This window comes from Pseudomonas mohnii, assembly GCF_900105115.1.
Taxonomy (GTDB): Bacteria; Pseudomonadota; Gammaproteobacteria; order Pseudomonadales; family Pseudomonadaceae; genus Aquipseudomonas; species Aquipseudomonas mohnii.
In genome coordinates this window covers 345,876-807,248 of sequence record NZ_FNRV01000001.1, presented here as the reverse complement: position 1 = coordinate 807,248, position 461,373 = coordinate 345,876, and the positions used below count along the sequence as shown (strand labels likewise).

The following is a 461,373-nucleotide window of genomic DNA, read 5'->3' as shown; positions in this document are numbered from 1 at the left end:
CGGGAACGATCAATGCAATCCGCATTGTTTTCGTGAAATTTATGGTGTATTTTTTCATGAAATTATAAGAAATTAATTTCATGAGGCCCGTATGTTTCAGCAGTCCACCCAGCATGTCGCGAGCTACTACGCCTACAGTTGCGCCAATCGCCTGACCACCCGACCTGCGCTGGTGGGAGACCATGACACTGAAATTGTGATCATCGGCGCTGGCTTCAGCGGGCTGCACACGGCGCTGCGTCTGGCGTTGGCCGGCAAACGGGTGACGCTGCTGGAAGCCAGCCGCGTGGCGTGGGCCGCCTCGGGGCGCAATGGCGGGCAGGCCATTCTCGGTTGGTCGTGTGACATGCCGCCGCTGGAAGCCGCGCTGGGTTATGAGCGTGCCCGGCGCCTGTGGGACGGCATGCGCTGGGCCTCCGGGGAGTTGCGTGAACTGCCCGGGCGTCATGGCTTCGACTGCGACTATCGGGCCGGGCACCTGTGGACTTCGGTCATGCCGCGCCGGGTCAGCCTGTTGACCGAATGGCAACGCGAAGCCAGTCACAAGTGGGGTCACGACGGCTTGCAGTTCATTCCCCGCGAGCAGTTGCCCGATTGGGTGGCCAGCGAGCGCTATCAGGCCGGCCTTTATGATCCCGAAGGCGCGCACCTCAATCCGTTGAAGCTGGCGCTCGGCCTGGCCGCCGCCATCGAGCGTGCCGGCGGCCGTATCCATGAACAAAGCAAGGCGTTGAACTATCGGGAAGAGGGCGGTCGGTTTCAGGTGAACACCGAACGTGGGTCGATCCGGGCCGATGTGCTGGTCCTGGCGTGCAACGCCTATGTGGATCGTCTCGACCCGAAGCTGGCCAGTTGTGTGTTGCCGGTCGGGACCTATCAGGTCGCCACCGCCCCCCTGACGCCCGAGAAAGCCACCTCGCTGCTGCCGACCAATGTTTGCGTCACCGATAACCAGTTCGTCCTCGATTATTTCCGCCGTACACCGGACAACCGCTTGCTGTTCGGCGGTGGCTGCACCTATCTGGGTGGCATGCCCAAGGACATCGCCAGGGCGACGCGACCATTCCTGGAGCGCGTGTTTCCACAGCTCAAAGGGGTCGATCTGGCATTTGCCTGGGGCGGACACATCGACCTCACCCTGAACCGCACACCGGATGTTGGCCGCCAGGGGGATCGCTACTGGCTACAGGGTTATTCCGGCCACGGCGTGCTGCCGACCCTGGCAGCGGCGCGCGCGGTGTCGGATGCGATTCTCGGCCAGGCGGATGAGTTGGCGTTGTATCAAGGTTTGAGTAATGGCAGCTTTCCCGGCGGCAAGTACCTGGCGGCGCCGCTGGAGGCGATCGGCAAAGCCTGGTATCGACTGCGCGACAGCATTTGATGAGTCATTCAGCGGAATCCCGGTCATGAACAAGCAAGAAGAAATCGCCGCGCTGGCGATCCTGATTCACGATTTACGCAAGCACAAGAAGTTCACCTTGAAGGAGCTGGCAGACCGGATCGGTCGATCGGTGGGGTTTTTGTCTCAGGTCGAGCGCGGTTTGTCGCGGCCGACAGTGGCCGATCTGACGGCGATCAGTGAAACCCTCGGCGTGCCGACCACCTATTTCTATAGCTTGCCCAAACCCAAGGTCCTGCCGTGGGTGACCCGGCCGGACGAGCGCCGCACCGTGTATTACGCCAACGGGATTACCGACATCCTGGTATCGCCGAAGATGCGCGCTTCGTTCTCCATGCTCGAAAGCCATCTGGAAGCCGGCGCCAGCAGTGGTGACAGGCACCTGACCGACAGCTCGGAGCAGGGCGGCTACGTGCTCGAGGGCGAGTTGACGTTGTGGCTGGGCGACGACGACTCGGTCACGTTGCGCGCCGGCGACAGTTTTCAATTCGACAGCCACACCCGTTGCCGCTACGGCAACCTGACCGAGCAGCTGACGCGCGTGCTTTGGGTCTACACATGATCGCCACCCCAAGAACTTTCCAAGGAACAACCACGATGGATGCTGCCTGCTCTGATCTGCTCGCCGAAGTGCGTGCCTTTCGCCAACGCTACCCCGAGGTGCGTTATGTCGACCTGATTTCCCTGGACATTCCCGGGCACTTCTACGGCAAGCGTTATCCCGTAGAGATGCTGGAAAAAGTCGCGGCCGGCAGCGCGCTCAAGCTGCCGCAGAACTGCGTGTTGCTGGGCGTGCAGGGCGGGTTGTTCAAGATCGGTGACTACTGCTTCAACGACGGTGACCCGGACGCGCTGCGGCGCCTGGTCCCTGGCACGCTCAAACCGGTGACCTGGGAAGCACAGCCCCTGGGGCAGATGCTGATTACTTCCGACGGCACCGAAAAGCCGATCGTTTTCGAGCCGCGCGAAGTGCTGGCGCAGGTGCTGGATCGACTGGCGCGCAAAGGCATTCATCCGGTGGTGGCCTTCGAGCTGGAGTTTTACCTGTTCGATAAAAAACTGCGTGACGGCTTGCCGCAATTCCCCCGCGATGACCTGACCGACGACGCCGACGATCAACCGAACATGCACATCGAGCGCCTGTCGCGCTTTGCGCCGGTGCTGGATGAAATGGTCGAGGCGACACGGGCCCAGGGCATCGATGCCACGGTGATTACGGCGGAACTGGGGCCGGGTCAGTTCGAGATCAATTTCGGGCATCTCGACGACGGTCTGCGAGCGGCCGACTGGGCCGCGCTGTTCTGTCGCAGTACCCGTGGCGTTGCGCTCAAGCATGGCTACCGCGCCAGCTTCATGGCCAAGCCTTACTTGCAGCACCCCGGCAGCGGCATGCATGTGCATGTCAGCCTGTACGATGCCGAGGGTAAAAACCTGCTGGCCGCCAACCAGCAGCAACCCCTGCGCCATGCCGTGGCCGGTTGCCTGGAGTTGCTGCCCCACAGCATGCCGATCTTCGCGCCGAACCAGAACGCCTATCGACGCCTGGGCGGCACGACCAACGTGGCCACGCATGCGAGCTGGGGCTTTGAAGACCGCGATGCGTGCTTGCGTATTCCGGAGTCAGACGCGAAAAATCTGCGCATCGAATATCGCCTGGCCGGTGCCGACGCCAACCCTTATCTGGTGTTGGCGGCGATTCTGGTAGGGCTTGAGCATGGCCTGGAAGCCCGCAAGGAGCCGATCCCGCCACTCAACGAAGACCGCAACAGCGGCATCGATTTCCCGGTGGAAATGCTCGAAGCCGTGCGCGCGATGCAGCATCAGCCGCAACTGCGCGAAGGCCTGGGGGCGGAATTCGTCGATGTGTATTGCGAGAACAAACGTCAGGATCATCTGGCGTTCATGCAGGAAATCAGTGCCCGGGAATATCGCTGGTATCTGTGAAGCCTGGGTGTTGAGGTGGCATCCCGCCTCAACACCCAACGCCATCGCGCCTTGAATGGCTGTGCTTATGCGTCCCGCTCATGGGCGGCCGCCGCCAGCTGCGCGGCGTCCACGCGAACGAAAATCGAGTCTCCGATCGCCGTGAGTACGTCCCCGGCGTAGACCTCGCAGATCACGCGACTCTTGCGTCCGACTTCACCTTCCACTTTCGCCCGCAGGGTCAGCGGAACGCCCATGGGGGTCGGTTTGATGAACTTGATGCCCAGGTTGCCCGTGACGCAATTGATGCGAGGCAGGCTGGCGACGTCTCGCTGTTCGGCGCGGTAGTGATAGGCCATTGCCGCCCAGTTTGAATGGCAATCCACCAGCATGGCGATCATTCCGCCGTAAACCAGATCGGGCCAGCCGCAATACTGCGCGTCGGGCAGATGCTCGGCCACGACATGCACGCCGTCCTCATGCCAGTAGCTTTTGATGTGCAGCCCGTGGGGATTGCTGCCGCCGCAACCATAACAAACGCCCTCGGGCGCAGCGGTGTCTTGCAGGGAGAGGTCGAGCCTGGACATACCTTGAGGATCCTCGAAAAGTGTGGGGCAAGCCTAGCGGATTTCCAGGCCGGACCGAAAGTGATGCGTGCGTTGTAACCTCAGGTGAATGCGCTGAAGCTATCCACAAATTGCGTGGGTATACCTGTGGATAACGCGCCAGGCAGCAGGAAACGTGGGGCTTGTAATGTGTTGGTCATTTATTGATCTTTTCCTGCGGAACGCGCTTCGTTGCCCATGACGGTCATCGGCTGACGAGGCTGGCGACGGGCTCGCCGGCGCGGGAGGGTCCTTCCATCAGCCCGTCACCTTCCCGTTCAAAGCACAAGACTTCCGGCCGAAAAGCCGGATAATGGCGGCCATTTCGTTTAGCTCGTCATTTTGGTAATCCCGCATGGAAATCAAGGTCAACTTTCTCGACAACCTTCGACTTGAAGCCAAGTTCGATGACTTCACTGTCGTGGCCGACCAACCTATTCGCTATAAGGGCGATGGCTCGGCGCCTGGTCCGTTCGATTACTTCTTGGCTTCTTCGGCTTTGTGCGCGGCTTATTTTGTGAAGCTGTATTGCGACACTCGCGGCATTCCCACGGAAAATATCCGCCTGTCGCAGAACAACATTGTTGACCCGGAAAACCGCTACAACCAGATTTTCAAGATCCAGGTCGAGTTGCCAGCCGATATCTCCGCCAAAGACCGCCAGGGCATTTTGCGTTCCATCGACCGTTGCACCGTGAAAAAAGTGGTGCAAACCGGGCCTGAGTTCGTGATCGAAGAAGTGGAAAACCTCGATGCCGATGCCCAGGCGTTGTTGATGCCTCATTCGGGGTCGCAAGAGGGCACCTATATTGCGGGCAAGGATCTGCCGCTGGAGCAGACCATCGCCAACATGTCGGGGATCCTGGCTGACCTGGGCATGAAGATCGAAATCGCTTCGTGGCGCAATATCGTGCCCAATGTGTGGTCGCTGCACATTCGCGATGCGCACTCGCCAATGTGCTTTACCAATGGCAAGGGCGCGACCAAGGAAGGCGCGTTGGCGTCGGCGTTGGGCGAGTTTATCGAGCGACTCAATTGCAACTTCTTCTACAACGATCAGTTCTGGGGAGAAGACATCGCCAACGCGGCGTTCGTGCATTACCCGGATGAACGCTGGTTCAAGCCTGGCCCCCAGGATGCGCTGCCGGCAGAAATACTCGACGAGTACTGCCTGGCGATTTACAACCCCGATGGCGAGTTGCGGGGCTCGCACCTGTACGACACCAACTCCGGCAATACACAGCGCGGTATCTGTTCGCTGCCGTTTGTGCGCCAGTCGGATGGCGAGGTGGTGTATTTCCCGTCCAACCTGATCGAGAACCTGTTCCTCAGCAATGGCATGAGTGCCGGTAACACCCTGGCCGAAGCCCAGGTGCAATGCCTGTCTGAAATCTTCGAGCGCGCGGTCAAGCGCGAGATTCTCGAAGGTGAAATGGCACTGCCGGATGTGCCGCAGCACGTGCTGGCAAAATACCCGAGCATTCTGGCCGGCATTCAAGGGCTGGAAGAGCAGGGCTTCCCGGTGCTGGTCAAGGATGCGTCGCTGGGAGGGGAGTTCCCGGTGATGTGCGTCACCTTGATGAACCCGCGTACCGGTGGCGTGTTTGCCTCGTTCGGCGCGCACCCAAGCTTTGAAGTGGCACTGGAACGCAGCCTCACCGAGTTGCTGCAGGGGCGCAGCTTTGAAGGTCTGAACGATCTCCCTCAGCCGACCTTTGAGGGGCAGGCCGTGACGGAGCCGAATAACTTCGTCGAGCACTTCATCGACTCCAGCGGTGTGGTGTCGTGGCGCTTCTTCAGTGCCAAGGCCGATTTCGAATTCGTTGAGTGGGACTTCTCCGGGCAAGGGGAAAATTCCAATGCCGAAGAAGCCGCCACCTTGTTCGGTATCCTTCAGGACATGGGCAAGGAAGTGTACATGGCGGTTTATGAGCACATCGGCGCCAAGGCCTGCCGCATTCTGGTGCCGGACTACTCGGAAATCTATCCGGTCGACGATCTGGTCTGGGACAACACCAACAAAGCGCTGACGTTCCGCGCCGACATTCTCAACCTGCACAACCTGAGCAAAGTCGGGCTCAGAACCCTGGCCAAGCGCCTGGAAGACAGCGAGCTGGACGACTACACCGACATCACCACCTTGATCGGCATCGAATTCGACGACAACACGCCGTGGGGCAAGTTGACGATACTGGAGTTGAGGCTGCTCATTTACCTGGCCTTGCAGAAGTTTGAACAGGCGAAGGATCTGGTGGAAGCCTTCCTGCAGTACAACGACAACACTGTCGAGCGCGGCCTGTTCTATCAAGCCGTGAACGTGGTGCTGGAAATGCAGTTGGACGACGATCTGGAACTGGCCGACTACGAAGTCAATTTCCGCCGGATGTTCGGCAATGAGCGCATGGACGCTGCGATCGGCTCGGTGGACGGCAGTGTGCGCTTCTACGGCCTGACCCCGACGAGCATGAAGCTGGAAGGGCTCGATCGACATTTGCGTTTGATCGAAAGCTATAAAAAACTGCACACGGCGCGGGCCAGTGTGACGATTGCCTGACGCCACTCAGTCAAGGGATTGAACGAATGAAATCATTCAGCATTCGCGAGCTTGAAAGTACGGATACCGAAGCCTTGCTGGCCTTTGAACGCCATAATCGCGCCTGGTTTGAATCTCATATTGATGCGCGCGATCCTGCGTTTTATTCATTGCCGGGTGTCGCCGAGCACATTGCGGGCTATTTGTCCGATTTTGCTATCGGTGCCTGGCATCCGTTCGTTATCGAAGATTGCAGTGGGAACATAGTGGGGCGAGCCAATCTGAAAGACATTGGTTCGCCGCCAGGTTCTGCGCAAGTGGGCTACCGGATTGATCAAGGCATGTGCGGGCAGGGACTGGCCACACTGGCGCTCAGGCATCTGATCCAGGCGGCACGGACCCGTTGGCGACTGACCCAATTGGTTGCCTGTGTATACGAGTCAAATGTCGGCTCAAGAAAAGTGCTGGAACGGTGCGGATTCCTGCCCGAGCAACCCTCTTGCGCCGACGAGACCGGGGGCGAGCGCCGATTCGTCCTGTCGATCCAGTGAGCCGGCCCCGGCCAAAACAAAGCACAGGGATACAAGTACGGCGCAGTCGGGCACTCCATAGTTGAAGGGTAGTTTTTCATTCAATAATGGAGCGACTCCCATGCCTACCGCATCCGCCGTGCCCGGCAAGACCCTGCTGAACCCTGACGATCACACCCTCATCATGATTGATCATCAGTCGCAAATGTCCTTTGCGACCAAGTCCATCGACGCTGTGAATCTGCGCAACAACGCTGCCCTGGTGGCCAAGGCGGCGAAAGAGTTCGGGGTCGCGACCATCCTGACCACGGTCGCGGAGAAAAGCTTTTCCGGACCCATCTTCGATGAAATCAAATCGGTCTTTCCCGAGCTGCCCGTCATCGACCGCACCAGCATGAACACCTGGGAAGATCCGCGCATTGCGGTGGAGGTGAACCGTCACGACAAGGCCAAGATCGTGCTGGCGGGCCTCTGGACATCCGTGTGCATCGTGGGCCCGGCGCTCTCTGCCCTGGATCAGGGTTTCGAGGTGTATTTCATTGCGGACGCTTGCGGTGATGTGTCGGTCGAGGCGCATGAAATGGCCATTCAGCGCATGATTCAGCTTGGCGCGCGCCCGATGACTTCCCTGCAATACCTGCTCGAGTTGCAACGTGACTGGGCTCGTACCGACACCTACGATGCCACCGTGAAAACTTCCATCGCCAATGGTGGCGCCTATGGTTTGGGACTGATCTATGCCAAAACCATGTTCAATGCGTCCGAAGGCCACTGATTGCCCGGCGTTACCGAACAGGTAAAGGGCAGCGGTGCTCCCCGAGACACCTGAACGCTGGTCATCGCGCCCCTTGATTGGGGCGTTTCCATTTATATCGAACGCTTTATAACCCTGGGGGAGCGGGGCGCGCCCCCATTTCATGACGTTGATTTGATTCCATGCTCGAACCGGTTAATATACGGTTCATATGCATTTCATATAGTGGAAGTCATGGGAATCGTCAAAATTTCAGAAAACATGCATGAGAACCTGCGCGTCGCCAGCGACGCGCTGAGTCGCTCGATCAATGCGCAAGCCGAACACTGGATGCGCATCGGGATGCTCGCGGAATTACATCCAAACCTCGATCACAGCGATATTTGCCGCTTGCTGATTCGTGCCGAATCGGCGGGCGGACTGGATCTGAAACAGCTCTGCGCTGTCGCGGATATCGCTCAAGGCTCCCAGCCCCATGCAAGCTCAGGAGCCAGTCAATGAAGGCGAACGTCAGGATCAACAGCCTCGCGGAAATCGCCCAGTCGCGCGCTGCAGGCACGCTGGCCGCCGAAGTACTGGCCATGATCACTCCCCATGTGAAAGCCGGGGTCACCACCAACGAACTCGATCGGCTCTGTCACGACTACATCGTCAACGTGCAGAAAGCCATCCCGGGCAACATTGGCTATCACGGTTTCCCGAAGACCGTGTGCGCATCCGTCAACGAAGTGGTCTGCCATGGCATCCCTTCGAACAGGACGTTGAAGGATGGCGACATCGTGAACATCGATATCGCTGTCATCAAGGATGGCTGGTATGGCGATACCAGCCGCATGTACTTCGTTGGCGAGCCCAGTGCGCAGGCTCGGCATTTGGTCAAGACAACCTATGAAGCCATGTGTGCCGGCATAAGTCTCGTCCGCCCCGGTGCCACGTTGGGCGACATTGGTCATGCCATCCAGGCGGTCGCGGAAAGGGATGGGTTCAGCGTTGTGCGCGAATACTGCGGCCATGGTATCGGCAAGATCTACCACGACGAGCCGCAGGTCCTGCATTACGGTTATCCGGGCCAGGGCCTGAAATTGAAAGCCGGGATGATTTTCACCATTGAGCCCATGCTCAATGCGGGCAAACGTCATGTGAAAACCCTGGCGGATGGCTGGACGGTGGTCACCAAGGATCAATCGCTATCGGCCCAGTGGGAGCACATGGTGGCCGTCACTGACGATGGTTTTCAGATTTTGACTCCCTGGCCCGATCGTAGCGACGAATATCCCGCCATCGGGCAGTAGCCGTTCAGGTACACGGAAGACAGGATCTGTCTTCCGTGCATGGCGCTAGTGACTGCAACGGTGACTGGTCGGGCGGCACTGACGCAGAGACGAAAAGACAGCGAGTAAAGAGTTCCGGCTAATAATCGACAACTTTCGGCGAGCAATTTGTTGTCTGTCTCATTGTTGGCGTCAAAGCAAATAAAACCATTGAAAAAAATCTCCATAAGCTATAAACAAAAAGCTCACTGGCATATTGCTAGCAAACAGTAAGTGAGCATTGCCAGTTTTTGGCTCAGGGAGCGCTGATGAGTGTTCGTCAATTGACCGACTCCCCGCGGCAATCGAACGACTGCGACGTTGTCGCATCTCAACCAAAAGGGACGTCGGGTACTGTCGGCATGGCTTACGCTGGCAACGAGCACATGATCCAGCAAATGCTGGACTCAGCGCGCAGCTGGGCCCACACCTCCGCGTGGGCGGTTTACCGCGCCGGTGAACAATTGCATCGGGTCGGTCAGGGTGACGCCTGGATTCAGTGGCCGTCCAGCATCCCGAACGAAGAGTTCGACGCCTTCTGCCGGACCCGGCGATTGCACCGCTGGCCCACCGGCAAGGGCGAAAGTGAATTGGGTTGGCTACTCGCGCCGGTCAGCGAGGCCGCAGACCCGGCGCTCGCCGACTTTGCCCTGCGGCTGGGCATTCAGGTCCAGACCAATACCCTTGCCCGGGCGCAGATCACTCAGCGAGTGCTGTATGAGATTACCTACCTGGCCAGTTCGACCCGAGACCGCTCAGTGTTTCTGGTGGGGGTTCACCGGCTGCTGGCCAGCCTGATCGATGCCGAGAACTTCTATCTTGCGCTGTATGACCCCCATAGCGGCAAGATCGACTACCCGTATTACGTCGACATCATCGACGTCGATGCCCTGGAGTCCGAAAACTACGAATACCTTGACCCTTCGCACCTGTCGTTGACCGGGCAGGTATTGACCACTGCCCAGCCATTGCTGATCGACGCCGCCGGTATCCTCGCGGCTGAAGCCGAAGGCCGTTTCTACTGTGTGGGTGACCGTCCCGAGTTCTGGATGGGCGCCCCCTTGAAAAATGCCTCGGATGACGTGTTCGGCATGCTCGCGATGCAGGTCTACGACGTTTCTCGTATCTACAGTGCTGAAGATCGCGCGCTGTTCCTTGTGGTGGCACGCCACGTCGCCATGGCCCTGGACCGGATTCTGCACCGCGAGGACCTGGAAGAAACGGTGATGCGTCGCACCCTGGAGCTTTCGGCACTCAACGAAGCCTTGACGCAGGAAGTGGCGGATCGAGAGCGCGCCGAACACCTGCAGAGCGCGTTGTTCCAGATCGCGGAGCTATCGAGTCAGCCGGGCGACATGGCTGAGTTGTTTCAAACCTTGCATGGCATCGTCGGTGATTTGCTGTTCGCGCAAAACTTCTACATCGCGCTGTTCGACGACGCGACCAGTGAAGTGACCTTTCCCTATTACGTCGATGAGCGGCAGACGACCCGCCCGGCAGCGCGACGTGGGTGCCGGGGCTTGACTGAATACGTTATTCGTCAGCGCCGACCTTGCCTGATTGACGCTGACAAAGCCGAGCGACTGGCGGCCGAGGGTGAAATAGAACTGGCCGACGAGTCCGTCCGATCCCACTCCTGGCTGGGCATTCCCTTGTTCGATGGCGACGTGGTGCGTGGCGTGCTGGCGGTGCAAAGCTACACCTCGCAGGTTCGCTATACCCTGCGGGATCAGGATCTGCTGACGTTCGTGTCGCGGCACATTGATACGGCGTTGTCGCGGCGCACGGCTGCCGAAGCGATCCACGCCGCCAACCTCAAGCTGGAAGCGCGGGTGCAGAACCGCACCCGCGAACTCGATCACGCCAATGCCAAGTTGCAACACGAAAACTCCCACGATGCGCTGACCGGGCTGCCGAATCGCACTTACCTGCAACAGCGCCTCAATTCGGCCTGGTCGCAGTTCGGCAGGGAAGGCGGGCACCTGGCGGTCATGTTCATCGACCTGGACCGTTTCAAGATGGTCAACGACAGCCTCGGCCACCATTTTGGCGACCTGCTGTTGATGCAGGCCGCCCATCGTCTGCGCGGATGCCTGCGCGACGCCGACATGCTGGCGCGCCTGGGGGGCGATGAGTTTTCGGTCCTCGCCCCCGAAGCGCCGCTGGACGTGGTGATCGAAATCGCCGAACGGATCCTCGTGGCGTTTGACCTGCCGTTTTTCATCAATGGCTACGAAGTGTTTTCGTCCTGCAGTATCGGCATTGTCAGTGCCGACAGTCAGTTCCATCACGAACCGGCGGATTTGCTGCGTGATGCCGACGCGGCGATGTACCGGGTCAAGAGCGCCGGGCGCGACAGTTACGCGGTGTTCAACCAGGAAGTGCGCCGGGAAGTCTCGGACCAGGTGGAGCGCGAAGGGGCCTTGCGCAACGCGCTCAAGCGTACGGACGAACTGCTGCCGTATTTCCAGCCGATTGTCAGCGTTGAAAGCGGCGAATTGCTGGCCCTTGAGGCACTGGTCCGCTGGCATCAACCGGGCGGCCGGGTGATCGCGCCGGGCGAGTTCCTGCCGGATGTCGAGGGTTTGCGCCTGATCGGCCGGCTGGATCTTTACATGCTCACCAGCGTTGCAATGATCCTCGCACAACCCGAGCACGCCAATTGGCCTGCGGTGCACGTCAATTGCTCCAGCTACAGCATGACGCGCCCGGACTTCGCCAATGAAGTGTTGGCGCTGCTGGCGCGACACGGGGTCGAACCGTCACGCATTTGCCTGGAGTTGACCGAAGGTGCGCTGGTCGCCGAGCCGGCGATTGCCCGGCTGACCATGCAGCAATTGGCCGACAACGGTATGTCGGTGATGCTCGATGACTTCGGCGCCGGGTTCTCTTCCCTGAGCTATGTGCATCAATACCGTTTCAGCGGCTTGAAGATCGACAAGTCGTTCATCCTCGAACTGACCACCAGCGCCCGCAGTCGCGCGATCGTCCGGGCGATCGTGCGGATGGCCGAATCGCTCGACCTCAGCGTGGTGGCCGAAGGTGTCGAGGATCAAGCGACGCTGGACTTGCTGCGCGAAATGGGCGCAGGGCAGGCCCAGGGATATCATTTTGCCAAGCCCATGGGACTGGAGGCGTTGCTGGCCAGTTCGCTGATCGGTCACTAGGGCTTGTCGGCGTTTTGCATCGGGAGAAACCGCGATTCAGCGCGGTAGAAGCGTTTTTTAAGGGGCATTGCAACGTGGGCACCGTCCTCTGTAGGAGCGAGCCTGCTCGCGATGAGCTGGAGAACACCGCGGGGCGTCAGGTTCCCCGCGTTATCGTTCACGACCATCGCCAGCAAGCTGGCTCCTACAAGTATTGCATTAGCTTTGTATCCCGGGATTCCGTGAAGAACCTATTTTTTTGCTGCCGCGCCATTACTTTCTGCATTGCGCCAACACCACTTGGCAAGTGTCCGGCGTGCCACCGGACCGCCCGGCATAGCGTATGCAATTGTCCAGGGATTTTTTGCGAGCCATGTTCAAGGTGTCGCCCCATGCCAGACCGCCTTCACCGGAAGTGGGCAGCGCTTTTGCGTAACAGTTCGAGCCGGTGCTCGACGTCGAATAGCGAGCCTTGGCGGCTTTGCCTGAACATCCCGCTGTCAGCACCAGGTTGAGGGCGAGCAACGAGGGCAAGACCCATGACCAGCCTTGTCGTGTGGTGTTTGTGGTCATCCCGTTGCCCCCCGTATCAAACGGCTCAAAGCGTGATTGCGATCATACTGCACTCGGGCTGGACGGTGTTGCGCCTGACCTGGGTGACCTGCCGGGGGAAGGGACGGACGGGGGCAAACCATGGCCCTGGTCGCCGGGATTTGAAATCCAGGGCGTTGCTCGACAGAATTGCGTCCCGATCCGGCCTGCGGTGCTGGACGTTCGTAGTGAAAAGGGGCTGCAGTTGAACCAACAGACATTGTCCATGCGCCTGGAGCGTGTGGCGGCGCATGTGCCAGCCGATGCACGCCTGGCCGATATCGGCTCGGATCACGCCTACTTGCCGGTGGCATTAATGCGTCGTGGCGCCATCGCGGCGGCGGTGGCCGGCGAGGTGGCATTGACGCCACTGCGCTCGGCCGAACGCACCGTGCGCGAGAACGGCCTGGAGCAGTGGATCACCGTGCGCCTGGCCAATGGCCTGGCGGCGATCGAGCCGGGAGACGGCATCACGGCGATCAGCCTCTGTGGCATGGGTGGCGAGACGATCCGCGACATCCTCGACAGCGGCAAGGCGCGCCTGAGCGGCCGGGAACGCCTGATCCTGCAGCCCAACGGCGGCGAGCAGCCGCTGCGTCAATGGCTGATGGACAATGGCTACCGAATCCTCTGCGAGGAAGTGCTGCGGGAAAACCGCTTTGACTACGAAATCATCGTCGCCGAGCGCGACGGACCGGTGACCTATACCGCCGAGGAGCTGTACTTCGGCCCGCTGCAGATGCAGGCACGCAGCCCGGCGTTCCTGACCAAGTGGCAGCGCCTGCTGCGCCATAAACAGCAGACCCTGACCCACTTCGCCCGGGCGCGACAGGCAGTGCCCGAAGAGAAGGCCGAGGAAATCGCCCGGCAGGCCCGGTGGATCACTGAACTGCTGAATTGAGCCCGGCCCATGGTTCCTGCGAAACGTCGCCGAGCGGACTTGGGCAACATGACGCGGCGCCGTGGTTTGTCTGCTGCCTTATCTGCGATTCACACGCTCCGTTCAGACGCATCTCACCGGGTTTGATCCCGTTCAATCCGGCGGTCATTCGGCCAATAAATTCAAGCTCGGACATACCAGGCGTACCATCTTGTCCGCCTTGCGCCGATAGTTCATGTTTTCGTCCGAGGTCCAGACGTAAGCCTTCAACCAGATCGTCATGTTCAGGTATTGAAACCGGATGCAACTTTCACCATCGAGTTTTTTCAGCGTTCGCTTGACCTTGCGCTCACGCTCGAACACGGTGGCAACCAGGCCGACCCGATAGTCCAGTGCATTGTCCTGCAGGGCTTTGACGGACCGGAAATCCGCGTCGGAGAATCGGTAGTAGTGACCTCGTTCAAGTTCGAGTTCGGTTTTGATCTCGTCATTCTCGTGACTGTACGGATGACTGTGATAGTCCCCCAGATAGCAAACTTCCGGGAAAAACGTATCAATGAAGCCTTGTTTCAGGTCCTGAGCCTCATCGGTATAAATGACGGAGTTCTGATCTCTTTCAACGGCGGTGGAAGTGTCTGCCAATACCACTCGGTACATCATCTGGGTGCCGATGGTTCGCTGACAGTACCCCCACAAATGCCCGAACGTTTCGACTTCCGCCGCCGAGTCGCCGTTGGTTAAGACATGTTCCAGTTTGTAGGCTTCCAGTGCTGACGTGACGATACTGAAAAACGCTTGTTCGGATATTGAAACAACGGAGTCAATCATGACGTTCCTTAGTCATTCAGAAGGTGCATTGCGACAGGAATCTATAGAAGAATGAAGAGGTTGTCAGTTGAATAGTGGCGAAATGATTCCTATGAGGTCAGGCGCCGGAGTGGCATGAGCTTCAACTGACATGGCCGGCATGTCCTTTAGTCGACATCTGCTGGCTTGTTAGCGTTAGTCGGTAATCCGCCAGCGGGTTAGAGTCGTCGATACCTTCCTGGCAAAACCGGATGATCCTGATGACGCGCCCGCGCTTTTTACCCGACAACTTCACCCTGACCCTGGTCGGCGTGGTCCTGCTCGCCAGCTTGCTGCCTGCCAGTGGCCAGGTGGCGATAGGCTTCGGCTGGCTGACCAACATCGCCATTGCCCTGCTGTTTTTTCTGCATGGCGCCAAATTGTCCCGCGAATCGATCATCGCCGGCGCCGGGCACTGGCGCTTGCATTTGCTGGTGTTCAGCCTGACCTTCGTGCTGTTTCCGCTGCTCGGCCTGGCGCTCAAGCCTGTCCTGTCGCCGTTGATCGGTGATGACCTGTACATGGGCATGCTCTACCTCTGCGCGCTGCCTGCCACGGTGCAGTCGGCGATTGCCTTCACTTCCCTGGCACGCGGCAACATTCCGGCGGCGATTTGCAGCGCGGCGGCATCCAGCCTGTTCGGGATTTTCCTCACGCCATTGCTGGTGACGTTGCTGTTGAACGTGCACGGCGACGGTGGTTCGACCCTCGATGCAATTGTGAAAATCAGCGTGCAACTGTTGCTGCCGTTCGTGGCCGGGCAGATCGCACGACGCTGGATCGGCGCCTGGGTCGGGCGCAACAAGAGTTGGCTGAAGTTCGTCGATCAGGGCTCGATTCTTCTGGTGGTCTATGGGGCGTTCAGTGAGGCGGTAAACGAGGGCATCTGGCACCAGATTCCGCTGCGGGACCTGGCCGGGCTGGTGGTGGCTTGCTGCGTGGTGCTGGGGCTGGTGTTGGTGGCGTCGACCGTGCTGGGCAAGGCCTTTGGCTTTAGTCAGGAGGACCGCATCACCATTCTGTTCTGCGGCTCGAAGAAAAGCCTGGCGACCGGGGTGCCAATGGCCCAGGTGTTGTTCGCTGGCAGCACCATTGGCGTGTTGATCCTGCCGCTGATGTTGTTCCACCAGATTCAACTGATGGTCTGTGCGGTCCTGGCGCAGCGCTACGCCAATCGCCAGGAGTCGGTGGCGGAACTGATGGGCCAGGTCGATCCTTAATGCTCAAGGGCCGGGATCTGACTCCCGGCTCAGACACACAGCTTCGATGCACCCGGTGTCCGCGCGGCACCGCTGCGCACTTCCCTGGCGGTGCAGCCGAAATGCTGGCGAAAGCTTCGGGTGAATTGCGCCTGATCACTGAACCCCCAACGCATGGCCAGTTCGCCGATCGACAGGTGGCAATTGGGGTCGTGCAGGCCTCGGTGGACCGCTTCGAGGCGGCGCAGACGAATCCATTCGCCGAGGCTGTAAGGCGTGCTGCTGAAGAGTTTGTGCAAATAGCGCACGGACAGGCCGCAAGCCTGCGCGATCACTTGGGGCGCCAGGTCCGGGTTGCCCAGTTGTTTGTCGACGTAATGTTCGATGCGTTGCAAATGCATGGCCGCCAGGTTCGAACTTTCACTGCTAAGCACTCGCTCATCGTCGCGCAAGGCCATTAACAAGGTTGAAAGTGCCTGCTCCAAGAGCATGTGGCGGGCGGGTTCGTCACACTCGTCGAAGCGGGCGGCACACATCGCCAGTTGATCGACGAAAATCCGTCCGAGTGCGCGCTTGGCATCGAAGCAGAAGCGGGTGTAGCGCTCGGCCCCGCGCAGTTGGCCATGCAACGCGCGTTCAGGGAGCTTGAACACCCAGAGGTCGTTGTCGCTGGCATAGTGAAAGCGGTAGGGGGCATCGCCACGCTCGAAGATGAATCCGCCGGGCTGGCAATGCAGGGCGCGGCCGTCCTGCTCGAAATGCACTTCGCTGCGACGCGGTACGGTGACCAGGTAGCAGGCTTCATGATCTTCACTGACCTGGGCCTTGCTGCGCGAATAGCCGAGCTGACTGGAGCGCAAGCGTGACAGGGTCAACGGGGTGCTGCCGGTTTCCCAGATCTGCAGGCTGCCGCTGAAGGTGCTGCTGGGGGCGAACTCCAGGGACAATGGGAAATAGGCGCTGCCGATGGCCTGGGCCCAGAGCGGCTGGCGTTGACTGTCGGGCCAGGAGCGGGTGGAAAGTTTGTACGCCATGGCGGCCCTCGTATCTTTTTATTATGAGGACGGTGCCGAGGTAGAGAACCCTCGGCACCGCTGGTTTGCCATCATTTGCCAATGCTTACGGGCGGTCAATCATCAGGCGTCAGCCGGTAGGTGGCCGAGGGCGCAAGCGTCGCCTGCCAGCCCGGAGGAACGACGATGTTGGTGGTCGACTCTTCGATCACACAAGGGCCTCGCACCCTTTGCCCGGATTGCAGGCGGTCACCGTTGTACACCGGGGTTTCCTGCCAGGGCGATTGGGCGCTGAACAGCATCGACCGGTAGCCGCTCGCCTGGGGGGCGGCGTCTTCGTCGGGCGCCGGCAGCTCCGGCATCGGTGGGCGTTGCAGGCGGGCAATCACCGAACACTCAAGGTTGACCAGCTCGGCGGGGCTCTCAGGCTCGCTGTAGGAAAACAGTGCCTTGTGCCGCGTGTGGAACGCCTCACGCAGGGCCACCAGACTCGACTGATCCAGTTGATCGCAGGTCAGCTCGACGCTGCATTCGTGAATCTGGCCGAGGTAGCGGATTTCCAGGTTGTACAGGCATTCCACCTTGTCGTCGGCACCGAAGCCATCGTCGCGCAGGTTGTTCATGCCGCGCTCGCGCAAGTCGCGCAGGGTCTGGTTGAGCAAGGGCAGGTCGACCAGATCGTCGTCCAGGCGCATGGGCAGGGTGGTCAACTGGTCGTATCGGATGTCCGAGAGAATCTGCCCGTAGGCGCACAGCCCGGAAGCCACCTTCGGAATCAGTACCACCTGGCTGCCGATTTCCTCGGCCAGACGCATGACGTGCATGCCCGCCGCACCGCCCGCACCGATCAGGGCGAAGTCCCGTGGGTCATAACCACGCTCCACCGAGACCCGGCGAATGCCGCTGACCATGTTCAGGTTGACCAGGGTGATGATGCCGATGGCCGCACGTTCGACACTGATGCCCAAAGGCTCGGCGATTTTGCTCCGGATCGCGTCGATGGCCGCTTTACGATTGAGGCGAATGCTGCCGCCCAGCAGCGCGCCGTCGGCCAGGTAGCCCAGGGCCAGGTTGGCGTCGGTCACGGTGGGCTCGGTGCCGCCCTTGCCGTAGCACACCGGGCCGGGGTTGGCACCCGCGCTGCGCGGGCCGACCTGAAGCATGCCGAAGTCATCGAGGTAGGCAATCGAGCCACCACCGGCACCGAGGGTTTCCACCTGGATCATCGGCACGCCGATGCGATAGCGCAGGAAGTCGGTGTCCTTGCTGAAGTTGGTGTGCCCGGATTTGCTCAGGGTGATGTCGAACGAGGTGCCGCCCATGTCCACGGTGATCACGTTATTGATGCCAAATGGCTGCGCGACACACAACCCCGCTTGCGGCGCGGAGGCCGGGCCGGAGTTGATGGCATTCACCGCCCGCTCGCGCATCACCACGCCCGGCGCCAGGCCGCCGTTGGACTGGAAGTAGCGCGTCGGTTGTTGCGCGCCAAGCTCCTCGAACAGCGCGTCGATCCGTTCGATGTAGCGGCCCATGACCGGGCTCAGGTACGCGTTGACTACAGCGGTCGAGGTGCGGGTGTATTCGCGGATCTGCGGGAAGACCTCGCTGCCGGTGCAGACGAACACCCCCGGCAATGCCGCGCGCACCATGGCGGCGGCGCGCAGTTCGTGGCTGGGGTTGCGCACCGACCAGACGAAGGAGATGGCCACGGCCTTGACGTCTTGTTCGCGGAAATACTCGATGGCCTGGCGAATCGCGTCTTCATCGAGCGCGGCGTATTCGCTGCCGTCACTGAGCATTCGGCCACCGATGGGTCGGCGCAGGTGACGGGGCACCAGCATGTAGGCCGGCGGGTAGCTGGCGTCATAGCGATGCCCGTCTTCCTTGTGGCCCAGGCGGATTTCCAGGCTGTCCTCATGGCCGTCGGTGCACAGCAGGCCAACCTTGACCCCGGTCTTTTCGATCAAGGCGTTGAGGGCCACGGTGGTGCCGTTGATGCACAGGTCACAGTCGCCAATGATCTGGGCCGGCGTGCGGCCAATGGCATCGGCGATTTGCGCCAGCCCGTTGCGGATCGCGATCGTGCCATCCTGGGGCGTCGAGGGTGCCTTGAACAGCTGCACGTTGCCGGTGCGGTCGGCGAGGATGAAATCGGTGAAGGTGCCGCCGGCGTCGATGCCCAGACGATATTGTTGCTTGCTCATGATGAGGGATTCCAGATTGCTCAAAGGGGCCGGGCTCGATTAGTTCGCCGCACGGCAGGCGTGGGTCGCGGCGTCATCGACCTGGCCATTGCTGTCGATCACCACGCCGTACTCCAGGCGCGCGCCTTCGCGGGATACAAGGCCGTTGCGCACATCGTTGACGACGCTGGCCACCGGGCGACGCAGCGGATTGCCGTAGCCACCGCCGCCAGGGTTGACGTTGATCACCCGTTCGCCCGGTTGCGCGGTGAGTTGCGCGTTGTAGATGAAGGACTGTTCTTCACCATCGGCCTTGCGGTGGATCAGCCGCCCCAACTTCGGTTCGAGCAGGACGTTATTTGCGCCCGCGGCCCCCGATGTCGGCAGTTGCCGACCCTCGCCAAAACCCACCACCGTCATGGCGTGGTTCAGCGGTTCGATTTCGATGCGCGTACCCGAGCCACCGCGAAATTCGCCGGCACCACCGCTGTCGGTCATCAGGCTGTAGCGATGGATGAGGATCGGGTAGGAGTACTCCAGCAATTCGATGTCACCGGACATCAGCGCGCCAAAACAGCACAGCGGACCGCACGCCGGCCAACCGTCCATGGCCTTGTTCGCACCGGCACCGGAGATGATCGACGCGAGCACCATGGTTACGTACTCGTCGTTGCCATTGCGCGGGTCGTGGCCGGCAATGTTGATCCCGCTGGCGTGGCCCCAAGAGGCGGTCACACGGTCGGGAGCGGCTTGTTCCAGGGCCTGGCGCACCGCATCGGCCAGGGTTTCCATCGGCGTGGTGGTGCTGTTGACGTGGGGCGCCGGTTCCTGCGCGTTGCACAGGGTGCCCGGCGGGCCGAGATCGACGGACACGCAGCGGTACAGCCCTTCGTTATACGGCGGCGGCACCTGAGCGAACATCATCAGCCCCAGGTAAACCCCGGACACCGAGTTACCGGCATACGAGTTGATGAAATAGGGCACCTGGGGCGGACTTTCGATGAGGATGTGCGCTTCATCACCCCGAATCTCTACCTGCGCGGTGATCGACAGTTCGCCCAGCCCATGGCCCGAGTCTTCCAGCACCGCGGTGCCGGTGTAAAAGCCGTCCGGGACGTCACGCAGCAAGGCACGCATGTGCCGGTCCGCCATGTCCTTCAACTCGGCGATGCACGCGCGCACCTGTTCCACGCCATAGCGATCGAGCAATTCGAGCAAATGCCGTTCGCCGACGTTGCAGGCGCCGTATTGAGCGTTGAGATCGCCTTCCTGATAGGCACGGGCACGCATGTTGGTCAGCAGCAGGTTGATCACGTCCTCACGGCGCTTGCCCCGCGACCATAGTTTCACCGGCGGGATGCGCAAACCTTCGGCGTAGATTTCCTTGGCTTCGGGGTTGTAGCCGGCGGGCACCGGGCCGCCGATGTCGGTCAGGTGGCCTTTGCAAACGGCCCAGAACACCAGTTCGCCCTGGTAGAACACCGGTTTGTACATGCAGCAGTCGAGGATGTGGCTGCCCATGTAGGCCGGATCGTTGTGATAAATCACATCGCCTTCTTCGACCTCGTCACCGAAGAAACCGGCGACGCATTTCATTGCCGGAATCAGCGAGCCGAGGTGAATCGGGATGTCCTGGCCTTGCAGGATCATTTCCGGAAGGTGGTCAAACAGTGCATTCGAATAGTCGTGAGCCAGGTTGAAAACGCTCGAACGACCGGTTTTCTCAAGGGTGATGGTCATTTCGCGTTGCGCGGTTTCCAGCGCGCCTCGCACGACGGCCAGGGTGATCGGATCTACTGTACTCATGGGTCACCAGAAATCTTGTTGTTATCCAGGTGAAGGTCAGGACGAACGTCTAACCCACGACACCAAACTACCTGCTCGAAGCCTTGGCTGGCTTGGCGCAAAGCGCACTGGAAGTTGATTGCCCGTGCACTGTTGGTGGGTTTGCGTTCGCCTGAAGATGGTCATTAGTGAACGTAGGGGTCAGCCGCAACTGGCGCGCACGAACCAACTGCGCCTGGCGTTGTTCAGCAGCAGCCAATAGGCGCTGAAGGCGCTGAGGAAGGTCACGGGTGCAGACCAGGTGGCCAGGGCCGCATGGCCACAGTTGAGCAGCGCAATGCCCAGGGCGGCGGCAAGGAACCACGCCCCGAGGCCACAGGGGTTGAAGGCGCTGACCCTATCCACCTGGTATTCGATCCGGTCCTGGAACAGCAGGGGGTAGCGGGGCGAGAAAATGTGCGCCAGGGCAATCGCCACCCAGGCCACCACGAAGATGCTCTGGTACGACAGCGCTTGCAGGATGTAATCGAAAACGTTCAGGCGCATCAGGGTGTAGACCAGCACGCCGACGGCGATGGCCCAGGCGATGTAAGGCACTTTCGCCAGTCCGATGCCGCCGAAAAAGGCCTGCATGTTGGTGGCCGCCAGGTAGAAGTTCGCCGAATTGATGCGCGTCTGGCTGATCCAGACGAAGATCAGGCCCCAGATCCCCATCAGCTCGACGATCGCCATCACCACCGACACCTCGCTCAGGCCGCCGGGGGTAGGAATGGTTCCGGCCAGGAAAATCCCGACCAGGCCATTGATCAAAAAGGTGAAGGTGTAGAAGGGCAGGCCGAAGTTGAAGCGGGCATGGTAGGTGGCGTCTTCCTTGCGGCCGAAACGTGCGTAGTCCCAGGTGTACATCATCAGGATCCACACGCCCATGAAGTAGCTGAAACAATCCCACCAGCCATTCGCCACCGGGCCGCTCGCCGGTCCCATCTGCAGCCAGGCGGCGCTGTAGCCGTATTGTTCGATGGTCACCACTACCAGCGCGACCAGACCGATCAGGTAGAAGGGCAGCAACACGCCGTTGAGCTTGTCCATCCAGTTTTGCACGCTGCCGAAAATCAACGGCACGCTGTACAGCACCACCAACAGGTAGGCCTGATTGATCGACAAAGTCGGCACGTACTGTTGAATTGCAATGGCAATCACCGAGCCTTCGAACACGCTGTAATAGGTCGCGGTGGCGAAGAAGATCAAGGTCGCGAGGGTCGCGCCCTTGCGCCCGAACAGGACCCGCGAAAACAGCGCGACCGACAGTCCGGTCTTGATTGCATAGCGCGCAATCACGCCATTGATGGCGGCGTAGGTCACGACCGACAACAGCAGGCCAATGATCGCGTTTTGAGTGCCGAAGGTCATTGCCAGGGTGGCGGAAACGACAAGCCAGAACATCGCGCTGCAAATGCCCCACCAGGCCATCGTCAGCGAGCGTTGACTCATGCGGTGTGTGTCGGCGACGGCGGCGACCGAAAAATCGGTGCTGTCGCCCTGTTTCTGAAGGATGGCGGCCATGGTTCTTCTCTTGTTTTTGGATGAAGAACCAGGATGGTAAGAGTCCTTTGGCGCCGAATGATTGCTATTGGCGGCCCTGTCTTTTGTCGTGGAGTGAAGCGTATGGACAGTCACTACGGCCTGCCAACCCGGCCGGCGCCGGGACAGCAGAGCCGTGCTGCGTCCCGTCAGTGCGAATGCCGGGGCTCGCCGCCACTGCGGGCGATGACTCGCAGGTGCAGGGTCGCCGGTTCCAGGCAGCCGCCGGTGGACAGTTGCCCGACCAGTTGGCGGTATAGCTCCTGCCAGGGGGTTTGCGAGGCGGGGATGTTCGGCGTCCACTCGGCGCGGCGCCGCGCCATTTCGGCTTCATCGACCAGCAGGTTGACCGATCTGGCGTTGAGGTCGACGCGCAGGCGGTCGTTGGTTTTCAGCAACGCCAGGCCGCCACCGACCGCCGCTTCCGGCGACATGTTGAGGATCGACGGGCTGGCGGAAGTGCCGCTCTGGCGACCGTCGCCCAGGCAGGGCAGGGAGTCGATGCCTTGTTTGATCAGTGCCGCCGGCGGTGCCATGTTCACCACTTCGGCACTGCCGGGATAGCCCACGGTGCCAGCGCCACGAATCACCAGGATGCAGCGTTCGTCGATATCCAGCGACGGGTCGTCGATTCGCGCGTGATAGTCCTCCGGCCCTTCGAACACGATGGCCCGCGCTTCGAAGCTGTTTTCCGCGCCGGGTTCGGACAGGTAGGTCTTGCGGAATGCCTCGCCGACCACCGACATCTTCATGATCGCGCTGTCGAAGAAGTTGCCGCTGAGCACGATGAAACCGGCGCGGTGCTTGAGCGGGGTCTCGAAGGGATAGATCACGTCGGCGTTGCTGGTCAGGGTGCCGCTGACGATTTCACCGATGGTCTTGCCGCTGACCGTGGCGCAGTCTTCGTGCAGGCGCCCGGCTTTTTGCAGTTCATGCATGACCGCCGGCACACCGCCCGCGCGGTGGAAACCTTCACCCAGGTATTTACCGGCCGGCATGCAGTTGACCAGCAACGGCACGTCTTCGCCAATGCGCTGCCAGTCATCCAGGCTCAATTCCACGCCCATGTGCCGGGCGATGGCGATCAGGTGCGGAGGGCAGTTGCTTGAGGCCCCCAGTGCCGAGGCCACGGCAATGGCGTTCTCGAAGGCCTCGCGGGTCATGATCTGTGACGGGCGCACATCCTGCATCACCAGTTCGCAGATGCGCTTGCCGGTGGCATAGGCCATTTGTCCGCGTTCCCGATAGGGCGCCGGAATGCTCGCGCAGCCGGGCAGCGACATGCCCAGGGCTTCGGCCAGTGCATTCATCGACAGGGCGGTGCCCATGGTGTTGCAGTGGCCCACCGAAGGCGATGCTGCGGTGGTCATTTCCATGAAGCCTTCGTAATCGATTTCCCCGGCCGCCATCAGATTGCGTGCGTGCCAGAGCACGGTGCCGGAGCCGATCAGTTCACCCTTGTGGTGACCGTCGAGCATCGGCCCGCCGGACAGGACGATGGAGGGCAGGTCGGTGGTTGCGGCGGCCATCAGGCAGGCGGGGGTGGTTTTGTCGCAACCGGTGGTGAGCACCACGCCGTCCAGTGGGTAGCCGTGGAGGATTTCCACCAGCCCCAGATAGGCCAGGTTACGGTCCAGCGCGGCGGTCGGTCGACGGGATTGCTCGGCGATCGGGTGCACCGGAAACTCCATGGGAATGCCCCCGGCGTCACGAATGCCGGCCTTGACCCGCTGGGCCAGTTCCAGGTGATGGCGGTTGCACGGCGTCAGGTCGCTGCCGGTCTGGGCGATCCCGATGATCGGGCGGCCCGACTGCAACTCTTCACGGGTCATGCCGTAATTCATGTAGCGTTCGACGTACAGGGCAGTCATGTCCGCGTGGGCAGGGTCGTTGAACCATTGCTCGCTGCGCAGGCGGCGTTTTGGAATGTCACTCATGATCGGGTCTCTCTTGTCATTGGATGAATCGACAATCTGGCGTGGCTTCAGCGCGCGAGCAGTCCTCGGGCTGCCAGGTTACGCAGCAGGGCGTTCACACCAAAGGTCCAGGGCTCGGCGTCACAGCTGTGAGTGACGCGGTTGTGCAGACTGCCGAGCAACGGACTGCTGATGCTGACCCGGTCGCCGAGTTTGTGGGTGAAGCCGCTTCCGGCATGATCGCGATCCTCGGTCGGGGCGAACAGAGTACCGAGAAACAGCAGGAAGCCGTCAGGGTATTGGTGATTGGCGTTGAGGGTCTGGCTGGCCAGGTCCTGCGGGTCGCGGCTGATCTGGTTCATGGAGCTCGAGCCCTGCATCCGGTAACCGTCTTCGCCCTGCACCTCGAGGTCGACCACGCAGGCACGCACGTCGTCGAGGCTGAAGTGTTCATCGAACAGGCGAATGAACGGCCCGATGGAGCATGAAGCGTTGTTGTCCTTGGCCTTGCTCAGCAACAAGGCGCTACGGCCTTCGAAATCCCGCAGGTTCACATCGTTGCCCAAGGTCGCGCCATGGATCTGGCCACGGCTGTTTACCGCCAGCACCACTTCCGGTTCCGGGTTGTTCCACTGCGAACCGGGGTGAATGCCGATGCGGCTGCCGCTGCCGACGGCGGCGAGTACCGGTGCCTTGGTGAAAATCTCCGCGTCCGGACCGATACCGACTTCAAGGTATTGCGACCACATGCCCTGTTCGATCAGCAAGGCTTTCAAACGCATGGCCTGCTCGGAGCCGGGGACGATCGAACGCAGGTTGTCACCGATGACCCCATGCACGGTGGCGCGAACGGCTTCGGCCTTTGCAGCGTCACCGCCGGCCTGCTCCTCGATCACCCGTTCGATCATGCTGGCGGCGAAGGTGACACCGGCCGCCTTGATCACCTGTAAATCCAGGGGCGGCAGCAGGTAAGGCCTGGACAGGTCCGCATCGGGGCCCGTGTTGGCCAGCAGGGCCTCGACACTGGCGATGAAGGTGCCGGGTGTTTGGCGTACGGCCGACAGCGGCGAGTCCGATTCCAGCAAGTCGCTCAAGGTCGCGAAACGGTCCGACAGATCGAACACACCGTCCGTGCGCAGAACAATCGGCGAAGGCCCGGCGATCCGGCCGGGAACCCAGGCGCGGCCGATCAGAGTACCGGCCACACCGTCGACCGGCAGTGTGTTTTCAGGAGTAAGCAGTGGCGACATGAGGAATCTTCCTGGTTCGTAAAGCCTTCACGCTAGGGCGGCCAGTCGATAAACTCCAATGAGATATATTCAGTATTCGATAACTTCCGGTTATTGCTTCTTCGGGGAATGCCCATGTCAGAACTGTCCTTTTCCAGCGTCTGCGGCTGGCTCAAATTCCGCCACCTGTTGCTGATCGACACGCTGGGGCGCACGCGCAACATGCACCTGGCGGCGCAGCAGATGAACCTCAGCCAGCCGGCCATCAGCAAGATGCTCAAGGAAATCGAAAGCCTGCTCGGCTTTGCCCTGTTCGAACGCCAGCCGCGGAGCATGCCGCCCACGGCGCTGGGCGAGCATGTGCTGCGTTACGCGCAGATCGCACTGAACGATGCCCGCTCGTTCGTCGAGCAGATCGGCAGTCTGCGCGAGGGCGGTCATGGCCACCTCAAGGTCGGCGGGATTTTTGCCGCCACTGCGGTGGCGCTGCCGGAGGCGATCTTGCAGATCAAGCAACGCTGGCCCTTGCTGTCGATTGAAGTGGTGGAGCAAACCAGTAATCACCTGATGGAAATGCTCGAAGAGAAAAAGCTCGATCTGGCGGTTGCCCGCTTCACCGATCAAAGCCAGCAGCAGCGCTATGATTTCCAGCCACTGGCGCCCGAACCGTTCTGCATTGTGGTCAACAGCCGTCATCCATTGGCCGACGCTGGCCCGACCTCGTTGCAGCAATTGGTGGATTTGCCCTGGATTCTCTATCCGGTCGGCACGCCGATTCGCGCACGCATGGAGCTGGCCTTCGCCGAAGCCGGGGTAGGGATGCCGAAAAACACCGTCGATACCATTTCCATGCAGACCTTCCTCCAGGTTCTGCAACGCGGGGCGATGATCGGTATGTTGCCCAATGCCATGGTCAATCCGCTGCTCGACAGCGGACAGTTGAAAACCCTGGATACGCCATTGCACCTGGTGCCACAGGACTACGGCATCCTCACGCGCAAGGGCGAGCATCTGCTCGGTTCGGCCCTGGAGTTCGCCGAAATCCTCAAGGAAAACGCGCGGCTGGCCAGCGATACGGCCCATTGAAACGTGCCGGCTCCTGCGGGGCTGGCCGTTGCCAGAAAAACGCGATTTTCGATAACGTTTCGTTATCGGTTAATCCAAAAATGCCATTGGGAAAGAATCGGTTCGCGACAGTAGAGTATCGACCAGCTTCCAATCAGGGTCAGGAGACTGTCATGCCCGAACTGTCCGGACACAATTTCATCGCCGGTGGCCGTAGCGCCGCCGGGTCGGTGGTGCTGCACAGCATTGATGCGACCACCGGGCAACCACTGCCCACGGCTTTCATTCAGGCTACGGTCGAGGAAGTGGACGCCGCTGCCTCGGCTGCCGCCCAGGCCAGCCCGATTTATCGCAATCTGTCCGCCGAGCGCCGGGCACAATTTCTCGAAGCGATCGCCACTGAACTGGATGCGCTGGGCGATGATTTCGTCGCCCTGGTCGGCCAGGAGACCGCGTTGCCAGCCGCCCGTATCCAAGGCGAACGAGCCCGTACCAGCGGTCAGATGCGCCTGTTTGCCCAGGCGTTGCGGCGCGGTGATTTCTACGGCGCCCGCATCGATCTGCCGCTTCCGGCACGCCAACCGTTGCCGCGAGTCGATCTGCGTCAATGCCGCCTGGGCATCGGCCCGGTGGCGGTGTTCGGCGCCAGCAATTTTCCCTTGGCCTTCTCCACCGCCGGTGGTGACACCGCCGCCGCGCTGGCTGCTGGCTGTCCGGTCGTGTTCAAGGCCCACAGCGGGCATATGGCGACGGCGCAACGGGTCGCCGAAGCGATCATTCGTGCCGCCGAGAAAACCGGGATGCCGGCGGGTGTGTTCAACATGATTTTCGGCGCCGGCGTCGGTGAGGCGCTGGTCAAGCATCCACAGATTCAGGCGGTCGGCTTCACTGGCTCGCTCAAGGGCGGTCGGGCGCTGTGCGACATGGCGGCTGCACGTGCGCAACCGATCCCGGTGTTCGCCGAGATGAGCAGCATTAACCCGGTGCTGGTCCTGCCCGAGGCCCTGCAAGTGCGTGGCGAGCGTATCGCCAGCGAGTTGGCCGCGTCGGTGGTGATGGGCGCCGGGCAGTTCTGTACCAACCCCGGCCTGGTCATCGGCATACGCTCTGCGGCATTCACCCGCTTCGTACAGACACTCAGTGCCCTGATGGCCGATCAACCGGGGCAAACCATGCTCAACGCCGGTGGTCTGCGCAGTTATGTGCACGGTTGCGAAACCTTGCTGGCGCATCCGCAGATCACCCACCTGGCCGGGCAGGCGCAGGCAGGCAATCAAGCCCGGGCGCAATTGTTCCAGGCGGATGTCAACCTGTTGCTGACGGGCAACGAATTGCTCCAGGAAGAAATCTTCGGCCCGGCCACCGTGGTGGTTGAGGTGGCTGACCGGACTGAGTTACTGGCGGCCCTGCAAGGGTTGCGCGGGCAACTGACCGCCACCCTGATCGGTGAACCGGCGGAGCTGGAACAATCTGCCGACCTGGTGGCCGTGCTCGAACAGAAGGTCGGCCGCGTGCTGGTCAACGGGTATCCCACCGGCGTGGAAGTCTGCGATGCCATGGTTCACGGCGGCCCCTGGCCGGCGACTTCCGATGCCCGTGGCACCTCGGTGGGCACCCTGGCCATCGACCGCTTCCTGCGCCCGGTGTGCTACCAGAACTTCCCCGACGCCTTGCTCCCCGAGGCGCTCAAAAATCGCAATCCACTGGGGCTGACGCGCCTGGTCAACGGAGAGAAAACCACCCAGGCGCTGTAGCCAGCATCACCGCCGAGTGAACCGCTCACTCGGCGTAACCCATTCGATAAAAACAATCAGGCATGTCCACATGCCCAGGGGTTACCTCCATGCAAACCATATCCGAGCATTTGCCCGCGCAGGCGCACGCCAGCGAACAAGACTTTGAAGACCGGACCTACCGCAAGGTCATCTGGCGCATCCTTCCCGTCCTGCTCCTGTGCTACATGGCCGCGTACCTGGACCGGGTCAACATCGGCTTCGCCAAGCTCGACATGCTCAACGAGCTGCAATTCAGCAACACCGTCTACGCCTTGGGCGCCAGTATGTTCTTCTGGGGCTATTTCCTGTTTGAAGTACCGAGCAACCTGTTGCTGCATCGCTTCGGCGCACGCTTCTGGATCGCCCGGATCATGTTGACCTGGGCCGTGATCTCCATGGCCGTGGCATTCACCGTGCCGCTGGCGGGCGTGTTCCACATCGAATCGAGCACGATGTTCTACGTGCTGCGCTTCCTGTTGGGCATTTGCGAAGCGGGCTTCTTCCCCGGGGTGATTCTGTACCTCAATTATTGGTTTCCGACGCACCGCCAGAGCCGCGTGATGTCCGGCTTCCTGATGGCCATGCCGATCAGCCTGACCCTGGGCGGAATACTGTCCGGTTGGTTGATGAACAGCATGCAAGGCGTGCACGGCATGTCCGGCTGGCAGTGGATGCTGATCATCGAGGGCATTCCTTCGATCATCATGGCGTTCGTCGTGATCGTCTGCCTGGCGAACAACATCGACTCCGCCAAATGGCTGTCCGCAGCAGAGAAGGCCTTGCTCAAGGCCAATTTGCAAACCGATAACCAAGGCAAGGCTTCACGCCTGAGCGAAGTGTTCTTCAATCCACGGGTGTGGTTGCTGGTACTGATCCTGCTGACCTTCAATACCGGCTTTTACGGCCTGGCGTTCTGGATGCCCTCGATCATCAAGAGCACCGGTATCACCAACAGCCTGCACATCGGTTTGCTGACCGCCATTCCTTACGCGGTGGCCGTGGTCGCGATGCTGCTCAACGCGCGGCACTCCAACCGTACCGGAGAGCGACGCATGCATGCGGCGATTCCGGCGTTCATCGGTGGCGTGGGGCTGATGCTCAGTGCCTATTTCGCCGACAACCTGGTGCTGTCCGTGCTGTTCCTTAGCGTATCCGCCTCGGGGATTCTCAGCCTGATGCCGATTTTCTGGACCCTGCCGGGGACAGTCTTGTCCGGCGTCGCCGCAGCGGCCGGTATCGGCATGATCAACGCCTTCGGCAACCTGTCCGGCTTCACGGGGTCGATGATCACCGCCGTGGCGGAAAACCTCACCGGTAATATCAACAACGGCACCTACGTATTGGCGCTGTGCCTGTTTGTCAGCGGTGGGCTGATCCTGGCCATTCCCGCCTCGATGCTCGGCCGGTCCCCGAAAGTCGCCATCGCCACCGCCAAACTTGAAACAGCATGAACATGCAACACAAGCGGGTGCTGGTCACGGCGGCCGGGCAGGGCATCGGCATGGCCAGCGCCATCGCCTTTGCCCGGGCCGGTGCCGAGGTGTTTGCCAGTGATATCGATATCCGCGCGCTGGAGGGCGTCGAAGGCATCACCGCCCTCACGCTGGACGTGACGTCGGCGAGCGCCATCAGCCAGGCCAGTGAACGTATCGGTGGCCTGGATGTGCTGTTCAACTGCGCTGGCTACGTGCACAGCGGCAACATCCTCGAGTGCGACGAAGCGGCCTGGGCGCGTTCGATGGACATCAATGTCACCGCCATGTACCGGATGATCCGCACGTTTCTGCCGGGCATGCTGGCGCGTGGCGGCGGCTCGATCATCAACATGTCGTCGGTGGTGTCCAGCATCAAGGGCGTGCCCAACCGGTTCGCCTATGCTGCCAGCAAGGCGGCGGTGGTGGGGCTGACCAAGGCCGTCGCGGCGGACTTCATCGGCCAGGGCATTCGCTGCAACGCGATCTGCCCCGGCACCGTGGAGTCTCCGTCGTTGCGCCAGCGTATCTCGGCCCAGGCGGCACAACAGGGCGTCGACGAAACCCGGGTCTACCAGCAATTCCTCGACCGCCAGCCGATGGGGCGTATCGGTAGCCCCGAGGAAATTGCCCGATTGGCCCTGTACCTGGGCAGCGACGCTTCCAGCTACACCACCGGTGGTGTGCATGTCATCGATGGCGGCATGAGCATCTGAAACCGGTCTGTATTTTTCGATCAAGCAGGAGAACCCCATGAAACTGTTGCGTTATGGCGAAAAAGGTTCGGAGAAACCCGGCCTGCTGGATGCCGACAATCGGCTCCGCGACCTCTCGGGTCATGTGCCGGATATCGCCGGACAGGTCCTGTACCCGGACAGCCTGGCGGCGCTTGCGGCCATCGACCCGCTGAGCTTGCCCCTCGTTGAAGGGCAGCCACGGATCGGTGCCTGTGTCGGGCAGGTCGGTAAATTTATCTGCATCGGTTTGAACTACGCCGACCATGCGGCCGAGTCGAACATGGAAGTGCCGAAAGAGCCGATCATCTTCAGCAAATGGACCAGTGCCATCGGCGGCCCCAATGACAACATCGAGATCCCTCGCGGCTCGCTCAAGACCGATTGGGAAGTCGAACTCGGGGTGGTCATCGGCAAAGGCGGGCGCTACATCGACGAGGCGAACGCCATGGAGCACGTCGCCGGTTATTGCGTCATCAACGACGTGTCGGAACGAGAGTGGCAACTGGAGCGCGGCGGCACCTGGGACAAGGGCAAAGGCTTCGACACCTTCGGCCCGCTCGGCCCGTGGCTGGTGACCCGCGATGAAGTCGCCGATCCCCATGTGCTGGACCTGTGGCTGGAGGTCGACGGCCACCGCTACCAGCAAGGCAATACGCGGACATTGATCTTCACTGTGCCACAGCTGATCGCCTACCTCAGTCGTTGCATGAGCCTGCAACCTGGCGATGTGATTTCCACCGGCACGCCGCCTGGCGTGGGCCTGGGGATCAAGCCTGCCCCTGTCTTCCTGCGCCCCGGCCAGACCATTCGCCTGGGAATTACCGGCCTGGGTGAGCAGCACCAGGTCACCGTGCAGGCGGATTGATCGGAACGCTGGCCCTGATTCCGGCATGGCCGCCACTTCCGTGGCGTAATGGTCATGTCGTTGGCAAGCGTCCCAGTCGATCTTGCCGCCGACTGGTGACGCTGCTGGTTGAGGCGGTGGCTAGCGGGCGCCGTTAATTCAGATCTTCAGCCTGATGCCGTTCAGGCACCTGGCTCGCCTCGTCCCCCCACGTCCGGTTGACACGCTGGCCCCGAATGACCGCAGGCCGGTTGGCGATCTCCTCGGCCCAGCGTTGCACATGGGTGTACTCATGCGCAGACAAAAACTCGGCAGCCGAGTACACGTTGTCCCGTACCAACTGGCCGTACCAGGGCCAGACCGCGATATCGGCGATGGTGTAGCGGTCACCGGCCAGGTACGGGCTTTGGGCAAGACGGCGGTCAAGGACGTCCAACTGACGCTTGGCTTCCATGGCGAAACGGTTGATCGGGTACTCGAACTTCTCCGGCGCATAGGCGTAAAAATGCCCGAACCCGCCACCCAGGTAGGGCGCCGCACCCATCTGCCAGAACAGCCAGTTCAGGGTTTCGGTACGCCCTGCGGGATCGGTGGGCAGGAAGGCGCCGAATTTTTCCGCCAGGTAAAGCAGGATCGAACCGGACTCGAAGACACGGATCGGCGGCTCGACGCTGCGGTCCAGCAGTGCCGGAATCTTCGAGTTCGGATTGATCTCGACGAAGCCGCTGGAGAACTGATCACCCTCGCCGATGCGGATCAGCCAGGCGTCGTACTCGGCGCCGGTTTTGCCCAGCGCCAGCAGTTCCTCAAGCAGGATGGTCACCTTCACGCCATTGGGCGTGGCCAGTGAATAAAGCTGCAGGGGATGCTTGCCGATCGGCAACGCCTTGTCATGGGTCGGGCCCGCGATCGGGCGGTTGATGCTGGCGAATTGGCCGCCGGACGGGGCGTCGTTTTTCCAGACCTTTGGTGGGACGTAGGGCTTATTGCTCACGAGATGGACCCCCATAGTGTGTTTGCTGTGATCACGTGGTTCGTGGACTCAATACCACCCGGGTGCGGCGGTCAAGCCGATACTGCGCGCGTCCTGGTAGACAGGGCTGTTGTACCTCGCGCGTGCGGCGGCCATGGCGGGAAAGCAGCTGAATGTCGAATAGGGACGACCCTCGGCGCGCATGATTGACGCGTCAGGTATCCAGCTCAATCACACAGGCATCATCAAAGTCCGGGTTTTCATTGATGCCATTTTTTGCGTAGCCCCGGGCATTGCAAATGACGCGGGTGTTGCCCACCCGATAATCAAAGCTCCCGTGGGTGTGGCCATGCAACCAAAGCGCCGGCTGCCAGTCCTTGATCCGCTGTTCGAGGTCTGAAACAAAACTCGAATTGATCGGTGAATTCGCGAAGGCCGGGCTGATGCTCGAGCGTGTCGGCGCGAAATGGGAAACCACCACCGTGGGAAGGGCGCTGTCGCGGCTGAAGCATTCATCCAGCCAGGCGACGGTCTGCAGGAACATCAACTGGGAGATGGCCGGCGTGAACAGGTCCGGAAAATCGGGGGAGATTTTGATGTGGCTGAAGTCCCGGATGAGCGCCGTCGCCAGGTCTACGCCCTGGGCCCGGTCCTGTGCGTCATCGAACAAACGATAGTCAGACCACAAGGTGCAGCCCAAAAACCGTACGCCGTCGTGGACATACTCCGAGCGCTCCAATACGTGAATCCCTGTGCCTTGGGACAACCGTTTCAACTGCTCGCAGGTGGAGGTCAGGTCGCTGCCATAAAACTCATGATTGCCGGCGACGTACACGATCGGAGCAGGACAGGCTTTGGCCCACTCGATGGCGGCGGCCGGCCGGGCGATGTCTCCGGCGAGCACGACAATATCGGCATCCACGACGGGAAAAGGGATCGCGTTGACGGACAAGTGGACATCGGACAGCAAAGCAATGCGCATTGATCAACTCCGTCGTGTATTGAAGGGCGTTTCATCTTAACCCTTCACTACGAGTGTGGGAGCGAGACTGTTCGCAATGGCGGCCTGGCGGTCGACAGTTTTGTGGGCGGTGCCGACGTCATCGCGGGCAAGCCAGCGCCCACAAGGGCCCTGAGCGACCTCGGTTTTTGAGGTCGCTGAAGATCACATTGTGGAAGCAAGCCTGCTCGCGAAGCGGTCGGTCTGTTTACTTCAAATACCAGCCCCAGGGTTGCTCGCTGACGTACTCGGTGACCTGCTTGACCTCCAGATAATTGTGCAGGCCCCATTCCCCCAGCTCACGGCCGATCCCGCTGTGTTTCATGCCGCCCCACGGCGCTTCGACGAAGGTCGGTTGCGAGCAGTTGACCCAGACAATCCCGGCGCGCAACTGGTTGGCCACCCGTGCGCTGCGTTGCAAGTCAGCGCTCATCACCGCCGCGGCGAGGCCGAAGCGGCTGGCGTTGGCCATTTGCACGGCTTGTTCTTCGGTGTTGAAGCGCTTGATGCACAGCACCGGGCCGAAGACTTCTTCGCGCCAGAGAATGCTGCTGGTTCCCGGTTCGTCGAAGATCGCCGGCTCGATGAAATAGCCCTGGGGTAAATGCGCCGGCCGGCGTCCTCCGGTGAGCAGGCGCGCACCGCTGGCCAGGCCCTGATCGATAAAACCGAGCACCTTGTCGTACTGGCCCTGGCTGACCAGTGGCCCCAGCAGCACGCCGGGCTCTAGGCCCGGGCCGATGGTGATCTTGCGGGTTTCTTCCACCAGGCGTTCGATCAGCCTTGGGGCGATGCCGTCCTGCACCAACAGGCGCGAGGTGGCGCTGCACACCTGGCCCTGGTTCCAGAAAATCCCGAACAGAATCCACTCCACGGCAGCTTCGACATCCGCGTCGTCGAACACGATGAACGCCGACTTGCCGCCCAGTTCGAGGCTGATGTTCTTGATGTCACGGGCCGCGGCCGACATGATTTTCGCGCCGGTGGGCACGCTGCCGGTGAAGGCCAGTTTGTCCACGCCGGGGTGCTCGGTCAGCGGGCTGCCAGCCTCGGCGCCGAGCCCGGTGACCACGTTGAGCACGCCCGCCGGCAGGCCGATGCGGTCAGCGGCGGCGGCCAGCTCCAGCGCTGTCAATGGCGTCAGCTCGGACGGCTTCAATACCACCGTGGCGCCCGCCGCCAGGGCTGGAGCTACTTTCCAGGCGGCCATCAGCAGCGGGTAGTTCCACGGGATGATCTGCCCGGCCACGCCAATCGGTTCGTGGCGGATACGGCAGCGAAAACGGGCGTCCGGCAGGGCCAGTGGCTGGTCCTGTCGTTCGTCGAGTTCACGGGCCAGACCGGCGTAATAGCGAAAACAGCCAATCGCATCGCCGATGTCCCACTGCGCTTCGGGCAATGGTTTGCCGTTGTCGCGCACCTCCAGTTCCGCCAGCGCGGACTGGCCGTTTTCCAGTTCATCGCCCAGGGCCTCCAGCCACTGCGCGCGCTCGGCGCCGGTGGTTTGGCTCCAGCCATTGTCGAAGGCGCGCCTGGCGGCGCGCACGGCATGGTCGACGTCCTCTTCGGTGCCGGCCGCCACACGGTGGAAAACGTGTTCGGTGGCCGGGTCGACGACCTCCAGATAGCCGCCCAGGTCCGGGCTGACCCACTCGCCGTTGATGTATAGCTGATCACGCATGGTGCGACTCCTGAACGCCGGTCTGGCGGTTTTGCAGAGAGCGGGAAGTGAATAACAGTGCCAGCGACACGCAGATGATCACCGTCGAGATCGCGTTGATCTCTGGCGTCACACCGCGGCGGATGGATGAAAAAATGTAGATCGGCAAGGTCGTCTCGGAACCGGCGACGAAGAAGGCGATGATGAAGTCGTCGAAGCTGAAGGTGAACGCCAGCAGGAACCCGGCCATGATCGCGGGGCTGATCTGCGGCAGGGTCACCCGCCAGAAGGTTTGCATGGGCGGGGCGTACAGGTCGGCCGAGGCTTCCAGCAACGCCTTGTCCAGCGAGTCGACACGGCTGCGCACAATCACCATCACCAGCGCCATGGTGAACAGCGAGTGCGCGGCGATCACGGTGAAGAACCCCATGTTCAATCGAGGCGCGCTGGGCATCCAGCTCGCCAGCAGCGGGTTGATCAGGTCGAACAGGCTGATGAAGGCAATCAGGGTCGAGATGCCGATGACGATGCCCGGGACAATGATCGCGCAGTAGGTCAGGGCATCGAACAGCAGGCGAACCTTGCGTCCGGCACGCTGCAGACCGAACACCGCGAGGGTGCCGAACAGCGTCGCCAGCACCGCCGAACAGAAGGCAATGAAGGCGCTGTGACCGAGGGCTTCCATGATGAACGGGTTGTCGAAGGCGCGGCCAAACCATTGCACCGAGCAGCACTCGAAGGCCAGGCCACTGCGCCCGGCGTTGAAGCTGAACAGGATGATCAGGGCGATCGGCGCGTAGAGAAACAGGTACAGCGAAGTCGAATAGCTGCGCAGCCACATGTCACAGGCCTCCGTCGGCAGGGCGGCCGCCATAGCGCGCCACGAGCTTCAAATACAGGCCGATGATCAGCAACATCATCGCCACCAGGGTCATCGCCAGCGCACTGCCGAAGGGCCAGTTGCGCGACTGCAGGAACAGGTCGACCAGCGCGTTGCCGACAAAGAACACCTTGCCGCCACCGAGAATGGCCGGGATCAGGAACTCACCCATCAACAGGATAAAGACCAGCATCACCCCGGTGATGATCCCCGGTGCAGAGAGGGGCAGGGTGATTCTGCGAAAGCTTTCGAAGGCACTGGCGCCCAGGTCCGCCGAGGCTTCGAGCAGGCGCTTGTCGAGTTTTTCCAGGCTGACGTAGATCGGGAACACCATCAGCGGCAGGTAGCCGTAGACGATGCCGATCAGCACGGCCCAGGGCGTGTTGATCAGCCTCACGTCTTCCAGGCCAAGGCTGGCCAGCAACGCCGGAATGCCCTTGCCGCTGAGGATGAAAATCCACGCGTAGGTGCGGATCAGGAAACTGGTCCAGAACGGCACGATCACCAGCGTCAGCAGCAGCGAACGGTTTTTGCTGACCTTGACGGCGAGGAAGTACGCCAGCGGGTAGGCCGCCACCAGGCACACCAGGGTGCCCAGTGGCGCCAATACCAGCGTGTTGCCGAACGCCGCCGCCCGCGAACCGAGGTTCAGGTAGTTGGCCAGCGTGAAGCCCCCGGCATACCCGCCCACGGCGCTGCGTTCGCCGAAACTGAAGACCAGGATGATCACCAGCGGCATCAGTAACAGCAGCAGGAACCACAGGGTCGAAGGCAAGAGCATCAGCAGGGTGATCCGCCGGCCGAGGCTGCGCCGTGGGCGCACCTCGACTGACAGGGCACTGCCCGGCTGCACCGTTTGCGGGTGGGCGGCGGCATTCATGGGCGACTCCTCGTTGGCCATGGCAAGTGATCAGGCGGATTTGAAACGGGCCATCAGTTCGGCGCGGGCCGGGCTGGTGAGCGTCGCCGCCGCACCGAACTCCAGTGGGCTGAGGGCTTCGGCGGCCGGGTACATGATCGGATCACTGAGCATGGCCGTCGGCAGCAGGGCATCGACCCGCTTGTCACCGCTCGGGTAGCCGTGGCTCAGCACTTCGAGCTTGTTGTGCTGCGGATCGAGCAGGTAGTTGATGAAGGCGTAGGCGGCATCCTTGTGCTCTGAGTTTTTCGGAATGGCGAAGAAGTCGCTCCACAGCTCGCCGCCTTCCTTGCCCAGCTCGAACTGCATCTGCGCGTTGTCGCGATGCAGTTGCGAGGCGTCACCGGTCCACGACATGGCCAGCCAGGCATCGCCGCTGCGCATCGACGGCTGGATATCGGAGTTGATGGCGAACAGGTGCGGCTTGACTTCAATCAGCAGCTTTTCGGCATCGGCCAGTTCTTTCGGGTCCAGGGAGTTGAAGCTGTAGCCGAAGCTTTTCAGGGCGTTGCCGATGGCAGTGAGTTGATAGTCGTGGACCATGGTGCGGCCACTGGCAGGCCCCTGGGCGGCGGCCCAGAATTCTTTCCAGCTGGTTGGGCCGTTCTTCAGCTTGCCGGTGTCGTAGAGCATGCCGGTGGTGCCCCAGTTCTTCGGCACCGCATACACCTTGCCGTCGACTGTGCCCTGTGCCATGAACTTCTGCTGGAACGCCGAGGCATCGAAATTGGGAATGCGCGACAGGTCCAGGGGTTCGATCAAGCCCAGGCCGACGTAGGTGCTGATGGTGTAGTTGGTCGGCACCAGCACGTCCCAGCCACTGCCGCCGGCCTGCAACTTGGCGAGCATTTCTTCGTTGGAGCCGAACACGCTCATCGATACCCGCGCACCCGTGGTTTTGGCGAACGCGTCGAGGTTTTCCTGACTGTGGTAGTTCGGCCAGGTCGCCAGCGACAGGCGATCGCCCAGTTTGCCTTGTTCGGCGGCCTCGGCCGTGGAGGTCAGCAGGCCGGGCATATGGGTCGCGACCACCGCCGCGGCGATCCCGAGGCCGGTGCGGCCAAGAAAGTCGCGGCGACTGATCGAGCCGTTCTGCCAGCTGCGCAAGGTTTTGATAAAGGTCTTCTGGTCCATAGCACGCTCCCCATCCGGTTGATGAAACGAATCGACGACTTACAACGCCATGGCCAGGCCATTGGCGTGATCCCAGCCGACGCGCACTGCCGCGCCGTGTTCGAATGCGTTGGCGCCGTGGTCCTGCTGGCGCGGCACGCGCACGCAGACCACGCCGAAGGCCTGGGTGCGCACGCGGTATTCGGTGGTGTTGCCCAGGTAGATCCGGTCCTCGACGCAGCCTTGCAGGGTCACTTCCCGCGCCATGTCGGCGCTGGCACCGGCAATGCTGATTAGTTCAGGGCGCACGGCGATGCAGCCGTCGGCGTTCGCGCTCAGGGCCTTGCCGGTGGGCGTGAGCGGGCTGGTCAGTTCCAGTCCCTGCTCGGTGCGCAGGACCACCGAACGGCCATTCAGATGGCGGACGGTGCCGTTGAACAGGTTGGACTCACCGATGAAGTCAGCCACGTATCGGCTGGCCGGAGCTTCGTACAATTGTTCCGGGGTGGCGGTCTGGATGATCGAGCCGTTGTGCATCACGCTGATGCTGTCGCTCATGGACAGCGCTTCTTCCTGGTCGTGAGTGACCAGCACGAAGGTGATGCCGACCTCACGTTGCAGGCGCAGCAATTCCGACTGCATCTCCTTGCGCAACTTGCGGTCCAGTGCCGCCAGCGGCTCATCGAGCAGCAGCACGGTGGGCTTGTTGACCAGCGCCCGGGCCAGGGCCACGCGCTGTTGTTGGCCGCCGGAAAGCTCACTCGGTTTGCGCTGGCCGAAGCCGCTGAGGCGCACCATTTCCAGGGCTTCATCGGCCATGCGCAGCTGTTGTTTTTTGTCGGGACGCGGGGTGCGATAGCGCAGGCCATAGGCGATGTTCTGTGCCACGGTCAGGTGCGGGAACAGCGCGTAATGCTGGAACACCATGTTCACCGGCCGCTCGAAGGCCGGAACGCCGGCAACGTTCCTGCCCGCCAGGCGCACTTCACCGCTGGTGGGCTGTTCGAACCCGGCGATCATGCGCAGGGTGGTGGTTTTGCCACAGCCCGAGCCGCCCAGGAAAGAATGGAACGAACCGCGCCGCACGGCGAAATTCAAACCACTGACAGCCTGTACCTGGCCATAGCGTTTGACCACGTTGCAGAATTCGATATCGCTTGGCGGGTTGTCGTTCACGAGGCGGGCTCCCTTGCAGTGATGAATCAGTGCGTCGGGGGCCAAACTAGCAATGAGGGTTTTGCGGCGTATATATCCCTTGGGGGGTAGGAGAGGGCATGCGGAGCCTGGGTAGGCACCGTCCTTTGTAGGAGCGAGCCTGCTCGCGATGGTCGTGAACGATGGCGCGTGCTTGCAGGCTAAACTCGGTGCCTTTGGGTCCATCGCGAGCAGGCTCGCTCCTACAAGTATTGCATTAGCGTTTTATTCAATCCGGTAGCTGGCCGGTCGCACTGCGTCAGGCCTGGCGCTTCGCGAGTCAGCGCCGCTTCTGTAGGGCGTGTTGCAGGTCAACGTTTTTGGATTGGATAGTATTGCCATTTGGCACTATAGTTTATGCCAGATGTCAGAGTGACGGAGGCCGCCATGAGCGCCAAGAAAAAAGATGATGCAGCTGATGAGGCTGTCAAAAATGCCGGTCGCTCCACGAGTATTCAACTGGGCCAGCTTGAAGCAACCGCCAGTTTTATGCGCCGCAAGAAGCCTGCGGTGACCACTACTGCGACAGATCACCCGCCACGCATGGTCGCGATCTTGCTCTCCGGGAATGTGGGTGATGATCGTATGGAGATTTACCGAGCGGTAAGAAACGGTTTTCCGTTGCAGTCAGTGCTCAACATGATCGAAAACAGCGAGGTGTATAAGCAACGCGGCGTGCTGTCGAAAATCGTTGGCGCTTCTGATCGCACGCTGGCGCGGCGGCTGAAAACGCCCAATGAAATCTTGACCTCGGAGCAAAGCACGCGCGCGCTTAACTATGCCGAAGTCTTGGAAAAAGCCACGGAGGTGCTGGGCTCGCGCGAGCTGGCCGAGCAATGGATGGTCAAACCTGCTCGTGGCCTGGACGGTGAAATACCCATCGATTTGATTTCTAACTCGGTGGGCTATGAGTTGGTGACTGATTTTCTGACGCGCATCGAATATGGGGTCTATTGATGGCTAAAGACCCCTTCAGCAGTGAGATTCACTTCTGGCGTCTCGACCCTGCCGAGTATGCCCCCACATGGCATTTGGGCGTGGGGGCAGAAAAGGTGGGTGGACGCTGGAACCCTAAAGGCATGGCCACGGTTTATGCGAGCCTGGATGCCTCTACGGCCATTCTCGAGGTGGCGGTGCACAAGGATTTCGACGCGTTGGATTGCAAACCTCATCGCCTGACGCAGGCCCGTGTGCTGGACCCGTCCAGAATTCACGTGGTACGGCCCGAAACCATCGCAAACCCCAATTGGTTGGTACCTGGCACCCCAAGCCGCAGCCAGCAACAGTTCGGTGCCGACCTGCTGCGCCAGCATCCGTTTGTTTTGGTGCCATCGAGCGTGTCGCCGCATAGCTGGAATTTGCTGATGAACCCGCAAATGGCCAATGGTTTGTACGAGCTGGTGTTGCAAGAGCCTTTTGGTCTGGATGGTCGGCTAAATAAGCCTCAAGCCTGAAGCGCATCATCCCCTCAAGGCCCCGTCCAGCGATTTTTGATGAACGGATACGTGCTGCTTACAAGCACTGCGCAAGCTACCAGCCAACGGCGCGACCTCGATCCCCTTGCAGCCTGTCGCTTGAAGCTTGCAGCTGATTTTCAGTGAGGTCGCGGATAAACAGTCCGAGCAACTCCGACTGGCTACCGATGCCGAGCTTGGCGTAGAGGTTCTTGCGGTGGATTTTCACCGTGCCCGGACTGATGTTCAGTTGTTCGGCGACCGAGGCGCTGGAGTGACCGCGCAACAGCAGCTGCACTATCTCCTGTTCGCGCCCGGTGAGAATGTGCGCGCCGAACTGATCGAAGGCTTCGCGGATCTTGAAGTCCAGATCCTGCGCGGGGCGCGGTTGCTGGGCCTGACGCAAGCGCCAGGCTTCATTGATGACCTGCTCGACCACCGCTTGCGCGCACTCGATCAACTGCATTTCGTCACGGCTGAACGCGCAACTGGCCGAGGAACGCATCAGCGACAGCACGGCCGTGGCACCGGCGCCGAGGTCGACGAAAAACGCCACTTCTTCTGCCAGACCGGTTTGCTGGTAATAAGTCAGGTAGTACTCGCCGAGGTAGAAGTGGTCGGGCGCAAACTGGCGCAATCGCCACAATCCGGGTGCCTGCCCGCGCGTACAGGCCAAATAGAACGGATCGAGCAAATACGGTCCGCACTGATAGTCATCGACATACACCGCGCGTTTGTCCGCCGAGAAGGTGTCGAACAACGCCAGGGGCCGGTGATTGCCTTCGTAGACAAACAGGACGAAATGATCGACCGGGCAGACTTGCCGCAACCAGTGGCTAAGGCCCGACAGCCGTGCATGCCCGGCGGGCAGGTCGAGCAGGTGGGCGACACCGGTGGTCCAGAGTTTCAGTTCCTTGGGGCGCATGGTGGCTTCAAGCAAGGGAGGATCGCCTTGAGATGCACAAAGTACGCCATGCCTGTTTTGGCCGTGCGGGGCAGGGCGGGGGGATCGAAATGCTTGAAAAAGATGCACTGCAATGGGGCCGGGTGTTACCGAGTGCTACAGCTTTGGTAGCAGAAGTGATGGGTTTCAATCACGTTCGAGAACGTCGAATGAGCAAGCGGTTGGCGCCGACACCGGCTGCGGTTGTTTCAATAGATTTTCGGAATCAACCGCCAGCTCCGGGTGCAATAAGCCTCGTAGTCAGCACCAAACTGCGCCCGCAATAGCGCCTCCTCCGAATGAATCCGCGCAATCAACGGGATCACCATCAGCGCGGCCAGCAACAGTCCGACCGCCGAACGGAACGCCAGCGCCCAGCCTACAGCGATGATCAACATCCCCAGATAACTGGGGTTACGCAGGCGGCGATAAATGCCGTCGGTGACCAGGCTGTGCCCCGGTTGAATCGCCACCAACCCGCTGAAGCGCTTGCCCAGCACGAACACTGGCCAGATTCGCAGGGCGCCGCCCAGGATGTACAGCACTGCCCCGAGCCAACGCACGCCCTCGCCGCCGAACGTCCAGACGTCGACCCGGTCGGTGTAGGCCGGTAGAAATCCGCTCAGTAAGCCAATGATGCCAAAGGCCGGCAGCACCCAGCGGTTGGCCCGGTCTTCACGTTCGCCGGAACTGAGATTGACCTCGGTGAACAGCGAAGCGACGACCATCGCCAGGGTGGCAAGCGCCACCACGACCAGCGCGCCATGGGAGAAAAAGGCGGCGAATCCGCCCAGCCCCCAAATCGCGAGCCAGAGGTAGGCGAAGGTGGACACGAAGGCGACAAAAGCCAATCTTACGGAAATTTTCATGATGCCTCGATCAGTGGGCACACCCTTGATTATAGGATCCGCCCCAGTCTGCGGTCGTCCCTGGCCCCGCGCCGCGTTATCACTGAAACGCCAGTATCGGGTCAGGGTGAACTACGCTTGAAAAAGGACCGTTCACCGCTGGCTCACAGAACATTCGACGAGTCGGCGGCGTGCACCAGGAGCCGCCATGCTTCACATCAGAACCCCGTTGATCCTGCACCCTGGACTCTCTTCCCCGGCCCGTCGCATCTGGCTCAAACTGGAAAACCTGCAACCCAGCGGCTCATTCAAACTGCGTGGCATGGGGCTTTTGTGCAGTCAGGCCGCAGCCCAGGGCAAAACCAGAGTCGTCTGTCCATCCGGGGGCAACGCCGGGTTCGCCACCGCCGTGGCGGCCGTCAGCCTGGGATTGCAGGCGTGCATCGTCGTGCCGCACACCACCCGTGAAAGCACCCGCGCCAGAATCCGCGAAACCGGCGCCGAGGTGATTGTCCACGGCAAGGTCTGGGACGAAGCCAACCAACGGGCCATGGAGCTGTCGCAGGGTGCGGACACCGAATATGTCCCGGCTTTCGATCACCCGGTGCTGTGGCAAGGGCACAGCACGATGGTCGATGAAATCCTCGAAGACTGCCCGCAAGTCGATGCGTTGGTCACGTCGGTGGGCGGCGGTGGTTTGCTGGCGGGCCTGCTCACCGGGCTGATCCGCCATCGGCGCATGGACTGCCGGATCGTTGCCTGTGAAACCCAAGGCGCGGCGTCGTTTGCGGCGGCCATGGCGGCCGGGCATCCCGTACGCTTGCCACGGATCGATACGGTGGCCACTTCACTCGGCGCCTATGAGGTGGCGGCGTGGCCGGTACAGCATATCCTCGATTTTCCCCACGAGTACGTGGTGCTCGGGGACGAAGAGGCGATCATGGGCGTGGTGCGGTACGCCAATGATTGTCGCCAGTTGGTCGAGCCGGCGTGTGGAGTTTCACTGGCGATTGCGTACCTGGATCATCCGGCGATTGCCCAGGCCCATGACGTGGTGATTGTGGTCTGTGGCGGTGTCAGCATCACCCCGGCCCTGGTGGCCGGGTGGGCGCGACACGCTTGAAGCCACACCCGTCAAGCAAGGCAGGGCTGGAAACGCTGTCCACGCTTCACCAGCCCCACCGCTGAGGTTGGCCGTCGTTATTGACCGGCTGGAACGCCTTCCTGGACGAGAATGGCGCGAGCCAGGTCTTCGTCGCTTGCGTTGTTGAGGTCGGGGTGCTCCTGCCGAAGCTGTTTGAGAACCGATTCCAGATAAGCGCCGCGAATCGTACCGCCACTGGCCACGAAGCTGGAGGCGTCATCACGGGCGGGAATCATGAGTTTGTGGTCCTTGAATGTTGAGTACAGCGATGCGGAAACCCCGGCTGAGGTGGCGACATCGCCTGCGTCCACCTTGGCCATTGCAGAGCCGAAGGGTAAACACAGCAACAGAGAAGAAACGATAATCAGACGGCGCATGACGGTGTCCTCTGCAAGCGTGAAGCAAAAAAGGAAGTACCTCATCATTTAGGATGCATGGCGGTCGCCAGGAGTTCCCTGATGGTGAAGATTGACACGGGTGCAGTCGGAGAATCATTTTTCCGGGATCGGGTTCACAAGGTCCGAACTGTAGGCGCTGGCTTGCCAGCGAAGGCGGTTGTGGGAGCGGCGCGATATCCAGAGGCGACATGGGCGGCAGGCTCCCGATGCCCATCGTCTTCGTGGTCAGGGCCATGCTGTTGGCGATATTCTCCTGCCTGATCGATTACCGAGAGCGGGAGCTGGTTTGACATGAGGGCAGGGCGGGTGAGCGTCGATATCGACAGCGTGGTGGTTGGGGCCGGTGTGGTCGGGCTGGCGGTGGCCAGGGCGCTGGCCATGAGCGGGCGCGAAGTGATTCTGGTCGAGGCCGGCGAAGGCATAGGCGTGGGCATCAGTTCGCGCAATTCCGAAGTGATCCACGCCGGCATCTATTACCCCGGCGGCAGCCTCAAGGCGCAGTTGTGCGTGGAGGGCAAGCAACGCCTCTACGCCTTCTGCGAGGAGCGTGGCGTCAGCCATCAGCGCCTGGGCAAGTTGATCGTGGCCACCGATGATGCGCAGCGCACGGCGTTGCAGGGCTTGCTGGAGCAGGGCCGGCGCAACGGTGTCGATGACCTGCAATGGCTGGAGGCGAGTGAGGCGCGGGAGCTGGAACCGGCGTTGTCCTGCGTCGCCGCGCTGTGGTCACCGTCCACCGGCATCGTCGACTCCCATGGCTTGATGCTGGCGTTGCAGGCCGATGCCGAAGCCGCGGGGGCGTCACTGGCGTTTCATACGCCGCTGTTGTCGGCGCGTTGCCTCGAACAGGGTTTCGAGTTGCACATGGGCGGGGCCGAACCCATGACCTTGAGCTGTCGCGAGCTGATCAACTGTGCAGGGTTGTCTGCGCCCGAGGTGGCAAGCCGCATCGCCGGCCTGCCTGCGCAATACATTCCAGCGGCGCGGTTGTGCAAGGGCAGCTATTTCAGTTTCAGTGGCCGGGCGCCGTTTCGCCATCTGGTGTATCCGGCACCGGAAAGTGCCGGGTTGGGTGTGCACATGACCCTCGACCTAGGCGGCCAGGCGCGATTCGGGCCTGATGTGGAATGGGTCGATCACCTCGACTACCGCGTCAATCCATCCCGGGGCGACGGCTTTTATCAGGCGATCCGGCGTTACTGGCCGGGGTTGCCCGATGGCAGTCTGCAACCGGCCTACAGCGGTATTCGCCCGAAAATCAGCGGCCCGAACGAACCGGCCGCCGACTTTCTCATCAGCGGCCCGACTCAGCATGGCGTAGCGGGATTGGTGAACCTGTTCGGCATTGAATCCCCAGGCCTGACCAGTAGCCTGGCGCTGGCCGATCGGGTACTGGATACGCTCGCGCAGTAACCACCGTACCGATGATCAGCCACAGCACCGCGGCGTGGGGATAGCGCTATCCTTGAGAGATGCGCTCATCGCCATCGGAGAAGTCTGATGATCAACGTACGCACTGCCTGCCTGCTTGCCGATTACAAACAATGGGCCAACCAGCGCCTCTTCGATAACCTGGCGCAACTGCCGCCGGGCGAAGTCGAAAAACAGCGCGCTTCAGTGTTCAAAACCATGATCGGCACGCTGAACCACATCTATGTGGTGGACTGCATCTGGCAGGCTCACCTCGAAGGCCGAGGGCACGGCTTCAAGACCTCCCACGAATTGGTGCATCCGGCCCTGACCGACTTGCGTCTGGCGCAGCAGGACGTCGATCACTGGTACAGCGACTGGACCGCCCGGCAGACCGATGCCTCACTGGACAAACCCGTCCGGTTTACCTTTCTCTCCGGTGAAAGCGGCACCATGAGCGCCGGCGCGATGTTGATGCACGTGGTCAATCACGCCAGCTATCACCGTGGTTGGGTGATCCAGATGTATTTCGAGATTCCGGCCATGCCACCCATGACGGACCTGCCGATCTACTTGCGCGAGACCGATCCGCAGTTCAATTCGCTCAATGTCCCGATGGTGGAGCCGACATGTGCTCCACAATTTTCGAGCGCAACCAACGTTCTGCCGGATCGTTATCGTTGACGCCGTTCCAGACCATGGACAGTTCGGACAGCTTGATCTCGAACGGCGCATCGTCGGCACGCAGTTGGGGACTGCCTTCGATCAGCGCGCTCGCCGCGTAATCCGGCACCGTTGCCAACATGTCGGTGCCCGCCAGCAAGGCGCGCAGCCCGGCAAACTGCGGCACCGCCAGCACCACCCGGCGCGAGCGGCCGATGCGGGCGAGATCGGTGTCGATCGCCCCGGTCAGATCCCCGGAAAACGACACCAGCGCGTGGGGACGTTCGCAGAATTCATCGAGCGTCAGGGGGCCGGGCCGGTTGTCGCCGCGCAGGATCTTGACGCTCAAGTCCCGCAGTTTCTTGCGCTTGGCATTGGCCGGCAATTCCGTGGTGTAGCTGATCCCGACAGTAATCTCGCCGGTCGCCAACATCGACGACATCAACAGGAAATTCACCCGCCGCACGACGACCACAACGTTCTGCGCTTCTTCGCGTATCTGCTTGAGCAACGGTGGAAACAGACCGAATTCGGCGTCATCGGACAGGCCGATGCGAAACACGTCACGGCTGGTGGAGGGGTCGAAATCTTTGGCCCGGCTGACCGCGCCGGAAATGGTGTCCATCGCCGGCTGCAGTTCCTTGAGAATCACCAGGGCGCGCGGCGTCGGCTCCAGGCTACGGCCGTTTCGCACCAACAGCGGATCGTCGAACAAATCCCGCAACCGCGCCAGCGCCGCGCTGACCGCAGGCTGGCCGAGGAACAGTTTCTCTGCGGCGCGGGTCAGGTTCTTCTCGAACATCAGGGTTTCGAAAATCACCAACAGGTTCATGTCCACGCGGCGCAGGTCGTTGCGGTTCATGGTTGGGGCTCGTGGGGGGGGTGGGTCTTTTCAGTAAAGCAGCAAACCCTGAGCCTGCTCTGTGGCCGGATGACTTGCGAGCTATTTGATCGAACGGCTGAACTTAATGTCGTCTCGTAACTTCTCTAAAAGATGCTTGTTGTTTAAGAAGCAAATTGGAAGTGTTGAGAAAAAATGTGGCGCCTCTGCTGATTAAGTATTTGCTTTTGGGATTCGCGAATTGCGAGCATCCTTTCATTGTATTGTTTAGCAACCTCCGATGATATTGTTATCGGCTCGCCGTTTTTGGTGTGTGTTACAGGTCTATGCGTCGCTAGGAAAAGCCTATTCCCCCACGCCTGGTCGGCTCGCGGCTGATCTCCATGCACATAGTCCAGTAGATTGATCTGGGCGCTTAGTTTTTCTTGGTTGGGGTAATGCAGGGCGGGTGGGAATTCATCTATTGGCAAGCTGCTTAGTGAGACACCAGACAAGGCGAGTTTTTTTCTTGCGATCATTTCCAGGTTTATGGGCTCAGTGCCTAGCATTTGATAGGCTTTTCTTTGTTTGAAATCGTTCTCAACTATGTTTTTGAGTGGTAATTTCATTTGACTTGTTATTTTATTGAATTCTTTTTTTGCGGCTCTAGCTTGACTGAGGCTAACATTTTTTTGACGTGTCAAGACATGTCCTTCAAGTACGTAATTTACTACTCCAGCAGAGGTTTTTTTTAGAAGTATTGGCTGGGCTATATGTCCCGTTGTGTCGACTTTATTTACAGGGTCACCCGAGCAATACGCATACGCATTCAACCCGCCTCTATCAAACGGACTCAAACTGTCCGGACTGTTAAACCGCATCAACACCGGATTAAACGCTCGATAGCCATTACCCAGCAAATAATGCCCGGTCAGTGGATCAGGCCGTTCGCCATTGAACCCCATCAAACTCATCCATCCATTTGTCGCTTGGCGGTGACCATAGGGCGCAAAGGCGATGGGTTGTGCCTGGTGGTTGGCTTTGAGAGTGTTGAGCACCGAGCGTTGCTGATCAATCGCCAGCAGCGTGGTGTCGTGTTCGACACCCTGTTGCTGTTGTTGCGCCAGCAGCCAGTCACCGTGCTGGAAGAGGGTTTGGCGCAACGCCTCCTGAATTTCAGTGGCCAGGCGGCTTTTGCAGTAGAAGCGCTGAAGGGGTGGCGCGTCAGTCAGCCCCTGGCCGGTCAAGCGGTCGAGGGCGTCGTAGCGGTATTGGCAGAGCAGTGTTGCGCGTGTTGCTGGCATGTTGGGCGCTCCCGAAAGGCTGGCGTGGTGGCGAACAGTATTGGGGGGGTCGGAACCTGCGGGAACTATCAGAACTGTTAGGTTTGCTGGGGGGGCAGAGCCGATGGTGAGTGATCACCTGTGGGAAGGAGTTGTCGGAATGCCGCGTTGTTCCGCTCGGCTGTGCAGCCGTCGCAAATCCTTAGGATGAAGTCTGTCTTCATGACAGCGATCGCAGAGATTGGGGGCGCTAGGCGATCCGGCGGGAGCAAGTTCCCTCGCTGCAGAGCGTTGGCTCCAACTTCTCAGCTCATTGCCATACGAAAATAATATTTTTAAGAAAGTATCCAATGATCAAAATGGAGCTTCATGAGACCTGAGGCGTATTTTTTTGGGTTCGGACGTGTCCCCAAGTGCTCTGATTTCGATAGCCCTGGATTTATGATTTGCGATAAAAAATTCCATCGAGTCACGTTTTATAGGATGCCCAAGCTCATAGAAATTATAGTCGTAGTCAATGCCTTGTTTCATGCTGGTGAGGTTTCTAACATGAATTTCAACTATATTATCTTTTTCATATATTTGGTGTGTGGGTATTTTGATGTTTGTGTTTTTAAGTTCTTGCTTTCTGGCATATTCATATGTAGTTGATATGTCTGGAGAGCCGAAAAATCCTCTTTGATCTCCCTTGAGTTTAGTGTTTCTAAGTAGTACACCCTCTTTAATAAGTTTCCTTGCTTGTGTTTTTCCAGTTCCATGAAATGCAAAAAAATCGACCTTGGCGATATCTGAAATGTATAACTCAGGTACAGATAGAGTTCTTTTTATAGATTTTTGAGCACGAAAAAGGTAAAGGGCGGTGAATTTTGAAGGGACGCGGCCTGAGTTATCAGAGAAATTGATAGGGTCCCCAAGGCAATAAGCATACGAATTCAACCCACCCTTACCAAACGGACTCAAACTGTCCGGGCTGTTAAACCGCATCAGTACCGGATTAAACGCTCGATAGCCATTACCCAGCAAATAGTGCCCGGTCAGTGGGTCAGGCCGTTCCCCATTGAACCCCATCAAACTCATCCATCCATTTGTCGCTTGGCGGTGACCATAGGGCGCATAGGCGATGGGCTGTGCCTGGTGGTTGGCTTTGAGTGTGTTCAACACCGAGCGTTGCTGATCCGTCGCCAGCAACAGTGTGTCGTGCTCGACACCCTGTTGCTGTTGTTGCGCCAGTAGCCAGTCGTCGTGCTGGAAGAGGGTTTGGCGCAACGCCCCCTGAATTTCAGTGGCCAGGCGGCTTTTGCAGTAGAAGCGCTGAAGGGGTGGCGCGTCAGTCAGCCCCTGGCCGGTCAAGCGGTCGAGGGCGTCGTAGCGATAGTGGCACAGCAGTGTTGTGCGCTTTGCTGGCATGGTGGGCGCTTCCGAAAGGCTGGCGTGGTGGAGAACAGTATTGGGGGTTTCGGAACGGGCGGGAACTATCAGAACTGTTAGGTTTGCTGGGGGGGCAGAGCCGATGGTGAATGATCACCTGTGAGAAAGGTTTGTCGGAACGCAGGGTTTGGGGCCGCTGCGTGGCCCGGCGGGGTGCGAGCTCCCTCGCCACAGGGTTGGTTGTTTATTCGGAGGGGTCTAGGCGATCAGTGCGATGGTTTATCTGCCGATGCCGGAGATACGGGGCAGGCGTTGCGGTTATCTGACGTTAAAGTAAAAAGGGGCGGATGATCCGTCCCTTTAAAGGCTATCCTGAAAAAGTTTGGTGTTGACCAAAAAAATTTTCGGTGCGACGAAAAAGTTTCACGAACCCTAAGAACTTCGAATGTTTGGAGTGAAGATGGCGGGATTGTACTTATAGTGCGCACCTTTATATGTTGTCGTTGTTGTGACAGTGGATGTGATTTTTAATAGTCGTGATAATGGTTGTGCCGGGCCAAGACCGGCCATAACTCCCTCGTATGCTTTTACAGGTTTGTTAAGGTTGTTGGCTAATTGTTGGCCATATGAATTAATACCACCGTCTGCGCCATTGCAGCTCATTAGTTTTACATTTGTAAATTTTTCGTCAAAGTCAGGATGTTTTTTCAGTACTGCGTCCGCCAGTTCTTCTGGGTAATATTTGTCTACCCTAGTCCCATCGCCATGGGCATCAATTATCAGACGTTTGCCTCTACCCTTCGAAAGTTTTTGCTCTGCGAGATAAACACGTTTGTGATCGGTAAATAACGGCTTCGTATTACTGATTTTCGCAGTAGATGCGCCTATAAAATAACGACCTAACACCCCCGCCGCGCCAGCAGCCAAAATGCCAACTCCGACGTATGTAAGTGCTTCGTTTTTAGTGATAATGCCTGCTGTCCCTAATCCAAGTCCCGCTACACTTAGTCCGATTAAAAGCCCTTTCGCTCCAAATGAAAAGTGACCTGTTGGATCAACACGATTAATCGGGTTTCCCAAAGCATAGGCATACGCATTCAAACCGCCGCTATCAAACGGACTCCAACTGTCCGGACTGTTAAATCGCATCAACACCGGATTAAACGCCCGATAACCATTACCCAGCAGATAATGCCCGGTCAGTGGGTCAGGCCGTTCGCCATTGAACCCCATCAAACTCATCCATCCATTTGTCGCTTGGCGGTGACCATAGGGCGCATAGGCGATGGGTTGTGCCTGGTGGTTGGCTTTGAGAGTGTTGAGCACCGAGCGTTGCTGATCAATCGCCAGCAGCGCGGTGTCGTGCTCGACACCCTGTTGCTGTTGTTGCGCCAGCAGCCAGTCGTCGTGCTGGAAAATGCTTTGCCGCAACGCTCCCTGAATTTCAGTGGCCAGGCGGCTTTTGCAGTAGAAGCGCTGAAGGGGTGGCGCGTCAGTCAGCCCCTGGCCGGTCAAGCGGTCGAGGGCGTCGTAGCGGTAGTGGCAGAGCAGTGTTGCGCGTGTTGCTGGCATGTTGGGCGCTCCCGAAAGGCTGACGTGGTGGCGAACAGTATTGGGGGGGTTGGAACCTGCGGGAACTATCAGAACTGTTAGGTTTGCTGGGGGGGCAGAGCCGATGGTGAATGAGCACCTGTGGGAAAGGTTTGTCGGAATGCAGGGTTTGGGGCCGCTGCGCGACCCGGCGGGAGCGAGCTCCCTCGCCACAGGGGGGGTGTTTAGTCGGGTGGGTCGATGCGGTCCAGTGCGCGGTTCACGGCCAGTTCGCCGAGCATGATCACTTGTGCGATGCCCAGCAGGGTGTTGCGACTCGTTCCTTGCGTACGGTCCGCGAGGTCCAGGGTCATGACGTTGGCCGAGGCCAGGGATTCGCAGGCGTGGGCCAGCAGGGATTCGGTGTCGAGCTCGGGGTCGACGATGAACATGCTGCAGGGTTTGCGCGGGGTGGCGCGGATGTCGGCGGCGGAGGGGATGCGGTCGGTGGGTTCGTGGTGGTTTTCTGGATCGGGGTTTCTGGAATGTAAGGCGGGGTCGGTGTCTGGCGGGGTGGGTGTAGTTTTCAACATGGATGGAGCTCCTGGGCTGTGACTTGGGAGCCGTCACCTTTCGCTACCAAACGAGGGTGGCGGCCATGCTCAGGTTGGTAGACCGGTAGTCCCAGGAAACCGGTGCATCCGAAGACGCCCTGTGCATGGCCACCATAAGCAGCAAAGACGAAACAGCCTTTGCAAAAGGTGGCGTTACACGCCTGGAAAACTCGGGCTACCAAACCCGATCACTGTTTTTTTCAGCGACCGGCAAACGATAGAACCCGCCCCCAAGGCGCACAAGCCGGCGGATTCTGGCGTACCCGTAGGCAACGACGCAAGGCGCTGTAGCTTTCACGAAGTAACGCTGACAGCCATTAAACAAATGCATACGGCTGACGCTTTCGCGACCCAGCGCTCACTCCTATGCGGTGCTGACCTGCTTGCGCGAAGCCGGCGTGATTAAGGGCTGGGGCCTGTGAACAGGTCGAGCCGGGTAAATTGACCCTTGATCCGAGCGAAGCGCAACCAGAGGGTAATTTTCTGACGGGTCGCTACACTCTTTCCGTCCTTGACCGCGTGATTCCCGCAACCTTCTGGCAGGCGCTGCGTGACGCAAAACTCTTATCCGAGCGCGCACCGTTGCCGATCACTGGAGCTTGAGCATGAAAATCGATCTGAGTGGAAAACTGGCGATTGTCAGCGGCAGCACGGCCGGCATTGGCCTGGGCATCAGCAGGGCGTTGGCCGAGTCCGGCGCCACGGTGGTGGTGGTCGGGCGCGATACGGCCAAGGTTGAACAGGCCTTGGCGAGCATTCGCCAACAGGTGCCGGGTGCTCAACTGCGCGGGCTGGCTGCCGATCTCGGGACGGCCGAAGGTGCGGAAAAACTGTTCGCCGCCGAACCACGGGCCGATATCCTGGTGAACAACCTGGGGATCTACGAAGCGGTGGATTTCTTTGATACCCCCGACAGCGAGTGGACGCGCTTCTATGAGGTCAACGTGATCTCCGGTGTGCGCCTGTCCCGGCATTACGTGCCGGATATGGTCAAGCAGGGCTGGGGGCGGGTGATTTTCCTGTCTTCGGAATCCGGGATCGCGATCCCGGCCGACATGCTCAACTATGGCGTGACCAAAAGCGCCAACCTGGCGGTGTCCCATGGACTGGCCAAACGGCTGGCGGGCACCGGGGTGACGGTCAATGCGGTCCTGCCCGGCCCGACCTTGACCGATGGCGTGGAGCACATGCTCAAGGATGCCATTGCCCAATCCGGTCGCAGCCTGCAGGAGGAAGCCGACGATTTCGTGCGCAAGGCTCGGCCCACTTCGATCATCCAGCGCGTGGCCCATGTCGAGGAAGTCGCGAATCTGGTGGCTTACATCGCTTCGCCGTTATCCTCGGCTACCACGGGCGCCGCCCTGCGGGTCGACGGCGGTGTCGTCGACAGCCTGGCCATCTGAACCTTACTGATCAAGAGAGAACACGACATGGCATCTGCATCAGCCTTCATCGACATCCCGGCCTCGGCCGATCAGGTCTGGCAATTGATTGGGGGATTCAACTCGCTGCCGGACTGGCTGCCGCTGATTTCCAAGAGTGAACTCAGCGAAGGCGGGCGGGTGCGCAGCCTGCAAACGGTGGACGGCGCGGTTATTATCGAGCGCCTGCAAGGGTTCGATAACGCGGGCAAGACCTACAACTACTCGATTGTGCAGGCGCCGTTTCCGGCCACTGAGTACCTGGCGACGATCAAGGTTGAAAGCCAGGGCGAGGGCGCCCGGGTGACCTGGTCTGGCCGGTTTGAACCGGTGGGGGTGAGTGACGAGGAAGTGGTGGCGTTGTTCGCCGGGATTTATCAGGGCGGACTGCAGGCGCTACGGGCCAATTACCCGGCCTAGCCTGGATCTGTGGGAGCCGGCTTGCCGGCGAAGAGCCCTTCCGGCCTTGCAGCGCTGCCACGGCCTCTTTCGCTGGCAAGGCAGCTCCCACAGGTTTTGTGTTTATCCTCAGGTCGGGGTAATCAAGCTCTGGCGGCAATCGATCACCAGCCGCGCGCCCCCGAGCTCACTGCGGTCTACCTCCAGCGTAAAGCCGTGCAGGCTGACAATCGCCGCGACGATCGACAGGCCCAGGCCGAAACCGCTTTTCTGATTGCCTGCCTCGGCGCGATAGAAGCGCTGGAACACCGCCTCGCGTTCGGCCTCCGGGATTCCGGGACCGGAATCGAGCACTTCGATGCGGGTATGCCCGCCCTGATTGACCCCTCGCAAAATCACCGCGCCGCCGGGCGGGGTGAACTTGATCGAGTTGCTCAACAGGTTCGCGATCGCCTCGAACAGCAACGCCCGGTCGCCCTTCAGGGGCGGCAATGACCCAGGCACGTGCAATTGAAAAACCAGGCCATCGTCTTCGGCCAGTGGCAGATAAAACTCATGCAGTTCCTGCAGCAACGACACCGGGTCGAGCTGCACAAAGCCGGAACGGCGCTGTCGATCTTCCAGTTCGGAAATCCGCAGCAGGCCACGAAAACGCGCCATCAGGGTGTCGGCTTCGCTCAGTACCGAATCGAGTTGCGCCGCTTCGGCAGAGCCTTCACCGGCCTGCTGTTGCATGCGATAGAGCTGTGCGCGCAAGCGGGTCAGCGGCGTGCGCAGGTCGTGGGCGATGTTGTCGCACACGCCCTTGACCTCGTTCATCAAGCGTTCGATGCGTTCGAGCATGGCGTTGACGATGGCGGCGAGCATGTCCAGTTCATCGCGGCGATTGGACAGCGGCAAGCGCTTGGTCAGGTCACCGGCGACGATGGCCTCGGCACTGGCCTGAATCGCGCGAATTCGCCGCAGCGGACGGCGGCGCAACAAATGCCAGCCGACGATGCCCGGCAGGATGGTCAGGGTCACGCCCCAGAACAATGCATGGAGGATGATGCGGGTGACGGCAAACAACGAGCCGTTGTCCCGCACCAGGACCAGCCAGCGACCATCCTCGGTGGGGGTCGCCACCGCGTCACAGCTGTCGGCGGGCAAGGTCGGGTCGTCGGAGTCGGTGCAGTCGCTGAGCATGTGGATCTGGCCGTCCAGCGGCAGGCCGTGGGGGATGTGGCGCAGGGCGCCGCTGAGGTAACGGTGCTGATCATCGAACAGGCCATAGGCGTCGATGCCGCGAATGTCGAAGGTCATGCTCACCGCGAGGGCGTCCACCAGTTGTTCGCCCTGAAAGCGCGAAAACAGGTGCTGACGTTGCATCAGCGAATGTTTGGCCAGATTGTCCAGGTAAGCGGACACCTCGTAGTACATGACCCCCATGAGAATCCCGCTCCAGGTCACGAACAGCGCACTGTAGAGCGCCAGCAGACGACTGCTGGAAGAACGCCAGCCTTTAGACGGGTTCGGCAATGACATAACCCGAGCCTCGCACGGTTCGAATCAGTGGAACATTGCCCGGTGGGTCGATTTTTTTGCGCAGGCGGCCAATGTGCACGTCGATCAGGTTGGTGCCCGGATCGAAGTGATAGCCCCAGACCTCTTCGAAAATCATCATCCGCGACAGGATTTGCCCGGTGTTGCGCATCAGGAATTCCAGCAGCTTGTATTCGGTGGGCAGCAGCGTCAGCAACTCACCATTGCGGCTGGCTTCGTGGCTGATCAGGTTCAGTTCCAGATCCGCCACCCGCAACGTGGTGACGTGCGCCGTTACGGTGTTCTGGCGGCGCAACAGGACTTCGACGCGGGCGGCCATTTCATCGGTGGCGAAGGGTTTGGTCAGGTAATCGTCGCCACCGGCGCGCAAGCCGCGCACGCGTTCGTCGACGTCGGAGAGGGCGCTGATCATCAGGATGGGGGTCGCCACGCCCATGGTCCGCAGCGTGGTGACGATGGCCAGGCCATCCAGCTCGGGCAGCATGCGGTCGAGGGTGATGAGGTCATAGTGGCCGCTGACTGCGCGCTCCAGCCCTTCGCGGCCGTTGTCGACCCAGTCGACTTCGAGGCCGTGGCTGCTCAGTTCGGCGACAATTTCCCGGGCGGTCACGGCGTCGTCTTCGATGGTCAAGATACGGGTCATAGGCGGGCCTGATAAATCGGTTCAAGTCTGAGTTCGAAGCATTTTGCCAAGAATTGCCCGCGATTTAATAAATTAACTTTCATGTGATTGCGGTGCATTTAAGGAACGTTGATATCATTGGGCCATAATTTCAACGGGAAGTTGCACCTTGCGTACTCTAAAGCCTGGCTGGATGCCGATGTGCCTGCTGTTGCTGAGTGTTGTCTGCTCATCGACATGGGCCGCCAATACACCCTGTTCTGGAAAGAAGGGCGGTGTCGCCCGTTGTGACGGTGAACTGTTCCTGTGTAGCGACGGCTCTGTCAGCGCTTCGAAAAAAAGTTGTTCATCTATATATGGCGGCCAAAGCCAGGCCCGGCCACAAGCACGTGTGCAGGAGGCCGATGGCTGCGCCTGCGGAACCGGTTCGTTCTGCACAGGGCCCAGAGGCGGCGTTTACTGCCTCACGCCCGGAGGCAATAAAAGCTACAGGCGCCACTAGTTTTCGCAATGCAGAAAACCCGCCCGGGCTGGCCCTTTATTGCATCTTGCATGACCCCCGAAAGTTCAATCTTTGTAACCCGCTGAAGTTTAAAGACTTATCTGAAATTCGCGACTGGCATGGTCACTGCAATTGTTCATTCGAAGAGTTGTAACACCATCTTTCTGCCTGGAGCGATACAACGATGAATAGATCCTCTGATGGTTTCTATCCCGCCGCGGATGAATCGAGCACGCTCTCGGGTGTGTCCTGGGGGGCGATTTTCGCCGGGGCCGCGGCTGCGGCGGCGTTATCGCTGATCCTCGTGTTACTGGGTTTCGGCCTTGGGTTTTCGGCGGTTTCGCCCTGGGCCAATGAGGGGGTGAGCGCCAAAGGCCTGGGTATTTCAACAATCGTCTGGCTGGCCGCCACCCAGATCATCGCCTCCGGGGCCGGTGGCTATATCGCCGGCCGGCTGCGGGTGAAATGGGCGTATATGCACGGCGATGAAGTCTACTTCCGCGACACCGCCCATGGCTTCCTGGCGTGGTGCGTGGCGACACTCGTGACGGCGACGCTGGTGGCCGGTTCGGTCAGCAGCCTGATCAGCGGCGGGGTGCAGGCGGGGGCGAATGTCGCCGGTGGCGCGGCCAGTGCCATGACGCAAGTGGCCGGTACGGCTGCCGCCAATTCGGGCGGCGATCAATACGGTTACTTCGTCGACAGCCTGTTTCGCGATGATCGTCCGGCCGCCGTCAGCGATGACGCCGCCCGCGGCACCGTCACTCGCATCTTCGTCCGCTCCTTGAGTAACAACGGGCAACTGGCTGCCGAAGATCGTACTTATCTCGCGCAGTTGGTGGCGCAGCGGACCAACCTTACCCAGGCGGACGCTGAACGTCGTGTCGATGAAGTCTATGCCCGCACCCAACAAGCCGTGGCCGACGCCAAGCTGAAGGCACAACAAGCGGCAGACACGGCCGCTAAAGTCGCTGCCTGGACCACGTTGTGGATGTTCGTTGCGCTGTTGGCCGGTGCGTTTTTCGCCAGCCTTGCCGCGACTTTCGGCGGTCGTCGCCGGGATGCCGTGGTGTATCTGGAAACCGATAGCTACGTCACCACCACCACAGCCATTCGTTAACTCAGGAGAAACACCATGCGCTCATTACTGTTGTTCTTTCTTGGTGTACCCATCCCGATCATCATTCTGATCGCGCTGTTCATGCACTGATCTTCCGGGGCTTGTGCCTCTGCCGCTTCTGCCTTTGGCAGAAGCGGCATTTTTGTTGGAGGCCAGATCAGGCGCCGCCTGTCTGTCAGTCAATCGGCGTACTGACAAACGCCTCAAGCCCTTCGGCATACTCGGTGAATGCAGCGATTCGCGGCCATTGCGCCCCGGCGACCTGATCCGGCACCACCAGGTTGGTAAAGCTCCAGGCCACGGCGAGGGTGAGTCCATCCTGATCAATCGAACCGTCGGTTTTCAGCGGGTGTTTTTCCAGTTCCCGTTCCAGGGCTGAATAAGCCGCCGCTAGTTGTCCTTCGACCCGCTCAACCCAGGGTTCGTATTGAATCTCTGCCGGCCGTAAGTTGCGCTCGTAATAGAGCTGTACCGATTTTTCGCAGGCTGCCAACGCCAGCCCGATCAGGCGCAACGAGCGCACACGTTGCTCGATACCCTTGGGCATCAGGCTGCGGCCAGGTTCGGCCAGTGCCTCCAGGTAATCGATGATCAGGGTCGAATCCATCAGGACTTCGCCATCATCCAGCACCAGCGTGGGGGCCTTGACCACCGGGTTGATCTGCTGGAACTGCTCGAAGTGCCTGAACACCGAAACCGATTCATGCTCCAGCGCAATGCCCAGGCGTTTGGCAGAAATGGCGACGCGTCGTACGTAGGGCGAATCCAGCATGCCGATCAGCTTCATTTAACCGCTCCTTGAAATAGCCACTTCGGGACGGACAACCTTAGCTGAGATGGTCTGGCGTGAAAATGGGAGCGTGCCGGTAGCCATTTGTCTTCTATATACCTCCGCTGGATTGAATTTCTTGCTATAAACGCACTCCGATGCCCGCCTTAGATCATTTTCGAGGCTTTGCCGGGAAAATTCGCTGTCTTTTCAGTTGCTGAGGCCTCAAGTCGGCCTTAGACTGCCGCCCCTCGTAAATTGAGTGCCGGGTGGCGCTTGGAACAAACGGCGCCTTTCCGATGGCCTGCCCAGGTCCGCCGGAAAGCTCCCTTATTCGCCTTAATGCACGTTTTTTTATAGAGATATCAATGACAAAGGACAAGTTGCTGGCCATGCCGGCGGATGACTACATGAATGCCGAGCAACATGCTTTTTTCGCCGAGCTGTTGCAGAACATGAAAGTCGAAACCCATGAGCGCATCGAACAGAACCGCATTGCCATCGAGAGCCTGGACACCCCGGCCGATCCGGCTGACGCGGCTTCCGTCGAAGAAGAGCGCACCTGGCTGGTGAACGCGATCGATCGCGATCAGCGCATGCTGCCTCAGTTGGAACAAGCCCTGGAACGCATCAAGGAAGACAGCTTCGGCTGGTGCGATGACAGCGGTGAGCCCATCGGCCTGAAACGCCTGCTGATCAGCCCGACGACCAAGTACTGCATCGAAGCTCAAGAGCGTCACGAGCAGATCGACAAGCACCAGCGTCAAGCGTGATTCTGCAAGGCCGCCCGTTTAATTCGGGTAGCCTGTGAAAAGATCGCAGCCTTCGTCAGCGCCTGCCTACCGTCCGGTCGGCGCTGCCGAAGGCTGCGATCTTTGCTTTTCGACGCCTGCGTAAAGCTCCGCACTTCTATTGATCTGCTGCAACGACCACGACTAAAGGCCCATGGATAATGGCTTTCTGCTGGCGTTTAATGCGATGACAACAATTAGAAGATGGCGGGGTGATAACGATGACGAGAGACGGATCTCTGGTTGCGGCAGTGCCTGCACCAGTACTTTTGCCGAAACACCGCTGGCTGACGCCGTCGCTGCAGAGCATCGCCCTGATGCTGTTGCTGTGTGGCATGACGGTGGGGGGCTGGTCGCTTTACCTGAGCCTGCCATTGGCGGTGCTCATTATCTGGCTCCCTCGCCTGCGTTCGCGTGCGGCACCTGAAGCGGTTCCGGCGGATACGTCCAGCGCCATCTCCGCGTTAACCCGCGATCTTTCCTACACCACCAGTCATAACGCCTTGTCGGCCGCAGGCGTGGCCTTTTCGGTCAAGCAACTGGCGGACAAGCTGCAATCGCAACTCGGTGCGGCGGCGCAGATCGTCAGCAACGCCGAAGTGATGATTGCCACCGAACAAGCCACCTCGACCCTCAGTCGCGAAGCCCTGAGCGCTGCCAGCGAGGCGCATCAGAGTGGCGTGGCCGGGCGAACCGAACTGATCGAGTCGATTGCGCGCATGCATCAGCTCAGTCAGCGCGCCAGTAACAGCCGCGAGCTGATCGAGGCCCTGAGCCTGCGCAGCGATGACATTCAGCGGGTCACCTTGGTGATTCAGTCCATCGCCAGCCAGACCAACTTGCTGGCGTTGAACGCCGCCATCGAAGCGGCGCGCGCCGGGGAGCACGGGCGTGGTTTTGCGGTGGTGGCCGACGAGGTTCGTGGCCTCGCCGCGCGCACCGCCACGGCGACCGGTGAAGTCGGGGAGATGGTGGCCGATATCCAGCAACGCACCGCGCAAGTGGTGGAGCAGATCCGTCAACTGTCCAGCGACCTCGACACCGGCGTCCAGCAGGTCGAGCACACGGGGCAGCATCTGGATAACATCGCGCGGCTGGCGGCCAGTGTCGAACATCAGGTCGGGGAAATTGCCCGAGGCGCAGAGACCAATCGCGAACAGCTCGACAGCCTGTTTCATGCCATCGAACAGATGCGCAGCGACCTGGCCATCAGCGACCAGCAGACTCAGCGTCTGGCTCAGGCCGCGGTGCAGATGGAAGGTCAGGCCGAAACCATCAGTGAGCGCCTGGCGGAAGTCGGGCTGGATGACTATCACCAGCGGATCTACGACCTGGCCCGCGAAGGGGCGAGCCAGATTACCGCGCGATTCGAAGCGGACATCGATGCCGGACGTATCAGTCTCGATGACCTGTTCGACCGAAACTATCAGGCAATCCCCGACACCAGCCCGCCCAAGTACCAGACGCGCTTCGACCGCTACACCGATCAGGTCTTGCCAGCGATTCAGGAGCCGCTGTTGCCGCGCCATGAAGGCCTGGTGTTCGCCATTGCCTGCACCCCACAAGGCTACGTGCCGACCCACAACAAAGTCTTCAGCCAGCCGCTGACCGGCGATGTGCAGGTCGATACCTTGCAAAACCGCACCAAACGCAAATTCGCCGACCGCACCGGCGTCCGTTGCGGCAGCCACCAGCAGGCGGTGCTGCTGCAAACCTACACTCGCGATACCGGAGAACTCATGCACGACCTGTCGGTGCCGATCCTGCTCAAGGGTCGTCATTGGGGCGGTTTGCGCCTGGGTTACAAGCCGGAAAATCCGCGCTAGCGACTTGATGCTGTTCAGATAAGGACGACCACTTCTGCTATGACGAGCAAGCTCGCTCGCCACAGATACAGTGGTCGTCCTGAATGGCGTCTTTCGCAGGAGCCCGTCAAACCGGCTCCAGCAGGTGGGATGGGGTGCTTTATTGTTACGGTTTTGGCAACTCTGCTGTGCGGGGCCGCTGCTTTTTCCGCTCGTATCCGCTGATTAACATGCCGGCATAGTTAGGTTGCTAACTGAGCTCGAGAGGTCAGCATGGACGGTAAGGTTGATGTTGCGGTGATGATTGGCAGCGGTGTGCCCGCCAGTTTGCGGGCGTTGGGGCAGAGTGTCTGCTGGGTGGTGCTGCTCAACGGTGAGCGCCGGGGGACGGCGTTTTCCAGTCGCGATGAAGCGGAGGAGTGCAAGGCTGCCTGGTTGGCGCAATTGAATACTGCAACACCTGGCAGCCTGCGTTACGCCCGGGGTTAGTGAATTTGATGCATACGCAGGTTCAAGTCGTCGACCACCCGCGCCCAGTCGGCATCTTCACGCAATTGTTCTTTCAGGAAGCCTGCCTGTTGCGGCGTCCAGAACTCGGCGTCGATGAGTTTCTTGTCGTCGGGCAACGGTGAATGGCTGGCAATGAAATCGTCGATAGCTTTCTGGGTGGAGTCCAGGCCGAGCTGGTCGAACAAACCTTTCAAGTCGTGTGTCGGTGATTCCATCTTCATCTCCTTGCAGCGGGTCGGTCACGTCGAGTACGAGATCTGAGGCGCGGCTACATTGCATCTGAGGGGGCCGCGCGTCAGGAGTTCGAAAGCGATGTTCAAACGCAGCAGTGAGCATAGACCGCAAACTCGAACATCAGGCTTTCAATGCACCTGCATCGACGGCCGCCTTCAACTCCCTGGCGGATTCCTGGGCCGCGGTGGCGGCGACGTCCGAGGTTTTGAACCAGCGATCTTTTTCGACCTGATGGTAGCTCACGGTATTCAGCGGCGGCTTGGCGCGCATGACAATGACAGCCTGGAATTCGCCGTCGACCTCTCTGGCTTCGCCCCAAATAAAAAATTCGCCGATATCAAATTCCGTCACGTAGCTGCCTTCCCTTGGAAATAACTGTTTTGTTTAACGCCGCCCACCCAGAGAGGGGGGCGTATCGTTGGCCGGGCAGTATGGCAGTTGTTGCAGGCCGGCGGCTGAGTTAAGTCGCCGGCATGACGAAACGTCTATCCAAAGGCAAGGCGCGATCCGGTCAGGTACGTGATTCAAGTGACCGGGCGAGCGCGCAGGCTTCGTTGTGATCACCGCGGAAACCTCTTACATGTCCTGTGGAAATTTCTTTGATATGGAAGAAAGCATTGCCGGCCAATATCACCTGGAACTTCGGTGGGCCGGGGATGTGGGTGACCCGTTCAGGGTGCTGTAACACCGCCGGATGCAGCGTTTGGGGATGAGCGAAGTGTGTCAGTGTGCACATATGAAGTCCTTTTCATTGTTTTACCGACGTATGTACGACGGTATGGGTAGTCTCGATGAGCGTCGCTGCTCTAGAATCACCCCCACTGGTGGGTGATCGATGTTTATCTAAAGCAATTTCTTTCTGGCGATATGTCAGAAAAGTGCTTTTTTTTGAGAGAATTTTCCTTGAAGTTGATAGTCCGCACTTATCTGGCCGTACGAAGGGCGTTTTCCTTCAACCTTTGACGAACGTCAGGCAAGACGATGTGAGCGACATCCAGTAGTCTGCTCAAGCGTCGTGATGGATGAGCCTCCTGCTCATCTCAGGATTTCAATTCGGGTTATCTGGCTTCACCTTCGGCATTGCCGCTTTTTTTGGCTGTGCGCTGTTTTCGCGTGCAGCGTCATTTTCAGATGTGGGGATGTTTCCTTGGCAGTAAGTAATCTCGATATGCATGCTTTGTTCGTGCTGGGTGATTTGCGCGCAAAGCTTGTTAAACAGTTTCAGTCACGTTTCGTTTACATCACCGAACAGAACGCTGAAGGCATTTACGTTGCCGAAATCGACACCGAGTCAGCGCTGGTGGTAGACGATAAACCCGGGCTCAAACTCAAGGTTGGCGATCATTTCAGTGCCTCGGTTTTGCCCAGTCGCGAAGGCGGCAAACTGGAAATCAAATTCCGTGATATCAAACTGACGGTCTACGGCCTGGGCGATTATGCCTTTGTCACCACCGCCGACGGCCATGCCATCGTGTTCAAGGAGGGTCACAACGTGGTGACGGTGTTCGCCGCCCACGAGCAGTTGCAGGAAGGCCTGACCAAAACCCTCAAGGCCGTGACAGCCAAGGCCGCCAAGTGGCGCAAGGGTGAACTGGTGACGTTCAAGGCCAGCGAGTAATGAGCCTGACCCGCGCCGACTTCCATGAGCAGAACCTCGCCAACGCTCAAGCCGAGGCCCAACGGCTGTTCGGGCAGAAGGCTGTGCTGCAGGGAGCCTGGCTGAATTGGGTGGCCTCGCAGATCTACGCGTTGCGCCCGGCAGCGTATGCCAGCATGGTCAGAAGAGAACTGGCGCGCTTGCAGGAAACTTCCTAAAACCAGGGCATGCCCCCTCGAAAGCGGGAACCTCTACTACAGTCAGTTGACTGACTATTCAGAGGCTTCGCGGCCTTTTGCCAGGCCATCCTGCGATTGCTGTGAACAGCACGAGGTGTAAAGCATGAAAGGTTTTCGACGGTTGCTGGCCGCTGCCCTGGCCACTTTCGGGTTGTTGGCGTCATCGGTTCCCGTATCGGCTGCCCAGGCACCGATCCACTTCGCCGACCTGAATTGGGAGAGTGGCAGCCTGATCACCGATATCCTGCGCATCATTGTCGAGAAGGGCTACGGGTTGCCGACCGACACCTTGCCGGGCACCACCATTACCCTGGAAACCGCCCTGGCCAACAATGACATTCAGGTCATTGGCGAGGAATGGGCCGGGCGCAGTCCGGTCTGGGTCAAGGCGGAGGCCGAAGGCAAGGTGGTGAGCCTGGGGGATACGGTCAAGGGCGCCACCGAAGGCTGGTGGGTGCCGGAGTATGTGATCAAGGGTGACCCGGCCAGGGGCATCAAGCCGCTGGCGCCGGATCTGCGCAGTGTCACTGACCTGCCGCGCTACAAAGAGGTGTTCAAGGACCCGGAAGCCCCGACCAAGGGACGGTTCCTCAACAGCCCCATCGGCTGGACTTCGGAAGTGGTCAACAAACAGAAGCTCAGGGCGTATGGGCTGGAAGACAGCTACGTGAACTTCCGCAGTGGTTCCGGCGCGGCACTGGACGCGGAGATCAGTTCCTCTATCCGTCGCGGCAAACCGGTGCTGTTCTATTATTGGTCGCCCACGCCGCTGCTCGGTCGATTCAAATTGATTCAACTGCAAGAGCCTCCGTTCGACGCCGAAGCCTGGAAAACCCTGACCGATGCTGACAATCCCAATCCGAAACCGACCCGTTCGCTGGCTTCGAAACTGTCCATTGGCGTGTCCACGCCGTTCCAGAAACAGTACCCGCAGATTGCCGAGTTCTTCACCAAGGTCGATCTGCCCATCGATCCGTTGAACAAGGCCCTGGCCGAGATGAGCGAGAAACACACCGCGCCGCGCCAGGCCGCCGAGGCGTTCATGAAGGCACACCCGGATGTGTGGAAAGCCTGGCTGCCCAAGGAGGTGGCGGACAAGGTGTCCGCCGGGCTCTGAGGCCGTCGGCGATGGCCGGCGGTGGCGTTGGTCGGGTCGGACCGACAAGTTCGTGCAGTTCAGGAAATGCCAACTAGGATGATTTTGTTCAAATTCCTTTCAAGGATTTCTGACCATGACTCTGGTGTTGGCTCAATGGCTGGTGATGATCTTCGCCGCGATCAGCCTGATGCATGTCTACTGGGCTTTGGGTGGCGAATGGGCCGCCGTGGCGGTGGTGCCGCAAGTGCCGGTGGAAGGCGGGCTGAAATTGCGACCGGCCTTCAGACCGCGGGGCTGGATCACGCTGATGGTGGCCGGTGCGCTGTTGCTGATTTCATTGCTGGTGTGCTTGCGCGTGGGGTGGTGGGTGCCGGCGGTGTCCCATTGGGCGCTGCAATGGCTGATCAGTGCCATCGCGATCATGATGTTCGCCCGGGCCATTGGGGATTCGGACCTGGTGGGCTTTTTCAAAGAGGTCAAGGGCTCGAAGTTTGCCCGGCTGGATACCTGGGTTTACTCGCCGTTGTGTGTGGTGCTGGGGGCGGGGTTGTTGGCGGTGGCCTGGGTCTGAATCTATCGCGAGCCTGCTCGCGATAGGGTCAGCCCGGTCAGCGCAAAACGTTTAATTAGCGACCGCTTTCGCTGTGCCGGCTGGACACCTCCGCCGGCACATCATCCCCCGCCATGCGCTTGCGAAACAGCGCCGCCCTGGCCAACAGCAAGGTGGTCACCGGCACGGTAATCGCCAGCAGAATCGGAATCAGCCAGGCGTGCAGCACCGGCGCGGACTTGAGTGCCGAAAAGTAGATGATCGAGGCCAGTGCCACGCACCAGGCGCCCAGGGTCGAGGCCAGCGCCGGCGGGTGCATGCGCTGGAAGTAATCCTTCATTCGCACCAGACCGATGGCACCGACCAATGCAAACAGACTGCTGAGTACCAGCAGGATGACCACCGGGATTTCCACCCACACAGACAGTTGCGCGCTCATTCGATCACCTCGCCACGCAGCAGGAATTTCGCCAGGGCAAACGAGCCGACGAAGCCAAACAGCGCTATCAGCAGCGCTGCCTCGAAGTAAGTGTCACTGGCATAGCGAATGCCCAGTGCCAGCATCATCAGCATCGCGATGATGTACAGGTAGTCCAGTGCCAGTACCCGGTCCTGGGCCGACGGGCCCTTGAACAGGCGGATGAGGGTCAGAATCATCGCCACGGAAAACAGCAACAGGCTCAGCATAATTGCATTCGATAGCAGGGCGCTCATTCGAATATCTCCATCAACGGGCGCTCGTAGGTCGCCTTGAAGTGCTCAATGAACAGTGCTTCGTCTTCCAGATCGAAGACATGCAACAGCAGAATGCTGCGGTCCAGCGCCAGTTCCGACCAGACCGTGCCAGGCACCACGGTGCAGATCATCGACAGCGTCGCCAGGCCGTTGGCGTCGCGCAGGTCCAGCGGTACCTTGATGAACCGCGAGCGCGGTGGCCGGCGCCCGGCGTTGAGCACGCTCCAGGCCACGGCGAGGTTGGACACCACCACATCGCGTCCGACCATCAGGAACAGGCGCAGGATCACCCCCGGCCGGCGGATGCGGATCGGCAGCGGGCGCAATTTGCGCATCATCAACGGTGCGCAGAACCCCAGCATTGCACCCAGCAACAAATTGCCGGGACTCATCGACAGGTTCAGCACCAGCCACAACAGCCACAGCGCCAGCGACAACCATGGTGCAGGAAACAGGCGCTTCATGGTTGCACCTCCAGCAGCGCGGCCTTGGATTCCGGGCTGGGCACTGCCCGGGTGCCGAGCACGGCCATCACATACTGCTGCGGGTTGTTCAAGGTGTCGGCGGCCGCCTGGGTGTAGCGCAACAGTGGTTCGGCCTTGAAGGTCAACAGGATGCTCAGACCCAACAGCGCGAAAATCGGCACGCACTCCAGCCGCCGCAGGACCGGCGACGGTCGTTCTTGCGGCGTCCAGAAACGCTGGATGCCCAGGCGCGAAAAGGCGACCAGCGAGGCCAGCCCGGAGAGGATCAGCAACGCCAGCAACCCCCACGCCGCGTTCGACACCGGCTCGTCGCCGGCACTGCCCAGGCCCAGTGGGTTGAGCAGGGCGCTGAGCAGGCCGAGTTTGCCAATGAACCCAGAGAGCGGTGGCATGCCGATGATCAACAGCGCGCAGGCAATGAAGCTCAAGCCGAGGAAGGCCATGGTCCAGGGAATCACCTGGCCGACCACGGCTTTGAGATCGTCGTCGAGGTTGATGCCTTTGACCGGTGCCGAAGCTTGCAGCGGTCGTGGCAGCATCTCGTTTTCATCTTCCAGCGGGATCTCGACGGCCGAGCGCGAACGCTCGATCAATTCGGCCAGCAGGAACAGCGCGCTCAGTGCGAGGGTCGAGCTGACCAGATAGAACAGCGCCGCGCCGATCAGGTTGGGTTGGGCGAAACCGATGGCCGACAACAGAATGCCCGCCGACACCAGAATGCTCAGGCTGGCCATGCGCTCCAACCGTTGCGCGGCGAGGATCGCTATGGCCGCGCAGACGATGGTCGCCATGCCGCCGTAGATCAGCCAGTCGCCGGCGAAGTACGCCGACGCCCCGGCCTGCCCGGAGAACAGCAGGGTCCACAGGCGCAGCAGGGTGTAGATGCCGACCTTGGTCATGATCGCGAACATCGCTGCCACTGGCGCGCTCGCCGAGGAATAGGCCGGCACCAGCCAGAAGTTCAGCGGCCACATCCCGGCCTTGGCCAGGAACGCTACCGCGAGAATGCCTGCACCGGCATGCAGCAGGCCGCGATCGGCCTCCGGCACCAGCGGAATCTTCAACGCCAGGTCGGCCATGTTCAAGGTGCCGGTGACGCCGTAGATCAGCGCCGCGCCAATCAGGAACAGGGTCGAGGCCAGCAGGTTGATCGAGATGTAGTGCAGCCCCGCCGACACCCGCGCGCGACCCGAACCGTGCAGCATCAGGCCATAGGAAGCGGCCAGCAGCACTTCAAAGAACACGAACAGGTTGAACAGGTCCGCCGTCAGGAAGGCGCCATACAGGCCCATCAACTGAATCTGGAACAGCGCATGGAAACTCGAGCCGGCACTGTCCCAGCGCGCCATGGCGAACAGCAACGCGCTGACGCCGATGATGCCGGTCAGTACCAGCATCAACGCGGAGAGGCGATCGACCACCAGCACCAGGCCGAACGGCGTCTGCCAGTTGCCCGGCAGGTAGACGCCTATGGAGCCGGGCACGCCGGTGGTTTGTGTCCATTGCAGCAGCAAGACGGAAATGCCCAGGCCCAGCAGGCTGGAGAACAGGTTTATCTTCGCTTTGAGCGGGCGACGTTTCTCGCCGAGCATCAGCATGATGGCGGCGGTCAGCAGCGGCAGCAGAATCGGGGCCGCGATCAGGTGCGTCATTGCATTCATTCTTTAGGCTCCCGGCCATCCACATGGTCGGTGCCGGTCAGGCCCCGAGAGGCCAGCAAAACCACGAGGAACAGCGCGGTCATGGCGAAGCTGATCACGATCGCCGTGAGGACCAGCGCCTGCGGCAACGGGTCGGTGTAATGCAGAAGGTCCTGCGGCACGCCGTCCTTGATGATCGGCTCCTTGCCGATGAACAGGCTGCCCATGCTGAAGATGAACAGGTTGACGCCATAGGACAGCAGGCACAGGCCCATGACCACCTGGAACGTCCGTGGCCGCAGGATCAGCCAGACGCCGGACGCGGCCAGTACGCCGATGGCGATGGCAATGACTTCTTCCATCAGACGGTCTCCTTCATGGCGACGGGTTTTGGCTGCGCAGCCGTTTTGTGACCCCGAACCGATTGGTGGGCGAGGGCGGTGAGGATCAGCAGCGTCGAGCCCACCACCACGGCGTACACGCCAATGTCAAAGAACAGAGCGCTGGCCAGATGAATGTCGCCCAGCACGGGCAGGTCCAGATGCCAGGTGTGAGTGGTGAGGAATGGATACCCGACCGCCATGGCGCCCAGGCCCGTGACGGTGGCGAACAGCAGGCCGGTGCTCATCCAGCGCAGCGGTCGCAGGCTCATTTGCGCTTCGACCCATTGGGTGCCGGCGACCATGTATTGCAGGATGAACGCGACTGACATCACCAGCCCCGCGACGAAACCGCCACCCGGTTGGTTGTGCCCGCGCATGAACAGGTAAAAGGACACCACCAGGGCAATCGGCAGCAGCAGGCGCACCAGCACCGCCGGGACCATCATGAAGCCCAGGGCGGTGTCGCTGGCTTGGCGCGGGTTGACCAGGTCAGTAACCACGTCGGGCGCCAGCAGGCGTTGTTGCGCCGGCAGTTGCAGGCTTTCTTTCGGTGGGCGGAAACGTCGCAGCAAGGCGAACACGGTCAGGGCCACGGCCACCAGCACGGTGATTTCGCCCAGGGTGTCGAAGCCGCGGAAGTCCACCAGCATCACGTTCACTACGTTACTGCCACCGCCTTCAGGCAGAGCGCGGCTGAGGTAGAACGAGGAAATGTCGTTGGGTGTCTGTCGGGTCAGCATCGCATAGGCCAGCAACGCCATGCCGCCGCCGACCACGGTCGACAGCAGCAAGTCACGGATACGGCGGATGCGCGCTTTGCGCAGGCTGCTCGGCAAGGGCGAGACTTCTTCGATCCGTCGGGGCAGCCAGCGCAGGCCCAGCAGGATCAGCACCGTGGTCACCACTTCGACCACCAGCTGCGTCAGGGCCAGGTCCGGCGCCGAGAACCAGACAAAGGTCACGCAGGTCATCAGGCCGCAGACGCTGACCATGGTCAGGGCGGCGAGACGGTGGTACTTGGCCTGCCAGGCGGCGCCAAGGGCGCAGGCAATCGCCAGCAGCCACAGGATGACGAACACGATCGAGCCCGGAATCTTCGGCCGGTCGCCCCAGTGCAGGCTGCTGTGCAACATCGGAATCAAGCCGGCCAGCACGGCGGCGAGCACCATCAGGAACAGCTGGGTCTGCAGGCGTTTGGTACTGATCCGTCGTTCCAGGCGCCGGGCCAGGCGCATTTTGATCACCAGGACGCGTTCGAACAGGCGCTTGCCGTTGAACCGTCCAATCAGCGGCGGGTAGCGGAAGCGCCCGCGCTTGAGCTGATTACGCAGCAGCAGATACACCACGATGCCGCCGGACATGGCGATCAGGCTCATGATCATCGGCGCGTTCCAGCCGTGCCAGATCGCCAGGCTGTACTCCGGCAAGGTGCCGCCCACCACCGGCAGCGCGGCCGCGGCGAGCAGCGGGCCCACCACCTGGGCAGGGAAAATGCCCACCACCAGGCAGGTGAACACCAGCAACTCGACCGGCGCGCGCATCCAGCGTGGCGGTTCGTGCGGGGTGTGGGGCAGGTCGGTGGCGGTCGGGCCGAAGAACACGTCCACGGTGAACCGCAGGGAGTAGGCGACGCTGAAGGTGCCGGCGATGGTCGCGACGATCGGCAGGGTCATCTCGACCCAGGCTGTGGCGTTGATGAACACCGTTTCGGCGAAGAACATCTCTTTTGAGAGGAAGCCGTTGAGCAATGGCACGCCGGCCATGGAGGCACTGGCGACCATGGCCAGGGTCGCGGTGAACGGAATCAGCTTGAACAGGCCGTTGAGCCGGCGAATGTCTCGGGTGCCGCTTTCGTGGTCGATAATCCCGGCGGCCATGAACAGCGAGGCCTTGAAGGTGGCATGGTTGAGGATGTGAAACACTGCTGCCACGGCCGCCAGCGGACTGTTCAGGCCCAGCAGCAGGGTGATCAGGCCCAGGTGGCTGATCGTCGAGTAGGCCAGCAGGCCCTTGAGGTCGTTCTGGAACATCGCGCAATAGGCGCCGAGCAACAGGGTGCAGGCCCCGGCCCCGCTGACGATGTAGAACCATTCTTCGCTGCCGGACAGCGATGGCCACAACCGTGCCAGCAGAAACACCCCGGCCTTGACCATGGTCGCCGAGTGCAGATAGGCCGACACCGGTGTCGGCGCCGCCATGGCGTGGGGCAGCCAGAAGTGGAAGGGGAATTGCGCGCTTTTGCTCAGCGCGCCGATCAGGATCAGGGGGAGCAGAATGGGGTAGAGGGCATGTGCGCGAATCAGATCGCCGGCGGCCAGGACCTTGTCCAGGTCATAGCTGCCGACCACATGGCCAAGCAGCATGACCCCCGCCAGCAGGCACAGACCGCCAGCGCCGGTGACCATCAGCGCCATATAGGCTCCGCGCCGGGCATCGGCCCGGTGGTGCCAGTAGCCGATCAGCAGGAATGAAAAGAGGCTGGTCAGCTCCCAGAAAAACACGATCTGAATCAGGTTGCCGGAGATCACCAGCCCGAGCATGGCGCCCATGAACGCCAGGAAAAACGCAAAGAAGCGAGGCACCGGATCGTCCGGCGACATGTAGTAACGCGCGTACAGGGACACCAGCGTGCCGATGCCCAGTACCAGCATCGAGAACAGCCAGGCGAAACCGTCCATGCGCAAGACAAAGTTCAGGCCCAGGCTGGGCAGCCAGAAGAACTCTTCACGGATTACGCCGCCATGGGCGATTTGCGGGTACAGGAGCGCGACCTGAAGGGTGCCGATCAAGGCCACCAGGCCAGCCAACAGGGATTCGGTATTACGCGCGTTGTGTGGCAGCACGGCTGCCAGACAGCTGCCTATGAAAGGCAGAAGCAGTAGAACTATCAGGGACATAGGCTTCTAATCTGCGGAAGTTTGTGAAGCATCATACGTGCCAGCTCCCGGATCGCCAAACGCCAAGCTGTCGCAGAATCCTACAAAGTAGACGGAAAAGGCCCGTTTTTCATTGTTTCAGAGAAACGTGTTTAACCGGACTGACGCCATGGCGATTTATCAATCGTCGCAGATTTCATCGCTTAACCTTGAGTCTCGCGCTCCAGGGCCTCTTCAGGCGTAGCAACCTTACCCTTGGTCTTCAGCTCACTGACAATCACCGCCGCGACGATCAACCCCGCCCCCAGTAGCGCAATCGCCGGCAAGCGTTCCCCGGCAATCCGCCCGACAATCCCGGCCCACACCGGCTCACCGGCATAAATCAGCGTGGCGCGGGTGGGCGAAACACTCTTCTGCGCCCAGTTCATTGCCACTTGAATCGCGGCGCTCGCCATGCCCAGGCCCAAGGCACTGCACAGCAGCAGCCAGGAGAAATCCGGAATCCGTTCCTGGGTCGGGACCACCATCAGGAACGACAGCAGGGATGTGACAGCCAGTTGCACCACGGTCACCCGCTTCACATCGACCTGGCCGGCATAGGTGCTGATCAGAATGATTTCCGCCGCAATGGCGATGGCGCTGATCAAGGTCGCGATTTCACCGGGGCTGAAGTGGAACGAAGCCCCGGCCGGGCCCGACAGCAGCATCAGGCCAGTGAAAGCCAGCATGATGCCGATGCTCGGCATCAGCCCCGGACGACGTCCCAGTACCAGCCATTGCAGCAAGGGCACGAAGGGCACGTAAAGCGCGGTGATGAACGCCGACTGGCTGCTGGGAATACTTTGCAACCCGACGGTCTGCAGGCCGTAACCGAGCATGATCGCCACGCCGATAAAGGCGCCGGCCTTGAATTCGAAAAAGGTCAGGTCGCGCAGGGTGCGCCAGGAGAAGAGGGCCACGATGCTTGCGGCGGCGGCAAAGCGCAGGCCGACGAAAAACATCGGCCCGCTGACGGTCATCGCATGCTGAACCAGCAAAAAGGTCCCGCCCCAGACCATGGTGATCAGCACCAGCACGCACTCGGCCTTGCTGAGCCGCAGGAAACGGGAGGAAGCTTGAGGAGCGTTCGGCGACGTCATGATCTTGCGCACTACCTGAGGGGGACGCACAATGCGCCGGAAGTTGGGCAGTATACTGCGCAGCACCACCAAGTGAGCAATATAGTGCACAAAGATTCCACGCCCCGGGCTTCGGTCCTGCAGCACGTCAGCCAGAATATCCGACGCCTGCGCCATGCCGCCGACATGAGCCAGACCGCCCTGGCGGAAAAGTCCGGTGTCAGCCGCCGCATGCTGGTGGCCATCGAAGCAGGCGAAAAGAACGTCAGCCTGACCACCCTCGATCGCGTGGCCGAAGCCCTGGACGTGGCGTTCAGTGACCTGATCCAGGCCCCCGACGCCCGCGATCACAGCCGCATCAATGAGCTGGCCTGGGCAGGGACGATCCCCGGTAGCAAGGCGGTATTGCTGGCCAAGGCCAACGCGACCCGCGAAGTCGAACTCTGGGAATGGCGCCTCGAACCGGGCGAGCATTATCCGTCGGAACCGGATGCCGATGGCTGGAGCGAACAGTTCTACGTCTTCGAAGGCTGCCTGACCCTGATGGTCGGTGATGTGCCGCATCGTATCAGCGCCGGCGAGTTCTTCATGTTCGCCAGCAACCAGCCACATTCCTATCGCAACGATGGGCCGGTGGCGGTGCGTTTTGTGCGCAACGTGGTGATCTGAACTGTTTGCCCATCAACACTGGATAAACATTTTGCTGTTCTCAAGTTGTGAGGCTTTCTCGGTTAATTGGTTAACTCATTGAAAAATAAGTAATTAAATTTCAGGCACGACTCCTGCAAAAGCTCTGGTGCACTCACCCAGAACCTGGAGTCGGCCCATGACAGCCTCAGCCCAACCCACTCATACCGCCCACGTGATCCGCTCGGACGCCGAGACGATTGCCGTCGCTCACAAGCTCGCCGCGCGTTTCGCCGTCGAGGCCAGCGTACGGGATCGCGAGCGACGCCTGCCCGTCGCCGAACTCGACGAGTTCTCAGCCAGCGGCCTCTGGGGCATCACCGTGCCAAAAGCCTACGGTGGTGCCGGCGTCTCCTATGTGACCGTGGCCGAAGTGATCAAGATCATTTCCGCCGCCGATTCGTCCCTCGGCCAGATCCCGCAAAACCACCTCGGCGTGCTCGACATTCTGCTGCAAACCGCCAGCGAAGAGCAGAAGCGCTACTACTTCGGCAAAGTGCTGAAGGGCTACCGTTTCGGCAATGCCTTCTCCGAATCCAAAAGCAAAAACGCCGGCGCCTTCGAAACCCGGATTCGTTTCAGCGATGACAGCGCGCAAATCGATGGCGAGAAGTTCTACTGCACCGGTGCGCTGTTCGCGCACATCGTGCCGGCAGTGGCGGTCAACGAGCAGAACCAGGCGTTCATCGCCTTCATCGAGCGTGATAACCCGGGCTTGAGCGTGATCGACAGCTGGGACGGTTTCGGCCAGCGCACCACCGCCAGCGGCGGAGTGACCCTGAACGCGGTGAAGGTTCCGCTCAGCGCGGTGATCCCGGCCCATAAAGCCTTCGATGAACCCACCGCCGACGGCCCGATCTCGCAAATCATCCAGGCCGCCGTCGACACCGGCATCGCCGTCGGCGCCCTGGAAGAAACCAAGCGCTACGCTCGTGAGGCGCGACCCTGGATCGACAGCGGCCAGGATCACGGCTGGCAGGACCCGTTCAGCATCGCCGCCATCGGCGACCTCGAATGGCGCGTGCATGGCACGGAAGCGATCCTGAAAAAAGCCGGCCAGGCCATCGATGCCGCGCTGCTCGACGCCAATGAAGACACCGTGGCCCACGCATCGGTGGTGGTAGCCCAGGCCAAAGTGTTGTCTGCCGAGATCGCCTTGCTCGTCAGCAGCAAGCTTTTCGAGCTGGCGGGAACCCGCTCGGTGCTCGGCAAATACAACCTCGATCGCCACTGGCGCAACGCCCGGACCCACACCCTGCACGACCCGGCGCGCTGGAAATACCACCTGATCGGCAACTACCTGCTCAACGGCGTGAAACCTGCGCGCCACGCCTGGAACTGAGGAGCTCAGCATGAACGCCTTGACCCAACCGATTGCTACCGAACAACCCTTGTCCAAAAGTCAGCACGACCTGCACAACGCCCGCAGCCTGCTCGAGGCCACCCTGCGTTTCGTCCGCACACAGGCTCAACCCTGGGCCGGCAGCGGCTTGACCAACGCCAGCGAAGACCCTTACGTGATCAGCCGTTTCGGCGACGTACAGATCCGCATCGAAGTCGCTGCCGCACTGCTCGAACGCGCCGAAGACTTTGTGAACAGCCATGAAGACGCCACCGAAACACGCATCGCCATTGCCGAAGCGCACCTGGCCAGCGCCGAAGCCCTGAGCACCGCGAGCAACGCCGAATTCGAACTCACCGGTCAACGCACTGCGCTGCCCGGTTCGCTGCACGACCCGTTGCGCTGGAAGCTCCAGGTCATCGGCAACTTCCGCCTCAATGGCATTCATCCCCCAAGTTCTCCAATCTCCATAAAGGAAGCCGTTTGATGGCCCGTGAAATTCGTCTCAACGCCTTTGACATGAACTGCGTCGGCCATCAGTCGCCGGGATTGTGGGCACACCCACGGGACCGCTCATGGCAGTACAAGGACCTGGAATACTGGACCGACCTGGCGAAAATCCTCGAGCGCGGCAAGTTCGACGGTTTGTTCATCGCCGACGTACTGGGTATCTACGACGTTTACAACGGCAATGGTGATGCGGCGATCCGCCAGGCCGCGCAAGTGCCGGTCAACGATCCGTTGCAACTGATCCCGCCGATGGCGCTGGTGACCGAACATTTGGGCTTTGGCCTGACCGCGTCGCTGTCGTTCGAGCATCCGTATCCGTTCGCCCGCCGCCTGTCGACCCTCGATCACCTGACCAAGGGGCGCGCGGGCTGGAACATCGTCACTTCGTACCTGGAGAGCGGCGCGAAGAACCTCGGGCAGAAATCCCAGACCGAACACGACGCCCGTTACGACTACGCCGAGGAATACCTGGAGGTTTGCTACAAACTGTGGGAAGGCAGCTGGGAAGAGGGCGCCATCCTGCGCGATCGTGCGCGGCGGGTGTTCAGCGATCCGAGCAAGATTCACGAAATCCAGCACGTGGGCAAACACTTCCAGGTGCCGGGTATTCATCTCTGCGAGCCCTCGCCGCAAAGGACCCCGGTGCTGTATCAGGCCGGCGCCTCGAGCCGCGGCAAACAATTCGCCGCTGAACATGCCGAGTGCGTGTTCGTCGCCGCACCGTCGAAAGTGCTGCTGAAGAAAACCGTTGCCGATATCCGCCGGCGTGCGGCGGAGGCGGGGCGCGATCCGAGGAAGATCCTCATCTTCAACCTGCAAACGGTGATCCTCGGCGAGACCGATGCCAAGGCCAAGGCCAAGTTCGAAGAGTACAAGACCTGGGTCAGTTACGAAGGTGCCATGGCCTTGATTTCCGGCTGGACCGGCATCGATTTCAGCCAGTTCAAACCCGATGAACCGCTCAAGCATGTGCACACCAACGCCATTCAATCCGCAGTGGAGGCGTTCTCCAGTGCCGATCCGAACAAAGTCTGGACCCCCAACGAACTGGCCGACTGGGTCGGCATTGGCGGCTTTGGGCCGTTGTTCGTCGGCAGCCCGGAAACCGTGGCCGACCTGTTGCAGGAATGGGTTGAAGAGACAGACGTGGACGGGTTCAACCTGGCGTATGCGCTGACCCACGAAACCTTCATCGATGCCGTGGAATTGCTGGTGCCCGAGTTGCAGAAACGCGGGGTCTACAAGACCGAATACGCCCCCGGCACCTTGCGCGAGAAGCTGTTTGGTGAAGGGCCGCGATTGCCCGAGATCCATCCAGGCAGTGGCTATCGCGATCTGGCGGCGTTGCGTCAGCAGGAGAAGAAAGTCGTGTCTGCCTAGCGCCCGAGCACGCCACCGACAACATCGATGTCACCTGGCAGGACGCCATCGCCGGCAAGCCGGCTCCCACAGGAAATTGGCTGTGCCCCGGATTTCCGGTTCAGCCAGTGCCCCCTGTGGGAGCGAGCTTGCTCGCGATGAGGCCGGCACAGCCAACATCGATGTCACCTGGCAGGACGCCATCGCCGGCAAGCCAGCTGCCACAAGGACAGTGTTGTTTTAGAGATTGCGTTAATTCTTCAGCCCAGCGGACCACCGCACGCTTTTGCCCATGACAGAGAGGTCAACCCATGAGCGTGCACGAACTCAAACGTCCGCCGATTGCGGACACCACGGAGTGGCGGGTCAATGTGCCCCAGGCCCTGGAGCATCTGCGCCATTGGGCGCAGGTCACCCCCCTGCAGCCAGCCTTGCGGCACAAACGGCACGGACAGTGGTTCATCTGGCGCTGGATCGACGTCTTGCGGGATGTCGAACGTCTGGCCGATGGCCTGCGTCGGCAAGGAATCGATGAGGACTCGCGGCTGGCCGTCAGCGGGGCCTTCGAACCGAACCTGTTGCTGCTGGCCCTGGCCACCCGACAGGTGGGCGGTGAGGTGCTGGTCGTTGCGGACAACCTCGATGCACAGGCGCTGCATAACGTTCTGTGGCGCGCGCGTCCCACTCACGCCTTTGTGTCGGGCCGGCAGGCGCAGCAACTCTGGCTCACCCAGGGCCAGTCACTGCTCGACTTCGACCAGTTGCTTGGCCCGGTGGAAACCCCGCAACGCCTTCGCCTGGGGGTATTCGGCGGGCAATGGTGGAGCGAAGAGGGCACCGAGTGGCAGGCCGGCCTGACGGTGTTGTTCGAGCAATGGTTAAGCCGCGGCCACACCCTGGCCTTCCCGGAAAGCCCCGGCAGTGCCAGCCGCGACCGTCGCGAAGTGGCGCCGTCGGGCTTGCTGCTGTCCGCCGGGCGTTTGCACGTGCTGGCCGCTGAGATCGACAGCCGTCTCGCCCCGCCGGGCACCTGGCGCCGACGTCTGTGCGACTGGGCCATTGCCCATCCGGAAAGCGGTCCGCAACGCCTGATCAAGCACCGCGTTCGCCGTTTGCTGGGCTTTCACAACCTGCACTTCATCTGGCAAGCCACACGCAGCGCCGAGTCTCCAACCGAGCCGACCTGGCTCGCTGAATTCAAACGGGACATCGCATGAGCTCGACCGATTCCATTCTGCAAGTCAGCGGCATTTCCCTGTCCTTCAAAGGCGTCAAGGCGATCAACGAGCTCTCGTTCGACGTTCGCCGTGGCGAGATCTGCGCCTTGATCGGCCCCAACGGTGCGGGCAAGAGTTCATTGCTCAATGTGCTCAATGGCGTGTATCGCTTCGATGCCGGTTCGATCGTGTTCGAACAGCAACCGTTCAAACGCATCGACCCTTTGAGCGCCGCACGCCGGGGCATTGGCCGCACGTTTCAGAACAACGCGCTGTTCAAGAAAATGAGCGTGATCGACAACCTGCTCACCGGCCTGTCGCGGCATCTGCGCAGCAGCTTCATCGAGCAGGCATTGGGCCTGCCGCGAGCCCGCCGTGAAGCGCAACAGTTCCGCCAGCAGGCACAGGGCGTTCTCGAGTTCCTCGAACTGCAGGCTCAGCGCGATGTGCCGGTGGGCAATCTGTCCTACGGCCTGCAAAAACGCGTGGAGCTGGGCCGTGCCTTGATTGCCGGCCCAAACCTGTTGCTGCTCGACGAACCGCTGGCCGGGATGAACGCCGAAGAAAAACAGGAAATGGCCCGGTTCATCGCTGATATCAACCGTGAGCTTGGCACCACCGTGGTGTTGATCGAGCACGACATGAGCGTGGTGATGGGCCTGTCCGACCATGTGGTGGTGCTCGATTACGGGCGCAAGGTCGGCGACGGCACGCCCGCCGAAGTGCAGGCCAACCCCGAGGTGATCGCGGCGTATCTGGGAGTGGCGCACTGATGACGTTTTTCTTCGAAACCTTGCTCGGCGGCTTGCTCGCCGGGACCATGTATTCGCTGGTCGCCATTGGCTTCGTGCTGATCTACAAGGCCAGCGGTGTGTTCAATTTCGCCCAGGGCGCCATGCTGCTGTTTGCCGCGCTGACCTTCGTCAGCCTGCACGATCAAGGTGTGCCGTTCGCCCTGGCGCTGGCGCTGACGGTGGTGGTGATGGTCATCGGCGCGCTGCTGATCGAACGCCTGGTGCTGCGGCCGCTGGTCAATCGCTCGCAGATCACCCTGTTCATGGCCACGCTGGGGCTGTCCTTCATCATCGAAGGCCTGGCGCAGGGCCTGATGGGCTCGCAGGTGCGGGCGCTGGATCTGGGCATCGATGATGTGCCGCTGTTTATCGGCGGGATGATGGTCAGCCAGTTCGACCTGATCGCCGCTGCTGCCGCCATTGTTTTGGTGACGGTGCTGGCGCTGTTGTTCAACAAGACCCGTATCGGCATCTCGCTGCGTGCGGTGGCGGATGACACCACCGCCGCGCTGTCGATCGGCATCAACCTCAACCGTATCTGGCAGATCGTCTGGGCGGTGGCCGGGGTCGTCGGGCTGGTGGCCGGGTTGCTCTGGGGCGCGCGGCAAGGGGTGCAGTTTTCCCTGTCGCTGGTGGTGCTCAAGGCCTTGCCGGTGTTGATCATCGGCGGCTTCACCTCGATTGGCGGGGCGATTGTCGGTGGGCTGATTGTCGGTGCGGCGGAAAACCTCGCCGAGGTCTACATCGGCCCGCTGATCGGCGGCGGCATCACCCCGTGGTTCGCTTACTTCCTGGCCCTGGCCTTCCTCTACCTGCGTCCCGCCGGCCTGTTCGGCGAGCGCGCCATCGAGCGAGTCTGAACCCATGTCGATTTCCCTTACCCGCGAAACCGCACCGGCGGTACTGGTCCAGCGGCGCTTGCCGTTCGCACTGATGGGCCTGCTGTTGATCGCGTTTGTCGTCGTGCCGCTGACCGGCAACGATTATTGGCTGAACGCCATTTTGATTCCGTTTCTGGTGCTGTCCCTGGCCGGGCTCGGCTTGAACCTGCTCACCGGCTACACCGGGCAGACTTCGGTGGGCGCGGCCGGGTTCATGGCGGTCGGTGCCTTTGCCACTTACGGGTTTCTCCTGCGTTTGCCTGAGGTCGGGCTGCCAGTGGCCTTGCTCGGTGGCGGCTTGATCAGTGCCTTGGTGGGCTTCGTCTTTGGCCTGCCGAGTTCGCGAATCAAGGGTTTCTACCTGATGGTCAGCACGCTGGCGGCGCAGTTTTTCCTGGAGTGGCTGTTCGTCAAGTTCCCCTGGTTCTACAACTACGGCTCCTCGGGAACGATCACCGCGCCGAGACTGGCGTTGTTCGGCCATGACCTGAACACACCGCTGGGGCGCTACCTGCTGACCCTGAGCACGGTGCTGCTGTTGACCTGGGTTGCGCTGAACCTGGTGAAAAGCCAGATCGGCCGCAACTGGATGGCCATCCGCGACATGGACACCGCCGCTGCCGTGATCGGCATTCCCGTGGCGCGCTACAAACACCTGGCGTTCGCCGTCAGCTCGTTCTACCTCGGCATTGCCGGCGCGTTGTGGGCCTTCGCCTACCTGGGCACGGCCAGTGCCAGCAGCTTCGATATCAATCGGTCGTTCCAGATCCTGTTCATCATCATTATCGGCGGCATGGGCAGCATTGCCGGCAACTTCGTCGGCGCGGCGTTCATCAGCCTGTTGCCGATCCTGCTCAGCCACGCCGGGCAAGCCTTGCTCGGGGGCGCGGTGGATGCCGGGCAGTTGCAGAACCTGCAAAAAATCATCTTCGGCGTGCTGATCATTCTGTTTCTGATCAAGGAACCGGAAGGCCTGATCCGCCTGCTAAGCAACCTTCGTGAACGGCTGAGCCATTGGCCGCTGCGCTTCTGAATCCCACCCCTTAATTAGAGAGACAACATGCGTGCATCCTTGAAACGTTCCCTGATCGGCGCCGCGCTGACGCTGGCGGTTTTCGGCAGTGCTGTACCGCCAGCCATGGCCTCGCCGGACCAGCAGTTCTTCCCGCTGGCCACTTACCGGGTCGGCGCCTACGCCTCCAGCGGCGTGCAAGTGTGGGCCGGGATGATTGATTACCTGAACTACATCAACGAGGTGGAAGGCGGCATCAACGGGGTGAAACTGGTCTGGCAGGAATGCGAAACCGAGTGGACGGCAGAGAAGGGCATCGAGTGCTACGAGCGCTTCAAGAAAGGCCTGGATGGCGCGCCCGTAGCGGTCTATCAGCCAAACGGCGCCCCGGCGGCCTACGCCCTGAGCGAGCGTGCGGAAGTCGACAAGATCCCGTTGATCACCTTGGGCTACGGCCGCACCGAAGCCACCGACGGCACGGTGTTCCCTTATAACTTCCCGGTGATGCTGACCTTCTACAGCGAGGCGTCGAGCCTGATCAATTACATCGCCCAGCGTGAAGGCGGGTTCGACAAGCTCAAGGGCAAGAAGATCGCCACGGTCTACCACGACTCGGCCTACGGTCGCGAAACCCTTGGCCCGTTGAAGTTGCTGGCCGAGAAGTACGGCTTCGAAAACATCCAGATTCCGGTGGCCGATCCGGGCAACGAGCAATCGGCGCAATGGCGGCAGATCCGTCAACTCAACCCGGACTGGGTGTTCCTGCGCACCTGGGGTGTGTCGACGCCTGTCGCGGTCAAGACCGCCGCGCGTTTCGGCTTCCCGGTGGACCACATCGTCGGCGACATCTGGGCCAGTTCCAGCGAAGACGTGCTGCCCGCCGGCGGCGCCGCCAAGGGGTATCTGGCGCTGACGCCATACCCGGCCGGCACGGATTTCGAGATTCATAAACGTCTCAAGCAATACATCCTCGACAAGGGCAAGAGCGACCTCAAGGACCTGAAGAATTTCGGCAGCGTCTACTACAACTCCGGGCTGGTGAACGCGGCGGTGGCGGTGGAAGCGATTCGCACCGCCCAGGCCAAATTCGGCAAGCGTCCGCTCAACGGCGAAGAAGGACGCTGGGGCCTGGAACACTTGAACATCGACGATGCGCGGCTCAAGGACATGGGCTACTTCGGCCTGATGCAGAACCTCAAGCTGTCCTGCAAGGATCACGAGGGCGGTGGTTCGGCGCGGGTTCAGCAGTGGGACGGCGCCAACTGGACGCTGATCAGCGACTGGATCGCCGCCGACCGCGCGCTGCTGCGGCCGTTGATCGACGAAAAATCCGCCGCGTTCGCCAAGGAAAAAGGCCTGACGCCACGCACGTGCACCGGAGATGAATAAGCCATGAACCAGGCCACCAGCGACATTGCCGCCCCTGACCTGTTACGGGTCAACGACATCGAAGTGATCTACGACGGCGCTATCCTGGCCGTGGCCGGGGTGTCGCTGACCGTGCCCAAGGGCGGCATCGTCGCCTTGCTCGGGGCCAACGGCGCGGGCAAAAGCACCACGCTCAAGGCGATTTCCGGGTTGGTGCGCGCGGAGCGGGCGCAAGTCAGCCGCGGCAGCATCGAGTTTCTGGGCCGCGATACCGCAGGCGTCGACCCGAGCCTGCGGGTGCGCCAAGGCATGGTGCATGTGCTGGAGGGTCGCCATGTGTTCGCGCAGTTGACGGTCGAGGACAATCTGCGCAGCGGCGGCTTTGTCCGTGGTCTCGGCCGCCAGGACATGGCTCGGGATCTGGAGCGCATCTACACCTGGTTTCCCCGCCTGAAAACCAAGCGCAAGACCCAGGCCGGGCTGACGTCCGGCGGCGAGCAGCAGATGGTCGCCATCGGCCGGGCCCTGATGACGCGTCCTACTTTGGTACTGCTCGATGAACCGTCCATGGGTTTGGCGCCTATTATCGTCCAGGAGATTTTCGAGATCGTCGCCCAGCTCAATCGCGAGGCGCAGGTGAGCTTCCTGATTGCCGAGCAAAATATTAATGTCGCGCTCAAGTACGCCTCACAGGCCTGTGTTCTCGACACCGGCCGGGTGGTGTTGTCCGGCAGCGCCGAAAGCCTGCGCACGCGGGACGATCTGCACGACTTCTATCTAGGCAAACATTGATCAGCGAGAACGGCATGAGTGAAACCCCAAGCGGACAGGCGACCGACGCCATCCGCCACGCAGACATTCTGATCATCGGCGGCGGCCTCAGCGGCACGATGCTGGCGGCGCAACTGTTGCGGCTGCCGGGCAAGCGCCGGGTGCTGGTGATCGAGCCCCGTGCCGAACTCGGCCGCGGCGAGGCCTACAGCGCCGTGGAGCTGGGCCATACCCTCAACGGCAATGCGGCACGCATGAGTGTCGACCCGGACAATGCCGACGACCTGACTCAATGGCTGACCACCCACATCGCTGGCGGTGGCTGGCCGGAATCGGACGAGCAACACGTGCCGATCAGCGAACTGTTCCCGCCTCGGGGCCTGTTCGGTCTGTACGTGCAACAACGTCTGGCCGAGGCGCAGGCGGTGGGCGCGTTGAACGGTTCAACGGTGGAGCATGTGCGGGCCGAGGTGGTGGATCTGCAAACCGATGCGGATTCGGTGCGGTTGACCTTGAGCGATGGCCAGCGCTTGCAGGGTGCTTTCGCGGTGCTGGCCACCGGGATGTTCCCTGCTGCGCGCACGCCGCAGACCGAATCCAGCGGCTTGAATGCGGCGGCGCTCGATCCTTGGGATGTGGTGGCCATGGGGCAGCTCGATCCGTATTCGACTGTGCTGATCATTGGCTCGGGCCTGACCATGGTCGATGCCGTGGTGTCGTTGGAGCAGGCGGGGCATCGCGGGCCGATCGAGGTGTTTTCCCGGCACGGCCTGCTGCCCCATGTGCGGCGACAACCACCGGCCTGGGTCGATTTTCTGGCCGAGGATCACAGCATTCGTACGCCGCGACAGTTGGTCCGCGAACTGCGTCGGCATTGCCGCGATGCGATCGCCCAGGGCATCGATTGGCAAGCGCCACTGGACACGGTGCGGGCGCATATCGGCCGCTTGTGGAGTCAGGCCACCGATGTGCAGCGCCGGCAATTCGTGCGACACGTGCGCCCCTGGTGGGAAAGCCATCACCACCGCTCGCCACCCTTGAGTGCTGAACTGGTGGAGCGCTTGCACAGGGAAGGGCGGTTGCGCATCCAGGCGGCGTCGTTCAAAGGGCTTGCGCCTTCCCGGGGCGGTGAGGTGGGCATCCACATTCGCCGCCGGGGCGAGGCTGACACGACTGTCGTCAGCGGCGCCGCGCTGATCAACTCCAGCGGCATCGAATATGACTGGCGACGGGTGGCTCGGCCATTGCCACAGCAATTGCTGGCACGGGGATTGATCCGGCCGGGGCCTCTGGCGCTGGGTATCGCCGCGCAGGCCGATGGTGCGGTGCTGGATGCCGACGGCCGGCCTGCCAGCCGTCTGTTCGCCATGGGCCCCCCATTGCGCGGGATGTGGTGGGAAAGCACCGCCGTGACGGACGTCGCCAGCCAGGCCAAAGCCCTGGCCGCACGACTGGCTGCACCCTGAACGAACAAACCCCGCCATGTCGGCTTTTGACGCGGGATAAAACAAGCGGTCAGGGAAACGTTGTTCCGGAAATGGGCTAAGCGGGATGAATTGGAGGGGCGTGGGGTACGGCGAGTCAAGAGGGGAAGGCGGAGCGCAGGGCCACGAAGCGAGGTCTGGTCTGGAAGAGGCGTAGGCCTGCCAGCATTGAGGGCGGTAAAAAGCGACGCAGGCCCCATCCCTTGGGGGCTGCGCCTGCGGCTTGTTACGCCGTGGTATTTATACGTGTGCCGATCGAACCTGAGGTCGCTTTGGTCTGCTCGACTTCGCCCGGTTTGCTCCCGTCATGATCGCCGTCGCTATCTATTTGTACCGTCGGGGGCTTTTGGTGTTTGATGGCTGGGGTTTGTGGCAGGGTGATATGGGTCGAAGAACTTATTGCCGATGTCATGTTAATCCCCTTAAGGAGCAGTAGTTTGAGTGGGTACTATCGGCATCTTATTTTAAATATTCAGGGTATTTGGCACGAGATCCACTCAATTAAATTAAGTGAGATCGGTTCCCAGTCATTAGTTGGCCTGTGTGTTTTAGAAAGTTGTAAGGTGTGAAAAAAATGTGATGCCTCTGTGAATAATGGGGGGTTTGTTGTAACGGCTTTAATACAAACACTTGAGTGCTCGCCAGGCCGTCACTGTCCAAAGATGCGCTGTCAGTGATCAATGATCGAGGTCCGGGCGCTGCCAGGGATCAACGTGCGTCATCAGGTTCAAAACGCGGTGCCTTCGCATGACGTTCTCCCGGGCTGCAACGGCGATGGCATGACCGTGCTCAACGGTAATCGAGGCATCTACTTCTATGTGAGCGTCCACAATGATCATGTCGCCCATTTTTCGAGTACGTAGATCATGTACCCCTTTAATACCTGATGTTTGTTGGAGCGTATCGCGGATAGCTGCGATCTCTTGCTCATCCGCAGCACGGTCCATCAGGTCGTGCAATGAGTCCCAGGTGAAGGTCCAGCCCATTTTGGCAATCATGCCACCGACAACCAGCGCAGCAATGGGGTCAAGAATCGGATAGCCCGCCAGGTTTCCGGCAATGCCTATCCCAACCACCAGGGAGGAAGCGGCGTCGGAGCGCGCGTGCCAGGCATTGGCAACCAACAAGCTGGATTTAACTTTTTTGGCGACCCTCAGCATAAAGCGAAACAACAACTCCTTGGCCACCAACGCTGCCAGGGCAACCCACAACGCAGTCGCATGCACCGTCGGAATGGATTCGGGGGTTTCAAGCTTTAACACCGCAGAGCCAATCATGCCGACACCCACGATCAACAGCAGCAGTCCCAATACCATGGACGCAGCGGTCTCAAAACGCAGATGCCCATAGGGATGACCTTCGTCGGCATCCTGCTTGCTTTTATGGCTGGCGAACAACACGACAAAGTCAGCGATCAGGTCGGATAAGGAATGAATACCATCCGCGACAAGTCCCTGGGACTTAGATAGCAATCCAACGGCAATCTGGGTAAGCGAAAGTACAATATTAACGATGACACTTACCCATGTGCATCGGGAGGCTGCCGCTGCACGTGCGAGTTGACTGTAACCCTCGTCCTCAGACTCGTTGGAGAACTCTTCGTGAATCATTACTTATGCCTTTAGTTGAGATTGATACTCGTTGTATTACACGAGCAGCAGGGGCGCGGTGATAGCGCTATTTGAATAGCCCAAAAGCATAATGCTTGTAAGAATCTTGGCGCAAGAACATACGGAGTATTAATCAAGCGACGTGCAGGAAATAAGACTGGGTCGTGGAGTATAAAGTTGTAAATGCTAATATTTCACGTACTCAAACTTATTGGGTTTGGGTAAATTTGATGTTCCAAGTGGGGGTGAGCTGCAGGCGAGTTGGTAGCGTTTGCAAATGACCGTTTTTGGCCGTTCTTTGCCGATTCCTCCTATTCAATCCAAAGCCGCCATCAAGCCGCGATCGCGAGTTGTCTCGATCTCTCCGCGTTATCCGGTGGCGCCTGATTCATCTGTGCCTGGAAGCAACGAGCCGAAGCAATGGCTTCGGCTCGCGATCCAACAGTCTGGATTAACTGGCTTATGCAACCACTTGATAACACGGCACATACGCCGCGCCGCCGGGCAGTTTCATCCGGTGCTGGGCAACGAAGGCCTTGAGCAACAGATCCAATGGCTGCATCACCGCCGCATCGCCCCGGATCTGGTAAGGCCCGTTTTCTTCGATCAGGCGGATGCCCTTGTCCTTGACGTTGCCGGCAACGATGCCGGAGAAGGCGCGGCGCAGGTTGGCGGCGAGTTCGTGTGGCGGCAGGTCGCGGCTCAGTTTCAGGTTGGCCATGTTTTCGTGGGTCGGGTCGAACGGGCGCTGGAAGCCTTCGTCGATTTTCAGCAGCCAGTTGAAGTGGAACGCGTCATTGCGCTCGCGGCGGAACTGCTTGACCGCTTTGAGGCCCTGGGTCATCTGTCGCGCGACCTCGGCAGGGTCGTCGATGATGATTTCGTAGTGTTGTTTGGCTGTCTCGCCCAGGGTGGCGCCGACGAAGGCGTCCAGTTGCTCCAGGTACGGCGCGGCGTGTTTCGGGCCGGTGAGGATGACCGGGAAGGGCAGGCCCTTGTTGTCCGGGTGCATCAGGATGCCGAGCAGGTACAGGAACTCTTCGGCGGTGCCGGCGCCGCCCGGGAAGATGATGATGCCGTGGCCGACGCGGACGAAGGCTTCCAGGCGTTTTTCGATGTCCGGCAGGATCACCAGTTCGTTGACGATCGGGTTCGGCGCCTCGGCGGCAATGATGCCCGGCTCGGTCAAGCCCAGGTAACGACCGCCATGGATGCGTTGCTTGGCGTGGGCGATGGTGGCGCCTTTCATCGGTCCCTTCATCACGCCGGGGCCGCAACCGGTACAGATGTCGAGGCTGCGCAGGCCCAGTTCGTGACCGACTTTCTTGGTGTATTTGTATTCTTCGGTGTTGATCGAGTGGCCGCCCCAGCACACCACGATCTTCGGCTCGACGCCGGGGCGCAGGGTGCGGGCATTACGCAGCAGGTGGAAGACGTAGTCGCTGATGCCCTGGGAGGTGCTCAGGTCGATGCGTTGGCTGTCGAGTTCGTTTTCGGTATAGACGATGTCGCGCAGGGCGCTGAATAGCATTTCCCGGGTGCTGGCGATCATTTCGCCATCAACGAAGGCGTCGGCCGGGGCGTTCAGCAATTCCAGGCGTACACCGCGGTCCTGTTGGTGGATGCGGATTTCGAAGTCTTTGTAGGCTTCGAGAATGGTCTTGGCGTTATCGACGTGGGCGCCGGTGTTGAGGATGGCCAGGGCGCATTGGCGGAAGATGTCGTAGGTGCTGCCGGATCCGGCTTCGCTCAGTTGTTGGACTTCCCGTTGGGAGAGGGTTTCCAGGCTGCCTTTAGGGCTGACCGAGGCGTTGATTACTTGTCGTTGGGACATTCAATGATCCTTAAAACGATGTCATTCCCACAGAAACAACGAATGACATCCGAATAGTGTGTATCCAAGAAAGAAGATGGCACTGATTGTACGGTCTCGCCACGTCCCCATTTGACGATAAAAAGATGAAAAGGAGCCCCAGCATAGCTAAATCCCGCGCAGAGGCGATAATGCCCACTATCTTTTTCCCCGCGACTGAAGGAAACCCGACGCAATGTTCGAAATCCAGCCGATGAACGCCGAAGCCTATCGGCAACAAACGCGGCGCAGTACGGTGATGATTGCCTTGATTTTCCTGGCGCTGGCCATGGCGCTGTCGACGTTGGCGGTGGCGGTGTTTGGTGAGCCTGGCGGGGACAATCTTCGATTCAACATTGGCGGCGTGTTTGCCGCAGTGCTGGTGATGGTGGCGCTGATGCGCCAGGTGTTCTGGACCCGGCCATGGATGGCGCCAGCGGTCTACAGTTGGCAACTCAAGCGCAGCCTGATGAGCATCACCAATGTCATGCACCATGTCACGACGGCGGTGGAGGCGGGCGATCCGACAGCGATGAAGCTGCTGCGCTTCTATCATCTGGGGTTGAGCCAGATGCATCAACTGGACGGGAACTCCAGCGATCATGGGCAATTGAACCGGGAAATGGAGCAGCACAAGGCGCGGATGGACGCGTTGGGAATCGATACCGAACAGACGCGGCTGGATCCGGCCTGGATAGAGACCGTGAAGCAGGCTTCGCGTTAGACGCCGGCGTCTTCACACGCATTAAAGGAGCGAGGCATGGGGCATCCCTCCATTTTCGAGCACATTGAAAAAAATCGCTCCGGCGTCGCGAGGCGCAAGAATCGCTCGGCCGTAACGCTGATGGTTGCCGTGTGCCTGTCGATGACGGTGATCGTGATTTGGGAAGCCTGGAGTTCGCGTCAGTACCATCTGCATGACAAGGAAGTGGCCATGTCCAACCTTGCGCAGACCCTGGCCTCGCAAGCGCAGTCGTCAATCAAACAGGCTGATACGCTGCTGTTCGGGTTGGTTGATCGCCTGGAAAACGAGGGCGTCGGGCCGGGGCAGCTGGATCGCCTGCAACGCTTGCTCAGCGCCCAGCGCAATGAACTGAGTCAGATCCACGGCCTGTTCGTTTATGACGAAAACGGGCGCTGGATCGTCAATTCGAACGGCGCCGAAGTGGGGGGCGCCAACAACTCGGACCGTGAATATTTCATTTACCACCGTGACCATCCCGACCTTGGGCCGCACATTGGACCGTCGATAAAGAGCCGTTCCAGCGGCGAATGGATCATGACGGTCTCGCGCCGGGTCAATCATCCGGATGGCCGTTTTGCTGGCGTGGCGCTGGCGACGATCTATCTCAACCACTTCCTGCAGCTCTACGACAGCATCGACATGGGCGATAACGGTGTCATCAACCTGATCGCTGACGATGCCAGCATTATCGTGCGGCGTCCCTTCAATGAAGCGGATATCGGCACCAGTCTGGCCAAAAGCGCACTGTTCACCCGGTTGTTGCCCACCGCCGGATCAGGAACGGCTTCGACCAGTTCCATCATTGACGATGTCGAGCGAGTCATCGGGTATCGGCGGGTCGAGGGTTATCCCTTGATCGTTTTCGCCGCGCTGGACAAAGCAGAAGTTCTGGCGGGCTGGCGCAGGCAGTCCTTGCTCAGCGCGGGGGTCGTCTTGCTGTTGCTGGGGTTTTCCGGCGTACTCGGTTATCGCCTGATCAAGTTGATGAAACAGCAGGATCTTGCCCGGATCGAGCTGCTCGGCACCCAGGACAAGCTCCTTGAACTCAACCGCAATCTTGAGTTGCTGGCGCTGGAGGACGCATTGACGGGGCTGGCCAACCGTCGCCAGTTCGATTTGTTCATCCACTCGGAAATGGGGCGCGCGCGGCGCAACGAGACGGGCCTGGCGCTGCTGATGATCGATGTCGATCATTTCAAGGCATTCAACGATCAGTATGGCCATCTGGCCGGTGATGAGTGCTTGCGCAGTATCAGTGCAATCATCATCGACAATATCAAGCGCCCGGGTGACCTGGCGGCCCGGTTCGGTGGCGAGGAGTTTGCCGTGGTGCTGCCTGGCACCGATTACGTGGGGGCGTTTCTGGTGGCGGAAAATATCCGTCGCGCGGTGGAGGCGGCCGACCTCGAGCACAGTGAAAGCCCCGAAGGCAGGGTGACCGTGAGCGTCGGAGTGTGTGGCTACAATCCGGCCTTACAAGCGCAGACCGAGGATTTGATCGGTGCCGCCGACAAGGCGCTGTACGTGGCCAAGACCAGCGGGCGCAACATGAGTGTGATTGCCAACTGACACTCAGACAAAGCGATCACTGCCCTGAACCAGTTTGGTGGCCAGGTACGATTGCTTGAGCTTTTCCAGCCACCAGTCCAGGGCGCGACCGTCATGATCGCCGCGCCAACCGGCGTACAGCACGTTGGGCTCACGAGGGTCGGCCATCTGCTTTTCAATCAGCGCACCGCTCTTGAGCAGCGAGCCGACCCGGTGCCTCGGCAGCCAACCCACACCCAATCCGTCGCACTGCGCGAGGATTTTCGCGCGCATGGTCGGCACCGCCAGCATGGGTTGCCCGCCGGACACGCCGTAGGTACTGCCCTCGCTAGACCTGGATGAATCGGCCACGACAATCGCCCGGTGTCGGGCCACCTCGGCGCGAGAAACCGGTTCCCTGGCCTTGGCCAGCGGATGCTTTGGCGACACCGCGAACACCCACTCCATTTCACCCAACTGCATCCAGCGCAAGGACGGGATCGCCGGTGGTTCGTTGGTGGCGCCGATGATCAGGTCCGCGCGCCCTTCACGCAGGGCTTCCCAGACCCCTCGCAGTACTTCCTGGGTGATGCGCAGCGGGACACCCGAACCCAGCGCGTCGAACTCATGAATCACCGGCATCAATGTCTCGAATTCCAGCAGTTCGTCAGTGACGATCCACAATCGACTCTCCCAGCCGTTGGCCACTTGCTGAACCCGTTGCGTCAGGCGCGAGACATCCTGCATCAGCCGCGCCGCTTCGTTCACCAGTAACTCGCCGGCGGGGGTGAGTTGCAGGCGATAGCGACGGCGGTCGAAGAGCAGCGCATCGAAACGCTCTTCCAGTTGCCGGGCGGCATAGGACACCGTGGACGGCGCTTTGCCGAGGTGGGCGGCGGCCCGTGACAGGCTGCCGGTTTCGCGGATGGCCTCCAGCAAGGCCAGGTCTTCAATCGACAGCATGTATTTTCAATCCTCAATCGAGCACGCCACTATTGGAGGAGCCGGGCTTGCCAGTAACGGCGTCCGCAAGATCGCCTCCTTCGGCCGTCCACACCCGGTGACTCAGGGCGTCCGGCGTAATTGCCACTGGCGGAACAATCGAAGATAGACAAGCCCGTTGATCAGCAGCACTACGCTGCCCAAACCCAGTTGTATGCCCGGTGTCAGACCGGCCGGATAAATGACCGGCCAGACGTAATGTTCGATGAAACCAGCGCCATAGCCGCTTTGCCCGGCGGCATGGCGCAGCCGGTTTTCCCAGTCGGTGAGCGGGCAGGGCAGGTGGAAGAACTCCACCGCCATACCCCATAGCGCGGCGGGCAGGTGCCACCAGACCAGGCAGCGCCATTTGAGCACCAGCAGCCCGCCGAACACGACGAACAGAATGAACGACAGATGAAACAGTACCAGCCCGTCGGCGGCGATTCGGTAGAGCATGTCGACTCCCGGACGCATCAGGCGAATCGTTCCATGGTACTCGGGCGGGTAGCGGGTGCTCTATCGATTGTCGTGCGCCAGCGCGTCGAGCACCTCCTTCAATCGCGTCACCATGGCCTCGCTGCTGCGTTGCATCGGCGCGCGCAGTTCATCCTCGATCAAGCCTTCAAGGGCCAGGGCGGTTTTCACCGGGGCGGGATTGGGCTCGATGAACAGGCTCTGGATCAGTGGCAGCAACTGGAAGAAGGTCACACGCCCGGCGGCCAATTGGTTGTCGCGTATCTGTTGATACAGCTGGACGAACAGTTCCGGATGAACGTGCGCCGACGCCGCGATGGCCCCTTTGGCACCCAGGCACAGGGCGCTGAAAATCTGGTTGTCTTCGCCGCACAGCACATCAACCAGACCACTGGACAGCAGCGCGAGGGTATGGGTCAGGTTGCCGCCGCAGTCCTTGATCGCGACGATGCGCTCGTGGGCGACGATGTTGAGCAGGGTCGCCTGTTCGAACGTCACGCCGGTGCGGTAAGGGATGTCGTAGAGAATCAGCGGCACGCTGGAAGCATCGGCGACGGTCTGGAAAAACGCTTCGAGCCCCGCCTGGGACGGGCGGATGTAGTACGGCGGCGGCACCAGCAAACCGGCCACCGGACGCTTCAGGATCTCACGCTGGAACTGCAGCAACTCGCTCAGGTTGTTGCCGGCCAGGCCCATGACCACGCGATGGGCCGGTACTTGCTCGAGCACGGTATCGAGCACCGCCAGTTGCTCCTGTTTGCTCATGGCCGCCGGTTCGCCGGTGGTGCCACAGACAATCAGGCCATCGACGCCTTTTTCCAGCAGGTGGCCGACCAGTCGGCGCAAAGCGACGAAATCGATGGCACCGTTTTGGAACGGCGTGACGAGTGGAACCCAGATACCTTGAAACGATGACATGCGATGACTCCTGAAGGTTAGACCGATTTCGTCACCGTCAGAAGCGTAGTAGGAAGCAAGCAAGGGGAGGGTGGTCCGTCGCGCTCAATGTCCTGTCAGCTCATCTGACGGGACAGCGCGCCCCGGTCACATGAGCGACTGTTTCTTCGATTTGAGGGCGTGCGCAACGCAACCTTGCGCCTTGGCATTCAAGCCAATGACGTCAATGTTGAGGTTGAAGGTTGCGGACATGTTTGCTTACACCCTGATTGAGGCGCTCAGTTTTAAAAGGCGGCGCCGGGTTTGTCAATCACGAAAATCTGCGAACGCTGCGCGCATGCGTCCGTTGCGCTTGGCCTGATAGAGCAATTTGTCGACCTGCTCGACGAACACCAGTGCCGTGGTGTGCTGCGTTGCGTGGGTGGTACCGACCCCCAGGCTCAGGCTGAGCTGCGGCGATACCGCGGAAAATTCGTGGGGAATCTGCTGCTGGCGAATCAGGTGCAGGCACTTGTTGGCCACCAATCGGGCGGATTCGGCATCGGTTTCCGGCAGCAGCCAGACGAATTCTTCACCGCCGATCCGGGCGATGAAATCCCGTGGTCGATTCGCCGCCAGCGACAGCGTGCGCGCCACGCGGCGCAGGCATTCGTCACCCTTGATGTGGCCGTAATGGTCGTTGTACTGCTTGAAATAATCGATATCCAGCACGATCACCGACAGCGGCGCGCCGCTTCGCTGGGCACTGCTCCATTCCCGTTCCAGCACGGTGTCGAACATGCGCCGGTTGGCAATGCCCGTCAGCCCATCCTGGAAGGAATACTCTTCGAGCTGTTTTTGCAGGCGTAGCAGGTGCTCTTCGGTTTTCTTGCGTTCACTGATGTCGAACATGAACCCGACCAGCGCCTCGACCTCGCCGTCCTTGCGCACCACGTGCACCACATCGCGAATCCACACGTATTCACCGTTGCGGGTCAGTGCCCGGTAATCCGCTTCATGATCGACGCCGGCACGGGATTGCGAGACGCAGAACTCCACCACATAGGCGCGATCGTCCGGGTGCATGCGTTCGACCCAGTCATTGACGCCGCCCCAGCTGTCCTGCTTCCAGCCCAGCAGGCTTTCGATCTGCGGCCCGATGTAGCTGAAGGTCATGGTCTTCCAGTCGATTCGCCAGGGGATTGCCTTGGTCGACTCAAGCAGGGTTTTGTAAACGTCGCTGTCGGTTTCGACTGAATACATGAACGGCCGCACCTCGAGGGGAAAAATGCAGCGCCATCATGTTGCTACTATTGAGCCGACGCAAGCAGGCAGCCGATGAATGGCAATATGCGCAAGATAGTTCAAGCCAACGTCGGCCAGTACTGGCACAGTTTGCCGTCCTTCACTGGTTGTAGAGCGTTATGTCCAATTCACTCATGCCGCGCAGTGCGTTCCTTCGCGGCGCCGCGGCGATCATGCCGCTGTCCCTGGCCACCGCACCCTGGGGGTTGCTGGCCGGCTCCATGGCCATCGAAGCCAACCTCACCCCCCTGCAAGGCCAGGGTTTGTCGAGCATCGTGTTTGCCGGCGCCGCGCAATTGGTGGCCATCGGCATGCTCAAGGGCGGCGCCGGGATCTTTTCGATCCTGCTGACCACGCTCTTGCTGACCTCCCAACACCTGCTTTATGGAATGAGCCTGCGTTCGGTGATTTCGCCGCTTCCGGGTCGCTGGCGGGCAGGATTGGGCTTTCTGCTCACCGATGAGTTGTTCGCCCTGACCAGTCAACATGACAAGCAACAGTTCAACCGCTGGTACGCCCTCGGGGTCGGCTTGACGTTCTACGTCGCCTGGAACCTCTTTACCCTGGCCGGTATCGTGCTCGGCAGCAGCATTCCGGGCCTTGAGCACCTGGGGCTGGACTTCTCCATCGCCGCCACCTTCATCGCCCTGATCACCCCGGTGGTGCGCAATGTGCCGACGGTGGTGTGCGTCGCGGTGTCGCTGTTCTGTTCGGTGCTGTTCAGTTACTGGCAATGGGGCTCGGCGCTGGTGTTGTCGGGGTTGGCGGGCATGACCGCCGGTTTTATCTGCAATAAATTCTACGGTGGACGCACATGATGGTCTGGGCAGTGATTATTGGAATGGGGATGTTGGTGTTCCTCAACCGCTATGTGTTTCTGGAACCGCGCCTGCCGGTGCGCTTGAGCAGCAATGCCCGACAGTTCCTGGGCTTTGCCGTGCCGGGCATGTTGACCGCGATCTGCGGGCCGATTGTGTTCATGCCTGAAAAGCAGCTGAATCTGCATTGGGACAACCCTTACCTGATCAGCTCGCTGGTGGCCATCGGCCTGGTGCTGTACACCCGCAACACCTTGCTCAGCATGCTGTTGAGCATGGGCTTCTTCTTTTTGCTGCGAGGGTGGCTGTGAGCCGGGCACGGGAAATTGTTCTACGCTTAAGATTGATGACCGATCCCTTCAGGAAGAGAGGTGAACATGACCACTGACCCCAAGCGTCCGGACCTTGACGACGACACGGATGAACCAACGGAAGAAGAGCTGGAACAGCAGAAGCACTCGCAGCAGACATGGAAACGTGACGACAGCCGGGAGCTGTCGGAGCGCGATATGGAGAGGCCATTGAAGCCCTGACCGGGCCGCGTACAAATAAGCCCCGTCGTCGAACGTAATGCTGTTCACTTAAGCATTTGAGTCCCAACCGGACTTCATCGAAAATCCGATGCCAGACCTCTGGCATCGGATTTTTTATGTCTGTTCAACAGGACCTGCTCGACCTCGGCGACCTTTTCAACTTCTGCGACCTGAGCACTTTTACTCAAAACATTCCCCTTGAATGGGTAGCGTCTGCACTGGATTTGTCGAGTCAGGCGACCATTCGCCGGCGTCGTCTGCCCGCTGATCAAGTGCTTTGGTTGGTCTTGGGGATGGCGCTATTTCGAGATGAGCCCGTTCACGAAGTGGCCAGACGCCTGAATATCTGCGCCCAAGGTCTGGCTTCTGACCACTTGTTGGCCCGCAGCGGTGTGACCGAGGCGCGAAAGCGGCTCGGTGCCGATCCTGTTGAGTGGCTGTTTCGCAAGACCGGTACTCAATGGGGGGCAGAGCGCTACGACGATGATGCCTGGCACGACCTGCAGGTATTCGCGGTGGACGGTGCACTTTTACGCACCCCGGATACGCCCGAGCTTCGGGACCACTTCGGGTCGGGAAATACTCCGAGTGAGCGCCAGACACCGTTTCCCATGCTGCGCCTGGTGGCGCTGATGAATGTGCGTTCGCATGTGATCCTGGATGCGCAATTGAGCCCTTACCGACGCAGTGAAATGCGCTTGGCCGACGAGTTTTTGCAGCAGATTCCCGACCACTCGGTGACGCTGTTCGACAAAGGGTTCTGGGGCGCCGAGCTGCTGTCGAGTCTGAGCAGCGCGGGTAGCAACCGTCACTGGTTGATCCCGGCAAAAAAAGGACTGGTCTGCGAAGAAGTGAGCCGCTACAGCCAGCATGATCGTTTGGTGCGCATGAAAGTCTCGCCGCAGGCCAGAAAGCGAAATCCGGCCCTTCCATCGCACTGGGAGGTACGTGAAGTCAGCTATGAAATTCAAGGCAAGGTGAAGACCGTCATGACGTCCTTGCCGGTTGACACCTACAACGCCAAAGCCGTGGCCAAGCTTTATCAGGAACGCTGGGAGATCGAGCTGGGCTTCAGAGACATCAAGAGTTCGATGCAACAGAACGCCATGACCTTGCGCAGCAAAAAAGTCGAGCTGATTTATCAGGAGGTATGGGGACTTTTGCTGGCTTACAACGTAATTCGTCGGGAAGCCAGTCAGGCAGCGGTGGCGTTTGGCCGAGCGCCCTCGGACATCCGTTTCAAACCGGCTTGTCAGTACATCGCGGTGCAATTGATTGTGATGGCAGCGGCCAACCCGATTTCAGCCACAGGGAGACGCTTGGCAGAGTTAAGGGCAGGTATTGGAGGATTGTTTCTGGATCACCGTCCAAGGCCTTCGAGGCCAAGGACGGTGAAGATCTCAAAAACCCGATTTCCAGTAGACCGTAAGGCTGCTCCACTTAAGTGAACAGCATTACGTCGTCGAACGGGGCTTTTCAATTCTGTCAGACCGCTTCATTCCAGCGAATCTGGGTGATCCCCAACTGCCTTGCCTTGATACGCGCCGCTTCCAGGGATGAATAGGTGGCCATTTGCAAGTCGTGCTGGGGAAATGCATGGACGGAGGCCGAATGAATGGCGTCGACCTCCGAAAATTTTACCGCCATCTTGAAGAAGTGCTGTCGCACACCGTCGAGTAGGTAATGCACGGCATAAGGGACGAGCTCGCTCATGGGGTCCTCCGAAGCCAATGTTGGGCTGGACGCGATAGTCGAGAAGAGGATTCAGAGAGATCTGCATCCCCATCGGACAGACATGAGGAATGACAGGTTCAAGTGACTTCATCAATCAAGGTGGCTGCCTGGTTTCTGACGTTGCCAACCGCTTTGCTCACCCTGTGCCATTGAAATGCATCGCTGCCTTCACCCTGCAAAAGTACCAGCTGCTCGGCGCGCTCTTTTGGGGTGGCCGGGTCCAGCCATTCCCGCGCCAGTTCGGCCGACAGCACGACGGGGCGGCGGTCGTGAATGTCCAGCAAGCCGCCGGCGCTGTCGGCGGTGATGATGACAAAACCGTCATCGTCCCGAGGCGCGGCGCCGCCAACGGGGAACTGTCCGATTGCCGCGCAGTAGATCGGTCCCCGGTCGCGCCGTCGGATCAGCCAGGGTTGCCGGGTGCCATCGCCGGCGTCCACCCATTCGAACCAGTTGTCTATCGGGCAGATTGCCCGGTGCGGCCAGATCGCCCGAAAAAACGGGCCATGGGCGACTTTCTCGACCCGCGCATTGATCGGTGGCGCGCGATCCTTCGCCCAGTGCGGGCGCCAGCCCCAGCGCTGTGAGTCAGCATGCAAGCCGTCGTTCTCCAGATGCAGCAATGCAAGTTGCGTGGTGGGCGCAGCGTTGTAGCGCGCCAAGGGTTCATCGCCAACGTGATTGATCATCGCGTCGGGAATGCTCAGCGCCGCGACGAAATCGTGGATGCCTCGATACTGCGACAGCCTTCCGCACATCGACCGAACCCTCCGGATTGGAGTGTTCAGCATAGTTGCTTCCTGCAGGCGCCAGGCGCCTTCAGGATTTGGCATGCAGGTTCAGATCACATGCGCCCGCTGCAACTCGGTCAACGACAACGCTTTGAGTTGCGCCAGCAGCGGGTCCCGGCGGTCACGGGGATGCGCCAGTTCTACCGCCAGCTCCTGGCGAATGCTGCTGGGGCGATTGTCCATGACCAACACGCGATCACTGAGGTACAGCGCTTCATCGACATCATGGGTCACCAACAGCAAGGCGATGGCGTGGCGCTCGGCCAGTTGTAGCAGCAAGTCCTGCAGCTTCATGCGGGTAAAGGCGTCTACCGCGCTGAAAGGTTCGTCGAGCAGCAACACTTGCGGTCGCGAATAGAGGCCTCGGGCGATGGCCACCCGTTGCGCCATGCCGCCGGAAAGGGCCTTGGGCAGGGTCTGGGCAAAGCCACCGAGGCCGACTTCCTCGATCAACTGCGCGACCCAGGCCTTGTCGTAATGGTTGTCGGCGCTGAAACCGATGTTCTGTTCAACCGTCAGCCAGGGCATCAGGCGTGGTTCCTGGAACACGAACGCGACCTCACCGGCGCGGCTGCGCAGTTCGCCTTGGAAGTCTTTCTCCAGTCCGGCGACGATCCGCAACAAGGTGCTTTTGCCGCAACCGCTGGGACCGAGCAGGCTGACGGTTTCCCGAGGCAGCAACTGCAAGTGGATGTTGTTGAGCACGGTGGTGGCGGCGAAGGTTTTGCGCTCGACGCGAATATCCAGCAAGTGTTCGGTCATGGCTCAATCCTCTGCGCTGTGGCCGTTGAAAGTGTCGCGCCAGGCCAGGAAACGTTTCTCCAGGCTGGCCAGCAGGCCGTCGCTGAGCTTGCCCAGCAGCGCCAGTACAATGATTGCCGCCAGAACGATGTCCGGGCGGGAAGTCTCGCGGCCGTCACTGAGCAAATAACCCAGGCCTTTGGTTGCCGCGATCAACTCGGCGGCCACCAGAAACATCCACGCCAGACTCATGCCGCTGCGCAGCCCGGTGAACAGGCCGGGCAGGGCGGCGGGCAGCAGAATCCGCTGCACCAGTCGGCGGTGGCTGAAACCGTACATCTGCCCGACCTCCACCAGTTTGCGGTCGATATTGCGGATCGCCGCGACGCCATTGAGGTACACCGGAAAGAACGCGCCGATGGCAATCAGGACAATTTTCGAAGTCTCGTCGATCCCCAGCCACAGCAACAACAACGGTACCCAGGCCAGGCTGGGAATCGAACGCAGGCCGGCGAATGTCGGTTCCAGCCAGGCTTCGGCTTCCCGGCTCAGCCCGACCCAGGCAGCGAATACCAGGGCCAGGCTGGCGCCGATGGCGAAACCGAGCAAGACGCGCAACAGGCTGGCGCTGATGTGCTTCCACAAGGCACCCTCGGCCAGATCCCTCAAGGTCAGGGCAATGTCGCTCGGCGCCGGCATCTGGTAGGACGGCAGCCAACCGACACGTACGACGATTTCCAGCACGAGGATGATCAGCGCCGGCAGCGCCAGCGCCTTGAGGCGCAGGCGCCAGGCATTGTTCAGCCGACGCGGAGCAGGCAATGCCAAGTGGGCTGGCAGGTTTTTGGTTTTGCTGGACATGGGATTCTCCGGTGATGACGAATCCGCGGCGGGCGCGGATTCAGTCTTGACCGTTGGCAGGTATTTACTGGCGAGCGACGGTTTCTTTGAAGCCGGTGTCGATCAGTTGGTCGATGACTTGATCGACATTCACCCCGCGCCGCACAAGTTCTTCGGAGACCAGAATCGGCGCGGCGGCCTTGGAGGCGAGCACGTCCTTGGCGGTCAGTTGCGGGTTGCTCAGGTCGGTGCGCGACAGTTGCAGCCTGGCCACTTCCAGCGGCAGCCCGGATTCGGTGGCGAGCAGTTTCGCCAGCTCTTCAGGATTTTTTACCGCCCATTCCCGAGCCTGTTCGTACGCCTTGAGCACGGTGTCGATGGTGTGTGGATGCTCGTTGGCATAACGGTCAGTGACGCTGACCACGCCATAGCTGTTGAAGTCAGTGTTGCGGTACAGCAGGCGCGAGCCGGCCTGGACCTGGCTGGCGGCCATGTGCGGATCGAGCCCGGCCCAGGCGTCGACATCACCTTTTTCCAGTGCGGCGCGACCGTCCGGGTGCTGCAAGTGCACCAGTTCCACATCGTCTTTGTTCAGGCCGGCTTGTTGCAGGCTGCGCAGGGTGAACAGGTAAGGGTCGGTGCCTTTGGTGGCGGCGATTTTCTTGCCTTTGAGGTCGGCCACGGTTGTGTACGGTGAATCCTTGCGCACCACCAGCGCAGTCCACTCGGCGCGGCTATAGACGTAAACCGATTTGATCGGACTGCCATTGGCGCGACTGAGCACGGCGGCGAGGCTGGCAGAGGAGGCGAAGTCGACGCCGCCGCTGTTGAGGTATTCCAGTGAGCGGTTACTGCCCTGGCTCAGCACCCAGCTGACCTTGGTCTGCGGCAGGGCTTTCTCCAGAAAACCGAAATGCTTGAGCACCAGGCTGACGGGTGAGTAATAGGCGTAGTCCAGGTGCACTTCGGCTGGCGGTGCTTCAGCTGCCTGGGCCGTGGGTTGCAGGCTCAGGGCCAGGGCGCAGGCGCTCAGCAGAGACCGGATGGCGGGAAAACGGGCGATCGATTTCATGTAGCGGCTCCTGGCGAGATTCTTATATCCAAAAAAATAATTTATTCGAGTGCATCCTGCATAAAAGGAATATTGCAGGCTCTGTGCCATGTTTTCGAAGTCGCGCTTTATCAGGGCTTTGCCATTGAGGTGGGGGAGTCGGGATGTACGGCAGAAAACACTCTGTTGAGTTGCTGTTGCTGAGCCAACACCACGCAATGCGGGTCATTAGCTTATGCATAAATAGAATTTAAACGCTTCTTGTAAGAGCGTTATGGTCTAGCGCAATCACTTTCAAGGAGCCCCCGATGAACCTCTCCCGATTCGTGCGCGGTCTGTTGACCAGCGCGTTGTTTGCCGCACCACTGGCCTACGCCGCCGAGCCGGTCGTCCTGCACATTGGCGATCAGAACTACTACAACGTGCGCGCCTCGGTGGAAGCCTCGGGTGTACTGGAAGGCGCGCCGTATACCGTTGACTGGAAGCACTTCCAGGCCGCCGCGCCGCTGGCGGAAGCGTTGAGCACCGGCGCGCTGGACCTGGGTTTTCTTGGCGATTCGGGGTTCCTGTTCCTTGCCGCCAAGCAGGCGCCGGTCAAGCTGATCGGTGTCTCGCGGCAAAACCCGGACACCATCGCCTTGCTGGTGCCCAAGGATTCGCCGGTAAAAACCATCGCTGATCTCAAGGGCAAGAAAGTCGCTTACTGGCCCGGTGCCTGGAGCCAGCAATTGACCTTGCGTGCGCTGGAAAAAGCCGACTTGCCGGAAGACTATGTCGACTTCATCAAACTGATGCCGATCGATGCCGCCGCCGCATTGCCCCAGGGCAGCATCGATGCCTTCCCGGTCTGGGAACCCTACATTTCCCAGCAAATCCTGTTTTCCGGCGCCCGGCCGATCCTCACGGCCAAGAACCTGATGCCGGGTCTGAGCGCCATCGCCGCGTCGACGCCTTCGATCGACAGCAAGCGGGAAGCCATCGCTGACTTTCTGGGGCGCCTGAAAAAGGCCCGAGCCTGGGTCGACAACCACACCGACGAATACGCTGACCTCTGGGCGAAGAAAGCCAACCTCGATCAGGACGTTTCCCGGCATTGGTTGCGCCAGGCGCACATGTCCGTCGGCCCGGTGGATGCCCAGGCCGCCAAGGACTTGCAGAGCACCGCGGACTTCCTGTTCAAGGTCAAGGCGCTGCCGAACGAATTGGCCACCGCACCGATCATCGACGACTCGTTCCAGCAGTCTTTTAACCACTAACCCCTGTTTCCGGCAGCGGCGGAACCAAACGCTGTGTACCCTGATCCAACCTCGGCCCGCAGCGACCTGCGGGCCGGCGAAGGATGAACGGGTGAAGAATTTTTGCCCTATCAAGTGGTGACCGAAACGGTCTGGCCCAAGGCAAAACATGAAACAGTTGGTCAAGGTCTTATCGGCGATTGCCATGGCAGCCAGTCTGCTGGGTTGCATCGCCGCCCCTATTGAAATGACGCCACAGACTGAACAGCGGCTACGCACCCAAGCTCCCGTCCGTTTTCTGCTGACCTTCGATGACGGTCCCAGCGCGTCGAGTTTCTGGAACCCGAGTGAAACCGTGCTCGATAGCCTGGCGCGCAATTCGTTGCAACCGGACATCAAGGCCGTTTTCTTCGTGCAGACCCGCGCTACAAGGGCCGGCGGCAGCGATATAGGGCGCGCGGTCATGCACCACGAGCGCGATGCCGGGCACATTCTCGGTTTTCATACCGCTACGCCTTCGCACACCAACCATCGTTCCCTCGACCCGCAAGCGCTGGAACAGGCACTGACCGATGGCAGCGCCGACATCGCCGCGATCACGGGCACCTCCCCGACGCTGGTGCGTCCGCCATTCTGGAACTACGACAAACGCACCTTTGCCGCTTATCAGCAGCATGGCATGCATGTGTTGCTCACCGACTTGAGTGCCAATGACGGCAAGATCTGGGGTTTTAATGCCAGCCCGCGCCGGCGCGCTCACTTCCTGCGCTCGATGTCCGAAGTGCGCGAGCGCATCGCCCTGGGAGAGCTGCCGGTGGTCGATGGGGTGATTCCGGTGGTGGTGACGTTTCACGATCTCAATCGCTACACCGCACGGCACACCCGCGAGTACCTGCAAATCCTGCTCGACAGCGCCCAGGCAACGGGGGTGAGAACTGCAGAACAGCCGTTCTACGACGACACCGCCGCACTGCAGCGGGCGGCGATGGCGCGTACCGTGCGCGACAGTTCGCAGCCGGTTGAGTTGCCCGGTTTCTGGAACTGGATCTGGGGCGCGAACGCCCATTGAAGAAGTGCTCGGAATTGAGAGGTAGCTAACATTTTTTGCTGGCGCAGGATTGGCAAAGTGCATCTATCCTGAGTGGGATCCAATCCGATCAATCGCCGTACGAGGCAGCGGCCATGGTTCCCATTTCAGTCCTTTGCAATATTGTCGAGTCCGGTTTTGTGCCGTTGGCCTGCAAGTGCACGGAGCACGGCGGTCTTCTGCGTATCGAGATCTACGAACCCGCGAGCAGGCGAGTGGAGTTGTTTATCAGCGGTGTCTCGACCAAACAGCTGACCAGCGTGCGTGCCATTTCCGATTTCATTGGCGAGTTGCGCACCGAGATGAAGGCCGGGCGCCGGGCGTTTGCCGGTTAAAGCCGATCGCGGGCCACCGCTGAACCTGTGGCGAGCTCCCTCGCCACAGGTCCTCATGAGCCTTGCGGCAACAACTCATCGATCATCCTCAGACAGTGGTTCAACCCCGGCGACACATCGCCCACCCGTCGGCTGAGAATGATCGGCGAGGTCGCGTTGTCTTCCAGTAAGGGGGTGAAACCGATGTCGTCGCGGTGCACCAGTTGCACCGAGGCGGGCACCAGCGTGACGCCGATTCCGGCCCCTACCAGTCCGATCGCCGTTTGCAGTTCGTTGGTCCATTGCGCCACATGGATCCTCACGCCGTAGGATTCGAAGAGTGCAATCACGTGGTCGGCGTAGCTTGGTCGTGGATTGCCGGGGTACAGCACGAAGGGTTCTTTTGCCAGGTCGCGCAGGCTGATGGGGCCGGCGAGCAAAGGGTGGCCGGCGGGCAGGGCGGCGACCAGGCGATCTTCGGTGAGGACGGTCTGGATGATTGCCGGATCGTCGATGCGTATTCGACCGAAGCCGATGTCGATACGCCCGGCCTTCAGTGCCTGCACCTGTTGCAGGGTGGTCATCTCGGACAGCCCGAGCTCCAGCTCAAGGGGTTCACCGCTGCGCAAGCGGCGAATCAGTTCTGGCAACACGCCATAGAGTGTCGACGGCGCAAAACCGATGCCCAGCCAGGTCTTTTCCCCCAGGCCGATCCGCCGCGTGTTGTCGCAGACCTTGTTCAGTTGTTCCAGCAGCGCGGTGGAGTGTTCATGGAAAAACCGCCCGGCATCGGTCAGCTTCAGCGGTCGCCCGCGTTCCAGCAGCATCACGCCGAGTTCATCTTCCAGCTGCTGGATCTGCCGGCTCAGGGGCGGTTGGGCGATGTGTAGCAACTCGGCGGCGCGGGTGAAGTTGAGGGTTTGGGCCAAGACCTGAAAGTAACGCAGGTGACGCAGTTCCATGGAGCCTCCAGTCGCCGATCGGTTGTATACCTTTAAGGTATCAAGTCAGACCAATTCTATATTGGCTTCACGAAAAAAGCCGTACGAGAATCGATCCCAGAACTTCAAGAACCTGACGGGTATCGAAATGCTTGCAACAGCCATTGAGTCGATCGAGACGATCATCGTCGATTTGCCGACCATCCGCCCGCACAAGCTGGCGATGCATACGATGCAGAACCAGACGCTGGTGATCATTCGGGTACGGTGCGCCGATGGCATCGAAGGCATCGGCGAATCCACCACCATCGGTGGCCTGGCCTATGGCAACGAAAGCCCGGACAGCATCAAGACCAACATCGACACGCATTTCGCGCCACTGTTGATCGGCCAGGACAGCGGCAACGTCAATGCCGCGATGTTGCGCCTGGAGCGCAGCATCCGTGGCAACACCTTCGCCAAATCCGGGATCGAAACCGCGTTGCTCGACGCCCAGGGCAAGCGCCTCGGCCTGCCGGTCAGCGAACTGCTCGGCGGTCGCGTGCGTGACGCCCTGCCGGTGGCCTGGACCCTGGCCAGTGGCGACACCGGGAAAGACATCGCCGAAGCGGAAAAGATGCTCGACCTGCGCCGCCACCGCATCTTCAAACTGAAAATCGGTGCCGGTGAAGTCAACCGGGACCTGGCGCACGTGATTGCCATCAAGAAAGCCTTGGGCGACCGCGCCAGCGTGCGGGTCGACGTCAACCAGGCCTGGGACGAAGCGGTGGCACTGCGTGCCTGCCGGATTCTCGGCACCAATGGCATTGACCTGATCGAGCAGCCGATTTCGCGCAACAATCGCGCCGGCATGGTGCGCCTCAATGCCATGAGCCCGGCGCCGATCATGGCGGACGAATCCATCGAGTGTGTGGAAGACGCATTTAACCTGGCCCGTGAAGGCGCGGCTTCGGTGTTCGCCCTGAAGATCGCCAAGAACGGTGGCCCGCGTGCGGTGCTGCGTACCGCCTCCATCGCCGAAGCGGCGGGTATCGGCCTGTACGGCGGCACGATGCTCGAAGGTGGCCTCGGCACGATGGCGTCGGCCCATGCCTTTGTTACCTTGAACAAACTGGCGTGGGACACCGAGCTGTTCGGCCCGCTGCTGCTGACCGAAGACATCCTCAGCGAACCGCTGGTTTATCGCGATTTCGAGTTGCATGTACCGAAAACCCCGGGGCTGGGCCTGAGCCTGGATGAAGAACGCCTGGCGTTTTTCCGTCGCGACAAAACATCCACTGCCATCCATCAAGCCTGAGGAGAGCATTATGCTGTTCCACGTAAAAATGACCGTGAACCTGCCGGTCGATATGAATCCGGAAGCAGCCAGCAGACTGAAAGCTGACGAGAAAGCCCTGGCCCAACGCCTGCAAGAGCAAGGCAAGTGGCGTCACCTGTGGCGAATCGCCGGGCACTACGCGAACTACAGCGTGTTCGATGTCGACAGCGTTCAGGAACTACACGACCTGCTCATGCAATTGCCGTTGTTCCCGTACATGGCCATCGAGATCGATGCGATGTGCCGCCATCCTTCTTCCATCCGTGACGATGACCGCTGAGCTCCGCCCGTTCAGCTCGCAACGCCAATAATTACAAGATGAGGAACCTACCAAAATGAACATCAAGATTTCCCATACTGCCGAAGTCCAGAAATTTCTCGAAGAGGCCAGCGGCCTGTTCAATGATGCTGGCAACCCACGCGTCAAGGCCCTGATGTACCGCATCCTGCGTGATTCGGTGAACATCATCGAAGACCTGGCCGTGACCCCGGAGGAATTCTGGAAAGCCGTTAACTACCTCAACGTACTGGGCGCGCGCCAAGAGGCCGGGCTGGTGGTGGCCGGGCTTGGCCTGGAGCATTACCTCGACCTGCTGATGGATGCCGAAGACGAACAGGCCGGCAAATCCGGCGGCACGCCGCGCACCATCGAGGGCCCGTTGTACGTGGCTGGCGCACCGCTGTCGCAAGGCGAAGCGCGCCTCGATGATGGCGTCGATCCCGGTGTGACGCTGTTCATGCAAGGTCGCGTGTTCAACACCGCTGGCGAACCGCTGGTCGGCGCCGTGGTGGACGTGTGGCACGCCAACACCGGCGGCACCTACTCGTACTTCGATACCACGCAATCGGAATTCAACCTGCGTCGCCGTATCGTCACTGATGCCGAAGGCCGCTACCGTTTCCGCAGCATCGTGCCGTCGGGTTACGGCTGCCCACCGGACGGTCCGACCCAGCAACTGCTCGATCAACTGGGCCGTCACGGTCAGCGCCCGGCGCACATCCACTTCTTCATTTCCGCGCCGGACCATCGTCACCTGACCACCCAAATCAACCTCGATGGCGATCAATACCTGCATGACGATTTCGCCTACGCCACCCGTGACGAGTTGATCGCCAAAATCACCTTCAGTGATGACCAGGCACGTGCAGCGGCCCACGGTGTCAGCGGTCGGTTTGCGGAAATCGAGTTCGACTTCACGCTGCAATCGTCGGCCCAGCCAGAAGAGCAGCAGCGCCACGAGCGGGTCCGCGCTCTGGAAGACTGATCACAAAACCCTGTAGGAGCAGCCGGTCGACGCTCGATTGCTCGCGATGGTTGTTAACGATAACGCGTGTTTACTGGCTAAACGCAGTGTTCTCGAGTCCATCGCGAGATAGCTCGCTCCTACAGGTGTTTCGGTTCTAGAATGAAGTGATGCAACCCATAATAACAATCAGAGTGACCCGATGATGCAAGCGCAACTGTTGAGTCAGCGCAGCAGAGTGTTCGACCACGCCGACCCTCATGCGGTGTCTGGCTACGTCAATCAGCATGTCGGCAACCATTGTATTCTCATGCCCCGGGCAGGCCGCCCGCTGGCCAGTCTCGACCATCGCAAATTCGCCAGCCTCGATCTGTGTCGCATCAGCTACGGTGGCAGTGTGCGGGTGACCTCAGGTGCGCTGGAGGATATCTACCACCTGCAAGTGTTGCTGCGCGGCAACTGCCTGTGGCGTGGGCACGGCCAGGAACATTACTTCGCCCCCGGCGAATTGCTGCTGATCAACCCCGACGATCCGGTCGATCTGACGTATTCGGCCGATTGCGAAAAATTCATTCTGAAAGTCCCCACCCGGTTGTTCGAGTCGGTCTGCGAAGAGCAGCGCTGGCGTTATCCGGGGCAGGGCGTGCGCTTTCTGGAGAACCGCTATCAGCTCAATGAGCTGGAGGGTTTCGTCAACTTGCTGGCGATGATTTGCCAGGAGGCCGAGGCCACCGAGCAGATTCCCAGGGTGCAGGAGCATTACGCACAGATCATCGTCAGCAAGATGCTCAGCTTGATGAAGACCAATGTCAGTCGCGAGTGCCTCGGTTCGCCGACGGCCACCTTCGACGTGATCGCCGATTACATTGCGCGCAACCTCAAGCAAGACATCGACAGCGAAGAACTGGCGCGGCAGGCCAGCATGAGCCTGCGTTCGTTGTATGGCCTGTTTGAACGCAATGCCGGGCTCACACCGAAAAACTACATCCGCCAGAAACGCCTGGAACGCATCAATGCCTGTCTGAGTGACCCGACCTGCAACGTGCGCAACGTCACTGAAGTGGCGATGGATTACGGTTTCCTGCACCTTGGTCGATTCTCCGACAGCTACCGCAAGCAGTTCGGCGAGCTACCCTCCGACACCCTCAAGCGCCGCCACTGAAACCTTCAGGCTTGATGTTGTCTGGTCTGGACCCATCGCGAGCCAGCTCGCTCCCACAGTGATTTCGGTTGGACGCAAAACTTGTGTTCAGCCACTAAGCCTGTGGGAGCGGGCTTGCCCGCGAAGAGGCCCGTACATTCACCTTCGATGGCGCATGACACAACGCCAGCCCCTTGCACAAAACGGATACAAGTCTGCATCCCGCGGATAGTCCGTCACATCCCTCCGTCCTAGCATGACCCTGCCTGAACAATAACAACGGAGGCGGCGGCCATGACCCTGCGACCTGAATATATTCACTCCCTGCTTGAAGACGACCCTGCCCAAGGCCTGTATCGCTGCAAGCGCGAGATGTTCACCGACCCGCGCCTGTTCGATCTGGAGATGCAGCACATCTTCGAAGGCAACTGGCTGTACCTGGCCCACGAAAGCCAGATTCCCAATATCAACGATTTCTACACCACCACCATGGGGCGCCAGTCGATCTTCATCGCGCGCAACAAGGATGGTGTGCTCAACGCCTTCATCAACGCTTGCAGTCATCGCGGCGCGACCCTGTGCCGGCACAAGTCCGGCAACAAGAGTTCCTATACCTGCCCGTTCCACGGCTGGACGTTCAACAACTCCGGCAAGCTGCTCAAAGTCAAGGACCCGGCCAACGCCGGCTACCCGGCGAGCTTCAACTGCGAAGGCTCCCATGACCTGACCAAAGTCGCGCGTTTCGAGTCCTATCGCGGTTTCCTGTTCGGCAGCCTCAAGGCCGATGTAGTGCCGTTGGTGGAGCACCTGGGCGAGTCGGCGAAGATCATCGACATGATCGTCGACCAGTCCGTCGATGGCCTGGAAGTGCTGCGCGGTTCCTCCAGCTACATCTATGAAGGCAACTGGAAACTCACCGCCGAAAACGGCGCCGACGGTTACCACGTCAGCTCAGTGCACTGGAACTACGCCGCCACCCAGAACCAGCGCAAGCAGCGCGAGGCCGGCGACACCAATCCGACCATGAGCGCCGGCAGCTGGGCCAAGCAGGGCGGTGGTTTCTATTCCTTCGACAAGGGCCACATGTTGCTCTGGACCCGCTGGGCCAACCCCGAAGACCGCCCGCTTTACGAGCGCCGCGACGAGCTCGCCCAAGACTTCGGCAAGGCTCGCGCCGACTGGATGATCGAGAACTCGCGCAACCTGTGCCTGTACCCGAACGTGTACCTGATGGACCAGTTCAGTTCGCAGATCCGTATTGCCCGGCCGATCTCGGTCAACCGCACGGAGATCACCATTTACTGCATCGCCCCTAAAGGTGAGAGCGACGACGCCCGTTCGAAGCGGATTCGTCAGTACGAGGATTTCTTCAACGTCAGTGGCATGGCCACACCGGATGATCTGGAGGAGTTCCGTTCCTGCCAGACCAGCTACCAGGGCAGCGTCACGACGTGGAACGACATGTCCCGCGGCGCCGAGCACTGGATCGAGGGCGCCGACGAGGCGGCCCAGGAAATCGACCTGCATCCGCTGCTCAGCGGTGTGCGCACCGAAGACGAAGGCCTGTTCGTGCTGCAACACAAATATTGGCAGCAGACCATGCTCAAGGCCCTGGCGGCCGAACAGTCCGAGTTGATTGCCGTGGAGACCGTGCAATGACCATCACCTATGACAGCGTGCGCGATTTTCTCTACCGCGAAGCGCGTTACCTCGACGACCGGCAATGGGATGAGTGGCTGGAGATGTATGCGCCGGACGCCACATTCTGGATGCCGTCGTGGGACGATAACGATGAGTTGACCGAAGACCCGCAGCGGGAAATCTCGCTGATCTGGTACGGCAACCGCACCGGCCTGGAAGACCGCGTCTTCCGCATCAAGACCGAGCGTTCCAGTGCGAGTATTCCGGACACCCGTACCTCGCACAACATCAGCAACATCGAGTTGCTCGAACAGGCCGACGGACTGTGCAAGGTGCGCTTCAACTGGCACACCCTGAGCTTTCGCTACAAGACCGTCGACAGCTATTTCGGCAGCAGTTTCTACACCCTCGATGTGCGCGGTGAGAATCCGCTGATCAAGGCCAAGAAAGTGATCCTGAAGAACGACTACGTTCGTCAGGTCATCGATGTCTATCACCTGTGAGGCGGCCGTCATGACCCATTCCATTGCGTTCAACTTCGAAGACGGCGTCACCCGGTTTATCGACGCCAATGCCGGCGAAACCGTGGCCGATGCCGCGTACCGTCAGGGCATCAACATTCCGCTGGACTGCCGCGACGGCGCCTGCGGCACCTGCAAGTGCTTTGCCGAGGCCGGTCGCTACGACCTGGGCGAGGAGTACATCGAAGACGCCCTCAGCGCCGATGAAGCCGAGCAGGGCTTTGTCCTCACCTGCCAGATGCGCGCCCAGAGCGATTGCGTGGTGCGGGTGCCGGTGTCGTCGGATGTCTGCCGCACCCAGCAAGCCAGCTACGACGCCACCATCAGTGCCGTGCGCCAGTTGTCCGACAGCACCATCGCGCTGTCGATCAAGGGTGAGGCCTTGAACAAGCTGGCGTTCCTGCCGGGGCAATACGTGAACATCGGAATTCCCGGCAGCGGTCAAACCCGTGCCTATTCGTTCAGCTCGTTGCAGCGCGACGGCGAAGTCAGTTTCCTGATTCGCAACGTACCTGGCGGCCTGATGAGCAGCTTCCTCACCGGCATGGCCAAGGCCGGCGACAGCATGAGCCTGGCCGGTCCCCTGGGCAGTTTTTACCTGCGCGACATCCGTCGGCCGTTGTTGTTGCTGGCGGGCGGCACCGGGTTGGCGCCGTTCACTGCAATGCTGGAGAAAATCGCCGAGCAGGGCAGTGAGCATCCGCTGCATTTGATCTACGGCGTGACCCACGATTTCGACCTGGTGGAGCTCGATCGCCTGGAAGCCTTCGCCGCGCGCATCCCGAACTTCAGCTACAGCGCCTGCGTGGCCAGTCCCGACAGCCGGCACCCGCTCAAGGGCTATGTGACCCAGCACATCGAGCCGAAGCATTTGAACGATGGCGACGTCGATGTCTACCTGTGCGGCCCGCCGCCGATGGTGGAAGGGGTCAGCAAGTACATCGGCGAGCAGGGCATCAAGCCTGCGAACTTCTACTACGAAAAATTCGCCGCCAGCGCGGCGTAAGTTGCGCGCAAATCCCGTGCACGACACAGAACCCATGTGGGAGCGAGCCTGCTCGCGATGAGGGCAGAACATTCGACATCGATGTCGCCTGTGAGCCGGCTATCGTGAGCAGGCTCGCTCCCACAGGACTGTGTATCGTCCGGCACTTCTTCATTGACCTGCATCCTTAGTCATGGGGTACACATGAACAGATTTCACGAAAAAGTCGCGCTGATCACTGGCGCTGCCCAGGGCATCGGGCGCCGGGTTGCCGAACGTATGGCCGCCGAAGGCGCAAAGTTGATCCTGGTCGATCGTTCCGATCTGGTGTTCGAGGTGCAGACGGCACTGTCACAGACCTGCCAGGTCCTGGCCCTGACTGCCGACCTTGAGCAATACGATGAATGCGACCGGGTGATGCACACCGCCGTCGAGCGCTTTGGTCGGCTCGACGTGCTGATCAACAACGTGGGCGGCACGATCTGGGCCAAGCCGTTCGAGCACTACGAGGCCGCGCAGATCGAGGCCGAAGTGCGCCGCTCGCTGTTTCCGACGCTGTGGTGCTGCCATGCCGCGCTGCCATTCATGCTGGAACAGGGCAGTGGAGCGATCGTTAACGTTTCATCCATTGCGACCCGTAGCGTCAACCGCGTGCCGTATGGCGCGGCGAAAGGCGGGGTGAATGCGCTGACGGCGTGCCTGGCATTCGAAACCGCCGGGCGCGGCGTGCGAGTCAATGCCACCGCGCCGGGCGGCACCGAAGCGCCGCCACGGGTCATTCCGCGCAACAGTGCCGAGCAGAGCGCGCAAGAGAAAATCTGGTACCAGCAGATCGTCGATCAAACCCTTGAGAGCAGTTTGATGAAGCGCTATGGCACGCTGGATGAGCAGGCCGGGGCGATTCTGTTTCTGGCCAGCGACGAAGCGTCCTATATCACCGGCATGGTCATGCCCGTGGGCGGTGGCGATCAGGGCTGACGCACAGGCCGTTACAGGCGACGCTGGAACGCTTTGATGATGCGCAGCGTGGCGTCGCTGGTGCTCAGGTTTTGTACGGTATCCATCGGGAACCAGATGAAGTCGACAATTTCATTTTGCGCCCGGACCTCATGCAGATTCACCACGGAGGCTTCGTAGACGTGGTGTCGGGTATCGCCGGTTTCCAGTTCCATCAGGTACAGCATCTCGTCGGCGTACAGGCCGGTTTCTTCCTGCAGTTCGCGTATGGCGGCGTCAGCCCGGGTTTCTCCGGGCTCGACTTTGCCACCGGGCAGCGCCCAGCGGCACCTCAGCTTACGCACGAGGAGAATGTGCCGGTCCTGCTCGCAAATGACGGTTGCGCGTACTTTCATGTGTGACCTGATCGCTTGCTGTCATAGAACTGTAACAAAAATGCAATATTCACGCCGCGTGCCGTTTTGCCTGTGGTTGTGTTGTTCGATGTGAGTGATACCTGAAAGTGCCATTGAATCGGCCGTGGTGATACGACGTCTGGTCGGCATTCGGACAAAGGGTGGGTGTAAGGTAGGCACGTCAACTTGGACATCACTGCCAAAACGGAGGTGACTATGAGTCTTTCGATGTTGAACAAGATGCATATGAACGGCTATGACGTAATCAGCGTGAACAACGGTCCGTGGCGGGTATGCACCAAAGGTGACCGTCTTGCCTCATTTGGCAGCCGCGAAGAAGCACTGGCGTTTGCAGCGTCGCTTCCTGGCTACAAGGCACGCTCGGGCAGGCAGGCGAACAGCCAGTAAGCCAGTTGATTGCATGTAAAGCCCCGGCATTCCGGGGCTTTTTGACGTTGGCGCGGTGGTCAGTAGCCTCCGCCACCGGAGTGCGAAGGCTCCCTGGCTTTTTGCTGCGCGTGGCTCCATTCGGCGCAGGTCATGAAACTGGTGTGGTCGACCTTTCCTCGGCTGTCGAAACTGACGTTGTACGGCTGTTTTTTGCCGGATTGGGTCAACGTGTAATCGAAGCAGGTGCCGGGCTCGACGGTGCGGTCCGTTATCGATAGCGGTGGGCCGCCGATCTGCTGGACCTGTTCCTTGCTCATGCCGGTGTCGACCTTGGCCACCAGCGGCTGCCCCCGGAACGCCCCAGACTCGGTATTACAGCCACTCAATGCCGTCAGCACCACGACCAGCGAGCACAGAAGCCTGTTCATGTCGGTGCTCCGCTCAGTGAGTTTTGGTGGTTCGACTGATGGCCCGGGCTTTGACTTCTTCGGCGTAACCCGCCAATCGTCCTTCATTGCTCTGGAAAACTTCGCACAGCCGCAGGGCGGCCTGTGCGTCTACGTCATTGCCGGCCTGGCGCAACTGCTCGGCGATGCGTAACAGTTCCACGGCGGACCACCTCAAATCCGACGCAACACTCTGCAAATCACGGCGAAGTTCTTGTTCCGACTCGTTAAGCCACATGATGACCTCCTGAATGTCTGCGCTACGAAATTTTAGACCCGTTTCCCAATGGGGCGTTGTGTTCGCCTGATCCCGTGCTGCTTCCTTTGGTCGGGAAGTTTGCGCGAACTCGTAAATCCGCTGTCGTATTGGAGTATCGATTTCCTGGGCGGGGGCAATGCAAATGACAACGACCGATGACTTCCGGGCGCACGCTCATGAGCTGATCGTGGATCTGGATGCAGCCACCAGCGCAATGATGACACTCATTTCCGAGCACCGGCTCAGTGGGCCGGAATGGGAGCGGGTCACGCAATGGCAGCACGAGGCCTATGAGCGGTGGATGACTTATCTCAACACGCGCTCCTACCCCGGCCCCGGCGATAATACGGTCGGCCACTGAGTGGCCGGACTCACCCATGTCGTTGTGAGAAATGGATGTCAGGGCGACGACACGCTACATTTCATGTTTTCAGGAATTAAGGGCGCTTTATGCAGAGCCGGATGTTGATGGGCGGAGTTGGATTGGCGTTATTGGCGGGGTGTTCATTGCCGACGTCCCTGGTCCCAGGTGAACCGAACGTCAGCAAGTACAGTGAAAAGACACCAAAAGAGCTCGCGGCGTGTGTGTTGCCCGAGTGGCAGAAGGAGATATCCCACACCACTCAGATCTCGATTTCCAACGGCTACAGGATTACCGCGCCGAGTATCGTCACTGCCGATGAAGTGCTGGATATCGTGAAGTACAAGGATGGCAGCCGCGTATCACTTTATCAGGGGCCACCCTGGGCCAAATCAGGCGCGCTGCGCAAGGGCGTGCGCGACTGTCTGTAGGATTCAATCGGATAGTTCAATGACCTGGATGAGTTGATCGTCACCTGAGGGCGGCAGCGGATCCTCTGATCCCGATTGCATGTGTCAGGTTTCGCCCAAGTTAAGGTGATTTCTACCTTAGCCTTAAAAAATATCAGGATATTTAGAGGGTTAGAACGCTTAGTAACCACGTGGTTAATTAAAATATCTTGTTACAGAGCGAAATATTCCGTAATATCCGCGCCGCGTTCACCACCACGGTTTATGCATTTTTAAATCCCAGGCGTCCATCAGCTGCCTGGGATTTTTTTTGCCTGAAATTCAGCCCCGTTTAGACCGATTATTTCTTTCGGTTATTTGAATAGGCTCGACGGGCATATCCATAGCCGCAAAATCCATGTCGCCGCATTTATTCTGTCCGCGATCGAAGACAATCATTTGTCCTAACGGAAATATCCGTCCTGCCTGCCTCGTTAAAGCTGCCCTGACATCGACTTTGGCTGTTTGACCATCAGCTTGTTGCGCCTGGCCGATTCCATAGAATCCGTCCCATCAGCTTCGTCCAACTATCCAATCCTTCAGGGAGCAACACCATGATGAACGCCATGCCGATGCAAATGCCGATGAACACCAGCATGCCAATGATGCCGATGATGGGCATGCCGATGATGATGGCGACCATGACCTGCGAAATGATGGACGACGGCATGATGTGCAAGATGATGCCGGCCGCTGGCATGGACATGGCGATGTTCAAGAACAGCGCTGAAATGATGCAGATGATGATGAACTGCGGCATGCCGATGATGATGCATTGCGGCAACATGAGCATGATGTGCATGTCTCAGGCGAGCATGGCCATGCCGATGATGAACATGATGATGCCAATGCCGATGATGGGTATGCCGATGCCATCGATGAAGTGCGTGATGGAATGCACCATGATGGCCGACGGCATGATGTGCAAAATCATGCCGATGGCCGGCATGAACATGGACATGATGAAAAACTGCTGCGCCCTGATGATGAAAATGATGAACGATTGCAGCATGCCGATGATGATGAGCTGCAATGGCATGCCACTGATGTGCTGCACCTGCTGATCCCTGGCGGCAAGCGTTGAAAAGCCCGGCCAATGCGAATTGGCCGGGCTTTTCATTGGCGATCGGCGGGAGGAGGCAAGCCGGCTCCCGCCGTTATAGGTGGTTCAGTCCAGGCGTTCCGGGTAAGTCACCACCAGGTACGCCACCGCTTCACTGTCGGCGGGGTTGCGATAGCGATGGGGCTGGTCGGCATAAAACAGAATCGAATCCCCGGTGGAAAGCAGATAGCGCTCATCGTTGACGCTGATTTCCAGCACCCCCTGAGCCACCACCAGGTTTTCCTGGACACCAGGACCATGACCCTCGGACTGATCCTCGCCCAGCGGGCTCAAGCGCAACTCGTAAAATTCCGATTGTCGCGCAACGTCGTAGGGAAACAGGGCGCGACTGACAAAAGTGCCGTTGGCGCTGACCAGGCGCTTGCTCTGACTGGCCGACAATACCGCCACGCCTTCAAAGGCCCGATGCTCAAGAAAGGCGGCCACCGATACCTTCAAGCCCTTGGCGATTTTGCACAGCACTTTGATCGACGGCACGCTGCGGCCGGATTCGATCTGCGCGAGCATCGCCCGGCTTACACCGCACTGTCGGGCCAGGGCATCGAGTGACAGAAGGCGCTTGCTGCGCAGGCGTTGAAGATTCTGTGCGACCCGCTCGCAGTTGGCATCTTCATCCTGTGGGTCCAGGTGATTCAAATCCAGTACCGGTTCATCGGCGCTCATCAGGAAGCGCGAGGGTTGATGCGCGTTCACGCGTGACGCGTCTCGGTGGCCCGGGCAGCTTGTACCCATTGAAATGCCTGGAGTCCGGCGTTGCGTGCATACATTTCCCACATGGCCCGAGCCCGTTGCTGAGCGTGTTTGCGTTTGCGATAGCTGGCGAAGTCGATGAGGTTGTCAGTCGGATTCATGGGGCACTTCACTGTGTAGATGAATGACGGGATGAAGTGAGAGTACGCGGATATTTTTATAACGATAAATACTGTTTTTGTATTTATTAATTCTATTTTGTTCTTATTGGAGTCAACGTTTCAGGCCGTTGAATAGGGTGGCTTGATATCTCCAAAAGGAATAATAAAAGAATTATTTATTCCTTTTAATGTGTATTCACTCAGTGCACCTTGAGGTCCTGCACATCCATGTGGATGTACTCGACATCAGACAGGAAGCCTCACCATGACTATCAAAGCGATCAACGTCCGTAACCAGTTCAAGGGCGTCATCAAGGAAATTCTGCTGGGCGAAGTGGTCTCGGAAATCGACGTGCAAACCGCCTCCGGCATTGTCACGTCGGTGATTACCACCCGTTCGGTGCGCGACCTCGAGTTGAAAGTGGGCAGCGAAGTCATTGCCTTCGTGAAATCCACCGAAGTCTCGATTGCCAAGCTCTGAGGCCTGATAAGACGGTCACCTGAAGGCGCCGGCTTGCCGGCGACGGCGATCCCGAGGGCACGAATGGGGGTTAGCGCGAAATGATCCCGTGATCGATCGCGTATTTGACCAGTGCCGCGGGTTTGTCGATGTTGAGCTTGCGGCGGATGCTCAGGCGATGGGTTTCCACCGTGCGCACGCTGATGTCCAGCTCTCGTGCCATTTCCTTGTTGTTCAAGCCCTGGGCCATTTTGTAGAGCACCTGGCTTTCACGAGGGGTCAGCTCATTGTCGGTGTTTTTATCGGCGATGAGCCGTTGGGCGATTTCGGCGCTGTAGAAGGTGCCGCCGCTGGTGATGGCCTCGATGGCGGCGATGATCTCCCGTGACGGTGCGTTTTTCAGCACATAGCCGCTGGCACCGGAACGCACCGACTCACTCACGTACTCATAGTTATCGTACATGCTCAGCACCAGCACCTTGAGCGCCGGATACTGACTGCGCAGGACGCGGGTCAGTTCAAGGCCGTTCATGTCCCGCAGGCTGATATCGACCAGCAACAGGTCTGGCTGGCAGCGCCCGACCATCTCGATGGCCTCGGCACCGCTCTCGGCTTCACCCACCACTTCCAGGGGCGCCATCACGCCCAGCAGCGCCTTGATCCCGTCACGGACCAGGGAGTGATCGTCAACCAGGGCGACGCGGATCGGGGAGGGCAGGGTCATCGTAGGCATTCACTCTTGTTGTTCTTGGGCGCAGTCAGCGTTGGCTGCCCGAGGGTTTCATGGGTAGCAGAACATCCAGCGAGCTTCTTCCCGGCATCGAGATCAACTCGAAACGCCCGCCAAAATGTTCGACACGTTCGCGGATATTACGCAAGCCAATGCCGGCGTGACGACGCTCGACCTGAGCGACGTTGAAACCGACACCGTCATCGACCACCGTCAGGCGCACGTTTTCTTCCGAACCGTGCAAGGTGATGGAGACGTTTTTGGCCTGAGCGTGGCGTTCGATGTTGGTCAGGCCTTCCTGGACGATACGAAACAGCGAAACGGCGGCGCCATCGACCAACTGGCAGTCGAACTCGTTGTCGTTGTACGTCACCGTCAGCCCGCTGCGTTGCTCGAATTCGGCGGCCAGTTGGCCGATGGCGGCCGGCAGGCCCAGGGTGTCGAGCAAGGACGAGCGCAGGTCGTGGGAGAGGCTGCGCACTTCGCCAATCGCCTGGCCCAGGCGTTCAGTGGCGTCTCTCAAAATGCCCAGGCCTTTGTCCTGTCCGTTCTCCAGAACATGGCTGGCCAGTTCGAACTGAAACTTGATCGAGACCAGCACCTGACTGATGCCATCGTGCAGTTCGCGGGAAACCCGTGATCGTTCTTCTTCCTGCAGGCTGACAATGCGCTGGGTCAGGCGCTGCAGTTTTTTATCGGCCAGACGATGCTCGCTGACATTCAGGGTCATGCCGGTGGCGAAGACGAACAGCACCGCCACCAGTGCGACCACGGCAATCGCCATCATCGTCTTGCGAATGCCTTGGGCGACTTCGGCACGGGCCTGCTGGGTAGCGCGTTCGACGTCTTCAAGGTAGATGCCGGTGCCGAGCATCCAGCCCCAACGGTCGAGCATCACCACATAAGCGAGCTTGTCGGTCACCTGGCCGGAGGAGGGTTTGTTCCACGCGTAGCGTTGAAAACCTTCGCCCGATTGCGCGCTTTTGAGCAGCGCCTGAATCACCGGCAAACCGTGGGGGTCTTTCATGTCCCACAGGTATTGGCCTACCAGATCCGATTGCCGCGCATGCATCAGGCTGCGGCCCTCGTGGTCATAAACGAAGAAGTAACCGTTGATGCCAAAGCTCAGCTTTCGCAGTTCTTCGAGCACCTGTTGCTGGGCATGCGCGTCTCCGTGGCCGTCGTCGTACAGCGGCGCGATCAGGCTCTGCGCCATTTCCACGTAGTTTTTCAGTTCCGCGCGCTTGCTCGCCAGAATGCTGTCTTCGATCAGCTGTGCCTGTTGATCACCCAGCTGGCGATTGAGGGAAATCACCAGCGCACAGATGACGGCGATGGCCAGTACCAGCGGCAGAATCCCGAGCGCGACGATTTTGTGTTTGAGCTGCATCTTGACTCCTGCCCCCGCGAAGGCTCGGGATCATATGCCAAACAAGCACCTTGTAGGAGATAGCCAAAGGTCCGCTGGTCATGCAGACCTCCTGCTCGGGAGGGGCGTCAACGATAACGCGGGTTGTCTGAATGCCCGCGTTGCCCTGACGTACATCGCGAGCAGGCTCGCTCCTACAGGGGATTGGGGGAGGGGCGTCTACGTAGAACTACGTAGAAAACACGTACGTAGTAACGCGGATTTATTTGTGGACGACATACGGGGATATTGGGCCAGCTCCGCATTGCGGACACAATTATAAAAATTACCGCCGCAGTCCACTGGCTGTCGGCAGGAGACCTTGTATGCCCCGTCTGGCTAAACACCTTGCCTGGTTTGCCGTGGCCGTCCTGGGAGCGGTTGCGCTGAGTGTCGTGGCCTTGCGCCGCGGCGAAGCGATCAACGCCCTGTGGATCGTCGTTGCAGCCGTCGCTATCTATCTGGTTGCTTATCGCTATTACAGCCTGTTCATCGCTAATAAAGTGATGCAGCTCGACCCCAATCGAGCCACTCCCGCTGTGCTCAACAACGATGGTCTGGACTACGTACCGACCAACAAGCACGTGCTCTTCGGTCACCACTTCGCGGCCATCGCGGGCGCGGGTCCGCTGGTCGGTCCGGTGCTGGCGGCGCAAATGGGCTACCTGCCCGGCACGCTGTGGCTGATCGCCGGCGTGGTGCTGGCTGGCGCCGTGCAGGACTTCATGGTCCTGTTCATGTCCACCCGCCGCAACGGCCGCTCCCTGGGCGATATGGTCCGTGAAGAAATGGGCCGCATTCCCGGGACCATCGCGCTGTTCGGCTGCTTCCTGATCATGATCATCATCCTCGCGGTGCTGGCGCTGATCGTGGTCAAGGCCCTGGCGGACAGCCCGTGGGGCATGTTCACGGTGATGGCGACCATCCCGATCGCGATGTTCATGGGCATCTACATGCGCTACATCCGCCCGGGCCGTATCGGTGAAATTTCGGTGATCGGCGTAGTGCTGTTGCTGGGTTCGATCTGGCTGGGCGGGCAGATTGCCGCCGATCCGGTGTGGGCCAAAGCCTTTACCTTCACGGGAATCCAGATCACCTGGATGCTGATCGGCTACGGCTTCGTCGCTGCCGTGCTGCCAGTGTGGCTGATCCTGGCACCGCGCGATTACCTGTCGACCTTCCTGAAAATCGGCACCATCGTGGCCCTGGCCATCGGCATCCTGGTGACCATGCCCGAGCTGAAAATGCCGGCACTGACCCAGTTCATCGACGGCACCGGCCCGGTGTGGAAGGGCGGTCTGTTCCCGTTCCTGTTCATCACCATCGCCTGTGGCGCGGTGTCCGGTTTCCACGCGTTGATCGCTTCCGGCACCACACCGAAACTGCTCGCCAGTGAAGGCCATGCCCGTTACATCGGTTACGGCGGCATGCTGATGGAATCCTTCGTCGCCATCATGGCCATGGTCGCGGCTTCGGTGATCGATCCGGGCGTGTATTTCGCCATGAACAGTCCGGCCGCCGTGGTGGGCGCCGATGCCGTGAGCGTCGCGCAAACCGTCAGCAGCTGGGGCTTCACCATTACACCGGACGCCCTGCAAGCGGTCGCCAGGGACATCGGTGAAACGACGATCCTGGCCCGTGCCGGTGGTGCGCCGACCCTGGCGGTCGGTATCGCGCAGATCCTGCACCACGTCCTGCCGGGTGAAAACACCATGGCGTTCTGGTACCACTTCGCGATCCTGTTCGAAGCGCTGTTCATCCTGACGGCGGTCGACGCCGGTACCCGTGCCGGTCGCTTCATGCTCCAGGACTTGCTCGGGTCCTTCGTGCCGGCGCTGCGCCGTACGGAATCCTGGACCGCCAACCTGATCGCGACCGCCGGTTGTGTGGCGATGTGGGGTTACCTGCTGTATCAAGGCGTGATCGATCCGCTGGGTGGCATCAATACCCTGTGGCCACTGTTCGGCATCTCCAACCAGATGCTGGCCGGTATCGCGCTGATGCTCGGCACCGTCGTGCTGATCAAGATGAAACGCCAGCGTTACGTCTGGGTCACGCTGTTGCCTGCCGTGTGGTTGCTGATCTGCACCACCACCGCCGGCTTCATCAAGCTGTTCGACGCCAACCCGGCGATCGGTTTCCTGGCACTGGCCAAGAAGTACAGCGATGCGCTGGCCAACGGCCAGGTGCTGGCGCCGGCCAAGGACATCACACAGATGCAGCATGTGATCTTCAACGCCTACACCAACGCAACACTGACCGCGCTGTTCCTGTTCGTAGTGTTCAGCATCCTGTTCTTTGCGCTGAAGGTCGGTGTCGCGGCCTGGGGCACCAAGGAGCGTACGGATAAAGAAGCGCCATTCCAGGCATTGCCAGAGGCGTAAGCGAGGAGTGCGCCATGTTCAATGACTTGAGTCGCCTCGGTAAATACCTCGGGCAAGCCGCGCGCCTGATGGTCGGCATGCCCGACTACGACAACTACGTCGAGCACATGCAAACCAAACACCCGGACCAACCGGTGATGGACTACGAGGCGTTCTTCCGCGAACGCCAGGAAGCCCGTTACGGCAGCAAGGCTGGACCGAAGTGTTGTTGAGCAAATGAATAACCGGCCGGTCAGGCCGGGTGAATGAGAAGGTCAGCTAGACCAGAAAGCCCTGCAGGTTCACGCGTGCAGGGCTTTTTTCGTTTCGCTCGGCAGACATTGGCGCGCCGGTTCACCTTGAGCTGATCCGCCTTTTTCCGCCACGCCTGATGCTTCCCGGCGCAATCGGCTCACCTCTACAGTCAAGAGCGCTACGTTTAGGGAGATCAGGTCATGTACAGCTCACTGCAAAGACCGGGCAGCGCTCGGCAGTTTCACGATCGGATCTATGCCGGCGAGATCATTCGTATTGCCGAGTTGCCCGCCATGGCGGCACTGGTGGCATTGACCCGTGCATGGCTGGAAGACGCGCTGCATCCCTGGGCGCCGCCAGAGATTCACCGTTATCTGAGCCATGATGAACAAACGCTGCGTTTTGCCCAATGTCAGAACGCCTTTGCCCGCTCGAAAGAGGTTCGCGAGCATTGGCGGGCCGTGGTGGAAAGCCTGGGCCTGGCCCCCGATGCCCTGGCCTGTGACCGCCTGCACCTGCGTTTTCAACCTCACCGAGAACCCCGGCAATCGACGCCGCGCGCCCGCACCACCGCCACCATCGCCTTTCACCGCGATACCTGGGGCTCGAATCTCTATGCACAAACCAACTGGTGGGCGCCGATCTATCCGATCACGACAGGGCGGACCGTTGCCTTGTATCCGCACCTGTGGCAGCAAGCGCTGCGCAATTGCAGTGCGGATTTCGATATGCGCGCGATCCTTGAGCGCTCCCATCGTGACGGTCGTAATGCGGTGGATGCCGACGAGGCCATCCCGCATCTACTGGAGGCAATCGACCCGCAGCAGGGGGTGGCCGTGGATATCGCCCCGGGGAGCCTGATTGCCTTTTCCGGGGCGCATGCCCATGCCGGCGTGGGTAACAACACCGGATTGACGCGAATTTCGTTCGAAACCCGCTCCGTACTGATCGACGACGTGCTGGCCGGGTTGGGCGCACCGAACATTGACGGTCACGCGCCGTGGCGCACGCCCGGGTTGTTTCGCCGAATGAGCGATACCCGGCGCCTGAACGAAATCCTTGGTTGCGGGTTCATCGAACCCTATCGACGGCCGCAAAACCGCTAGTTATGGATAGCCGTTTGTCGGGCGTATCGGTATGCTTCATCGCACGCTGCGAATGCCCAAGACCAATAACCACAGTGATGCCATGAGCCAATCAGAATCGCGTGCGAATGTTTTAGCGCTGTATCCGGAGGACACCCGGGAAGCCGCGGCCTTGCTCAAGCGAGCCGTGCCCCTGATGGTCCGCCACAACATTGCGCCCAATCCTGTGCATTACGCGCTCTGGTACACCTATAGCAAGGGCCAGGACCCGGAGCTCAATCGTCACCTGGACCGGGTGCTCAGAGACTTCGACTACTTTCCGCCAGAATCCGCCACCAAGCTGTTTCGCGAGCACATCATCCGTGACGAACTGGACGATGTCCGCGCGGACCAGCATCAGGTCATCAGCCTGGTGGATGGCATGGAGCGGGATGTCTCGCGCAGCGTCAAGGGCAATCTGACTTTTCAGAGCCGTCTCGGCCAGTGCATGGAGATGCTCGATGAGCCGGTCAGCGCTCGTCTGCCGGACATCTTGAGCGAGCTGCAGCAGAGCACCCGGCTGATGCAGAGCCAGCAGGAACACTTCCTTGCCCAGTTGCAATCAGCGCAAAGCGAAATCAAAACCCTGCGGGACAAGCTCGAGCGTGCGCAGCGGGCCGCCACGCTGGATGGCCTGACCGAGCTGCTCAATCGGTCTGCGTTCACCCGCCAGCTGGAGCAAGCGCTGGTCAAAGCGTCGCAAAACGTGGCGCTGGTCATGCTGGATATCGATCATTTCAAGCAGTTCAACGATCAGTACGGTCATCCGCTGGGCGATCGGGTGCTTCAGCATGTGGGTCAGGTACTGCGCGACGCGCTGCCAGCCAACGCTTTCGCGGCGCGCTACGGCGGTGAGGAATTTTGTGTGGTGCTCGAACACTGCGCCGATCTTACCGTGGCCAACGCCTTCGCCGAACAACTGCGGTTGAAAGTCCAGTCGCTGCGGATCAAGGCGCGGGGCACCGACACCGTGCTGGACACGGTCACCGCGTCCTTTGGTGTCGCCTTCACTGAACCCGGCGACAACCTGGAAAGCTTGGTGACCCGCGCTGATGACGCGTTGTACCAGGCCAAGCGCAATGGCCGGAACCAGGTGCATACCTTGGAAAAAGACCCGGTAACCCCCTGAGTACCGGGCCTTCGTTGACACCTACTGACCGTCCACGCTGCGTGGCACTGCAAGGGCGTTGATGTCTCGCAGTGCCTCCGGTAGCAGCGCATCGGGAAAGCCCTGATACGACACCGGACGCAGGAAACGCTCAATGGACGTCATGCCCACCGAGGTGAAGCGGCTGTCCGATGATGCCGGAAACGGTCCCCCGTGGATGGTGGCGAAGGACACCTCCTGTGGGTGGGCAAACGCGTTGACGACAATGCGCCCGGTGCGACGCTCCAATATCGGCAGCAAGCGCCGGGCCAGTTCGATGTCCGTCTGCTCAAGGTGCATGGCAGCGCTGAGCTGACCGCGAAGCGAGCGGGCGACGGCGAGCATTTGCGCCGCGTCCCTGACCTTCACCAACAACGCCGCCGGCCCGAACACTTCGTGCGCCAGTGCCGTCTCGCTGAGAAAATGCGCGCCATCGACTTCCAGCAACGCAGAGTGGCCATCCAGATCCCCATGGGCGGGCTCCCCCTCGGCCGCCAGTCGGGCGCCGGCGCGTTGCAGGTCGTCGAGGCCGCGGATGTAAGACGCGTGAATGCCCGGCGTCAGCATCGGACGCGCACCTGCTTGGGCCGCGCGCTGGGCCATCGCGGCGCGCAATGCGTCAAATCCGGTGCCTTCGATGGCGATCAGGATCGCCGGTTTGAGGCAGGCCTGACCGACGTTGACCAACATGCGCTCGGCGAAACCATCACCGATCTGCGAACCACGCCCGGCCAGCGCGTGGGGCAGGACGAATGTGGGGTTGACGCTGGTCATCTCGGTAAACACCGGAATCGGTTCCGGGCGCTGTTGCGCACGACGGTACAGCGCCATGCCACCTTGTTCCGAGCCGGTGAAGGTCACCGCCTTGATCAACGGATGGTCGACCAGGGCTTCGCCAATCGCGTTGCCACTGCCGCGCACCATGGAGAACACACCTTCAGGCAGTCCGCTGTCCTGCACCGCCTGGCGGATGGCTCGGGCCTGAATTTCCGAGGCGCCCGGGTGGGCGTTGTGGGCCTTGACGATGACTGTTGCGCCAGAGGCCAATGCCGAAGCGGTGTCGCCACCGGCCACCGAGTAGCTGATAGGGAAGTTGCTCGCGCCAAAAATCGCTACCGGGCCGATGGCGATTTTCTGCAGTCGATGGTCCATGCGCGGGCGGGGTTGGCGATCAGGTTGCGCCGGGTCGATGGCCACTTGCAGGAAGCGCCCTTTGCGCACGACATCGGCGAACTGGCGGAACTGGGTGGCGGCTCTTGCGACTTCACCCTGCAGTTGCGCCTCGGGCAAACCGGTCTCCAGCGCTGCCCGTGCCGCGAGCGCTTTGCTGGCGGCATCGAGATGGTCGGCGATGCGTTCGAGGAACGCCGAGCGCTCGGCGAGCGAGGTATGGCTGTAGGCGTCAAAGGCCTCGTCGGCGAGGGTCGCGGCCCTGTCGACCTGCTCGACGCCGCCCAGGGCGAAATCCGGCTCGATGAGCTGGTTGGTCGCGGGGTTCAGCGCCTTCATGGTCCCTTCGGTGGCAGGGATTTCATGGGCGCCGATCAGCAGATTTCCGGTCAATTTCATCTTGTGCACCTTACTGCGCCAGCGTGGCGATGAGTTCGTCCGTCGTCACGATGGCGTGGGCGAACGTCGGGCCGTTGAGTTCATGGGCGGCGTGCATCATTTCCGGCTTGAATGCCGCAGTGGCGTCTCGCACCAGGGTGACGTGGTAGCCGAGTTCCTGAGCGTAACGGGCGGTGGCCTCAATGCAGGTATTGGCCAGCAGGCCGACGATGATCACGTGGGTGACACCCATTTGCTTCAAGCGGAAATCGAGGTCGGTGTTGGCGAAACCGCTCGATCCCCAGTGTTCGGAAACAACGATGTCACCGTCCTTTGGCGCGAAATCCGGGTGCCATTCACCGCCCCATTCCCCGCGTGCGAAGTGGTGCATGTGCTGGATCTTGCACTGGGAGGGGCTCGGGTGATCCCAGTTTTCGTAGTCGCCTTTTTCCCAGCGCCGGTGCGGTACGATGACCACCGGAATGTCGAGGGAGCGGACAGTACGATCGAGGGCGCGCAGGTTGTCGAGCAGGCCGACTTGCTCGGCGATCGGCTTGATCAAGGGGAAGACTTTGCCGCCCTCGGACAGAAAATCGTTGTAGGGGTCGACCAGCAGGTAAGCGGTCCGGCCAAGCGGGTAGGCAGCGTTCGACATGACGGTTCTCCAGGGAAGGGGTTGATCCGTGCCACGGGCTTGCCTTGGCATGTTGTAGATATGATAATCATAGTAAGTGTGAAAGAGGCAAGACCGTATGGCGATAAAAAAGAGTAGTCCTGAAACCCTGTGCCCGATTTCCCGGGCCGAATCGGTCGTCGGAGATCGCTGGACCGTGCTGGTGCTCAGGGAATTGTTCATGCGCAGTCATCGCTTCGATGAGATCCAGGCGCAGACAGGTGGCACTCCCCAGATGGTCGCCGCACGCCTGAAAAGCCTGGAAGCCGACGGGCTGGTCGAACGTCGTGCCTACAGCGAACGGCCGCTGCGTCACGAGTACCACCTCACTGAAAAGGGGCAGGCCTTTTACTCGGTGATTCTTGCCTTGCGTGCCTGGGGGGAAACCTGGTGCAAATCGCAAGAGGAGGGCCTGGCGGTCCGATACACCCACCAGACCTGCGGGCAACCCGCCGGGCTCGGGCCGCTTTGCGAACATTGCGGCCAGCTGTTGCGCCGTGAAGAACTGATCAGTGAGCCGAGTGCCGCTTATGCCCTGGAGCGACAGGCGCGGCGTGATGCGTTCAAGGGCAGTCGTGCCGCGGAGCCCTCAACGAAAGTCGATAAGCCTGACTGAGCCTGGTCACTGCGGGTGACTATTCGTTCAGGTAATAGTGACCATCACCGATCACAAGTTTTGTTGTTTGCCAAAAACAAGGAAAATCGCGCACATCCAAATGCTTCCCAGGAATTTGCGCGATGAAAATGTTGACCCGGCAAGCGCTCGTCGCATGCTTGCTGTTGTCCGGCTGTGCCTCGGCCCCGAACGCCCCGACGCTGACGTTGCAGACCAGGAAAGCTCCTGCGGATTATGCGCACTGCGTATTACCGAAACTGCAGAACGACTCGCTGCAAGCCACCGTATCGGAGACCCAGCGCAGCTACCGGATCGTCGTGTCCAGCAAAGTCGCCGCGGACGATGTACTCGAGGCCTACAAGGACAAGGCATCGAATGGCGGCAAGGTGTTTTTGTACGAGCGCGCGCTGCTGGCTTCGACTTTCGGTCCTTCCCCACTCGAACGTGCCGCGCAGGAATGCCTTTAAGCCAGGTGCCGGTCGTTCCGTTTCCATGACATCTGCGCGCTCGTGCGGGCGCGTCTGATGGACCTGAATTGATGCTATGGGTATTGCCTTAAACGTTCGCGGGCGATGAGCGGATCAACGAATGCGACCTGTTCGAACTGTAAGCGACAAGGCCTCGAACTTTACCCACCTTTCTTCTGTCGACCCATCACCTGCCAGATCAGTGCGCTCCAGCGTGAGGGCCATGACGGATCGGGCACAACTATAAAAAGGTGATCGTGATGAGTTGTCTTATTTGTGCCGGCATCGCACAGCGCATTCAGTGTCACGGCCCCTGGGAAGAGAGAGATTGCCCGGAGTGTGGCCGCTATCGCGTGTCCGATGAGCTCATCCTGACGCTGATGGAGCAGGGCCAGATTTTTGATGTCGGCAAAACCAGGGGCTGGCTTGATAGCCGGCGTGTGGGCGGTGCCGTTCCTTCCATCGAGATCCATGAAGCACTGCTGGTGCCTTGATGGAAGCAGGGGACAGATCCCTGGTGCCTGTCCCTCGGCGCAACTGCGTCGCAGTCACCTGGTTTGTTGTAGAACAATGAGACAACTGGCGGCCTCAGAAGAACGTGATCTCGTAGCCGAATCGCGATGCGGCACTGACAATGTGCTGGCCCATGATCCGACGCGCCGCTTCCGCATCCCGGTTGATGAATGCCTGCACGAGGTCTTCATGCTCGCCGCGCGCTGCATGGGGAATATTGCTGAACACCGGACCCCGCCGTGCAAAGGTCATGGAGATCAGCGCTCGCATCGGTTCGAGCACCGTGCGGATCATTGTCTCGAGATAGTCGTTGCCTGACGCGGCAGCCACCGCCCGATGGAAGTCGAGGTCAGCGTTGACCGTGTCCAGAGTCGGTTCCCCTTCGTACTGCATTCGCAGCACCGCCGCCTGAATCGTTTTCAGCGTGTGGGGCGTCATATGCGATGCCGCCAGCGCAGCGGCCTGGCTTTCCAGTACAGCCCGTACTTCGAACATGTTGCGCATCGTATTGTCACCGTCCAGCAACGGCGTGCTTTCACGCGGCGCCAAAGGCTCCGGCGACTGGGCGGCGGCCGAGACGAATACGCCCACGCCCTGGCGCGACTGGATCAGTCCCTGGGCTCGAAGCGTGGCGATGCCTTCGCGCACCACATTCCTGCTGACGCCGAAGTTTTGCGAGAGAAACTGTTCGGTCGGAAGGCGGTCGCCTGGCCGCAGTCGGCCGGAGGCAATCTCTTCACTCAACGAGCGGGCGATGTGCTCAGCCAGATGAGGGCGCCGCGCCACGGGTTGCACATTCATTTCACTCATGCGGATTCATTCCTCTCACTTGTCTACTTAATCTACATCAGAAGACTTGTTCCTGACAGTTGAAACTGAATTTCATTATCGACATAAAACAAAATAACCAATAAAACCAATAGGTTAAATGTCGTTTGGATATGGAGTGTTCAAAAAGCAGGTGTTGTTCAGTTGAAGGACAACAGAATGTCTTGTACGTTGTCCTCAACCTGGCACGGGCGAAATCCGAAAACACCGCGCCACCGTTGCAACCTGCTTGAGGCACCGTCTATGAAAATTGCCAGTATTGAAACCATTCCGCTGCGGATCCCCTTTACCACGGGAGGACGGTCGGCCGGCGGGGTATGGGGGCCGAAAGACCTTCAGATGGTCGATTCCCTCGTGGTCAAGATCACCACCGATGACGGTATCGTGGGCTGGGGCGAAACCTTCGGTTTTACCGCGATACCCGCCGTGAAAGTCGTGATCGACACTATTCTTGCGCCCGAACTGATCGGCAGTGATGCCACTCGGCGCGAGAAGTTGCAGGGCGATCTGCAGAAGAAATTTCACGTCTTCGGTCGCAGCGGTGCGTTCATCTATGGGCTTTCGGCGATTGACATCGCGCTGTGGGATATCGCGGGCAAGGCGGCCGGCAGGCCGATCTACCAGCTGCTTGGCGGCAGTGAGGCCACTTCGCTGGCGGCCTATGCAAGCCTGATCCGCTATGCCGACCCTGAACTCATCCGCATCAACGTACAGCGTGCGGTCAACAGCGGTTTCCGCCACCTCAAGTTGCACGAGGTGGATGTCGAGGTCATCCGCGCCGCGTGCGAAGCCGCAGGTCCCGACGTGGAAATCACCCTCGACGTCAACGCCCCCTGGACGGTGCGCGAAGCGCTCGACATGACCGAGAAACTTCGCCCGTTGAATCTGCGCTGGATCGAAGAGCCGGTGTGGCCGCCGGAAAACTATTCGGGGCTGGCGACGGTGCGCAAGCAAGGCGGCATCCCGGTTGCAGCCGGCGAAAACGCGTCGACGCTGATGGACTTCCAGCACCTGCTTGAAGCCGGCGCGGTCGATTTCGTTCAGCCCAGCCCGGCCAAAATGGGTGGCATCACCGAACTGCAAAAAGTCTATGCGCTGGCTAACGCCCACGGCGTCACCGTGATGGTCCACGCCTTTTATGACGGCCCCGGCCTGCTGGCCGCCGTGCATGGCAGTGCGGCCCTGGGCGGTGCGAAATCCTTGGTCGAATGGCGTTACTTCGATCTCGAAGCGCAGCTGTATGGCGACGCCATCATTCCGCGTAACGGCCGCATCGACGTACCGCAAGGGCCGGGGCTCGGCATCGAGCCAGACCAGGACGTCATCCGGGACTACCGCTTCAAACCCTGACCACCCAAGCCGCCCGGTCTTTGCCGGGTGATCGCGGCCGACGCAACAGCCGTCGGCCGCGATCAGCGATGGCGACATTCTTGATAAAAATAAATACGAGGATTGCGGACATGTTAGACAGGATCGTAGGGCCCATTCTGCCCGTCGCCTTTGTGATCGCGCTGGGCTATATCGCCGGCAAGCGCGGACGACTGACCCATTCGGACAGCCTGCTGATCAGCCGGCTGGTACTCGGCTGGATATTCCCGGCGCTGCTTTTTGTCGGGATGGCGAGCACGCCGCGTGAACAGCTCCTCGACTTCAAGTTCGTCGCGGCCACGTTCATCGGCATCATGGGCATGTACACGATAGCGCTGGCGATCGGCTGGTTCACCACTCGCAATCTCAAGGTTGCAACGCTCAAGGGCTTCGTCAACGGTTACCCGGACGCAGCTTTCATGGGCATCCCCATCCTCGCGACGATGTACGGCGCCGGCAGCATTTATTCGGTGCTCGTGCTGAACCTGGTCGCGAGTCTGGTGATGATCCCGCTGACGACCATGTTGCTCACCATCGCCGATGGAAAGGGCAGTGGTTCCCAGGCATTCGTGTCGAGCCTGTCGGGAGCGGTCCGCCGTCCGCTGATGTGGGCACCGGCCCTGGGCATTCTGATCTCGCTGCTGCAGGTCAAGATGCCACCGATTGCGGCGGAGTCCCTCACGCTTCTGGGCAAGGCGACGCCTGGCGTATCGCTGCTGTGCCTGGGTTTGATCATGTCGTCGGAGAAACTGAAAATGTCCGGTGAAGTGTGGGGCAACCTCGGGCTCAAGCTGTTCATTCACCCGGTGTTGATGTTCGCCGCCACGGTTTTGCTGGGCACGCACGGCCTTTACGCACAACAGATGATTCTGCTTTGTGCGCTTCCGTCGGCGACCATCCCGGCCATGTTCGCGAACCAGACCGGTGCTTATCAGAGTGAAGCCGCGACCTCCATTCTGGTCAGCACGGTGCTGTCGATCGTGACGTTTTCTGCGGCGATCTACCTGATCGATGGAGGGCTTGCCGCAGCCTGAGCATGCCCAACGGCTTGAACAGGTGTCGCCATCACATATCGCAGCCTGCAGGAACGGCCGCAGGCTGCGGTCTTTTATGAATCCACGGCTGTTCCCTGTCGATCGCTTCTTCGACGTGCGCGTAGAATGCGAGCGCCGTTGAGCACTAATGTGAGTTGTGACGGTCAATAAATCCCGCACGACCCTTCAGTGGTCATGCTGCTCGTAGCCGATCGGGTTCGTATCGGTATTTTGATCAAGGACAGTGAAAGCATGCTCGCCACCATGTAACCGCAACAATCTCCACCAGGTTCCGTGATACGGCACTCGCCGTACGCTTTCCCCGCCATTCCATTCAAAGAATCTAAAGCATGCACCTACGCAAAATTGCAGTTGGGCTGTCAGCCCTTGTTTTGCTCTCGACCGGGGCAGAAGCCCGCAGTCTGCTGGACTTCATCAAGCCGCCCGCCCAGCATCAGGAGCCGCAGTCCCGCTCCGGTTCGATCAGCCAGAGCGCGGCACTGGACCTCTACTCAAACAAACAGAAGCAACCGTCGTTCGATGGCTGCGCGGATCTGTTCCCGGCCTCCAGACCGATCAACCTGGCCTCCGTGCCTTCCACCATGAACCCCCTGGCCCTGTGTTCCGACAATTTCGCGGTGCTGTACTCACAAACCAGCAAGACGCCGCTGGTGGTCGTAGAGCGTCTGAATGCCGCGCAGCTTCAGGATGCAAAAGGGGAGGAACGCACTAACCAGTTCTACCCGGACCCTCGTATCCCCAAGGGGGGGCGGGCAGAATTGAGCGATTACCGCAGCCAGCATCCGGCCGTGGACCGCGGTCATCAATCCCCGGCTGCCGATGCACCGAGCCCCAATGCCATGGCCCAGTCCTTCGCGCTGTCGAACATGGTTCCGCAAGACCCGACCAATAACCGCAAGATCTGGAGCAAGGTCGAGTCCGACGTCAGGAAGTTTGCCAAACGGGCCGACGGCAATGTCTTTGTCTTCACCGGACCGCTGTTCGACGCTGGCCACGCGACGATTGGCGACAACAAGGTCTGGGTACCGACGCGCCTGTTCAAGCTGGTGTATGACGCATCGTCCAAGCGGGCCTGGGCTTACGTACTGCCCAACGCGGAAACCCGTATCGAGAGACCGATCGACTATGACGCTTTCGTGAAAAGCACCGGACTCAAGTTGCTGGGCAATCTGCCGGTCACGGGTTCAGTGGGGCGCAGTTGATGGCGTCGACTTGATGGGTAGCACCCCAAGGTTGCACGCAACCCAGGGGTGCTTCACATAGACCGGCATCACGTGTCGTCTGCCCACCGGGCGGGCGACTCTAGCGCTTGATCAGGGATATCTTCGTCCCTTCGATACTGATCCCGGCCATCAATCCTTGTTGGTCGAAGATAAACGCGTAGGCGTCGTCCTTCAGCGTCGAGCTGGACAGGTTCTTCGCAACCCCTTCATCGACCACCACAACCGTCGGCCCTACGCCGATTTCCCAGCCCTTGGTTTCAGTGATGTATTTCAAGGCTTTGTCGTTCATCAGGAAAACCACATAGCCATAGGATTGGGCGCCCGCCTGCAGCCCCCACGAACCGCTGACGGAGTTGTAGTAATCCTCGACTTTCGTGCCCTTCATTAATACTCCCTCACCATAGCTGCCGCCGAATACAAGGCCCGCCTTGATGATTTTCGGGAAGACAAGCACGGCTTTGGCTTTGTGCGAGAGGGTCTCGGATAGGGGATTGGTCTTGTAGAGCGTCTGTAATGCTTGTCGAGAGTCGGTATTCAGATCTTCGGCGGTGGCCGCTCCCGCAGTGTTCAGGAGGCTTGTCGATGCCAATGAGGCTGTCGCGAGGACCATCGACAGGAAGAAGCGCATTGATTGAGTCATTTGCGTACTCCGATAAGGGAGCAAGGGACGAGAGTGGCGATCAGCACCTGCCTCAGACAGGAACGGAACTCACTGAAAATATCCGGCGCACCCTAAAGTGTGTGAATCGCAAGCGTCGCTGTGGAGGCCGGAGGCCTTGATCAGTCGCGATGCCATCATTTGTTGTGACCACTGTGCGAGAGCCGGGTTCGCCGTTGACCGGCACTTTCGTTCGATGGCGGGCTTGGCTTTCAACCAGCGAAAGGGGAAAAGCGATTGGAAAGGTGTGCGTCACCATTTTTTAACAAAGTATGAACAACTGCTGTGATTTATTGGGAAGGTAGTTCGAGCTTTATTAACCCCCCCTGATCGACCCTGACCAGTGAGTTCCTGATTGAAACGCACAACGACTCCATCGCTGTCTGCAAAACGCTTGGTACTCCGAAGGATTGTGCGCTGCGCAGGCATCGCCATCGCTATTTTATTGGCCGGTGGCGGTTATTGGCTCTACACCCCGCCATCGCCCTTTGTTCCGTTGTCAGGTCTGGAGCCTTCCGCTGTGTCGATGATCGCGTTGGGCGATCAAGGCAGCGGAAACATGCAGCAGTGGCGGGTCGGGCAGGCCATGGAACAGGTTGCGGCCAGAGAAGGGCGCCTGGACATGGTGGTGCTGCTGGGCGACAACTTCTACGGCAAGGCATTGACCAGTACCCATGACCTGAGCTGGCAAATCAAATTCGAGCGGGTCTATTGGGGGCACTGGCTCAGTCACGTGCCGTTCTACGCGGTCCTGGGCAACCACGATTACCCGGTGTCGCAAAAGGTCGAAATCGAATACGGCCAACAACAAAAGGGGTCGGGCCGCTGGCAAATGCCGATGAACTTTTACACCAAGGATTTCGGTAACGTCGACGGGCGTCCGTTGGTGCGAATGGTGTTCCTCGATACGTCGGCGCCACGTGAAAGCCTGCAACAGCAAATCGACCTGATCGATCAGGCATTCCAGGCACCCGGCCCGGCTCCGGTGTGGCGCATTGCAGCATCCCATCACCCGGTGCGCAATGAGGGCGAACATGGTGAAGAGTCGGACTTGATCGCCCGGCTCCTGCCTGTGTTGCAACGCAATAAGGTTGATGTGTTCCTGTCCGGACACAATCACAATCAGCAGCTGCTGCTGCGTGCCGGGGAACCCGCGTGGGTCATCTCCGGTGCGGGCGGTCAGAAGCTCGACAACTTGAGTATCTCCCCGGAGCAAAGCACGTTCGCCGCATCACGGGCAGGTTTTGCCAAACTCGACTTTAACGCCGATCAGTTACGGCTGGCGTATTACAACGATCGAGGTGATCTGGAGTCCGACTATCGCTGGGCCAGAAACTGCCCGTGGATGGCCAAGGGGTGCTTGCTTCCCGACGTTGTTCCACAAAACATCGCCCAGTCGGAGCACTGACGGGCAGTTTCGCCATGTTGAAAGTCGGGGCACCCGACGCGCCCTGGCAGGATGAATCCGGCCAAGTCCTTGAAATGTGACGTCAGGCACGTGGGCCCTGTGTATCGCTGTGTATCCGAACGCGGCGTACGCAGACTGGCTTACAAATGCCCCTCGATACGGATACATCCGGGATACACGGTTGCAGTCAAATAGCCCTGCCTTAGCGAGAAAGCCAAACGCCCTCGCACCACGGCTTATCGCCTTCGTGGCAATGACCTTAGCGGCTTGGCCGCACACCGTACCCGGAGAACCACCATGTCCCGTATGTCGAACAAATCCCGCATTGGCCTGATCGCAGTTGCACTGGCCGGCAGCATGAACCTCGCTTCGTCCGCCTTTGCCGCAGACGCACTGCCACAAGGCTATCAACTCGCGTCGGCGGAAAAGACCAGTGAAGGCAAGTGTGGCGAAGGCAAGTGTGGTGCCAGCGAAACCGGCGCCAAGGCGACCAAGACCAGTGAAGGAAAATGCGGTGAAGGCAAGTGCGGCGATGCATCCTTCGCCCGTACCGACACCGATCACGATGGCCGCGTGTCGCTCAAGGAGCTGCTGACCGTTGCTCCCCAGGGTGGCGAAGAGTTCAAGGCGATGGACACCAACAACGACGGTTACCTCTCCGAGGCCGAGGTCTACAAGTACCGCACCAATCAGTACACCTCCAACGGCAAGAAAGTGCCGACCGAACTGTTCACCAAAATGAGCAAAGCCCAAGGCTGATGTCATCGCGCCGTTCCAACCTCCCCGGGGTCGCACCCAGGGAGGTTTTCTGGTTTTCAGGCTTGGTTTTTTGCAAGCGCTGACTTGCCGGCGAAGGCGTCAGCACCTGCAACATCAGTGCTGGCAGTGCCGAGGCCATCGCGAGCAAGCTCCCACAAAGGGCATTGGTCGAACCGGAAAAACGGGGCACAGCGAATCCCGTGTGAGCGTCCGGTCAGTCGAAGGCGTTGCGGTAAGCGAAAATGCCGGGCAGGCCGCCGGTCATCACAAATAGCAGGTTGCTTCCTGCCGGATAGTCGCCGGCGCGAACCGCCGCCAGCAGTCCGGCGAAGGCCTTGCCGCCGTAGACTGGGTCCGTAAGGAGGCCTTCGTGGGATGCCAGCAGCCGTACCGCGTCGAGCATGGCCTCGGTGGGGGCGCCATAGGCTTCGCCGCGCTGGCTGCCGTCAACGCTGACAGCGCTTTCGGCCAACGTGGCGCGGGGGTCAAGTAGTTGTAGGACCTGGCGGGTTTTTTCCAGGGTCGTGGCTGCCGCCTGGTCTTCGGTAGCGAGTACGGTATAGCCGGCGATTTGCGTTGATGAGTGGGCGAGGGTGACGCCGGCCAACAGGCCTGAATGGGTTCCGGCACTGCCATTGGGAACGATGATCCGGTCGAAATGCACACCGAGCGCATCGGCCTGGCGCAGGATCTCGGCCGCGCAGGCGGCGTAACCCAGACTGCCTCTGGGACTGGAGCCGCCCAGCGGCATCACGAAGGGTTTTTGACCTTCATGCCTGAGTTTTTCGACCCGTTCGGCGGCATAACCATCAGGAACGACGCCAAGGGGAAGCCGATGGATCTTCGCGCCGAAAAGGGCGTCCAGCACAACGTTGCCGTTGTGACGAAAGTCATCGTCGGTGCGCACGGCGGACGGGGTCAGAATCAGTTCGCAGGCCAGGCCCTGGCGAGCCGCGACAGCGGCGGTCAACCGTGCGTGATTGGACTGGAAACCGCCCCAGGTCACGAGTGTGTCGGCACCTTGCGCCAAGGCTTCGCCGAGTAAAAACTCCAGTTTACGCAGCTTGTTTCCGCCACCGCCGAGACCTGTCAGGTCATCTCGTTTGACGTAGAGATTGCAGCCGTTCATCTCGGGCAACTGGCTCAATCGGGACAGTTTCTGAATCGGTGTCGGGCCTTCGAGCAGCGTTGCCCGCGGGTAGGCGGCGAGCGAGGTTTCGAGGTGACTCAAGTCATGGGGCATGCCGGTGTGCTCGTGAGGTAGAGGATGGAGTGGGTCTGTCACTCTATTAAGCGTCATCACGAAAGATAACTGCATCATGGGGAATTACAGTTGATACACCATGTAATGAGCGCTGGAGCCCACGCCTGCTCTGCATATCACTCATACAGATTGCTCCGATCAAATTAATTCGTTTTTTAAGATGCATTCTCCCGCGTAGTGTCCGCCTGAATCCGTTTCTTCAATCCGAGCACACTACCGGAGCCCCCATGAGTTATGCCGATCGCAATCTTTTATATTGGCGCCGCAACCTGGCCGTCTGCGTGTTCGGTTCCTTCACCACGCTGGTGAGCCTGAGCATGTTGCTGCCGTTTTTGCCGCTCTACGTGCAGCAGTTGGGCGTCACTTCGCAGGCGGCGGTGGTCCAATGGTCGGCCGTGGCATTCGGGGCGACATTTTTCGGCACGGCGCTGACAGCGCCGATATGGGGGCGTCTGGCCGACCGTTATGGGCGCAAGCCGATGTTGGTTCGAGCGGCCATTGGCATGGCTGTTGTGATGTCGATGATCGGGCTGGCGCGGGACGTGACTGATCTGGTGGTGCTGCGCCTGATCGCGGGTCTGATCGGCGGCTACGCTTCGGCCTCCATCGTGATGATCGGTTCCCAGGTGCCGAAGGAAAAGGCCGGTTGGGCTTTGGGTGTGCTGTCGACGGGGGCGTTGTCCGGCAATTTGATCGGGCCGTTGGTGGGAGGGTTCTTGCCGGAGTTCGTCGGTATCCGCGGCACGTTCTTCGTCGGTGGCGCCATGATCGCGGTGGCTGCCATCACCACGATCCTGCTCATTCGTGAGGATTTCGATCGCGCCTCGGACGGGGCGCGCCGCCACAGAGGCGCGCGGATTGAGCGCGGGAGTTCACGTTGGCCGGTCATCGCCGCGTTATTGTCGACCGCGATGATGGTGTTGCTGGCCAACATGTCGATCGAACCGATCATCACGGTTTACATCGGCCACCTGGGTGTCGCACTGGATGACCAGGCGCGCATCGCCGGCGTGATCATGGCCTGTTCCGCTCTGGGCAGCATCTTGACCGCCGCACGGCTGGGGGCGCTGGCGGACCGCGTCGGCAGCTGGAACGTCATCATCGGCTGTTTGCTGTTGACGGGTGCGGTCATGGTGCCCCAGGCGTTTGTCACCCAATGGTGGCAACTGGCGATTCTGCGCGGGCTCATGGGCATGACCATTGCCGGACTGCTGCCGGCCATCGCCAAGTTGATCCGCCATTCAGTGGAGGAGCACAACACCGGCAAAGTCCTCGGCTATCTGCAATCGGCGCAATTTTCGGGGCAGGTGATCGGGCCTTTGATCGGTGGCCAGGTCGGTGCGCACTTTGGATTGCACCCGGTGTTCCTGGTGACGGGCGCGCTGCTGGTGTTCTGTGCCGGAATCAATGGTTGGGTGAAATATCGTTTTCAATCGGAGGTATTGAAGTTCACCAAAAACGATCACCAGATTCATAATTGATCATTTTACATGATCATATGCCGGGCATAGGTTGAGGGTGCAAATACACCGCAGCCGGTGGCGGATCGAGTCTTCGAATCTGAGGCTGTGGAACAACAATAACGCAACCACTGCTCCACGGAGTCAACGTGAACCATGCATCTGAATCAGCCAGAATCCGCAACCACCCCCGCTACAAGGATTTGGTCTCAAGGCAGCGACGGTTCGTCGCTTGCCTGACCGCCGCCACCCTTGTTCCGTACTTCACGTTCATCCTCGTCGCCGCGTTCGCGCCCAACCTTCTGGCGACCAAGCTTTCGGCAACCAGCATCATCAACATCGGTTGGCCGCTGGGCCTGGTGTTCATCATCGGGGCCTGGTTGTTCACCGGGCTCTACATCCTTCGGGCCAATGGCGAGTTCGATGAACTGACCGCAGAAATCTGCGCGGGGGTGATCGTATGAAACGCCTTCTGCGCAACCTCGTCCTGCCTGTCCTGCTCGGCGCATTCGCGGCTCGCGCCATGGCCGCCGATGCCTTGCAGAACGTCGAAAAACAACCGATCAACATCACCGCGATCAGCATGTTCCTGGTCTTCGTCGTGACGACCCTGGGCATCACCTACTGGGCCGCTTCCAAAACCAAATCGATGGATGATTTCTACAACGCCGGCGGGGGCATCACCGGGTTTCAGAATGGCCTGGCGCTGGCGGGTGACTACATGTCGGCTGCTGCGTTGCTGGGTGTCACCAGCATGATCTTCTTCAACGGCTTCGATGGGGTGCTGTACTCCATCAGCTTCTTTGTGGCCTGGCCGTTGCTGTTGTTTCTGTTTGCCGAGCGCATCCGCAATCTGGGGCGCATCACCCTCTCGGACATCGCCTCGTTCCGGCTCGATCAGAACCGCATTCGCACCATGACAGCCTTTGGTTCGTTGACGGTGGTGTGCTTCTATCTGGTGGTGCAGATGGTCGGGGCAGGGCAGTTGATCCAGCTGTTGTTCGGCTTGCCTTACCACTACGCAGTCATCGCGGTGGGCCTGTTGATGGCGGTCTATGTCACCTTTGGCGGCATGGTCGCGACCACCTGGGTGCAGATCATCAAGGCCGGTTTGCTGCTATTGGGCGGCACCTTGCTGGCGTTTCTGGCGTTGAGCAAGTTCGGCTTTTCCTTTGACGTGCTGTTCGAGAAAGCGGTGGCCGCGCACCACGACGGCGAGCGGATTCTGCTGCCGAGCAAACTGGTGGCCGACCCGCTGTCGCTGATCTCACTGTCGTTGGGCCTGGTCTTCGGCACGGCGGGGCTGCCACACATCCTCATGCGTTTCTTCACCGTTCCGGACGCCAGGCAGGCGCGCAAGTCGGTATTCGTCGCCACGGGCTTCATCGGTTTCTTCTACCTGATCGTGGCCGTGCTGGGCCTGGCCGCCATCGTCATCGTCGGCCAGGACCCGGCCTTCTACGAGTCGGGGATTGTCGGCGGCAAGCTGATCGGCGGCGGCAACATGCCGGTGATGCACCTGGCCAAGGCCGTGGGCGGGGATCTGCTGCTCGGTTTCATCTCCGCCGTCGCCTTCGCGACGATTCTGGCGGTGGTGTCCGGATTGACCATGGCTGGCACCTCGGCGATTTCCCATGACCTTTATGTGATGGTCATCAAAAAGGGGCGAGCCGATGCCAGGGACGAACGTCGTGTGTCGCGCATCGCTTCGGTGGGTATCGGTATCGTCGCCGTGGTGCTGGGGATTCTGTTCAAGGATCAGAACATCGCCTTTCTGGTGGCGTTGACCTTTGGCGTGGCGGCTTCAGTCAACTTTCCGATCCTCGTGCTCTCGATGTACTGGAAAGGGCTCACCACCCGCGGCGCATTGATCGGCGGTGTCTGCGGGCTGTTGAGCGCGGTTGGCCTGGTGATTCTCTCGCCCGCCGTGTGGGTCAAGGTGCTGGGCAATCCCGAGGCGATTTTCCCGTATGACTACCCGGCAATCATCTCGATGAACGTGGCGTTCTTCTTCACCTGGCTCGGTTCGGTCACCGACCGCAGTCATGGCGCAGGGCTTGAGCGCGAGCGTTTCGACGATCAACTGATCCGTGCCCGGACCGGGCTCGGTGCCGCGCAGGCGGTCAGCCACTGACGCGTTTTCGCCCAACCCATACCTTTGCTGTTTTGCGCATTTTGCAAACGGAGTCAGCCATGCAACTTAAAGACAATGGCCTGAGATTTTCCCCTGTCACCGTCGCCCTGCACTGGGTCGTCGCATTCGCGCTATTGGGGATTTTCGGCCTTCAGCTGGCCATCGGTCACGCCTCCGGCGAGGCACTGCGGACGGAACTCGGCCGGGTGCAAAACCTGTTGGGCCTGATCTTGTTTCTGGTATCGATCTACCGCTTCTGGGCCCGGATCACCGCTTACCATCCACTGCCCGTGGGCACGCCCAATCCCATCGAAGTGATTATCAGCCGCTCGGTGGCGGTGGCACTCGCCCTGGCCATGGTGCTGCTGCCGGTGGCCGTGTGGGCTTCACGGGCCGCTGCCGGCGAAGGGGTGGAACTGCCGGGCGGATGGTCGATTCCGACAGTGCTGCCGGTCAACGCGGTGTTGAAGGAAGTCGTCGACGTGCTGTTCAACATCGGTGCTTCGGCCTTCCTCGCCGGCCTTGCCTTGCATGTGTTCGGCGCGGTGAAGAATCACTTTCTCCTGAAGAACGACACGCTCAAGCGGATGCTTGGAAAACATGTGGAGCTGTGAGTCATGAACGAAGCCAGATTCGATTTTGCCGGTAACGCCATTACCCGGCTCTGCGGCGTGAAGTACCCGATTTTCCTCGGTGGGATGGCTGCGATTTCCGGCCCGCCACTGGTCGCTGCGGTGGCCAATGCCGGGGGCATGGGGGTGATTGGCGGCTTGCGCTTGCCGCCGTTGGCCTTGCGCCGCTGGATTCAGGAAACCCGCGCGCTCACCGATCAGCCCTTTGGCGTCAATCTGGTTCCGCAGTTCGGCGGGCCGGACGTGTTTGAAGCGCAGTTTCAGGTGATCCTCAAAGAGAAGCCCAAACTGCTGTCGCTGTTCTACGCCGAAAAGTATGCCGCCGACATGATTGCCCGGGCCAAAGACGCCGGACTGGTGGTCATGGTGCAAGCGGGGTCGGTGGAGCTGGCCCGCCTTGCCATCGCCCAGGGCGCGGACATTATCGCGGCCCAGGGCAGTGAGAGTGGTGGGCACTTGAATCGCGGCACGATTGGCATCATGCCGTTGTTGACGTCGATCCTGGCGGTCTCGGAGGGGCGACCGGTGTTGGCCGCCGGCGGTATCGTTAATGGCGAAGACGTCCGCGCGCTGATGTCGCTCGGCGCGGCAGGGGTATTGGTGGGCACGGCGTTTATCGCCACCGATGAGTCAAACGCCCATCCGCTGTACAAGCAGAAAATCGTCGAGGCGACGACCGATGACACCGAGTACCGCACCGGCTACTCGTTCGGCTGGACCTGGGGCACACCTCACCGGGTGATCCCCAACCGGGACAAATGGAACCTGCTGCGGCTCATCGGCGGCGGGGCCCGCGCCATCGACAAACCGCGCATGGCGAAAAAGCTGTCGCTGTACGCGGGGCAGGGCGTGGGCAAGATCCACGGTATCGTCCCCGCCGCCGAGCGCGTGGCGGAGCTGGCGCGCGGGTTGCCGGGGATGACCAGCCCAGTTCAGCCCTGGTCATGGGTCGAACCGGAAATGCGGTTACGTAGCCAATCTGTGTAGGCGCTGGCTTGCCAGCAAAGGTCGTTAACGATCATGTGTGTCGGCTGAATAAACGCGGCGCTCTTGAGGCCATCGCGAGCAGGCTCGCTTGTATGTTTAGACTTGAAGGGGTGGGTGGGACTAAAGCTCGTCATCTGACTCTAGCCAGTACAGACCGTGGGAGACATCGTCCCACCCCTTCACCTAATGCGCCGATAAGGAATGCATCGGCTCGGACCGACGATAGCGACAAGCCAGCGCAACGGTGAACCCCGACAAGTTTCTAAACCCTAGCTCGGAGGGTGGGCCATGACAATCCTTGATTCGCAGGTGGTCGTTGGTGTGGATGTGGCGAAGGATGAGATCGTTGTCTATCGATGCGACGAAGAGAGCACTTTGATCGTCGCCAATGAACGATCAGCACTGAAAAAGTGGCTTAAGTTATTGCCAGACAACTGTGCACTGGCGCTTGAAGCGACCAACACCTACCACCTCGACACGACGGAAATCGCTCATGAACTGGGTCATGACGTTTACGTCATTGATGGCAGCCGCCTTAATAAATACCGCGATGGGATAGGTGTCCGGGCAAAAACAGATGCTCTGGACGCGGTCTTGCTGGCGCGTTATTTGGGCAAGGAGTCCGACAAGCTCAGGGTCTGGAGTCCGCCTCCCAAGGCTTACACGCAGCTCAAAAGCTTGCTGCGACGCCGGGCTGAGCTTGTTCGACATCGGGTGGCAATCAAGCAAAGTTGGAGGGACGAACCCTTGCTCGAAGAGGCGCTGGGTGAATACCTGCGCTGTGTAGAGCAGATTGAAAAAGGCATTCAGAAGGCGCTGAAGAACATCGTTAGCGAAGCGGGTATGGACGCTCAGGTAAAACGCTGCCAAGCCGTTGAAGGCATAGGCGTCCTGACGGCCACAGCGGCGGTAACAGCTTTCATGCGCGGAGAGTTTTCCGACAGCGATGGCTTCATCGCCTTCCTGGGAATGGATCCGCGAGTGAGACAATCAGGCAAGAAAGATCAGAGACGCTACTTGTCCAAACGGGGCGATTCGGAGTTCCGGCGCTTATTTCACAACAGCGCAATGGCTGCCAGCCGCTCACCAACCTGGAGACCGTTCTATCAGCGTTACCTGGACCGAGGCCTCAAAGGTACCCAGGCCTTGGTGATTCTGGCTCGCAAACTGGCCAGAGTGGTGTTTGCCTTGATGAAAAACCAAAGTGAGTACCAACCAAATTCTATGTTTGGGGGTTCCCCCCAAACATAGAATCTCCCACATTGATTATTGGTCGAGCCGGAAATCCGGATCACACCTGATCCTGTGTAGGCGCTGGCGTGTCGGGTCGCCGCATCGCAGCGATGGTCGTTAACGATGATGCGTGTGAGCTGGATAAACGCGGCGTACTTGAGGCCATCGCGAGCAGGCTCGCTCCTGCAGGGGTTATTTGTCGACGCTGCAATACAGGGGTGATTTACACCGCAGCCGGGCGGGCTATCTGCTGTTGTGCCAGGCCGATGAAGGCGCTCATGGCCGAGGTGATCATCGAGTCGTTGCGGCGGATGAACACGGTGGACACATGGGCGAACTCTGGCGGCAGTGTGTGGCATCGAATCCCATGCCGCACGCTGCAACTTTCCGCGATGGCCTTGGGCAGAAGGGTCACGCCCATGCCGGCGGCAACGCACGAGAGGATGCCGTCGAGGGTGCCCAGTTCCATGATCTGGTTGGGCACCAGCCCGACCTGATAGAACCAGTTTTCCAGGGTCGAGCGATAGAAGCAGCCGGTGCGGAACACCAGCACCGTTTGCTGGGGCATTTTCTCGATCAGCGCGGGTAGCGTTTCGAAGTGATGACTGCTGACCAGCACCAGTTCTTCGGAAAACACTTCCTCCTGGGACAACGCTGAATTCTGGTGGAAGCCACCGACGAAGGCGCCGTCGAGACGATGGGCTTCAATCGCCTTGATCAGCTCCACCGTCGTGCCAGTCAGCAGCGACAGCTGGACGTCGGGATATTGCTCGCGGTACTTGGTCAGCACTTGCGGCAAGCGGATGGCGGCAGTGGTTTCCATCGAGCCCAAACGCAGCAGGCCGGTCGGGCTACCGGTGTCCATCAGTGCGCTGCGACTTTCATCGGTCAGTTGCAGGATGCGCCGCGCGTAGCCGAGAAACGTCTCACCCGCCGAGGTCAGTACGACCCCGGACTTCTTGCGGATGAACAGTTCCCGGTTCAGTTCGGCCTCCAGCTCTTTCACGCGCATGGTGACGTTGGATTGCACCGTATTCACCTGCATTGCAGCGGCGGTGAAGCTGCCCAGCTCAGCCACGGCGCAAAAAATCTTCAGTTGGCGCATTTCCATGAACGTCTCCATGCATCATAAAAAGTGATTGAGGACATGCTTATCGATCACTTTACGGCCTTTAACGACGATTAGTAAAGTGATCGAAACCGACTGATGAGCGTAGTTCGACCATGACAACGACTTCGAAAATCGACCGCATTTTTGCCGGAGGGCTGGAGGTGTTGCAGCCCGAAGGTCAGCGCACCGGCATGTTCAAACGCCGAATCACGGGCTCGGCCCGCGTGGAGCTGCACGGCATTGTCGGCGACCAGCACGGCGACACGAGGGTGCACGGCGGCCCGGAAAAAGCGCTGCATCACTATGCCGCGCAACATTATGGGCGGCTGGCGCAAGCCTTTACCCACAGCGCCGGGCAACTGGTGGCGGGTAGCCTGGGCGAGAATATTTCGGCCCGCGGACTGTCCGAATGCAGCGTGCACATTGGCGATGTATTCCGGATTGGCAGCAGCGTGGTGCAGGTGTCCCAGCCGCGTAGTCCGTGCTGGAAGATCAATCACCGTTTCGATGCCGAGCACATGTCGATGTTTGTTGCCAAGGAGCGAATCACTGGTTGGTATTACCGGGTTCTCCAGCCGGGTTTCATTGAAGTGGGGGACCGGTTCGAACGGCTGGAAAGGCACACCGAACGTTTTTCCATCGACCAGTTCTGGCGGGTGCAGTTGTCGCATCGGCCGGTGATCGACGATCTGCTGGCTTTGGCGGCAGCCCCTGGCCTGGCGGACGACTGGAAGCGGCGCCTGACACAACGGGCGAACTGGTTGCAAAAAAGCTCTCACAATTAGTGATCCATAAGATCATTAATCATCATTTTACATGATTCATTGGCGGGCCTACCTTGGCCCTGCCAGACACGCAGACAACCCGCCTGGCACCTGACAACAACAAGAGATGGCTCTTATCCATCACCAGGGGACACCCGCCATGAGCAACCAGCCAGCAGAGATCGCCCACTACATTCACGGCCGCACGACGCCAGGTCATTCCGGTCGCACCCAGTACGTCACCAATCCAGCCACCGGTTCGGTCATCGGCAAGGTGGCCTTGGCCAATGTCTCGGAAGTCGACGCGGCGGTGCAGTCGGCAGCGGCTGCATTCCCGGCCTGGTCGGCAACGCCTGCGCTGCGCCGCGCCCGCATCCTGTTCAAGTTCCTGGCCTTGCTCAACGAACACCGCGACACCCTGGCGCGGATGATTACCCGCGAGCACGGTAAAGTCTTCACCGACGCCCAGGGCGAAGTGACGCGTGGTATCGAAGTGGTCGAATTTGCCTGCGGCATCCCGCAGTTGCTCAAGGGTGACTACACCGAGCAGGTCTCGACCAACATCGACAACTGGACCATGCGCCAGGCCTTGGGTGTGGTCGCCGGCATCACCCCGTTCAACTTCCCGGTGATGGTGCCGATGTGGATGTTCCCGGTGGCTATCGCCTGCGGCAACACCTTTGTGCTCAAGCCGAGTCCGATCGACCCTTCGCCCTCGCTGCTGATCGCCGAGCTGTTCAAGGAGGCCGGGTTGCCCGATGGCGTGTTCAACGTGGTGCAGGGCGATAAAGACGCGGTCGATGCGCTACTCGATCATCCGGATGTGAAGGCCGTGAGCTTTGTCGGATCGACGCCGATCGCCAACCACATCTACGAGACCGGTGCCCGCCACGGCAAGCGCGTACAGGCGCTGGGCGGGGCAAAGAACCACATGGTGGTGATGCCCGATGCCGATATCGACCAAGTGGTCGACGCACTGATGGGCGCGGCTTTCGGCTCTGCGGGCGAGCGTTGCATGGCGATTTCGGTGGCGGTGTTCGTCGGTGACGTTGCGGACAAGGTCATGCCGAAACTGGTGGAACGTACCCGCACGCTGAAGATCCTCGAAGGCACGAACCTCGCGGCCGAGATGGGCCCGATTGTCTCGAAGGCGGCGCTCCAGCGCATTACCGGATACATCGAGCAAGGTATCGAGGAAGGGGCCGAGTTGCTGGTCGACGGTCGTGGCTTTGACGGTGCCCTGGCCGGAGAGAATTGCGCCGAAGGGTTCTGGCTCGGCGGCACGGTGTTCGACCATGTCACCGCCGACATGAAGATCTATCAGGAAGAGATCTTCGGCCCGGTGCTGGCCTGCATGCGCGTCAAGGACTTTGCCGAAGCGATCGATCTGGTCAATGCCCACGAATTCGGCAACGGCACCGCGTGCTACACCCGTGACGGCCACATCGCCCGGGAATTCGCCAGCCGCATTCAGGTGGGCATGGTCGGCATCAATGTGCCGATCCCGGTCCCCATGGCCTGGCACGGTTTCGGCGGCTGGAAGCGCTCGCTGTTCGGTGATACCCATGCCTACGGCGAAGAGGGCGTGCGCTTCTACACCAAGCAGAAATCGATCATGCAGCGCTGGCCGAACAGCATCGCCAAGGGCGCCGAGTTCGCCATGCCAACCTCCAAGTAAGGATTGACGTTTTTGGGTTGGAGGGCGTGTAGGCGCGGGCTTGCACGCCGTCCGTTGTCCCGGGGGGGCGAACTCCTCGCTCCCGGTTTTTTCCAAGGTGTGCTTTATGTCCAATCCACTGTTGTCCCTGTTGAACATCGAACTGCCCATCATCCAGTCGCCCATGGTGGGTGTCTCCACGCCCAGGCTCGCGGCGGCGGTATCGAATGCGGGCGGGCTCGGCTCCATCGGTATCGGAGCGAGCAGCGTCGAGCAGGCACGCGTCATGTTGCGGGAAACGGCTGCACTGACGGATAAGCCCTTTAATGTGAACCTGTTCTGCCATCGGCCTGCCGTGCATGATCCTGTTCGGGAGTCGCAGTGGCTGGATGTTCTTGCCCCTTTTTTTAGCGAATTCGATGCGCCCCCACCGACGGCGCTACGTGAGATCTACACCTCGTTCGTCGAAGACCCGGACATGCTGCACATGCTGCAGGAAGAAAAACCGGCGGTGGTCAGCTTCCATTTCGGCTTGCCGTCGCAACCGGCCATCGACGCACTCAAGGGCGCCGGCATCGTCCTGCTGTGTTCCGTGACCAGTCTGGCCGAAGCGCGGATGGCGGAGGGGGCAGGGGTAGATGTATTAGTGGCGCAAGGATACGAGGCGGGTGGCCATCGCGGGGTTTTCGACCCACGGCAGGACAGTGAAATGGGCACTTTCGCCCTGGTGCGGGTGCTGAGTGCGGGCTGCCGACTGCCGATCATTGCTGCCGGCGGCATCATGGACGGTGCCGGCATCAATGCGGTCATGCAGCTGGGGGCGAGCGCCGCACAGCTGGGAACGGCATTTATTCTTTGTCCTGAATCCTGCGCCAATGGTGCCTATCGGGAGGCATTGAAAGGTCCGCGAGCGCATCAGACGCAAGTCACCCGCGTCATTTCGGGCCGTCCTGCACGGGGCATGGTCAATCGCAATTTCACCTCACTGGAGGCAGGGGCCGTGGCGCTGCCGGACTATCCGTTCACCTACGACGCCAACAAGGCACTCAATGCGGCGGCAAACGCCAAGGGTAAGACGGACTTCGCCGTGCAATGGGCCGGACAGGGCGCACCACTGGCCCGGGAAATGCCCGCTGCGGCATTGGTGAAATGGCTGGCGGCGCCAGTGCAGTCCTGAAGGGATGGTTTGAGCGTGTCCGGCCTGGTCTGCGACGCGGTTAGCGGTCGAATCGACACCCTGGAGCCTGCCGATCCGTTGAGCGCCGAGTCGAAAGCCAAAAGCCCTGAATAATCAGGGCTTTTTTCGTATCACTACTGATGGAGGAAATGAACGAAAGGCCAGTTCGAACCCTTTAACTGGCCAGTGCGCTGATGGCTCATTTGCTGCGTGCGGCCGCTCGGTTCTGTGCAGCGTATTTCGCAAGGTTGTTGGATTCTTCTTCAAGATACAAATCCGCCGGACTCGGCCCTCTTGCCGCAATCAGTTCTATATCCGCGGATACCGCGATAAAGCGTCTGCCGGCCTGGGCGTTCGGGGATGAGTCAGCGGTTAGGGCGTTTCGTTTTGCGCCTGACATGGTGACGTCCTTGTATTTGTTTAAAAGTCATCAATACCGGCACGCGGCCACTATTTCAATCCTTTCATTTGGCTTAACTGAGACAATTTATGACAAGAAAGGAACCAGTTGAAAGACAATCACAGGCTGGCCGCAGGGCCGATAGCATCAGGCTTTCACCGACCAGCGCACCCGAGCAAGGTTCGAGGCTCATCGCCTTGATTCGGCCACCAGGAGCAATGACTGCGGAACAGGACTTTGCGGGTGTTGCGGCTCCTGCAGATTGACCAGTTGAAACCCGGCCATGTCCAGCGCATTGAGCCAACTGCTTAAGGTCCGGAAGTACCACGGCATGGGTTGCCACTGGCCCTTGAACCCGTCGAAGCGCTCTTCGCGCCAACCATCCTGATAGTCGCCTGCCGCCGCCGTCCAGGGATGCAGCGTCTGGATCACTAGCGCCCCGCCAGGGACGAGCAGGGCATTCATTGCGGCGAGCAAAGGAATGATGTCCTGATGGAGCAAGGCGAAGTTGGCGCAGATCAGATCGTAGTGACTGCCGATGTTCACCGTCGTTTCTGCCAACTCTTCATAGGTTGCCAGATGTACCGGTGAAGAGCCGGCCGCCCGCGTTGCCTCGACCAGCGTCGCATCGCCATCCACACCGACCGCGTTGATCGCCCGTTTTTCCAGTTCACGCAACAACCAGCCCTCACCGCAGCCCAGGTCGAGCACGCGTTCGGGTTGGCGCCCCAGCACCGCGAGCAGGATGGCCTGGTCGGTGACAGTCAGGCGGCTTTCAATGGCGCCGGTGCGGATCGCTTCGATCCAGGCCTGGGCGTTGCGGTTCCAGCTTTGCAGGAGAGTGGATGGCGGGGCGGGCATTTTGTCGTCCGATGTGGGTGGTCGGGATGGCGGCCAAACCGCCGTGCGTCGGGTTTGATGAACCTCACCTTGTTTCTGACTTCCACCGTCACACGGCGTTCGGTGGTGTCACTCTGCACGAGGGCCACAATGCTCAGGCGCTCGCCAGTTGGCATTCCTTATTTATCTGTTGCCTTCTAGCAACCCATTGAGGCCTTTGGCATCCGGTTCACAACCAGTAGCGGTTTACCGCGCCATGGGGGCCTTGCACAGGGTCCTGGCCGGGAAAGGGTAGCTTGTCGATATTCGCCAACTGCGCAGGATTCGGCGCTTCGCGACAGATGTCAGCGTGCTGGCCCGGTGGGTACGCTCCAACCACCAGAAAATCATCGCTCGATTCGATGTTGCAGTGGCCGGTGCCGGCGGGTAACAGCAACACATCGCCGTCGCTGACTTCCAGCACCCGCCCGTCCGGGCCGCCAAGCATCAGGCGAGCGTAACCTCTGGCGATACCCAGCACTTCATGGCCCTGGGTGTGATAGTGATGATAGTCGTAAACCCCGTCACGCCATTGCGGCGGCCAGCCATGGGCGCTGAAGATTTGTTCGAACAAAGCCGCCGGATCTTTGCCTTTGGCGGCAATGGCCTTGATGTAAATCAGCACCCGCAGGCGAGGGTTGTTCGGAACCCAACCGTTGCGTTCGAGCAACAGGGTTTGCAAGGGGGCGTCGACAGCTTCTGACCTGATCATTCGAGATCCTCCGCGACCTGCCAGGCCGCTGATTAAAGTCACCGCTAAGGAGTGACATCGGACGGTCTTCAATCGTTCAAGATTTAAGCAGCCAACCCCAAAAACCGGACAGGCAGTCGCCACGATTTGCGATGATCTCGTGAGACCGGGCCAATGGACTTGTTGCCGCTGGGGATCTGCGCACGACTGGACTGCAGCTGTTCGCCGATCACCGCTCTCGACCGTTCACACTCATACCTGATCCATCGCCTCAACCACCCCCTCATCCTCACCCAGAAACCCACCGCTTTGATGCTGCCACAGTCGTGCATAGGTGCCGTTTCTTCCCAGCAGTTCAGCGTGGGTGCCTTGTTCGATGATGTGCCCCTCGTCCATGACAATGAGCCGATCCATGGCGGCGATCGTTGACAATCGGTGGGCGATCGCGATGACGGTCTTGCCCTTCATCATTTCATCGAGGCTTTCCTGGATGGCGACCTCGACTTCGGAATCCAGGGCACTGGTGGCCTCGTCAAGTAACAGGATCGGGGCGTTCTTGAGCATCACCCGGGCGATGGCAATGCGTTGGCGCTGGCCGCCCGAAAGCTTGATGCCGCGCTCACCCACCAGGGTGTCATAGCCGGTACGGCCTTGCCGGTCGCTCAGTTGGCTGATGAAACCGTCGGCCTGGGCATTGGCCGCGGCGCTGCGGACCTGCGCGTCGGTCGCGTCCGGGCGGCCGTAGGCGATGTTGTCGTGAATGGAACGGTGCAACAGGGAAGTGTCCTGAGTGACCATGCCGATAGCACTGCGCAGACTGTCTTGGGTCACTTGAGCGATGTTTTGACCGTCAATGCGAATCTCACCGCTTTCTACGTCATAGAATCGCAGCAGCAGATTGATCAGAGTGGATTTGCCGGCACCGGAACGGCCCACCAGGCCGATTTTTTCGCCCGGGCGGATGTTCAGGCTCAATCCGTCGAGCACTGGGCGTTCACCGTCGTAGTTGAAACTCACTTTGTCAAAGGTCACCGCGCCGCCAGAGGGCACCAACACGCCGGCGTTTGGCGCGTCCTGCACCTTGGGGCCGCGGGTCAGGGTGGCCATGCCATCCTGCACGGTACCGATGTTTTCGAACAGCGAAGCCATTTGCCACATGATCCAATGCGACATGCCATTGATACGTAACGCCATGGCCGTAATCGCCGCCACAGCCCCCGTGCCGACTTCGCCCTGGTGCCACAGCCACAGAGCATAGCCGCCAGCTCCGAGGATAAGCGCAACCACCAGTGCCTGATTGACGATCTCGAACTGGCTGACCAGGCGCATCTGGCGAAAACCGGTGTGCTTGAAATCCTCCATCGCCGCACGCGCGAAGTGCGCTTCACGCTTGGAGTGAGAGAACAGTTTCACGGTGGTGATGTTGGTGTAGGCATCCGAAATACGCCCCGTCATCGACGATCGCGCATCGGCCTGTTCCTGCCCGACTTGGCCCAGGCGTGGCACAAAGTACAGCATAGCCAGCCCGAACAACGCGACCCAGGCAATGAAAGGCAGCATGAGTTTCAGGGCGAAGCCGCCGGCCAGTGCGATGATCGCAATGAAGTAAACGCCGATGCCGGGCGCGATTTCGATGAGGGTGAACAGGACTTCGCGCACGGCCAGTGCAGTCTGCATCACCTTGGTCGTGACCCGGCCGGAGAACTCATCGGAAAAGAATGAAAGGCTTTGCCGCAGCATCAGCCGATGGAAGTCCCAGCGCAGCCGCAGCGGCAGATTAATCGCCAAAATCTGGTGCTGCACCAGGGTGCGAAACGCCACCAGCCCAATGCTGGTGAGCAATACGATTGCGATGCTCCACAGAACTCGACGTTCTTGGCCGTTCACGCCGTCGCCGGCCTGCCAGGTCGAGAGCAGATCCACGACCTGCCCCAGAAAGGAAAACAACCAGGCTTCGTAGATCGACACACTGGCACTCAGAAAGGCAAGCGCAAGGATATGCCACGGGCGCCTCGGGTGCAGGCCCACAGGAACGGCATCAGGCCGATAGGCGGTGGTGGTGCTTCGTCGGGGGGGAATGGGTCGAGCCTTCGTTCAAACACGCGAAGCATTGTGGTCTCCGAATTGATGAAATTGAGGGGATTCTGCCATTTAACGCTTGCTTTGAGGGTTTACAGGTCAAGGGTATGTCGCCTTCCAGGGTCGGGTTCCCGGGCAGACACGGCTTCAGCTGCCGCCTGCGCCGCAAGATGTCCCTCTGTGTCAGTGCGGCGGTATTGCCGTATTGTTGACATTGGCCTGTTTGGGCCTTTCGTTATGGTTTCAACGTGACGCCATGCATCGCCCCGCACAATCCTTGCTGATTTCACCTCGTCCGCATCACCCGCCAGCCGCCAGCTGATTGGCAACCTCAATGGAGAGTCTTGCGACTTTCACCAATCCTGATCCGATCGAGTGCCCGGTTTAATGCGTCCAGGGCGTCGAGGAGGGCTTTCGCTTCAGCTTCCCGACCATCCCCCCACAGGCGTTCCGCCATTTTGTTCAGGGCTTGGATAGATCGTTCAATGTCTGAAGCAGTCACTGCTGCTTTGCTGTCCGTCTGCGTCTTCTTCATTGAGTAACCATTTGCAGGGTAATGGAGTGAGTGCGCCAGCCTGGTCAATCCTTAAGCCAGATCGGTTACAAGTTCACGTCGCGTCAGCTCAGACCAGATGAGCATTCCACACCAGTAGCACGCGCGCCTGAATGAAGGTCTCATCTGCACTGATCGTTTGCGGAGGGTACCGCGCGAGAGCGCCGGATCTACTCCTGATCCGTGCTGAATGTTGGAGACTCACCCGCAAGGTGGCAGACGCAGTGCTGTACAGGCGGGGCGTGTGGAGGGGGTGGCGCGATGGCGAGCCCGGCTGTTCTGGGCTAGCGTCCGAATTGGCGGCGCCAAGCACTTCACCAAGACTCCGACCCGTTCGGGGTTTTCTTCGTCTGGGGATTGCAAAGGCAAAGCCCCGAGGTTGGCCCTTCGGGGCTTCTAGCTTCCTCGAAGGGGAGTGCAAGCTTGCGAAGAATCCTACCAGCGAGCATCCAAAAGCAAAACCCCGAAGTTTCGCGGGCTTCGGGGTTTCTATTTCCTCCTGTCGGGGTGTGGATTAGGAGGACTTGGCCGGCATGATATCCGCGCCGACACCATGAATCACTACGACCATAGACTACAGATTTCCGCTATCCAGCCCGCCATGAGCGGGCTTCTTTTCGCCTGGAGAAAAGTTATGACCGCAACTTAAAAAGACCGCGACATCCTCGTCCGCCCACTGTGGGGGATGATCGCGGCGAAAGCGTGGCCGGTCAGATCGCCGTCGCCTGGACAACGGCAATGCCAAGTCCTGGTGCGGGAGGGGTATGCCGGCGTTTGCCAGAAGCCGCAGGCGCCTGCAAGTGCAGACACAATGCTGTTGCGCTGTCTTTAATTGATGCAACGACCAACCAACGACAAGTTTTCAGGCCTGCAAAAGTAATGCTATCCCGGAATCTACTTGGCCTGTGATCTGCAGTGTCATCTCGCTCGACGCTAAAAAGCCTTCCATCACCTGCGCGCGGCCTTCTGGGCCAGGTGCGTGCGCCAATTGCTGCATCCAGTATGCAAACCCTCCGGCGTCGGGCGAGCGATCAAAAGCATTGCCATACAATTGGGTGAGGAAAGCGTTGTCGGAAAGCTGTCCCTGCCCCGAGGCGAATTCGCTGCTCGCGACAAACGCTGCGATGATCTGGCTGGTGGTCGCGCCACTGTTGCTGACCCCCAAGTGATACTGCAAGCCGGCATCGTCCGGTTTGCGGCCCAGCGCGAGGTGATACAGTTCGGCCAGTCGTGCACTTTCAGGGGTGGCATCAATCGCTAGCGCCTGATCGCTGAAATTCACGCGCTCGATGTTCTTCATCGCCACGCTGACTGACGGGTCCAGCATGTCGCGCACGGTGTAGGTTCCGTCACTGTTGTGGGTCAGCGTGTACTGCCCCCGCGCACCGCTGAAGACCACCGTGTCGACGTTATCACCACCATCGATGGAGTCCGCACCGCCACCTGGGTAAAAAGTGTCTTTGCCTGCCAGGCCTGTCAGGATATCGCCATAAATTGTGCCGTTCAACACGCCACCTTTTTCTGGCGCTGTGCTCACGACGCCTGACCCGCCACTGTGAGTTGGAGCAGTGGGCGCGAGGGTGTTGTTGGTCACCAGTGTCGCTGCGAGGCTCGCTGCATCTTCGCCCGTACTGCTTTGAAGTGCATGAGGGTCGTTACCCGATGTGGGGTCGGTATAGGCGATGGTAACTGCCTGGCCTGCAGTCACTGCTGTTGCAAGGGTGAGGGTTGCAGTTTTTGCTGCAGAGTCGACCACTATTGCCGTCACTGCATTGGCTGCGCCGTCTGCCGTTACATGGTAGGCACTGAGGTCAGGAATATTGATTGAGTCCAGCGAAGTGGCAGCGAAATAACTTATAACAAGACTATTACCATTGACCGAAGCGCCGGTGAAAACAGGCGCAAGGCCGTTGACATTCACTCCAGCGGTACTGGCCACCGAGTTAAGGGTGGTCACCATGTTGTTGCCTGCCGTGTCGTGCAAGCTTGCTCCATTTGAAGTCAGCGCACCCACGGTTATACCGTTAGCGTCTTGGTCCCCTGCTTGAACGGTATAGCGAAAGAGTAGAGCGTTGGAGCCTGATCCGCTGACGTAATTGGCATAGGCCGTTGTGGCGCCCACCACCAGTGCTATTCGGGGCGTACCGCCAGTGGTGTCAACGGTAATGGCTTCGCTGGCATTGACGGTGAAGTCGAGGTTCTGTCCGGGCTCATAGGTAGCGTCTGCAGGGACGGCAACACTGCTAACAGTGGGGCTGGTAATATCCAACGTGTAGTGTTGACTGGCAGATGTGCCGGAGTTTCCAGCGAGATCCAGCACCCTTGCTTGTAGCGTGTGGCTGCTGGCCAGTGTTTGTCCGGCAAGCGACCAAGCACTAGTGCCGACTGCAATAGTGGCAATAGTCCAGGTGGAGCCATTATCTAAAGACACATACACGTTCTCGCCCTCGGCAAGATTCGCGCTAAGTGTCCCGCTGATGGTTTGAGAGGCGGTTTTGGTGATGAAGTCAGTCTGGGAATTGCCTGTGTCGGCTGAAAACGCAAAGCTAGCGATGGTATTGGTCGGGGCGGTGGTATCAATAACGATATTACTGTTCGCCCCCAGAGAGCCTGGTGTTCCTGGCGGCGCTAGCGCCAAGTCAGCGTTGTTCATGGCACTGTTCACGATAGTTGCGCCATTAAGCATCAACGCGTTAGTGCTGGAATAATCGAGGTCGATGGAATTGGCGCCGGCTGGTACGGTATAGCTGAAGGTCAGCACCTCGCTACCAGATCCTCTGTTGTAAACCGCAGAACCGGACGAGTTCATCTGGAGCGAAGGAATTCCACCTGTAGTATCCACGGCTACAGCCTTGTCGAATGTCACATCAACCGAGATTATAAATCCTGCTCTGTAACTACCGTTCTGAACACTTGCGGAAACGCTCACAACGCTTGCGGAACTGACCATCATGTCCTCCATGAACTAGAAATCAAAACGCCAGTATATTAAGAAAGCAAAGCATGGCAACCAAAACCTTATAGGGCTAAGGGGCTTTTTTGGCGAGCGTCAACCAATAGAGTTGCGAAGGGAGTCGGTGGGTTGGAGTTTCTACTGATCGCTAAAAATTGCGCTGCGATGGGAACATTGAAGGCGAGCGCAATGGCTTGGCTTTAGGCGTCAGGATGTCGACCAGGAAGAGCATTGCGCTCAGATATCTCCGATATAAGCCTGCCCAGGCTGTTTGCTTCGCCGCCGATTGTCATCCTCGCGATATTGAACACGTGGGACAGAGTACCTATCTCGCGATTCGCCCGCACCTTTGCCGTTTTCGCGTCCCGGTATCCGTCAATGGTGGCGGGGGTGATCGGGTCTGTCATTCGTTCGTGACCGATGGCTGCGTCCAGTTTTTGGGCGACTTGGCTGAAGTTGCTGGCCAAGCCAGAGCTAAGGGAGTGACGTGTGAGCAGGCCCATATGTTGCTCGATGAAAATTAGCACGTCGCGGGCGATCAAGAATTGATTGCGTTGCAATGTTATGGGGATTTTTTCGAACGTTCCGGACGCATGAATGCCGCCCCCTTCTAAGCAGGGTACGTACCCGGTAAAAATGGACACATCGCAACAGCTGCGATGGTGGCTACTTGCCTTTACTCAGGCGGGCATGTATTAAGTACGAATTGTCGACATTTTGGCTCGCCCGCTCGACGCTCCCGGATTTTTTCGACAATTAAGGGAAAACAGGGTTGAGCCCCTAATTATAAAGCAAGGACGCCTCCCTTGATTCCACTGAATAGCGCACCTAAATTTGCACCATTGGCGACGACTAACCAAGTCTCCGTTTATAGCCAGCCGAATATGAACGGTTTGGATGCCACCCCGGATTCTGACACCGAAAACGCCAACTTGGCCAGTATCATTCAGTCGATCATCAATAAGGGCGGCAACTATAAACTTGATACGTCTATCAAGAGCTTTACTGATCCGGACTTCGCCACCAAGCTCGCCGCCAGCGGTTTTTTCTTCATGACTGACATGGAGAGTGTTGTAGATCCTTCCAGTCCCGCATTCCTGCCAGCAGATGCCATAGCCGCCCTCGAAAGCTGGGTGAGCAAAGGCGGTGTGATCATGATGACAGGTACGGGCGGCGACGCTGACACCAACTTCCTGAATGCTGTTTTTGGCTGGGATTTGACCACCACGGGCGGTGACAGCTGGTCGCTCAATACTGCCAATGCGGCAGGAACACCCTTTGCGAGTGGTCCGGCCACTTTGAGCAATCCGTCCGCGACTGACTCTATTGGCAAGGGCACCGTCGCAAACTTCAAGGCCATCTATGGTACGGACGATAATGCAACGGTCGCGGTGATTTCTCATGGCGCCGGCAGCGTCATTTTCCTCGGTTACGATTATTACGATGCCGGCATCGCCGGCACCGGATTCCAGGCTGCAGCGCCCCAGTACTTGCAAGATGTGACGACTGGCTCAAGCAGTACGAACGCTTGGGTCACCGAAATGATTCCGCGTGCCATGCAGTACTCAGCTGAGCTGGCATCCGGCTACACCCTCAGTCAGGGCAATGCCGGCCTGCAATCAAGCAACAAACTGGCGATTTCCGATGTGGACAGCGACATCGTCACCGTCATCGCTACCGCACTGACTGTCGAGCAGAAAGACAGCACCGGCGCGGTCGTGACCTCCAATAGCCAGCAGCCGACCAACAGCGACATCCTGGCGATGATAAGCCTGTCGCCGACGCCGGCGCTCGATGGTACGCAAACCCAGGGAAGTTTGACCTGGTCGTTCAATTCGGGCAGTGAAACGTTCAAGTATCTTAAGGCAGGCGAGCAACTGGTCCTGAGCTACACCCTCAATGCTGACGATGGAAAAGGCGGCAGCGACCAGACTATCCTTCAACTGATCATCAACGGCAGCAACGATTTGCCGACGATTCAGGGTGTCCCAGGTTCGGCCCAGGTCGTTACCGCTGGTGTTACGACAGCCCTGGATAACTTTACCGTGCAGGATGTCGACGCCACCGAGCTGACGGTTAGTCTTACGGCGGTCAACGGGCAGATTGGCGGCCTCAGCGGCTGGACTCAAACTGGCAGTGTCTGGTCCAAGACTGGAACTGCCGACGCACTTAACCTGGCTTTGGCGGGCGCCACGTTCGTCGCGACCAAAGAGGGCAAAGCCAGTATCGAGGTCAGTGTTGCCGACGAAACCAATACGGCGGTCAAGACGCTGTACGAACTGACCGTTAACAAGGTGCCAACGGCGTCCTCGACAGTCTCGACAGTCCCGATCGACGGTGTCGCGGTTTCTACGTCCGGCACCTTGTTGCCCGGCGGCGGTCTGGGCCAGCAAATCTACATTCCTGTTGTGAGCGATGGCCGCGTCGAGCAAACCGGGGCTTCCGGTGTTGCCGACATTCCGCTGGCGCAGAATGGCAACACAACGCTGCTTTCCGCTCAGCTGCCCATCGGTTTCGGTCTCAAGGCGCAGGGTGGCGCCAATAGCACAGCGGGTAACTCTCTGGCGTCCCTGATCGAGTCCATCAAGGCCGTCAGCGCTGCCAACAATAGCCACGATCAGGCGCACTTGACCGGTAACGGCAAGGCGTTTCTCGCAGGCCTGGTGAGCGATGCAGCGTTGATGGTGCAAACCATTACGCCGGTGACCGCCAACGGCAGTGCACCGACAGCGCCTTTGGTGATCAATGGTTCAGCCGATGCAAAGCAACACACTGCCCTGGTGATCGATGCCAGTTCTCTGCCAGCCGGCAGTACGCTGCAACTGAACAATGTCGACTTTGCCTCGATCGTGGGCGCAGTGAAGGTGATTGGCAGCCAGTCAGGGCAACTGCTCAGTGGTGACGCTGCGAACCAGACATTCGTTCTGACGGGTAACAGCCACAGCCAGGTTTACGCCGGTGGTGGCAATGACACGATCGAAGTCAACGCTGCTGCAGTCTCCGGCGGCGCGGCGGTCCAGCCCAACTTGATTCATGGCGGTACTAATACCGACACCCTGGTATTCAGCGGCGCACGCTCCGACTATGTCATCGAGCAAAAAGACGGCCAGACGCTGGTGACGCGCGTTGATGACCCATCGCAACAGACCCGCTTAATCAACGTCGAAACCCTGCAGTTCAACGACGGCAACGTCAGCGTCGAATCACGTTCAGAACTGAACGTGCTCGCCGGGCTTTATCAGAACATCCTGGGTCGCCAAGCTGACGTCAGCGGTTTTGAATACTGGGGTCAACAGCAAAGCACCGGCACCCAGAACCTGGGGCAGATTGCCTTGAACATGATTGCTTCGACGGAAAACACAGCCCGCGGCAATATCATCACCAACGACATTGGCAACAATGTTGAAGTGCTTTACCACGCCATCTTCAATCGCAACGCCGAAGCCTCTGGCAAGGCGTATTGGGTCACGCAGATGAAAGACAACGGCATGAGCCTGCAGGATGTAGCGAACGCGTTCGTTGCCTCCGTCGAAATGAGCGCAAACGCGCAATCAGCAGCGCAGTGGGACTTCATCGTTTAATCAAAAATCAGGTTCAGAAGAAAGGTCTCGAAAGAGGCCTTTTTTTTTGGCTGAAGAGGAGAAGTACCACCTCGGTGCTGCAGTAGACGCCAGGGATTGCCCTTGGCATCGATCAGCCCGAGACTTGGGATAAGGGCAGGCGCCTGAGAATGCAAGCTGATGGGCGCCGATATCCAGGGGGATGACACCTTCCGAGATTGTCTCCTCGCAGCTCCAGGCGATTGTTGGCCGCTACTGGCAGCGGATCGGCCGAGAGCATGTCTGAACTTGGCATCGCGAATCCTCGGTTATGAGGTCAGCTTAGCACCGTGTTGCATGAAGGTTTTTTAACGCTCGGCAGGACGCCGGAAGAGGGGAGCTAGAGGCTTAGTTATGGAACACCTCCCAAATAGTTATGAAACACATGCCAAGCGTCGTGATTTTTTCCAGATGCCAGAAACGACAAAGCCCTGAATAATCAGGGCTTTGTCGTATAAAGATGGCGGAGGCGATGGGATTCGAACTCATGGACCTGTTACAGTCGACGGTTTTCAAGACCGTTGCCTTAAACCACTCGGCCACACCTCCGTTTGTGTTGCGGGCGCCATAATACCTGAATGAAACACACTGTCAAACTCTCTGCATAGCTTGTTACAGGGCGTCTGTTATGATCTTTGCGACTGAACGTTTCAAACCAACAGGAGTGTCGCCATGCGCGAACAGGATTACGCAGTTAATAACAGCTTGCAGGCTGAGCAGCTAGAGGTTAGCCGCGTCCTGCGCAACACTTACGGCTTGCTTGCACTCACGCTCGCATTCAGCGGTGTGATGGCCTTCGTTGCCCAGCAGATGCGTGTCGGTTATCCAAACATTTTCGTGGTGCTGATCGGCTTCTACGGGCTTTTCTTTCTCACCAACAAACTCCGTGATTCCGCATGGGGCCTGGTGTCGGCATTTGCCCTGACCGGTTTCATGGGGTTCCTGCTCGGCCCGATCCTCAACCGTTACCTGGGCATGCAGGGCGGCGCTGAAGTGGTCAGCTCGGCCTTCGCGATGACCGCACTGGTGTTCGGCGGTCTGTCGGCCTACGTGCTGATCACCCGTAAGGACATGAGCTTCCTCGGCGGTTTCATCACTGCCGGCTTCTTTGTGCTGCTGGGTGCAACGCTGGCGGGCATGTTCTTCCAGATCAGCGGTCTGCAGCTGGCGATCAGCGCCGGTTTCGTGCTGTTCTCTTCGGTCTGCATTCTGTTCCAGACCAGCGCCATCATTCACGGCGGCGAGCGCAACTACATCATGGCGACCATCAGCCTGTATGTATCGATCTACAACCTGTTCATCAGCTTGTTGCAGCTGTTCGGCATCATGGGTCGCGATGATTGATCGCCAGCCTTGAGTGAAAAAACCCGCTTCGGCGGGTTTTTTCTTGCCTGTGATTTGCCGCAAGCCATTAGGCCATCGGCGGCAACCGGCGTTTGACCGGGGTTTTCTTGACGATTGCCGTATTGGTTTCGGCGTGGGTATTGAGCCGGTCGAGCAGGGTGTCCAGCTGTTCCATCGAACGTACATGCAGGCGCGCGATGAAGCAGTCGTCGCCGGTCACCTTGTCGCATTCGGTGAATTCGGGGATGGCCTGGATCTGCCGTTCGACTTCCTGCAACTGACCCGGCAGCGGGCGAATGCGTACGATCGCCTGGAGCTGGTAACCAAAGCATTTCGGGTCGATTTCGACGGTATACCCCTTGAGCACGCCGCGCTCTTCGAGTCGGCGCAGGCGCTCGGCGACGCTGGGCGATGACAGGCCGCTGATCTGCGCCAGGGCTTTGAGCGAGCGTCGCGAGTCGTCCATCAGCGCCGTGATCAGCACTTGGTCGATGTCATCGGTCATGGTGCATTCCTCGATTAGGCAACTCTTCAAAGTCGCCTTTATAAAAAAGGCAGAATCCAAGTTTAGCCTGATTTATGCACTGGAGAAGCCCCCGCCTGGATTGGCATACTTTGGGCTCAAACACAGGAGTCTGATGATGGACAAAACAATACGTCGCGGCTCGTTCGAAATGACCGCCGCCATGCTGATCTCCGGGACCATCGGCTGGTTTGTGCTGGTGTCCGGGCAACCGGTACTGGACGTGGTGTTCTGGCGCTGCCTGTTCGGGGCCGGCACCTTGCTGCTGATTTGCGCCGCCTTCGGTTTCCTGCGCCCCGGTATCCTGACTCGCACCACCTTCCTGCTGGCGGTGCTCAGCGGCGTGGCGATTGTCGGCAACTGGGTGCTGTTGTTCGCCTCCTATTCCCGCGCTTCGATTGCCATTGGCACCGCCGTCTATAACGTGCAGCCGTTCATGCTGGTGGGCCTGGCCGCGCTGTTCCTCAACGAGAAGATCACCCTGCAGAAGATGGCCTGGCTGGGCGTTTCGTTTCTCGGGATGCTGGCGATTGTCAGTGCCCATGGCGGGCAGGGCGAGAGCGGCAACGAGTACCTGATCGGCATTGTTCTGGCGCTGGGCGCTGCATTTCTTTATGCAATTGCCGCGTTGATCATCAAGCGCCTGACCGGCACGCCGCCGCATCTGATCGCACTGATTCAGGTCAGCACCGGCGTGCTCCTGTTGGCGCCGTTCGCGCACTTTTCGGCGCTGCCGCAGGCACCGAGTGCCTGGGCCAGCCTGGTCACGCTGGGCATCGTGCACACTGGCGTGATGTACGTGCTTTTATACGGCGCGATCCAGAAACTGCCCACCGCACTGACCGGCGCGCTGTCGTTCATCTATCCGATCGCGGCGATTTTTGTCGACTGGTTTGCCTTCGGTCATCGCCTGGAACCCCTGCAATGGATCGGCGTGGCCGCGATTCTGTTGGCGGCGGCGGGAATGCAGCAGGGCTGGGGCTTTAAGTTGCGTCGCACGGTTGCACAGTGATCAGGCGTCAAATGTTCCAGCGCGGCGCAGTCTTCGCCAGGCGCTGGCGCATCTCACCGATGTTGGCCGCCAACTGCCGGACCAGCAAACGATAACCGTCCAGCGAGCTATAGACCGGTGTGTCCAGGCTCGAATCCGGCAGCCCTTCAACAGGCCGCCCGAGCCGCTGGGACACGCCGGATTTCAGTGCCCGGGCCATGCCGATCAACTGCACGCGAATCAGTCGATGTTCCGCCCTCAGCGCCGATTGCAAATGAGCCATGGCGTCCGGGTCACTGGCATCCGGCCGGGTGTTGCCAAGAATCTCCAGTGTGCTCACGCACATGCGCAAGTGACGCTGGATGGCATCGAGTTCGGTCATGGAAATCTTCACTTCCTTGGACACCGACGGCATCAGTGAGCGCAACTGCACCATCACCGTGTTCAGGCGCCCCATGAGCTTGAGATGTTCGTCCGCCGTGACCGGTTGACCGTTGATGATGCGTCCGTAGATCGTCGCGCAATCACGCAAGGCATCGGCCAGGTTGTAGCGCCAGGAATAGACCGCGTACAGCGGCAGGGCGAAGGAAAACGCCAGGGCCAGTGCAATACCGATGAGGATATCGACCCCGCGCCACAGCCCGTCGGAAACCGGATTATCACCATGACCTGCGACGATGAATACGGTAATGGCGGCCAGCAGGGCCGTATAACCGCCCTTGCCGATGGCGTGGTACGAGAAAAATCCGCAAATCACCGCCATGGCGAAATAGGTCAGCCAAGGCATGCCAAGCCACGCCTGTTGCACCACCAGGACCAGGCCGATCGTCGCCCCGACCAGGGTACCGATGGCCCGCTCGGCGGATTTTTTGCCGATGTTGCCGTGGTGTTGCAAGCCGCCGATCACCACCAGCATCGTCACCGATGCCCACTCGCCGTGGGGTAGGTGGATGCCGGTGGTCAGCAGGATCGACGCCAGCAACCCCAGTGACACCCGCACGGCGTGGATGACCCTGGCATGACGATAGCGCCGGTACGGGTCCAGCAACGGACGCAGCAATCGGCGCAACAGCGGTGGCAGTTGAAGGGCTCTGGACTGGCTCAGGTCGGTATTCCTCAGAAAATGTAATCGGTGGTCAGGAAGCTTGAACTGCGGCCGCTGATGATCTCGCTGATGAGGTCCTTGTTGCTCTCCTGGAATTTGGTGGCGACCAGCGTCCGGATCGAAAACACCCGCAGGGCATCATGCACCGACAATGTGCCCTCGGCCGAGTTCTTGCGGCCGTTGAACGGGTAGGTGTCGGGGCCGCGCTGGCATTGGGCGTTGAGGTTGATGCGTCCGACCTGGTTGGCAAAGGTGTCCACCAGACGTCCGACCGCCACCGGGTTGGTGCCGAAGATGCTCAACTGCTGGCCGAAGTCCGACTCCAGGACGTAATCGATCACCGTATCCAGGTGTCGGTACGGCACGATCGGCACCACCGGGCCGAACTGTTCTTCCTGATAGACGCGCATTTGCGGCGTCACCGGGTACAGCACCGCGGGATAGAAGAACGACGCACGGGCCTCGCCGCCATGGGGGTTGACCACCTGCGCGCCTTTTTCAACGGCATCCGCCACCAGTGCATGCAGGTAGGCGACCTTGCCCGACTCCGGCAACGGCGTCAGGGCTACGCCGCTTTCCCACGGCATGCCGGGTTTGAGCGTGGCGAGTTTGGCGTTGAATTTCTCGATGAAGCGCTCAACCACGTCTTCGTGGACAAAGAGGATTTTCAGCGCCGTGCAGCGCTGGCCATTGAACGACAGGGAACCGGTGACCGCTTCATTGACCGCATTGTCCAGATCCACTTCCGGCAAGACGATGCCGGGATTCTTCGCATCCAGGCCCAGCGCTGCGCGCAAACGGTGAGGTTTTGGATGGAGCTTCTTCAGGTCGCTCGCGGCTTTGTTGGTGCCGATGAAGGCAAAAATATCGATCTTGCCACTGGCCATCAGGGCGCTGACGGTCTCGCGACCGCTGCCGTAAATGACGTTGATCACCCCGGCCGGAAAGCTGTCGCGGAAGGCTTCCAGCAATGGACGAATCAACAGCACGCCGAGTTTGGCCGGTTTGAACACCACGGTGTTGCCCATGATCAGCGCCGGAATCAGCGTGGTGAAGGTTTCGTTCAGCGGGTAGTTGTAGGGTCCCATGCACAAGGCCACGCCCATCGGTACGCGGCGGATCTGGCCAAGGGTGTCCTGCTCCAGTTCGAAGCGGCTGGAGCGGCGGTCGAGCTCCTTGAGGGCGTTGATGGTGTCAACGATGTAATCGCAGGTGCGGTCGAACTCTTTTTCCGAGTCCTTCAGGTTTTTGCCGATTTCCCACATCAGCAACTTGACCACCGCCTCGCGCTGTTCGCGCATGTGCTTGAGGAAGGTCTCGACATGCTGGATGCGCTCGGCCACACGCAGGGTCGGCCACAACCCCTGGCCGCGGTCATAAGCGCGGACGGCGGCGTCGAGGGCGGTCAAGGCGGTCTCGGCATCGAGCAGTGGCGTGCTGCCGAGGATGACTTGCTCATCGCCATTCGGGCCACTGAAATACACCGGGCTGCGGACCTGGGCGAGGGGGCCAGGCCAGTTTTTCAGTACGCCATCGACCAGGTATTCACGCTGCTCGGTCGGGCCGTCGAGGCGGTATTTTTCCGGGATGCTGCCGGCTTCGGGAAACAGATTGCCAAGGATATTCGCTGTGGTCATGTTGCTACCCCGTATGAGATGTCGGCGAGCCCGGCCATGCAGGAACGGGCTCGCTCGCGAAGGTCGTGAACGATAACGCGTAAAATCAGACGCCCCGCGGCGGTTATGGGTTTTTCGCGAGCGAACTCGCTACTACATTCAACATTCAATGCCCCGGATTTTGAGTCGATCGCGCGGCGACAGGCAGAGTAGAGGGGTTGAGGGTCTGGATCTTGTGCCTCAAGCGTAGACCGCTTTGCGCAGTTCTTGTATCTCGACGTTGACCTGAGCGCACACAACGACCGGTGCTGCGGTTAAACTTCGCGCTCTTTCTTAAGGAGTTCATATGAGTCATTACCAGCCGGGCATTCTCGCCACCCCAGTTCCGCCTCAAGCTCGCCATATGTTCTTCGCCCTCGAATCCGCCGCTGCGCTGCCTGCGGCGCTCGACAATTTGCTGCGACTGGTGGACGGCAAGTCGGCCGTGGTCGGCTTTGGTGAATCCCTGGTCAAGGCTCTGAACGGCAACATTGAAGGGCTGCGGGTGTTTCCTGCGCTGACCGGCGTGGGCGTTGACAACCCGTCGACCCAACACGCGCTGTGGTGCTGGTTGCATGGCGTCGACCGTGGTGAACTGCTCAATCGCAGCAACGCCCTTGAAGCGGCATTGGCGCCGGCCTTGCGCCTGGTGCAGATGACCGAAGGCTTCCGCCATCGCGAGGGCCACGACCTGACCGGCTATGAAGACGGCACCGAGAACCCCCAGGACGAGGCCGCTGCGGCTGCCGCGCTGGTGGCTGAAGGCGCTGACGGCACGGTCGGTGGCAGCTTTGCCGCGATCCAGCAGTGGCAGCACGATTTGAAGGGCTTTCACGCGCTGCCTTCCCACGAAACCGACCACATCATGGGCCGACGTCTGAGCGACAACGAAGAACTCGATGACGCGCCGATCTCCGCCCACGTCAAACGCACTGCCCAGGAAAGCTTCGCGCCCGAGGCGTTTATCGTGCGTCGCTCGATGCCGTGGATCGAAGGTGACCGCGCTGGCCTGATGTTCCTCGCGTTCGGTTTTTCCCTTGACGCCTTCGAAGTCCAGCTACGGCGCATGAGCGGCCTGGAAGACGGCATCACCGACGGTTTGTACCGCATCAGCCGGCCGATTACCGGCGGCTATTACTGGTGCCCGCCGCTCAAGGACGGTCGACTGGACCTGCGTGCACTGCGTATCGGCTGACAGACCATGAGCTGGCAATTGTGGCGAGGGAGCTTGCTCCCTCGCCACAGGTGTTTCAGTGCATGGTTGAACGTGCGCTCTAACCTTATTCCCAAACAGTATTTCTCAACCCTCTCTTTAGAACTCTAAGATCACGTCATAACTCGTTATGACAAGTGATCTTCATGACCGATAACGTTCTATCCCTCACTAGCGTTCCCTTGCACACCCAGCTGCGGGATGTGCTGCGCGCCCGCATCCTCGATGGCCAGTACCCGCAAGACAGCCAGATGCCTTCGGAAAGCGAGCTCGGCGCGCTGTTCAAGGTCAGCCGCATCACCGTGCGCCAGGCCCTCGGTGACCTGCAAAAGGAAGGGCTGATTTTCAAGATTCACGGCAAGGGCACCTTCGTCGCCAAGCCGAAGACCTTCCAGAACGTCAGCACCCTGCAAGGCCTCGCCGAGTCCATGACCGGTCGCGGCTACGAGGTGATCAACCGCCTGCGCAGTTTCAAGTTCATTGCCGCCGACAAACTGGTGGCCGAGCGTTTGCAGGTCGCCGAGGGTGAAACCGTGGCGCAGATCAAACGGGTACGGTTGATCAATCGCGAGCCGATTTCGCTGGAAATCACCTACCTGCCCAAAGCCATCGGCGAGCGCCTGGAAAAAGCAGACCTGGTCACCCGCGATATCTTTTTGATCCTCGAAAACGACTGCGGCCTGGCCCTCGGTCACGCCGATCTGGCCATCGATGCGGTGCTGGCCGACAGCGACCTGACCCAGGCGCTGAACGTCGAACCCGGCTCGCCGATCATGCGCATCGAGCGTCTGACCCACGACGCTGAGGGCCGCCCCCTGGACTTCGAACACCTTTACTACCGAGGCGACGCGTTCCAGTACCGCCTGCGGATTGACCGGCAAAAAGGGGAGCAGGCATGAGCCGAAACACGTTGGAGCAGGAATACGACATCGTCGTGATCGGCGGTGGCACCGCCGGGCCCATGGCGGCGATCAAGGCCAAGGAACACAACCGTGATCTGCGGGTGCTGTTGATCGACAAGGCCAACGTCAAGCGCAGCGGCGCGATCAGCATGGGCATGGACGGCCTGAACAACGCGATCATCCCCGGCCACTCGACGCCGGAGCAGTACACCAAGGAAATCACCATCGCCAACGACGGCATCGTCAACCAGGCAGCGGTCTACGCCTATGCGACCCACAGCTTCGAAACCCTCTCGCAACTGGACCGCTGGGGTGTGAAGTTCGAGAAAGACGAAACCGGCGACTACGCGGTGAAAAAGGTCCACCACATGGGCGCCTACGTGCTTCCGATGCCGGAAGGGCACGACATCAAGAAAGTGCTGTATCGCCAGTTGAAGCGGGCGCGGGTGAGCATCACCAATCGCCTGGTCTGTACCCGTTTGCTCAAGGACGAAGAGGGCGCGGTCAACGGGGTAATGGGCTTCGACTGCCGCACGGCCGACTTCCATGTGATCAAGGCCAAGGCAGTGATCCTGGCGTGCGGCGCGGCCGGACGTCTGGGACTGCCGTCCTCGGGTTATTTGATGGGCACCTACGAAAACCCGACCAATGCCGGCGACGGCTACGCCATGGCCTATCACGCCGGGGCTGAACTGGCGAACCTGGAATGCTTCCAGATCAACCCGCTGATCAAGGACTACAACGGCCCGGCCTGCGCCTATGTCACCGGCCCGCTGGGCGGCTACACCGCCAACAACAAGGGCGAACGCTTCATCGAGTGCGACTACTGGAGCGGGCAGATGATGTGGGAGTTCCACCAGGAACTGGAAAGCGGCAACGGCCCGGTGTTCCTCAAACTCGATCACCTGGCCGAGGAAACCATCCAGAACATCGAAGAGATCCTGCACAGCAACGAACGCCCGAGTCGCGGCCAGTTCCACGCCAATCGCGGCACCGACTACCGCACGCAAATGGTCGAGATGCACATTTCCGAGATCGGTTTTTGCAGCGGGCATTCGGCGTCGGGCGTCTGGGTCAACGAGCGAGCCGAAACCTCGGTCAAGGGGTTGTACTCGGCGGGGGACATGGCCGCGGTGCCGCACAACTACATGCTCGGCGCGTTCACATACGGCTGGTTTGCCGGGACCAATGCGGCGGATTTCGTCGCCGGGCGTGAGTTTTCGGCGCTGGATGCCGCGCAGATCGAAACCGAGAAACAACGAGTCTACGCGCCACTGGACCGCGAACACGGCCTGCCACCGGCCCAGGTCGAGTACAAGTTGCGGCGCTTCGTCAACGACTACCTGCAACCGCCGAAAGTGACCAAGAAGATGCAAATCGGCCTGCAACGCTTCAGCGATATCCAGCGCGACCTTGATCAGATCAAGGCCCACAACGCCCACGAACTGATGCGTGCCATGGAAGTCAGCATGATCCGCGACTGCGCCGAAATGGCCGCCCGGGCCTCGTTGTTCCGCGCCGAAAGTCGCTGGGGGCTTTACCACTATCGGGTCGATCACCCGCAACGCAACGACAACGACTGGTTCTGCCATTGCCACCTGAAGAAGGACGAAAACGGCCTGATGACCAGTTTCAAGAAAGCCGTCGAGCCTTACATCATCCCCCTCGACGCCGATGAAATGCAGGCCTACGACCGCTTGCGGGTCGGTGCCGATGCGGCTTGATGCCGTCAACAAAAGAGAGACCGAATATGGCCTATCAACCCCAGGAAATCTTCTTCCGTTCCAACGCGCCGGTCACCGTCGATGAGGACCTGTGCATCGCCCACAAAGGCTGCACCGTGTGCGTCGACGTTTGCCCGATGGACTTGCTGGCCATCAACCCGGCCACGCAAAAGGCCTACATGGCTTTCGATGAATGCTGGTACTGCATGCCCTGTGAGAAGGACTGCCCGACCGGGGCGGTGAAAGTAGACATCCCTTATTTGTTGCGCTGAATGACAGGACGCCATCGCGAGCAAGCTCGCTCCCACAGTGTCTCTGTCTGCACCCACGAAACTTGCTCGCGATGAGGCCGGTACAAACAACCCCAAAGCCATCCGGCCACCCCCGGACGCTGCTTGAAAACACCCCTCGTTTCCCACCACGCCCTGATCGTGGCGGAGACGAACATCCTATAAATGATTCGAGGGGATTCACCATGGTTTTGCCAACATCGCTGCGTGCAGCATTGGCCGGTCTGGTACTGGCTTCATTCACCTTGTCGGCCTCGGCCGAGACCATCCGCATTGCCATCGGCACCCAGGACACCACGATCAACTGCGCCGCTGGCGGTCTGTTGATCCGCGAACTGGGCCTGCTCGACAAATACCTGCCCCACGACGGGCAATACAAGGACGCGAAGTACGACGTGGAGTGGAAAAACTTCACCAGCGGCGCGCCCCTGACCAACGAGATGGTTGCCGGCAAACTCGACTTCGGCGCCATGGCCGATTTCCCCGGTTCGTTCAACGGTGTGGCGTTCGAAACGGCGGGCAAGCACAGCCTGTTCATCAGCGTGCTGTCGGGCAGCATCAAGGGCAGTGGCAACGGCATCGTCGTGCCGAGCGCCTCGGGCGTGCAGTCGCTGGCCGAGCTGAAGGGCAAGACCATTTCCGTGCCGTTCGCCTCGACCGCCCATGGCATGTTGCTGCGTGCCGTGGCGGCCCAGGGATGGGACCCGCTCAAAGACGTGAACATCATTGCCCAGCCACCGGAAGTCGCCGGCTCCGCCTTGCAGGCCGGCAAGATCGACGCCCATGCCGACTTCGTGCCGTTCGCCGAGCTGTTCCCGAGCCGGGGCTTCGCACGCAAGATCTATGACGGTTCCGAGGCCGGGGCACCGACCTTCCACGGTGCGCTGGTCGATCAGAGCTACGCGAAAAAATACCCGGAGATCGTCGTCGCCTACCTGCGCGCCAGCCTCGAGGCCAATCAGTTGCTCGCCGCCGAGCCGGAGAAGTACAGCGAACTGATCGCCAAGGTCACCGGGGTCGATGCCGAGGTCAATTACCTGTTCCACGGCCCGCTGGGCGTGCAGACCCGCGACCTGAGCTGGAAACCGGAATATCGCCAGGCCGTCGGCACCGCCATCGACACCCTCAAGCTGCTGAAAAAGGCTGATCGCGGGCTCGATTTGAAGACCTTCATCGACGACCAGTACATCCGCGCTGCCTTCAAGGCCTCGAACCTGGACTACGCCGCGCAACTGGCCAACTACGCGCAAACCCCGCTCAAAGCGGTCGATGCGTCCACCGGCAAAGCCATCACCGACTTCAGCCACGTGGCCGAGATCTGGGTGCGTGGCGAACCGAAAGTCCGTCAGTACGCATCGGCCGAAGCCGCGTTCACCGCGTTGGCCAGCCTCAAGCAGGAAGGCAGGAACATCCGCGCGGTGTATGCCCAGGCCAGTGACAGCGGCATCAAGTTGCTGGCGGATCAGGCGTGGTTTGCCAGTGATGCGAAAGGGCGCCTCAGCGCGTTTCTGCTCAAGGGCCAGGCCCAACAATTCGCCACGGCCCAGGGCGGCAAAGTCTTCGACTTTACCGATGCCACCACCCAGGCGGTGGCCGTGCGCTAATCCACCAACACCGCAGTCCCCCTGTAGGAGCGAGCCTGCTCGCGATGGGGTGTCAGCCAAAGAGATGTCGACTGACACATCATCGCGAGCAGGCTCGCTCCTAAAGGGATTCGGTTGAGAGGAACAATTGTGAACGGACCGTTTAATCGCTGGCCCCCCCGGGCCGCATCCTTGCTGCTCTGCCTGCTGTTCTGGCAACTCGCCGCCAGCCACCATTGGAACCTCGGCCTGGTGACGTTCGCCAATGTGCCAACACCGCTGGCCGTGATCCAGGCCGCCTTCGGTCTCGGTGACTCCGGCAAATTGGCCCGGCATTTGAGCAGCAGCCTCGGCCGGGTGTTCGCCGGTTACCTCGCGGCATTGGTCATCGGGGTCGCCCTGGGCTTGGCCATCGGCCGTTCGAAATGGGCCGAAGACCTGTTGCTGCCGCCGCTGGAGGTACTGCGCCCGATACCGGCCGTGGCCTGGATTCCCCTGGCGATCCTGATGTTCCCCTCGTCAGAACTGTCGATGGTCTTCATCACCTTCACCGGCGCGTTGTTTCCGATCCTGCTCAACACCGTGCACGGCGTCGAAGGTGTCGATCCGCGGTTGATTGCCTCGGCGAAAAGCCTCGGGGCAGGGCGGCGGGCGATTCTGCTGGAAGTGATTCTGCCGGGGGCTGCGCCAAGCATCATCACCGGCCTGGCCATCGGCATGGGCACCTCGTGGTTTTGCCTGGTGACCGCCGAGATGATCTCCGGCCAGTACGGCATCGGCTATTACACCTGGGAGTCCTACACCATCCAGAACTATGCCGACATCGTGGTCGGCATGTTGCTGATCGGGGTGCTCGGGATGGGCAGCAGCCTGTTGATCAAGCGCCTCGGCGGACTGTTCACGCCTTGGCATCGACCACGAGGAAAAGCCTGATGAGCGTTTTTCAACATCCGGAAGGGCGCATCGATATTCGCGCCCTGTCGATCAGCCTGGGCGAGGGCCGCGCTGCTTTTGAAGCGGTGCAGGGGCTCGATTGCCAGATTGAACCGGGACAGTTCGTGTGCATCCTCGGGCCCTCCGGTTGCGGAAAATCCACCTTGCTCGGTGCGCTGGCCGGTCACTTGCAGCCGCGCACCGGCGTCCTCAATGTCGACGGCGCGCCGGTGTCTGGCCCGTCGCCGCAGCGCGGCATGGTGTTCCAGCAGCACACGCTGTTCCCTTGGCGCACAGTGCGCGACAACGTCGCCTTCGGCCTGAAAATGCGCGGCATCGGTAAAGCCGAACGGCACCGGGCCGCCGATGAAATCCTCGCCCTGGTGGGTCTCGAAGGCTTTGCCGAGCGCTGGCCGGATCAACTGTCCGGCGGCATGCAGCAGCGGGTGGAAATCGCCCGGGTGCTGGTCAATCGTCCGCGGTTGTTGCTGATGGACGAACCCTTCGGTGCCCTCGACGCCCTGACCCGCTTGAACATGCAGGAACTGTTACTGGACATCTGGACACGGATTCGCACCACCGTGGTGTTCGTGACCCACGATATCGACGAAGCGCTGTTCCTCGCTGATCGCTTGCTGGTGATGAGTTCGCGCCCCGGCCGGATCATCGAAGACCTGCACCTGGACTTCCCGCGACCACGCACCACCGAGCTGGTGACGAGCCACGCATTCTCGCGCTTGAAGCGTCACTGCCTCGAGCTTCTGCGTCACGAAGACGGTCGGCAGCTACCGCGCCTGAACCCTCTCGGACTTCCTCCTGAAAACAAACTGCCGCGATTTGCCCTATGACCTCACTCTTTGATGTAACCGACAACGACGACATTCTCGCCCTGCAACCACGCCTGACCGATGAGGACGCCGGCGTGCGCCGCATCGCCCTGATCGACCTGGCTGACCTGGAAGAGCCCGATGGCCTGCTGTGGCTGGTCGATCGTCTGGCGCACGACCCGGCCGAGGAGGTTCGCGCCGAAGCCGCGCGCTTGCTCGAAGCCTGGGAGGACGAACCCGTGGTCGAGGCGCTGTGCCAGGCCCTGACCGATCACTCGCCAGCGGTACAGGCCGCCGCCGCGCAAAGCCTCAGCCTGCTCAAAAGCGAAGCGGCCGGCAGGGTGATTCTGCCGTGGACCGGGCATGCCGACATCGGCGTGCGCATCGCCGCATTCAGGGCCTTGCGCGAGTTGCGCTTTCCACAGGCCGCCCCGGCGGCCTTGCTGGCGCTGGACGATCACGACGCCAACGTCCGCCGTGAAGCGGTCGGCGTGCTGGGCTGGCTCAAGCAGCTCGATGCCTTGCCGGCCCTGGCACGGCTGGCCAGTGATGACCCGGACACCGAAGTCCGTCGCGCCGCCACCGGGGCGTTGGGGCTGGCGTCAGACGCACAGGTGCTGCCAGCCCTGCGCCAGGCGCTGCAGGACCAGGCCTGGCAAGTGCGCGAAGAGGCCGCCACCACGCTGGGCAAGGTCGGGCACGCCGACGCCGGTGCCGCGCTGGTCGAAGCCTTGGGCGACGATTACTGGCAAGTGCGCCTGCGCGCCACCCGCAGCCTTGGGCGTTTACGGTATGCCCCGGCCCTCGATGCGCTGATCGAAACCCTCGGCCACCGCATCAGCAATCTGCGCAAGGAAGCCGCACTGGCCCTGGGCGAGTTGAACGAGCGGGGTGCCATCGCGCCGCTGTTGGCCGCCCAGGACGACGGCGACCCGGAAGTGCGCAAGGCGGTGCGCATTGCCCTGAGTCAACTGCAATGAACCCGCTGGCCATCGGCAACTCCCGAAGCAAACAACAATTACGCTTGAACTGGCCGGATGGTCGCGAACAGTTACTTGACCATGTCGAGTTGCGTCGGCAATGCCCGTGTTCTCAATGCCGGGCATTCCGATTGCGCGGGACGCCGCCGATGGTTGATGGACGGGTTCAGGTGATCGAAGTGAATTCGCAAGGATATGGCCTGCAATTGGTGTTCAGTGATGGGCATGAGCGGGGGATTTATCCGTGGGCGTTACTGGCCGGGCTTGGTCGGTGAATGGAATACCGCTTTCGCTGGCAGGCCAGCGCCTACAAATGATCATCGTATTAGTCATCTGTAGGAGCGGGCTTGCCAGCGAAGGCAATCTAAAACGCTCAAAAATTCCAAAGACCCAATCACCAACAAACCGGCAAACGGCGAACTCAGAAAGACTTGCTGACGCTCGCCACTACCGTCGCGCTGCACACGTCATCGAAGCCCCAGTTGCTGGCGCACTGGCTCTTCGACAGGTTGGTGTCGACGTAGCTCAGGCCCAGCGTTACGCCGGCCAGTTCATGGGTCAGTCGGACTTCCCACTCCCGGTACGAATCTTCGGCTTCACCCGAGTTCGAATACAGGTGCGGGTCTTTGAAGTCCATGTTGCCGTAGCGCAGTTTCAGGCCGGTGCCATAGGGCAACTCGGTTTCATAACCGACGTAGGTGTAGAGCGAGTTCTGCTGGCTGTCGATGCCCGGTGCATCGTCGGAGTAATAGGCACCGAGCTTCACCCCATAAACGCTGAGAATGCCGTAGACCTCGCTCTGATTGAACTGGCTCTCTTTCGGGTAACTGTATTTGAGATAACCAAGGTCGAGATTGACCGCATCGGTGGCTTGCCACAGCCAACCGGCGTAGTAATCGACCTCCTGTCGGGTCTTCAGGCCGCCGCCAAAATCAACGTTGGAACTCCACGCGCCCAGGTACAGGCCACTGCTGTGGGTCAGGGTCGCGCCGGCTTGCAGGGCCGGGTCGTTCTGGGTTTGCGAGATGCCACGGCTGCGGTAGTCGCTGGCCAGGTTGACGTCCAGCAGCAACGAGAAATCATCATTCAAAGGCACGGCCTGGCTGCTTAAAGGCAGCACACTCAAGGAGCCGAGGGCGAACAGGGTGAAAGCTTTCATGGGGTACGTCCCGCTATTGTGATTGTTATAGGCAGAAGTCGGACATGGCTGCGCCTGGCCCCGTGTTGAGAAACACGGAGTCGGGCAGCGGAGGGGTTGCTGTTTTTCTTAGAGGGTTGGTGCGTAGACCTGACGACCGGCGAACCAGGTTTGCAGCACTTGGGTGTCATGCAGGGCTTTTTCGTCGACGCTGAACACATCGCGGTCGACCACGATGAAGTCGGCCTGTTTGCCAGCGGTCAAGGAACCGATCTGTTTGTCCAGGCCAATGGTGCGGGCGGCGTTGAGGGTATAGGCGTAGAACATGGTTTCGCGGTCGATGCGTTCATCGGCGTTGAGCACGCCCAATGGACCGACCCGGGTCATGGCCTGGGCCATGGCGTTCCACGGATTGGGCGACGACACCGACCAGTCGCTGGCCCCGGCGATGGTTGCGCCTTGCTTGAGCAAGGAGTGCGCCGGGTACTGGTAACGGAACGCCAGGGCACTGACGTAAGGCTTGATCATGTCCGTGGTGTAGTCGTCGGCACTGGCCCACAGCAGTTGCATGGACGCGATGACATCGAGCGGTTTGAAGCGAGCGAACTCTTTCGGATTGACGATCTGCAAGTGCGTGATCGAGTGGGTCACACCGCTCTGGCGGTCTTTGCGCGCTTGGGCGATGCCGTTCAGCGATTCGCGTACCGCGCGGTCGCCAATGGCGTGGATGTGCACCAGCCAGCCCCGTTGATCGATGGCGCTGACCAGCTCGCCGAAGTGCTTGGGATCGATCAGCAGTTCGCCCGGTTTGTGCGAGTTGGTGTAAGGGTCGATCATCGCCGCGCTCTGCGCCGGGTACTCGATTACGCCGTCGGCGAAGATCTTGATGCCGGGCAGCGTCAAGTTGGGAATGCCCTGGAACTGCTGGCGGACCTTGTCCAGGGTGTCGAGATCGGCCGGAACGCTTTTGCCGTTGGCCACCAGCAGCGCCGCGACGTGGGCGGTCATGCCGCCGCTTTCGGACAGGGCCTTGTACACCGGCAGCACGCCGACGGTTTGCTCCGTGGGCTTGAGGGCGAATATCGGCTCGCCGGGCGCGGCGTTGGCGGCGGGGTCCATCCACGCTGTGATGCCGAGGCTGTTGTTGTAGCTCACGGCGGTTTGCGCCGCCTTGAGCATGTCGGCGGCACTCGGCGACGGCATCTTCGAGGCCACCCGGTCCCAACCGGCGTCCACCAGAAATCCGTTGGGGCTGCCATCGGCGAGTTTGCCAATGGTGCCTTTCTCGGCGTCCGGCAGGTTTTTCAGTAGCGTTGCATCCACTCCGGCGCGCTTGAGCATCACATTGTTGGCCCAGGCCGTGTGGTGATCGCTGCCGGTAAACACCACGGGCACGTCAGCCCATTCGCCGCTGTTGAATGTCTTGCCCAGTGCTTCGGCCTGCGCCCAGTAAGCGGAGCTCATGCCGGCCACGGTCAGGACATCGCCATGCCGGGCCTTGCCGTCGTCACGCCAGCCACGCAGGCGTTTTTCCAGTTCGTCGAGCTCGACCACCTCGTCTTCCATGTTGGCCGCGACCATTTCCAGGCCGCCGAAAATCGCGTGGGAATGGCTATCAATCAGGCCGGGCATCAGGGTCTTGCCAGCCAGGTCGATGACTTGTGTCCCTGAGTCGATCAAGGCCTTGATCTGCGCATCGCTGCCCACTTGCAGCACTTTGCCGTCCTGCACGGCCAGGGCCTGAACCTTGGGCTGGTTACGGTCGGCGGTGAAAATCTTGCCGTTGAACAACACCAGATCAGTCGCCGCCATGGCTTCCAACGAGGCAAAACTCATGGCCGCCATCAGTAGATTCGGGATGAATCTTTTCATTGAATGTTTCCTTGTTATTGCGTCTGATGGCCAGATTAGTGGCTTGCCGGCGTCGGCAGAACGCCTCACTCACGAAAAACATTTTTGCCTGAATGGAAAAAGAATGGACAAGTTGGGTGCTTTGAAAATGTTCGTGGTCACCGCGCAACTGGGCAGTTTCAGTCGCGCCGCCGAGCAGTTGGGCAAGACCCCATCGGCCCTGACCAAAGCGGTCAATCACCTGGAGGCGGAGCTGGGGGCGCGTTTGTTCGAGCGCAGCACCCGGCGGATTTCGCTCACGGAATCCGGACGGCTTTACCTGGAAACCGCGCGTCAGGTCTTGCAGCGGCTGGACGAGGCGGGGGAGGAGATCGAGCAGTTGCAGCATGGCTTGCGCGGCAGTCTGAAAGTCACCGCGCCGCTGGCCTATGGGCAGGCTTTTCTCGACCAGGTAGTGGGCGGTTTTCTTGAGCAATACCCGCAGATCGACCTGCAAGTGGACCTGTGCGATGCGTTCGTTAATTTGCTCGAAAGCGGCTACGACCTGGCGTTGCGCGAAGGGCATGACGACTTGCCGGGGTTGATCGCCCGCGTGGTCGGCAGCAATCGCCTGGCGTTGTGTGGTAGCCCGCAGTACCTGGCGCGCAAGGGGCTGCCGGTCACCCCGCAAACCCTTGATCAGCACGAATGGTTGTTGTATTGCCACCCATTGCTCAGCCGTGAATTCTGGTGGGTCGAGCGCGACGGCCAGCGCCTGAGCCTGCCGCAGCCCCGGACACCACGCTTGCGCAGCGACAATTACGATCTGTTGCTGGCCAATGCCCTGGCCGGACGCGGTCTGTTGCACGCACCGCTGTGGAGTGCCGCGCCGTACCTGGCTGACGGGCGGCTTGTGCAGGTGATGGCCGACTACGACATCGACCCGGACAGCTTTGGCCCGCACATACTGGCGGTGTACCCCAGCCATCGGCGGGCCACGGCCAAAGTGCTGGCGTTTATCGATTACATCACCGCGTATCTGGCTGCCCCCCTGTAGGAGCGAGCCTGCTCGCGATGGTCGTCAACGATAACGCGGGGTGCCGATACCCCGTGACGGCCTCGGGTTTTTCGCGAGCAATCGAGCGTCGACCGGCTGCTCCTACAGAAGTCCTTGTAAGAAAAATCCGAAAAGAGTACAAATGTACTCCATGACGACTTTAACTCCCCGCCGTACCGCCATCCTGACCTTCATCCGCGAACGCATCGCCGAACACGGTCAGTCCCCGAGCCTCGCCGAGATCAGCGAGGCGTTCGGTTTCGCCTCCCGCAGCGTGGCGCGCAAGCATGTGCTGGCGCTCACCGACGCCGGGTTTATCGAGGTCAACCCGCATCAGGCCCGTGGCATTCGCCTGCTCGGGCAGCCACCGCGTCCCGAACTGCTGGACATCCCGGTGCTCGGCCGGGTGGCGGCCGGTGCGCCGATCGGGGCCGATGCCGAAATCCATAGCCGCTTGCTGCTCGATCCATCGATCTTCTCCCGCGTGCCTGACTACATGCTGCGGGTCCGCGGTGACTCGATGATCGAAGACGGCATTCTCGACGGCGATCTGGTGGGCGTGCACCGCAACCCCGAGGCGCTCAACGGCCAGATCGTCGTGGCGCGCCTGGACGGCGAAGTCACCATCAAGCGCTTCGAACGGGTCGGCGACAGGGTTCGCCTGTTGCCGCGCAACCCGGCCTATCAGCCGATCATCGTCGAAGCCGACCGGGACCTGGCCATCGAAGGGGTGTTCTGCGGTCTGGTGAGGCAAGGCTGATGGGTGCCGTCGTTGCGCTGGATACGCTGTTCAATGGCGGCCAGGTCTGGAAGGGCCGGCCTGCGCCGCCTGCGGTCAGCCCGCAACCCACCGGGCATGCCGCGCTGGATGCAGCGTTGCCCACGGGCGGCTGGCCGGAAGCGGCACTGACCGAAATTCTCCTGGCCGGGCAGGGTGTCGGCGAATTGCAGCTGGTATGGCCGGCACTGGCGCGGCTGGCGGCGGCGGGCGAGCGCATTGTGCTGGTGGCGCCGCCCTATGTGCCGTATCCCCAGGCGTGGCAGAGCGCCGGGGTCGATCTGCGCCAGTTGTCGATCATTCAGGCCAGCGAACGCGATGCGCTGTGGGCGGCGGAACAATGCCTGCGTTCGGGCAGTTGCGGCGCGGTGCTGTGCTGGCCGCACAAGGCCGATGACCGTGCGCTGCGCCGCTTGCAGGTGGCGGCGGAAACCGGCTCGACCCTGGCGTTCGCTTATCGCTCGATCAGTGAAGCGATCAACCCGTCGCCAGCGGCCCTGCGCATCGCCATCGATGCCGCCAACAATGCCAAGCCTGCGCAATTGCGGGTGCTCAAGTGCCGGGGCGGCCAGGCCCGTTCGGCGCCGATTGCCTTTGCCGTGGGGCATTGAGGTTGCCATGCGCTGGGTCTGCATTCTTTTCCCGCAATTGGCGCTGGACGCGGTACTGCGTCAGCGCGCCGATCCCGAAGCGCCGCTGGCGTTGCTGACCGGCCCGGCCCAGCGCCGGGTGTTGCAGACGGTCAACGGCGCGGCGCGGGCGCTGGGCTTGCGTCCCGGCCAGTCCATGAGTGCCGCCCAGGCCTTGAGCAAGGGTTTTGCCACGGCCGAGTACGACACGGCTGAAATCGAACACTGGCAGCAGTTCCTGGCCGCTTGGGCCTATCGCTTCAGTTCCCAGGTCAGCGTGCATTACCCGCGCGCTCTGGTGTTTGAAATCGAGTCCAGCCTGGGGCTGTTCGGTGGCTGGTCGCCCTTCGAGGCGCGTTTGCGCAGCGAGCTCGGCGAGTTGGGTTTCCGTCACCGCATCGTCGCCGCGCCCAACCCGGTAGCGGCGCGGATGCTGGCCAACGCCCATGACGGCCTGGTGGTGCCCGACGATCAAGCCTTGCGGCATCACCTCGGGCAATTGCCCGTCGACCGCATCGGGCTGGAGGCCAACGTCGCCACCGCATTGTCGCGCATGGGCCTGCGCACCTTGAGTCAGGTGCAGGCGTTGCCTCGACACAGCCTGGCGCGGCGCTTCGAGGCCCCGGTGCTCAAGCACCTGGACACCTTGCTCGGTTTGCGGCGCTTGCCGCTGGCGTTCTATCTGCCGCCGGACCGCTTCGATGTGCGTATCGAGCTCAACTTCGATGTGCAATCCCATCAGGCCTTGCTGTTTCCGCTGCGCCGGTTGACCGGCGACCTGTCGGCGTTTCTCTGCGGGCGCGACAGCGGCGTGCAACGCTTCGACCTGCATCTGGAACACGCCGGCTTGCCGGACACGCTGATCAAGGTGGGGCTGCTCAGCGCCGAACGCGACCCGGCGATGCTCTTCGAACTGGCGCGAGGTCGGCTTGAGCAAGTGCAGGTCGAGGCGCCGGTGCGTGGGTTTCGCCTGCGCGCCGAAGACTTGCCGAGCTTCGTTCCGCAGTTTCAGGAGCTGTTCGACGATCGCCCACAGCAAACCTTGCCCTGGGAACAACTGCGCGAACGCCTGCGCGCTCGGTTGGGGGACGATGCGGTGCACGGCTTGCGCTTCCAGGCCGATCACCGACCCGAGTGCGCGTGGCAGGCCAGTGCCGACCACCAGCCCTGCGCCGGATTTCCCAGCGTGCAACGGCCAGGCTGGCTGCTGACAGAACCCCTGGCGGTACACGAAGGCTCGACGCGCATTCTCATGGGGCCGGAACGCATCGAGTCCGGCTGGTGGGACGGCGACGACGTACGCCGCGACTATTACCTGATCGAAACCCGTAGCGGCCAGCAGGGCTGGGCCTATCGTGCGGTCGGCGAGGATGGCCCGTTGTGGCTGCAGGGCTGGTTTGCATGAGCGCCGGGTATGCGGAACTGCACTGCCTGTCGAACTTCAGTTTCCAGCGCGGTGCCTCCAGTGCCCTTGAGTTGTTTCAGCGGGCGAAAAAGCAGGGCTATCAGGCCCTGGCGATCACCGATGAATGCACCCTGGCCGGCATCGTCCGCGCCTGGCAAGCAGCGAAGTCCGTGGAGCTGCCCCTGATCATCGGCAGTGAAGTGCGCATCGAGAACGGCCCGAAACTGGTGCTGCTGGTGGAAAATCTCGAGGGTTACCAGGCGTTATGCCGACTGATCACCCGAGCCCGGCGTCGCTCGCAAAAAGGCCAGTATCAAGTGTTGCGCGAGGACTTCAGCGAACCGTTGCCGGGGTTGCTGGCGCTGTGGGTGCCGGACGCGGTCGATGACTTCGCACAGGGTGACTGGCTGAAACAGGTGTTCGCTGAACGCTTGTGGCTGGCGCTGCAGTTACACCGGGGTCAGGACGATGCCCGGCGCCTCGATGCGCTGTTGACGCTGGCCAGGGCGTTGCGGATTCCTGCGGTGGCCAGCGGCGATGTACACATGCACGCTCGCGGGCGGCGCGCCTTGCAGGACACCATGACCGCGATCCGCTATCACCTGCCGGTGGCCGATGCCGGATTGCGCCTGCACCCCAACGGTGAGCGGCACTTGCGCAGCCTTGACGTCTTGCGCGATCTCTATCCAGCGGCCTTGCTCGACGAAACCCTGAACATCGCCCGGCGCTGCACGTTCGACCTCGGCCAGCTGCGTTATCAATATCCACGGGAACTGGTGCCAGAGGGACACAGCGCTGCGTCCTGGCTGCGGGAGTTGACCGAGCGTGGCATGCGCGAGCGCTGGCCCGGCGGGGCGAGCGAGAAGGTGCGCGGGCTGATCGACAAGGAATTGGGTCTGATCGCCGAGCTGGGCTATGAGAGTTATTTCCTGACCGTGCAGGACATCGTCGCCTTCGCCCGGCGCGAGAAAATTCTGTGTCAAGGCCGGGGCTCGGCGGCCAACTCGGCGGTGTGTTTCGCCTTGGGCATCACCGAGATCGACCCTGATCGCATGAACATGCTGTTCGAGCGCTTTCTCTCCAAGGAGCGCAACGAACCGCCGGACATCGACGTCGATTTCGAACACGAACGCCGGGAAGAAGTCTTGCAGTATGTGTTCCAGCGTTATGGCCGGGGGCGTGCCGCGCTGACCGCCGTGGTCAGCAGCTACCACGGCGCCGGCGCGGTGCGCGATGTGGCCAAGGCGCTGGGGTTGCCGCCGGATCAGGTCAACGCCCTGGCCGACTGCTGTGGCCACTGGAGCGATCAGGCTCCGCCCGTGGAGCGCCTGCGTGAAGGTGGGTTCGACCCTGACAGCCCGGTGTTGCGCAGGGTCCTCAGCCTGACCCAACAGTTGATCGGATTCCCCCGACACCTGTCCCAGCATCCCGGTGGTTTTGTGATTTCCGAGCAGCCGCTGGACCATCTGGTGCCGGTGGAGAACGCCGCGATGGCCGAGCGCACCATCATTCAGTGGGACAAGGACGATCTCGACGCGGTCGGGTTGCTCAAGGTGGATATCCTGGCCTTGGGCATGCTCAGCGCGATTCGTCGTTGTTTCGATTTGCTGCGCCGTCATCGCAACCTGGACCTGAGCCTGGCGTCGATCCCCTCCGAAGACGCGCCAACCTACGACATGATCGGTCGCGCCGACACCATCGGCGTGTTCCAGATCGAATCCCGGGCACAGATGTCGATGCTGCCCCGGCTCAAGCCGCGCAAGTTCTATGACCTGGTGATCGAGGTGGCCATCGTTCGTCCCGGACCGATCCAGGGCGGCATGGTGCATCCGTACTTGCGCCGGCGAAACAAGGAAGAACTCGAAAGCTATCCCTCGGAAGAGCTGCGGGAGGTGTTGAAGCGCACCCTGGGGGTTCCACTGTTTCAGGAACAAGTGATGCAGATCGCCATTGTCGCCGCCGACTACAGCCCTGGTGAGGCGGACCAGTTGCGCCGTTCCATGGCGGCCTGGAAACGTCATGGCGGGCTGGAGCCGCACAAGGACCGGCTGGCCGCCGGCATGAAGAAAAAAGGCTACACGGCTGAATTCGCCGCGCAGATTTTCGAGCAGATCAAGGGCTTTGGCAGTTACGGTTTTCCCGAATCCCACGCCGCCAGTTTCGCCTTGCTCACCTACGCCAGTTGCTGGTTGAAATGTCACGAACCGGCCGCCTTCGCCTGTGCGCTGATCAACAGTTGGCCCATGGGTTTCTACAGCCCGGACCAGATTCTGCAGGACGCGCGTCGCCACCATCTGCAGATTCGCCCGGTGGACGTGCGGGCCAGCGACTGGGATTGCAGCCTGGAACCGCTCACCGGCGCGCAACCGGCGATTCGCCTGGGTTTGCGCATGATCAAGGGCTTTCGCGAGGACGATGCCCGACGTATCGAGGCGGCGCGTTCGAACGGCGCGTTTGCCGACGTCGCCGACCTTGGCGAACGGGCCCGACTCGATGCCCGCGCCCAGGAGCTACTGGCCGATGCCGGTGCGCTGCGGGGGCTGGCGGGCGATCGGCATCGGGCGCGCTGGGAGGTGGCGGGGGTGCAAAAGCAGCTTGGCCTGTTTGCCGGCCTGCCCAGTCAGGAGGAGGGCGCGGTGGCGCTGCCCAAACCCACCGTGGGCGAGGACCTGCTGGCCGATTACAACAGTCTGGGCACTACCCTGGGGCCGCATCCGCTGGCGTTGTTGCGCGGTGAGTTGAAGGCACGACGCTGCCGCAGTTCGAAGGAATTGCTGGCGGTCGAGCACGGGCGGCCGGTCAGCGTCGCCGGGCTGGTGACTGGACGGCAGCGACCAGGCACCGCCAGCGGCGTGACCTTCGTCACCCTGGAAGACGAGTTCGGCAACGTCAACGTGGTGGTCTGGCGTGACCTGGCCGAGCGGCAACGCCAGGTGCTGGTCGGCTCGCAGTTGCTCAAGGTCGATGGACGTTGGGAGAAGGAGGGCGAAGTGCGCCACCTGATCGCCGGGCGCTTGAGTGACCTGAGCCCTTTGCTGGACGGCATCAGCGTGCGCAGCCGGGATTTTCGCTGACGATGCATCCCCCTGTAGGAGCGAGCTTGCTCGCGACGGGCGTAAGAACACCGCAGTCCGCCAGGTACCCGCATCATCGTTGACGTTTTTCGCGAGCAAGCTCGCTCCTACAGGGGATATGCGCTACGTACTACTTGGCCACCGGCCAAAACCGCTCCCCACCCCCCGGCGCTTCTGTCCAGGCCTGCAACGAGCGTGTCGGCAGATCGAAGTAATCTCGCGTGCGCGCATAGCCATGCCCGCCCATCCGTCCGATCGCATCGAGCCCGAGTTGATCGATGTACAGGGTTTTCGGGTCGATCAGTTCATCGCGTACATGGGCCATCAGCACTTCGCCGAAGATGATTTCCCGTGACTGGCCGATGGACAGCGCCATCATCCGGCGACACTCAAGCGCGACCGGGGCTTCGCCGATTCGTGGGCATTTGACCGTGGTGCCAGGAATGGCGGTGAGGCCGGCGGCGGTGAGTTCGTCGAAGCCGGGGGCGAAGGGCACGGCGCAGACGTTCATCGCTTCCACCAGCGCATCGCTGACGATGTTGACGGTGAATTCCTGGTTGAGCTGGATGTTGCGCGTGGTGTCCTTGGGGCTCTGGTCGCCGTAGTTTTCAACGCCCAGGGCGAGGATTGGCGGATCGGCCGAGAGTGCATTGAAAAAGCTGAACGGGGCGGCGTTGATCCGGCCTTCACCGTCGACAGTGGTGACCAAGGCAATCGGCCGTGGCACCACGCTGCCGATCAGAATCTTGTATTTGTCTCGCGCACTCAGCGTGCTGAAGTCGAAGCTTTGCATGGGCAGGATTCTCTAAAGAAGTGGATCGATGGCGCTCAGTGGCGCCTGTGCGCTGTAGTTGTCGGCGAACGGGATGGCCGGTTGGAACAAGGTCTTCCAGTCCGGTTGGCCAAAGGCCCGGTCGCTGTGGCTGCGCATCAGTTTTTCGAATTGTCGTTGGGCCTGGCGCTGCAGGGTGGGGTAGTCGACACCGTGGACCTGGCCGTCCTGCATCACGCAGCGGCCATCGATGTAACTGGCGATGCAGTCGTCGCCGCGCCCGGCCAGCACCAGGTTTTTCAACGGGTCGAACAGCGGCCCCAGGTGCAGGCCGCGCAGGCTGAACACGGTGATGTCGGCCTTGGCCCCCGGCGCCAGGCGACCGAGATCGTCACGGCCCAGCGCCTTGGCGCCGCCGAGGGTGGCGGCGTTGTACATGTCCAGTGTGCTGGTCTGCGAGTTGCCGCCCTCCATCAGGCGCGCGATGTTCAGGCCCTGGCGCATGTTGTCGAGCAAATCCGCCGGCCAGGTGTCGGTGCCCAAAGCGAAGTTGATGCCCTTGGCGCGATAGCGGCCGAAGGAGTTCAGGGCCTCGCCGTCCCGGGCGAATACCACCGGGCAGTGCACCAGGCTCGCGCCGCCATCCACCAGCCGCTGCAGGTCGTCATCGCCCTGGGTGTAGATGCCATGGGGCAGCAGGCTGCGCGGATTCAACAGCCCAAGCTGCTGCAACCAGCCCAGCGGTGACGCGCCGCGCAGTTGTTCGACCATCGCTACCTCGCCAAGTCCCTGGCAACAATGCAAACGCATCGGTGCGTTCAGCTCGCGGCTCAGTGCAGCGGTGCGTTGCAGCAGCGCGGGCGTGCAGGTCTGGATGCGGTCCGGCAGCAGTGCACCCCTAATCAGGCCGCCGTTCGCGCCGTCGAAATCACGGTAAAACCGCTCCGCCGCATCGAGTCCGGCCAGGCCCCGGGCTTCATCCCAGTGATGCGCCAACGTACCGTCGGCCTGCCAGTAACTCATGCCGCTCATGTAACAAGGGCCGAGGTATGTCCGCAGGCCCAATTCGCTTGCCACACCGGCCACCGCCGCAAACTCGTCGTAGGTTTCCGCCCATTGGCGGTAGTACATCGAGGTGATTGGCATGGCGGTGGTGATGCCATTGCGGATCAGTTGGGTGAAGGCGTAGCGATACTTGAAAATTTCCTCTTCAGGGCTGTAGCTCTCCCGTGACCCGCGGGCCAGATAGTCCGCCGACCACATCCGGCCCATGTCGCGCTCGTCGCCGTTGTCCAGGGTCAGGACTGTAGAGTCAAGATCGCCCAAGGCATCCAGATCGATGAAACCGGGGCCGATCAGCGCATTGCCATAGTCGATCCATTGCTCCACTGGCCCTGGATAACCGCGACCGACAAACACAATGCGCGAGCCTTCGAACACCACTTCGCCATCGCGCCACAGCACGTGTTGCGTGCCGTCGAAGCCGACCACGCAACTGGCTCGAAGTCCAATGCGATTCACAAACGACTGTCCAGCAAGCGACCGCCCGCAGCGATCAACTGCCCGCCGCGATAGACCTGGCGAGCCGGCCGCGAAACCACGGCTTCACCCAGGGTTTGCACCGGCATCAACAGAAAGTCCGCCGGCCCGCCCAGCGCCAGCCCATAGTCGGTAGAGCCCAGTGCCCGAGCGCCGTTCACCGTCGCCGCTTCAAATGCCGCCGCCAGTTCATCGTCCTTGTTCAAGTCGAAACGAAACGCCAGCAACATCGCCCGTTCCAGCATGTCGCCGTTGCCCATGGGCGACCAGGCGTCGCGAATGCCGTCGGAACCCAGGCAGACATTCACCCCGGTTTCGCGCAGGGCCAGGAATGGCGGCACCGCGCAATCGGCCGGTGCCGAGCTCATCAACGAAATACCCAGCGCCGCCAGGCGTTCGGCCACGGGTTTGACCTGGCTCCACGGCAGCATACCGAGGCAGTAGGCATGACTGATCATCACCCGGCCCTGACGCCCGAAGTGTTCGGTGTAATCAGCGATCAGCGCGATTTGCCACAGACCCAGTTCACCTTTGTCGTGCAGGTGAATGTCCACACCACGGTCGAACTCGCTGGCCAGTTTGAACACGAAGTCGAGTTGGGCGATGGGGTCGTTGTCGATGCCACACGGGTCGAGGCCGCCGACATTCTCCACGCCCAGGGCCATGGCTTTGCGCATCAGTTCGGCAGTGCCGGGACGGCTGATCAGGCCGGTTTGTGGGAACACCACCAGTTGCAGGTCGATCAGGTCGCGGTACGTTTCCCGTAGTTGCTGCATGGCTTCGACGTGGCGCAGGCCGAATTCCGGGTCGATGTCGACGTGGCAGCGCATGGTCAGGGAGCCACGGGCGATGCAGTTTTCCAGCAGTGCACCGGCCCGCTGCGCGATGGGGGTTTCGACTTCACGCAGGATCCGCCGTTCGTTGGCGATGTAATCCTTGAGGGTCGGGCCAGCGCTGTTGGGGCGCCACGGCTGGCCCCAGAGGGTTTTGTCCAGGTGCACGTGGCTTTCCACCAGGGGCGGGGTCAGCAGTTGGTTTTGGCCATCGATGTCGGTGGCGAGCAATTCAGTGGTCGAGGCCGGGCGACGTTGGGTGAACCGGCCATTTTCGATCAGCAGGTCTTCGGCGGGGGAGCCGTAGGGGCGTACATTGCGTAGCCAGCGGGGTTGAGTCATTTAAACCTCGAATTCTGTGGTGTTTGGGAGGGCCTCATCGCTGGCAAGCCAGCTCCCACAGGGTTTGGGGGTGTTCACAAATGGTGTGATCAATACAAATCACTGTGGGAGCTGGCTTGCCAGCGATGGCCGCGTCAGGGTTTCAAGTCAGCCCTTGAGCTTCGCCCAGATGCGGTCCTGCAGTTCCCGCGCCTTGTTGCTGCACTCTTTTTCAGGGCGCAGTCGCGAGGCGAATTCGTCGGGCATGTTGATGGCGTCCATCACACGCCATTTGGCGTCGATCAACGTGTCGCTCTGGATGCCGTTGGCGTAGGCGATGGCGTTGGACACGGCGGCGGCGTTTTCCGGTTTCATCATCCAGTCGATGAAGATCTTCGCGTTGCCAGGGTGCGGGGCGCTTTTCGGCACGGCGAAGTTGTCCTGGAACATCGCCAGGCCTTCGCGCGGGTAGACGTACTTGATGGTGCTCTTCTGCAGCGTGGCTCGCGCGGTGGAACCGTTCCAGTTCTGCATCATGATCACTTCACCGGAGGCCATGCGGTCGACGGTGTTGTCCGAGCTGTACATCTTCAGGAACGGTTTCTGTTTTTGCAGCAGTTCGAGGATGCGTTTGGCGTCCTGCGGGTTTTCGCTGCATTCGTCGACGTTCAGGTAATGGCTGGCGGCGTTGATCACGCTGCTGGAGGTGTCGAGCGCGGCGAGCTGGCCTTGCAGTTCTTTGCGCGGTTCGAAGAATTCTTTCCACGAGTCGTCGAGTTTGCCGCCCGGCACGCGCGCACTGTCATAGGAAAACCCGGTGGTGCCCCACAGGTACGGTGCCGAGAATTTGCGGCCGGGGTCGAAACCCGGGTCGCGGAACGCCGGTTTCACGTATTGGAAATTGGGCAGGGTCGGGGTGTCGATTTCCAGCAGCAGGTTCTGGTTGATCAGGGTGCGCATGATCGACTGCGACGGCACGATCACGTCATACGCCGCGCCACCGGCCTGCAACTTGGCCAGCAGGGTTTCGTTGCTGTCGTAGCCGTCCATGGTGACCTTGATTCCGGTCTCTTTTTCGAACTTGGCCAGCAGGTCGACCGGGTAGTAGTCAGTCCAGTTATAGAAGAACAGCTCCTTGGGTTCGGCGGCGTGCGCGCCGAACGCGGTGAAGCAACTCAAGGCCAGACTGGCAACGGCGAAACGCATGCTTTTCACTTTCTTGTTCATAAACACAGGCTCCAGGCTCATTGTTGTTTACCGCGCTGTCCCAGCCAGAAGGCCAGCACGACCAGCACGATGGAAATCACCAGCATCAGGGTCGAAATCGCGTTGATCTCCGGCGTCACGCCGGCCTTGATCGCCGAGAAGATGTACACCGGCAGGGTGGTCGAACCCGGCCCGGCGACGAAGAAGGTCATGATGAAATCGTCGAGGCTGACCACGAACGCCAGCACCGAACCGGACAACACCGCCGGCCACAGCAGCGGCAAGGTCACCCGGCGAAACACCTGCCACGGGTTGGCGTACAGATCGTTCGCCGCTTCCAGCAGGCTCTTGTCCAGGTCGTTGAGTCGAGCGCGGATCGGCAGGTACGCGAAGGGAATGCAGAAGCCGACGTGCGCGATGATCACTGTCAGCAAACCGAGCTTGATCCCCAGTGCCATGAACAGCAGCAAGGTGGCGACCGCCGTGACGATCTCCGGCAGGATCAGCGGCAGGTTGATCCCGCCCTCGACCATTTTCTGTCCGTAGAACGGCCGGTAGGTGGCCAGCGCCGCGAGCAAGGCAATGGCCGTGGCGCAGACCGTGGCGATGCTGGCGACGATGATCGAGTTCAGCGCCGCCGTCTGGATCGACGGGTTGGCCAGGATCCGCCCGTACCAGGCGAAGGAGAACTCGGTCCACACCGTGGCCGAGCGGTTGGCGTTGAAGCTATAGGCAATCAACACCAGGATCGGCAGGTACAGATAAGCCAGCATCAACAGACTGACTTCACGGGTCAGGGGCAGTTTTTTCAGGTGCAGGGCGATCATGCTTGGGCTCCCCGACGCAGGGTCTTGGCGGCGTTGCGGCTATAGAGGGCGTACAGCACCAGGGACAGCAACATGATCCCCAGCAGCAGGAACGACAGCGAACTGCCCAGCGGCCAGTTGCGCGCGGTGCCGAACTGTTGCTGGATCAGGTTGCCGATCATCAGCGTCTTGCCGCCGCCGAGAATCGCCGGGGTAATGAACGCGCCGAGGCTCGGCACGAACACCAGCAGGGAACCGGCAATCACCCCCGGCATCGACAGCGGCAAAATGATCCGCTTCAGCGCGTGCCAGCGATTGGCACCGAGGTCATAGGCGGCTTCCACCAGACGCCAGTCGAGTTTCTCCAGGGTCGAGTAGATCGGCAGGATCATGAACGGCAGGAAGCTGTAGACCAGCCCGACGCTGACCGCGAAGTCGTTGTAGAGCAGGGTGATGCCACCGGCCTGGGGGAACAGCGCATTGAGGGTTTGGGCGACCCAGCCCTGTTCACGCAGGATGATCAGCCAGGCGTAGTTGCGGATCAGCAGGTTGGTCCAGAACGGGATGGTGATCAGCAAGACCATCAGGTTGCGCCGGCGCGGTGTCAGGCTCGACATCCACAACGCCACCGGAAAGCCGAACAGAAAGCACAACACGGTCGTGCCACCGGCCTGGAACACCGAGCGCAACAGCGCCTGGGCGTAGACCCAGTTCAGCTCCAGTTCGCCGTCGAAACCTTCCTGGAAAAACAGCTGCACGTAGCTTTGCAATTGCCAGTTGGCCTGCCAGTCGACACCGCCATACACGTTGCGCGGCAACAGGCTGATGTAGCCCATGATGCCCAGCGGGATGGCGATCAGGGCCAGCAGGGTCAGAACCACCGGGCTGAGTAACAGCGCGCGGTTGAGGGCGGGAGAAGTGCTGCTGACGCTCATTTCAGGCCTCCATCAGCAGGCAGGCGTGGGGCGGCAGGTTGACCGCGACGCGATCGCCCACCACCCGCCCGCGATTCAGGCCTTCGTTGTTTTCGCGCAGCATGACCTTGATGTCGTTGTTCAAGCGGCACTGGTAGAGGGTCGCGGTGCCGACATACAACACGGCCTCGATCACCCCGCGCAGGTGATGCGGTTGCGTCGGATCGACCAGTTGCGAGCGCTCCGGACGGAACGCCAGTTGCACGCTGGAGCCATCGAAGCCTTGGGCCGGGCAGGGGATTTCCACCGGCATGCCGTTGGGCACGAACAGTTTTTCGTTCTGCTGGCCGCGCTTGAGGTGGCCGGGCAGGAAGTTGATGTCACCGATGAACTGCGCGACAAACTGATGCTGCGGCCGTTCGTAGATGTCATTGGGCGTGCCGATCTGCAGGATCTTGCCGGCGGACATCACCGCAATGCGATCGGACAGGGTCAGGGCTTCTTCCTGGTCGTGGGTGACAAAAATGAAGGTGATCCCGGCTTCCTTCTGCACGCGCTTGAGTTCGACCTGCATTTCCTTGCGCAGCTTGAGGTCCAGGGCCGACAGCGGTTCGTCGAGCAACAGCACTTTCGGTTTCGGTGCCAGGGCGCGGGCCAGAGCCACGCGCTGTTGCTGGCCACCGGACAATTCCGCCGGTTTGCGCTTGGCCAGGTGCTGCATTTGCACCAGCGCGAGCATTTCGTCGACCCGCTGCGCAATCTGCTTGTGATCAAGACCCTGCATCTCAAGGCCGAAGGCGATATTCTGCGCAACACTCATGTGCGGAAACAGCGCGTAGCTCTGGAATACCGTGTTGACCCGGCGCTTGAACGGCGGCAAGTCATTGACCGGTTCGCCCGCGAGACGAATCTCGCCGGCGCTGACGTGTTCGAAGCCGGCGATGGTGCGCAGCAGGGTGGTTTTGCCACAGCCGGAAGGGCCGAGCAGCGTGAAGAACTCGTTATCGGCAATGTCGACTGAAACGTTGTCGAGGGCTGGAGCCAGCCCCGGATCGTCGGAATACCGTTTAAAGACGTTACGCACTTCGATTGCAACTGGACGACCCATATTGGTGCATTCCTCTAATTATTGTATGCAAAATCTGGATGCAATTTAGAAATACCCGGATTAATCTGCTCGTGCAACCCCCTTTTGAAAGGCTGTTCATTCGCCTGGGGCTGATTGCATGGCGCTGAAGGAGTGATCGAATGGCGGAAAAGAAACTGGAAACCACGGTCGACCGTGTCTACCAAGGGGTTTACGAGGCGATCAGCAAGCGCACCTTGCGTCCCGGGATGAAGCTGGGCGAGTCCTCGCTGGCCGAACTTTTCAATGTCAGCCGCACGTCAGTTCGTGCCGCGCTCAAGCAGTTGGAAGCTGATGGCCTGGTCACCACCGAGCCCAATAAAGGTGCATCGGTATCGTTGCCGAGCGACGAAGAGATCCGTTCGCTGTTCGAGACCCGGCGTTTGATTGAAATCGGCATCGTCAGCGAACTGTGCCGTCGTCGCGATACCGCCGTGACCCAGGATTTACGCGATCATTTGCTGCTGGAGGACGAAGCGCATCAAAGTGGCGATCATGAGCGCCTGATCCATTTGCTTGGCGAGTTCCACATCAAACTGGCTCGCAGCCTGAACAACCCGGTGTTGCTGGACTGGTTCCAGAAACTGATCTCCCGCGCCTCGCTGTACGCCGCCGCGCTGGATGACGACAGCCACGAAGCCTGTCGCGATGACGAACACTTGCGGTTGATCGAGTACATCGAAGCGGGTAACCAGAGCGCGGCGATCGAGTTGACCTGTATGCATTTGAATGGCATCGAGAAGGCGATTCTGGATGTGGCCGCCACGTTGAAAACCGGCTATCACCCGCTTAAACATCTGATTGAGGTGTGATCATCCGGTCTGAAACTGCATGCACCCACAGGGATTTTTTGCCAGCCACAGGTTTTGGTCGTTCAAGATGGATCGCGAGAATTAGCTATACCTCTATGAAACCAATGGCATCCGCGATGCTCGAAACAAACGGGTGTGATTTCCTGGATAAGGCCAACCGATGCAGTTTCTAGAGGATAGTCACGGGTGTGCCGGCTGGCACGGCGAGATGGCCGGGCGTATCCGTGCGTTCGACTGGAGCCGGACCGAGCTGGGCAACCTCGATACCTGGCCCAAGAGCCTGAGCAGCTCGGTGCAGATGATGCTCGCCTCGCCACTGCCGATGGTGATGCTGTGGGGGCGACCCGGCTACATGATCTATAACGACGCCTATTCGGAGTTTGCCGGCGGGCGTCATCCTTATCTGTTGGGTTCTCCGGTCGAGCTGGGCTGGCCGGAAGTCGCCGAATTCAATCGGCACGTGGTCGATACCTGCCTGGGCGGCGGCACCTTGTCCTTCCGCAACAAAGAGTTGGTGCTGTTGCGCAGCGGAATCCCCGAAGAGGTGTGGTTGGACCTGTATTACAGCCCGGTTGCCGATGATAACGGCAAGCCCGCCGGGGTCATGGCGATGGTTGTCGATACGACTGAACGGGTGATTTCCGAGCGCCGTCGCCAGGCCGCCGAAGATGCCTATCGCGCCGACAACGAGCGCGTACGCCTGGCGTTGAATGCCGGCGCCTTGCTGGGGTCGTTTGTCTGGGACGTGAAGAGCAATGTGCTGAGCGGCGATGAGCGTTTCGCCCGCACTTTTTCCTATCCCGCCGAACAGCCGCTGGACAACCTGCCACAAGACACCGCTGAAGCGCATATTCACCCTGACGATCTCAGTTGGCTGCAGGAACAGGTTCGGCAATCGATGGCGACTGGCGAACCCTTCAATGCCGAATATCGGGTCATCCGCCCTGATGGCAGTTATCTGTGGGTACTCGCCAGTGGTTGTTGCGAGTTCAATGAACAGGGCGAGCCATTTCGTTTCCCCGGGGTGTTGATCGACATTCATGAACGCAAGATCGCCGAAGAGTCCTTGCTCAGGTTCACCCGCAACCTGGAGCAACGCGTGGCCGATGAAGTCGAGGCACGGCTGGCGACGGAGGAACAATTGCGCCAATCACAGAAGCTCGAAGCCATCGGTGGCCTGACGGGCGGTGTGGCCCACGACTTCAACAATCTGTTGCAGGTGATCGCCGGCAACCTGCACTTGCTGGCCCGGCATGAGCCAAATAACGCCAATGTCCAGCGCCGGGTGGCGGCGTCGATTGCCGCCGTCGAACGCGGGGCAAAACTGTCTTCGCAATTGCTCGCGTTTGCCCGTCGCCAGCCCTTGTCCCCGGCCATTTATACGCCTGAGCAGATTTTCGATGGCCTGGGTGAGCTGTTGCAGCGTGCGCTGGGTGAAACCTTCCAGGTGCAAATGCGTGCGCCCGCCAACCTCTGGCAGGTGTTCGTCGATCGCAATCAACTGGAAAATGCCATTCTCAACCTGGCCATCAATGCCCGTGACGCCATGAAGGGTGAGGGCACCATCGACCTGAGCGCGGAGAACATCCGCCTTGATCGCGCATTTTGCACCAGCAAGGGCATTGTCGCCGGCGACTATGTACGGGTATCGGTGGCCGACACGGGGGCAGGCATGCCGCCGCAGGTGCTCGCCCAGGCGTTCGAGCCGTTTTTCACCACCAAACCCGACGGCCAGGGCACGGGGCTTGGCTTGAGCATGGTGTTCGGCTTCGTCAAACAGAGCGGCGGGCACATCGAGATGTTCAGCGTCGTCGGCGAAGGTACCCGGGTCCAGCTCTACTTCCCGCGCAGCCTGCGCACGGCGGGCAATGAAATCTCCACTCTTGAAGTGCCGCAACGAGGTGGACACGAGCGGATTCTGGTGGTCGAGGACAATGAAGCGGTGCGCGTTTCAACGGTGGAGTTTTTGCGCGAGGAGGGCTATCAGGTGCTGACGGCCGCCAATGCCGACATCGCCATGCAGATGTTGCTGGAAGGCGTGGCGGTGGACCTGATTTTCACCGATGTGGTCATGCCGGGCCTGATCAAGAGTTCGGATCTCGCGGCCTGGGCCAAGGTGCAGAATCCGCCCGTGACGGTGCTGTTCACCTCGGGGCATACCCGTGACATTATCTCGCGCAACCACCAACTCAGCCCGGATACCCATTTGCTGGGCAAGCCCTACAGCCCCGATGCGCTGACCCTGATGATTCGTACGGTGCTCAACGGCTGACCCAAAAACCTGTGGGCGCCGGCTTGCAGCGATCGCGTCAGTCAGTCGTATCTTTACTGACTGCAAGCCCGCTTTCGCTGCCAAGCAAGCGCCTACAGTCATTCGGTTTTTTCAGATATCTAATCAAGGCGACCTGATGACCTCAAACCGCACCTCCAATCCAACCTCCGGCATGGTCAAGGTACGCGGTGCCCGGGAACACAACCTCAAGAACGTCGATGTCGATATTCCCCGCGATGCCTTGGTGGTGTTCACCGGGGTGTCCGGTTCGGGAAAATCGTCGCTGGCATTTTCGACCCTCTACGCTGAAGCGCAACGCCGCTATTTCGAATCCGTCGCCCCTTATGCGCGGCGCCTGATCGATCAGGTCGGCGTGCCGGACGTGGACTCCATCGAAGGCCTGCCGCCGGCCGTGGCCCTGCAGCAGCAACGGGGCACGCCGAGCACGCGTTCTTCGGTGGGCAGTGTGACGACGTTGTCGAGCCTGATCCGCATGCTCTATTCCCGCGCCGGCAGTTACCCGCCAGGCCAGCCGATGCTGTACGCCGAAGATTTTTCGCCCAATACGCCCCAGGGTGCCTGCCCGGAATGTCACGGCCTGGGCCGGGTGTATGAAGTCACCGAGGCGCTGATGGTCCCGGACCCGAGCCTGACCATCCGCCAGCGCGCCGTCGCCTCATGGCCCCTGGCATGGCAAGGACAGAACCTGCGCGACATTCTGGTGACCATGGGCTACGACGTCGATATTCCCTGGCGCGATTTGCCGAAAAAGCAGCGCGACTGGATTCTGTTCACCGAGGAAACGCCGACGGTGCCGGTGTACGCCGGCCTCACCCCGGAGGAAACCCGGGTCGCCCTCAAGCGCAAAATGGAACCGAGTTACCAGGGCACCTTCACTGGCGCGCGCCGCTACATCCTGCACACCTTCACCCACTCCCAGAGTGCGCTGATGAAAAAGCGTGTGTCGCAGTTCATGATCGGCAGCCCGTGCCCGTTGTGCGAGGGCAAGCGGCTCAAACGCGAGGCGCTGTCGGTGACCTTTGCCGGCTACGACATCGGCGCGCTGTCACAGATGCCGTTGTTGCAAGTCGCTGAGGTGCTGAAGCCGGTGGCGGCCCAGCATTACCTGGAGGAGGGTGATGAAGCGGGTGAGGTGCTGAGCCACAGCCAGACCCGCGAGGCCCGTGAACAGCGCGTGGCCCATGGCGCCAGCGGACACGCCAACGCCCCCGATGTACGCCATACGCCGAACCTGTCGGTGGAGAAACGCCTGGCGGCGCAACGGATTGCCCAGGATTTGCTGGAACGGGTCAGCACCCTGACCGACCTTGGCCTCGGTTACCTGGCGCTGGAGCGCAGCACGCCGACGTTGTCGTCGGGTGAGTTGCAGCGTCTGCGCCTGGCGACGCAGTTGGGCTCGCAGTTGTTCGGCGTGATCTACGTGCTGGATGAACCCTCGGCCGGCCTGCATCCGGCGGATGGCGAGGCGCTGTTCGACGCCTTGCAACGCTTGAAGGCCGCCGGCAATACCTTGTTCGTGGTCGAGCACGATCTGCAAACCATGCAGCGTGCCGACTGGTTGATCGACGTCGGCCCGGCGGCGGGGGAGCATGGCGGGCGGGTGCTGTACAGCGGTCCACCGGCCGGGTTGGCTGAAGTGGCCGAATCGCAAACCCGCGCCTACCTGTTCGCCGAGCAGGCCAGTCAGGTCCGTACCAGCCGCAAGGCCGGGGATTGGCTACGCCTGGAAGGCATTACCCGCAACAATCTGGATAACCTCGATGTCGAGTTTCCGTTAGGTTGTTTCACGGCGGTGACCGGTGTCTCGGGTTCGGGCAAGTCGAGTCTGGTCAGCCAGGCATTGCTGGAACTGGTCGGCGCACACCTCGGGCGCCCGGCCGCCGACAGCGAACCGCAGGCGCTGAATCTGGAGGACGACACGCCGCAAGTCAGCGGTGGCCAGGTCACGGCGGGGCTAGCGTCGATCAAGCGTCTGGTGCAAGTGGATCAGAAGCCCATCGGTCGCACACCGCGCTCCAACCTGGCGACCTATACCGGGCTGTTCGATAACGTGCGCAAACTCTACGCTGCCACGCCCGAGGCACAAGCGGCGGGTTATGACGCCGGGCAGTTTTCCTTCAACGTTGCCAAGGGCCGTTGCCCGACCTGCGAAGGCGAGGGGTTTGTCAGCGTCGAGTTGCTGTTCATGCCCAGCGTCTATGCACCGTGCCCGACCTGTCACGGTGACCGCTACAACCCCGAGACGCTGGCGATTAGCTGGCAGGGCCGTAACATTGCGCAGGTCCTGCAATTGACGGTGGATGAGGCGGTCGAAGTGTTCGCCGAACAAGCGGCTATCCGCCGCTCGCTGGAGGTGCTGCGCGACATTGGCCTGGGCTATTTGCGCCTCGGTCAACCGGCGACGGAGCTGTCCGGTGGCGAAGCCCAGCGCATCAAACTGGCCACCGAACTGCAGCGCAACCAGCGTGGCGCCACGCTCTATGTGCTCGACGAGCCCACCACCGGACTGCACCCACGGGATGTCGATCGCTTGCTGGAGCAATTGAACAACCTGGTGACGGCGGGGCACACGGTGATCGTCGTCGAGCACGAAATGCGCGTGGTGGCGCAGAGCGACTGGGTGATCGATATCGGCCCAGGGGCGGGGGATCAGGGCGGCAAGGTGGTCGTGGCGGGGACGCCGCAGAAAGTCGCCAAGAGCAAGAAGAGCCGGACCGCGCCGTTTTTGGCTCGGGTACTTGGTGCGGTGTGAATGGTCGGTGGCAGCTCATGCCTGTGTTTCTTGTGCCGAATCGGCCAATGGATGGAACGTCGCCCGCGAGATGGCTTCGAACCTGTATGGCCGGGCTGTTCCAGCCTCGCAATGACAGCGACGACCGAGGTAATCATGAGCGATAAAACGGGTTCAGAAGACGACGCGATAACTCCCGAGCCGGAAAGCGCCGACCAAACGGTCGACCAGAAAAACCTTCACAACGATAACGACAATGAGTTCAGTCCGGGTTTCAAGCCCGATCCGGATCGACCAAAGCCGGGTGATGAGACCGACGCCGACATTGATACCGATGGCGGTTAGGTTGAATGCAACGAGGCCGCATCCCGTGATGCGGCCTTTTTGTGTGTACGAAAGTTATTTGCTTGGGTGCGCAGCCTGGAGTTTTTTTGCCATATCCAAGTGTTTTTCCAGCCCCGGCAGCATTTTTTGAGCGAAGCCTTTGAGTTCCACGGCGCCTTTGGTCTTGTCGTCGGTGACGGTGTTGGCCTCTTTCTTGAACAACTCGATGGTCTGTTCGTGGGCCTTGACCTGATTGTTGGCATAGGCCGCGTCAAAGGATTGATCGCGCATGTCGAGGATTTTTTCCTTGGCCTGGTTGGTCAGTGTCGTGTTCTCTGGAACCTTGATGTCATTCTTTTTCGCAATGGCCGCCAGTTCGTCATTGGCCTTGGAATGATCAGTGATCATCATGTTGGCGAAGGCCTTGATGTCGGCCGAGCTGCTTTTTTCCAGGGCCAGCTTGCTGGCTTCGATCTCTGCGATGCCACCGGCGGCGGCGTGATCGACGAAGTCGTTGGAAGTCGCGGCGAAGGCCGTGCCCATGAAGGTGCTCAAGGCGACGGCCAGAGTGAGATGGCGCAGGTTGAATCCGTCCATCAGTACATCTCCACGCAATTTTCATGGGTGATCGCAATGATCGTTAAGCTGTGGAGGCCGCCAGGCGGGAAAAGGTTTTATTGCATTGGCCAAAGGACGACGAACGGACACCGCTGGTCTGACAGGTGGTCGACAGAACCGGTCAACCAAGGCCATTCTGATAGTTGGCGAGCGCAATCAGAGGCGTTTGCTGCCGATTAACAAACGGAGGTGTTCCATGCCGGTGCCACACGACCTTTATCAGGATCTGAAACGCTCAAAGGAAGAAATCCAGCACAAACGCACCAAGGATCCGTTATTGGATTCGCTGCTTAACAAGTATTCGCTGGCCGATGCCGAAGTGGTCAAGGCAGAGGAGGCCAAGTCCAGTGATGACGCAGTGAAGAAGCTCAAGGAGACGCGCCTGATGGTCAAGGACAAGATCGTCAAACAACTCGAGTCGCCGTCCTGAAAGATCTCATGAGCCTCCGACGACCGGGGGCTGAACAATTGGAACGGCGCTAACGACCGGCACCTCGAATGATCAGAGACCGTCATTACGGTGACAGACGAGGTGCCCCATGACACATCCAAAATTCCCCAGCGAAGAACAGGGTGGCTTCGATCCCATCCCCACCCATCCCGAGCCTTTGAGTCCGGGGCGCAATGCCGTCAAGCCTGAAGAAGACCCCGGCCTCGACGAAGTGCCGGATGATGAAGCAGGCAAACCGCCGAACAGGCGCGATCGTATTGACCTGGATTCCGATTGACTCCTATCCCTGTGGGAGGGGGCTTGCCCGCTGCTGCAATGTGATTGCGTTGTTATTGCAGCGCCGCGCTCAGCGGCAAACGCACCATGTGTTTCGCCTTCAGCGAGCCCAAATACAGCCAGTCGCCATATTCGCGCGCGGTCGTGATCGGTGAGTAGTTGCCGCTGCTGCTGTCCTGGAGGTTGGCAATGACCCTGCCTTCGACATCGAGCCCGAGAACGAAGGCGCGTTTCTCCACCGGTTTGGGCAGCACGGTCATGGCCCGTGCGATCACCTTGCGTATGAAGGGATGTGCCGCCGTGGCGTCGAGCAAGGCATTGCGCGGTGCGTACAGCGCCACCCAGAAACGGTCGTGACCATTGAACGCGAGGTTGTCGGGCAGGCCTGGCAAGTTGTCGATGAACAGATCGTGGGTGCCTGCCTTGGGGCCGCTCAACCAGTAGCGGCTAATGCGATAGGCACCGGTTTCATTGACCAGCACATAGGCATCGTCCGGTCCGAGCGTCACGCCGTTGGCAAATTCCAGCTTGTCCAGCAGCACTGAGGTTTTGCCGGTCTGGAAGTCGTAACGCAACAAGCGACCATCGCCACCGTGTTCAATGATCGCCTCACCATCCTTGCCGTAGCCGAAGCGGCTGGAGGCATCGCTGAAGTAGGCATAGTGCCCCTGCGTGTCGATGGCGACGTCGTCAGTGAAACCGAAGGGCACGCCGTTGGCCTCTGTCGCCAAGGCCACCAGGCGACCTTGGGCGTCCAGCGACAGCAAACCCTTGACCGCATCAGCGATCACCAGCAAGCCGCTGGGGTGGCGAGCCAGACCCAAGGGCCGGCCACCGGTATCGGCCAGGACTTTGGTGGCCTTGCCGTCAAGGCTCGTGCGGATCACCCGGCCGTCATGCAAGCCGGTGATCAGCGTATCGTTTTCCAGCAGCAGTGCTTCGGGGCCATCGATGTCCGCAGCGCCAACAGGCTCCACGCCCTTGAGGCGCTGATTGTCGGCATAGGTGCCGCTGGTGAGCGATGGCGCGGGGGCTGGCGTCCAGGCCACGGGTTTGACCCTGGTGGGCATCAGCAGCAAGAAGCCAGCAACGACAATGACCACCAGCAGCAAGCCGTGGCGAAACCGGAGCGAGCGACTCACGCTCGGACTTCCGACAGGGCCAGGTGTTTTTCCGCCATCTCACGCAGCGCCAGCATCGAGGCCGCCGACTCACGATCGATCCGGCGCTTGAGCAACAACCGATTGGCAAGGCGCATCGCCACGCCGCTGAACTGATACTCCAGCGTGCGGACAAACCGCGTGCCTTCTCCCACGGCTTCACATTCGTAAGTCAGTATCAGCGACAGTCCATGGTCGCCGAGCGCCTGGGCACGCCAACGCAACCCAGGCAGGTATTCATCGACGACCCAACGCAAATGCCCATCACGTCCACCGGCGCGGATGTCTTCCTCGAACCGCGCGCCGGCGTGCAGCGGACCCTTTTGTCCGTTGATCCTGAGGGACGATGGATGCCACTGCGGCCAGTGGCTCACGTTGCTGGCGTACGCCAGCACGGCAAAGGGCGTTCCGGCGATCTCGATCTGATGCTGCATGCGGGTCATGGGCGTGCTCGTCGGCTGCGGGATCGCCGGCTCCGGCTCCCAGTAGAGGGTGCCGAACAGGTAATCCATCAATGGAAAAACGATGTTGAAGTTACGTTCCTGCATCAACTCACGGCGGTGATGCAGCTCATGCAGGCGCCGCATCTGGCGGACCCAAGGCAGGCGCGTCAGCGGGTTGTGCGGCGGTAGATGCTCGCAGGCATGGAACGCTTCATAGGCCAGGTAACCGAGGACCAGAAAACCGCCGACCAAACCGGCTACGTTGACGTCCACTTGCATGAGCAGCCACCAGAGAGGCAGGGTGATGAGCAGGGTGTGCAACACGATCAGCCAGGCCGGAAACAGAATCACCCGCCAGTCACGGGCGCTGTCATAAGTCATGTGGCCCGGTGCGAAAAAACTGTGATGGTCGCCGGTATGGCGGGCATAGAACAATCGCGCGTAACTTTTTTTCTGATGGCCCAGGTGCCGATGCACGCAGTACACGCCGAAGTTGAAGAGCAACAAGGTCAGAGGCACCGCCAGCCATTCGGTCGGTTGCACCTGGTGCACAGTGCTCCAGAAAACGGCCATGGCGAACACGCCGAACAGCAGCACGAAGGTGCCGTGAAGCCAGGGGTTGTAGCGCGGATGGATGTTGGCGCGGTAGCGGCTGCGGAATGCTTCGGTGGTCTGCCTCACTGCAATCACCTGTCGTTATCGTTATCTCCAGCAGCGTAGACGATCCCGGCGTGTTGGCTGGAGAACCTCGACGACACGAGTGCCACGATCCGGTGCAAGGCGTATTCAGGTCAACGGGTTCCAGCGTTGCGACCAGTCTTCATCGGACTGGATGACTTCGCGCAGCAGGTCGAAGGCTCGTTGCAACGTCGGCGAGTCGCGGTCGCGGGAGTAAACCAGATAGGTCGGGTAACTGAACTCCGGTGCTTTCGGGACTTGTTCCAGTACACCGCTTTCCAGGTAACTGCGCACGACACGGGTGCGGAAATAGCCGCTGCCGCCGTTTTCCAGAATGTATTGCAGGCCCAGCGGGCCGAGATTGAAACTCAGGGCGGCTTTGGCTTTTTCTGGCAGAGCGGCATCGTGCCGGCGCCGGAAGTCCTGGCCCCAGTCAATGTAGACGTAAGGTTCGGCACGACCGGGCAGGCGGACAAGGACAAGCTTTTCCTCCAGCACCTGCTCGACCTGAAGCCGCGGCCAATACTCGGGCTGATAGACCAGCGCCGCGTCCAGTACCCCCAGTTCCAACTGGCGCAACAGGTTTTCGCCGTCGCGGATTTCCATGCGCAGGGCGTGGCTGGGGATTTTTTCGCGCAACTCGCCGGCCCAACTGAGCATCAACGGGTTGCACAGACTGACCTCGCCGCCGATGTGCAATACATCGCGGTAACCCTCAGGCAACGGCAAGTCCCGCCTTGCGGCCTCCCAGGTTTCCACCAGTTGATTGGCATATACCACGAAAGCTTCGCCGTTGGGCGTGAGGCGGGCACCGGCGCGGTTGCGCACAAACAGGGTACTGCCCAGTTGGCTTTCGAGTTTTTGTACCCGTGCGGTGATCGCGGTTTGGGTGACGTGGAGCTTCTCGGCCGCTGCGGCAAGGCTGCCGTGGCGGACGATTTCCAGAAAGGTGCGGGCGAGATCGATGTCCATGGGATGGCCGATGGCGGAAGTGCTCGCATTGTAAAAGCACTGTTCACTTGCGGATAGGCATCACTTTTCCCCCCTCTGCACAGGGATCTTCGTCAGGCCTGGGATTCAGAATGCAAAACACGAACAGCCTAACGCTCCCCAGAACCCACGGAAGTCACTGACCGGCGCATTCGACAGGCGCGCACGTTCGTGACTGTGTGCATGTACCGCGCACGCGCCGACACACTGATGGACCTGTGCCGTCAGCGGCGCCAGCGGCTTCCAGTGCCCTGGCACCTTGGCCACCGGTGACCATTCCGGCACCACGGGGATCGGTGGCGGACCAAGCTTCTCGAATTCGACGCTGCCGTACACGATCTTGCCGTCGACGATGGTCAGCACCGCTTCGATGCCTTTGATGCCTTCGTCCTCGATGTGGAAATAGTCCGCCGACAGCGCAATCAGGTCCGCCAATTGCCCGGCCTTGATCTGGCCTTTCTTGCCCTGTTCAGACGAGAACCAGGCGCTGCCATGGGTGAACAGCTCCAGCGCGGTGTCGCGGCTCAGGCCTTGGGGATGAAGCGCCAGCCCGCCGACAGTCCGGCCGCTGACCAGCCAATAGAGCGAAGTCCACGGGTTGTAACTGGATACCCGCGTGGCATCGGTGCCAGCACCCACCGGCACCCCTTCGGCCAACATCCGGGCAATTGGCGGCGTATGTTCAGCCGCTTTGGCACCATAGCGGTCAACGAAGTATTCACCCTGGAACGCCATGCGATCCTGAATCGCGATGCCGCCGCCAAGGGCTTTGACCCGCTCGATGTTGCGCGGGGTGATGGTTTCGGCGTGATCGAAAAACCACGGCAAACCGGCGAACGGAATGTCGCGATTGACCTTCTCGAACACATCGAGCATGCGGCTGATGGATTCGTTGTAAGTGGCGTGCAGGCGGAATGGCCAGCGTTGTTCAACCAAGTGTCGAACCACGGGTTCCAGATCCTGTTCCATGGTGGGTGGCAGGTCGGGGCGAGGTTCCAGGAAGTCTTCAAAGTCGGCGGCGGAGAACGCCAGCATCTCCCCGGCGCCGTTGTGCCGCAGGAAGTCGTCGCCCTGACCGTAGTGCGAGGTACTGGTCCAGTTCTTGAAGTCGGTCAGTTCTTCCTTGGGCTTTTGGGTGAACAGGTTGTAGGCGATGCGAACGGTGAGTTGTTGCTCCTTGGCCAGTTGCTGAATGACTTGATAGTCGTCCGGGTAATTCTGATAACCGCCGCCGGCATCGATTGCACTGGTGACACCCAGACGATTGAGTTCGCGCATGAACTGACGCGTGGAGTTCACTTGATATTCCAGCGGCAGCTTCGGACCCTTGGCCAGGGTCGAATACAGAATCATCGCGTTGGGGCGGGCGATCAGCATGCCGGTGGGGTCGCCGTTGGCGTCCCGCTGGATTTCGCCGCCCGGAGGGTTCGGCGTGTCGCGGGTATAGCCGACCACTTTCAGCGCGGCCCGGTTGAGCAACGCGCGGTCGTACAAATGCAGCACGAATACCGGCGTATCGGGCGCAGCCTTGTTCAGTTCATCGAGGGTCGGCAGGCGTTTTTCGGCAAACTGGAATTCGTTCCAGCCACCCACCACCCGCACCCATTGCGGTGTGGGCGTGCGGTCAGCTTGATCCTTGAGCATGCGCAGGGCGTCGACCAGCGACGGTACGCCCTCCCAGCGCAGTTCGAGGTTGTAGTTGAGACCGCCACGGATCAGGTGCAAGTGTGAGTCGTTGAGCCCGGGAATCACCGTACGACCATGCAGGTCGACGACTTGCGTGGCCGGCCCCTGCAAGGCCATGGCCTGGGCATCGCTGCCAACCACCACGAAGCGCCCGTCCTTGATCGCCACGGCACTGGCCTGGGGTTTCTTGCGGTCAACGGTGTGCAGGCGTCCGTTGTACAAAATGAGATCGGCGGGGGTGTCGGGCATGGTTTTACTCCCTGCAAGCAGCGGGCTGATCCAGGCGCCTATGGCTCCTGCCGAAAGGCCTTGCAGTACACTTCGGCGATTGACGCCGTCGTGGTCGTCAGGTGGGCTCATGGCAGTGCTTCGCGCAAAAGGATCGAGGGGCAATCGGTCGGTGTCTGATGCATGCGGCCACAAGAAATATAGACGGCAATTCCATGGCTGAACGATTCTTTGCCCCCGAAACGACGAATCCCGCCACTAGGGGCGGGATTCGTTGGCAATCAGGTGTGCTCCCGAGGAATGGGAGCGACAGGCTTAGCTCGGGAACAGCTCGGACAGTTTCATCGCCAGCATCATGTCGCCTTCAGCGCGCAGTTTGCCGCCCATGAACGCTTGCATGCCATCGGTTTCGCCGCTGACGATGCCTTCCAGGGTTTCGCCGTCCATCACCAGAGTGACCTGGGCGTCCGGGTTCTCGCCTTCTTTGAGCTCGCAGGTGCTGTCTTTGACAACCAGCGAGAAGTTCTTGGTGTCGTCGATGCGGAAACCGAAAACCAGGTCCAGACCGGCAGCAGCGGCTGGGTTGAACTTGGCTTTCATTGCTTGTACGGCATCAGCTACGGAGGTCATGGTTCGATCCTTTCTTGGGTAATAGGAGCTGGGTGATTACAGCCAGGGTCACAATAGTCCGGACTCAACGAAACGTGATGAGTTCCGGGGCCTTCAGCAGTTGCAGGTGCGCATGACTGTTGAAGGAAGCCAGTGCCACCTCGCGACCACGGAACTTCAGGTGGTTGAGCGAGGTGTTGACGATTTGCCAGTTCAGTTCAAAAGCCTGCTTTGCAGGCATGTGCGTTATGAGGTGCAGCAGGGCAGTGATGGTGCCGCCGGAGGTGAACACGGCGATTTTCTGCGTGTTGTCGGCCTGTTCGAGAATCCGGTTCAGACCGGCCTGCACACGCTCGACAAAGCTTAGCCAGCTTTCCAGGCCCGGAGTGTCGTAAGTGCCGGCGAGCCAGCGCTCGATGATCAGGGCGAATATGCGCTGGAACTCCGCGCGGTTTTGCGCGGCATTGCGCAGGATGTCCAATGCTTCCGGTTCGTCCGGCAACATGGCCGGGAGCAGGGCGCGGATCACCGCGTCGGCGTCGAACTCATTGAAGGCGGAATCGGTTTCCAGGATCGGGACCGGCAGGCCTGCGGCGGCAAACTGTTCCAGCGCACTGTTGGCCGTGTGTTGCTGGCGGCGTAGGTCGCCGGACAGGCATCGATCGAAGCGGATGCCGAGTTCTGCCAGGTGTTGACCGAGGATTTCCGCCTGGCGAATACCGGTGGGCGACAGGACGTCATAGTCGTCTGCACCAAAGGAGGCCTGGCCATGTCGAATCAAATAGATACTGCCCACGTCCGCGTCGTCCCGGTACGTTGAAGGTTCGGCGAGGTTATGAGGATGGCGGTGAGCTGTCAATGAAAAAACATACGCTTGTTTGAAATGCTCGTTAGACGCCCGTTGCCAGAGGTTTCACAGCTGGTCGCAAGGGCGGCGCATGGGTATGCTGGAGTTATCCGCGCGCGTTCATGCCGCGCATCGTTTGAGGAGTCCCTGTGGAGTTTTTCACCGAGTACGCCAGTTTTCTGGCCAAGACCGTGACCCTGGTGATCGCCATTCTGGTGGTCCTGGCCAGTTTTGCGGCATTGCGCAGCAAAGGTCGACGCAAGTCTGCCGGGCAGTTGCAAGTCAGCAAGCTCAATGATTTCTACAAAGGCCTGCGCGAGCGCCTTGAGCAGACCCTGCTCGACAAGGACCAGCTCAAGGCCTTGCGCAAGTCCCAGGCTAAAACCGAGAAAAAGCAGAAGAAAAAAACCGAGGCCAAACCCCGGGTGTTCGTGCTGGATTTCGATGGCGACATCAAGGCGTCAGCGACTGAAAGCCTGCGTCATGAAATTACCGCACTGTTGACCCTCGCCACCCCCAAGGATGAAGTCGTACTGCGCCTGGAAAGCGGCGGCGGCATGGTCCACAGCTATGGCCTGGCTTCCTCGCAACTGGCGCGTATCCGTGAAGCGGGCGTGCCGTTGACCGTCTGCATCGACAAGGTCGCGGCCAGCGGTGGCTACATGATGGCGTGCATCGGCCAGAAGATTATCAGCGCACCCTTCGCGATCCTTGGCTCCATCGGCGTGGTGGCGCAGTTGCCCAACGTCAATCGCCTGCTGAAAAAGCATGACATCGACTTCGAAGTGCTCACCGCTGGTGAATACAAACGCACCCTGACCGTGTTTGGCGAAAACACCGAGAAGGGGCGGGAGAAATTCCAGGAGGACCTGGATATCACCCATCAACTGTTCAAGAACTTTGTCTCGCGCTATCGCCCGCAACTGGCTATCGACGAGGTGGCCACCGGTGAAATCTGGCTGGGTGTCGCGGCATTGGAAAAGCAACTGGTGGACGAACTGAAGACCAGTGATGAGTATCTGGCCGAACGCGCCAAGCAGTCCGAGCTTTATCACCTGCACTACGCCGAACGTAAGAGCCTGCAAGAGCGTATCGGCATGGCGGCCAGCAGTTCGGTCGATCGCGTTCTGCTGAGCTGGTGGAGCCGCTTGACCCAGCAGCGCTTCTGGTAACACATCGATAGGCATCGAACCGGGGCATTTGCCCCGGTTTTTTTTCGCCTGGCAATCTGCAGGGTTGTCCTCCAGAACGTGGCGAATTCTCCGAGGTCAGGAGTCGATCCGTCCTGCTTTCGAGGGCGTGGTGGAGGGTTATGTTGGTGTTCCCAATGTTTGCCATGGAATGCACATGAATGACCAACCGCGTGACCCTCACATTGCGTTCGCCACAACTGATCGGCCCATGCACGAAGCACTGAACTCAATGGTGAACGGCGCCTTGCCGCAATCTCCCGAGCAATTCGGCACACAACTGATCCGGAAAAAATGGGGCGAGAACATCGACCCGCAGACCGCGCAGTTGGTAACACTGGATTACCACTATAGAGGACATCCACCGCAAGACGGGGTCGAGCAAGGTCAGGTGGCGAGCTCACAGACGCTGGTACAGGCGCTGCTGTCCAATTATCAAACCGTCGGTGACGGCCGTTTCGCTGAAACCGTTTTCGGTCTTTACACACCGCCCGACGTCGGCCCGTCCATTCGCATTGTCCAGAACGTCGATGAATTTGCTGACCACGGCAATGGCAACCATCACACGTACGAAGGCATCTATCGGCAAACCGTGCCGCAGGTCTATGGGCCGACCACGCAAATCGCGCTCAGGCCGGCGGACTTCAAACAGTGGGTGTGGGAGTTGAATCTGAAAACCCGCTATCAGGCCTACCTTGAAAACGCCTGGCCCTCGGATGAGCAGATCGCAGGTGCGGCGCCTTGCGACCTGAGGACTTCGACCAAGGCTGCCTTCGTCATGAGCGCTTTCCTGCAACACCAGGAAGGCAGTTTGACCCAGGAGGGGATGGCACTGGCGCTGCTGGCGTGCGGGTTGCCGGAGCGGCAGACCTGGGACGCACTGACCATCACTCAATTGAATGCAGCAACCCGCGTCCATTCGCCCGTCGTCGCCGGTCGCCTGACGATCTACCGTTACACCTCGACCGATCTCTGGTGTTTTCGCCAGCGCACCAGCTCCAGGGTCTTGCTGTACATCCCGGGCAACTCCTCACCGCTGCATGAATTCGTCGACATCCAGCACCTGCGCCAATGGATCGTTGCCCAAGGCAAGGTGGCCGAGACCGGGCAGGCTTTGGCCATGCACTTTGTCGAAGATGATCGGCAAGACGGCACCTTCCATGCGGGCGTGTTGACAGCGCTGGAGGGCATGGCGGTGTTCCCAAGGGAGCACTGGTTGAAAAAGAATGCCGGGTTTTTCAACAATGACGGATTCTGGGACCCGCAGGACTATGTGGGCATTGAGCGCTCACCCGCGGCCACTGACCCGTTCGCTGAATTGGTGCTGACCATGAAGCAGGCGGCCATGGCCAGCGTCAACACCATCCGTGATGATGCCCAGGTCAACCGGGACGACTTGAGCGCGGTGGTGGAGCCGCTCGTACAGTGGATCAACTGCCTGGGCCCTTTGGCGCTGTTCATTCCCGGAGGCGAGGGCGTGCTGGTGCTGGCCGGGATCATCGACGCCGGTTATGGCATCAATCAGGCTGTCAACGGTGACACCCCGGAAAAGCGCTCGGAAGGCGTGACACGCACGGTCTTCGGCTTGCTCAATGCGCTGCCGCTGGCCAGATCGATTGCCGCACTCAAGGTCGAGGGCCGAGTGGCCGAAAGTCTTCACGACGTTCCTGAGCCGAGCAGTGAATCGAGCCTCCAGCCACTGACCGATACAGCGCTTCAACCCGTATCCGCGCCAGCCCTGAAGCCGCCTGCGACTCGCCTGGAACTCATGCGCGGCGTGTGTGCACCGTTCGCGTCCTTCAGCGACGAGGTCCTGGGCCAGATTGCCCGGGTGAGTACGGTTAACGATGACATGTTGCGTCTGATGCAGTCGGGGCGCCCGCCGACTCCGCTGCTGGCCGATACCATTGCCCGCTTCAAGCTTGACCATGAGCTTGAGGCGACCGCCGATCCGACGACACGCGCCAGTTTATTCAACGCCCGTTATCAGGCACTCCAGCACTCGGATCATGAATGGGTCCGCTTGTTCCAGCGCGAGTACCCCGGTTTGCCGAAAGCGGTTGTGGAGCAAATTCTCGACCGTTCGGGCGTGGAGATCGAAGGGCCGGTCGATGCTGCCGAAGCGGTGAGGGTGCTCAGGCGGCTGGACGATAAAGCGCGTGAATATCAGCAGCATGTCAGGCTCAACCGGGCCTATGAAGGCCTGTACTTGCGCTCGATTGTCCACCCCGAATCCGATGTCCTGGCCTTGCATTCTCTGGCGCGGTTACCTGGGTGGCCGACATCCTTGCGCATCGAGGTGCTGGAAGCATCTGAGGGTGGTCGGCTGCTGGATCGCTGTGGCCCGCTTGATGCGCCGGATTGCCGACGCTTGATCAAGGTCGCGGATCGCTATTGGCCTTCTGCGGCGTTGAAACCTGGCCGTGAAGGCTCGGACCTGTTCACTGCGCTGGTCGACCTGTTATCCGTTGAAGAGCGAACCGCGTTGTCATTGCGCGCACCCGACCCGACAGGTGAGTTGCGCCTGCGTCTGGGTGAGCGAACATTGAGCCGTACCGAATTGATGCTCGGCCTGAGCAGGATGGATTCGAAATTGCCTTTCGAATCCCCTGGACTTCGCGGCGGCGGTTTTCCAAATACGCCTCAGGGGGCGTCCCTGAGCCATGAAGTCGTGCGCTTGCAGGTCAGGGATATTTACCCGGACTTCACCAACGCCCAGGTCGACGAGCTGTTGGCGGGCGCCGGTGCCGGGGCTCAAGTGCTTCTGGAGCGTCTTACCCTGCAATTGCGACAACTGCATACTGATCTGGTGCATTGGATCGATCAGACCGTGTCGGACCTCGATGACATGGATCTGGATTTTCTTGCCGTTGGCGATGAAGGCGCCGTGGGCATGACCCCTCAGCAGGTGGCGGCGCACAATGCTGAAAAGCTGGAGCACGTGATCGAGTACGAACGTGAAACCAGGATCGAGCTTGCCGACGAACTGATGCTTCTTTGGCAGAAGTGCCCCCCGGAAGCCAATAAAGTCATGTTCGACGGGGCATTTTCCGGCTATCGGCTCGATCTGGATTTTGAGGACTACCACCGCCTGCCGGTGATGAACGTTCGATTCGACGAAGTCGTCGAACTGTCGATGCAGGGGCTGCACCTGGTCGAACGCGAAAGCCTCAACGGGTTTCTGGAGAGTTTCCCTAACCTGCGCACGTTGAATCTGGAGCGACTTGACCTGCGTCTGCCCAACACGAATGACGTGCTGGAAGGGCGCTTGCCGCCAGCGATCCTGCAAATGAAGCGGCTCACTTCGCTCAACCTCAAGTCGACGTTTCTGGAGCTCAAGGAGCACACCGCTGCGCAATTGAGCGACCTGGTCAGGTTGCAGAGCCTGGACCTGAGCGATAACCCTTTGGCCATTGCGCCGGTTGTTTTGGGGATGAAGGCGCTACGCGAGCTGAAACTGAGCAATACCGGGATCAGCCACTGCCCGATCGGCATCGCCGATGAGCCATTCATGACCTCGCTGGACTTGCGTCATAACCGGATCAGCCGGGTTCCCCAGGCAGTACTGAATCAGGCAGTGTCCCGGGACCGGGTCTGGCTCTGGGACAACCCGCTGACGGACGAAGAGACACTGTCGCGTCTGGTCGACCACCGTGAACGGACTGGCATCAATCTGTGGTTAAGCCAGCCGGGTGAGGGATATGGCAGTGCCACGCCGTGGCTGCAAGAGGGTGATGAAGTGCTGCGCGCGGCGCGGCAGCAGATCTGGCAACGGCTGGCCGCCAAACCGTTGGGCGACGCGTTTCTGCGTGTTATCGATGGCTTGAGCCTGACGGCGGATTTCCAGGTGGGTTACCTGATCCTGCAAGCGCGGGTATGGCGACTGCTGCAGGCAGCGGACGCTTCAGAGGAGCTGTGGGGCTGGCTGCGTCAGTGCGTGGAAGCGAGGACGCCCGATGCGGAAAATCCGTTCAGGCTGTTCACTGTTCTTGAGGATCGAGTGCGGCTGTATACCGATTGGGTCGCGTTGGGGCGGCCAATTCCTATGGCCAATCTTCCGAATCGCTGATCGGAAGGTGAAGCGCCTTGAACCCTGCAAAGGGTTCAAGGCGTTTCGATCAACGGCGACGGAACAGCGGCAGCGGTTCGTCGGTGGCGGCCTGATAAGTCACCGAGAAGTCTTTGAGGCTTTCCAGCGCTTCATACGGATCTTTGTCGGCACGCAATGCAAAGGCATCGAAACCGCAACGATGCAGATAGAACAACTGGTCGCGCAACACATCGCCAATCGCCCGCAGTTCGCCTTTGAAACCATAACGGTCACGCAGCAGACGGGCGTTGGAGTAGTTGCGGCCATCGGTGAAGGCCGGGAAGTTCAAGGCGATGACCTTGAAGTTCGCCACGTCGTCACCGATCTCTTCGGCTTCTTCATCGGCATCCAGCCATACGCCCAGGCCGCCATCGCGGGCCTTGAGCATACGGCTGTGTTCGCGCCACAGTGCCAACGGGACGATGTAGTCGTCGCAGTTGGTGATCTCGTCGATGCTGAAGTCCTTGGGCAGCAGGTGCCAGGTTTCGTCGACGACCTCGTTGTTCTTAATGATTCGCTGCATAGACGCGTTCCTTGAAGAGGTCGATGCCAATACGCTGATAGGTGTCGATGAAGCGCTCGTCTTCGGTACGCTGTTCCACGTACACGTCGATCAGCTTCGAGATCACGTCCGGCATGTCGTCCTGGGCGAACGACGGGCCAAGGATCTTGCCCAGGCTGGCGTCGCGGCTGGCGCTGCCACCGAGGGACACCTGGTAGAACTCTTCGCCTTTCTTGTCCACCCCGAGAATGCCGATGTGACCCACGTGGTGGTGACCACAGGCGTTCATGCAACCGGAGATGTTCAGGTCCAGCTCACCGATGTCGAACAGGTAGTCCAGATCATCGAAGCGACGCTGGATCGATTCGGCGATCGGGATCGACTTGGCGTTGGCCAGGGAGCAGAAATCACCGCCCGGGCAGCAGATGATGTCGGTCAGCAAACCGATGTTCGGCGTGGCGAAGCCTTGCTCGCGCAATTCGCCCCACAGGGTGAACAGCTTGTCCTGCTCGACGTCGGCCAGAATGATGTTCTGCTCGTGGGACGTGCGCAGTTGGCCGAAGCTGTAGCGCTCCGCCAGATCGGCGACGGCGTCGAGTTGCTTGTCGGTGATGTCGCCCGGTGCCACGCCGGTCGGCTTCAGGGACAGGGTCACGCAGACATAACCCGGCTGCTTGTGGGCCAGGGTGTTGCGTGCGCGCCAGCGGGCGAAACCCGGGTGCTGCTGGTCGAGTTCGGCCAGTTGGGCGTTCTGGTTGTCCAGGGCCCTGTAGTCCGGGTCGACGAAGTGTTTGGCGACGCGATGCACTTCGGCTTCGGTCAAAGTGGTCTGGCCACCGCGAAGGTGCTCCATTTCCGCATCGACTTTCTGGGCGAAGACTTCAGGTGTCAGCGCCTTGACCAGAATCTTGATCCGCGCCTTGTACTTGTTGTCGCGACGACCGTAGCGGTTGTAAACCCGCAGGATGGCGTCGAGGTAGCTCAACAGGTCTTGCCACGGCAGGAATTCATTGATGAACGCGCCCACCACCGGCGTACGGCCGAGGCCACCGCCGACCAGCACACGGAAGCCCAGTTCGCCAGCGGCGTTGTGCACCGGCTCAAGGCCGATGTCGTGGACTTCGATGGCGGCACGGTCGGACGTCGAGCCGTTGATGGCGATCTTGAATTTGCGTGGAAGGTAGGCGAATTCCGGGTGGAACGTGGTCCACTGGCGGACGATTTCGCACCATGGGCGCGGGTCGATCAATTCATCGGCTGCGACGCCGGCAAACTGGTCGGTAGTGACGTTGCGCAGGCAGTTGCCGCTGGTCTGGATCGCGTGCATTTGCACGGTGGCCAGTTCAGCCAGGATGTCCGGGATGTCTTCCACCGCCGGCCAGTTGAACTGCACGTTCTGCCGGGTGCTGATGTGGGCATAGCCCTTGTCGTAGTCACGGGCAATCTTGGCCATCATTCGCACTTGGCGCGAAGTCAGTTGGCCGTAAGGCACCGCAACACGCAGCATCGGCGCGAAGCGCTGGATGTAAAGCCCGTTCTGCAGGCGCAGGGGGCGGAATTCTTCTTCGCTCAGCTCGCCTGCCAGATAGCGTCGGGTCTGATCACGGAACTGCTTGACGCGGTCCTCGATGATCCGCTGATCGTACTCGTCGTATACGTACATATAAGTCCTGTTCTCAGGCTTGGGCCGGTCGGAAACAGCGGCGTTTTTTGCTTGCCGGAATCCGATAATACCTCGGCAATTCTGCGCGCACGGCCGCGCACTCCGTACGGAGCCGGGGCAAGATACCAGTTTGCGGTTATGCGCAAAAGTGATGTTTGAGTATATGTAAAGAACCAAATCGCCTAATGAGGATCGTTGTAGCAAAGACCCTGTTTGTGATGCGGGCAATCGTCGTCTTTACTGTGATCGAGTCTTTATGCAATCACCGATAAAACCGACAAGAGGCGATGCAATGAGCAACCCTACCAAAGCGACAAAAAGTGATAGCACGGTCGATGCTTGGGCGATTCTGTTCCTGATCATTCTGGTCGTCGGCACAGCGGTATATTGGGTCAGTCATCAATAAACGACCCCGTCCGGGCCAACTCCCGACGATTGTCGGACAAAAAACGGAATAAACGCCGTTTTGCGGGCGTTCGCTGGCTATAATGCGCGGCGGATTTCCGGGGGCTCGGACGATAAATGTTGAAGTTTCTATGTGGTGCATTACTGGCGCTGGGTATGGTCGTGGGGCCTTTTGCCCGGGCGGAGTCTGTGCTGTTCCTGAATCCGGGGACGCCCGTGGAACTTTTCTGGACCAGCTACTCGCAATTCATGCAGGCCGCGGCCGATGATCTGCACATCGACCTGCGCATCCTGTACTCCAACCGGACCTCCGAAGTCGTCATCGCGCAAGCGCGCGAAGCCCTGCTTGGACCTCATCGCCCGGATTATCTGGTATTCGTCAATGAGGAAAGTGTCGCGCCCGAAATCCTGCGTCTGGCGAAGGGCAGTGGTGTGAAGCTGTTCATGGTCAATAGCGCCCTGAGCCCGGACCAGACGCGCCTGCTTGGCGCACGCCCTGACAAGTATCCCGATTGGGTGGGCAGCCTGGTGCCCAACGATGAGGAGGGCGGCTACCTGATGCTCAAGGAGTTGATTCGCCTGCATCCGCCGGTCGCCCCCGGCCAGACGATTGACCTGTTGGCCTTCTCGGGATTGAAAATCACTCCGTCCGCGCAGTTGCGAGAGAAAGGCATGCGACGGGCATTGGCCGAACACCCTGAAGTGCGCTTGCGACAATTGGTTTACGGGGGCTGGACCCGTGCGCGGGCCTATGAACAGGCCAAGCTTCTGTTCAAACGCTACCCACAGACATCCCTGGTCTGGTCGGCTAACGACGAGATGAGCTTTGGCGCCATGCAGGCTTTCGAAGAGACGGGCGCAAAGCCCGGCAAGGATGCGCTGTTTAGCGCCATCAACAATTCACCGGCTGCGTTGCACGCGTTGCTGGACAATCGGCTGAGCGTGTTGCTGGGCGGTCATTTCACTCTGGGCGGCTGGGCCTTGGTGCAGCTGCATGACTACAACCAGGGCGTCGACTTCAGCCGTTATGGCGGTCGCGACCGGCAAATTTCGTTATTGCAGGTGATTGATCGGGCACAGGCCAAGCGACTGCTGGCGCTGGGCAGCGAAAAAAAATTCGGTGTGGATTTTCACAAATTCTCGGCCAAGGGGCAGCCGGTGTCTTATCGATATCCGTTCAGCCTGCAAGCCCTGATGCACTGATTTAGTTCATAGCCCGGCCAGAACCAGTACCAGCTTCACGATGCCGAACAGCATCAGCGCGAACACGGCCGTGAACAGCACCCCCAGGATCACGAAATGGCTGGGTTTGCCGTGGGTAAAATCACGCGCCCGGTTTTTTCCGCTTTGCACCCCGAATGCAGCCGCCACGACGCTGTGCAGCATCTGCCAGAACGACGGTGGCTTGTTGTCGACTGGGTCGTCCATAAATCCCCCCGCTTTAAAGTAGGTCCCCCAAGCATAGCCAATCCGCCGGCCTCTGCTGCGGGCGGTCGGCGGATCGACGCATTTTGAAATCAGTCCGGGCCGATGCGATAACTATCTACTACAGATACGGTTAACTGAAATGATGTTCTGTCGTTCCATTTTTCAGGAGCGACACAATGTCTACCCATCCGCCCTCTGCGTCCCGCCAACGTTTGGTTGCGGGCCAAACCAGCATTCACCGCGAACTTCTTGAACAACTGACGCCTGATTGGTTGATCGATGCCACGCCGCAGCGGCGAGCAGCCATGAAAGCCAGCGGCTCGCTCGCACCGCACTGGTATACGCGAGCATCCATCGAGCAACAGCAGGCACTGAAAGACCGTTTCAAAGACAGCCTGGTTTCCCAGACCCGACTCGACAAAACGATGTCGTCGCTGCCAGATGCCGAAAGTTTTGCCGAGCCGATACTGCAAAAGGCGCTGAAGGATCAGTTCGGGGTCGAGGCCGACGTCAACAAAACCATGGTGTGTCTGAGGCGAGCGCTGGAAATCAGCGAGCTTGAAATCGAGATCAGCTCATTCGAGGTCATGAAGCTTTCGTTGTTGCAGGCGGCACTGCATAACTTCGAAGCATCCGAATGCGAGGCGGGCGCCTTTCATCGTGAGTCAGGGTTTGTGGTTGAGACTTCCACGCCAGGTACATTCGAGGTCATTGCCCTCAACATCTCGGTCAGGCAATTCCTCTCACTCTGCCGCAAGCTCGATATCGGCGCGCAGTATCAAACCCGTGTGAAGGCGTTTTTCCAGGCAACGGATGCGCAGAAGGAAACGACACTGTCCGAGCAATTCATTGCCAGCCAGAAAGCGGCAATGAAAGCGGCCGCTGAATTGGCGCTGCTGAAAAAGGACATCGAAGCCGACGACTACGCAATGATCCTTTCAGTGGTTAACGGCGAGGTCCATCCCCGTGTTGGCAACCGACCGGTCTGGTTTCGTGACTTGAGCCTGATGAAGCGCAGATTGACGGGCTGCGTCGTGTTCAGCATCAGTGAACAATATCGCTATACCAACGACTACATCGTCTACATTCCCCACGATCCCGAACACCCGCTCAAACGCTATACCGCTGAGCAACTGCGTGAAGAATTCAAGCGCCAGTTCACTGCCCATGACCCATTGTCCGACAGTGGCAGCGGGCCAACCTCCCATCAGCGGTTTTTCAGCCAGTTCGTCGCCTACGCCGACCGCCCTTATTACTTCGGTCAATTCACCCGCAAGGCCGCAGGCTCTGCGACCGATCCTTTGCATTCATTCTGGTTTAAAGTCGTCCAGTACGTGCCCACCTTGTCGGCCGCCATCCGCATCAAAGCGCTGCCGCCAGAACCTGCAGGCAAACGTGAGCCGGTCGACGATCCATATCTCAATCCTTTCGGGATCGTTCGTGAAGGCGTGGCGGGCATCTGGTCCGCCAACAGCGATCTGTGGACTTATCTCTACGAGCAAAACCGCAAGAAAGTCATCGCCGACGCACGCAGTCATGCGGTGCCCACGGCGGAAGTCGATGCGCGAGTACGGGCGCAAAAGCTCAATCATCTGCTGGAATTTGGTCTGCTGGGCCTGAACATGGTGTCGATGTTCGTTCCGGTACTGGGGGAGATCATGCTGACGGTCATGGCGGGTCAGCTGCTGTACGAGTCGTTTGAGGGGGCGATCGAGTGGAGTGAAGGGGATCGAACTGCGGCCAAGGCGCACCTGATCGATGTGGCCGAGAATCTGGCGATGATCGCGGTGATGGCCGGTGCGGGCAAAGGGTTGGCCAAACTGTCGTCGGTGCAACCCGAACCACTGGTTGAACGCCTGCAACCCATCCGGCGCGAAGACGGCAAAACCCGCTTATGGAAAGCTGACCTGAGCGGTTACGAGCGCAACCTCATCCTGCCTCGCCATTCAGTCCCTGATGCGTCGGGACTGCACCGGATAAATGGCAAAACCTTTATCCGGCAGGATGGCAAGGTCTTCGAAACTACCCTTGACCCTTCGCTGAAAAAATGGCGCCTCCGGCATCCGACTGATTCGGGTGCCTGGCAACCGATACTCGAACATAACGGGCATGGCGCCTGGCGTCATGCGCTGGAGCGTCCCCGGACCTGGGATCGGCTGACCCTGCTGCGGCGCATCGGCCATACCACCGAGGCTTTTTCCGATGAGCAACTGCTCGACATCGCCGAGGCCTGTGGTGTCGAGGACAATGCCTTGCGCAAGATGCACATGGATCATCTTCCCCCGCCACCGGAACTGGAGCACGCCTTGCGGCTATTCGAAGATGAACCGGGCATTAACGGGTCATTGCTCGAAAAACTGCAACGTGCCACCCCGGGGCTGAGTAATGCCGCCGCTCGCAGGATTGTGCTCGACGCCAATGCCGAAGAGCTCAACCGCCTGAAAACAACGAGTCGAATTCCCCTGCAAATGCAGGAGGAGGCCCGTTGGTATGCACAGCAGGGGCGCCAGGCCCAGGCTTTCACTGGCCTGCGCACGGAGTCTGCGCTGTCGGCGGACAGCCGCTGGCTCGCACTGCATGCCCTGGAAAAAATGCCGGGATGGTCCGGCGAAGTTCGGCTGGAGATTCGCGACGGCCACATCGAGGGCGCGCTCATCGACGGTATCGGTAGCGAGACCGCGACAATCCGTAAGTACGTGGTTAAAAACGGCCCGTCCTATCAGGCATTTGATGAGCGTGGCGAGACGCTCAATGGCGTACCGGCCACCGGCGATAATTTTTTCGCCTCGCTCATGCACGCATTGCCCGATGAATCCCGTCGCGCATTGGGCGTTCCGCATGTGGGCCAAAGCGCCGGTCTGAAGCAGGCTGTCATCGAATCGGCCTTCGAGCATAGGGCGAAATTGTCGCAAATGCTGGAGCAGCGCAGCGGCCAGAACAAGGCGTTCAAGCCGCCCGTACGCGTAACGGAGCGCCGGGTGGGCTACTACGCCAGCGGGCGCGGACAAGGTTTGAATCCTTCTCTGGTGACCCGGGTTCAGGACGTCTACCCGGCGCTGACTGATCAGCAGGCCAACGGGTTTATCCTGGCGCAATTGCGCGCGGGTAGAACCGACGCACAGATTTATAGCCTGTTACAGGCGCGTATGCGCGAGTGGGAAACCCTTGAGTCGACGCTCGATCAATGGGTCGGCGAGCCGATAGCAGGTTCTATGCTGGAGTCGGTGCTCGGAGGCAAGGCCGCGGTCGCACAGAATCTCAAGCAATCCTGGCGTAATTCGCCGCTGGCCGGGGAGCATTCGCGCTACAGAATGCTCGACCTGGTTTGCGACGACCCGATCCCTGCGCTGTCGGCGGATTTCTCCCATGTGCGTGATCTGTATGTCCGGGGTCGAAGCGTCACCGACGCCAATGTCGATGCGTTGTTGGCGAATTTTCCCAAGCTCAGAAGGCTGCGGATCAATGGCACAGGCAACGCTTTCACCACCGTGCCCCAAGTATTGAGCAGTATGCCGGACCTCAAGGGGTTGAGCCTGTATTCAGCTGCGCGCTTCGCCGCAGACATGCCGTCGAGACTGGGTGCGTTGACGACGCTCGAGGAGCTCAGCCTGTATTCAACCTGGGGCGTTCCGGTGGCGTTGGACGTCAGCCGGCTACGCAATCTGCGCCTGCTCGAGGTGATTGCCCCGTCAATGGATCAGTGGCCAATCGGGGTTCTGCAACTGCCCCGTCTTGAGCGCCTGAATCTCACCGGCACAGGCATCAGAACGCTACCTGAAGGTATTTTCGAAGGGCATGAAAAACTCTGGTCCGGATTGTCGCTGGATTGGTCGAACGTCCTGCGTAAAAACTTCAAGCCGGCGTATGAGTATCTCAAGCGTCAGCCGCAGCACCTTGTTGACCTGGAAGAAATGGTCAGGGATTACTGCAAGGGCGAGTTGAAACGTCTGGGGGAAGGCATCAATGAACCGTCCGCGGGAATGTTTGATCAGTTTGTCGAACAGTGGCCAGACGCAGGGGCGAGATTCGACGCCGTCGAAGCATTGAGTGAACAGCATCATCAGCTCAACCAGCACCTCAATGACTGGTCCCAGCGCGCGCTACAAATGCCTGGAGCGGCCCACGAGATCATGGGGCGTACATGGACGGCAAATGCCCTGAGAACCAGCTGGCGCAACGGCGCATTCAAACGCTACGGCTCGACGGCCAATGCCTCTGTACTTGATTTGCCGAATCTGGTGCTGAGTGAGTTTCCCGAATTGCCGGACGGCGCCTTCCCCGAAGTACGAACCTTGTATTTGAAGGGCAATGGAGCTCCCGTCCAACAGATCCGCAGTTTTGTACGCGGGTTCCCTGCGCTGGAAAAACTCGATGTGAGTGGCAGCGGTCTGACCGAAGTGCCCTTTGTGCCCGGTGATCTTGGAAAACTGACTGAGCTGGATCTTTCCAATAACCGAATCGTTGGCGATGCCGGGATTCAGCGAGCTTTTGATGGGTTGCAGGCACTGCAACGCCTGGACTTGAGCAACAACCCGTTGAACACCCTGGATGTCAGTGCAATGACTCGTCTCAAGGCCTTGAATCTGAGCGGCACAGCACTGCATGAATGGCCGACCGGGGCACAAGCGCTGCCAGAGTTGTATTGGCTGGATTTGCGCGACAGCAGGGTCAACGCGCTGCCGGAGTCGCTTGCGGATGAAGCGCTGCTCAAGACCGACCTCACGGGCACACCCTTAACCCCTCAAGCCGTCGCCGCACGCAATGCGGCCCGGCATCGAATGGAAATGGCCAAAGGGCTGCCGGCCGGCGCTCTGGAACGGTTCGACCTGGAACAGGTGCCACTGGATTTCCCGCCGCTCGAGAGCGCAAGTTCGATCGCACGTCACTTACTGCCGCTGCCGGAAGTGCCAGCGGGAGAAGGGAATGCGGTTTTAACAAAGCGCCTGCAACGCCTGAAACCGGCACTCGCCGATGATGACGCCTTGCAAATGATCGAACAGATGCAGGGGGGCGAAGCTGCAAGCGTGAAAATTGCCGAATGGGAGCAAGCGTTTGAAACGCTCACGCGCCAATTGAATGGCTGGCTGTTTACCCGGGGATCTCGTGGTAGCGGCTGGATGACGTCCTCCATCATTCGCAGGCAGGCCGCCTTGCGCATCCTCGAATGCTGGCGCACAGGTCTGAGCGGCAACGGCGCCGTGACGGATGCGGTGCTGGATCTCAACGGTCTGCAACTGGGTGATCTGCCTGAGGTGCCAGCAATGTTCGAGCATGTCGGCACGTTGAAACTGACGAGTGTAAAACTGACCCGGCAAGGTTCCGACGGGTTCCTGAAGGCCTTTACCCGCCTGAAAACCCTGGACCTCAATGGCAATGGGCTGGATGGCATTCCAGAACCGGTCCGTTCCATGGACGGCCTCGAGCGTCTGGAAATGTCCTCGAACCGGATAACCGATGCCGAGCAGCTGTATGCCGCTTTGGACAATCTGGAGGGTTTGCGCTGGCTGGACTTGAGCTACAACGAACTGGATGCCTTTGATATTGGCAATTTCGAGCGATTGGAGACGCTGGATCTGCGTAACAACAATTTGACCGAATGGCCGGACGGGGTGTTCGACAGCCCACATCTGGGCACGCTCAATCTCAGTGGCAACGACATCACGTCGATCCCCGTGCAGGCCCTCAATGGCGACCATGAGGTGCTGATGGCCGGTACGGATTTGAGCGACAACTACAACCTTTCCCTTGAGAGCCTTGAACAACTCAGGGATTACCGTGAAGCGGGTTTCCACGACGCGGTGCTGGGAATCTCGCGGAGCGATCTTGACGAGTTGATCGATGACACCCACGCCTATGGCGGCGACAGCAGCGAAGCCATCGATACGGATGAAGATCTGCCTGAGATCGAGCCCGATCCCGAGCAAAAAGCACCGTGGTTAACCCATCTTCCTGCCGAGGAAGTGGCCGGCAAAACCGGTATATGGAATCAACTCGCGGCGGAACCGGACAATGCGGCGTTCTTTCATCTGCTTTCGCGATTGCAGGATACGCAGGAGTTCCGGGTGGCGAACGCCGATCTGACGCGGCGGGTCTGGACGGTCATTGAAGCCGCCGCCAGCAATTCCGAACTGCGGGAGATCCTGTTTGCCAGCTCCAGCACCCACGGTACTTGTGTCGATGGTCGAATCCTGACGTTCAGTGGGCTGGAGAGCAAAGTTTTCACCCACAATGCCTTGCTTGATATTCCCGTCGGGCGCCCGGCTGTGAAGGGGCAAGCGCTGCTGAACTTGTCCCGGCAGTTGTTTCGACTGGACAAGGTCGACGATCTCGCGAGGAAAGTCGCCATTCGAACCGGTCAGGATGAGGCCGAGGTACGTTTGGGCTATCGAATCGGCCTGACGCAAGGCTGGGCGGACGGCCTGGAGTTGCCGGGGCAACCGAAACACATGACCTATGGCTCGGGAGTGACCGCTCAGCAACTGGCGGACGCGCGCATCGAGATCACCAACGCAGAGCAATCCGATGGTTTTTTCGAAGACTTGATCCAGCGCGACTATTGGGTGAGTTATCTCAAGGAAAAATACCCTGACGTGTTCAGGGCGCTCGATGAGCTGGATGTTCAGGAGGAGGTTGATAGCGCTGACGAGGGGGCGTTCCTGAGTCAGCTGTTCGAGCAGACGGCGGCGCGTAACGCGAAGATGATCGAGTTGTCCCGCCAGGAGGTTTCGCAGCTGGCGGCTGCTTCAAACAGGTAAATCAACTGTGGGAGCGAGCAAACTCGTTCCCACAGGGTTTATTTCAGTTGAACACTCAGTTGTCGTAGCCGAGGTTCGGTGCCAGCCAGCGTTCAGTCACACTCAGCTCCTGACCTTTACGCGACGTGTAGCTCTGCACCTGGTCCTTGTCGATCTTGCCCACGGCAAAGTACTGCGCTTGCGGGTGGGCAAAGTACCAGCCGCTGACCGCCGCCGCCGGGAACATCGCGTAGTGCTCGGTGAGGAACACACCGCTGCGGCCGGCCTGCATTTCGCGGGCCTCGGGGTCGAGCAGGGCAAACAGCGTGGCTTTCTCGGTGTGATCCGGGCAGGCCGGGTAGCCCGGGGCAGGGCGGATACCGGTGTATTGCTCCTTGATCAACGCCTCGTTGTCGAGGGTTTCGTCCTTGGCATAACCCCAGTGTTCTTTGCGCACCTGCTGGTGCAGCCACTCGGCACAGGCCTCGGCCAAACGGTCGGCCAGGGCCTTGACCATGATCGAGTTGTAGTCGTCGCCAGCGTCCTGATACGCCTTGGCCACTTCTTCGGCACCGATACCCGCGGTGGTGATGAAACCACCCACGTAGTCGGTGATTTCGCTGTCTTTCGGTGCGACGAAGTCGGCCAGGGAGAAATTCGGCTTGCCGTCGGTCTTGATGATCTGCTGACGCAGGTGATGCAACTTGGCCAGGGGCTTGCCGTCATCCCCGTAAACTTCGATGTCATCGTCGCGCACCTGGTTGGCCGGCCAGAAACCGAACACCGCGCGGGCGCTGATCAGCTTCTCGTCGATCAGTTTGGCGAGCATTTCCTGGGCATCGGCGTACAGCGCGGTGGCGGCTTCACCGACCACTTCGTCCTGGAGGATGCGCGGGAATTTGCCGGCCAGGTCCCAGGAGATGAAGAACGGCGTCCAGTCGATGTACTCGGCCAGCACTTTGAGGTCGATGTTATCCAGCACCTTGGTGCCGGTGAACGTTGGCTTGACTGGCTCGTAGGTGCTCCAGTCGAACTGCGGTTTTTTCGCAATCGACGCGGCGTAGCTCAGGCGTTCGGTGCGGGCGCTGCGGTTGGCGGTGCGCTCGCGGACTTCGATGTATTCCTCGCGGGTTTTCTCGACGAAACCGGCCTTCAGTTCCTTGGACAGCAACTGCGTAGCCACGCCGACGGCGCGGGAGGCGTCGGTGACGTACACCACTGCGTCGTTGCTGTATTTGGGCTCGATCTTCACCGCCGTGTGCGCTTTGGAGGTGGTCGCGCCACCGATCATCAATGGCAGATGGAAGTCCTGGCGCTGCATCTCGCGAGCGACATGGACCATTTCATCCAGCGACGGGGTGATCAGGCCGGACAGGCCGATGATGTCGCACTTTTCGTCCTTGGCGACCTGGAGGATTTTCTCCGCCGGCACCATCACGCCGAGGTCGACGATGTCGTAGCCGTTACAGCCCAGCACCACGCCGACGATGTTCTTGCCGATGTCGTGCACGTCGCCTTTCACCGTGGCCATCAGGATCTTGCCCTTGGCTTCCGGTTTGTCGCCCTTTTCCAGCTCGATGAACGGGATCAAGTGGGCCACCGCCTGTTTCATCACACGGGCGGATTTCACCACTTGCGGCAGGAACATTTTGCCGGCGCCGAACAGGTCGCCAACGATGTTCATGCCGGACATCAGCGGACCTTCGATCACTTCGATCGGGCGGGCGAACGATTGACGGGACTCTTCGGTGTCTTCAACGATGTGGGTGGTGATGCCCTTGACCAGTGCATGTTCCAGACGCTTGTTGACGCCCCAGCTGCGCCACTCTTCGGTCTCGGCTTCCTTGACGCTGCCGTCGCCCTTGTACTTGTCGGCGATGGCGAGGAGGGCGTCGGTGCCTTCCGGGGTGCGGTTGAGGATCACGTCTTCAACGGCGTCGCGCAGCTCCACCGGGATCTGGTCGTAGATCTCCAGCTGGCCGGCGTTGACGATACCCATGGTCAGGCCGGCGCGGATCGCGTACAGCAGGAACACCGAGTGAATCGCCTCGCGCACCGGGTTGTTGCCACGGAACGAGAACGACACGTTGGACACGCCGCCCGAAGTCAGCGCATACGGCAGCTCGTCGCGGATGTAGGCACAGGCGTTGATGAAGTCCACAGCGTAGTTGTTGTGTTCTTCGATGCCGGTGGCCACGGCGAAGATGTTCGGGTCAAAGATGATGTCTTCCGGCGGGAAGCCGACTTCGTTGGCCAGAATGTCATAGGAGCGTTTGCAGATTTCTTTCTTGCGCGCTTCGGTATCGGCCTGACCGGCTTCGTCGAAGGCCATCACGACCACCGCGGCGCCATAGCGTTTGCACAGCTTGGCGTGATGAATGAACTGCTCGACACCTTCCTTCATGCTGATGGAGTTGACGATGCCCTTGCCCTGGATGCACTTGAGGCCGGCTTCGATCACTTCCCACTTGGAGGAGTCGATCATGATCGGTACGCGGGAGATGTCCGGTTCGCCGGCAATCAGATTGAGGAAGGTCACCATGGCCTTCTTCGAATCGAGCATCCCTTCGTCCATGTTGATGTCGATCACCTGGGCGCCGGCCTCGACTTGCTGCAGGGCGACTTCCAGGGCTTCGGTGTAGTTGTCTTCGCGGATCAGGCGGGCGAATTTGGCGGAACCGGTGATGTTGGTGCGCTCGCCGACGTTGACGAACAGCGAGTTGCGATCGATGGTGAACGGCTCCAGGCCCGACAGGCGACAAGCCTTGGGGATTTCCGGAATCTCGCGCGGCGCATAACCGGCCACGGCCTTGGCAATCGCTTCGATGTGGCCCGGCGTGGTGCCGCAGCAGCCGCCGACGATGTTCAGGAAGCCGCTTTGGGCAAATTCTTCGATGACCTTGGCGGTTTGCGCCGGCAATTCATCGTACTCGCCGAATTCGTTTGGCAGGCCGGCGTTCGGGTGCGCCGAGACGTGGGTGCTGGCCTTGTTCGACAGCTCCTCCAGGTACGGGCGCAGCTCGCTGGCGCCGAGGGCGCAGTTCAGACCGACCGAAATCGGCTTGGCGTGGGCCACGGAGTTCCAGAAGGCCTCGGTGGTCTGGCCGGACAGGGTACGACCGGAGGCGTCGGTGATGGTGCCGGAGATCATGATCGGCAATTCGATGCCCAGTTCTTCGAACACGCCTTGCACGGCAAAGATCGCAGCCTTGGCGTTGAGGGTGTCGAAAATGGTTTCGATCAGGATCAGGTCGGCGCCGCCTTCGATCAGGCCTTTGGTGGACTCGGTGTAGTTCTCCACCAGTTCATCGAACGTCACGTTGCGGTAGCCGGGGTTGTTCACGTCTGGCGACAGCGAGCACGTGCGGCTGGTCGGGCCGAGCACGCCGGCGACGAAGCGCGGCTTGTCAGGGGTTTCCAGGGTCTTCGCGTCAGCGACCTTGCGCGCCAACCGTGCACCTTCTACGTTTAATTCGTATGCCAGGCCCTGCATGCCGTAGTCGGCCAGAGAAATCTGAGTGGCGTTGAAGGTGTTGGTTTCGAGAATGTCGGCACCGGCATCCAGGTAGGCTTTTTCGATTCCGCCAATCACATCCGGGCGCGTCAGTACCAGAAGGTCGTTGTTGCCTTTGACATCGCTCGGCCAGTCGGCGAAGCGTTTGCCACGGTAATCCTGCTCCTCGAGCTTATAGCTCTGGATCATCGTGCCCATACCACCATCGAGAATCAGAATGCGCTCTTTGAGGGCGTGCTTGAGAGCTTGAAGGCGAACGCTGCGATCGGACATTTGGACTACTCGGTAAGGCCATGACGAAGGGCCGGGATGATAGCAAACCTGTGCGCTATTGGAGCATGTGCGGATTTAACGTGAATATCGCTCATGATGATGTGATGGCCGGACCGGTAGAATCGCGGCGTTTTTTTAAAGATCGGGACCAGGGACATGTCGTATCGCGTCGTCATCAGCATTGCGTTGTTGCTGTTTAGCTGGGGCGCCGTCGCGCAAAGTCCCGCTGTGACTAACGGCATTTCCTACACGCGCGACATTCAACCGATCTTCACTGAAAAATGTGTGGCCTGCCACGCTTGCTACGACTCCGCCTGTCAGCTCAACCTGGGCAGCGGCGAAGGCGCGGCACGCGGCGCCAGCAAAATCCCGGTCTATGACGGTGATCGCAGTCAGGCCGCCGCGCCGACCCGGTTGTTTTATGACGCCTTCGGCAAGCGTGCCTGGCAGCAAAAGGGCTTCTATTCAGTGCTCGACGCCCAGGGCAGTCAGGCCGCGCTGATGGCGCGGATGCTCGAGTTGGGCCATAAGGCGCCAATGCAGCCCAATGCCAAGCTGCCCGAAGACATTGTCCTGGGTCTGAATCGGGAAAACACGTGCGCCATGCCGGCGGAGTTCGATGCCTATGCCGGTTCCCACCCGAAGGAGGGCATGCCGTTGGCGGTGACGGGGCTGACCGATCAGCAGTATCAGACGTTGCAGCGCTGGCTGGCCTCTGGCGCGCCCATCGATGAGCAAGGCCTGGCGCCCAGTGCGAAAGAAGCCTTGGAGGTGGTGCAGTGGGAGAACCTGCTGAATGCGCCGGGTGCGCGACAAAGTCTGGTGGGACGCTGGCTGTTCGAGCACTGGTTTCTTGCGCACATCTATTTCAAGGATGGCGAACCCGGGCATTTCTTCCAGTGGGTGCGTTCGCGCACGCCGAGCGGCCAGCCTATCGATCTGATCAACACCCGCCGGCCCAATGACGATCCCGGCACTCAGATCTATTACCGCCTGTGGCCGGTACAAGGCGTGATCGTGCACAAGACCCACATCACCTATCCGCTGAGCGCGGCGAAGATGGCGCGGATCAAAAGCCTGTTCTACAACGGCAACTGGCAGGTCAACGCGCTGCCGGGCTATGGGCCGGAACGCCGGGCCAATCCGTTTACCACCTTCGAAGCCATCCCGGCCCAGGCGCGTTATCAGTTCATGCTCGATAACGCCGAATATTTCGTACGCACCTTTATTCGCGGCCCGGTCTGCCGGGGTCAGATTGCCACGGACGTGATTCGCGATAATTTCTGGGCGCTGTTCCAGGCCCCGGAACATGACCTCTACATCACCGACCCGAACTACCGCGGCCAAGCGACTCCGTTGTTGGCAATGCCGGGGCAGAACGATGACGTGGGCAGTGTCCTGAGCCTGTGGCATGACTACCGCGACAAGCGCAACGCGTATGAAGCCCTGCGCCGCGACAGCTACGCGGACTTGCGGCCTCCGAGCTGGTCGAGCCTGTGGGCAGGCAATGACAACGCCTTGTTGAGCATCTTTCGACATTTCGACAGCGCCTCGGTGACCAAGGGCCTGATCGGCGACGTGCCGCAAACCATCTGGCTGTTCGACTTCCCGTTGCTGGAGCGCACTTACTATCAGTTGGCGGTGAATTTCGATGTGTTCGGCAACGTCTCGCATCAAGCCCAGACGCGCTTGTATTTCGACCTGATCCGCAACGGCGCGGAGCAGAACTTCCTGCGCCTGATGCCGGCCAACTCCCGCGACGATTACCTGGACGACTGGTACCAGAGCAGTGGCAAATTCAAGATGTGGCTGGACTACGAATCGATTGACAACGACACGCCGACCGCGCTGAAACTCGATCCGAAGGACCCCAAACGCGATTTTGCCATGCAGTTGCTGACACGCTATGGCGAGCTCAATGCCAACCCGGACCCGATCAATCGCTGCGACGGTGCCTATTGCTCGCGACCCAACATCGATCCGGACCTGCAGGACGCCGAACAAGCCCTGAGTCGTCTGACTTCGCGCCCGGCGGCCGGACTCAAGGTCATAGACCAGCTGCCTGAAGCGACCATGCTGCGCGTCGAGACCGCGAGTGGCCAACGTGTGGTCTACAGCCTGTTGCGCAACCGCGCACACAGCAACGTGGCGTTCCTGATTGGCGAGTCGCTGCGGTATGAGCCAGGGCTCGACACGCTCACCATTTTTCCGGGGGTCATGAGCAGCTACCCGAACTTCATGTTCAACATTCCCGCCGAACAAGTCCCGGCCTTTGTCGACGCCATGGAAAACGCCAAAGATGCCGGCAGCTTCGAGAGGATTGTCGATCGCTGGGGGGTAAGGCGCAGCCATCCGCAGTTCTGGCAGTACTTCCATGACCTGAGCCGCTATATCCATGAGACCGATCCAGTTGAAGAGGGCGTGCTGGACATGAATCGCTACCAGAATCTTTGATCGATTTTTGCAAGGCGCCTGATGTCCTGATCTGTATAGCGACCATCGGATCAGGATCGTTGGAAAGCCGCGATTGGGTGGTCAACTGCAGCTATCGGTGGTTTAAAGTCGCGATTGACGGCGAATAGCCGGGTGAGGCTGCTCCTGTTCTTTCCTGACAAAAATACTGGGACTTTGTCCGGCGCGATGATTGGCGTAAACTGCGCCCAAGCCTGCGAGGAGTTTCCATGACCGCTATAACCATCACCGACGCCGCCCACGATTATCTGGCTGATCTGCTCTCCAAGCAGAACACCCCGGGCATTGGCATCCGCGTCTTTATCACCCAGCCTGGCACCCAGTACGCCGAAACCTGCATTGCCTACTGCAAGCCGGGCGAAGAAAAACCCGAAGACACGGCGCTGGGGCTCAAAAGCTTCACCGCTTACATCGATTCGTTCAGCGAAGCTTTCCTGGACGACGCGGTTGTCGACTACGCCACCGACCGTATGGGCGGCCAATTGACCATCAAGGCGCCAAACGCCAAAGTCCCGATGGTCAACGCCGACAGCCCGATCAACGAGCGCATCAACTATTACCTGCAAACCGAAATCAACCCTGGGCTGGCCAGCCATGGTGGTCAGGTCAGCCTGATCGACGTGGTTGAAGACGGCATCGCCGTTCTCCAGTTCGGCGGTGGTTGCCAGGGCTGCGGCCAGGCAGACGTCACCCTGAAGGAAGGCATCGAGCGCACCTTGCTCGAGCGTATCCCCGAGCTCAAGGGTGTTCGTGACGTGACTGACCACACGCAGAAAGAAAACGCCTACTACTAAGGCGTTCGCTGCGAAATTAAAAAACGGCGCCCGTGAGCGCCGTTTTTTATGGGTGTTCGATAACCTGTGGCGATCCGACAAGCCCCCTCGCCACAGGATTCAGCAGGGTTCAAGGTCGATAGAGATGCGCATGCCCTGCGCGATACAGCGACGACTCGCTGAAATGGTCACTGCCCAGCACCCGTCCCACCAGAATCAATGCCGTGCGCCGAAACCCCTTGGCCTGAACCTTCCCGGCAATGTCTTCCAGCGTACCCACCACCCAATCCTGATCCGGCCAGGTCGCTCGGTGAATCACCGCGATCGGGCAATCCGCGCCGTAATGCGGCAGCAATTCGGCCAGAATCTTTTCCAGATGATTGACCCCCAGGTGAATCGCCATGGTGGCTCCATGTTGCGCCAGGCTGCCTAATTCCTCGCCGGCCGGCATCACGGTTTTGTCCGCGTATCGGGTCAGGATCACACTCTGTGAGACGTCGGGCAGGGTCAGCTCCGCCCCCAAAAGCGCTGCGCAGGCGGCCGTAGCGGTGACCCCGGGAATGATTTCAAAGGCAATGCCGAGTTCGCGCAGGTAGCGAATCTGCTCGCCGATGGCGCCATACAGGCTCGGGTCGCCAGAATGCACGCGAGCCACGTCCTGGCCCTTGGCGTCGGCGGTCTTGATTAGGTCGATAATCTGTTCCAGATGCAGTTCGGCGCTGTTGACCACCTGCTCGGCGCAATGCCCCTGCAGTACTGCGGCGGGCACCAGCGAACCGGCATAGATGATCACCGGGCAGCTGCGAATCAGCCGCTGGCCTTTGACGGTGATCAGCTCGGGGTCGCCAGGACCTGCGCCTATGAAGTAGACGGTCATCGTCGATTCCTGTGGGAAAAAGGGGCTGGGCAAGGCAGCAGATGAAGATTGCTCATGATCGAAAGCGCGGATTATCGAGGATTTTACGTCGAGCAGGCCAATGCGAAGGTGGCCTGGGCATATTTTTGCCGCTTAATCAGTAGTTTGGCCGGCGAATGGGTTAACTGTTCGGTCAAGGCCAGGGCGGCACTTTCCGCGATGCCGTAGCAGCCGGTTCGCTCGAAGGCGATCTGCGAATGATGGCTGAGTTGTGGCTCATAGCTGGCCAACTGTTCGCTGCTGAAATACGTCAGTGGCAGCGCGAGTTGCTCGGCCAGTTCGACAAGGGCCGGCTCATCTCGCTTCAAATCGATACTAGCCAGGGCCTTGATCTGATGCAGTTCGATCTGGTGCGCTTGCAACGCCTGATCGATCAACGCCCGTAACGTGGTGACGGGGCAGCCCCGTTGGCAGCCCAGGCCGACCACCAGGGTCGGCGCTGTGCCGGTATCGGTCATGCGTGGTATTGGCCATCGCTCTTGCGGCGGAACAGCCAGGCGCTGATCAGGCCCAGGGCCAGCCAGAACGCGACATTGGTCAGCTGCGAAGCGATTTTGAATTGGGTTTCCAGTGCTTGCGGTGCCAGCATCGAGTGCACGTCCGGCTGCGGCGCGCCAATCACATGAGGGACGGCAATGATGGCTGCACCGAGGACTTTCATCAGCCAGTGACGGCTGAACGCGATCAGCGCGATGCCGACTGCGGTTGAAGCGGCGGTGCCAATCCACCAGGTCTGCCGTTGCGCCAGATCGGCAGCGGCGGTGCCTGGCAGTTCCGGTGGCAGGCCAAGGGTCGGCGCGAGCACGAAGGTCGCGTAACCGGCCAGCCCCCAGAGCAATCCCTGAGAGGTTTTGGTCGGCGCGCGCAAGGTGTACAGGCCGGCGAGCATCAGGGCGAAGCCGACAGCCACCACAAGATTGCCGCCGGTGGTCGACAACACGCGCTGCCAGCCGTTTTCCGGCTCCCAGGCTTCGGCATCGTGGGTGTGGGCGGCGACGCCAGGGGCGTGTTCGTGGACTTCAACAGCAGCGGGTTCGGATTTTTCGTAGGTTTCGGCCTGCAAAATCAACGGAGCGACCCAGAAGCTTTGCAGCAGGGTCAGCAGCAGGGCGGCCAGCAGCCCCGTGAACCCCGCGGTTTGCGCAATACGCTTGATCATGTCGACAGGTCTCAATGGCACGGGAAGGCAGCGCTGTGACGGGTATCGTGAGCGGCGTTGTGAACCGCCTCAATGTGCGAGAAACCGGCGAAATACACAAGGCACGCACCAAGGATCGACGCACACACGGCGGCGGTCAGGCGTTGAGTCAGGGTAGTGGTGCTGCTGGTGGTGGTGCTGTGGCCGGTGCTGCTGATGATCGACATGGCGCTTCCCTCAGTTCTGTCAGCGGGGAATGCGAGCGCATGCAAATCCCTGCACGAGCGAGCGCGCAGAGGTTCGAACAGCGCCCGCCCACCGCGGGTTTGTCATTCAGTGATTGTAAGGTTCACTTTGTGTTGCGGGCCGGTCTCCGGGCTCACGAGGGGTGCTGGCTATCGCCTGAACCTGCAAGCATCACCTTCCCATGCCGCACTGGCACAGTGGATCTGACGCTTCGCTCGCTTACCGTTGCGGGGGCAGCACCGGACTGACATGGCTTTAGAGTAAAGCACATGATTCACCGGTTTCCCGTTTCACCCTGTGAAGGGCACCCGTAACAAGGCGTGTAGGAGAGCATGGGCAGAGGTGGGGCGTCAATTGGCAAGTGTTCTCAACTCGGGGCCGAGTTGCTTCAATCGCGAGCAAGCTCGCACCCACATTTGACCGCATTTTTCTCAGAGAGTCCGATCCCTGCGGGTGCGAGCTTGCTCGCGATGACGGCGTTCAGGTGCTGTACAACTCAGCATGAACATTGACCCGCCCCAATACGATGCGTAGCCTTGCGCTTTCGAGGTTCTTCGGCGTTTGCCGAAGCTAAGAAGGGAACGCGGTCGATGCCGCGGCTGCCCCCGCAACTGTGAACGGTGATGTTCGCTGCCACGCCACTGCACGCTCAGGTCCTGAGCCCGCGGGAAGGCGCAGCCAACGCCAGTCAAGCGACTGGCACGCCGTCAGCCAGGAGACCTGCCTCGAACAGATTCTCACTACAACCGGGCGGGGTGATCCGGTGGCGAACGCATCCGGCGCACAAGCGTTGCCGGTACTCGTCCCGTATGCCCGCCACCTTGCCAAAGGGCATCCGATGAAAACACTGGCCAAACTCCCCGTCACCATCGTTACCGGCTTCCTCGGCTCGGGCAAAACCACCTTGCTGCGGCACATGCTCGACAACGCTCAAGGGCGTCGCATCGCGGTGATCGTCAACGAGTTCGGCGAGCTGGGCATCGACGGTGAAATCCTCAAGCAGTGCTCCATCGGCTGTACCGAAGAGGAAGCCAATGGTCGCGTCTACGAACTGGCCAACGGCTGCCTGTGTTGCACCGTTCAGGAAGAGTTCTTCCCGGTGATGCGCGAACTGGTGGCCCGTCGCGGCGATCTCGACCATATCCTCATCGAAACCTCCGGCCTGGCGCTGCCAAAGCCGCTGGTCCAGGCCTTCCAGTGGCCGGAAATCCGCAGCGCCTGCACCGTTGACGCGGTGATCACCGTGGTCGATAGCCCGGCCGTCGCCGCCGGCACCTTCGCCGCGTTCCCGGATCAGGTGGACGCCCAGCGCAAACTTGACCCGAACCTGGACCACGAATCGCCGCTGCACGAGCTGTTCGCCGATCAGTTGTCCAGTGCCGACCTGGTGATCCTCAACAAGGCTGACCTGATCAGCCCGGAAGACCTGGCCCGCGTGCGCCTGGAAGTCGCTGAAGAGTTGCCGCCTGCGGTGAAAGTCATTGAAGCCAGCAGCGGTCGCCTGCCACTGGACGTTCTGATCGGCCTGGGCGCCGGTTCCGAAGAACACATCGACAGCCGCCACAGCCATCACGATCATCACCACGACGATGATGATCACGACGACCACGATCACGACGCTTTCGACTCCATCTCCATCGAGCTGCCGGCCTCCGACGAGAGCTTGCTGATGGACGCGCTGACGCAATTGGTGGTGGAGCACAGCATCCTGCGGGTCAAGGGCTTCGCGGCGATCCCGAACAAACCGATGCGCCTTTTGATCCAGGGCGTGGGCACTCGTTTTGACAAACACTTCGACCGTCAGTGGGGTCGCGAAGAAGCGCGCACCACACGTCTGGTGTTGATCGGCCAGGCGCTGGACGCCGCGCTGCTCGAAACGCAATTGCGCGCCGCGCTCAGCGTATAAGCCATGCACCTGCTCAGGACCCAGCCCGGCGGTTTCGTGTCGGACGACAACATTGCCGACCTTGGACAAACTCCCGCCGAGCTGGTGATCCTGTGCAGCGGCGATTCCAGCCTGGCGCTGCTCGCCGAAGCGGCCCAGCAGTTGCCTGACGATTACCCGAGCGTGCGCCTGGCCAACCCGATGCAGGTGCAGAATCACGCTTCGGTCGATTTGTACGTCGACGAAGTGCTGCGCCACGCCAAGGTCATTCTGATCTCGCTGCACGGCGGCATTGCCTATTGGCGTTATGGCGTCGAGCGGCTGGTGGAGCTTTCCCGGCGTGGGGTGCAGTTGATTCTGGTGCCGGGCGATGACCGTCCCGACCCGGAGCTGAGCGACCTCAGCACAGTGACCCCGCAGGACCGCGACCGGCTCTGGCACTTCCTGCGCCAGGGTGGCATGGGCAATGCGCTGGACCTGTTTCGCTGCCTGGCCAATCGCTGGCTGGGTCGTGACTACCCCTGGTCCGAGCCACAAGTCTTGCCGCGCACCGCGATCTATCACCCGCACAAAAGTCCCGCGCAACTGAGTGATTGGCAAGCCGAATGGCGGGCCGGTCAACCCGTGGCGGCGGTGCTGTTCTACCGCTCGCACTTGCAGGCGGCGAACACCGCGTTCATCGATGTCTTCTGCCAGCGGTTGCAGGCAGCGGGGTTGAATCCGTTGCCCATCGCACTGGCCAGTCTAAAAGAGCCCGGCTGCCTTTCGGTGGTCGAGGACTGGCTGGACGAGGTCTGCGCCTCGGTGATTCTCAATACTACCGGTTTCGCACAATCGAGCCCTGAAGCTCCGCATTTGCGTCCTTTTCGCCGCAACATCCCGGTGATTCAGGCAATTTGCGCCCAGGATAACGAGCCGGGATGGCGAGCAAGCGAGCAAGGGCTCGGCCCGCGTGATCTGGCGATGCATATCGCACTGCCGGAACTGGACGGGCGGATCATCAGCCGACCGATCAGCTTCAAGGATCTGGCCTGGCGCAGTGAGCGCAGTGAGTCCGATGTGGTTTGCTACCGCGCGCAACCGGAACGCATGGACTTTGTCGCCGAACTGGCGCGGCGCTGGATTGATCTGGCGCGGTTGCCGAATGCCGAAAAACGCATAGCGCTGATTCTCGCCAATTACCCGACCCGCGACGGGCGTATCGGCAATGGCGTCGGCCTCGACACCCCGGCCGCGGCACTGAATATCCTCCGTGCATTGCAGGCCGAAGGTTATCCATTGCCGGCGCCGTTGCCGGACAGCGGCACCGCGTTGATCCAGCAACTGCTCGGCGGCGTCAGCAACGATCTCGATACCCTCGACCAACGCCCGTGTCAGCAAAGCCTGGCCATGGACGATTACCTGCAGATGTTCAACGCGCTGCCCGAAGCCAACCGCCGGGCAGTGCTACAACGGTGGGGCGCCCCCGAGAGCGATCCGATGTGCCGCGCCGGGCGGATGATGATTGCCGGGTTGCGTTTCGGCCTGACGTTCGTCGGCATTCAACCGGCGCGGGGCTATCAGGTGGACCCGAGCGCGGTGTATCACGACCCGGACCTGGTGCCGCCCCATGGTTATCTCGCGTTTTACTTCTGGTTGCGCAACACCTACGGCGCCCACGGCGTGATCCACGTCGGCAAGCATGGCAACCTCGAATGGCTGCCGGGCAAGGGTGTCGGGCTCTCCGAACACTGTTGGCCGGACGCGTTGCTCGGGCCGTTGCCGAATGTCTATCCGTTCATCGTCAACGATCCGGGCGAGGGCGCCCAGGCCAAACGACGCACGCAAGCGGTGATCATCGATCACTTGATGCCGCCGCTGACCCGCGCCGAAACCTACGGACCGCTGCGCAATCTCGAACTGTTGGCGGATGAGTACTACGAAGCGCAACTGCTCGATCCTCGGCGTGCCCGCGAGTTGCAGCGCGACATCCTGCAACTGGTGCGCGACACGCACATCGACCGCGAACTGCAACTGGACGAGCCACTCGACAGCGATGCCGACGCGGCGATCTGGTTGCCGCGTCTGGACACCTACCTGTGCGATTTGAAAGAGTCGCAGATCCGCGATGGCCTGCACGTGTTCGGGGAGTCACCGACCGGGCGCCTGCGCATCGACACCTTGCTCGCACTGCTGCGCATTCCCCGTGGCGATGGACGTGGTGCGCAATCAAGCCTGCTCAGGGCGCTGGCGAAAGCGTTTGAACTGGGGTTCGATCCGCTGGATTGTGCACTGGCCGAGCCGTGGAACGGGCCGCGTCCGCATGCGTTGTTGTCGATCAGCGATGAACCCTGGCGCATTACCGGCGACACCCGCGAACGCCTGGAACTGTTTGCCACACAACTGATCTCGCAGGCGCTGGATGCCCCTTGTAGGAGCGAGCCTGCTCGCGATGGTGTGTCAGTTGACATCAATGCGGCTGACACACCCCCGCGAGCAAACTCGCTCCTACAGGAGGCGAGCTGGACCGAGGTGCAAGCCATCCTCGACAACCTGCGCGAAGTGGTCGCACCACGCCTGGACGCCTGTGGCCCGGCCGAAATGCGCGGCCTGCTCGATGCCCTGAGCGGGCGCTTTGTTCCGGCCGGCCCCAGCGGTGCACCGAGTCGCGGACGCCTGGATGTGTTGCCGACCGGGCGCAACTTCTACTCGGTAGACGTGCGTAACCTGCCGACCACCACGGCATGGCGCATCGGGTTCCAGTCAGCCAACCTGATCCTTGAGCGTCACCTGCAAGACCATGGCGATCACTTGCGCCAGCTCGGTCTGTCGGTGTGGGGCACCGCGACCATGCGTACCGGTGGCGACGACATCGCCCAGGCCATGGCGCTGATGGGCGTGCGTCCGGTGTGGGCGACGGGCAGTCAGCGGGTCGACGACTTCGAAATCCTGCCGCTGAGTTTGCTCGACCGCCCCCGCGTCGACGTGACGTTGCGCGTCTCGGGTTTCTTCCGCGATGCCTTCGCCAATCTGATCCGCCTGTTCGACGCCGCCGTGCAAGCGGTTGCCGCGCTGGACGAACCCGACGACCTCAACCCCCTGGCGGCCAAGGTTCGCGCCGAACGTGAAGCGTTGTTGCAATCGGGACTGGACGAAGACGCGGCCAGACGCCAGGCCGGTTGGCGCATCTTCGGTGCCAAGCCCGGCGCGTATGGCGCGGGCGTGCAGGGTGCCATCGACGGTCGCCTGTGGCAGAGCCGCGAGGATCTGGCCGAGGTGTATCTGAACTGGGGTGGCTACGCCTACGGCGGTTCCGACGAAGGCACCGCTGCCCGCGAGCAGTTCGCCCAGCGCCTGAGCCAGGTGCAAGCGGTGCTGCAAAACCAGGACAACCGCGAGCACGATCTGCTCGACTCTAACGACTATTACCAGTTCCAGGGTGGCATGTTGGCCGCCGTGGAAAGCCTCAGTGGTGCAACGGCGGCCAGTTATCACGGCGACCATAGCCAGCCGGACCTGCCCAGAATCCGCACGCTCAAGGAAGAACTGAACCGGGTCATCCGCTCCCGGGCGGCCAACCCGAAGTGGCTCGAAGGCGTCAAGCGTCATGGCTACAAAGGCGCGTTCGAAATGGCCGCGACGGTCGATAACCTGTTCGCGTTCGATGCCACCACCCGGTTGATCGACGATCACCAATACGCGCTGCTGGCGGATGCGTATTTGCTCGACGCCAATACCCGTGACTTCGTCCGCGAGCACAACCCCCATGCCTTGCGCGACATGACTGAACGCATGCTCGAAGCGCAACAGCGGGGTATGTGGAAAGCGCCGGGCGAGTATCGCGAGGCGCTGGAGAATCTGTTGCTGGATATAGAAGAAGACAGTTAATACACCGCCGACCCTGTGGGAGCGAGCTTGCTCGCGATGGAGCGTCAGTCACATCAATAGCCACTGACACGCCGCTTTCGAAATCACCGACCATGACCGAGATTGAACAATGACCGATACCCCCCATTTCCCGCTCTCCGCCGTGGTCGGCGCCGACGATTTGAAACTCGCGCTATGCCTGACCGCCATCGACCCGAAGATCGGCGGTGTGTTGATCGAAGGCCCGCGCGGCATGGCCAAGTCGACCCTGGCCCGTGGCCTGGCGGACCTGCTGGCCAGCGGTCAATTCGTCACCTTGCCTTTGGGCGCCACTGAAGAGCGCCTGGTGGGCACGCTCGATCTCGACGCCGCATTGAGCGAAGGTCGCGCGCAATTTTCCCCGGGCGTGCTGGCCAAGGCTGACGGTGGCGTGCTCTACGTCGATGAAGTGAATCTGCTGCCCGATCACCTCGTCGATCTGCTGCTCGACGTGGCCGCCAGCGGCACCAACCTGGTCGAACGCGACGGCATCTCCCATCGGCATTCGGCGAAGTTCGTATTGATTGGCACCATGAACCCGGAAGAGGGCGAGTTACGCCCGCAACTGCTCGATCGTTTTGGCTTGAACGTTGCCCTTGGTGGCCATACCGCACCGGCCGAACGCGGGCAAATCATCCGGCGGCGCCTGGACTTCGACACCGATCCGCACGGCTTCTGCGCTGAGTGGGAAGGCCAGCAGCAGTCGTTGCGCGAGCGTTGCCAGCAGGCGCGCAGCACATTGGTCAGCATTGCCCTCGACGATGACGCCCTGTCGCAGATTACCGAGCGTTGTTTTGCCGCCGGCGTCGACGGTTTGCGTGCCGACCTGGTCTGGTTGCGCGCGGCGCGGGCCCATGCCGCCTGGCGCGGGGCGCGAGCCATCGCTGTGGAAGATATCGATGCGGTTGCCGAATTCGCGTTGCGCCATCGCCGTCGCGAGCAAGCGCCACCGGCACCCCAACAGCAACAGTCCCACGCCGGTCAACAGCCAAACGCCGGCGAAGGCCAGGGGCAGTGGGGCGAAATGCCCGCTCAGGCGCTGCCGGTCGGGGCTCGTCGTGAAGTGCCGAGCTGGCCAAAAAAGCCCTAGGCATTCGCCCTCGCTCTGACGCGGGGGCGAATGCCAGACCCCGCGCAGGGCGCCTCGATCACGGCAAACAGGGCAAGCGTCACGCCGCGCGCGACGGTTCGATCAACTGGCCCGGCACGTTGCTGAACGGCCGGCCACGTCAGCGCGATGACCTGTTATTCCACCTGCGTACCCGTTCAGCCCATGAGCTGTGGCTGGTGATCGTCGATGCGTCGGCATCCACGCGTCGCCATCACGCCTTGAGTGATGCCAAGGGCTTGCTGGCGCAGCTGTTCGACGATGCTTACCGCCAACGCGCGCGCCTGGCCTTGCTGACCGCCAGCGGAACGCAGCCGAAGTGGCAGGTGCAAGGGTTGAAGGCGTCCAGCGGTTTGCGTCACTTGCTCGATGGGCTCGGTGCCGGCGGTGGCACGCCGTTGCTGGCGGCGTTGAGTGAAGCGGGGCGCTGGCTGGGAGCGCGGCGCAAGCACTTCCCGGCGGAGCAGCAACGGTTATTGCTGGTGACCGATGGCCGCTTGAAGGACTGGCCGACGTTGCCCTCGCTCGATTGTCCGGGACTGGTGATCGACATCGAGCGCGGGCCGATTCGCCTCGGGCGCAGCAGGGTCCTGGCGGCGCAGTTGCAGGCTGATTATCGGCATATCGACGGATTGCTTCCCGGCTGAGATGCGCGGTGCCCAGGCTTCCCTCATCGTCGGACTGCACATTCAAAGACGAATTCGGCAGGCTCACCCTTCCTCACAGGCCTGCACGCCGGGTGTCATTCAAGCACCAAGGCTGAGCGCTGCGCTGGAATCGGCTTGCGCATCAGCGTTCCCACAACCCCGGCGCCCAATAATCCCGCCAGGCCGGCGACCCACAGCAACAGGCTGAAACCGCCCACGAACGCCTGTCGCGCCAGTGGTTCCACCACCGGCCGCGCGGCTTGTGGCAACAGGCTCATCGCCGCCGGCATGTCACCGGCCACCACCCGCGAGGCGACGCCCTGGGTTTGCTCGAGCCACTGTCCGCCCTGTGCCGAGAGGCTGTCGTGCAGGAGCCGTTCGCTATGCCCGGAAAGCAGCGCACCATACACGCCGATGGCCAGCATCACCGCACTGAAACGCATGGTGGTGCTCATGCCCGAGGCCATGCCGGTGCGCTCGCGCGGCACGCAGGCCATGATGTTTTTCTGCGTATCACCATTGAGCAACCCGGCGCCGGCACCGGTCACGGCGATCGCCAGGGCGAAGGGCAGGTAGCCGCCGCTGTTGACCGCCCAGGCGCTGAGCAGGTTGCCGCTGCCCACCAGCGTCAGGCCGATGGCCATCATGTTTGCCGGGGTCACACGTCCGGCCAGGCGCGCACCGAGGCGCGGGAAGATCAACATGGTCACGGCAAACGGCAACATGCCCAGCCCCGCGGAAATGGCGCTGAAGCCCAAGCCGTTCTGCAGGTAAAACGGCAGCAGGGTCATCATCACTTGGGCGCACGCGGCGTAGGCGAACATGCCGAGCAGGGCGCCGATGAAGCGCGGATGCCTGAACAGTTGCAGGTCGATCATCGGCCGCTGTTGCAGGCGCTCGATCAGCACAAACAAGCCCATTAACAGCGCACCGCCCAACAGGCGGGTGTAGGTGAGGGGGCTGTTCCAGCCGATCCGGCTGGCTTCGATCAGGCCCCAGATCAGGCACAGCAAGCTTGCGCTGAAGGCGAGGCTGCCCCATGGGTCGAGGCGCGCAGCCTGAGCGTCACGGGATTCCGGGACTGCACGCCAGACCATGAACATCAGGAACAGGCCGACGGGCAGGTTGAGGTAGAAAATCCAGCGCCAACCGACATATTCGGTAATCAACCCGCCCAGGGTCGGCGCCGCAGTCATGGCCACGCCCATGCAGCCACCCCAGAACGCCCAGGCTTTGGCCCGTTCCACTTCATCGTGGAAGGTGTGGCCGATCGAGGCGAGCGCCGAGGTCAGCAATAACGCGGCGCCGACGCCCTTGATGGCCCGGGCGATGTCGAGGAACAACGCGTTTGGCGCCGCGCCGCAACCGAGGGACGCGAGAATGAAAATGCCCAGGCCCCAGATCAGGGTTTTCTGCCGGCCAAAGCGGTCGGCCAAGCTGCCAGCGGGTAGCAGCAAGGCAGCAAAGGCCAGCATGTAGGCGCTGACCACCCATTCGATGTCTGCGAAATTGGCCCCCAGATCCCGGGCGATGCTCGGTAAGGTAACGGCGACGATGTTAGTGTCGAGCACGATCAGCGAACACACGGCCGACGCGGTAAGTAAGGTCAGGTGCTTGCTCACCCTGGGTTTGACGGACATGGCACGGGTTCTCTACTGTGAGGTTTCGTGCAGCTTATCGCCGGTATACGGAGCCTTTGTTAGGCGTACCTCGTCACTTCATTACCTTTGAGCTAATGCACCGATGGACATTCGTCATTTCCGCTATTTCCTCGCGGTCGCCCGGCACCGCAACTTCACCCGCGCCGCTGAGCAATTGGGGGTCGCGCCGCCGACCCTGACCCGGCAAATCCAGGACATGGAAGCCGAACTGGGCGCGCGTCTGTTTTTGCGCCAGGCACGGGACGTCAGCCTGACCGAAGCGGGTGCGGCGCTGGTGATCGAGGCCGAAGCCACGGTACGGCAATTTGAGGCGGCCCAGCGCAATGCCCAGCGTGCCGGGCGTGGCGACATCGGGCACATTGAACTCGGTTATGTTGCTTCGGCGGTGTATTCGGGGCTGCTGCAAAAGCAGGTGCAGGGTTTTGCCGGCCAATACCCGGATGTCAGCCTCAATGTGCGTGAAAGCCCCATGGCCAGCTTGCCGAACATGATTCTTGAGGGGCGCTTCGACCTGGGCTACATCCGCTGTCCACTGTCCTTGCCCGATGGCATCGAAGGCGTACGCCTGAGCGACGAAGGTTTTGTGCTGGCGTTGCCGGCGGACTCGTGGCTCAACCGCTTGACGGTCATCAATTCGGCGCACTTGCAGAATGAAAACTTCATCCTCCCCGAACAAGTCGTTGGCACCTTGCAGGTGGCCGCTCAGGGCGATTTTGTGCCGAAGCTGGGGGCGCAGCCGGGTGGGCTGGTGGCGGTGATCGCGCTGGTGTCGCTGGGGCAGGGGGTGGCGGTGGTACCGGAGTCGGTGGTCGGCCATGTCAGCTTGCCAAACGTGGTCTATCGGCCCGTCAAGGATTGCAGTGCATCGTCGTGGCTGGCGTTGATCCATCGGCGGTTTGAGAAATCACCGGCGGTGGTTCGCTACATTGAGCGGGTGAAGAACGGCTGACTCGCAGGAAACGTCGCGGGCAACTTGCTGCCAGAGGTTTTCGCGCATTTTGTGGGCGCGAGCTTGCTCGCGATGGCGTCCCCGCACAGCCTGCTGTCCTATCTTCTACAGATTTTGAAATGATTTTCGGCTGTAGGAATTATCCCGATCAACTGTACGATCCAAGTCCTTTTTTTCATTCAGGACTTACATGAACACCCTCACGGAGCCTCCCGGTTACCCTTTCCCTTCGCACCAACGCGCGTTCTTGACGCACGCCAAGCCCCCGTTATTCCGGCACCCAAACGCCCTTGTCCTTGCAGTTTCCCGGCCTCTGCGCCGCGCCTTGCCGTGCCCGGCAATCTGAATTCACTGACGAGATCGAGACGTTTATATGGAATGGATAGCTGACCCCACCGCATGGCTGGGCTTGTTGACGCTGATTGTGCTGGAACTGGTGCTGGGCATCGACAACCTGGTGTTTATCGCGATCCTCGCCGACAAGTTGCCGCCTGAGCAGCGCGACCGTGCGCGAATCATTGGTCTGTCCCTGGCGTTGTTGATGCGTCTGGGCCTGCTCGCCAGCATTTCCTGGCTGGTCACCCTGACCCAACCGCTGTTCGAGGTGTTCGACAAGAGCTTCTCCGGCCGTGACCTGATCATGTTGTTTGGCGGTGTGTTCCTGTTGTTCAAGGCCACCATGGAGTTGCACGAACGCCTCGAAGGGCATGTCGGCCAGCGCTCGTCCAACACGGCCTACGCCTTGTTCTGGCCGATCGTGGCGCAAATCGTGGTGCTCGATGCCGTGTTCTCCCTCGATGCGGTGATTACCGCTGTGGGCATGGTCGATGAGCTGGCGGTGATGATGATCGCGGTGATCATTTCCATCGGCCTGATGATCGTCGCCAGCAAACCGCTGACCCGTTTCGTCAACGCGCACCCGACGGTGATCATGCTGTGTCTGGGCTTCTTGATGATGATCGGTTTTGCGCTGACCGCCGAGGGCCTGGGCTTCCACATTCCCAAGGGCTACCTGTACGCGGCCATCGGTTTCTCGATCCTGATCGAGGTGTTCAACCAGATTGCCCGGGCTCGCCGCAAGCGCTCGATGCAGGGCCTGCGACCGATGCGCGAACGCACGGCGCACGCGGTGATGCGCTTGCTGGGCGGTCGCAAGTTGGCCGTGGAGGAGGTCGGCGAAGACATTGTCGACCTGTTGGACAACGGCGAAGCGCCGACTGAAGAACTGTTCGACCGTCGCGAGCGGGTGATGATCAGTGGCGTGTTGCAACTGGCTGAACGGCCGATTCGTACCCTGATGACCGTGCGCGCCGACGTCGATCATATCGACCTGGACGATGATGCCGAGGCCATTCGTACAAGGTTGATGCATTCGTCCTACTCGCGTCTGCCGTTGATTCGTGACGGTGCAGTGGATGAGCCGTTGGGCTTCGTGCACAAAAAGGAACTGCTGAAGGAGTACCTGGCCGGTAACGAGCCTGATCTTGCGCACCTGGCGCGCCAGACCATCAATGTGCTCGACAGCTATTCGATCCTCAATGCCCTGGAGCAGATGCGCAAGGCATCGACCCACATCGCTTTTGTGGTCAATGAATTCGGGGATTTCGTCGGCGTGCTGACCATGACCGACATTCTGGAATCGATTGCCGGCGAGTTACCCGATGCGAGTGAGATCGAAGGTCCGGATGTGATCGAGGACAACGGCGGGTTTGTGGTCAGTGGCGCCTTGAACCTGGCGCGGGTGCGGCAACGCACCGGATTTGCGGCGCAACCGACCGACGACTATCAAACCCTGGCCGGGTTGGTGGTGAGCTTGTTGGATCGCCTGCCGATGATCGGTGACAGCCATGAGTGGCAGGGCTGGCGCATGACCGTCCTCAAGGTCGAAGAGCGACGGGTGACGCGGGTGTTTCTGGCGCGTGTCGACGGCTGACGTTACGGCGGGCCCGAGGGCCCTTTTTCTGACAAGCCAGCGTTTACAGATACGGTGGAACTGTAGGCGTTGGCTGACCGGCTGAGCATTTCGGAAAATCTTCAGGCGAAAAATCCCACACAACAAAAACACCATTCCCACATCAGAAGCGGAGTTGCCCTGCATCAATCCCGCATTCACTCATTCACAGTCCCGCCCTTCAAAATCAGCACAAGGGATGTGTGATGTTCAGCCCTGCCGACCAAGCCTCTTTTATCCTTGATATCGAGGGGCTCAACCACGATCTGCAAGTCCTTGAGTTCACCGGCAAGGAAGCCATCAGCCAACCCTTCCGCTTTGATCTGAAACTGGTCAGCGAAAATCCCGACCTGGATCTGGAAAGCCTTCTGCATCGCATGGCGTTCCTTGGCCTTGACCGCCACGGCGCGGGTATTCATGGCCAGGTTTACAGCGTCGGCCAGGGCGACGCAGGCAAGCGCCTGACCCAGTACCAGCTCTGCCTGATGCCCAGTCTTGCCTATCTGGGTCACCGTTTCGACCATAAGATATTCCAGAAACTGAGCGTGCCGCAGATCATCGCCCAGGTACTGGAAAGCCACGGCATCCTCAGTACTGCCTATCGCTTTACCCTCGGCACGGATTACCAACCACGGGACTACTGCGTCCAATATGGCGAGAGCTGCCTGCATTTCCTGCAGCGCCTCTGCGAAGAAGAAGGCCTGCATTACCACTTCGAGCACAGCCGCGAGGGACATGTAGTGGTGTTCGGGGATGACCAGACAGTGTTCCCCAGGCTCCAACACCCCACCGTGTACCTGCAAGACAGCGCAATGGTCGCCGATGAACCGGTGATCAAGGCCTTCACCCTTGCAATGGAGACCCGACCCACGGCCGTGACCCGACGCGACTACGACTTCGAAAAGCCTTTGTTGCAACTGGAAAGCGGCGTGAAGGATCCTTCGTCGTTGCAACTCGAAGACTACGGCTTTCCCGGCCGTTTCACCGATCGCGAACTCGGCAATCACCGCGCTCAACGAGCACTTGAACGACACCGCAGCGATTATCGGCAAGCCACAGGACGCAGCGATCAACCGATGCTGTTGAGTGGTCATTTCCTGACGCTGACCGGCCACCCTCGCCAGCAGTGGAATGACCTGTGGTTACTGACCGAAGTCATCCACACCGGCCAGCAACCGCAATCGCTCGAAGCGTCGATCATAAGTGCCCCGAACGACGAACTGTCTCAAGGCTATCGCAACACCTTTCTCGCCACACCGTGGGACGCGCCTTACAGACCTCCGCTTGCCCACCCCAAAGCCACGATCAACGGTTATCAGCATGCCGTTGTCTGCGGCCCGCCTGGCGAAGAAATTCATTGCGACGAATACGGCCGTGTTCGTGTCCAGTTTCCCTGGGACCGCGACGGCGCTAAAAACGATCATTCAAGTTGCTGGGTGAGAGTCGCCAGCAAGTGGGCTCACGACCGGCATGGCAGCGTGTTGATTCCCCGCGTCGGCATGGAGGTGGTCGTCGGTTTCTATCAGGGCGACCCGGACAAACCGCTAATCGTCGCCTGCTTGAGCAATGGCGCCAATCGTCCTGCGCTCGACCTCCCGGCCGAGAAAACCCGCAGCACCTTCAAGACCCAAACCAGCCCCGGTGGCAGAGGTTTCAACGAACTGCGCATCGAAGATCGCAAGGGCGCAGAGGAAATATCCATCCGTGCCCAGCGCGACTACCGGCAATACGTGCTGAACGACGAGCGGATTCAAGTCGACAACCAACGCAGCATCGTGGTCGCCGGCAACGCCCGTCATGAACTGCGCGCCGAAGAACAGCACATCACCCAGGGTCACCGACGCACGGAAATCAGGCTGGACGATTATCTGACGGTACAGGGCAGCCGCCACATTCGCGCGTCCAACCATCGGTTGAGCGCTCAGCAGCAGATCAGCGTCAGTGCCAGCCAGAACATCGTCATCGATGGTGGCGCCAGCACCACGATTCAGGCCGGCGGCGTGTGGATCACGATCAATTCGGCCGGGATTTTCAGCAGTGTGCCCGTTGAAGTGGGCGGCGCGCCGAAGCCGGTCATCACGGCCACCCCGGTGCTGCTCGATGCGAGCGAACCACCATTGCCCGAACCGGTTTCAACCGCATTACTCAAACGACTGCTCGGCGACGAAGCACTGATTGAACTCTGCCAGATGCCTGCGGGGGGGACGCCCATGGACTGCCCGCTGAGTGATTGCCAATGCCGTAAAGCCCTGGGCTATGGAGACCGGACATGAATACCTGGATTCTGCTGGAGCGCCCGACGGCGCAACTGAAAACGCTGTATCGCCTGGCGACGCACCCCGACACTCACATGCTGTACGCCGGCACCTCCTTAGACAGTTTCGCCGAGCAAGGCCCCTTGCTCGTTAGGCTGAACAACCAACCGACATTCAATCAGGCGATCGAGCGTTCCCCGGCTGAATGGCCCGGTCTGCTGATCGAAAGTAACTTCGACACACCCTCGATACTCGCGCATCTGCGGCAGATTCTGATCGTCAACTTCGACCAGCAACGTAAAGGCGTCCTGCGCTACAGCGATCCCACCGTCGCCAGCTATTTCTTTGTGGCCTGCCCGGCGCAAGACCTCGGCCGGTGGCTGGGACCGATCAGCCGCCTGCGCTGGTTCGGTGGGACATGGGCCACGAAAGCTGCCGGTGAAGCCGACTGGCAGCAACTGGATAACCCGCATGCGATCCACTGGACCATTGAAAACACGCGTCGGGCCGTGTCCCTGAGCGCCGCCCAGGAAGAGTCCCTGACGCGCCTGGGTAATGAGCAATTTCTCCATGACTGGTGGCTGCGACACCCGCAGCATTCATTTGTGCAGGCCAATCAATTGATGGAGCAAGCGCTGGCCCAAGGCATCGACGACAGCAACGCCATCAGCGAATACCTGAGCACCCACTGCACGCAGGTTAAGTCATGAAGCGCCTGGGAAGATTGTCCGACGGACCTTGCTGCGAGCCCGACAGGCTGATCGTCCAGGTGATCGGCACCGGCCATTCCAAAGACCAGCGCCTGGTGCTCTTCGACCGGTCCGGCGTTGAACCGCTGCAGGCCCTGACCGATGAGGTGGAGCGCGAAACGGAGCGTTTATTCAGCGTCCACTGCGAGCTGTTCGTGTGGAACTGGTACGCCCGATTCGAGCATCAGTTGTGGCTGGAAATCGCCACGACCCATGGAGCGCCCATTCGCCTGCCGTTGCTGGAGGACGTGCGGATTACTCCGCGTCAACTGGACGCGCAGTGGAATCAGATCGTCCCCGTCGTGCCTTTCGTCGCGCTGCCCGGTACGCGCAGCCGCCACGACCTCGGCACGCCGGTCCTGTGCCGCAGCGGCTTTGTCTATGTGTTTTACCGCGGGCGCCTGTGGCGTGAACTGGAAGTGCGGCAGGACGGCGAGCGCACGACTTACCACGACATTGACGTGCCGATGTTTCGCGAAGGCCAGGATCTGTGCGACGACTACCGCCTGGCCAGGGGTGTCGCACTCAGCGACATCTGGCTGCCCGCCACTTGGAATCGGCAACCGGTCGACGCGGTGCAACTGTGTTTCAGCGAGATCCAGCTCAGTGCTGCCCGCGTCAAACGCCTGGAGGAGGACCCGGAGTTGCGCGCCCGGCGTTGCCAGAGCCCCGCGTTGCCGTGCGACAGTCAGACGTTCGAACGGCTTTTCGACCCGCAGCCCGACGGCCAGGCGATGCTCGAGGCTTTCGGGCGCTTCAATGCGTGGGATGCCCAGGCGTCCGACAGCGCGACGAAAGCCAGCGTCACCTGGCACAACCTGGCCGAACGCGCTTTTCCGCTCAGCCTGATCGCCCCGCAACGGGCACGCCAGAGCGGGTTCGAATATGGGCTGGAGCATCCGGGGCGTTACGTATGCGACCTGTCGGGGCAATTTGCCGCACAACGCAAATTCGAAGCCAGGCGCTGCCTGGCTCAGTGGGAGCAGGGCGCCACGCCTGATGTGCCTGCCACGTTCGAAAGCAGCGCCTGGGCCGACTGCCTCGCCACGCTGTTGCAGCGCTTGCAAGGAAAGACCCCGCCAGACGATGAAGCGGATCTGTGGCAACCCCAGCCCAGCGTCGTCGACGTGCTGGAGACCGCCCGCCAACGGCGCGTGTGCGGCGTGCTGCTGGAGGACCCGCGCTACCGTTTGCGGCACCTGCTGTCGCAGATCCGGCAGCAACAGCAATTGCTGGCGCTGTATGCCGAGCGCGCCAGCCTTTATCCCCACCACGCCAGCGCGGTGATGGTCCAGCAACTGATCGTGCCGGCGACCCTCGGCGGCCAGAAGAACCCGCTGCACGCCTGTTTCGACAAAGTGAAGGAGGCCGGGCGCCGCGACATCAACCGTTTCACCGCCAGCGCCGAGCGCGCCCTGATCTGGCAACAACTGAACATGGCGCAGGCCCTGCTTGCCGAGTGCCTGCAGCAACCGGTCACGCAGCAAACCCTGGCCGATCATTTGAGCCAGGACGGCTTTGACTATCTCGCCGCGCTGTTTGCCGTGAGCCAGACGTTCGCGGCCCTGGCCACGGTGCCCGCGCAACTCGATCCCCTGGCCAGCAACGGCGACGTCGCCAACGCGCTGACCGGTGCGAGTCTCTACAGTCCACGGGCCAGCGTCGGCCAGACCCTGCTCAACGACATCGCCCACGACCCGGCGCACCCGCTGCACCCGATGCTCTGGCCCGCCGTCGATGAAGCGGCGCTGGCCGCGCCCTATGTGCCGCCCACCCAGACAACCCTCAACGAGGGCGATGGTCATTTACGCGCCGATGACCTCGCCGCATTCGAAAGCCACCCGGGGCCCTATTACCCGCAGGTCGACCACCTCGACGGCCACTTGCTCAAAGACCTGCTGGCCAGCGGCAGCCTGAACAGCACCCTCACCGGCCAATCGAAAGCGGCCGCCGGTAGCCTGATCGGCATCTACGAAAACCTCGCGGGCGCCCTGGAAACCGCCAGCAGCGCGGTGAACAAACCGTCCGGGCCACACACCGGCCAGGCCATGCCCGCCAGCACCTATCTGCACGGCCTCGGCGTGGGGCTGTTGCGCAGCCTGATGCCCAAGACCTTTGGCGACGCGCACTTCATCCAGCGGCGTGACGCCGACCCGCAGCATTACTACGTTTTTGGCCTGACCGATGTGCCGTCCGGCGATCAGCGGCCACACCGGGTGATGGGTCAGTACCTGGATGCCCAGGGCCGACCGCTGAAGGTGCGCGACGACGTACTCGACACCCCGTACGCCCTTCGCGAAACCCATCACACACTGCTGGCGATCCCGCTGAAGCATCCGACGGCGAACAATCTCAGCGTGCTGAATCAGCGGATCAACGCGGTTTACAAAGCCGATGTGGAGGCGCGGGCGACGGGTGATGCGTACGTGAAAAGCCCGTTGCAGCGGGGCGTGGATGAGCATGTCGCGTCGGCTAACAGCCGGGTTCATCGCGTGCTGGGCTCGTTGCCGTTTGCGGCGGGGGTTTTGATGTTGGAGGTTTGGAATGTGAGGGTGGAGTGGGAAGGTAGAGAGCAAGTCCGCAAAGAGAAGGAACAGTATAGATCTCACCTAGCAATATTTGCTGCTGGACTAGATCTAGCTTTAGCGCTGGAGATGTTAACGGTAAAACTTGCCGGTACCCAGTCTGTTTTAGCGGCTAGTCGCAAGGTTGTTTTCACTATTTCAGATGACACCGCGAAATTAATCTTCCGTCGTTTCGAAAAGCACTTGGTCAGAAATTTAACTGTTCGTCTCATAGCGCAAATAGCAACTGGGGCTGTTTTTGCCTTTATCAATTTTTACGACACTTGGTACACCCGGCGGTGGGGGGACGACGCAATGTGGGGGTATCTGATGATGGCTGCGGGCGGCTCCATCAGCGCTCTCAGTAATTTGATCGTCAGTAGCGTCACCTTTCTCGGTCTGGGTCCGGGTGGTTGGGCCGCGCTGATATTGATCGTGATCGGTGCCGGACTGGCCTGGTGGCTGAGCGACAAGCCCATCGAAGAATGGCTGGTCAATGGCCCGTTCGGCACGCAAGTTCATTCAGATAATGCGCACCTGCTGGATCCGCAGCGTGGTTTTTATTACCTGATCAGTTTGTTTGCCGACATTCGCATCAACATAGGCCCCAACCCTCAATTCGTCCCCAATGCCAAACATGACTTTCGCGCCAGGACACCTTTTCAAGTGATCTCGTCCAATACCTGCATTCGCATTGAGAGTAACTTGCCGGGCTTAATTGCAAACCTCGGCACCCTGAACATCAATGCCCACTGTCGACTCAATACCTTCGAACTCAAAGGGGGGCGCCTCAAAAGTGAAACGGTGCCGTTCACAAAACTGATCGATAGCCGCCTCGTTCCACCCAATGCCCAACGGCTGCTACCGCAGGGGCTGGAACTGTTTTTCAAAACCCCAGCGAGCTACGCGTTCGACGCGGTAACAGGCTCATCCGGTATCGCCCATCAATGGCAAGTCCGGGCTCAGTGTGTACTGGAGCAACACCATCAACGCTGGCACTTTCCTGCGCCACCACCGAAGGATGGGACACCGTTTGATGCCACCCATATAAAACCCAACTTCGGCAGTGAGGGTGAGCTTTATTGGGCAGATGAAGTGACACATACATCACGAGACACTAACAAATGACCCAGGAATCTTATTACGCCAAGACGGCTTATGGGTCGACCGAGGTGCCCGAGCAAGAGCCATCCAATGAACGACCATGGATCATGCGGTTTGCCAAGGTCAGACTGCCTTGGGGTAATGCCGACGAAGTAACGCCCGTCAGCTTTGTGGAGGAATACTCGCCACGAGACCTTCGAAATCAAGAGCATTCAAAGATAGAACGCGAAGAGCAAATCGCCAAAGGCTCTTATACTCCTAGTCCATTTGAGCATATTGATTTTCATATGAGGGATAACCATGAAAGCTTTCGGTATGCACTTCTTCCTGTGAGCTCCCACTTTTGGATTTATATGGTGGGAGTAGGGCGTATTTTATTTCTAATTTTTCTTACACTTTCATTTTTTATATTGACGGCCGAGTTTATAGATACCAAAAAAATATTGAGCGATATCATTGCTGATTACAGTGTAACTCTTGTTGTTTTACTCGGGCTTCCTTTACTGTGTTGGATGGCTGGGGCTGTGGTAATTAAATTTTTCCAAAACCTCTGGATAAAACCCTCCCGAGGCCCCATCTGGGAACTCAATCGCCGTACCGGCCTGGTCACGGTATTCGACTACAAAAACAACGGTGAATACAAAAAGAACGGCACCATCGGTGAACTCACCGCGCCGTTCTACGAGTTTGATGCCTACATCGCCACATCCCCGGACAGTCAGGGCATGCCGTTAAACGTGCTTTACCTTGCCCATCGCTACCGCAACATCATGATCAACTTCGGCGCGCTGCTGTGCCCCGGTCCCGACGTTCAACCGCCTTGCGCCCTCTGGGATTTCATCCAGAACTACATGAACGTCAGCCGCCCGTTGCCGGACCTGCCGCAATACGAGGAATACCGCCACCTCGACCCCACCACCGCCGAATACGACCGCCTCACCGGCCGCAACCCGCGTTACTGGATCGACATGGATGATGCAACGTTCAAGCAAATCGTCAGCGAAATGCATCAGCGCGTCGATGAAATCGATACGTTCGAGCGGCCGAACTTGATGGCGGGATACGTGACCTATGTCGACTGAGCGACAAAAAATATGCGTGTGTTGGGGGAAGGCCTCAACCCTCAATTCATCCCTGATGCCAAACATGACTTCCGCGCCAGGACGCCTTATACGCTGGCATTTTCCTGCGCCACCACCGAAGGATGGGACGCCGTTTGATGCCACCCACATAAAACCCAACTTCGGCAGTGAGGGCGAACTTTATTGGGCGGATGAGGTGACACATACATCACGAGGCACTAACAAATGACTCAGGAGTCGTATTACGCGAAGACGGCTTACGGGTTGACCGAGGTGCCCCAGCAAGAACGCTCTGCTGAGCGCTCATGGATCATGCGTTTTGCCAAGTCCAGATTGCCTTGGGGTGGTGCGAAGGACTTAACACCTGCAAGTGCTCTCGAAAAATTCTCTCCCAAGAAGCTTCGCTTGCATGAAAAATTCAAAAAGGAGCGTGAAGAGCAAATAGCCGCAGGAACCCATATTTCGAGCCCATTCGAACATATCGATTTTCATATCAAGGACGATCATGAATGTTTTAGATATGCACTTTTGTCAGATGTATCGCACTTCTGGATTTATTTATACTCGATAGGAAAATTTTCATTTTGGTTTTTTTTATTTATATTGTTTTCCATCTCCACCTTAATACTAATTAATAGCGAAGAAAACTGGCAGGAAACGGCGTTCAATATCACAAAATATTCATCCATAACTCTTGGAATCCCATTGGGTTCCTGGGCAATAGGTAAGTTGGTAATAGACAAATCCCCCAACCTCTGGATAAAACCCTCCCGAGGCCCCATCTGGGAACTCAACCGCCGCACCGGTCTGGTCACGGTCTTCGACTACAAAAACAACGGCGAATACAAAAAGAACGGCACCATCGGTGAACTCACCGCGCCGTTCTACGAGTTTGATGCCTACATCGCCACGTCCCCGGACAGTCAGGGCATGCCGTTGAACGTGCTTTACCTCGCCCATCGCAACCGCAACATCATGATCAACTTCGGCGCGCTGATGTGCCCCGGTCCCGACTTCCAACCGCCTTGCGCCCTGTGGGATTTCATCCAGAACTACATGGACGTCAGCCGCCCGTTGCCGGACTTGCCGCAGTACGAAGAATACCGCCACCTCGACCCCTCCACCGCCGAGTACGACCGCCTCACCGGCCGCAACCCGCGTTACTGGATCGACATGGATGATGCAACGTTCAAGCAAATCGTGAGCGAAATGCACCAACGCGTCGAGGATATCGATACGTTCGAGCGGCCGAACTTGATGGCCGGATACGTGACCTATGTCGATTGACGGGGGCGGCGTGCGGGTGAAGGGAAGGTGCTACCGTGCCCGCTCAACTTGATCCCCTGGGCAGTGGTGCTGGCTTTACCCGCGCGCTGGCGGGTTTGGCCTCTGTTGTTCGTAGGCCAGCGTCGGCCAGACGTTGCTCAACGACGCGTTTCTTTTCAGGAGCAGCAGCGCACCAATTGTGAACCTGCTACCCGTCCTTCGTAGCCAACGGTAGCGTTCGAAAATTGTTCCTTTCGTAACACGCTTTCCCGGTTTTTACGCATCCTTCTGATTCGAAACACTTTTCAATCTCCCCAGCATTCTACGCACAACCTGTGGCACACTTTCTGCTGTCTATTCCGTTGTTACATACCATGTTCCGGTATAGCGGAATAACCATCATCTGGAGTGCTTGCCATGCATCGCCGTCCTTCCTTGTTCAAAGCGTGTGTTTTTCTTTTCGCAGCGTCTGCTGCTGCCGTGGGCGTGGCCCAGGCAGCTGACAGCAAGCTCGATAGCGTTCTGGCCCGCGGCAAACTGATTGTGGGCACCGGCAGCACCAATGCGCCGTGGCACTTCCAGGGGGCGGACGGCAAGTTGCAGGGTTTCGATATTGATATCGGGCACATGATCGCCAAGGGCTTGTTCAACGACCCGAGCAAGGTTGAGTACGTGGTGCAGTCGTCCGATGCGCGGATTCCCAACCTGCTGACCGACAAGGTCGATATCAGTTGCCAGTTCATCACCGTGACCGCCAGCCGTGCGCAGCAAGTGGCGTTTACGCTGCCGTACTACCGCGAAGGTGTTGGCCTGTTGTTACCGGCCAACAGCAAGTACAAGGAAATCGATGACATGAAAGCCGCCGGTGACAGCCTTACCGTGGCGGTGCTGCAAAACGTCTATGCCGAAGAGTTGGTGCATCAGGCATTGCCCAAGGCCAAGGTCGATCAGTACGACAGCGTGGACCTGATGTATCAGGCGGTGAACTCGGGCCGTGCCGACGCCGCGGCCACCGACCAGTCCTCGGTGAAATACCTGATGGTGCAAAACCCTGGCCGCTACCGCAGCCCGGCTTACGCCTGGAGCCCACAGACTTACGCTTGCGCCGTTAAACGCGGCGATCAGGATTGGCTGAACTTCGTCAACACCACGCTGCATGAAGCCATGACTGGCGTTGAGTTCCCGGCTTACGCGGCGTCGTTCAAGCAGTGGTTCGGTGTCGATCTGCCGACGCCTGCCATCGGTTTCCCCGTCGAATTCAAATGACCCCGTGAGAGCGGGGCGCTGATAAATCGCCCCGCTCAAGGTACTGCCAACCATGAACTATCAGTTGAACTTTGCCGCCGTGTGGCGCGATTTCGACACCTTGCTGGCGGGGCTTGGTCTGGGCCTCGAGCTGGCGTTGGTGTCGATCGCGATCGGCTGCGTGATCGGCCTGATGATGGCGTTTGCTTTGCTGTCGAAGCACCGCGCATTACGGGTGCTGGCGTCGGTGTATGTGACGGTGATCCGCAACACGCCGATTCTGGTGTTGATTCTGTTGATCTACTTTGCTTTGCCGGGTCTGGGCATCCGGCTGGACAAGATTCCTTCGTTCATCATCACCCTGTCGCTGTATGCCGGGGCGTACCTGACCGAAGTGTTCCGTGGCGGATTGCTGAGCATCCCCAAGGGGCAGCGTGAAGCAGGGTTGGCGATCGGCCTGGGCGAGTGGCAGGTCAAGGCTTACGTCACCGTGCCGGTGATGTTGCGCAATGTGTTGCCGGCCTTGTCGAATAACTTCATTTCGCTGTTCAAGGACACTTCGCTGGCCGCAGCCATTGCCGTGCCGGAGCTGACCTATTACGCGCGCAAGATCAATGTCGAGAGCTACCGGGTGATCGAAACCTGGCTGGTGACCACGGCGCTGTATGTCGCGGCCTGTTACCTCATTGCCATGCTGCTGCGTTACCTCGAGCAGCGTCTGGCGATCCGCCGATAGGAGGCCCCATGTACGAATCCCCCAGTTGGTTGCATGAGTTGTGGGTCGCCCGGGAGGTGCTGTGGCAAGGCTTTCTGACCAGTGTTCAGGTGTCGGCCCTGGCGATTTTGCTCGGCACTGTGGTCGGCGTATTCGCCGGTCTGGTGTTGACCTACGGCAAGTTCTGGATGCGCGCGCCGTTTCGTTTCTACGTGGACGTGATTCGCGGCACCCCGGTGTTTGTGCTGGTACTGGCCTGCTTCTACATGGCGCCGGCGCTGGGCTGGCAGATCAGCGCGTTTCAGGCCGGTGCCTTGGGCCTGACGCTGTTTTGCGGTTCCCACGTCGCCGAGATCGTGCGCGGTGCGTTGCAGGCATTGCCCCGTGGGCAGATGGAAGCGAGCAAGGCCATCGGCCTGACGTTCTATCAGGCCCTCGGTTACGTGCTATTGCCCCAGGCACTGCGGCAGATCCTGCCGACCTGGGTCAACTCGTCCACCGAGATCGTCAAGGCTTCGACACTGCTGTCGGTGATTGGTGTGGCCGAGATGCTGCTCAGCACCCAGCAGATCATCGCCCGGACCTTCATGACCCTGGAGTTTTACCTGTTCGCCGGTTTTCTGTTTTTTGTCATCAACTACGGCATCGAATTACTCGGCCGGCACATTGAAAAGCGGGTGGCCCTGCCATGACTCAAGTACATCAATCCAACGTCCCGAGCGGACAGTCTCTGTTGGACATTCGCGGCCTGCATAAGCAATACGGGCCGCTGGAAGTGCTCAAGGGCGTCGACCTGACCCTGCAGCGCGGCAACGTAGTCACGCTGATCGGCTCCAGCGGCTCGGGCAAGACCACGCTGCTGCGTTGCGTGAACATGCTCGAAGAGTTCCAGGGCGGGCAGATCATGCTCGACGGTGAATCCATCGGGTACGACGAGGTCAACGGCAAACGCATCCGCCACCCGGAAAAGGTCATTGCCCGCCATCGCGCCATGACCGGCATGGCGTTCCAGCAGTTCAACCTGTTCCCGCACCTCACTGCGTTGCAGAACGTCACCCTGGGTTTGCTCAAGGTGAAAAAACTGCACAAGGACGAGGCCGTGGCGCTGGCGGAAAAATGGCTGGAGCGCGTCGGTTTGCTGGAACGTCGCGATCACTATCCTGGCCAGTTGTCCGGCGGTCAGCAGCAGCGCGTGGCGATTGCCCGGGCGATTGCAATGAACCCGAGCCTGATGCTGTTCGACGAAGTGACCTCGGCACTGGACCCGGAACTGGTCGGCGAAGTGCTCAACGTCATCAAGGGCCTGGCTGAAGATGGCATGACCATGCTCCTGGTGACCCACGAAATGCGTTTCGCTTTCGAAGTCTCGGACAAGATCGTGTTCATGAATCAGGGGCGCATCGAGGAGCAGGGGCCGCCCAAGGAACTGTTCGAACGCCCGCAATCGCCACGATTGGCGGAGTTCCTCAAGAACACGCGGTTTTAAACACTCAATTTTCAATCAGGAGAAACATCCATGAGCATTACTCGTTACGGCACTGGCAGCACCGCCGCTGGCGGTCAGCCTCGCCCTTTCGCCCGAGCCGTTGAAGCCGATGGCTGGCTGCACGTTTCCGGGCAGGTGCCGGCGGTGGATGGCGAGATCATCACGGGCGGCATCGTCGAACAAACCCACCAGACCATGAAGAATCTGATCTCGATTCTGCAAGAGGCCGGTTATGGCCTGGAAGATGTGGTGCGTGCTGGCGTGTGGCTGGAGGATCCGCGGGATTTCACCAGTTTCAACAAAGTCTTCTCCGAGTACTTCAAACCCGAACACGCCCCGGCGCGGGCCTGCGTACAGGCGAACATGATGGTCGACTGCAAGGTCGAGATCGACTGCATCGCGTACAAGAAAAAGGCCTGAACCGAGGTGGCTTCATCGCTAGCAGGCTAGCTCCCACAGGTACGCATTCCAAATGTGGGAGCTAGCCTGCTAGCGATGACGGCCTTACGGTCGCCGCCGCACTCTAGGTAAACTCCCGGCACTTTTATGGGAACCACTGACATGACCGAAGACACCATCAAACGCCGGGCGCGCGGTCTGGACCGGGCGTTCGACATCCTCGATTTCCTCAAGGAGATCGGCCAGCCCTTGCGCCCGAACGAAATCGCCAGCGGCATCGGCAGCCCGAAATCCACGGTCTACGAACTGGTGGCCTCGTTGCTGGAACGACGGATTCTGGAGCCGGTGGGCAAGGACGGTCACGTTTACCTCGGGCGCCAGCTGTACTTTCTCGGGCAGGCGCACCTGCGTCATTTCGACCTGTCCCGCGAGGCCGATCACGCCTTGCAGGAGATCGTCAGCCAGACCCACGAAACCGCGCAGATGTGCCTGCTCAACGGGCGCAAGTACACCGTGGCGCTGATGAAGGAGGGCGAGCGGCATTTCCGCATTTCCTCGGACATCGGCGAAAACGCCCCGATCCCCTGGACCGCATCCGGGCGCTTGCTGCTGGCGCACCTGAGCGACCAGGCAATCATCGACCTGATCGACCATGACGACTTCATCCTGCCCGATGGTGAACGCCTGCCGCTGGAGCAGTTTCTCAAGGAAATCCGTCAGGCCGGTATCGATGGCTTTTTCTCCTTCGATAGCGTCGCCGACACCTTTACCCATTGCTTCGCCGCCCCGGTCAAAGACCCCGGCGGCGTGGCCATCGCGACCCTGTGCATCGTCGCCCCCCGGGCCGATGCCAAGAAAAATTACAACGACTACCGCCGGGTGCTGATCGACAGCGCCAACAGCCTGGCCCGTCGCATCAACGAATAACAGCGGCTGCCTGCGGCCGCGAATGTGAGGAGTTCGACCATGACTACTGCCGAAAATACTGCTGCCGTGGAAAAGGGTTTTGCCCGGACGGGCGCCAGTCTAGTCCGTGATGTCAGCCTGCCCGCGCTGGTGCTGCATCGCCAGGCGCTGGAGCACAACATTCGCTGGATGCAGGATTTCGTCAGCAACAGCGGCGCCGAACTCGCGCCCCACGGCAAGACCAGCATGACCCCGGCGTTGTTTCGCCGGCAGCTGGACGCCGGTGCCTGGGGCATTACCCTGGCCAGCGCCACGCAAACCCGCGCGGCCTATGCCCATGGCGTGCGTCGGGTGTTGATGGCCAACCAACTGGTCGGCACGCCGAACATGGCGCTGATCGCCGATCTGCTGGCCGATCCGACGTTCGACTTCTACTGCATGGTCGATCACCCGGACAACGTTGCCGACCTCGGCGCGTATTTCGCCTCGCGCGGTGTGCGCCTGAACGTGATGATCGAGTACGGCGTGGTCGGCGGTCGTTGTGGCTGTCGCAGCGAACAGGAAGTCCTCGACCTGGCGAAAGCCATCGCCGCGCAACCGGCGCTGGCCCTGACCGGGATCGAAGGCTATGAAGGGGTGATTCATGGTGATCACGCCATCAGTGGCATTCGCGCATTTGCCGGCTCCCTGGTGCGCCTGGCGGTGCAACTGCAGGACAGCGGTGCGTTCGCGATTGCCAAGCCGATCATCACTGCTTCGGGCTCGGCCTGGTATGACCTGATTGCCGAGGAGTTCGAAGCGCAGAATGCTGCAGGACGGTTCCTCAGCGTATTGCGTCCAGGCAGCTATGTCGCGCACGACCATGGCATCTACAAGGAGGCGCAATGCTGCGTGCTCGACCGCCGCAGCGACCTGCACGAAGGGTTGCACCCGGCGCTGGAAGTCTGGGCGCACGTGCAGTCGTTGCCGGAGCCGGGCTTCGCGGTGATAGCCCTGGGCAAGCGTGACGTGGCGTACGACGCCGGATTGCCGGTGCCGTTGCTGCGTTACAAGGCCGGCGTAGTGCCCGCCAAGGGCGACGACGTGAGTGCCTGCAAGGTGACGGCGGTGATGGACCAGCACGCGTTCATGACCGTGGCGCCGGGCGTCCAGTTGCGTGTGGGCGACATCATTTCGTTCGGTACTTCGCACCCGTGCCTGACGTTCGACAAGTGGCGTACGGGGTGCCTGGTGGATGAGCAATTGAACGTCATCGAAACCATGGAAACCTGTTTCTAAGTTCAGAACCGAGTCGCGGCCATCGCGAGCAAGCTTGCTCCCACCCCGGAAGGACTTCTCCTGTGGGGGCGAGCGCGTCCGCCCAGACAACAAAGAACACCAGAGCCCCCACAACCATGAACACCCTAAACACCCTGGGTCCCCACACCCCGCGCATCGCCTTGATCGGCGAATGCATGATCGAGCTGCAGCACCGTGCCGACGGCAGCCTGCGACAGAGCTTCGGTGGCGATACCTTGAACACCGCGGTGTACCTGTCCCGAGAGCTGGGCGGTGCTGGCGCGGTGGACTATGTCACGGCCCTGGGCGATGACAGTTTCAGCGATGCCATGTGCCAGGGCTGGGCCGAGGAAAACATCGGCCTGGGCATGGTGCAGCGCCTGCCCGGACGTTTGCCGGGGCTGTATTGCATTCAGACCGACGCCGCTGGCGAGCGTCGTTTCCTCTACTGGCGCAATGAAGCAGCGGTGCGCGATTGCTTCACTACGCCGGCCGCCGCGCCGATTCTGGCGGCGCTGCCGGACTACGACGTGCTGTATTTCAGCGGCATTACCCTGGCGGTACTGGGCGTGAAGGGCCGGGAAAAGTTGCTGGAAACCTTGATCGAGGCCCGCCAGCGCGATGCGCGAATCGTCTTCGACAATAACTACCGGCCGCGGCTGTGGGCCTCGGTCGAGGAGGCGCGGGCGGCCTACCGCAGCGTGCTGCCTTATGTCGACCTGGCGTTGTTGACCGTCGATGACGAACAGGCGCTGTTCCATTTCTCCGATTGCGCGGCGGTGTTTGGCGCGTACGAGCAGATCGGCACGCCCGAAGTGGTGCTCAAGCGTGGCGCCGAGGCTTGCCTGATTCGGTGTGAGGGTGAGTCGTTCGAAGTGCCGGCACAGAAAGTCGAGCGTGTGGTGGACACCACGGCGGCGGGGGATTCGTTCAGTGCGGCGTACCTGGCTGCGCGGCTCAAGGGCGCAAGCCCGGTCGAGGCGGCGGAGGCGGGGCACCGGTTGGCGAGTCGGGTGATTCAGGTGCCGGGGGCGCTCATACCCAGAGCTTGAAAGGCATGCCCTGTGGCGAGGGAGCAAAATCCCTCGCCACAGGGGGCTTTAATCCCGGTAAAACACCTGCACCAGGTGATAGCCGAACTTGCTCTTGATCGGTCCATGCACCACCCGCAGCGGTTTCTTGAAAATCACCGCATCGATGGCGCCGACCATCTGCCCCGGCCGCACCTCGCCCAGGTCTCCGCCGCGCTTGCCGGACGGGCAGGTGGAGTATTTCTTGGCCAGCACATCGAAGGCTTCGCCCTTGGCGATGCGTTGTTTGAGCTGCTCGGCTTCTTCCGAGGTTTTCACCAGAATATGGCGGGCTTGAGCTTTCATGGAGCGGGTACCTGGCAACGGTGGTGGCATGGAGGGTGATGCGGGGCGCGCGATTATGCCCTAACTCACTGCGGTTGGCCGATCATCGTGCGAATCTTGTTGGCCAACAGATCAATGGAAAACGGTTTGGCCACCATGTCCATGCCTTCCTCGAGAAAACCCTGACGCTCGGCGGCTTTTTCCGCGTAACCGGTCATGAACAGCACTTTGAGTTGAGGCCGGTGCTGACGGGCAATTTCTGCCAGTTGCCGGCCATTCATGCCGGGCAACCCGACATCCGTCACCAGCAGATCGACCCGCAGTCCGGATTCGAGCAGGGGCAGGGCGCTCTTTGCGTCTTCGGCTTGGTAGGCGTGATAGCCCAGCTCCTTGAGCAGGTCGAACACCAGCATGCGTACGGCCGGGTCGTCTTCCACCAGGACCACGGTTTCACCGGCAATGGCCGAGGGCGCCTCGCCGATGACCGGCGATAACACGTCTTGCGGTTCAACACCGTGCAGGCGCGGCAGGTACAAGCGCACGTTGGTGCCCTGGCCAGGCATGCTGAACAGGGTCACATGGCCACCGGACTGCTGGGCGAAACCATAAATCATCGACAGACCCAGGCCGGTGCCCTGGCCGATGGGTTTGGTGGTGAAGAACGGATCGAAGGCCTTGGCCAGGATCTTCGGTGTCATGCCCGTGCCGTTGTCGCTGACGCCGATCATCAGGTAATCCCCGGCCTTGACCGGTTCCAGGGTGTTGATTTCGCTGTCGTCGAGGTAGACGTTGGCGGTTTCAATGCATAACTCGCCACCATCGGGCATGGCGTCCCGGGCGTTGATCACCAGATTGAGCAGGGCGTTTTCCAGTTGGCTGACGTCCGTGCTGACCGTCCAGACGTCTTTGACCAGGCGCAGTTTGAGTTCGATATGGTCGCCCTTGGTGCGGCGGAACAGGTCTTCCAGGGAGCGAATCAGGTCGTTGGGGTTCAGCGGTTTGCGATCCAGCGACTGACGCCTGGAGAACGCCAGCAGACGATGGGTCAGGGCGGCGGCGCGGTTGGCCGAGGACACCGCTGCCTCGGTGAAACGGGCGATCTCGGCGGTGCGGCCGTCGGCGATGTAGCGTTGCATCAGGTCGAGGCTGCCGATAATCCCCGTGAGCATGTTGTTGAAGTCATGGGCAATGCCACCGGTGAGTTGGCCCACCGCTTCCATTTTCTGTGCATGGCGCAGGGCTTCTTCGGCGCGCTCGCGTTCGAACATCTCGTTCAGCAGCTTTTCGTTGGCTTCGGCCAGTTGCCGGGTTCGGGCGCTGACCCGTTCTTCGAGGGTTTCATTGAGGTTGCGCAGCGCTTCTTCGGTCTGTTTACGCTCGGTTTCGTCGATCACGAAGATGTAGAAACCGTTCACCGCGCCGTCTGCACCGTGGCGCGGCAAATAGTTCATCAGTGCATGACGGATGCTGCCGTCACGGTGCGGCGTCTTGATGCTGAAACAGCAGGGCCTGCCGGACAGGGCTTCGGCGATGTGCTCGGCGCGCAACGCGTAGGCCTCGTCGCCCAACACCTCTCGAACGGTCCGGCCGTAGAGCTCCTGGGGTGTCAGGCCGTACCAGTCCAGATACGCGGCGTTGTTCAGGCGAAAACGCTCCTCGCGGTCGACATAGCTGATCAGGATCGGCATGGCGTTGATGATCAGTTGCAGCTCGGTCTGGCTCTGGCGCAGGGCCTGCTCGGTGTTTTTGCGCTCGGTGATGTCCAGGGCGGCGCCCAGGAAGCGGATTGGCCGACCATGGTGGTCCTTGTAGCAACGACCGCGGGCAAACACCCAGCGTAACTCGCCATCGGGTTGCAGCAAGCGGTATTCCTCGGCGTATTCGGTGCCATGGGCGATGCAATGCTTGATGCTGCGGGCGATCAGGGCGCGGTCTTCCGGGTGCACGCCGTGAAGGTACTCGGTGATCGGCAGCTGGCTGGCCATGGCCGGGTCGATGCCATGCAATTGGGCGAAATAGGCATCAGCCAGGAAGCGGTCCTCGCTGATGTCCCAGTCCCAGGTGCCGACCGTGTCGGTGGCGGCGAGGGCCAGTTGCAGGCGTTCCTCGGTATCTTGTTGAGCCTTGAGGCTGGCGGCGGAACGCTGTTCCAGCTCGAGGGCGATTCGACGGCGTTCATTGGTTTCGATGGCGGTGACCAGAATCCCGGCCACCTCGGCGCTTTCGTCGCGAATGGGGCTATAGGTCAGGTCGAGCCAGAGGTCGGAATCCTTGCCGTCGCGCTGCAGGGTGAAGCGTTGTTCGCTGTAGGTCCGCACTTGCCCTTGCAGGACGGCTTTGTAAATCGGATCGGTAAAGTCCTTTAACTCTGGCCAGATAAGGTGTGTCGGCTGTCCGAAAGCGTACGGATGCTTGCTGCCGGCGAGCAGAGCGAAACCGTCGTTGTAGATCTGTGTCAGCTGCTCGCCCCAGAGCAACAGCATCGGCATCGGTGAATGAATCACAATGTCCATGGCGGTTCGCAGGCTCTGCGGCCAGGTGCTGGCCGAGCCCAGAGGGCTGCTTTCCCAGTCCAGCCTGGCAATCAAGGCCTGGGCATCGCTGCCGGTCGGTGAGGCGTTCATCTAGGTGTCCTGCATCAAGTCGGTATGACGGCGTCTACTCAGCTGGCTGAGCGGCAAACGCTGGATGACCCGGCATTTCGGTGGTCCGGGCCATTTTATTCATTGAATGCTTCGCAGGTGTTTTTTGCTATGGGCATCAACGCGTATTAAGACAACTGGCCAATCTGTACGCGAATTTTGCATCTGACAAGCAAACCCTGTGGGAGCGGGCTTGCCCGCGATGAGGGTGGCACCGTCAACATTGACGTACCGTCATCGCGATCAGGCTCGCTCCTGCAGTGGAATACTTTAATCCCGCAGCTCCGGGCGGTCGCGAAATTGCTCCAGTGCCTCGGGATTGGCCAGCGCATCGGTATTCTTCACTTTTTGCCCATGCACGACATTGCGCACTGCCAATTCGACGATTTTGCCGCTGATGGTCCGGGGGATGTCCGTGACCGCGACGATCTTTGCCGGCACATGGCGCGGCGTGGTGTTGGCGCGAATGGTATGGCGAATCTGTTGTTGCAGTGTTTCATCCAGTTCAACGCCTTCACGCAGCCGTACGAACAGCACCACTCGCACGTCATCCAGCCATTGCTGACCGATGGCCACGCAGTCGAGCACTGGCGGGACTTTTTCCACCTGGCGGTAGATTTCCGCCGTGCCAATACGCACGCCGCCGGGGTTGAGCACCGCGTCGGAGCGGCCATGGATCATCATCGCGCCGTGGGGCAGTTGTTCCGCGTAGTCACCCTGGGCCCAGACCCCGGGGAACTGGCTGAAATACGACGCCCGCAGCTTTTCGCCGTCGGGGTCGTTCCACAAGCCGTTGGGCATCGCCGGGAAGTGCCGGGTACACACCAGCTCGCCTTTTTCGCCAATGACCGGTTGGCCGTCGTCGTTCCACACTTCAACCGCCATGCCCAGGCTTTTGCCTTGCATTTCACCGCGACGCACCGGTTGCAACGGGTTGCCATTGACAAAGCAGGAGACGATATCAGTACCGCCCGACATCGACGCCAGGCACACGTCAACCTTGAGTTCACGGTAGACGTAGTCGTAACTCTGCGGTGAAAGCGCGGAGCCGGTGCAAAGCAGGGTTTTCAGGCTGCTCAAGTCATGGCTTTGCCGGGGTTTGACGCCGTTGGCTTCCAGGGTGGCGAGGTACTTGGGGCTGGTGCCGAACACGCTGATGCGCTCGTCGTCGATCAGGTCGATCAAGCGTTCGGGGTCGGGATGAAACGGTGAGCCATCGTACAGCACCACGGCACTGCCCACCGCCAGCGCCGAGACCAGCCAGTTCCACATCATCCAGCCGCAGGTGGTGTAGTAGAACAGGCGTTCGCCGGGGCCGAGATCGCTGTGCAAGCCGTGCTCTTTCACGTGTTGCAGCAACACGCCCCCGGTGCTGTGGATGATGCATTTGGGCACGCCGGTGGTGCCGCTTGAATAGAGGATGTAGAGCGGATGGGCGAAGGGCACGGGGACGAAATCCGGCTCGCCGCCGGGGTCGTAGAACTCGTCCCACAGCGTCACATTGGCCGCTGTGCGGAAGTCTTCGATGCGAACCTGCGGCCGCGCGTAGGGCACGACGATCAACTGTTGCAGCGATGGCAGGCGTTCGAGGATTTCGTTGACCTTGACGGTCTGGTCGATCTCCTTGCCGGCGTAGCGGTAACCGGCACAGGTGAGCAGCACTTTCGGCTCGATCTGGCCGAAACGGTCGATCACGCCTTGGGTGCCGAAGTCCGGCGAAGAACAGGACCAGATCGCCCCGAGGCTGGTGGTGGCGAGCATGGCCACCAATGTTTGCCAGGTGTTGGGCATGCACGCGGCCACCCGGTCGCCGAGGCCGACACCGGCGGCGATCAGGCCGTTTTGAAAACCGGCGACATGCTCGGCCAGTTCGCCCCAGGTCAAGTGTTCACGCTGCCCGTTTTCGCCCACGGCCACGACAGCCACGGCATCGTCGCGGCGGCGCAGCAGGTGTTCGGCGAAGTTCAGGGTGGCGCCGGGGAACCACTGGGCGCTGGGCATTTGCGGGCCTTCCATCAGCACCGCGTCAGGTTGTTGATGGAAGCGGATATCGAAAAAGTCGACGATGGCCTGCCAGAAATCCACACGTTGATCGATGGACCACTGGTGCAGGGCAGGGTAGTCATCGATGTGCAGGTGGTGTCGCTGATTGATGAAGCGCCGAAAGGCCTCCATGCGGGTCTTGCCGATGCGTTCGGCACTGGGTTGCCAGAGGATGTCGGACATGGTTTGCCTCTTCTTATTCGTAAGTTCAAGCGAGCATTTGTGGCTCGGGGGGCAAGCTCCCTCGCCACAAGGGGTCAGCGGTGCTTACTGCGCCAGCCAACCACCATCTATGTTCCACGCCGCGCCGCGCACCTGGCTGCCGCCTTCGCTGCACAGGAACAGTACCAGTTCCCCCAGTTGCGGCGGCGTCACGAATTCCAGCGACGGTTGCTTCTCGGCCAGCAGATCATGTTGCGCCTGCTGCGGGTCGATCCCGGTGGCGGCGCGGTCATCGATCTGCTTCTGCACCAGCGGTGTCAGCACCCAGCCGGGGCAAATGGCGTTGCAGGTGATTTGGGTGGTTGCGGTTTCCAGCGCGACCACTTTGGTCAAACCGATCACCCCGTGCTTGGCCGCGACATAAGCCGCCTTGCCCACGGAGCCGACCAGGCCATGCACCGAAGCAATGTTGATCACCCGACCCCAGCCCTTGGCGCGCATGCCCGGCAGGCTCAGGCGAGTGCTGTGGAACACCGACGACAGGTTAATCGCGATGATCGAATCCCAGCGCTCCACCGGGAACTCTTCCACCGGCGCCACATATTGGATGCCGGCGTTGTTGACCAGAATGTCGATGCCACCGAATTCGCGCTCGGCATAGGCGATCATCTCGGCGATCTGTGCCGGGTCGCTGACATCGGCCGGGTGATGACCGACCTTGCCACCGTACTGCGCCACTTCGGCAATCACCGTGGAGGCATCGCCGAAGCCGTTGAGGATCAGATTGGCGCCGGCCTTGGCCAGGCTGAGGGCGATGCCCAGGCCAATGCCGCTGGTGGAGCCGGTAACCAGTGCGGTCTTGCCCGAAAGAGTCGTCATGAATACCTCACACAATGCCAGTGGCGTAGAAAGTGCCGATCACCACGAAAACCGCCAGGGTCTTGATCAGCGTAATACAGAAAATGTCTTTGTAAGCCTCGCGGTGGGTCAGGCCGGTGACCGCGAGCAGGGTGATCACCGCACCGTTGTGCGGCAGGGTGTCCATGCCGCCACTGGCCATCGCGGCTACACGGTGCAGCACTTCCAGCGGGATATTGGCCGCATGGGCCGCGGCGATGAATTGTTCGGACATGGCCGCCAACGCGATGCTCATGCCACCCGAAGCAGAACCGGTGATGCCGGCCAGCAGGGTCACGGTGATCGCTTCGTTGACCAACGGGTTAGGAATGCTCTTGAGCCAGTCGGCCAGGACCAGAAAGCCGGGCAAGGACGCGATGACCGCACCGAAGCCGTATTCCGACGCGGTGTTCATCGCCGCCAGCAACGCACCGCTGACCGCGCTTTTGCTGCCTTCGGCGAGTTTGCTGCGGATCGCCTGGAACCCGAACGCCAGCACCATGATGATCCCCACCAGCAGCGCCGCCTGTACCGCCCAGATCGCCGTGAGTTTGGCGATGTCGGTGGTCACAGGCGCGGCCATGCCCGGCAGCGCGAGGCTGTGGGTCTTGCCGTACCACTGTGGAATCCACTGGGTGAACAGCAGGTTCATGATGCCCACGGCCAGCAGCGGCGACAGGGCGATCCACGGGTTGGGCAGCTTGATGTCGGCGGCGGTTTCCGGCTCGTTGCGCAGTTCGGTGCCATAACCTTCACCCGCGCGTTGGGCCTTGTTGCGCTGGCGCTGCAGGAACAGCATGCCGGCGCAGAACACGAAGATCGTGCCGATCACGCCCAGCCATGGCGCGGCCCAGGCGGTGGTGTTGAAAAAGGTACTGGGAATGATGTTCTGGATCTGCGGGGTGCCGGGCAAGGCGTCCATCGTGAAGGAGAACGCGCCGAGGGCAATCGTCGCCGGAATCAGGCGCTTGGGAATGTTGCTCTGGCGAAACATTTCAGCGGCAAACGGGTATACCGCAAACACCACCACAAACAGCGAGACGCCGCCGTAAGTCAGCAGGGCGCAAACCAGCACGATCACCAGCATCGCCTGGCGGGTGCCCAGCAAGCGAATGGCGGCGGCGACGATCGAGCGCGAGAAACCCGACAACTCGATCAGCTTGCCGAACACGGCACCGAGCAGGAACACGGGGAAATACAGTTTGATGAAGCCGACCATTTTCTCCATGAACACGCCGGTGAAAGCCGGCGCAACAGCAGAGGGGTCGGTGAGCAGAACGGCGCCGAGGGCGGCGATCGGGGCAAAAAGGATAACGCTGTAGCCACGGTAAGCAGCCAGCATCAACAGCGCGAGGGCTGCCAAGGCAATGATCACACTCATGGTGTGTCTCCTGGGTTGTTATTTTTGTAGGGTGGATCTTTTGTAGGAGAGCGCTATAGCGAATTGTGTGCCAGATGGTTAAGTGCCTGAAATATAAAGGAATATTTATATTTTCTTGGAGTGGGTCTAGGCTTTTGTCTCTATATTGAGACTTTTGGCTGCTGGGCCGGCCTCATCGCGAGCAGGCTCGCTCCTACAGTTGATTGTTTTTTTGCAATCAATCCAATAAACCTGTGGGAGCGAGCTTGCTCGCGATGGTCTGTCTATCAATGGAGATCAATGTCTCTTTATGGAGACTCTGCAATTCCCAACGCCAGCATCTTCTTGTACAGCGTCGACCGACCCAGCCCCAGCCGCGCCGCCGCTTCAACCACCTTGCCCCCGCATTGCGCCAGGGTGGTTTCAATCAATTGCCGATCAAAGCGTGCCCGGGCAGCACTGAAGGTCTCGTGCTCCAGCGGTTCGACGGGCAGCGGTGCCATGCGCTCCACTGGCGTAAAGGTCCCGATGGCTGCGCGGATATCCGCCACCGTGAGCCGCAGGTCATCACTGAGCAACGCCGCCCGTTCCAGCACGTTGCGCAGTTCGCGAATATTCCCCGGCCAGGCATGCTGCCCCAGCAGCGCCAGTGCCTCGCCGTTGAGTTCGTGCTGGCTGCGCAGCTCTTCAAGGATCGCTTCGCTGAGGGCGGGCAGGTCGTCGAGGCGGTCGCGCAGTGGCGGAACCTGAATGGGCAGGACGTTGAGGCGGTAGTACAAGTCGGCGCGAAATTCGCCGCGTTTGATCGCGGCCTCCAGATCAGTTGAAGTCGCGGCGATCACCCGCACATCGCTCTGGATCACGTCGTTGGAACCCACCGGTTCGAATTCCTTTTCCTGCAACACCCGCAGCAATTTGCTTTGCAGCGGCAGGGGCATGTCACCGATCTCGTCGAGAAACAGTGTCCCGCCCTGGGCGATCTGCAATTTGCCGGCGCGGGCCTTGCGGTCGGCACCGGTAAAGGCGCCGGGCGCGGTGCCGAAGAATTCGGCTTCCAGCAGCGATTCGGGGATCGCTGCACTGTTGACGCTGACAAACGCCTTGAGCGCGCGCGGCGAAGCATTGTGGATCGCCTGGGCCAGCAGTTCCTTGCCGGTGCCGGTTTCACCAAGCAGCAACACTGGCGAATCGGTACTGGCGCTGCGGCGGGCGCGGCGTTTGACTTCCAGGCTGGCGGCGCTGGTGCCGATGAAATGGGCGAAGTTGTATTTGGTCTGCCGCGCCCGCAACAGCGAGCGGGTCGATGCCAGTTCTTCCTGCATGCTCATGTAGCGTTTGAGCATCGGCGACAGGCTGCGCAATTCGTCGAACAGGGCAAAGCCGATGGCGCCGATCACTTCGCCGGCATCGTCGTGAATCGGCAGGCGCATGACCACCAGCGGTTCCTTGGGGGTGTCCTGCATGTCGAGCAAAATCGGGCGCCCGGTGCGCACCACTTCGCGCAACAGGCTGCCGGGGATCACGCTTTCGCAGGCCTTGCCGATCGCGCTTTGCGCTGATTGCAGGCCGAAACGCTTGGCGTAGCGCTCGTTCATCCACACGATATTGGCGTCGCGGTCGACAATCACCGTGCCCTCGCTCGACTGCTCGATGATCTCGAACAATGAGCGGATCGCCAGCAGGCGTACGCGCTGGTAGTCCTTGAGGCTTTCGGTGGTGTTCATGAGGGTTGATCCTGATTAAGTGTTGCCTGTGCCGGCCCTATCGCGGGCAAGCCCGCTCCCACATTGAAATGCATTCTCCTGTGGGAGCGAGCCTGCTCGCGATGGCCGCGACGCGGTTCAGCGGCATGCGCCGGATTATGACGCCCCCGGATGCGCCGCGGTCAACAGCTCCTTGGTGTACGGGTGCTGCGGCGAATCGAAGACGTCGTGGCTGGCGCCGCTCTCAACCACCTTGCCGTCCTTGACCACGATCATGTCGTGCGCCAGGGCGCGGACTACTGCCAGGTCATGGCTGATGAACAGATAAGTCAGGCCATGTTTTTCCTGAAGCTGGCGGAGCAGGGCGACCACTTGCTTCTGCACGGTGCGGTCAAGGGCCGAGGTCGGTTCGTCGAGCAGGATCAACGCCGGTTTCAGCACCAACGCCCGGGCGATGGCAATGCGTTGGCGTTGGCCTCCGGAAAACTCGTGGGGATAGCGGTGGCGGCTCTGCGGGTCGAGGCCGACTTCTTGCAGTGCCCGTATCACTTCGGCGTCGCACTCGTCGGGGCTCAACTGGCTATGGACTTCCAGGCCTTCACTGATGATCTGTGCCACGGACATTCGTGGGCTGAGACTGCCGAAGGGGTCCTGGAACACCACCTGCATTTTTTTGCGCCACGGCCGTAGCTGTTTCTGCGTCAGGCCATTCAACGCGTGGCCCTGGAAGCGAATACTGCCCTCGGAATCAAGCAGGCGCAGGATGGCCTGGCCGAGGGTGGACTTGCCGGAGCCGGATTCGCCAACGATGCCCAGGGTCTTGCCCCGCTGCACATTCAGGCTGATGCCATCCACGGCCTTCAGGTAAGTCTTGCGCTGAAACAGGCCGCCACCGACGGCAAACTGCACCCGCAGATCCTCCACCTCCAGGACTTTCTCCCGTTCGTCCCGGGGCAGGGCTTCGCCTTCGGGTTCGGCATTGAGCAGGACGCAGCTGTAAGGGTGCTTCGGTTCGGTGAACAGCGTTTCGCAGGGCGCCTGCTCGACGATTTCGCCGGCCTTCATCACGCACACCCGCTGGGCGATGCTGCGCACCAGGTTGAGGTCGTGACTGATCAGCAGCAACGACATGCCCAGGCGTTGTTGCAGGGATTTGAGCAGCAGCAGGATCTTGCGCTGCACGGTCACATCCAGGGCCGTGGTGGGTTCGTCGGCAATCAGCAATTCCGGTTCGCAGGCCAGGGCCATGGCGATCATCACCCGCTGGCGCTGGCCGCCGGACAGTTGATGGGGATAAGCCTTGAGCCGCTCCTTGGGTTTCTGGATGCCGACCAGATGCAGCAACTCCAGAATCCGCGCTTGCGCCACCTTGCCCGCCAGGCCCTTGTGCACCAGCAAGGTCTCGCCGATCTGCTTTTCGATGCTGTGCAGCGGATTGAGCGAGGTCATCGGCTCCTGAAAGATCATCGCGATCCGGTTGCCGCGCAGTTCGCGCAATACGCTGGACGGAGCGCCGAGCAGTTCGCGGCCGCGATAGCGAATGCTGCCATGGCTTTCGGTGCCGACGTCGGGCAGCAGTTGCAGGATCGAGTGGGCGGTCACCGATTTGCCAGAGCCGGACTCGCCCACCAGTGCCAGGCATTCGCCGGGGCGGATGTCCAGGCACAGATTGCGCACCACGGTCTCGCCACTGAAGGCCACGCTGAGGTCACGGATTTCGATCAGGTTAGTCATATCAATATCCGCATCAGGATCGGGGATCGAAGGCGTCGCGCAACGCTTCGCCAATGAACACCAGTAACGAAAGAATCAGCGCCAGGGTGAAAAACGCCGTCAGCCCCAGCCAGGGCGCTTGCAGGTTCTGTTTGCCCTGAGCGATCAGCTCACCCAGGGATGCGCTGCCGGCGGGCATGCCGAACCCAAGGAAGTCCAGCGCGGTAAGGGTGGAAATGGCCCCGGTGAGAATGAACGGCAGGTAGCTCAACGTTGCGTTCATGGCGTTGGGCAGGATATGCCGCACGATCACCTTGCGATCGCTCAGCCCCAACGCCCGGGCAGCCTTGACGTATTCAAGGTTGCGTCCGCGCAGGAACTCGGCGCGCACCACATCCACCAGGGCCAGCCAGGAAAACAGCGCCATGATCCCCAGCAGCCACCAGAAATTCGGTTCGACGAAACCCGACAGAATGATCAGCAGGTACAGCACCGGCAGCCCGGACCAGACCTCCAGCAGCCGCTGACCGATGAGGTCGACCCAGCCGCCGTAATAGCCTTGCAGGGCGCCGGCAGCGATGCCGATCAGCGCGCTGACGAAGGTCAGCATCAAGGCAAACAGAATCGACACCCGTGCGCCGAAAATCACCCTTGCCAACACGTCCCGCGCCTGGTCGTCGGTGCCCAGCCAGTTCACGCTAGAAGGCGGGCTCGGGGACGGTTTGTTCAGGTCATAGTTCGGCGTGTCGTCACTGAACGGAATGGGCGGGAACAGCAGCCAGCCACCGTCCTTCTTGATCAGGTTTTGCACGTAGTCGCTGCGGTAGTCGGCCTGGAACGGCAGTTGCCCGCCGAACGCCTGCTCGGTGTAGCGCTTGAGGGCAGGGAAATACAACGAGCCCTGGTAGTTGACGATCAGCGGTTTGTCATTGGCGATCAGTTCGCCGCCCAGGGTCAGCATGAACAGACCGACAAACAGCCACAGCGACCACCAGCCGCGGCGGTTTTTCTTGAAGCGTTCGAAGCGGCGACGGCCCAACGGCGAAAGCTTGAACATCAGGCGTTCCTCGCGGCGAAGTCGATACGCGGGTCGACCAGGGTGTAGCACAGGTCACCCACCAGTTTTATCAGCAGGCCGAACAAGGTGAAGATGAACAGTGAACCAAACACCACCGGATAGTCCCGCGACACCGCCGCTTCGTAACTCATACGGCCCAGGCCGTCGAGGGAGAAAATCACTTCGATCAACAGCGAACCGGCAAAAAACACGCTGATAAATGCCTGGGGAATCCCCGACACCACCAGCAGTATTGCATTGCGGAACACGTGGCCATACAGCACGCGGCGTTCGCTCAAGCCCTTGGCGCGGGCGGTGACCACGTACTGGCGGGTGATTTCATTGAGGAACGAGTTCTTCGTCAGGATCGTCAAGGTCGCGAACCCGCCAATCACCAGCGCCGTCACCGGCAGCACGAGGTGCCAGAAGTAGTCGATGACCTTGCCCAGGGTCGACAGTGACTCGAAGTTGTCCGAGACCAGCCCGCGCACCGGGAACCAGTTCAGCGACGTACCCCCGGCGAACACTACGATCAGGAACATCGCGAACAGGAACGCCGGCATCGCGTAGCCGATGATGATCGCGGTGCTGCTCCAGATATCGAAATGGCTGCCGTGGTGCACGGCCTTGCGGATGCCCAGCGGGATCGACACCAGATAAGTGATCAGCGTCGCCCAAAGCCCGAGGGAAATGGTCACTGGCATTTTTTCAAGGATCAGGTCGGTGACGGTGGCGCCACGGAAGAAACTCTTGCCGAAGTCCAGGCGCGCGTAGCTGGTGAGCATCAGCCAGAGGCGCTCGTGGGCCGGCTTGTCGAACCCGTATTGTTTTTCGATGTCCTTGATCAGTTGCGGGTCGAGGCCGCGGCTGGCCCGGGAGCTGCCGCTCACGGCTTCGCTGGCGCCACCGCCGACACTCACCCCGCCGATGCCTTGCAAGTGGGCGATGGCCTGTTCCACCGGCCCGCCCGGTGCGGCCTGGACGATCACGAAGTTGACGAGGAGGATGATCACCAGCGTCGGAATGATCAGCAGCAGGCGCCGCAGAATGTAAGTCCACATCAGTGCGGTCCTCCGGGTCTGCCACGGCGGATGCGCTCGGCGGTCATTTCCTGGTTGGTCAAGGGCGTGGTGCTCATTTCCCACCAGCTTTCGATGGCTTCGTCATTGCTCGCTTGCACATCGGGCATGCCGAAGCGATTCCACCACACGGTGGAGGTGCCCGGCGGGTAGTAGTTGGGAATCCAGTAGTAGTTCCACTGCAACACCCGGTCCAGGGCATGGGCGTAGCGCAACATGTCGGCCTGGGTGTTGGCGCGCACCAGTCCCTTGATCAGGGTATCGACGGCTGGATTCTTCAGGACCATGTAATTGTTGGAGCCTGGGTCAGTGGCCGCCTCCGAACCGAAATAGTTGAGCAGTTCGCCCCCCGGAGACGTGGTGACCGGGTAGCCGGTGACGATCATGTCGTAGTCGCGGCTCATCAGGCGATTGACGTACTGCGAGGAATCGATGCGGCGGATGTTCATGTCGATGCCGATCTGTTTCAGGGTGCGCTTGTAGGGCAGCAGCAATCGGTCCAGGCCGTTCTGGCTGACCAGGAAAGTGAAGCTCAGCGGATCTCCGTCGGCGTTGACCAACTGATCGCCATCCGGTTTCCAGCCGGCCTGTTCCAACAGGTCCAGGGCCTGCAACTGCTTGTCGCGGATCACGCCACTGCCATCGGTTTTGGGGGCTTCGAACACTGTGGTGAATACTTCGTCGGGAATCTGCCCGCGAAGCGGTTCAAGAATCGCTCGCTCGCCGGCATCCGGCAGTTGCCGGGCAGCGAGGTCGGTGTTGGAAAAGAAACTTTGCTGGCGGATGTACATGTTGCGCATCATCTGCCGGTTGCTCCATTCGAAATCCCAGAGCATGGCCAGTGCCTGACGCACGCGGCGATCCTGGAACATGGGCTTTTGCAGGTTGAACACAAAACCCTGGCTCGGTTGCGGCGCTTCGGTCGCCAGATGCGCTTTTTGCAGTCGACCGTCGCTCAGGGCCGGGCTTTCATAACCGATGGAGTAACCGGTGGCGGAAAACTCGCGATTGTAATCATAGGCACCCCCGCGCAGCACCTGGCGTGCCACGTCGGTATCGCCGAAGTACTCGATGCTCAAATGATCGAAGTTGTATAGGCCGCGGCTGACCGGCAGGTCCTTGCCCCACCAGTCGGGATTGCGCTCGAAGGTGATGCTGCGCCCGGAATCGACCTTGCTGACCTTGTAGGGCCCGCTGCCCAGTGGGGGCTCGTAACCGCCGCCACCGGCGAAGTCGCGGGTCTTCCACCAGTGTTCGGGAAACACCGGCAGCGTCGCGATGTCCAGCGGCAGGGTGCGGTTTTCGTTGGTCTTGAAGTCGAAGCGAATGGTCAATGGCGCCTCGACTTCGACGCCTTTGACGTCAGCGAATTGAGTGCGATAGCGCAGACTGCCCTGGGTCATCAATAGATCGAAGGTGTAGCGCACGTCTTCGGCGGTGATCGGCTTGCCGTCGGCGAAACGCGCCTTGGGGTTCAGGTAGAAGCGCAGTGACAGGCCGTCATCGGAGCGTTCCATCTGCCGCGCCACCAGGCCGTACACGGTATAGGGCTCATCCAGCGAGCGCTGGGCCAGCGGCGAGTAGATCAGGCCGTCAATCTGCGAGACGCCAATGCCTTTGTCGATATACGGCAATACATGATCGAAGTGCCCGATTTCGATCGCCGAACGGCGCATGGTGCCGCCTTTGGGGGCTTGCGGGTTGGTGTAGGCGAAATGGCTGAAACCGGCAGGGTATTTGGCCGGTTCGCCGTAGACGGTCAACGCGTGTTGTGGTGCGGCATTCACACCGGCGGCACCTAACAGCAGGGCCACGGCAGTGAATAATAAAGTCGGGAAAGCCAGTCGCATTGTCAGCCTTAGAGCCGGGTGGTCGTTAACGACAATTTGTACGCTAGCGGCGCGTCCCTCGCCAGCCTATTGCGTATCTGAAACGCAACGGCCCACCAAAAGGCGGGCCGTTGCGCGCAAAACACAGGCGTCGATCAGTCCTGACGGCTGGTCACTTCCAGCAGGTGGTAACCGAACTGGGTCTTGACCGGACCTTGCACCACGTTGATCGGTGCGCTGAACACTACGGTGTCGAATTCCTTGACCATCTGGCCCGGACCGAACGAACCCAGGTCACCGCCCTGGCGGCTGGAAGGGCAGGTGGAGTTGGCTTTGGCGATTTCGGCGAAATCTGCGCCAGCCTCGATCTGGGCCTTGAGTTCGTTGCACTTGGCTTCGCTGGCAACAAGGATGTGGCGGGCAGTGGCTTTAGCCATGGGAAATACTCCTTTCAATATTCGGCAAAGTGCTGAGCCTACCGGATTCGGTGGGCTATTTCTCCTCAAAGTTCCGTTCCATATGGCCTGAACAGTGAGAGTCTTATCAAAGACCGGCTTTTTTCAGGCGTTCGGCATGCCGCACATACAGGTCGATCGGGTCGACTTTTTTGACAAATTGAACGGCCGGCGCCTGGAGTGTGCCGAGATGATCGAGTGCATAGTCGGACCGGATGACGGTGCCCAGATGGGAACTGTATCGACCGACCATGCCATCGTTCTGCTGCGCTTCAGTGGTGAAATATTGGGAAAATGCACGCAAAAAGCCATGCAGCGGATCCAGTGCCTCCAGCCCTTCGTCCAGAATGCTGGCCTGCAGGATGCCGCTCCAGGAGTAATAACGAACACCGTTGACCAGTTCCCGCCCTTTGCCGCCCCAGGTTTCCGGTAGCCCTTGAGGGTACTTGTCGTTGAAGAGGCTAACGCCCTCGGTGCTCAGGGCGTTCAGCGCGGCGATGGCATTTTGTGGCAGATGACGATGACCGCTGAGTAACGAGAGGAAGTCTGCGAACAGGGTCGCGACCGTTTCCGCCACGTGTTCCGGCAGACCTCCGGGCGTCAGCGCCTTGCGCAGGAAGTCAGCCAGTTCCGAGCCATGGTTCGGCCCGCTGACAGACGTCACTGAGGCCACGCACTGTGGAGCAACCGCTCCCGCATACCGGGCGGCGAGTGCACCCTGGCTATGACCGATCAGGTTGACTTTATTCGCGCCGGTCCCTTCCAGAACCCGTTCGATCTGAGCCAGTAGCTGCTCGCCCCGGGTTTCGTTGCTGTGGGTCGCCGACAGGTGTGGCACGAACACCCTGGCACCCGCACTGCGCAGCGCCTGTTTGATGTCGTGGAAGAGCTCGAAGGTGCCGATCCGGTCAAAACCGAAAAGCCCGTGGACCAGCAGGATTGGATATTGAGTGTTTGCATTCCGTTGCATGTTCATACCTTTCAGCCGTTCAGGGAGGTGTGTCGTGCCTCACTCTAAAGCACTCTGACGGCCGCGCGATGTATGAAAAAGCCGCTGTATCCCGATGAAAACGGACTAGAAACAGTGAGAGAACTCGGATGTGAATGAAGTCTCGATCGGACTGTCCGGACAGCTTTTTAGCGTGTGCTGAGTGTAAATCAACAAATGGCCTACTTCGTGTAGGCCATTTTTCCGCGAAATCTGAAGGGTTCCAACCGCCGACCAGTCTCCGGATGAAGACGGGTCGGTGAGTCGGGGTCATACCGGTTGTGGAATGCTGCGTTGTACGCGCAGACGCTCTGCGGCCTGACGCAGCAACGCTTGCGTGCCGGCCCAGCCCAGGCAGCCGTCGGTGATCGACACACCGTATTTCAGCGTCGAGCTCAGCGGCTGGCAGCCTTCGAACAAGTGACTTTCGATCATCATGCCGATCAGCGAGCGATCGCCTTGCAGGCGCTGTTCGAGCACATCGTTGAACACCGCCGGTTGGCGCAGCGGATCTTTGCCGCTGTTGGCGTGGCTGCAGTCGACCATGATCCGTGCCGGGATCTTCAGTCTGGTCAAGTCGCCGTGCACTTTGGCGACGCTGGCCCGGTCGTAGTTCGGCCCGCCATGACCGCCGCGCAACACCAGGTGAGTGTCCGCATTGCCCGGGGTCTGGATGATCGCCGGATGCCCCTGGCTATCGACGCCGAAATGACGGTGCGGATGTGCGGCCGAGCGCATGGCGTCACTGGCGACCCCGACCCCGCCGTCGGTGCCGTTCTTGAAACCGACCGGCATGCCCAGGCCGCTGGCCATTTCGCGATGGATCTGCGATTCGGTGGTCCGGGCGCCGATGGCCACCCAACTCAGCAGGTCGTCGAAGTAACCGGCGGCCATGGGTTGCAGCAACTCGGTGGCAACCGGCAACCCCATGAGGAGCATTTCACGCATCAGTTCACGGGACAGGGTCAGGCCGCCTGCCATGTCGTCGCTGCCGTCCAGGTGCGGATCATAGGCCAGGCCTTTCCAGCCGACGGTGGTGCGAGGTTTTTCGACGTAGGCGCGCATGACCAAGAGCATTTCGTCGCTGACTTCGGCGGCGAGTTGGGCCAGGTTGCCGGCGTACTCGAGCGCGGACTCAGGATCGTGGATCGAGCAGGGGCCGACGATGACCAGCAGACGGGAGTCTTCACCGTTGAGGATCGCCCGAACCGCCTGGCGATGAGCAGCGACTTGCTGGCTCAGGGCGTTGGTCAGTGGCAATTGCTGTTTGAGTTGCAACGAGCTTGGCAGACGCAGGGTCAGCGCTTCGTTGGCAGGACTGAGGGTGGACAGTGGCAGAGCAGAGACGGACGAGTTCATGTTCAGGCTTCCTGGGCAGGTGGCGGGTTCGTTCCCGCGCACTCGGCCCTACTGGGGTGTTCGACAATTGGCCAGATTGGCTACGTGTGTGTGCTTGCCACCTGTGGGTGACCGATCGGAGGCGGCAGGCTGTCCCGAGCGGAGGGTGGTAAATCGCCAGGCGGTAAAACTGTCGTAACGGTAATAAGTGGCGTAGTTCATTGCGTTGATCCTCAAGATGTCTGGTGTGTTGCAGAAAATGTCAGGTGCTGAAAAAACAAAACCCCCGGTCGGGAGGCCGACCGGGGGTTGAGAATTCTCTGGTGGCGACCCGTTTAAAGTGGGCGCCGGGTGAGTATCAGGCGCGCCAGTGGCTAAACCAATACCCAAAATAAAAGCTGACCGGAGCACAAATGTCGTTCACCCGGGCAGCCGCAACCGAGCGCGGGGCGCTGGCGGTACGAAGCAGTGAGAGGGCGTTGATCATGGTGTATCTCCGATGGATGGTTCGAGCTTACTAGAGCCAGGTACAAGGATTCAATCAGAAATTGCTATCGATGATTCAGGGCATTCTCAATCAGTTGAGCGCCTTGGAGGTTGTGACACACTCTGCGTTTCCGAATACATCAAGTCACAAGGACGGAACATGCCGCCTCTGATCATCGCCGCCGCCCAATCGTCTTCCATTGCCGGCGACCTTGCCGGCAATATCGCCCGGCATCAACGCTTCATGCAGATAGCAGCCGAGCATGGCGTGCAATTGCTGGTGTTCCCTGAGTTGTCGTTGACCGGTTACGAGCGCGGACTCGCAGCACAGTTGGCGCTCGCGCCGGAGGCTGCCGCGCTGCAACCGCTGCGTGATTTTGCGCAGGAAGTCGGGGTGACGACGGTGGTCGGGATGCCGATCCGTCTGTCGGACGCTGCTCCCGTATTGATCGGAGCGCTTGTACTGGGCGCCGACGGCTCACTCGGGGTCTATAGCAAACAGCATTTGCACCCGGGAGAAGAGGTCGCATTTGCACCCGGATATGGCGGCAAGACGCTGCTTGTCGGTGCCGATACTGTCGCCCTGGCGGTGTGTGCAGACTTTACCCATGCCTCCCATGCCTCCCATGCCGCTGCGGCGGCACAGCAAGGGGCTGACGTGTACGCGGCCGGAGTGTTGATCACCGAAAAGGGCTATGGCCCGGATACGGCGTTGTTGAAAGGTTATGCGCAAACCCATTCGATGGTCGTGCTGATGGCGAACCATGGAGGGGCCACGGGAGGCTGGGAGTCGGCGGGGCGCAGCGCAATCTGGTCGGCGGGCGGCGCCTTGATTGCAGCTGCACCGGGTGCCGGTGACTTGATGGTCGTTGCTCGACGCGATACTGACGGATGTAACGGACAAATCGTACCGGTCAGGGAGGTTTGATGGGCTTCGAATGGTGCGCGGCGACGGAGGGTGATCTCGATTTCTCGCGCGAACTGACTCGCAGGAACATGCTGCGCTATTACATTCGATACGACCTGTTATGGCTGGACGAGGCGTTCGACGCCGCCTGGATGGGGCGTGAAAACCGGATCGTCATGCGTGATGACAGTCGAGTGGGGTATGTCAGTCTGAGTCGGGATCCCCGGGCGCTTTACATCCGCGAACTGCACATCGTCGAAGCATGCCGAGGGCAGGGGGCCGGTTCCTGGGTGATCGATCAGGTATTTGCCATGGTTCGCCAGGAACGACGCCCGGCATTGCGTTTGACCGTGTTTGAAAATAATCCGGCGCGAGCGTTGTATGAAAGAAAGGGCCTACAGGTGGTGGGCGCGGACGAGTGTTTCCTGAGAATGCAGCGCGATGTCGAGGGTTCGCATCGCTGAAACACCCTTGCCACAAGCCTTTCAAGATGTATTGAAACTTTTTATATGGTGCTTGCCGCTAGGTCTGCCAGTTGCTTTTTGCTAAGGTGTCGGCAACCCAATAAGACCATATCGCGAGGTGTCTGCTTGATTAGGGTTCTAGTAGTCGATGACCATGATCTCGTTCGTACAGGCATTACTCGAATGCTGGCTGACATCGATGGCCTGCAAGTGGTTGGCCAGGCTGAATCGGGTGAGGAATCCCTGCTCAAGGCGCGTGAGCTGAAACCTGATGTGGTATTGATGGATGTCAAAATGCCCGGTATCGGTGGCCTTGAAGCCACGCGCAAATTATTGCGCAGTCATCCGGACATCAAAGTCGTAGCCGTGACCGTGTGTGAGGACGATCCGTTCCCTACACGGCTGTTGCAGGCCGGTGCTGCCGGGTACCTGACCAAGGGCGCCGGGCTGCCGGAAATGGTCCAGGCCATCCGCCTGGTGTTCGCCGGGCAGCGCTATATCAGTCCTCAGATTGCCCAGCAATTGGCGATCAAATCCTTCCAGCCGACCAACGATTCTCCCTTCGATGCCTTGTCGGAGCGGGAGATACAGATCGCGCTGATGATCGTCGGCTGCCAGAAAGTCCAAATCATCTCCGACAAGTTGTGCCTGTCGCCGAAGACCGTGAACACGTACCGTTACCGCATTTTCGAAAAGCTTTCGATCAGCAGTGATGTCGAGTTGACGCTATTGGCGGTTCGTCACGGCATGGTCGATGCCAGCCTCTGAAATGACTGATAATTTTGATCCAGGCGCCTTTCTGTCGACCGTCAGCGGGCATCCCGGTGTGTATCGCATGTTCGACAGCGATGCGCGCCTGCTCTACGTCGGCAAGGCCAAGAACCTCAAGAATCGCCTGTCGAGCTACTTCAGAAAAAGCGGCCTGGCGCCCAAGACCGCTGCGTTGGTGGCGCGAATCGCTCAAGTCGAAACGACCATTACGGCCAACGAAACCGAAGCCCTGTTGCTTGAGCAGACGCTGATCAAGGAATGGCGTCCGCCCTATAACATCCTGCTGCGTGACGACAAATCCTACCCCTACGTTTTCCTTTCAGACGGCCAGTTTCCGCGCTTGAGCATCCATCGCGGCGCGAAAAAGGCCAAGGGCAAATATTTTGGTCCGTACCCCAGTGCCGGCGCGATTCGCGAAAGCCTGAGCCTGTTGCAAAAGACCTTTTTCGTCCGGCAGTGTGAAGACAGCTACTACAAGAACCGTACGCGCCCTTGCCTGCAATACCAGATCAAGCGCTGCAAGGCGCCTTGTGTCGGTCTGGTGGAGCCTGAGGTGTACGCCGAAGACGTACGACACTCGGTGATGTTCCTCGAAGGTCGCAGCAATGCACTGAGCGACGAGTTGTCCGCTGCAATGGAAGAGGCGGCGATCAATCTCGAGTTCGAGCGCGCCGCGGAGTTGCGCGACCAGATCTCGCTGCTGCGTCGGGTTCAGGATCAGCAGAGCATGGAAGGCGGGACGGGCGATGTTGATGTCATCGCGGCGTTCGTCAATCCGGGCGGTGCCTGCGTTCACTTGATCAGCGTTCGTGGTGGGCGAGTACTGGGAAGCAAGAACTTCTTTCCGCAGGTCGGTATCGAAGAGGACGTTTCCGAGGTCATGGCGGCGTTTCTCGGTCAGTATTTCATCAGCAGTCCTGAGCGCGACTTGCCGAGCGAGTTGATCGTCAACGTGGTTCATGACGACTTTCCGACACTTATTGCGGCCATTGACGAGCTGCGTGGTCGCGAATTGACCATCAGCCACCGGGTGCGTGGCACGCGAGCACGCTGGCAACAATTGGCTGTGACCAATGCCGAACAGGCACTGGGCGCGCGCCTTGCCAACCGCCAACACGTTGCCGAGCGCTTTGAAGCCCTGGCGCAGGTGCTGAAACTGGATGAGCCGCCCCAGCGCCTTGAATGCTATGACATCAGTCACTCCAGCGGCGAGGCAACCGTCGCCTCTTGCGTGGTATTCGGCCCTGAAGGCCCGATCAAGTCCGATTACCGCCGCTACAACATCGAAGGCGTTACGGCGGGTGATGACTACGCGGCGATGCACCAGGCGCTGACCCGGCGCTTCAGCAAGCTGAAGGACGGGGAGGGCAAACTGCCGGACATTCTGCTGGTGGATGGCGGCAAGGGGCAGTTGTCCATGGCGCGAGATGTGCTGAATGAGCTGGCGGTACCGGATCTGATCCTGCTCGGTGTGGCCAAGGGGGCAACGCGTAAAGCCGGTTTCGAAACCCTGTACCTCAATGACGCCGCTCACGAGTTCACGTTGCGCGGTGATTCCCCCGCACTGCATTTGATCCAGCAGATTCGCGACGAAGCTCACCGCTTTGCTATTACCGGGCATCGCGCCCGTCGTGGCAAAACCCGACGTACGTCTACACTGGAGGGCGTTGCCGGCGTTGGACCGACACGTCGCCGCGATTTGTTGAAACATTTTGGTGGATTGCAGGAGCTGTCTCGTGCCAGCATCGACGAGATCGCCAAAGCCCCCGGGATCAGTAAAAAGCTCGCAGAGTTGATTTATGCAAATCTGCACAGCGAGTAGAATGCCACCTCACCTCGTAGCCAGTTGTGCCGATGAATATCCCTAATCTGATTACCGTTCTACGCGTCCTGCTCATCCCGATCTTTATTTTACTGTTCTACCTGCCTTACCAATGGAGCTACGTGGCGTCAGCCTCTGTCTTCGCATTTGCCGCTGCCACGGACTGGCTGGACGGGTATCTGGCCCGCCGTCTTGAGCAAAGTACCCCGTTCGGTGCTTTTCTCGATCCCGTTGCCGACAAGTTGATGGTTGCCGTTGCCCTGGTGCTGTTGGTGCAGGAACACGGCAACCTCTGGCTCACGTTGCCGGCTGCCGTCATCATCGGTCGAGAAATCGTTGTATCTGCCCTGCGGGAGTGGATGGCCGAACTCGGTGCCCGTGCGCACGTCGCGGTATCCAACCTGGGCAAATGGAAAACCGCCGCGCAAATGCTGGCGCTGGTGATCCTGCTGGCCAATCCGTCGGATTTCAGCTTCTGGGTCCTGATGGGGTATGCCTTGCTGATGGTGTCTGCCGGTCTGACATTGTGGTCCATGGTCCAGTACTTGCGGGCTGCCTGGCCGCATCTGAAGACCGACGTGGAAAAAAAATAAAACTTTTTTGAATCAAGGGGTTGACGGGGCTTCTGAATTCTATAGAATGCGCCACACCAAGACGCGGGAATAGCTCAGTTGGTAGAGCACGACCTTGCCAAGGTCGGGGTCGCGAGTTCGAGTCTCGTTTCCCGCTCCAAACATAGCGCTGCATATTTCAACTGAAGTGTGCAGCGATCGAAAAAAGGACCTTCGGGTCCTTTTTTCGTTTCTGCAGAAATCACTCAAGTCCAGCACCACCCAGTGTTTTAAGTCCCGACTTGAATTCGGACGCGCACTGAATCGGTTTGTTGCTGGAGCAGCCTGGATAGTGAGATGAGCATTTGGCCCTGACGCTGATCAGGGGCTCGCGATGGCACTCTCAGAGAGGTCTATTCGGCATGTCCGAATCATTGGTATTGATTGGATACTCGCTGCCAGTGACGGCCCTCAGTGGAAAGTCCGGCTTTACCGGTACTGCTGGGCGGGCAAGCAGAAGCGCGTGCGCCGCGCCGTGCTGCTTCTTGCGACAGAGCATGCCTTCGAGGCGATGTTCGATCGGTGGGAGGAGGCCTGCAGGCTCTCGAGAATCCTGGCCCTAGAGCGTTGTCGCACGGCAAGCCCGAGGCCGCCCGGTTCACGAATCCCGGGCGGTCCTGGTTTTTTTCGCACGATCAGTAGCGAATCATCACCGATTTCAGTTCGGTGTAATCCTCAATAAATGCACTGCCAAACTCCCGGCCGACCCCTGAAGATTTATTGCCGCCAAAGGGAACTGCCGGATCAAGCAGGGTGTGCATGTTCACCCAGACCGTTCCGGCGTTGATGGCAGGTACCATGCGCAGCGCCTTGCTCAGGTCATTGGTCCAGAGGCTGGCACTCAAGCCGTAAGGTGTGTTGTTCATCAATTCCAGTAGCTCTTCTTCGCTGTCGTAAGGGAAGAACGTCGCAATCGGACCGAACGTTTCTTCGTTGAGCAGCGTGTCGTTGACTGTGTTAGCGAGGATCACCGTGGGTTCGACGTAGCAGCCCGGGCGGTCGATAAGATTGCCACCGTGAATGATGGTGTTGTTTTCTGCTCGTGCCTTGGCGAAAAACTCGCCGAGTTTAAGTTGGTGCTGGCGATTGGTGACCGGGCCGAATTCGGTGCGCTCATCCAGCGGTGAGCCAATGTTCAGTGCGCCCAGGCGTTGGGCCAGTTTGTCCATGACCGGATCGATCTGTGAGCGATGGACGAAGAACCGCTCGGCGGCGGCGCAGATTTGCCCTGAGTGCAGGAAACCGGCTTCGATGATGCCGTTGACCGCCTTGTCCACATCTACATCGCGCAGGAAACCCGCGGAGTTTTTCCCGCCCAGTTCCAGTGTGGCGCGGGTCAGCCCGGCACCCATGGCGCTCTGGCCGACGGCAATGCCTGTCGGCACCGAGCCGGTGAACGAAACCTTGTCAGTGCCTGGGTGTTCGATCAGGCCTTTACCCACCAGACCGCCACCGGTCAATACGTTCAGGGCACCGGCAGGCAGGCCGGCTTCGATGGCCAGTTCGGCGATCCGCAGAATGGTCAGCGGGGTGAATTCGCTGGGTTTGATGATGATGCTGCAGCCGGTCACCAGCGCCGAGGCGAGTTTCCAGATAGCGATCATGGTCGAGAAATTCCACGGCACGATGCCGACGACCACCCCGACGGGTTCGCGAAGGGTGAAGGCGGTATAGCGTTCGCCAGCGAAGGAGGGCAGTGACGGGGTGAGGGTCTGACCGCTGATCTTGGTCGCCCAGCCAGCGTAATAACGCAGAAAATGCGCGGCCTGGTCGACTTCGAAGGCCCGGGAAATCTGGATGATCTTGCCCGATTGGCAGGTTTCGATCTGCGCCAGTTCCTCGCGGTTTTGCTCCAGCAGGTCGGCCAGTTTCATCAGCACGGTTGCGCGAGTCGCCGGTGCCACCTGGGACCAATGCTTGAAGCCGCGGTTGGCCGACGCCACTGCCGCATCGATATCGACAGGGTCTGCGTCGGCGACTCGGGTGATGACCTGGCCAGTGGCAGGGTTGATCACCTCCAGCGTCTGGCTGGAATGACCCTGAACGTAGCCACCGTCGATGAACAGCGCATGGCTTCGACAGAGGAAGGCTTCAACTTGGGGCAGCAGTGGAATATCGCTCATGGGGTTTTCCTGGTCGCGAATAAAGAAAAGCGCGAGGTTAATCCATGGGTTCCAGGCTGGCTTGACTGTGGCTGCCGGAGCCTATGTCTGTGGCTGCCAGCGCCGTAAGGATGTGTTCGGCAGCTTCGGCTCATCGCCTTTGAAAAGTACAATCTTGGCTCTGGAAGGTGCATTTTCTACCAGGATGGGTGTCTCCATACTGGCTCTGCATCCAGCGCCACTCTGCAATTTCGGGAGTCGCCTGGACATCCAATAATAAGCAGGGCCATCCATGAAAAAGCCAAACCCGCTCCTTGAAGACCTGAAGTCCATCCTGCCGACCATCGCTGCAAACGCCTTCCAGGCGGAGCAGGATCGCAAGGTTCCCGACGAGAATATTGCGCTGCTGAAAAGCATTGGTTTGCACCGTGCTTTTCAGCCGAAAGCCTTCGGTGGCTTGGAGCTATCGCTGCCCCAGTTTGCCGATTGCATTGCCTTGCTCGCGGGTGCCTGTGCCAGTACCGCCTGGGCCATGAGCCTGCTTTGCACCCACAGTCATCAATTGGCGCTGTTCTCGGCCGAACTGCAGCAGGAAGTCTGGGGCGATGATCCGAATGCCACCGCGAGTAGCAGCATCGCGCCTTTTGGTCGCACCGAGGAAATCGAAGGCGGAGTGCTGTTCAGTGGTGAAATGGGTTGGAGCAGCGGCAGCGACCACGCCGAGTGGGCGATTGTCGGCTTCCGTCGCAAGAACGCCGAGGGCACTCAGGATTACTGCTTCGCGGTTCTGCCGCGCAGTGATTATCAGATTCGTGACGACTGGTTCGCCGCCGGTATGAAAGGCAGCGGCACCAAGACTTTGATCATCGACAATGTGCGGGTGCCGGAACACCGGATCCAGAAAGCCAAGGACATGATGGAAGGCAAGTCCGCGGGCTTCGGTTTGTACCCGGACAGCAAAATCTTCTACTCGCCGTACCGTCCTTATTTCGCCAGCGGGTTCTCCACCGTGAGCCTGGGTGTGGCCGAGCGGATGCTTGAAGTGTTCCGCGAAAAGACCAAGACCCGCGTGCGGGCATACACCGGTGCGGCAGTCGGTGCCGCGACCCCAGCGTTGATGCGTCTGGCCGAGTCGACTCACCAGGTCGCCGCCGCCCGGGCTTTTCTCGAGAAGACTTGGCAGGAGCACGCTGAACACAGTGAACAGCAGCGCTATCCAAGCCGCGAAACCCTGGCGTTCTGGCGCACTAATCAGGCCTACGCCACCAAAATGTGCATCCAGGCCGTGGATCGGCTGTTCGAGGCGGCCGGTGGCAATGCCTGGTTCGAACATAACGAGATGCAGCGTCTGTTCCGCGATTCACACATGACGGGTGCCCATGCCTACACCGACTACGACGTCTGTGCACAGATCCTCGGTCGCGAACTGATGGGTCTGGAGCCTGACCCGAGCATGATCTGAGCCCGCCTTCATAACAACAATCAGGACGGCTCATGGAAGCCGTCCGGGAGTCTTGCATGACTGATCACAGCGTTCGCGCAGCCACTGAAACCACCTTCGACCCGCGGGCGTTTCGCCGGGCACTGGGCAACTTCGCTACCGGGGTGACCGTGGTGACGGCCGCCACCGCCTCCGGGCGCAAAGTCGGGGTCACCGCCAACAGCTTCAACTCGGTGTCCCTCGATCCGCCTCTGGTGCTGTGGAGTATCGATAAACGCTCCAACAGTCATGAGGTGTTCGAGCAGGCCAGCCATTTCGCGGTCAACGTACTGGCCGCGGACCAGATCGATCTCTCCAACAACTTTGCCCGACCCAAGGAAGATCGCTTCGCTGAAATCGAGTACGAATCCGGGGAGGGTGGCTCTCCGGTATTCGCCGATTGCTCGGCGCGTTTTCACTGCGAGAAGTACCAGCAGGTGGACGGTGGCGACCACTGGATCATGATCGGCAAAGTAGTGGCCTTCGACGATTTTGGTCGCTCGCCATTGCTGTATCACCAAGGCGCCTACTCCATGGTCTTGCCTCATACGCGCATGACCAAACGCGATGAAAGCCAGCCGCCGAGTAGTCATTTCCAGGGACGCCTTAGCCACAACTTGTACTACCTGATGACGCAGGCAGTGCGGGCTTACCAGTCGAGCTATCAGCCCCGGCAGTTGTCCACGGGCCTGCGCACCAGCGAGGCGCGGATGTTGATGGTATTGGAAAACGACGCCAGGCTCAGTCCCGGCGACCTGTTGCGCGAGGTGGCGATGCCGGTCCGGGAAATTGATGAGGCGATAGCCAATCTAAAACGCAAGGGGCTGGTCAACGATGATGACAGTCGCGTCAGGTTGACCGCTGCGGGTATCGAGCAGACAGACGATTTGTGGGCCATCGCACGGGAGCAGCAGGACAAGGTATTCGCCGATTTCAGCGACGAACAGATCGATACCTTCAAGTCGGTATTGAAGACGCTTGTCAGCCGCTGTTGATCCTCCAGGTATTTCTGCGGCGCTCAAGGGCGCCGTTTGCATTCATGGCAGGCAGGAGCAAACGGCGCTGCAGCGTCGTACAAGCAATTCTCTTCAGCTTCCTGTCAGATCCAGTCCTTAGACTCGATGAACAAAGGACTGGCTGATGTTTTTCAAGAAACATAAACAGATGCTTGAACTCGCTGAGGCTTTGCAGCGCCTGCTGGCCGGCGAGGCTTTTGAGGTGAAGGGGCTTGGCGCCTGCCCGCAGTTGCAGATGTGCCTGGATGAGTTAGTCAGGCAAAGCGCTGAGGTTGCGCATCAACGGCTGGCCGCCGAGTCGCAGACCCGGGACCTGAGCCTGCAGCTGGAACGCAGTGAACAGTCGCTTGCCGAGCGTTGTCAGCAACTGGAACAGGTGCGCGCTCGTGAACAATCACTTGAAGTCGAGTTGAACCGGCGCGTTCTGGATGCCCGCCAACATGAACAGGATGCGAAAATCTGGGACCTGTTGCAGTCAACGCTCACTGAAGGTTGCTGGGACATCAATGTGGTCAACGGTGATGTCCAGGACCCTGCCAGCTGTATGCGCTTCTCCAGCCAGTTCCGCCTTCTCATGGGCTACGGCCCCCAAGAGTTGCCCGACGGCTGGGATGCACAAGTCGGGATCACTCATCCAGATGACCTGCCAAAAATCATGGCGATCTTTGATCGTGAGATTCTCAGTCCACAGGGCAGTGGCGAGTATGTCTTTGAGTACCGGATGCGCCACAGGACCCGCGACTACATCTGGTGTCGCGAACGTGGTCGTGCGGCCCGTGACGAGCAGGGGCGTTTGACCCGCGTCATCGGCGCAGTGCGTGACATCAGTGATGAGCGTTCGGCCAGGGAAACCCACCGTCAGATGCTTGAGCAGAATCAGGCGACCTACGGGCAAATCGCAACCGTCGTGAGTGTCATCAAAAGCATTGCGGACCAGACGAACCTGCTGTCGCTGAACGCCGCGATCGAGGCGGCAAGGGCAGGAGAGATCGGGCGTGGGTTCTCGGTGGTGGCCGACGAAGTCCGAAAGCTGGCGGAATGTACCCGCCAGGCCACGCATCGGATTCAGACCATGTTGCTTGAACACAAACAGTAGTTTGGCTCAGGAGCTGCGCAGTGCAGCTCCTGAAGGTCATCAGAACGGTACGGCCACGGTTAGCTGGCTGTAAACGTTGGTGCCATTGCCGCCCACCTGATTCCCGCCGTTGCTTTCGTCTTTGTTCGGCTTGTACAGGCCCAACAGTGGAGTGACGATCAGGTGTTCACTCACAGCCCATTCGGCGTACAGATCCAGCTCGCGACCATCGAGGTTCAGTGCGTCGCTTTTGTGCAGTGTCTTGTAGTCAAAGAACAGTGCGCCGACCGTCACCACGTCGACCGGTTTGACCTTCAACGCGACATGTTGGACCGAGGTGTTGCTATTGAAGGGGCCGGAATAATTGGATGCCACTTCACCCTGGAACCAGGTGCCATAGCCGCGGTTGAAGCCGTTGAACATCGAATCCCAGTTCTTTGAATAGCGGCTGTAGCGGTAAGTCAGGTCAGGCGACCAGGGCAAATCTGCGAAGGTGTAGCCGGCTTCGGTGTACCAGGCTTTTTCGTTGCCGGCGTCCTTGTCCTGCCAGGCATATTCGAAAGCAAAGTGGGCGTTTTCTATTCCGGCATTGCCCGCGCCGCGAAGGCTATAGATGTTCATGCCTTCGCGTTGCTTCTGGAAGTCGCTGGCATAGCGGTCGTCAACGTCGATGCCGTGGATGTAGGTCAAGCCCAGGGTACCCGGTGCGGCTGTGTATTCCAGTGTGCCTGCGGCCATTTCGGTGTTGGCTTGTGAGCGATTGTTGGACTTCATCCACATCAGGCTGCCGTGTACGCCGTCTTTGCCCCCCAGGCGAACGACAGCAGTCTCGTCGAAAGCATGTCGAGCGGCCAGGTAGTAGGCGCCTCCTCGATTGAGCTTGCCGTCGGCAGGTCCCTTGCCAAAATTAAGGCCGTCGTCGTTGATGATGAAACCGTCGCCGAGGGTGATGATCTGGCGGCCGAACGACAGGTCTACGCCGTCCTTGCCCAGGACTGGAAAGAGTTCGCCCGAACGCCATCCTGCAAAGGCTTCGTCGAATTTCGTGGTGCGCTCGGTGCCATCCGTAATACCCGCCGCATCACCGTCCCCCCAGGTGCCCGAACTGACCAGATTGGCCGTTCCATAGACGCTCCCCGCGCTGCCAAGTGTCTGATCGATACTGAGTCCATATTTGATAAAACCTTCGCGCCAACTGGAGCCACCGGTGGTGCCGTCATAGTTTTTCCGGCTGTTAAACATCCCGTAGACAGCCAGGAAGTTGCCTGTGACTTTAGTGTCTTCATCGGCGTAAAGCTCGTAGGCGTAGGTGGACGAGTTGGCGGTCAACAGCGCGACGCCCAGGCCAATGGCCTTGGAAAGCGATCGTGTTTTCAGCGTTTGCTCCATTGTTACGTTCCCCAGCATTGTTGGTCGAGGGCGCATTAGGATGACTGGGAGCGAGGGAAGTCTTTGATCTGCGTGCCACGCAATTGACTCTGCCAGCCAGGCAGTGCTCCTTGGCAGGCAGCAACAAAACCGGCGGCAGACATGGGCAAGACGACGGACCGGGACGAGCGCAAAGTGATCCTGAACACGAGGCCGTTTCGATCAGGGACTGGCTGGGGAGGGCTTCATCGCCGGCTCCTTGAACGGCTCGATACATCCATCAAGAAATCCGCTTTCGAGGATCCGCACCATGTCGATCAATGACCGGCTCACACAGCATCTGAAACGGGGCAGCGTTGGTTTTCCAACCGCGTTGGCCAGCACCATCGGCCTGATCATGGCCAGCCCGGTGATTCTCACCGCGACCATGGGCTTTGGTATCGGCGGCAGCGCATTCGCGGTGGCCATGCTGATTGCGGCAGTCATGATGCTTGCCCAGGCGACGACCTTTGCCGAAGCGGCGTCGATCCTGCCAACCACCGGTTCGGTCTACGACTACATCAATTGCGGGATGGGGCGCTTCTTCGCGATCACCGGCACGTTGTCGGCGTACCTGATCGTGCATGTGTTCGCGGGCACCGCGGAAACCATTCTGTCCGGGGTCATGGCGCTGGTGAACTTCGAGCACCTCAATACCCTGGCGGAGAATGCCGGCGGTTCCTGGTTGCTCGGGGTAGGGTTCGTCGTCGTGTTCGGGGTTCTCAATGCGTTCGGCGTCAGCGCCTTTGGTCGCGCCGAGATCATTCTGACCTTCGGCATGTGGACCACGTTGATGGTGTTTGGCGTGTTGGGGCTGATCGCGGCGCCGGCGGTACAACTGGATGGCTGGTTCGGCGTCTCTCTGGTGGGTACTGACTTGATCACCATTCTGTCGCTGGTGGGCATGGCCATGTTCATGTTCGTCGGTTGCGAGTTCGTGACGCCATTGGCGCCGGACTTGCGCAACTCGGCCAAGGTCATGCCCAAGGCCATGATTCTGGGACTGTTGAGTGTTGCCGCCTGCATGTTCATCTATGGCGCCGCGATGAAGCGTCAGGTCGAAAACGTGTTGCTGGATGCCGCCACGGGCGTGCATCTGCTCGATACCCCCATGGCCATTCCGAAGTTCGCCGAGCAGGTCATGGGGCATGTCGGCCCGATGTGGCTGGGGATCGGCTTTCTGTTTGCCGGTGCCGCCACGATCAACACGCTGATGGCGGGCGTGCCGCGAATTCTCTACGGCATGGCGGTGGACGGTGCGTTGCCCAAGATGTTCACGTACTTGCACCCGCGTTTCAAAACTCCGCTGTTGTGCATTCTGGTGGCGATGCTGATTCCGTGCCTGTATGCCCTGTGGTTGGGCGGGAACACCGATAACATCATGCACCTGGTACTGGCGGCGGTCTGTGCGTGGAGTTTTGCCTACCTGTTGGTGACGCTGTCCGTGGTCATCCTGCGGATTCGTCGTCCGGATCTGCCACGCGCTTATCGCTCGCCATTCTTCCCGTTGCCACAGATTCTCTCCAGCGTCGGCATCTTGCTGGGCATGTGGTTCATTACCCCGCCAGGGATGAACCCGGCGGATATCTACGTGCCGTTCGGGGTGATGCTCGGGATAACGGCGTCGTACGCCCTGTTCTGGACATTGGTGGTGCAGCGAGTCAATCCATTCAAGCCAGCTTCGGTCGAAGAAGTGCTGGCCAAGGAGTTTTCCCATGAGCTTGGCAACCCTCACAACGGGTATCTCGACCATGCTGCAAAAACTGTCTGAGATGTTCAGTGCCCAGCGGGCCCCGGCAGGTTACCGACCGGGGGTCACGCTGGAGTACCTGCGGCGTAACCTCGCAAGGGAGGGTTTTACCTCGACAGGCCCGGCCACGGCCGTGCTGATTCTGGAAGAAGCCGACCTTCAGATCGACATTGTCGAGCGCACCGAATCGCAATTGCTGATGCACCTGGTGATGACGCAATTCATGATCAGGGTGCCCGCCTCAGAGGAGGGCAATGCTCGCTTCGAGTTGCACCATGGCGGGTCGATCCGGCGCACGGGATTGAAGTGTCGGCAACGGGCGGGAGACCCCGCTTTGGCAGCCAGGCTCCAGGCCCGCCTGGAAGAAGACCAAGCGCTGCATCAATCGTTGATGGTGCTTGATTTCAAAACCCTGCAAATCGATCTGGACGGGCCTCAATGGCAGGTTCGGGTGGAACATATGGGCGGTAGCGAGGTGGTCAACCGAATGCCGGCCTTTCGTCGTTACATTGCCCTGAGCGGCGAGCAACGTCAGGAATTGCTCAATGTGCTGGTGGGGTTTCAGCGGGTATTGAGCGGACTCTGAATTCAGGAGTTGGCACCATAAGTGCTTCTGTAGTCGGTACCACGGATTTGTTGCGTCTATATAGATAACATGTTAACTATTAGCCAACAAAAACAAGATGCCACTGCGGAGATGCCCATGAGCACCTATCAGTCTGCGCAACATGGATTAGAAAACTGGACTCGGGATTTGCGAGCGGCCTGTGGCCATTTCGACACTGAACTGGCCTACAACCGTTCGCTGTTCATCGGCGAGGTTTCCAAACAGTCCAGGGGCGGTCTGTCACTGGCCAATCTGCGTACCAACGCCGGTTTGATCTTCCGCGACCGGCCCAATGCCGATCACGATAACGATCAACATTGTTTCCTGGTCAGCCAGCGCAGTGGCTATTGTCAGATCACCCAAAATGGCCAGGTCATTCAGTTGGCTCCGGGTGATATGTTGTTGATGGACTCCACAGGGTCGATCGAGATCAGCCCTTTCGGGCTTATCGAACATGCCTCGCTGTCGCTCTCGCGCAACGAGGTGTACAAACACCTGGGAAGCGCTTCGAGAACCTTCGGCAAGATTTCTTCCAGCAAGGCCTGTGGCCGTATGCTTCATGTGTTGATGGATCAACTGTGCAGGGAAGGGCAGATCGGGCAGGATTCGAGTGCAGAAGGTGAAGCCCTGCAATCAGCCTTTGTCTCGTTGCTCGGTTCCGCCTTCGAAATGGATGACACGCAGGGTGACAGCGCTGCATCCCTGCAGGGCAATAATCTGCGTAGCTATGTCCAGAAAGTCATTGAGGAATCCTTGACTCAGCCGGGGCTAAGCCCGGTGGGTCTTGCCAGCCGCTTGAACATCTCGGTTCGTCATTTGTACCGGTTGTTCGAAGAGCAGGACGACAGTGTCTGCCGCTACATTCAGCGTGCGAGACTCAAACGAAGCGCGGATGACCTGACGAATCCGTTCTTGAAGAGTGAGTCGATCACATCGATCGCCTACAAGTGGGGGTTCACCGATTCCGCTCACTTCAGTCGATCGTTCAAGAAACAGTTCGACCTCTCGCCCAAGGACTTCCGCTCGACCCATTTGCAACAAGCGGTCGGGGCTGCGTAGGTCATTAATCTATTAACGAATTGATGTTGACCAAGGTGCTGGATAAGCTAGCGGTGGCTTCCTGCCGACGGGCAGGAAGCCACCGCTAGCACTGATGTCGCTGGCCATGACTTGTCAGGACCGAGCACTGAGTCCTTATTTTATGAGTCAGGGAAAACGATGTCATGAAACCGCTTACCCCGTCGGCCAGCAATATTTGCGCAGTAGCGGTCGAACACTTTGCCGATCACGGTTACGACGCCTCGTCCCTCAACGAGATCGCCGTCCGGGCGGGCATGCGCAAGGCGTCGCTTTACGCGCATTTTGTCAGCAAGGATGACCTGTTTCAGACGGTCTTCGAGATCGCCCTGGAACATGAGCATCAGTACATCAGCACCTGTTTCAAGGAAGAGGCCCGGCACACGGATATACCCGGTCAATTACACCTCGAACGTTTGATCGGACGCTATGACGTGTCGGCGCATCTGCGTTTTCTATTGCGCACGGCCTACTTCCCGCCGGCGGATATCCGCACAGTGATTACCACGGGGTTCGAGGGTTACCTGGCACGGATTCGCCGGTGCTTTCAGAGCGCCGCGCATGACAAATACCCGTCGGCGGGGGTTCAGCCTGAGCAGCTCGAAGTGTTCTGCGACGCCTATCTTGGCATTGTCGACAGCCTGCATGTGGAGCTGATTTATGCGACGCCGCAGGGTTACGTCAAACGGCTTGCAGCCTTGTCGCGTGTCTTCAGGGATTCCCTGTCGATGCTCGAAGGTGCAAGCCGTGGCTGATGGTGTCCAGGCGGTTCAGGTCGTTTGCCCGAGGTGCGAAATCACACCTCGGGCAAGGTCGATCCACCATCAACGACGATGGTCTGTCCGGTGATGTAAGTGGCCAGGTCAGACGCCAGAAAGAGCATGGCCCCGGCAATATCCTCGGCAGAGCCGAGTCGTCCCAACGGTACCCGGCTGGCAATGTCGCCATTGACCTGATCGTCGCCCAGATTGGCCATGGCTGGCGTGGCAATCATGCCGGGCTCGACACCATTGACGCGCACGCCATGACAGGCCAGTTCCAGAGCGGCGTTGCGGATGAAGCCGTTGACCCCGGCCTTCGACGCCGCGTAATGGCTCAGCCCCGGATAGGCCACCCGTGGACCGGTGACCGACGAGGTGACCAGCACGCAGCCAGCACCCTGATGCTGGAACATCGGCAAGGCTGCCTGGGTCAGCCAAAACAGTGCCGAGAGATTGACTGCCAGCGTGCGCTCGAGAATCGGGGAGGTGATCTCGGCGAACGGCGTCAGCGGAAAGTAGCCGGCGTTATGGATCAGGATATCCAACCGCCCCCAGTCTCGCTCCAACCCTTGAACCAGTTTGGCCACCGCTGTCGCGTCGGCCAGATCAATGTCCACAGCGTCAACCTGGCACGCTCGCGCCTTCAAGTCTGCAGCGACCGCCTGAGCTTGAGCCAGACGAAGATCGGCGATCATCACTCGCGCTCCGCGCAATGCGAAGGCTTCGACGATTGCCCGGCCAATGCCCTGCGCGCCACCGGTCACCAGTACCGTTTTCCCGCTGAAATTGAAGTCTTCACGCATGGGCGGCCTCCATGTGAGCGTAAGCCAGCGTTGGCACATCGACGATGCTGGAACCCCCGTCGGCGACCACGGTCGCCCCTGTGATGATCGAGGCGTCGGCGCTGGCGAGAAAGCGACAGACCCTGGCGATTTCATCGGCGCTGGCAGGACGCCGCAAGGGCACATCGGCACAAACCCGATCGTAGGCTTGCTGCAGTGTGTCGCCATAGAAACTCATCAATGGCTGCATTTCCTCATCGGCCATCGGGGTCGTGACCCAGCCCGGGCACACAGCGTTCACCCGCACACCGCGTGGCCCGTAGTCCCTGGCCAGTGAACGGTTGAGCCCAAGCAATGCGTGCTTGGCGGTGGTGTAGCCGCACACTTCGGGCCCGGCGGCCAGCGAGGCGATGGAGCCGATCAGCACGACGCTGCCAGCCTGCTCGATCAGCAGCGGCAGGCAGGCCCTGGCACTGTAGAACGCGCTGTCCAGATTGCTGCGCAGCGATGCTTCCCAGGTTTGCGGACTGGTCTGAGTCGCGCTCCCCAGGCCATGACCGCCGGCGCAGGCCAGCAGTACATCAAGCCGACCGAAGCGTTCACGAATCTGCGCAACGAATCCTTCCCACGTGTCCGGACAGGCCGCATCGCCGACCAGGATCAGGCCGCCGGTTTCCCGAGCAACCTGCTCCAGAGGCTCGCGTCGACGACCGACCAGAACCAGATGGGCACCTTCGGCCGCATACAGCCGCGCGCAAGCTGCACCGATGCCCGTTCCGGCCCCGGTGATGACAATCGTGCGTGATTCAGGCATCGGGATACTCCGTGCGATTGAGGACCTGGCAGTAGGAGCTGACCGGAAAGTTCGACAACTCATCGAAGGACGCACCGGCATAGCCGAAGATCTTGCCGTCGCTGCGGTGCTGTTGCAGGTCGATCAATACCAGGCCCAGGGTGGGGATGATCTTTTCGCGCCAGACGAACAGGTACAGTTGCTCGGCGATCTTGTAGTAATGGCAACGGTCGGTATCGCACAAGCCTTGCTCGACGCCCTTGAGGCACTGCCAGGCATAGAACTGATCGTTGAGATAAATGTGCTCGTACACTTCGCTGGGGCTATAGCGATACAGGTTGCGCAACCCGACCAATTCTCGGGTCGGCGCGTGTGGGCATTGGCCTTCTTGCCAGGGGCGGTCGAGGCTGCCCTGCAGAAATTGCACCTCAACCGACGTCAGGGGTTTACCGGCAAGCGCGCGGCTGTACAGTCCTTCCTGTGTTTCTGCCTGAGTCGGCATGCTCGCGATCACGGCGGTGAACGACGACGTGGCGGTGTCCAGAACCAGGCTCACCGACCACGCCTGACCGGCTTCGCGCTTGATGAAATCGACCAGATACAGGCCAGGACGCACGGACGTGGCGCGGTACGCGGCAGATCCGCTGGAGTGACCGTCAGCGGCCTTCCAGCTCAGTTCTGCTGTTTCGAAGCGATGCTCGATCTGCCAGCCGTTAGCGAAGTGCAGCGTGAAGGTCTTGCCGTTGAGATCGGCGAGGTTGGGCAGGATAAAAGCTTCTGGGGCGAAACCGTCGGCGAGGGCACCTACGGTGATCCAGTCAGATTGTGTGGTCATTGCATGGCTCCGGTTGAATGAGTTGACAACCTGGATCATGCGGCCGGGACAGTGGTTCGACTATCAACCAGATGGTTGAATCGGCTTACAGAAACAGCGCCCCCACCAGTTCGGTGCGGCTGGTCACGCCAGTCTTGCGGAACAGGTTGATCAAGTGGGTCTTGATGGTGGGAAGACCGACATCCAGCTCCTGGGCCAGTTGTTTGTTGCTGGCGCCCTGGCGCAACAACAACGCGATTTGACGCTCTTTGGGGGTCAGTCCTGACAGCGAATCTTCATAGGGCTGCATGTTGGCAACCGCCATTTGCAGCAGCGCCTGCAAAGCACTGAGTTGAGCCAACTGATCTGCGGTGAAAGCACCTTGTGCAGCGGTGCGCAACAAGGAGATAGCGGCCTGAGGCTGGCCGGAGCGATGGGCAAGTATCTCCACTACGTCGACGACACCGTAGCGTTGCAGGAAGTCTCGATAGCGGCGACTGTCACGGGTGGGCTGTCGGGCCATGGCGAAACCAAGAGGCACCACTGCCAGACCGCTTGATTGACAATTGCGCGGTTGCAGCGGATCGAATTGACGATAGTTGTCCAGATAATCGCGATGCATTTCACCGCTCATCTGGTGCAACCGGAAGTCGCGGGCTTGCAGCTGTCGGTCGACACAATAAAACGCGGCCTGGCTGGCAGGAACGATTTGAGTGAAAGCCTGCAGGCAATGGCCAGCGACTTCCTGGGCAGGGATGGCGTTCATGGTCGGTAACTTCGCCAAAAGGCTGCCGGCGCGAGCCGGCAGCGGGTAACGGTCAGGCAACCGCGAAATAATGCTTCACGAAGCTTTCGCTGACAATGTCCCAGAGCACAGGCGTGCCCTTGGTCACGAACCAGCTGTCGCCGGCCTTGTAGCGAGTGCTCTGGCCCGTGGATTCGTCAGTCAAAACCACTTCGCCGGTGACCACGGTGGCTTGTTCTGAAAATGGGTAGACCATACGGAATTTGCCTTGGGTGGTGCCGAAATACGCACTGCTGACTGGATCGGTCGGTGCGCCAAACGTCATTTTTCCAAAGGCTTTGACTTCGCCTTCGAGGATTTCGGAGCCGAGGTCGGCGACAGTGCCCCAGGCGTCGAGCTCCGACAGTTGGATGTCTTTCTTGAGAGTGGTAACGGGCATGGCAGTTCTCCTGTGAATGAAAGGGTGGGGATCAACGGCGACCGTTGAAGTAGCCCGAGAGTTGGTGAAGGCTTTTGCCGGCCGTCAGCAGCAGCGGGCGGATGTGATCTTTGCCAATGATTTGCGCATGTTTGACCGAGCTGATCAGGTCGTAGCGGGAAGACCCTTCACTCATGCCCTCTGCCAATACCTTGCAAATGATGTGGCTGGGCGTCACCCCGAAGCCGGCGTAACCCTGCACAAAAAAGGCGTTGGGACGACCGCTGAGCGTGCCGATTTGAGGGAAGAGATTGGCCCCGGTCGCCATCGGACCACCCCATGCCAGGTCGATTTTCACGTCCTTCAGGTACGGGAAAATTTTCAGCATCAGGTTGCGGTTCCACGCCTTCAAGTCCTGCGGGATGTGCTCGACAAAGGGCGTCGCGGCACCGAACAGCAGACGGTTTTCATTGGTGACACGGTAATAGTCGATCACCGGCCGAATATCGCTGTAGGCGCCGCGTATTGGACTGATGCGGTTAATCATTTCGTGCGATAGCGGTTCGGTCATCAACTGGAAGGCGTAGGTGTTCAACGTGGTCTTGTGCAGTTCCGGTTCCAGTTTGTTGAGGAAACTGTCACAGGCCCACAGTAACTTGGAGGCTTTCACCGAGCCCCGGCCCGTGCGTACGGTGATGCGTTCGCCATAACTGACTTCCAGGGCCGGGCTGTGTTCGTAGATGCGCACACCGTGCCCGACCAGCGCCTTGGCTTCACCCAACAACAGATTCAGTGAGTGAACATGCCCGCCGCCCATGTGCAGCAGCGCGCTGGTGTAAGCATCGGAGCCAATGATCTGTTTGACCTCGGACCCTGCCATAAAACGGATTTCGTCCTTGGTATTGATCGACTTGAAGTCTTTCTCCCAGGCGCGCAGGGTCTTTTCCTGGCGGGCGTTGAAGCCCATGTAGCCATAGCCGTTGCAGAAGTCAGCATCGATTGAGTATTTGGCGATTCGATCCTTGATGATTCCGGCGCCCAGCTCACTGATCTCAAAGATCTCGCGCAGCCCTTGCTCGCCCACGTGCTTCTTGATTTTCTCGAGATCGTGGCCGATGCCCGCCATGATTTGTCCGCCGTTGCGGCCAGTACCACCAAACCCCAGGTAACGCGCTTCCAGCACCACGATATTGGTGATGCCTTTTTCAGCCAGTTCCAGCGCCGTGTTGATGCCGGAGAAACCGCCACCGATCACGACGACATCCGCCTCCACGTCCTGCTCAAGGGTCGGAAAGCTGAGGTTGTATTTTTTGGTTGCCGAGTAGTAGGTTGGCGTTTCGATATTGATCATGGCGCAGCCTGGAATAGTGAAGGAAAACTCAACTGCAGGGCCTACAAGAAGCTCTGTACCTGTTGGGTGGTATTAAGTGCCTTCCGACCGGTAGGTGTCTTGATCCTGTGTGCCGTGGGTTTTGACCGTGGCTGCCAGAATTGGAGAGGCTCGCTGTCCGCGCGAGTGTCCGATCAAGCGCAACGGGATTTCACGACGCTTCGTAATGATCAGGAACGCGCAATGCTGAGCGGAGGATGATAGAGTTTAGTTAATTTATTAACTAACGATGAGTTCGAACGTATTCCGATGTCCAGGCCGCGCCAATCTTTGACCCTCACATTGCTCCAGGCTCGCGAAGCCGCAATGGGTTTTTTTCGTCCCTCTTTGAATCAGCACGGGTTGACCGAGCAGCAATGGCGGGTCATTCGTATCCTCAGTCAGCACGAGGAGCTGGAAATCAATCGCCTGGCGGAGCTGGCATGCATCCTCAAGCCGAGCATGACCGGCGTGCTGGTGCGCATGGAGGCCGCAGGCATGGTCGAACGGCGTAAGGCGGAGCAGGATCAACGACGAGTGCTGGTGCGGCTGGCGGAAAAGGGGCGGGCCTGCTTCAGCTCGATGAGTCAGTGTATGGAAGCGAATTATCAGCGGCTGCAGGCTGCTTTTGGCGAGGAGAAGTTGCAGACGTTATTGACGTTGCTCAACGAGTTGAAAGCGCTCAAGCGCTAGCGGGAAACGATGGCTGTCATCGGCTTCGATCCATTGGCCATTGACGTAAGCCTGTGCGCGCAGCAGTTTCAAATCGTTGAGTCTCGTCGGCTATCTCGAAGGAATCAGTACACGCCGCCGGAGCTGGTAGGTGCCGGAGCATCTTTGAAGGTGGCGGCGAGGGTTTGCAGGCCGCGCATCAATACGGTGGTGTCGACGCCGACAGCCACGAACGCCGCGCCCAATTCGATGTAACGCCTGGCCAGTTTCTGATCGGCGCTGAGAATGCCGGCCGCTTTGCCGGCTTTCTGGATGCGGGCGATGGCGTCCTCGATCGCGGCCTGAACGTCGGGATGGCCCGGATTGCCGCGAAAACCCATGGAGGCGCTCAAGTCCGCCGGGCCGATGAAGACCCCGTCGACACCCTCTACCGCCGCAATCGCGTCCAGATTGGCCAGGCCCTCTTGATTCTCTATCTGAACCAGCAGACACATTTGCTCATCGGCCTTGTCGAGGTAGCCGGGGATACTGTTCCAGCGCGATGCGCGGGCCAATGCACTGCCTACGCCGCGAACGCCGCTGGGTGGGTAGTGGATGGCTCGGACCAGTTCCCGTGCCTGTTCCGCGCTTTCGACCATGGGCACCAGCAACGTTTGCACGCCAATATCGAGTACTTGCTTGATCAATGCTGTATCGCCAATGACCGGGCGAATGACCGGATGGCTGGGGTAGGGCGCCACGGCCTGGAGCTGGCCGAGCATACCGCGCAGGTCGTTGGGCGCATGTTCGCCATCGATCAACAGCCAATCGAAACCGGCGTTGGCCGCCAGTTCTGCGCAGTACGGGTCGGCGAGCCCGAGCCAAAGACCGATCTGCGCTTCACCGCTTTGCAGGCGTAGCTTGAAGGTGTTAACAGGCATATCCATCGTGCGGGTCTCCGGTCAAACGAAACGACAGGCAATAGAGCCCAACATGTCGTAATCAACATGGAAGGTATCGCCAGGGTTTGCGGCCACAGGACGGGTGAAGGAGCCGCCCAGGATGATTTGTCCGGGTTGCAGAGTGACGTCGTAAGCTGCCAGTTTGTTGGCGAGCCAGGCCACACCCTTCGCCGGGTGATTGAGCACCGCGGCGGAGACACCGGATTCTTCGATTACGCCATTGCGGTAGAGCACGGCTGGCACTTTGCGCAAGTCGATCTCCGTCGGACGCACCGCGCGACCGCCCATGACCACGCCGGCGTTGGCGGCGTTGTCGGAGATGGTGTCGAACACTTGGCGAGTTGCCTTGGTTTGCGGGTCAACCTGCTGGATGCGCGCGTCGATGATTTCCAGCGCCGGGATCACCCATTCGGTGGCGTCCAACACATCAAAGACCGTCACGTTCGGGCCTTTCAGGGGTTTGCCCAGAATGAACGCCAGCTCGACTTCTACCCGCGGCACGATAAAACGTTCAAACGGAATGTCGGTGCCTTCGTCAAAGAACATGTCATCGAGAAGAGCGCCGTAATCCGGCTCGGTGATGTTGGACGACACCTGCATGGCCCGCGAGGTCAGGCCGATTTTGTGCCCGACCAGTTTTCTGCCGTCCTTGATTTTCTGCGCGACCCAAGCACGTTGAATGGCGTATGCGTCTTCGATGGTGATGGCCGGATGATCCAGGGAAAACTGACGGACCTGCTCGCGTGAACGCTCGGCGTGGTCGAGGCGGGCGGCGGCTTGCTGAATGAGTTGTTGGTCAAGCATGACATTGATCTCTTACTGAGGGTTGACGATGGCGGCCTGGGTGCGCAGCACCAGAAAACCACCGAGTGCGATGAGAAGTGCCAGGACGTAAAGGGCCAGGCTGGCACTCTGGGTTGTGTCGCGCATCCAGCCGATCAGATAGGGCGCGAAAAACGACGCGATGCTTCCGAAGGAACTGATCAGGGCAATGCCGGCGGCTTGGGTGTTGTTGGAAAGAAAGGCGGGCGGGAACTGCCAGAACATCGGCAACGCCGCGCTGGCCCCCATGCCGGCGAGGATCAAACCACTGAGCACCCACGTCGGGTTGGTGGGTGAGAGTCCGGCGACAGCGATACCGACAGCAGACATCAGCAAGGGAACGCAGAGGTGCCAACGTCGTTCACGCAGACGATCGGACGAACGCCCACAGCCGATCATAAAAAAACAACCGGCCAGATAAGGCACGGCACTGAGCAGACCGACCTTGCCGTCGCTGCCGATCCCTGCTCCGTGAATCAGCGTAGGCATCCAGAAGGCGAGGGTGTTGACCGCCAGCATCACCGCGAAATACACCGCCACCAGCAGCCACACCTGCGGGTTAGTGAGAATGGCCGATAGCGAGGTGATCGATTTGCGGTGTTCTTCTTTGTTCAGTTGCTCGCGCAGTTGTTGCTTCTGCTGCAGGGTCAGCCACTTGACCGTCTCGAAGCTGTCCGGCAAGCACTTGAGCACCACCAGCCCGAGCAGGATGACGGGCGTACCCTCGATGACGAACATCCATTGCCAGCCGCGCAGGCCGCCAAAATCATGAAAGTGTTCGAGGATGCCACCCGAGAGCGGACCACCGATGACACCGGCCATCGGCACCGCGATTGCAAACAGTGCGGTTATTTGCGCTCGGCGGCCGGCCGGATACCAGCGGTTGAGAAACACCAGTATGCCCGGGAAAAAACCGGCCTCGGCCACCCCCAGCAAGAAGCGAAGGACATAGAACCCCATAGCACTATCGATCAAAAACATGCAGGTCGACAACGCCCCCCAGACGACCATCAGCGTGGCTATCCAGCGTCTCGGGCCAACACGGTCCAGGGCCATGTTGCTGGGTACGCCAAACAGCGCGTAGGCGATGAAGAACAGACCGGCGCCAAGGCCATAGACCGTGTCGCTGAAATTCAAGTCGGCGCTCATCTGCATCTTCGCGAAGCCAATGTTGATGCGGTCGAGGTGAGCGAAGAGGTAGCAGATCAACAACAACGGCATCAGCCGCCAGGTGATGGTGCTGTGGGTTCGGTCGCGTGCGAGGGTGTTGAGGGTGTCGGCGGTATTGGCTGTGCTCATGGTTTTATACTTTTTGTCTGAGGGGCCGATGGAACGAACGGGCAGGCCGGGTTAGCGGGCTTGAGCTTTGAGGAAGGCGTGGACGTTGTTTTCCTTGAAGTTGAGTTGCTCGTGCAGTTCGATCATTTCGAATGACAAGGCCAGCAGGCGCTGAGCCTGAAGGTCGGCGAAGTGCCGGGTAATAACGTCGAAGAGTGTTTGCGCGACTTTCTGGCGCGTGGCCAGATCACGGCCATGACCGACCTTCAAGGTCATGTGGACGAAGGCGTAGTCATGCTTGCCGTCGGCCATGCGCCAGGTGTCCAGGCGCACGCCCCGGCTACGGATTCCACCCAGGGGGAACACGCCACTGTTACCCAGTGTTTCGTGGACTTTTTCGAACAGCCCGGGCAAGTCGGCTTGCTGTTCAATGTTGTCGGTGTACTCAGCAATGAAGTGGGGCATGAACGGCTCCTTCAGGCCGCGCGGGAGGGCCGCGCGGCCGCACAGTCAAACAGGGAAAATGGCGTTGAGCTGACCGGTGCCTGAACTACCGAAGGGTTCGGTAATGATTTCGGCGGGCTTGTCGTAATTCGGTCCGCCGAGCAAGCCGAGGAGCATGGCGGTGTCATGCATCTTGCCTTCGCCGAAACAGTGCTCGGCGTAGTCCGGGAGCATGGCGCAGAACTCTTTCCAGCGACCCTGGCGCCAGAGATTCACGACGTGCAGGTCGACTTGTTTGTCGAACTCACGGGTCCAGTTATGAATGTTGGCTTCGGCATCGCGATCATCGGAAAAGCGGTGCGACAGCGATCCGGACGCCAGCACGAGGACCTTGCGGTCACTCTTCTCGATGGCACGGCGTACGGCGGCGCCGAAGGTGAAGCTGTCTTGCAGGCGATGCCAGGCGCACCAGGCGGCAATCGAAACGACATTGAATTTCTGGTCTTGCGGTACTCCCATGTGCATATAGCGCATCGGCACCAGGGTTCCGTATTCCAGCTCAAGGCTGGGAATGTTGTGAGCCAGGGTGCGCACGTCGGCGGCGTTGGCCTCGGCGGCGATCAACTCGCCCAATTCAGGACAGCCCGGGTACTCGTACTCCATGTTTTTAATGAAGTGCGGTAATTCGTTGCTGGTGTAGATGCCTTTGAAATGCTCGCCACAGTTAACGTGGTAAGCGCTGTTGACCAGCCAGTGCACATCGAACACCACGGCAGTATCGGCACCCAGCTCACGGGCGCGACGACCGATTTCCTTATGCCCGGCAATGGCCGCTTCACGGCAGCCATGGTGTTTGCCGGGAAGCTCCGACAAGTACATCGAGGGGACGTGGCAGATTTTCGCGGCCAGGACGACTTCGCCCATGATGATTCTCCTGAAATTGTTGTTATGCGTTTAAATCCGGCATTAAGCGAAGCCGCGACAGGCCGATGCGCGACCCTCGCGGACTTCAGCAATCGATAGGCCGGTTACAGTCCCCACCGGGGAATGTGATGGCTGCCCATCGAGATGCAGATGTTCTTGATCTCGGCGAACACTTCAAAGCTGTACTGGCCGCCTTCACGGCCCGTGCCGGAGCCTTTCACACCACCGAACGGCTGGCGCAGATCGCGCACGTTCTGGCTGTTGATGAACACCATGCCCGCTTCGATGCCATAGGCCAGGCGGTGCGCCTTGCCGATGTCCTGGGTCCAGATGTAGGACGCCAGGCCATACTCTGTGTCGTTGGCCAGTTGCAGGGCTTCGGCTTCATCCTTGAACGGGATCAGGCACACCACCGGGCCAAAGATCTCTTCCTGGGCAATGCGCATCTTGTTGTTGACGTCGGCGAACACAGTCGGCTGGATAAACTGGCCTTTGCTCAGGTGCGCAGGCAGATTCGCCGGACGCTCAAGGCCGCCAGCGAGGAGGGTGGCACCTTCTTCGATACCGATCTTGATGTAGCCGGTGACCTTGTCGTAGTGGGCTTGGGTGATCATCGAGCCGACCTGGGTTTTCGGGTCTTGGGGGTCGCCGACGATCAAGCGTTTGGCGCGAGCGGCAAACTCGGCCACGAACTGCTGGTAAACGCTTTCCTGGATAAAAATCCGGCTGCCGGCGGTGCAACGTTCGCCGTTGAGCGAGAAGATGGTGAACAGCGCCGCGTCCAGGGCTCGCTCAAGGTCCGCATCTTCGAATATCAGCACCGGCGACTTGCCGCCCAGCTCCATGGAGTACTTTTTCAGGCCTGCGGTCTGCATGATTTTCTTGCCGGTGGCGGTGCCGCCGGTGAAGGAAATTGCGCGAACGTCCGGGTGCCGCACCAGGGCATCTCCTGCCGTCGCGCCATAGCCCTGAATAACGTTCAGTACACCCTTGGGAATGCCCGCTTCGACGGCCAGGCGACCCAGTTCGTTTGCGGTCAGCGGCGACAGCTCGGACATTTTCAGAACGGCGGTATTGCCCAGCGCCAGGCACGGCGCGGTCTTCCAGGTGGCCGTCATGAACGGGACGTTCCAGGGCGATACCAGGCCGCAAACACCTACCGGTTGATAGAGGGTGTAGTTGAGCATCTGGTCATCGACCGGGTAGCTGTGCCCGTCCATGCGCGTGCAGACTTCGGCAAAAAAGTCGAAGTTATGCGAAGCGCGTGGAATCAATACATTTTTGGTCTGGTGAATTGGCAGGCCGGTATCGAGGGTTTCCAGTTCGGCCAGGTGCGGCACATTTTGCTCGATCAGTTCGCCAAGCTTACGCATCAGCCGGGCACGTTCCTTGGCTGGCGTGTTAGCCCACTTTGGAAACGCTTCCTTGGCTGCGGCCACCGCCTGAGCCACTTCATCGGCACCGCCGCTGGCGACCTCACCAATCGCTTCACCGGTGGCCGGGTTGTAATTGACGAACACATCTTTGCTTTCGACCTCGCGGCCGTTGATCCAGTGTTTGATCATGGGGCTCAAGCCTCTTTCTGCGCGGAGAAGAATTCCGCTTCGCTGACAATCCGATTGACCAGGCGACCGACACCTTCAACTTCCACGATGACTTCATCGCCCGGCACCACATCGGCCAGACCTTCAGGCGTGCCCGTGGCGATCATGTCGCCCGGCTGCAGGGTCATGAAGCTGGACAGGTATTCGATCAGGTAGGGGATGTCGAAAATCATGTCCCTGGTGCTGCCTTCCTGACGCAGTTCACCGTTGATCCAGGTGCGCAGCTTCAGGTTGCCCGGGTCCGGCACGTCGGCTACATCGACGATCCAAGGACCGACGGGGGTCGTGGCGTCGCGATTCTTCACCCGCAAGTTGGGCCGGTAGTAATTTTCCAGGTAGTCGCGGATCGCGTAGTCGTTGCACACGGTGTACCCGGCCAGGTACTCCAGGGCATTTTCACGCTTGACGTTGCGTGCCGGCTTGCCGATGACGGCAACGAGCTCACACTCGTAGTGCATGTACGCGACGTTGTCGGGGCGCCATGTCACCTGGTTGTGGCCGGTGTAAGTCCCCGGGGATTTGATGAATGCCAGCGGTTCGGTCGGCGGCTTGAATGCGAGTTCTGCGGCGTGGTCGGCATAGTTCAAACCCAGGGCAAACATGCTACCGGTCGCCGGTGGCAGCCATTGCACCTGATCTTCGGCCAGCAGGCGACCGTCAGCCAGGCGTACGGCGTTATTGTCTTCGACATGGGCGAGGTGGACTTCGCCTTCAAAGTGTATGCGGGCGTGTTTCATGGAGGCTCCTGTTACTCGGCCACGATGTGGTTGGCGAGGCGGCCCAGGCCGCTGATTTCGACTTCGACGGTGTCGCCCGGCTGCACATCGACGCGATCTTCCGGGGTTCCGGTGATCAGCACATCGCCTTCGTGCAGGGTCATGAACTCGCTGATTTCGGCGATCAGCAAAGGAATGTTGCGGACAAAGTTGGCCGTGGTGTTTTGCTGGCGAATCACGCCATTGACGTACAGCTTGATGGCCAGACTGTGTGGGTCGGCGAGTTGTGTGGTCGGGACCAGTTCGGGGCCGATGGCACAGAAACCATCACGGCATTTTGCTTTGACAGCCGGGCGGTAGTAGCTGTCTTCCGGCAGGCTGAATTCATTGACGATGGTGTAGCCGGCCACGTAATCGAGTGCCTCGTCTGGACGGACCCGGCTGGCTGTCTTGCCGATCACAACCCCTAATGCCGGCCCAGGCTGCAGACGCTCGCCATTTCCCGGATGCACGACATCGGCACCGTGCTGATTGCGCGTGTTGGGCGTCTTGATGAACAGCACCGGTTTGATTGGCGGCTTCTGATAAGGCGGCTGTTCGAATTCGGCGAGGCGCTGTTTCAGCAGTCCCTGATAGTTCAACGCGACACCGAAAAGGGTGCCGGTCGCGACGTCATGCAAGGCACGGCTCATGCTTTTCTCCTGGCAGAGCCATGAGGGCTCTGTGATTTCGTTAATGTGTTAACAGTTATAATTAATATGTTAACTATCGTCAAGCGTGGCAGACTGTCCGCACAGTGGTTGTGGGACCGATTTGGGTGCAGGATGAAAGCGACTGCGATGCGTGAATCAAGAAAAATGAGTAGTGTGCGATGACCGACCGTCAACCGATCCCGAACATCAACATTGGCCAGGTATACGATCAGCGTTATAGCGACGCTGAAGTCCATTACGACAAATTGGGTAACCTGGCGGGTTTCTTCGGCCGTAACATGCCGGTTCACCGGCATGACCGGTTCTTCCAGATTCACTACGTGAAAAGCGGAACAGTGCGGGTGTATCTGGATGATCAGCAATACGTTGAGTCCGGGCCGATGTTCTTCCTGACCCCCCCACCGTCCCACATTCCTTTGTGACCGAGCCCGACAGCGACGGGCACGTGCTGACGGTGCGTCAGCAATTGGTATGGCAACTGATCGATGCCGATTCCAGCCTGGCGCCGGCCGGAGCGAAATTGCCGGCGGCGTGTGTCGCGCTGGCTCATTTGGGGCCGGAAGATGCCGGTGATGTCCGCCGCCTGGAATATCTGTTCGAGGAACTGAGCGAGGAGGTGATCGCTGAGCGTTCCGGGCGTAGCGCCGCCCTGGACAGTTTGACGCGATTGATCATGGTCAGCCTGTTGCGGCTGTGCTCCAACTCGTTGAAAGCCACGCCTGCCAGGCACGAGGATCTGAAAATATTCCATCGTTTCAATGAGCTGATCGAAGTCCACTATCAGCAGCACTGGCCATTGTCGCGTTACGCTGAAGGCATCGGGGTGACAGAAGCACGACTCAACGATGTATGCCGACGGATCGCCGACCTGCCTTCCAAGCGTTTGATCATGGAGCGGTTGATGCAGGAGGCCAAACGATTGCTGTTGTTCACGGGCAGCTCTGCGAACGAAATCTGCTACCAGCTCGGGTTCAAGGATCCGGCCTATTTCAGTCGTTTTTTCCAGCGCTATGCAAAGCTCACTCCGGGGGAGTACCGCCAGCGTCAATCGGGTTTGCGTTAAGCAGGGCATAGGTATTTTTGCGTCGGTCTTGTTGATCTTGTCCGGATCATCATGGCCACCGCCGCTGTTTGACAGAATGGCTTTTACGGGGAACGGATTGTACTTTTCACAGACGCTGCCGCTGGGCGAGGTCCACTGGGGGCACGTTGTGAAAACGCTATCAAGCGAATAAACGAGTGTTGGTCCGCAGCTTGCCCCCGTTGGCTGGCGACACTAAGCTGCCGACTCGTCCATTCAAGTAGTTTCGTCATGGCCAACCCCAGACCTTCTTTGACATTGACCTTATTGCAAGCGCGCGAAGCCGCAATGGCCTTCTTCCGGCCTGCACTCAACAAACATGACCTGACTGAACAACAGTGGCGGATCATTCGGATACTGCGCCAGCAGGGCGAACTTGAAAGCCACCAACTTGCCGATCAGGCCTGCATTCTGAAACCGAGCATGACGGGTGTTTTGAGTCGCCTGGAACGTGATGGCCTGGTGCGTCGACACAAGTCCAGCCAGGATCAGCGTCGGGTGCTTGTGGCGCTCACCGAGCGCGGCCAGCAATGCTTTGTCTCCATGAGCGAAGGCATGGAAAGCAACTACCTCAAGATTGAGGAGCAGTTTGGTGCGGAAAAAATGGAGCAGCTAGTGGCGTTGCTCAATGACCTGAAAAATATCAAGCCTTGACGGCGGACTGATCACGCGAAGGGGTGATAATAAATTAACATGTGAACATTATTTGCCGCTGACGGAATCTCTGTCGTGAATGACTTCCAAGCACCTGCGTCGTCTCGTTGGCCGTACTCCATTCGGGCGCTGCGCCATCGCAACTTTCGCCTTTACTTCATTGGCCATGCGATTTCCACGCTGGGCACCTGGGTACAGATGGTGGCGCTGTCCTGGCTTGTCTACCGTCTTACAGGCTCCGCAGCCCTTCTGGGTATCACGACCTGCGCCAGTTTGTTGCCGCAGTTGCTGGTCGGCCCGATCGCCGGTGCATGGATTGATCGACATGATAAACGTCGACTGCTGTTGTTCACTCAGACGCTACTGGGTATCCAGGCACTGCTATTGGCACTGCTGACCTACAGCGGCCATATTGGCGCCAACCTGATTGTCATCATGTCATTGGCACTGGGTGTGCTGAACGCCGTGGACACGCCGCTGCGCCAATCGCTGCTGAGCCGGTTTGTCGACAAGGTCGAAGACCTGCCGAATGCCCTGGCGTTGAATGCCACCCTATTCACTTGTTCTCGTTTTGTCGGTCCGCCGCTGGCCGGGTTACTGATCGGTATGGTCGACGAGGCGGGTTGTTTTGCATTGAATGCACTGTCTTACGCTGCACTCATCTTCGGCCTGCTGGCCGTTCGCATGAGCGCAGGCGTGCGTGCCAACGGCACCATGGGCAACATCTTTCGCGAAGGCCTGGCCTATGCCCTTCAAACACCGTCGGTGCGCGGCCTGATCCTGGGCGTATTGGTCGTAAACGTTAGCGCTTCCAGCTACGCCGTATTATTGCCGGTGTTCGCTCGCGATATCTTTTCCGGTGATGCCAGAACGCTGGGCTGGCTTTGGGGGGCCGCGGGATTTGGCTCACTGCTTTCGACGCTGCTGCTCGCCGGTCGCCAATCCGCCGAGCAACTGCAGCGTTTGATTATCCTCACAGCCGCATTCAGCGCTATCGCCTTGTTGGTGTTTGCGGCCAGCACCCACCTGGCGTTGTCGTTGGTTGCAATGGCCGTATTGGGTTTCGGCGTAACGATCAACAATGTCGGCACCAACATCCTGCTGCAAGGCCAGGCGCCGGAAGTGTTGCGTGGTCGGGTGGTGTCGATCTACACCTCGACACGCTTTGGCTTCGACGCGATTGGAGGCCTGATCGCCGGCCAGTTGGCCGCAAGGTTTGGTGGCCCCTGGGCAATGCAAATAGCCGGGACCTTCCTGTTGATTTACTGTGCGTGGCAATTGATTTCGCAGCGCATAACCGCTCGGCAGAGCGCTCAGGCAAATGACAGGGCGACACGCTGATCGGATAGACATAAACCTCAACGTATGCCCAAGAGACAAGGCCACAGCATGAACGAACTTGTACGACAGCAATCCACCATCACCCTGAGACTGGCCATGCAGGCGCTGCAATCGGCTTTGGACAGGGCCGAAGAAGAGCAAGTACGCATCAGCATCGTGGTCGTCGATGCTGGCGGGCAACCGATTCACAGCGCGCATATGGACATGGCGCCCAGGCAATCGCGGGATATCGCGCTGAACAAAGCGCTAACTGCCGCAGGGTTTGGCATTTCCACCAAGGCTTGGCAGGAGCGTCTGGAAAAATGCTCGGAAGGCGTCCGTCAGGGGTTACCGCTGCAGCGCAACATGGCGATGTTCGGTGGGGGAGAGCCCTTTTTGCATGATGGACAGGTGATTGGTGCCATTGGTGTTTCCGGCGCCTCCGAAACCATCGATGAGTGTTGTGCCCGCGCCGCCGTTGAACAGGTCCGAGCGCTGCTGATTTCATCCTGAAGTCAGCCTGGAAGCTGCTCGTGCTCTACGTGATGCAGTGCGAGATGGCCGATTAATTCAGCCGTGGGTGACTTCCTCTGTGCTGAAGCTGTTTTGCCGGGGCTCGAACGAACCGCTGTCGTCGTTGCGCTTGAGGCCCAGTGGCAGCAGAAATAACGGCAGCAGGTTGGCAACGATCAAGGTTGCAAAAAACGGCAGGCGCGAGGGCAGTGTGAACAGCGGGTAGAGCAGCACCGGGCCGAGAAACATCGACAGATAAAGTGCCTGTTCCGCGATGCCGCCGGCCCCCATCACATCGCCATTACGGGTCATCTTCGGGATACTGGTAAACACCCAGGCCACCACGAAACTGGTGAAAAAGCCCTGTATCACTTTTGCCCCAATCGCCCACTCGGCGCTTACACCCGGAATGAACACCAGGACTTCCAGGCCGACACCGATCAACGCGCTGGTCACCACACTTAACGGGCCAATCAAGCGCAGGTTGAGAATGAAGCCTGCGAACAGTCCAGCCACCACACTCGAGAGAATTCCGACAGTGGAAATCACCCCGATCGTCGCAGGTGCCACATTCAACACGTTAATCAGGTAGGTCGGCGTAATGGTAATCAGCCCCAGCGCCACGGTCAGCGGTGCGCCGACCGCGAGCGCCAGACGCAGCACCGACGGGTCGGCATAGATCCGGAACACCTGTGACAGCGGTTTGCGCTCCACGCGGTTGGCGAGGTTGATCGATGGCAGTAGCGGGGTGGCCAGCAACAGCAGTAACAGCACTACCGCATGTCCGCTGAACGCTATGCGCCATTCTTCATGAGCACCGCCGATATAGGGCGACACCGCGAAAATCGCGATGGCACCACCCAGTGGTGAAGCCACCGACCAGAACGCCAGGGCACTGGTGCGTCGTTTGCCCGCCGTGGTGTGGATCAACAGGGCCAACGCACTCAGCACCACGCAGATGTAGCCGGCGCCTTCGATCACTCGAAGAGTCAGCAATACGAAGAAGTTTTCGCTGCGGCTGGCGGCGTAGCTGGAGAGCGCCGCGACCAGTAACCCCGAGATAATCGAGCGCCGCTCGCCCACCCGCGCCACGGCCCAGTTGACAATGGGCGAGGCCAGGGCGGCGACGATGGCCACCGCCGAGACCACCCAACTGGCGTGAGAGGGACTGACCGAATAGGCCTTGGCAATGTCGGCGATCAACAGAATGGTTTTGCCATGGCACGCCGCAATGATCACGGCGAATGCGAGGGTGAGAATAATCGAGGGCCAGCTACCTGCACGCATAGGAAAATCCTTGATGGTTGGGATGGGGGCCAGGCTCAGCGCCGGGCAATGTTAATGACTTGAAGGTCGCTGAAGGCGTCATAGCCGCGTAGGCCGCCTTCGTAGCCCAGGCCGCTCCATTTGTAGCCGCCCTTCGGTGCGCCGGGGTGCACGTCCAGATGTTGGTTGACCCATGCCAGACCGGCGTCGAGGCGTCGCGCAATGGCTTCGCCCCGGGCAACGTCCCGGGTCCAGACCGAGGCGCCGAGGCCGAAGGGGCTGGCATTGGCCTGGCGGATCGCATCCTCGACATCGTCGAAGGCAATCACCGGCAGCACCGGGCCAAACTGCTCTTCATCGACGAGCGCGACACCGGCGGCTATGCCGCTGACGATGGTCGGAGCGAAGAAGTAGCCGGGGCCATCAGGCTGTGTGCCGCCGGTATGAACCACAGCACCGTGGGCGCGGGCGTCGGCCACCAGAGCCTTGACCCGTTCCAGTTGCTGGCGATTGGTCAGCGGACCCAATTCGGTGTCGGGGTCCAGGCCGCTGCCCAGGCGGGTTTTTTCGGCGCGTGCCACCAGCGCGGCAACCAGCGGTTCGAACAGGCTCTGGTGCACGTACAACCGCTTGATCGCAAAGCACACCTGGCCGCTGTTCCAGAACGCGCCCCAGAACAGCGACTCGGCGATAGCAGGGATATCGGCGTCTGCCAGCACCAGTGCCGCGTCATTTCCGCCCAGCTCCAGGGTCAGGCGCTTCAGATCGTCGGCGGCGCCTGCATACAGGTTCTTGCCCGTGGCAACACTGCCGGTGAAGGTGATATGCCGAACCTGCGGATGACGGCTCAACCGCTCACCGATTGCGCCGTCACCGGCCACAATGTTCAGTACGCCGGCCGGGAATACATCCTTCAACAAATGCCCCAGCAACAATGTGGATAACGGCGTGTGCTCCGACGGTTTGGCCACCAGGGTGTTGCCGGCGTGCAGCGCCGGAGCGAGTTTGAGCACGAGCAGGATGATCGGCACGTTCCAGGGGGTGATGGCTGCGACGACACCCAAGGGGCGTCGTTCAATACGCACCAGGCGCTGTTCATCATCGCGCAGTACTTCGGCGGGTGGTGTCTCAAAGCTGGCGTAGTGATCGAACGTAGCCGCTGCGCCAGCCACTTCGCCAAGGGTGAAGCGCACGGGCCGTCCTTGCTCGAGGCTGATCAGTTCAGCGATCTGTTGACTGTTTTCCCGCAGTATTGCCGCGGCCAGGGCCAGTGCATGGCGTCGCGCCTGCGGGTCGGCAGCCCAGGCGGCAAACGCACGTTGCGCCGCTTCAACTGCTGCATCGACCTGAGCTTCGCTGGCACGCGCGGCGTAGCCGACGACCTGTTCGGTGGCAGGATCGAGCACCTCATCCAGGTGTTCAGCGGTTTGCAATTGCCCATCGATCAACAAGGCATAGTGGGTCATGGTAAAGGTCCTCAAGCGTCGGCAAGAATGGCGTCGGCGATTTTCTCGGCGATCATCAGGGTCGGCAGGTTGGTGTTGGCGGCTGGAATGCTCGGCATCACCGAAGCGTCGGCCACCCGCAAGCCCTGTACGCCATACACTTTGCCGGCGTGATCGACCACGGCCAGCGGGTCATCGGATCGACCGATACGGCAGGTGCCACTGGCATGCCAGACACCACCGACGTGGGTGCGCAGGTAGCGCTCAAGCGCCACGTCGTTGGCCAGGAGTTCGGAAAGCAGCGGTCCATCGGTCGAGGCCTGGGCGAAACGGCTCAAGCGCGGCGGCCCACTGAATGCGGCTACCGCCGGGTCGGCGAACACACGGGCAAGTACACGCAACCCTTCGCGCAATCGATCCAGATCGCGCCGGTCCGACAGCAGGTTGAACTCCACCGCCGGGTAATCCATCGGGTCGACGCTGCGTAACCGCAGGTGGCCCGTGGAACTCGGTTTATTCACCCATAGCACCGCACTCGCGGTACCGAGCGCGGCATTGGGCGCGATGCCCAGGTATAAATCCGCCGGCACGCCGGGGGCGACACCGGACGAAACACGTGCGGCGAGCAAGTGGGCGGCACCGGGCTCGTCGCTCGGTGCGAGCGGGTCGTGCAGGGTAGCGGTGAGTCCGATCGAACTGTGGTCCCACAGGTTGCGCCCAACGCCTGAACGGTCGGCGACGACCGCAATGCCCAGATCGCGCAGTTGGTCCGCCGGGCCGATACCGGCGCGCAACAGAAACGCCGGTGATTGCAGCGCCCCGGCGGTCAGGATTACCTCGTTGCCCGATACCTCCAGCCGCTTGCCGTCGCGCAGGACTTGCACCCCGGTCACCCGGTTGCCGCTCAGGATCAGTTGTCGCGCCGGGGTGTCGGTCCACAGGGTCAGGTTGCTGCGGGCACGCACTTGGGGGGTGAGGTAAGCACGAGCGCTCGACACCCGTTGGTCATGTTCGATGGCTACGGTCGGGGCGAAGTAACCGTCCTCGAACCGCCCGTTCTGATCGACGATATTGTTCAGGCCCAGGGCCTGCAAGGCTTGCGCGGAGGCGCGGGTGAAACTGCCCCAGTATCGTGAGTCGACGCGGGCAATCGGCAGCGGACCCTCATGGCCGTGTTGCTCCGGGTCGCTCAGGCCGAAGTCGAGGTCGCGCTCCAGCTTGCGAAAATACGGCAGCACCCCTTGCCAGTTCCAGCCATCGGCGCCTTGTTGCGCCCACTCGTCGTAGTCGCGAGGCAAGCCTCGGTTGGCGACCATCATGTTGACGCTCGAGCCGCCGCCGAGAATGCGCCCCTGTTCATACACCTGGGCTTCTCGCGGGATGTCCGGGTGTTCGCTGGCGCGCAAAATGGTCAGGTCCGGCCAGAAATACCGCTCGCCCGCCAGACGCGGGCGCCAGGGTTGCAGGCCGTCGAGGATTTCCGCCGGGGTGTTGCTGTCGGGTGTGTCGGCGCCGGCCTCGATCAATAACACGCGCCGGTCGGTGCGTGCGGACAGCCGGTTGGCAATGACACTGCCGGCGCTGCCGCCTCCGACGATGATGTAGTCGTAATGTTCAATGCACATGCCTGCTCCTCGGGACGGTCAGACCGTCCCTTGCAAAATCGAAAGGGCGGTTCAGAAACCGACAGTCAGCGAGGCGACCAACGAGCGTGGCTGCCCTTTGTAGTACTGCGGCGCACCGTAGAAGTCGGGGTTGGTCGGGTCGGCGTTGATGGTTCCGGACTTGACGCCGGAGAGGTATTGCTTGTCGAAAATGTTGTTGGCGTTAAGGCTGATGGTGGTTTCCTTGAGCCCGCTGACCAAGTCCTTGAAGCGATACCCCAGGTTCAGGTCGAAGATTGTGTAACCGCCGATTTTCTGGGTGTTCGCCAGGTCGCCGTAGTAGCTGCCGGTGTAACGCCCGAGGAAGTTGGCGTAGAACGCTTGGTTGTCATAGCCGATGCCCGCGCTGACCAGGCGATGGGGGGCGTCGAAGAGTTGATTGCCCTGGGTGTCGGCGGTGAGACCGGCGGCGCTGTAATCCGAGTCCTGGGTCGAGCTGAGCCAGGTGAATGAGCCGAAGTAGTTGAAGTTGGCCGGCAGCTTGCCGTTCACCGCCAGTTCCAGGCCCTTGGTGGTGACGTTGCCGGCGTTGAAGTACTCGGTCACGCCGGTCACCGGTGAATAGGCGGCCTGGCGGTCCTTGAACTTGTCGTAGAACACCGCGGCGCTGACCAGCGTCGTGTCAGTGCTGTAGCGCCAGCCGATCTCCTGGTTCCAGGTCAGCTCGGGTTTCTGCTTTGCGCCGCCGTTGATTCGGCCGTAAACCGATGCGATGGCCGGTACGCGCATATTCGAGGTGGTGTTGTAGTAGAGCTGGTTTTGCTGATCGAGCTGGTAGCTGAGACTCAGGCTGGGCAGGAAACGGTTGTAGTCTTCGGTGTTGTCGTAGCCGCTAAGGCGGTCCGCACCCTTGAGCTCGGTGTGTTGCCAGGCCAGGCCAGTGGTCAGGGCGAGCGCGCTGTTGATGTTCCAGGTGTCCTGAACCCAGAGTTTCTGCGTGGTGATCTGATTTGCCTGGTTGGTGTTGTAGACGATATTGCCGCGGCTATCGCGGATCGAGTCGCTGCCATCGATGCTGGCCGGTTTGCCGTTGCTTTTGATCGGCGTGAACACGAACTGATTGCGCGCGTGGGTGTAGTCGGCCCAGAGCCCAAGTTGCAGGACGTTGTTCTCGGCAAGGGTCAAATCCAGGCTATTGCTCGAACCGATACGGTATTGGGTCGGGAACAGTTGCAGCGATGCCGGCACCACCGGGTCCAATGCATCGCCGTCAAGGTTGACGTCAGTGCCCAGCTTGCGTTCGTTTACCGCCGCCGTGGCGATGGACGCCGTGCCTTCGGTGACGCGTACGTAGTACGGATTGATCTTCAACTGGGCGCCGTCGGACAGATTGAACAGGCCGTTGAGGCCATAGGTCTGGATTTTGAAGTCGGCCCGTGAGTTTTCCGCGCTGCTACCGGGCACGGTGATGTCGGCCACGCCATCGGTGCCACCCTCGGTGGGGTAGACATTGCGCGGGTAGCCGTGGTCGTAATCGTTGGCCCGGTACTGCGCCAGGGTCGGCGACAGATAGGTGTTGGTGCGCATCAGGAAGCTGGAGAACAGCGCATTGATCTGGTTGCCATCGCCCCATTTGTATTGCAGGTTGCCTTCGTAGCGATTGGACGACAGCTCACCGTCCGAGTCGTCCCACAGATCGCCAGTGGTGCGCGATGCCGACAGCCACGCTGACAGGCCCTCGTACTCGCCGGTATTGACCCGCACGAATGAGCGATAGAGGTTGTTGCTGCCGATGTTTTGCTTGTACAGAACGCCGCTTTCCTTGGTCGGGGCGACTGATTTGATCTCGACGCTGCCGCCGCTGGCGGTCAGGGTCGGTGCGTTGATCGAAGCGGAGCCGTACAACACCGACACCGATTCATAGTTCTCCGGGTCACCGAGGAAGTCCGCGTGGGGTGTCAAGAACTGCGGGTCGTTCAGCGGAATGCCATCGCGGGTAAAGCCCAACTGATCTTGCGAGAACCCGCGAATGTTCAGCGAACCTTCGGTGATGCCGCTGGAATCGCCGCCGCTTGAGTGCACCCCCGGCAGGTACTTCAGTGCGCCCGTGACGGCGCTGTCCAGGCCGACAAATTTCTCCAGTTGGGCCTTGCTCAACGTGGCTCTGGATTCAGGTGCCTTCTCTTTTTTCGCATCGCCGACAAAGGTCTCGGCGGTCTCGCTCTGCCCCTGCACGACAACGGTGTCGAGCACTGAGTCCTGGGTTTGCGCAGTGGCATAACCCGATATCAGCAAAGTGCCGGACACCGAAATGGCCAGGCTTGTGTGTTTGAATCCACTCAGATATTGCATACGTCTAGTTCCACGGTTTGAAAACGATGGGAACCGCGTTGCAAGCGATATGCCATTAAATTAAATGCATAAAAAACAATAAGTTATATGTATTTTTTCGGCGAATGCTGCTGGGCGTTCAGCAGGTGTGCGGGAAGGGTGCTGCTGGCGCAGCAGGCAAAAAAAGGGCCGTCTCCATGCAGAGGACGGCCCGCAAAAACCAGAGGAGTTTTATCGCGCAGTAATCACTGACAGCTTGGTGATGCCGGCGCGTTCGATCGATGCCATCGCCCGCGCCACTTCGCCATAGTTCACCCCGTCATCGGCCTGCAATTGCACCCGCACGTCGGGGTCCTTGGCCTTGGCCGCCTGCAGGTTGAGTTCCAGCAAGTCCGGCTGGATCTCGTCCTTGTTGATGAACAGCTTGCCGGCCGCATCAATGCTCACCACCAACGGGTCCTTTTGCTCGACCGGTGCCACGGCTTCGGTCTTGGGCAGATTGATCGGAATGGCGTTGGTCAGCAGGGGGGCGGTGACAATGAACACCACCAGCAGTACCAGCATCACGTCCACCAGCGGTGTCACGTTGATCTCGCTCAGCACCTCGTCGCTGTCTTGCGTGGAGAAGGCCATCTCAGGAAGCCTCCTGCACTTTGTGCGCGTTGCCCGGGACCGCCACCTTGCGGGTGACCGGATTCACCTGGACACGGAATGCGCTCTTCTGCGCGAGGCTGTAGAAATCATGGGCGAAATCGTCGAGGTCGGCAGCGGTCAGCTTCAGTCGCCGCAGGAAGTAGTTGTAGACCAGCACCGCGGGCACGGCGACTGCAATCCCCACGCCAGTGGCGACCAGGGCGGCCCCGATGGGGCCGGCGACGGTTTCCAGGCTGGCGGAACCGGCCGCGCTGATGCCTTTCAAGGCTTCCATGATGCCCCACACAGTGCCGAACAAACCAATGAACGGCGACGTACTGCCAATACTCGCGACCACCGCCAGCCCGGTTTCCAGCGACCGGCGTTCCCTTACGATCTGTTGGCGCAAGGCGCGTTCGAGGCGGTCCTGATGATTGATCGCCTGACTCAGGTCAGCCGCATGCGGTGTTTCACCGACCTGGATCGCGGCATAACCGGCCTGTGCCACGCGTGCCGCGGCACCGGGTTGGGTGTCGGCCAATGCCGCAGCCGAGCCCAGGCTCGGCGCGGCCCAGAACTGTTTGTGGAACCTGCGATCCTGCGCTTTCAGGCGACCGAATTGCACGCCCTTGAGCAGGGCCAGGCCCCAGGTGGCGACGGAAAATACCACCAGCAGCCAGATGACCGCGCTTTCGATGGATTCAAGTGGAGAGGCCAGTAACGTCATGATGTTTTCCCTCGGCATGGGGCGCGATGAGTACGCCCCTCAGTCATTAATTGATTTTGAAATCGATGGGCACGCTGACCCAGCCGACCTGGGCGACATCGCCCTGTTTGGCCGGTACGAAACTCCAGCGTTTCACGGCATTCAACGCCGCGTCGTCGAGTTGCTGGCGACCACTGCTTTTCTGGATCTGGATCTCACCCGGTTTGCCGCTCGGCAGAACCTGGACCCGTAACAGCACCGTGCCTTCCCAACCGCGACGCTGCGCCAGCGACGGGTACTCCGGCGCCGGGTTCTTCAGGTACGCCGCATTGGCCGAAGCCGGCGTCACCGGAGCGGGTGCCGCAGGGGCGGGCGGTGCTGCGACCGGTGCTGGCAGTTGTGGTGGCGCCGGCGGTTGCTCGACCGCTTTGGGTACAGGCTTGGGCGCCGGCTTGACCACGGGCTTGGGTTTTGGAATCGGCTTGGGCGCTGGTTTCGCGGCCAGTTCGTCGACGATGGGCGGCGGTGGTTCGACCACGGGTGGCGGTGGTGGCGGAGGCGGTGGCGGTTCGACGACGGGTGGTGCCGGTTGCGAGAACTCGATGGTCATCGGCGGAATCTGCGGCGGCACGACAGGCAATACCGTGGTCGGTTGCTGAATGATCCAGAAGATCACCGCGCCGTGTGCCAACAACGCGAGCACCCCGAGCAAGACGCCTTCACGGCGGCTTAACACGTCTTTGGGTGCTCGCTGCAACCGCAGTCGCTCCAACGGCTCTCGAGGTGCCCGGCCGAGGTCGACCAGCGCGCCAACCGGCGCCTGGCTCCATAGCGCCTCCGGCACCGCGGCAGTGGTTTGGACTTTGCCCATTACTGACTCCAGTTATGAAAAAGGCTGTACAGAGCAAAAGAGCAATTACTGTGCCCAACCTTTCCAAACGGGCCTGGTGGCTGTCGGCTTTGGGGGAGGAGGCCTCGGTGGTGTTCATTACTCGATGGGGAGCTGCCATTCACGCAGCAACGTTGCTGTCCGACTGCTGCTGTAGCAGCAAGCAGGCTCAGTGTTTAGCGGCCTCCAGGCTGGCGCTGCGCGGCGATTGAGCGAGTACGCCGATCTTTTCCAGACGGGCGCGCACAATGTTGCGACTGATGCCCAGAACTCTCCCGGTCTGCAATTGATTGCCATGGCAAAACCGATAGGCTTCACGAAACACCGTTTCTTCGATGTGCTCGTAAAGGTTTGGCAGGTTCTGTTCGAACAGTTTTGCCAGTGCTTCTTCCAGGCTCGCAGGCGACTGGGCGGTAGCAACGGCCAATGGCGAACCGTTCGCGCGAGCGCCGTGGTTGCGCATGTCCACAAGGTGCAAGTCTTCCGGTTGCACACGCTTGTTCAGGCACACGAGCAACGCGTGATGAATGGAGTTTTCCAGCTCGCGGATGTTTCCCGGCCAACTGTGCTCGAGCAGCTTGCGTTCGCATTCCGGGCTCAATGTGGCGCGGTTGTAGCCAAGTCGCTGGCAATGTTCTTCAAGGAAAAATTCTGCCAGGGGAAGGATGTCGCCCGGCCGTTCACGCAGTGCCGGCAGGCGAATCGTTGCGACGTGCAGACGGTAGAACAAGTCCTCGCGAAAGTTGCCGGCGACCACAGCATCGGCCAGGTTGACGTTGGTGGCGGACACCAGACGCACATTGATCGGGATCGGCGTGCGCGAGCCCAGGCGCACCACTTCGCGCTCCTGCAGCACTCGCAGGAGCTTGACTTGCATGTTCAGCGGCAAGTCGCCTATTTCATCGAGAAACAGCGTGCCGCCCTTGGCGGCTTCGAACCATCCGGCCTTGCTGGTGGTGGCGCCGGTGAAAGCGCCTTTCTCGTGACCGAACAATTCGCTTTCCACCAGTGTCTCGGCAAACGCTCCGCAGTTGACCGCGACGAAGGGTTCGTTACGACGATGACTGAGATTGTGAATGTGCCGCGCGACCAGTTCTTTGCCGGTGCCGGTTTCGCCCATGATCAGCGCGTTGGCATCGCTGGGCGCCAGGCGCTCAATGCGATTGAGCAGTTCCAGTGAACGAGGGTCCTTGAACACCAGTACGGTGGCCCGGACCGATTTGGTCAGTTCGCGAGCATGGGGATGTGTAATCAGTGCCATGGTGCTATTCCTGTAGCTAAGACCGCCGAAGAATCATGCACGATATTCATTTAGATTAAAAAATTCTTAATTCGAATTTAGTTATTCGTTTAGGGAATATTGATTTGCTGGATTTCGGTGGCTGTAAAACACCGGGATGCAAGGGGCCGTAACGGCTCAAACCCGCCCTTGAAGGCCCGCTGGCAATCACCGCGGGAGCGACGAAACCACGCGCTAATGACAACCTACACGTGCGCAACCTCGACGTGATCGCTGCCGACCAGCTCGGTCAGCAGCTCGTCCTTGAGCTTCTGCAAGCGCGGCGAATGGCGTTCGCGAGGGTGGGGCAGGTTGACGTGGATTTCGTGTTTGATGCGCCCCGGACGAGCGTCCATGACGATCACCCGATCGCCGAGGTACAGCGCTTCTTCGACGTCGTGAGTGACCATGATCATCGTGCTGCGTTGCTGCACCCACAGGCGTTGCAGCTCGCGTTGCAGGTGGACGCGAGTCAGCGCGTCGAGGGCGCCAAACGGTTCGTCGAGCAAGAGGATTTTCGGTTTGTTGATCAACGCGCGGGCAATTGCTGCACGCTGTGCCATGCCACCGGACAACTGATGCGGGTAGGCATTTTCAAACCCTTGCAAATTGACCAGCTGAATGTGTTCAGCCACCAGTCGGGTTTTCTCCTTTTTCGTCAGGGGGTGGTTTTTCAGGGCCACCGCGATGTTTTGCTCGACGGTTTTCCACGGGAACAAGCGGTGGTCCTGGAACACGATGCCGCGTTCCAGGCTGGTGGAGTCGATACGTTTTCCATCGAGCAGGATGTCGCCGCTGTACTGGGCTTCAAGGCCGACAATCAAACGCAGCAAGGAAGATTTTCCGCAGCCGCTGGCACCGACGATGCTGACGAATTCACCGGGTTTGACCGACAGGTTGATGTCCTGGAGCACCGTTAACGGTTTGCCTTCGATGGCGTACTGCTTGCCCAGGCCGCGTATGTCCAGGGAACCCGGCAGGTGGGTGGTCTGATCCAGCCAATGTTGCTTGAGTGATGCGTTCATGATTGATCCAGCCTTTAACGAGTGTCGCGCCAGCGCAGCAGGTGCTGGCTCAAGCGCGTGAACAATTGGTTCATTGCGTAGCCGAGCAGGCCGATGCAGAGCACGCCGATGACCACGACTTCCATGCGTGAGCCCGCCTCGGCATTCATCATCAGGTTGCCCAGCCCCGCGCCAGTCGAGAGAAACAACTCGACACCGACGGAACTCACCCAGGCGAATGCCAGGGCATGCAGCGCACCGTTGGCGATGGAGGGCAGGGCGCTCGGCAGTAGCACTTGGGTCAGTTGCTGAACCGGTCCAAATTCGAAAACCCGGCCGACTTCCCGGTATCGTGGTTCGATATGGCTGAAGCCTTCAAAGGTGTTGAGCGTCATGGGATAGAACGCGGCGAGGCTGACGATCAGTATCTTGGCTCCCTCACCACTGCCGAACCACAGGGCGATCAGCGGGATCAGTCCCAGGATCGGCACTTGTCGCATCATGTGGTAAAGCGGCCCGATGACCCGCTCGACCACGGTCGACATCGCCATGGATGCACCAACGGCAATACCCAGCGTGACCCCCAGCAGCAGCCCGATGCAGGTACGTTGCAGGCTGGCCAGCGTGCTGATCAGCAACGCACCGCTGTCGATCAACTCCACCAGGCCTTGGCCGATCACTTCCAGGGGTACAAACGCATAAGCCTGCGCGCTGCCCTGGCGCGAGGCGATTTCCCACAGGCCGATCAGTACCATCGGCAACAACAAGCCACGACCTCTACGCAGCAGGTGAATCAGTGAATTCATGTGATTCTCCTAACGGGTTTTCCAGCGGAACAGGCGTTTTTCCAGCAGGCGAAAGCCATGGTCGAGGACGAAGCCGATCAGCCCGATCACGACCACGCCGACCATCACGATGTCGATGCGCATCAACTGTCGCGCCATCTCGATCATCTGCCCCAGGCCGCTGTTGGCCGCCAGCAGTTCGGCGGCCACCAGGACCATCCAGGCCCGGCTCAGGCCGATGCGAATTCCCGTGAGAATCGGCGGTGCGGCGGCCGGAAAAGCAATGTCGAAGATCAGATGCCGCAGCGGTAATCGGTAAATTCGCCCGAGCTCAAAGTAGTTGCGCGGGATCGCCTTGATCCCTTCGCTGGTAGCCAGTGCGACCGGGAAAAACACCGCTTTGGTGACGATCAGGATCTTGAACGTCTCTTCCACGCCGAAGGCCAGGATGAACATGGGGATCAAGGCAATAGACGGGATCTGGCGCAGGGTGTGAAACAACGGCGAGCAATACACCTCGACCGTTTTCGACAGGGCCAGGGCGATCCCGAACAGCAATCCGCCGCTGGCGCCGAGTGCGAAACCCAGGCCCAGGCGACTCAGGCTGAAGCGGGTGTGCTCAAGCAGTTCGCCACTGTCCAGCAGGTCCTTGAAGGTGTCCCAGACCACTGCCGGTGGCACCAGCAACTGCTCGGAGTAGCGGCCGGATTGCGCGACCAGCGCCCAGGCCAGCAGCACCAGGAGCGGCGAAACAAACCAGCTGAGCCGATTGGGCCGGAGCCGTCGAATGAACACGCGGGGCTGAGCCGCGACACTGATCAGGCTGCTCATCAGATGGCCAGCCTGGTTTTACCCAGCACCGACTCCAGCGGCCGGGGATCAACCCAATCGCGTACGTTGAAGGCATGGTCGATGAAATGATGCCGATGGAGGAAACGGGTCAGGTCCTGCAGGGCCAGCAGGGACCTTTCCTCGAGGCGGGTGACCAGTCTGCGGTGCGCGTCTTCGCCGTAGGCAGCGGCGACGAAATATTCGCTGGTATTGAGTTCGCGGGCGAGAAAGCGTCGGGTTTCGTCGGCGTGGCTCCAGGCCCACTGTTCGGCCCGTAACACGGTTTCGACGATCAACGCCGCTGCATCGAAATGCTCGTCGAGCATGTGCTGATCCACCGTCAAGGTACGCGGAGTACCGATGTTGCTGCGAATCATCGGGTCCGGGTGCGATCCGGTATCGATCACCACCTGAAGCCCGAACTCTTCAGCCAGTAGTACTCCATGTGCGCCCTTGGCGAAGACCGCATCGATGTCGCCGCGCAACAGGCCGATCAACTCATTGTTGCGCCGTCGATTCTTCAAGGCTATTTGTGCGCCGAACACATGCTGGATCGGTTCGTCGCTGTGAGTACCGCCGTAGGGATAATCCACCAGTTCGACGTCAGCGATACCCAGCCCCTCGAGTTGCAGGGCGTTTTCCAGGGAGCGCAGTGCCTGGGCGCGACCAAAATCAATCTGCACGTTGGCCCATTTGGGGATGCCGAAACGCCGGTTGCGCAGATCACGGGTGGTTTTGATCCCGCTTTCCGGGGTGGTCAGGATCAACTGGACTTCGTCGCTCCAGGACAGACCCAGCACGCGGGTGCTCTTGCCGCTGGCTTTGGCCCAGATCGCCGGGGTATTTCCTCCATGACGGACCGAGTTGTCCAGGTGGTGGTCGAAATGCGCCTCGCGCACTTCCCGGTCGGAGGATTCGCGCAAGCCTTGAATATTGGTGCCGTAAGGGCGAAATGCTTCGGCAAGACGGCCGGATTCGACAGCGATACCCAGCCCGGTGGGGACCGGGCTATGGGTGTACCAGAGTGTATCGAGAGGTTTTGTCATGCAGGCAATCCAGACAGGTCATGGCGCTGAAAATCGGAACGGGCAGGGGCCACAGCCGGCTGCCCGAGGCAATGTGTCAACCGGTGCGGGTAGCCACCAGACTGCGCAGCGTTTCCTGAGGACGCGGGTCGATCCAGTCGGCGACGGAGAACGACGCCGGGATGAAGTTCCAGCGATGCAGGAAATCGGTGAAGTCCTGCACGCCGTTGATCGAGCGCTCATCGAGGTTGGTCCGCAGTCGCTGGTGCGCGTCTGTGCCATACGCCGCAGTTACCCAGAACTCGCTGCTGTTGGTTTCGTGGGCCAGGAAGCGCCGGGTGTCCTGTGGGTGCGTCCAGGCCCACTCTTCGGCGCGCACCACCGACGACAGAATCGCCACGGCCGTGTCGAAGTGCTGATCCAGCAAATGGCTGTCGACGCTGAGCGTGCGTGGGGTGCCGTTGTTCGAGCGGATCAACGGGTCCGGGTGCGAGCCTGTGTCGATCACGGTGTGCAGGCCAAACTGGTGGGCCAGTTGGGCGGCGTGTGCGCCCTTGAGGAAAATGGCATCGACTTCGCCGCGCAGCAGGCCCACCAGCTCGGCGTTCTGGCCACCATTGCGACGCCCGCCGAAGTTGGCCACGCCGTTGACGACCTGGGTGGCCTCATCGCTGAACGTGCCGCCGTGGATGTAATCCACCAGCTCGACATCCTTGACCTCGAGACCTTCGAGTTTGAGCGCGTTTTCCAGGCCGCGCAGCGCTTGTGCGCGGGTGAAGTCGATTTGCGCATTGACCCAGTGCGGCAGGCCGAACTTGCGTCCCTTGAGGTCCTTGACGGTTTTGATGTCGCTGCCGGGCAGGGTCAGGATCAGCTGGATTTCATCGGCCCATGACAAGCCGATGACCCGTGTGTCGCGACCGCTGGACTTGGCCCAAATGGCGGGGATGTTGCCGCCGTGGCGAACCGAGTTCTGCAGGGTGTGATCAAAGTGGGATTCGCGCACGGCTTGTTCGCTGGACTCACGCAACGACTGGATGCGCGTGCCTTGCTGTTCAAGGGCTTCTTCCAGCCAACCCTTTTGAACGGCGATGCCGAGGCCGGTCGGCACTGGGCAGCGGGTGTACCAGAGTGTTTCGAGGGGATGGGACATTGTGCTTACTCCATAGGTTACGGCAGGTCTTCACGGATGCGGTTGATCACCGATTGCAAAGGGCAATTGCAACGGGCATGCCACGCCGTGACTCGATGGCAAAGCCCCGTGCTTAAGGGGCTTTGCCGGGATGGTTGCGAGTGCTGTCAGGATCCGTTGCTGCTGCAGCAGCAATGGATCAGCAAGGTCGTTGGATGATCAGCAACCCAAAGCGGCATCAGGCGCTCGCAGGCTGTGGCGTGGCGGGCGTGTGTTCGTTGTGTTCGTAGGTGCGATACAACGCGGCGTAGGCCCCGCCCTGATGGAGCAGCGCGGCATGGTTGCCCAACTCGATCAGTTGGCCGTTGCGCACGACGCCAATCCGGTCGGCGTCGCGAATGGTCGCGAGTCGATGGGCAATGATGATGGCCGTGCGTCCTTCACACAGGCGCCGCAAGGCTTTCTGGATGCGTCGTTCGGTATGGATGTCGACAGCCGAGGTGGCCTCGTCGAGGACCAGTACGGCCGGGTCGGCGAGGAACGCACGGGTCAGGCACACCAATTGTCGTTGTCCATGGCTGAGGTGGGCACCCAGTGCACCGACTTCGGTGTGCCAGGCCAGCGGCAGTCGCTCCAGCACTTCGTCGGCGCCCAGTGCCTGTGCCGCCGCGATCAGTTGTTCATCGCTGGCGTCCGGGCGGACCAGTCGCAGGTTGTCGAGGATCGTGCCGCTGAACAGCACATTGTCCTGGAGCACGACGCCTACGTTGCGGCGCAGTTGCTTTTGCGTCAGCTGCCTGATGTCGATGCCATCGAGTGTCACCGCACCGTGCTGCACTTCATAAAATCGCGTGAGCAGTTGCACCAGGGTGCTCTTGCCATGTCCGGAAGGGCCGACAAGCGCCAGCACTTCACCAGCGGGGATACGCAGGACAAAATCCTCGATCACGGCTTTTGCGCCCGGCTGATAAGCAAACGTCACGTGCTCGAAGTTAACCGCGCCGCGGGCTTTTTCGAGGGGGACCGGGGTGTCGCTGTCGAGGATTTCCGGTTGGGTATCGAGCAGCAGGAAAATCCGCTGGGCCGATGCCGAGCCAGTGGCATAGCGCTCGAGCAGATCGGACAGTTCCTGCAAGGGGCCGAGGAACAGCATCACGTAGAACAGGCTTTCGGCGACTTGCCCGACTGTCAGTTGATGTTGAGCCAGGCCATACGCTCCCAGCATCAGCAACATTGCCATGCCAACCGCCGCGAGCAGCCCGGTAAAGGGCGCGAACCAACCGGAGCGCAGGTTGCCGCCAATCAAGGCTTCGTTGAAGTCTTCCAGCAAACGTCGATATCGCAAGCGGTTCGTGTCCTGCTGTACGCATTGCTGAATCATGCGTGCTCCGGCCACGGTTTCCACCAGGTGCGCGGTGAAGCGGCTGCGGTTTTCCGCAACCCTGGCCCATGTGCGTTGCGAGATCCTCTTGAAGCTCCAGGTCGCCACGCACAACAACGGCACGATGCCCGCCAGACCGAGGAAAAACACCGGTGAGATCAGCCACAACATGATCGACGCGACGCTGCAACGCAGCAAAGCGCCGAGCAGTTCCGGCGGGCCCTGGATCAGCAGCGCTTCGAGACTGTCGACGTCACGGTCCGCGCGGGAAATGATCCGGCCGGCCTTGGTCCGGTCGAAGTAACCGATGCTCAGCGCCTGTACGTGGCTGAACACTCGCACCCGCAGGTCGTTGAGCACGCGAATGGCCGCGCCGCCGGCAATGTATTGCGAGAGGCCGGCCAGCAGGAAACGTGCACCCCAGGTGGCAGCGAGCCCCACGCCCAGCAGGCTGACCAGCGTCAAATCGAGCAGCCATGCATCGCCTTGGCGGACCAGACCGCGGTCGAGCAATTCGCGGACAAACCAGGGACGCAGGAACACGGCGACCACCAGCAGCAACTCAAGCCCGATCACTGCCAGAATGCGTGAGCGCACTGGGCCGAGCAGCGGCAACAGTCGACTGAACATGCTGCGATCCAGCCCCTTTTTGGCCAGTGCCTCCTCAATCTCGATATCGCTGAGTGCTTTACCGGGCAATGGATTAGTCATGTTCGACCCCCAATAGGTCACGGTAGAAAGCGTTGCGTTGGACCAGCTCGGCGTGTGTGCCGCTGTCGGCAATGTGCCCGTCTGCCAGTACCAGCACCCGATCGGCGAGCTGGATGGTTGACAGCTTGCTGGAGACAATCAGCAACGTAGTGGTGTGCCCATCGTGTTGCAGCAGGCCTCGAATGTTGTGGATCACCCGGCGTTCGGTGAGTGAGTCCAGCGCACTCGTGGCGTCGTCGAGGCACAGGATGTCGGGGCGTGCCAGCAGCGCGCGCGCGAGATTGATGCGTTGGCGTTGGCCGCCGGACAGCGTGACGCCGCGGTCGCCCAGTGAGGTGTCCAACCCGTGGGGAAGGCGTTCCAGCACCTCCTCGGCAGCGGCCAGGCTCAAGCCCCGGCGCAGGCTTTCATCACTCGCCCCGGGGGCGGCCAGGCGCAGGTTGGCGGCGAGGGTATCGGAAAACAGAAAGCTTTCCTGGGGCACGACGTGCACGCGCTTGCGCAACTCCTCCAGCTTGAGTGTGCGCACGTCCTGCCAGCCATCACGGCTGGAACCGAGCGACACCGTACCCTCTTGAGGGTCAGTCAGGCGCGGCAACAGGCTTGCCAGCAGACTCTTTCCGGCGCCTGTGGCCCCCACCAGGGCGACGACCTCGCCGGGCTGCAGCGTGAAGTTACAGTCGCGCAGAATGCTTCGACCGCCACCCGGTGCTTGAACGGTGACATGCTCCAGGCGCAACCCCAGCGGTCGCGTCGACAACGCCTGGGTTCCGCTTTGAATGGTCTGTGGCGCATCGAGCAATTGCCAGATGCGCTCGGCTGACGAGCGTGCATCGGCGAACACCTGCATTACCCTGCCGATGCCTTCGATGCGGAAAACCAGCGTGGTGGCAATCAGTAGGGAAGTGACCCATTCACCGATCCCCAGATGGCCGTCGCGAACCAGCAGGGCGCCATAGACAAAAATCCACACATGGCTGAGCGCAACGATCAGTTGCGGCAGCGGAATCCGTGAGCTGGCAAACGCCAGGGCAAGGCGCGCCTGCTCGGCAAAGAAACCGACTTGCTGGCTGAATCGATCGATACGACCGGCCTCCAGCGCGAACGACTTGATCACCCGGACACCGCCGATGCCTTCGCTGAGGTCCTGATTGACCCGGTCGTAGGCGGCGCCCACTTCACGGTCGAGGATCAACAGGCGTTCAGTCTGGCGCACGAAAATCCACAGGCCCAGACCGGTCAACAGCAACGGCAACAGCCCCAGCCAGGCGTCGTACCAGGCCAGCAGGCCCACCGTGGCCAACAGGATCAACGGTGTTTCCACCAGTTGCCGCCAGAAGCTGATCAGCGCATCGCGCAACTTGTCCGCGTCACGGGTGGTACGGCTGATCATCTCGCCCATACCGTGTTCCCAGTGGTAGCCCAGCGGCAGGGTTTGCACTTGCTGCAGGATACGCTCGCGCAGACGGGTGAGCAGGGCCTGGCTGAGGACCAGCGACAACACGCCACTGGCATACTGTGCAACACCGCGCACCAGCGCCACGGCGAGCAACAGCCCTGTCCAGAACCATGCGCGACTGGCATCCAGGCTGCCGTCATCCAGGCGAATGACGGCCTGGCCGTTATTGACTTCGTTCAAGGCATGCCCGACCAGGCATTGTTGTACCGCCAGCCCGACGCTGACCACGAAGAACAGGAGGGCGGTCAGGGCGAAGCGCCGCGGCATTTCTCGATAGATCAGCAGGCTGCGCAGCAAAGGGTAATGCTCGATCATGGGTTCACTTCTTTCAAAACCGATGTCTGGATTGTGAAAACCCCGCAGACACCGGGGTGTGTGCGGGGCAGGGTGCGGGAGTGACGCTTGTTCGGCTGATTAGCCGGCGATTTTCAAGTTGTTTGGCGCAGGTGCTGCGTCTGCGACGGGCCGTTGATGCACCAGTGGCAGCACTTCCTGGCCAATGCGCAGGGCTTCTTCGAGGTGTGGGTTGCCGGCCAGAATGAAGGTCGAGAAACCGGCGTCGCGGTATTCGGCCAGGCGTTCGGCGACGTTCTCGTGGCTGCCGACCAGGCCAATCGTCGGCCCAGGTTTGGCTTTACCGAAGCCGGCCCACAGATTGGGGCCGATGATCAGGTCTTCGAAGCGTTCGGAGTTCTGGTGATAAGCCGTCTGCCGGGCCGCACCGACGGAGTCCGAACCGCTGGCGAAGCTCTTGATGAACTCGCTGGTCCTGGCGTCGATGCGATCGTACTGGCGGCGCAGTTCCGACCATGCCGCTTCTTCGGTCTCACGGGCGAACAGGTCAATACGAATGCCGAAGCGCACTTCCCGACCTTGCTTGTCGGCCAGCTCACGCACACGTTCAATGTGCGGCTTGAGTTTGTCGACCGGCTCTGCCCAGTTCAGGTAGACATCGGCGTGACGGGCTGCAACGTCAAGCGCCGGGTCGGAGAACCCGGAGAAATACACGCTCGGCTTGCGCTCCTGGGTCAGGCCGCGTGGCAGTGAACCATTTTCCAGTTGATAGACATCGCCATGGTAGGAGAACGATTCGTTCTCCCACAGGCCCTTGATGATGTCGAGGAATTCGCCGGTACGCTTGTAGCGCAGGTCATGGCTGAGGAAGTCGCCGTTGGCGCGCTGGGCCGCCGGGTTGCCGCCGGTGATGATGTTCCAGTCGAGACGCCCACGGCTGAGGTTCTGCAAGATGGCCGCTTGCTGGGCCGCGTATGCCGGCAAGGTCCAGGTGGCCTGAAACGCGATCAGGAACTTGATCCGGCGGGTTTCCCGCGCCAGCGCCGCTGCGGCGATCCATGGCTCCGGGCCGGTCGGCAGCAGCGCCCCTTCGAAGCCTGCGAGCTCGGCGGCCTTGGCCACTTGCGCGATGTAGTCGATGTAGGTGAAACCATCCGGCTCACCGTTTGGCAACCGGCCTGGCGCAATGTTGCCCGGACGATGAATCGCGGCGCCACGGGTGTTTTTGTCAGTTGCCAGATAATGCCCGTCACTGCCCAGGGGCAGGCGCCAGAAAAATTCGGTACTCATAAAAAACTCCAGAATCATAAACTCGGGCCGGTCGGTACGAGAGCCGCGGTGTTGCGGTAATTGCAACGGCTGTGCCAAGCCCTCGGAGGCCCGTGGGGCGGGGCTTCTGGCGCTGTTGGTGGGCACAATGGCTGGCGGCTGCTGGCGCAGCAGCAGTTGATCAGCAGGTCGTGCTGGTGATGCAGCAAGAGGGCGGCGGCGTCTGGCCCACATCCTTTTGTGCCGAATAAAAAGCTTTGCAAACAGTGGGTTAGCGATCTGTCGCAAGCTGGCACAGGAAGTGCTCTGCAGGTTGACATGCCTGGACAGCGGTCCGGCATTCTCAATCGATTAGTTGGAGTGTTTTGCCATGACTCACGTGTTGACTGCCGAACAACTGACTTACCTGGATCAGGCCAAGCGCGATTTTGCCAAGGCCTATCGCGTGCTGAAAAATACCCGCACCCTGACTGCCACCAACACCTTTCAGGCTTATCTGCGTGTGCCTGAGAGCCGTCTGGTGATCGCCCTGCACGCACCTGGCCCTTGGGCGGATGACGAAGAAATCCGTGCCGTGGTAGCTGACTATGACGGCGTGTTGTACCTGGACGAATCCACAGCCGGCAGTTCGCCGTTGAGCGGCAGCAAGGCCGGTGGCAACGGCAGGCGTTACGCAAAGGTTTTCGCCGAGCGTGCGGAAATCAATCTGGTGATTCACGTTCACACCCCTTGGTTGGGCGGTTGGGCCAGCGCGCATCGGGTATTGCCGATCCGCTACGCGGCTTCGCAACGTGTGACCCTGTCCCGCGAATTGCCGATCTACGTGGACCGTCGTCAACCGGAGCCGGACTTCATCATCGAGAACCTTGAGCGCAATCCACACCTGCAAGCGATCCTCGAGGCCAATGGCGGCGCGACCTTCTGGGGTGCCGGCATTATCTCGGTGTCCAAGCTGATCCTGCTGATCGAAGAGGGCGCCTGGTTCCAGGGCCTGGCCGAAGGACTGGGCGGCTCGAAGGAGTTCGGTCCGGGGGTGTTGGAGCAGCAATGGAACATGACCGGTCTGTGGGAGCAGGGCAAAAAACTCCTGGAAACCGCGGCCTGATGCAGGAATGAGCCTGCTTGCGATAGTCGTCAACGATAACGCGGGCTGTCTGGATGCCCGTGTTGTCCAGACGGTTTTCGCGAGCAGGCTCGCTTCTGCACAAGAATCGCCCCGCCGATGGTCACTTCCACTCTGACGTCAGGTTCAGGTTTTTCAGGCCCTGTTCAACGAAACGGTTGTCAAGAAGGTCATCTACCTTGACGTCCTTGCGTATCAGCCTGGCCTGGAGGCTATAGGCGATACCGTCCTGATAATGCTGGCGCAGGGTTGCGTTGATCAGCGGGCTGAAGTGATCCTTCCAGGACTCGCCTTCCACTTCGCGCAGCAACACGCTCTGCGGCTGGCCCGACTGCGACAACAGCTCGATGTATTGCGCCTTGTGCTGTTGCTGCGAGGCCCATTGCAGCGCCTTCAGATAGGCATCCACCACCAATTGCGTGACTTCCGGCTGCTGCGCGATGAACTCGCTGGCACCGAACAGCTCCGCGCGCATTTTCCAGTCTGCCGGTGCCTCTTTGCTTGACCAGATGATCTTGCCGACCTTTTTATCCTCAAGCAGGTACGCATCGCTCAAGGTAAAAAAACCGTCGATGCGCCCGGCACTCAGTGCGGCGCCGCCCGCCTGGGGGTTGAGATTGAACATACGGAAATCATCGAACCTGAGGTGCCGGGATTCCAGCAGCTTGGCGAACGACAGTTCCCATGGCCGCCCCCGGTGCAAGGCCACGCGCTTGCCTTTGAGGTCATCGATTGACTGTGCAGTGGAGTCGGGCGGCACCACCAGGTACACATTGTTACCGGTGCCGCCGGCCGCGAGCAGCCTGGTCGAGACGCCGGAGGAATTGAGGATGATGCTCGGCAGGTCGCCGTAGAACGCGAAGTCGATGCGCTTGTTGGCGAATTCTTCATTGACGAAGGTGCCCACCGATGCAGTGGCGGCCGGCACCCATTGCAGCTCGACACCGCGTTTGGCCAATTGCTCCTTTAGCCACGGATCCTTGTCCATCAGATAGGTCGGGCCGTTGAAGGTGATCTTGCCGGCATTCGAATACGCGACGGTGGCGATGCGCACGGTTTTCAGCGGTTCGGCCGCGAGGCTCAATTGACTGGCGAACAGCCCTAGCGCCAACGAAGCGGGCACTAGCAGGCGGGAAGGAAACAAGCGCGAAAGTTTCATAAGGATCTGCCTTGTGTGGCGGTGACCGGCAGACACCGGCCACCGGGATTGATTAGAAGCGGCTGGTCAGCGAAACGCCAAACGTGCGTGGGTCGCCAAACATCACGCCGGCGCTCTGGAAGCCGCCGGGCAGGGTATGGCTGCGATATTCCTTGTCAGTGAGGTTGTGCACGTAGCCGGTGACCTCGGTTTTACCGCCCGGCAGTTCATAGGTGAGCCGGGCATTGCCGAGGGTGTAGCCGCCGCTGCGCATGTTCTGGCTTTGATCGTTGGTGAAGTAGTACTGGCGGCTGCGAGTGTCCCAATCGGTGCCGACGACGATGGCGCCACCGACATTCAATGGAATCCGGTAGTCGGCGCCGATGACCGCAGAGACGTTCGGCGCGCGCACGAATTTGTTGCCCGAGTAATCGTTGGGGCCCGAGGTGTAGTCGGTGAATTCAGTGTGCAGCAGGCCGAGACCGAAGTTGACATGCAGGTTGTCTAGCGGTATCGCTTCCAGTTCGAACTCGGCGCCGTAGGCCTCGCCCTGTGCGCCGTTGGCCAGGCGCGACACGGTCTGGTTGTTGACGGCGGACACGATGTTTAACTGGATGTCTTTGTAGTCGTAGTAGAACAGGTTGGCGTTGGCGTTCAGGCGGCCATCGAACCACTCGGACTTGAGCCCCAGTTCGTAAGCGGTGAGGTATTCCGGATCCACGGTGGCCACTGTCGATTGCGTGGTAACGCCGGCGTTGTAGCCGCCGGAGCGGAAACCCTTGGAGTAGCGGAAGTACACCCGGGCGTTTTCCGACAGTTTGTATTGCGGGGTGAGGTCGTAGGTCCAGTCGCTCCAGGTGTTGCTTTCATCTTGCAGCGCGGTGACGCCCAGGGCCGAGGTGACATTCTCGGGTTTCCACCAGTCGCCACCACCGAAGCTTGCCTGGCCCACGTTGGCCACTCGGTTCAAGTCAATCGACTTGCGCTCGCGGGTCCAGCGCAAGCCACCGGTCAGGCTGAAGTCGTCGGTGAAGTTGTAGGTCACGCTGCCGAACATCGCGTAGCTTTCGGTCTGCTGGTCGTACGCGACTCGGTTGTAGCTGCGGTTGATGTAGGTGTTGTCCAGCGTGCCGTTGGCGCCTTTGGAGTCGAGGTCTTCGTTGAAGTAATGCAGGCCTGCCACCCAGTTCAGCCGATCGGTGCTGGGCGAGGCCAGGCGCAGCTCCTGGGAAAACTGTCGGCTGTTGGCGTAGGCGTAGCTGCGTTGTAATTCCAGCGGCGTGTTGTCGCTGTCGCTCAGCGCATCGCGCTTGAACGATTCGAGCGCGGTGATCGATGTCAGTTGCAGGTCGCCCAACTGCCAGATCAGATTGAGGTTGCCGCCATCCTGTTCGATGCTCGCGCTGTTTTTGGCGTTGTAATACACATCGCCTTGCTTGGGGTCCACGTGATAGCCGAACTGGTTGTTGCCGTTTCGTCCGGTGCCATAGTTGACGCTGCTGGAGCTGCCGGTGTCGTGGTAACGGCGGCTGTGGAAGTTGATGTTGGCTTCCAGGTCATCCGACAGTACGGCGAGGAACTGCAGCCGAATCGCGTCATCCTCAAGGGCGCCACGGTCGTTGTCATTGGCTTTGTTTTCGCTGTAGCCGTCATTGGCCTGATGACGGATCGCAACGCGGGCGGCGAGTTTGTCGTCGACCAACGCGCCGCCAACGGCGCCTTCAACGGCACGATTGGCGTAGGTGCCCGCGTCCAGCTTGTAATAGCCGTCCTCCTTGAAGGACGGTTTTTTCGAGATGAAGTTGATGGCGCCGCCTGTGGTGTTCTTGCCCCACAAGGTCCCTTGGGGGCCTCGTAGCACTTCGACACGGTCCAGGTCGAACAACGGAAAGCCGGTGGCGCTGATGTTGGAGATGTAAACGTCGTCCATGTAGATGCCGACCGGGCTCACGGTGTTGGCCCCCTGGTCGCCGGTACCCAGGCCGCGAATCCACCAGCGCGGGCGGCCGTGACCGTCGGTGGTGCCCGCCGAGGTGTTGGGAATGAAGCGGGTGATTTCGTTGGCGGAGTTCAACGACGCCTCGCGGATTTTGTCGCCGCTGAGGACCGAGATCGGTGCGGGTACTTCCTGTACGGTTTCTTCGCGCTTCTGGGCGGTGACCGTGACTTTTTCCAGGGTCGATCCGTTGGAGCCCGACGCTTGTGAATCGAGATTTTCGTCGGCGTAGCTGCTGTTGATGCAGAGACTTCCCAGGCTGACAGCAACCGCGATGGATAAACGTGTGCGTTTGAACATAGTGCTCCCCATTACTGCTTCGAATGAGAGGTTGAATACTCTCGCAAGGCTAATGTCGGGTCTGTGTGTCAGCCCGTTTACAGGGGATATCGCAACAACCGTACCGAAAATGAAAAAGACCGAAATAAAATATAACCACTTGAAAATAAAGGAAAAAAATTATTGAAGGGTGATGGCTTGGTTCATTTTCAGCAAACGGACTGCTGGTCTGGACGCACCTGCTGGGAGGGTGCTGCTGTAGCAGCACCCGGGCTCGAAGGGGGAGGGATGTATCAACCGGTATAGGCGTTGGACCGCTCGAGTAAACCGGTACGTTTCCATTGCAATTGGAGTGCGCCGGGGGTGTACACCTGTGCACCACCCAACTGTTCGGCAATCGCCTGGTAACGCGCGGCCTCTTCGACAAAGAGGATGAGCTCCGAGGTCTTCAGAATCCCTTGGCCCCAGAAGTTGGCGCCACCGTTGGATTCCAGTAATGCCGGAGGCGGCGCCAGTTCAGGGTGCTTGTCCAGACGTTCGCGAATCACCTCCAGGGCGCTGCGCGTGCGCTCCAGATGGTTGGGGATTTCCCGCGCGAGCAGGTGGCGGGCCGCTGCCACATAGAGGATCGGAAACGGCTTGTGCGCCAATGACCAGGCCGGCAACCAGGCGGTGTGCGCATGGATCACGGTGTCGGCTTGCAAGCGTGTTTCATTGATCAGTGAGTCAGGGTGATCCGCGAACGCCGACAGGCTGATCTTCGGCGTCTGGTCGCGTGCCAGGCCTCCGGGGAAACGAATCCCCAGCAACTGGTCCGTTCCGGGGATTCGATGGGAAATGTGGAACGTCAGGCTCGCCGATAGCGTGCCGTTCGCCCGCAGCGTTTCAAAGGCGTGGAGGGCATCGACCCGGGCCTGATCGACATAGGCGAGCAAGTCGATATCAGTGGTGCGTTCAATAGCGGACATACTGGGTTCTCCTGAAGGGACTGTCGGTGCGATTGCAATCGCACGTCACCCGGGAGAGCACAGCCCGTGCCATCACGTTGTTTTCAGAGATTATGCTGCTGCGATCAAGGACAGGGCGGCCCGATACCTGCCGTGACAGGCGGAATATGCTTCAGATGTGCTGGATATGCAGCAGCGGATAAGCAGTCTGGCATGTTGCTGGAGAGTGCAGACGGTGAAGTCTGCGGCCGCAAGTTCGCTTTTCAGATGGGCGTGGGCAAACGCCGAGTTGGGGGCTGCCAGGGATGCCAGCAGCACAAGTGAAGTCGGTACTATTTCGAACTGTGGACAGTCATCCGTATGACCTCGAACGCAGAGAGGTCGTAGCGCCCGCCGTGAGTGTCAGTCGGTACGCGATCGCTGGCCGACCGCGTACCGAATGAATCAGAAGTCCAAAGTCACCCCGGTATACAGCGCTCGCCCGTCACCCGGCGAGTGCAGCGAGGCCTTGGCGCCGTCGGGGTCATACCAGACGTATTCATAGTAGCGGTTGGTCAGGTTTTTCAATTGCAGGTCGACACTGACGGACTCGGTCACCTGGTAGGTGGCGCCGAGGTTCATCAAGACATAGCCGCCGTAGGTCCCCTTGGTGTTCTCGCGCTCCAGGTAGTAGTTGGTCTGGCCATTCATCCAGGCCGTCAATTGCAGGGCAGGCGTGGCCTGGTAGCTGACACCGGCGTTGTACAGGTGATGAGGAATGTGGTCGATTTCCTGGCCTTTGCTGTTGGGCAAGGTCGAGCTTGGCTGGAGGATTTTCGAATACTGCCAGGAGTAGGCCATCCAGAGGTCGGTGCGCTCGTTCGGGTGCAGGTTCATCTGTGCGTCATAGCCCCAGCGCCGGGTTTCGCCTACGTTATCCGACTCGCCACTTGGGTCGTTGAGTCGACGACTGACTTCGCCACTGGCCTCCTGTTGCCAATAGGCCACGCGGCCGTCGATCCAGTCCGCCGGGGTGAACTTGATGCCGGTTTCCCAGCCATCGTTGATGGACGGGGCCAGGTCGGTATTGCGCGGTGGAGTCTTGTAGGCCGCCGCGCCTGTGCCCACCTGGAAGGTGCGCCCCCAGTTGGCATAGAGGCTGGCCACGTCCCACGGTGAATACACCACGCTGAGCTTGGGTTGTTTGATCAGCCCGTAGTCATTGATGTCGTAGTCCATGCCGGTCATTTCGTTGGAGAAATCACCCTGGATCTTGTCGACGCGATACGCCGGGACGATCTTGAGCGACTCGAACGGCTTGATCTCGGCCTGCACGTAGGCGCCGTAGGTGTCGAAGTCGAATTGCTGATCACGGGTTTGTGCCAGGCGCGCACGCTCCCTGGTGCGGTAGCGCTCGCTCTTGTTCTGTTGCTGCTGCATGTCCGCGCCGCCCTCCAGGGCGAAGTCATGCAACCAGCTGACCTCAGGGCGCCAGGTCAGGGAGGTGAGGGCGCCGTATTGGGTTTCGTAGGTGTCGCGCTCTTGCTGGGCACTGGTGCTCCAGTATTGTGTCCAGCGCCGGTCGTCGAAGGTGTTGATATAGGTTTTTGCCGACCAGGCCAGCGTATCGGCCAGCTCGGTATCGAAGTGCACGCTGACCTGGTTCATCCGCCGCGTGCCTTTGTCGGTGGCGTTGTAACTGTTGGTCATGGTCGGGTGTTGGTGAGCATCCTCTTCACTCAAGTAACCGGGTTCCTGCGCCTCGGTTTCGTAGTGACGGGCGATCAGGCCGATGCGGTAACTATTGTCGTCCGGGGTGTAGAACCATTTGCCGGACATCGAATACCTGTCCGCCTCGGCGTGATCGCGATAACCGTCGGACTTCTGGTAGGCGAAGAAGTAGTTCTGCGTCCAGTTGCTGCCTTCGATGCCCTTGGCCAGTTGAGTTTCCTGGGTGTTGTAACTGCCGTAGCGAATTCGTGCCTTGGTGTAGTCACCGCCAGTGCGGGTCAGCATATTGACGTTGCCGGCGATGTTATTCAGCCCATAGCGCGCATCGCTGGTGCCGCGTACCACCTCGATGCTGTCCAGTTCCATGGGGAAAATCATGTCCATGTACGGCATGTTGCCGTCGTTACTGTTGCTCGGGATGCCATCGATCAGCAGCTTTACCGCGTTGACCTCGCCTTCACCGTTGAACCCGCGAAAGGAGATCTTGCCGGAAGTGGTGCCCTGGTTGAATTCGGTGAGCATCACTCCGGGGGCGCGACTGAACAGTTCCCAGCTGTAGTTGACCGGCATTTTTTCCAGAATGTCGGCGCCAAGGATATCCACTGAGCTGAGCACGCTGCTGGTGCTCAGAGGTCCACTGCTGCCGGTGGCACCCTGGACCGTCACCGTGCCCAGGGTCAGGGTCGAGTCTTCGACCTTGGGGGTTTCCGCGAGGGCGCAAGGCAAAGGTGCCAAGGCGAACAGACCGCACGTCAGCAGCGAGCATTTGAAAGGAGACACGGGCGCAGCCTTTGCGCGAAGCAAAGTCGTAAAAGCAGGCATAACTCAGATTTCCTGATGACCAAGAGCTTTCCCGGGGAGCACGTTGGTGTGCACAACGCCCAGGCAATAGAAACCACGCCGAACAGGTGACGGCGGGCAAAGGGTTGGTAATCAGGCGGTGGGGGAGGCGCGAGGTGTCAGGCTTGGCCAGCGTACCCGGGGATGCAGGGTGGGCAGGGGCGGGTTATCGAAGGCGATATCGGCGCTGTAGCGCGGTAAATAATGACGATAGTAGTTGCCTGGCACAGCCGCGAGGCCTGTATGCCCACAGCAACAATCGCCATGTTGCATGACGCTTTTGTTCGGGGGCGTCGGCAGCGGGACCAGTCGTTTATCGAATGAAGCCGGCAGCGCCTGGGAGCTGCCGCCCGAGCAAAAACCTCCCCAGAGCATCAACTGCAGATCTGGCGTTTGCATCGCGCGGCTCATGGGCATGGCCAGCATGTTCAGGAGCAGAGCCAGGCAGGCGATCCAGGGGCTTATGCGCTTGAGTGAGAACATCGACGAGTCCAGCGGCGGGGCGGTATTCGATTGCAACGCGCAACGTTCAATGGGGCGCTATCTTGCCTGATTTTTTCGCGCTCCGTGACCGGAAGTTGCGGTCATCCACAAGGCAGGCATGGGACACGTTGACGCAGTTTGACGCGGCGTGGGGGCAATCTCCAGGTACTGGCTCGGAGGGTGAGGGCATCCATCTGGACGAGAGTATTGGGTGTGCAAACTGTCGCAGTTTCGCCAGTGGAACTCGGAGGGATGCCGCCAGGGACAGTCGCTGGTTTCGCCGCGCGTCAGTTCCTCGATCTTCCGAGCTGGCGACGCTTTTGTTTTTCCAGGAAAAACATCACCTCAAGCTTCAGGCCATCGGGGTCGAGGAAATAGACCGCATAGTAGCCCTCGCCATAATCCGGATAATCCGTGGGTGCGTCGACAATCGAAACCCGCTGATCCAGCAGGAACGCGTAGAGCGCATCGACGTCCTCACGCGCGCCCAGTTCGAACGCATAGTGGTGATAGCCGACATCGCCAGTCCGGTGCTTATGTTTGCGACCCTGGGCATCGGCTTCGGCGATCCAGAACAGGGTTTCGCCGTTGGTCCAGCCAATAACCCGGTCGAACTCCCATTCGAGGGTGAATCCCAGGAAACCGAGTACCTGATCGTAGAACGCCCTTGAGTGTTCCAGATCACTGACACGAATGGCCAAGTGATCGATCCCGATGACGTTCACCATGTCAGGTCTCCTCGATTTCGATTTCCAGGGACAAAGGGCTGCGTCGGCACTCAGAACGGTGCGTCGAGATCGACCACGACAATCCCAGAACCGTTTCGATTGATGGACCAAACCGTCGCTGAGTGCATGCGCCGGGGTTGACGATGCTCTGCCGAGCAGCCTCGCCAGTTGATCTTTGTCATAGAAAGGCGAAGAAGAGGCGTCCTTGCGCGGATTACCTGACTAATAGGCATCCCCCTTTGCTGCGACTTGTGCCATAAGATCGGGAGCATCGGCGACCCGACGGCGGGCATTGCGCCAGACTTCGGAACGCTTGAAGAGTTGTGCTGTACGGCTCTGGCACTTGTTGGACCTGCTGTAACGCAAGCTCACTCACGGATACAAGGAGATAAGCATGAAAGCTGCAGTTGTTGCCCCAGGGCAGCGCGTGAACGTGACTGAAAAAACCTTACGGCCTCTGAAGCATGGTGAGGCGCGCCTCAAAATGCAGTGTTGCGGCGTCTGCCACACTGACCTGCATGTCAAGAACGGCGATTTCGGTGATAAAACCGGGGTGATCCTGGGGCATGAAGGCATCGGTATCGTGCAAGAGGTCGGGCCGGGCGTCACCTCGCTGAAACCCGGTGATCGGGCCAGCGTCGCGTGGTTCTTCCAAGGGTGCGGGCATTGTGAGTACTGCAACAGCGGAAACGAGACACTGTGCCGCGAGGTAAAAAACTCCGGTTACACGGTGGATGGCGCCATGGCCGAAGAGTGCATTGTCGTCGCCGATTACTCCGTGAAAGTGCCTGATGGGCTTGATTCTGCTGCAGCGAGCAGCGTGACCTGTGCCGGAGTGACGACTTACAAAGCCGTGAAGGTTTCCAACATTCGCCCTGGGCAATGGATCGCGATCTACGGGCTGGGCGGCTTGGGGAATCTGGCGTTGCAGTATGCAAAAAATGTGTTCAACGCCAGAGTTATTGCCGTGGACATCAACGACGATCAACTGCAATTCGCCAGGGAAATGGGCGCCGATCTGGTCATCAACTCACGCAACGAGGATGCCGCAAAAGTTATTCAGGAGAAGGTCGGCGGCGCTCACGCCGCTGTCGTGACGGCCGTCGCCAAGGTCGCGTTCAACTCTGCGGTCGATGCCCTGCGTGCCGGTGGACGCCTGGTCGCAGTCGGGCTTCCGCCTGAAGCCATGAGCCTCGATATTCCGCGGTTGGTGCTTGACGGCATTGAGGTGGTTGGCTCACTGGTCGGCACTCGACAAGACCTCGCCGAAGCCTTCGAGTTTGCCGCGCAAGGCAAGGTGGTGCCGAAGGTAACGTTGCGTCCGATCGAAGATATCAATGAGATTTTCGACGAAATGCAGCAGGGCAAAATCAAAGGCCGCATGGTCATTGATTTGAGTCATTAACAGGCCATTGGCAGTCGCTCGGGCGGCTGCCAATGCCGTTGGCGCTTCACACAATCCCGCCCGTTGGCTGCGTTCGGTGGCCTGTTCCACTACCGAACGAATATTGCGCCTCTTCGAGCAGCAACTCGCCTGCGGGGGGCAACTCCATCCCGCGAGGTGTGCGGTTGAACAGTTGCACGCCCAGGTCTTCTTCCCGTTGCTGAATCTGGCGGGTCAGCGGGGGCCGTGAAATATGCAGGCGAATGGCCGCGCGGCTGATAGTTTTTGCCTCGGCAACGACGACGAAATAGCGAAGATGACGAAGGTCCATCAGGCAGGCCTTTTATGGGGGAATCGGGAGCGCAGTGTCCAACGCTGTTGGGCGACGGGATCTGGTGCCGCTCACTTGCCGGCTCGCGCCATGTTCCACTCGCGTGATCGAAATAAGCGATCCCGCTGACCTTATCTGAAAGCTGTCATTTTCCGGCCTTGTCTTGATCCATCGGAGGCGAGCGCACCGTGGCGAAAGGGCCCTGACCTCAATGAGTAATGAAACCAGGCCCCAGAATTTTTTTTGAAATCAAGGGGTTGCAAGCCTCGAGAAATGAGTACATAATTCACGCCATCGAAAGCACTGACCGCTGAAAAAGCTCAATGTTTTCAATGAGATAGCGCAAGTTTGAATCTGTCATATCTCATCAAGGTTGTACGCGTTTGTTGTTGTGCTACTCACAACAAATGTTTTGAGGCCGAGTAGCAAAATGGTTATGCAGCGGATTGCAAATCCGCCTACGCCGGTTCGATTCCGACCTCGGCCTCCACTATTAGAAACCCCGTAGATCAGTGATCTACGGGGTTTTTTATTGCCTTCAAAAAAGTGAAGTGTTCCGCAATTTTTTACAAGTGTTCCGCAACTGGCCGATTTCTGCATGTCGTGAAGGGTTGCAGTCGACCCATAGCAGTCTTTCGCGTCGGGCGGTAGTCGGCCAAAAGCACTCATTCGAAATCGGATTTGTTTTGCCGAACCTATTGGGAGCGGCTCAGGTTGGCATGACATTGCGACGCCAGAAAACCCTCCAGCGAAAAACAGAGTCGTGTCCCTCGCCCCTCAACCCTAATGATAGAATCTTGTTTTGAAAAAGGAGTTTCATTTGTGGAGGCTGGAAAAAAGAGTTGTCCCTATTGCGCGGAAGTCATCATGACTGAAGCCATTTTATGCAAACACTGCCAATCTGACCTCAGGCAAAAAATACGAATCTCACCTGGGTGGCCACGACCATCAGAAAGAAGATCTGATCTGGGCAGCAAGATCGTCGCAGGTATCTTTATCGCGATCACCTTGTACGTGGTGTTCGATTTTTATGTCAGCAACACATCGGAAAACAAGGAAAGAACGCAAGCCCGAGAAGCCGCCGAACGATGCCGCGAGGAAGTCGATAGCTACTCAGGTCCGGAAGTCGGGAAAAACATCGTCGCAGACGTGTGTCGAAAGCTCGAGGACGAATTGCGCAAGAGTTTGAGCCACTCGCCATAAGACAAACCGCTCATCATGCCCGCGATTGAGCGGGCTTTTTTGCCTATGGCATCAGGCAGCAGTCGACCCATAGCGGACTATCAGAGATGTCCCGAAGTTAGGGGAAATTCGTCGTGTCAGGAGGTAGTGCCTCGGGGGGCTTCGGACATCAAGAATTTGAATCGGTCAAAGGTGTTCATCCGCCGAACTGACACTGATTTTAGCTTCTTGGGCGAAGCGAAACAGACCTACACCTAGGAAGAATGTGGCGACTATAAAAAGAAGGCCGGCACCATAGGCGTACTTGAAGCCCATGAACTCAGTTAAAAAGATGATAGCGAGCAGCAGGGTGGCGCAAAGTCCGCCGCGCAGAGAAGACAGGATTCCAGCGTTCAATAAGTTAGCCCGCCGCCTCAATCTCTCCAGATCAGCCCTGAGATGCGCACGCCTCGGGTCGTCTTCGGGGATCGCATTGAGTACTCGTGTACGGTCGATGACAGCTGATAATCTCGAAGTCATTAACGAAACGAACGCAGCTATTGCACCGAGGAAAAACGTCGGGGCTGTTGCTTGTGAAAAGATCTGCGACAACCGCACAGCGTCAGGAATGAATTCGTTCAATTTAGGGATCACCCAATAGTAATAGTTTGAGTATTTGCAATTCTCCATTTGACATATTCGCGGTCAAAAGGTGGGGTGCACCCTGTTATCAGCTAGGGGACTCAGCAACGTCAGGCTAGGCCTGCACGTTGGTCGGAGCGCCCTGTCGTACAGCGTAGAGCAGCTCAGGAGACTTTCCACAGCGAGTATGCGGACAGTCTGGAAGAACCGACTTTTTCAACACAATCGGCCGTTTTCTGCCTGTCGTGATCGGCTCAAAACGACCCAAAACTGACGGTCGGCTTGGCTCAGATTCAGATTCACATTGAGCAAGCCGGTCGCTCACCCAACCTCTCTACCAACCTTACGAGATAACCGTCGGGATCCTGGACGATGAATTCGCGCTGGCCTACTTCTACCTTGTCAGCCCGATACCAGGTGTCTTTGCATTCTCGATAGAGTGGACATCCAGCCTGATCAAGTTTTTGGATGATGGGTGCGACAGCCTCAACATCAATCTGTAGGTTGATGCCTCTTCCAAACGGCTTGGTCAACGGCGCAGTCAGCCATTGACCCGCGTCCGAATTAACCTGCTCAAGCATTACTTGAGCACCATTCAAATCAAGGTATGCAAATCCATCTTCCGGGCGTTGATAAGCTACTTTGAACCCCAGACGAGAAACCCAAAAAGCCAGGCTGCTATCCAGGTTGGTGACCATTAACTCCGGAACCAGTTTGTTACGTTCGAACATGAGATGACTTCCATTTCAAAAAGGCTCGTTTTTGCGGACGGGCAGGTTCTGCACTGATGGCTTCGATGCCACGACGGTATCGTGGCGAGCGCGATGATGCACGCTCGGGTGGGAATTATCGAGTCGCGTTGAGTGGCAGCTTCTGGCCGATTGTTGCCTGTCAGCGGAGTTTAGCTAGCCCATAGTTAGGATTCCCGGTTATCAGCGTAACCTCCCGATTCATAGGGCTAGCTCTGCCAGAGGTGGGAAGGATTTAGGGCAAACTCAGGGCCACTGCTGGCCGCAGTACGCCTCTGGCGAAGTACGAAACCGCCGTTTTTAATGGTCTGGAGCGGCCCTCAGAGACGCGCGAAGGGGTTCGAATCCCTATCCATGCCGTCGCCTATTACCAAAAATGCCCATCGAGCGCATCCGTCCCAGGCTGTGTGAAAACGTTTATGAGCAAGTTTGACATTCGGAGTCGGAACGAAAATCACGTTCCTACATAAAGTTTACGTTGCCTGACTAACCAATCGCCGACAGATTTTACGTAGTAACGCTGAACTCAAAACAGCGCATGCGTTTTCACGTAGCCTGGTCCCATTTCGGACACTTTAAGCAGGGCTTTTGAGATTCCCTACGCCAAAGGTTGCACTTAGCATGAACTGAACTAACGTAACTCCGTAGTGCTAGCAACATGCCGCTTACTTCGGAGGGGTTATGTATATGGGCTCGCGCGTTTCGTTGGGATTGAAAGGATGCGCAGTTGGGGTAAGCCTCCTTCTCGCCTCTCGCGGCGCCATCGCTCAGCAAGTACTCAACCTTGGGCCATTGCCCGGTGTGGGGCAAGTTACCGAAATCTTAGAGCCAGGTACCGGACAAGGCTTTTCAGGGTTGGCCACAATCTATATGGGGCAGCCGGTCATCTTTTACGACAACGTCTGGGTACAGTACTTCGGAGGTCTCGGATCACCCGGTTTCCGGTTCATCCGTGCGCATGAGTATGCACACCACTTTCGTGGACATGTCCTTGCTCAGTTGAGTTCACCTCCCCAAATGTTACCAACCCTTGGCTATAACGCTGAACTTGACGCAGATTGCGCCGCTGTCCGATACCTGCGCCGTGCAGGGGACCCAGTTGCTATCCAGGCGGGATATCAGATCTATCAGACCATCGTCCCCCCGCAGGACATGAATGGTCGACCTGGGTCCATTGTACGCATCAACAATATGAAAGGTTGCTAACATGGCCAGACTATTAAGCAGGCTCAACTACGAAAAGGTTGCCGTCTTCGTCTTCGGCGTAGTTTTCCTGACCGCGATCCTGACGCTGGTGGTGAAAAATCCGTACCCTACACCGGCACAGTTCTTTGTTTTTCGTCTTACGTTGGCACTTTCAGCTGCTGGAGTCGGTGCTTTGCTACCTGGCTTTATCAAGGTTGATGTACCACTTCCTCTTAAAGGTGGGCTGAGGGCCGGCGGTGCTTTGGCACTTTTCGCATCGGTCTGGTTCTTCGATCCTGCACATCTGGGGGTCATAGTCAAACCCCCAGAGGAAGACGCAAGCTTACTGATGGACCAGTTTCTGAATCTCACAGATGCTCAAAATCATAGCGACGCCTATGCTCTTTTTGCTTTGCGAGACCGGGAGCGTGTCCGCGAATCTGATTACATTTCAATGGGGGAGCAAGTCAGAGATCCTCTCGGTAAGATCGAAAAACGCATCCTAATAGGAGCCGATACCCCAAATGAGATAATGGGAATTCCAGGTCCATTTGTAAGGCACCTCTATCAAGGGAAATTCAGCGGAACCAAGGACATCTGGGCTGAAGCTGTGACGGCTATTGCTGAGAACGGTGTATGGCGAATAGGCGGCTACAACCTCGCACCGTGCATGGTCCCGACGTGCGCGCCAAGCCAGGCTCTCATGAGCAAATAAGTAGGTTCGAGGCTCTGATGTCTAGGTTAGTACCCGTAGCAGGCTTGTGTGACAGCTTGCTAAAAAAGCTACATCGGGAAGAAATAAAGCAGATTGGGCCAGGCAGGCCGGGGCTTTGGTGGATGGCTACATCCAATCCATCATCGGTATAAATTTGAGGTGCTAGTGACTGCTTTTAGGTGACAGGTGTGTTCCTTGCAGGAGAAAAACAGTTCCGCAACTAAAATATGGGCCTTTGAAAACAGGGGGCTGTAGGATATTCGGTTTCAGCAGCTCTCAAGTGATTGAATTTTAACGACATTCCTGCGGATTGCAAATCCGCCTACGCCGGTTCGATTCCGACCTCGGCCTCCACTATTAGAAACCCCGTAGATTAACGTCTACGGGGTTTTTTATTGGGCTCAGGAAAGTGCAGGAGTTCCGAAATTATTTCATTTTGCCGGCTGGAGGCCGGGCGCCAGGTCGTACTGGTGACCCGCAAACAGGTAGCCATGACGGCGGCAGAGAAGGCGGCGAGGGATGTGTTGATTGCCGCAGAGTGGGTTGGTCGCATTGCTGATCGCCGATACGCCGCAGAAACCTCGGGCACAGTTGTCTCAGGGCATGCCGATCGCCACCGACGACCGCAGCAAGACACTCATCAATGTTGCTGCGCTCTGGGCGTACCGAAAAACGACTACGTGCTTCGCTGGAAAAACTCTGAAGGCTTCGTCGATCTGCCAGCCGTTCAGGTGCTGGCGATTGCCGACGCGGTGAGCGAACACGTTCAGCTGTGCTTTGATCGTGAGGATGCATTGCTGGTGGCGGTGGCCGACGGCTCGATCACCGCTGAGATGGTGGAAGAGGGTGGCCTTATTAAAAAGTTATGATCCTTGTTGTAAGCAAAAATCTAGTAAGGACTGGGTATTGGCTAGTCTTCTGGATCGCTGCGTCAAGGCTCTCCCGCAGGTTCGGTAGCGGGCTAATTTTTATGAGTTCCATTGCTTCGGGTGACTTTACAAAGCCAGTAATTTCTATCGGATTAATCGTGCCTATGTCTGGAAAGAGCTCGTAAGCGTATGCAGCAATTTCCACGCTATCAGGGCTCCACATCCTATTAGTTTTGTAGCGACTAATAGCCCTGTAAAGACAGCCGAGTAGAGCCGCCTGATTGTGACTTAGATATTCGTCGTTGCTTTCCTTGCTCATATATCCCCCTTAAGTTCGGCCGCACTTTACACGCATTACAATTGCACGGGCAAACAAGCATCTACACGCTCAGGTAGGCCTTGACTGCCAATTGGCCATTTTTGTTAATGGGGAAAATGTATGAGCCGCTTCGTCACCACGCTGAAAACCGACTGCATATCCTCCCGAACGCCGGCGCCAAACGAGTGGCCGCATTCATTGCCCAGATCGGACATGAGAGAAGAACGCTTGCTTGTCGGCGGCATGGTTCTGGGCAAGCAATGGGCTCAACACCCTGGCTGATGCTGGTGATAACCAGAACATCGGCAGTGTGATCAATACCGGCAGAATAGGGCGGGTCGCGAATAGTGAGGCCGAGCGCCAAGCCTTTCACTATCAGCAATGCGGCTGCTGATCAGGTGCGCACTGCACTGGCGAAGCAGCAAGTCGCCGAAAAGCCCCGGGACGATATCGACACCAAAGCCACCAAGGGGAAAATGCATGACCTCGCTGAGAATGAAACTCTGCGCCGCGCTGTTGCCGATGGCGCTCGTCGGCTGCGCATCGCGGGAAGTTGTAGTGCCAATAGCGGTAACGTGTCCAGCACCGCCAGCCCGGGTAATGGCGGAGCCATCGAGCTCGCTCCAGCTGCTGGACAACGCTGTATTGCCAGTAGCGTGTATCCGTCCGGCCAAGTCATCTACCCAGCCCCGCAAAGCCAAGACATGGTGTGCACTTAAATTTAAGTGGGCACCAGTTCTAGCCTTTTAAGCGGGTATTTCATGCAGCCACAACGCCGTTCCTACTCCAAGTCCTTCAAGGCCCAAGTCATTCAGGAGTGTGCCCAGCCCGGCGCTTCGATTGCCAGCATCGCACTCAGCCATAGCCTCAACGCTAACCTCGTCCACAAATGGATTCGGGTGCAAGCGCAGAAAAAAACAGCGCTGCAACCTGCATTTATCCCGTTACCCATGCAGCTGGCCGGAGCTAATTCGCACGCAGCATCATCGAATATCTGCGTTGAGATCCAGCACCCACGCGGCACCGTCAAAGTGAACTGGCCAACCGAAAGTGCTGCTGCCTGCGCGACCTTTCTTCGAGATCTGTTGCGATGATTCGCATCGACTCCATCTGGCTCGCCACTGAGCCTATGGACATGCGTGCCGGTACCGAGACGGCGTTGGCCAGAGTGATCGCGGTGTTTGGTGCGGCGAAGCCGCACTGTGCTTATCTGTTCGCAAACCGCCGCGCCACTCGAATGAAAGTTCTGGTGCATGACGGCTTCGGGATCTGGCTGGCTGCTCGCCGGTTGAATCAAGGCAAGCTCCACTGGCCAGGCATTCACCATGGCTCTGAAATGCAGTTAGATACCGAACAACTTCAAGCCCTGGTATTGGGCCTGCCATGGCAACGCGCGGGCTCCAGAGGCGCGATCACACTGCTTTAACGGCTGCCATTAGCCTATCGATCCATCGCCGCGAACTGCCTGGTCTGGCAAAATCGGCACCATGACTCTCCCTAATCTCGACCACCTGAATCCTGAACAACTGCGCGCGCTGGCGGCGCAGTTGATACAGCGTGTCGAGACGCTCGACCAGCAAGTCGAGACGATGTGCAAGACGGTCGAGACCATGGGCCAGAAGATCAACCGCGACCAAACGGTTATCGAGAAGCTGACCCACGAGATCGCACAACTCAAGCGCTTGAAGTTTGCCAAGAGCAGCGAGCAGTTGAATCCGCAGCAGGCCAGCTTACTCGATGACTTGATCGATACCGATATCGCGGCGATTGAAGCAGAGCTTCAAGCCCTGCAAACAGCTAGAAAAAGTAAAAGCCCAAGCGCACTGCGTTGCCGGCAGAGTTTCCACGCACGCTGATCCATCACGAACCGGACAACACCCACTGCCCATGTGGCTGCGCACTAAAACGTATCGGTGAAGACGTCAGCGAGAAGCTGGACTACACGCCCGGCGTGTTTACCGTTGAACGCCATGTCCGTGGCAAGTGGGTATGCGATGACTGCGAAACGCTGATCCAGGCACCCGTTCCGGCGCAGGTCATCGACAAGGGCATCCCGACCGCAGGGTTGCTAGCCCACGTCATGATCGCGAAGTTTGCTGACCATCTGCCTCTTTACCGTCAGGAATCGGTTTTCGGTCGAGCTGGCTTGGCGATTCCACGTTCAACTTTGGCTCAATGGGTTGGCGTGACTGGCGTGTAGTTACAGCCTCTGGTCGATGCGCTGCGGGACGTAGTGCTCGGGCAGCAGGTTATCCATGCCGATGAAACACCCGTGCAGATGCTCGTTCCAGGCTCAAAGAAAACCCACCGTTCCTATGTTTGGGCCTACGCCACCAGCCAATTCTCGAACTTGGCAGCGGTGGTTTACGACTTCAGCCCCAGCCGCGCCGGAGAACATGCACGTAACTTCCTGCAAGACTGGAAGGGCAAGCTGGTGTGCGACGATTTTGGCGGCTACAAAGCCAGTTTTGAACTCGGCGTCACCGAGATCGGTTGCATGGCCCATGCGCGGCGCAAGTTTTTTGAGCTGCACGCCACCAACAAGAGCCAGCTCGCCGAACAGGCCCTGCGTTATATCCAGTTGCTTTACGAAATCGAACGTGAAGTCCACGACCTAGAGCCGGATTTACGGCGCCGAAAACGGCAAGAAAAAGCGGTACCGGTGATGCATATGCTGCATGCCTGGATGATTGCCCAGCGTGATCTCGTGCCTGAAGGCTCAGCCATCAGCAGAGCATTGGATTACAGCCTGAAACGCTGGGCAGCGCTGTCGCGCTACCTTGATGACGGGGCCGTACCCATTGACAATAATTGGGCAGAGAACCAGATCCGGCCGTGGGCTCTTGGACGCAAGAACTGGCTCTTCGCAGGGTCGCTACGTAGCGGACAACGGGCGGCGGCGATCATGAGCCTGATCCAATCGGCGCGGCTCAACGGGCATGAACCGTATGCTTATTTGAAGGACGTCCTTACGCGCCTGCCGACGCAGCGAGCGAGTGAGATTACGCAACTGCTGCCGCATAGCTGGACTCCCGCCTAATAACGTAAGCTGGGATGTACGGATGCTCACGTTGAAACTCCACATGGAAGACTTGGAATGACTCGAATTATTGAAATCCTGATGTACACCTTAAAGCCAGGATCGGGATTGGACTTTCATCAAATAATGCAGAATGTAAGTGTTCCGCTTCACCTAGAAGCTGGCATAGATGTCGTTTCTTATGGCAGCTCATTACATGATTGTGACAGTTATCACCTGATTCGTTCCTATGAAAGCGAGAGCCATCGCCAAGTATCTCAAGATGCTTTTTACGCAAGCGATGCCTGGAAACAGGGCCCGAGAGAAGACATTATCAGTCGGATTGAAATCAGTACAACGACAGTTATGGCGCTCGCTCAAGACGTAATTGATGCCATCAGAGCTTCTGTAGATCTATCTATAGCCGAAGCTCGATCCGCGTAGCTGACATCGACAAAGGCAGACCCCGTAGCCTTAAACACGGGGATCAGGAAGATGTGTTGGCTGGACGGTTACAGTAGCGTTGCCTATGGCAAGGCAAGAACTGCAAAAAAAAACGCCCTCCAGTTCAGAGGGCGTTTTTTCAGTGATCGCTAAGTTCTCGATCAATCAACAACGTGTAGTACAGAGGTGGCGTCTACCGTCTGGCCTGGCAGCCACACACCCACCTGCTTGATGGCGGCGGTGTTGTCGGCATCCCAGAGAATGAGCGTGCCTGCGGTCTCGCCCGGCGAGGCAGCCGAAACGACAGTGCCGTGAAGGGTCACATTATTGAGCACTGCGAAGTGCCCATTCATCACGGCGTTGGTTTCGCCCTGAACCAGCGACAACGTATCCTGCCCCGTCAGCCCGTAAGCATTCAGGTCGATTTTGTCGGTGGCAGCGTTGAAATGGGTAAAGGTGTCCGGCGTGCCGGTAAAGGTGTAGCCGTTGGTAGCGAACGTAAAGGTTGAGGCATCGCTCAGTCCATTGAAGGCCAAAACGATCGAATGGGTACTGATGTCGCCGTCCAGCGCATCAACGCCGGAACTTGTGATCGCGGTAAGGCTGGACGCGTCTTTTGAGAAGTTGGATTGGTAGCTTTTGGCATTGGCGAGGATATTCTCGGTGCTATCCTTGATGCTGTAGGCCCAATAGTCGTCGTCGGTCAGGGTGCCGAGCTCAAGACGCTCACTGAGGTTCAGTACGCCGGCGTCGTCGCCCGTTACTAGGACGGAGGAAGCCTTCTTCAGAAGCGTGACATCGATTTGATTAATCGCCAGCAGGTTGGTCGCGGTGTCTTCGACTTCATAATCGGAAACATTGACGGTGACATATCCAGCAGATATGGCAGCTTGCATGCCCGCAACCGTGTCATGAACGATGGTCTGTTGAGCGCTAGAAATGAACGACGCGTCCGATCCTTGTGGGCTTGAGATATGAGCCCATGTATCGAGCACGATGTAACCACCGGTTGCGTCAATCGCAGTTCCGCCTGCAACACTCTCCAGGTTCACCAAGGTGTCAGCCACCACAACTTGGCTGGCTTTGGACAGAGCATCCATGCCGACCGAGCTGTTGATTTTGGTGGCCGTGTCACGGATATCATGAGTCCAGGTATTGGTACCGGTTAGGGTCACCAAGGAGTTGTACCAATCTACCGACAAGGTGCCGGCGGCGTTGTTCAACACGCTGATCTTTTGAACATCTTTTAAATAGTTGTCAGCCCAGGTGAGGATTGTCCATGCCTTGTCGACGACCTCGAGCGAATCCACGCCAATGTACGTGGGGTTTTTAGCCACAATTTCTTTCACAGTACCCACGGCGGTGACTTTGCCATTAGCGTAAGTGCTGGCATTCACACCAAGGAACGGCCCAGTTCCAGTCACGGTGACAGCTTCGGCACCAATGGTCACTTTCTGAGTATGCACATCGACTAAGACGTCCGAAGTTCCTGTACCGCTCAGCTTCAGGACGCCGTCGACTATGGTTGCCGTCAGTGCTGGTGGTTCTGGTGTTGTAGGCGGGGTGCCGCCACCGGTGTTTGGCGTGGTGGCTGCCACGTCGGAAGTGGCGAGGTCAGCTGGATTGTCCAGCGCGGTCGGATCGGTCAGGGCGGCAGCTGTTACATTACCAACCTTGGTCAGCAGGGCACCGAGGTCTGTAGTGCCGCCGGCGCTGGCGCTGACTGTCGAAAGGTAAGTCGCCAGGTCGTGCAGCTCGGATGGCGCGCCGGTGATCAACGCGGCAACCTTGCCCAGCGTGTCAGACACGCGGGACAACAGGTCTGTGGTTTGCAAGGAAGAATTAGCCGGTACCAGCTTGATCAGCGATAACGTGATGCTCAGCGAGTCGGCATTGGCGGTAACGGTGGTCAGCACCTTGGCGGCCAGGGACGTGTCGTTCAGACCCTTGTCGGCGAATGCCAGGCCAACGTCGGCCTTGTTGGTCAGAAGTTGTGCGTCCAGTAAGCCCTGGGCGGAAGTGTTAGCGTGCGCGCCGCTAATGACGGCAGCCAGGAACACATCACGGCTGATGGCGCCCGAGTCTAGTTGGCCCTGCCAATATTGCAAGCCTGCATCGTCGGCAGTGCGGTTCAGGACGTTGGTGTAGATGGCTTTGATGAAGTCGTTCGACGACAGACCATCCGGGTACTTGGTCTGACCTTCCGGCTGTTGATCCACCCAGTTCTTGGCAATGGCTTCCAGTGTAATCGTGCCGGCATCCAGCTTTGCTACCCAGTAGGCAAGGCCAGCGGCGTCAGGGGCACGATTGAAGAACGCAGTATAAAGCTGTGCGAGGTCCGTTTGATGACTCATGTAATGCTCCTGGTTCAAGTCGATTAGTGCGGCTTTTTTGTTATTCATTAAATGAGCGAGCGCAAGCTGTGGAAATTAAATCTTCCACCCTTGGTTAGCGTGATAGCGATTTAGCATGTCATTGGGTCCCGAAGATTTCTATAAGGTGAGAGCTTGATTGTGAAATATATTTCACAATGTACCGTTCGTCGCCTTTTAGAGGGTGTAAGTGAGTTCGTAAGTACTAGCACGTCAAAGAATATTTAACGATTGGCGTCAATAAACTAACGAAAAGGTATGCCAAGGGTGGTCGCGAAGGTTGCCGACAAGGACGCTGGGGCAGTCATTAGCGACTTGATCGAAAATGCTGGCCCCTAATCCAGGAACGCTACAAATCTCTAATTTTGGATCGTGGTAAAGAGATGGCTGACCATTAGCGCAATAGGGTGGTTACCGGCATAAAGGTTTATTTCTGCGTTCCTAATCGTCCATGGCAACGGGGAGCGCACGAGATCGCCAACGGATTGTTAAGGCATTATTTCCCGAAAGGTTCTAACCGGGAAGTTCGCTTGAACGCCTTACTTAATGAAGTGGCTAGGCAGCAAAATAGCCGCCGTAGGAAAGCAACTAACTACGAAGTGGCCGCTGATCGATTTAGCAATCTATTGTTTCGACTGGTTGAATCTACAGCGGATTGCCGTCATTCCGGTCGATGGCTTCCAGGGCTCCGCGAACATTGTCGGCGACGGCGATCAAGGACTGATCGCGCTAGCGGCGTGCCAAGCCTATGTCAGGGATGTTTCTCGCTGAAGTTGAAGGGCTGCAATCGACCCTTGGCTCCCTTTCGCGGAAGTTAACCAACGGCAAAAAGCGCTCACTGCATCGTCAAATCGGAGCTCTGAACCTTCTGGGAAAAACACAGATTTCGATCTCAGACGCGTACTTTTCTGCCGTGGAAACCGCAGCCGACTTTTTCAACAGAATCGGCCAGAAGTGGCCTGTCGATAACGCTTGATCAGAACGCCGTCTTCACAACCCTTTGCTTCTAGACGGCGAGCACGTGTACTGCCTTCAGTTTGTCATTGATACTGCGTTTCACGTACAAACTCGATCAGCGCTTGTAGCGCTGGAGGTACGTGACGACGGCTGGAGTAATAGATGAAAAACCTGCTTGGCAGGGCTTTCCAGTCTTCGAGAACTTCCTCCAGTTGCCCCCGAGCTATGTATTCCCTCGCCATCTCTTCATACACGTACGCGATCCCGGCACCGTCCTTGGCGGCCTGGATCATCATGGTGTCATCTTCCAGTATCAACGGGCCCGTCACGGCCAGGCGCATGGGCTGCCCCTCAGCAAGATATTCCCATTTGTACAGTTTGCCGCTGGGAAAGCGTCTGCCAATGCAGGCGTGCTCAAGCAGCCTTTGTGGTGTTTCCGGTGTCCCGTGCCCCATGAGATAGCCGGGGGCAGCAACGGTGACAAATCCTTGGGGTGGGCCCACCGGCACTGCGATCATGTCACCCGCGAGGCTCTCGCCGAAGCGCACGCCTGCATCGAACCCTTTGTCGATGATGTCGCTCAACCCATCGTCAGCCACCAGCTCCACGTTGATGCGTGGGTAGGCTGCTGTGAATGGCGCCAGCAGTGGCGCAATTACGAGACGGCCAGCGGGCCGCGATACGTTCAATCGCAGCGTACCGGTGGGAATTTCCTGTTTGAAGGTCAGTTCATGCAACGCTTTGGTGACCTCCGCCAAAGCCGGAACCAATGTGGCGAGCAGTTGATTGCCTGATTCAGTAGGCGTCACGCTGCGAGTGGTGCGGTTGAGGAGCCTGACCCCCAGCTTGCCCTCCAAGGCACGCATGGCGTGGCTCAGGGCCGACGCGGATACCCCTCGCTCGTCGGCTGCTTTACGAAAGCTGTGATGGCGAGCCACTGCGGCGAAGGCGTCGAGTTCGGAGAGGTCGCAAGAGGATTTCATGAATGTAGCTCAGCAGTTCAAACACGATTAGCTATCTTATCGTCGGTAACCTCTCGATGGATACTCTACGCATCAATCGACGTGAGGTTCGCATGCAAAAGAATCGACTAGGTACATCCGAGTTGTTGATTTCACCCATTGGAATGGGCACCTGGGCCATTGCCGGGCAAGGGTGGGAGTTCAGTTGGGGGGCGCAAGATGATGGCGATAGCCTGGCGGCATTGGAGTGCGCGGTAGAGCGCGGCGTGAACTGGATCGACACAGCAGCGGTATATGGACTCGGCCATGCCGAGCTGTTGACTGGACAATTGCTGCGTCAGGTGCCGGCTTCGCGTCGCCCGCTGGTATTCACCAAAGGTAGCCTGGTGTGGGATCCCGAGACTCGTGAGATCTCTCATTCGCTCGCCCCCCAGTCATTGATGAAAGAAATCGAGGATAGCCTGCGTCGCTTACAGGTCGATGTCATCGACCTCTATCAGATTCACTGGCCAGCTTTCCCGGCAAATGCGAACAGCGAAGGTATCGAGGATGCTTTGGCGACGTTGGCCCAAGCCAAGGCGCAGGGCAAGATAAGGGCAATTGGCGTGTCAAACTTCGATGTTTCCCAACTTGAGCGAGCCCGGTCGGTAACCGATATCGCCTCCCTTCAACCGCCGTATTCAGCGTTGATGCGCGATATCGAGAATCAAATCCTGCCTTATTGTGCAACAGCGCAGGTTGGAGTGATTGCATACTCGACTTTACAATCTGGCCTACTGACGGGAAGCATGACCCGCGGGCGGATTGCACAGCTGCCCGACGACGACTGGCGAAAATCGCGTAGCGCCGACTTCCAGGAACCTCGCCTCAGCAAGAACCTCGCTTTGGTAGAAATCATGGCAAATATCGGTGCCAGGCATGGGGTTAGTGCGGCAGCCGTAGCCATCGCTTGGGTACTACGTGATCCGGCGGTCACCGGCGCTATCGTAGGCGCACGCCGGCCCGACCAAGTGAACGGATTGATCGATGCCACCAGAATTCGTCTTAGCCACGCTGAAATAGAAGAAATAAGCCCCTATTTACCTGAAGGTATGGGTACAAATGTACCCAGCAGTGTGGCCTGAGCAGCCGATGTCTATCAGTTGAGACGTTGATGACATAGCTTCTATTCCGGGACGCACGGGATGACGGTGAGCAGTAGGGATCGCGGCCGAGTCGCCTTCTCGTCGAACTATGCCCTGTATGGCGACGTGAGCGAGCGGGTGATGACGCTGATCGAATCGCTGGTGCCGGCGGTCGAGGTGTACAGCATCGATGAGGCATTCGCCGACCTGACCGGGATTGAAGACCTGGACGCTCTCGGTCGGCAAATTCGCAGCCAGGTGTTGCGCTGCACCGGCATCCCGGTGGGCTTCGGGATCGCTCCGACCAAGACCCTGGCCAATGACTGCTCAGTTGGGTGAAGTATCATCTGCTCGGCACGCTCCTTCGGCATGACAGCGTCAAGCCATTCCAGTGTTCCGAGGTTGTTGGCTACATGTGGCCATAATGCTCATGGTCTAACGCCCACTTTGATTGAGAGCTCGGTGGGTCAGTGCGAGGCGGGGCTTGCGCTGGTTCTGCGCTTTTATTGCCCGATTCATTGCCCGATAGGCTGATTGTACCGACCCTGGATGCGCTCCAGTTCGCCCGAGCGACGTAGCTGATCCAGAGCATTGGCCCAGGCGCCGACCAGTTCGTCGTCACAGTCGCGACTGAAGGCGATGTACAGCGATGAGCGATAAATCTCGATAGGAATCCGTCGCAGCGTGCCGGGGGCGATCTCTAACTGCCGGCTGTAGTAAGCCACTCCTGCAGAGGTGTCGCCTATGATGATGTCGGTGCGCCCTGCCAGCAGCATGCGATAGAGCTGCAAACTCTCGGTTGCGCTTTTTTCGAGGTTGTTGAAGCCCCGCGACTGCAGAATGTCGGGTATTAAACCGGCATGCCTCGTTGTGATCCGTGGGGCGTGCAGTAACTGCTCTAAGGAATTCACCGGCTGCTGCGCATTGGATAACTGATAGGGGTAAATGGACTCTTCAATGATCGGTCCGACCCACTTGTATAACGGTTCGCGCTCCGTGGTGCGGAATAGGGAATACATGATGGTTTTGGGCCGGGTCTTCAATGTGCGGGCGCTTCGCATACTGGGCAGTAGCACCACCTCAAAGTCATCCCCAGTCAGCGTCATTATGCCCCGAACGATCTCAGTGGCCATGCCGGTGAGCTTATTGTTCTCCTGGTAATTGTACGGCGCCCACTCTTCAGTAACGACCTGATACTGCTCGGCCTTGACGGGAGTGCTGAGTAATAGACAGAACAGCGCGGCAGTGAGCGTCGAATGTTTCACGTGTTCTGCCTTGTGGGCTGTGCGGAGATCAAGGTTGGATCTGATTAAAAGGGCGAATTCATTATAAGCCATGACACACGTCAAATGCCTGATGCAGTTTAGTAAACCGTCAACACGGCGATTGCGAGCAGGTTTTCGTTGATCTTGAAGAGCAGGGAACAGAGCAGGTCTGAATGTGACATGGGAATGCCTCCGTGGAGGAGATCAGCTTAGCGGGGGAGTGTGAGGTCGGCAGAACGCCGGAGGTTGGGGGGGGTAAAGTCAGTTCCCAAACTCAAAGGCAAGCCAGCATTCTACGCGGTCTGTAGAGCATCTGTTTCGCCTTGGCTTCGGAACTAAAAAAGGCTATAGGTCGCAGCCTGCATGCGTTTCATTATCGGATTGAAAATCCGCCTACGCCGGTTCGATTCCGACCTCGGCCTCCACTATAGAAAGCCCCGAAGATTAACGTCTGCGGGGTTTTTTATTGGGCTAAAAAAGTGAAGCGTTCGTCTACTTCAAGGATGATAGAAAGCCCAGCCCCGGGCTGGGCTTTCTATCATCCAGATCAGTGAGCGAGCCCGGGTCTCTCTACACAATGCAGGCATACATCATTGCGTACGACTTTTCCGCCGATCTGGTGAAGGACGACAGAGATATCTTCAATCTCAAGATGCGTACCCGGAGTTCCCCGATAGTCATCTGTGTCAAGGTCAAGGTGCACACCAATCTTCAGGTGGGGCAGCGGGCCATCTGACTCGATGCTTGCGACCTGGTGGTCGTCGCCAAGAATAAAAAGGTACGTGTGCTTCATAAGAGTCGCCTTGTCTGTAAGGGGTAGGGCTGCCGAATTGGAGGCGTGTCAGCAACCCATTGATTGATGCGCTTGCGTGACCGCTTGCACCTTAATCGCGATGGTGGCGTGCAGCTCAGATTCAAGTCAGCGGATTGTGCATTGACAGGTCGTTGTTCGAGCACGCCCTCAACAGTGCCGAGGTAGCCCGTAGCCTAATTTCGGATCTGTTCTAAAGGATGCCTGTTGGCTTCGTCAAAGCCCAGCCCTCGCACTGGGCTTTTTGAGTCTGGATGCCTGGTCAGGCACGGGGGGGGCATTCACCACCTTCCCGGGATGGACAGCGATGAAAATTTGTTGGCAAGTCATGGCTGCAATGATGCTTACCGGCTGCGCGGCAGCGGACCGAAAAGGGAAGCCCCGGCGAGCTGTAATCACCAGGGCTTCTATTTTCTCCCCCGTTCCTTAGTACTTGGAGGACGTGGCGCGGATCCTGATCCAGATAAACGGTGACGTTCAAGGGAGGCCTGAGTGATATCATGTTGCTATCTTTTCACTGGGAAGACAGCTACAACTCAAGGAGTGAGGATGTATCGTTTTTTTGTCATCGTGTTTTCTATGCTGCTTTTGTCTGTATTTTTATTGGCCTCGCACGCTGCACCGCCAGGTTTATTGTTTTTGCCTGGGTGGGCACCCTATCAATAGCCCTTAAGATTTTTTCCTATAGAAACCCGCCCAGTGCGGGCTTTTTTTCGCTTGGAGAAAAGGATGCCGAAAAACCTGCTGCGCCTGTTTAGCGAGCAGAGAGCAACCATTTCCCGTCAACCAATGCAAAAGTGTCTTCTTGATTCATGTTTCCTTGCGGCTTCAGAGTGATGGCCAAGAACATTTCTGACCTTCGAGGCAGCTCTTCGGTCCTTCAGCAAGTCATCGTGATGACTGATCGTTGCGTTGGGGGGCTCACGCACTGCCTTGCCGTAAGTGTCGATAAGGTTGCCAGCCGGTTCGCTGGGTAGACGATGAGGTGCAAATCGCCGTATTGCACAGATACTAAAGTAGGGGCAGGCGTTTACTGCCCCCGTTTTCAGTTACGCTAGCAGCCTACTAGATGAACGACCCGCAACACCTTTGCAAGCAAGGCTGCCGATGTACAAGACGATTGAGAATGAAGTAACGAAACAGGCAACACCCAAAGCCCTCCAATACGAGTTTTATCAATACGACGTCGAGCGTCTACATAACTTCAGTGGGCTGATTTATATCGGAGGTATCGGCATTTGGGTGTTGTTCGACCTGATTATTGGTTTTATAGGCGATCAACGTCATTACGCGCTTTCGCTGCTGCTTGTCGTGCTACTGCTCATCACCGTCGGTGTACAGCGGGTCGCCCGTAAAGCCCGCCACTTCCACCTGCTAAACCTCGTGTATGTGCTCATGATCTGCCTGGGCATCCGCTTGGGTATCGAAGGCTTGCCGGCCCACCTGCACCCGACCTGGCTGATCCTCTCGGCCTCCAGCATTCTCTATAGTGCCTCGGTATTACCCTTGAGCCGAGAAGCATTTTTCGGCGTGCTGGGCATCGCCTGGGTTGTCCTCAACCCCTTTATGATGACCACACTCTCTCTGTTCGACTTCAGCGGTACCATGGTTCTGCTGTCCGCCGTCTTTATTAGCGCGCTGACCATTTACACCTACCTCAAGCTGCGCCGATCCAAGCTGCACAACTACATCATGGCCAAGCTACTGATAGAGCACGCCTACATTGATACCTTGACCGAGATCCCCAATCGCCGCGCGTTCATGACACGGGCCAGCAACCACCTGAGCACCCCACCAGAAAGTGGCGAGTGCTACCTGGCCATGGTCGATGTCGACAACTTCAAAAAAGTCAACGATGTATATGGCCACGACATCGGTGACGAAGTCCTGAAGCGCATCGCCGCCGACATCAAGCACATCATGGCCGATCACGAATATGCCCGCCTTGGGGGAGAAGAGTTTGGGGTCTACCTGTCCGGTGTCACGCAGGCGGATGCCGAGCGCTTGGTCAACACCCTGTGCCAACGGGTGCGCGAAACGTCCACCCACCACCCGGCAACCGTCAGCGTGGGCGTAACCCGGATCGAAACCGACACCTTGCATGCCGCGCTAATAAAAGCAGACCACGCGATGTACGAGTCAAAGCTCAGCGGTAAGGACCGCTACACCTTCTTCCGGCCCGACTAAAGGCACCTGAAGTGAAGTCTTCACCGCCTGGCAGCAGCTTTCGCTTCGGCCGGCAGACATGGCGCCGGGCCCTCATCTGCTGCTGGGCCGCACGGACCGAGAAACGTTGAGCCGGTCGAGGAGCCAGCGCCTTTCTTGGGTCCAAAAAAATGGCCCGCGTGCGGGCGGGCCTAGCTGGGATTCTGCAAAGGAGTACAGGTAATTTGCGCTCCATCCTGTGAGCGTTGCGTGAAAAGGATGTCGCAAAAACAAGAAGTCCGGCCCATCGCAAACCGGAGTTCATGTTTCGAGACCCAGCCGCTACCTGATTCGTACCGTTCGACCTGACGCTGCCCGACAGACTGGCTGTCAGCCAAATGCCGCCAGGCGTCATCCAGTGGTGCCCCGGCTGTGCGGTGGTTGATCCAGATCAAACGCTATGGGGCAATCGGCGCCATGCTTCTGGCAAAACCTGGGCGAGAGATCCGGTCATGACGAACAATAAATTCCTCAGCGGGGTTCTCGCGGTCCGGCACTGGGGCAGGGGCACCGTACTCAGGTTGCTGCGCCGGCCGGGCACGAAGTCCTGGAAGCGCGAGGCCAGCATCCTGATGTCGATCGTGCTGGTACTGACGGTGGGATACCTCACGGCGTTTCGCTACGCCTCCTACACGGTGCAGGATTTAGTGGGTACATGCACCGCGCGTTTCGAGATCGAGCTTGAAGGTGCCGACATCGATCCCCTCGAAGAAGCGGTGCCACGGTCCTTGTGCGAATGCCTGGCACAAACACTCCTCGACAAGAACGGTATCGTTCGCCTGGCAATGGTCAATCGGCACTGGTTTGATCCGCAGTCCCTCGAACCGGTGACGGAAGCGGAAGAGACGTTTTGCATCAATGCCCTGTGGGTGCCCGATTCCGGATTGGCCACGCGCCTGGCCCTCTGAATGAAATTGCCGAATGGAGTCTGGTAGCACACAGGCAGCCCCCCGATCTCGCGCCAATGGATCTTCATTCCTGATGCAAGGCCACCGAAGGGCCGGCTGCCGAAACCGGACTTGAAGAGACACCAGCCCGTGAATGGCAATTGCCGCGTGGCGTGATCGCCCAGGCTCCAGGCTTCAGGAAACCGCGGCGCCAGGTTTGATCGAGGCAGGGTCAGAGACCATCGCGCCCGGTGCTATTCGTCACGTCTCCAAGTGGCGCTCAAGCCATACTCGTTATCGCCATACCGGTAGTCAGAGTCGCCTTTGTACGCGGCTTCCAGCGCATGGCCGATGCGATGGACAAGATGGATGCCGGTGGTGGTGACGATCAGGTCATCCCCTGAGTCAGTCAGGTTGATGATGCGCTCCAGGGCATGCTCGGCTTTTTCCTTTTTCTCGGTGTGTTCGATCAGGTTGACGATTTCAGTGCGATGGTTGAGCAAGAAGCTGCCCGAAAGTTTCAGCGTCCCCGCAGGCATGTTGTCATCGATGCGGCGGCACGCCGGGCACTTCACGGGTTGCGCGTCGTGGATGACCGTGTTTTCAGGGCTTTTCCAGGTCCAGTTGCCGGCTTGGTAAACCGAGTCGCACTGTGGGCAGATGGCCGAACCTTCAAAGCGCTGCGAACGATAGGGGTCGTGGGTGTCTGATTTGAACAGTTGGTTTTTCTGGCTCTGCTGATACTTGTCCATGGTTTTTCTCCGCGCCTGTGAGATTGAAAAAATCCAACCGTTGTGGATTTCACCACTTCATTGGGACGCGATTTCTGGTCGCCCGGATTGATTTTTATCAACTCGGGGGCGAGTGCTGACAGTCGGTCAACGCACTGCTGTGGTGATTCTCCCGAGGTACCCCAAAAGGGGGATTTCCTAAAAGCTGCAGGAAGGCATTTGTTAGCGCTCTGGCAGGCGTGCAACCTGATGGCCCACAGTAAAATCCTGAGCGGCGCCACACAGTTGGCGGACGCCGTACGTGTCACGCTGGGGCCCAAATCAAAATCGGTGCTGATGCAGAATAAAGGGGGCAATCCGACGGTGTGCAATGACGGCGTGACCATTTCCACCCGCATTGCCCCTCTCGCGAGCCCGAGCCGGGCGTATCCAGTGTGCAGTGAGCCCATCGCGTCCTTCTGATGCAGATCAAACGCCTACGACGTCGTGTTACACCGCCGCAGGTGAGACTTCAGACGAAACGAAAGGCTGGTTCGGCGTCGATTTGATCTAAATCAACAGCGGGTGCCGGTGGCTGGCCGACTTTATGGAACGCCCCCCATTTTGTGGTACGCATTCATGAACATTGACCAGGCCATTTCCGGACGGCGCTCGACGCGCGAGTACACGACTGAAGCGGTGGATGAAAAAATCATCCGTCGTTTGATCAACGCCGCTATCCAGGCGCCCAGTGCGGTGAACCAGCAGCCATGGACGTTCACGGTGATCCGTGATCAGGAACTGCTGGACCGGATCTCCCGTGAAGCCAAGGCCTACATGCTCGCGACAATGCCGGCAGGCCCGCATTCCGGGCACTTCCATGGGTTGCTGACTGACGAAAACTTTCAGATTTTCTACCACGCGCCAGCACTCATCCTCATTTCAGGCAACGTGCCGGGACAGTGGATTGTCGAAGACTGCTCACTGGCGGCCGAGAACCTGATGCTTGCCGCGTACGCAGAAGGGCTGGGTAGCTGCTGGATCGGTTTCGCCCAGAGTTTTTTCAATACGCCGCAGGGCAAGAAGACCCTCGACCTGCCGGCCGAGTGGGCGCCAGTGGCGCCGATCGTCGTCGGCTATCCGGAGACCAACCCGGTGCCCGTTGCACACAAGGAACCGGTGATCCGCTGGATGGGTTGATATTCACGCCCAAGGCCGATGCACCAGTCTAAACGCTATCAAAAGCGCCATTTTCAGCGAGCAAGGTGGCGATCAGGGCGGTGCTGTCGACGACGTGCACATGCTGCTTCACACAGTCGGCGGACAGGCGAAACGGCGGTACGCCGTCAGCAATCGCAATGTGCTCGAACAACGGCGGGTCAAACAACTGCTCGCCATTGGTGAACAAACCATGGGTGGCGGCGGCGAATATCCGGGCCGCTCCAGCTCTTTGACAGGCAAGGCCGGCACGTTTGAGCGTTTCCCCGGTGCTGATCAGGTCGTCGAACACAATGGCGGTCTTGCCCGCGACATCGCCGACCAGCAGGGTGCCCGTCAACGTCATGTGAACACGGTGTTTTTCCATCAATGCACTGCCCACCGGGCGCCCCAGGTGTCGTTCCAGGGCCTGGCGAAACTGCTCGGCGCGCTTGGCGCCGCCGGAGTCCGGGGACACCGCCACCACATCGGCGTCGCCGACGTGCCCGGCGAAATGCCGGGCGAACAATTCCGCGCAGTGCACGTTCCGCGCGGGAATGCGAAAGGCATTGTCGAACGCCGCCGGGTTATGCACCTCCAGCGCCATCAGGCGATCGATGCCGCAGGCTTCAATCAGGGTCGCCACGTAGCGCGTGATCGTTGGGTCCTGTGGTTGGCTGCGACGATCCTTGCGCCCGTAGCAGAGGTAAGGCGTGACCACCTGAACAGGGCGAGCGCCGGCATCCTTGAGCGCGCCGCAAAAAAACAACAGGCGGCACAGCTTGTCGTTTGCGCTCTGCCGGACATCCCCATACAGGGAATGGAACACCACGACCTCGCGACCGTTGACCGATTCGAGCGGCCGGCATTTATGCTCGCCGTCTTCGTAGTCGCGCTCCTCATGAAGCGCCAGCGGGCAGCCCAGTCGCTGCGCGACACCGGTTGCGTAGTCCTCACTGCCTTGCAGAGCGAAAAGAAGCGGGCGATGGCTGAGCATGGATTGGCTCCTTTGAGGCACATCGAGCGAACAGTCGCGCCGTCATCGGGCGGCGCCATGACGCCAGACTTCAATGCAGAACGCCGTTTCATAGGGCGGGACATTGCATTCGACGATGTCCTGGGCGGCGACTTGCAGATGCACGCCGACAATGTCGGCACGAATCGGCTGCTGGCAGACATGCCGGTCGACCAGAACTGCAGTGTAGACCCGACGGGCACCGATCTGCGCCAGGTACGCGCAGGTGCGCAGGAGCGAATGGCCTTCGAACAGCACATCATCGACCACCAGCAGGGTGGTATTGGCCAGATCCAGTCCGATGAGCACCGGGTTCTCGGTCAATTCGGTGTGAGCATGCAACACCTTGAGATCGTCGGCATAGCGCTTGACCTTCAACGGGTAGATCGGCAGTTCCGGTTGCCCGGTCAGGCGTGATAAATGCTGCTGAAGACGCTGTGCCAGAGGCTCGCCGCGGCGCTGGATACCAATCAGTGCCGCTTGGGTGGGCGGCAACAAGGCCGCCGCCTGGTGCGCCATCGCCTGCAGTACGCCATCGAGTTCGTCGCTGTCATACAAACGCAAGCGCTGACTGGCAATGAGGGGCGACATGCACATCTCCTGTCGAGGACCGATTTTTTTTAACCTAGTACCGTTCGGTCCGGGCCCTATTGATATTGATCAAGTGCGCTGCCATGACGCTCGACGCCATGGCGTGAATACGCGTTTTTGCGCGGGGATTTGATATTAATCAACGCCATGACGACATCAACGGAGGAACCTGAATCAACGCGGGTGCCTGACCCGGCGTCTGCGAAGCGCGTGTTGAATGACCGGATCATTCAACACGCCACCAACCTGGCGTAACGTCACCCCAGGCCTCACCGTCGGTGGAGGTTTTCCATGACTCAAAGTCCCTCATTGCAAACCACCTTGCAGGACCGCGTCGAAGCCGGTCAACGTCTGGTGGAACCGTTGCTCAAATACGCGCAGCGACCCGATGTCATCGTCCTGGCGTTGCCCCGTGGCGGCGTGCCGGTCGCCTATCAAGTGGTCAAGGCCCTGGACGTGCGCCTAGACCTGATGCTGGTGCGCAAGCTGGGCGTGCCATCGAACCCGGAGTTCGCCATGGGCGCCATTGCCAGTGGCGGTATCCAGATTCGCAATGAAGACGCGCTGCGGGCTCACCCGATTTCCCCGGCCGCATTCGAGGCCGTGGTGGCGCGCGAAACACAGGAATTGCAGCGGCGCGAGCAACTGTACCGGGGCGCCCGGCCACCCTTGCAGCTCAAGGGACAGGTGGTGATTCTGATCGATGACGGCCTGGCGACGGGAGCCTCGATGATGGCGGCTATCCGTGCGGTGCGCCTGCAAGCGCCTGCTCGCATCGTCGTCGCCGTACCGGTTGCACCATCGGAAACGGTGGAGGCGCTGAGCTTCGAAGTCGATGAGGTGATCTGTCCGCTCATGCCTGAATGGATGATGTCGATCGGATATTGGTACTTGAGCTTCCCCCAGACCTCGGACGAAGAAGTCATTGAATTGTTGCATCGGGCCTGGCAGCGAGAAGCCGCGAGTGATGCCTCCTCTCGGGAGCCTTTCGATGATTGAATCTCAATCCCGACAGCTGGACTTGCAAGACGTTGAGCTATCGGCCGATTTACGTCTGCCGCTGCAGGCTGACGGTCTGGTGATCTTCGTACATGGCAGCGGCAGCGGCCGTTTGAGCCCGCGTAACCAGTTTGTCGCAGCGTCGCTGGCCAGGCGCGGACGTGGTGCATGCGGTGGTCAGCCGGGGAGGGCGAACCGATCTGGCGGGGCCGGTACTGGCGCAAGTCCGGGCGCCGACCTTGCAGATCGTCGGCGCCCGGGACCCGGTGGTGCTCGAATTGAATGAGCGAAGCTGCCATGCCTTGCGCTGCGAGCAGCGTCTGGACGTGGTGGCGGGCGCTACGCATCTGTTCGAAGAGCCCGGAACCCTCGAGGAAGTCGCCCGACTGGCGGGCGACTGGTTTGAAACGCATCTGCAAGGTGGCCGCCAGCAGGCACGATGAGCCTTGATCTGCTCAGACGCCAAATGGAAAGGTCTCGTCTTCGGGGTCGAGGGTCTGGCTCTTTGGCAGTGGCAGTGCCGTGACCGGCTGGGTCTGTTCAATCCAGATCATCGCGTCAAACTGTTCGACCAGCATCGCTTCGAAGTAGTGACTGCCACGCTCGGTTTCGGGGCGATAAATCACCCCGATGGCGCGCTCCAGCAATGGTTTGGACAATACCCGACGCAGTGCCGTGCGCTGAGGGTCGCGCCAGTCCGTCAACGACACCGGCACCCCGGCCTTGAGGAACTGATGTTCCCAACTGTCCGGGCGAGACGGCCGAATGTCCTTGATATGCATCTCGCCGTCCCAGTCGTCGGCCGCGGCGACCTGGCCACGGTCGGTACTCATGCCGATCAGCACCACGTCGCGCCCAAAGGCGCTGCGGCATAGCTGGCCGATGTTGAACTGGCCCTTCCAGCCCATTTCCGTGGCCGCCGCATTGCCGATGTGGGAGTTGTGGGCCCAGACCACGGCTTTGGACTGCGGACCGCGATGCTCGAGCAATGCCTGCAAGGTGTCGAACATATGCCGGTCGCGCAGGTTCCAGGAGGCGGTCGAGCCTCGATAGATTGCCCGATAGTACTGTTCGGCCGCCTGCACCACCCGGGCGTTTTGCGCCGCGTTGAAAAACGCCTCGTCGTCCTTGATGAGCCCGGCCAATTGTTCGGCGAGCATGGCGTTGAGCTGGTCCACTACCGATTGTTCACAGGGCATCAGGCCGGCGCGTTCGACGAAGTGACCGTACAGCGCCGGGTCGTCCTGCCAAGGGGTCAGGCAGCCATAGCGGCGCCGGGCTTCGTGGGCCAGTTTCGGGTCCACGCCGTCGAGATAACCCAGCACTTCATGAATCGAATTGCGCAAGCTGTAAACGTCCAGGCCGCGGAATTCGACGCGACGTTCCGGGGCCAGTCGATGGTTGTACTGATGCAGCCAGTGGGCGAAGGCCTTGACCTCGGCGTTGCGCCACATCCAGGTCGGGAATCGGCTGAAGATGTGGCGCTTCCAGGCCGAGGACGCCAGTCCCCGGACATAACGATCGACATGGCCGGCATCCGGCCAGTCGGCCTCTACGGCCACGATGTTGAAGCCGTGCTGCTCGATCAGCCTTTGGGTGATGGCGGCGCGGGCTCGATAGAAATCGCTGGTGCCATGACTGGCTTCACCGATCATCACGACTCGCGCATCGGCATAGCGATCGAACATCTCACCAAAGGCAGGCTTGTCCAGTTCCGGCAGAGGCTCGGCGTATTGGCGCAGAAGCGGCGCGATGGCGGCCGTGTCGATGCGCCGGGGCGAGCCCGCAAATGTGTCCAGCGAATCTTGCGAGGCTGTATTCATGACCGTCACCCCCTAAAAGTGGGTTAACCCGCCAGCAGAATCTCGCCGGGTGTCCCGGCTCGGCCCTGCGGGGCGCTTCGTCACCTGATTGCTCATTCCTACACCCAGATTCGGAGGGAAAATTGAGTTTCGTCAATAAAGGCTGCAACGGCTTGAGAGAAGGTGTCTGGATCAAGCATTCGCAGACTGCCCGATATGCCCTGACGCGATAGGCAGTGTTCCGAATGGGTTGTGATCAGCTGGACGCAGGGCGTAAACCATGGAGCCACTGCCATGAAGCGTACTTTCAACCAGGCACATTGTGTTGTTGCCCTCTGCGCAGCGATGCTCACGGGCTGTACCCATTCGAACGAGGAGTCAGGGCAACAAACCTCGCCCATGTCCGGTATCGCCATGGCGGACCAGGTGTGTGCCCAGTGCCATGGGCTGACGGGCGAATCGGTCTCGCCGACGTTTCCCAAGTTGGCCGCTCAGCAGAAGGAGTACCTGAAGTTGCAACTGGCTGCGTTCAAGAACCATGGACGCAGCGATAAAACCGGCGCCCAGTACATGTGGGGCTTTACCCGTTTGACGCAAAGCCAGATCGCCGAACTGGCGGACTATTTTTCAACGCAGAGCCCGATGAAGGCTGATGCCGATACCCCGGATGCGCGGGGTGAATTGATCTTTCGCCAGGGCTTGCCAGGAGCCGGCGTCGCGCAGTGCAGTTCTTGTCATGGAGCTCAGGGGCAGGGCAGTGGCCAGGTGCCGCGACTGGCGGGTCAGCATGCCGCCTACCTGGCGGGGCAGATCAAGATTTTTCAACAGACCGAACCGCATCCCCGGGGCGACCTGACCCAGCAGGTTGCCCACGCGATGACGGATGCGGATGCCGAATCGGTCGCTCATTACCTGGCATCGCTGGGGGCGAAGAAATAACGCCTTTTACACCGTCGGCGGTTGTCGAACATGGTCTGGATCAGCACGGGTCACCGCCAGCAGGCTGCCTGGAGCGGTGGCCGTTTTGCATGCTTGTTGCCACCAGCAAAGTGAGCAGGCCGATCACGGTTTTAATCATTCAGCCAGTACTTGCGGCGAAACCACCCAGACACTGCATGGCATTTTGTAGAGCAGATGTTCCACCGTACTGCCCACCAGATGGCTCATCCCGCGATGACCGACACGGCCCATGACGATCACGTCAATGTCATAGGCATCGGCGTAGCTGGCCAGGACCTTGGCCGGGTCACCCATGATCATGTGCTGGCGCTCCGGCGCAATGCCGTTGCGTTCGGCCAGTTCGTGGAAGGCATCGGCCTGAGCATCGAACAGGGTCTTGGCTTTGCTCGAGGAGAAAAACGTCGTGGCGTTATCGAAGCCGAATTCGTCGGCGCTGATGGAGGAAAGGTCGTGTGCATAGATCACGTCGAGCTCGGCGTTACAGGTAGTCGCCAGTTTTAACGCCTCGTGCAGAATCCGGTCATTGAAATTTTTGTACTCGCCATCGCGGTGGAAGGGATCGACGGCGGCGACGATGCGGCGCGGCAAGTCATGCTGTACCTGGCTGACAAAGTGCAACGGCACCGGACATTCACGCAGAAGATGGATGTCCAGGGGGGTGAACATCAGGCGTGACAGCAGTGTCTCGTGCTCCAGTGCCTTGATCAGCAAGGCCATCGGCTGCTCTTTGATATGAATGAGGATTTCCTGCAAGGGTCTTTCCACCCAGACCACTTCGGTGGTGACGGGTATGCCGATTTTGCGCAACGGACGGGCCTGAGCCTCCAGCCATTGGCGATGGCGCTCGACATAGTCGATCCGCATCTGCTCGCGCGACTCGTCATTGACCACGCCAGCACTCGCCAGTCCCTCCAGGTAATCGAATGCGACGATGTGCAGTGCTGCGCCCGAAGCCTTGGCCAGCGCGGCGGCCCGGTCGAAAGCCGGTGTGTTTTCCAACTGGTGCGAAACGACCAGCATGAAACGTGGTTGATCAGGCATGGCACCTCTCCCGTCGATAATGGTTTGGACGCTAATGCGCAGTGGCGTGATGCACCCGCTCGGTGAACCCAGCCTTTATCCTGCGTCGGTCTCTGGAACGGGGCTTGATCTTTGTCAATCAGAGGTGGCAAGGACAACGGTGCCCGACATGCGGTGGGCGTGATGTGGCTGGCCGTTTGCTCATCTGACCTGAGCTCAACGAGAACTGACAAAGATCAAGTCGACGGAACGTGGTGCGTTCATTCTGTAGGCCTGTTCCATGCCATTTCCGTGTGCCGAGGTGCCCCATGTCGCAACACCAGCGCTTACTGTTGATTGCCCCCACCACCATGACCCGTACGCCCGCATTCGACCGGGCTGGCGCATTGGCCCATGCCCTGCAGTTGCCCCTGCACATTGTGGCGTTTGATTATGTCCAGGCCCTGGCGGTAGCCGGTTTTTTTGCCCCCGAGCAAATCAGCCAGGCCATTGATGGCTACCTGAAAACCCATCGGCAATGGCTTACCGAACAAGCCGATTCCTTGAGCAAACTCGGCGTTGAGGTCACCAGCGAAGTGGTGTGGGTCCAGCACCCGTACGAGGAGATTGTGCAATTCGTCAATGAAATGCCGGTGGCGATGATCATCAAGGATGCGCAGGAAGAACCTGCCTTGAAACGCGTGTTCTTCGTGCCACTGGATTGGCAGCTGTTACGCGACTGTCCGGTGCCGGTGCATCTGGTGACCCATCCGCTCAACGCGCGCCCGCGCAATGTGTTGGCGATCATCGACGTGCTGCGCGGTGAAGATCAGGATCATGTGTTCAACGACCAGATCATCGACGCCGCCGTGAAGTTGGCCGAGGTGTGCAATGCCCGGCTGGAGCTGTTGCATGTGTTTGACTGGACATCCTTGTACACCCAGGACATGGGTTTTGGCGCATTGCCGCTGGCCACCGGCATTTATGAAGCGTTGGGATCGGTTCAGCACGAGGCGTTTGCGGCGATTGCCGAACGCCATGGCGTGCCACCTGAATGTCGCCACTTCATGGAGGGCGTGCCAGTGCCGAGCATTTGTGGCTTCGCAGTCGAGCACCACACGGATGTCATTGTCATGGGCACGGTTCAGAACAAAGGATTGGAAAAGTTGCTGGGGGCCACGGCCGAGCAATTATTGCATCGAGCGCCCTGCGATGTGTTGGCGATCAAGCCAGACCGGATGTTGCAGTCCTGAGCGGGTCGCTGCAATCGAACACTCACCTGATTAGAGGCAGATCATGAGCCAGTACCAAAAGCTGTTATTGATCATCAACCCGGCCTTGCGTCATTCCCCGGCGATCAATCATGCGGCCGCGCTGGCCAAGGCCAGCGGCGCCAGTTTGCATATCGCGGGTTTGATTGGGCCGCTGGACCTTTTGTCCTTTCTTGAACAGGGTGACCGGGAAACGGCGCGGGAAGCCTACCTGCAGGATCACCGCGACTGGGTCAAGGCGCAAACCGACAATTTGCGTACCCGGGGACTCGAGGTGACGATCGAGGTGGCCTGGGCCGATGACCTGCGCGAAGACATCCTGGCGCATGTCGCGGAAATGCAGCCCGACCTGTTGATCAAGGAGGTTCAGCATGAGTCCTTGCTCAAGCGCGCCTTTTTCACCCCCCTGGACTGGTACTTGCTGCGGCACTGTCCGATACCGGTGTACCTGGTGGGCGCCAGCAGCTTCGTCTTGCCGCGCAAGATTGTCGCGGCGGTGGAGGTGTCAGACAAGGAATCGCCGGACAACGAACTCAATGAGCGGATCATTCAGCAAGCGACTTCCCTGGCCATGCAATGTGGTGCCGACCTGCATCTGCTTTACGCCTGCGACATTTCGGCGGGTTATCTGGCAGACATGGACGGCCTGGCGCTCGCTGATCTCACCAGGGAGTTGCGCAAGGATCTCGAGATAAACTTCCTCAAGTTGGCGGGCCAGTACGGGGTGGCCGCCGATCATCGACACTTCGTCATGGGTCACCCCGTCTCGGCACTGAGCGAGTTTGCCAACGAGCAGAACGTCGACGTAATCGTGATGGGAAAAGTCCAGTCCGGTGGCGTGGACAAGCTTCTGGGCAGTACGACCGAACACATTCTTTATCAGGTCCCTTGCTGCGTCATGGCGGTCTAGACGCGTTGAAGGGTGACAGGCCTCAGGATGAGGTCACTGTCACCCGTGCGAATGCCGGAGCGGGCTTTAGCGGCAGGAGCGCAGGAAACTCTTCAGGCGTCAGGGTTTCCTTTTCCAGCAGCAGACGCGCACCGGCGTCCAGATCGGCACGACGACTCTCAAGCAAGGCCTTGGCCCGTCCATAGGCATCATCGAGCAGGGCGCGAATACCCAGGTCCACCTCCCTGGCCGTTTGTTCCGAGTAATCTTTCTCGCCCATGCCCTGCGTGCGCTCGCCCAGGTACGTCGCGCTCTGGCGCTCCAGTACCGATTGACCGAGCTCGGGGCTCATACCGAACCGGGTGATCAATTGCCGGGCGATATCCGTCGCGCGGGCCAGGTCATCGGCCGCGCCAGTGGAAATCTGGCCATAGGCAAGGAATTCGGCCGCACGCCCGGCCATCAGGACCACGATCCGGTCCTTGAGCATCTGGCAACTGATGAGGAAGTGATCTTCGGTCGGCCGCTGCAATGTATAGCCCAGCGAACCGATGGCGCGCGGCACGATCGACACCTTGTGCACCGGGTCCATGGCCGGCAGGCTGCTGGCCGCCAGGGCATGCCCCATCTCGTGATAGGCCACCACCTGGCGCTCTTCGGGGCGCAGCACACTGCTCTTGCGCTCAACCCCGGCGACAATGCGCTCCACGGCGGCGGTGAAATCGTCGAGGCTGACCGCGTCGGCGCCACGGCGGGTGGCCACGATGGCCGCTTCGTTGACCAGGTTGGCCAGGTCGGCACCGGTGAATCCCGTGGTGATGTCGGCTATTCGCTCTTCATTGAGGCCGGGTGCCACGGTGATCTTTTGCAGGTGGACCTTGAGGATCGCCTGGCGGCCCTTGCGGTCAGGGCGATCGACCAGAATCTGCCGGTCGATGCGACCGGCCCTGAGCAGGGCAGGGTCCAGTACCTCCGGCCGGTTGGTCGCGGCCAGCAGCACCACGCCTTCACGCGGGTCGAAACCGTCCAGTTCGGCCAGCAACTGATTGAGGGTCTGCTCCTTTTCGTCATTGCCGCCGAACGCGCCGACGCCGCGCATTTTGCCCAGGGCGTCGAGTTCGTCGATGAAAATGATGCAGGGCGCGGCCTGCCGCGCTTGCTCGAACAAATCGTGCACACGGGCGGCACCGACGCCGACGAACATCTCGACAAACTCCGAACCGGAGATCGAGAAAAACGGCACGCCGGCTTCACCGGCGATGGCCTTGGCGACCAGGGTCTTGCCGGTGCCCGGCGGGCCGACCAGCAACGTGCCCTTGGGAATATGGGCGCCCAGGCGTCCATATTTCTCCTTGTCCTTGAGGAACGACACAATCTCCACCAGTTCGGCCTTGGCTTCATCGATGCCGGCCACGTCGGCGAAGGTGATACCGGTGTCGCGCTGGACGAACACCTTGGCCCGGGACTTGCCGATGCTCATCAGCCCGCCCATGCCTTGTTTTTCCGCCAGCCCGCGAAACAGGAAGTGCCAGAGCACCATGATCAGGACAAAGGGCAGAACCCAGCCCAGCAGGCTGGCGAGGAAGGTGTTTTCGTTGACCCCGGTGAACCCGACGCCTGACTGGGCGAGGTCGGTGGCCAGTGTCGGGTCGACACGCACGGTCGAGAATTGGTTGTGCCCGTCAATGGGTTCCTGGAGTTTGCCGTTGATCTGGTCTTTCTCGATTTGCAAGTCGCTGACTTTCTGCTCGCTGAGCAACTGCAGGAACTGGCTGTACGGAATGCTCTGCACCGCACGCCGTTCGATAAACAGCATTTGCACCGTGCTGAGCACGACAAACGCGATCAAGAAGTAGGACAGGTTCCACTGGTGATTTTTTTTCATGAACTTGGCTCGCACATGGGCTCAGGCAATCAGCAATTGATCGTCCACCTGACTGACACCTGGTACCGCCCAGGCGGCCCGTTCGGCGATCTGACGCTCACGCCAGAAATGCACCCGGCCTTCGAGTTTCACCACGCCGCCTTCGACCTTGACGCGTATCGCCTTGGCGTCGACTTCGGCATTGCGTTTGAGGGCTTCTTCGATGCTGTGCTGGATATCGACGACCTCTACCCGCGGACGAAGGGTGAGGCGGTTGTCCACACCCACCACACCGGACAATTTGCGCACCGCACGCTCAGCGGTTTCTTTCTGGTATTGCCAGTGCACCTGGCCTTCGAGGGTAATCCAGCCTTTTTGCACGATGACCTTGATGTCGCCCTCTGGAATATCGGAGCTCCAGGTGATGATGTTCAAGGCGCGGTTCGCGAGGGTGTCATCCGCCGTGCCAGCGCCTTTTTCCAGCCGGACCTGGATTTCTTCGGCCACGGCGCGCACGCCTTTTATGGCCTTTACCGCGTGTTCGGCACTGACTTTCTGGGCGTAACTACTGACATGGCCGGAGAGGGTGACAATGCCGTTTTCGACGCCCACGCCAATGTGGGCGGCGTCGATGTGGGGCTGGAACTCAAGCTCTTCCAGAATGGTTTTACGTAGGCTCAAGTCACTCATGGTCGTGTCCTGTGTCGGATGTACGGGATGACGGAGGGTCACATGAACCCGGTCTGTTTTTTTTACGCCTGATCGACACAAACACCTTGAGCTAAATCAACAAGGCTTCAGTGAGCACTGTGCAGACCGCCAGTCAGCGATCTGTTGACAAAAATCAGATTGCGCAGGCGTTGACACCCGAATACTGGGTCCAGTTGTGCGAGATTTTTCAGATGCATTCAACCGAGGGAATCACCATGAACAAGTATCTGTCCGTTGCTTTGCTGAGTGTTTTGTTGGCCACGACGGCCGGGTGCAGTAACAAGCACGCCAAGGAAATCGACGCCCGGCTGGAGTCCGCCGAAAACAATGCCGCTTCCGCACGGCTCAGGGCCGACGAGGCCTACAACAAGGCCGAACAGGCTGCGCAAGCCGCCAGCCAGGCGCAACGCACGGCCGATGAGGCGAATACGCGCGCCAGCCGGATGCTGGAAAAGGCAACGCGCAAGTGATTGCCCGAAGGGCCGACAGGACGTCGGATGAGCATTACGCCGGTATACAGAGTCAGGGCGAGGTCTGTGATGGTGAAACTTAAACGTATCCTGCTGATAGCGCCCTCCGAGAGGGTTCGCACCCCGGCGTTTGATCGGGCCCATGCCCTGGCCAGTGCAACCGGGGCGTTGCTGCACATCGTTGCATTCGACTATATCCAGTCGCTGGCGGTGGCCGGGCTGTTTGACCACGACGCCATGGCCCAGGCACGGGAAGGCTACTTGCAGGTGCATCGCCAGTGGCTGGAGCAGCAAGCCAGGTTTCACCGTTGCGTCGGGCTACCGGTGACCACGGAGGTGGTCTGGGCGAGGAACAGCCTGGCGCACGTGCTCGCGTATGTGAATGACTTCCATCCGGACCTGGTGATCAAGGATGCCCAGCATGTCCCGGCCCTCGACCGCGCGTTTCACCGTCCCCTGGACTGGCTGTTGCTGCGCGACTGTCCGGCGCAGTTGCACCTGGTGACGGGTGCAAAAAACCCGAAACCGTTGAAGATCCTCGCCGCCGTCGATCTGTCGCACCTGGAGGAAATGACCCAGGGCCTGAATGACCGGATCCTTGATTTTGCAGCGACGCTCTCGGCTTCCTGTGGCGCCGCTTTACACCTGCTTAACGTCAACAGTTGGTCGGTGACGGGCGACTCGGTGGCGAGTCTGCCGACCCCCGCGCTGGATGCCAGTTTGCGAGACGCGATCAACGATGCGCAGCAAGAGGCGTTCGATGAACTGGCCGAGCGCTACGGGATTGAACAAAAACGCCGGCATCTGGAGGCGGGAATCCCTCATCGGGTGATTACGCGGGTCGCCCGAGAGCACGCCTTCGACATCGTGGTGCTCGGCACGGCCTACACCCATGGGATCGACCGGTTCATCGGCAGCACCGCCGAAAGCGTGTTGAACAAGGCCCCGTGCAGCCTGGTGGTCGTCAAACCATTGCCCTGGCTCGACTGACACGTCAGTTGTCGCGGCGATCGTTGATAAAAATCAACTGCACATGGGACGAAAAGAGCGATCACTAGCGCTCCCATGTACCTTCAAGGAGACGGCCATGCGCATGACATTTCTTGGCGCGGCGGGCACGGTTACCGGCAGCAAGTACTTGCTGCAGCATCGTGACCATCATGTTCTGATCGATTGCGGCTTGTTCCAGGGCTACAAGCAATTGCGCCTGCACAACTGGGAAGCGTTCCAGTTGCCCGTCCACGACCTCGATGCCATCGTCCTGACCCACGCTCATCTCGATCACAGCGGCTACCTGCCGGTGCTGGTGCGCAATGGCTATCGCGGGCCGGTCTACGCCACGCCCGCGACCTGCGAACTGGTGAAGATCCTGCTGCTCGACAGTGGCCGCTTGCAGGAAGAGGAAGCCGAGTTTGCCAATCGGCACGGGTTCTCCAAGCACACGCCGGCGTTGCCGCTCTACACCGAAGAGGATGCGCAACGGGCCTTGAGACTTTTGCGGCCGATCGAACTGCACCACCGGGTGGAAATTGTTCCCGGCATGAGTCTTTTTATGCGCTGCGCCGGGCATATCCTGGGCGCCGCCACCGTGGAGATTGTGGCCGATGGCACCACGCTGGTGTGCTCCGGTGACCTGGGACGGCCGAACGATCCCTTGATGTATGCCCCGGAACTCATCGAACAGACCGACTACTTGCTGGTGGAATCGACCTACGGCGATCGCAAGCACCCGGACGAGGACCCTGAAGCACAGTTGGCGGACGTCATCACGCGCACCGCGTTGCGCCATGGCATCACCCTGGTGCCATCGTTTGCCGTCGGGCGCGCGCAGTTGTTGATGTATCACCTGTACCGGTTGATGCAGAAACACGCCATCCCGGACTTGCCGATCTACCTGAACAGCCCCATGGCGACCGATGTCACGCTGCTGTACCAACGGTTTCGCAGCGAGCACCGGCTGTCACTGGAAGAGTGCGAAGGCATGTGCCATGTGGCGCAGTTCGTACGCACCACCAAGGACTCCATCGAACTGGACCAGCGAAACACCCCGGCCGTGATAATCGCCGCCAGTGGCATGGCCACGGGAGGACGGGTGATTCACCACCTCAAGACCCTGGCCCCCAACCCGGTCAACACCTTGCTGGTCCCGGGCTTCCAGGCCGGTGGTACCCGAGGCGCGCAGATTGTCGCGGGGGCACCTTCGGTGCGGATCCATGGCAAGGATGTACCGATCCGGGCCGAGGTGGTCCCGATGCAAACCTTGTCCGCCCATGCGGACGGCGACGAAATCATCCAATGGCTGCGCGGGTTCAAGCGACCGCCCAAACACACCTATGTCGTGCACGGAGAGCCTAACGCTTCGGATGTGCTGCGCCGACGCATCAGCCTGGAACTGGGTTGGTCGGTCTCGGTGCCGGAATATCGCGACAGCGTCGACCTGAGCCCTATCGACCTGCCTTGACATCCGGCACAGGGCAGGAGAACACATGAGCAGCGCGGCAGTCGCAACGGACCATCATCCGGCAATCGTTTCCAGCGGGCTGAGCAAGTGGTTTGGTGAAGGGAATGCGCGGATGAAGGCGGTCGATGAGGTGGCGCTGGCCGCGCAGTTTGGCGATCTGCGTTAATGGCCATAGCGTGTTTGATTTAGATCAGGAGGAGGGCAAACACTCTTGCTCTCCGATAAACTCCATCAACGAGATGGGCCAAGGCTACGGGAATGAGGCCAGCCAGTGATTTTCGACGGGCTCATCCCTTGAATATCAGTGGCTTGCGCAACTCATCTCGTGCTAGCCTCCTGATCTGCCTGGCTTTTTCAGTGCACAAGACATTCGCCTGGGCCGGACGATTCCGACTTTGGTCGCCAAAGTTAAACAAGTTCCGTAGATCCATGATTTACGGAGCTTTTTTATTCGCGTTGGCTTGAAAGATTTAGTCTGCAAAAGTACATTTGCGAACTTGCTTCACCAGGACGGGATGTATATATTCCCTCCTCTGCTGCACAAGGGTCAGCACTGCCAGATCGTAGGGGGCAGGGTTCAGACCGCTTTACCGCGCTACCGCCCGAATGGCGAAACTGGTAGACGCATGGGACTTAAAATCCCCCGCTCGTAAGGGCGTGCCGGTTCGATTCCGGCTTCGGGCACCATCTTAAATCAAGGGTTTGCGGGCGAAAGCTGATGCAAACCCTTGTTTGTTTCCGGTCCGCTATTTTGGAGTTGGTCCGCAATTCACTTGGTGGGAGTGACTTTCTTGTCCATGCGAATCCCTATCTTTGCCCCTACCGGTTAACAGCGTTGCCAGCGACCGCAATTGGCCGGCTGATAGCAGTCACTCCGGCGCCAGCCTCATCTTGATGAACTCCTCATTCCGGTCGATCGCCTCCAGGGCTCCGCGCACATTTGCGGGGACATCGTCTGTTGGTTATGTCCCTGGACTGTACTGCACCTGAAAGGTAGTCGGGAGAGCGACCTGGCGCGGTCAGCCAGATTCAATGTGCTTCGCTTCCAGTGCCGGATAACTACACTACGCATGTCGCTGGTGGATGGCGTTCGTCGTTGACGGCATCACTCAATCCAGACGCCGCCCGTCGCAGCACATTGAGGTGTATCAATGGCCGTCAAAAACACTCCCCGCGCGAATGTCTTTCGGGTGCTGTGGGGGCGTCTGAAAGTGCATCCGCTGTCGAAGCTGGGGCCGGGGCTCATCACCGGCGTAGCAGACGATGACCCCAGTGGCATCGCCACCTATTCACAGGCGGGCGCTCAATTCGGCCTGAACATGCTGTGGACGATGCCACTGGCCTTTCCGATGATGGCCGCCGTTCAATCGATGTGCGCAAATCTCGGGAGAGTCACCGGCAAGGGGCTTGCCGCTAACATCAAAGTCGCGTTTTCGCCTATCGTGCTACAGAGCGTCGTGCTGCTACTGCTCATAGCCAACACACTGAACATTGCCGCAGACCTGGCCGCCATGGGGGAAGTGGTGGAACTGGTCAGCGGCGTCAACCGACACCTGATGACCGCGATCTTCGTGTTCGGGACACTTGCGCTACAGCTGTTCGTCCCGTACCACCGATACGTCTACTTTCTCAAGTGGCTGACGCTGTCGCTGCTCGCTTACGCAGCCGTACTGTTTACGGTGCATATCCCGTGGGAGCAGGTTGCCTTACGCACGGTCTGGCCAACATTCACGCCAAACGCTACTGCCGCCGCGGTGGTCGTGGCATTGTTTGGCACAACCATCAGCCCTTATCTGTTTTTCTGGCAGACCTCCGAAGAAGTCGAGGACATGCAGATAAAACCCCGCGATGAATCGCTCAAACAAGACCCGCGGAAAGCAAAAAAGGAACTGAGGCGCATCCGCTGGGATACCTGGAGCGGTATGCTCTATTCCAACATCACCGCTTACTTCATCATTCTTGCGACAGCTGTCACCCTGAATGTGGCTGGCGTAAACGACATTAACACCGCGGCGCAGGCAGCCAGTGCTTTGCGACCACTGGCCGGCGAGTTCGCCTACCTGCTCTTTGCCTTCGGAATACTCGGCGTCGGACTGATCGGCGTGCCGGTACTGGCGGGTTCTGGCGCCTATGCCCTTTCCGAGGCGATGGGCTGGCATGAAGGACTCGAACGCAAGGTCCGCGACGCCCGGGGTTTTTACGGCATCATCGCCATCAGCGTACTCGTCGCGCTCGCCATCCAGTACTCGCCCATCAGCCCCATGAAGGCACTGTTCTGGAGCGCGGTGATCAACGGGGTCGTTGCGGTACCGCTGGTGGTGGTCATCATCCTCTTGGTATCGAAGAAGTCAGTGATGGGCGATTTTACGGTAAGCCGACCACTGGCCTTCCTGGGCTGGATTACGGCCGCCGTGATGGGGGCAGCTGCAGTGGCGATGCTTATCCCTGGGTAGGTTTTGTGGGCTAATCAGAGTCGGTTGGTACTGACCGATGCTGGCAAGGAAGAGCTGGAGGCCACCGAAGCACTATTGGCCGAATCTGCCGACCCCAGCAAAGCCGCCGTCGCCAACTGACACGAACGGCCACGCCTTCAACGGGAAGCATAAACCGCCGCCGAAGAACCTGTGCCGTCATGGCCGACCCTTGGCAAATCGAAAAGCTCCTGACGGCGGTTATCCGTCGATCACTTGAGGACGCAGAGCGCTTGTCTTCGGCGGATCTGGAACACGACCTCACGACGAGTTACACCCATGAGGTGTTGCACATCTCTGGAGGGTGCTTGTGGCAACGCTGACAGTGGCTTGCGGGGGCCAGCCGATCTGTGCGGATGCGCCTCAACCTTGCGGTACTACTCGAGCCTCATTACCTGAGCCCTGAATATATACATTCATGCCCTTGCTCAGGGATGGATTGATCGGCTGAGTCACCGACACCAGCACACCGTTTCGTACCCGCACGATCACCTGCTGCGCTTCTACCGGCTGGTCGTACTTTTTCTTCTCTGCGTAGTTACCGCCGACGGCCCCCGCAAGCGCACCGGCGACCATGGCGACATCGCGCCCGGTACCGCGACCGATCAGGCTGCCGATACCCAAGCCGCCAAGGCCGCCAAGTACGGCTCCGACGCCGCTGTCGTGATTAGTCTGCATTTGCGTCAGTGATATTTGCTCGATCTTGCCCGCGCGAATCTGGCTTTCACCGGCTCCGCCATCGTTGGCTCCCACGGCGGAGCAGGCACTGATCACTACAGCCATCGACACAAGCGTCAGCCAGGACAGGATTGTTTTCATTTCGGTACACCTCTTTTACTGATAGCGGATGGCAATGCCTTTGAGCTTGCGGCCCTGAATCGTTTCGATATTGCGACTCCACAGCGGGCCTGTCACATAGGCGGCGACGGGCTGGATATGGTCATACACCACGACCACTGCGTCGGCGCCGAGCGTGGCGGCCTGTTCGCGCAGTTTCTGTTCGACCTGCGTGATGGGAGGCGCCGGGTCGACGCTGGCATCGATCAGGATCTCACCCAGCTGCACATTGGGCCGGGTGGGTTCTACCCGTAATACCTGGACCTGGCTGGCCAACGTTGGCGCCGGGTGTTCCACCCCGACGTAAGCGGTCGTCTGGGCGTCGACCGTTGCGCACGCACTCAATGCGAGCACGCTCGCCAGGAGCGCAGCGTCCAGCAAGGGCCGGAGTAATTTCGATGAATAAACCTGCATGTCGGATGTCCTGTGCTTGAGGATTATTCAGTCGCCAGCGGGTGCCGGCGACTCAAGGGCGGCTCAGCTACGGATGAACGCCCAGATATCGGCGTTGAGTTTTTCAATCGCTGCCTTGAAGTCGTTAGTGGTGATCTTCTGGCTGGCGTTGGACAACTGGCTGCCGAACAGCTTGCGCACCACCTTAACCACGGGCTGATTGGTTTTTGCGTCGATGAGCTCGGCCTCGATGAACAGGTTGGTGTCCTGATCCCGGTGACCGGTCGCGGCCTGAGTTGCCCCAACGACTGCCGCGACGGGCACGACTTCATACCACTTCATGCCTTCGTTGGAGGCGTTCACACCGGTGATGGCCGAGCGCAGGATCAGGGTTCTCGAGGCGGCCGGTGCTGCGGACGGGCTGGATACAATCCGGTATTTCTGGCCCAGCACGCCTTTGGCCTTGGTGGTCATGTAGTTTTGAAGGTCATCGAGCGTCTGTTGGTTGACCCGCTCATTGGGCTGGGGCGCTGGATACAGTTGCAGCTTGTTGAAAGCCACCGTGTCATACGCATTGGCGTTCCACGAAGGACTCACCCAGCGCATCGCCTTACCGCCGCTTGGCGTGCTCACTTCCTGCAGGTTGTTGTAATCGGACAGGAAGCCGGAGTACTGCGTTGTCTCGGTGACTTTCGAGGTACAGCCACCGAGCAGCAGGCCGGTCAGCGCGACGCCGACCAGCATTTTTCGGGACAGGTTCATAGTGTTGTGTGCTCCTTGGATCAAGTCGTGTTTGTTCAAAGGCAATCAGAAACGCCAGGTCATGTTTCCGGTCACCGCTTGAATCCAGGCACTGTCGAATTGACCGGAAATTCGATCGCCTGAGAGGGACTTGGTCTGGTCCACCGGCATGTCGCCCAGCCACACCAAGGCCCAGCTGACGTTGATGTCGGTGTCCTTGTTCAGCGCATAGGTGGCCCCGGTCGCAAGACGCCAGGATTCGGCCATCGGCACGGTTACCGTGCGATTGCTGTCCGAAACGGCACTGCTGTCGTACGCCACGCCGACGTTCCACAACAGCTGTTGCGTGGCCTGGTATTGCGCGCCGAGGGAGAGGTGCCAGGTGTCCTTGTAGTTGGCGTCAATCGTGGTTGATTGCGCGTTGTTCGCCGTAGTGTCGACCTGTACCCCGACCTGGCCGAACTCCGACCAGTCCTGCCAGTTGACCGAGGCCAGCAAGGCCCACTGCCGGTCGAGTTGCTGGAACAGGCTCAGGGTGACGGTTTGTGGCACCGTCATGTCGAGTTGGGTATTGGCGTTGTCCAGCCGTCGCAGTAACGGACCGTCGCCCTTGACGTCCAGCTTGTCTTCGAAATTCAGATCAACCTTGCTGGTGTAGGTCAGGCCGAGGCGGGTGCCGGGTTGCGGGGCGTAGATCACCCCGACGTTGGCGCCAAAGCCCCAATCGTTGTCTCTGTACTTGAACTGGCCGTCGCTGCGGTCGGTCAGGCCGAAGGGCGAGCGGTCGATGGCGGTGTCGGCTTTGAGCATGCCGTACATGGCTTTCACGCCGATGCCGACTGACCATTGGTCGTTGAAGCGGTAGGCCACGCTCGGCACCATCGACACACCGAGCACGCTGGCGTTTTGCGCGAAGTAGCGCCCGGACCAGTTGTTGTCGTAATTTTCCGCCAGCCCGAAGTCGCCGTACTGACCGAAGCCGACGCTCCAGTGATCGTCGAGTTGATGGGTGACGAAAAAGCTGCCGCCGGGGATTGGGTCGAGGGCATTGCCGCTGCCGCTGCCCGGGACATTGGTGTTGGAATCGCGATCGAAGCTCAGGTCGCCATAGAGCACCTGCAGGCCGGCGGTGATTTGCGTGCCAGGCAGGTAGCTCATGCCCGCCGGGTTGCTGGCAATCGTCGAAGGGCCCTGGGCCCTGGCCGCGGCACCGGCATTGGCCAGGCCGGTGTTATCGGTGCCGATTTCGTAGAGCATGAGGCCGCCGGCCCAGGCTTGCTGGCAGCACAACGCAAGTAAGGTAAAGGCGGGCAGGGCGGAATTTTTTATCTGCATACGAATTCCTTATTGCGTCGATAAACATCCGTCAGAGACGCGGGTGGCCAGCCTCGGCCACCCGTGAATTCACTCGTTACTTGGCCATCTCCGCCCGAGCGGCTGCGATCTTGGCCTTGACCGAATCGAGGTTGAAGCTCGCGCCTTTTTGCATCGGCGGGAACTCGATCGCGGTTTCAGCCAGTTTGGCCACCTGTTGTTGCACGAACACGAAACGCCAGAACTGGAACTTGAACCAGTCGAAGTACTGTTGCGAGCCCTGTGCCGACTGGTTTTCCGGCCAACCCATGCGCTCGAACGGGTCGAGTCGCAGGTTGGTCAGGAACGGTACATCGACTGGAACTTTAGCGCCCATCCAGCCACCTGGCTGGTCGATGAAGCGATATTTGTAGTCATCAATGCGCACCGCGCCCAGCGCACTTTCGCCGAAATAGAAGATTTCGTGACGGTTCGACGGACCCTTGCCGGTGATCATCGAGGTCTGATCGTAGCCGTCCAGGTGCACTTTGTAGGTGGTATCGCCCAGTTGTTTGCCCTTGAGCAGTTCAGCCGTGATGTTCGGGTTGCCTGCCGCCGCGACCAGGGTCGGGAACCAGTCCAGGCCGGACATGATGCCGTTGGCTATCTGATTGGCCGGCACCTTGCCAGGCCAGCGAATGATGGCCGGCACCCGGAACCCGCCTTCCATGACGGTGCCCTTGCCCATGGCAAACGGGGTCGTGCCGCCGTCTGGCCAGGTAAAGTTTTCCGCGCCGTTGTCCGTGGTGAACACCACGATGGTGTTGTCATCCATGCCGTCTTTTTTCAGCTTGGCCATGACGTCGCCGACGATGTCGTCGAGCTGCGCCATGCCGGCCTCCTGTTCCGACCAGCCATTTTGCGAGTTGCGCATGGCTTCGTATTTGTCGGACAGGTGCGTGACGATGTGCATGCGGGTCGGGTTGAGCCAGACGAAGAACGGTTTGTTGTCCTGTTTTGCCTTGTCGATGAAGGAAAAGGCCTTGTCGCGAATCTCCTCGTCGATGGTTTTCATGCGTTCCGGATAGAGCGTGCCGGCGTCTTCGATTTTCTGTTTGCCGACCTTGCCCCAGCGCGGCATGACGGTCGTATCGTCGGTGGTGGTGGCCCAGCTGTGGACCATGTTGCGTGGGCCCACTGTGGCGAGCAGTTCCTGCGGATAGTTGGGGTGCGCCGGGTCTTCCATGGCGTCGAGGTGATAGAGGTAGCCAAAAAATTCATCGAAGCCATGCACCGTGGGCAGGAACTCGTTCAAGTCGCCCAAGTGGTTCTTGCCAAACTGGCCGGTGGAATAACCCATGGCCTTGAGCGTGGTGGCGATGGTCACGGCTTCAGCGGGAATGCCGATGGGCGATCCGGCCTGGCCCACGGTGGTCATGCCGGTGCGGATCGGCAGTTCGCCGGTGATGAAGTTGGCGCGCCCGGCCGTACAACTGGCTTCGGCGTAGTAGTCGGTAAAACGCATGCCCTCATTGGCGAGCTGGTCGAGGTTAGGCGTGCGCCCGGCCATCATGCCCTGGTTATAGACACCGATATTGGACCAGCCAATATCGTCACCCATGATGACCACAATGTTGGGCGCCGATTTATCGGCGGCTTGTGCCATGACGGGTAGAGCCATAGCTGTCAGCAGTATCGGCAGAGCAAACAACGAGGAAAATGGTGTCCGGTTCATGTCGAGATCCTGTGCAGTGGTGTGAGCGCTGTGAGAGAAGCCTCACGGCTGCTCCTGAAAATTGGATCCCCCGCGAGGAGATTAGGTAGCAATGCCGAAATTTCCAGAAAATTTTTACACTGGCGGGCTGTTTTGCCTGGATGTGTACAAGTTTTTTATCGATTGAATGGCGATTGACAAAAAACTGAGCTTTGCTGGAAAGACTGCGTAAGCATCAGCAGCAAACCGGCGCATTTCGGATGTTACGAAACGGCCGATTGCAGGTTGGCTGGCGTATCGCAACTGTTCGTCAACTCGAATCGTCCCAGCTCTACGTCTGCGCGGAGAACAAACGATGCGAAGTCTTCATCAGCATGTCCGGTTGTTCTCGCTCGGTTTAGTCTTGGGCCTGTTCGCCATACCACTGCACGCTGCACAACCCCCTGCCGTCGATCCCCCACCGGCGCAGTTGGAGCCCAAGGCCCTGGAGATACTCAAGGCCATGAGCGCAAGGTTGGCGTCGACCCAGGGCATGAGTTTCAAAGCGGTGACAACCTATGAAAAGCCCAGCCGGCTAGGGCCTCCCTTGGCCTATGGCACGGTGGACCTGGTCAATCTGCAACGACCGGATCGCCTTCGCGTGTTGAGTTCGGGCGACGGCCCGGTTACCGAGTTCTACTACGACGGCAAAAAAGCCTATGCCTTCGAGCCCAAAGGCAACCTCTTGGCTCAAGCGGATGCGCCACCGACCATCGATGCAACCCTGGAGGCCGCGTACCAGCGTGCCGCGATCTATTTTCCCTTTACTGACGTGATCGTCGCTGATCCGTACAAGGATTTGTCGCGGGACATGCGTGTGGCGTTTTACATCGGCCAGAGCACAGTGGTCGGTGATACCACCACTGATGTGCTCGCTTACACCAGCGAGAGTGTGTTCGTTCAGGCGTGGATCGGCGTACAGGACAAGCTTCCACGTCGGTTGCGCGCCGTGTTTCTGGATGATCCGACACGATCCCGGCATCAGGTCGATTTCAGTGACTGGAAACTTGAATCAGCGATGTCTGCGGAATTTTTCAAACCTGACCATATCGAAACGGCGCATCGGATTCAGTTTGCCCCGCCGCCCGATCTTCGTGCACCGCAAGGGGTAAAAGAGCCGGTGTCGAAACCCTGAGCAAGGAGACTGAAGCATGAACAGATCTACCTTGAAATTCGCCGGCCTGATTGTCGCAGTACTCTCCTGTAACGAAGCGGGAGCCTGGTCTCACGCGTCCGGTTTTGGGCGCACCTCGGGAGGGGGAGGCTCATGGAGCCATTCGGGTGAATACGGCTCGGCGTCGGGCGGTGGAGGCAGTTGGAGTGGCGAAAGCAATCGTGGCGGCTCGGCGTCGGGCGGCAGCGGTAGCTGGAGCGGATCAGGCTATCGCGGTGGGTCGGCGTCGGGTGGCGAAGGCAGTTGGAACGCCAGAGATGAAAATGGCGGGACTGCCTCCGGTGGCGGAGGGAGCTGGCACGGTACGGGCGCCGAGGGTGGAACAGCTTCGGGTGGTGAAGGCGCATGGCATGCCCAGGGTGAATATGGTGCGACGGCCAGCGGCTATCACGCGGACGGTTATGGCACGACCGCTTACCGTCCGCCTGTCTCCGGTGCGAGTGGGTATCACCCCGTTCCTTATGGCACTGCCTACTATCATCCGCCCACCACTGTCATTGCCAACAGCGGTTGCTATAACTGTGGTTATAACGAGGGAGTCAACCCGGCAGCTGCGGCTGCGGCAGGCGTGGTGGCGGGAGCGGCTGTCGCGACGGCGGCAAACCAGAATGCCAACAACAATGCCTACGGAGCAGGGTATAACGCGGGCATGGTAGCTTCCGCGCCGCCGACAATGCCCATAGGCGCAACCTTTGCCAGCCTTCCTTCCGGATGTGGGTTGAGAACCGTTGCGCAAGGCACATTTTACCAGTGCGGCAATTCATGGGTGCGTCCTGCTTACGGTGCCAATGGCGTGTTCTACACCGTGGTGCCGATGCCTTGATCTACCTCAGGGCGACCAAATGACCGCAGCCGAACACCCATGGGTGACCACTGAAGATCTGCGTTAGAAACTGGCGAAGTCTGCGATCTTTTGATCTTGAACCTATCAAAAAATCGCAGCCTCCCTGCACTCGAAAGCGCCTATAGGCGGGGCGTCAGCTGATTTGGCGTGAGGCTCCTTTCCAGTACTTTTCCCGCACCTGTCGGCGCAACACCTTTCCGACAACCGACACCGGCAATTCATCGACGAAGACCAGCGACTTCGGCGCCTTGTAGCCGCCCAACCGGGTGCGAGTCTGGTCAATCAGTTCCTCGCAGGTCACCGATTGCCCCTGACGCAGGATCACTTCTGCATGCACCGACTCGCCCCATTGCGCATGCGGAATACCGACGACCGCCGCCATCAACACCGAAGGGTGTGCGGCAAGGGCGGCTTCGACTTCCACCGCGTAAACATTGAAACCGCCGCTGATGATCATGTCCTTGAGCCGGTCGACGATGTACAGGTAGCCGTCGGCGTCGATGTAACCCAGGTCGCCGGACTTCCAGGCACCGTCGTCAAACTCGGCGGCCGTTGCTTCCGGGTTTTCGTAGTAACCCTTGATGATGGCCTTGCAACGGATGCGGATTTCACCGGTTTCACCCACTGGCAAAGGCAGGCCATCGGCATCGGCGATAAACACCTCGACTCCCGGAGTAGGCCGGCCAGCCGACGACAGATGGCGCAGGCTGTCGGCATTGCCGGGTTGATGTGCCGCCTTGTCCAGTGCGGCGATCATCATGGGCGACTCGGTAGCGGCATAACCCTGGACAAAAATCTGCCCGAAGCACTCCACCAGCTCGCCCAGCTTGTCCGGGCTCATGGGCGCGGCGCCATAGATCAGGGTGGTCAGCGACGAGAAGTCTTTCGGCGCGGCTCGCTGCAGTTCCAGCAAGCGATACAGCACGGTCGGCACCAGGAACGAATGGGTGACGCGTTCGCTTTCGACGACCTGCCGCCAGTTTTCCATGTCCAGCTGATTCAGGGTGATGTTGGTGCCGCCGCCGTAAACCGTCGGGAAGAACAACATGATCGTGCCGTGGGACAACGGCGAAACATGCAGCAGCCGAGTCGCGCTGGACAAACCCAGGTCGGTGTTGATGAACGCCGCATCCCGGCAGGCCATCCAGTTGTCGATGGAATACATCGCGCACTTGCCTTTGCCGGTGGTGCCACCGGTGAAGCGCAGCATGCAGATGTGCTGGTCGGTATCGAGGGTCACGTCGTTATCGAGATCCGACGCTGCCTCCACCAACGGCCAGAAGCTGTGCACGCCGGGGAGGGCGGCTTGCTCGGCGGTGGGCGGGTCCATCACCACGATCTCGCAATGACCGCTGCGCAGCATGCCGTAGTAACTGTCCAGCAGGCGGGTTTCGAGAAACACCACCCGAGGTTTGACCAGGTCGATCTGCCGCGCATGTTCCTCGAGCGGGTCGCGCAGGTTGGTCATGACCACCGTGCCTTCCTGCTTGAAGGTGCTGGGAAACATCATCAGGCTGAGGTTGTCGTTTTCCAGGATCAGCATGAAGCGCTCGCCCGCACGCACCTGCAGGATGGAACGCAGGACATCGGCGATGCGATTGGTCAGCAGATGGTACTGCTCGTAGGTGAAACGCCGATTGCGCTCGACGTTGACGATCGCCTCCTGGTCGCGATGACGCAGCGCGAGCAAGCGCATGATTCGGCTGAAGTTCATTTTCATGGTGGATTGCTCCAGTGGCTCAAGAAGACCGCAACGTGTTTAGCGGGCGCGCATGCGCGACGCAGCATCGAGACGGATGGTCTCGCCGTTGACGTAGGCGTTCTCGATCAGGAAAGCGCAGCAATGAGCGAACTCGCGCATGTCACCCAGGCGCTTGGGGGCTTCCATCTGCTCTTTGAGCGAATTGAGCACTTTCTCGTCAAGGCCGGCGACCATGGTGGTCAGGAACAGGCCTGGAGCGATGGCGTTGACCCGCACACCGATGGCGCCCAATTCGCGAGCAGCCGGCATGTTCATGCCGATCACGCCGGCCTTGGTGGCGGCGTACGCGCACTGGCCGACCTGGCCTTCATAGGCGGCGCCGGACGAGACGTTGATCACCACGCCACGTTCTTCGCCAGCCTCGGCTTCGTTGTTGGCCATGTGCTCGGCGCACTTGGACATCACGTTGAACACACCATTGAGGTTGATGGACGTGGCCAGGGCGAATTTCGACAGCGGCGCAGCCTTGCCTTCCTTGCCCAGCACTTTGAAGCCGTTCGGTACGGCGGCGCCGTTGATGCACACATGGATGGCGCCAAATCTGGCAATCACGGCATCGACTGCGTTCTGCACCGAGGCCTCATCGCTGACATCGGTCTGCACGAACATGGCCCGGTCAGCCCCCAGCTCGGCAACAGCCTTTTCGCCGGCTTCGATGTTCAGGTCGAAAATCGCCACACGAGCGGCTTTTTCCCCGGCCATGTAATGCGCGGTCGCCAGGCCCAGGCCCGAAGCGCCGCCGGTGATGACGATGACTTTGTCTTGAATACGCATGTGTGTGTCCTTGTTCGCTGCCCGGCTCGAAGGAGCCGGGTTGTTATTGTTGGAAATGGAACGGGGCGGGTGATCAGAACGCGTTGACCCCGGTCAGGGCGCGGCCAATGATCAGTTGCTGGATCTGCGAAGTGCCTTCCGGAATCGGCACGATGATGGCTTCACGGGCGAGTTTCTCGACCAGGAAGTCGGTGGTCACCCCGGCGCCGCCGTGGATCTGCACGGCTTGACGGGCGATGGTCACGGCGGCTTCACAGGCGAAATACTTGGCCATGGCCGCTTCCATTTCGGCCGGGATGCCAGCCCCGATCATCTCGGCGGCGCGGTAGGTCAGCAGGCGGGCGGCATCGACGTTGGTGGCCATTTCCGCAAGCATCGCGGAGATCAATTGGTGGCCGGCGATCAACTTGCCGTGTTGCTTGCGCTCCTTGGCATAGCGCACCGCTTCTTCGAGGGCGCGACGACCGATGCCCAGGCCCTGGGCCGCGACGAATACCCGCGAACGCTCGAAGAACGACAGGGTGTTTTTCAGCGCTTCGCCTTCGTTGCCGATGATGTTGCTGGCTGGAACGCGTACGTCATTGAGGAAAATCTGGGCGGTGGACTGGCTGTTCCAGGCCATCTTGTGGATGTTCTGCACTTCGTACGGATGCTCTTTGCGATCCAGCAGGAAGTGGGTCAGGCCCTTGCGCGGGTCGTCACCGGTACGGCAGGTGCAGATCAGGAAGTCGGAGTATGAGCCGTTGCTGATCCAGGTCTTTTCACCGTTGATGATGAAGTCATCACCGTCGCGGCGGGCGCGGGTCTTGATCTCCAGCACGTTGGAGCCGACATCCGGTTCCGAGATGCCGACGCTGACGAACGAATCACCACTGATCAGGCCTGGCAGGTAACGTTCGCGCAGGTGAGCGGGGGCGAGTTTTTCCAGCATCTGCGCCCCGAAGGAGTTGATCACCACCGGTGTCGACAGGTCGACCGAACAGGCGGCCACTTCTTCGAACAACATGGTCATGGTCGGCCAGTCCAGGCCCAGACCGCCATTGGCCTCACTGACCGCGCCGGAGACCATGCCGAACTCGGAGAGCTGGCGCATCATCTCGGCCATTTTCTCTTTGGGCATGAATTTGTCGCGGTATTCCTTGTTGAATACCGGGTCGATCTTATCCGCCAGGAAACGGCGGAAACTCTCGACCGCTTCCAGTTGTTCCGGGGTGCGCATGACGTGTCCCATGGGGGGTTCTCCTTAAATATTGTTATTGGCGAGAATGTTGACGGCGACCACGGCTTCTTCGATGCCGAACAGTCCGCCGCCGTTTTCCTGAATGGCGATGCGCGCGCCTTCGACCTGGCGCTTGCCGGCCTCACCGCGCAACTGGGTGACCAGTTCATGGATCTGCCCCAGACCGGTGGCGCCAATCGGGTGGCCCTTGGATTCAAGGCCACCGGACGGGTTGATCGGCATCCGGCCGCCGACGGTGAAGTCACCGCGCTCGGCCGCCGGGCCACCCTGGCCGAACGGCACCAGCATCAGCGATTCGGCATTGAGGATTTCGCCGATGGCCGAGGCGTCGTGCACTTCGGCGACGCTCACGTCCGATGGATCGACGCCGGCCTGGGCGTAGGCTTTCTTCGCCGCCAGGTGGGCGACGATTTTTTCCGGTTCATCAAGGCCGCGATTGCTGCCGGTCTGCACCACGCTGGCGAGTACGCGAACAGCGCGGTCGCCGGCGTTTTTCAAGCGTTTGAGGCCATCGGCGTTACACAGCAGCACGGCGGCGGCGCCGTCGCTGATCGGCGAGCACATGAGGGTGGTCAGCGGGTAGCAGATCGGTGGCGAGGCCAATACTTCGTCAATGCTGAAGGCTTGCTGGAATTGCGAGAGCGGGTTGTGCACCGAGTGCTGGTGATTCTTCGCCGCGACGGCTGCGATCTGCCGTTGCGTGGTGCCATAACGCAGCATGTGATTGCGGCAGATCGCGGCATACACGTCCATGAACACGCTGTACGGGCGTTCGGAAACGCTGCCCGGCGGCGGTACGATGCCTTCGCCCATGGCCAGCAGGGTGTGCTTGTTCTGCTCGACGGTGGAAACGTCCCAGCCGCCATCGAACACGGCGAACATCTTGGCCTTGTCCGGCACATTCATTTTTTCGGCGCCGACCGCCAGGGCGATGTCGCACTGACCGGCCCGCAGTGCCAGGGTGGCCAGGTTGAACGCTGAAGAGCCCGAAGCGCAGGCGTTTTCCACCGAGAAGACCGGCACGCCTTCAATGCCGACGCGACGCATGGCAATCGGCCCCGGAATACCGGTCTGGCCCTGCAGCATACCGTTGGTCATGGTGCTGTAGTACGCCGAGCCGACGTCGGCAGTGCTGGCGCCGGCATCCTGCAACGCCAGGCCCACGGCTTCGTTGACCATGTCGTAGACGCTGCGCTCCAGCAACCGTCCAAACGGCGTCATGCCGACGCCCACTACGTAGATATCGTTCATTGTCTGTTCCTGAGAGTGCGGGGGCGATGCGGCCTAGCGGCCCTTGAAGTTGGGTGCGCGTTTTTCGCCAAAGGCCTGCAGGCCTTCCTGGAAATCGGCGGTGCGCAGGTGTTGGCGCAACATCACTTGTTCGTGTTGCAAGGCGTCGTCGCGGGACTTGTCGGAGGAGGCACGCGCCACTTCTTTCATGCGGCGCAGGGCAATCGGGCTCTTTTTCGCGATCTGATTGGCCAGGGCCAGGGCGGCATCGGTGAGTTCTTCGTCGGCGTGGACTTCGCACACCAGGCCGTAGACTTTCATTTCCGTGGCGGAGAGGGATTTGCCGGTCATCAGCAAGTACATCGCCATGTTCAGCGGAATCAGGCGCGGCAATACCGCGGCACCACCGGCACCGGGATAGACACCAAAGTTGGCGTGGGCGTCGGCGAGGGTGGCGGTTTGCGCGGCAATCACCAGGTCGGCGCACATTGCCAGTTCCAGGCCGCCGGCCATGGTCACGCCGTTGAGCGAGGCAATCACCGGTTTGGGGAAATTGCGCAATTGACCGAAGACCTGGTTGGCGCGGTCGAGAAAGTCGGCTTCGCCGGCCGGCAGGCTGGAGCCGGCCAATACCTCTTTGAGGTCCGCACCGGCGCAGAAGGCCGGGCCGTTGCCGGTGAGGATGACCACACGCAGTTCATCGTTGCCGGCGATGTCGTTGAGGCAGCGTTCAAGCTCGGCGAGGGTCGCCAGGTTCAGCGCATTCATGGCCCGTGGCCGGTTGAGCGTCAGGCGCGCCACCGGGCCGACGATTTCATACAGCAAGACATCTTCACTCATGACAACTCCCCTTTATTGTTAGTCGCGCGGTTGGCGTAGTTGATGGATCGATAGTAGGAAGGCGCGCGGTGCGGTCGCAGGTCATTGCAACGAAAGCGGTTGTCCGCAGGGGAGGATGACAACGGACTCTGTGGGAGGGGCATGTGTGCTTTGTCGGTCTGCGAAGACAGATGAATTGACTGAGAAGACCGGCAAGTCAGGCCACTTGCTTGCACCATCGAACGGTATTCGAACAACAATCAGAGAGAGACCGTGGGATGAAAAAAATGCGTGTAGTGCTGACGGTGTCAGTGTTGGCCGCCAGCATTGTCGGGGCGTTGCAATGGTCGCGAGGGCAAACCGGCGTTCACCTGCAAGCGGTTGAAAACAGCGCAGGGCAGGGCGGTCAGAAAGCGGCTACCGCGGCCACCATCGCCGCCAACGCCAACACGGCGCACAACATGCCCCCGGTCGATCCGGATGTGGAGGCCGACATCCAGCGCGGCTTTATTGCCAGCCTGCCAGACGCCGAAACCACCGCGGCGGATGGGCACGTCGTGTACAGCCTCAAGGGCTACGAGTTCCTCGACAGTCCGGACGCTCCGGCGACGGTCAACCCGAGCCTGTGGCAGCAAGCCCGCAAAAGCATGTCCAACGGTCTGTTCAAGGTCACTGACGGTTTCTATCAGGTGCGCGGCCTCGACCTGACCAACATGACCATCATTGAAGGCAATACCGGCCTGATCATTGTGGACTGCAACCTGGCCACCGAGGTGGCACACGCCTCCCTTGAACTGTATTACCAGCATCGGCCGAGAAAACCGGTGGTGGCGGTGCTCTACAACCACAGTCACGTCGATCACTTCGCCGGTGTTCGCGGCATTGTCGACGAAGCGGACGTGAAATCGGGCAAGGTGCAGATCATTGCCCCGGCAGGGTTCATGGAGACGGCGGTCGCCGAGAACGTAATGGCCGGCAACGCCATGAGTCGCCGCGCCGAGTATCAGTTCGGCACGACCCTGCCACGCAGTGCCCAGGGACAGATCGACCTGGGCGGTGCCAAGGCATTGTCCAACGGCACCATTACCATGATCCCGCCGACCCTGGAGCTCAGCCAGCCGGTGCAGACGCTGACCATCGATGGCATCGAGATCGTCAACATGCTCGCCCCCGGCACCGAGGCGCCTGCCGAGTTCATCCACTACTTCCCGCAGTTCAAGGTGCTCGACACCGGCGAACTGGCGCTTCCGACCCAGCATCAGTTGCTGACACTGCGTGGCGCAACCATCCGCGATGGCCTGGCCTGGTCCAAATACCTCAACGAGGCGCTGCATCAGTTCGCGCCCGGCGCCGATATTCTGGTGGGGCAGCATGGATGGCCAGTGTTCGGGCATGAGCGCGTGGTCAACTACTTGTCCAAACAAAGGGACATGTACAAGTGGCTGCACGACCAGTCATTGCGCCTGGTCAACAAGGGCTACAAACCGGTCGAAATTGCCGAGTACATGCGCAGTCACGTCCCGGGAAGCCTGGCCAGCGAGACCTTCACCCATGGCTTTTATGGGTCGGTGCAGCGCAACGCCAAGGCGGTGTATCAGCAATACATGGGCTGGTATGACGCCAATCCGGCCAATCTCGATGCGCTGTCCGACAGCGATTACGGCAAGAAATTCGTCGAGTATGGCGGTGGTGCCGAGGCCGTGCTGGCCCGTGCGCGCAGCGATTTTGCCAATGGTCAGTACCGTTGGGTGGCACAGGCCATGAGCCATCTGGTTTACGCCGAACCGAAAAACAGCGCGGCGCGGGAATTGGCGGCCGATGCCCTGGAGCAATTGGGTTACCAGGCTGAATCGGCGGTCGAACGCAACAGCTATCTGGCGGCGGCCATGGAGCATCGCAGCGGCGGCAAGAAAATCGCCTCGCCGCTGCGCACCGCCAGTCCCGACATGCTCCGGGCACTGACCATCGACAATATTTTCGACTACCTGGGCGTGCGGCTGAAGGCCCCGGATGTCGAGGGCAAACACATTGTGCTCAACTGGAACTTCACCGACGTCGGCACCTCGGGCAAGCGCTACATGCTCAATCTGGAGAACTCGGCGCTGACCTATGTCGCCGATTACAACGCCGACAAGGCTGACGCCACGCTGACCCTGACTCGCGAAACGCTCAACGCCATTCTCGCGGAGAAGCTGTCGCCGATCGAGGCGGTGTTCAAAGGTGACCTGAAGATTGAGGGCAGCAAGCTGGCGGTCTATGACGTGCTCGGTTCGCTGGACAAGTTCAATCCGGACTTTGAGCTGGTCGGCCCTAACGAGCCGGCGCGATAGGAGCCTGACCATGCACTCTGCGATGCACGACATCGACACTCCTGCCGGCGCCCCTGGCAACGCTGCCATCGACGGCGTCCGTGCGGTGCTGGCCCGTCAGCAAGCGGCGTCCCGAATCGAGGGGCCGCCGTCGGCCGAGGTGCGGATTGAACGGATCGATCGGGTGATCAATCTGTTGGTCGAGCATCAACAGCCACTGTGTGCGGCGCTGGCCGAGGACTTTACCTGGCGCAGTCATGATCAATCGCTGATGGCCGATGTGCTGTTGCCGATCCGCGGCCTCAAATATGCCCGCGAGCATGTCCGCCGCTGGATGCGGCCCGAGCGCCGCAAAGCGGAACTGGGGGGCGGCTGGCTGGGCGCCAAAGCTGAAATTCACTATCAGCCACTGGGGACCATCGGCATCATTTCGCCGTGGAATTTCCCGATTGCCATTGCACTGGGGCCGCTGGCCGAGGCGCTGGCGGCGGGGAACCGCGCCATCATCCTGTTTTCCGACCAGTCACCGGCAACGGCGGCGTTACTGATCGAATTGCTGGCTGAACAGTTCGATGACAGCGAAGTGGCCGCCTTTATCGGCGGTGCCGAATTGGGCGCGGCTTTCTCTGCCATGCCGCTCGATTACCTGGTGTTTACCGGCAGCCCGCGGGTCGGACGCCTGGTGATGCGCGCGGCGGCGCAGAACCTGACGCCGCTGACCCTGGAGCTGGGCGGCAAGTCGCCTACCATCATTGGTCGCGGCGCCGACCTGGAAAACGCTGCCCGACGCATCTGGGGTGGCAAGGGGGTCAGCAGCGGGCAAGCCTGTATCGCCCCTGACTATGTGTTTGTGCATGAGGATGACTGTGAGCGCCTGTTAAGCAGCATGCAGGTCCAGTTGCGGCGGATGTACCCGACGCTGCTGGATAATCCCGACTACACGGCCATGGCGACGCCGGGGCAATACCAGCGGATGCAAGCCTGCCTGCAGGACGCCCGCGAACATTGCGTTCGGGTGATCGAGGTCAATCCTGGCAACGAGGACTTGAGCGCATCGCGCAAGATCGCCCCGACCCTGCTGGTTGATCCGCCGGACACGACACTGGCGATGCAGGAAGAGGTGTTCGGCCCGTTGCTGCCGATTCGCAGTTATCGCCACATCACCGAGGTGCTCGACTACATCAACGGGCATCCACGGCCACTGGCGCTGTATTACTTCGGCGACGACCGTGCCGAAGCGCGGCATGTGCTGGAACGTACTCACTCGGGCGGTGCCTGTATCAACGAAGTGATGCAGCACCTGTTCCAGACTGATTTGCCGTTCGGTGGCTGTGGCCATTCGGGCTTTGGTCGCTATCGCGGCGGGTATGGCTTCAAGGCGTTCAGTCTCGAGCGGTCGGTGTTCACGCCGCCGCGCTGGGACGTCATGGGCGTGTTGCGGCCACCCTACGGCAAGCTGTTTCGCCGGGTCATCGGCGCTCTGTTGAAACCTTAACCCGATCTGAACACCGATCAACTGTAGGCGCGAGCCTGCTCGCTCCTACAAAAAAAAAGGACCCGTGAATGATCCCGTTGAAACCTCTTGTTCTGGCGATGGGTTGTCTCGCTTTCGGCACTCACGCTTTCGCCGCCCCCAAACGCCCGAACATCGTGGTACTGGTGGCCGATGACTGGGGCTACAGCGACGTTGGCGCCTTCGGCAGTGAAATCGCCACGCCGAACATCGATACCCTGGCCCGTGAGGGCGTGCGGTTTTCCGACTTCCATGTCACGGCCTCCTGCTCGCCCACGCGCTCGATGCTGTTGACGGGCGTCGATAACCACCGCAACGGCGTCGGCAACATGCCGGAAACCATGCCCGACGAACACCTGGGCAAACCCGGCTACAGCGGCGTGCTCAACGACAACGCCATCACTGTCGCCAGTCTGCTCAGGGACGCCGGCTACCACACCTACATCACCGGCAAATGGCATTTGGGCAAGACCCCGGACACCTTGCCCGACAATCGCGGTTTCGACCGTTCGTTCATCCAGGCCGACAGTGGTTCTGACAACTGGGAAGAGCGGCCGTACGCGCCGCTGTATGACAAGGCCGCCTGGTTCGAGAACGGCCAGCCTGCCCATCTGCCGAAGGACTATTACTCCTCGACCTTTATTGTCGACAAGGCCCTGGAGTACATCGCCGCTGATCGGCAGGGCGGCAAACCGTTTTTCGCCTATCTGGGCTTTCAGGCCAACCACGTCCCGGTCCAGGCGCCCAGAGAAATGATCGACAAGTACCGTGGCCGCTATGACCAGGGCTGGAGCGCCTTGCGCGAGGCTCGGCGTGACCGCGCCGTGGCATTGGGGTTGATCCCCCCGGGCGCCGGCATGCAGACCATGGCCAGCACGGCAGACTGGAACGCCCTCGACGAGCATGAAAAGCGCTACGAAGCGCGACGCATGGAGGTCTACGCCGGAATGGCGGAGACCATGGACCAGCAGATCGGTCGCTTCATCGCGCATCTGAAAGCCACTGGCGAGTACGACAACACGGTGTTTGTGTTCCTCTCCGATAACGGCAGCGAGCCGACCGACCCCTACACGATTCCGGCGGTCCGCTTGTGGCTGGAAATGAACTACACCCGCCAGCTTGAGCGCCTGGGCAGCAAGGGCGCCTTTACCAGCATCGGCCCCAGTTGGGCGAGCGCGGCCGCCTCGCCGCTTGGCGGCTACAAGTTCTTTGCCGGTGAGGGCGGTTTGCGCACGCCATTGATCGTTGCCGGCGTGCCCGGAATCCAGGCCAATCAGATTTCCAGGGCCTTCACCCACGTCACCGACATTGTGCCGACCCTGCTGGAAGTGGCCGGCGTGCCCGCGCATAAAGGTGAGTACCAGGGGCGAGCCGTGGAGCCGCTGATCGGCAGCAGCCTGGTGCCGGTGCTGCAAGGTTCGGCCGAGCGCGTGCATCCAGAGGATCAGCCCATCGGTTATGAACTCTCCGGCAGCGCGGCGCTGTTCAAGGGTGATTACAAACTGGTGAAGAGCCTGAAACCGGTGGGCAACGAACAATGGCACCTTTACAACATCGTCACTGATCCCGGTGAAGTGATCGACTTGCAACAGCAAATGCCGGAGCGCTTCCAGCGCATGCAGGCCGACTACGCCGAGTACGCCCGCGTCAACGGAGTGCTGCCGATGCCGGTCGGTTATGACTACATGCACCAGGGCCAGATGTATGCCTTGAAGCACGTGGTGATCCCCAAGCTCAAGGCTGCGGCGCCGCCAATCGTGGCAATGATCGGGTTGTTGGTGGGCGTGTGGGTTTGGCGCCGTCGTCGCCAGAAGGCGGCGACACCATGAACGATGAAGTGGATGAGTGGGGGCGGCGCCTGATTCACCGGCGCAAGGTCGAGTGCCAGGGCTTCTTGCGGGCTGACGGGCTGTGGGATATCGAAGGCCGTTTGAGCGACAGCAAGACGCATCCCGTGACCCTCGCCGAGGGCCGGGTGGTGCTGGCGGGGCAGGCCTATCACGGCATGGTCATGCGGCTGACGCTGGACGATGACTTTGTCGTGCGGGAGGTGCATGTGACGATGCCTGATGTTCCCACCAGCGAATGTCGCGGCGCGATGCCTGGCTATGAAAAACTCTGCGGCGAGCGCATCGGTCCGGGGTTTTCGCGACGGATCAAGGAGCTGTTTGGCGGGACTGGCGGCTGTGTGCACCTGACCGAACTGCTGCTGCCGATAGCCACGACGGCGTTTCAGACCATTCCCATGGCCCGGTCGCTGGTTGCGCCGCGCACGGCGGCGGATACGCAGGTCTACAGCAACGCCACGAGCAGGCTGATCAACACCTGCCACGCCTTGCGCGAGGACAGTCCCGTCGCCGTATTCCTGAAGCAATAAATACATTCCCGACGCATTACCCTGCTCGCAAAAAACGTGCGGACAATGCGGGCATTCAGACAGCCCGCGTTATCGTTGACGTCCATCGCGAGCAGGCTCGCTCCCACAAGGATCTGCGTGGAACCTGTAGGAGCGAGCCCGCTCGCGAAAAACGCGCGGACAATGCAGGCATCCAGACAGCCCGCGTTATCGTTGACGACCATCGCGGGCAAGCCCGCTCCCACAAAGATTTGCGTGGAACCTGTAGGAGCGAGCCCGCTCGCGAAAAACGTGCGGGCGATGCGGGCATTCAGACAGCCCGCGTTATCGTTGACGTCCATCGCGAGCAGGCCCGCTCCCACAAGGATCTGCGTGGAACCTGTAGGAGCGAGCCCGCTCGCGAAAAACGCCCGGGCGATGCGGGCATTCAGACAACCCGCGTTATCGTTGACGTCCATCGCGAGCAGGCTCGCTCCCACAAGGATCTGCGTGGACCCTGTAGGAGCGAGCCCGCTCGCGAAAAACGCGCGGGCAATGCAGGTATTCAGACAGCCCGCGTTATCGTTGACGTCCATCGCGAGCAGGCTCGCTCCCACAAGGATCTGCGTGGACCCTGTAGGAGCGAGCCTGCTCGCGAAAAGCGCGCGGGCAATGCGGGTATTCAGACAGCCCGCGTTATCGTTGACGTCCATCGCGAGCAGGCTCGCTCCCACAAAGATTTGCGTGGACCCTGTAGGAGCGAGCCCGCTCGCGAAAAACGTGCGGACAATGCGGGTATTCAGACAGCCCGCGTTGTCGTTGACGTCCATCGCGAGCAGGCTCGCTCCTACAGGGTTTGTGGTGATCAGGTGATGATCAGGTGTGCAATCTGCGCGTCGTTCAAGCCTGCTTTGCGCAGGATCAGTGCCGTGTGTTCGCCGCGCTTGGGTACTGATCCGGCACAAGACGGCGTTGTCGAGAAGCGCGGCGCCGGTGCGGCCTGCAATAGGCCGTCCTGGCGAGAGTAGACACCGCGTTCGACCATGTGCGGATGGGTCAGTGCTTCGGCGGGCGTCAGTACCGGGGCGAAGCAGGCATCGCTGCCCTCGAGCAGATCGACCCAATGCTGGCGCGGCTGGCTGGCAAACACCGTGGCCAGTCGTTGGCGCAAGGTGCCCCACAAACGCGGATCGTAGGGGTTCTTGAAGTCCGCGTCATCGCCCAGGCCAAGTTTGTTGAACAGCAAGGCGTTGAACTGCGGTTCAAGCGCCTGCACGCTGACGAACAAACCATCGGCGCAGGCGTAAGTGCGTGCCCAGTGCGCACCATCAAGCAAGCCGCAACCGCGCTCCAGTGGTTGTTGGCCGGCCGAGTGTGCCGAAAGCAACAGGTTCATCAGGTTGGCGCTGCCATCGACAATTGCCGCATCCACTACCTGGCCGACGCCATTGGTGCTGGCATTGATAATCCCGGCGAGGATGCCCATCGCCAGGTACAACGCGCCGCCACCGAGGTCGCCCACCAGGGTTGGGGGAGCCATCGGTGGTTGTCCGGCTTCACCGCTGAACCACAAGGCACCGGACAGCGCGATGTAATTGAGATCGTGGCCGGCGGCCTGGGCCAATGGACCCTGCTGGCCCCAGCCGGTCATGCGCCCGTAGACCAGTCGCGGATTGCGTGCCAGACAGGCGTCGGGGCCCAGTCCCAGGCGTTCCATGACACCTGGGCGCATGCCTTCGATCAGCGCGTCGGCGCCTTCGATCAAACGCAATACAGCGTCGACGGCATCCGGGTCTTTGAGGTCCAGGGCTATCGACTGTTTGCCACGATTGACGATGGCGTGTTTGCCGAGGTCCAGCATGTCGGCACCTTTGCCGGCACGTTCGACCAGAATCACTTCGGCGCCCATGTCAGCCAGCAACATGCCGCAAAAGGGGCCCGGGCCGATGCCGGCAATTTCGACGATACGAACGCCGTCCAATACTCCCATGCGAGTACTCCTTTGGATTGACAGACCTTGGGGGGGGAAGATCAAAAAGATCGCACCTGCAGGCGCTGCCGAAGGCTGCGATCTTTTGACATTAACGACGCATCAACAACGCGGTCATCAGGGCGTGAAAAACCACCGCCGGCCACAGCAACAACCCGCTGCTGACGAATACGCCGACGTACGCCAGGTACAACGCAATGACCCCGTTGTAGAAGCGCATCGAGCGAATCGCGGCAATGCTTTGCGGCCGGGGCCAGCAGGCAATGCCGAGGGCGATCAGGGCCACGCCAAAGAACCGGGCGAACAGGTTGGTCACGTCGGTGGCGGCAATCCCCAGCAGCAGATGGCTGAACAGACCGGGGGTGGCCAGCAGGGCCAGTCCCGTGGCGAGTTCCACCACGGTGCAAACCGTCAGCAATTTATGCGGGGTGATGGCGCGTGCTGGATTCATGGTTGTCCTCCGATGAAGCGGCGGTGCTGGCTTCGCGATCCTGGCGGATAAAATCGGCGGCTTTTTCGCCGATCATTATGGTGGCGGCAGTGGTGCTACAACCAATGATAGTCGGCATGATCGAGGCATCGACGACTCGCAAGCCTTCCAGGCCATGCACTTTCAAGCGCGCGTCGACGACGGCCATGTCGTCGCTGCCCATTTTGCAGGTGCCCACCGGGTGATACAGGGTATCGGAGCGATTGCGCAGCACTTGTTCGATCTCGGCGTCGGTGCTCATCGGCGTTTCAATCACACTTCGCGGATTGAAGGCCTTGAAGGCTTTGGTCCCCATGACCTTTTCGATCACGCGATAGCCGTCGATCAGCGTCTTGATGTCGTCTGGGTGGGTCAGGAACGCCGGGTCGATCAGCGGTGGCTCCATCGGGTCGGCGCTCGTCAGTTTCAGTTGTCCGACGCTTTTGGGGTGCAGCAGGCAGGCATGCACACTGAGGCCGTGACCGCGATACAGCGTGCGGCCGTGGTCGGCGAACATGGCGACGGTCAGGGCCAGTTCGATATCGGCCTGTGGCAACGGCGAACGGGTTTTGACGAAAGCGCAGGCCTCGGCAAAATTGGTGGTCAGCGGGCCCGTGCGATGGCGCCAGTAGCCCATGACGGCTTTGGCCATGTCCCAGATGCCCGCCAGCGACAGGCCGATCAGTTTGCGCGACTTGACGCGGTAGGAGTGCACGTAATCGATGTGATCGACCAGGTTCTGGCCCACGCCTGGCAGTTCATGTACCACCGGGATATCAAGTTTGAGCAAGTCGCCGGCAGGGCCTACACCGGACAGCAACAACAGTTGCGGAGAGTTGAAGGCGCCGGAACTCAGGATCAGTTCGTGCCGCGCCCGCAGGGAGCGCTTGACGCCTTTTTGCACGAACTCAATGCCGACGGCGCGCTTGCCCTCGAAAATGATGCGCGTGGCGTGGGCATGGGTTTCTATGCGCAGATTGGCCCGGTGACGGTTAGGCGTGAGGTAGGCTTTGGCCGCGCTGCAACGCTGTCCGTCCTTTTGCATCACTTGGACTCGACCGAAGCCTTCCATGTTTGCGCCGTTCTGGTCCGGGCAAGCCGGGTAACCGGCCTGCAGGCCGGCCTCGACGAAGGTTTCGCCGAACGGGTTGGGCGAGGAGTGGAAGCGCACGTTGAGCGGGCCGTGCTGTCCGTGCAGCTCATCCTTGAAGTGTTCGTTGTGCTCGGCGCGCTTGAAGAACGGCAGCACCTCCTGGTAGCTCCAGCCCGGGTTGCCCAGTGCCGCCCAGCGGTTGAAATCTTCAGGATGACCACGGTGGTAGGCCATGGCGTTGATCGACGAACTACCGCCCAGGGTCTTGCCCCGTGGCTGATAGCCGACACGGCCGTTCAAGCCCGGTTGCGGCACTGTCTGGTACTGCCAGTTATTGATCGATGTGGGCACCATGGCGGCGACACCGGCGGGCATGTGCACCAGCGGATGGGTATCGGGGCCACCGGCTTCCAGCAAGCACACCGAAATAGACGGGTCCTGCGACAGTCGACTGGCGACTGCACAGCCGGCAGCGCCCGCGCCGATCACGATGTAATCGAATTCTGCGTTCAGGTTCATGCTTATTCTTCTCTTTATTCGAGGCATAACTTGAGCGCATTGTGAGCATCTGGCCGGTTTGTCACTGGTCAATAGAATGAATTCGCTGGTCAGCGGGGCAGGTGACTATCACGCCAAGCATCGGAACGACGTGGACATGTTCCGGCCTGATCATTGACCGATGCATGATCGGGAGCGAGTATCGACGTTCGCATCCACTAAAGGCAGGCACATGTCAGGTTCGAACACGGAGACGCCGGGCGACGATATTTCGTTGCGTGAAGAGGCGTTACAACCCACGACCATTGGCAGCTATACCGTGGCAATTGCCCGGGCGCTGGACGCCAGCGGTGTGGACAGCAAACGGATTTTTTTGGCCATGGGCATTCCACTGGATGTCTCTACCGACCCGATGACCCGCTTGCCGGCGGCGACGATGACGCGTCTGTATCGAGCCTGCGTCGATGTGACCAACAACCCGTATTTCGGGCTGACCGTGGCCAGGCATATTCACCTGACCCACCTGCATGCCCTGGGTTATTCGCTGGCGGCCAGCGGCACGCTGATGGACTTCTGCCGACGCCTGGAGCGCTACTTCCGCCTGGTGTCCCAGGTGGCCAAGGTCAGCCTCACTCAGACTGACGAACACGTGCTGATGCGCTTCGACCATCTGCTCGAGCTCAGCAGCGAAACCGAGGACGCATTTTTCGGCTTCCTGATTCGGACCATGCGCTTGATCTACAAGCAGGAATTCAAGCCGGTACGCGTGGAGTTGCGCCGGCCGATGCCCCATGAGGGCGCCACCCCGTACGAAACCTTGTTCAGGGCACCGGTCTTGTTCGGCCAGGCCAGCAGCCTGCTGGTTTTCGACAGGGCGGACTTGATGCAGGCGCTCAGTGGTTCCTGCCCGGAACTGGCGCAGGTCAACGACAACATCATCATCAGCTATCTGGCGCGCCTGGATAAAAGCGACGTGATTACCGGCGTGACCCAGAAGATCATCGAGTTTCTCCCGGACGGTGACTGCACCCGGGACAAGGTGGCGAGTGCCTTGTTCATGAGCCCGACCACGCTGCAGTTGAAGCTGTCCCAACGCGGTACCAGTTTCCAGCAATTGCTCGATGACACCCGAAAGGAACTGGCCTGCAGCTACCTGAGCCAGGCGTCCCGCCCGGTCACGGAAATCACCTTCCTGCTGGGTTTCAGCGACACCAGCAACTTCACCCGCGCCTTCAAGCGATGGACCGGGTTGTCACCGACGGATTTTCGTCAGCAGGGTTGAAACGCAAGATCAAAGATCGCCGCCTGCGGCAGCTTCTGCATTCGATCGGTGCAGCCGCTGCCGCAGGCTGTGACCTATTGATCTTGATTGATTAAGCACAAACGATCGTCCCAACACCGGCCACCCCTTCGGCAGTTCCTGCAGGGTCGCTTTGTCGCGTCCACATTGCGCTGACCGATGAATTAGCCCAATTGACCAGCGACCCACCCACCCCTCGCGATACAACAGCCTCGACCGATTTGGCGTGCGCTCCTTAGAGCAGGGCGCACTCGCCGTATCGGCATTTTCTTGAATGACTTTTCGTGAAACCACAGAGAAGGCGAGCACGCTAGATGAATAACAACAATAAGATCTGCCATCCAAATCTGCGGCGCGGGCTGCTGGCATCGGCGGTTTTCGCCGGGTTGGGAATGACGCCTGTGCAGGCGTTCGAGTTCGATACCGGAAATGAGGACGTTTCGGTTCGCTTCGACAACACCTTGAAATTCAACTACGCCCAGCGGGTCGAAGCGCCGAACAGCAAACTGGCCAACTCGTGGAATAACAACGACGGTAATCGCAATTTCTCTTCCGGCAGCCCTGTTGCCCAGCGCCTCGATGTGCTGTCGGAACTGGACGTGGTGTACAAGAAACAGATGGGCTTTCGGGTCAGTGCCAACAGCTGGTACGACCATGCCTATGAAGATGTGGGCAGCTTCAACCCATCGACCAACCAGCTGAATAATGGCAAGCCCGACGCCAACCATCAGAGCGGCTATGCCGACCGTTACTACAATGGTCCGTCCTCGGAAATTCTCGACGCCTTTGTCTTCGGCAGTACCGAGATCGGCGACGAATCCCTGTTGAGCGGTAAGGCCGGCAAACACACGCTGTATTGGGGTGAAAGCGTGCTGGCCTTTGCCCACGGCAACAGTTATGGCCAGTCAGGCCTGGATTTGTCCAAGGCACTGGCTGTACCGGGCACCGAAGCCAAAGAGTTGTTCATTCCGCGTAACCAGCTGTCCACAAGCTTTACCGTCAACCCGGAACTGACCCTCGCCGCGCAGTACTTCCTCGACTGGGACGCCGCGCGTCTGCCGGAGTCAGGCACGTACCTGGGATTCAACGACGGCCTGCAGAGTGGCGGGCATAACCTGTCGCTGATCGCTGCGCAGAATCCACGTTTCGGTACCCCGGGACCGTTGGGCGCCAATCAGTTCCTGCGCCTGACCAACGGCCACACCTACACCCCTCATAACAGTGGCGACTTCGGTCTGATGGCCAAGTGGAGCCCGGCGTGGCTCGACGGCACCATGGGCGTTTACTACCGCAAGACTTCGGACATCCTGCCCAACCTGGTGCTGCAACCGGTCGCCGTCGGCCCGGCTCAACTGGCTTCGGGCAATGCCGGCAGTTACAACCAGTTCTACGTGGATGACATCGACGTCTATGGGTTCAGCCTGTCGAAAAACGTCGCAGGTGTGAGTGTCGGTTTCGATCTGAACTATCGCCACAACATGCCACTGTCCAGCGTGCCGGCCACCGTCAACCCGACCTTGGGTGCGGCGAATGCCCCTGGCTTCATAGCCAGCTTTGATGGCGACAACGGTGTCGCGCGGGGTAATACCGTGCACGCCGTGCTCAACGGTTTGACCACCTTTGGCGAAACGCCTCTATGGGATACGTCGACGTTGCTGGTTGAGCTCGGCTATAGCCGCTGGCTCGACGTGACCGAGAACAAGCAACTGTTCAAGGGCGAGGACTGGTATCACGGCGTCGATAAGGTGTCCAAGGACAACTACATCATCGGCATGAACTTCAACCCGACCTGGTATCAGGTATTTCCCGGCATCGATATGTTCCTGCCGGTCAGCTACAACGTCGGTCTCGCCGGTCAGTCCGCCGTGCAATTGGGCGGTAACAAAGGCACCGGCAGTTACTCGGTCGGCGTCGGCATGGACGTGCACAGCCAATACCGCTTCGATCTCAAATACGTCGATAACTTCGGCGATTTCGACACCTGCGGATCTGCCGGCGGCGCTGCGGTGCATGGCGATGGTGCCGCCCCTGGTGCCAACGGCCAGTACAACTGCGTTCCGGGCCAGACCACGGCATTTGCGGGTACCCCGGCCCAGCTCAAGGATCGCGGCATGGTCACTTTCACTTTCAAAACCACCCTCTGATCTTCGAGCCGTGAGTTAACAGGAGACACCCCCATGCATTTGACTCAATCCCTATTGGCCACCGCCCTGGCGCTGGCCGTCGCCGGTTCCGCCCATGCGGCTGTCAGTGCCGATCAAGCGACCAAGCTTGGCACCAGCCTGACCGCCGTGGGCGCTGACAAAGCGGCCAATGCCGATGGCAGCATTCCGGCATACACCGGTGGCTTGACGGCGATTCCGGCCGGGTTCAAACCCGGCGACTCCTTCCGGCCCGACCCGTTCGAGTCCGAGAAGCCGCGCCTGGTGATTACCGGCAAAAACCTCGCCGAGCAGAAAGACAAGCTCACGGTGACGGCCCAGGCATTGCTCACCCGTTACCCGAGCTATCGCCTCGACGTGTACCCGACTCACCGCAGCGTCGCGCTGCCCAAGGCCGTACTGGACAACACCGCGAAAAACGCCGTCACCGCCAAGACCACCGATGGCGGCCTGTCGCTGGAAAATGTCCTGCCCGGCGTACCGTTTCCGATCCCGGCTGACGGCAACGAGGCGATGTGGAACCACTTGCTGCGCTATCAGGGCGTGGCCATGACCAACAAGTACGACTCGTGGAACGTCGACTCCTCCGGCGCCGCCTCCTTGAGCTCCACGGGCGTGTTCAACATTGAATACCCGCTCTACGCGCCGACCCGGGCTGCGGGGCCTGTGACCCCCGATGAAACCTTCTACAAGATCAAGCTGACTTACACCGGTCCGGCCCGTCGCGCCGGGGAAGCACTGTTGCTCATGGACTCGGTCAACCCGCTGCAACAGCCACGTCGCGCCTGGCAATACCTGCCGGGACAACGCCGGGTGAAACTGGCGCCGGACCTGGCTTACGACACACCCAACCCCGGCACTGTCGGTGCTGCCACCTATGACGATGCGTTCCTGTTCAACGGTGCGATGGACCGTTACGACTTCAAACTGGTCGGCAAGAAAGAACTCTATGTGCCGTACAACACCTACAAAATGAGTTATCACAAGGACGCAACCGACGTGATGAAGGCCAACCACGTCAACCCCGACCTGTTGCGTTGGGAGCTGCATCGGGTGTGGGTCGTTGAAGCCACGCTCAAGCCAGGCAAGCGCCACATCTACAGCAAGCGCACCTTCTACCTCGACGAGGACAGCTGGATTGCCCTGGCGTCCGACGAGTATGACGCCCGTGGCCAGCTCTATCGCGGCGGCTTCTCTCATCTGACCTACAGCTACGACGTGCAGGCTCCGGACACCATCAACCACATGCTCTACGACCTGGTTTCCGGTGCTTATAACGTGAATGGTTTCTACGGACCTTACGGTGGTCTCAAGTACATCGACCCACTGTCCAAGGCCCAGTGGTCTGCCGAGTCGCTGGCGGGTACCGGTATCCGCTAACCCCCCACGACCCTGCAGGCGCGAACAAGCTCGCGCCTGCAGGGGCCTGTGGTGTGCACCCGAGATAACAATAATGACAATAATCAAGTGGTTCCTTCTCGCCGCCTTGTCGGCTGCCCTGGCCGTACCCTTCACTCGCCCGGTGATTGCCGGCGAATTTGCCGATGTGCTCGACACCCCGGCGTTGCGCAGCGAGTTGGCTGTACACGCCATGGTGACCGGGCTGGCGCGTGCCGGCGAGCGACTGGTTGCCGTGGGGCAGCGTGGACACATTCTGTATTCCGATGATGCCGGCCAGCATTGGCAACAGGCTCAAGTACCGGTCAGCTCCGATCTGGTGGCCGTGCATTTTCCGACGGCGCAACAGGGTTGGGCGGTGGGCCACGACGGCGTGGTGCTGCACAGCAGCGATGCCGCTAAGACCTGGAGCCGGCAACTGGACGGACGCCAGGTCGGCCCGATCATGCTCGCTGAGTACCAGCGTCGGCTCACCCGCCAACCGGACGATGCGAACCTTCAGGCACGGGTCGGCGAAGCGCAGCGCATGGTCGAGGAGGGCGCCGACAAACCCTTTCTCGATGTCTGGTTCGAAAACGAGCGGGTCGGCTACATCGTCGGCGCGTTCAACCTGATTTTCCGTACCGATGATGGTGGCCAGCACTGGACGCCGTTGCTGGAACTCACTGACAACCCCGGTGCCCTGAACCTGTATGCGATGCGGCCGGTCGGTGATGAGTTGTTCATTGTTGGCGAGCAGGGCCTGGTGATGAAGCTGGATCGCGCAAGCGGTCGTTTCAACGCGTTGCCGATGCCGTACAACGGCAGTTTCTTCGGCGTCACCGGCAAGCCCGGTGTCGTGCTCGTTTTTGGCCTGCGAGGCAACGTCTTTCGCAGTACCGATGACGGGATCCGCTGGAACAAAGTCGACCTTGGCCTGCCGCTGAGCATCACGGCCAGTAGCGTCACCGCCGATGGCCGGATCGTCCTGGTCAGTCAGGCCGGCCACGTGCTGATCAGCACCGACGACGGTGCCAGTTTTCAACAGCAGCCCAATACAGCGCTGGCGCCGGTCGCCGCCGCACAAGTGGCCAGCGGCGGTTCACTGGTGCTGGCAGGCACCCGAGGCCTGCGGCAATTGCCCCTCGAATAAGCCCGGCATTACTAAGAGAACACCATGATGGGTCACTACGAACTCGAAACAATGCCGGTCGTGCGCGAGCTCAAGGGCTTCGATGCCCGGTCCGGTAACGTCCTGGAGCGGCTGATTTTCAATAACCGCCTGTGGGTGGTGCTGGCCTGTCTGCTGGTGACCGTGGCGCTGGGTTATTTCGCGGCCACGCGGCTGACGCTCAATGCCAGCTTCGAAAAAATGATTCCGCAGAGCCAGCCCTTCATCAAGAACTACCTGGAAAACCGGCAGGCCTTGCGCGGTCTGGGCAACGCGGTTCGGGTGGTGGTGGAAAGCAGCAACGGTGATATTTTCGACCCGCGCTATCTGGACGCCTTGAAGGAAATCAACGACGAACTGTTCGTGACACCGGGCGTCGACCGTGCCTGGATGAAGTCCCTATGGACCCCGGCGGTGCGCTGGACCGAAGTCACCGAGGAGGGCTTCCAGGGTGGCCCGGTGATGCCTGACTCCTATGACGGCTCCGCGCAGAGCGTGCAGCAGTTGCGGCAGAACATCGCCCGGTCAGGCATCGTCGGCAGCCTGATCGGCAACAACTTCAAGTCGAGCATGATCTTCGTGCCGCTGCTGGAGAAAGACCCCGTGACCGGGCAGGGCATCGACTACCACCGGTTCTCGAAAACCCTCGAGGAAAAACTGCGCGGCAAGTATGAATTCGCCGGCAGCGTACGCGTGGCGGGCGAGGAGGGCAAAGGCCCGCTGAAGATCCGCGTGATCGGGTTCGCCAAGCTGGTGGGTGACCTGATCGATGGCCTGATGCAGGTGATGTTGTACTTCGGCGCCGCCGCCGTGATTGCCACGGCCATCATCTTCTATTTCACCCGTTGCGTGCGCAGTACCGCCCTGGTGATTCTCTGTTCGGTCATCGCGGTGGTCTGGCAGTTAGGCCTGGTTGCGCTGTTCGGCTTTGCGCTGGACCCGTTCTCGATTCTGGTGCCATTTCTGGTGTTCGCCATCGGCGTGTCCCACGGTGCGCAGAAGATGAACGGCATCATGCAGGACGTCGGGCGCGGCACCCATCAGTTGGTCGCTGCACGCTACACCTTCCGTCGCCTGTTTCTGGCCGGGCTAACGGCGTTGCTCGCCGATGCGGTGGGCTTTGCGGTGTTGATGCTGATCGACATCCCGGTGATCCAGGACCTGGCGATCACCGCCAGCCTGGGCGTCGCCGTGCTGATCTTCACCAACCTGGTGTTGCTGCCGGTGTTGCTGTCGTATTGGGGCGTCAGTCGCAAGGCGGCCGAGCGCAGCCTGCGCGCCGAGAATAAGGCATTGCGTGGCAAAGGGATGGGCGCGGTCTGGAGTTTTCTCGACAAGTTCACTGAGCGCCGCTGGGCCACCATCGCAGTGAGCGTGGCGGGTGTCCTGGCGGTGGGAGGGATTGTCATCAGTCATCACCTGAAGATTGGCGACCTCGACCCCGGTGCACCGGAACTGCGCGCCGATTCGCGCTACAACCGCGACAATGCCTACATCACCAGCAATTACTCACTGTCCAGCGACCAGTTCGCGATCATGCTCAAGACGCCGAGCGAAGGTTGCCTGAAGTACGAAAGCCTGGTGGAAGCCGATCGCCTGGGCTGGTTGTTGCAGCAGCAACCGGGCGTGCAAACCACTGTGTCATTGGTCAATGCCGTGCGGCAGATCACGGCCGGTTCCTATGAAGGCAACCCCAAGTGGCTGACCATCGCCCGTAACCAGAACGTGCTGAACTACGGTGCGCAACAGGCTTCGGTCAGCAGCCCGGACCTGTTCAACAATGACTGCTCGATGATGCCGATCGTGGCCTACCTGTCGGACCACAAGGCCGAGACTCTCGACCGCGTGGTGCAGGTGGCCGAAACCTTCGCTCGTGAGCACAGCAAGGGCGAGCGCCAGTTCATGCTCGCCGCCGGCAGTGCCGGGATCGAGGCGGCGACCAATATCGTGGTGCGTGAGGCCAACCGCACCATGCTGTTGTACGTGTATGGCGCAGTGATCCTGCTCTGTTTCATCACCTTCCGCAGCTGGCGCGCGGTGGTGGTGGCGGTGGTGCCATTGATGCTGACCTCAATCCTCTGCGAGGCGTTGATGGTCGTGCTGGGCATGGGGGTGAAGGTTGCCACGTTGCCCGTCATCGCCCTCGGTGTCGGGATAGGCGTGGACTACGCGCTGTACCTGTTGAGCGTGCAGCTGGCGCAGCAACGTGCCGGGTTGTCGTTGACCGAGGCTTACCGCAACGCTGTGGCGTTCACCGGCAAAGTGGTGGCGCTGGTGGGCATCACCCTGGCCGCCGGTGTCATCACCTGGGCCTGGTCGCCGATCAAGTTCCAGGCAGACATGGGCATCCTGCTGACGTTCATGTTTGTCTGGAACATGGTCGGGGCGTTGGTTCTGATTCCCGCGCTTTCGCACTTTCTATTAAAAAACGTGAACAAATAATTGAATGCGACCTGTTGCTCACTTTCTGTCTAAGAGGGTCAGTCTAGATTATCAATATGGTCCAGGTCGCTTAGATCGAGACACTGATCAATGCTGCGTTGAAGGTGATTGGCCGGGAGGTGATCTTCAAGGTTGCATAAGTCGCGAGAGACAGAAAGCGACCCGTTGCACTGCACTGCACTGCCTGATCGAGCTACAAATGCCCTAGAGCCGACATATTCGACGAGCGGTATGAAGGCATCAAACGACACGAAACCTTTCGTACTAGGCTTCGACATTAACCCTGAATAGTGTGTGGGAATTTCTATTTCGAAGTTAGCGAGTCTCCAGATCTGTCCAGGCTGTTGATTGGGTGGTCCCTCGCAGGATCCTTGGCTTGCACTCATCGCGTTGTTGGGTGAGCAAAGGATCAGCTTTTGAGAAAGGAAACCAGGCATGAAAAGGCTCCCATGCTTCTCCAGGTTTTACTTTGCTTGTTCATTGCTGATAGCGATGAACGGTGTTGTCCAGGCAGCACAAACCGAAAAACCCAATATTCTGTTTATCGTCTCCGACGATACTGGCTATGGAGATTTGGGCCCCTACGGAGGGGGGGTAGGTCGAGGCATGCCGACGCCGAGCATTGATGAACTCGCCGCAGAAGGCACCACCTTTTACTCGTTTTATGCTCAACCCAGTTGCACACCGGGCCGGGCTGCCATGCAAACCGGGCGCATCCCCAACCGGAGCGGCATGACCACGGTAGCCTTTCAGGGTCAGGGTGGTGGCTTGCCAGCAGCGGAATGGACACTGGCATCAGTACTCAAAACCGGTGGTTACGACACCTATTTCACCGGCAAGTGGCACTTGGGCGAAGACGATTACGCGCTACCCAATGCTCAAGGTTACGACGTAATGAAGTACGTCGGCCTGTATCACCTGAACGCTTACACCTACGCGGACCCTACCTGGTTCCCGGACATGGATGATGAAACCCGAGCGATGTTTGCCAAAGTGACGAAGGGCGCGTTGTCGGCCAAAGCCGGGGAAAAGCCGGTTGAGGAGTTCAAGATCAACGGTCAGTACGTAGACACGCCGGTCATTGATGGCAAACCCGGTGTGGTCGGCATTCCGTTCTTTGACAACTATGTAGAAAAAGCCACGCTGGAATTTCTCGACACCGCGTCAAAATCCAATAAACCGTTCTTCATCAACGTCAACTTCATGAAAGTACACCAGCCGAACTTGCCGGCACCGGAGTTTGTGCACAAGTCGATCTCCAAGACTAAATATGCCGACTCAATCGTCGAACTCGATACCCGCATTGGCCGCATCATGGACAAGCTAAAAGCGCTGGGTCTGGATAAAAACACCCTGGTGGTTTACACCACCGATAACGGCGCTTGGCAGGATGTTTATCCGGACGCTGGCTACACGCCCTTCCGTGGTACCAAAGGCACGGTGCGTGAAGGTGGCAACCGGGTTCCGGCGATCATGGCTTGGCCGGGTAAAATCAAACCGAACACCAAAAATCACGACATTATGGGCGGCCTAGACCTGATGGCGACCTTCGCCTCCGTGGCTGGGGTCAAGCTGCCGGACAAGGATCGCGAAGGCAAACCGATCATCTTCGACAGCTATGACATGACCCCGGTGCTGCTCGGTACCGGCCCTGATCCTCGCAAAGAGTGGTTCTACTTCACCGAGAACGAACTGTCCCCAGGGGCTGCCCGTGTCGGCAACTACAAGGCGGTGTTCAACCTGCGTGGCGACAATGGCGCCGTGACGGGCGGTCTGGCCGTCGACACCAACCAGGGTTGGAAGGGGCCAACCAAATACGTAGCAACCGTGCCGCAAGTATTCGACTTGCTGCAAGATCCACAGGAACGCTATGACATTTTCATGAACAACTACACCGAGCATACCTGGACGATGGTGCCTATCAGCACAGCAATTGCGAAGCTGATGAAAACCTATGTTCAGTATCCTCCTCGCAAACTGCAAAGCATGAGCTACGACGGCCCGATCGAATTGTCCAAGTACCAGAAATTCCAGTCAGTGCGCGACGACCTTGAAAAAGAAGGCATCAAGATTCAGATCCCAGCTGACAACTGAAACCGCCGTGGTGACCTTGGCCGAGGTCGCGAATTGCATCTCGTCCACCGCGTAATCAGGGGGGATTCAACATCGGTTACCAACCCCTGATTGCGTGGCACCCATGTGTTGAGTTCAGGCCATATTGGCTGAAGGACTTCCCTAAAATCTGACAGGACGTGTCCATGAAAACTGTACGTTCACTTAGATTCCTCTTCATCACGCTTGTTGGCGCGTTGGTGCTCGCTACAAACATCGCCCATGCTGCTGATCCGTTGCCCTTGTGGCACGACGGGATTGCCAAGCAATCCATCGTAGACTTCGTGGAGAAGGTGACAAAACCGGGCTCACCAGACTTTGTGCCGGCCGCTGAACGCATCGCTACTTTCGACAACGACGGCACGCTCTGGTGCGAGCAGCCGATGCCCGTTCAGCTTTACTTCGCGCTTGACCGTGTAAAAGCACTTGCGCCACAGCATCCCGAGTGGAAGACACAGGAACCCTTTAGCTCATTGCTCAAGGGGGATCTGAAAACAGCGCTCGCCGGAGGAGACCACGCCTTACTGGAACTCATCATGGCCACGCATGCCGGCATGACTACTGTGGAGTTTGAGCAGGTGGTCAAGGATTGGCTTGCCACCGCAACGCATCCAAAAACTGGCAAGCACTACACAGAAATGGTTTATCAGCCGATGCTCGAAGTGCTCGCTTATCTGCGCGAGAACGGCTTTAAGACTTACATTGTCTCTGGCGGTGGCATTGAGTTCATGCGTGTGTGGACGGAGCAGGTTTACGGAGTGCCTCCAGAACAGGTCGTCGGCAGTAGCATCAAGACGCAGTTTGAACTGCGTGACGGAAAACCGGTGATAGTGCGATTGCCTGAGTTGAACTTCATTGACGACAAGGGCGGAAAGCCCGTCGGCATCAACCAGTTTATTGGCCGGCGCCCGATTGCCGCATTTGGCAATTCGAGTGGCGATCAAGAAATGCTGGAGTACACGCAGGGCGGCAAGGGCGCGCGGCTTATGCTACTGGTCCTGCATGATGATGCGACGCGCGAATATGCCTACGGCCCGGCTCGCGGACTGCCAGATGTGAAACTTGGTGCCTTCCCTGCCGCGCTAGATGAGCAGGCGAAAAATCAGGGGTGGATCGTGGTCAGCATGAAGGACGACTGGAAACGTATTTTTGCCTTCGACAAATAATTAATGTTAGCCCCCGCCAATAATCTGCAAACGAAGAGAGGAATACAGCCATGCAACTCATGACGAAGAACCTCAAACCTTTTGTGTTGAAAGGCTTGATGGCTTGCGCCTTGGTGATTTTGGGTGCGACTGCGCATGCTCAGCAAGCAACACCTGCGGTCACGGCCATCGACATCCTGCTTGAGCCGGACAATACGATGCTCCAGCACTCGCAAGCCGTGAATGACCGCCTGCTCAAAGTTTTCCCGAAGGGCTTTGCGCTGGACGCCACACACCGCCCCCACATCACCTTGGTACAGCGTTTCGTCCTCACCGAGAATCTTGAAAAAGTGTATGCCGCCGTCGGTAAAGTCTTCGCCAGCACCAATGTGACCGGCCTGAAGTTGGAAGCTATCAAGTATTACTACATACCAGACAAAGACCTTGGCCTCTCGGGCATTGTCATCAAGCCAACTCCCGAATTGATCAAACTGGAAATGCAGGTGATCGACGCGGTGGCCCCGTTCACGGTGAAAACTGGAACCTCAGCCGCGTTCGTCACCGGCGACGTTCCTGAGGTCCTCCCTGCCTTGATCACTTACGTTTCGGACTTCGTGCCTAAGTCTTCTGGCGAGAACTACCATCCGCACGTCACCACCGGCCTTGCACCCAGAGAGTACCTGGACAAGATGATCGCCGAACCGTTTGATACGTTCACGTTCTCGCCAGCAGGTGCGGCGGTGTACCAGCTTGGGCACTTCGGCACGGCAGCGAAGAAACTCCACCAGTTCGATCTGAAACCTTGAGCTGTTTAAGCCATGGAACCAAGCTTCTATTACTTGCGATCCCTATTGGTAAAGGCCGCAGCCATTTCCTGAAATTTCGGCAACAAACGCAACGTCTGCGTCAACAAACACATAGAGATTTAACTTGGACGCAGTGTGCAAAATCAGGATGGCTGGCAGCAGGACTGAAGCATTCAGACGGATTCCCCACGGCTGATGACTGACTTCACTGCCAATTTTGTTTATCGAGAGGCGCTCAAGTTGGGGCAGTACGGGCAATGGATGTCCGCTTTGGGCCGGAAAGCGACGGTCGGGCCCAGACCGTCGCCGTGGATGATTAGACTTCTGTTTGCTCTGCCATTTCTAGAGCATCGTCTACCTCGATGCCCAAGTACCTGACAGTGCTTTCGAGCTTCGTATGACCAAGCAACAGTTGAACTGCTCTCAAATTCTTGGTCCTGCGATAGATCAAAGATGCTTTGCTTCGCCGTAGCGTGTGGGTACCGTACATCGTCGGATCAAGTCCAATGGCTGTTACCCATGCTTTGACTATTCGAGCGTATTGCCTGGTGGAGAGATGATCTGAGCCATGCAATCGCCCATAGCGGACTATCAGAGATGTCCCGAAGTCAGGGGGAATTCGTCGTGTCAGGAGGTAGTGCCTCGGGGGCTCCGGACATCAAGAATTTGAATCGGTCAAAGGTGTTCATCCGCCGCACTGACACTGATTTTAGCTTCTTGGGCGAAGCGAAACAGACCTACACCTAGGAAGAATGTGGCGACTATAAAAAGAAGGCCGGCACCATAGGCGTACTTGAAGCCCATGAACTCAGTTAAAAAGATGATAGCGAGCAGCAGGGTGGCGCAAAGACCGCCGCGCAGAGAAGACAGGATTCCAGCGTTCAATAAGTTAGCCCGCCGCCTCAATCTCTCCAGATCAGCCCTGAGATGCGCACGCCTCGGGTCGTCTTCGGGGATCGCATTGAGTACCCGTGTACGGTCGATGACAGCTGATAATCTCGAAGTCATTAACGAAACGAACGCAGCTATTGCACCGAGGAAAAACGTCGGGGCTGTTGCTTGTGAAAAGATCTGCGACAACCGCACAGCGTCAGGAATGAATTCGTTCAATTTAGGGATCACCCAATAGTAATAGTTTGAGTATTTGCAATTCTCCATTTGACATATTCGCGGTCAAAAGGTGGGGTGCACCCTGTTATCAGGTAGGGGACTCAGTACAGTCTTGGGGGTCGAGTTTTGCTGACAACAGGGCACCAACGTCAGGCTAGGCCTGCAAGTTGGTCGGAGCGCCCTGTCGTACAGCGTAGAGCAGCTCAGGAGACTTTCCACAGTGAGTATGCGGACAGTCTGGAAGAACCGACTTTTTCAACACAATCGGCCGTTTTCTGCCTGTCGTGATCGGCTCAAAACGACCCATAAGAGACATTCACCGCATGGTGTAGGGGGCTGCGGTGCTGTGTATTGGGGACGGTTAATGGCGTAAGAGTAAAATCACGCGGGAGATTGTTCCTTTTTCCAGCGTTGACTCCACCTCGATTTCCCCGCCATGACCTCCCACAATCTGAGCCGCTATGAATAGTCCCAGCGCTATTCCCTCACGCCCTGGGGAGCCGTGCCGTATCGGGCAGTGCGTACGGAAGGCGTGGCGCGAGGGCGGGTCTGGCTGTGCTGGGGCGGCGTCCGAATGGACGGCGCCAGACGCTCAGCGGGATTGAAAAAGCAAAGCCCCGGCGGTTCGCAATCGCCGGGGCTTCTATTTTCCCCCACATCCCTTAATGCATGGAGAACGTGGGCGCAATGGTATCAACGCCAGCGCAATGAATCACTCCGACTAACGACTACACAACTCATCTATCCAACCCGACGCGGGCGATTTTTTTCGCCTGAAGAAAAGTCATGACTGGCCGCACATCCGACGTTAAACGATGTCGTCGATAAGAATGTGATGCAGTCCGCGACTACATTGTTCTATTCGCGCTTCGACCTTGTAAACGTTGCGCAACATTTGCTCGGTAATCACCTCGAAGCTAGGGCCGCTGCCTTGCGCGGTGCCCTCAGCGATGACCAGCACCTGATCAGCAAACCGCAGTGCCTGATTCAAATCGTGGATGGCGATGAACACGATCACCTCGCGTTGGCGGGCCAGTGTGCGCATGAAGTTAAGCACCTGCACCTGACGATGCATGTCCAGGGCGCTGGTCGGCTCGTCCATCAGCAGGATTTCTGGCTCGCGCACCAGGGTTTGCGCGATGGACACCAACTGCTGCTGCCCGCCACTGAGTTCACCGAGGTTGCGAAAGGACAATCCGGTGATGCCCAACGCCGCGAGAATCTCATCGACCAGTTTCAACTCATCATCGTGTACGACCCAGCCCGGCGTCAGTTGCTTGCGCGCCAGCAGCACCGACTCATACACCGTCAACCGCGCACTGGCGTTCAGGCCCTGCGGCATATAGCTGATGCCTGTCGGACCTTTTTTCGAGTCCTGCAAAATCACCTGTCCGGGTCCGTCGATCAGCCCGGCGATGCGTTTGAACAGCGTCGATTTGCCAGCGGCGTTGGGACCGACCACGGCGACCACCTGACCGCCGGAAAATACGGTAGACGACACACCGCTAATGATCTCGCGCTGCCCATAGCGGGCACCGAGATTGTCCAGCTGCAGCTTCACCATGCGTTTTTCTTCCCGCCGAGAATCAGAGATATGAAGAACGGTACGCCGATCAGCGACGTGACCACGCCGATGGGGAATATCGCGCCGGGGATCAGGGTTTTGCTGACCACCGAGCTGGCCGAGAGGATCAATGATCCGGTCAGCAACGAGGCGGGCAGGAAGAAGCGCTGGTCTTCACCGATCAACAGGCGGGCGATGTGCGGGCCGACCAGTCCGATAAAACCGATGGTGCCGACGAACGCCACGGGAAACGAGGCCAGCAGGCTGACCATGATCAGTGTCTGAAAACGCAGCCTGCGCACGTTGATGCCGAAACTGGCGGCCTTGTCGTCGCCCAGGCGCAGGGCGGTCAAAGCCCAGGCGCGTTTGGCGAAGATCGGCAAGGTGATGAGGATCACCAGACAGATCACCCCGAGTTTTGGCCAGGTGGCTTTGGTCAGGCTGCCCATCGTCCAGAACACCACGGCGGCAACCGCTTGCTCGGTGGCGAAGAACTGCACCAGTGCCAACAGCGCGTTAAAGGTGAACACCAGTGCAATGCCGAGCAGCACAATGGTTTCGGCGGTGACGCCACGACGCATGCTCAGGAAATGGATCAACAGCGCCGAGAGCATGGCCATGATGAACGCATTGAGCGGCACCATGAATTGCGCCGCCAGCGGGAACAGCGCGACACCGAACGCCAGTCCCAACGCGGCGCCGAAACCGGCGGCTGCGGAAATGCCCAGGGTGAACGGGCTGGCCAGCGGGTTGTTGAGGATGGTCTGCATCTGTGCGCCGGCCAGTGACAGCGCCGCCCCGACGGCAACGGCCATCAGCGCCACCGGTAGACGAATGTCCCACATCACCACGCGAACCTGCGTCGATGCGCTGTCCGGCGAAAACAACGCGCCGATGACTTCGCTGAAGCTGTAGCTCGCCGGCCCCAGCGCCAGGTCGAGCAGCACACTGCATGACAACAGGGCCACCAGCCCCGCAAGGATCAAGCGCTTGCGCAACACCAGGCGGCGATAGGTCTCGCGCTGTACGACCACGGCGTCAGTCAACGAACTCATGGTTTGACCTCCGGTTGCGGCAAGCTGACAAAGTAGCCGGACTCATAGGGCACGGGCAGGAAGCGTTCATGCAGTTCGCGAAATGACGCCTCCGGATCGAGATCGGCAAACAGTTCGGGATGGAACCATTTCGCCAATTGCTGGATGGCCACGAACTGATAGGGGCTGTTGTAGAACTGATGCCAGATGGCGTGAAACGCCTGGTTGTCCTGAGCCTTGATGCCGGCGTAGGCCGGACGCTGTGTGTACCAGGCGAGTTTTTTCCGTGCCAGGGTCATGTCGGCGCCAGGACCGACGCCGACCCAATGGCCGCCGGGGGCAAAGGCTTCCCAGTTGGCGGTGGTGATCACCACATGGGCCGGGTTGGCGACAATGACTTGCTCGGGATTCAACTGGCCGAACGTGGTGGGAATGATGCGCCGGGCGATGTTGTTGCCACCGGCCATCTCGACGAACAGACCGAAGTTCTCGTTGCCGAAACTCAGGCAGCAATCATCGGTGTAGCCACCGATTCGCTCGATGAACACGCTGGGACGCGGTGGGTGATTTTTCTCGATGACGTCGGTGACGCGATGAATCTGCCGGTTGCGGAAATCGATGAAGGCTTCGGCGCGCTGTTCCTTTGCGAACAGTTGACCGAACAGGCGCATGGTCGGCTCGGTGTTCTGCATCGGGTTGTTACGGAAGTCGACGTACACCACCGGAATGCCCAGCGCGTCGAGCTTTTCGATGTAGCGTGCATCTTCAGTGGCGTGCTGTGCCTCGATGTTGAGGATGATCACGTCCGGGCGCTGGGAAATGGCCTGCTCGATGTCGAAGGTGCCGTCTTCAAAACCGCCGAAGGTGGGGATTTTGGCGATGCCGGGAAATGTGCGCAGGTACGCGTTGTAGGTGTCCGGATCAGACTGGATCAGGTCCTTGCGCCAGCCGACGATGCGCTCGATCGGGTTTTGCACGTCAAGAGCGGCGACCAGATACAACTGTCGACCTTCGCCAAGGATGACGCGCCTGACCGGCAGGTGAACCTTGACCTTGCGCCCCAGCAGATCGGTTACCTCGGTGCGCGCCGTGTCCGCCTCGGCGGCGTGCGCAGGGCGCGGTACCCAGGAAAACAGCCCCAGCAGTCCTGCCAGTAGCAGTGCAACCCATGCATAGCTGCGTCTATCGAAAATCACCATGGTCAAAGCCTTTGCAAAGTCAGATCGGTCAACGGTTCACACCGTCAGCCGGCTGAACGTTTCAGAAATCGACAGTTGCCGACAGTAATAAAGTGCGCGGTGAACCTTGGGAAAACGCGCCGTAGGAGGCCACGCCCGACCAGTACGCCTGGTCGAACACGTTCTGCACGGTGGCGCGAAACGTGGTCGGTCGCTCATCGATGAGCGTGGTGTAGCGCGCGCCGACGTCGAAGCGGGTCCAGTCATCCAGTTTCTGGGTGTTGGCCTGGTTGACGTACTGGCTACCGGTATGGATCGCGCCAGCGGTCAGCGTCAGTCCCTCCAGCCACGAGGTATCCCGTTCGGCCCACAGGTTGGCTTGCACTTGGGGTACGCCAACCGGTTTATTGCCACGGTTGCCAGCCACCGAGGTTTTGCTCAGTTGCGCATCGAGCAGGGTCACGCCACCGAGCAGTCGCGTGCCTGGGGCGACTTCGCCGAACACATTCAGCTCCAGGCCGCGATTGCGCTGTTCGCCCTGTACCGCAAACACCCCGGAGGCCAGTTCCCCGCTGGGTTTGGTGATTTGGAACAGGGAAAGGGTGGAGGTGAAGTTGCCGTAGTCGGCCTTGACGCCGAGTTCGTGCTGACGGGAAACGTAAGGGGCAAAGATCTCGCCGGCGTTCGAGGCGGTGGACGGTGCAATGTCGCCCTTGCTCAGGCCTTCGATGTAGTTGTAGTAAAACGAAACGTGATCCCAGGGCTTGATGACCACGCCGTACAGCGGCGTGGTCCGGCCATCATCGTAGGACGTGGTGACCATTCCGGTGGCGTTGTAGTTGTCGGATTTGATGTTCTGCCGGCGTACGCCGACGGTTAGCTGCACCCGGTCATCGAGCACCGACAGTGTGTCCACCAGCGCCACGCCGGTCAGTTCGCTTTCGGATACTTTCGGCGTGTCCGGCTTGGGGATGTACGGCTTTGGCCGATCCACCGGGTGATAGATGTTCGACAGGATCGGCGCGCCGGAAATGATCCCGCGCGACAGCACATCGCGATAACGGCTGACTTGCAGGGCGGTGCGATGACTGACCGGCCCGGTGTCGAAACGCAGGCGTGCACCGGCGTCGAGGGTGTATCGCTCGACTTCGAACTTGTAATAGCCGGGAATCGACGACGTATCGCCGGCGGCATTAATGAGGTTCGGCGTCTGGTCGGACATCCGCGCGACATCCGACTGGCCGCCGCCGGCGTGGGCGAAAACAGTCAGTGCGTCGCTCACGTCGTATTCGCCACTGAGCAGGGCGGATTTGTCCCGGGTTCGCGACCAGCCCCATGCCTGGCTCACATTGATACGGCCATTGGCCGCCGAGGGAATGTCCACGCCCGAGGCGATCAGGAAGGGGCGCGAAGCAGCGTCAAAACGTTCTTCCTGATTGAGCCAGTCGAAGCTGGTACGCAGGCGTTCGCCTTGATAGTCAAGGGACAGGGCACCGATATCGACATGCCGCGATTGATCGTCGATCGCGGTGTTGCCCAGTTGGGTGCTGCCATTGAGGCGCAGGCCGAAGCGACGTTCTTCACCGAAGCGTCGACTCACGTCGAGGTGCCCGCCAAGCTGCGAGTCCATGGCGTAGCTGGCGGTGAAACGGGTCAGGTCTTCATCGAGGGAGCGCTTGGGCACCACGTTGATGACGCCGCCGACTGCGCTGTTGGGCGACATGCCATAGAGCAGGGCACCGGGGCCTTTGACCAGTTCGATACGCTCGGCGTACTCGGTGAATACCCGGTAGTTGGGCGCGACACCGTAGACGCCGTCGAACGCCAATTCACCGAGGTTGCCTTCACCGACGGGAAAACCACGGATGAAAAACGAGTCGACGATGCCCCCGGTCTGCCCCGTGGAACGTACGGAGGAGTCGCGCTCCAGTACATCGCCGACGGTGACGGCCTGTTGATCCTTGATCAGCGCCGAGGTGTAGGTGCTGACGCTGAACGGAGCATCCATCACGTCGGTATTGCCGAGAATGCCCAGACGGCTGCCGCTGGCCACCTGGCCACCGACATACACCTGCGGCAGAGCATCGGCGCGTTGGTCGGTACCGATGACTGCCGTCTCATCCAGCGTCACCCGGCGCTGCACCAGCGTGTAGCTGCCATCGCTGTGCAACACCATGTCCAGGCCACTGCCGTCCAGCAAGCGAGTGACGGCGTCTTGCGCGGTGAAATGGCCGATCAGTGCAGGGCTGGTCAGGCCTTCGGTCAGGGAAGGCTCAAACGACAGCGCAATACCGGCCTCGACGGCAACGCTGGAAAGGGTGGCGCCCAGCGGCCCGGAGGGAATGTCGTAGGCACGGACCGCGACAGAGTCCAGTTGGACAGGCACGACGGCCAAGGCAAACGGGCAAACGACACCGATCAGGACAAGGCTGAGCAACGTACTGCGAATCACTGGTTTGAACTGACGATCCGGGCGCAGGAGGCGTGCAGCAGGCATGAATGGATGGACCTATAAACAGGACGGTAAAGTGCTTCTCCCCCATAGCCAGTCGAGATCAAAAAAAGTATCACCGGTGCGGCAATATTTTTCGGCGACTCAAGTGGGGGAAAGCATGACCCAGAAGCCATTCAAATGGCCGCTGACATGGATCGGGTAGGTGTGCGCCAGCATGTTCAAGGTGCGCTGGGTGTCGCTGATGGGGTAGGCACCGGAAATGCGCAGATCGGCAATGGCCGGGTCGAGGCGCACAACACCACGGTGATAGCGCGTCAACTCGTCGACGAAGTCAGCCAGGCGCATCTTGTCCGCCATCAACATGCCTTGCGTCCAGTCGCCGGCGGAGCGGTCGGCGACGCTGACCTGGCCGAAGGTGCTGGAAGAAAAATCGGTGCGTTGCCCGGCACCGATGATCAGCGGTGTTCCCTTGCGATCTTCTGCCAGATCCACCTTCACAGCGCCTTCCAGGACGGCAAGGCGAGTGCGTGATTGCAGTTCGCGAACGGTAAAGCGCGTGCCCAACGCTTGCAGGCGGCCCTGGCGGGTGCTGACCAGGAACGGCCGGGGTGACGGTGAATTGTCCGGCGCGGTCTGCACCAGTATTTCGCCTTCGCGCAGGTGTATATGGCGTTGGTTGGCGTCGAACAGCACGTCGATGGCAGTGTCGGTGTTCAGGGTGATTTTCGAACCGTCGGCCAGGGTCAGTTCGCGTCGCTGGCCGACAGCGGTGCGATAGTCGGCCGACCATTGTCGGGACTCTGCGAGCTTCCAGCTGGCCCAGCCAACCGGCAGGATCGCCAGGATCATGGCCAGTTTGCCCAGCGCCGCACGGCGTTCCGGGCTGTTTGGGCGGTCAAGCGCCGACATCGCCAGCGACGGTGGCAGCCCGCCGAGTTTACTCTGCAACAACTGCGCTCGCGCCCAGGCCCGGCCGCGCTCGGGGGTGCTGGCTTTCCAGCAGTCCCATTCGGCGCGTTCACTGTCACTCAGTTCGCCCTCACTCAAGCGGATCAGCCAGTCGGCCGCTTCTTCCAGGGCCTGTTGATCGGGGGGCGGCGCGTTGCGACGTGTGAGCATTCATTCCACCAGCAACAGGCATTGCACGAAGGCTTGCTTCATGTAGCGTTTGACGGTGATCAGCGAGACGCCCAGTTGCGAGGCAATGTCGTCATACTTCAGGCCGCTGATCTGCGAGAGCAGAAACGCACGTTTGACCAGTGGCGGCAGCGCGTCGAGCATCGCGTCGATTTCGTGCAGGGTCTCCAGAACCATGAAGCGCGACTCCGGCGAAGGCACTTCTGGCGCAGGCAAGTGAGAGAGGGCATCCAGGTAGGCGCGTTCCAGGGCCTTGCGTTGATACCAGTTGACCAGAATGCCCTTGGCCACGCAGCTCAGGTAGGCGCGGGGCTGTTCGATGACGGTGACCTGGGAGGCGAGGATACGGGTGAAGGTGTCCTGCGCGAGATCCGCCGCGTCCATGGCGTTACCCAGTTTTTTTCTCAGCGTCGCGTACAGCCAGCCGTGATGGCCGCTGTACAGGGCTTCGATCGCGCGCAGGTGATGGTCGTTATTCGCGGGAAGGGTTTCGCTCATGGCTGCAGCTTTATGCAATTGAGAAGTATTCCCAATTCTAGTTTGCAACCCGGCTGCGACGCAAGCGCCGATTGGTATCCCCGTCAGGCGCTCGGCAGACAGCTCAGTGCGGCGATCATCGTGTCGATTTCCGCTTCGGTGTTGTAGGCATGAAGCGAAGCGCGATTGACCTCCAGCAAGTCCCTGTCCTGCATATCGATCAAGGTCGAACGGAAGGTCGAGGTCGTCACGTTGATGCGCTTGTCCTGTGCCGCCAGCCACTGTTGAACCTGCGCGGCGCTGCTGCCCTGATGAGTGAATGTCACGATGCCTGATGTGAGGCTGCCGACGTCGCGCGGTGTGACGCCCGGGATATCCGCCAGGCGCTGACGCAGGTAGGCGGCCAATTGTTGAATTCGCAACCACATGGGGTCCACGCCCTGGGCCAGTGCGTATTGCACCGCCGCACCCAGGCCCAGTTTGGCGGCGACATTGCACTCCCAGTTCTCGAATCGGCGGGCATCGGCGCGGATTTCGAAGGTATCGGATGTCTGCAGCGATGCGGCGTGCAGGTCGAGAAAGACCGGTTCGAGGTTCTGGCACAAGGACCTTTCGACATACAGGAATCCCATGCCCCGCGGTCCGCGCAGGTACTTGCGGCTGGTGGCCGCGAGCATGTGGCAACCGATTTTCTGCACATCGATCGGCATCTGTCCGACCCCCTGGCAGGCATCCAGCAGAAACAGCACGCCGGCAGCGCGGGCCAGGGCGCCAATCTGTTCGACCGGTTGCACGGGACCGCCGTTGGTGGCGATCACGGGCAAGGCGATCAACGCGACGCGCTCGTCCTCGAGCATTGTTTTCAGTGCCGGCAATGACACTTGGCCATGCTCATCGTTGGCAATGACGCGGATTTCAATGCCGCGCTGCTGCTTCAGTTGCAGGTAAGGAATGTAGTTGCCGGCATATTCGGTGGTCGAGGTCAGCACCACATCGCCCGCTTGCAGCGGCAATGAATAAAAGGCCATGTCCCAGGCGCGGGTCGCGTTCTCGATCACGGCGATTTCGTCCGGCTGAGCGTTGATCAGCCGGGCGATGGCGCCATACACGTTTTCCAGTTCGGCCGAACATTGCGCGGCCGCTTCATACCCGCCAAGGCGTGCTTCGAGCTGGAGGTGGCGGGTCACGGTGTCGATCACCGGCGTCGGCATCAGCGCCGCGCCGGCATTGTTGAAGTGGATCAGTTGCGCGACAGCGGGCGTATCGGCGCGCAGTTGTTCAATGTTCAAAGCACGAACTCCTTGATCAATCCCCCGGCGGGGCATGGCTCGGTTGCATGACCGCCGGCCAGTGGCGCAGCGCGACAATCGGGATCAGCGCCACCCCATAGGCCAGACAAACGAACAGGTAGGTGTATTGCAGACCGTAAACCTGACTGAGCAAGCCCCCGGCTGAAATCCCCGCGATGGAGGCAAATTGCGCCGTGCCCTGGGCAATCCCCAGCACGTGACCCTGTTGCGAGCTGTCGGCGGTTTTTGAGATCAGCGCCATCAGCACCGGCGTGGTCGCACCGAGCAGCACGCCCCAGATGAAGTAAGCGACAACAAATACCAGCGGATTACGCGTGATGCCCGCCACAGCGGTCAGGGCGATGCAGCCGAGCACCACGTAAGTCAGGCGATGCAGGGTTTCCTGCTGGCCACGGTGTTCGAAATAGCGCGACCAGGCCGTGGCCGAGAGAATGAAGCCCAGCGCCAGCAAGCCGTAGCACAGGCCGACCACCGAGTGGCTGACCTCGAACACCGAGCTGACATACAGCGAGAAGGCGGTCTGCGGCAGCATCCGCGCCAGCAGCAGAATGCCCATCACACCGAGCAACGACAGCAGTGGCGAGCCCTGCCACACACTGCCTGAACGGCCGGCGGGAGTTGCCTTGTCGGCGGCCGGGGCTTTCTTCACCGGCGGCACATCCGGCAAGGTCACGGCGGCGATCACGGTGCACACCGCACACAGTGCCGAGGCGATGATGTTGATCCAGAAGAACGTCGCGTAGTCGAGGATCAATCCGCCGACCACGGCGCCGAGCAACGAACCGACATTGGTCGAGATCTGCAGGATGGCGAACAACCGCGCCCGCCGCGAAGGGGCCTCGATGCTGACGCCATAAGCCTGTGCCGGGGCGATGTAGCCGGCGAACGCGCCTTGCAAAAAACGCAGGATCAGAATGACCCAAATGTCGCTGAACAGCGCCAGCCCCAGTTGGGTCAACGACAAACCGGCGAGGGCGCGGATCATCATCAACTTGTGGCCGTAGCGATCGCCGATGCGGCCCCAGAATGCGCTGGTCAGAATAATGCCCAGCATCGGCCCGACGTACACGGCGATGCTGGCGAAGCTGAAAACCGACTCCGAAGTGGTCAGCCCACGCAGGTGGACAGGCCAGAACGGCCCGCTCATTTCCATCGCACCCATCGATACCAATTGGATCGCAAATAGAAGATAAATCAGGATTCGTACTCTTGAACCCTGGATGACACCTGCATGGGACATGAGTCAGCCTCGGTTAAACGCTAGCGAGCGGGTTGGTCAGGGTGTGTTGCAAACGATAGTTGCTGTATTGCATCAAGTGCATGCGCAGCAACGACCGGGTTGGCCATGGGTCTTCGACGAACGCCTTGTGTTCGACCTCCCACAATGCCGGCGACACACGGTGGCGCACAGCCTCGAAGGCCAGGTCGGTTTCTTCGCGCAACACTTCCCACAGCCGTGTGTTGTTCAACCCGTATTCCTTGGTCAGCCACAGCGCCATCTCGTGCAGATGCGTGAGGAACGCCGCGTCGAGCACGAACATGCGCACCGGCTCGATATCCCCGGCGAACACCGTCGGCAGAATACCCGGCTGTACGTGGGGCTGCAGGTTGTAGCCACGCTCTTCCAGTAACGGAGCGTACGTGCGGCCATCGCCGAAATCGCGGATCAGGAGACTACGTGCTTTGCCATCGGGGGAGAACAGCACCATGGTGTTTTGCTGATGCGCTTCAAGGCCGATGCCATACATCAGATAGATCGCCACCACCGGGTGGGTCACCACGGTGGCGTACTCACGGAACCAGTGTTCAACCTGGATGGGGCTCGCCCGCACGCCGTCGCGCTCGATCAGATCGGTGAACAGCGGCCGACCACTGCCGGGCAAGCGGGTGAACAGTGACGCCACGGTAATCGGCAGCCAATCGTCGGCGCGCTCGAACGCTGGCTGGCTGGCGCGATAGACCACGGACAGATGGCGGCCGGGATGATCGTCCTGAGTGATCGCGTTCCTGTAACGCACGCCGATTTCTTCCGGGAAGATTTCCAGACGCTGATCGAAGCCGTTTTCCGCCTCAAGAATCCTGGTGATCACCGTGCTGATGCGCGGCCCCATGTGAATCGACTTGGCTTGCAGGCTGCGCAGCTCACTGGTCATCCACACGGCGATCGGCAGCTTGATCAGCGGCGCGCAGTCGTCCAGCACCGGCATCATAGTGCGATAGGACATGGTCGGCAGGGTGGCGATATCGGGCCCGTCGGTGATCAGAATCCCCGCTTCGATTTCCGCCGCGAACGTCTTCAGTACGTAGGTCTGCAGGTGCCAGGTGTGTATCGGCAACGGCAGCCACTGGCGTTCATCCAGCCCTTTGCTGTTGAGCGAGGCTTTCCATTGTTCCCATTGCGCCGGGAAATGGCTGGCGAACCAGTCGTGGTAACTGGTCACGTGCGGCATGCTCTCGCTTTTCGCGTTGTCGGCGCGCAACGAGGCGATACGTAACGGCACTTGGGCATTGAACTCGGGGGACAGTTGCTCGACTTCGGCATCGGTCAGGCCCGGGCGCGATTTCCAGGTCGGGTAGTACGGATGACCTTCCAGCGAACCCCACTGGTCGAGCAGGATCGCGGCGTCCTTGGTGTTGGCCTGCTGGCGCAGGTAGTCGGTGAAACTGGCGAAGCCGTGATCCCCGGCGGCCTGTTGCAACCGGGCGTTCCATTGCTGGCGATACTGACGGGCGTGCGCGTCATTGGTCAGGCTGTTTTCCATGTCGGCCTTCAGTCCGGCCACGCCTTCGTCGGTGGGTTCGAAGTCGAAACTGTCGCGCAGCACATCGAGCATGTCCTGATGGCTGGTGATGACCTGGCGCAAGCCTTCGTCAGTGACCAGCACCACGTCACCGTCGTTGACCACGGTGTCGGCCGGACCGTTGGCGATGTCGGAAAAGGCCAGGTGAGCGCGGCCGCCCTTGAGTGGGTAAGTGGCCTGGTTGCCCTCGTCGGAAAAGCTCAGGGCCGAACGGTCGAGGATATTTTCGGCAAAAAGGCAGCGAATCAAACGTCGCATCGCGTTTTGGCGGGAGTAGGCGATCAGTGTCTTGAAGTCATCCATATCAGCGGTCTGCTCGTCGAAAAATTGAATGAATGGATCAGGCGGCGGCGGTTGCCGGGCGTGGCCAATGGCTGGGGAAGTAGTCGAGTGCCGAGTCGCGCAGGCCCTGCATGTAGCCAACGCTCCAGTGCAAGACTTCTTCGATGTAAGGCACCTTGAGGTCGAAGCGCCTGGCCATTTCCACCAACAGCACCAGGCCGTAGGCGACGTCTTCGTTGAAGGCCCGGCTCTCGCGTTCGATCACGTAGCCGGCGCGGTTGTCGGCGGCTGGCACCATCGGCGCGAGGATGTCGTTGTAGGCCTGATTGGTGCGCAGAATCGCCAGCATGCTGCTCTGGTCGCGGATTTGCTCGCCGTAGGCGTCGACGATTTCCTGTTTCAGGGATTTGACCGAGGACAGGTCGATGCCCAGACGCTGACTGATGACCGTGCACAACTCCTGGCTTTCCTGATCCATGCGTTCGAGGAAGTAGGCGCCCAGTTCCGGGCACTCGGTCCACCAGCACATGGGTTGCGGGAAAATCTTGCGGTGCCACTGGCCGTAGGGGCCGATCAGTCCGTAGATCACCGAGCTGTGCATGATCGGGTTGCCCGGGGTCAGGGTGATCTCCAGGTAGTTTTCCAGCATCGTCACGCAGGGGCCGTACAGCCGGGTCAGCATTTCCTGCAGCTGTCGGCGTGATGCCTGCGACTCCCTGGCATGGGTCGCCACATACAGCTTGCTTTTGCCGCCGCCCATTTTGATCGAGCGTCCCGGCGCCAGTTCGAACGCGGTATGCGGGACATCCTTCATGCCCCAGATCACCAGGTTCGGACGGTCGGGCAGGGCGGCTTCGGCCAGCCAGTCGAAACCGCAGAAACCGGGAATCGCACCGATGTATACCGGTTTGCTTGCACTCAGATGCGGCGCGATGGCTTGCAAGGTTTGCGGTCGGGCATGGGCAGGCACGGTGATGATGACGATGTCGGCATCCTCGACGGCTGTCCTGGCATCGGTGGTCACGCGATCCAGTCGGGCCTCCAGTGTCGAACCGTCGGGCAACAGCGCCCGCATCGGCGTCTGGCGGGCGTGCCGTTCGATGATCTCCAGATTGCCGGTGAGCATCGAAACCTGAACATTGGGCAGCTGCTTGAACAGGATGGCGTTGAGATGGCCGGTCCTGCCGCCACCACAGATGGCGACTTTCAACACATTCATCGAGCGGTGCTCCTGTGTGGTGGGTGAGTCATGCGACGCTCAATTGCAGCGGTGCGGAGAAGGATTCCAGCCATTGGGTCTTGCCCAGCCAGGCATCCAGTTGCGGCGCAATGCCTGGATCGATCAGATCGCGTTCTTGCAGCCATTTCTCGTCGAACACCGTGTGCAGGTATTTCTCGCCGCCGTCGGCGATTGGCACCACCACGTTGCCGGTCAGCACGCCTTTGTGGATCAGTTCCAGCGCCTTGAAGATCGCACCGCCGGTTGAGCCTCCCACTAACAGGGCGAGGTTGCGCGCGATATAGCGGGCGGTTTCGAAGGCCTGGGAATCGGTGACTTGCACACCCAGGTCGATGCAGCTGTAGTCGAGCACCAGGCCGACGGTGTCGCCGGCCGGCGTGCCGGTGCCTGACTGGTAGTAGGGATAACCGGGATGCCCGAACACGATGGAGCCGGCCGGTTCCACCGCCACGGTGATGGTGTCCGGGTTATGCAGTTTCAGGCCGCGAGCGATGCCGGTCATCGAGCCGCCGGTGCCGACGCAGCCGACATAGGCGCCAATCACGCCTTCAACCTGGGCGATGGTTTCGCGAACGAAATCACTGTAGCCACCCGCATTGGCCGCATTGTCGGACTGATTCATGAACACGGCACCGGGAATGTCGCTGGCCAGTTCGGCGGCGAGTCGTTGCCGCTCGACCACCGCGACTTCATCTTCGCGATAGGTGCCTTTGACGAAACGAATGTCCGCACCTAGGGCCTTCATCACGGCGATCTTGTCTTGTGCGGCGTGGTGATCGACCACGGCGATGAAGTGCAAACCAAACTCGACCGCTGCCATGGCCAGCCCAATCCCGGTGTTGCCGGAGGACGATTCGACGACCACGCCGCCGGGTTTCAGGCGGCCGGACTTGAGCGCCGCCAACACCATATTGCGTGCCATGCGATCTTTGATGCTCCCGCCGGGGTTGTTCTTTTCAATCTTCAACAACAAACGCGCATGGGTATCCGGAACTTCAATGCCCAACATCGGCGTGTTACCTATAAGATCCGAAGTTTTATTCAATATCATTTCAACTATTCCCTTTAGTAGTCAGGTGAAAACGCATAGTTACCTTCCGTACAACAGGTCGCCGTCAACCGCCGGGGCAGGGGATGGCGATGAAACTCGTTTTCCAGCAAGTCCATCTGATACCCGGCGGTATTGACGTAAATCAATAAGTCGCCTGGCTGTGGTGCAGTCGAGAAGTTGATCAGGCGGTGACTGATAACGTCATCGTCCAGGCAACTATGGCCGGCGATATAAGCTTGCGTCGGGGTGTGGGGCGGGGCGTGTGAACTGATCAGGATCGGATCAACCAGGTATTCAGAGGCAAACCAGGTTTCGCACGCGCTGAAACTACTGCCTTCAACGAAGATGACGGTTTTGTTGTCGGCGAGTTGCTTGGTGCGGGTAACGCGAAACAATGAAATTGCTGCTTGATCGACGAGACTCCGCCCGGGTTCCAGCGCCAGGGTTATATTCTGCAGCTTTAAATAATTGGATATGGACAGTCCGGGTGAATGCTCGGCCTCCAGCAATAACGTCAACCATTGTGGCGCCGTCAGTTCTGCGCCGTAGGGATAATAAGCGTCGGGAACTTTTTGGTTGTGATAATGGCTCGGTTGATTGTCGTGCTGTAAGAATCGGGCATAGGTCTGCGGCTCGACATAACGAATCGGCAAACCGCCACCGATATCGATCATCTGTGGACTCAAGCCCATTTCCCGAGCCGCCTCGACGAACCCGGTGACCTCGCGTAACGCTTGTGCGCGGGATTCGAATCCATAGCCGCCCAGATGAAAATGGAAACCCTCGAAGTGAAAAACATCAGTGCTTCTGGTCAGCCGTTGAAGACTGTCGAGCAAGTCTTGCGCGTTCATGCCGAAGCGGCTCTGCGGGCTGCTTTTGGGCCTGTAACGCAGTAAAACCCTGGCTTTTGTGAGGGGGCGCCGTGCTTCGACAGTGCTTTGCAGATGATCGAACTCTTCCAGCGAATCGACGCAAATCAGTGAACCTGCGCTGACCAGTGCCTGATGAAATACGGCAGTTTTGGCCGGTCCCGTGGCGCAGATTTTGGCGGCGGGTGTACCGGCCCGGAGCGCCGCTTGCAGTTCGTGGATGCTCGACACATCGACGCCGATCCCCGAATTCGCCGCTGCGCCGAGCATGCTCTGGGACTTGTTGGCCTTGGCGCCATAGAAGATGGCGTAAGGCACGTTGTAGCGTTTCAACACGGCCAGGAGAGCCTGTGTATTTAATTCAAAGGCATGGGGCCAAACCAGATTCAAGGGTGAACCATGTTGTTTGACCAAGTCATCCAGCGTACCCGGGAACTTGTTGATCAGCGTGGAAATGACTGGGTCGATCAGCGGTTTTAACATGTCTGGCTGATGAACTTTAGTTAGTTGTTCGGCAGGCAGTGAATTTGCTATAGGCATCGTTAACCCCTGGCGTCGAAAACAACGTCGCCACTGATAGGTTGATAACTGTTTGCTATCGGAATCTTTTGCTAATTAAAAGCAGGGTTTAGAAATTCGGAGGCGGATGCCAGGCGATATCTGAAGTTGGATGGTTAACGCCGATCGTAATAAATGGATCACAAAAAAATCGCATTGGAACCTCATTCCATAAGTTCTGTACGGACGCTCCGATTGACCACCCGCTTATGGGCAATGCCCTGTAGATGGCCGGCAACTGAGATTCAAATGACATCACTGGCCTGTACTTCCCGAGGTGCTGATAACGTGCTTTGAAGCGAGGGTAGTTCCTCTTGGCGGAGCGAACAATATTGCGAACGAGAACTATTATCAAGTATGGTTTTCAAATATTTTTGAATAACGACCGGCGCAAGGCCACTCAATGAACGTGTATTTACACGCTCAAGGAAGCGGTCGCCCCGAAATAAAAAAGTCCTTTAATGCCTTGATCCCCAAGGCGTTAAGGGTTGTTGCAAGAGGCCCCGGGCGAGCACCCGGATCTGCCGCTGACGGGGCCGGAAAATGTTCAGAAACCACGACTGGTTCACGCCAAGGAGCAACGCCATGCAATTCGATCGACTCAACAGCAAGGCCCCACTCGCGATCAGCTACCTGTTCGTGCCGGGTAATCGTCCCGAGCGCTTTTCCAAAGCGGTCGAAGCGCGGCCCGATGCGATCATTCTCGATCTTGAGGACGCCGTGCACCCGGACAGCAAACCGGCCGCCCGCGCCGCCATCTGGGCCTGGCAGGAGACAACGCCGAGCGTTGCCTGCGAGCGTTACATTCGCCTCAACAGCGTCAGCAGCACGTTGTTTCGCCAGGACCTGACCTGGCTCAACGACATGCGCTTCCCGCAGCGCTGCAACGGGATTTTCCTGCCCAAGGCCGAGTGCCCCGAGGCCTTGAGCCGAGTGGTCGAACGTCTGCTGCAGTGGCAGCCGACGCTGAAGATCGTCGCGATCATCGAGACCGCCAAAGGGCTGCAGCAGGTGGAATCGATTGCGGCGATCCCCGGCCTGGCACGCCTGGCGTTCGGTTCACTGGATTTTTCCCTCGATATCAACTGCAGCCAGATACCCGAGGCGTTTCTGTTCGCCCGCAACCGCATCGTGCTGGCTTCGCGAACCGCCGATTTGCCGTCGCCGATCGATGGTGTCACGCCGGCGATCAGCGATTTGGCGGTGGTCGCCGGGGACTCGCATTACGCGCGTTCGCTGGGTTTCGGCGCCAAGCTGTGCATCCACCCCGCGCAACTGGACACGGTGCAACGCGCCTTCCTGCCGGACTCGCGCCAGCTGGCCTGGGCCGATCGGGTGATGAGCGCGGTGGCCACGGGCAGTCACGCGGTGCAAGTGGACGGTGAGATGGTCGATTTGCCGCTGATCGAGCACGCCCAACGCCTGCTCGATGTCGCCCGCCAGCACACGCCCATTGCCCGTGTCGATGCCTGCTGAACCCTCGGCCAATCAGGAGATCATCATGGAACAGGGTTATCAGATTGCGTTGCGGCCACTGTGCCGGGTGCTGCAGTCGGAACAGGTCGATCCGGCCAATGTGACGATGTTGCGTGAATCGATCGTTCGTGCGGGACATTGGCTGGAACCGATCATCGTCGAGCGCTCGCGAGGCATCGTGATGGACGGTAATCACCGCTTCAACGCCGCGTTGCAACTGGGCTTGAAGCGGGTGCCCTGTATCCAGCTCGATTACACCGATCCGCGGGTCTGTGTGCGGCATTGGCAGACAGGGCAGGCGTTCGAAGTGGCGCAGATATTCACCACCATCGCCCGCGGTGAACTCTTTCCCTACAAGACCACCCGGCATGCATTCGACCCCGCGTTACCCATGGTGGCGATACCGCTGGAGCGGCTGTACGCCTGACCCTCGCCGGGCCCATCCAAAAAAACTTTTCCGGGGGTGATACTTTTTCGTCAATCGACTGGCAATAGGAGTGATTACCATTTTCTATTGATGAAAGGATCTCCACGTCATGCCTGTTGTCAGTCGTCCCAGCGGTGAGCGTGTGCTAACGCTTGCCATGCGTACCGCTATGCTGAATTTTATTTTGGTCGCAGGAAGCGCCAGCGCCTGGGCCGCCAGCCCCGAGCAACAAGACGTTGCCGCCGACCCGCGTTCTAACGTCGCACCCGCCACGCCGGCCGATGACAGCCCGGACGCGCTGACGCTCGACACCACTAACATCAACGCTTCCTACAGCGGCCCGACTTCGTTGCCGGAAACCTTCGCCGGTGGCCAGGTTGCACGGGGAGCCCGCCTGGGCATGATGGGCAACAAGGATGTGATGGACACGCCGTTCAGTGTCACCAGTTACACCGCCAAGACCCTTGCCGACCTGCAAACCGTGACCGTTGCCGATGCGCTGGAGCGTGATCCTTCGGTGCGCTCCACCGGTCAAACCGGCGGTATCGTCGATTCGTTTTTCATTCGCGGCTTCCCGATCGGCGAAGGCAATCTTGGCGAGCTGGCATTCGACGGTGTGTATGGCGTAGCGCCGAACTATCGCGTGTTTACCGACTACGCCGAACGGGTCGAAGTGCTCAAGGGGCCAGGGGCGTTGATGTACGGCATCTCGCCCAACAGCGGCGTCGGCGGCGTGATCAACATCGTGCCCAAGCGTCCGCTGGATGAAGACTTGACGCGGGTCACCACCACTTACGCTTCGGATTCCCAGGTGGGTGGTCATCTGGATCTCAGCCGTCGCTTCGGCACGGACAATCAATTTGGCGTGCGCTTCAACGGCAACCTGCAGGGCGGCGACACGGCCATTGACGATCAACACCGCGACCTCGGTATTGGCGCCATCGCGCTTGATTACCGTGGCGAGCGCTTGCGCCTGAACCTCGATTACATCAGCCAGAAAGAGAGTTTCGAGGCGGCGTCGCGGCCATTCACCGTGGCGCCGGGCATCGATGTCCCGTCCGCGCCGAATGGCCGCACCAACCTGCCGCAGGACTGGGGCTGGTCGGACACCAAAGAGCAGTCGGCCTTGCTTGGTGGCGAATATGACCTGACCGACACGGTCACTGTGTTTGCCCACGCCGGTGGCGGCAAATCCGATGTCAAGCGCCTGTCCGACCAGGTGCCGAGAATCCTCAACGACGCTGGCGATACCAGCAATATTCCGGGCTACTACAAGTTCAACGTTGATCGTTCAACGGCGGACGCGGGTATCCGCGGTGTGTTCGCCACCGGGCCGATCACCCACACGACCACGCTGATGGCGACTAAATATCAGGATGAGCTGTCCCGGGGGATCACCAACGGCACCGAGATCCGTTCGAACATCTATCACCCGATCGAGGTGCCCAAGCAATACATCAACTCACCGAAGGTGCTGCGCATCTCCGAATCGGAACTGTCAGGCGTTGCGCTGACCGACACACTGTCCATGCTCGATGATCGTTTCCAGTTGACCCTTGGCGTGCGTCGGCAGGACATCGAATCTCGCAACTACAACGCAGCGGGTTCGGTCAGTTCGAAATACAACGAAAGCGCCACCACGCCTCTGGTCGGTGTAGTGGTCAAGCCTTGGGAAGACGTTTCCCTCTACTACAACTATGTAGAAGGCTTGAGCAAAGGGGATATTGCACCGGGGACGGCGGCCAATGCCGGCGAGACATTCGCGCCTTACGAATCGAAGCAGCATGAACTCGGTGTGAAATACGAACACGGCACCTTCATGACGACCCTGGCGTTGTTCCAGATCGAGAAACCGAGCGGTGAAATCGGCGCCGGTAACGTGTTTTCGGTGCAGGCCGAACAACGCAACCGCGGGATCGAGTTGAGCATGTTCGGCGAGGTGGCACCGGGCACTCGCCTGATGGGCGGCGTGACGTTGCTCGACGGCGAATTGACCGATTCGGCGACAGCCGCCAACCGTGGCAACAAACCGGTCGGTGTGCCAGACGTGCAGGCCAATCTGTGGGCCGAATGGGATACGCCATGGCTTGAAGGGTTCACCCTCACTGGCGGTGCGATTTATACCGACAGTCAGTACGTTAACCAGGCCAATACCCAGGAGCTCGACGCCTGGACCCGTTTCGATGCCGGCGCCCGTTATACGACGAAAATCGAAGGCCGGCCGACGACATTCCGCGCCACGGTGCAGAACGTGTTCGATCGTGAGTACTGGTCGGGCGTTGCTTCGTATGGCGCGTTTTCGCCGGGTTATCCGCGGACCTTGCAACTGTCCGCGACGGTCGACTTTTGACGCACAAGGGCAGGCACAGCCGTGGGCTGCTGCTTGCCCTGTTTCATTTGTGAACAGGAGTATTCGCATGCTGGACAACCATGGATCCACCCCAGTTGACCGGTGTCGTCCGTTTCAGGCCACGACCCATCAACTTGCTCTGGTATTTGATTCCAGTGCGAATCGCCATATCCGTGAGATGTTGCGAGTTTACGGACTGCGTACCAGTCTCTTTCGTTTGAAGGTGATCAATGCACTGGTCCAGGCTACTCGGGAGGGACGTTTGCCAGGCGTGCGGGGTGTGCATGCTGACATGCAAGCCTCCTCCTCGGAGCTGACGATTGTCAGTGTGCGCGAAGTACTCAAGCGCCTTGCCGGGGTGGGCGTCATCGTTTCTCAGCCGGATAGAACGTACCGCTTTACCGACGAGGCGTGGGAAATGCTCAAACCCCATCTTGGATAAGCATCCCCGCGCATGGGGCATGCGGCGCACCTTGAAGGGAGGGGGAATGAAAAAGCCCGACGTCCGGGTCGGGCTCTGCACGATCAACAGTCTTTAACGGTTCGCATCATCGGGCGGCGCTGCATTGCGCCGATCCGGGCCTGCTGGATTGCCCGTGTTTATCAGCCTTCTTTCCAGCAGAATATTGTGTAGCGCTTCGCGGTCCGACGGGTTCAACTGGTGCTCTCGCGCTTTGAGTTCCAGCAGGATAGGGCTGGACCACTGACGATAGGTGTGTTCGGCACTACGCGTGGGTGACATCGCTTCCTCCTTGATCAGGCTCCTGCCAATAAAGGCACCGCAGTTCGATACGTTTGAGACCCTAGTCGAGGAAACTGACTATCGCCACTGCAGCGTGTCGGACATTAGCCTCGCGAGTCCGCCGGATTGTGACCCATGAAATTCGGGCCGATGTGATCGGCCCGAATTTTTTGTCTAGACGTAAGCCTGACTACCAAAGCCCCTTGGCAATCTTTGCCGTCCCGCCATGGCCGACAACCGTTCGGTCCACGCCTGGCGCCAGTCATTGACGATATGCACGACTTTGGCTTTGCGGGCGGCGCGACGTGCCGCATTACGTTCGTTCCGGCGTGCTTCCTTGAAAACTTCGGTGTTGCGGCAGCTTCTGCATTTCACCCGGTTGAGTTCGCGGGTCGAGGTGAGATTGGTGCCTTTGTGACCGCAGGCCAAATGCCCGCTGACTTTGAAGTGAGTGACCATCAGAACGTCTCCTTGGTGACGTGTAAGCGTTTGACCACTCACGGTCGAGGACGTTCGGTCGTGACCCGGACACAAAAAAATCCCGGCGCAAGGCTGGGCAGGGGGGATGGAAGGCAATCAGGCAGGCACGCAACCGGTGACGATAACGTCGCCGATCATGCCTGCTGCACCAGGTCGCGCCTTGGCATCGAATGTGCGGATCGAATCATCTGAACCGTGGCAGGGGACGCTCGACAGGTTTGAGCGAAGACAGGGTGTTGCGAATCAGCGGCGTATCCTTTTCGATGTCGTTCAGGCGATCACGAATTCTGAGGGCTGTCGGATGTCCGCCTTGATGATCGACCCAGTCGGCGATTTCCTTGCACGCCGCAGCCAAACGAACCTGGCGCGAGTCGAGCAGGGTGAGCAGGGTGGTGATGGACTCTTTTTCGGACATGGAAAACACCTCCGCTTAAGAAACCTGGCAGTTGGCAGTAAAAAGCCCGCTGGAGGCGAGCTTTCTACCGGTGGGGCGCTGATCCTTCAGCTCCTTTGAGTATAGACCCGTATAGGGCACGCTAGAGCTCATCAGCCTTGACGGGCCATGACGTGTGACCTTGCATTGAGCTGCCGGCAAACGTGCCGGGCGTCTTCCTCGAGATCGTAACCGTCACCGATGAAGCCGTGGGTTCGGGTATCGGCGATGCGATACCAGACGGCGGCGTCAGGAGGCGGGTGAGCGGTTTCTCCGGCCCGGCGGCCATGAATGATGATCTTGTTGCATCGCTTCACGACGAAAATGTCTTCCATGGCGTCACCGCAGCTGATTCGTTTACACATCAACTATAGAAGTCATTTGCAATCGTGCAAAAAATAGACAGTCAATTCGTCGGTTCAGACACCAGTTTCTCCAGCAACATGGCCAGTCCGACTTCCTCGGCACGCAGGCCTTTACGCATCCGCGGCTTGGGCAACTGCGCCAATGTACCCAGCACAAAGCCTTCGAGCACCGCCGGATGGATGTAGCACTTGCGGCACACCGCCGGTGTATTGCCCAGCTGTCGGGCGACGTTTTTCACCATCTCCACCACATGCCGTTTCGCCTCCGATTCCGGTTGCCATTGCAACTCTCGCAGCACCGCAAGGGCGAGGGCGCTGCCGGCCCAGGTGCGGTAGTCCTTGGCGGTGAAGTCGGCACCGGTCAGGGTTTGCAGGTAGGCGTTGACGTCGGACGAGGTAATGCTGTGTCGCTCGCCGTTTTCATCGAGGTACTGAAACAGGGTTTGTCCGGGGATCTCCTGGCAGCGCTTGATGATGCGTGCCAGTCGCCGGTCTTTCACGGTGATCTGATGTTCGACGCCACTCTTGCCACGAAACTGGAACAGGATCGCACTGCCGTTGATCTCGACATGCCGGTTGCGCAGTGTGGTCAGGCCGTAGGAGTGGTTGTCCCGGGCATATTGAGTGTTGCCGACGCGGATCAGCGTGGCATCGAGCAAGGTGATGACCGTGGCCATGACCTTGTCGCGGCTGAAACCCGGCGCGGCCAACAAGGCTTCCAGCTGTTTGCGCAGTTTCGGCAAGGCCAGGCCGAAATCCCGCAGGCGCGAATACTTGTCCAGATCGCGAACTTCACGCCAGCGTGGGTGATACCGGTACTGCTTGCGGCCCCGGGCATCACGGCCGGTGGCTTGTAGGTGCCCGCGCGGGTCGGCGCAGATCCACACGTCGGTGTAGGCCGGCGGCACCGCGAGCGCGTTGATGCGCCGGATCTCGTCCGGGTCGGTGATGCGTTGCCCCGCCGGATCGAAATAGCAGAACTTGCCGCGCTGTTTCTTGCGGCGGATTCCGGGTTGGGTGTCATCCACGTAGTGCAGGTCGGACGGCAGCGCATCGGGCATGGCAATTGTCCTTGGCGAGGAGTCAGGGGGCCGTTAAAGGCATTGACCCCGCGCCGCCTCAGTCGTGCCAATGCCTTTACGCGAGCACCGCCACGGCTTTGATCTGCGCCCATAGTTGCTGGCCGGGACGGATGTTCAACTGGTCGCGGGAGAAGCGGGTGATACGCGCCAACAAAGGGGTTCCCGCCGCGTCGAGACGGATCAGTACATGGGCGGCATTGTCGGCGCCCATCTCGCTGACCACAGTGACCGGCAGAAGATTGAGGATGCTGCTGTGCTCGGCGCTGTGCAGGCTCAGGCTGACATCCCGCGCCTGAACCTTGCAGCGCAACGCCTGGCCCGTGGCCATTGGCGTGTGCGCCACGCGAATGTTCAAGGCCGTGTCGGGCAGTTGCAGGGTGAGCAATTGATAGTGGCTGTCATAGGCACAGACGCGCCCCTCAATCACCACGCCGGCGTCGTCGCCCAGCGCCAGAGGCAAGTCCAGGCGCGCCAGGGTTTGGCCAATCGGGCCGCTGGCCAGCGCCTTGCCGTTGCTCAGCAGGACGAGGTGGTCGGCCAGGCGCGCCACTTCATCCTGGGAGTGGCTGACATACAACACCGGGATGTCCAGTTCGTCGTGCAGTCGTTGCAGGTACGGGAGAATTTCGCTTTTGCGCTGGGCGTCCAGCGCCGCCAGCGGTTCGTCCATCAATAACAGTTTCGGGCTGGTGAGCAGCGCGCGAGCGATGCCGACTCGCTGGCGCTCGCCGCCCGACAGGTGTTGTGGATGGCGATCCAGCAGGTGGCCGATGCCTAACAGTTCGGTTGCGTGGGCCATGTCGACCCGACGCTGCGGTTTCGGGATACGTTTGAGCCCGAACTCCAGGTTGGCCAGCACCGACAAATGCGTAAACAGACTGGCCTCCTGAAACACGTAACCCAGGGCCCGCTTGTGCGGCGCCACGAAAATCTTCCTTTCGCTGTCCTGCCAGACTTCATCGTTGACCTGGATAAAGCCTTGATCGGCCTTTTCCAGACCGGCGATGCAGCGCAGGCAGGTGGTCTTGCCGGAGCCGGAATGGCCGTACAGTGCCGTGACACCACGGCCGGGCAGTTGCAGGTCGACATCGAGGTGGAACCCCGGGTAACTCAATTTCAGGCGCGTTTGAATCATCGGTCAGCTCCAGCCGGCTTTGGTTTTACGGCTGGAGTACAGCGCCAGCAACACCGCAAAGGAGAACACCAGCATGGCCCCGGCCAGCCAATGGGCCTGGGCGTATTCCATGGCTTCGACGTGGTCGTAGATCTGCACCGAGACCACTCGGGTTTTATCGGGAATGTTGCCGCCGATCATCAGCACCACGCCGAATTCGCCGACCGTGTGGGCGAAGCCGAGGATGGCGGCGGTGATGAAGCCGGGACGGGCCAGCGGCAGGGTTACGCTGAAAAAACTGTCCCAGGGATTGGCGCGCAGGGTCGCGGCCACCTCCAGCGGGCGGGTGCCGATGGCGGAAAAAGCGTTTTGCAGGGGCTGGACCACAAACGGCATCGAGTACAGCACCGAGCCGATGACCAACCCTGCGAAACTGAAGGTCAGAGTGCCCAGCCCCAGCGATTGGGTGAAGTGGCCGACAAAGCCGTTCGGGCCCAGCGCCAGCAACAGATAAAAACCGATCACCGTGGGCGGCAGCACCAGGGGCAGGGCGACGATCGCCCCGACCGGGCCGCGCAGCCAGGATTGGGTGCGCGAGAGCCACAACGCTATCGGAGTGCCGATCACCAGCAGGATGACGGTCGTCAGGGACGCCAGTTTCAGGGTCAGCCAGATGGCGGAAAAATCGGCACTCGATAGCGTCATTTAGAGTTGGTAACCGTAGGACTTGATGATGGCGGCGGCTTTCGGCCCTTTAAGGTAGTCAACCAGTGCCTTGGCAGCCGGATTGTCCTTGCCTTTATTGAGGATAACCGCGTCTTGTTTGATCGGGTCATGCAGGTTGGCCGGAACGATCCAGGCCGAACCGCTGGTGATTTTACCGTCCTTGTAAATCTGCGACAGCGCGACAAAACCCAACTCGGCATTGCCCGTGGAGACAAACTGATAGGCCTGGGTGATGTTCTGGCCTTCAACGATCTTGGCCTTCACGTTGTCGGTCAGACCTTCCCTGGCCAGTACTTGGGTGGCCGCCAGGCCGTAGGGTGCGGTTTTTGGATTGGCAATGGACAGATGCTGGTACTGATTGTCGCTCAGGACCTTGCCCTGGGCATCGACGTAGCCTTCCTTGGCCGACCACAAAGCCAGGGTGCCGACGGCGTAGGTAAAGCGCGAGCCCTTGACCGTGTCGCCTTCGTCTTCGAGTTTTTTCGGGGTGGTGTCGTCCGCCGAGAGGAACACTTCGAACGGCGCGCCATTCTTGATCTGGGTGTAGAACTGACCCGTCGCGCCGAAGGCGGTCACCAGCGTGTGACCGGTGTCTTTTTCGAAGCCCGCCGCGATGGCCTGGATCGGCGCGGTGAAGTTGGCAGCGACCGCCACCTGGACTTCGCCCGCCTGGGCGGTGCCAAAGGCGAACACCGCGAGAAGGCTGGTCAGGCAAGCAGGGGCGAAACGTGAGGCGCTAAGGGACATGAAACGGCTCCGTGGCAGGCATTACATAGAGGGGTAACGCTATATATCAGAATATATAGCGAAATGCCTGCAAACGGAACTTGGGGCATTGGACTGTGGCAAGCCCCCTTCACCACAGGTTTGTGTTGGCTTGAGGAATCGTCAGCGCCCAAGCAATTTCGCCAACCCTTCTTCAGCAAGTCGCCGGGTCAACGCTGCCGTGGTCATTTCCACACCCAAAGGGAATGCCTGTCCGGCCCAGAGATTGCTGAAATCCGCTTCGTCCTTCGCCCGCAAAGGCATCAACGCGCCGCCAGCGAGGGGAAAGGCCGGTGCCTTGTCGCTCATCGGCCCCAGTTCACGCATGACCCGATTGAGGATGCCGCGCGCCGGGCGCCCGGTGAAAATGTTGGTGACGGCGGTCTCGCTCTCCCGGGCCGTACGCAACGCCTGGTGATGAGACGCACTGACCTTGGCTTCCGACGTAAACAGATAGGCTGTACCCACTTGCACCGCCGAAGCGCCCAACATGAAGGCTGCCGCGACACCTCGCGCGTCGGCAATGCCGCCAGCGGCAATCACGGGTACTTGCACCGCATCGACGACTTGCGGCACCAGGGCAAAGATCCCGACCTGGCTGCTCAGGTCATCACTGAGAAACATTCCGCGATGTCCTCCTGCCTCGTAACCCATGGCGATGATCGCGTCGCAGCCATGGTGTTCAAGCCAGATGGCCTCTTCGACGGTGGTGGCCGAAGACACCACCTTTGCCCCGGTGGCTTTTACCCGATCCAGCAAGGATTTTTCCGGCAGGCCAAAGTGAAAACTGACCACTTCGGGGCGAAACGCTTCGATCACCTCACAGGCCGCGACATCGAAGGGCGCGCGGTTGGACACCGGCGTCGGCGCATCAAAGTCGACGCCCAACTCCCGGTAATAGGGTTCCAGCAGGTTTTTCCAGTCACGCGCGCGTTGCTCATCGGCAGCCGGCGGCTGGTGACAGAAGAAGTTGACGTTGAACGGGCGTGAGCTGTGTTGACGAATGGTCGTCAACTCGGCGCGTAATTGCTCGATGCTCAGCATGGCGGCGGGCATCGAGCCCAGGCCGCCGGCATTGCTTGCCGCAATCACCATGGATGACTGGGTGGCACCGGCCATGGGGGCTTGAATAACGGGCAGCTCGATCCCGAACAGATCAAGAATACGGGTGTCTGGCCATGGGCTCATTTTTGAGGTCTCCGACGTTGAAACCGGGCAGGGCGGTTCAAGCGGTTTTGTAGCAGCAATGACTGTCCCGAGGCCAGTCTTGTTTGACGCTGAATCAGCGGCGAAGCAGCCCGCCAGCGGCGCCAAGTGAGCGATGGGCCCGGCAGCGGTTCGCGGCGGGCGGGGCCAGCCGACCTGACCACCGGAAAAAGCATCGCCGCAGGTCATGGAAAGGCCCCGAGGTTTTATCGATTGGCTTAAAGTCGAATGCGGCATTTTTTTGCGATGTGGTATTTAATTCAAGCCACAACAAATAATCACACCAGGAGACAGTCATGTTCCAAGGTATTTTGATCGAGAAAGACGACAGCGGTTACCGGGCCACACTGCAGCAGATCCATGACGACCAATTGCCCGAGGGCGATGTGACTGTACGTGTCGCCTACAGCACGCTGAATTTCAAGGACGGCCTGGCGATCACCGGTAGTAGCCCGGTGGTGCGAAAATTCCCGATGGTGCCAGGGATCGATCTGGCGGGCACTGTCGAAGTCAGCGGGCATCCGGACTACAAGGTGGGTGACAACGTCCTGCTCAATGGCTGGGGGGTTGGTGAGGGGCATTGGGGCGGCCTGGCGCAGAAGGCACGCCTGAATGGCGACTGGCTGATTCCGCTGCCCAAGGCGTTTACCGCCGCCCAGGCGATGGCCATCGGCACGGCGGGCTACACGGCCATGCTGTGCATCCTCGCGCTGGAGCATAACGGCGTGACGCCCGAGCAAGGCGAAATCCTGGTGACGGGCGCTAATGGCGGCGTAGGCAGTTTCGCTATCGCGCTATTGAGCAAACTGGGTTATCGCGTGGTGGCGTCCACCGGCCGTACTTCGGAACACGACTACCTCAAGCAACTGGGGGCCAGCGAAATCATCGACCGCGCCACGCTGTCCGAGCCGGGCAAGCCCCTGGCGAAGGAGCGCTGGGCCGCGGTCATCGATTCGGTCGGCAGTCACACCCTGGCCAATGCCTGCGCGAGCACCAAGGCCAACGGTACGGTCGCTGCCTGCGGTCTGGCCCAGGGCATGGACTTCCCGGCCTCTGTCGCGCCGTTCATCTTGCGTGGCGTGACCCTGGCGGGCATCAACAGCGTGACGCAACCCAAAGCCAAGCGGGTCGAGGCGTGGAATCGTCTGGCCCGGGATCTGGACTTTGACCTGTTGCCACTGATCAGCCACGAAATCGGGTTGAGCGAAGCGATTGAAGCGGCGCCACGCTTGCTCGCCGGCCAACTGCGGGGCAGGGTTGTCGTCGACGTCAATCGCTGACAAACCAGCCGTGCAGCCTGCGGCAGATCCCGTATGGGAGCGCGTTGCCCTGCAGGATCTACCGCCGTGTTTGCCGTTACTGCGCTTCCCGTTCCAGCAACTGCCGCTTGCGTTCCACGCCCCAGCGATACCCCGACAGATTGCCATCGCTGCGCACCACGCGGTGGCAGGGAATCGCTACCGCCAGGCTGTTCGCGCCACAGGCTTGAGCCACCGCGCGAACGGCTTTTGGCGCGCCGATTTGCCGGGCGATATCGGCGTAGCTGGCCGTGCTGCCGACGGGAATGTCCCGCAGGGCTTGCCAGACCCGCTCCTGAAACGCCGTGCCACGCACGTCCAGAGGCAAGTCCAGGCCCAGCGCCGGGGCCTCGATGAAACCCACAACCCTGGCGATCAATTGCTCGAAGTCTTGATCGGCACCGATCAGATTGGCGCGCCGGAACTTGTCCTGCAGATCGCGCACCAGCTGCTGCGGATCGTCCCCCAGCAGAATGGCGCAAACCCCGCGTTCACTCTGCGCCACCAGAATCGCGCCCAGGGAACATTGGCCGACGGCAAACCAAATGTCGTTGTTCTGGCCGGCCGCGCGATAATCCGCAGGTTTCATGCCCAGAACTTGATCCGCCGTTTCATAAAAACGGCTGTTGGAGTTGAAGCCGGCGTCGTACAGCGCGTCGGTTACCGAACCGCCATCCGTCAAACACTCCCGAACCCTGCGGGAACGATGGGCAGCGGCGTAACCCCTGGGCGTCAGGCCGGTGACAGCCTTGAACACACGATGAAAGTGAAAACTGCTCAGTCCCGCTGTTTCGGCCAGTTCGTTCAAGGCCGGGAGCGTTTCCGCGCTTTCGATCTGCCGGCAAGCAGCGGCCACGGTGGCGGCATGCTGCGCGGCCACGGCGCTTTGATCCTTCGCCACGCGTTTGCTCGGACGATAACCTGCTGCTTGTGCCTGTTCGGCCGTGTCGAAGAACTCGACATTCTGCGGTTTCGGCAAGCGCGCCAGGCTACTGGGATTGCAGTAGATGCCGGTGGTTTTCACGGCATAGACAAATTGCCCATCGGCGTGCGGGTCGCGAGCGACGACGGCGGCCCAGCGGGGGTCGTGTTCAGCGGTGTTTTTTGTCGTATGGCTTGTCATGGCGGGAAGTCCGTTGGCCTGTTTACGGCAGATTAACCACGTCGGCGTGCCGTCACACTCCGGTGCTTGCGGTCAAATTCGACAGGTTCATCCCGCCGTGCGGAAGGTGAAGTTGATCCTCTGTTCACCCAGCAGTGAATGCTGGCCTTCCTTGATGGGCAGGACACCGTGATAGCGCAAGCGATCGACGCCGCCCCAGACCACGATGTCGCCGTGCAGCAGCGGGACACGCTGGCTTTTATCGCCGCGTTCAAAACCACCGAACAGGAACATCGCCGGCAAGCCGAGCGATACCGAGACGATCGGCGCGGCGTAGGTGCATTCGTTTTTGTCCTGATGCAAAGACATTTTCGCCCCCGGGAGGTATCGGTTGATCAGGCAGGAGTCGGGGAGAAACTCGCTGAAACCAGCCTCTTGCGCGGCGGCCTGGGCCAACTGCAAGAAAATCTCCGGCATGTCCGGCCACGGCTGGCCTGTCTGCGGATCGTGGTGCGTGTAGCGATAACCGCTGCGGTCAGTGGTCCAGCCCAAGGCGCCACAACTGCTCAGGGCGACCGACATGGTAAACCCGCCCGGCGTGATCATCTGCCGAAACGGTGCCGCAGCCAGCACAGCCTCGAGTGCCGGCAGCAAACGTTCCAGCCAGGGCAGGGCAAAGCCTCTCAATACGTATGACTGTTCGCCGATCTGCTCGCGCCGGGGTTGCTGCACGGGTTCCGCGTCGGCGAACAGATCAAGGGTGGTCGGGTTCATGGTGATCCATGATGCATTGTGGAAATAATGCCTGGGGTATGCCGTTTTCTTTCGCTGGGCAGGCGAGGGATGCCATGACGCGAATGATCAACGCCGGGAGCAGACATCCATGTTGCCGCTCCACAGGGTGTTACAGCGCTTTGCTGACGCTGATCTCGCTGATGACGTCTTCGCTCTGGCCGTGAATGGCTTCCAGCGCGGCTTTGGCTTCTTCTGCCGTGCCGTTTTCAAGCTGGGCGAACTCGAAGCGACGTTCGCCGTTAAGCTTGTATTTGATGACGTATTTGGTCGTTTGGGCCACGGTCATACCTGTCTGTGTGCGGACTGGGGCGTCACTCAGCTCAATTTCGAGCTGGTGCGGCGGATGATTTTGATTGAATGAGTCAGGGTCGGTTTACGGGTCACGCTGATCGCCCGGCGGTTGACCGTGTCGATGGTGATGTTCCAGAAACCGGTGCTCGGCGCGGTGATGCGGGCCGGAAAGGTGTCGAACGCGCCACCGTGGTAGGTATGACGGCCGCCATTCTTGAAGCTGCGGAAGTTGGCGTCGTTCATCAAGCGGATGTTGCACATTTGGGAGCATTGGATGACGACGATGTCGTCTTCGTTGAGGTGCTCGCGCTGGTGTATAAATTTCATGGGCGCCTCCAGAAGGGCTTTTTCTACAAAATCAAAACGATAGCAATGGGCGATTGGCGCAGTTTATCAGCCCGCAGGCGTTATTATCGGGTCGTTGAGGTCCGATTTGGCAATAAAAAACCGATATCGGGCAATCCTTGGGCATTAAATGCAGTGTGCCTTGGAGAAAAACAGCGTCTTTGCTGTCGGAGGGTCTTTATTGGAGGTTTTATATGAAGTGGGGTGCGTGGGTCCTGCCGTTGTTTCTGGCAATCAGTGGGTGTGCAAGTGTCGCGGAGATCAGCGAGACCCTGCCCACCATGAACGTGATTTCAGGCAAGAAGCCCCATGAGTACGCGCAATGCCTGAGCGAAAAGCTCGCCAGCAGCCGTGGTGCCTTGCAGATAGAAACGCATAAAGAGGACGTTCGAGTCATCGTGCCGCAGAAGTTCTCGTCCGGGCCGGCGGCCGTGTTCGATATCGAACATCGCTCCGGCGGCAGCAGTATCAAGCTGCATGAGCGTATTTCCAACGTGCCCCTGCGCCCACGGGATGTGCGCGACGCTGCCACCGAGTGCATTTCCGGCTGATACAATACCAACGGTCAGCACCGATGCCGTCAAAGCAAGACTTTGGCGGCATTGTCATTTCTGGAGTCGAGCATGAAGCGAGAGCAAGTACGGGAGCGCCATTCAAAGGGGCAGGTCTCTGGCACCCACGTGATTCAGAACCCGGCAGATCCGGGCGAATGGATCGTTTTTTTCAAGAAAAGCGGAGGGCGCAGTTTTTTTCTGGTGGACGACAACGATGAAGTGGAATCCTTCAGCCGCCTCGACGACCTGATCGAAACGGTACGGGGCCTGGGTATCAAGTTCGCCGAAATCCATATGTAAAGGCCGCACGCCTTACTTGCAGACCACCACCACGCTGCGATTCTTGTAGTTGCCGACGTCGACGCCCAGGGTTTTGTCGCTTTCCTTGGTGGCAGGCGTGCCATCGGTGCCCACAATCCGGTAACCGGTGCCGGCGCAGGAGGCGTCGGCCTTTTCGTAGCAGGTGGCCCAGGAGTTGGCTTCCCCGGAACAATCGATGGCCAGACCCTGTTCGCCGTTATTCAAGTACGTGGTTTGGGATGTCGCACAGCCACTCAGGGCCAATACCGCGATCAGTGGCAAGAATTTAGTCATGTCGTTGTCGTCGTCAAAGAGGTGGGCAAAAGCTGTGACAGCGCCGGCAGCAAAAGGTTATAGCGATAGGCCACTTGTTGCCGGTTTTCATGAAAAAGCCCTGCGCAATGGCAGGGCCTTGGGTGCCGATCAGTTCTTGTCCTTGCCGCGTCGCTTGGGATCCGGGTGCTCCAGCTCCAGCACCGACGCCACTTCGATCGCCATGGCTTCGGTCGGAAAGGGCCCGGCAATATTCTCACCGGCAACACTGCCGACCCACCATTGTCCGTCCATTGCCTTGTTGATCAGGAAACCGTTGACGCTCTTTGCTGCCGACATCTATCTGCCTCGTTGGCTGGTTCAATCGCGCCATGATAACGCCAAATGCACGCATCGGGTGCGGATGGGCGTATGGTGGGCCGATTGCCCGTTCAGATGACAAACCGTGCAAGTCTGGCAGTGTCTGCTATCAATAACAGGTTGCTGAGCAATCTGCGGAGCTCCCAGCGGAACTATCCGCTGAAATATTTCTCTATGATGGCATCGGTTAGCCAGTGCGGGGCATTGTAAGGTGCTCGCTGCCTGATTAGACTGCGCCGAAACTCGTACACACAGCCCTTTCAAGGACTTTTATGATCAAGAAATGCTTGTTCCCAGCAGCCGGTTACGGTACTCGCTTCCTGCCAGCGACTAAAGCCATGCCCAAAGAAATGCTGCCGGTGGTAAACAAGCCACTGATCCAGTACGGCGTCGAAGAAGCTCTGGATGCCGGTTTGACCGAGATTTCCATCGTTACCGGTCGTGGCAAGCGCGCTCTGGAAGACCACTTCGACATCAGCTACGAGTTGGAAAACCAGATCAAGGGCACCGACAAGGAAAAATACCTGGTCGGCATCCGCCGCCTGTTGGATGAGTGCTCGTTCTCCTACACGCGCCAGACGGAAATGAAAGGTCTGGGCCATGCCATCCTGACCGGTCGTCCGCTGATCGGCGACGAACCGTTCGCCGTGGTGCTGGCGGATGACTTGTGCGTCAACCTGGAAGGTGACGGCGTACTCAAGCAGATGGTCAAGCTGTACAAGCAGTATCGCTGCACCATCGTCGCGATCATGGAAGTCGACCCGCAAGAAACCAGCAAATACGGCGTGATTGCAGGCGACCTGATTGGTGACGATCTGTACCGCGTGCGTAATATGGTCGAGAAGCCAAAACCGGAAGATGCCCCGTCGAACCTGGCGATCATCGGTCGTTACATCATGACGCCGGACATCTTCAGCCTGATCGAACAAACCGATCCGGGCAAAGGTGGCGAGATCCAGATCACTGACGCCCTGATGAAGCAGGCGCAGGACGGTTGCGTGATTGCCTACAAGTTCAAGGGCAAGCGCTTCGACTGCGGTGGCGCTGAAGGCTACATTGACGCGACCAACTTCTGCTTCGAGAACTTCTACAAGACTGGCAAGGCTTACTGATAACGCCTGAGCTGCTTGTACTGAAAAAGCCACCTACGGGTGGCTTTTTCATTTTCTGGCCCTATATCGAGAGCAGTGCTTGCCCAACCCATGGCGGCAGGTATGCTGATGGCCTGCCGAGGAGATAGAAAATGGCCTACGATTTTGATCTTTATGTGATTGGCGCCGGCTCTGGCGGTGTGCGGGCTGCCCGATTTGCAGCCGGTTTCGGCGCGAAAGTGGCCGTGGCCGAGAGTCGCTACCTGGGTGGTACTTGTGTCAACGTCGGCTGCGTGCCGAAAAAACTGCTGGTCTACGGCGCGCACTTCGCCGAAGACTTCGAACAGGCTTCGGGTTTTGGCTGGAGCCTGGATGAAGCGCAGTTCGATTGGGCGACGCTGATCGCCAACAAGGACCGCGAGATCAATCGCCTGAACGGCATATACCACAACCTGCTGGTCAACAGTGGCGTGACCCTGCACGAAGGTCACGCCAGGATCGTCGACCCGCACACAGTCGAGATCAATGGCGAGCGCCACAGCGCCAAGCACATCCTGATCGCCACCGGCGGCTGGCCGCAGATTCCGGAGGTTCCGGGGCATGAGCACGCAATCAGCTCCAACCAGGCGTTTTTCCTCAACGAGCTGCCCAAACGTGTGCTGGTGGTTGGCGGTGGCTACATCGCCGTCGAGTTCGCGGGGATCTTCCACGGTCTGGGCGCGAAAACCACGTTGCTGTATCGCGGCGAACTGTTCCTGCGCGGTTTCGACGGTTCGGTGCGCAAGCATTTGCAGGAGGAGCTGACCAAGCGCGGCATGGATCTGCAATTCAATGCCGACATCGAGCGCATCGAAAAACAGGCCGACGGCAGCCTGAAGGTGACGCTCAAGGACGGCCGGCACCTGGAGGCTGACTGTGTGTTCTACGCCACCGGCCGGCGTCCGATGCTGGATAACCTGGGGCTGGAAAACACCGGGGTGAAACTCGACAAGAAAGGTTTCGTGGAGGTGGATGAGCAGTACCAGACCGCTGAACCGTCGATTCTGGCGCTCGGTGATGTGATCGGTCGCGTCCAGCTGACACCCGTGGCACTGGCCGAGGGCATGGCGGTGGCCCGTCGCCTGTTCAAGCCTGAGCAGTACCGTCCGGTGGATTACAAAATGATCCCGACGGCGGTGTTCAGCTTGCCGAACATTGGCACCGTCGGTTTGACCGAAGAAGAAGCGCGCGACGCGGGGCACGATGTGGTGATCTTCGAAAGCCGTTTCCGGCCGATGAAGCTGACCCTGACCGAATGCCAGGAGCGCACGCTGATGAAACTGGTGGTGGATGCCAAGACCGACAAGGTGCTGGGCTGCCACATGGTCGGTCCGGAGGCGGGTGAGATCGTCCAGGGCCTGGCGATTGCCTTGAAGGCTGGCGCCACCAAGCAACACTTCGACGAGACCATCGGCGTGCACCCGACGGCCGCCGAAGAGTTCGTCACCATGCGCACGCCGGTTGCCGGCTAATCGTCCTGGGCGGTGTCTGGCGCTGTCGCAACGGCAGCCGCCAGACGCTCGCTTTCTTCCAGTTCTGCCTGTGCCTTGATCAATTCGATTTCCAGCGACTTGTTGATCTGCAGCTGTTCATCGACGTTCTGTTTCAGCGACTGACTTTCCAGCAGGGCGACGCGCAAGCGTTCCTGGAGGAGGGTGCGTTCGCCGTCAACGCGATTGGCTTGTTCCAGTAACTGATCCTGGCGACTGTTGCTCTGCTTGAGCTGCTCTTGCAGCGAACTCAGCTCGCGCAGGGTTCCCCGGTTTTCGGTCAGCAGGCGCTCGTTGTCGCGGTGCAACTGGGTGATTTCATCCTGGCGCACCATGGCGCTCTGCTGAGCCTGGCGCAATTCCATCTGCAACTGCTGCACCTGGCTTTCATGGCGGCTGTGCTCCTGCTCGCGCTGCTCTTTAACGGCGTTGCGGTAATGCTCCAGCGCGTCGCGGGCATGCAGGTGTTTCTCTTCCAGCGAGCGGATCTGCTCGTCCTTGTCTTGCAAGCGCAATTCGAAATCCGCCAGTGCCTGGTTCAGTCCGGCATTGCGGGTTTGTTCGGACTGCAGCATGGAGCGGGTGCTGTGCAGGGCCTCGGATTCCTGGGCCAGTGCCAGGCTTTGGAGTTCGTAGTGCTGCTGCAATTGCGTATTGGCCTGCTCGGCCTCGTGCAGCCGGGTTTCCAGGTCCTTGCGTTGCTGTTCGAACTGCTCGCGGGCCTGGTCGATGGGTTCTTGTGCCTGTTCCTTCAGGCGTTGCGCCAGTCGTGACACCAGGGCCAGCAACTCATCGTCGATAGGCTCCGGCGCTTCCGTGTCATCAGGTTGAGTGCCTTCCCCCAGTTCTTTCAGATAGCGATGGATCGTGGTCTTGGAGCCCGTATTGCCCATCTCGATCCGTACTGCATCGATGCTCGGGTTTTCGCCACGGGCGAGGATCGCCAGACGCGCGGCTTGAACCACTGCTTTGTTAACGCCGCCACGGGCCATGATTACTCCTACGATTTTGATGTGTGGTACGTAATGCCGTATTACGCATTGTACCATCGAATATTAAAAGATAAATACAGGCGACGAATGACACGGGATATACTGGTATTACCCCGTGTGATCATCGAAAAACCGGTTTTTCACCCGTAAAAGCAGTACGCATTCGAGAGTTGGCCCCATGAGTGAACTGGATCGTTACCTGCAAGCGGCGACGCGCGACAACACTCGCCGTAGCTATCGCGCCGCCATTGAACACTTCGAAGTCAGTTGGGGCGGGTTCCTGCCGGCAACGGGCGACAGCGTGGCGCGCTATCTGGTGGCGCATGCCGGCGTGTTGTCGATCAATACCCTCAAGTTGCGGTTGTCGGCGCTGGCCCAGTGGCACAACAGTCAGGGGTTCGCCGACCCGACCAAGGCGCCTGTGGTGCGCAAGGTGTTCAAGGGGATTCGTGCGCTGCATCCGGCCCAGGAGAAACAGGCCGAGCCCCTGCAACTGCAGCACCTTGAGCAAGTCATCGGCTGGCTGGAGCAAGAAGCGATAGCGGCCAGGGCTGAGGGTGATCGTCCGGGGTTGCTCCGCGCCCGGCGCGACACCGCGTTGATTTTGCTCGGCTTCTGGCGTGGCTTCCGTAGCGATGAGTTGTGTCGCCTGCAGGTCGAGCACGTACAGGCCAGTGCCGGTTCGGGCATCAGCCTGTACCTGCCGCGCAGCAAGAGTGACCGCGAGAACCTTGGCAAGACGTACCAGACACCCGCGCTGCAGCGTTTATGTCCGGTGCAGGCCTACATCGACTGGATCGGTGAAGCGGCATTGGTCCGTGGTCCGGTGTTTCGCGGCATCGATCGCTGGGGGCATTTGAGCGAGGAGGGCCTGCACCCAAACAGTGTCATTCCTCTGCTGCGCCAGGCATTGGGGCGTGCGAGCATTGCGGCCGAGCACTACACCAGTCACTCGTTGCGCCGCGGCTTTGCCTCGTGGGCGCATCAGAGTGGTTGGGACTTGAAGTCGTTGATGAGCTATGTGGGTTGGAAGGACATGAAGTCTGCCATGCGCTACATCGAAGCCAGTCCGTTCCTGGGCATGGCCCGCCTCGCGGAAAAGTCGTTGGGCCCGTAAATACGCTTTTCTTCTATTAATAAGGTTGGCTAATAGCCAAAGCCAATCAGCGGCATGAGGTTTGCCAATGAGCCAACCGTCCGTCGAGTGGGTAAAGTTCTCCCCATCAACTTCTTAACCCCGATGGAGAGTCAACGATGCCTATCATCAACAGCCAAGTTAAACCGTTCCAAGCGACCGCCTACAAAAACGGCGACTTCGTACAAGTCTCGGACGCTGACCTGAAAGGCAAGTGGTCTGTCGTTTTCTTCTACCCGGCTGACTTCACTTTCGTTTGCCCAACCGAGCTGGAAGACCTGGCTGACAACTACGATGCCTTCCAGAAGCTGGGCGTCGAGATCTACAGCGTTTCCACCGACACTCATTTCGCCCACGCTGCCTGGCACAACACTTCGCCAGCGATCGGCAAAATCCAGTACACCATGATCGGCGACCCGACCCACGCCATCTCCCGCAACTTTGACGTGCTGATTGAGGAAGTGGGTCTGGCTGACCGTGGCACCTTCGTGATCAACCCTGAAGGCCAGATCAAAATCGTCGAACTGAACGACGGCGGTGTAGGCCGCGACGCTTCCGAACTGCTGCGCAAAATCAAGGCTGCCCAGTACGTCGCTGCTCACCCAGGCGAGGTTTGCCCTGCCAAGTGGAAAGAAGGCGAGGCCACTCTGGCGCCGTCCCTGGACCTGGTCGGCAAGATCTAAGTCTGTGAGCGCCGTATCAGGGCGGAACGCCGCACCTGACCAGTAAGCAGCACCGCCCAATAAAAACGCCCGGGCGAGATTCGCTCGGGCTTTTTTTTTTAAGAATCAAAAGGAAATCGCCCGTATGTTGGACGCCAATCTTAAAGCCCAGTTGAAATCGTACCTGGAACGGGTCACCCAGCCGATCGAGATCGTTGCATCCCTCGACGACGGTGCGAAATCCCGGGAAATGCTCGAATTGCTGAAAGACGTTGCCAGTCTTTCCACCCAAATTACCTTACTCGACAACGGTGACGATGCACGCAAGCCATCGTTCTCAATCAATCGCCCGGGGGCTGATATCAGCCTGCGTTTCGCCGGTATCCCGATGGGCCACGAATTCACTTCGCTGGTGCTGGCCTTGCTTCAAGTCGGCGGCCACCCTTCGAAGGCCAGTGTCGAAGTGATCGAACAGATCCGCTCGCTCAAGGGTGAGTTCAACTTCGAGACTTACTTCTCGCTGTCCTGCCAAAACTGCCCGGACGTGGTCCAGGCGCTGAACCTGATGGCGGTGCTGAACCCGAACATCCGTCATGTCGCCATCGACGGCGCGCTGTTCCAGGCTGAAGTCGATGAGCGCCAGATCATGGCGGTGCCCAGCATCTACCTCAACGGTGTGAACTTCGGCCAGGGCCGCATGGGCCTGGAAGAAATCCTCGCCAAGATCGACACCAGCGGCATCGAGCGGCAAGCCGAGAAGATCAGCGCCAAGGAAGCCTTTGACGTGCTGGTGGTCGGCGGCGGCCCGGCCGGTGCTTCGGCGGCGATCTACGCAGCCCGCAAAGGCATTCGTACCGGTGTGGCGGCGGAGCGTTTTGGTGGGCAGGTGCTGGACACCATGGCCATCGAAAACTTCATCTCGGTGCAGGAGACCGAAGGACCGAAACTGGCGGTAGCGCTGGAAGAGCACGTCAAGCAGTACGACGTGGACATCATGAACCTGCAGCGCGCCGACAAGTTGCTACCCGGCAAGAACGGTGAGCTGCACGAAGTGCACTTCGCCAGCGGTGCGAAGCTCAAAGCCAAAACCGTGATCCTGGCGACCGGTGCTCGCTGGCGCGAAATGAACGTGCCGGGTGAGCAGCAATATCGCAACAAAGGCGTAGCGTACTGCCCGCACTGCGACGGCCCGCTGTTCAAGGGCAAGCGCGTGGCGGTGATTGGCGGCGGTAACTCCGGTGTCGAAGCGGCTATCGACCTGGCGGGGATCGTCTCCCACGTGACGCTGCTGGAGTTCGACGTGCAGCTGCGCGCCGATGCGGTCTTGCAGCGCAAGCTGAACAGCCTGCCCAACGTGACCGTGATCACCCATGCGCAAACCACTGAAGTCACCGGCGACGGGCAGAAAGTCAATGGCCTGCGCTACAAGGATCGTAAGACCGATGAGCTGCGGACCGTGGAGCTGGAGGGGATCTTCGTGCAGATCGGTCTGCTGCCTAACACCGATTGGCTCAAGGGCACCATCGAGTTGTCGCCGCGTGGCGAGATCATCGTCGATGCCCGTGGCGAGACCTCGGTACCGGGCATATTTGCCGCTGGCGACGTGACCACCGTGCCGTACAAGCAGATCGTGATTGCCGTGGGCGAGGGCGCCAAGGCATCCCTGAGTGCATTTGATCACTTGATTCGCACGTCGGCCCCGGCGTAAACCCTGGCGCTGAAAACACAAAACCCCATGAGCGATCATGGGGTTTTTTGTGTCCGCGATCATTGTGGGAGCCGGCTTGCCGGCGATGGCGATTTCAAGGACGCCAACGCTGGACCAGCTCCCACAAGATGGGGTTTTGCATCACAGCGGCGCTGGCTGAATGATCTCGACCCAATAGGCATCCGGGTCCTTGATGAAAGCCAGGCTTTTCATGCGACCGTCATTCAGGCGCTTCTGGAAATCGCAGCCCAGCGCCTCGAAGCGCTCGCACGCGGCGACGATGTCTGGCACCGAAATGCAGATGTGGCCAAAGCCGCGTGGGTCGGTGTTGCCATTGTGATAGGCGAAGTCCGGGTCGTTCTCGGTGCCGTGGTTGTGGGTCAGTTCGAGAATGCCGGGGATCGATTTCATCCACTCGGTGCGTGCTGCGGCGTCGGCCGGGATCTGGCTTTTGTCGACCAGCGCAAGGAAATACAGGCTGAATTCCGCTTCCGGGAAGTCGCGTTTTTCCACCAGTGAGAAACCGAGGATGCGCGTGTAGAAATCCAGGGATTTGGTGATGTCCTTGACGCGCAGCATGGTGTGGTTGAACACGAAGTTCTGGGTTGCGGTATCAGGCTGCGCGGTCACGCCGGGGAAGCTGTTCAGTTCTTGCAGGCTCATGGGCCCTCCAGAAAACAAGTGGGGCTGAAGAATGGCGACAATGATACGCAAGGGCTCTGACATCACCAAACCAAAACCGTCGGCTATTGCCTGACGGCCGGTCGAAGCTCAGACTTCCGGCCACAATTGGCGAGTGTTCATTGCAATGATTCGATTCGGTAAAACGTTGTTCCTCTTGATGGGCGTGCTGTCGACGGTCGCCATGGCTCACGCCGATGCACCGGTCATGCCCTGGCCAACCGGCTGGCAAATTGAAGACGTGCCGCAAGGTGACGGCAAAGCGGGTGTCAGTCGCCAGCGCGCAGTGAAAAACAATCAGGCTGGCGAGCCGGTCATGGTGATGGAACTGACCATGACCCAGGTGGAAACCGGTCATCAGGTCAATCTGGAAGCCGTGCTACTGGAGATGCGCAAGTCCGTGCAAAAAGGCTTTTATCAGAGTGGCTATCAAAGTGCGTGCAGTCGGATTCATGCGACAACCTTGAGCCGATTACCGGCGTTGGAAACGACGTGCACCATCACGCAAAACGGACGTCATGTGCTTTCGCAAACATTGGTCGCTGCGGTGGACGCCGATAAAGCCTACGTTCTTTCCTATGCGGGGCAGGCCGACGCTTATAAAACCAGCCAGGATGAAATAGAGGCGGCACGTAACGGCTTGAAGCTTTAGTTGAAAACTTCAATAAACGCGGTCTTCAGCGCGCCCACAAATGTTTAGATACCCAATGGGATTAAGCATAAAGTTGATCGGTAACTAGAGAGTTGATCGACCCTCGTCGCTGAATTTAGAGGGTATTCATGAAAAAGCCCTGCATTCGCAGGGCTTTGTATGTCGGCAGCGAGTGCTTAGCCACGCAACCAGGAATCAACGGTCGAGGCACCGTATTGTTCCTTCCAGGCTTTCAAGCCGCGGTGGTTGCCACCCTTGGTTTCAATCAGTTCACCGGTGTGCGGGTTCTGATAAACCTTGACCACGCGAGCGCGACGGGTTTTAGGTGCTACGGCCTGTTGCAGACCGGATTTTGCCGGGTTCGGATCGAGAATGGCGATGATGTCGCGCAGGCTCTTGCCGTAGGTTTTCATCAGTCCTTGAAGCTTTTCTTCGAATTCGATTTCTTTCTTGAGCCCGGCATCGTTCTTCAGGGATTCAAGCTGCTTGAGCTGTTCTTGAAGGGCCTTTTCAGCGGCACGAAATTCAGCGAGTCTGGACAATATCTTTACTCCAATAGTGTGTTTGGCTGATACCAACCGCAAACAAAGCTATAAGCCAAGAGCCTTGAAGCGACCCGGTGATAATGGCTCACCCGCCAAATTACGGCAGGCGTGAAAAATTGTAGTAGTTAATTGCTCAAGAGTAAATCATGTCTTTTCTGTCATGTAACAAGAGTTGTTTTTTGATTCAAATGGGTGCACGGCAACGTTACCACATCGCTTAAAACCGCTAGTTAATGATCACTTAATGCACTAATGAACTCGACGCCAGGCATCGGCCTGCCGTACAGATAGCCTTGCAGAAAGTTAACGTTATGAGCGGTCAGGTAATCACTTTGCTGCTGGGTCTCCACACCTTCGGCAACCATTGCCAGGCCGAGTTTGATCGCCAGTTCTATGATGCTGTCCAGAATATGGCTGGAAAGGGTATCGATGCCGATCATGGCGACGAAACTCTGGTCGATCTTCAGGTAGTCCACGTTGAATTGACGCAGATAGCCGAGACTGGAGTGACCGGTGCCGAAGTCGTCGATGGCGATCTTTACGCCGAGATCACGAAGTTGGTCGAACAGTTGATGCGTGATGGCTGTCGGTTCGATCAATTCGCGTTCGGTCAATTCCAGTACCAGGTGCACGGAACCGGGCGCGAAAGCGTCGAGAAACTCGCGGCAATCCTTGACCAGGTCGAGGTCCTGGCAATGGCTGGCGGTGATGTTGATGCCGATATGAAACGGCTCCTTGAACGATGCGGACAGCGGCGCGAGCAACGTGGCGGTCTGTTGCATCAGGGATCGGGTCATTGGCACGATCAGCCCGGAGTGTTCGGCAAACGGAATAAACAGGTCGGGCCGCACCAGGCCTTCTTTCGGGTGGTTCCAGCGCATCAGTACTTCGATGCCGGACAACTTTTTACTGTCGCCATGCACGACCGCCTGGAAATACGGGACGAACTCCGCCGCATCCAGCGCACGTTGCATTTCATGAGTCGGTGATGACGTACGCTTCTGTAGAAAATGCCCGAGCGATCCGGAAATCACGCCGAAAAAGATCAACAAGCTGAACAGGGGGGGATACTGACTGCGCATGTAACGCCAGGTTTCGCCTTTGGGAAATCCGGCCGTTACGCTGAAACCATACCGTGACGAGCCGAGATTGCTTTGTGCGGTTGGCATGGCGGGTGGCGCGTCTTCATGAAACTGGCCATCGGCCGACAACCAATTGGGCCCGACCTGCAGTACCAGCAATGTCTGGCGACCAATCAGGCGCAACACGTTACTCAGGTGATAACCGTCCAGCGTGCTCATCGCGCCCTGTTTGCCTTTGCCGAGGCGATACACCAACAGCGCGGTATCAGGAGTGACAGGGTTGCCCTTCATCAACAGTAACCGGCCTTGGCTGAAGTCCCCGGCAGCGAGCTTCTCGTGATAGTCGCCGAACAAAGAACTGCAATAAATGGCGTCGTCCCAGATCAGGTTGGTCGAGCGCACGAAGGGGCGTCGCGTGACTTGTTCACGCAGGGCCAATTTGACGTCGGTACAACTTTGCCCGGCCATTGGCAATAATTCCCGGGCAGCCTGGGCGGTGTTGTCGAGCATGAGGTCGAACTGGCGAATGGCCTCTTCGGCGGTTTGTTGAGCATTTTGTTCGAGCGCTCGTCCAGCCTGGATATAGAGGATGGCGGTGCCCAATATGACCGGAAGCAATCCGCTCAGCAGAGTGACGGCTATCCTGATGCGGCGTGTGCGGGTTTTGGCTCTCAGTGGCATTCAAGAAACCTTTAGCGATGATAGGGCTCTCAAATGCTGGCAGGGCGAAACGCCTCCCATGAAGAGTTCGGGTACGAGCCATGATAGTTGGCCCTTGTCACTTATGCCGCTCACCGGTCACTCAGCCGCTCGGCGAGTTTGATGAAGGCCAGCGTCGCCGGTGACGCCTGGCGGCGGTCGAGTACCGCCAGGCCGACCTGCCGCGCCACCGGTGGCGACAGCGGTTTTTTAACATGGCGATAGTCAACATGCTCGGGCAGCGAACCCTCGGCGACCACGGTCAAACCGTCGCCGCGTCCAACCGTATCCAGCGTGCTCAGCAATTGCGAGCGACGATAGCGGATATTGGGGGTCAGGCGCGCGGCATTGAACAGGCGAGAAACCATCTCCGAAGAGCCTGCCTCGGTCAGTACAAAAGGGTCGTCGCACAGCTCGCTCAGGCTGACGCTGTTGCGGGTTGCCAAAGGATGGTCAGCCGGGAGCAGCGCAACCATTTGATCTTCGATCAGCGCAACCGTGTCGAAACGCTCTTGTGGCAGCACCACGAAACCGACATCGATTCGCCGTTCTTCCAGCCACTGGATCACCTGACGGTCCGGACCTTCGTCGATATGAATCTCAATGCCAGGGTGCTCTGCGCGGTAATGCCGCAGGATATCGGGCAACAGTTTGATCGACGACGTGGGCCCGAACGAGCCGATACGCAATGTGCCGCGCTTCATCCCACGGGCATCCGCCGCTTCCTGGCGCAACGTATTGGCCAGGCCCAGCATGGCACGGGCGCGCAGGAGAAGTTGCTGGCCGATGTCACTCAACTCGACCGTTGACTGATGGCGCCGCAACAATTCGACGCCCAATTCCTGTTCCAGCGACTTGATGGCATGGGAAACCGCGGATTGGGAAATCCCCAGACGATGGGCTGCCGCCGTGAAGCCGCTCAGCTCGGCGACGAGGGAGAAAATCTCCAGTTGGGTGAGGGTCATGAGTATTGACTCATTTTACGATGACTTGGCATTAGTCGAATCATACGCCATACCGTTCATCAGCCGTTCCGGAGACGTATGACTACTCATGAGAAATACCTGCCAAGCCCGACGGATGCGCCGGTTTATTTGAAACTGGCGGCGGTCACCATGATCTGGGGCGGTACCTTCGTGGCGGGGCGGTTTCTGGCTGAAAGCCTGAGCCCTTTGTTTGCCGCCAGCTTGCGCTTCCTGCTGGCGAGTACATCACTGTTACTGTTTTTGTTGATGTCCCGCATTCCATTGGCCCGACCCAACCCAGGGCAATGGCTGCAGTTGGCACTGCTGGGCTTTTGCGGGATCTTTTTCTACAACCTGTGCTTCTTTTATGGCCTGCACTACATCAATGCTTCGCGAGCATCGTTGATCGTGGCCTTGAATCCGGCCGTTATCGGATTGGCCTCGTGGCTGCTATTCAAGGAGCGCCTGGGCCGGGCGAAGATTGCCGGCATTGCGATCTGTATCGTCGGCGCGTGCCTGGTCATCGTCAGCCGCCATCCGCAACTCTCGGCCGGCAAGGCCGATGCCTGGATCGGCGATCTGCTGATTTTCGGCTGCGTGCTCGGTTGGGGCGTGTATTCGCTGTTTTCCAAGGCGCTGAATCAAAGCCTGGGCCCATTGCAAACGGTGACCTGGTCAATTCTGCTGGGCACATTGATGCTGTGGATCGCCAGCGCCATTTGCGGCGAGTTGAGTGTGGCCGCGCTTGTCCAGCTTGGCCCTCGACAGTGGTTGAGTCTGATGTACCTGGGCGTCTTTGGCTCGGCTCTGGCCTATATCGGCTATTACGACGGCATTCGCAAAATCGGTGCGACCCGTTCCGGGGTGTTCATCGCTTTGAACCCGTTGACGGCCGTGATCCTCGGGGCGCTGCTGTTGGGCGAGCAACTGACACTGGCCATGTGCGTGGGAGGAGGGGTGATCCTGACCGGGATTTTCCTGTGCAATAAACCCCTTGCGCATGCAGGGAAAAAGGGGATTTGATACAGAAGGCGGACAAACTGATTTACGCTGTGTAGAATCAAGTTACGCATACAAGAATAAACGACTTCTGGCAGCAGAAGCCTCGCCCGCAAAAGCCTTGGGTCGACAATGAAGATATTCGGGTTTCAATTGATCTTTGGTGATTTCCTCGCCCGCAGTGTGCGCGGCATCTCCTGCGCGCCACCCCGCGGCCTCAGCATCGCTAGCAACTAACGTTTGTTAATTCCAAAAGCATGATGAGGCGCCAAAATGGCAGATTTATACGAAAACCCGATGGGCCTGATGGGTTTTGAATTCATCGAATTCGCATCGCCAACCCCCAACACCCTGGAGCCGATCTTCCAGATCATGGGCTTCACCAAAGTCGCGACCCACCGTTCCAAGGACGTGCACCTGTATCGCCAGGGCGCGATCAACCTGATCCTCAACAATGAGCCGCACAGCGTGGCCTCGTACTTCGCGGCCGAGCATGGTCCATCCGTGTGCGGCATGGCGTTCCGGGTCAAGGATTCGCAAAAAGCCTACAAGCGTGCGCTGGAGCTCGGCGCGCAGCCGATTCACATTGAAACCGGTCCGATGGAGCTGAACCTTCCGGCGATCAAAGGCATCGGCGGCGCGCCGCTGTACCTGATCGACCGTTTCGGCGAAGGCAGCTCGATCTATGACATCGATTTCGTGTTCCTCGAAGGCGTCGATCGCAACCCGGTCGGAGCGGGCCTGAAGATCATCGACCACCTGACGCACAACGTGTATCGCGGGCGCATGGCCTACTGGGCGAACTTCTACGAGAAGCTGTTCAACTTCCGCGAAATCCGTTACTTCGACATCAAAGGCGAATACACCGGCCTGACCTCCAAGGCCATGACCGCGCCGGACGGCATGATCCGTATCCCGTTGAACGAAGAGTCGTCCAAGGGCGCCGGACAGATCGAAGAGTTCCTGATGCAGTTCAATGGCGAGGGCATCCAGCACGTGGCCTTCCTCAGTGATGACCTGGTCAAGACCTGGGATCACCTGAAAAGCATCGGCATGCGCTTCATGACCGCGCCGCCGGACACCTACTACGAAATGCTCGAAGGCCGTTTGCCGAACCACGGCGAGCCGGTGGGCGAACTGCAAGCGCGGGGCATTCTGTTGGATGGTTCGTCCGAATCGGGTGACAAGCGACTGCTGTTGCAGATCTTCTCGGAAACCCTGATGGGGCCGGTGTTCTTCGAATTCATCCAGCGTAAAGGCGATGATGGTTTTGGCGAGGGCAACTTCAAGGCGCTGTTCGAATCCATCGAACGCGACCAGGTCCGTCGTGGTGTGTTGGCCACCGACTAAGCCATAACGCCTATAAACCTGTGGGAGCGAGCTTGCTCGCGATAGCGGTTGTGCATTCAACAACAATGTTGACTGACAGACCGCCTTCGCGAGCAGGCTCGCTCCCACATTGGGTTCTGGGTGAGGTTAAGGCCTGCGCTGTCGCATCAAATGCTTGAACCCTTCGAACACCAATACCAGCACCGCCAACCAGATCGGGATATAGGTCAGCCATTCGCCGGCCTTGATGCTTTCCCCCAACAGCAACGCAACGCCCAGCAACAGCACGGGCTCGACGTAACTCAACAGTCCGAACAGGCTGAACGGCAGCAAGCGACTGGCGATGATGTAGACCACCAGCGCCGACGCACTGATCACACCGAGCAACGGGATCAGCAGCGACAGCCATGGATGCTGGTCAAATACGTTGAAGCCCTGTTCACCGCTCTGCACGAACCAGAATGCCACCGGCAGGGTCAGCGTCATGTCCAGCCACAAGCCGCCGAGGTTGTCCGAGGCCAGACGCTTGCGCAGGACGAAATAGGTGGGATAACCGATGCACACCAGCAAGGTCGCCCAGGAAAAACCACCGACCTGGTACAGCTCATTGATCACGCCGAGGCAGGCAAAAAACACCGCGATTTTTTGCAGGTAGGAGAGGCGTTCACCATAGGCCAGCCGGCCGGTCAGGACCATGGTCAGCGGTAACAGGAAATAACCCAGCGATACATCCAGGCTGTAGCCATTGAGCGGTGCCCACATGAACAGCCAGAGCTGCACGCCGAGCAAGGCCGAAGAGGCGATCAGGGCAAGCGACAGAACAGGCCGGCCCGCGACTCGCCGCACAATGTCGATGACGCGTTTCCACTCCCCGGACACCACCATGAACACGGTCATGCACGGCACCGTGAGCAACATGCGCCAGCCAAAAATTTCCACGCCACTCAAGGGGCTGAGCAGCGACGTGTAGTAATACATGACGGCAAACAGCACCGAAGCTGAAACCGATAGAGCGATACCTTTAGACAAGCTGTCCTCGCGTGGTTGAAGGTGAAACGGGGTGCGGAGGATACGCGGTTTTTGTGCAGAATATTGGCCGTATGATCAATATTCACAACATTTTGAGCAAGACCCGAAACCCTGTGGGAGCGACCCGACAAGCCCGCTCCCAGAAGTGAAATGTACCGTCAGTGGGTACGCGGTTTACGGCCCGACACGAAATGACTCACGTCGTTGAACCCCGGCGTCGATGCATGCCCCGGCGTCACCAGCGAATCGATGAACGCTTCATCTTCAGCCGTAATCTTCACCGCCTGGGCCTTAGTGTAGGCATCCCATTGCGCTTCGGTACGCGGGCCGACGATGGCCGACGTCACGGCGCTGTTGTTCAGTACCCAGGCGATGGCGAACTCGACCATGCCGACGCCGCGTTCCAGGGTGTACTGCTGGATCTGCTGGGCGATGCGCAGCGACTCGACGCGCCATTCGGTTTCCAGGATGCGTTTGTCCTGGCGCCCGGCACGGCTGTTGGCGTCCGGGGTGACATCCGGTGCGTACTTGCCGCTGAGCACGCCGCGCGCCAATGGACTGTAAGGCACCACGCCCAGGCCGTAGTTCTGCGCGGCGGTGATCTGCTCGGTTTCGGCCTGGCGGTTGACGATGTTGTACAGCGGCTGGCTGATCACCGGCCGGTCGACGCCAAGGTGGTCGGCAATGCGAATCACCTCGGCGATGCGCCAGCCACGGTAGTTCGACAGGCCCCAATAGCGGACCTTGCCCTGGCGAATCAAGTCGCCGATGGCTGACACCGTGACTTCCAGCGGCGTGTTGTGGTCTTCGCGGTGCAGGTAATAGATGTCGAGATAGTCGGTGCCCAGACGCGTCAGGCTGGCTTCGATACCGTTGAAGAGGTGCTTGCGGTTCAGGCCGCTACGGTTTGGCACGCCATCCACCGGACCGAAACCGACCTTGGTGGCCAGCACCCATTCCTGACGGCGACTGGCGATCGCTTCGCCGACGATTTCTTCCGAACGGCCATGGGTGTAGACGTCGGCGGTGTCGATGAAATTGATGCCCTGGTCCCAAGCCTTGTCGATGATTCGCAGGGAATCTTCGGTGCTGGTCTGTTCGCCGAACATCATGGTGCCCAGGGTCAGGGTGGACACCTGCAGCCCTGATTGACCCAGCGTGCGGTAGCTCATGACAAAATCCTTTTACCGATGGGAAAGGCTCAATCAAATACCAGAACAACCCCCGTGAGCAAACGAATATCGAACGATA

At 59.8% G+C, this 461,373-nt stretch carries 410 protein-coding genes, 4 tRNA genes, 9 pseudogenes and 2 riboswitches; of the genes and pseudogenes, 211 read left to right on the top strand and 212 right to left on the bottom strand.

Annotated features, from left to right (window positions below; genetic code table 11):
* The first annotated feature begins 91 nt into the window (after positions 1-91).
* Genes BLV61_RS03575 through BLV61_RS03565 form a run of 3 tightly spaced genes read left to right on the top strand, consistent with a single transcriptional unit; the run spans position 92 to position 3,343 of the window.
* A complete protein-coding gene (locus BLV61_RS03575) occupies positions 92-1,381 on the top strand; it encodes an NAD(P)/FAD-dependent oxidoreductase (protein WP_090462550.1) in 1,290 nt (429 codons plus the stop codon).
* A 25-nt stretch (positions 1,382-1,406) separates the two neighbouring features.
* A complete protein-coding gene (locus BLV61_RS03570) occupies positions 1,407-1,961 on the top strand; it encodes a helix-turn-helix domain-containing protein (protein ID WP_090462548.1) in 555 nt (184 codons plus the stop codon).
* 35 nt (positions 1,962-1,996) lie between these two features.
* Positions 1,997-3,343 carry a glutamine synthetase family protein gene (locus BLV61_RS03565; protein WP_090462546.1) on the top strand — a complete coding sequence of 449 codons (1,347 nt, stop codon included), beginning with the start codon at positions 1,997-1,999 and terminating at the stop codon, positions 3,341-3,343.
* Positions 3,344-3,408: 65 nt separating this feature from the next.
* Here BLV61_RS03565 and BLV61_RS03560 read toward each other — a convergent pair whose 3' ends face one another.
* Positions 3,409-3,909, bottom strand: a complete 501-nt coding sequence (locus tag BLV61_RS03560; protein WP_047530113.1) for a PaaI family thioesterase — start codon at positions 3,907-3,909, stop codon at positions 3,409-3,411.
* 373 nt (positions 3,910-4,282) lie between these two features.
* On the opposite strand from BLV61_RS03560, the gene BLV61_RS03555 reads away from it, so the two are divergent.
* The 6 genes from BLV61_RS03555 to BLV61_RS03530 all read left to right on the top strand — a co-directional run bounded on the left by BLV61_RS03555 (position 4,283) and on the right by BLV61_RS03530 (position 12,221).
* Positions 4,283-6,481 (top strand): OsmC domain/YcaO domain-containing protein, encoded by a 2,199-nt coding sequence (locus BLV61_RS03555; RefSeq protein WP_047530111.1) that lies wholly within the window; start codon positions 4,283-4,285, stop codon positions 6,479-6,481.
* A gap of 26 nt (positions 6,482-6,507) precedes the next feature.
* Positions 6,508-7,011 (top strand): GNAT family N-acetyltransferase, encoded by a 504-nt coding sequence (locus BLV61_RS03550; RefSeq protein WP_090462544.1) that lies wholly within the window; start codon positions 6,508-6,510, stop codon positions 7,009-7,011.
* 100 nt (positions 7,012-7,111) lie between these two features.
* Positions 7,112-7,765 carry a hydrolase gene (locus BLV61_RS03545; protein WP_047530107.1) on the top strand — a complete coding sequence of 218 codons (654 nt, stop codon included), beginning with the start codon at positions 7,112-7,114 and terminating at the stop codon, positions 7,763-7,765.
* Positions 7,766-7,978: 213 nt separating this feature from the next.
* The gene (locus BLV61_RS03540; RefSeq protein ID WP_047530105.1) at positions 7,979-8,245 is read left to right on the top strand and encodes a ParD-like family protein; all 267 of its coding nucleotides are present in this window, start codon (positions 7,979-7,981) and stop codon (positions 8,243-8,245) included.
* Positions 8,242-9,036 carry a type I methionyl aminopeptidase gene (map, locus tag BLV61_RS03535; RefSeq protein ID WP_090462541.1) on the top strand — a complete coding sequence of 265 codons (795 nt, stop codon included), beginning with the start codon at positions 8,242-8,244 and terminating at the stop codon, positions 9,034-9,036. The genes BLV61_RS03540 and map overlap by 4 nt, the downstream gene beginning before the upstream one ends.
* Before the next feature lie 287 nt (positions 9,037-9,323).
* Positions 9,324-12,221 carry a sensor domain-containing phosphodiesterase gene (locus BLV61_RS03530; protein ID WP_090462539.1) on the top strand — a complete coding sequence of 966 codons (2,898 nt, stop codon included), beginning with the start codon at positions 9,324-9,326 and terminating at the stop codon, positions 12,219-12,221.
* 252 nt (positions 12,222-12,473) lie between these two features.
* Here BLV61_RS03530 and BLV61_RS03520 read toward each other — a convergent pair whose 3' ends face one another.
* Positions 12,474-12,773 carry a DUF4189 domain-containing protein gene (locus BLV61_RS03520; protein ID WP_047530100.1) on the bottom strand — a complete coding sequence of 100 codons (300 nt, stop codon included), beginning with the start codon at positions 12,771-12,773 and terminating at the stop codon, positions 12,474-12,476.
* A gap of 223 nt (positions 12,774-12,996) precedes the next feature.
* On the opposite strand from BLV61_RS03520, the gene BLV61_RS03515 reads away from it, so the two are divergent.
* Positions 12,997-13,692, top strand: coding sequence for a tRNA (adenine(22)-N(1))-methyltransferase (locus BLV61_RS03515; protein WP_279627435.1), 696 nt, complete (start codon positions 12,997-12,999; stop codon positions 13,690-13,692).
* A 144-nt stretch (positions 13,693-13,836) separates the two neighbouring features.
* On the opposite strand, the gene BLV61_RS03510 is transcribed toward BLV61_RS03515, so the two are convergent.
* Positions 13,837-14,499 carry a hypothetical protein gene (locus BLV61_RS03510; RefSeq protein WP_047530098.1) on the bottom strand — a complete coding sequence of 221 codons (663 nt, stop codon included), beginning with the start codon at positions 14,497-14,499 and terminating at the stop codon, positions 13,837-13,839.
* Between the two features lie 239 nt (positions 14,500-14,738).
* Between BLV61_RS03510 and BLV61_RS03505 the strand changes: the two genes are divergently transcribed.
* Complete coding sequence (locus tag BLV61_RS03505; protein WP_090469723.1) at positions 14,739-15,737, top strand: bile acid:sodium symporter family protein; 999 nt, start codon at positions 14,739-14,741, stop codon at positions 15,735-15,737.
* A gap of 29 nt (positions 15,738-15,766) precedes the next feature.
* On the opposite strand, the gene BLV61_RS03500 is transcribed toward BLV61_RS03505, so the two are convergent.
* The 6 genes from BLV61_RS03500 to BLV61_RS03475 form a co-directional block, all read right to left on the bottom strand.
* Positions 15,767-16,750 carry an AraC-like ligand-binding domain-containing protein gene (locus BLV61_RS03500; protein WP_047530096.1) on the bottom strand — a complete coding sequence of 328 codons (984 nt, stop codon included), beginning with the start codon at positions 16,748-16,750 and terminating at the stop codon, positions 15,767-15,769.
* 95 nt (positions 16,751-16,845) lie between these two features.
* The gene (gene capA, locus BLV61_RS03495; protein WP_090462533.1) at positions 16,846-18,936 is read right to left on the bottom strand and encodes a caprolactamase subunit alpha; all 2,091 of its coding nucleotides are present in this window, start codon (positions 18,934-18,936) and stop codon (positions 16,846-16,848) included.
* 39 nt (positions 18,937-18,975) lie between these two features.
* Positions 18,976-20,721 (bottom strand): caprolactamase subunit beta, encoded by a 1,746-nt coding sequence (gene capB, locus BLV61_RS03490; RefSeq protein WP_047530092.1) that lies wholly within the window; start codon positions 20,719-20,721, stop codon positions 18,976-18,978.
* A gap of 180 nt (positions 20,722-20,901) precedes the next feature.
* Entirely contained in the window at positions 20,902-22,263 is a 1,362-nt protein-coding gene (locus BLV61_RS03485; RefSeq protein WP_090462529.1) for a purine-cytosine permease family protein, read from the bottom strand.
* Between the two features lie 167 nt (positions 22,264-22,430).
* Entirely contained in the window at positions 22,431-24,218 is a 1,788-nt protein-coding gene (locus BLV61_RS03480) for an IlvD/Edd family dehydratase (RefSeq protein ID WP_047530089.1), read from the bottom strand.
* 47 nt (positions 24,219-24,265) lie between these two features.
* Complete coding sequence (locus BLV61_RS03475) at positions 24,266-25,447, bottom strand: fumarylacetoacetate hydrolase family protein (protein ID WP_090462527.1); 1,182 nt, start codon at positions 25,445-25,447, stop codon at positions 24,266-24,268.
* Between the two features lie 114 nt (positions 25,448-25,561).
* Between BLV61_RS03475 and BLV61_RS03470 the strand changes: the two genes are divergently transcribed.
* From BLV61_RS03470 to BLV61_RS03450, 5 genes are all read left to right on the top strand, one after another.
* A complete protein-coding gene (locus tag BLV61_RS03470) occupies positions 25,562-26,512 on the top strand; it encodes a LysR family transcriptional regulator (RefSeq protein WP_090462525.1) in 951 nt (316 codons plus the stop codon).
* A gap of 152 nt (positions 26,513-26,664) precedes the next feature.
* Positions 26,665-28,245 carry an aldehyde dehydrogenase (NADP(+)) gene (locus tag BLV61_RS03465; protein WP_090462523.1) on the top strand — a complete coding sequence of 527 codons (1,581 nt, stop codon included), beginning with the start codon at positions 26,665-26,667 and terminating at the stop codon, positions 28,243-28,245.
* Positions 28,246-28,334: 89 nt separating this feature from the next.
* Positions 28,335-29,717 (top strand): MFS transporter, encoded by a 1,383-nt coding sequence (locus tag BLV61_RS03460; protein ID WP_090462521.1) that lies wholly within the window; start codon positions 28,335-28,337, stop codon positions 29,715-29,717.
* On the top strand, positions 29,714-30,454 hold the full coding sequence (locus BLV61_RS03455; RefSeq protein WP_090462519.1) for an SDR family oxidoreductase: 741 nt from the start codon (positions 29,714-29,716) through the stop codon (positions 30,452-30,454). The genes BLV61_RS03460 and BLV61_RS03455 overlap by 4 nt, the downstream gene beginning before the upstream one ends.
* Before the next feature lie 37 nt (positions 30,455-30,491).
* On the top strand, positions 30,492-31,340 hold the full coding sequence (locus BLV61_RS03450) for an ureidoglycolate lyase (RefSeq protein WP_090462517.1): 849 nt from the start codon (positions 30,492-30,494) through the stop codon (positions 31,338-31,340).
* 133 nt (positions 31,341-31,473) lie between these two features.
* Here the strand turns inward: BLV61_RS03450 and yghU are convergent, their stop codons facing one another.
* From yghU to BLV61_RS03415, 7 genes are all read right to left on the bottom strand, one after another.
* On the bottom strand, positions 31,474-32,313 hold the full coding sequence (yghU, locus tag BLV61_RS03445) for a glutathione-dependent disulfide-bond oxidoreductase (protein ID WP_090469720.1): 840 nt from the start codon (positions 32,311-32,313) through the stop codon (positions 31,474-31,476).
* A 193-nt stretch (positions 32,314-32,506) separates the two neighbouring features.
* Positions 32,507-33,274: a metallophosphoesterase gene (locus BLV61_RS03440; RefSeq protein ID WP_090462515.1), complete on the bottom strand. Its 768-nt coding sequence runs from the start codon at positions 33,272-33,274 to the stop codon at positions 32,507-32,509.
* A 226-nt stretch (positions 33,275-33,500) separates the two neighbouring features.
* Entirely contained in the window at positions 33,501-34,973 is a 1,473-nt protein-coding gene (locus BLV61_RS03435) for an aldehyde dehydrogenase family protein (protein WP_090462513.1), read from the bottom strand.
* Positions 34,966-35,793 carry an ABC transporter permease gene (locus BLV61_RS03430; RefSeq protein ID WP_090462511.1) on the bottom strand — a complete coding sequence of 276 codons (828 nt, stop codon included), beginning with the start codon at positions 35,791-35,793 and terminating at the stop codon, positions 34,966-34,968. The genes BLV61_RS03435 and BLV61_RS03430 overlap by 8 nt, the downstream gene beginning before the upstream one ends.
* Before the next feature lies 1 nt (position 35,794).
* Positions 35,795-36,712, bottom strand: coding sequence for an ABC transporter permease (locus BLV61_RS03425; protein ID WP_090462509.1), 918 nt, complete (start codon positions 36,710-36,712; stop codon positions 35,795-35,797).
* A gap of 30 nt (positions 36,713-36,742) precedes the next feature.
* Positions 36,743-37,885: an ABC transporter substrate-binding protein gene (locus BLV61_RS03420; protein ID WP_047530069.1), complete on the bottom strand. Its 1,143-nt coding sequence runs from the start codon at positions 37,883-37,885 to the stop codon at positions 36,743-36,745.
* A gap of 39 nt (positions 37,886-37,924) precedes the next feature.
* The gene (locus BLV61_RS03415) at positions 37,925-39,040 is read right to left on the bottom strand and encodes an ABC transporter ATP-binding protein (RefSeq protein WP_090462506.1); all 1,116 of its coding nucleotides are present in this window, start codon (positions 39,038-39,040) and stop codon (positions 37,925-37,927) included.
* Positions 39,041-39,445: 405 nt separating this feature from the next.
* On the opposite strand from BLV61_RS03415, the gene parS reads away from it, so the two are divergent.
* Together parS and BLV61_RS03405 are read left to right on the top strand one after the other, a co-directional pair.
* Complete coding sequence (gene parS / locus BLV61_RS03410; RefSeq protein WP_090462504.1) at positions 39,446-40,015, top strand: type II RES/Xre toxin-antitoxin system antitoxin; 570 nt, start codon at positions 39,446-39,448, stop codon at positions 40,013-40,015.
* The gene (locus BLV61_RS03405) at positions 40,015-40,512 is read left to right on the top strand and encodes an RES family NAD+ phosphorylase (protein WP_047530063.1); all 498 of its coding nucleotides are present in this window, start codon (positions 40,015-40,017) and stop codon (positions 40,510-40,512) included. Before parS ends, BLV61_RS03405 begins: the two co-directional genes overlap by 1 nt.
* 76 nt (positions 40,513-40,588) lie before the next feature.
* Here the strand turns inward: BLV61_RS03405 and BLV61_RS03400 are convergent, their stop codons facing one another.
* Positions 40,589-41,437: a response regulator transcription factor gene (locus BLV61_RS03400; RefSeq protein ID WP_047538793.1), complete on the bottom strand. Its 849-nt coding sequence runs from the start codon at positions 41,435-41,437 to the stop codon at positions 40,589-40,591.
* A 227-nt stretch (positions 41,438-41,664) separates the two neighbouring features.
* A complete protein-coding gene (locus tag BLV61_RS03395) occupies positions 41,665-42,324 on the bottom strand; it encodes a methyltransferase family protein (protein WP_090462502.1) in 660 nt (219 codons plus the stop codon).
* A gap of 187 nt (positions 42,325-42,511) precedes the next feature.
* On the opposite strand from BLV61_RS03395, the gene BLV61_RS03390 reads away from it, so the two are divergent.
* Positions 42,512-43,426: a pyridoxal-phosphate dependent enzyme gene (locus BLV61_RS03390; protein ID WP_090462500.1), complete on the top strand. Its 915-nt coding sequence runs from the start codon at positions 42,512-42,514 to the stop codon at positions 43,424-43,426.
* Between the two features lie 77 nt (positions 43,427-43,503).
* On the opposite strand, the gene BLV61_RS03385 is transcribed toward BLV61_RS03390, so the two are convergent.
* Positions 43,504-43,824, bottom strand: coding sequence for a DUF2388 domain-containing protein (locus BLV61_RS03385; protein WP_090469717.1), 321 nt, complete (start codon positions 43,822-43,824; stop codon positions 43,504-43,506).
* A gap of 327 nt (positions 43,825-44,151) precedes the next feature.
* Between BLV61_RS03385 and BLV61_RS03380 the strand changes: the two genes are divergently transcribed.
* Complete coding sequence (locus tag BLV61_RS03380; protein WP_090462498.1) at positions 44,152-45,258, top strand: NAD(P)/FAD-dependent oxidoreductase; 1,107 nt, start codon at positions 44,152-44,154, stop codon at positions 45,256-45,258.
* 87 nt (positions 45,259-45,345) lie between these two features.
* Positions 45,346-45,939: a DinB family protein gene (locus BLV61_RS03375; protein ID WP_090462496.1), complete on the top strand. Its 594-nt coding sequence runs from the start codon at positions 45,346-45,348 to the stop codon at positions 45,937-45,939.
* On the opposite strand, the gene BLV61_RS03370 is transcribed toward BLV61_RS03375, so the two are convergent.
* From BLV61_RS03370 to BLV61_RS03350, 5 genes are all read right to left on the bottom strand, one after another.
* Positions 45,860-46,780: a LysR substrate-binding domain-containing protein gene (locus tag BLV61_RS03370; RefSeq protein ID WP_047530052.1), complete on the bottom strand. Its 921-nt coding sequence runs from the start codon at positions 46,778-46,780 to the stop codon at positions 45,860-45,862. The genes BLV61_RS03375 and BLV61_RS03370 overlap by 80 nt on opposite strands.
* A 143-nt stretch (positions 46,781-46,923) precedes the next feature.
* Positions 46,924-48,042 carry an RHS repeat-associated core domain-containing protein gene (locus BLV61_RS03365; protein WP_090462494.1) on the bottom strand — a complete coding sequence of 373 codons (1,119 nt, stop codon included), beginning with the start codon at positions 48,040-48,042 and terminating at the stop codon, positions 46,924-46,926.
* A gap of 333 nt (positions 48,043-48,375) precedes the next feature.
* Positions 48,376-49,428, bottom strand: coding sequence for an RHS repeat-associated core domain-containing protein (locus BLV61_RS03360; protein ID WP_090462492.1), 1,053 nt, complete (start codon positions 49,426-49,428; stop codon positions 48,376-48,378).
* A 393-nt stretch (positions 49,429-49,821) separates the two neighbouring features.
* Entirely contained in the window at positions 49,822-50,961 is a 1,140-nt protein-coding gene (locus tag BLV61_RS03355) for an RHS repeat-associated core domain-containing protein (RefSeq protein WP_090462490.1), read from the bottom strand.
* Between the two features lie 203 nt (positions 50,962-51,164).
* The gene (locus BLV61_RS03350; protein ID WP_090462488.1) at positions 51,165-51,512 is read right to left on the bottom strand and encodes a DUF6124 family protein; all 348 of its coding nucleotides are present in this window, start codon (positions 51,510-51,512) and stop codon (positions 51,165-51,167) included.
* 383 nt (positions 51,513-51,895) lie between these two features.
* Between BLV61_RS03350 and BLV61_RS31505 the strand changes: the two are divergent.
* The 3 genes and pseudogenes from BLV61_RS31505 to BLV61_RS03335 all read left to right on the top strand — a co-directional run.
* Positions 51,896-52,136, top strand: a pseudogene (locus BLV61_RS31505) (hypothetical protein); the annotation flags it as partial.
* A 2-nt stretch (positions 52,137-52,138) separates the two neighbouring features.
* The gene (locus BLV61_RS03340; RefSeq protein ID WP_090462486.1) at positions 52,139-52,936 is read left to right on the top strand and encodes an SDR family NAD(P)-dependent oxidoreductase; all 798 of its coding nucleotides are present in this window, start codon (positions 52,139-52,141) and stop codon (positions 52,934-52,936) included.
* Between the two features lie 27 nt (positions 52,937-52,963).
* On the top strand, positions 52,964-53,374 hold the full coding sequence (locus tag BLV61_RS03335; RefSeq protein WP_090462484.1) for an SRPBCC family protein: 411 nt from the start codon (positions 52,964-52,966) through the stop codon (positions 53,372-53,374).
* 108 nt (positions 53,375-53,482) lie between these two features.
* On the opposite strand, the gene BLV61_RS03330 is transcribed toward BLV61_RS03335, so the two are convergent.
* Both BLV61_RS03330 and BLV61_RS03325 read right to left on the bottom strand, forming a co-directional pair.
* Complete coding sequence (locus BLV61_RS03330; RefSeq protein WP_090462482.1) at positions 53,483-54,877, bottom strand: sensor histidine kinase; 1,395 nt, start codon at positions 54,875-54,877, stop codon at positions 53,483-53,485.
* On the bottom strand, positions 54,855-55,538 hold the full coding sequence (locus BLV61_RS03325) for a response regulator transcription factor (RefSeq protein ID WP_047530042.1): 684 nt from the start codon (positions 55,536-55,538) through the stop codon (positions 54,855-54,857). Before BLV61_RS03325 ends, BLV61_RS03330 begins: the two co-directional genes overlap by 23 nt.
* A 178-nt stretch (positions 55,539-55,716) precedes the next feature.
* Between BLV61_RS03325 and BLV61_RS31500 the strand changes: the two genes are divergently transcribed.
* Complete coding sequence (locus tag BLV61_RS31500; RefSeq protein ID WP_090462480.1) at positions 55,717-56,019, top strand: YdcA family protein; 303 nt, start codon at positions 55,717-55,719, stop codon at positions 56,017-56,019.
* Between the two features lie 184 nt (positions 56,020-56,203).
* Positions 56,204-57,139, top strand: a complete 936-nt coding sequence (locus tag BLV61_RS03315; RefSeq protein ID WP_047530040.1) for a hypothetical protein — start codon at positions 56,204-56,206, stop codon at positions 57,137-57,139.
* Positions 57,140-57,314: 175 nt separating this feature from the next.
* Here the strand turns inward: BLV61_RS03315 and BLV61_RS03310 are convergent, their stop codons facing one another.
* Positions 57,315-57,926 carry a glutathione S-transferase gene (locus BLV61_RS03310; protein WP_090462478.1) on the bottom strand — a complete coding sequence of 204 codons (612 nt, stop codon included), beginning with the start codon at positions 57,924-57,926 and terminating at the stop codon, positions 57,315-57,317.
* A 350-nt stretch (positions 57,927-58,276) separates the two neighbouring features.
* Between BLV61_RS03310 and BLV61_RS03305 the strand changes: the two genes are divergently transcribed.
* From BLV61_RS03305 to BLV61_RS03295, 3 genes are all read left to right on the top strand, one after another.
* Positions 58,277-58,681: a TraR/DksA family transcriptional regulator gene (locus BLV61_RS03305; protein WP_047530036.1), complete on the top strand. Its 405-nt coding sequence runs from the start codon at positions 58,277-58,279 to the stop codon at positions 58,679-58,681.
* Positions 58,682-58,920: 239 nt separating this feature from the next.
* Positions 58,921-60,525 carry a methyl-accepting chemotaxis protein gene (locus BLV61_RS03300; RefSeq protein WP_047530034.1) on the top strand — a complete coding sequence of 535 codons (1,605 nt, stop codon included), beginning with the start codon at positions 58,921-58,923 and terminating at the stop codon, positions 60,523-60,525.
* Between the two features lie 252 nt (positions 60,526-60,777).
* The gene (locus BLV61_RS03295; RefSeq protein ID WP_090462476.1) at positions 60,778-60,993 is read left to right on the top strand and encodes a hypothetical protein; all 216 of its coding nucleotides are present in this window, start codon (positions 60,778-60,780) and stop codon (positions 60,991-60,993) included.
* On the opposite strand, the gene BLV61_RS03290 is transcribed toward BLV61_RS03295, so the two are convergent.
* The 4 genes from BLV61_RS03290 to BLV61_RS31820 form a co-directional block, all read right to left on the bottom strand.
* Positions 60,990-61,229 (bottom strand): DUF2789 domain-containing protein, encoded by a 240-nt coding sequence (locus BLV61_RS03290; protein WP_047530030.1) that lies wholly within the window; start codon positions 61,227-61,229, stop codon positions 60,990-60,992. The genes BLV61_RS03295 and BLV61_RS03290 overlap by 4 nt on opposite strands.
* 139 nt (positions 61,230-61,368) lie before the next feature.
* The gene (locus BLV61_RS03285) at positions 61,369-61,599 is read right to left on the bottom strand and encodes a hypothetical protein (protein WP_090462473.1); all 231 of its coding nucleotides are present in this window, start codon (positions 61,597-61,599) and stop codon (positions 61,369-61,371) included.
* A 160-nt stretch (positions 61,600-61,759) separates the two neighbouring features.
* Positions 61,760-61,984 carry a hypothetical protein gene (locus BLV61_RS31495; protein ID WP_090462471.1) on the bottom strand — a complete coding sequence of 75 codons (225 nt, stop codon included), beginning with the start codon at positions 61,982-61,984 and terminating at the stop codon, positions 61,760-61,762.
* A 312-nt stretch (positions 61,985-62,296) separates the two neighbouring features.
* Positions 62,297-62,422, bottom strand: coding sequence for a hypothetical protein (locus BLV61_RS31820; protein ID WP_256590283.1), 126 nt, complete (start codon positions 62,420-62,422; stop codon positions 62,297-62,299).
* Here BLV61_RS31820 and BLV61_RS03275 point away from each other — a divergent pair.
* The 4 genes from BLV61_RS03275 (at position 62,396) to BLV61_RS03260 (ending at position 64,754) form a co-directional block, all read left to right on the top strand.
* Complete coding sequence (locus tag BLV61_RS03275; RefSeq protein ID WP_047530027.1) at positions 62,396-62,866, top strand: hypothetical protein; 471 nt, start codon at positions 62,396-62,398, stop codon at positions 62,864-62,866. The genes BLV61_RS31820 and BLV61_RS03275 overlap by 27 nt on opposite strands.
* The gene (locus BLV61_RS03270; protein WP_047530026.1) at positions 62,866-63,063 is read left to right on the top strand and encodes a hypothetical protein; all 198 of its coding nucleotides are present in this window, start codon (positions 62,866-62,868) and stop codon (positions 63,061-63,063) included. Before BLV61_RS03275 ends, BLV61_RS03270 begins: the two co-directional genes overlap by 1 nt.
* A gap of 124 nt (positions 63,064-63,187) precedes the next feature.
* Positions 63,188-64,201, top strand: a complete 1,014-nt coding sequence (locus BLV61_RS03265; RefSeq protein WP_047530023.1) for an ABC transporter substrate-binding protein — start codon at positions 63,188-63,190, stop codon at positions 64,199-64,201.
* 115 nt (positions 64,202-64,316) lie between these two features.
* Complete coding sequence (locus BLV61_RS03260; protein WP_090462469.1) at positions 64,317-64,754, top strand: DUF3995 domain-containing protein; 438 nt, start codon at positions 64,317-64,319, stop codon at positions 64,752-64,754.
* Positions 64,755-64,809: 55 nt separating this feature from the next.
* On the opposite strand, the gene BLV61_RS03255 is transcribed toward BLV61_RS03260, so the two are convergent.
* The 7 genes from BLV61_RS03255 to BLV61_RS03225 all read right to left on the bottom strand — a co-directional run bounded on the left by BLV61_RS03255 (position 64,810) and on the right by BLV61_RS03225 (position 72,081).
* Positions 64,810-65,172, bottom strand: a complete 363-nt coding sequence (locus BLV61_RS03255; RefSeq protein WP_047530019.1) for a Na+/H+ antiporter subunit G — start codon at positions 65,170-65,172, stop codon at positions 64,810-64,812.
* Entirely contained in the window at positions 65,169-65,447 is a 279-nt protein-coding gene (locus tag BLV61_RS03250) for a K+/H+ antiporter subunit F (RefSeq protein WP_047530017.1), read from the bottom strand. Before BLV61_RS03250 ends, BLV61_RS03255 begins: the two co-directional genes overlap by 4 nt.
* On the bottom strand, positions 65,444-65,932 hold the full coding sequence (locus BLV61_RS03245; RefSeq protein ID WP_047530014.1) for a Na+/H+ antiporter subunit E: 489 nt from the start codon (positions 65,930-65,932) through the stop codon (positions 65,444-65,446). The genes BLV61_RS03250 and BLV61_RS03245 overlap by 4 nt, the downstream gene beginning before the upstream one ends.
* Positions 65,929-67,614 carry a monovalent cation/H+ antiporter subunit D gene (locus BLV61_RS03240; protein WP_090462467.1) on the bottom strand — a complete coding sequence of 562 codons (1,686 nt, stop codon included), beginning with the start codon at positions 67,612-67,614 and terminating at the stop codon, positions 65,929-65,931. The genes BLV61_RS03245 and BLV61_RS03240 overlap by 4 nt, the downstream gene beginning before the upstream one ends.
* Positions 67,611-67,955: a Na+/H+ antiporter subunit C gene (locus BLV61_RS03235; RefSeq protein WP_007986256.1), complete on the bottom strand. Its 345-nt coding sequence runs from the start codon at positions 67,953-67,955 to the stop codon at positions 67,611-67,613. The genes BLV61_RS03240 and BLV61_RS03235 overlap by 4 nt, the downstream gene beginning before the upstream one ends.
* Positions 67,955-70,873, bottom strand: coding sequence for a monovalent cation/H+ antiporter subunit A (locus tag BLV61_RS03230; RefSeq protein ID WP_090462465.1), 2,919 nt, complete (start codon positions 70,871-70,873; stop codon positions 67,955-67,957). Before BLV61_RS03230 ends, BLV61_RS03235 begins: the two co-directional genes overlap by 1 nt.
* 182 nt (positions 70,874-71,055) lie before the next feature.
* The gene (locus tag BLV61_RS03225) at positions 71,056-72,081 is read right to left on the bottom strand and encodes a DMT family transporter (protein WP_047530005.1); all 1,026 of its coding nucleotides are present in this window, start codon (positions 72,079-72,081) and stop codon (positions 71,056-71,058) included.
* Here BLV61_RS03225 and BLV61_RS03220 point away from each other — a divergent pair.
* The 11 genes from BLV61_RS03220 (at position 72,076) to BLV61_RS03170 (ending at position 83,377) form a co-directional block, all read left to right on the top strand.
* Positions 72,076-72,639, top strand: coding sequence for a helix-turn-helix domain-containing protein (locus BLV61_RS03220; protein WP_047530003.1), 564 nt, complete (start codon positions 72,076-72,078; stop codon positions 72,637-72,639). The genes BLV61_RS03225 and BLV61_RS03220 overlap by 6 nt on opposite strands.
* A gap of 157 nt (positions 72,640-72,796) precedes the next feature.
* Positions 72,797-73,999, top strand: a complete 1,203-nt coding sequence (locus tag BLV61_RS03215) for an SfnB family sulfur acquisition oxidoreductase (protein WP_090462463.1) — start codon at positions 72,797-72,799, stop codon at positions 73,997-73,999.
* 10 nt (positions 74,000-74,009) lie between these two features.
* Positions 74,010-74,486 carry an acyl-CoA dehydrogenase gene (locus BLV61_RS03210; protein WP_090462461.1) on the top strand — a complete coding sequence of 159 codons (477 nt, stop codon included), beginning with the start codon at positions 74,010-74,012 and terminating at the stop codon, positions 74,484-74,486.
* Positions 74,486-75,889: an LLM class flavin-dependent oxidoreductase gene (locus BLV61_RS03205; protein WP_047529996.1), complete on the top strand. Its 1,404-nt coding sequence runs from the start codon at positions 74,486-74,488 to the stop codon at positions 75,887-75,889. The genes BLV61_RS03210 and BLV61_RS03205 overlap by 1 nt, the downstream gene beginning before the upstream one ends.
* A 290-nt stretch (positions 75,890-76,179) precedes the next feature.
* Positions 76,180-77,085, top strand: a complete 906-nt coding sequence (locus tag BLV61_RS03200; RefSeq protein ID WP_090462459.1) for an AMP-binding protein — start codon at positions 76,180-76,182, stop codon at positions 77,083-77,085.
* Positions 77,082-77,858: an ABC transporter ATP-binding protein gene (locus tag BLV61_RS03195; RefSeq protein ID WP_090462457.1), complete on the top strand. Its 777-nt coding sequence runs from the start codon at positions 77,082-77,084 to the stop codon at positions 77,856-77,858. The genes BLV61_RS03200 and BLV61_RS03195 overlap by 4 nt, the downstream gene beginning before the upstream one ends.
* Positions 77,858-78,739, top strand: a complete 882-nt coding sequence (locus tag BLV61_RS03190) for a branched-chain amino acid ABC transporter permease (protein WP_090462455.1) — start codon at positions 77,858-77,860, stop codon at positions 78,737-78,739. Before BLV61_RS03195 ends, BLV61_RS03190 begins: the two co-directional genes overlap by 1 nt.
* Before the next feature lie 4 nt (positions 78,740-78,743).
* Complete coding sequence (locus BLV61_RS03185) at positions 78,744-79,793, top strand: branched-chain amino acid ABC transporter permease (RefSeq protein ID WP_047529988.1); 1,050 nt, start codon at positions 78,744-78,746, stop codon at positions 79,791-79,793.
* A 27-nt stretch (positions 79,794-79,820) separates the two neighbouring features.
* The gene (locus BLV61_RS03180; protein WP_090462453.1) at positions 79,821-81,161 is read left to right on the top strand and encodes an ABC transporter substrate-binding protein; all 1,341 of its coding nucleotides are present in this window, start codon (positions 79,821-79,823) and stop codon (positions 81,159-81,161) included.
* A gap of 3 nt (positions 81,162-81,164) precedes the next feature.
* Positions 81,165-81,932 carry an ABC transporter ATP-binding protein gene (locus BLV61_RS03175; protein WP_047529984.1) on the top strand — a complete coding sequence of 256 codons (768 nt, stop codon included), beginning with the start codon at positions 81,165-81,167 and terminating at the stop codon, positions 81,930-81,932.
* A 14-nt stretch (positions 81,933-81,946) separates the two neighbouring features.
* Positions 81,947-83,377 (top strand): FAD/NAD(P)-binding protein, encoded by a 1,431-nt coding sequence (locus tag BLV61_RS03170; protein WP_090469713.1) that lies wholly within the window; start codon positions 81,947-81,949, stop codon positions 83,375-83,377.
* A gap of 695 nt (positions 83,378-84,072) precedes the next feature.
* Here the strand turns inward: BLV61_RS03170 and BLV61_RS03165 are convergent.
* Together BLV61_RS03165 and ppnN are read right to left on the bottom strand one after the other, a co-directional pair.
* Positions 84,073-85,005, bottom strand: a complete 933-nt coding sequence (locus BLV61_RS03165) for a cation diffusion facilitator family transporter (protein ID WP_047529982.1) — start codon at positions 85,003-85,005, stop codon at positions 84,073-84,075.
* Between the two features lie 460 nt (positions 85,006-85,465).
* Positions 85,466-86,839 carry a nucleotide 5'-monophosphate nucleosidase PpnN gene (gene ppnN / locus BLV61_RS03160; protein ID WP_047529980.1) on the bottom strand — a complete coding sequence of 458 codons (1,374 nt, stop codon included), beginning with the start codon at positions 86,837-86,839 and terminating at the stop codon, positions 85,466-85,468.
* A gap of 214 nt (positions 86,840-87,053) precedes the next feature.
* Between ppnN and BLV61_RS03155 the strand changes: the two genes are divergently transcribed.
* Together BLV61_RS03155 and BLV61_RS03150 are read left to right on the top strand one after the other, a co-directional pair.
* Positions 87,054-87,581 (top strand): DUF3087 domain-containing protein, encoded by a 528-nt coding sequence (locus BLV61_RS03155; RefSeq protein ID WP_090462451.1) that lies wholly within the window; start codon positions 87,054-87,056, stop codon positions 87,579-87,581.
* Between the two features lie 36 nt (positions 87,582-87,617).
* Entirely contained in the window at positions 87,618-89,171 is a 1,554-nt protein-coding gene (locus BLV61_RS03150; protein ID WP_090462449.1) for a sensor domain-containing diguanylate cyclase, read from the top strand.
* Between the two features lie 3 nt (positions 89,172-89,174).
* On the opposite strand, the gene BLV61_RS03145 is transcribed toward BLV61_RS03150, so the two are convergent.
* The 4 genes from BLV61_RS03145 to BLV61_RS03130 all read right to left on the bottom strand — a co-directional run bounded on the left by BLV61_RS03145 (position 89,175) and on the right by BLV61_RS03130 (position 92,726).
* Complete coding sequence (locus BLV61_RS03145) at positions 89,175-90,092, bottom strand: LysR family transcriptional regulator (RefSeq protein WP_090462446.1); 918 nt, start codon at positions 90,090-90,092, stop codon at positions 89,175-89,177.
* A gap of 102 nt (positions 90,093-90,194) precedes the next feature.
* Positions 90,195-90,569 (bottom strand): DUF2784 domain-containing protein, encoded by a 375-nt coding sequence (locus BLV61_RS03140; protein ID WP_047538783.1) that lies wholly within the window; start codon positions 90,567-90,569, stop codon positions 90,195-90,197.
* A 60-nt stretch (positions 90,570-90,629) separates the two neighbouring features.
* On the bottom strand, positions 90,630-91,505 hold the full coding sequence (gene dapA / locus BLV61_RS03135; protein ID WP_090462444.1) for a 4-hydroxy-tetrahydrodipicolinate synthase: 876 nt from the start codon (positions 91,503-91,505) through the stop codon (positions 90,630-90,632).
* Between the two features lie 285 nt (positions 91,506-91,790).
* Positions 91,791-92,726 (bottom strand): sensor domain-containing diguanylate cyclase, encoded by a 936-nt coding sequence (locus BLV61_RS03130; protein ID WP_090462442.1) that lies wholly within the window; start codon positions 92,724-92,726, stop codon positions 91,791-91,793.
* Between the two features lie 161 nt (positions 92,727-92,887).
* Between BLV61_RS03130 and BLV61_RS03125 the strand changes: the two genes are divergently transcribed.
* From BLV61_RS03125 to BLV61_RS03115, 4 genes are all read left to right on the top strand, one after another.
* Entirely contained in the window at positions 92,888-93,586 is a 699-nt protein-coding gene (locus BLV61_RS03125; RefSeq protein WP_047529967.1) for an AzlC family ABC transporter permease, read from the top strand.
* Positions 93,586-93,897 (top strand): AzlD domain-containing protein, encoded by a 312-nt coding sequence (locus tag BLV61_RS03120; protein WP_167361827.1) that lies wholly within the window; start codon positions 93,586-93,588, stop codon positions 93,895-93,897. The genes BLV61_RS03125 and BLV61_RS03120 overlap by 1 nt, the downstream gene beginning before the upstream one ends.
* Positions 93,898-93,963: 66 nt before the next feature.
* Positions 93,964-94,119 (top strand): hypothetical protein, encoded by a 156-nt coding sequence (locus BLV61_RS31250; RefSeq protein WP_167361776.1) that lies wholly within the window; start codon positions 93,964-93,966, stop codon positions 94,117-94,119.
* Between the two features lie 116 nt (positions 94,120-94,235).
* Positions 94,236-95,567, top strand: coding sequence for an IS4 family transposase (locus BLV61_RS03115; protein WP_090462439.1), 1,332 nt, complete (start codon positions 94,236-94,238; stop codon positions 95,565-95,567).
* Positions 95,568-95,604: 37 nt separating this feature from the next.
* On the opposite strand, the gene BLV61_RS03110 is transcribed toward BLV61_RS03115, so the two are convergent.
* The 5 genes from BLV61_RS03110 to BLV61_RS03090 all read right to left on the bottom strand — a co-directional run bounded on the left by BLV61_RS03110 (position 95,605) and on the right by BLV61_RS03090 (position 99,297).
* Positions 95,605-95,832: a DUF6555 family protein gene (locus tag BLV61_RS03110; protein ID WP_090462438.1), complete on the bottom strand. Its 228-nt coding sequence runs from the start codon at positions 95,830-95,832 to the stop codon at positions 95,605-95,607.
* Positions 95,833-95,930: 98 nt separating this feature from the next.
* The gene (locus BLV61_RS03105) at positions 95,931-96,611 is read right to left on the bottom strand and encodes an SOS response-associated peptidase family protein (RefSeq protein ID WP_090462436.1); all 681 of its coding nucleotides are present in this window, start codon (positions 96,609-96,611) and stop codon (positions 95,931-95,933) included.
* Between the two features lie 81 nt (positions 96,612-96,692).
* Positions 96,693-97,406 carry an ABC transporter ATP-binding protein gene (locus tag BLV61_RS03100; protein ID WP_047529960.1) on the bottom strand — a complete coding sequence of 238 codons (714 nt, stop codon included), beginning with the start codon at positions 97,404-97,406 and terminating at the stop codon, positions 96,693-96,695.
* A gap of 3 nt (positions 97,407-97,409) precedes the next feature.
* Positions 97,410-98,246: an ABC transporter permease gene (locus BLV61_RS03095; protein WP_047529958.1), complete on the bottom strand. Its 837-nt coding sequence runs from the start codon at positions 98,244-98,246 to the stop codon at positions 97,410-97,412.
* Between the two features lie 64 nt (positions 98,247-98,310).
* On the bottom strand, positions 98,311-99,297 hold the full coding sequence (locus BLV61_RS03090; protein WP_047529956.1) for an aliphatic sulfonate ABC transporter substrate-binding protein: 987 nt from the start codon (positions 99,295-99,297) through the stop codon (positions 98,311-98,313).
* 287 nt (positions 99,298-99,584) lie between these two features.
* Between BLV61_RS03090 and BLV61_RS03085 the strand changes: the two genes are divergently transcribed.
* From BLV61_RS03085 to BLV61_RS03075, 3 genes are all read left to right on the top strand, one after another.
* Entirely contained in the window at positions 99,585-100,532 is a 948-nt protein-coding gene (locus tag BLV61_RS03085; RefSeq protein WP_090462434.1) for an ABC transporter substrate-binding protein, read from the top strand.
* 148 nt (positions 100,533-100,680) lie between these two features.
* Entirely contained in the window at positions 100,681-101,580 is a 900-nt protein-coding gene (locus BLV61_RS03080; protein WP_090462432.1) for a polysaccharide deacetylase family protein, read from the top strand.
* Between the two features lie 113 nt (positions 101,581-101,693).
* Positions 101,694-101,933, top strand: a complete 240-nt coding sequence (locus BLV61_RS03075; protein WP_090462430.1) for a DUF1652 domain-containing protein — start codon at positions 101,694-101,696, stop codon at positions 101,931-101,933.
* A gap of 53 nt (positions 101,934-101,986) precedes the next feature.
* Here the strand turns inward: BLV61_RS03075 and BLV61_RS03070 are convergent, their stop codons facing one another.
* The gene (locus tag BLV61_RS03070) at positions 101,987-102,874 is read right to left on the bottom strand and encodes a LysR family transcriptional regulator (protein ID WP_047529951.1); all 888 of its coding nucleotides are present in this window, start codon (positions 102,872-102,874) and stop codon (positions 101,987-101,989) included.
* Positions 102,875-103,001: 127 nt separating this feature from the next.
* Between BLV61_RS03070 and BLV61_RS03065 the strand changes: the two genes are divergently transcribed.
* The 8 genes from BLV61_RS03065 (at position 103,002) to BLV61_RS03030 (ending at position 110,681) form a co-directional block, all read left to right on the top strand.
* On the top strand, positions 103,002-104,150 hold the full coding sequence (locus BLV61_RS03065; protein ID WP_161793932.1) for a muconate cycloisomerase family protein: 1,149 nt from the start codon (positions 103,002-103,004) through the stop codon (positions 104,148-104,150).
* Positions 104,151-104,160: 10 nt separating this feature from the next.
* Positions 104,161-104,451, top strand: a complete 291-nt coding sequence (gene catC / locus BLV61_RS03060) for a muconolactone Delta-isomerase (RefSeq protein ID WP_047529949.1) — start codon at positions 104,161-104,163, stop codon at positions 104,449-104,451.
* A 55-nt stretch (positions 104,452-104,506) separates the two neighbouring features.
* The gene (gene catA / locus BLV61_RS03055) at positions 104,507-105,436 is read left to right on the top strand and encodes a catechol 1,2-dioxygenase (RefSeq protein ID WP_047529947.1); all 930 of its coding nucleotides are present in this window, start codon (positions 104,507-104,509) and stop codon (positions 105,434-105,436) included.
* Between the two features lie 181 nt (positions 105,437-105,617).
* On the top strand, positions 105,618-106,577 hold the full coding sequence (locus BLV61_RS03050; protein ID WP_047529944.1) for an AraC family transcriptional regulator: 960 nt from the start codon (positions 105,618-105,620) through the stop codon (positions 106,575-106,577).
* Between the two features lie 273 nt (positions 106,578-106,850).
* Positions 106,851-108,215, top strand: coding sequence for a benzoate 1,2-dioxygenase large subunit (benA, locus tag BLV61_RS03045; RefSeq protein WP_090462428.1), 1,365 nt, complete (start codon positions 106,851-106,853; stop codon positions 108,213-108,215).
* The gene (benB, locus tag BLV61_RS03040; RefSeq protein WP_047529940.1) at positions 108,212-108,700 is read left to right on the top strand and encodes a benzoate 1,2-dioxygenase small subunit; all 489 of its coding nucleotides are present in this window, start codon (positions 108,212-108,214) and stop codon (positions 108,698-108,700) included. Before benA ends, benB begins: the two co-directional genes overlap by 4 nt.
* A gap of 10 nt (positions 108,701-108,710) precedes the next feature.
* Entirely contained in the window at positions 108,711-109,724 is a 1,014-nt protein-coding gene (gene benC / locus BLV61_RS03035) for a benzoate 1,2-dioxygenase electron transfer component BenC (RefSeq protein WP_090462426.1), read from the top strand.
* Positions 109,725-109,907: 183 nt separating this feature from the next.
* The gene (locus BLV61_RS03030; protein ID WP_047529936.1) at positions 109,908-110,681 is read left to right on the top strand and encodes a 1,6-dihydroxycyclohexa-2,4-diene-1-carboxylate dehydrogenase; all 774 of its coding nucleotides are present in this window, start codon (positions 109,908-109,910) and stop codon (positions 110,679-110,681) included.
* Positions 110,682-110,692: 11 nt separating this feature from the next.
* Here the strand turns inward: BLV61_RS03030 and BLV61_RS03025 are convergent, their stop codons facing one another.
* Entirely contained in the window at positions 110,693-111,055 is a 363-nt protein-coding gene (locus BLV61_RS03025; RefSeq protein ID WP_047529934.1) for an NUDIX hydrolase, read from the bottom strand.
* 216 nt (positions 111,056-111,271) lie between these two features.
* Here BLV61_RS03025 and BLV61_RS03020 point away from each other — a divergent pair, with 216 nt between their 5' ends.
* Positions 111,272-111,463, top strand: a complete 192-nt coding sequence (locus BLV61_RS03020) for a hypothetical protein (RefSeq protein WP_047529932.1) — start codon at positions 111,272-111,274, stop codon at positions 111,461-111,463.
* Positions 111,464-111,522: 59 nt separating this feature from the next.
* On the opposite strand, the gene osmE is transcribed toward BLV61_RS03020, so the two are convergent.
* Together osmE and BLV61_RS31490 are read right to left on the bottom strand one after the other, a co-directional pair.
* Positions 111,523-111,873 (bottom strand): osmotically-inducible lipoprotein OsmE, encoded by a 351-nt coding sequence (gene osmE, locus BLV61_RS03015; RefSeq protein WP_090462424.1) that lies wholly within the window; start codon positions 111,871-111,873, stop codon positions 111,523-111,525.
* A gap of 13 nt (positions 111,874-111,886) precedes the next feature.
* Positions 111,887-112,129 carry a hypothetical protein gene (locus BLV61_RS31490; RefSeq protein ID WP_047529928.1) on the bottom strand — a complete coding sequence of 81 codons (243 nt, stop codon included), beginning with the start codon at positions 112,127-112,129 and terminating at the stop codon, positions 111,887-111,889.
* A 163-nt stretch (positions 112,130-112,292) separates the two neighbouring features.
* Between BLV61_RS31490 and BLV61_RS03005 the strand changes: the two genes are divergently transcribed.
* The 3 genes from BLV61_RS03005 (at position 112,293) to BLV61_RS02995 (ending at position 114,024) form a co-directional block, all read left to right on the top strand.
* Complete coding sequence (locus tag BLV61_RS03005; RefSeq protein WP_047538777.1) at positions 112,293-112,511, top strand: hypothetical protein; 219 nt, start codon at positions 112,293-112,295, stop codon at positions 112,509-112,511.
* An 89-nt stretch (positions 112,512-112,600) separates the two neighbouring features.
* Positions 112,601-112,942 carry a hypothetical protein gene (locus BLV61_RS03000; RefSeq protein WP_047529926.1) on the top strand — a complete coding sequence of 114 codons (342 nt, stop codon included), beginning with the start codon at positions 112,601-112,603 and terminating at the stop codon, positions 112,940-112,942.
* Positions 112,943-113,514: 572 nt separating this feature from the next.
* Positions 113,515-114,024 carry a hypothetical protein gene (locus BLV61_RS02995; RefSeq protein ID WP_081997896.1) on the top strand — a complete coding sequence of 170 codons (510 nt, stop codon included), beginning with the start codon at positions 113,515-113,517 and terminating at the stop codon, positions 114,022-114,024.
* A gap of 104 nt (positions 114,025-114,128) precedes the next feature.
* Here the strand turns inward: BLV61_RS02995 and BLV61_RS02990 are convergent, their stop codons facing one another.
* Positions 114,129-114,776: a helix-turn-helix domain-containing protein gene (locus tag BLV61_RS02990; RefSeq protein WP_090462422.1), complete on the bottom strand. Its 648-nt coding sequence runs from the start codon at positions 114,774-114,776 to the stop codon at positions 114,129-114,131.
* Entirely contained in the window at positions 114,773-114,934 is a 162-nt protein-coding gene (locus BLV61_RS31245; protein ID WP_167361775.1) for a hypothetical protein, read from the bottom strand. The genes BLV61_RS02990 and BLV61_RS31245 overlap by 4 nt, the downstream gene beginning before the upstream one ends.
* Before the next feature lie 265 nt (positions 114,935-115,199).
* Here BLV61_RS31245 and BLV61_RS02985 point away from each other — a divergent pair, with 265 nt between their 5' ends.
* Positions 115,200-115,415, top strand: a complete 216-nt coding sequence (locus tag BLV61_RS02985; protein ID WP_003173733.1) for a TOBE domain-containing protein — start codon at positions 115,200-115,202, stop codon at positions 115,413-115,415.
* Positions 115,416-115,485: 70 nt separating this feature from the next.
* On the opposite strand, the gene BLV61_RS02980 is transcribed toward BLV61_RS02985, so the two are convergent.
* Positions 115,486-116,118, bottom strand: a complete 633-nt coding sequence (locus BLV61_RS02980; protein ID WP_047529914.1) for a response regulator — start codon at positions 116,116-116,118, stop codon at positions 115,486-115,488.
* Positions 116,119-116,152: 34 nt separating this feature from the next.
* The gene (locus BLV61_RS02975) at positions 116,153-117,514 is read right to left on the bottom strand and encodes a cache domain-containing protein (RefSeq protein ID WP_047529913.1); all 1,362 of its coding nucleotides are present in this window, start codon (positions 117,512-117,514) and stop codon (positions 116,153-116,155) included.
* A gap of 344 nt (positions 117,515-117,858) precedes the next feature.
* Here BLV61_RS02975 and BLV61_RS02970 point away from each other — a divergent pair, with 344 nt between their 5' ends.
* The 4 genes from BLV61_RS02970 to BLV61_RS02955 all read left to right on the top strand — a co-directional run bounded on the left by BLV61_RS02970 (position 117,859) and on the right by BLV61_RS02955 (position 122,403).
* Positions 117,859-119,916 (top strand): carbon starvation CstA family protein, encoded by a 2,058-nt coding sequence (locus BLV61_RS02970; RefSeq protein ID WP_090462420.1) that lies wholly within the window; start codon positions 117,859-117,861, stop codon positions 119,914-119,916.
* Between the two features lie 14 nt (positions 119,917-119,930).
* Positions 119,931-120,128, top strand: a complete 198-nt coding sequence (locus BLV61_RS02965) for a YbdD/YjiX family protein (protein ID WP_047529911.1) — start codon at positions 119,931-119,933, stop codon at positions 120,126-120,128.
* Between the two features lie 222 nt (positions 120,129-120,350).
* A complete protein-coding gene (locus BLV61_RS02960; protein ID WP_090462418.1) occupies positions 120,351-121,256 on the top strand; it encodes a phytanoyl-CoA dioxygenase family protein in 906 nt (301 codons plus the stop codon).
* A gap of 82 nt (positions 121,257-121,338) precedes the next feature.
* On the top strand, positions 121,339-122,403 hold the full coding sequence (locus tag BLV61_RS02955; RefSeq protein WP_244159792.1) for a GGDEF domain-containing protein: 1,065 nt from the start codon (positions 121,339-121,341) through the stop codon (positions 122,401-122,403).
* Between the two features lie 21 nt (positions 122,404-122,424).
* Here BLV61_RS02955 and BLV61_RS02950 read toward each other — a convergent pair whose 3' ends face one another.
* Both BLV61_RS02950 and BLV61_RS02945 read right to left on the bottom strand, forming a co-directional pair.
* On the bottom strand, positions 122,425-123,990 hold the full coding sequence (locus BLV61_RS02950; RefSeq protein WP_090462416.1) for an aldehyde dehydrogenase (NADP(+)): 1,566 nt from the start codon (positions 123,988-123,990) through the stop codon (positions 122,425-122,427).
* A gap of 10 nt (positions 123,991-124,000) precedes the next feature.
* Positions 124,001-124,624: a cysteine hydrolase family protein gene (locus BLV61_RS02945; RefSeq protein WP_090462413.1), complete on the bottom strand. Its 624-nt coding sequence runs from the start codon at positions 124,622-124,624 to the stop codon at positions 124,001-124,003.
* Between the two features lie 97 nt (positions 124,625-124,721).
* Between BLV61_RS02945 and BLV61_RS02940 the strand changes: the two genes are divergently transcribed.
* The 3 genes from BLV61_RS02940 (at position 124,722) to BLV61_RS02930 (ending at position 126,219) form a co-directional block, all read left to right on the top strand.
* Complete coding sequence (locus BLV61_RS02940) at positions 124,722-125,258, top strand: winged helix-turn-helix transcriptional regulator (protein WP_047529903.1); 537 nt, start codon at positions 124,722-124,724, stop codon at positions 125,256-125,258.
* A gap of 122 nt (positions 125,259-125,380) precedes the next feature.
* A complete protein-coding gene (locus BLV61_RS02935) occupies positions 125,381-125,725 on the top strand; it encodes a hypothetical protein (protein WP_047529901.1) in 345 nt (114 codons plus the stop codon).
* 260 nt (positions 125,726-125,985) lie between these two features.
* Complete coding sequence (locus BLV61_RS02930) at positions 125,986-126,219, top strand: hypothetical protein (RefSeq protein ID WP_090462411.1); 234 nt, start codon at positions 125,986-125,988, stop codon at positions 126,217-126,219.
* 94 nt (positions 126,220-126,313) lie between these two features.
* Here the strand turns inward: BLV61_RS02930 and BLV61_RS02925 are convergent, their stop codons facing one another.
* Positions 126,314-127,048 (bottom strand): FadR/GntR family transcriptional regulator, encoded by a 735-nt coding sequence (locus BLV61_RS02925; RefSeq protein ID WP_090462409.1) that lies wholly within the window; start codon positions 127,046-127,048, stop codon positions 126,314-126,316.
* A 261-nt stretch (positions 127,049-127,309) separates the two neighbouring features.
* Between BLV61_RS02925 and BLV61_RS02920 the strand changes: the two genes are divergently transcribed.
* The 3 genes from BLV61_RS02920 to BLV61_RS02910 all read left to right on the top strand — a co-directional run bounded on the left by BLV61_RS02920 (position 127,310) and on the right by BLV61_RS02910 (position 130,691).
* On the top strand, positions 127,310-128,416 hold the full coding sequence (locus tag BLV61_RS02920) for a mandelate racemase/muconate lactonizing enzyme family protein (RefSeq protein WP_090462407.1): 1,107 nt from the start codon (positions 127,310-127,312) through the stop codon (positions 128,414-128,416).
* A gap of 110 nt (positions 128,417-128,526) precedes the next feature.
* Positions 128,527-129,468, top strand: a complete 942-nt coding sequence (locus tag BLV61_RS02915) for an AEC family transporter (RefSeq protein WP_047529896.1) — start codon at positions 128,527-128,529, stop codon at positions 129,466-129,468.
* A 350-nt stretch (positions 129,469-129,818) separates the two neighbouring features.
* A complete protein-coding gene (locus BLV61_RS02910; protein WP_090462404.1) occupies positions 129,819-130,691 on the top strand; it encodes a DNA/RNA non-specific endonuclease in 873 nt (290 codons plus the stop codon).
* A 100-nt stretch (positions 130,692-130,791) separates the two neighbouring features.
* Here BLV61_RS02910 and BLV61_RS02905 read toward each other — a convergent pair whose 3' ends face one another.
* A complete protein-coding gene (locus tag BLV61_RS02905) occupies positions 130,792-131,352 on the bottom strand; it encodes a lipid-binding SYLF domain-containing protein (RefSeq protein WP_090462402.1) in 561 nt (186 codons plus the stop codon).
* Between the two features lie 373 nt (positions 131,353-131,725).
* Between BLV61_RS02905 and BLV61_RS02900 the strand changes: the two genes are divergently transcribed.
* Entirely contained in the window at positions 131,726-132,778 is a 1,053-nt protein-coding gene (locus BLV61_RS02900; RefSeq protein WP_244159791.1) for a metallophosphoesterase, read from the top strand.
* A gap of 297 nt (positions 132,779-133,075) precedes the next feature.
* Positions 133,076-133,537 (top strand): HvfA family oxazolone/thioamide-modified RiPP metallophore, encoded by a 462-nt coding sequence (locus BLV61_RS02895; protein ID WP_047529891.1) that lies wholly within the window; start codon positions 133,076-133,078, stop codon positions 133,535-133,537.
* 214 nt (positions 133,538-133,751) lie between these two features.
* Here the strand turns inward: BLV61_RS02895 and BLV61_RS02890 are convergent, their stop codons facing one another.
* Complete coding sequence (locus BLV61_RS02890; protein ID WP_090462397.1) at positions 133,752-134,780, bottom strand: D-cysteine desulfhydrase family protein; 1,029 nt, start codon at positions 134,778-134,780, stop codon at positions 133,752-133,754.
* A 248-nt stretch (positions 134,781-135,028) separates the two neighbouring features.
* Here BLV61_RS02890 and BLV61_RS02885 point away from each other — a divergent pair, with 248 nt between their 5' ends.
* The 6 genes and pseudogenes from BLV61_RS02885 to BLV61_RS02860 all read left to right on the top strand — a co-directional run bounded on the left by BLV61_RS02885 (position 135,029) and on the right by BLV61_RS02860 (position 141,265).
* Positions 135,029-136,282: an MFS transporter gene (locus BLV61_RS02885; RefSeq protein ID WP_090462395.1), complete on the top strand. Its 1,254-nt coding sequence runs from the start codon at positions 135,029-135,031 to the stop codon at positions 136,280-136,282.
* 128 nt (positions 136,283-136,410) lie between these two features.
* Complete coding sequence (locus BLV61_RS02880; protein ID WP_090462393.1) at positions 136,411-136,725, top strand: DUF485 domain-containing protein; 315 nt, start codon at positions 136,411-136,413, stop codon at positions 136,723-136,725.
* Positions 136,722-138,395, top strand: a complete 1,674-nt coding sequence (locus tag BLV61_RS02875; protein WP_090462391.1) for a cation acetate symporter — start codon at positions 136,722-136,724, stop codon at positions 138,393-138,395. The genes BLV61_RS02880 and BLV61_RS02875 overlap by 4 nt, the downstream gene beginning before the upstream one ends.
* A gap of 59 nt (positions 138,396-138,454) precedes the next feature.
* Positions 138,455-139,009: a cytochrome b gene (locus BLV61_RS02870; RefSeq protein ID WP_047529880.1), complete on the top strand. Its 555-nt coding sequence runs from the start codon at positions 138,455-138,457 to the stop codon at positions 139,007-139,009.
* 3 nt (positions 139,010-139,012) lie between these two features.
* Positions 139,013-139,765: pseudogene (locus BLV61_RS02865) on the top strand (nitronate monooxygenase); the annotation flags it as partial.
* Positions 139,766-140,302: 537 nt separating this feature from the next.
* Complete coding sequence (locus BLV61_RS02860) at positions 140,303-141,265, top strand: IS110 family transposase (protein ID WP_090462387.1); 963 nt, start codon at positions 140,303-140,305, stop codon at positions 141,263-141,265.
* Between the two features lie 205 nt (positions 141,266-141,470).
* Here the strand turns inward: BLV61_RS02860 and BLV61_RS02855 are convergent, their stop codons facing one another.
* Positions 141,471-142,358, bottom strand: a complete 888-nt coding sequence (locus tag BLV61_RS02855; RefSeq protein WP_047529879.1) for a LysR family transcriptional regulator — start codon at positions 142,356-142,358, stop codon at positions 141,471-141,473.
* A gap of 113 nt (positions 142,359-142,471) precedes the next feature.
* Between BLV61_RS02855 and BLV61_RS02850 the strand changes: the two genes are divergently transcribed.
* The 3 genes from BLV61_RS02850 to BLV61_RS02840 all read left to right on the top strand — a co-directional run bounded on the left by BLV61_RS02850 (position 142,472) and on the right by BLV61_RS02840 (position 145,956).
* The gene (locus BLV61_RS02850; protein WP_090462384.1) at positions 142,472-143,143 is read left to right on the top strand and encodes an MOSC domain-containing protein; all 672 of its coding nucleotides are present in this window, start codon (positions 142,472-142,474) and stop codon (positions 143,141-143,143) included.
* 139 nt (positions 143,144-143,282) lie between these two features.
* Positions 143,283-144,800 (top strand): CoA-acylating methylmalonate-semialdehyde dehydrogenase, encoded by a 1,518-nt coding sequence (locus tag BLV61_RS02845; protein WP_090462382.1) that lies wholly within the window; start codon positions 143,283-143,285, stop codon positions 144,798-144,800.
* Between the two features lie 106 nt (positions 144,801-144,906).
* Positions 144,907-145,956 carry an NAD(P)H-dependent flavin oxidoreductase gene (locus tag BLV61_RS02840; protein WP_090462380.1) on the top strand — a complete coding sequence of 350 codons (1,050 nt, stop codon included), beginning with the start codon at positions 144,907-144,909 and terminating at the stop codon, positions 145,954-145,956.
* 589 nt (positions 145,957-146,545) lie between these two features.
* On the opposite strand, the gene BLV61_RS02835 is transcribed toward BLV61_RS02840, so the two are convergent.
* The 6 genes and pseudogenes from BLV61_RS02835 to BLV61_RS30680 all read right to left on the bottom strand — a co-directional run.
* The gene (locus BLV61_RS02835) at positions 146,546-147,217 is read right to left on the bottom strand and encodes a class I SAM-dependent methyltransferase (RefSeq protein ID WP_090462378.1); all 672 of its coding nucleotides are present in this window, start codon (positions 147,215-147,217) and stop codon (positions 146,546-146,548) included.
* A 208-nt stretch (positions 147,218-147,425) separates the two neighbouring features.
* Complete coding sequence (locus BLV61_RS02830) at positions 147,426-147,947, bottom strand: cupin (RefSeq protein WP_047529870.1); 522 nt, start codon at positions 147,945-147,947, stop codon at positions 147,426-147,428.
* A gap of 231 nt (positions 147,948-148,178) precedes the next feature.
* Positions 148,179-150,037 (bottom strand): annotated as a pseudogene (locus BLV61_RS02825) (ABC transporter ATP-binding protein).
* 299 nt (positions 150,038-150,336) lie between these two features.
* Complete coding sequence (locus BLV61_RS02820; protein WP_047538758.1) at positions 150,337-150,540, bottom strand: hypothetical protein; 204 nt, start codon at positions 150,538-150,540, stop codon at positions 150,337-150,339.
* Between the two features lie 880 nt (positions 150,541-151,420).
* The gene (locus tag BLV61_RS02815; protein ID WP_167361774.1) at positions 151,421-153,508 is read right to left on the bottom strand and encodes a SwmB domain-containing protein; all 2,088 of its coding nucleotides are present in this window, start codon (positions 153,506-153,508) and stop codon (positions 151,421-151,423) included.
* Between the two features lie 296 nt (positions 153,509-153,804).
* A pseudogene (locus BLV61_RS30680) lies at positions 153,805-153,912 on the bottom strand (integrase); the annotation flags it as partial.
* A gap of 405 nt (positions 153,913-154,317) precedes the next feature.
* Here BLV61_RS30680 and BLV61_RS02805 point away from each other — a divergent pair.
* Positions 154,318-157,092, top strand: coding sequence for a DUF4214 domain-containing protein (locus BLV61_RS02805; RefSeq protein ID WP_139213594.1), 2,775 nt, complete (start codon positions 154,318-154,320; stop codon positions 157,090-157,092).
* Positions 157,093-157,571: 479 nt separating this feature from the next.
* On the opposite strand, the gene BLV61_RS02800 is transcribed toward BLV61_RS02805, so the two are convergent.
* Positions 157,572-157,659 (bottom strand) — tRNA-Ser (locus BLV61_RS02800).
* 123 nt (positions 157,660-157,782) lie between these two features.
* Here BLV61_RS02800 and BLV61_RS02795 point away from each other — a divergent pair.
* Positions 157,783-158,454 (top strand): Bax inhibitor-1/YccA family protein, encoded by a 672-nt coding sequence (locus BLV61_RS02795; RefSeq protein WP_047529859.1) that lies wholly within the window; start codon positions 157,783-157,785, stop codon positions 158,452-158,454.
* 67 nt (positions 158,455-158,521) lie between these two features.
* On the opposite strand, the gene BLV61_RS02790 is transcribed toward BLV61_RS02795, so the two are convergent.
* Positions 158,522-158,959: an Lrp/AsnC family transcriptional regulator gene (locus BLV61_RS02790; protein WP_010461024.1), complete on the bottom strand. Its 438-nt coding sequence runs from the start codon at positions 158,957-158,959 to the stop codon at positions 158,522-158,524.
* Between the two features lie 136 nt (positions 158,960-159,095).
* On the opposite strand from BLV61_RS02790, the gene BLV61_RS02785 reads away from it, so the two are divergent.
* Positions 159,096-159,989 (top strand): DMT family transporter, encoded by an 894-nt coding sequence (locus BLV61_RS02785; RefSeq protein WP_047529855.1) that lies wholly within the window; start codon positions 159,096-159,098, stop codon positions 159,987-159,989.
* Positions 159,990-159,996: 7 nt separating this feature from the next.
* On the opposite strand, the gene BLV61_RS02780 is transcribed toward BLV61_RS02785, so the two are convergent.
* Both BLV61_RS02780 and BLV61_RS02775 read right to left on the bottom strand, forming a co-directional pair.
* On the bottom strand, positions 159,997-161,040 hold the full coding sequence (locus tag BLV61_RS02780; RefSeq protein WP_167361825.1) for an FUSC family protein: 1,044 nt from the start codon (positions 161,038-161,040) through the stop codon (positions 159,997-159,999).
* Positions 161,041-161,084: 44 nt separating this feature from the next.
* The gene (locus BLV61_RS02775) at positions 161,085-162,710 is read right to left on the bottom strand and encodes an NADP-dependent glyceraldehyde-3-phosphate dehydrogenase (protein WP_090462369.1); all 1,626 of its coding nucleotides are present in this window, start codon (positions 162,708-162,710) and stop codon (positions 161,085-161,087) included.
* Positions 162,711-163,035: 325 nt separating this feature from the next.
* On the opposite strand from BLV61_RS02775, the gene BLV61_RS02770 reads away from it, so the two are divergent.
* The 9 genes from BLV61_RS02770 to BLV61_RS02730 all read left to right on the top strand — a co-directional run bounded on the left by BLV61_RS02770 (position 163,036) and on the right by BLV61_RS02730 (position 171,455).
* A complete protein-coding gene (locus tag BLV61_RS02770; RefSeq protein ID WP_047529852.1) occupies positions 163,036-163,923 on the top strand; it encodes a Dyp-type peroxidase in 888 nt (295 codons plus the stop codon).
* A gap of 164 nt (positions 163,924-164,087) precedes the next feature.
* Complete coding sequence (locus BLV61_RS02765) at positions 164,088-164,840, top strand: GntR family transcriptional regulator (RefSeq protein ID WP_090462367.1); 753 nt, start codon at positions 164,088-164,090, stop codon at positions 164,838-164,840.
* Positions 164,837-166,567: a fumarate reductase/succinate dehydrogenase flavoprotein subunit gene (locus tag BLV61_RS02760; protein WP_090462365.1), complete on the top strand. Its 1,731-nt coding sequence runs from the start codon at positions 164,837-164,839 to the stop codon at positions 166,565-166,567. Before BLV61_RS02765 ends, BLV61_RS02760 begins: the two co-directional genes overlap by 4 nt.
* Before the next feature lie 26 nt (positions 166,568-166,593).
* The gene (locus BLV61_RS02755; RefSeq protein ID WP_008060065.1) at positions 166,594-166,839 is read left to right on the top strand and encodes a 4Fe-4S dicluster domain-containing protein; all 246 of its coding nucleotides are present in this window, start codon (positions 166,594-166,596) and stop codon (positions 166,837-166,839) included.
* A gap of 203 nt (positions 166,840-167,042) precedes the next feature.
* The gene (locus BLV61_RS02750; RefSeq protein ID WP_090462363.1) at positions 167,043-168,461 is read left to right on the top strand and encodes an ABC transporter substrate-binding protein; all 1,419 of its coding nucleotides are present in this window, start codon (positions 167,043-167,045) and stop codon (positions 168,459-168,461) included.
* Positions 168,462-168,590: 129 nt separating this feature from the next.
* Positions 168,591-169,373, top strand: a complete 783-nt coding sequence (locus tag BLV61_RS02745) for an ABC transporter permease (protein ID WP_090462361.1) — start codon at positions 168,591-168,593, stop codon at positions 169,371-169,373.
* Positions 169,373-170,221, top strand: a complete 849-nt coding sequence (locus BLV61_RS02740) for an ABC transporter ATP-binding protein (protein ID WP_090462359.1) — start codon at positions 169,373-169,375, stop codon at positions 170,219-170,221. Before BLV61_RS02745 ends, BLV61_RS02740 begins: the two co-directional genes overlap by 1 nt.
* On the top strand, positions 170,218-171,180 hold the full coding sequence (locus BLV61_RS02735; RefSeq protein WP_090462357.1) for a HEAT repeat domain-containing protein: 963 nt from the start codon (positions 170,218-170,220) through the stop codon (positions 171,178-171,180). Before BLV61_RS02740 ends, BLV61_RS02735 begins: the two co-directional genes overlap by 4 nt.
* On the top strand, positions 171,177-171,455 hold the full coding sequence (locus BLV61_RS02730; RefSeq protein ID WP_090462355.1) for a DUF971 domain-containing protein: 279 nt from the start codon (positions 171,177-171,179) through the stop codon (positions 171,453-171,455). Before BLV61_RS02735 ends, BLV61_RS02730 begins: the two co-directional genes overlap by 4 nt.
* A 146-nt stretch (positions 171,456-171,601) precedes the next feature.
* Here BLV61_RS02730 and BLV61_RS02725 read toward each other — a convergent pair whose 3' ends face one another.
* Together BLV61_RS02725 and BLV61_RS02720 are read right to left on the bottom strand one after the other, a co-directional pair.
* Entirely contained in the window at positions 171,602-172,339 is a 738-nt protein-coding gene (locus tag BLV61_RS02725) for a TorF family putative porin (RefSeq protein ID WP_047529838.1), read from the bottom strand.
* A 108-nt stretch (positions 172,340-172,447) separates the two neighbouring features.
* Positions 172,448-174,190, bottom strand: coding sequence for an amidohydrolase (locus BLV61_RS02720; protein ID WP_090462353.1), 1,743 nt, complete (start codon positions 174,188-174,190; stop codon positions 172,448-172,450).
* A gap of 103 nt (positions 174,191-174,293) precedes the next feature.
* Here BLV61_RS02720 and BLV61_RS02715 point away from each other — a divergent pair, with 103 nt between their 5' ends.
* The 5 genes from BLV61_RS02715 to BLV61_RS02695 all read left to right on the top strand — a co-directional run bounded on the left by BLV61_RS02715 (position 174,294) and on the right by BLV61_RS02695 (position 181,091).
* Positions 174,294-175,205 (top strand): LysR family transcriptional regulator, encoded by a 912-nt coding sequence (locus BLV61_RS02715; protein WP_090462352.1) that lies wholly within the window; start codon positions 174,294-174,296, stop codon positions 175,203-175,205.
* A 142-nt stretch (positions 175,206-175,347) separates the two neighbouring features.
* A complete protein-coding gene (lexA, locus tag BLV61_RS02710; RefSeq protein ID WP_047529831.1) occupies positions 175,348-175,965 on the top strand; it encodes a transcriptional repressor LexA in 618 nt (205 codons plus the stop codon).
* Positions 175,965-176,594, top strand: coding sequence for a translesion DNA synthesis-associated protein ImuA (gene imuA / locus BLV61_RS02705; RefSeq protein ID WP_090462349.1), 630 nt, complete (start codon positions 175,965-175,967; stop codon positions 176,592-176,594). Before lexA ends, imuA begins: the two co-directional genes overlap by 1 nt.
* 7 nt (positions 176,595-176,601) lie before the next feature.
* On the top strand, positions 176,602-178,017 hold the full coding sequence (locus tag BLV61_RS02700) for a Y-family DNA polymerase (RefSeq protein ID WP_090462347.1): 1,416 nt from the start codon (positions 176,602-176,604) through the stop codon (positions 178,015-178,017).
* Positions 177,993-181,091, top strand: a complete 3,099-nt coding sequence (locus BLV61_RS02695) for an error-prone DNA polymerase (protein WP_161793930.1) — start codon at positions 177,993-177,995, stop codon at positions 181,089-181,091. The genes BLV61_RS02700 and BLV61_RS02695 overlap by 25 nt, the downstream gene beginning before the upstream one ends.
* A 130-nt stretch (positions 181,092-181,221) precedes the next feature.
* Here BLV61_RS02695 and BLV61_RS02690 read toward each other — a convergent pair whose 3' ends face one another.
* From BLV61_RS02690 to BLV61_RS02660, 7 genes are all read right to left on the bottom strand, one after another.
* Complete coding sequence (locus tag BLV61_RS02690; RefSeq protein ID WP_090462345.1) at positions 181,222-181,884, bottom strand: flavin reductase family protein; 663 nt, start codon at positions 181,882-181,884, stop codon at positions 181,222-181,224.
* A gap of 12 nt (positions 181,885-181,896) precedes the next feature.
* Complete coding sequence (locus BLV61_RS02685) at positions 181,897-183,384, bottom strand: amidohydrolase family protein (protein WP_090462343.1); 1,488 nt, start codon at positions 183,382-183,384, stop codon at positions 181,897-181,899.
* A complete protein-coding gene (locus BLV61_RS02680; RefSeq protein WP_090462340.1) occupies positions 183,381-184,577 on the bottom strand; it encodes an amidohydrolase family protein in 1,197 nt (398 codons plus the stop codon). Before BLV61_RS02680 ends, BLV61_RS02685 begins: the two co-directional genes overlap by 4 nt.
* Positions 184,578-184,724: 147 nt before the next feature.
* Positions 184,725-185,783 (bottom strand): extracellular solute-binding protein, encoded by a 1,059-nt coding sequence (locus BLV61_RS02675; protein ID WP_047529820.1) that lies wholly within the window; start codon positions 185,781-185,783, stop codon positions 184,725-184,727.
* Between the two features lie 17 nt (positions 185,784-185,800).
* Positions 185,801-186,589 carry an ABC transporter permease gene (locus BLV61_RS02670; RefSeq protein WP_047529819.1) on the bottom strand — a complete coding sequence of 263 codons (789 nt, stop codon included), beginning with the start codon at positions 186,587-186,589 and terminating at the stop codon, positions 185,801-185,803.
* Positions 186,586-187,503 (bottom strand): ABC transporter permease, encoded by a 918-nt coding sequence (locus tag BLV61_RS02665; protein ID WP_047529818.1) that lies wholly within the window; start codon positions 187,501-187,503, stop codon positions 186,586-186,588. The genes BLV61_RS02670 and BLV61_RS02665 overlap by 4 nt, the downstream gene beginning before the upstream one ends.
* Position 187,504: 1 nt before the next feature.
* Positions 187,505-188,590 (bottom strand): ABC transporter ATP-binding protein, encoded by a 1,086-nt coding sequence (locus BLV61_RS02660; protein ID WP_090462338.1) that lies wholly within the window; start codon positions 188,588-188,590, stop codon positions 187,505-187,507.
* Between the two features lie 140 nt (positions 188,591-188,730).
* Here BLV61_RS02660 and BLV61_RS02655 point away from each other — a divergent pair, with 140 nt between their 5' ends.
* The 4 genes from BLV61_RS02655 (at position 188,731) to BLV61_RS02640 (ending at position 194,789) form a co-directional block, all read left to right on the top strand.
* Complete coding sequence (locus BLV61_RS02655; RefSeq protein WP_047529816.1) at positions 188,731-189,420, top strand: GntR family transcriptional regulator; 690 nt, start codon at positions 188,731-188,733, stop codon at positions 189,418-189,420.
* 160 nt (positions 189,421-189,580) lie between these two features.
* A complete protein-coding gene (locus BLV61_RS02650; RefSeq protein ID WP_090462335.1) occupies positions 189,581-191,692 on the top strand; it encodes a hybrid sensor histidine kinase/response regulator in 2,112 nt (703 codons plus the stop codon).
* 136 nt (positions 191,693-191,828) lie between these two features.
* Positions 191,829-194,465, top strand: a complete 2,637-nt coding sequence (gene uvrA / locus BLV61_RS02645; RefSeq protein ID WP_047529814.1) for an excinuclease ABC subunit UvrA — start codon at positions 191,829-191,831, stop codon at positions 194,463-194,465.
* A gap of 135 nt (positions 194,466-194,600) precedes the next feature.
* Entirely contained in the window at positions 194,601-194,789 is a 189-nt protein-coding gene (locus tag BLV61_RS02640; protein ID WP_090462333.1) for a hypothetical protein, read from the top strand.
* 54 nt (positions 194,790-194,843) lie between these two features.
* On the opposite strand, the gene BLV61_RS02635 is transcribed toward BLV61_RS02640, so the two are convergent.
* Positions 194,844-195,365: a DUF4142 domain-containing protein gene (locus BLV61_RS02635; RefSeq protein WP_090462332.1), complete on the bottom strand. Its 522-nt coding sequence runs from the start codon at positions 195,363-195,365 to the stop codon at positions 194,844-194,846.
* A gap of 217 nt (positions 195,366-195,582) precedes the next feature.
* On the opposite strand from BLV61_RS02635, the gene BLV61_RS02630 reads away from it, so the two are divergent.
* Both BLV61_RS02630 and BLV61_RS02625 read left to right on the top strand, forming a co-directional pair.
* A complete protein-coding gene (locus BLV61_RS02630; RefSeq protein WP_090462330.1) occupies positions 195,583-195,816 on the top strand; it encodes a hypothetical protein in 234 nt (77 codons plus the stop codon).
* A gap of 109 nt (positions 195,817-195,925) precedes the next feature.
* Positions 195,926-196,114, top strand: a complete 189-nt coding sequence (locus BLV61_RS02625) for a hypothetical protein (RefSeq protein WP_090462328.1) — start codon at positions 195,926-195,928, stop codon at positions 196,112-196,114.
* A 52-nt stretch (positions 196,115-196,166) separates the two neighbouring features.
* On the opposite strand, the gene BLV61_RS02620 is transcribed toward BLV61_RS02625, so the two are convergent.
* The 6 genes from BLV61_RS02620 to BLV61_RS02595 form a co-directional block, all read right to left on the bottom strand.
* Positions 196,167-197,255 carry an SMP-30/gluconolactonase/LRE family protein gene (locus BLV61_RS02620; RefSeq protein WP_090462326.1) on the bottom strand — a complete coding sequence of 363 codons (1,089 nt, stop codon included), beginning with the start codon at positions 197,253-197,255 and terminating at the stop codon, positions 196,167-196,169.
* Positions 197,252-198,397, bottom strand: coding sequence for a sterol desaturase/SRPBCC family protein (locus BLV61_RS02615; RefSeq protein WP_090469697.1), 1,146 nt, complete (start codon positions 198,395-198,397; stop codon positions 197,252-197,254). The genes BLV61_RS02620 and BLV61_RS02615 overlap by 4 nt, the downstream gene beginning before the upstream one ends.
* A gap of 105 nt (positions 198,398-198,502) precedes the next feature.
* Positions 198,503-199,366 carry a LysR family transcriptional regulator gene (locus tag BLV61_RS02610; RefSeq protein ID WP_047529801.1) on the bottom strand — a complete coding sequence of 288 codons (864 nt, stop codon included), beginning with the start codon at positions 199,364-199,366 and terminating at the stop codon, positions 198,503-198,505.
* A 105-nt stretch (positions 199,367-199,471) separates the two neighbouring features.
* The gene (locus tag BLV61_RS02605) at positions 199,472-201,319 is read right to left on the bottom strand and encodes an amidohydrolase (protein WP_167361773.1); all 1,848 of its coding nucleotides are present in this window, start codon (positions 201,317-201,319) and stop codon (positions 199,472-199,474) included.
* A 294-nt stretch (positions 201,320-201,613) separates the two neighbouring features.
* The gene (locus tag BLV61_RS02600; protein ID WP_047529794.1) at positions 201,614-201,928 is read right to left on the bottom strand and encodes an SCP2 sterol-binding domain-containing protein; all 315 of its coding nucleotides are present in this window, start codon (positions 201,926-201,928) and stop codon (positions 201,614-201,616) included.
* 64 nt (positions 201,929-201,992) lie between these two features.
* Positions 201,993-202,703, bottom strand: coding sequence for a histidine phosphatase family protein (locus tag BLV61_RS02595; RefSeq protein ID WP_090462322.1), 711 nt, complete (start codon positions 202,701-202,703; stop codon positions 201,993-201,995).
* A gap of 200 nt (positions 202,704-202,903) precedes the next feature.
* Between BLV61_RS02595 and sohB the strand changes: the two genes are divergently transcribed.
* Together sohB and BLV61_RS02585 are read left to right on the top strand one after the other, a co-directional pair.
* Positions 202,904-203,926, top strand: a complete 1,023-nt coding sequence (gene sohB, locus BLV61_RS02590) for a protease SohB (RefSeq protein ID WP_047529790.1) — start codon at positions 202,904-202,906, stop codon at positions 203,924-203,926.
* Positions 203,927-204,101: 175 nt separating this feature from the next.
* Positions 204,102-208,013 (top strand): dermonecrotic toxin domain-containing protein, encoded by a 3,912-nt coding sequence (locus BLV61_RS02585; RefSeq protein WP_090462320.1) that lies wholly within the window; start codon positions 204,102-204,104, stop codon positions 208,011-208,013.
* A 49-nt stretch (positions 208,014-208,062) separates the two neighbouring features.
* Here BLV61_RS02585 and BLV61_RS02580 read toward each other — a convergent pair whose 3' ends face one another.
* Together BLV61_RS02580 and BLV61_RS02575 are read right to left on the bottom strand one after the other, a co-directional pair.
* Complete coding sequence (locus BLV61_RS02580; RefSeq protein ID WP_047529786.1) at positions 208,063-208,557, bottom strand: DUF934 domain-containing protein; 495 nt, start codon at positions 208,555-208,557, stop codon at positions 208,063-208,065.
* On the bottom strand, positions 208,541-210,199 hold the full coding sequence (locus BLV61_RS02575) for a nitrite/sulfite reductase (RefSeq protein ID WP_090462317.1): 1,659 nt from the start codon (positions 210,197-210,199) through the stop codon (positions 208,541-208,543). The genes BLV61_RS02580 and BLV61_RS02575 overlap by 17 nt, the downstream gene beginning before the upstream one ends.
* Before the next feature lie 522 nt (positions 210,200-210,721).
* Between BLV61_RS02575 and BLV61_RS02570 the strand changes: the two genes are divergently transcribed.
* Positions 210,722-211,807: an ABC transporter substrate-binding protein gene (locus BLV61_RS02570; RefSeq protein ID WP_090462315.1), complete on the top strand. Its 1,086-nt coding sequence runs from the start codon at positions 210,722-210,724 to the stop codon at positions 211,805-211,807.
* Between the two features lie 6 nt (positions 211,808-211,813).
* On the opposite strand, the gene BLV61_RS02565 is transcribed toward BLV61_RS02570, so the two are convergent.
* Positions 211,814-212,032 (bottom strand): DUF2970 domain-containing protein, encoded by a 219-nt coding sequence (locus BLV61_RS02565; RefSeq protein ID WP_047529779.1) that lies wholly within the window; start codon positions 212,030-212,032, stop codon positions 211,814-211,816.
* Between the two features lie 176 nt (positions 212,033-212,208).
* On the opposite strand from BLV61_RS02565, the gene BLV61_RS02560 reads away from it, so the two are divergent.
* Positions 212,209-218,787: an NEL-type E3 ubiquitin ligase domain-containing protein gene (locus BLV61_RS02560; protein ID WP_090462313.1), complete on the top strand. Its 6,579-nt coding sequence runs from the start codon at positions 212,209-212,211 to the stop codon at positions 218,785-218,787.
* A gap of 55 nt (positions 218,788-218,842) precedes the next feature.
* Here the strand turns inward: BLV61_RS02560 and metH are convergent, their stop codons facing one another.
* Entirely contained in the window at positions 218,843-222,553 is a 3,711-nt protein-coding gene (gene metH / locus BLV61_RS02555; protein WP_090462311.1) for a methionine synthase, read from the bottom strand.
* 156 nt (positions 222,554-222,709) lie between these two features.
* On the opposite strand from metH, the gene BLV61_RS02550 reads away from it, so the two are divergent.
* Together BLV61_RS02550 and nfuA are read left to right on the top strand one after the other, a co-directional pair.
* Positions 222,710-225,007, top strand: a complete 2,298-nt coding sequence (locus tag BLV61_RS02550; protein ID WP_090462309.1) for a fatty acid cis/trans isomerase — start codon at positions 222,710-222,712, stop codon at positions 225,005-225,007.
* Positions 225,008-225,234: 227 nt separating this feature from the next.
* Positions 225,235-225,819 carry a Fe-S biogenesis protein NfuA gene (nfuA, locus tag BLV61_RS02545; protein WP_007959519.1) on the top strand — a complete coding sequence of 195 codons (585 nt, stop codon included), beginning with the start codon at positions 225,235-225,237 and terminating at the stop codon, positions 225,817-225,819.
* Positions 225,820-225,928: 109 nt separating this feature from the next.
* On the opposite strand, the gene cobM is transcribed toward nfuA, so the two are convergent.
* The 4 genes from cobM to BLV61_RS02525 all read right to left on the bottom strand — a co-directional run bounded on the left by cobM (position 225,929) and on the right by BLV61_RS02525 (position 228,079).
* Positions 225,929-226,675: a precorrin-4 C(11)-methyltransferase gene (gene cobM / locus BLV61_RS02540; RefSeq protein ID WP_047529769.1), complete on the bottom strand. Its 747-nt coding sequence runs from the start codon at positions 226,673-226,675 to the stop codon at positions 225,929-225,931.
* Between the two features lie 83 nt (positions 226,676-226,758).
* Positions 226,759-227,172 carry a cobalamin biosynthesis protein gene (locus BLV61_RS02535; RefSeq protein WP_090462307.1) on the bottom strand — a complete coding sequence of 138 codons (414 nt, stop codon included), beginning with the start codon at positions 227,170-227,172 and terminating at the stop codon, positions 226,759-226,761.
* Entirely contained in the window at positions 227,169-227,873 is a 705-nt protein-coding gene (locus tag BLV61_RS02530; RefSeq protein WP_090462305.1) for a CbtA family protein, read from the bottom strand. The genes BLV61_RS02535 and BLV61_RS02530 overlap by 4 nt, the downstream gene beginning before the upstream one ends.
* Before the next feature lie 11 nt (positions 227,874-227,884).
* The gene (locus tag BLV61_RS02525; protein ID WP_047529763.1) at positions 227,885-228,079 is read right to left on the bottom strand and encodes a CbtB domain-containing protein; all 195 of its coding nucleotides are present in this window, start codon (positions 228,077-228,079) and stop codon (positions 227,885-227,887) included.
* A 120-nt stretch (positions 228,080-228,199) separates the two neighbouring features.
* A riboswitch (cobalamin riboswitch) is annotated at positions 228,200-228,425 on the bottom strand.
* A 203-nt stretch (positions 228,426-228,628) separates the two neighbouring features.
* Positions 228,629-228,840, top strand: a riboswitch (cobalamin riboswitch).
* A 96-nt stretch (positions 228,841-228,936) separates the two neighbouring features.
* Between BLV61_RS02525 and cobW the strand changes: the two genes are divergently transcribed.
* The 4 genes from cobW to BLV61_RS02505 all read left to right on the top strand — a co-directional run bounded on the left by cobW (position 228,937) and on the right by BLV61_RS02505 (position 235,623).
* Positions 228,937-230,004 carry a cobalamin biosynthesis protein CobW gene (cobW, locus tag BLV61_RS02520; protein ID WP_090462303.1) on the top strand — a complete coding sequence of 356 codons (1,068 nt, stop codon included), beginning with the start codon at positions 228,937-228,939 and terminating at the stop codon, positions 230,002-230,004.
* 3 nt (positions 230,005-230,007) lie between these two features.
* Positions 230,008-233,850, top strand: coding sequence for a cobaltochelatase subunit CobN (cobN, locus tag BLV61_RS02515; RefSeq protein WP_090462300.1), 3,843 nt, complete (start codon positions 230,008-230,010; stop codon positions 233,848-233,850).
* Between the two features lie 109 nt (positions 233,851-233,959).
* A complete protein-coding gene (locus tag BLV61_RS02510) occupies positions 233,960-234,958 on the top strand; it encodes a magnesium chelatase ATPase subunit I (RefSeq protein WP_090462298.1) in 999 nt (332 codons plus the stop codon).
* Positions 234,959-234,960: 2 nt separating this feature from the next.
* Positions 234,961-235,623 (top strand): vWA domain-containing protein, encoded by a 663-nt coding sequence (locus BLV61_RS02505; RefSeq protein ID WP_425272113.1) that lies wholly within the window; start codon positions 234,961-234,963, stop codon positions 235,621-235,623.
* A 95-nt stretch (positions 235,624-235,718) separates the two neighbouring features.
* Here BLV61_RS02505 and BLV61_RS02500 read toward each other — a convergent pair whose 3' ends face one another.
* Complete coding sequence (locus tag BLV61_RS02500; RefSeq protein WP_090462294.1) at positions 235,719-237,263, bottom strand: MFS transporter; 1,545 nt, start codon at positions 237,261-237,263, stop codon at positions 235,719-235,721.
* A gap of 103 nt (positions 237,264-237,366) precedes the next feature.
* Here BLV61_RS02500 and BLV61_RS02495 point away from each other — a divergent pair, with 103 nt between their 5' ends.
* The 15 genes from BLV61_RS02495 to BLV61_RS02425 all read left to right on the top strand — a co-directional run bounded on the left by BLV61_RS02495 (position 237,367) and on the right by BLV61_RS02425 (position 256,285).
* Positions 237,367-238,233, top strand: coding sequence for a LysR family transcriptional regulator (locus BLV61_RS02495; RefSeq protein WP_090462292.1), 867 nt, complete (start codon positions 237,367-237,369; stop codon positions 238,231-238,233).
* 373 nt (positions 238,234-238,606) lie between these two features.
* Positions 238,607-240,166 (top strand): TerC family protein, encoded by a 1,560-nt coding sequence (locus tag BLV61_RS02490; RefSeq protein ID WP_090462289.1) that lies wholly within the window; start codon positions 238,607-238,609, stop codon positions 240,164-240,166.
* Positions 240,167-240,390: 224 nt separating this feature from the next.
* Positions 240,391-242,457 (top strand): type VI secretion system Vgr family protein, encoded by a 2,067-nt coding sequence (locus BLV61_RS02485; protein WP_090462287.1) that lies wholly within the window; start codon positions 240,391-240,393, stop codon positions 242,455-242,457.
* On the top strand, positions 242,454-243,149 hold the full coding sequence (locus tag BLV61_RS02480; RefSeq protein ID WP_090462285.1) for a DUF4123 domain-containing protein: 696 nt from the start codon (positions 242,454-242,456) through the stop codon (positions 243,147-243,149). Before BLV61_RS02485 ends, BLV61_RS02480 begins: the two co-directional genes overlap by 4 nt.
* Positions 243,146-246,880, top strand: coding sequence for a hypothetical protein (locus BLV61_RS02475; RefSeq protein WP_090462282.1), 3,735 nt, complete (start codon positions 243,146-243,148; stop codon positions 246,878-246,880). The genes BLV61_RS02480 and BLV61_RS02475 overlap by 4 nt, the downstream gene beginning before the upstream one ends.
* Positions 246,877-247,938 carry a hypothetical protein gene (locus BLV61_RS02470; protein WP_244159781.1) on the top strand — a complete coding sequence of 354 codons (1,062 nt, stop codon included), beginning with the start codon at positions 246,877-246,879 and terminating at the stop codon, positions 247,936-247,938. The genes BLV61_RS02475 and BLV61_RS02470 overlap by 4 nt, the downstream gene beginning before the upstream one ends.
* A 225-nt stretch (positions 247,939-248,163) precedes the next feature.
* Positions 248,164-249,225 (top strand): hypothetical protein, encoded by a 1,062-nt coding sequence (locus BLV61_RS02465; RefSeq protein ID WP_244159779.1) that lies wholly within the window; start codon positions 248,164-248,166, stop codon positions 249,223-249,225.
* Positions 249,226-249,621: 396 nt separating this feature from the next.
* Positions 249,622-250,470, top strand: a complete 849-nt coding sequence (locus BLV61_RS02460) for a transporter substrate-binding domain-containing protein (protein WP_047529745.1) — start codon at positions 249,622-249,624, stop codon at positions 250,468-250,470.
* A gap of 52 nt (positions 250,471-250,522) precedes the next feature.
* Positions 250,523-251,185: an amino acid ABC transporter permease gene (locus tag BLV61_RS02455; RefSeq protein ID WP_090462280.1), complete on the top strand. Its 663-nt coding sequence runs from the start codon at positions 250,523-250,525 to the stop codon at positions 251,183-251,185.
* A gap of 8 nt (positions 251,186-251,193) precedes the next feature.
* Entirely contained in the window at positions 251,194-251,856 is a 663-nt protein-coding gene (locus BLV61_RS02450; protein WP_090462278.1) for an amino acid ABC transporter permease, read from the top strand.
* On the top strand, positions 251,853-252,650 hold the full coding sequence (locus BLV61_RS02445) for an amino acid ABC transporter ATP-binding protein (RefSeq protein WP_090462276.1): 798 nt from the start codon (positions 251,853-251,855) through the stop codon (positions 252,648-252,650). The genes BLV61_RS02450 and BLV61_RS02445 overlap by 4 nt, the downstream gene beginning before the upstream one ends.
* A 30-nt stretch (positions 252,651-252,680) precedes the next feature.
* Entirely contained in the window at positions 252,681-253,070 is a 390-nt protein-coding gene (locus tag BLV61_RS02440; protein ID WP_090462274.1) for a RidA family protein, read from the top strand.
* 141 nt (positions 253,071-253,211) lie between these two features.
* Positions 253,212-253,976 (top strand): IclR family transcriptional regulator, encoded by a 765-nt coding sequence (locus BLV61_RS02435; protein ID WP_090462272.1) that lies wholly within the window; start codon positions 253,212-253,214, stop codon positions 253,974-253,976.
* Positions 253,977-254,015: 39 nt separating this feature from the next.
* On the top strand, positions 254,016-255,233 hold the full coding sequence (locus tag BLV61_RS02430; RefSeq protein ID WP_090462270.1) for an amino acid deaminase: 1,218 nt from the start codon (positions 254,016-254,018) through the stop codon (positions 255,231-255,233).
* A gap of 116 nt (positions 255,234-255,349) precedes the next feature.
* Complete coding sequence (locus BLV61_RS02425; RefSeq protein ID WP_047529732.1) at positions 255,350-256,285, top strand: sugar kinase; 936 nt, start codon at positions 255,350-255,352, stop codon at positions 256,283-256,285.
* Positions 256,286-256,333: 48 nt separating this feature from the next.
* On the opposite strand, the gene BLV61_RS02420 is transcribed toward BLV61_RS02425, so the two are convergent.
* From BLV61_RS02420 to BLV61_RS02360, 13 genes are all read right to left on the bottom strand, one after another.
* The gene (locus BLV61_RS02420; RefSeq protein ID WP_007933743.1) at positions 256,334-256,609 is read right to left on the bottom strand and encodes a peptidylprolyl isomerase; all 276 of its coding nucleotides are present in this window, start codon (positions 256,607-256,609) and stop codon (positions 256,334-256,336) included.
* 65 nt (positions 256,610-256,674) lie between these two features.
* On the bottom strand, positions 256,675-259,212 hold the full coding sequence (locus tag BLV61_RS02415) for a PAS domain-containing hybrid sensor histidine kinase/response regulator (RefSeq protein ID WP_090462266.1): 2,538 nt from the start codon (positions 259,210-259,212) through the stop codon (positions 256,675-256,677).
* A gap of 288 nt (positions 259,213-259,500) precedes the next feature.
* Positions 259,501-261,456 carry an acetoacetate--CoA ligase gene (locus BLV61_RS02410; RefSeq protein WP_090462264.1) on the bottom strand — a complete coding sequence of 652 codons (1,956 nt, stop codon included), beginning with the start codon at positions 261,454-261,456 and terminating at the stop codon, positions 259,501-259,503.
* 84 nt (positions 261,457-261,540) lie between these two features.
* Entirely contained in the window at positions 261,541-262,314 is a 774-nt protein-coding gene (locus BLV61_RS02405; protein WP_090462262.1) for a 3-hydroxybutyrate dehydrogenase, read from the bottom strand.
* A gap of 7 nt (positions 262,315-262,321) precedes the next feature.
* Complete coding sequence (locus BLV61_RS02400; protein ID WP_090462260.1) at positions 262,322-263,713, bottom strand: GntP family permease; 1,392 nt, start codon at positions 263,711-263,713, stop codon at positions 262,322-262,324.
* 287 nt (positions 263,714-264,000) lie between these two features.
* Positions 264,001-265,416, bottom strand: a complete 1,416-nt coding sequence (locus tag BLV61_RS02395; RefSeq protein ID WP_047529721.1) for a sigma-54 interaction domain-containing protein — start codon at positions 265,414-265,416, stop codon at positions 264,001-264,003.
* 135 nt (positions 265,417-265,551) lie between these two features.
* Positions 265,552-267,129: an ABC transporter ATP-binding protein gene (locus BLV61_RS02390; protein WP_090462258.1), complete on the bottom strand. Its 1,578-nt coding sequence runs from the start codon at positions 267,127-267,129 to the stop codon at positions 265,552-265,554.
* A 13-nt stretch (positions 267,130-267,142) separates the two neighbouring features.
* Positions 267,143-268,165 carry an ABC transporter permease gene (locus tag BLV61_RS02385; protein ID WP_090462256.1) on the bottom strand — a complete coding sequence of 341 codons (1,023 nt, stop codon included), beginning with the start codon at positions 268,163-268,165 and terminating at the stop codon, positions 267,143-267,145.
* Positions 268,165-269,226: a microcin C ABC transporter permease YejB gene (locus tag BLV61_RS02380; protein WP_090462254.1), complete on the bottom strand. Its 1,062-nt coding sequence runs from the start codon at positions 269,224-269,226 to the stop codon at positions 268,165-268,167. Before BLV61_RS02380 ends, BLV61_RS02385 begins: the two co-directional genes overlap by 1 nt.
* Positions 269,226-271,094 (bottom strand): extracellular solute-binding protein, encoded by a 1,869-nt coding sequence (locus tag BLV61_RS02375; RefSeq protein WP_090462252.1) that lies wholly within the window; start codon positions 271,092-271,094, stop codon positions 269,226-269,228. The genes BLV61_RS02380 and BLV61_RS02375 overlap by 1 nt, the downstream gene beginning before the upstream one ends.
* A 134-nt stretch (positions 271,095-271,228) precedes the next feature.
* Positions 271,229-271,510: a peptidylprolyl isomerase gene (locus tag BLV61_RS02370; RefSeq protein WP_047529711.1), complete on the bottom strand. Its 282-nt coding sequence runs from the start codon at positions 271,508-271,510 to the stop codon at positions 271,229-271,231.
* A gap of 106 nt (positions 271,511-271,616) precedes the next feature.
* Positions 271,617-272,498 carry an esterase/lipase family protein gene (locus BLV61_RS02365; RefSeq protein WP_090469688.1) on the bottom strand — a complete coding sequence of 294 codons (882 nt, stop codon included), beginning with the start codon at positions 272,496-272,498 and terminating at the stop codon, positions 271,617-271,619.
* Positions 272,499-272,786: 288 nt separating this feature from the next.
* On the bottom strand, positions 272,787-273,875 hold the full coding sequence (locus tag BLV61_RS02360; protein ID WP_090462250.1) for a 3-deoxy-7-phosphoheptulonate synthase: 1,089 nt from the start codon (positions 273,873-273,875) through the stop codon (positions 272,787-272,789).
* 625 nt (positions 273,876-274,500) lie between these two features.
* Between BLV61_RS02360 and BLV61_RS02355 the strand changes: the two genes are divergently transcribed.
* From BLV61_RS02355 to BLV61_RS02330, 6 genes are all read left to right on the top strand, one after another.
* Positions 274,501-275,268 (top strand): carbon-nitrogen hydrolase family protein, encoded by a 768-nt coding sequence (locus BLV61_RS02355; RefSeq protein ID WP_090462247.1) that lies wholly within the window; start codon positions 274,501-274,503, stop codon positions 275,266-275,268.
* Positions 275,268-275,711 carry a GNAT family N-acetyltransferase gene (locus tag BLV61_RS02350; RefSeq protein ID WP_090462245.1) on the top strand — a complete coding sequence of 148 codons (444 nt, stop codon included), beginning with the start codon at positions 275,268-275,270 and terminating at the stop codon, positions 275,709-275,711. Before BLV61_RS02355 ends, BLV61_RS02350 begins: the two co-directional genes overlap by 1 nt.
* A gap of 126 nt (positions 275,712-275,837) precedes the next feature.
* The gene (gene gacA / locus BLV61_RS02345) at positions 275,838-276,479 is read left to right on the top strand and encodes a response regulator transcription factor GacA (protein ID WP_047529704.1); all 642 of its coding nucleotides are present in this window, start codon (positions 275,838-275,840) and stop codon (positions 276,477-276,479) included.
* Position 276,480: 1 nt separating this feature from the next.
* Positions 276,481-278,304: an excinuclease ABC subunit UvrC gene (gene uvrC, locus BLV61_RS02340; protein WP_090469684.1), complete on the top strand. Its 1,824-nt coding sequence runs from the start codon at positions 276,481-276,483 to the stop codon at positions 278,302-278,304.
* Positions 278,305-278,336: 32 nt separating this feature from the next.
* The gene (gene pgsA, locus BLV61_RS02335) at positions 278,337-278,897 is read left to right on the top strand and encodes a CDP-diacylglycerol--glycerol-3-phosphate 3-phosphatidyltransferase (RefSeq protein ID WP_047529703.1); all 561 of its coding nucleotides are present in this window, start codon (positions 278,337-278,339) and stop codon (positions 278,895-278,897) included.
* A 63-nt stretch (positions 278,898-278,960) separates the two neighbouring features.
* Positions 278,961-279,036 (top strand) — tRNA-Gly (locus tag BLV61_RS02330).
* A gap of 514 nt (positions 279,037-279,550) precedes the next feature.
* Here BLV61_RS02330 and BLV61_RS02320 read toward each other — a convergent pair.
* Positions 279,551-281,038: an aldehyde dehydrogenase family protein gene (locus BLV61_RS02320; protein WP_090462242.1), complete on the bottom strand. Its 1,488-nt coding sequence runs from the start codon at positions 281,036-281,038 to the stop codon at positions 279,551-279,553.
* Positions 281,039-281,309: 271 nt separating this feature from the next.
* Here BLV61_RS02320 and BLV61_RS02315 point away from each other — a divergent pair, with 271 nt between their 5' ends.
* From BLV61_RS02315 to BLV61_RS31815, 3 genes are all read left to right on the top strand, one after another.
* Entirely contained in the window at positions 281,310-282,479 is a 1,170-nt protein-coding gene (locus BLV61_RS02315) for a p-hydroxyphenylacetate 3-hydroxylase oxygenase component (RefSeq protein ID WP_047529678.1), read from the top strand.
* A gap of 56 nt (positions 282,480-282,535) precedes the next feature.
* Positions 282,536-283,492, top strand: coding sequence for a p-hydroxyphenylacetate 3-hydroxylase reductase component (locus BLV61_RS02310; protein ID WP_090462240.1), 957 nt, complete (start codon positions 282,536-282,538; stop codon positions 283,490-283,492).
* A 145-nt stretch (positions 283,493-283,637) separates the two neighbouring features.
* Positions 283,638-284,609 carry a methyl-accepting chemotaxis protein gene (locus BLV61_RS31815; protein WP_047529674.1) on the top strand — a complete coding sequence of 324 codons (972 nt, stop codon included), beginning with the start codon at positions 283,638-283,640 and terminating at the stop codon, positions 284,607-284,609.
* A gap of 39 nt (positions 284,610-284,648) precedes the next feature.
* On the opposite strand, the gene BLV61_RS02300 is transcribed toward BLV61_RS31815, so the two are convergent.
* Positions 284,649-285,977: an alginate export family protein gene (locus BLV61_RS02300; RefSeq protein ID WP_047529673.1), complete on the bottom strand. Its 1,329-nt coding sequence runs from the start codon at positions 285,975-285,977 to the stop codon at positions 284,649-284,651.
* Positions 285,978-286,266: 289 nt separating this feature from the next.
* Here BLV61_RS02300 and BLV61_RS02295 point away from each other — a divergent pair, with 289 nt between their 5' ends.
* From BLV61_RS02295 to BLV61_RS02280, 4 genes are all read left to right on the top strand, one after another.
* Entirely contained in the window at positions 286,267-287,766 is a 1,500-nt protein-coding gene (locus tag BLV61_RS02295; RefSeq protein WP_047529671.1) for an APC family permease, read from the top strand.
* Positions 287,747-288,331, top strand: a complete 585-nt coding sequence (locus tag BLV61_RS02290; protein WP_090462238.1) for a DUF3156 family protein — start codon at positions 287,747-287,749, stop codon at positions 288,329-288,331. Before BLV61_RS02295 ends, BLV61_RS02290 begins: the two co-directional genes overlap by 20 nt.
* 117 nt (positions 288,332-288,448) lie before the next feature.
* The gene (gene feaR, locus BLV61_RS02285; protein WP_090462236.1) at positions 288,449-289,411 is read left to right on the top strand and encodes a transcriptional regulator FeaR; all 963 of its coding nucleotides are present in this window, start codon (positions 288,449-288,451) and stop codon (positions 289,409-289,411) included.
* A gap of 164 nt (positions 289,412-289,575) precedes the next feature.
* Positions 289,576-290,184: a TetR/AcrR family transcriptional regulator gene (locus BLV61_RS02280; protein ID WP_090462231.1), complete on the top strand. Its 609-nt coding sequence runs from the start codon at positions 289,576-289,578 to the stop codon at positions 290,182-290,184.
* A 41-nt stretch (positions 290,185-290,225) separates the two neighbouring features.
* Here the strand turns inward: BLV61_RS02280 and BLV61_RS02275 are convergent, their stop codons facing one another.
* The 6 genes from BLV61_RS02275 to BLV61_RS02250 form a co-directional block, all read right to left on the bottom strand.
* Positions 290,226-290,993: an SDR family oxidoreductase gene (locus tag BLV61_RS02275; protein ID WP_090462229.1), complete on the bottom strand. Its 768-nt coding sequence runs from the start codon at positions 290,991-290,993 to the stop codon at positions 290,226-290,228.
* Complete coding sequence (locus tag BLV61_RS02270; protein ID WP_047529662.1) at positions 290,986-291,786, bottom strand: SDR family NAD(P)-dependent oxidoreductase; 801 nt, start codon at positions 291,784-291,786, stop codon at positions 290,986-290,988. Before BLV61_RS02270 ends, BLV61_RS02275 begins: the two co-directional genes overlap by 8 nt.
* Positions 291,779-292,600 carry a molybdenum cofactor biosynthesis F family protein gene (locus BLV61_RS02265; RefSeq protein ID WP_047529660.1) on the bottom strand — a complete coding sequence of 274 codons (822 nt, stop codon included), beginning with the start codon at positions 292,598-292,600 and terminating at the stop codon, positions 291,779-291,781. Before BLV61_RS02265 ends, BLV61_RS02270 begins: the two co-directional genes overlap by 8 nt.
* An 85-nt stretch (positions 292,601-292,685) precedes the next feature.
* Positions 292,686-293,345 (bottom strand): helix-turn-helix transcriptional regulator, encoded by a 660-nt coding sequence (locus BLV61_RS02260; RefSeq protein ID WP_047538738.1) that lies wholly within the window; start codon positions 293,343-293,345, stop codon positions 292,686-292,688.
* Positions 293,346-293,397: 52 nt separating this feature from the next.
* Complete coding sequence (locus tag BLV61_RS02255; protein WP_047529659.1) at positions 293,398-293,763, bottom strand: cupin domain-containing protein; 366 nt, start codon at positions 293,761-293,763, stop codon at positions 293,398-293,400.
* Between the two features lie 31 nt (positions 293,764-293,794).
* On the bottom strand, positions 293,795-295,093 hold the full coding sequence (locus tag BLV61_RS02250) for an NAD(P)/FAD-dependent oxidoreductase (protein ID WP_090462227.1): 1,299 nt from the start codon (positions 295,091-295,093) through the stop codon (positions 293,795-293,797).
* A 288-nt stretch (positions 295,094-295,381) separates the two neighbouring features.
* Here BLV61_RS02250 and hpaR (BLV61_RS02245) point away from each other — a divergent pair, with 288 nt between their 5' ends.
* Positions 295,382-295,804, top strand: coding sequence for a homoprotocatechuate degradation operon regulator HpaR (gene hpaR, locus BLV61_RS02245; protein WP_090462225.1), 423 nt, complete (start codon positions 295,382-295,384; stop codon positions 295,802-295,804).
* A 104-nt stretch (positions 295,805-295,908) separates the two neighbouring features.
* Here the strand turns inward: hpaR (BLV61_RS02245) and hpaI are convergent, their stop codons facing one another.
* The 8 genes from hpaI to BLV61_RS02205 all read right to left on the bottom strand — a co-directional run bounded on the left by hpaI (position 295,909) and on the right by BLV61_RS02205 (position 303,204).
* Complete coding sequence (gene hpaI / locus BLV61_RS02240) at positions 295,909-296,709, bottom strand: 4-hydroxy-2-oxoheptanedioate aldolase (RefSeq protein ID WP_047529654.1); 801 nt, start codon at positions 296,707-296,709, stop codon at positions 295,909-295,911.
* 15 nt (positions 296,710-296,724) lie between these two features.
* Positions 296,725-297,528 (bottom strand): 2-oxo-hept-4-ene-1,7-dioate hydratase, encoded by an 804-nt coding sequence (hpaH, locus tag BLV61_RS02235; protein WP_090462223.1) that lies wholly within the window; start codon positions 297,526-297,528, stop codon positions 296,725-296,727.
* Positions 297,529-297,540: 12 nt separating this feature from the next.
* On the bottom strand, positions 297,541-298,845 hold the full coding sequence (locus tag BLV61_RS02230) for an MFS transporter (RefSeq protein WP_090462221.1): 1,305 nt from the start codon (positions 298,843-298,845) through the stop codon (positions 297,541-297,543).
* A gap of 51 nt (positions 298,846-298,896) precedes the next feature.
* Positions 298,897-299,289 carry a tautomerase family protein gene (locus BLV61_RS02225; RefSeq protein WP_047529648.1) on the bottom strand — a complete coding sequence of 131 codons (393 nt, stop codon included), beginning with the start codon at positions 299,287-299,289 and terminating at the stop codon, positions 298,897-298,899.
* 45 nt (positions 299,290-299,334) lie between these two features.
* The gene (gene hpaD / locus BLV61_RS02220) at positions 299,335-300,192 is read right to left on the bottom strand and encodes a 3,4-dihydroxyphenylacetate 2,3-dioxygenase (RefSeq protein WP_047529646.1); all 858 of its coding nucleotides are present in this window, start codon (positions 300,190-300,192) and stop codon (positions 299,335-299,337) included.
* A gap of 104 nt (positions 300,193-300,296) precedes the next feature.
* Positions 300,297-301,757, bottom strand: coding sequence for a 5-carboxymethyl-2-hydroxymuconate semialdehyde dehydrogenase (hpaE, locus tag BLV61_RS02215; protein ID WP_090462219.1), 1,461 nt, complete (start codon positions 301,755-301,757; stop codon positions 300,297-300,299).
* Between the two features lie 5 nt (positions 301,758-301,762).
* On the bottom strand, positions 301,763-302,533 hold the full coding sequence (locus BLV61_RS02210; RefSeq protein WP_090462216.1) for a fumarylacetoacetate hydrolase family protein: 771 nt from the start codon (positions 302,531-302,533) through the stop codon (positions 301,763-301,765).
* Between the two features lie 11 nt (positions 302,534-302,544).
* Complete coding sequence (locus BLV61_RS02205) at positions 302,545-303,204, bottom strand: fumarylacetoacetate hydrolase family protein (protein ID WP_090462214.1); 660 nt, start codon at positions 303,202-303,204, stop codon at positions 302,545-302,547.
* A gap of 179 nt (positions 303,205-303,383) precedes the next feature.
* Between BLV61_RS02205 and hpaA the strand changes: the two are divergent.
* The 4 genes and pseudogenes from hpaA to BLV61_RS02185 all read left to right on the top strand — a co-directional run bounded on the left by hpaA (position 303,384) and on the right by BLV61_RS02185 (position 306,793).
* A pseudogene (gene hpaA, locus BLV61_RS02200) lies at positions 303,384-304,288 on the top strand (4-hydroxyphenylacetate catabolism regulatory protein HpaA).
* Positions 304,289-304,537: 249 nt separating this feature from the next.
* Positions 304,538-304,960, top strand: coding sequence for a homoprotocatechuate degradation operon regulator HpaR (hpaR, locus tag BLV61_RS02195; protein WP_047529638.1), 423 nt, complete (start codon positions 304,538-304,540; stop codon positions 304,958-304,960).
* A gap of 75 nt (positions 304,961-305,035) precedes the next feature.
* Entirely contained in the window at positions 305,036-306,301 is a 1,266-nt protein-coding gene (locus BLV61_RS02190; protein WP_208604196.1) for an MFS transporter, read from the top strand.
* A gap of 24 nt (positions 306,302-306,325) precedes the next feature.
* On the top strand, positions 306,326-306,793 hold the full coding sequence (locus BLV61_RS02185) for a GlcG/HbpS family heme-binding protein (RefSeq protein WP_341865073.1): 468 nt from the start codon (positions 306,326-306,328) through the stop codon (positions 306,791-306,793).
* Positions 306,794-306,850: 57 nt separating this feature from the next.
* Here the strand turns inward: BLV61_RS02185 and BLV61_RS02180 are convergent, their stop codons facing one another.
* From BLV61_RS02180 to BLV61_RS02105, 16 genes are all read right to left on the bottom strand, one after another.
* Complete coding sequence (locus BLV61_RS02180) at positions 306,851-308,080, bottom strand: MFS transporter (protein ID WP_090462212.1); 1,230 nt, start codon at positions 308,078-308,080, stop codon at positions 306,851-306,853.
* A 35-nt stretch (positions 308,081-308,115) separates the two neighbouring features.
* Positions 308,116-309,525 (bottom strand): aldehyde dehydrogenase family protein, encoded by a 1,410-nt coding sequence (locus tag BLV61_RS02175; RefSeq protein WP_090462210.1) that lies wholly within the window; start codon positions 309,523-309,525, stop codon positions 308,116-308,118.
* A gap of 11 nt (positions 309,526-309,536) precedes the next feature.
* The gene (locus BLV61_RS02170; protein WP_090462207.1) at positions 309,537-311,129 is read right to left on the bottom strand and encodes a GMC family oxidoreductase; all 1,593 of its coding nucleotides are present in this window, start codon (positions 311,127-311,129) and stop codon (positions 309,537-309,539) included.
* A gap of 51 nt (positions 311,130-311,180) precedes the next feature.
* Entirely contained in the window at positions 311,181-313,460 is a 2,280-nt protein-coding gene (locus BLV61_RS02165) for a TonB-dependent receptor family protein (protein WP_090462206.1), read from the bottom strand.
* Positions 313,461-313,670: 210 nt separating this feature from the next.
* Complete coding sequence (locus tag BLV61_RS02160; RefSeq protein ID WP_047529628.1) at positions 313,671-314,072, bottom strand: ExbD/TolR family protein; 402 nt, start codon at positions 314,070-314,072, stop codon at positions 313,671-313,673.
* Between the two features lies 1 nt (position 314,073).
* On the bottom strand, positions 314,074-314,799 hold the full coding sequence (locus tag BLV61_RS02155; protein ID WP_090462205.1) for a MotA/TolQ/ExbB proton channel family protein: 726 nt from the start codon (positions 314,797-314,799) through the stop codon (positions 314,074-314,076).
* A gap of 46 nt (positions 314,800-314,845) precedes the next feature.
* A complete protein-coding gene (locus BLV61_RS02150; RefSeq protein WP_090462203.1) occupies positions 314,846-315,649 on the bottom strand; it encodes an energy transducer TonB in 804 nt (267 codons plus the stop codon).
* Positions 315,650-315,836: 187 nt separating this feature from the next.
* The gene (locus tag BLV61_RS02145) at positions 315,837-316,928 is read right to left on the bottom strand and encodes a sigma-54 interaction domain-containing protein (protein ID WP_090462201.1); all 1,092 of its coding nucleotides are present in this window, start codon (positions 316,926-316,928) and stop codon (positions 315,837-315,839) included.
* A gap of 224 nt (positions 316,929-317,152) precedes the next feature.
* Entirely contained in the window at positions 317,153-317,971 is an 819-nt protein-coding gene (locus BLV61_RS02140; protein WP_090462199.1) for an ABC transporter ATP-binding protein, read from the bottom strand.
* Between the two features lie 14 nt (positions 317,972-317,985).
* Positions 317,986-318,756 (bottom strand): ABC transporter permease, encoded by a 771-nt coding sequence (locus tag BLV61_RS02135; protein ID WP_208604195.1) that lies wholly within the window; start codon positions 318,754-318,756, stop codon positions 317,986-317,988.
* A 9-nt stretch (positions 318,757-318,765) separates the two neighbouring features.
* On the bottom strand, positions 318,766-319,566 hold the full coding sequence (locus tag BLV61_RS02130; RefSeq protein ID WP_090462197.1) for an ABC transporter permease: 801 nt from the start codon (positions 319,564-319,566) through the stop codon (positions 318,766-318,768).
* On the bottom strand, positions 319,566-320,612 hold the full coding sequence (locus tag BLV61_RS02125) for an ABC transporter substrate-binding protein (protein WP_090462195.1): 1,047 nt from the start codon (positions 320,610-320,612) through the stop codon (positions 319,566-319,568). Before BLV61_RS02125 ends, BLV61_RS02130 begins: the two co-directional genes overlap by 1 nt.
* A gap of 76 nt (positions 320,613-320,688) precedes the next feature.
* Positions 320,689-321,744, bottom strand: a complete 1,056-nt coding sequence (locus BLV61_RS02120; protein WP_090462193.1) for an ABC transporter substrate-binding protein — start codon at positions 321,742-321,744, stop codon at positions 320,689-320,691.
* A 217-nt stretch (positions 321,745-321,961) separates the two neighbouring features.
* The gene (locus BLV61_RS02115) at positions 321,962-323,815 is read right to left on the bottom strand and encodes an ABC transporter ATP-binding protein (RefSeq protein WP_090462191.1); all 1,854 of its coding nucleotides are present in this window, start codon (positions 323,813-323,815) and stop codon (positions 321,962-321,964) included.
* Positions 323,808-325,589, bottom strand: a complete 1,782-nt coding sequence (locus tag BLV61_RS02110; RefSeq protein ID WP_090462189.1) for an ABC transporter ATP-binding protein — start codon at positions 325,587-325,589, stop codon at positions 323,808-323,810. The genes BLV61_RS02115 and BLV61_RS02110 overlap by 8 nt, the downstream gene beginning before the upstream one ends.
* Before the next feature lie 99 nt (positions 325,590-325,688).
* Entirely contained in the window at positions 325,689-326,858 is a 1,170-nt protein-coding gene (locus tag BLV61_RS02105; protein WP_047529609.1) for an LLM class flavin-dependent oxidoreductase, read from the bottom strand.
* 349 nt (positions 326,859-327,207) lie between these two features.
* Here BLV61_RS02105 and BLV61_RS02100 point away from each other — a divergent pair, with 349 nt between their 5' ends.
* Positions 327,208-327,942: a class II aldolase/adducin family protein gene (locus tag BLV61_RS02100; protein ID WP_090462187.1), complete on the top strand. Its 735-nt coding sequence runs from the start codon at positions 327,208-327,210 to the stop codon at positions 327,940-327,942.
* A 121-nt stretch (positions 327,943-328,063) separates the two neighbouring features.
* Here BLV61_RS02100 and BLV61_RS02095 read toward each other — a convergent pair whose 3' ends face one another.
* The 6 genes from BLV61_RS02095 to BLV61_RS02070 all read right to left on the bottom strand — a co-directional run bounded on the left by BLV61_RS02095 (position 328,064) and on the right by BLV61_RS02070 (position 336,081).
* Entirely contained in the window at positions 328,064-329,119 is a 1,056-nt protein-coding gene (locus tag BLV61_RS02095; RefSeq protein ID WP_090462185.1) for an ABC transporter substrate-binding protein, read from the bottom strand.
* 52 nt (positions 329,120-329,171) lie between these two features.
* A complete protein-coding gene (locus BLV61_RS02090; RefSeq protein ID WP_047529606.1) occupies positions 329,172-331,394 on the bottom strand; it encodes a TonB-dependent receptor in 2,223 nt (740 codons plus the stop codon).
* 272 nt (positions 331,395-331,666) lie between these two features.
* The gene (locus BLV61_RS02085) at positions 331,667-332,341 is read right to left on the bottom strand and encodes a class II aldolase/adducin family protein (protein ID WP_047529605.1); all 675 of its coding nucleotides are present in this window, start codon (positions 332,339-332,341) and stop codon (positions 331,667-331,669) included.
* 423 nt (positions 332,342-332,764) lie between these two features.
* Positions 332,765-334,852: a TonB-dependent receptor gene (locus BLV61_RS02080; protein ID WP_090462183.1), complete on the bottom strand. Its 2,088-nt coding sequence runs from the start codon at positions 334,850-334,852 to the stop codon at positions 332,765-332,767.
* A 111-nt stretch (positions 334,853-334,963) separates the two neighbouring features.
* The gene (locus tag BLV61_RS02075; protein WP_090462181.1) at positions 334,964-335,353 is read right to left on the bottom strand and encodes a DUF2946 family protein; all 390 of its coding nucleotides are present in this window, start codon (positions 335,351-335,353) and stop codon (positions 334,964-334,966) included.
* A 287-nt stretch (positions 335,354-335,640) separates the two neighbouring features.
* The gene (locus tag BLV61_RS02070) at positions 335,641-336,081 is read right to left on the bottom strand and encodes a VOC family protein (RefSeq protein ID WP_090462178.1); all 441 of its coding nucleotides are present in this window, start codon (positions 336,079-336,081) and stop codon (positions 335,641-335,643) included.
* A gap of 394 nt (positions 336,082-336,475) precedes the next feature.
* Here BLV61_RS02070 and adhP point away from each other — a divergent pair, with 394 nt between their 5' ends.
* On the top strand, positions 336,476-337,486 hold the full coding sequence (gene adhP / locus BLV61_RS02065) for an alcohol dehydrogenase AdhP (protein WP_047529599.1): 1,011 nt from the start codon (positions 336,476-336,478) through the stop codon (positions 337,484-337,486).
* 46 nt (positions 337,487-337,532) lie between these two features.
* On the opposite strand, the gene BLV61_RS31810 is transcribed toward adhP, so the two are convergent.
* Positions 337,533-337,796 (bottom strand): LysR family transcriptional regulator, encoded by a 264-nt coding sequence (locus tag BLV61_RS31810; protein WP_279627434.1) that lies wholly within the window; start codon positions 337,794-337,796, stop codon positions 337,533-337,535.
* Positions 337,797-338,212: 416 nt separating this feature from the next.
* Here BLV61_RS31810 and BLV61_RS02055 point away from each other — a divergent pair.
* Positions 338,213-338,286 (top strand) — tRNA-Cys (locus tag BLV61_RS02055).
* A 377-nt stretch (positions 338,287-338,663) separates the two neighbouring features.
* Positions 338,664-338,999, top strand: coding sequence for a hypothetical protein (locus tag BLV61_RS02050; RefSeq protein ID WP_236693097.1), 336 nt, complete (start codon positions 338,664-338,666; stop codon positions 338,997-338,999).
* 165 nt (positions 339,000-339,164) lie between these two features.
* Here BLV61_RS02050 and BLV61_RS02045 read toward each other — a convergent pair whose 3' ends face one another.
* Together BLV61_RS02045 and BLV61_RS02040 are read right to left on the bottom strand one after the other, a co-directional pair.
* Positions 339,165-339,599, bottom strand: coding sequence for a DUF2721 domain-containing protein (locus BLV61_RS02045; protein WP_047538726.1), 435 nt, complete (start codon positions 339,597-339,599; stop codon positions 339,165-339,167).
* Positions 339,600-339,898: 299 nt separating this feature from the next.
* Positions 339,899-340,330 (bottom strand): bleomycin resistance protein, encoded by a 432-nt coding sequence (locus BLV61_RS02040; RefSeq protein WP_090462176.1) that lies wholly within the window; start codon positions 340,328-340,330, stop codon positions 339,899-339,901.
* A 1,225-nt stretch (positions 340,331-341,555) separates the two neighbouring features.
* Here BLV61_RS02040 and BLV61_RS02030 point away from each other — a divergent pair.
* From BLV61_RS02030 to BLV61_RS01995, 7 genes and pseudogenes are all read left to right on the top strand, one after another.
* Positions 341,556-342,248 carry a DUF4019 domain-containing protein gene (locus BLV61_RS02030; RefSeq protein ID WP_047529590.1) on the top strand — a complete coding sequence of 231 codons (693 nt, stop codon included), beginning with the start codon at positions 341,556-341,558 and terminating at the stop codon, positions 342,246-342,248.
* A gap of 470 nt (positions 342,249-342,718) precedes the next feature.
* Positions 342,719-343,117, top strand: coding sequence for a DUF4376 domain-containing protein (locus BLV61_RS02025; protein WP_090462173.1), 399 nt, complete (start codon positions 342,719-342,721; stop codon positions 343,115-343,117).
* A gap of 666 nt (positions 343,118-343,783) precedes the next feature.
* Positions 343,784-344,155: a lysis system i-spanin subunit Rz gene (locus tag BLV61_RS31990; RefSeq protein WP_425272095.1), complete on the top strand. Its 372-nt coding sequence runs from the start codon at positions 343,784-343,786 to the stop codon at positions 344,153-344,155.
* Between the two features lie 42 nt (positions 344,156-344,197).
* Positions 344,198-344,530 carry an IS66-like element accessory protein TnpA gene (gene tnpA / locus BLV61_RS02010; protein ID WP_205347564.1) on the top strand — a complete coding sequence of 111 codons (333 nt, stop codon included), beginning with the start codon at positions 344,198-344,200 and terminating at the stop codon, positions 344,528-344,530.
* Positions 344,527-344,862, top strand: coding sequence for an IS66 family insertion sequence element accessory protein TnpB (tnpB, locus tag BLV61_RS31470; RefSeq protein ID WP_090462163.1), 336 nt, complete (start codon positions 344,527-344,529; stop codon positions 344,860-344,862). The genes tnpA and tnpB overlap by 4 nt, the downstream gene beginning before the upstream one ends.
* A gap of 61 nt (positions 344,863-344,923) precedes the next feature.
* Positions 344,924-346,476 (top strand): annotated as a pseudogene (gene tnpC / locus BLV61_RS02000) (IS66 family transposase).
* Between the two features lie 57 nt (positions 346,477-346,533).
* Positions 346,534-346,899 carry an NIPSNAP family protein gene (locus tag BLV61_RS01995; RefSeq protein WP_090462160.1) on the top strand — a complete coding sequence of 122 codons (366 nt, stop codon included), beginning with the start codon at positions 346,534-346,536 and terminating at the stop codon, positions 346,897-346,899.
* Between the two features lie 161 nt (positions 346,900-347,060).
* Here BLV61_RS01995 and BLV61_RS01990 read toward each other — a convergent pair whose 3' ends face one another.
* Both BLV61_RS01990 and BLV61_RS01980 read right to left on the bottom strand, forming a co-directional pair.
* A complete protein-coding gene (locus BLV61_RS01990; RefSeq protein WP_090462158.1) occupies positions 347,061-349,301 on the bottom strand; it encodes a DUF4214 domain-containing protein in 2,241 nt (746 codons plus the stop codon).
* 1,010 nt (positions 349,302-350,311) lie between these two features.
* Positions 350,312-351,211 (bottom strand): LysR family transcriptional regulator, encoded by a 900-nt coding sequence (locus tag BLV61_RS01980; protein ID WP_090462155.1) that lies wholly within the window; start codon positions 351,209-351,211, stop codon positions 350,312-350,314.
* A 92-nt stretch (positions 351,212-351,303) separates the two neighbouring features.
* Here BLV61_RS01980 and BLV61_RS01975 point away from each other — a divergent pair, with 92 nt between their 5' ends.
* Positions 351,304-352,314: an aldo/keto reductase gene (locus BLV61_RS01975; RefSeq protein ID WP_090462153.1), complete on the top strand. Its 1,011-nt coding sequence runs from the start codon at positions 351,304-351,306 to the stop codon at positions 352,312-352,314.
* A 75-nt stretch (positions 352,315-352,389) separates the two neighbouring features.
* Positions 352,390-352,632 (top strand): annotated as a pseudogene (locus tag BLV61_RS01970) (Y-family DNA polymerase); the annotation flags it as partial.
* Between the two features lie 197 nt (positions 352,633-352,829).
* On the opposite strand, the gene BLV61_RS01965 reads toward BLV61_RS01970, so the two are convergent.
* Positions 352,830-353,579: a substrate-binding periplasmic protein gene (locus BLV61_RS01965; RefSeq protein WP_090469675.1), complete on the bottom strand. Its 750-nt coding sequence runs from the start codon at positions 353,577-353,579 to the stop codon at positions 352,830-352,832.
* 1,311 nt (positions 353,580-354,890) lie between these two features.
* Between BLV61_RS01965 and BLV61_RS30660 the strand changes: the two genes are divergently transcribed.
* The 3 genes from BLV61_RS30660 (at position 354,891) to BLV61_RS01950 (ending at position 357,503) form a co-directional block, all read left to right on the top strand.
* Positions 354,891-355,148 (top strand): hypothetical protein, encoded by a 258-nt coding sequence (locus BLV61_RS30660; protein WP_139213593.1) that lies wholly within the window; start codon positions 354,891-354,893, stop codon positions 355,146-355,148.
* Between the two features lie 349 nt (positions 355,149-355,497).
* Complete coding sequence (locus tag BLV61_RS01960; RefSeq protein ID WP_090462151.1) at positions 355,498-356,577, top strand: GGDEF domain-containing protein; 1,080 nt, start codon at positions 355,498-355,500, stop codon at positions 356,575-356,577.
* 470 nt (positions 356,578-357,047) lie between these two features.
* The gene (locus BLV61_RS01950; RefSeq protein ID WP_090462147.1) at positions 357,048-357,503 is read left to right on the top strand and encodes a hypothetical protein; all 456 of its coding nucleotides are present in this window, start codon (positions 357,048-357,050) and stop codon (positions 357,501-357,503) included.
* 233 nt (positions 357,504-357,736) lie between these two features.
* Here the strand turns inward: BLV61_RS01950 and BLV61_RS01945 are convergent, their stop codons facing one another.
* Positions 357,737-358,234: a BCAM0308 family protein gene (locus tag BLV61_RS01945; protein ID WP_047529569.1), complete on the bottom strand. Its 498-nt coding sequence runs from the start codon at positions 358,232-358,234 to the stop codon at positions 357,737-357,739.
* Between the two features lie 228 nt (positions 358,235-358,462).
* Between BLV61_RS01945 and BLV61_RS30655 the strand changes: the two genes are divergently transcribed.
* Positions 358,463-358,675, top strand: a complete 213-nt coding sequence (locus tag BLV61_RS30655) for a hypothetical protein (protein WP_167361767.1) — start codon at positions 358,463-358,465, stop codon at positions 358,673-358,675.
* Between the two features lie 156 nt (positions 358,676-358,831).
* Positions 358,832-359,392 (top strand): nitroreductase family protein, encoded by a 561-nt coding sequence (locus BLV61_RS01935; protein ID WP_090462143.1) that lies wholly within the window; start codon positions 358,832-358,834, stop codon positions 359,390-359,392.
* Positions 359,393-359,420: 28 nt separating this feature from the next.
* On the opposite strand, the gene BLV61_RS01930 is transcribed toward BLV61_RS01935, so the two are convergent.
* Positions 359,421-360,386: a ribose-phosphate diphosphokinase gene (locus BLV61_RS01930; RefSeq protein ID WP_090462141.1), complete on the bottom strand. Its 966-nt coding sequence runs from the start codon at positions 360,384-360,386 to the stop codon at positions 359,421-359,423.
* A 42-nt stretch (positions 360,387-360,428) separates the two neighbouring features.
* Complete coding sequence (locus BLV61_RS01925) at positions 360,429-360,995, bottom strand: bifunctional pyr operon transcriptional regulator/uracil phosphoribosyltransferase PyrR (RefSeq protein ID WP_090462139.1); 567 nt, start codon at positions 360,993-360,995, stop codon at positions 360,429-360,431.
* A gap of 291 nt (positions 360,996-361,286) precedes the next feature.
* On the opposite strand from BLV61_RS01925, the gene BLV61_RS01920 reads away from it, so the two are divergent.
* Positions 361,287-361,994: a phosphoribosyltransferase gene (locus BLV61_RS01920; RefSeq protein ID WP_047529559.1), complete on the top strand. Its 708-nt coding sequence runs from the start codon at positions 361,287-361,289 to the stop codon at positions 361,992-361,994.
* Positions 361,987-362,437: pseudogene (locus BLV61_RS01915) on the top strand (dienelactone hydrolase family protein). The gene BLV61_RS01920 and the pseudogene BLV61_RS01915 overlap by 8 nt, the downstream one beginning before the upstream one ends.
* A 12-nt stretch (positions 362,438-362,449) precedes the next feature.
* Here BLV61_RS01915 and BLV61_RS01910 read toward each other — a convergent pair.
* Positions 362,450-363,817, bottom strand: a complete 1,368-nt coding sequence (locus BLV61_RS01910) for an erythromycin esterase family protein (protein ID WP_090462137.1) — start codon at positions 363,815-363,817, stop codon at positions 362,450-362,452.
* Between the two features lie 273 nt (positions 363,818-364,090).
* On the opposite strand from BLV61_RS01910, the gene BLV61_RS01905 reads away from it, so the two are divergent.
* On the top strand, positions 364,091-364,735 hold the full coding sequence (locus tag BLV61_RS01905) for a c-type cytochrome (protein WP_090462134.1): 645 nt from the start codon (positions 364,091-364,093) through the stop codon (positions 364,733-364,735).
* A 135-nt stretch (positions 364,736-364,870) separates the two neighbouring features.
* On the opposite strand, the gene BLV61_RS01900 is transcribed toward BLV61_RS01905, so the two are convergent.
* On the bottom strand, positions 364,871-365,797 hold the full coding sequence (locus BLV61_RS01900; RefSeq protein WP_090462132.1) for a universal stress protein: 927 nt from the start codon (positions 365,795-365,797) through the stop codon (positions 364,871-364,873).
* 287 nt (positions 365,798-366,084) lie between these two features.
* On the opposite strand from BLV61_RS01900, the gene BLV61_RS01895 reads away from it, so the two are divergent.
* Both BLV61_RS01895 and BLV61_RS01890 read left to right on the top strand, forming a co-directional pair.
* On the top strand, positions 366,085-367,008 hold the full coding sequence (locus tag BLV61_RS01895; RefSeq protein ID WP_090462130.1) for a universal stress protein: 924 nt from the start codon (positions 366,085-366,087) through the stop codon (positions 367,006-367,008).
* Between the two features lie 43 nt (positions 367,009-367,051).
* Entirely contained in the window at positions 367,052-367,936 is an 885-nt protein-coding gene (locus BLV61_RS01890) for a universal stress protein (RefSeq protein ID WP_090462127.1), read from the top strand.
* Between the two features lie 22 nt (positions 367,937-367,958).
* Here BLV61_RS01890 and ftsH read toward each other — a convergent pair whose 3' ends face one another.
* Both ftsH and BLV61_RS01880 read right to left on the bottom strand, forming a co-directional pair.
* The gene (ftsH, locus tag BLV61_RS01885) at positions 367,959-369,800 is read right to left on the bottom strand and encodes an ATP-dependent zinc metalloprotease FtsH (protein ID WP_090469672.1); all 1,842 of its coding nucleotides are present in this window, start codon (positions 369,798-369,800) and stop codon (positions 367,959-367,961) included.
* Between the two features lie 21 nt (positions 369,801-369,821).
* Positions 369,822-370,469, bottom strand: a complete 648-nt coding sequence (locus BLV61_RS01880; RefSeq protein WP_090462125.1) for a BON domain-containing protein — start codon at positions 370,467-370,469, stop codon at positions 369,822-369,824.
* Positions 370,470-370,705: 236 nt separating this feature from the next.
* Between BLV61_RS01880 and BLV61_RS01875 the strand changes: the two genes are divergently transcribed.
* The 6 genes from BLV61_RS01875 to BLV61_RS01855 all read left to right on the top strand — a co-directional run bounded on the left by BLV61_RS01875 (position 370,706) and on the right by BLV61_RS01855 (position 375,874).
* The gene (locus tag BLV61_RS01875) at positions 370,706-370,960 is read left to right on the top strand and encodes an Lpp/OprI family alanine-zipper lipoprotein (RefSeq protein ID WP_047529541.1); all 255 of its coding nucleotides are present in this window, start codon (positions 370,706-370,708) and stop codon (positions 370,958-370,960) included.
* 69 nt (positions 370,961-371,029) lie between these two features.
* Entirely contained in the window at positions 371,030-371,950 is a 921-nt protein-coding gene (locus BLV61_RS01870; protein ID WP_047529539.1) for a universal stress protein, read from the top strand.
* A 97-nt stretch (positions 371,951-372,047) separates the two neighbouring features.
* Positions 372,048-373,421 carry an MBL fold metallo-hydrolase RNA specificity domain-containing protein gene (locus tag BLV61_RS01865; protein ID WP_090462122.1) on the top strand — a complete coding sequence of 458 codons (1,374 nt, stop codon included), beginning with the start codon at positions 372,048-372,050 and terminating at the stop codon, positions 373,419-373,421.
* A 25-nt stretch (positions 373,422-373,446) separates the two neighbouring features.
* Entirely contained in the window at positions 373,447-373,587 is a 141-nt protein-coding gene (locus BLV61_RS31240; protein WP_167361771.1) for a hypothetical protein, read from the top strand.
* Between the two features lie 434 nt (positions 373,588-374,021).
* A tRNA-Leu gene (locus BLV61_RS01860) sits at positions 374,022-374,108 on the top strand.
* Between the two features lie 464 nt (positions 374,109-374,572).
* Positions 374,573-375,874: an NRAMP family divalent metal transporter gene (locus BLV61_RS01855; protein ID WP_090462120.1), complete on the top strand. Its 1,302-nt coding sequence runs from the start codon at positions 374,573-374,575 to the stop codon at positions 375,872-375,874.
* A 381-nt stretch (positions 375,875-376,255) separates the two neighbouring features.
* Here the strand turns inward: BLV61_RS01855 and BLV61_RS01845 are convergent, their stop codons facing one another.
* The 5 genes from BLV61_RS01845 to BLV61_RS01825 all read right to left on the bottom strand — a co-directional run bounded on the left by BLV61_RS01845 (position 376,256) and on the right by BLV61_RS01825 (position 380,891).
* Positions 376,256-376,711, bottom strand: a complete 456-nt coding sequence (locus tag BLV61_RS01845) for a glycine zipper 2TM domain-containing protein (protein WP_090462118.1) — start codon at positions 376,709-376,711, stop codon at positions 376,256-376,258.
* A gap of 15 nt (positions 376,712-376,726) precedes the next feature.
* A complete protein-coding gene (locus BLV61_RS01840; protein WP_047529530.1) occupies positions 376,727-377,143 on the bottom strand; it encodes a hypothetical protein in 417 nt (138 codons plus the stop codon).
* A gap of 63 nt (positions 377,144-377,206) precedes the next feature.
* Entirely contained in the window at positions 377,207-377,884 is a 678-nt protein-coding gene (locus BLV61_RS01835) for a DUF3313 domain-containing protein (RefSeq protein ID WP_047529528.1), read from the bottom strand.
* 45 nt (positions 377,885-377,929) lie between these two features.
* On the bottom strand, positions 377,930-379,198 hold the full coding sequence (locus BLV61_RS01830) for an OmpP1/FadL family transporter (protein WP_090462117.1): 1,269 nt from the start codon (positions 379,196-379,198) through the stop codon (positions 377,930-377,932).
* Positions 379,199-379,274: 76 nt separating this feature from the next.
* On the bottom strand, positions 379,275-380,891 hold the full coding sequence (locus BLV61_RS01825; protein WP_047529525.1) for an arylsulfatase: 1,617 nt from the start codon (positions 380,889-380,891) through the stop codon (positions 379,275-379,277).
* Positions 380,892-381,225: 334 nt separating this feature from the next.
* On the opposite strand from BLV61_RS01825, the gene BLV61_RS01820 reads away from it, so the two are divergent.
* Both BLV61_RS01820 and BLV61_RS01815 read left to right on the top strand, forming a co-directional pair.
* On the top strand, positions 381,226-382,044 hold the full coding sequence (locus tag BLV61_RS01820) for a DUF2092 domain-containing protein (protein WP_090462115.1): 819 nt from the start codon (positions 381,226-381,228) through the stop codon (positions 382,042-382,044).
* Between the two features lie 16 nt (positions 382,045-382,060).
* Positions 382,061-382,906: a hypothetical protein gene (locus BLV61_RS01815; protein WP_090462112.1), complete on the top strand. Its 846-nt coding sequence runs from the start codon at positions 382,061-382,063 to the stop codon at positions 382,904-382,906.
* 154 nt (positions 382,907-383,060) lie between these two features.
* Here BLV61_RS01815 and BLV61_RS01810 read toward each other — a convergent pair whose 3' ends face one another.
* The 5 genes from BLV61_RS01810 to BLV61_RS01790 form a co-directional block, all read right to left on the bottom strand.
* Positions 383,061-384,647 (bottom strand): class I adenylate-forming enzyme family protein, encoded by a 1,587-nt coding sequence (locus BLV61_RS01810; protein ID WP_090462110.1) that lies wholly within the window; start codon positions 384,645-384,647, stop codon positions 383,061-383,063.
* A gap of 39 nt (positions 384,648-384,686) precedes the next feature.
* Positions 384,687-385,463: an SDR family NAD(P)-dependent oxidoreductase gene (locus tag BLV61_RS01805; protein WP_090462108.1), complete on the bottom strand. Its 777-nt coding sequence runs from the start codon at positions 385,461-385,463 to the stop codon at positions 384,687-384,689.
* A 73-nt stretch (positions 385,464-385,536) separates the two neighbouring features.
* Positions 385,537-386,694: an acyl-CoA dehydrogenase family protein gene (locus tag BLV61_RS01800; protein WP_090462106.1), complete on the bottom strand. Its 1,158-nt coding sequence runs from the start codon at positions 386,692-386,694 to the stop codon at positions 385,537-385,539.
* Positions 386,695-386,706: 12 nt separating this feature from the next.
* On the bottom strand, positions 386,707-387,954 hold the full coding sequence (locus BLV61_RS01795) for a thiolase family protein (RefSeq protein WP_090462103.1): 1,248 nt from the start codon (positions 387,952-387,954) through the stop codon (positions 386,707-386,709).
* Between the two features lie 33 nt (positions 387,955-387,987).
* On the bottom strand, positions 387,988-388,773 hold the full coding sequence (locus BLV61_RS01790) for an enoyl-CoA hydratase/isomerase family protein (protein ID WP_090462101.1): 786 nt from the start codon (positions 388,771-388,773) through the stop codon (positions 387,988-387,990).
* A 257-nt stretch (positions 388,774-389,030) separates the two neighbouring features.
* Between BLV61_RS01790 and BLV61_RS01785 the strand changes: the two genes are divergently transcribed.
* The 4 genes from BLV61_RS01785 to BLV61_RS01770 all read left to right on the top strand — a co-directional run bounded on the left by BLV61_RS01785 (position 389,031) and on the right by BLV61_RS01770 (position 394,951).
* Positions 389,031-391,082, top strand: coding sequence for an alkyl/aryl-sulfatase (locus BLV61_RS01785; RefSeq protein ID WP_090462099.1), 2,052 nt, complete (start codon positions 389,031-389,033; stop codon positions 391,080-391,082).
* Between the two features lie 10 nt (positions 391,083-391,092).
* A complete protein-coding gene (locus BLV61_RS01780; protein ID WP_090462097.1) occupies positions 391,093-392,556 on the top strand; it encodes a coniferyl aldehyde dehydrogenase in 1,464 nt (487 codons plus the stop codon).
* Between the two features lie 68 nt (positions 392,557-392,624).
* On the top strand, positions 392,625-394,403 hold the full coding sequence (locus tag BLV61_RS01775; protein WP_090462095.1) for an arylsulfatase: 1,779 nt from the start codon (positions 392,625-392,627) through the stop codon (positions 394,401-394,403).
* The gene (locus BLV61_RS01770; protein WP_090462092.1) at positions 394,400-394,951 is read left to right on the top strand and encodes a DUF2889 domain-containing protein; all 552 of its coding nucleotides are present in this window, start codon (positions 394,400-394,402) and stop codon (positions 394,949-394,951) included. The genes BLV61_RS01775 and BLV61_RS01770 overlap by 4 nt, the downstream gene beginning before the upstream one ends.
* Here BLV61_RS01770 and BLV61_RS30650 read toward each other — a convergent pair.
* From BLV61_RS30650 to BLV61_RS01755, 4 genes are all read right to left on the bottom strand, one after another.
* A complete protein-coding gene (locus tag BLV61_RS30650; RefSeq protein ID WP_167361766.1) occupies positions 394,867-395,739 on the bottom strand; it encodes a hypothetical protein in 873 nt (290 codons plus the stop codon). The genes BLV61_RS01770 and BLV61_RS30650 overlap by 85 nt on opposite strands.
* A gap of 35 nt (positions 395,740-395,774) precedes the next feature.
* On the bottom strand, positions 395,775-396,899 hold the full coding sequence (locus BLV61_RS01765) for a CaiB/BaiF CoA transferase family protein (RefSeq protein WP_047529504.1): 1,125 nt from the start codon (positions 396,897-396,899) through the stop codon (positions 395,775-395,777).
* A 91-nt stretch (positions 396,900-396,990) separates the two neighbouring features.
* Positions 396,991-397,350: a hypothetical protein gene (locus BLV61_RS01760; RefSeq protein ID WP_052193542.1), complete on the bottom strand. Its 360-nt coding sequence runs from the start codon at positions 397,348-397,350 to the stop codon at positions 396,991-396,993.
* Positions 397,319-398,980: a GMC family oxidoreductase gene (locus BLV61_RS01755; protein WP_090462090.1), complete on the bottom strand. Its 1,662-nt coding sequence runs from the start codon at positions 398,978-398,980 to the stop codon at positions 397,319-397,321. Before BLV61_RS01755 ends, BLV61_RS01760 begins: the two co-directional genes overlap by 32 nt.
* Before the next feature lie 211 nt (positions 398,981-399,191).
* On the opposite strand from BLV61_RS01755, the gene BLV61_RS01750 reads away from it, so the two are divergent.
* The 8 genes from BLV61_RS01750 (at position 399,192) to BLV61_RS01715 (ending at position 411,474) form a co-directional block, all read left to right on the top strand.
* Positions 399,192-400,241 (top strand): AraC family transcriptional regulator, encoded by a 1,050-nt coding sequence (locus tag BLV61_RS01750; protein WP_052193539.1) that lies wholly within the window; start codon positions 399,192-399,194, stop codon positions 400,239-400,241.
* 332 nt (positions 400,242-400,573) lie between these two features.
* Positions 400,574-402,403 (top strand): DUF1302 domain-containing protein, encoded by a 1,830-nt coding sequence (locus tag BLV61_RS01745; RefSeq protein ID WP_047529502.1) that lies wholly within the window; start codon positions 400,574-400,576, stop codon positions 402,401-402,403.
* Positions 402,404-402,436: 33 nt separating this feature from the next.
* The gene (locus BLV61_RS01740; RefSeq protein ID WP_047529501.1) at positions 402,437-403,801 is read left to right on the top strand and encodes a DUF1329 domain-containing protein; all 1,365 of its coding nucleotides are present in this window, start codon (positions 402,437-402,439) and stop codon (positions 403,799-403,801) included.
* A gap of 73 nt (positions 403,802-403,874) precedes the next feature.
* A complete protein-coding gene (locus tag BLV61_RS01735) occupies positions 403,875-404,951 on the top strand; it encodes a WD40/YVTN/BNR-like repeat-containing protein (RefSeq protein WP_047529498.1) in 1,077 nt (358 codons plus the stop codon).
* A 27-nt stretch (positions 404,952-404,978) separates the two neighbouring features.
* On the top strand, positions 404,979-407,411 hold the full coding sequence (locus BLV61_RS01730) for an efflux RND transporter permease subunit (RefSeq protein WP_047538710.1): 2,433 nt from the start codon (positions 404,979-404,981) through the stop codon (positions 407,409-407,411).
* Between the two features lie 435 nt (positions 407,412-407,846).
* Entirely contained in the window at positions 407,847-409,505 is a 1,659-nt protein-coding gene (locus tag BLV61_RS01725; protein WP_047529497.1) for an arylsulfatase, read from the top strand.
* A 164-nt stretch (positions 409,506-409,669) separates the two neighbouring features.
* A complete protein-coding gene (locus tag BLV61_RS01720) occupies positions 409,670-410,689 on the top strand; it encodes an HAD family hydrolase (protein WP_047529495.1) in 1,020 nt (339 codons plus the stop codon).
* A gap of 50 nt (positions 410,690-410,739) precedes the next feature.
* The gene (locus tag BLV61_RS01715) at positions 410,740-411,474 is read left to right on the top strand and encodes a hypothetical protein (protein ID WP_090462088.1); all 735 of its coding nucleotides are present in this window, start codon (positions 410,740-410,742) and stop codon (positions 411,472-411,474) included.
* A gap of 316 nt (positions 411,475-411,790) precedes the next feature.
* Here the strand turns inward: BLV61_RS01715 and BLV61_RS01710 are convergent.
* The 14 genes and pseudogenes from BLV61_RS01710 to BLV61_RS01645 form a co-directional block, all read right to left on the bottom strand.
* Positions 411,791-412,051, bottom strand: a pseudogene (locus BLV61_RS01710) (tyrosine-type recombinase/integrase); the annotation flags it as partial.
* Positions 412,052-412,149: 98 nt separating this feature from the next.
* The gene (locus BLV61_RS01705; protein WP_047538702.1) at positions 412,150-412,584 is read right to left on the bottom strand and encodes a DUF2721 domain-containing protein; all 435 of its coding nucleotides are present in this window, start codon (positions 412,582-412,584) and stop codon (positions 412,150-412,152) included.
* An 808-nt stretch (positions 412,585-413,392) separates the two neighbouring features.
* The gene (locus BLV61_RS01700) at positions 413,393-414,148 is read right to left on the bottom strand and encodes an ABC transporter ATP-binding protein (protein WP_047529493.1); all 756 of its coding nucleotides are present in this window, start codon (positions 414,146-414,148) and stop codon (positions 413,393-413,395) included.
* On the bottom strand, positions 414,142-415,203 hold the full coding sequence (locus BLV61_RS01695) for a FecCD family ABC transporter permease (protein ID WP_047529491.1): 1,062 nt from the start codon (positions 415,201-415,203) through the stop codon (positions 414,142-414,144). The genes BLV61_RS01700 and BLV61_RS01695 overlap by 7 nt, the downstream gene beginning before the upstream one ends.
* Positions 415,200-416,381, bottom strand: coding sequence for an ABC transporter substrate-binding protein (locus BLV61_RS01690; protein WP_090462085.1), 1,182 nt, complete (start codon positions 416,379-416,381; stop codon positions 415,200-415,202). Before BLV61_RS01690 ends, BLV61_RS01695 begins: the two co-directional genes overlap by 4 nt.
* A gap of 61 nt (positions 416,382-416,442) precedes the next feature.
* Positions 416,443-418,857: a TonB-dependent receptor gene (locus BLV61_RS01685; RefSeq protein ID WP_090462083.1), complete on the bottom strand. Its 2,415-nt coding sequence runs from the start codon at positions 418,855-418,857 to the stop codon at positions 416,443-416,445.
* Positions 418,858-418,956: 99 nt separating this feature from the next.
* Positions 418,957-419,934: a FecR domain-containing protein gene (locus BLV61_RS01680; protein ID WP_090462081.1), complete on the bottom strand. Its 978-nt coding sequence runs from the start codon at positions 419,932-419,934 to the stop codon at positions 418,957-418,959.
* Positions 419,935-420,450 (bottom strand): sigma-70 family RNA polymerase sigma factor, encoded by a 516-nt coding sequence (locus BLV61_RS01675; RefSeq protein ID WP_047529484.1) that lies wholly within the window; start codon positions 420,448-420,450, stop codon positions 419,935-419,937. It lies immediately after the preceding gene.
* Positions 420,451-420,533: 83 nt separating this feature from the next.
* Positions 420,534-421,718, bottom strand: coding sequence for an aminotransferase class V-fold PLP-dependent enzyme (locus BLV61_RS01670; RefSeq protein ID WP_090462079.1), 1,185 nt, complete (start codon positions 421,716-421,718; stop codon positions 420,534-420,536).
* A 16-nt stretch (positions 421,719-421,734) separates the two neighbouring features.
* Positions 421,735-422,979 (bottom strand): MFS transporter, encoded by a 1,245-nt coding sequence (locus BLV61_RS01665; protein WP_047529480.1) that lies wholly within the window; start codon positions 422,977-422,979, stop codon positions 421,735-421,737.
* Positions 422,980-422,992: 13 nt separating this feature from the next.
* Complete coding sequence (locus tag BLV61_RS01660; RefSeq protein WP_090462076.1) at positions 422,993-424,843, bottom strand: IucA/IucC family protein; 1,851 nt, start codon at positions 424,841-424,843, stop codon at positions 422,993-422,995.
* Positions 424,844-424,880: 37 nt separating this feature from the next.
* On the bottom strand, positions 424,881-426,041 hold the full coding sequence (locus BLV61_RS01655; RefSeq protein ID WP_090462074.1) for an NAD/NADP-dependent octopine/nopaline dehydrogenase family protein: 1,161 nt from the start codon (positions 426,039-426,041) through the stop codon (positions 424,881-424,883).
* A 28-nt stretch (positions 426,042-426,069) separates the two neighbouring features.
* Positions 426,070-427,113, bottom strand: coding sequence for a PLP-dependent cysteine synthase family protein (locus tag BLV61_RS01650; RefSeq protein WP_047529477.1), 1,044 nt, complete (start codon positions 427,111-427,113; stop codon positions 426,070-426,072).
* 14 nt (positions 427,114-427,127) lie between these two features.
* The gene (locus BLV61_RS01645) at positions 427,128-428,522 is read right to left on the bottom strand and encodes a Y4yA family PLP-dependent enzyme (RefSeq protein ID WP_244159775.1); all 1,395 of its coding nucleotides are present in this window, start codon (positions 428,520-428,522) and stop codon (positions 427,128-427,130) included.
* Positions 428,523-429,125: 603 nt separating this feature from the next.
* Between BLV61_RS01645 and BLV61_RS01640 the strand changes: the two genes are divergently transcribed.
* The 4 genes from BLV61_RS01640 (at position 429,126) to BLV61_RS01625 (ending at position 433,235) form a co-directional block, all read left to right on the top strand.
* Positions 429,126-430,016: an HpcH/HpaI aldolase/citrate lyase family protein gene (locus BLV61_RS01640; protein WP_090462070.1), complete on the top strand. Its 891-nt coding sequence runs from the start codon at positions 429,126-429,128 to the stop codon at positions 430,014-430,016.
* Positions 430,017-430,041: 25 nt separating this feature from the next.
* Positions 430,042-430,443, top strand: a complete 402-nt coding sequence (locus BLV61_RS01635) for a ParB N-terminal domain-containing protein (RefSeq protein ID WP_047529471.1) — start codon at positions 430,042-430,044, stop codon at positions 430,441-430,443.
* A 109-nt stretch (positions 430,444-430,552) separates the two neighbouring features.
* Entirely contained in the window at positions 430,553-432,793 is a 2,241-nt protein-coding gene (locus BLV61_RS01630) for a TonB-dependent receptor (protein ID WP_090462068.1), read from the top strand.
* 67 nt (positions 432,794-432,860) lie between these two features.
* On the top strand, positions 432,861-433,235 hold the full coding sequence (locus tag BLV61_RS01625; protein WP_090462066.1) for a fe2+ zn2+ uptake regulation protein: 375 nt from the start codon (positions 432,861-432,863) through the stop codon (positions 433,233-433,235).
* Positions 433,236-433,328: 93 nt separating this feature from the next.
* Here BLV61_RS01625 and BLV61_RS01620 read toward each other — a convergent pair whose 3' ends face one another.
* The 9 genes from BLV61_RS01620 to BLV61_RS01580 form a co-directional block, all read right to left on the bottom strand.
* A complete protein-coding gene (locus tag BLV61_RS01620; RefSeq protein WP_090462065.1) occupies positions 433,329-433,535 on the bottom strand; it encodes a hypothetical protein in 207 nt (68 codons plus the stop codon).
* Positions 433,536-433,709: 174 nt separating this feature from the next.
* Complete coding sequence (locus BLV61_RS01615) at positions 433,710-433,994, bottom strand: hypothetical protein (protein WP_047529463.1); 285 nt, start codon at positions 433,992-433,994, stop codon at positions 433,710-433,712.
* Between the two features lie 205 nt (positions 433,995-434,199).
* Entirely contained in the window at positions 434,200-434,430 is a 231-nt protein-coding gene (locus tag BLV61_RS01610) for a hypothetical protein (protein WP_047529461.1), read from the bottom strand.
* Positions 434,431-434,561: 131 nt separating this feature from the next.
* Positions 434,562-434,783, bottom strand: a complete 222-nt coding sequence (locus BLV61_RS01605; protein WP_047538699.1) for a hypothetical protein — start codon at positions 434,781-434,783, stop codon at positions 434,562-434,564.
* Positions 434,784-434,854: 71 nt separating this feature from the next.
* Positions 434,855-435,874 (bottom strand): DNA topoisomerase IB, encoded by a 1,020-nt coding sequence (locus tag BLV61_RS01600; protein WP_090462063.1) that lies wholly within the window; start codon positions 435,872-435,874, stop codon positions 434,855-434,857.
* A 76-nt stretch (positions 435,875-435,950) separates the two neighbouring features.
* Positions 435,951-437,030 (bottom strand): molybdenum ABC transporter ATP-binding protein, encoded by a 1,080-nt coding sequence (gene modC, locus BLV61_RS01595; RefSeq protein ID WP_090462061.1) that lies wholly within the window; start codon positions 437,028-437,030, stop codon positions 435,951-435,953.
* Between the two features lie 3 nt (positions 437,031-437,033).
* Positions 437,034-437,714, bottom strand: coding sequence for a molybdate ABC transporter permease subunit (gene modB, locus BLV61_RS01590; protein ID WP_047529455.1), 681 nt, complete (start codon positions 437,712-437,714; stop codon positions 437,034-437,036).
* Complete coding sequence (gene modA, locus BLV61_RS01585; protein ID WP_090462059.1) at positions 437,715-438,482, bottom strand: molybdate ABC transporter substrate-binding protein; 768 nt, start codon at positions 438,480-438,482, stop codon at positions 437,715-437,717.
* A 141-nt stretch (positions 438,483-438,623) separates the two neighbouring features.
* Complete coding sequence (locus BLV61_RS01580; RefSeq protein WP_090462057.1) at positions 438,624-439,688, bottom strand: NAD(P)H-dependent flavin oxidoreductase; 1,065 nt, start codon at positions 439,686-439,688, stop codon at positions 438,624-438,626.
* 314 nt (positions 439,689-440,002) lie between these two features.
* Here BLV61_RS01580 and acuI point away from each other — a divergent pair, with 314 nt between their 5' ends.
* On the top strand, positions 440,003-440,986 hold the full coding sequence (gene acuI / locus BLV61_RS01575; RefSeq protein WP_047529449.1) for an acrylyl-CoA reductase (NADPH): 984 nt from the start codon (positions 440,003-440,005) through the stop codon (positions 440,984-440,986).
* Between the two features lie 76 nt (positions 440,987-441,062).
* On the opposite strand, the gene ada is transcribed toward acuI, so the two are convergent.
* The 4 genes from ada to BLV61_RS01555 all read right to left on the bottom strand — a co-directional run bounded on the left by ada (position 441,063) and on the right by BLV61_RS01555 (position 443,519).
* The gene (gene ada / locus BLV61_RS01570) at positions 441,063-442,127 is read right to left on the bottom strand and encodes a bifunctional DNA-binding transcriptional regulator/O6-methylguanine-DNA methyltransferase Ada (protein ID WP_090462055.1); all 1,065 of its coding nucleotides are present in this window, start codon (positions 442,125-442,127) and stop codon (positions 441,063-441,065) included.
* Positions 442,128-442,214: 87 nt separating this feature from the next.
* Positions 442,215-442,880, bottom strand: a complete 666-nt coding sequence (gene alkB, locus BLV61_RS01565; protein WP_090462052.1) for a DNA oxidative demethylase AlkB — start codon at positions 442,878-442,880, stop codon at positions 442,215-442,217.
* A 130-nt stretch (positions 442,881-443,010) separates the two neighbouring features.
* Positions 443,011-443,181, bottom strand: coding sequence for a hypothetical protein (locus BLV61_RS31235; protein WP_090469670.1), 171 nt, complete (start codon positions 443,179-443,181; stop codon positions 443,011-443,013).
* A gap of 35 nt (positions 443,182-443,216) precedes the next feature.
* The gene (locus BLV61_RS01555; protein ID WP_047529442.1) at positions 443,217-443,519 is read right to left on the bottom strand and encodes a DUF1883 domain-containing protein; all 303 of its coding nucleotides are present in this window, start codon (positions 443,517-443,519) and stop codon (positions 443,217-443,219) included.
* Positions 443,520-443,731: 212 nt separating this feature from the next.
* Between BLV61_RS01555 and BLV61_RS01550 the strand changes: the two genes are divergently transcribed.
* Positions 443,732-444,088 (top strand): hypothetical protein, encoded by a 357-nt coding sequence (locus tag BLV61_RS01550; protein WP_047529440.1) that lies wholly within the window; start codon positions 443,732-443,734, stop codon positions 444,086-444,088.
* Positions 444,089-444,160: 72 nt separating this feature from the next.
* The gene (locus tag BLV61_RS01545) at positions 444,161-444,391 is read left to right on the top strand and encodes a hypothetical protein (RefSeq protein WP_047529438.1); all 231 of its coding nucleotides are present in this window, start codon (positions 444,161-444,163) and stop codon (positions 444,389-444,391) included.
* Between the two features lie 12 nt (positions 444,392-444,403).
* On the opposite strand, the gene BLV61_RS01540 is transcribed toward BLV61_RS01545, so the two are convergent.
* On the bottom strand, positions 444,404-444,685 hold the full coding sequence (locus BLV61_RS01540) for a hypothetical protein (protein ID WP_047529436.1): 282 nt from the start codon (positions 444,683-444,685) through the stop codon (positions 444,404-444,406).
* A gap of 129 nt (positions 444,686-444,814) precedes the next feature.
* A complete protein-coding gene (locus tag BLV61_RS01535; RefSeq protein WP_090462050.1) occupies positions 444,815-445,003 on the bottom strand; it encodes a hypothetical protein in 189 nt (62 codons plus the stop codon).
* Between the two features lie 293 nt (positions 445,004-445,296).
* Between BLV61_RS01535 and galU the strand changes: the two genes are divergently transcribed.
* Positions 445,297-446,136, top strand: coding sequence for a UTP--glucose-1-phosphate uridylyltransferase GalU (gene galU, locus BLV61_RS01530; RefSeq protein ID WP_047529432.1), 840 nt, complete (start codon positions 445,297-445,299; stop codon positions 446,134-446,136).
* Positions 446,137-446,267: 131 nt separating this feature from the next.
* The gene (gene gorA, locus BLV61_RS01525) at positions 446,268-447,626 is read left to right on the top strand and encodes a glutathione-disulfide reductase (protein WP_090462048.1); all 1,359 of its coding nucleotides are present in this window, start codon (positions 446,268-446,270) and stop codon (positions 447,624-447,626) included.
* Here the strand turns inward: gorA and BLV61_RS01520 are convergent.
* Positions 447,623-448,636 carry a DNA-binding protein gene (locus BLV61_RS01520; RefSeq protein WP_090462046.1) on the bottom strand — a complete coding sequence of 338 codons (1,014 nt, stop codon included), beginning with the start codon at positions 448,634-448,636 and terminating at the stop codon, positions 447,623-447,625. The genes gorA and BLV61_RS01520 overlap by 4 nt on opposite strands.
* Before the next feature lie 178 nt (positions 448,637-448,814).
* Here BLV61_RS01520 and BLV61_RS01515 point away from each other — a divergent pair, with 178 nt between their 5' ends.
* The 3 genes from BLV61_RS01515 (at position 448,815) to ahpF (ending at position 452,141) form a co-directional block, all read left to right on the top strand.
* Positions 448,815-449,753 (top strand): site-specific integrase, encoded by a 939-nt coding sequence (locus BLV61_RS01515; protein ID WP_090462044.1) that lies wholly within the window; start codon positions 448,815-448,817, stop codon positions 449,751-449,753.
* Between the two features lie 137 nt (positions 449,754-449,890).
* A complete protein-coding gene (ahpC, locus tag BLV61_RS01510; RefSeq protein ID WP_047529425.1) occupies positions 449,891-450,454 on the top strand; it encodes an alkyl hydroperoxide reductase subunit C in 564 nt (187 codons plus the stop codon).
* A 124-nt stretch (positions 450,455-450,578) separates the two neighbouring features.
* On the top strand, positions 450,579-452,141 hold the full coding sequence (gene ahpF, locus BLV61_RS01505) for an alkyl hydroperoxide reductase subunit F (protein WP_090462042.1): 1,563 nt from the start codon (positions 450,579-450,581) through the stop codon (positions 452,139-452,141).
* A 141-nt stretch (positions 452,142-452,282) separates the two neighbouring features.
* Here the strand turns inward: ahpF and gloA are convergent, their stop codons facing one another.
* Positions 452,283-452,804 carry a lactoylglutathione lyase gene (gene gloA, locus BLV61_RS01500; RefSeq protein WP_047529420.1) on the bottom strand — a complete coding sequence of 174 codons (522 nt, stop codon included), beginning with the start codon at positions 452,802-452,804 and terminating at the stop codon, positions 452,283-452,285.
* Positions 452,805-452,949: 145 nt separating this feature from the next.
* On the opposite strand from gloA, the gene BLV61_RS01495 reads away from it, so the two are divergent.
* Positions 452,950-453,474: a DUF4946 domain-containing protein gene (locus BLV61_RS01495; protein WP_047529418.1), complete on the top strand. Its 525-nt coding sequence runs from the start codon at positions 452,950-452,952 to the stop codon at positions 453,472-453,474.
* A gap of 176 nt (positions 453,475-453,650) precedes the next feature.
* Here the strand turns inward: BLV61_RS01495 and BLV61_RS01490 are convergent, their stop codons facing one another.
* The 3 genes from BLV61_RS01490 to BLV61_RS01480 form a co-directional block, all read right to left on the bottom strand.
* On the bottom strand, positions 453,651-454,016 hold the full coding sequence (locus BLV61_RS01490; protein ID WP_047529417.1) for a histone-like nucleoid-structuring protein, MvaT/MvaU family: 366 nt from the start codon (positions 454,014-454,016) through the stop codon (positions 453,651-453,653).
* Between the two features lie 233 nt (positions 454,017-454,249).
* Positions 454,250-455,782 (bottom strand): EAL domain-containing protein, encoded by a 1,533-nt coding sequence (locus BLV61_RS01485; RefSeq protein WP_090462039.1) that lies wholly within the window; start codon positions 455,780-455,782, stop codon positions 454,250-454,252.
* A 110-nt stretch (positions 455,783-455,892) separates the two neighbouring features.
* A complete protein-coding gene (locus BLV61_RS01480) occupies positions 455,893-456,765 on the bottom strand; it encodes a LysR family transcriptional regulator (protein WP_090462037.1) in 873 nt (290 codons plus the stop codon).
* 78 nt (positions 456,766-456,843) lie between these two features.
* On the opposite strand from BLV61_RS01480, the gene BLV61_RS01475 reads away from it, so the two are divergent.
* Entirely contained in the window at positions 456,844-457,788 is a 945-nt protein-coding gene (locus BLV61_RS01475; protein ID WP_090462035.1) for a DMT family transporter, read from the top strand.
* A 249-nt stretch (positions 457,789-458,037) separates the two neighbouring features.
* Positions 458,038-459,114, top strand: a complete 1,077-nt coding sequence (gene hppD / locus BLV61_RS01470) for a 4-hydroxyphenylpyruvate dioxygenase (RefSeq protein WP_090462033.1) — start codon at positions 458,038-458,040, stop codon at positions 459,112-459,114.
* Between the two features lie 126 nt (positions 459,115-459,240).
* Here the strand turns inward: hppD and rarD are convergent, their stop codons facing one another.
* Both rarD and BLV61_RS01460 read right to left on the bottom strand, forming a co-directional pair.
* The gene (rarD, locus tag BLV61_RS01465; protein WP_090462031.1) at positions 459,241-460,122 is read right to left on the bottom strand and encodes an EamA family transporter RarD; all 882 of its coding nucleotides are present in this window, start codon (positions 460,120-460,122) and stop codon (positions 459,241-459,243) included.
* Between the two features lie 158 nt (positions 460,123-460,280).
* The gene (locus BLV61_RS01460; protein WP_090462029.1) at positions 460,281-461,294 is read right to left on the bottom strand and encodes an aldo/keto reductase; all 1,014 of its coding nucleotides are present in this window, start codon (positions 461,292-461,294) and stop codon (positions 460,281-460,283) included.
* Positions 461,295-461,373 lie beyond the last annotated feature (79 nt).

Coding starts and splice junctions, on each gene's coding strand:
- BLV61_RS02885 (WP_090462395.1), top strand. CDS start 135,029: ATGAGTTATGCCGATCGCAATCTTTTATATTGGCGCCGCAACCTGGCC.
- BLV61_RS02485 (WP_090462287.1), top strand. CDS start 240,391: ATGTTCAGCCCTGCCGACCAAGCCTCTTTTATCCTTGATATCGAGGGG.
- BLV61_RS02605 (WP_167361773.1), bottom strand. CDS start 201,319: ATGCCCGACACCCCCGCCGATCTCATTTTGTACAACGGACGCCTGCAC.
- BLV61_RS03250 (WP_047530017.1), bottom strand. CDS start 65,447: ATGAGCGCCCTGCTATCGAATGCAATTATGCTGAGCCTGTTGCTGTTT.
- BLV61_RS02730 (WP_090462355.1), top strand. CDS start 171,177: ATGAACCCGCTGGCCATCGGCAACTCCCGAAGCAAACAACAATTACGC.
- BLV61_RS03270 (WP_047530026.1), top strand. CDS start 62,866: ATGAGCCTGACCCGCGCCGACTTCCATGAGCAGAACCTCGCCAACGCT.
- BLV61_RS03240 (WP_090462467.1), bottom strand. CDS start 67,614: ATGAATGCAATGACGCACCTGATCGCGGCCCCGATTCTGCTGCCGCTG.
- cobN (WP_090462300.1), top strand. CDS start 230,008: ATGCACCTGCTCAGGACCCAGCCCGGCGGTTTCGTGTCGGACGACAAC.
- pgsA (WP_047529703.1), top strand. CDS start 278,337: ATGAATATCCCTAATCTGATTACCGTTCTACGCGTCCTGCTCATCCCG.
- BLV61_RS02560 (WP_090462313.1), top strand. CDS start 212,209: ATGTCTACCCATCCGCCCTCTGCGTCCCGCCAACGTTTGGTTGCGGGC.
- BLV61_RS03140 (WP_047538783.1), bottom strand. CDS start 90,569: ATGCTCTACCGAATCGCCGCCGACGGGCTGGTACTGTTTCATCTGTCG.
- BLV61_RS02495 (WP_090462292.1), top strand. CDS start 237,367: ATGGACATTCGTCATTTCCGCTATTTCCTCGCGGTCGCCCGGCACCGC.
- BLV61_RS01775 (WP_090462095.1), top strand. CDS start 392,625: ATGATCCCGTTGAAACCTCTTGTTCTGGCGATGGGTTGTCTCGCTTTC.
- BLV61_RS31810 (WP_279627434.1), bottom strand. CDS start 337,796: ATGGACCTTCGTCATCTTCGCTATTTCGTCGTCGTTGCCGAGGCAAAA.
- BLV61_RS02740 (WP_090462359.1), top strand. CDS start 169,373: ATGAGCGTTTTTCAACATCCGGAAGGGCGCATCGATATTCGCGCCCTG.
- imuA (WP_090462349.1), top strand. CDS start 175,965: ATGGGTGCCGTCGTTGCGCTGGATACGCTGTTCAATGGCGGCCAGGTC.
- BLV61_RS02425 (WP_047529732.1), top strand. CDS start 255,350: ATGAACACCCTAAACACCCTGGGTCCCCACACCCCGCGCATCGCCTTG.
- BLV61_RS03425 (WP_090462509.1), bottom strand. CDS start 36,712: ATGAATGCCGCCGCCCACCCGCAAACGGTGCAGCCGGGCAGTGCCCTG.
- BLV61_RS01870 (WP_047529539.1), top strand. CDS start 371,030: ATGGTGAAACTTAAACGTATCCTGCTGATAGCGCCCTCCGAGAGGGTT.
- benA (WP_090462428.1), top strand. CDS start 106,851: ATGACCCTGCGACCTGAATATATTCACTCCCTGCTTGAAGACGACCCT.
- BLV61_RS03195 (WP_090462457.1), top strand. CDS start 77,082: ATGAGCTCGACCGATTCCATTCTGCAAGTCAGCGGCATTTCCCTGTCC.
- BLV61_RS03485 (WP_090462529.1), bottom strand. CDS start 22,263: ATGGCCGCCATCCTTCAGAAACAGGGCGACAGCACCGATTTTTCGGTC.
- nfuA (WP_007959519.1), top strand. CDS start 225,235: ATGACCGCTATAACCATCACCGACGCCGCCCACGATTATCTGGCTGAT.
- BLV61_RS01660 (WP_090462076.1), bottom strand. CDS start 424,843: ATGGATGACTTCAAGACACTGATCGCCTACTCCCGCCAAAACGCGATG.
- gloA (WP_047529420.1), bottom strand. CDS start 452,804: ATGAGCCTGCAAGAACTGAACAGCTTCCCCGGCGTGACCGCGCAGCCT.
- BLV61_RS03200 (WP_090462459.1), top strand. CDS start 76,180: ATGAGCGTGCACGAACTCAAACGTCCGCCGATTGCGGACACCACGGAG.
- BLV61_RS31500 (WP_090462480.1), top strand. CDS start 55,717: ATGTGCCTGCTGTTGCTGAGTGTTGTCTGCTCATCGACATGGGCCGCC.
- BLV61_RS01855 (WP_090462120.1), top strand. CDS start 374,573: ATGGCCGTCAAAAACACTCCCCGCGCGAATGTCTTTCGGGTGCTGTGG.
- BLV61_RS02610 (WP_047529801.1), bottom strand. CDS start 199,366: ATGGACATCGATCTCGCCCGCACCTTTCTGGAAATCGTCCGCCACGGC.
- dapA (WP_090462444.1), bottom strand. CDS start 91,505: ATGTCATCGTTTCAAGGTATCTGGGTTCCACTCGTCACGCCGTTCCAA.
- BLV61_RS03330 (WP_090462482.1), bottom strand. CDS start 54,877: ATGTCATTGCCGAACCCGTCTAAAGGCTGGCGTTCTTCCAGCAGTCGT.
- BLV61_RS01460 (WP_090462029.1), bottom strand. CDS start 461,294: ATGAGCTACCGCACGCTGGGTCAATCAGGGCTGCAGGTGTCCACCCTG.
- BLV61_RS01730 (WP_047538710.1), top strand. CDS start 404,979: ATGGGTCACTACGAACTCGAAACAATGCCGGTCGTGCGCGAGCTCAAG.
- BLV61_RS03075 (WP_090462430.1), top strand. CDS start 101,694: ATGGTTCCCATTTCAGTCCTTTGCAATATTGTCGAGTCCGGTTTTGTG.
- BLV61_RS02445 (WP_090462276.1), top strand. CDS start 251,853: ATGACTCAAGTACATCAATCCAACGTCCCGAGCGGACAGTCTCTGTTG.
- BLV61_RS03230 (WP_090462465.1), bottom strand. CDS start 70,873: ATGTCCCTGATAGTTCTACTGCTTCTGCCTTTCATAGGCAGCTGTCTG.
- BLV61_RS02770 (WP_047529852.1), top strand. CDS start 163,036: ATGAGTCATTACCAGCCGGGCATTCTCGCCACCCCAGTTCCGCCTCAA.
- acuI (WP_047529449.1), top strand. CDS start 440,003: ATGTTCCAAGGTATTTTGATCGAGAAAGACGACAGCGGTTACCGGGCC.
- BLV61_RS01620 (WP_090462065.1), bottom strand. CDS start 433,535: ATGTCACCCACGCGTAGTGCCGAACACACCTATCGTCAGTGGTCCAGC.
- BLV61_RS01920 (WP_047529559.1), top strand. CDS start 361,287: ATGACTCAAAGTCCCTCATTGCAAACCACCTTGCAGGACCGCGTCGAA.
- BLV61_RS02965 (WP_047529911.1), top strand. CDS start 119,931: ATGTTCAATGACTTGAGTCGCCTCGGTAAATACCTCGGGCAAGCCGCG.
- BLV61_RS01990 (WP_090462158.1), bottom strand. CDS start 349,301: ATGAATAACAAAAAAGCCGCACTAATCGACTTGAACCAGGAGCATTAC.
- BLV61_RS03155 (WP_090462451.1), top strand. CDS start 87,054: ATGTTCGAAATCCAGCCGATGAACGCCGAAGCCTATCGGCAACAAACG.
- BLV61_RS03255 (WP_047530019.1), bottom strand. CDS start 65,172: ATGAGCGCGCAACTGTCTGTGTGGGTGGAAATCCCGGTGGTCATCCTG.
- BLV61_RS03070 (WP_047529951.1), bottom strand. CDS start 102,874: ATGGAACTGCGTCACCTGCGTTACTTTCAGGTCTTGGCCCAAACCCTC.
- BLV61_RS01640 (WP_090462070.1), top strand. CDS start 429,126: ATGCAATTCGATCGACTCAACAGCAAGGCCCCACTCGCGATCAGCTAC.
- BLV61_RS01735 (WP_047529498.1), top strand. CDS start 403,875: ATGACAATAATCAAGTGGTTCCTTCTCGCCGCCTTGTCGGCTGCCCTG.
- BLV61_RS02440 (WP_090462274.1), top strand. CDS start 252,681: ATGAGCATTACTCGTTACGGCACTGGCAGCACCGCCGCTGGCGGTCAG.
- BLV61_RS02500 (WP_090462294.1), bottom strand. CDS start 237,263: ATGTCCGTCAAACCCAGGGTGAGCAAGCACCTGACCTTACTTACCGCG.
- BLV61_RS03360 (WP_090462492.1), bottom strand. CDS start 49,428: ATGCCAGCAAAGCGCACAACACTGCTGTGCCACTATCGCTACGACGCC.
- BLV61_RS01780 (WP_090462097.1), top strand. CDS start 391,093: ATGCACTCTGCGATGCACGACATCGACACTCCTGCCGGCGCCCCTGGC.
- BLV61_RS01650 (WP_047529477.1), bottom strand. CDS start 427,113: ATGATATTGAATAAAACTTCGGATCTTATAGGTAACACGCCGATGTTG.
- hpaI (WP_047529654.1), bottom strand. CDS start 296,709: ATGGATATGCCTGTTAACACCTTCAAGCTACGCCTGCAAAGCGGTGAA.
- BLV61_RS02265 (WP_047529660.1), bottom strand. CDS start 292,600: ATGACCACACAATCTGACTGGATCACCGTAGGTGCCCTCGCCGACGGT.
- BLV61_RS02750 (WP_090462363.1), top strand. CDS start 167,043: ATGGTTTTGCCAACATCGCTGCGTGCAGCATTGGCCGGTCTGGTACTG.
- hpaR (WP_090462225.1), top strand. CDS start 295,382: ATGTCCAGGCCGCGCCAATCTTTGACCCTCACATTGCTCCAGGCTCGC.
- BLV61_RS02405 (WP_090462262.1), bottom strand. CDS start 262,314: ATGACGACTCTTTCGGGCAAGACCGCACTGGTTACCGGCTCCACCAGC.
- BLV61_RS02095 (WP_090462185.1), bottom strand. CDS start 329,119: ATGAAACTTTCGCGCTTGTTTCCTTCCCGCCTGCTAGTGCCCGCTTCG.
- BLV61_RS03190 (WP_090462455.1), top strand. CDS start 77,858: ATGACGTTTTTCTTCGAAACCTTGCTCGGCGGCTTGCTCGCCGGGACC.
- BLV61_RS02365 (WP_090469688.1), bottom strand. CDS start 272,498: ATGCAACGGAATGCAAACACTCAATATCCAATCCTGCTGGTCCACGGG.
- BLV61_RS02765 (WP_090462367.1), top strand. CDS start 164,088: ATGACCGATAACGTTCTATCCCTCACTAGCGTTCCCTTGCACACCCAG.
- uvrC (WP_090469684.1), top strand. CDS start 276,481: ATGACTGATAATTTTGATCCAGGCGCCTTTCTGTCGACCGTCAGCGGG.
- BLV61_RS01905 (WP_090462134.1), top strand. CDS start 364,091: ATGAAGCGTACTTTCAACCAGGCACATTGTGTTGTTGCCCTCTGCGCA.
- BLV61_RS02410 (WP_090462264.1), bottom strand. CDS start 261,456: ATGTCCGACATCCTCTGGCAACCCAGTGCCGAACGCATCGGCAAGACC.
- BLV61_RS03085 (WP_090462434.1), top strand. CDS start 99,585: ATGAACCTCTCCCGATTCGTGCGCGGTCTGTTGACCAGCGCGTTGTTT.
- BLV61_RS02140 (WP_090462199.1), bottom strand. CDS start 317,971: ATGAACGCATCACTCAAGCAACATTGGCTGGATCAGACCACCCACCTG.
- BLV61_RS02155 (WP_090462205.1), bottom strand. CDS start 314,799: ATGACGTTACTGGCCTCTCCACTTGAATCCATCGAAAGCGCGGTCATC.
- BLV61_RS03025 (WP_047529934.1), bottom strand. CDS start 111,055: ATGAAAGTACGCGCAACCGTCATTTGCGAGCAGGACCGGCACATTCTC.
- BLV61_RS02490 (WP_090462289.1), top strand. CDS start 238,607: ATGGAATGGATAGCTGACCCCACCGCATGGCTGGGCTTGTTGACGCTG.
- BLV61_RS02475 (WP_090462282.1), top strand. CDS start 243,146: ATGAAGCGCCTGGGAAGATTGTCCGACGGACCTTGCTGCGAGCCCGAC.
- BLV61_RS03115 (WP_090462439.1), top strand. CDS start 94,236: ATGTCTGTTCAACAGGACCTGCTCGACCTCGGCGACCTTTTCAACTTC.
- BLV61_RS02165 (WP_090462206.1), bottom strand. CDS start 313,460: ATGCAATATCTGAGTGGATTCAAACACACAAGCCTGGCCATTTCGGTG.
- BLV61_RS02830 (WP_047529870.1), bottom strand. CDS start 147,947: ATGATCAGGTCAGAAGCTGTCGACGCCCCCTTGCAAACCCTGTTGCTC.
- hppD (WP_090462033.1), top strand. CDS start 458,038: ATGGCAGATTTATACGAAAACCCGATGGGCCTGATGGGTTTTGAATTC.
- BLV61_RS02275 (WP_090462229.1), bottom strand. CDS start 290,993: ATGCGTGAAGACTTCAATTTCAGCGGGAAAACGGTACTGGTGACCGGT.
- BLV61_RS03065 (WP_161793932.1), top strand. CDS start 103,002: ATGCTTGCAACAGCCATTGAGTCGATCGAGACGATCATCGTCGATTTG.
- BLV61_RS03385 (WP_090469717.1), bottom strand. CDS start 43,824: ATGCGCCGTCTGATTATCGTTTCTTCTCTGTTGCTGTGTTTACCCTTC.
- ppnN (WP_047529980.1), bottom strand. CDS start 86,839: ATGTCCCAACGACAAGTAATCAACGCCTCGGTCAGCCCTAAAGGCAGC.
- BLV61_RS02895 (WP_047529891.1), top strand. CDS start 133,076: ATGTCCCGTATGTCGAACAAATCCCGCATTGGCCTGATCGCAGTTGCA.
- BLV61_RS02455 (WP_090462280.1), top strand. CDS start 250,523: ATGAACTATCAGTTGAACTTTGCCGCCGTGTGGCGCGATTTCGACACC.
- BLV61_RS01935 (WP_090462143.1), top strand. CDS start 358,832: ATGAACATTGACCAGGCCATTTCCGGACGGCGCTCGACGCGCGAGTAC.
- BLV61_RS02185 (WP_341865073.1), top strand. CDS start 306,326: ATGCCCAAGAGACAAGGCCACAGCATGAACGAACTTGTACGACAGCAA.
- BLV61_RS31490 (WP_047529928.1), bottom strand. CDS start 112,129: ATGTGGCTTAACGAGTCGGAACAAGAACTTCGCCGTGATTTGCAGAGT.
- BLV61_RS01975 (WP_090462153.1), top strand. CDS start 351,304: ATGCAAAAGAATCGACTAGGTACATCCGAGTTGTTGATTTCACCCATT.
- BLV61_RS31815 (WP_047529674.1), top strand. CDS start 283,638: ATGTTTTTCAAGAAACATAAACAGATGCTTGAACTCGCTGAGGCTTTG.
- BLV61_RS02910 (WP_090462404.1), top strand. CDS start 129,819: ATGCACCTACGCAAAATTGCAGTTGGGCTGTCAGCCCTTGTTTTGCTC.
- BLV61_RS03235 (WP_007986256.1), bottom strand. CDS start 67,955: ATGGAAGAAGTCATTGCCATCGCCATCGGCGTACTGGCCGCGTCCGGC.
- BLV61_RS03020 (WP_047529932.1), top strand. CDS start 111,272: ATGAGTCTTTCGATGTTGAACAAGATGCATATGAACGGCTATGACGTA.
- ada (WP_090462055.1), bottom strand. CDS start 442,127: ATGACAAGCCATACGACAAAAAACACCGCTGAACACGACCCCCGCTGG.
- BLV61_RS01740 (WP_047529501.1), top strand. CDS start 402,437: ATGCATTTGACTCAATCCCTATTGGCCACCGCCCTGGCGCTGGCCGTC.
- BLV61_RS02415 (WP_090462266.1), bottom strand. CDS start 259,212: ATGAACGCCTCACCGACCGGCAGCGATGCCCAGGCCTTGATTGCCAGG.
- modA (WP_090462059.1), bottom strand. CDS start 438,482: ATGTCCCTTAGCGCCTCACGTTTCGCCCCTGCTTGCCTGACCAGCCTT.
- BLV61_RS02875 (WP_090462391.1), top strand. CDS start 136,722: ATGAAACGCCTTCTGCGCAACCTCGTCCTGCCTGTCCTGCTCGGCGCA.
- BLV61_RS01580 (WP_090462057.1), bottom strand. CDS start 439,688: ATGAGCCCATGGCCAGACACCCGTATTCTTGATCTGTTCGGGATCGAG.
- BLV61_RS03050 (WP_047529944.1), top strand. CDS start 105,618: ATGATGCAAGCGCAACTGTTGAGTCAGCGCAGCAGAGTGTTCGACCAC.
- BLV61_RS01945 (WP_047529569.1), bottom strand. CDS start 358,234: ATGGACAAGTATCAGCAGAGCCAGAAAAACCAACTGTTCAAATCAGAC.
- BLV61_RS02915 (WP_047529896.1), top strand. CDS start 128,527: ATGTTAGACAGGATCGTAGGGCCCATTCTGCCCGTCGCCTTTGTGATC.
- BLV61_RS01875 (WP_047529541.1), top strand. CDS start 370,706: ATGAACAAGTATCTGTCCGTTGCTTTGCTGAGTGTTTTGTTGGCCACG.
- BLV61_RS02070 (WP_090462178.1), bottom strand. CDS start 336,081: ATGGTGAACGTCATCGGGATCGATCACTTGGCCATTCGTGTCAGTGAT.
- BLV61_RS02655 (WP_047529816.1), top strand. CDS start 188,731: ATGGCGGAAAAGAAACTGGAAACCACGGTCGACCGTGTCTACCAAGGG.
- gorA (WP_090462048.1), top strand. CDS start 446,268: ATGGCCTACGATTTTGATCTTTATGTGATTGGCGCCGGCTCTGGCGGT.
- ftsH (WP_090469672.1), bottom strand. CDS start 369,800: ATGAAAAAAAATCACCAGTGGAACCTGTCCTACTTCTTGATCGCGTTT.
- BLV61_RS01475 (WP_090462035.1), top strand. CDS start 456,844: ATGACTACTCATGAGAAATACCTGCCAAGCCCGACGGATGCGCCGGTT.
- BLV61_RS02725 (WP_047529838.1), bottom strand. CDS start 172,339: ATGAAAGCTTTCACCCTGTTCGCCCTCGGCTCCTTGAGTGTGCTGCCT.
- BLV61_RS03000 (WP_047529926.1), top strand. CDS start 112,601: ATGCAGAGCCGGATGTTGATGGGCGGAGTTGGATTGGCGTTATTGGCG.
- BLV61_RS02960 (WP_090462418.1), top strand. CDS start 120,351: ATGTACAGCTCACTGCAAAGACCGGGCAGCGCTCGGCAGTTTCACGAT.
- capA (WP_090462533.1), bottom strand. CDS start 18,936: ATGAGCAAGCAACAATATCGTCTGGGCATCGACGCCGGCGGCACCTTC.
- BLV61_RS02125 (WP_090462195.1), bottom strand. CDS start 320,612: ATGACAAAACCTCTCGATACACTCTGGTACACCCATAGCCCGGTCCCC.
- BLV61_RS02180 (WP_090462212.1), bottom strand. CDS start 308,080: ATGCGTGCAGGTAGCTGGCCCTCGATTATTCTCACCCTCGCATTCGCC.
- BLV61_RS03545 (WP_047530107.1), top strand. CDS start 7,112: ATGCCTACCGCATCCGCCGTGCCCGGCAAGACCCTGCTGAACCCTGAC.
- BLV61_RS03305 (WP_047530036.1), top strand. CDS start 58,277: ATGACAAAGGACAAGTTGCTGGCCATGCCGGCGGATGACTACATGAAT.
- BLV61_RS02850 (WP_090462384.1), top strand. CDS start 142,472: ATGACAACGACTTCGAAAATCGACCGCATTTTTGCCGGAGGGCTGGAG.
- BLV61_RS02280 (WP_090462231.1), top strand. CDS start 289,576: ATGAAACCGCTTACCCCGTCGGCCAGCAATATTTGCGCAGTAGCGGTC.
- BLV61_RS03105 (WP_090462436.1), bottom strand. CDS start 96,611: ATGTGCGGAAGGCTGTCGCAGTATCGAGGCATCCACGATTTCGTCGCG.
- hpaE (WP_090462219.1), bottom strand. CDS start 301,757: ATGATCAAACACTGGATCAACGGCCGCGAGGTCGAAAGCAAAGATGTG.
- BLV61_RS02090 (WP_047529606.1), bottom strand. CDS start 331,394: ATGTTCAAACGCACACGTTTATCCATCGCGGTTGCTGTCAGCCTGGGA.
- BLV61_RS01700 (WP_047529493.1), bottom strand. CDS start 414,148: ATGGTGAAGCTGCAGCTGGACAATCTCGGTGCCCGCTATGGGCAGCGC.
- BLV61_RS03565 (WP_090462546.1), top strand. CDS start 1,997: ATGGATGCTGCCTGCTCTGATCTGCTCGCCGAAGTGCGTGCCTTTCGC.
- BLV61_RS03370 (WP_047530052.1), bottom strand. CDS start 46,780: ATGAACCGCAACGACCTGCGCCGCGTGGACATGAACCTGTTGGTGATT.
- BLV61_RS31820 (WP_256590283.1), bottom strand. CDS start 62,422: ATGCATATCGAGATTACTTACTGCCAAGGAAACATCCCCACATCTGAA.
- BLV61_RS02395 (WP_047529721.1), bottom strand. CDS start 265,416: ATGAACACCACCGAAAGCCTCAAGGACTACCAGCGCGTACGCCTGCTG.
- BLV61_RS01795 (WP_090462103.1), bottom strand. CDS start 387,954: ATGAACGATATCTACGTAGTGGGCGTCGGCATGACGCCGTTTGGACGG.
- BLV61_RS02115 (WP_090462191.1), bottom strand. CDS start 323,815: ATGACTAATCCATTGCCCGGTAAAGCACTCAGCGATATCGAGATTGAG.
- BLV61_RS03460 (WP_090462521.1), top strand. CDS start 28,335: ATGCAAACCATATCCGAGCATTTGCCCGCGCAGGCGCACGCCAGCGAA.
- adhP (WP_047529599.1), top strand. CDS start 336,476: ATGAAAGCTGCAGTTGTTGCCCCAGGGCAGCGCGTGAACGTGACTGAA.
- BLV61_RS01665 (WP_047529480.1), bottom strand. CDS start 422,979: ATGTCCCATGCAGGTGTCATCCAGGGTTCAAGAGTACGAATCCTGATT.
- BLV61_RS03120 (WP_167361827.1), top strand. CDS start 93,586: ATGGTCTGGGCAGTGATTATTGGAATGGGGATGTTGGTGTTCCTCAAC.
- BLV61_RS02845 (WP_090462382.1), top strand. CDS start 143,283: ATGAGCAACCAGCCAGCAGAGATCGCCCACTACATTCACGGCCGCACG.
- BLV61_RS02815 (WP_167361774.1), bottom strand. CDS start 153,508: ATGGTCAGTTCCGCAAGCGTTGTGAGCGTTTCCGCAAGTGTTCAGAAC.
- metH (WP_090462311.1), bottom strand. CDS start 222,553: ATGTCCGATCGCAGCGTTCGCCTTCAAGCTCTCAAGCACGCCCTCAAA.
- BLV61_RS02320 (WP_090462242.1), bottom strand. CDS start 281,038: ATGAGCGATATTCCACTGCTGCCCCAAGTTGAAGCCTTCCTCTGTCGA.
- BLV61_RS02030 (WP_047529590.1), top strand. CDS start 341,556: ATGGCCAGACTATTAAGCAGGCTCAACTACGAAAAGGTTGCCGTCTTC.
- BLV61_RS02795 (WP_047529859.1), top strand. CDS start 157,783: ATGCGCGAACAGGATTACGCAGTTAATAACAGCTTGCAGGCTGAGCAG.
- BLV61_RS01715 (WP_090462088.1), top strand. CDS start 410,740: ATGCAACTCATGACGAAGAACCTCAAACCTTTTGTGTTGAAAGGCTTG.
- BLV61_RS02890 (WP_090462397.1), bottom strand. CDS start 134,780: ATGCCCCATGACTTGAGTCACCTCGAAACCTCGCTCGCCGCCTACCCG.
- BLV61_RS02925 (WP_090462409.1), bottom strand. CDS start 127,048: ATGAGTGAAATGAATGTGCAACCCGTGGCGCGGCGCCCTCATCTGGCT.
- BLV61_RS02145 (WP_090462201.1), bottom strand. CDS start 316,928: ATGGCACTGATTACACATCCCCATGCTCGCGAACTGACCAAATCGGTC.
- BLV61_RS02775 (WP_090462369.1), bottom strand. CDS start 162,710: ATGACCACAGCGAATATCCTTGGCAATCTGTTTCCCGAAGCCGGCAGC.
- BLV61_RS03340 (WP_090462486.1), top strand. CDS start 52,139: ATGAAAATCGATCTGAGTGGAAAACTGGCGATTGTCAGCGGCAGCACG.
- BLV61_RS03180 (WP_090462453.1), top strand. CDS start 79,821: ATGCGTGCATCCTTGAAACGTTCCCTGATCGGCGCCGCGCTGACGCTG.
- BLV61_RS03450 (WP_090462517.1), top strand. CDS start 30,492: ATGAAACTGTTGCGTTATGGCGAAAAAGGTTCGGAGAAACCCGGCCTG.
- BLV61_RS02260 (WP_047538738.1), bottom strand. CDS start 293,345: ATGAACGCCATCCCTGCCCAGGAAGTCGCTGGCCATTGCCTGCAGGCT.
- BLV61_RS02940 (WP_047529903.1), top strand. CDS start 124,722: ATGGCGATAAAAAAGAGTAGTCCTGAAACCCTGTGCCCGATTTCCCGG.
- BLV61_RS01685 (WP_090462083.1), bottom strand. CDS start 418,857: ATGCCTGCTGCACGCCTCCTGCGCCCGGATCGTCAGTTCAAACCAGTG.
- BLV61_RS02650 (WP_090462335.1), top strand. CDS start 189,581: ATGCAGTTTCTAGAGGATAGTCACGGGTGTGCCGGCTGGCACGGCGAG.
- BLV61_RS03555 (WP_047530111.1), top strand. CDS start 4,283: ATGGAAATCAAGGTCAACTTTCTCGACAACCTTCGACTTGAAGCCAAG.
- BLV61_RS01765 (WP_047529504.1), bottom strand. CDS start 396,899: ATGGGAGTATTGGACGGCGTTCGTATCGTCGAAATTGCCGGCATCGGC.
- BLV61_RS03170 (WP_090469713.1), top strand. CDS start 81,947: ATGAGTGAAACCCCAAGCGGACAGGCGACCGACGCCATCCGCCACGCA.
- BLV61_RS01610 (WP_047529461.1), bottom strand. CDS start 434,430: ATGTCCGAAAAAGAGTCCATCACCACCCTGCTCACCCTGCTCGACTCG.
- BLV61_RS02040 (WP_090462176.1), bottom strand. CDS start 340,330: ATGTTCGAACGTAACAAACTGGTTCCGGAGTTAATGGTCACCAACCTG.
- BLV61_RS03530 (WP_090462539.1), top strand. CDS start 9,324: ATGAGTGTTCGTCAATTGACCGACTCCCCGCGGCAATCGAACGACTGC.
- BLV61_RS02075 (WP_090462181.1), bottom strand. CDS start 335,353: ATGTTCTCACTCAAGCGCATAAGCCCCTGGATCGCCTGCCTGGCTCTG.
- BLV61_RS02370 (WP_047529711.1), bottom strand. CDS start 271,510: ATGGCTAAAGCCACTGCCCGCCACATCCTTGTTGCCAGCGAAGCCAAG.
- BLV61_RS01840 (WP_047529530.1), bottom strand. CDS start 377,143: ATGCAGGTTTATTCATCGAAATTACTCCGGCCCTTGCTGGACGCTGCG.
- BLV61_RS03500 (WP_047530096.1), bottom strand. CDS start 16,750: ATGGCGTACAAACTTTCCACCCGCTCCTGGCCCGACAGTCAACGCCAG.
- galU (WP_047529432.1), top strand. CDS start 445,297: ATGATCAAGAAATGCTTGTTCCCAGCAGCCGGTTACGGTACTCGCTTC.
- BLV61_RS02580 (WP_047529786.1), bottom strand. CDS start 208,557: ATGCAGCGAATCATTAAGAACAACGAGGTCGTCGACGAAACCTGGCAC.
- BLV61_RS03325 (WP_047530042.1), bottom strand. CDS start 55,538: ATGACCCGTATCTTGACCATCGAAGACGACGCCGTGACCGCCCGGGAA.
- BLV61_RS01480 (WP_090462037.1), bottom strand. CDS start 456,765: ATGACCCTCACCCAACTGGAGATTTTCTCCCTCGTCGCCGAGCTGAGC.
- osmE (WP_090462424.1), bottom strand. CDS start 111,873: ATGAACAGGCTTCTGTGCTCGCTGGTCGTGGTGCTGACGGCATTGAGT.
- BLV61_RS02435 (WP_090462272.1), top strand. CDS start 253,212: ATGACCGAAGACACCATCAAACGCCGGGCGCGCGGTCTGGACCGGGCG.
- BLV61_RS02355 (WP_090462247.1), top strand. CDS start 274,501: ATGCCGCCTCTGATCATCGCCGCCGCCCAATCGTCTTCCATTGCCGGC.
- BLV61_RS01680 (WP_090462081.1), bottom strand. CDS start 419,934: ATGCTCACACGTCGCAACGCGCCGCCCCCCGATCAACAGGCCCTGGAA.
- BLV61_RS31495 (WP_090462471.1), bottom strand. CDS start 61,984: ATGTGCACACTGACACACTTCGCTCATCCCCAAACGCTGCATCCGGCG.
- BLV61_RS03150 (WP_090462449.1), top strand. CDS start 87,618: ATGGGGCATCCCTCCATTTTCGAGCACATTGAAAAAAATCGCTCCGGC.
- BLV61_RS02575 (WP_090462317.1), bottom strand. CDS start 210,199: ATGTACGTATACGACGAGTACGATCAGCGGATCATCGAGGACCGCGTC.
- BLV61_RS02585 (WP_090462320.1), top strand. CDS start 204,102: ATGAATGACCAACCGCGTGACCCTCACATTGCGTTCGCCACAACTGAT.
- BLV61_RS02945 (WP_090462413.1), bottom strand. CDS start 124,624: ATGTCGAACGCTGCCTACCCGCTTGGCCGGACCGCTTACCTGCTGGTC.
- BLV61_RS01600 (WP_090462063.1), bottom strand. CDS start 435,874: ATGCCCGATGCGCTGCCGTCCGACCTGCACTACGTGGATGACACCCAA.
- BLV61_RS02380 (WP_090462254.1), bottom strand. CDS start 269,226: ATGTGGACTTACATTCTGCGGCGCCTGCTGCTGATCATTCCGACGCTG.
- BLV61_RS03210 (WP_090462461.1), top strand. CDS start 74,010: ATGAACGCCTTGACCCAACCGATTGCTACCGAACAACCCTTGTCCAAA.
- BLV61_RS01485 (WP_090462039.1), bottom strand. CDS start 455,782: ATGCCACTGAGAGCCAAAACCCGCACACGCCGCATCAGGATAGCCGTC.
- BLV61_RS03505 (WP_090469723.1), top strand. CDS start 14,739: ATGACGCGCCCGCGCTTTTTACCCGACAACTTCACCCTGACCCTGGTC.
- BLV61_RS03260 (WP_090462469.1), top strand. CDS start 64,317: ATGACTCTGGTGTTGGCTCAATGGCTGGTGATGATCTTCGCCGCGATC.
- BLV61_RS02860 (WP_090462387.1), top strand. CDS start 140,303: ATGACAATCCTTGATTCGCAGGTGGTCGTTGGTGTGGATGTGGCGAAG.
- BLV61_RS03540 (WP_047530105.1), top strand. CDS start 7,979: ATGGGAATCGTCAAAATTTCAGAAAACATGCATGAGAACCTGCGCGTC.
- BLV61_RS03470 (WP_090462525.1), top strand. CDS start 25,562: ATGTCAGAACTGTCCTTTTCCAGCGTCTGCGGCTGGCTCAAATTCCGC.
- BLV61_RS01895 (WP_090462130.1), top strand. CDS start 366,085: ATGTCGCAACACCAGCGCTTACTGTTGATTGCCCCCACCACCATGACC.
- hpaH (WP_090462223.1), bottom strand. CDS start 297,528: ATGCTTGACCAACAACTCATTCAGCAAGCCGCCGCCCGCCTCGACCAC.
- tnpB (WP_090462163.1), top strand. CDS start 344,527: ATGATTCGCATCGACTCCATCTGGCTCGCCACTGAGCCTATGGACATG.
- BLV61_RS02350 (WP_090462245.1), top strand. CDS start 275,268: ATGGGCTTCGAATGGTGCGCGGCGACGGAGGGTGATCTCGATTTCTCG.
- BLV61_RS02480 (WP_090462285.1), top strand. CDS start 242,454: ATGAATACCTGGATTCTGCTGGAGCGCCCGACGGCGCAACTGAAAACG.
- BLV61_RS02375 (WP_090462252.1), bottom strand. CDS start 271,094: ATGCGACTGGCTTTCCCGACTTTATTATTCACTGCCGTGGCCCTGCTG.
- BLV61_RS02930 (WP_090462411.1), top strand. CDS start 125,986: ATGAGTTGTCTTATTTGTGCCGGCATCGCACAGCGCATTCAGTGTCAC.
- BLV61_RS01950 (WP_090462147.1), top strand. CDS start 357,048: ATGACGAACAATAAATTCCTCAGCGGGGTTCTCGCGGTCCGGCACTGG.
- cobM (WP_047529769.1), bottom strand. CDS start 226,675: ATGACCGTCTACTTCATAGGCGCAGGTCCTGGCGACCCCGAGCTGATC.
- BLV61_RS02690 (WP_090462345.1), bottom strand. CDS start 181,884: ATGCAAAGCTTCGACTTCAGCACGCTGAGTGCGCGAGACAAATACAAG.
- BLV61_RS01960 (WP_090462151.1), top strand. CDS start 355,498: ATGTACAAGACGATTGAGAATGAAGTAACGAAACAGGCAACACCCAAA.
- BLV61_RS03455 (WP_090462519.1), top strand. CDS start 29,714: ATGAACATGCAACACAAGCGGGTGCTGGTCACGGCGGCCGGGCAGGGC.
- BLV61_RS03335 (WP_090462484.1), top strand. CDS start 52,964: ATGGCATCTGCATCAGCCTTCATCGACATCCCGGCCTCGGCCGATCAG.
- ahpF (WP_090462042.1), top strand. CDS start 450,579: ATGTTGGACGCCAATCTTAAAGCCCAGTTGAAATCGTACCTGGAACGG.
- modC (WP_090462061.1), bottom strand. CDS start 437,030: ATGATTCAAACGCGCCTGAAATTGAGTTACCCGGGGTTCCACCTCGAT.
- BLV61_RS02950 (WP_090462416.1), bottom strand. CDS start 123,990: ATGAAATTGACCGGAAATCTGCTGATCGGCGCCCATGAAATCCCTGCC.
- BLV61_RS02510 (WP_090462298.1), top strand. CDS start 233,960: ATGACCGATACCCCCCATTTCCCGCTCTCCGCCGTGGTCGGCGCCGAC.
- BLV61_RS01790 (WP_090462101.1), bottom strand. CDS start 388,773: ATGAGTGAAGATGTCTTGCTGTATGAAATCGTCGGCCCGGTGGCGCGC.
- BLV61_RS02080 (WP_090462183.1), bottom strand. CDS start 334,852: ATGCCTGCTTTTACGACTTTGCTTCGCGCAAAGGCTGCGCCCGTGTCT.
- BLV61_RS02315 (WP_047529678.1), top strand. CDS start 281,310: ATGAAAAAGCCAAACCCGCTCCTTGAAGACCTGAAGTCCATCCTGCCG.
- BLV61_RS01800 (WP_090462106.1), bottom strand. CDS start 386,694: ATGGGACACGTCATGCGCACCCCGGAACAACTGGAAGCGGTCGAGAGT.
- BLV61_RS30655 (WP_167361767.1), top strand. CDS start 358,463: ATGGCCCACAGTAAAATCCTGAGCGGCGCCACACAGTTGGCGGACGCC.
- BLV61_RS02210 (WP_090462216.1), bottom strand. CDS start 302,533: ATGAAACACGCCCGCATACACTTTGAAGGCGAAGTCCACCTCGCCCAT.
- BLV61_RS02255 (WP_047529659.1), bottom strand. CDS start 293,763: ATGCCCGTTACCACTCTCAAGAAAGACATCCAACTGTCGGAGCTCGAC.
- BLV61_RS02120 (WP_090462193.1), bottom strand. CDS start 321,744: ATGTCCCATCCCCTCGAAACACTCTGGTACACCCGCTGCCCAGTGCCG.
- BLV61_RS01495 (WP_047529418.1), top strand. CDS start 452,950: ATGATTCGATTCGGTAAAACGTTGTTCCTCTTGATGGGCGTGCTGTCG.
- BLV61_RS01645 (WP_244159775.1), bottom strand. CDS start 428,522: ATGCCTATAGCAAATTCACTGCCTGCCGAACAACTAACTAAAGTTCAT.
- BLV61_RS01755 (WP_090462090.1), bottom strand. CDS start 398,980: ATGAACCTGAACGCAGAATTCGATTACATCGTGATCGGCGCGGGCGCT.
- BLV61_RS02420 (WP_007933743.1), bottom strand. CDS start 256,609: ATGAAAGCTCAAGCCCGCCATATTCTGGTGAAAACCTCGGAAGAAGCC.
- BLV61_RS03005 (WP_047538777.1), top strand. CDS start 112,293: ATGACAACGACCGATGACTTCCGGGCGCACGCTCATGAGCTGATCGTG.
- BLV61_RS01865 (WP_090462122.1), top strand. CDS start 372,048: ATGCGCATGACATTTCTTGGCGCGGCGGGCACGGTTACCGGCAGCAAG.
- BLV61_RS03245 (WP_047530014.1), bottom strand. CDS start 65,932: ATGAAGCGCCTGTTTCCTGCACCATGGTTGTCGCTGGCGCTGTGGCTG.
- BLV61_RS03480 (WP_047530089.1), bottom strand. CDS start 24,218: ATGAGTGACATTCCAAAACGCCGCCTGCGCAGCGAGCAATGGTTCAAC.
- catA (WP_047529947.1), top strand. CDS start 104,507: ATGAACATCAAGATTTCCCATACTGCCGAAGTCCAGAAATTTCTCGAA.
- BLV61_RS01770 (WP_090462092.1), top strand. CDS start 394,400: ATGAACGATGAAGTGGATGAGTGGGGGCGGCGCCTGATTCACCGGCGC.
- BLV61_RS03570 (WP_090462548.1), top strand. CDS start 1,407: ATGAACAAGCAAGAAGAAATCGCCGCGCTGGCGATCCTGATTCACGAT.
- BLV61_RS02680 (WP_090462340.1), bottom strand. CDS start 184,577: ATGACTCAACCCCGCTGGCTACGCAATGTACGCCCCTACGGCTCCCCC.
- BLV61_RS03110 (WP_090462438.1), bottom strand. CDS start 95,832: ATGAGCGAGCTCGTCCCTTATGCCGTGCATTACCTACTCGACGGTGTG.
- tnpA (WP_205347564.1), top strand. CDS start 344,198: ATGCAGCCACAACGCCGTTCCTACTCCAAGTCCTTCAAGGCCCAAGTC.
- BLV61_RS02295 (WP_047529671.1), top strand. CDS start 286,267: ATGTCGATCAATGACCGGCTCACACAGCATCTGAAACGGGGCAGCGTT.
- hpaR (WP_047529638.1), top strand. CDS start 304,538: ATGGCCAACCCCAGACCTTCTTTGACATTGACCTTATTGCAAGCGCGC.
- BLV61_RS03395 (WP_090462502.1), bottom strand. CDS start 42,324: ATGAAAATTTCCGTAAGATTGGCTTTTGTCGCCTTCGTGTCCACCTTC.
- BLV61_RS02905 (WP_090462402.1), bottom strand. CDS start 131,352: ATGACTCAATCAATGCGCTTCTTCCTGTCGATGGTCCTCGCGACAGCC.
- BLV61_RS01550 (WP_047529440.1), top strand. CDS start 443,732: ATGAAGTGGGGTGCGTGGGTCCTGCCGTTGTTTCTGGCAATCAGTGGG.
- catC (WP_047529949.1), top strand. CDS start 104,161: ATGCTGTTCCACGTAAAAATGACCGTGAACCTGCCGGTCGATATGAAT.
- BLV61_RS03290 (WP_047530030.1), bottom strand. CDS start 61,229: ATGGAATCACCGACACACGACTTGAAAGGTTTGTTCGACCAGCTCGGC.
- BLV61_RS02975 (WP_047529913.1), bottom strand. CDS start 117,514: ATGCAGCTCAAACACAAAATCGTCGCGCTCGGGATTCTGCCGCTGGTA.
- BLV61_RS01835 (WP_047529528.1), bottom strand. CDS start 377,884: ATGAACCTGTCCCGAAAAATGCTGGTCGGCGTCGCGCTGACCGGCCTG.
- BLV61_RS02430 (WP_090462270.1), top strand. CDS start 254,016: ATGACTACTGCCGAAAATACTGCTGCCGTGGAAAAGGGTTTTGCCCGG.
- BLV61_RS02835 (WP_090462378.1), bottom strand. CDS start 147,217: ATGCCCGCCCCGCCATCCACTCTCCTGCAAAGCTGGAACCGCAACGCC.
- BLV61_RS01890 (WP_090462127.1), top strand. CDS start 367,052: ATGAGCCAGTACCAAAAGCTGTTATTGATCATCAACCCGGCCTTGCGT.
- BLV61_RS01925 (WP_090462139.1), bottom strand. CDS start 360,995: ATGTCGCCCCTCATTGCCAGTCAGCGCTTGCGTTTGTATGACAGCGAC.
- BLV61_RS03475 (WP_090462527.1), bottom strand. CDS start 25,447: ATGTCGCCACTGCTTACTCCTGAAAACACACTGCCGGTCGACGGTGTG.
- BLV61_RS02970 (WP_090462420.1), top strand. CDS start 117,859: ATGCCCCGTCTGGCTAAACACCTTGCCTGGTTTGCCGTGGCCGTCCTG.
- BLV61_RS03435 (WP_090462513.1), bottom strand. CDS start 34,973: ATGCGTGATCAGCTATACATCAACGGCGAGTGGGTCAGCCCGGACCTG.
- BLV61_RS01545 (WP_047529438.1), top strand. CDS start 444,161: ATGAAGCGAGAGCAAGTACGGGAGCGCCATTCAAAGGGGCAGGTCTCT.
- BLV61_RS03310 (WP_090462478.1), bottom strand. CDS start 57,926: ATGAAGCTGATCGGCATGCTGGATTCGCCCTACGTACGACGCGTCGCC.
- BLV61_RS02525 (WP_047529763.1), bottom strand. CDS start 228,079: ATGTCGATCATCAGCAGCACCGGCCACAGCACCACCACCAGCAGCACC.
- BLV61_RS02270 (WP_047529662.1), bottom strand. CDS start 291,786: ATGCCTGAATCACGCACGATTGTCATCACCGGGGCCGGAACGGGCATC.
- BLV61_RS03080 (WP_090462432.1), top strand. CDS start 100,681: ATGAAACAGTTGGTCAAGGTCTTATCGGCGATTGCCATGGCAGCCAGT.
- BLV61_RS03440 (WP_090462515.1), bottom strand. CDS start 33,274: ATGCGCATTGCTTTGCTGTCCGATGTCCACTTGTCCGTCAACGCGATC.
- BLV61_RS01845 (WP_090462118.1), bottom strand. CDS start 376,711: ATGAAAACAATCCTGTCCTGGCTGACGCTTGTGTCGATGGCTGTAGTG.
- BLV61_RS03520 (WP_047530100.1), bottom strand. CDS start 12,773: ATGACCACAAACACCACACGACAAGGCTGGTCATGGGTCTTGCCCTCG.
- map (WP_090462541.1), top strand. CDS start 8,242: ATGAAGGCGAACGTCAGGATCAACAGCCTCGCGGAAATCGCCCAGTCG.
- BLV61_RS01900 (WP_090462132.1), bottom strand. CDS start 365,797: ATGCCTGATCAACCACGTTTCATGCTGGTCGTTTCGCACCAGTTGGAA.
- BLV61_RS02785 (WP_047529855.1), top strand. CDS start 159,096: ATGGACAAAACAATACGTCGCGGCTCGTTCGAAATGACCGCCGCCATG.
- BLV61_RS02600 (WP_047529794.1), bottom strand. CDS start 201,928: ATGACCTCCGTAGCTGATGCCGTACAAGCAATGAAAGCCAAGTTCAAC.
- BLV61_RS03355 (WP_090462490.1), bottom strand. CDS start 50,961: ATGCCAGCAACACGCGCAACACTGCTCTGCCACTACCGCTACGACGCC.
- BLV61_RS31240 (WP_167361771.1), top strand. CDS start 373,447: ATGAGCAGCGCGGCAGTCGCAACGGACCATCATCCGGCAATCGTTTCC.
- BLV61_RS01745 (WP_047529502.1), top strand. CDS start 400,574: ATGAATAACAACAATAAGATCTGCCATCCAAATCTGCGGCGCGGGCTG.
- BLV61_RS02170 (WP_090462207.1), bottom strand. CDS start 311,129: ATGTGCATTGAACATTACGACTACATCATCGTCGGAGGCGGCAGCGCC.
- BLV61_RS02565 (WP_047529779.1), bottom strand. CDS start 212,032: ATGGACGACCCAGTCGACAACAAGCCACCGTCGTTCTGGCAGATGCTG.
- ahpC (WP_047529425.1), top strand. CDS start 449,891: ATGCCTATCATCAACAGCCAAGTTAAACCGTTCCAAGCGACCGCCTAC.
- BLV61_RS02385 (WP_090462256.1), bottom strand. CDS start 268,165: ATGTTCAAGCTTTCGCCGTTGGGCCGTCGCCGCTTCGAACGCTTCAAG.
- BLV61_RS03125 (WP_047529967.1), top strand. CDS start 92,888: ATGTCCAATTCACTCATGCCGCGCAGTGCGTTCCTTCGCGGCGCCGCG.
- BLV61_RS02150 (WP_090462203.1), bottom strand. CDS start 315,649: ATGGGCAAAGTCCAAACCACTGCCGCGGTGCCGGAGGCGCTATGGAGC.
- BLV61_RS03100 (WP_047529960.1), bottom strand. CDS start 97,406: ATGACCGAACACTTGCTGGATATTCGCGTCGAGCGCAAAACCTTCGCC.
- BLV61_RS03205 (WP_047529996.1), top strand. CDS start 74,486: ATGGCCCGTGAAATTCGTCTCAACGCCTTTGACATGAACTGCGTCGGC.
- BLV61_RS01615 (WP_047529463.1), bottom strand. CDS start 433,994: ATGGTCACTCACTTCAAAGTCAGCGGGCATTTGGCCTGCGGTCACAAA.
- cobW (WP_090462303.1), top strand. CDS start 228,937: ATGAAAACACTGGCCAAACTCCCCGTCACCATCGTTACCGGCTTCCTC.
- BLV61_RS02360 (WP_090462250.1), bottom strand. CDS start 273,875: ATGAACTCGTCCGTCTCTGCTCTGCCACTGTCCACCCTCAGTCCTGCC.
- benB (WP_047529940.1), top strand. CDS start 108,212: ATGACCATCACCTATGACAGCGTGCGCGATTTTCTCTACCGCGAAGCG.
- BLV61_RS03315 (WP_047530040.1), top strand. CDS start 56,204: ATGAATAGATCCTCTGATGGTTTCTATCCCGCCGCGGATGAATCGAGC.
- BLV61_RS01760 (WP_052193542.1), bottom strand. CDS start 397,350: ATGAATCCAGCACGCGCCATCACCCCGCATAAATTGCTGACGGTTTGC.
- BLV61_RS02630 (WP_090462330.1), top strand. CDS start 195,583: ATGCCGGTGCCACACGACCTTTATCAGGATCTGAAACGCTCAAAGGAA.
- BLV61_RS02175 (WP_090462210.1), bottom strand. CDS start 309,525: ATGACCCACTATGCCTTGTTGATCGATGGGCAATTGCAAACCGCTGAA.
- BLV61_RS01830 (WP_090462117.1), bottom strand. CDS start 379,198: ATGCAGATAAAAAATTCCGCCCTGCCCGCCTTTACCTTACTTGCGTTG.
- BLV61_RS03420 (WP_047530069.1), bottom strand. CDS start 37,885: ATGGACCAGAAGACCTTTATCAAAACCTTGCGCAGCTGGCAGAACGGC.
- BLV61_RS03175 (WP_047529984.1), top strand. CDS start 81,165: ATGAACCAGGCCACCAGCGACATTGCCGCCCCTGACCTGTTACGGGTC.
- BLV61_RS02110 (WP_090462189.1), bottom strand. CDS start 325,589: ATGATCGAGCATTACCCTTTGCTGCGCAGCCTGCTGATCTATCGAGAA.
- lexA (WP_047529831.1), top strand. CDS start 175,348: ATGTACTCCATGACGACTTTAACTCCCCGCCGTACCGCCATCCTGACC.
- alkB (WP_090462052.1), bottom strand. CDS start 442,880: ATGAACCCGACCACCCTTGATCTGTTCGCCGACGCGGAACCCGTGCAG.
- BLV61_RS02570 (WP_090462315.1), top strand. CDS start 210,722: ATGTTGAAGTTTCTATGTGGTGCATTACTGGCGCTGGGTATGGTCGTG.
- BLV61_RS01535 (WP_090462050.1), bottom strand. CDS start 445,003: ATGTCGGCAGCAAAGAGCGTCAACGGTTTCCTGATCAACAAGGCAATG.
- BLV61_RS02920 (WP_090462407.1), top strand. CDS start 127,310: ATGAAAATTGCCAGTATTGAAACCATTCCGCTGCGGATCCCCTTTACC.
- BLV61_RS02250 (WP_090462227.1), bottom strand. CDS start 295,093: ATGATCAATATCGAAACGCCAACCTACTACTCGGCAACCAAAAAATAC.
- BLV61_RS02550 (WP_090462309.1), top strand. CDS start 222,710: ATGTCGTATCGCGTCGTCATCAGCATTGCGTTGTTGCTGTTTAGCTGG.
- BLV61_RS02310 (WP_090462240.1), top strand. CDS start 282,536: ATGACTGATCACAGCGTTCGCGCAGCCACTGAAACCACCTTCGACCCG.
- BLV61_RS02205 (WP_090462214.1), bottom strand. CDS start 303,204: ATGAGCCGTGCCTTGCATGACGTCGCGACCGGCACCCTTTTCGGTGTC.
- BLV61_RS03295 (WP_090462476.1), top strand. CDS start 60,778: ATGGACGGTAAGGTTGATGTTGCGGTGATGATTGGCAGCGGTGTGCCC.
- BLV61_RS01750 (WP_052193539.1), top strand. CDS start 399,192: ATGTCAGGTTCGAACACGGAGACGCCGGGCGACGATATTTCGTTGCGT.
- BLV61_RS01520 (WP_090462046.1), bottom strand. CDS start 448,636: ATGGCCCGTGGCGGCGTTAACAAAGCAGTGGTTCAAGCCGCGCGTCTG.
- BLV61_RS03030 (WP_047529936.1), top strand. CDS start 109,908: ATGAACAGATTTCACGAAAAAGTCGCGCTGATCACTGGCGCTGCCCAG.
- BLV61_RS02135 (WP_208604195.1), bottom strand. CDS start 318,756: ATGAATTCACTGATTCACCTGCTGCGTAGAGGTCGTGGCTTGTTGTTG.
- BLV61_RS02855 (WP_047529879.1), bottom strand. CDS start 142,358: ATGGAAATGCGCCAACTGAAGATTTTTTGCGCCGTGGCTGAGCTGGGC.
- BLV61_RS02660 (WP_090462338.1), bottom strand. CDS start 188,590: ATGGGTCGTCCAGTTGCAATCGAAGTGCGTAACGTCTTTAAACGGTAT.
- BLV61_RS02050 (WP_236693097.1), top strand. CDS start 338,664: ATGACTGAAGCCATTTTATGCAAACACTGCCAATCTGACCTCAGGCAA.
- BLV61_RS02955 (WP_244159792.1), top strand. CDS start 121,339: ATGAGCCAATCAGAATCGCGTGCGAATGTTTTAGCGCTGTATCCGGAG.
- BLV61_RS02230 (WP_090462221.1), bottom strand. CDS start 298,845: ATGAGCACAGCCAATACCGCCGACACCCTCAACACCCTCGCACGCGAC.
- BLV61_RS03265 (WP_047530023.1), top strand. CDS start 63,188: ATGAAAGGTTTTCGACGGTTGCTGGCCGCTGCCCTGGCCACTTTCGGG.
- BLV61_RS02290 (WP_090462238.1), top strand. CDS start 287,747: ATGCTGCAAAAACTGTCTGAGATGTTCAGTGCCCAGCGGGCCCCGGCA.
- BLV61_RS03350 (WP_090462488.1), bottom strand. CDS start 51,512: ATGTTGAAAACTACACCCACCCCGCCAGACACCGACCCCGCCTTACAT.
- BLV61_RS01675 (WP_047529484.1), bottom strand. CDS start 420,450: ATGAGCGAAACCCTTCCCGCGAATAACGACCATCACCTGCGCGCGATC.
- BLV61_RS02700 (WP_090462347.1), top strand. CDS start 176,602: ATGCGCTGGGTCTGCATTCTTTTCCCGCAATTGGCGCTGGACGCGGTA.
- BLV61_RS01815 (WP_090462112.1), top strand. CDS start 382,061: ATGAACAGATCTACCTTGAAATTCGCCGGCCTGATTGTCGCAGTACTC.
- BLV61_RS03130 (WP_090462442.1), bottom strand. CDS start 92,726: ATGTATTCAGTCGAAACCGACAGCGACGTTTACAAAACCCTGCTTGAG.
- BLV61_RS01725 (WP_047529497.1), top strand. CDS start 407,847: ATGAAAAGGCTCCCATGCTTCTCCAGGTTTTACTTTGCTTGTTCATTG.
- BLV61_RS02450 (WP_090462278.1), top strand. CDS start 251,194: ATGTACGAATCCCCCAGTTGGTTGCATGAGTTGTGGGTCGCCCGGGAG.
- BLV61_RS30660 (WP_139213593.1), top strand. CDS start 354,891: ATGTTGCTATCTTTTCACTGGGAAGACAGCTACAACTCAAGGAGTGAG.
- BLV61_RS01805 (WP_090462108.1), bottom strand. CDS start 385,463: ATGCGTATTCAAGACAAAGTCATCGTCATCACCGGCGGCGCTTCGGGC.
- BLV61_RS01980 (WP_090462155.1), bottom strand. CDS start 351,211: ATGAAATCCTCTTGCGACCTCTCCGAACTCGACGCCTTCGCCGCAGTG.
- BLV61_RS03365 (WP_090462494.1), bottom strand. CDS start 48,042: ATGCCAGCAACACGCGCAACACTGCTCTGCCAATACCGCTACGACGCC.
- BLV61_RS03095 (WP_047529958.1), bottom strand. CDS start 98,246: ATGTCCAGCAAAACCAAAAACCTGCCAGCCCACTTGGCATTGCCTGCT.
- parS (WP_090462504.1), top strand. CDS start 39,446: ATGAGCGCCAAGAAAAAAGATGATGCAGCTGATGAGGCTGTCAAAAAT.
- BLV61_RS03575 (WP_090462550.1), top strand. CDS start 92: ATGTTTCAGCAGTCCACCCAGCATGTCGCGAGCTACTACGCCTACAGT.
- BLV61_RS02390 (WP_090462258.1), bottom strand. CDS start 267,129: ATGACTAACCTGATCGAAATCCGTGACCTCAGCGTGGCCTTCAGTGGC.
- BLV61_RS02670 (WP_047529819.1), bottom strand. CDS start 186,589: ATGATCGCCCTGCACCTGAAAAAACTGCCCCTGACCCGTGAAGTCAGT.
- BLV61_RS02635 (WP_090462332.1), bottom strand. CDS start 195,365: ATGGACGGATTCAACCTGCGCCATCTCACTCTGGCCGTCGCCTTGAGC.
- BLV61_RS02225 (WP_047529648.1), bottom strand. CDS start 299,289: ATGCCCCACTTCATTGCTGAGTACACCGACAACATTGAACAGCAAGCC.
- BLV61_RS01880 (WP_090462125.1), bottom strand. CDS start 370,469: ATGAGTGACTTGAGCCTACGTAAAACCATTCTGGAAGAGCTTGAGTTC.
- BLV61_RS02980 (WP_047529914.1), bottom strand. CDS start 116,118: ATGACCCTGCCCTCCCCGATCCGCGTCGCCCTGGTTGACGATCACTCC.
- BLV61_RS02720 (WP_090462353.1), bottom strand. CDS start 174,190: ATGAAAAGATTCATCCCGAATCTACTGATGGCGGCCATGAGTTTTGCC.
- BLV61_RS30650 (WP_167361766.1), bottom strand. CDS start 395,739: ATGGACGTCAACGACAACGCGGGCTGTCTGAATACCCGCATTGTCCGC.
- BLV61_RS02675 (WP_047529820.1), bottom strand. CDS start 185,783: ATGAACAAGAAAGTGAAAAGCATGCGTTTCGCCGTTGCCAGTCTGGCC.
- BLV61_RS02790 (WP_010461024.1), bottom strand. CDS start 158,959: ATGACCGATGACATCGACCAAGTGCTGATCACGGCGCTGATGGACGAC.
- BLV61_RS03560 (WP_047530113.1), bottom strand. CDS start 3,909: ATGTCCAGGCTCGACCTCTCCCTGCAAGACACCGCTGCGCCCGAGGGC.
- BLV61_RS02985 (WP_003173733.1), top strand. CDS start 115,200: ATGACTATCAAAGCGATCAACGTCCGTAACCAGTTCAAGGGCGTCATC.
- BLV61_RS02100 (WP_090462187.1), top strand. CDS start 327,208: ATGACTCACGTGTTGACTGCCGAACAACTGACTTACCTGGATCAGGCC.
- BLV61_RS01720 (WP_047529495.1), top strand. CDS start 409,670: ATGAAAACTGTACGTTCACTTAGATTCCTCTTCATCACGCTTGTTGGC.
- BLV61_RS01540 (WP_047529436.1), bottom strand. CDS start 444,685: ATGACTAAATTCTTGCCACTGATCGCGGTATTGGCCCTGAGTGGCTGT.
- BLV61_RS02760 (WP_090462365.1), top strand. CDS start 164,837: ATGAGCCGAAACACGTTGGAGCAGGAATACGACATCGTCGTGATCGGC.
- BLV61_RS02470 (WP_244159781.1), top strand. CDS start 246,877: ATGACCCAGGAATCTTATTACGCCAAGACGGCTTATGGGTCGACCGAG.
- BLV61_RS02105 (WP_047529609.1), bottom strand. CDS start 326,858: ATGAGTACCGAATTTTTCTGGCGCCTGCCCCTGGGCAGTGACGGGCAT.
- BLV61_RS02535 (WP_090462307.1), bottom strand. CDS start 227,172: ATGACCGATACCGGCACAGCGCCGACCCTGGTGGTCGGCCTGGGCTGC.
- BLV61_RS02130 (WP_090462197.1), bottom strand. CDS start 319,566: ATGAGCAGCCTGATCAGTGTCGCGGCTCAGCCCCGCGTGTTCATTCGA.
- BLV61_RS02935 (WP_047529901.1), top strand. CDS start 125,381: ATGAAAATGTTGACCCGGCAAGCGCTCGTCGCATGCTTGCTGTTGTCC.
- BLV61_RS01630 (WP_090462068.1), top strand. CDS start 430,553: ATGCCTGTTGTCAGTCGTCCCAGCGGTGAGCGTGTGCTAACGCTTGCC.
- hpaD (WP_047529646.1), bottom strand. CDS start 300,192: ATGGGCGAAGTCGTCCTGGCCGCGAAAATCTGCCACGTCCCCTCGATG.
- feaR (WP_090462236.1), top strand. CDS start 288,449: ATGAGCACCTATCAGTCTGCGCAACATGGATTAGAAAACTGGACTCGG.
- BLV61_RS03375 (WP_090462496.1), top strand. CDS start 45,346: ATGATCAACGTACGCACTGCCTGCCTGCTTGCCGATTACAAACAATGG.
- BLV61_RS03430 (WP_090462511.1), bottom strand. CDS start 35,793: ATGTGGCTGCGCAGCTATTCGACTTCGCTGTACCTGTTTCTCTACGCG.
- BLV61_RS02755 (WP_008060065.1), top strand. CDS start 166,594: ATGGCCTATCAACCCCAGGAAATCTTCTTCCGTTCCAACGCGCCGGTC.
- BLV61_RS01995 (WP_090462160.1), top strand. CDS start 346,534: ATGACTCGAATTATTGAAATCCTGATGTACACCTTAAAGCCAGGATCG.
- BLV61_RS01695 (WP_047529491.1), bottom strand. CDS start 415,203: ATGAGTTCGTTGACTGACGCCGTGGTCGTACAGCGCGAGACCTATCGC.
- BLV61_RS02300 (WP_047529673.1), bottom strand. CDS start 285,977: ATGGAGCAAACGCTGAAAACACGATCGCTTTCCAAGGCCATTGGCCTG.
- benC (WP_090462426.1), top strand. CDS start 108,711: ATGACCCATTCCATTGCGTTCAACTTCGAAGACGGCGTCACCCGGTTT.
- uvrA (WP_047529814.1), top strand. CDS start 191,829: ATGACCTCAAACCGCACCTCCAATCCAACCTCCGGCATGGTCAAGGTA.
- BLV61_RS02840 (WP_090462380.1), top strand. CDS start 144,907: ATGTCCAATCCACTGTTGTCCCTGTTGAACATCGAACTGCCCATCATC.
- BLV61_RS01655 (WP_090462074.1), bottom strand. CDS start 426,041: ATGAATGTGTTGAAAGTCGCCATCTGTGGTGGCGGCAGGACCGGCCAT.
- BLV61_RS31250 (WP_167361776.1), top strand. CDS start 93,964: ATGACCACTGACCCCAAGCGTCCGGACCTTGACGACGACACGGATGAA.
- BLV61_RS02870 (WP_047529880.1), top strand. CDS start 138,455: ATGCAACTTAAAGACAATGGCCTGAGATTTTCCCCTGTCACCGTCGCC.
- BLV61_RS02530 (WP_090462305.1), bottom strand. CDS start 227,873: ATGATCAAGCGTATTGCGCAAACCGCGGGGTTCACGGGGCTGCTGGCC.
- BLV61_RS03145 (WP_090462446.1), bottom strand. CDS start 90,092: ATGCTGTCGATTGAAGACCTGGCCTTGCTGGAGGCCATCCGCGAAACC.
- BLV61_RS03215 (WP_090462463.1), top strand. CDS start 72,797: ATGACAGCCTCAGCCCAACCCACTCATACCGCCCACGTGATCCGCTCG.
- BLV61_RS02400 (WP_090462260.1), bottom strand. CDS start 263,713: ATGAGTGTGATCATTGCCTTGGCAGCCCTCGCGCTGTTGATGCTGGCT.
- BLV61_RS02160 (WP_047529628.1), bottom strand. CDS start 314,072: ATGGCCTTCTCCACGCAAGACAGCGACGAGGTGCTGAGCGAGATCAAC.
- BLV61_RS03510 (WP_047530098.1), bottom strand. CDS start 14,499: ATGATTGACTCCGTTGTTTCAATATCCGAACAAGCGTTTTTCAGTATC.
- BLV61_RS03165 (WP_047529982.1), bottom strand. CDS start 85,005: ATGATTCACGAAGAGTTCTCCAACGAGTCTGAGGACGAGGGTTACAGT.
- BLV61_RS01555 (WP_047529442.1), bottom strand. CDS start 443,519: ATGAAATTTATACACCAGCGCGAGCACCTCAACGAAGACGACATCGTC.
- BLV61_RS02085 (WP_047529605.1), bottom strand. CDS start 332,341: ATGTCCGCTATTGAACGCACCACTGATATCGACTTGCTCGCCTATGTC.
- BLV61_RS01910 (WP_090462137.1), bottom strand. CDS start 363,817: ATGAATACAGCCTCGCAAGATTCGCTGGACACATTTGCGGGCTCGCCC.
- BLV61_RS01690 (WP_090462085.1), bottom strand. CDS start 416,381: ATGGTGATTTTCGATAGACGCAGCTATGCATGGGTTGCACTGCTACTG.
- BLV61_RS03550 (WP_090462544.1), top strand. CDS start 6,508: ATGAAATCATTCAGCATTCGCGAGCTTGAAAGTACGGATACCGAAGCC.
- BLV61_RS02735 (WP_090462357.1), top strand. CDS start 170,218: ATGACCTCACTCTTTGATGTAACCGACAACGACGACATTCTCGCCCTG.
- BLV61_RS03405 (WP_047530063.1), top strand. CDS start 40,015: ATGGCTAAAGACCCCTTCAGCAGTGAGATTCACTTCTGGCGTCTCGAC.
- BLV61_RS01515 (WP_090462044.1), top strand. CDS start 448,815: ATGAGTGAACTGGATCGTTACCTGCAAGCGGCGACGCGCGACAACACT.
- BLV61_RS01605 (WP_047538699.1), bottom strand. CDS start 434,783: ATGGAAGACATTTTCGTCGTGAAGCGATGCAACAAGATCATCATTCAT.
- BLV61_RS01785 (WP_090462099.1), top strand. CDS start 389,031: ATGAAAAAAATGCGTGTAGTGCTGACGGTGTCAGTGTTGGCCGCCAGC.
- BLV61_RS02640 (WP_090462333.1), top strand. CDS start 194,601: ATGAGCGATAAAACGGGTTCAGAAGACGACGCGATAACTCCCGAGCCG.
- BLV61_RS02820 (WP_047538758.1), bottom strand. CDS start 150,540: ATGAAGAAGACGCAGACGGACAGCAAAGCAGCAGTGACTGCTTCAGAC.
- BLV61_RS03300 (WP_047530034.1), top strand. CDS start 58,921: ATGACGAGAGACGGATCTCTGGTTGCGGCAGTGCCTGCACCAGTACTT.
- BLV61_RS03465 (WP_090462523.1), top strand. CDS start 26,665: ATGCCCGAACTGTCCGGACACAATTTCATCGCCGGTGGCCGTAGCGCC.
- BLV61_RS01820 (WP_090462115.1), top strand. CDS start 381,226: ATGCGAAGTCTTCATCAGCATGTCCGGTTGTTCTCGCTCGGTTTAGTC.
- BLV61_RS01825 (WP_047529525.1), bottom strand. CDS start 380,891: ATGAACCGGACACCATTTTCCTCGTTGTTTGCTCTGCCGATACTGCTG.
- BLV61_RS01930 (WP_090462141.1), bottom strand. CDS start 360,386: ATGCTCAGCCATCGCCCGCTTCTTTTCGCTCTGCAAGGCAGTGAGGAC.
- capB (WP_047530092.1), bottom strand. CDS start 20,721: ATGAGTACAGTAGATCCGATCACCCTGGCCGTCGTGCGAGGCGCGCTG.
- BLV61_RS02665 (WP_047529818.1), bottom strand. CDS start 187,503: ATGAGCGTCAGCAGCACTTCTCCCGCCCTCAACCGCGCGCTGTTACTC.
- BLV61_RS03090 (WP_047529956.1), bottom strand. CDS start 99,297: ATGAAATCGATCGCCCGTTTTCCCGCCATCCGGTCTCTGCTGAGCGCC.
- BLV61_RS02715 (WP_090462352.1), top strand. CDS start 174,294: ATGGACAAGTTGGGTGCTTTGAAAATGTTCGTGGTCACCGCGCAACTG.
- modB (WP_047529455.1), bottom strand. CDS start 437,714: ATGACGCTATCGAGTGCCGATTTTTCCGCCATCTGGCTGACCCTGAAA.
- BLV61_RS01810 (WP_090462110.1), bottom strand. CDS start 384,647: ATGAAAATGAACTTCAGCCGAATCATGCGCTTGCTCGCGCTGCGTCAT.
- BLV61_RS03390 (WP_090462500.1), top strand. CDS start 42,512: ATGCTTCACATCAGAACCCCGTTGATCCTGCACCCTGGACTCTCTTCC.
- BLV61_RS02465 (WP_244159779.1), top strand. CDS start 248,164: ATGACTCAGGAGTCGTATTACGCGAAGACGGCTTACGGGTTGACCGAG.
- BLV61_RS03400 (WP_047538793.1), bottom strand. CDS start 41,437: ATGCGCCCCAAGGAACTGAAACTCTGGACCACCGGTGTCGCCCACCTG.
- BLV61_RS01635 (WP_047529471.1), top strand. CDS start 430,042: ATGGAACAGGGTTATCAGATTGCGTTGCGGCCACTGTGCCGGGTGCTG.
- BLV61_RS03185 (WP_047529988.1), top strand. CDS start 78,744: ATGTCGATTTCCCTTACCCGCGAAACCGCACCGGCGGTACTGGTCCAG.
- BLV61_RS02460 (WP_047529745.1), top strand. CDS start 249,622: ATGCATCGCCGTCCTTCCTTGTTCAAAGCGTGTGTTTTTCTTTTCGCA.
- BLV61_RS02625 (WP_090462328.1), top strand. CDS start 195,926: ATGACACATCCAAAATTCCCCAGCGAAGAACAGGGTGGCTTCGATCCC.
- BLV61_RS31245 (WP_167361775.1), bottom strand. CDS start 114,934: ATGAATCCGACTGACAACCTCATCGACTTCGCCAGCTATCGCAAACGC.
- BLV61_RS02995 (WP_081997896.1), top strand. CDS start 113,515: ATGATGAACGCCATGCCGATGCAAATGCCGATGAACACCAGCATGCCA.
- BLV61_RS01625 (WP_090462066.1), top strand. CDS start 432,861: ATGCTGGACAACCATGGATCCACCCCAGTTGACCGGTGTCGTCCGTTT.